Here is a 456,602-nt window from a genome sequence, read left to right on the forward strand (position 1 = left end):
TCCTGCACGGATCGGCGGCCTTCGTCGTCGGGGGCTCAGCGGGGACGGGCGCGCTCGTACTGCGGCGGCCAGGCGACCTCGGCGTCGAGCTCGTGCGCGGCGCGGAGGGCGAAATGCGGGTCGCGCAGCCACTCGCGTCCCGCGAAGATCGCGTCGGCGGCGCCATCGGCGAGCACCTGCTCCGCGTGGGAGGCCGCCGTGATGAGGCCCACCGCGGAGACCGGGATCCGACCGCCTTGACGCACGCCCTCGGCGAGCGGTACCTGGTATCCGGGGAACACGGTGATCTGCTGATGCGCCACGAGGCCACCGCTCGATACGTCGATCAGGTCTGCACCGTGCTGGGTCGCCCAGCCACTGACGATCTCCGCCTCCTCCGGCGTGAACCCGCCCTCCGCGTGGTCGGTGGCGGAGATGCGGACGAACAGCGGCACGTCGACGCCGGTGGCGTCGCGGACGGCGCCGACCACGCGCAGCAGTAGACGAGCGCGGTTCTCGAGCGAACCACCGTATTCGTCCTCACGGTGGTTGGACAGTGGAGAGAGGAACTGGTGGAGGAGGTAGCCATGCGCTCCGTGGATCTCCAGCACGTCGAAGCCCGCGGCGACCGCGCGATGAGCTGCATCGGCGAAGGCCTCCACCACGCGGTCGATGCCCGCCGTATCGAGGGCGATCGGGGTGTCGAAGCCCTCGTAGGCGATGGCGGACGGCGCGGACGTGGTCCATCCACCCTCACCGGTCGGCACAGTGCCTCGTTCGGGAGCCCAGGGCCACCACGTCGAGGCCTTGCGGCCGGCGTGGGCGAGTTGGATGCCCGCGTGCGAGCCCCGATCGTGGATCGCCTGGACGATCGGGGCGAGCACGTCGCGCTGCTCGTCGTTCCAGAGCCCCAGGTCGCGCGGCGAGATCCGCCCGTCGGGGACGACCGAGGTCGCCTCGGCGATGATGAGCCCGGCGCCGCCCGAGGCGAACTGCGCGAGGTGAGTGTGATGCCACTCCTGCGCCACGCCGTCGACGGCGCTGTACATGCACATCGGCGACACCCAGAGGCGATTGCGCAGGGTGACGGAACGGATGGTCAGCGGGGAGAAGAGAAGACTCACCGTTCGACGCTACCGCCGCGCAGGCGACCCGAGGGCCGTCGCACTAACGTGGAGTCATGGTCGAGGTGCGCGAGTGGACGCGAGATGACACGGCGCGGTTGTTCCGTGTTCCCACAGCCGACGACGACAAGTACGCCCGTGGTGTGGTGGCGCTTCGCACCGGGTCGCCCGCATATCCGGGTGCCGCAGTGCTCGGGGTGGAGGCCGCGTGGCGCACGGGCGCCGGATTCGTCCGGTACGTGGGCGCGGAGCGGGTGGCAGATGCTGTTCTCGCCCGACGTCCGGAGACGGTGGCGGGGGCGGATGTCGGCCGGTCGCGGATCGACGCCTGGGTGATCGGTTCCGGCACGGACCCCACCGACCGGGACGACGCGGAGCAGGCCGCCCTCGAGGCGATCGTCGCCGGCGATGCAGCCGTGGTGATCGACGCGGGCGCACTCGATCTCGCCGGGAAGGCGCGCGCTCCTTTCCTGGTGACCCCTCACGCGCGGGAGTTCGCCCGGCTGCAGGAGCAGCTCGGCATCTCCACGTCCGAAGAGGATCGCGCGTCGGCGGCCAGGAGGACGGCGGACCGGGTCGGAGGCACCGTGCTGCTCAAGGGAGCTCGCACGCTGATCGCGTCTCCTGACGGCGGCGTCATCGCCGTCGACGCGGGTACAGGGTGGCTGGCGACCGCAGGGACAGGGGATGTGCTCGCCGGGGTGCTGGGTGCCGTGCTCGCAGCGAACCAGGGCCGCCCGATCGCCGAGGTCGCCGCCGCCGGGGCGTGGATACACGGACAGGCGGGCCGAGTGGCCGCGGGGATGAGCGACGGCGGGACGGGGCATCCGATCGTCGCCATGGACGTCGCTGCGGCGCTGCCGCAGGCGATCGCGGACGTCCTCGCGTGAATCGCCCGCCGACCGGGGTGGCCGTGCTGTGGGTCGCCTTCCTCCTCGCCCACCTGCTCACGGCATGGGCGGGCTGGGTCTATCCCAGTCAGCCCATGGGCGATGTGGTCCTCGTCTACGAGCCCTGGGCTTCGTCAGCCCTCGACGGGGGCCCGATCGTCGGCGTCACCGAGACCTGGGTGTACCCGCAGCTCGCGCTCGTGCCGATGCTCGTGGCCAAGATGCTCGCGGCGCCGCTCGTGCCGCTGCTCGGGGTCTCCGGTGCGTACCTGATCGGGTGGGCTGCCCTCGTCGTGATCCTCGATGCGGTGGCGTTCGGAGTGCTGATCGGCCGCTCGCCGTCGCGCCCGCGCCGCGTGGCCGCCTGGTTCTGGTGCGCGGCGCTGCTCCTCCTCGGACCGATCGCGCTCTATCGGATCGATGCGATCACGGTGCCGATCGCCGTGATCGGCGGGCTCTGGCTCGTGAGTCGGCCGGTCGTCGGTGCTGCCCTCCTCACGGTCGGCGCCTGGATCAAGATCTGGCCGGGCGCGCTCGTGCTCGCCGCCGTGATCGCGCTCAGGGCGCGCATGCGGGTGCTGTTCGCCGCGCTGGCCGTCACGGCCGGAGTCGTCGCAGCGCTGCTCGTGCTCGGAGCGGATTCCGAGATCCTCGGCTTCCTGACGGAGCAGACGGGACGGGGACTGCAGATCGAAGCGGTCGCCGCCACGCCGTTCCTGTGGCTCGCCGTCACCGGGGCCGCCCGCATCGAGTACAGCTTCGAGATCCTGACCTTCCAGATCACGGCACCGGGCGTCGATGCCGTCGCGGCCGTGCTCACGCCCCTGATGGCGGTGTGCGTGCTCGCGGTCGCAGCCGTCGGCGCGCTCAAGGCGATCCGCGGTGCGCGCTTCACCCGGCTGTTCCCTCCGCTCGCCCTCGCGCTCGTGACGCTGCTGATCGTCACGAACAAGGTGGGCTCCCCGCAGTTCCAGACCTGGCTGATCGCGCCGATGATCCTGTGGCTCGTGCTCGACCGCGTCAGGGCGCGCGTCCCCGCCGTCGTCGTCCTCGCCCTCTGTCTGCTCACCTGCCTCGTCTACCCGATCGGCTACGACGCGCTGCTGCGAGCCGATACCCTCTCCGTCGCCGTCCTCACGGTGCGGAACGTCCTTCTCATCGTCCTGCTCGTGCTGGGCATCCGTGCTCTGCTTCGCGTACCCGTCCGCCAACCGAAAACCCTGGAGTGAACCCATGTTGATCGCCTTCTCCGTCGCCCCGAGCGGTACCCCGGCCGAGGGTGCCGAGCGCACCGATGCATCGGTGCACGACGCCGTGGCCGCTGCCGTGCGCGTGGTGCGGGAATCGGGCCTGGCGCACCGCACCACCAGCATGTTCACCGAGATCGAGGGCCCGGACTGGGACACCGTCATGGGCGTCGTGAAGCGTGCGACCGAGGCCGTCATGCCGTTCGGATCGCGGGTCTCGCTCGTGTTGAAGGCCGATATCCGGCCCGGGTACTCCGGAGAGCTCGACGCGAAGATCGAACGCCTCGAGGCTGCTCTCACAGAGGCGGGCTCGGAAGAGGCGGGCTCTGCGCGCGCGGATGACTGACGTCGTCCCGGCGACGTCGATCGCTCTTCGACCGGCGCTCGCCGAGGACGCCGAGTGGATCGCGGAGCTCCGGGCCGACGTGCTCAGAGTCGACCTGGAGCGACTCGGACGTTATGACGAGGTCCGTGTCCGGCAGCGCTTCCGCGACGCGTTCGAGCCTGCGCAGACGCGGATCATCGTCGTGGATGCCGTCGACGTCGGCTCTGTCGCCCTCCGCCGAGACGGCGATTCGCTATGGCTGGAGCACTTCTACATCTCTCCCTCGCACCAGGGTCGCGGGGTCGGGGGCCGCGTGCTCACGACGGTGCTCGACGGTGCCGGCCGGTACCGCCTCAACGTGCTCAGGGGCAGCCCGGCCCGAGGCCTGTACGAGCGCCACGGGTTCGTCGTCGATTCCGAGGACGACGTGGATGTGTTCATGACGCTCGATCGTCCGAGGGCCGGTAGGCTGTTCCGGTGAATCCCTCGACTGAATCGAGGGGTGCGGCGAAGTGGGCGCTCCTCTCTCTCGCCATAGGCAGCTTCGGAATCGGCATGACCGAGTTCGTGGTCATGGGCCTGCTTCCCAACATCGCCGCCGACCTGCTCCCTTCGCTCTGGGCGACCAGCCCGGAAGATGCGCTGAGCCAAGCGGGGTGGCTGATCTCGCTGTACGCGCTGGGTGTGGTGGTCGGCGCCCCGACCATCGCCGGTTTCGTCGCGCGATATCCACGGCATCGGGTGATGATCGTGCTGGCTCTCGCGCTGACGGTGTTCAACGCCCTCACCGTGGTGCTGCCCACGTTCGAGCTCGTCGCCGCGTCCCGCTTCCTCGCCGGTCTCCCGCACGGTGCGTACTTCGGCATCGGTGCACTCGTGGCGGCCGAGGTGATGGGGCCGGGCAACCGTGCCAAGGGCGTGGCCTTCATCCTCACCGGCCTCACGGTCGCGAACGTCGTCGGCGTGCCGCTGGGCACCTTCCTCGGACAGCAGTGGGGGTGGCGCTCGGCCTTCGCCGTCGTCGCCATCGTGTTCGCGCTCGCCACTGTCTGCATCGCGCTGTTCGTGCCGGAGCATCCGGGGGATCCAGGGCGCACGATGCGGCAGGAGCTGCGGGTGTTCCGGATCCCGCAGGTGTGGTTCACGTTGGGTGTCGGCGCGATCGGGTTCGGCGGGTTCTTCGCCGTCTACAGCTACATCGCGCCCCTGGTGACAGAGGTGTCCGGTTCGCCGGAGTGGGTCGTGCCGATCGTGCTCGTGCTGATGGGGCTCGGGATGACGGCGGGAAACCTGGTCGGTGGTCATCTCGCCGACATCGATCTGCGTCGCACGCTGCTCTTCGGTCTCGCCGCCATGGCTCTCGTCTTCGCGCTGCTCGCCTTCCTGTCGTTCTGGATCGTCAGCCTGGCGGTCGTGGTGCTCGTGGTCGGTTTCGTCTCGTCGGTGCTGAGCCCGACGATCCAGACCCGCCTCATGGATGTGGCCGGTGACAACCAGTCGATCGCGGCAGCCATGAACCACTCCGCGCTCAACATCGGCAACAGTCTGGGTGCCTTCCTCGGCGGCGTCGTGATCGCCGCAGGCTGGGGCTTCACGGCACCGGCGTGGACAGGGGCCGCGCTCGCCGTGGCGGGTCTGCTGATCGCCCTGCTGTCCTATCGCGTCGAAGGGCGTCGTCCCGCGCCGGTGGAGCTCGTCACAGCGGTATCGGCCGGATCGGCATCGGTCGTCTCGACATCGACAGCACCGACCTCGACCGCACCGTAGACGACCGCACCGTAGACGACCGCACCGTAGACGACCGCACCGTAGACGACCGCACCGTAGAGTGACGGGGTGAGTGCTCCCGAGACGACTCTGCCCGTGGCCGGGACCGTTGTCCTGCTGCGGGCGTCGGATGCGGGGTTCGAGGTGCTCCTGATGCGGCGGCCCGATCGCGGCTCGTTCGCGGGAGCGTGGGTCTTCCCCGGGGGCAAGGTCGAGCCCGGTGACATCCGCGGGGGTGGCGACATCGACGATGCGCGGCACGCCGCCATCAGGGAGACCGCCGAGGAGGTCGGCCTCACGGTCGAGGATCTCATCGTGCTGTCGGAGTGGCAGCCGCCGCCGGAGGCACCGACGCGCATCCGGACCTGGTTCTTCCTCGCTCACGCACCGACCGGGGAGGCCGCGCCCTCCGCCGACGAGGTCGAGGAGATCGCGTGGGTGCGCCCGGCTGAGGCGCTCGCGCGCCATGCGTCCGGGACGTGGAGCCTGTACCCGCCCACCTGGATCACACTGCATCAGCTCTCGGCGTTCGGCGATGTGTCCTCGGCACTCTCCTCGGGCGGCTCGGCCCAGCTGTTCCAGACGCGGGTGCTCGACTCCGATGCCGGTCGGGGTTTCGCCTGGGAGCAGGGGCGTCTCGAGGCGGGTTCGCTGCCCTGGCGGTTCGAACCGAGCTGAGCGGAGGGGTCAGCTCTCGAGCAGGCGCCGCAGATTCGAGCCGACCGCCTCGGTCTCGATGAGGAAGCCGTCGTGTCCGAAGTCGCTGGCGATGACCACGGCCTCGTCGTCGATGACGTTCGGGATGCTGCGGGCGATGCGCTGCTGTCCGTCGACAGGGAAGAGCCGGTCGCTGTCGATCCCGAGCACCAACGTGGTCGCGGTGACGGCATGCAGCGCCTCTTCGACGCCTCCTCGACCGCGGCCGACGTCGTGCGAGTTCATGGCCTCGACCAGGGTGATGTAGCTGTTCGCGTCGAATCGGCGTGTGAACTTGTTGCCATGGAAGTCGAGGTACGACTCCACCGCGAAGCGTCCGCCGTGACCGAGCGGTGACACGTCGGACTGCCAGGAGCGCTGGAACCGCTGATTCAGCTCGATCGGGCTGCGGTAGTTCAGCAGAGCCATGCGTCGGGCGAGGGCGAGCCCCCGGTGCGGACCGTCGCCGTCCGCGAGGTCGTAGTACTCGCCGCCCTGGAAGCGCGGGTCCATGCGGATGGTCTCCAACTGCACGGTGTTGAGCGCGATCTGGTCGGCGGTGGTCACCGGGGGAGAGGAGAGCACGGCGAGGCGCTGCACACGCTCGGGGTGCGTGGCCGCCCATTCCAGCGCGTGCATCCCTCCCATGGAGCCGCCGATGACCGCGGCCCAGCTGTCGATGCCGAGAGCATCGGCGAGGCGCACCTGGGCGGCGACCTGGTCGCGGATGGTCAGGTAGGGGAAGCGCGACGCCCATTCGTAGCCGTCCGCGGCGATGCTCGCAGGTCCCGTCGATCCCTGGCATCCTCCCAGCATGTTCGGGGCGATCACGAACCAGCGGTCCGTGTCGAGCGGAGCGCCAGGACCAGTGATGTCCTCCCACCAGCCCGCGGTGGGGTGGCCGGCGCCCGCGGCTCCGCGCACGTGACTGTCGCCGGTGAGCGCGTGCAGCACCAGGACGGCATTGTCCCGTGCCGCGTTCAGCTCGCCCCAGGACTCGTAGGCGATGCGGATGCCGGGGAGCTCTGCACCGCTCTCGGTCGCGAACGGTCCGAAGGCGGCGAAGCGACGACCCCCCACGGGGTCGCCGTCCCGCCAGGCGCCGGTCGCCGGCGGACGGGCGCGGAGCAGCCTGACATCGGCCTCCGTCACGGGTGCAGAGGGCACCGTGTCCTCGGAGGTCGTCTGCCAATCCATGCTTCCATTCTCGCCTGGCAGGGCACCCCTCGGTGGCAGGTTACGGAGTGATCGCGGATCGGGCTCGGGTGACGGTCGCCAGATGGTCGCTGTTGCCTGCGCGCATGGTGCCAGAGGTGACGACGTCGAGTCCGCGTACGAACACCTGGTCGATGCGGACGAGTGGGAAGGCCGTGGGCCATGTGAAGCCCAGGCTTCCGTCGGTCGGGCGCACCCAGTCGGTCTCCGCGCGCAGGGCGGTCAGACTCGGATCGGTCGACGGTGCGTTGAAGTCGCCGACGACGATCAGCGACTCCGCCGGGTCGGACGCCACCTCTTCCGCGATGCCGCCCAGCATGGTGTCACGGTCCTGTTGGTGCCCTGGCCGTACCGATGCCGCGTGCAGCACATAGACGGCGACGGGAGCGGACGGGGCCTGCACCTCGACGCGAAGCGCGCGCTTCCAGCTGAGTCCGAGTGTGAGGGGCTCGGCATCAGCGAGGGGATACCTGCTCCAGACGCCCACCGTCCCGACGGTGTAGGAGTGCGGGTACTCCGCTGTGAGGGTGTCCTGCGCGGCGGAGAGGCTGTCTCCGTCGAGCTCGACGAGGGCGATCACGTCGGCACCGCTCTGCGCCAGCTCGGAGGCGGAGGATGCGGCTCCACCGGAGCGCGCTCGCACGTTCTGACTCACGACGGTCAGCTCGGATGCGGCAGCCGACTCCACGTCCGCCCCGCCGGGGAGGCCGGGGAACGCCGGCATCATCGCGAGGGCCCACAGGAGTGCGGGAACCAGGATCAGGACGAGAACTCGCGGCGCACGCAGGAGGGCGACCAGCACCAGTGCGACGAGGATGATCCCCAGCCACGGGAGGACAGCCGAGACCGCGGTGCCGACGAGCCCCGGGATCCAGCCGCAGGCGACGACGAGCGCCAGGAGGACACCGGTCACGGCGAGCCACCGGGCGACGGTCCGTGACCGCCGCGTGCGGTGCGGGGGGTGCTGAGCGTCGATCATGGTCTCCTCGGGGCGGAGTCCCATTCTCGACGGAACCGCCTGTGGGTCGGCCGGGTGAGGCCGTCGCCGTCACACGTCGATGCCCCGGAACGCAGGGCTCCGGGGCATCGACGTGGTGCGGGGATCAGGCGCGGGCGGCCTCCGAGACGGCACGTGCTGCGGCGAGGGCCTGCTCGAGGTCGGCCTTGAGGTCATCGACGTTCTCGATGCCGACGGAGAGCCGGACCAGACCGGGAGTCACGCCGGCGGTCAGCTGCTGCTCGGGCGTCAGCTGCGCGTGCGTGGTGGACGCCGGGTGGATGACGAGCGAGCGCACGTCGCCGATGTTGGCGAGGTGGCTGAACAGCGACAGGCTGTTGACGAACTCGCGACCGGCCTCGACGCCGCCCTTCAGCTCGAACGACAGCACGGCTCCGACGCCCTTGGGGGCGTACTCGTTCGCCTTGGCGTACCACGGCGACGAAGGCAGGCCCGAGTAGTTGACGGTCGCGACGTCGTCGCGGCTGTCGAGCCACTCGGCGATCTCCTGCGCGTTCTGCACGTGCCGCTCGATGCGCAGCGAAAGGGTCTCGACGCCCTGGATGAGGTTCCAGGCGCTCTGCGGCGCGATCGCCGATCCCAGGTCGCGCAGCAGCTGCACTCGCGCCTTGATGATGTACGCGAGCGGGTCGCCCACAGCAGCCGTGTAGCTGGCGCCGTGGTACGACGGGTCGGGCACCGTGAGGCCGGGGAAGGTGTCGACGTGCTTCGACCACTCGAACTTGCCGCCGTCGATGATGACGCCGCCGATGGTCGTGCCGTGTCCGCCGAGGAACTTGGTGACCGAGTGGACGACGATGTCGGCGCCGTGCTCGAACGGGCGGATCAGGTACGGGGTGGCGATCGTGTTGTCGACGATCAGAGGGACGCCGTTCTCGTGCGCGATGTCGGCGACGGTGCGGATGTCGAGGATGTTGATCTGCGGGTTGCCGATCGTCTCCGCGAAGAACAGCTTCGTGTTCGGACGGACGGCGCGGCGCCACTCCTCGGCGTCGTCCTGGTTCTCGACGAAGGTGACCTCGATGCCGAGCTTCGCCAGCGTGTACTTGAAGAGGTTGTAGGTTCCGCCGTAGATCGAGCTCGACGCCACGAAGTGGTCGCCGGCCTGGGCGATGTTGAGGATCGCGAAGGTCGATGCCGCCTGGCCGCTCGCGAGGACGAGCGCCCCGGTGCCGCCCTCGAGCGCGGCGAGACGCTGCTCGAGCACGTCCTGCGTCGGGTTCTGGATACGGGTGTAGATGTTGCCGAACTCCGCCAGCGCGAAGAGGTTGGCCGCGTGGTCGGCGCTGTCGAACACGTACGAGGTGGTCTGGTAGATCGGCGTGGCACGCGCCTTGGTGACCGGGTCGGGGGCAGCGCCGGAGTGGATCTGCTTGGTCTCGAAGCGCCAGGACTCGGGTGCGGACATGTGATTCCCCCAGAAGTGGTCGGAAGGTCGGATGGCGGATGCCGTTGCAGCGACAGTACGGAATATCGGCGCTTGTCAACAACAGGTGGGAAATGTGACGTAACAGAGGGGAGCCCCGGAATCACGCGGCGGGAGGGTTCCACGACAGCGCCGTGGGGGGAGCTCGCAATCGGGGGAGAACGCCGTACGGTGGAGGCATGGTGAACAGACGAGCAGTGGTGACAGGTGCGAGTTCGGGCATCGGCGCAGCGACGGTGCGTGCGCTCCGTGCCAGGGGATGGGACGTCGTCGGTGTGGCACGCCGCGCGGATCGACTGGCCGCGCTCGCCGCGGAGACCGGGGCTTCGGCCATCGCCTGCGACCTGACCGATTCGTCCGCCGTCGAGGCGCTCGTGGGCGAGATCGAGCGATCCGGCCCGGTCCACGCTCTCGTCCAGGTCGCCGGTGGCGCCCGTGGCACCGATCGCATCGAGGACGCGTCCGTCGAGGACTGGCAGTGGATGTTCGACGCCAACGTCCTGGCGAGTCAGCGTCTCGTCGCGGGCCTGCTTCCGCTGCTGCGCCGTGCGGCTGCCGCGGACGGCCACGCGGATGCGCTCTTCGTGACGTCCACTGCCGCGCAGACCGCGTATGCCGGAGGTGCGGGCTACAACGCGGCGAAGGCTGCGGAGGGGATGCTGGTGAAGGTGCTCCGGCAGGAGCTCAACGGCGAGCCCATCCGTGTGGTCGAGGTGGCTCCGGGAATGGTGCACACCGAGGAGTTCACGCTCAATCGGCTCGGCGGTGACCCCGTGGCTGCGGAGGCGGTGTACGCCGGTGTCGAAGCCCCGCTCGTGGCCGATGACGTCGCCGACGTGATCGCCTACGCCCTGGAGTCTCCCGGCCACGTGAATCTCGACCTGATCACGATGCGTCCGGTCGCGCAGTCCGCACAGCACCTGCTCGCCCGCGGGCCGCTGCGCGTGCGATCGGCCGATTGACGATGGCGCAGACTCTCGCGGAGCTCGCCGCCGAGGGGCGGATCGATGAGGGATGGGCCGAGGCGCTGGCCCCGGTGCAGGACACGATCACCGCGCTGGGTGAGCGCCTCCGTGCCGAGCAGCAGGCAGGGCACGGCTACCTCCCGGCGGGTGGGAATGTGCTCCGAGCGTTCCAGCGGCCCCTGTCGGACGTGCGGGTGCTCATCACAGGACAGGATCCGTACCCCACTCCGGGGCACCCCATCGGGTTGTCGTTCGCCGTGGATCGCGACGTGCGCCCCCTGCCCCGCAGCCTTGCGAACATCTACAAGGAGCGGCAGAGCGATCTCGGGATTCCACCGGCACCGCACGGAGACCTCACCGCGTGGAGCGATCAGGGCGTCCTCCTGCTCAACCGGGTGCTCACCGTGCGCCCCGGCGCGGCGGCGTCGCATCGAGGCTGGGGGTGGGAGAAGGTCACCGAGCTGGCCATCCGCACCCTCGTCGCCCGCGATCAGCCGCTCGTCGCGATCCTGTGGGGCAGGGACGCGGCGAACCTGCAGCCTCTCCTGGGCGAGACGCCGGTGATCTCTTCCGCACACCCCTCGCCCCTCTCCGCCAGCCGTGGCTTCTTCGGGTCGCGACCGTTCTCCCGTGCCAACACCCTTCTCGAGGAGCAGGGTGCGGCGGCGGTGGACTGGCGAGTGGATGGCGAAGGCCCTCTCTCCCTAAGCTGAGCGCATGCAATTCGAGCCGGGGGACCGTCGCCGCGTTCTCCCGCGCCATCTCCGACCTGCCCCGGCCCCCGAGGTCTTCTCCTATGCGATCCGCCCGGTCCGCCCGGCGGATCTGCCGCACGTGCGTGAGATATACAACCACTTCGTGAGCAACTCGGCCGTGACCCTCGACGAGCGCCGCAGCAGCATCCCCTACTGGCGTGAGAAGTACGCGCTGCTGACCAGGCTGCAGCTGCCGTTCCTCGTGGCGGTGTCCCCGGGCGGCGAAGTGATGGGCTACGCGCTGGCGCAGCCCTGGGCGGGGAAGAACGCCTACAAGTACACGGTCGAGGACTCGATCTACCTCGGTCCGGGAGCCGGGGGCAAGGGGCTCGGCGCGGCACTGCTGCAAGCACTCATCGACGCCTGCGAGCAGATCGGTCTGCGCGAGATGGTCGCGGTCATCAGCGATCATGGCGCCGAGGCGTCGATCCGACTGCACGAGAAGCTCGGCTTCGTCGAGGCCGGACGGATGGGGCGGGTCGGCTACAAGTTCGGCAGGGACCTCGGCACCGTGTACATGCGTCGTGTGCTCACGCCGACGGGGCGGCGACGAGGAAAGCTGTTCGGCGCGCGACGCTGATGCCCGGAGGGGCGCACCCCGTTCACCTCGTCCGCTCAACCGCCCGGCGGGGTGGGGATGACGGGGATCGCCGCGAGCAGCCTCCTGGTGTAGTCCTGCGTGGGGTGCAGGAGCACATCGCTCGTCGCGCCCCGTTCGACGACGCGCCCGTCCTTCATCACGACGACCGTGTCGCAGAGGTTCTGCACCACGCCGATGTCGTGAGACACGAGCACGAGTGTGAGGTTGCCCGTGCGTCGCAGCTCGATCAGCAGCTCGAGGATCTGCGCGCGCACGGTGACGTCCAGGGCGGACAGGGGTTCGTCGCCGACCAGGACCCGCGGACCGTGGACGATCGCCCTCGCGAGCGCGATCCGTTGACGCTGCCCGCCGGAGAACTCGTGGGGATACCGGTCTGCCATGTCGGGCTCGAGGCCCACCTGGGCCAGTACCTCGCGGACGCGCGCGCGGTGGTCGCCTTCGACGCCGAGCGCCCACAGCGGTTCGCGGACGATCTGGCCTGCCGTCATGCGCGGGTCCAGGGACGCGTAGGGATCCTGGAAGACCAATCCCGTCTCCCGCCGCAGCCAGTGCAGGGACTTCGCGGGAGCGGATGCGTCCACGGCACGTCCGTCGACCGTCACAGAGCCGGATGTCGGGCGGTCGAGTCCCAGCAGCAGTCGCACCAAGGTGGACTTGCCCGATCCCGACTCGCCGATGATGCCGACCGCTGACCCCTCGACGATGTCGAGGTCGGTCGGGGCCAGGGCGGTCACGGTTCGGGCACGCTCGAACGCGGAGCGCTTCGGTGCGAAGAAGTCCCGGCCGAGGCCTCGTGCTTCGATCAGGCTCATGCGGTGCCCCCGTCCGGACGCCAGAGCGTGGCCGTCGCATCACGCAGCAGTCCCTGCGTGATCGGCGAAGCGGGACTCGACAGAAGGGTGGAGACCGGTGCGGCTTCGACGACCTTGCCGTGTTCGAGCACGACACCCTCGGTCGCGACCTGGGCGAGCACGGCGAGATCGTGGGTGATGAAGACCAGCGACATGCCCTCGTCCGCGACGAGCGTCAGCAGCAGGGAGAGGATCTCCGCCTGGATCGTGACATCCAATGCCGTGGTCGGCTCGTCTGCGATGAGCAGACGCGGACGACAGGCGAGAGCCATCGCGATCGCGACGCGCTGCCTCTGACCGCCGGAGAGCTGGTGCGGGTAGCGGTCGACGATCGACTCCGGGTCGGGCAGCCGCACCCGAGCCGCTTCCGCGATCGCCCGTTCTCGCGCCGCGCGGCGTCCGAGTCCTTCGTGGATGCGGATCGATTCCGCGATCTGGCGTCCGACGGTCCTGATCGGGTTGAGCGCGGTGCGGGGCTCCTGGAACACGATGCCGATGTCGTCTCCTCGGAGGCGCGCGAGCTCGCGGTCCGGCATCCCGATCAGTTCGATCCCTTTCCAGCGGATGCTTCCCCTGGCGGTCGCACCGTCGGGGAGCAGTCCCAGCACCGCGAGGGCGGTGAGCGACTTCCCCGAGCCGGATTCCCCGATCAGCCCGAGCCTCGCTCCGTCTGCGACCTCGAAGGAGACGCCGTCGACCACCGGCCGACCGTCGATCTCGATCACGAGGTCCTGCACCGACAGGCTCATGCGACCACCCCCGGAGTGTGGATCTCGGCGGAGCGGTGCCGCAGCGTCGGATCCGTCGCCTCGCGCAGACCGTCACCCAGCAGGTTCAGCGCGAGCACCGTGATCGTGATGGCGAGTCCCGGCCAGATGACCGACAGCGGATGCACCCCGATGTAGCGCTGGAGGTCGGCGAGCAGCAGGCCCCAGCTCGGATCGACCACGGAGGCGCCGAAACCCAGGTACGACAGGCCGGCCTCCGCGAGGACGGCGACGGCCATCGACCAGGACAGCTGCACGATGAAGACGGGTGCCACGTTCGGCAGCAGGTGGCGCACCAGGCTCTGCGCGGGGGTGAGTCCTGCGGCTCTGGCGGCGAGGACGAAGTCGCTCTGCTGCACGCGGCGCAGCTCCGGACGCGTGACCCTCGCGATGTTGACGCCGAAGCCGATGCCGACCGCCCAGATCACGACCCAGAGCGAACCGCCCCAGACAGAGGAGATCATCATCGCGATCAACAGCACAGGGAAGGCGATCAGGATGTCGACGAGCACGGCGACGGTCTCCCGCATCCACCGTGCGGTGAGCGCTCCGAGTGCGGCCAGGGCGATCCCCACAGCCGTGGCGATGATGCCGGCCCCCACGCTCACGAACACCGTCGTGCGGGCACCAGCCATCAGCAGACTCAGGATGTCGCGTCCGGTGTCGTCGGTGCCGAGGACGTGGGGCCAGCTCGGCGGCAGCCACCGATCGCCGATGTCCGAGGCCTGCGGATCGAACGGCGTCCAGAGGAGCGAGATCAGCGCGGTCATGACGATCACCAGGACGACGACGATGCCGAAGCGTCCTGTGGAGGTGTCCCAGAGGCGGGAGAGCCAGCGCGGATTCATGCGGACTCCCGCTGACGAGGATCGATCGCGCGGTGCAGGAGGTCGACCAGGAAACCGACGACCAAGACGAATCCGGTGAGGACGAGGAGTTCGCTCTGCACCTTGATCAGATCGCGCGTGCCGACATCGGCCACGAGCATACGGCCGATCCCCGGCAGGGTGAACAGCTGTTCGATCACGACGGACCCGACGATGATGCCGGCCACCTGGAGCCCGAGCACGGTGATGATGGAGAGGCCGACGGCGGGGATGCCGTGCTGGATGAGGGCTCGGGTACGGGTGAGACCCTTCGCGGCGGCGGTGCGGACGAAGTCATGTCCCGCTGCCTGCAGGGTCGCGCTGCGTACGAACCGCATGAGCATCGCCCCCTCGACGATCCCGATCGTGAGCGCGGGGAGCAGCAGCGACTCGATCGCCTTCCCCGGTGTGGACCAGCCGGTGCGGGGGAAGCCCTGGGGAGGAAGCCATCCCAGCCATACCGAGAACACGACGATCAGCATCATGCCGGCCCAGACGACGGGGACGGCGGCGAGCGTCTGGGCTCCGACGCTGAGCGCCGTCCCGCCGCGCCGATTGCGAAGAAGGGCGGCGAGGATCCCGAACGGCACAGCGATGACGACGGCGATCAGGAGCGACATCGCTCCGAGCGGAACGGTGACCTGGGCCTTGAGGAGGATCTCTTCGCCGACGGAGGCGCCGGACAGCAGCGATGTGCCGAGATCGCCGCGGAAGATGCCCCCGATCCAGTCGGTGTACTGGGCGAGGAGCGGGCGATTCAGGCCGAGGGATTCGCGGAGCGCTTCGACCTCGGCGGGTGAGGCCTGCGTGCCGGCGATGAGCTGTGCGACATCGCCGGGGAAGACGCGCAGCGTCAGGAAGATGAGCGCGCTCGACACGAGGAGCCCTGCGATGAGCAGGGCTCCCCGGACGAGCGCATAGCGGATCACGACGCGGTGATCGCTTGCTACTTCTCAGCGGAGACGGTGACGCCCGTGAGGTTGATGCGGGAGTTGATCGAGTCTTCGGGGAAGCCGGACACGATGGGGCTCACGGCGGTGATGGTCTCTCCGTTGTAGAGCCAATCGGCGGCGTGGTCTTCCGAGGCGATGCGCGCTGCCTGTGCCAGCAGGTCGGCGGACTTGTCGGGGTCGACCTCGGCCAGAGCTTTCGTGTACAGATCCTGCACCTCGGCGTTGTCGTAGCCGAAGTAGTAGTCGGGGTTGGCGAAGTTGCCGAAGTCGCGCGGCTCGACGTGCAGCACGAAGCTGAGGTCGTAGTCGTGGTTCGTGTACACGTCCTCCAGCCAGGTGGGGAACTCGACCGAGTTCACCTCGAGCGTCACGCCGACCTTCTTGAAGTCCGAGATCAGCACCTTGGGCACGGTCGTGCCGTAGAACGAGGGGATCGTGAGGGTCAGCTCGAGGTCCTCCTGACCGGCCTCAGCGAGGAGCTTCTTCGCCTTCTCCGGGTCGTAGGAGATCACGTCGGACAGGTCCTCGTAGCCCGGGTCGAGTTCGGGGATGGGCCCGTACAGTGCCGTGCCGGCGCCGACCGCGTCGATGAGAGCCTCATGGTCGATGGCGAGGCGCAGGGCTTCGCGCACCCGCACGTCGTCGAGCGGCGCCTTCTTGTTGTTGAACGCGAGAGTGGCCTTGTCGGTGGTGCGTCCCGTGGTGAGGGTGAAGTCCCCGGAGTCTTCGAGCTGAGGCGCGAGGTTCGGGTCGACGGCCGTGAGCACGTCGACATCGCCGGCCAGTGCGGCGTTGACGCCGGCGGTGAAGTCGGGGATGTACTGGAACTCGACCTGGGCGACGCCGGCAGGATCCCCCCAGTAGGCGTCGTTGCGCGTGAAGGTGATGGTGCTTCCCTTGTTCCAACGCGTCAGCGTGAAGGGACCTGTGCCGTTCTCCGCGGTCTTCAGATCGGTGGTGTCGCCGGACTTGAACACGAGACCGGCCGGGCCGGTGAGCGCGAAGAGGAAGTTCTGGTTCGGAGCGGACAGGGTGATCTGAACCGTGGTCGGGTCCGGCGCCGTGATCGCTGTGACCGACGCGAAGTCCGCGTTGCCCTGCACGGTGGCGTCCGTGCGCACGGTCTCGTACGAGGAGACGACGTCCGCCGACGTCAGCGGCGTGCCGTCGTGGAAGACCACGCCGTCGTTGAGGGTGAAGGTATATGTGAGCCCGTCCGAGGAGACCTCGTAGTCGGAGGCGAGACGCCCCTCGATCTCGTTGTCCTGCGTGCGCGTGACGAGGCCCTCGTAGATGTTGTCGATCAGGATCTGCTCGAGTGCCGCGCCGCTGGTGTGGCGGATGTCGAGGTTGGTGGGCTCGAGGACGAGGCCGACGTGGAGAGTGGCGCTCGGGTCGGGGGCGCCGGGTGAGCTGCTGGTCTCCGGCTCGGTGGTGCCGGAGCAGGCGCTGAGGATGACGGCGGTGGCCGCGAGGGCGGATATCAGCGCGAGACGTCGGGTACGTCGGAACATGGGTGTTTCCTCTCGGTGCGGCAACTGCTGTGTGCCGTGGAATCGAGCCTAGAGATGTGAGAAGGGGTCAGGGTCGGGTGTGGAACGGAACGTCATATTCCGAGGGCGGGCACGGCGGCGTCGATCAGACCGGCGAGGGCGACCGGCGCGGTCTCCTGCACGTTGTGGGTGGCGTCGAGCACGACCACCTCAGCCGCGGGGACGCGTCGCTGGAGCTCGACGGCGTCGGCTTCACTCACGAATCCGCGTGCGGCACGCACCAGGGTGACCGGTACGGTGACCGCGGTCAGATCATCCCAGCCGGTCTCGTGCAGCACCGACGGTGCGGTCGGGGACCCGGGGTCGTGGGCGGCGAGTGCCTGGGCGGCGAGGTGTGCGAAGTGGTGCTTCCACTCCACCCGCCCGTCCTCGCGCACTCGCGTGTTCAGGAAGACACCGCGCTCTGTCTCGGGTCGGGAGCCCCCGAACCCCAGTGAGATCGCCTTGTCGACGAGCTCGTCGCGTGTCGCGAAGTCGGTCGGGCCCGCGTAGAACTCGCGCAGCGCCGCCGGGCCGGCACTCACATCGATGCCGGGAGTGATGTCGACCACGATGAGCTCGGACACCAGATCCGGTCGCGCTGCTGCCAGAGCAGCGCCGGTGAGTCCGCCGAGGGACTGCCCGACCACGACCTGCGGCCCTTCCACCCAGGCGTCGAGCGCTGCGGCCACGTCACGAGCGAGTGTGCGCGGCGTGTAGTCGACGTCGTCCCGCCAGGAGGAGTCGCCGTGTCCGGCGAGATCGATCGCGAGCAGCGGCTGCTGCAGGGCGAGGGCGGTGTTGTCCCAGGTGTGTGCGTTCAGGCCGGCGCCGTGGAGCAGCGTCACACGCGGTGCTTCGCTACCGAAACGCAGGGCGCTCAGGATGCGGCCGTCGGCGAGTGGGAGGGTGAGGCGCGTGACCGGCGGAACCGGTACGCCGAGCGCTTCGGCCTGTGCGGGAAGATAGCTGAACTCGCTGTTGTCGATCGCCACCTCCACATTCTGCGCCCTCGGGAAGCGGCGTCGGAAATGCCGGACCAGTATGACAAGAGATTATTTCGTAACGTGTCGCATTATGTCGTATGAGGACTGGGTTTGATGGGCATATTGATCCAAGCTCCGGTTCGTCTGCGGCAGAGCTTCCCGCTCATCCGCCGAATATCATGGAGTCATGAGCGAGACGCGTGTGCACCTGTCCAAGACCGAGCCGGCCGCGTACCAGGCGCTTGACGCGTTCTCGAAGACGGTGGGCCAGATCTGCGCGGCCAACGGCATCGACGACCGTCTCAAAGAACTCGTCATGATCCATTGCTCGCAGCTCAACGGCTGCGCCTACTGTGCGCGGATCCACGTCGACAGGGCGGTCGCTGCGGGCGTCGACGCCGACACACTGACCCAGATCCCCACGTGGCGTGAGAGCGGTGTCTTCAGCGAGCGGGAGCGCGCCGCTCTCGAACTCGCCGAGGCCTTCACGTTGATCTCGGAGGACGGGATCTCCGACGAGGTGTACGACCAGGTCGGAAGCGTCTTCACCGAGAAGGAGTACGCGGCGCTCAGCTGGGCATGCGTCTCGATCAACGCCTTCAACAGGATCGTGATCGCCGGCCGCTACCCGGTGCCCCCGCGAGGACCGCAGGCGGCGGGATGATGATCCTCGTCGTCGAAGGGGTCTCCAACGTCCGCGACGTGGGAGGCATGCCGGCGGAGGGCGGTCGGATCCGCTCCGGCGTCCTCCTGCGCTCCGGACAGCTCTCCGGAGCGACCACCGCGGGCGCCGCCGCGTTGCGGGAGAGCGTCTCGCACATCGTCGACCTGCGAGACGGCGAAGAGGTCGCAGCCGAGCCGACGGAGATCGACGGGCCGGACACCACCCACCTCCCGCTGTTCCTCGGATCCGTCCGTTCCTTCTTCGAGGCGGACACCAGTCTCGACGACCTCTACCTCCACCTCCTCGAAGAGAGCGGGGAGCGGCTCGTCGCGGCTATCCGCATCATCGCGGCGAGTGGGCGCACGCTGGTGCACTGCACTGTGGGTAAGGACCGGACGGGCGTGACCGTCGCCCTCGCGCTCTCCGCGGTCGGTGCGGATCGGGAGGCCGTCATAGCCGACTACGCGCTCACCGAGTCTCAGCTGCCGGCTCAGCGCACCCGGTGGATCGCCGACTACCTGCGCACGCAGCACCCGGAGGCTGTGCACGCGGTGGCGCTGGCCACGCAGTCGCCGGCGCCCGTGATGCGCCGTCTGCTCGCGCAGGTCGACGAACGATGGGGCTCGGCTGCCGGGTATCTGCGCGCGCAGGGGATGACCGACGATGAGCTCGACGCCCTGGCCGTCGCACTCGTCGAGCGCGAGCAGCGGCCGGAGCGTGCATGATCATCGCGCAGCGGCTACCAGGTTAGGCAAGCCTTCACTTGGTGTACGATGAAGACACCATGAACACCTCGCTCGAGACCCGCGGCACGCGCGCCGAACGTCGCGCAGCGCGTCGGCGCGCCCATCACCTGGTGACGGCTGATGAGAACTCCCTCACGGAGCTCGAGGTGTTCCTGACGACGCTGCCACTGTGCGCCTCCGGGCGCATCTTCATCGAGGTGCCGACGGTCGCCGACATCGGCGTCATCGAGGCTCCCGGTCGCATGACGGTCACGTGGCTCGCTCGTGAGCAGCGTTCCGGGGCTCCCGGAAGCAGCCGTGCGTGCGCAGCCGGTCAGGCGCTCACCCGTGCGACCTGCGCCTGGGCGGACGAGATGATGTGCGACGACGAGATCGAGACCCACGTCACGCTGCTCGGCGGTTACCTCGGCACGGCCGACATCGTCGAGCACCTGACGAGTCATCTCGAGGTCTCGCCGACGCTGATCCGTACCCCCGAGCGTTTCGGCCTGCTGCCCGCCGACCGCTGACTCCGCGTCCGCGCGCCTGATCCGAATCGGCCACTAGCGGCCTGAGACGTCCGTGCAGAGACCGTCGTAGGGTCAGCGCGTCCGTCGAACGTAGTTGCCGTCTTCGAGCCCTGCCTCGATCTCGAAGCGGTTGCGCAGGGGGTCACGCCCCGCGAGGAAGTACAGGATCGGCATCAGGAACCCGTAGCGGAGCCACTGCGCCTTGTGCACAGCCTCATGACGGAGCACGGCCTCGCTCGGTCGCACGTCTCCGGTCAGGAAGCAGCCGCCGACGCACACTCCGCCGCGATTGAACGTCCATGCCGGCATGCCCTGGAAGATCCACAGACCCGCCCGCCGTTCGACGGGTCCTGTGCTCCACAGCGAGCCCCACAGCCAGCCGACGGCGGTGCCCCACAGGTAGCCCAGGCGGCTGATCGGGGAGCGCAACAGGAAGGAGGGGATGCGGCGGTCGAGACGTCGGCCCCGGGCCAGGGCGGCACTCGCCGCGGGTCGCCAGTCAGGAGCCGTCGTCATGCCACCGCTCCGACCAGTCGCAGCAGTGCGCCGAGATCATCGACGGCATCGGCCGGTGACCTCGGTGCGAAACCTGCGATGGTCGCGCCCGCGAGCGGCACTTCCGAGCGCAGTGCGCGGATGGCGGTGCTCAGCGCGGCGGGGGACAGCCCGAACGGCACCGACGACGAGACACCGGCGAAGTCGGACGGATCGAGCACGTCGACGTCGATGTGCACCCAGACCCGTGACGCCCCGGTCGCGCGGACCGCGCCGAGCAGCGCCTCGGGATCTGCGAGGTCGTCGACGGAGAGATTCGTCAGAGGCGCGAGCTGCTCGACCTCCGCGTCATCGAGGTTCCGCATGCCCACGGTGATCACGCGATCGGCGGGGATCGCGGGCGAGAGCACGAGCTGCTCCTCGCCCTCGCCGAGCACAGCCCGCAGTGCCATGCCTGAGAAGGCACCGGAAGGGGACGTGTCCGGCGTGTGCATGTCGGCATGCGCGTCGCACCACACCACGGCGAGGTCGTCGGTTCCGCCCGGCAATGCGTCGAGCGCGGCGACGGTGATGCTGCAATCGCCCCCGATCACGACGGTGTCGGAGTCGATGTGCCCGTGCACGAGTTCACGAGTGCGCAGCAGAGCGCTCAGACGGCGTACACCTGTGCCGAGGGATTCACCGGCTTCGACAGGAACGTCGAGAACGGTCGTCGCCGCGCGGGGGAGATCTCCGGCGATCGCTGCAGCACCGTCCGTGAGAAGCATCGCGCGCGCTGCGGGCGAGCCCTGCCACTGCGGGATGACGAGGAATCGCACCATGAATGCCTCCGAAGAAGGGGGGACGGATGCCTCGGCCCGCGGCCGAGGCATCCGCCCGGTGATGTCAGTTGCCTTCGATGGCCTGGCGGGGAGCGCCGCCGCCGGCCTTGAGCTCGGCCAGACGTGCCTCGACCTCGGTCAGCTCGCCGAGATCCTCGAGGCTCTCGAACTGGGCGTCGAGGCTCGACGCTGCGAGCTCGATCTTGCCCTGAGCGATGGCCTCCTGGCGGCGGACCTTGTCTTCGAACCGTCCCAGCTCGCTGGTGGGGTCGAGCACGTTGATCGAGCCCACGGCGTCCTGGACGCGGGTCTGCGCCTCGGCGACCTTGGCACGGGCGAGGAGTTCGCTGCGCTTGTTCTTGAGCTCGACCAGCTTGTCCTTCATGCCGTTCAAGCCGCTCTTGAGCTTGTCCACGATCTCGGTCTGCGCCGCGATCTGCGGCTCGGCGCCGGTGGCCTCGCGCTCGGCGCTGATCTGACGCTGCAGAGCGATCTTGGCGAGGTTGTCGAACTTGTCCGCGTCGGCCGTGTTGCCGCTCGCGCGCATCTCGTCGGCCTTGCGGCTGGCGGCGAGAGCCTTGTTGCCCCACTCGGTCGATGCCTGGACGTCTTCCTCGTGGTCGCGCTCGAGCAGGCGCAGGTTGCCGATGGTCTCGGCGATCGCGGACTCGGCGTCGGCGATGCTGTTCGTGTAGTCGCGAACGAGCTGGTCGATCATCTTCTGCGGGTCTTCCGCAGAGTCCAGCAAGGAGTTGATGTTCGCGCGGACGAGGGTCGAGATACGTCCGAAGATGGACTGCTTGGTCATGCGTGGTTCCTTTCAGAGGGCGTCTTCGAGAGCTTGTCGTACATGTCTGTGTGGGGGATCAGAAGCGTCTACCTCCTGATCGGCCGCTGCGGCCGCTGCTGCGGGAGCCGCCTCCGAAACCGGAGCTCCGGAAGCCGCCGCCGGAGGAGCGCCATCCGCTGCTGCTTCCTCGACGGGAAGAGCCGCCGCCACCGCCGGCGAGCAGCCCACCGATGATGCCTCCGAGGATGTCGCCGCCGAGTCCTGAGCCGCCCGACGAGGATCCGGACCCGCCGAACGGGCCGCCGAAGCCGCCCTGGTCGTAGCCGGAAGGGGTGTACGCCTGCACGTCCGACCGCGCGGCCGACGTGGCCTGCGTCGCCAGAGCGAGCGCACGGTTCGCCTCCGCGAGCGCGGCATCGGGGTCGGTTGCCCGCAGATTCAGCGCCTGCGACAGGCTCGCCTCCGCGTTCGCGAGGCGGGTGCGCGCGGTGGAGCCCACCGTCCCTCGACGGGTCTCGATGAAGTCCCGAGCCGCGCGGATCTCGGAGTTCGCCTGCGTGAGAGTCTGCTCGAGCAGCTGCTGCACCCGGCGGGCACGTTCGACGCTCTCCCTGCCCTGTGCGATCGCGGCGTCGATCTGCGTGTTCGCGGCGGTGAGAGCCTCGAGCACTCGCTGTGGATCGCGGGCGGTACCGCTCAGATCGGTCTGCGCCGCCCCGAGCTGCTGGGCCGTGGCGGAAGCCGCAGCGGCGATGGCACCCGAGGGGTCGGGCAGCTGCTGCCCGGCTGCGAGGTCGCTCTGCAGTTCGGCGATGAGGGCACGAGATTGAGCTTCGAGCGTCGACAGCTCCGCTCCCAGCGTCGTCACCGCCTGGACGAGCTGGGCGGCCTGCGCGACGGACTGCTCGGCGGTGCGGATCGCGAACGCGGCCTCGCCTGAACGTCCGGCTGCGATGGCCTGCGCCGCCGCCTCGATCGACCGATCCGCGAGGTCGGCCCGTTCGCGTGCCTGCACGGGGTTGTCCGCGACTGTGGCGAGAGCCGCAGGGGCATAGGTGGCGGACAGCGCGTCGAGGGCAGGCTCCGCAGAGGCGAGGGCGGCGTCGAGCGCCGCGCGCTCACCGCGGACGCGCTCGAGCTCCTGCGGGGCGTTCTGCTCGAGCTTTCGGAGCTCGTCGAACGCCGCAGTGTTGTCGTCCAGGATGTCGTCGATCTCGTCGGCGATCCGGATGATGCGTATGTGCCACGCGCGGCGGTCGTGGATCGAATCCTCGATCTCGTCGTCGAGTTTCTGCTTCAGATCGAAGGCCTCGGAGATCTTCGCCTTCGCCGCATCGACGACCCGAGTGAACTCCTCGGTGGCTGCATCGCCGAACTGCGCGACGGCGAAGCCGAGCTCCTCCTTGCTCGAGGTGATGGCATCGTCCGCCTGCACGAGCGCGAGTCCTGCCTGCGTCTCGACCTGCTGGTCGGTGAGAGTGGAGAAGGGGTCGGCGGGGTCCGGTGTCTCCGGCATGGCGCCTCGCTCGCGGATCTCCGCCCGCCGGCGGGCTCCGCGCACCAGTGCCACGACGAGCCACACGAGCAGCGCGACGACGACGACGGCGACGACGATCAGCCCGATGCGGAGCGCGCCGGCGCCCCCGTCGCCCTGGATCTCGTCGGCGGCGAGAGTGATGGCGCCGACCCAATCGCCGTCCGCGGCGAAGGGGACCATCTTGTCCTCGATGCTGTCGAGCTGGCCGAAGCTCACCGGGCCGTCGGGGGCAGCGGAGATGTAGTAGCTGCGCCCGTCGACGGCGATCGCCAGGAGGTACTGTTCGGTGCCGAGGTTGTTGTTCTGCGCGACCGTGTCGGCCCACTGCACGTTGTCGGATGGGTTCGTGAAGTCGTCGACGAGCACGACGAACAGATCGGCGCTCGAATTGTCCGTCAGCTCCTGGAGCCGGGCCTCCACCGTCGCCTCTTCGTCGGCACTGAGCACTCCGGCCTGGTCGGTGACGTATCCGGCATCGAGCGTGACGGGATCGGTCGCGGATGCTGCGGAGGTGCTGAACGCACCGGCGACAACGGCGAGAGCGAGTGCGGCCAGCGTGAGCCACCGTTTCGTCATCGTGTTCCCTCCGACCGGCAGCCGAGCCCCATGCCACGAGTCTATGCACTGGGCCCGACACGCGACAGCACTCGACACGGGTTCGCCGTTCGCCCTCAGCGGAGGCACATACGCTGGAAGGCATGGACGACATCTACGGTTCCGACGTGCTCGCGGCGGGCTGGCGCGAGCGCGGCGCGAAGAAGGTGCCCCAGGTCGCGGCCGAGCCGGATCTCGTGGTCGAGGTCGCCGACGACGGCTTCTGCGGTGCGGTCACACGTGTCCAGGGCGGCAACGTCGAGTTGGAGGACCGCGTGGGCCGTCGGCGGTTGTTCCCCCTCGGCGGAGGGTTCCTCATCGACGGCGCACCCGTGAGGCTGATCGTGCCCGGTGCTGCCGATCAAGGGCGGCGGCGCACGGCATCCGGATCGTTCGTGGTGGCCGATCAGCGCGCCCGCGTCGCTCTGCCCAGCCGAATCCTCGTCGAGGGCAAGCACGATGCCGAACTCGTCGAGAAGGTGTGGGGTGCCGACCTGCGGGTCGAGGGCGTCGTCGTCGAGTTCCTCCAGGGCGTCGACCTGCTCGACGACCTGCTGGCCGCAGAGCCACCCAGCGCGACTCGGCGGTACGGCGTGCTCGTCGACCACCTCGTCCCTGGCTCGAAGGAATCGCGCATCGCCGACGCGGTCGCCCGGGGCCCGCACGGACGCCATCTGCGCATCGTCGGCCACCCGTTCGTCGATGTCTGGCAGTGTGTGACGCCTCGGGCCCTCGGCATCGCGAAGTGGCCGGAGATCCCGCGCGGCATCGAGTGGAAGGTCGGCATCTGCCGTGCCTTCGGCTGGCCGCACGAGACACAGGCCGACATCGCGCGCGCGTGGCAGCACATCCTCTCCAAGGTCACGACCTACCGGGACCTGGAACCGGCGCTGCTGGGCCGTGTGGAGGAGCTCATCGACTTCGTCACCGCGCCGACGGCCTGAGCCCGGGAATCGGGGACGCCGGAGCGACGGACGTCGACGGCTACCCTGGAAACATGCCCGAACCCCGTACCTTCCGAGACGAGCCGGTGTCGTTCGTGCGCCGCAGCGGCCGGATGTCCGACGCGCAGGAGCGCGCCTTCGCCGAGCTCGGCCCGCACTATCTACTCGACGTTCCGCGTGACGTCGCCTGGACCTCCGTGCACCCCGAGGCGCGCCTCGATCCTGCGACCGAGTACGGGCGCACCGCTGACCTCTACGTGGAGGTCGGATCGGGCCAAGGCCACGCGATCGTGGCCGCGGCCTCGTCGCGCCCCGAGGACGACTTCCTCGCCGTCGAGGTGTTCCGCGCCGGCCTCGCCAGGACCATGCTCGACGCCGACAGGGAGGGCGCACGCAACCTGCGCGTCGTCGAGGCGAATGCGCCGGAGGTCCTCTCATCGTTCCTCCCTGAGGCGGCAGCACGCGAGGTGTGGATCTTCTTCCCTGACCCCTGGCACAAGAAGAAGCACACCAAGCGACGCCTGGTGAGACCGGGATTCGGCGACGCCGCAGCGCGAGCGCTCCGTGACGGCGGCCTGCTGAGGCTCGCGACCGACTGGGAGGACTACGCCCTGCAGATGCGCGATGTGCTCGACGCGGATCCGCTGTTCGAGCGCGCATTCGAGGGGGAGTGGGCCGAACGCTTCGACGGTCGCGTCATGACCGCGTTCGAGCGCAAGGGCATCGCGAAGGGACGGGATATCCGCGATCTCGTGTACCGGCGCAGGACCCGCGCGTGACCGACACGCGGCGCGACACGGCGTCGAGGACGGGGCTCCTTCCCGCGCTGCTCGTGTGCGCCGCTGCTCCGGCATTCTTCGTGCTGGAGATCCCGTGGCTTGGCTGGACGCTCCTCGCCGCCGGCATCGCAGTCGCCGGTCTCCTCGAACGCCGTGTCGTCGAACGTCGCGGCGGTGAGCGGGGCGCGGATCCAGCCGGGAGCCCACGCCGTCCTTCGCTCACCCGCGATCTCTCGCTGATCGCGATCGGCATGCTGATCGTGAGCATCATCCCGCTGGCAGCGGAACTCGACAACCTCGCGATGCTGCGGTTCACGCTCGCCCTGGGCGGCGCGGTGGCGGTGCCCTACCTGATCTCGAGGTTCGTCTATCGAGACCGTGCCATCGGCTTCCCCTGGCGCACGCACAAGCGCTGGGGACGGCTGCAATGGGGGTGGCTCGTGGCGGTGCTCCTGCTGGGGTGGCTGATCTTGCCCTTCTACTTCATCACCAGCGGGGTGTACCAGAACTGGCCGGTCGTGGACACTCCTGACCTCATCGCCCGTCTCTTCGTCGGGGTCGGCGCCGTGGGCATCTGGGACGAGCTGTTCTTCATCTGCACCGTGTTCGCCCTGCTGCGCCGACACTTTCCCGACCTGCTCGCCAACGTCCTGCAGGCCATCGTTTTCGTCTCCTTCCTGTGGGAGCTGGGCTACCGAGAGTGGGGACCCCTGTTGACGATCCCGTTCGCCCTGCTGCAGGGGTACATCTTCGTGCGGACGCACTCGCTGGCCTATGTCGTGACGGTGCACCTGCTCTTCGATGCTGTGGTGTTCGCCGTGCTGGTACACGCACACAACCCGGGACTTCTTCCGATCTTCCTCCTGTGACGAGGAGGTTCGTGCGCGCCGGTGCTGTCGGCTTGCTCCCGGCCCCCGGGAACGGAAGAATCAGCCCATGCTCATCGTCGGTCTCGTCCTCGCCGCCGCAGCTGCGGCCTTCCACGTCTTCATCTTCGCGCTCGAGTCGCTGCGGTGGACCGAGCCGGAGACGAGGAAGATCTTCGGCGTCCCCAGCGAGGCGGACGCGGTCACGATGAAGCAGCTGGCCTTCAACCAGGGCTTCTACAACCTCTTCCTCGCACTGACGGCCCTGCTCGGCATCGGCCTCGTGATCGTCGGAGCCGAGACGGCGGGGCTTACCCTCGTCTTCGCCGGAACCGGGATGATGCTCGCCGCCGCGCTCGTGCTCGTGCTCTCCGATCGGACCAAGGTGCGTGCTGCGGCGATGCAGGGAACCCTGCCGTTGCTCGCTGTCGTGGTCGCCGCGATCGGCCTCGCGATCCGGTGACGATCGAGGGGTGACATCCACGTCGGCACCGGTCACACTCGTTGCATGGCCGATTGGGTGCTGCACGTGGACATGGATCAGTTCATCGCCGCGGTGGAGGTGCTGCGCAGACCGGAGCTGGCCGGTCGCCCGGTGATCGTGGGCGGACGCGGCGATCCGACCGAGCGGGCGGTGGTGTCGACCGCTTCCTACGAAGCCCGTGCGTTCGGGATCGGCTCGGGCATGCCGTTGAAGATCGCGGCGCGGAAGGCGCCGGACGATGCCGTGTTCCTCCCGGTCGATCGGGACGCCTACGCTCGGGCATCCGACGAGGTCATGGCTGCTCTCCGTGCGCTGCCGGACGTGGTGCTCGAAGTGGTGGGATGGGACGAGTGCTTCCTCGGGGTGCAGACGGACTCTCCCGAAGGTGTAGCCTCGTCCGCGCAGGAAGCCGTGTTCGAGGCGACACAGCTGCACTGCTCGGTGGGGATCGGGGACAACAGGGTCAGGGCGAAGATCGCCACCGAGTTCGGCAAGCCCCGCGGTGTGTTCCGCCTCACCGCGGACAACTGGTTCGAGGTTATGGGCGACAAGCCGACGCGCGACCTCTGGGGTGTCGGGCCGAAGGTGCAGAAGCGTCTCGCGGTCCACGGCATCGCGACGGTGCGAGATCTCGCCGAGGCGGACGAGCAGACCCTCGTGACCGAGTTCGGACCGCGGATGGGCGTCTGGTATCACGGGCTGGGTTCAGGGATCGGTCCGAGCAGCGTCGACGACACGCCGTGGGTTGCGCGAAGCCACAGCCGGGAGACGACGTACCAGGAGAACCTCACGACGCCGGAGCAGGTCGATGCGGCGATCCGCGATCTCGCCGCCCACGCGTTCGACGACTGCGCGGTGGAGGGGCGGCCGGTCCTCCGCGTGCACCTCAAGGTGCGATATGCCCCGTTCGAGACCAAGACCTTCGGCCGCAAGCTCTCCGCGCCGACCACGGACCGTGCGGAATTCGTCGCGGTTGCCGCGGCGCTGGCCGGCACGCTCGATCCGGAGCGAGAGGTGCGATTGCTCGGAGTCCGTGCGGAGATGACCGCGCCGGAGGGCGACGGCGTCGAGCGCACACCCGTGCGGGGAAGGATCTGACCCCGCGCCGGGACATCGCGGGAAGCGTCGTCCGCTCAGGGGCGGAGCACGGCCGCGACCGCGCTCACCTCGATCAGGGCACCCGGGACTCCGAGGCCCGCCACGAGCGCCGCGGTGACGAGGGGTGGGGCTCCGTCCCGCGCCAGCCGTGAGGCGACCGCACCGTACGCCGCGCGCAGGTCCGCGTCCTGATGGATCAGCACCGTCCAGCTGATCACGTCTTCGAGCCCTGCACCCACGGACTCGAGGGCGATCCTGGCGTTCTCGACGGCGCGAGCGGACTGCTCGCCGGCATCGCTCGAGACGACGGCTCCGGTGACGTCGACACCGTTCTGGCCGCTGACGTACACCGTCGTCGCCCCTGGCGGGACGACGGCCACATGGCTGAATGCAGGACTGACGACGAGCCCATCGGGCTGTCCGAGTGTGATCTCCATGGCCACACTCTGCACCGGGGCGCCGACATCCGGAAGTCCCTCGTCGGCGTGCAGCTCAGAAGCGCAGCAGCACCTTGCCGACGCGACCCGGGGTGTCGCTCGCACGCACGGCCGCGCTGATGTCGGCGGCGTCGAAGATGCCGGCCACGGGCAACGTCAGGCTGCCGTCGGCGAGGCGCTGGAACAGCTCACCGAACAGTGCGCTACGGGTGGCCTGATCGAGGCTCGGGATCACCTTGCTGCCCCAGAAGCCCTTCACTGTGGCCTGCTTGAAGATCACGTCGGAGGAGGCGATCTCCATGGTGGGGGAGTCCATCGCTCCGAACGCGACCAACGTGCCGCCTTCCGCGAGCAGCGAGAGAACCTGGCCGGCGGATGCACCACCGACGGAATCGACGCCGGCGGTGATCGGCGCACCTCCGGTGATCGCCTCGACCTGCTCCTTCCAATCGGGCTGATCGGTCGCGACGATCCTGTCGATGCCCTGTGCGCGGAGCTCGTCGACCCCCGCTGTCCGACGCACCAGCCCGAGCACGTTCACTCCGCGCGCTGAGCCGAGCTGAGCGAGCATGCGTCCGACAGCTCCGTTCGCGGCGTTCTGCACGATCCAGCCGCCGGCCTGCACATCGAGGAAGTCCAGCAGCGTGATCGCGCTGAAGGGCATCGAGACCAGCTGAGCCGCCGTCTCGTCAGGAAGGCCGTCCGGGATCGGGATCAGTCCGGCGGCATTCGTCACGATGTACTCGGCCCAGGCGCCGAAGGTTCCGCCGGTGGCGACGCGCTGGCCCACCTCGAGGTGCTCGACTCCGGCACCGAGCGCGTCGACGACGCCGAGGGCCTCGGTCCCCGACGCGGCGGGGAGCTCCGGCTTGAAGCCGTATGTGCCGCGAACGGTCCACAGGTCGTGGTTGTGGATGGGGGAGAGCACGATCCGCAGACGGACCTGGCCTTCGCCGGGCTCCGGAAGAGGTCGATCTTCGACTCGGAGGACTTCCTCCGGAGTGCCGAAGGTGGGGTGGATGAGTGCGCGCATGGCGATTCCGTTCTCTCTCGGGATGTCGATCAGGGCCGGTCGCTCTGGTGGGCGTCGGCGAGATCTTTCGTGGTCTTCTGAAGGCGGTCGGTGATGTCGTGCAGTTCGGCGATGAGCTGACGGCGATGCTCCTCGTCCTGGAGCCCGGAGATCGACGCGATGGTGGTGTGGATGGGGGCCACCTCGGCCCGCAGGTCCTGGCCCTTGTCGGTGAGGGTCACCGTCACCACACGCTCGTCGTCGCGGCCGCGTGTCCTGGTCACGAGTCCGGCCTGCTCGAGTCGCCGGACGAGGGGGGATAGCGTGCCGGAGTCCAGGCGCATCACCGCCCCCAGCGACCCGATCGTCTGCTCGCCGTCGAGCCAGAGTGCGGCGAGCACCAGATACTGCGGATACGTCAGACCCCAGGGGGCGAGCAGCGTCCGGTATGCCTGCGTGGTGGCACGCGCGGCGGAGTACAGGGAGAAGCAGAGCATCTCATCGGTCATCGGCACCAAGATAGCATTGCACGGCATTCAATTGTGCACAACTCGAATGGGCGCGAGGAGGGCGCGACCGATCCGACCGGGCGCGCCCTCCTGGGTTCAGCTGAGCGCCTTGGCCTTGATGGCTTCGTACTCCCCGGCCGTGATGGTGCCGGAATCGAGGAGTGCCCTCGCCTTGGCGATCTCGTCGCTCGGGCTCGTGCCGGCGACCTGCTGGATGTAGGCGTCAGCGGCGCTGCGAACGTTCGCGGCCTCCGCATCGCTCCGCTCGGCCATGCCGGAGCCCCGAGCGATCAGATACACCAGCACCGTGAGGAACGGGACGAAGATCAGGAAGACGATCCACACTGCCTTCCACCAGCCGTTGAGCTGCCGGTCGCGGAAGAGATCTCCGACGATCGCGAACAGCGCGAACAGGTACGAGATGAAGACGAACGCCAGCAGGAACCACCAGATGATGTCCCAGAACGATCCCCAAAAACCCATGTGTACTCCTTCTTAAACCGGCCCGCCCGGTGGCGGCCCCGTCGGACGATACTCGGCCCGCGCCAGCACGCGCACCGATTCCCGGTGGAGTTCACCAGGGTGAGCCGATCGTGCGATCACTCGATCCCCGCATGCCCCCGCAGTACGCTTCAGACGACCGGAGGACGGAGAAGCGGATGACCGCGACGAGAAGACCGCCATGGCTGTTCAGCACGGTCGAGGGGTACCGCCGGGAGTGGGTGGTCCGTGACGTCGTCGCGGGTCTGTCCGCTGGTGCCGTCGTGATCCCGCAGGGGATGGCCTACGCGACGATCGCCAATCTTCCGGTGCAGGTCGGGCTCTACACGTGCATCCTGCCGATGCTGGTCTACGCGTTCCTCGGTGGAAGCCGCGCCATGAGCGTGTCGACGACCTCGACGATCGCGACCCTCACCGCGACGACCCTGGTGTCCGCGGGAGTCGCCGCGGGATCGGACGATGCGATCGGCTCTCTGATGATGCTCACGCTGCTCGTGGGAGTGATCCTGTTGATCGCCAGACTCTGTCGCCTCGGCTCGCTCGTGGAGAACATCAGCGGAGCCACTGTTCTCGGCTTGAAGATCGGTGTCGGCGCGACGGTCGCCGTCGGACAGCTGCCGAAGCTGCTGGGCGAGAGCTACAACTTCTCCGGTCATGGATTCCTCAAGTCGCTCGGCGCAGTGGCACAGGCCTTCGACAGCGTGAACTGGCCGACGGTCGCGCTGTCTGCCGGCTCGATCCTCGTGATCGTCGTGCTCAAGCGGTTCGCCCCGCGTGTACCGGGCGCACTCGTCGTGGTGGTCGCCGGGATCCTCCTGGTCGCCCTCGCTGGTCTGGATCGCTACGGCGTCGACCTCATCGCCGCGGTGCCGAGCGGGCTCCCCGTTCCGGGCGTGCCCGACTTCTCGCAGGCGGTCGTCCTCGTGCCCGGCGCCGTCGCTATCGCCGTGATGGCGTTCTTGGAGTCCGCGGCCGTCGCCCGCAGCCTGCGGGCGGCGAGCGAACCTCAGATCGACAGCGACCAGGAGCTGTTCGCGACCGGCGCGGCGAACACGGTCGGCGCATTCTTCGGCACGATGCCAGCCGCGGGAGGCTTCTCGCAGAGCGCGGTCAATCAGAGTGCGGGGGCGCGCTCCCAGGCGGCGACCCTGGTCACCGTGGTGCTCGCCGTGCTGGTCGCGCTCTTCCTGGGACCCGTTCTCAGCCTGCTCCCCGAGGCGACGCTGGCCGCGATGGTGTTCGTGGCCGTCGCCGGGCTCATCAACATCCCCGAGCTCGTGCGGTGGGCGCGGATCAGTCCGGTGGATTTCTGGATCGCGCTCGCGGTCGCGATCCTCGGGCTCACCGCCGGCCTTCTCCCGGCCGTGGCGGTCGGTGTGGTCGTGACCTTGATCCTGGTGCTCCGCGAGCTCAATGTGCCGAAGGTAGCGGTCGACGCTCGCATCGGTGACGCTCTGGGGCTCCGTCTCGAACGGGGGCTCTACACGGCGAACGCGATGGCCAACGAGAAGCAGATCCTCGCCCTGGTCGAGGCGGAGGAGCAGCCGGTCCGCGTGCTCGTGCTGGGTCTGAAGCAGCAGGAGGTGATGACGATCACCGTCCTCGACGCGCTGGAGAACCTCGACGGAGAGCTCGCTCAGCTCGGCATCGTGCTGCACATCGCCGCGCTTCCCGAGCGGGCAGCCGCTGTCGCTCGCCGCACACCCTGGTTCCTCGGACTGGAATCGCACGGTCGCGTGCACGCAGCTGTGAGCGACGGCGTCGCGGCAGCGGCTCGGGAAGCCGGCAGACGGAGCTGAGGGAGAGATGCATGAGTGACGATGCCGGGCTGAGCTGGCGATGGTCGCGGTTCGGCCTGGGTCTGCTGTTCGCCGCGCCGGCGATGCTCGTCGCCCCCTTCCATCCGACGCTCGGTGTCGCGCTCGGGATCGGCGTGATACCCGCCGCCGCCTTCGGTCTCCCCCCACGCAGGAGAGCCCGCGCCATAATCCCCGTCGTCGGCACGCTCAGCGCCCTCGGCCTGCTTCTCGGGGCGCTGCTGGCGGAGTGGCCTGTGGTCGCCGTGCTCGCCGTGCTCGGGCTCGCGATCGTCGCGAGTCTCAACGCCCCACGAGGTCGGCTCGGGCAGTTGATCCTCATTCTGGTGCTGCCGATGACCGGGATCGGGCTGAGCTTCTCCTGGTCCTCGGTCACAGGGGGATTCGCCGCCTGCATCGTCGCCGGCTCGGTGTATGCCTGGATGGTTTCCCTGCTCTGGCCCGAGCGTGAAGAGCGGGCGCGTGCCGCCAGTCCTGTACCTCGGGGGCGAGCCCTCCTGGTCTACGGGATCCTCCTCGGCATGGCTGCGGCGCTCGCCGCCACCATCGGCTTCGTTCTCGATCTCGAGCACGTGGGGTGGGCGACGGGCGCGGTGCTCCTCGTCATGCGTCCGGTCAGGGGGCAGCTGATCTCGCGCAGCATCGGGCGCGCGGCATCGGTGCTCATCGGAGCGTTCGCGGCCGCGGGCCTGGCTGTCCTGGCTCCGGGAGGTCTCGTCACCGGGCTCGTGGTCGGGGCTGTCATCGGATCGACATGTGCCATCCAGGAGAGCCGGTGGTACGTCGTCCCCGGCTTCACCACGTTCCTCGCCCTGACCCTCATCATGTCCACCTCGCCGGAGCCTCCGGGGGCTCGATTCGCGGAACGCGCGGTGGAGACGCTTCTCGGGGTGGGGCTCGCTCTGCTGTTCGGGGCCGTGCTGCCCTCGGTGGTCGGCTTCGTCCGGGTGAGAAGCTCGGTCGCCCGATGAGGGTTCTGGACGAAAGTTGCTTGATGTGCGCGCTCCCATGGTGGGATACTTCGAGAAGGGGAGGATGTAGTATCTAACATTTCACCGGGGGCTCTTGATGGTCGAAGAACAGCCAGACGTCGATTCAGCGTGGATCCCTCCGCTTCCTGCAGGCCCCGGTGACATCCCCAGAGCCCGACTGCTGTCACGACTCTCCGCCGCGTTGGACGAGCCCTGGACACTCACCGTCCTGTCGGCCCCCGCGGGGTCGGGCAAGACACGGCTGCTCACCCAGTGGGCGCATTCGATTACCTCCTCGGACGACGATCGATCGCGTGTGGTGTGGCTCTCGCTCCAGCGCTGGCATCGGGACCTCGACCCCCTGCAGTCTGCTCTTCGGAGCATCGAAGACCCCTCGCTGCGCGAGGCACTCGACCGCCTCACCGGGCCGTGGTCGACGGAGAGGGCGCGAGATCTGGCCCGAGCCCTCCGCGCCGCGGGCCGTCGGGTAGTCGTGATCATCGACGATGTGCACCTCATCGAGACCGGGTCACTCGCCGAGATGCTGTCGGCGTTCCTGAGCGCAGTGCCGGGTACCGCCCACGTCGTGGTCTCCGGACGCGGAACCCGGCGTCTGCCTCTTGCGCGTCGACGTATCGCCGGCATGGCACTGGAACTCGGAAGCCGTGACCTGGCATTCACGCCGGCGGAGGTGCGAGCGTTCTTCCGCGCGAGGGGGATGCGCCTTTCGCAGGGCGAGATCACCACCGTGCTGTTGCGTACCGAGGGGTGGGCCACGGGACTCCGGCTGCTGGAGCTGGCGGCGCTGCATGATTCGTTCGCCACGGTCCTCCCGCTGCGCGGTGACTCTCCGACGGTGACCGACTACTTCGCCGAGGAGGTCTTCGCCGATCTCGACGAAAGCCTCAGTGAGTTCCTCGTGCTCACCTCGGTGCCCGAGTCGTTCACGCCGGCTCTAGCCTCGCAGTTGACAGGAGGAATGCCGGCCGAACCGCTGATCGAACAGCTCATGCGACTCAACGTGCTGATCAGTCGTAGCGGTCAAGAACCGGTCTGGTATCACTACCATCCGCTGTTGCGGGAGTTCCTCTTTGCCCGTCTGAAGGACAGAGGAGAGGCGGCCGTCGAGGAGCTCGAGAGCGTGACAGCGGAGTGGTTCGCGGCCGAGCAGGAGCACGAGCGCGCCATGTTCCACGCCGCGCGGAGCGGCGACGACTGCGCGACCTCACGGATCCTCCGTCGCAGTGGGATGCAGCTGATCCTCATGGGTTATGCGGCTGAGGTGGTCGCAGCGATCGCGCGTCTTCCTCGACCTGTGCTCGCGGAGCCTGCCATGCGGATGCTGACGGCGTCCGCCGAGCTCACACAGGGAGACGCGGCCCGCGCTGCGGCGCTGCTCGAGTCGGACTCGGACCTTGAGGATTCCGTTGCGGTCCGTCAATGGCGAAAGGGCCTGGAGCTGCACACAGCCGTGCGTCGCGGGGGCCTCTCGGAAACGCTCGACCGGCTGGAGCCGGGTCTCTACGAGGTGTCGGGGGAGTCGCAGCTCGACACTTATGTATTCCTGCAGGCTGCCATGGCAGAGCTGTATACGGGGGCGTTGAACGATGCCGACCGGTTCGCCCGGCTCGCGGGGGACCACGCTCACGCCGCGGGCACTGCCGCGGCGGAGCTGCAGGCGGCCGCGATCCTGAACACAGCCGATCTCTTCCGAGGTCAGATGCGAGAAGTGCTGCGTTCCGGCGCGCTGCTGGATGAGCGCTGGCGCGCGCTCGGCATGCCTGCGGACTCCTTCTACGAGGTCACGCGGGTGTGGCGGTACTGGGTGCCTTTCGAACAGATGCTTGTCGCCGATGTGGATCAGACGCTGCGCGCGGCGACCGGGATCATCGAGTCCGGAACGGAGCCGGCGATCGCACGGGGTCTGCGAGGCCTGATCGCCCTGCTGAACGTCGATGGCGCCATCGACGCGCACGCGGCGGCTCTCGCTCTCCTCGAGAACCTCGCACCGCGCGACGACATGCCGCTGCCTGTGCACTGGTATGCGATGACGAGCACTTTCGCGATCCGCGCCTTCAACGTGCTCGGAGAGTACGCCCTCAGAGACCGCTTCATCCACGACGTCGGAGACGCTCTCGGCGAGGTCGGCGAGGTGGCCGTGCTCCGCGCGATCGCCGCGCTGCACGATCAGGCGTTCGAGCCGGCGCGGGCCGCTCTCGCTCCGGTGCTGGAAGGGGTGGCGCCGTGCCTTCTCCCTGCGTCGATGATCGACGCCTGGCTGGTCGCTGCCTGTATCGAAGTGCAGGCCGGCTGTCCCGATCAGGCGCAGGTGTCGCTGTCGTTCGCGCTCGCCCTGGCCGAACCGGAGGAGCACATCCGACGATTTGCCGACGCCGGGCCGGTCGTCGCGCGCCTTCTCGCCGCGCGCGCGACTCCGGGATCACGCGGTCGCTTCGCGGATCGCGTCCGCGAACGTCTCACCGCAGCAGGAGTGCTCATCGAGGAGGAGTTCACCCGTCGCGAACGCATCGTGCTCACGGCGTTGAGTCGCAACGCGACACTCCGGGAGATCGCGGAGCAGGAGTTCATCTCCCCGAACACGGTAAAGACGCACGTGCGCAACATCTACCGCAAGCTGGGCGTCTCCGACCGGGACAGCGTGACGGCGGCTGCGCACGCTCTCGGGATCGAGTAGCGCACGCAGCCGCCGCGGGGAGAGCGACTCAGTCGCGTGCCATGGCTGCTGCCAGATGTGCTTCGAGGTCGAGGTAGGCGTCGTCGGCGATGTCGAACACGACCTTAGCGATCTCGCCCCCGGTGAAGTCGAAACCGTACCCGTACAGCGACGACACGGGATCGGCGCTGTCTCGACCGATCGTCAGGCCCTCGCCGCACAAGGAGAAGTGACCGAGCACCGTGCGGATCTGCTTCTCACCGACGACCTCGTCGTCGATGTAGAGCTTCACCGGTCCGACCCCTTCGCGGTGTTCGCCCATGCCTTCCTTCGTGAACTCCACGCCGATGATGTGCTTCCCGGAGGTGGGAACGGGCGCGGACACCCGGTCCTCCGGGGGGATGCCGAGGAAGTTGTACACGTAGTGCACCTGCCCGTCCTTCACGACGAGGGCGTGACCGCCGAAGCGCGAGCCGTGCGCGAAGATGACTCCTTCGGTGTCGGGCGTGAACTCGACCTCGGCGGCGATCTTGTAGGAGACCCCGTGCACGTTCGCAGCCGACCGCTCCGGGACTTCGCTTGTACCGGGGTAGTAGATGAACTGCCCGGAGGGGGGCGCGGGCTGGTGGAACTCCATAGTCATGAAGGTCTCGAAGTCCTTCGCGTTTCCGATGATCTGCAGATCGTTCAGCGGCAGCACGTCGTTGGCCTTCGCCTCGGTCATCCAGAGCGCCTTGAGCTCCTCGAGCTTGTCCGGGTGCTCGGCGGCGAGGTTGTTCGCCTCGGCCCGGTCGGTGTCGGTGTGGTAGAGCTCCCACTCGTCGTTCTCGAAGTCGCCCTTGCCGCTGACCGGACCGTGCACCGTGACGGCCTTCCACCCTTCGTGCCAGATGCCGCGCTGGCCGAACATCTCGTAGTACTGGGTCTTCTTCTCGGTCGCCCCGTCGGGGGCGGCATCGAACGAGTACGCCATCGAGACTCCCGAGAGCGGGGTCTGCTCGACGCCGTTGTAGGTCTCGGGGAACGTCACGCCGCACGCCTCGAGGATCGTGGGCACGATGTCGGTCGAGTGGTGGTACTGATGGCGCACCTCTCCCCGTGACTTGATCCCGGCGGGCCAGTGAATCACCAGCGGGTCGCACACGCCGCCCTGATAGGTGTACCGCTTGAACATCTTGTATGGAGTCGAGAACGCCGCCGCCCACCCGGTGGGGTAGTGGTTGTAGGTCTCCGGCGAGCCGAGCTTGTCGACCATGCGGAGGTTCTCCGCCTCGTCGTCCGGGTATCCGCCGAAGATCTTGCCCTCGTTGACCGAGCCGTTGGGGCTGCCCTCGCCGGACGCCCCGTTGTCGGCGCAGTAGATGATGAGGGTGTTCTCCAGCTGCCCCGATTCCTCCAGGTAGTCGACGATGCGGCCCACCTGGGAGTCGGTGTATTCACTGAAACCCGCGTAGACCTCGGCCATCCGCGAGAACATGGCCCTCTCCTCGGCGTTCAGCGTGTCCCACGGGCGCACCTCGTCGCTCGGGGTGAACGTCCCCTCCGGCATGGGGTTCAGCGCGGTGAGGTCGGTGTCGGAGGGGAGGATTCCCTTCTCGATCATCCGGGCGAGCACCCATTCGCGATAGGCCTCGTAGCCGTCGTCGAACTGCCCCTTGTACTTGTCGATGTACTCCTGCGGGGCGTGGTGCGGAGCATGGTTCGCGTCGGGGCAGAACCACAGGTACCAGGGCTTCTCCGGCTCGGTCTGCTTGACGTCGCGGATCATCGTGAGGGCCTGGTCGGCGAGGTCCTTCGAGAGGTGGTACCCGTCTTCCGGCAGGTACGGCTGGTCGATGTAGTGGTTGTCCTCAGCCAGCGAGGGGTACCAGTTGTTGGTCTCTCCGCCGATGAACCCGTAGAAGCGGTCATACCCCTGAGCGAGCGGCCAGTGCTTCTTCGACGCACCGGCAGTCCACTCGTCGATCGGCACATTGTGGTTCTTCCCCACCCAGAAGGTCGACCAGCCGGCGTCACGGAGCACGTGCGCCATGGTCGCGTTCGAATCGGGGATGTGGGAGTTGTAGCCGGGGAAGCCCGTCGAGGACTCGGAGATCGTCGCGAAGCCGTTGAGGTGGTGGTTGCGTCCGGTCAGGAACGTCGACCGGGTGGGGGAGCACAGCGCCGTCGTGTGCCACTGGGAGTAGGTGAGGCCGTTCTGAGCGAGACGGTCCATCGTCGGCATGTTGATCCGTCCGCCGTACGGCGACCACGCCGCCATACCCGTGTCGTCGTACAGGACGACCAGCACGTTCGGAGCGCCGCTCGGCGGGGTCGGCGGTCGGAAGGCGTCCCAGTCAGGAACGGAATCGCGAACGTCGAGTTCGATCTTGCCTTGGAATTCGCGAGCCATCGTGGGTCTCCTTCATCTCGGTGGAACGATGCGGCTCCCCGCCGCGTTCAACGTACTGCGATGCGAGTCGTGGGGTCATCAGAGTCGGGTGCGCTTCATCCGGGTGAACTCTGCGCGTCCCCGTGTGGACTTCAGATCAGTGCGGCGATCGCCTTCTCGAGTTGGAGGGCGCCGATCACGAGAAGCAGCGCCGCGTTGAGCACGTGTGTGTTGCCGGCGATCCAGGAGCGCATGCGGTCGAGCACGGGCTGGGCGCGCGCACCACGGACGAGGACGAAGAACACCGGCAGAGCGATCGGCAGGGTGCCGAGCACGACGAACGCGGCGGCGACAGCGGTTGCGGCACCGGGCGCGACGCCGGACTGCGTGATGTCCAGCGCGGCGAGGATGGCGCATGACGCATCCACGGGGTTGAGCACGAACAGACCGAGGCCGAGCAGGAAGGTGCGCCCCGGCCGGAACGACTCGACGGAATGCAGCCAGCCGGGCAGCTGGGGAGAAGCGTCCACCACGTCGCGAGGAGTAGCGGCTGTCGCCATCTGCTCGATACGGGCACGCCCCTTCCGGTAGACCCAGACAGCCGCCGACACGAGGAAGCCACCGATCAGCAGGCGGACCACCGGCACCCACAGGGGCGGCTCGTTGTGCTCGTGCACCGCGAGCATCGGGAAGAGCCAGAGACCGAGTGTCATGATGCCTGCGAGGCCTAGGAACCAGCCGAGCAGATAGGCGATCCCGTTCGTCCTCGCGTTGCGGGACAGCAGCACGGCGACGAGGGCCATGATGGCGAGGGGGCTGAGCACGACGCCGAGGGCGACGGGCACGAGGTCCAGGATCAACTCGCCCACGTCATCCCTCCTCCCACAACCCCGCTGCCGTGCCTCAGAAGCTGCCGATGCCCTTGCCGATCATCGAGATGCCGATGACCAGCAGCAGAACCGCCATGATGACGGCATTCTCCGCCGCCAGCCAACCGCGGAGAGCATCCAGGGGCGCTCGGAGCCGATCGGCGGCGACGAGGTAGCCGATGACCGGGACGAGCACCGTCGAGGCGGCGATGACCGTGTACACGGCGATCACCACGACGATCGACCCCACGGGAAGCGCCGCGCCACCGATGTCCGTGCCGGCGCCGGCGGCCATGATGAGGTTCTTGGGATTCACCGCCGACAGCAGGAAGCCGAGCCCGAACGCGAACGGGAAGGTGATCGTGTCGATCGCCTTCATCCACTTCGGCAGTGCGGCTTCCTCGCCCGGCCGGGGGCGTTTGCGCCACTGCCCGAAAGCCAGCAGGAAGAGCAGAGCCCCCAGAACGAGCTGCACCGCGCCGCGGATCGGATGCGACGCGTCGCTGTCATCTTCCGGCAGGAGCGAGGACACCAGCGTGAAGACCGTCACCGCGACGACGATCCCCAGCACCCAGCCGAAGAGGAAGCCGACGCTGGTCACCCTCGCCTTGGGCGAGAGCAGCATGAGGATTGCGGCGATGATCGGAATCGGACTGATCGCCACGCCGAGCGCGAGCGGGAGGATGTCTCCGATGACGCTACCCATCAGGGGCCTTTCTCGAGGGGAGCTCGTCCTGCTTCCGGAGCGGCGAGCATCGCGATCGCCTCGCGGTTGGTCGCGTAGACGTGTTCCGAAGCCAGGAGATCGAGGGCCTTCAGCCGGTGCACGGTGTTGGGGCGCACTCGGCTGAAGGACAGGGAGACGGAGCGGTCGGCGAGCCATTCCTTGAGGGAGGCGAACGATTCGGCGCCGGTGACATCGACGTCGGTCACCGCCTCCATATCGACCACCAGGTGACGGACCTCGTTCTCTCCGGCGGCGCGGACGGCGGTCTTCACCGCAGAGGAGAACACCGCCCCGTTCGCGAAGAACAGGGGCGCGGCGAGTCGGACGACCACGATCCCCGGAGCGGTCATGGTCCCGGCCGGCGCATCCTCCAGGAGGGACTCACCCGGGTCGCCGGTGGACTCGAGGACGTCGATGGCCGGATTGGCCGCGCGCTTGGCCAGGTTTATCAGCGCGAGGACGAATGCGACGAGGATCCCGGGGATCGAACCGATGAACAGGGTGACCAGGAAGCAGGTCGCGCCGATCAGGAACTCGAACCGGTCTTTGCGCCACAGATCGATGAACTCGCGGATGCCGAGCAGGGGGATGATCGCGACGCCGACGATCGCTCCGATCGCCGGGGAGGGAATATCGGCCAGCAGCGCGGTGCCGAACAGCAGCAGCAGGAGCGTGCCGGCAGCGAGGATCAGCGCGGGGAACTGCGTACGAGAACCCGCCTGATCCATGGCGGCGGTGCGGGACGTCGATGAGCCGACGGAGAAGCTGCCCTGAGCGCCTGCGGCGATGTTCGCCGCGCCGAACGCCAGGAGATCGCGGTTCGCGTGGAACGGGTAGCCGTGCTTCTCGGAATACGACCTCGACACCAGAAGCCCCTCGGCCGTGGTGACCAGTGTCAGCGCGATCGCCGATGGGACCAGCATGAGCCACAGCGACCAGTCGATCACGGGCCACGTGAGCACGGGCGCACCGGCGGGGACCTCACCCAGGACGTCGACTCCTCGCTGGTCGAGCCCGGTCAGGACCACGACGACGGTCGTCGCCACCAGGACGATCAGAGCCCACGGTACGGCACGGAGGAACCTGCGGCCGAGCAGCAGCACGGCGACGGAGCAGACCGAGATCAGCACCGCCCACCCGTTGAGCGTCGGGAGCCCGCCGATCAGATCAGCGACCTTCCCGGTGAAGTCCTTCCCGGAGTCGATGCTGACGCCGAGCATCTTCGCGAGCTGGCTCACCATGATGTCGAGGGCGAGACCGCCGACGAAGCCGACGAGGATCGGCTTGGAGAGGAAGTTGGCGAGGAACCCGAGCTTGAAGACCGCGAGCAACGCGAACATGATGCCGCAGATGATGGCCTGGGCGAGCGCGAGCGTCGCGTAGTCCGCGCTTCCGGCGGCCGCGAGCCCGCCGATCGAGGAGGCGACGAGTGCTGCGGCTGCGGCATCGGGTGAGGCGACCAGCTGCCGTGAGGACACCACGAGGGCGTAGACGACCGTGGGGACGATGAGTGCGTACAGCCCGGCGGTGGGCGGCAGGCCCGCGATCTGCGCGTACCCGATGTTGAGGGGGATGGCGATCGCGAGCAGAGTGACGCCAGCGGTCAGCTCGGTGACGAAGTTGCGTCTGGTCAGTCCTGCGAGTGGACGTTGCACATCGCCTCCATCCGCCGGCGCCCCTGGTCGAGCGCTCCCGCGTCCACGATCCCACCGGAGGGGCCGCCGGACCACGGATCGACCGCAACTCACCCCTGGTGATTTACAGCCGGAGCGTCCTGCGCCGCCCGCTCAGCGGCGACGAGGTATACGCCGCCGTCGGCCTCGCCGTGTCGCCGCCGGGGCGGGCTCCGGCTCCGGTGTCGGCGGGACCGCGGTGCGGTCGCCCGAGAGCCACCGCACCCAGAGCGTGTCGGGATCGCCCTCGAAGACGAGCGTGCGTGCGAGGAGCGTGAGCGGGATCGAGAGGATCGCACCGAGCGGGCCGATGATGAAGGTCCAGAAGATCACGGAGAAGAAGCTCAGGGTCAAGCTGAGATCGACGGCGTCGCTGACGAACTTCGGCTGCACGAGAACCTGGAGCACCACGTTCACGACGCAGTAGACCGCGACCACACCGATGAGCAGAGGCCACCCTCCGACGACGAAGGCCAGGATCGCGGGCGGGACGAGCCCGAGCACGAAGCCGATGTTCGGGATGAAGTTCGTGACGAACGCGAGGATCGCCCAGACCACGGGTGCGGGGACGCCCATCCACCACAGCGCGAGACCGTCGATGACAGCGACGATCGCGCCGAAAGTCGCGTTGACGATGTAGTAGCGGCGCACACCGGTGTTGAGCCGAGTGATCCGGGCGATGACCGCGGCCTTGGATGCCCCGAACACCGACGGAGCGTCCCGATAGCGGGCCGCGTCGACCGCCATGAAGATGATGTAGGCGCAGACGAAGAACAGTGCGGTCGCGACGCCGATCACAGTCCCGCCGATGCTGCGTGCGAGTCCCAGAAGCGTCGTCGGATCGAGGACCGAAGCCGCGGCGTCCGACGCCTCCTCGTCCAGGCCGAGGGACTGCAGCCACCCGACGAGATCATCGACGGTCTTCGCCAGTCCGCCTTCCGAGACGAGGTCGGCGATGAGCCGCGCGAACTGCGTGCCGGCCAGCCAGAGCAGAGCGCCCATGACCAGGAGGATCAGGTAGGCGACGACGATCACCGCGGTCGTGCTGCCCCACTGCGGCCACCCGCGCCGTTCGAGCGGTCGACGCAGAAGATCGCAGATCACCACGATCACGATCGCGAGCGCGACGGGTCCGAGGAGATCGCGCGCGAAGTAGACGCCGGCGAGGGTCACTGCGCTCGCCGCGAGAAGGAGCAGCACCCGCAGACTGGGGGAGATCCGGTCGGGGGAGCGCTCCGGCGCAGGCGAGGTGGTCACGCCGAAAGCGTAGTCGACGGGTCAGAAGGGCTCGGGAGCGACCAGCGGCGGCACGTCCTGATGTCCCGAGACGACGGCTCGCAGACCCGCCGCTTCCAATGCCGCTGCCACGTCGTGGATCGTCGCTGACACCACGGACGTGCCATGGAGCGGGTGATGCCAGATGCGGAGCGCGAGCATCCACCGGGCCGGGGAGACCGATGTGAAGATCACGCCCGGATGTTCGCGGGTGTGCACTCCTTCGACCTCGCTCGCGGCGCGGGAGATGATCGACACGACGTCATGAGCATCGATCCCGTCCGCCCGTTCGACCCGGATGTCGAGGGTGCTGCACCGCGCACCGTGGCGAGAGTCGTTGACCAGGACCCCGGTGAGGAGGGCGGCGTTCGGTACGTGCACGGTCCGACCGTCGACGGTCGAGAGGATGACCGACCGGCCGTTGAGCTCCTGCACGACTCCTCGCAGCTTGCCGTCGGGCCCTTCGACCTCTATCTCCTCGCCGATCTTCACGGACTGGCGGGATTGGATCAGCACCCCGGCCGCGAAGTTGTCCGCGACGCCGCGGAGCACGAGGACCAGAACGACGACCGCGATCGCGGTCATCGCCAGGAGCGGTTGGACATTCGCGCCGAGGAAGGCCAGCCCGACCCCGATCCCGATCAGCAGCAGCGAGTACTGGGCGAACCGTGCCGCCAGCTGGGCGACGGAGTCCGAGATACCCGGTGCGCGCTTCGTGATCTTGAGCACGCCCTTGCGTGCGAAACGGGAGAGCAGCCAACCGACGAGGACCGAGAGCACCGCGAGCACGATCTGCCACGGCGAGAGGCCGTCCGGGAAGAGCGCGTCCAGACTCACGGGCGGCGACCGCTCGCTCGCAGGTTCATCCGCAACATCCGACCAGCATGCGACGCGCGCGCTCGCCGCGGGTCGGCCACTCATCCCTCGGGGGTGATGCCCTGGGGTGGCGGCGCCATCGCCCCAGGGGGGTGAAGGGCGCTCGCTCAGGCAGGAGCAGAGCCCCAGACTGAGCACATGTCGTCGTCGCCCCCATCACCGGACCTCCTCACGGCAGCCCGATCGAAGGGAGCCATGCGGGAACGGTCTCGAGAGGCCATCGGCCTTCAGATCTCGATCTGCGCCTTCATCATCGCCGCTCTCGTCGCCCTCGTGGTGTTCCGACTGCAGGGGGCGCCCATCTCCGGGCCGGATTCCGTCGGGCAGTTCGCGGCGCTCGCGTCCGCTGTCACGGCGACCGTGGTCTTCGTCTTAGGACGCGTGATCGCCTCCGATCCTGCACGACGGAAGCGCCTCGGTGCGCTCGACGTCGTCGACATCGCTGCCTTCGCCTTCGCCCACGCAGTGATCGCCTTGCTCGGATGGACACTCGCAGCCGTCGTCATCGAAGCGGCGTTCAGCGGAGCGGTGGTCTTCCCGGTCCCGGTGCTCATGCTCACCGGGGCGGCGGCAGGACTCTCGGCATACGTGACGTACTACTCGTCGACGCATCTCGATCTCCAGATGCTCGCGACGGTGCTCGCGGTGTTCCTGATCCTCGGGATCCTGGCGAGCATGCTGACCGCGAGTGATCCGCAATGGTGGCAGGAGAACCTCAGCGCGCTCGGCATGACGGATGATCTGTCGGCCCGAGCGTTCAACCTGACTCTGATCGTCGCAGGCGTGCTGGTCACCACGCTGGCGAGGTACGCGACGAAGGAGGTTCCGACGACGCATCCGCGCGGGGTGATCGCGGTTCGGACCTGCCTCGTCGTCGTCGGGGTCTTCCTCGCGTTGGTCGGTGTGTTCCCCGTGGACGAACACTTCGCCCTCCACACCGGGGTGGCGTCGGGAATGGTCGTGGCGTTCGCCGTGGCCGTCGTCGGACTCCGGCGGTGGGTGCCGGGAGTCTCGCGGACCTTCCTCATGCTGGGGTACGTCTTCCTGCTCGTCATCGTGGTGCTGTCGGTCTTCTTCGCCATCGGCTACTACACGCTCACTGCGGTCGAGCTGGTGGCCGGCACCCTCGTGTTCACCTGGATCATCCTGTTCATCCGCACGGCGGACGCGCTCAGACGCGACGCGGCCACCGAAGCCGCCGGGTAAAGATCACCCGGAGGATGGCCTTGAAGGGGTGTTCGAGACGCCACTAGCTTGGTGCCATGTCGCACCCCGTACGTTCGTCGAGACCGGGACCAACGGTGCGATTCCGGCCGCCCGCACCCCAGCCGGGCGCCATCCACCGTGCACGGGTGAGCGCAGCGGTGGAGGAAGCCGCAGCCCATCACCCGCTGACCGTGGTCAGCGCCCCGAGCGGTTTCGGCAAGACGACCGCGGTCGCCGATTGGGCATGCCGCCTCGACCATGTCGCATGGCTCGGGCTCAGCACGTTCGACTCCGATCCCGCCAGGCTGGCTCAGGGGGTCGTTAACGCGCTCGTCGAAGCCGCTGAGCGCTCGGGTCTCGACCTCGACCTCGACCGGGACCTGGAGGATCCCTATCGCGCCTATCAGGAGATCTGCCGAGTCCTCGAGGAGTCGGGGGAACGCGTGCATCTCGTCGTCGACGATGCGCATCGCGCAGGGGAGGCGTGGCGCGAAGGTCTGCTGGGGATGCTGGCAGAGCAGGCTCCGGACACTCTCAGCGTGGTGCTGGTGGGGACGACGCTTCTCGAGGTGACGCTTTCCCGGCACCGGGTGACACATCCCGGTTCGTTCGTCGGTGCGGAGACACTCAGCTTCACCGGGGACGAGGTGCAGCAACTCCTCGACCAGGAACCGGACGGCCTCTCGTGCGCGACGATCATGGAGGAGACCAGAGGCTGGCCTATCGCCGTCAGACTGATGATGATCGGCGGAGCCAAGCCGGACAGCCGCGCACAGAGCGCTTCGAGCTTCCTCGGCGGTTACGTGAGAGAGCACGTGCTGGGTGCACTCCCGGTCGAGGTCTCGAACTTCGTCCTCGAGGCCAGCATCTGCGGTGAGCTGACTCCCGAGCTCGCTGCAGCGGTCACCGGTCGTGCCGATGCTCCGGCGATGCTGGAGACGTGCGTGCGACTCGGTCTCTTCCTCGACAGGTTCGAGGGTCCGCACGGTGTCGTGTACCGATGGCACGCGTCCTTCGCACGGCGGTGCGCGGAGATTCTGGCCGGTGATGCGGAGCGCGCTGCCGCATGTCATCGTCGCGCGGCGTCCGCACTCGAGGCGACCGATCCGACAGCGTCCATCGCGCATTCGCTCCACGCCTCGGACTTCTTCGGTGCCAGAGAGACGCTGCTCCGGCACTGGGTGGGGCTCGTGGTCGGTGCCCGCGCCGACGAGGTCGAACGCACGGCGATGGAGATGCTGCATCGGGTGCCCGACGACGCGCAGGTGCTTCTGGTGCGTGCGTGCGCCAGCGACGTGCTCGGCGATCATCGCGTGGCGAGGGAGCTGTTCCGTCGGGCGGAGGCGACGGTGGCGACACCGGGCGGTGTCGACGAGCCCGCCGTCCTGCAGATCGCGCGGCTCTTCATCGCCGACGAGCGTGCGGCGGTGGCGGATGCGAGCGCGAAGGTGCGGCAGATGCTGCTCGAAGCGGATTCCACGGATCTCGGGGACCGAGCCGCGCTCAACTATCTCCTCGGATGGACGGAGATCCGTCATCGCGGTAACCCGGCAGTCCCTCTCGAGTACTTCTCCGCCGCGGCCCGGGAGGCGCAGAATTCAGGGGATCGCGAACTCGCGAAGCGATCACTCGGGCACCTCGCCTTCGGACAGACCTGGGCCGGCCGATTCGTCGAGGCACGGCGAACGCTCCGCACCGTCGAGCGCGCCGATGATGTCGGACTTCCGTGGAGCACGTATGCGGGAGGCAGCGCGGCCGTGGCAGCGGGATACGTCTCGTACTGGGCGGGGGAGCTCGACGACGCGATCCGCGAGTTCGGCGTCGTCGTCCACAACGCCGGCTCCGACCATTCCTTCACGAGTGTGGCTCGCATGATGATCGCCTACGCGGCTGCGGAGACCGGAGACGTCGCGGTCTGCCGCCGCGCGGCGATCGGTATCCAGGACATTCCGCTGGAGGTGGTGCACGGCATCTCGTGGCCGGCCTTCCGAGAGTCGTCGGTCGCTCTGCTCGAAGAAGCCGTCGGTCGACAGGACCGCGCGATGCGGATCGCCCGGAAATACATCCACTGCCCTGACCTGCCGGTCGTCAACGTCGCTCTGTCGGGTGTGCTCCGGCGCGCCGGCGAGTACGCCGCCGCACTGGAGATGCTGAGGTCACTGCGCGCTTTCGGCGACGTCTCCTACGTGAAGGCCTCGACCCTGCTCACGGCGGCATTGCTGCGACGTCGTGCGGGCCACCACGACGAGGCACATGAGCTGTGCGAGGCCGCTGTCGCCGTCGCCGCGGGGGAGGACATCCGTCTTCCGTTCGGTCCGCGCGACACGGCCGCGCGCAAACTGCTGGCCGAGCACGTGCACTTCGGGACGCAGTTCGAGGACTTCATCGGCAGATCACTGGCGAAGGACAACGCGGGTTCGCCGGTGGACGCTCTCTCCGAACGGGAGCGCGACGTCTTCCGGCAGTTGCAGACGGCGCGCACGCTGCAGGAGATCGCTCGTGAGCTCGCGGTGTCGATCAACACGGTGAAGACGCACCAGCGCGCGATCTACCGGAAGCTCGGAGTGTCGTCGCGTCGCGAGGCCGTGCGCACGACCGTCTGACCCACGCCATCCCTGAACGGAGTCACGGCCCGCGAAGGGCCGACGAGAGGACGGTGTTCGCGACCCTGGCAGGGATCTGCTGCGTCGTGAGGATCCGATCGATCCTGCAGTCCACGTCGCGGGCGAACCGCTCCACCCAGGCGAGTTCGACGAGGAACAGGGCGGCGAGAGCACCGATCGGGATCCTCGCGGCGAAGTGTCCTGCATCGTCCGCTCCGATGAGCCCCGGCGTTCCCAGGACCAGACCCGCGAGCGTGAAATCATCGCGATCCACCTCGACGAGGCGATGTTCGTCAGGACCGAGACGCCCGATGATCACGACGTCGAGCAGGCGGATGGCGCCGTTCTCCACCTGACGTAGGAGCGCCTCGAGGACGTGGGAGCCGAGGCGGTCGTCCTCGAGGCGGACGACGACGAACTCCACGTCGCCGAGCGCCCGGAGTCTCGTCAGATCGACCGCCTCAGCCACGACGTCAGCTCAACGCACGGGCCTTGATGGCCGAGAACTCGTCCGGGGTGATCGTGCCGGCGGCGAGCAGCTTGGACGCCTTGTCGATCTCATCGCTGGGGCTCGACCCGGCGACGCTGCGGATGTAGGAGTCCGCTGCGTGCTGCTGTTCGCGGTACGCCGACGCGCTCCGTTCGCCCATGCCCCTGCCGCGCGCGATCAGGTAGATGAGCGCCGTGAGGAACGGGACGAAGATCAGGAAGATGATCCAGACGGCTTTCCACCAGCCGTTGAGAGTGTGATCCCGGAACAGGTCGGCGACGATGTTGAAGAGCACCATCAGGTAGGAGACGAACACGAAGACCCAGAAGAACCACCAGATGATGTCCCAGAAGCTTTCCCAAATGGACACGTCGCACCTCTTTCGTTGAGTTGTTGCTTACGGCGATGGTGCCAGCGGTGACCGCGGAGCGAACGCACCGGTCACCCTGCACGGGCGACCCGGCGTCGGGCCGGCGCCGGAGCTCTCATCCTCCGCGGGTGAGAGCGCGGCGCTTTTCCGGGGAGGCGGTGCGAGCATCGAGTCGTTCACGGTCGGCGTGCGCGCCGTGAGAAGGGAATCTTCATGAATGACTTCCGATTCGGTCCGGCCGAGCTCTACCTCGTCGGGTTCGAGGGGTCGCGTCCGGATCCGGCGACTTTCCGTGCCTTGACCGATCTCGTCGACAGCGGAGTGGTGCGGCTGCTCGACTTCGTCGTGATCGCGAAATCGGAGACGGGGACGGTCGAGGTCGTCGAGCTCGAGGATGAGGACGGCTCGCTCGGTCTGGATGACTTCGAGCCGATCGCCGCGGGCTTGGCAGGCGAGGAGGACGTCGAGGCGCTGGCCGCGTCGCTCGCGCCGGGCCGGTCTGCGGCACTCGTGGTACTCGAGCTCACCTTCGCGCGCGCCCTTGCACAGAACCTCGCGGCGGCGGGGGGCGAGGTGCTGCGCACGGAGCGCGTCCCGGCGCCCGTGGTGAACGCGGTGATGGACATCCTCGACCAGGAAGGTGAATGACATGCCCTTGAGAAGATTCGGCCGGCCGGGGCTCATCGGCCTCGCGGCCAGGACCGCGGTGGTTGCGGGAACAGCGACAGCCATCGGCGGTGCGATGTCACGGCACCAGGAGCAGCGTGCACAGGGGGAGTACGAACAGCAGCAGTACGAGGCCGCGCAGCAGCAGGCACAGATCGACGCTGCCGCGCAGAACGCCGCCACGCAGTACTCCTCACCGCCGCCGGCAGCCCCCGCAGCGGGGAACGATCTGATCGCGAAGCTGCAGCAGCTCGCATCCCTGAAGGACTCCGGTGTGCTCTCGGAAGCCGAGTTTGCCGCAGCGAAGCAGAAGCTCCTGAGCTGACGACGAGATCGCCCGCCGCCGGAACGACAGCAGAGACGAGAGCGCGAATGAGCGAACTGGACGATCTACGGGCACGAGTCGCCCTGCTGGAGCAGGAGAACGCCGAGCTCGCGAAGCCACGACGCCGTCCGGTGGCCAGGAGCGTCGTCGCGGGAATCGTCCTGGCGGTGGCGGTGCTGTTGGCGCCGATCGCCGCCATGGGGACGTGGGCGCGTCTGCAGCTCGTGGACGCCGATCGCTTCGTCGCGACGTTCGCACCTCTCGCAGCCGACCCCGACGTTCAGGACTTCGTCGCCGATCAGGTCAGCTCCGCCATCCAGGAGCAGGTGGACTTCGACGCCGTCGTCGGCGACGTGTTCGACGGGCTCCGTGAGCTCGATCTGCCACCCCGAGCCTCGTCGGCGCTCTCCCTGTTGGAAGCGCCGGCGGCCAGCGGACTGACCTCCCTCGTCGACGGTGTCATCCATGACGTCGTCGCCTCCGACCAATTCGCCGACATCTGGGCTCAGTCGCTCCGTTTCACCCATGAGCGCGCTGTCGTGATCATGCAGAACAGCCCAGGCACCGCGTTGCAACTCGCAGATGACGGTGTGCTCTCGGTAGATCTCGGTCTCGTCGTCGACCGGGTCAAGGATGCCTTGAAAGAACGCGGCGTCGGATTCGCCGACCTCATCCCCGAGATCGACAGATCGATTCCGATCGCTCAGGCCGACGCGCTGGTGCTGGTGCGCACCCTGTACCAGGTGGCCGTCGCCGCCGGCTTCTGGTTGCCATGGGTCGTTCTCGGTCTCGTGGTCGTCGGCATCGCGGTGGCGCGCAACCGACTGCGGGCACTGTTCTGGACCAGTGCGGCGTTCGCTGCCGCATTCCTCCTCCTCGCAGGAGGAGTGGGCATCGGGCGCACGTTTTTCATCGGTGCCGTCAGCCCGTCGATCATGACCGCGGCGGCCGCGCAGTCGCTGTTCGATCAGGTGACGTCGCTGTTGAGCCCGACGATCGCCGCGCTGGCGATGGTCGGCGTGCTGATCGCTGTCTGGGCATGGGGTGCAGGCACGAGCCGTGCAGCCGTGGCCCTGCGGAGCGCACTCGACAGCGGGTTCTCCGCAACGCGCGGCACGTGGGAGCGTCGCGGATTCTCGACAGGTCGGCTCGGCCTCATGATCGAGCGGTTGCATGGACCCCTCCTGCTCGTGGGCATGGCGATCGCGGTGCTCGTCCTCGTCGTGACCAGACCGGTGACGTTCGGGACCGTGCTCGGCGTGACCGCCGGGCTCGTCGTCTTCGTGATCGTGATCGAGCTGCTCCGACGTCCGGAGCTTCCCTCCCCAGCGGTCGCGGGGGCGTCCGATGCCGACGGGACGAGTGCGGGCCGGAGCGACGTCGACACAGACACAGACACAGACACAGACGTGGAGGGTGGCGCCGCTGTGACGTCGCCGGCCTCGCATTCATGATCGAAGGAGCAGAGGATGTCGGAATTCAACGCGGACTTCGCCGGTCAGATCGAACTGGACGTGCGGGACTCGGTCCCGGACTGGTCACCGTACGAGCTGCGGAAGGCTCCCGATGGTGCACCGAACGTCCTCGTCGTGCTCTACGACGACACCGGACTCGCCTCCTGGTCGCCGTACGGTGGCCGCATCAGCATGCCCACGATGGACCGCCTTGCCCGAGACGGGCTCACGTACACGCAGTGGCACACGACGGCGCTGTGCTCCCCGACCCGATCGACCATGCTCACCGGTCGAAACCACCACGTGAACCGCGCCGGGGTCATCATGGAGGGCACCAACGGGTTCCCCGGATTCGCGGGACGCCTGCCGGGGGAGTGCGCGACGATCGGCCAGATCCTGCAGCAGAACGGCTACTCGACCTTCTGGGTGGGCAAGGACCACAACGTCCCGGAAGAGGACAACGCCCCCGGCGGGGACCGATCGATGTGGCCCCTGCAGCTCGGCTTCGACCGGTTCTACGGATTCCTGGGGGGAGAGACCAACAACTGGTACCCGGACCTGGTCGAGGACAACCACTTCATCGAGGCGCCGGCCACGCCGGAACAGGGCTACCACCTGTCGAAGGACCTCGCCGACCAGGCCCTGAAGATGATCCGCAATCAGCAGGCTTCGAATCCTTCCAAGCCCTGGTACCTCTGGTTCTGTCCTGGCGCGAACCACGCGCCGCACCATGCACCAGAGGAGTACATCGCCAAGTACAAGGGCCGGTTCGACGACGGCTACGACGCCTACCGGGAGTGGGTGCTCGATCGCATGATCGAGAAGGGAGTGCTGCCGGAGGTCACGGCGATGACACCGCTCAACCCGCTTCCCGACGAGGTGGCGAACCCCGCGGATCGCGTGCGCCCCTGGGACGAGCTCAACGACGACGAGAAGAGGCTGTTCGCCCGCTTCGCAGAGGTGTTCGCCGGATTCTCCGAGTACACGGATACGCAGGTGGGTCGCATCATCGACTACCTGGAGGAGACGGATCAGCTCGACAACACGCTGGTCTTCTACTGCGCCGACAACGGAGCTTCGGGGGAGGGATCTCCGGACGGCTCGGTGAATGAGAACAAGTTCTTCAACGGGTATCCCGACGACCTCGCGGAGAACCTCGCGATGATCGACCGCCTCGGATCCGCAGACACCTACAACCACTATCCGACCGGGTGGGCCGCCGCGTTCTCGACGCCGTTCCAGATGTTCAAGCGTTACTCGCAGTATGCAGGGGGAACGTGCGACCCGATGGTCATCCACTGGCCGAAGGGGATCAGCGCGAAGGGGGAGCTGCGTCATCAATACCACCACTCGGTCGATGTCGTCGCCACCGTGCTCGACGTGATCGGGATCGAGATGCCGGAGACATTCCGAGGTGTGCAGCAACATCCGCTCGACGGAGTGTCGATGAAGTACAGCTTCGACGCCGATCCGGACGCGCCCACGCAGAAGCGGACTCAGTACTACTCCATGCTCGGAACACGCGGCATCTGGAAGGACGGCTGGAAGGCGTCCGCCGTCCACGCGCCGCTCAGCGGCAAGGGGCACTTCGACGACGACGTGTGGGAGCTGTATCACGTCGATTCGGACCGTTCCGAGTCGAAGGACCTCGCCGCCGAGCACCCCGAGAAGCTTCAGGAGCTCATCGCCGTGTGGTTCGACGAGGCGAAGGCGAACTTCGCGCTTCCCTTGGACGACCGCTCCGCTCGCGAACTGCTCAACGTCGAGCGCCCGCAGGCGGAACCGGCTCGAGAACGCTACGTGTACTACCCGGGGACCGATGCGGTGCCGGAGAGCGTCGCGGTCAACCTGCGCGGGCGGTCGTACAAGATCGTCGCCGACGTCGTGCTGGAAGAGGGAGCGGAAGGAGTGATCTTCGCGCACGGGTCGAGATTCGGCGGTCACACCCTCTTCATCAAGGACAACCGTCTCTCGTATGTCTACAACTTCCTCGGCATCCCCCCAGAGCAGACGTTCACCTCCGCGGAGCTCACGCCCGGACCGCACACGCTGGGCGTGGACTTCACCCGCGAGAGCGCCGGCGAGCACGGTGAGTCGGTGGGGACAGCCACGCTCTACGTGGATGATGAGGCGGTCGCCTCCGGGCCGATGCGCGCGCAGGTCGGCAAGTTCACCCTGTGCGGGGACGGGCTCTGCGTGGGATGGGACAGTGCGGATCCGGTGAGTCGGCAGTACCGCAATCCGTTCCCGTTCACGGGCGGCAGGTTGATGGGTGTCGGCGTCGACGTCAGCACCGAGCAGTACCGCGATCTCGAGCTCGAGGCAGCGGCCATGCTGTCTCGTGAGTGATCAGGGAGCCGCGGGGAACACCGTCGCCCAGTCGTCTTTCACACTGACCACCGTGTAGCCCTTGTCGTCGGCGCTCGCGAGGGCCTTCTCCGCGCCGGCGTCATAGGGGGTGTCACCGCGTGACGGGTCGTCGTGGTGGATCAGGATCGCGAATCCGGGGCGGGGCCCACACCGGGCGAAGTCCATCATCGCGGTGTCGCCGTTCGAGTTGCCGCCGACGAACAGCGGGCGCCTGCCGATGCGCGTCCAGATGCGGACGGGTTTCTCCGGACCGTCGTCGAAGAAGGCGAGGGAGGAGGAATACCGCACCGTCGCGTCCGCATCGTCCCATGTCAGGCCGAAGGCCGATCCGACCACGCGCTCCGGAGGGATACCGTAGTTCGCCTGCGTCATGGGACGCATGAAGTCGCGCTCGCCGCCGGAGACGATGTAGCAGGTGAAGCCGTGGTGCTCCAGGTATCGGAGCAGCTCGACCATGGGCTGATAGACCGTCTGGGAATAGGGGCGCTTCAATGTCGGGTGCTGAGCGGTGCGATAGAACTCGGCCACCGAACGCGCGTAGTCCTCGACGCTCATCCCGTGCGTGAGCCCGACGAGCGCCTGGATGATGATCGTCAGATCCGAGTCGTCGCCACCGTAGTGCTTGTCGATCGCCGTGCCCAGCCAGCCGTAATCGCCGCTCACGGCCGCGAGGTAGGGCTGGCGCTCGGCGAGCTCGGGTGTGCGCTCGGCGGCGGCTCGCCACTGCTCGACGACATAGTGCAGTTGGGTGATCATGGGCTTCTCGGGCCACAGCGTCCCGTCGTTGTCGAACACGGCGATCCGCTCCTCGACGGGGACTGCGTCCGGCCCCACGGTCACGGCGGCGACGAAATCCTCGATGTCCGTGCGGGTCGGAGTGTCGCGCCACGAAGGCAGGGAGGGGTGTCCGGTCATGTCAGATCCTCGCTTCTCGCCGAGTGTCGGCAGCGGGTCCAGGCTGTCATCCCGCCGCGTGACCGAGACGCTTCGATCACCCCCGGCGGGCGATGCGCGCGATCGGCGAGACGAGCGCGCCCGGTTGACGGGAATACCCCTGGAGGGTATAGGGTTGGCGTGAAGGAGTACCCCACCCGGGTATGCGAGAACGAAAGAGGAACCGTCATGAGCACGAGCGAGTACCAGGTGAGCGGGATGAGCTGCGGCCACTGCGAGGTCGCTATCCGCAGCGAGGTCGGCCAGGTTCCCGGAGTCGACTCGATCGACGTCAGCGCACAGACCGGCAGGCTCGTCGTGACGAGCGCACACCCGCTCGACGATGCGGTGATCCTCGCAGCCGTCGACGAGGCCGGATACCAGGCGGTGCCGGCCTGATGAACACCGCTGGCCGTCTCGGCCTCTACGGCGCGGGACTCGTGATGGTGTTCGGCATCGCATTCGCCGCGGCGGGCGCCATCGTCCCGGACAGTGCGGTCGCGTCCTGGATGGGACGCGCGGGCGCCGGTCATGACGGGCCGTCCCCGCAAGGCGCACAGCAGAACACTCAGAACGGGATGGACGAGGAGATCGACGTGAGTGGAGTGACCATCGCCGCATCGGGATACGCCATGGGCGTGGTCGAAGCGCCGGACGAAAGCGGAGTCGCGGGGGAGCTGTCCTTCGTGATCCGGGACGCCGCCGGCACCCCCGTCACCTCGTATGAGACCGCGCACGGCAAGCAGCTGCACCTGATCGTGGTGCGCAGCGACGGCAGCGGGTACCGCCATGTCCATCCCGAACGGGACGAACACACAGGCACGTGGTCGCTGCCGTGGACCTGGGATGCGGCGGGAACCTACCGCGTCTATGCGGACTTCACCGCGACGGGCGGGACGCCGGTGACACTTTCACGGACGGTGGACATCGCGGGCGTTTTCCAACCGCGTCCCCCGACCGGAACCGAGAGGCGCGTGGCCGTCGACGGCTTCGACGTGTCGATCACCGGCGACCTCGTCGCCGGTGCTGCGAGCGAGCTGACCGTCGAGGTCAGCCGAGACGGCGTGCCCGTCACGACGCTCGAGCCCTACCTGGGCGCCTTCGGCCACCTCGTCGCGCTGCGGGAGGGAGACCTCGCCTACCTGCACGTCCACGCGCACGGCGATGAGCCGGCTCCCGGCGACGTCGCCGGCCCCGAGGTGGTCTTCACCGCCCAGACGCCCACCGCGGGACGATACCTGCTTTACCTCGACTTCCAGGTGGAGGGGACGGTGCACACCGCAGCGTTCGTGCTGGACGCGGAAGCTCCGGCCGACGGGTCGTCGACGGGCACGGGCGAAGACGAGCACGACGAGCACTGAAGCCGTCCACAAGAAGTGCGCTTCCCGCCGTCGTACGGGCAGCGCGAGGATCGAGGAGATCACCATGACGGACACGCAGTCCGCAGCCGCACCGACCAGCGTCGAGCTGGAGATCGGCGGCATGACCTGCGCATCGTGCGCGATGCGGATCGAGAAGAAGCTCAACCGGATCGACGGCATCACCGCGACCGTGAACTACGCGACGGAGAAGGCCAAGGTGACCGCACCGGAGGGATTCGACCCGGCGCTGCTCATCGCGGAGGTGGAGAAGACCGGCTACACCGCCGTTCTCCCCATGCCAGAAGCGAAGACGCCCGCCGGCGAGGTGACCGACGCGTCGGACGCGGAGTTGACCAGCCTCAGGCACCGGCTCGTCGCCTCGATCATCCTGACCGTGCCCGTCATCGCGATGGCGATGATCCCGGCGCTGCAGTTCACCTCCTGGCAGTGGCTCTCGCTGGCTCTGGCCGGACCCGTCATCGTGTGGGCGGCATGGCCGTTCCACAAGGCGGCGTGGACGAACCTCCGGCACGGCGCTGCCACCATGGACACGCTGATCTCGATGGGAACGATCGCCGCACTGCTGTGGTCGCTGTACGCGTTGTTCTTCGGGACCGCGGGGGCACCCGGCATGACGCACCCGTTCGAACTGACCGTGGCACCCAGCGACGGTGCGGCGAACATCTATCTCGAGGTGGGCGCCGGGGTGACGATGTTCATCCTCGCCGGGCGCTACTTCGAGAAGAGGTCCAAGCGCCAGGCCGGGGCGGCACTGCGGGCGCTGCTCGAACTCGGCGCAAAAGACGTCGCCGTGATCCGCGACGGCATCGAGACGCGGATCCCCACCGCCGAACTGAAGCCGGGAGATGAGTTCGTCGCGCGCCCAGGAGAGAAGATCGCCACCGACGGCATCATCGTGTCGGGGACCTCAGCGGTGGACGCCTCGATGCTCACCGGTGAATCGGTGCCGGTGGAGGTGGGCGAGGGGGATGCCGTGACCGGCGCGACCGTCAACGCGGGCGGTCGTCTGATCATCCGTGCCACGCGCGTCGGATCCGACACGCAGCTGGCGCAGATGGCGAAGCTGGTCGAGGACGCGCAGACCGGGAAGGCCGAGGTGCAGCGGCTCGCCGACCGTGTGTCGGGGATCTTCGTGCCCATCGTCATCGCGATCGCCCTCGCCACGCTCGGAGCCTGGCTCGGAGCCGGATTCCCGGCGTCGGCCGCCTTCACCGCCGCTGTCGCCGTCCTCATCATCGCGTGCCCGTGTGCACTCGGTCTCGCGACGCCGACCGCGCTGCTGGTGGGAACGGGACGGGGCGCGCAGATGGGCATCCTGATCAAGGGTCCTGAGGTGCTCGAGTCGACCCGCAAGGTCGACACGGTGGTGCTCGACAAGACCGGGACCGTCACCAGCGGCAGGATGACACTCACCGCGGTGCACACCGCGGCGGGGGTCGACAGGCGGGAGCTGCTCCGCCTTGCGGGTGCGGTGGAGGATGCCTCGGAACACCCGATCGCGCAGGCGGTGGCGAAGGCCGCGACCCAGGAGATCGGAGCGCTCCCCGCGGCGGAGGACTTCGTCAACGTCGAAGGCAAGGGCGTCCAGGGCGTCGTCGACGGACATGCCGTGCTGGTGGGCCGTGAATCGCTGCTGGCGGAGTGGTCGCAGCATCTGCCCGCCGACCTCGCTTCGGCGAAGGCGGAGGCGGAGAGTCAGGGCAAGACGGCCATCGCCGTGGGATGGGACGGGGAAGCCCGTGGTGTGCTCGTGGTGGCCGACACCGTGAAGCCGACCAGCGCGCAGGCCATCTCGCAGCTGAAGAGTCTGGGGCTGACGCCCATCCTTCTCACCGGTGACAACAGAGCGGTGGCCGAGCAGATCGCGGCGGAGGTCGGGATCGCCGAGGTGATCGCGGAAGTGCTGCCGAAGGACAAGGTCGACGTGGTCACCCGGCTCCAGCGCGAGGGCAAGGTCGTCGCGATGGTCGGCGACGGCGTCAACGATGCAGCCGCGCTCGCCCAGGCCGACCTGGGGCTGGCCATGGGCACGGGCACCGACGTCGCGATCGAGGCGAGCGACATCACGCTCGTCCGCGGCGATCTGCGCAGCGCCGCGGACGCGATCCGCCTCTCGAGACGGACACTCGGCACGATCAAGGGCAACCTGTTCTGGGCCTTCGCCTACAACGTCGCGGCGATCCCGCTCGCGGCCCTCGGTCTGCTCAACCCCATGCTCGCCGGTGCGGCGATGGCGTTCTCCAGCGTCTTCGTCGTCGGCAACAGCCTCCGGCTGCGCTCCTTCCGGAGCCAGGCGGCGGATCCCTCTCCGGCACGGAGCGGTGCGGCGCAGGATCGCGCGGCATCGGTCTCCACGCCCGGAACCCGTTGATACCCCAGAGGAGAATGTCATGTCCGATTCCCCCGCAGCCTCCTGCTGCAGCGTGAACAGCACCACCGCCGTGTCCGCCGATGGACGCAATGACCTGCTGGCGCCCGCAGCCGGGGACATGGCGGAGTGTCCGGTGATGGTCGGCAGTCCCGTCGTCATCGCGGATGCCGAGGCCGCCGGCCTGTTCCGCGACTACGAAGGCACGCGCTACTACTTCTGCTGCGCGGGGTGCGGACCGGCGTTCGACGCCGACCCGGCGAAGTACGCCGCCGCTGCCTGAACGTTTCACCCGTGCGGGGGCGCACACCCGTGGCCCCGCACGGCATCGATCTTCCGAGGAGGAGAGGGTGATGAACACTCCGCACCACGACCACACCGCGCATGAGGCGCACGGTACCGCCCAGAGCGAGCCGGGAAGCCCCTACCGTCCGCAGGGCGCAGCTGCGCATGCGGGTCACGACTCCCATGCGGGTCACGGCGATCACGCGGGTCACGGCGGGCACGGCGATCACGTGGCCCAGTTCCGGCGACTGTTCTGGATCATGCTGGCCCTCGCCGTCCCCACCGTCGTGCTCTCCGGCATGTTCGCGATGATCCTCGGTTACACCCTGCCCGACGTGCCGGGCCTGGCCTGGGTCTCACCCGTGCTGGGAACCGTGATGTACGTGTGGGGAGGCAAGCCCTTCCTCACGGGTGCCGTCAGCGAGATCCGTTCGCGCAAGCCCGGCATGATGCTGCTCATCGGGCTCGCGATCACTGTCGCATTCCTCGCGTCGTGGGGAGCGAGCCTCGGCGTCCTGCACCACGAGCTCGACTTCTGGTGGGAGCTCGCGCTCCTCATCGTGATCATGCTGCTCGGACACTGGATCGAGATGCGATCGCTCGCGCAGACGACCTCTGCTCTCGACTCGCTCGCGGCACTCCTGCCGGACGAGGCGGAGCGTGTGGAGGACGGGCAGGTCGTCGTGGTCTCACCAGTCGACCTCCGGGTCGGCGACATCGTGATCGTGCGGCCCGGCGGAAGCGTGCCGGCCGATGGGCGGATCGTCGACGGACGTGCGTCCATGGACGAATCGATGGTGACAGGCGAATCCCGCACGGTCACTCGCGGCAGTGGCGACCAGGTCACCGCCGGCACGGTCGCCACCGATTCCGGGCTGCGGGTGGAGATCACGGCGACCGGGGACGACACCACGCTGGCCGGCATCCAAAGACTCGTGACCGAGGCGCAGAGCTCGTCCTCGCGCGCTCAGCGCCTCGCGGACACGGCAGCGGGATGGCTGTTCTGGTTCGCGCTCGGATCCGCGGCGATCACCGCGATCGTCTGGACACTCGTCGGCTTCCCCGACGCCGCCGTGATCCGCACGATCACGGTGCTGGTCATCGCCTGCCCGCACGCCCTGGGCCTGGCGATCCCGCTGGTCGTGTCGATCGCGACCGAGCGGGCGGCTCGCGGTGGCGTCCTGGTCAAGGACAGGCTCGCGCTGGAGAGCATGCGCACCGTCGATACGGTCCTGTTCGACAAGACCGGGACACTCACCAAGGGCGAACCGACCGTGTCGGAGGTCTCGGTCTCCGGCGGGCATGACGCCCACCGGGTGCTGGCGCTCGCCGCCGCCGCCGAGGCCGACAGCGAGCACCCTCTGGCGAAGGCGATCGTGCGCGCCGCGGCCGAGAAGAGACTGTCCGTGCCGGCGAGTCGCGACTTCACGTCGTCGCCGGCGGTCGGCGTGACGGCGACCGTCGACGGGACGACGGTGCGCGTCGGCGGCCCGCACCTGCTGACGGAGGAGCGGTCCGACGAGCTTCCCGTCGCCGAGCAGTGGCGCGAGGACGGTGCGATCATCCTGCACGTGGTGCAGGACGGGCAGGTGATCGGGGCGCTGAAGCTTGCCGACGAGATCCGTCCGGAGTCGCGCGAAGCCGTCGATGCGCTGCATGCCCTCGGGGTGCAGGTGGTCATGATCACCGGCGATGCGGAAGCCGTCGCGCACACGGTCGCGGCAGATCTGGGCATCGACCGGTTCTTCGCGGGCGTACGCCCCGAGGACAAGGCCGCGAAGGTGCACGAGCTGCAGCACGAAGGTCGCAAGGTCGCGATGGTCGGCGACGGCGTCAACGACGCACCCGCACTCGCGCAGGCCGACGTGGGTCTGGCCATCGGTGCCGGAACGGATGTCGCGATCGCGTCGGCGGGGGTCATCCTCGCCAGCGACGATCCGCGTTCCGTGCTCTCGGTCATCGAGCTCTCGCGCGCGGCCTACCGCAAGATGAAGCAGAACCTGTGGTGGGCCGCGGGCTACAACCTGCTGTCCGTCCCGTTGGCTGCGGGTGTGCTCGCGCCTATCGGCTTCGTGCTGCCGATGTCGGTCGGGGCGATCCTGATGTCGCTGTCGACGATCGTGGTCGCGCTCAACGCCCAGCTGCTGCGGAGGCTCGATCTGCGGCCCGAGGTGACGACCCGCGCGATCCTCGATCGCTGAGGCCGGGCGGACGCGAAGAAGGGCCCCGCTCCAGGAGCGGGGCCCTTCTTCCTCGACAGTGCTGGTTTCCTCGACAGTGCTGGCTTCCTCGACAGTGCTGGCTTCCTCGACAGTGCTGGCTTCCTCGACAGTGCTGGTCAGCTCGCGCCGCCGAGGTCGTGGATGAGCTCCTTCTCGTCCTCCGCCGAGAGGGAGGTCTGCACGACGGTGCCGTTGAACGGCGCGAGAGCGGCGGCGAACTTGTCCTCCGTGATCTTCGTCGCGTAGACGACGACGGCGGACTTGCCCTCGGAGACCGCGTTCTTCACCCGGTCCCGGAATTCGGCGTCGATACCGGTCTTGTCCAGCCCGGCGAACAGCGCGCCGAAGAGGCCGCCGAACAGCAGCCCGGCGAACGGGACGAAGAAGAGCAGACCGATCAGCATGCCGAACAGCGCGCCTCCAGCGGCACCGACGCCGATGTTCCCCGCTGCACCCGGGTACTCGACCTTGGTCTTGCCCTTCTCGTCGACCTTCACGAGCGCCAGGCCCGCGAGCTCGACGACCAGATCGTTCTGCAGCGACAGGATCTCGTCGTAGGCACCTTCCGCCTGTGGCTCGCTGTCGAACGAGATGACGATGAGTTCAGCCATGGATGCTTCCCTTCTTCGGGCTGAGTCGACCGCCCTCAGCCGATGATCTCGGGAGTCCACTCCGCGGCGGAGCCCCGCTCCGCACATGCTAGGCACGTCACTTCCGCGATCGTCCGGCTCCGCCCCTAATTCACCCGGGGGAGCTTCGATGTGGTCGAAAGTGGGGTGGCGCGGCATCGTCGCTCTTGGGATAGTGGTCGGCACACGGCCAGCGATGAGGATCGAGCGTGTCGCTGGCGGTACGTCGACAGCGATGCGAAAGGTCACGGACATGAGCACTCCCTCCAGCGCCGACCAGCCGATCTTCACGAGGCCGGGGGAGGCGACGCTCACCTCGCGCCACGTCATCCCGCCAGGGGAGTCGCTTCCCGATACGGCGAAGCAGATCGTGGAGGACGAGACGATCCTCGACGGGAACGCGCGCTTGAACCTCGCCACGTTCGTGAGCACGTGGATGGACGACGACGCGAAGCAGGTCTATGCCGCGTCTTTCGACAAGAACATGATCGACAAGGACGAGTATCCGCAGACGGCGGCGATCGAGGACAACTGCTGGCACATGCTGGCCAACCTCTGGAACGCGCCCGATGCGGAGAAGAGCATCGGTACCTCGACCATCGGGTCGTCGGAGGCGTGCATGCTGGGCGGTCTCGCCTTCAAGCGGCGCTGGCAGCAGGCTCGGCGCGCGGCGGGCAAGGATGCCTCGAGTCCGAACATCGTGATGTCCTCGGCCGTGCAGGTGTGCTGGGAGAAGTTCTGCAACTACTTCGACGTCGAGCCGCGCTACGTGCCGATCAGCGAGGAGCACAAGACTCTCGACGGTCACGACCTGGCGAAGTATGTGGACGAGAACACGATCGGCGTCGTCGCGATCATGGGGGTCACGTACACGGGCATGTACGAGCCGGTGGCCGAGATCGCCGCCGCTCTCGACGAGATCCAGAAGAACACGGGCCTCGACATCCCCATCCACGTGGACGGGGCATCGGGGGCGATGATCGCGCCGTTCCTGCAGCCGGACCTGGTGTGGGACTTCCGCCTCGAGCGGGTGCATTCGATCAGCACGTCAGGGCACAAGTACGGGCTCGTGTATCCGGGGCTCGGCTGGGTGGTGTGGCGGGAGGCGCAGTGGCTCCCGGAGGACCTGGTGTTCAAGGTGAGCTACCTGGGCGGGGAGATGCCGACGTTCGCGCTGAACTTCTCGCGGCCGGGGGCTCAGGTGGTGCTGCAGTACTACCTGTTCCTCCGTCTCGGTTTCGAGGGGTACCGCGCTGTGCAGCAGGCCTCTCAGGACGTCGCGAAGTACCTCTCCGCGGGGATCGCCGAGCTCGACGCGTTCGAACTGTGGAACGACGGCAGCGACATCCCTGTGTTCGCGTGGCGTCTGAAGGACGGACACACGAAGAACTGGACGCTCTACCATCTGCAGGATCGGCTACGGATGAAGGGCTGGCTCGTGCCGGCGTATCCGATGCCCGCCGACCTGGAGCGGATAACGGTGCAGCGCATCGTGGTGCGCAACGGGCTGAGCATGGACCTCGCAGAGGAGCTTCTGCAGGCGATCGCGACCGAAGTCGCCTACCTCGACGCACTCGAGTCGCCGATGCCGACCGAGAAGTCCCAGTCGGCCTTCCACCACTGAGCCCGCGATGTCCACTTCGAACACGGGTGCCACCCCAGAATCGACTCCGGCAGCGAGGCCGACTCGCCCGACTGCTGCGCGCACGTCGGCAGCCACGCAGGTGTCGCGGCCGGCCGTCGCCATCCTCGGCGTCGGCCAGCTCGCCCTGCTCACCCTGGTCGTCGTCGCCAGTCTGCGCTCGCTTCCGGCGATGGCGACGTACGGCCTCGGCAGCATCATGCTGTATCTGATCCCCGCGATCGTGTTCCTGGTGCCGACGGCCCTGGTCGCCGCAGAGCTCGCCACCGGATGGAAGGGCGGCATCTACGTCTGGGTGCGGGAGGCGCTCGGGAACAGGTGGGGATTCACCGCGGTGTGGCTGCAGTGGATCCAGAACGTGGTGTGGTTCCCCACACAGCTCGCATTCATCGCGGGTGCCCTCGCGTTCGTGTTCATGGATCCGTCGTTGTCGAGTTCGGGCTTCTTCACGGCGGTCGTGATCATCGTGTTCTACTGGGGTTCGACTTTCGTCACCCTCCGCGGCGGCAACCTCTTCGCCAAGCTCGGCTCCTGGGGCGGCATCCTCGGCACGCTCCTGCCGGCCGCGCTGCTCATCGTGTTCGGTGCGATCTGGGTGTTCAGCGGCGAGAAGAGCCAGGTCCCGCTCGAAGCATCGGCGATCATCCCTCCCTTCACCGGCCTGGCGTCCATCGTCCTGATCGTGTCGAATGTGCTGGCGTACGCCGGGATGGAGGTCAACGCGGTCCACGTGAACCAGATGAAGGACCCGGGCAAGGGGTATCCCCGCTCGGTGTTCCTCGCCGCCGGTCTGATCCTGCTCGTGTTCATCCTTCCGACGTTGGCGATCTCGGTCGCCGTCCCGTCGAAGGAACTGGGGCTCACGAACGGCATCATGCTCGCCTTCGGCGTGTACTTCGATCACTGGGGGATGGGATGGGCGACGGCAGCCGTCTCGGCGCTGATCGCCGCCGGCGCGCTCGCCTCCGTGATCACCTGGGTCGCTGGGCCTTCGAAGGGCGTGCTAGCCGCCGCCGAGACGGGCCTGCTTCCACCGATGCTGCAGAAGCGCAACAAGGCGGGGGTCCAGTCCGGGATCCTGATGCTCCAGGGCACGATCGTGACGATCCTCGCTGCGATCTTCATCGTGGTCCCGAACGTGAGTGCCGCGTTCGTCGCACTGATCGACATGGCGGCCGCGCTGTACCTGATCATGTACATGCTCATGTTCGCGTCGGCGATCGTGCTGCGTCGCAAGGAGCCGACGGTGCACCGCGCGTACCGCGTCGCTGCGCTGCCGCTGGTCGCCGGCATCGGCTTCGTCGCGTGTCTCGCGGCTTTCCTGCTCGCCTTCATCCCGCCCGAGGGATTCACCGCCTTCCCTCCCGCGGCCTATCCGTGGGTCGTCGGCGCTGTCATCGTGGTGCTGGGCGCACCACCCCTCAGGTTCTACGCGATCCGTCGCCCGTCCTGGGACCGTCGACCGCCGGATGGAAGCCTGTTGAGCGACGCCCATCCGGAGGCCACGGTCTCACCGGAAGGTCGGTGAGGGTCACTCGACCCGATGCGCCGCTCGGGCCAGCGCATTGCGCCGCGCCAGGATGATCCCGCCGAGGAGGGCTGCGACGAACGACCCGACCAGCACGCCGATCTTCACGTGCTCGTCCGCGACCGAGCTCGACCCGTAGGCGAGCTCGCCGACCAGCAGCGACACGGTGAAGCCGATTCCCGCGAGGAACGCCATGCCGGTCAGGTCCGGCCAGCGGAGCGTCTCGTCGAGGCGCAGAGCGGGGACCCGGCTCAGCAGGAAGGTCGTGACGAGGATGCCGACCGGCTTGCCCGCGACCAGTCCCACGACGATGCCGATCGTGATCGGGTCGGTGAACGCCGATGCGAGTCCGTCCCATCCGCCGACCGTGACGCCGGCGGCGAAGAACGCGAACACGGGCACCGCGAACAGCGTGGCCACGATGCCCCACCGGTCGGCGAGGTGTGCGGCCATGCCGTCGTACACCGGACGGGCGTCCGCGTCGGTGCCCGTGCGCACCCGGGCGCGCTCCGTCGCGGTGACGGGCACGACGAAGCCGAGCAGCACGCCGGCGACCGTCGCGTGGACGCCGGACGCGTGGATGCACACCCACACCGCGATGGCGAGGGGCAGGAGGAGCCACCATGCGCGCACGCCCTTCGCCACCAGGGCGGCGAATCCTGCCAGGGGCAGCAGCGCGAGGATCAGCCACGGGAAGCTGATGCTCTCGGTGTAGAAGGTCGCGATGATGGTGATCGCGATGAGGTCGTCGATGATGGCGAGGGTCAGCAGGAACACACGCAGCGCGGGCGGCAGGAACTTGCCGACGACAGCGATCACGGCCACCGCGAACGCGATGTCGGTCGCGGTGGGGATCGCCCAGCCACGCAGCGCATCCGCACCGCTCGCGGCGTTGATCAGCACGAAGATCAGCGCGGGCACCACCACTCCACCCACGGCCGCGGCGATGGGGAGGGCAGCGCGGCGAGGATCGCGCAGGCGTCCCGCGACGAACTCCTCCTTCAGCTCCAATCCGACGACGAAGAAGAAGATCGCCAGGAGTCCGTCCGACGCCCACGCGCCGATGCTGAGCTCGAGATGCAGCTCGGGGATGCCGAAGGTGAAGTCGCGCACGGACTCGTACCAGGGCGCGGCGGGACTGTTGGCGAGGATCAACGCGGCGAACGTGGCCGCGAGCAGAAGCGACCCACCGAGCACGTCGCTGCGTGCGTTGGAACGGATGCCTTGCCACAGGGCGTGCGGGGCGAGGGAGATGCGGGCAGGGGAAGGATTCGGGGACACGGAAAGACCTCACGTGAGAGAAGGGGTGAATGGCGCAGAAGACCACCGCCCCGTTCGAGGCGTGGTCTAGTTCCGTGGCGGCGGGCAGCCGGCGATCTCGCCGTGCGAGAGAGTGCCCCAGACGCTGGTCCACCCGTTCGTGCCCGGGTGCATGATGATCCGCATCCACGCCCTCATGGGCGTCGCCGAACGCAGACGGTGCGGGGCACGCGTCGAACCGGCGATCGAGAGGAGGGGCACGGCAACAGCCTATCCGGAAGGCCTGGGAACCTGCGGGGCCTGCGCACCTTCGGCCGCCGCGGACGTTCGGCAGCCGCTGATCTCGGGCGGTTTCGCAGCTGAGCGCGAACCGCCAGTCGAGGCGAAACGAGAGAAGGCCGCTCCGAAGAGCGGCCTTCTGCTGATGTGTGCCCCCGACAGGAGTCGAACCTGCGACCTACGGTACCGGAAACCGGCGCTCTATCCACTGAGCTACGGAGGCGTACCGATCGACAATATCACTCGTCGGGGGTGGTCTCCGACCCACCGGCCTCCGTCATGGGCGCGGCGCGCAGCTCGTCGAGGGCGGCGGCCAGCTTCTCGGCCAGGTATCGGTGTCCATCCGTGGACGGATGCTTGCGGCCGACCTCCACGTCGATCACGTCGAGATAGTTCTGCGCGGTGATCCAGGCCTGGGCGATCGGGGAGATGTACCACCAGCCGCGCGCTGCGGCGAGCTCCGCGAGGTCGGTGTCGATGCGGGCCGTGGTCGCACCGACGGGAAGCTCGTGCGGGGCCGGGCCGAGCACCACGATCGTGGCCTTCGGGTAGAGGGCGGCCATCGCGTCCCACGCGGCGTTCACGGCCTCGCGGTATCCGGCGGCACCCTGGGCACGGTCGTTGATCGAGCCCTGCATGATCACGAGGTCGGGCGACAGCGACGGGTCGAGTGCGGCGATGCGCTCTCCGAACGTCGGTCCGTCGATACCGGGCTTGAGGTATCCGCTCCCGCGGACGCCGTCCACGATGGTCCGGCCGCCGAGGAGATCGGCGAGGAGATAGGCGTAGCCCTGCGTGGGGAGGGTGGCCGCCGAGCCGTACGTCCAGGAGTCGCCGAACACCAGGACAGTGGGGTTCTCCGGGAGGACGAGCGGTGCCGGCGCGATGACCGCCGATGCGTCCGATTCGCCCGCTGCGGCCGCGCTGATCGGGGCGGCGAGAGGGGCGGGAACCCACGGGCGCCAGACGCCGATAGCCACGGCTGCGACCGCCACGATCAGGCCGGCGGTGATCGCGGCGACACCCCGGCGGCGGCGGGCGGCGGCTGGCTTCATGTGATGAGAGTAGATCACGGGAGAGCGAACGCGAATTCCTCCCGGTCCGTGCCGTCGGCCGGCGTCGTCCTGCCCCGTAAACTGAGGGGGCTATGAACCCCGAAACCCTCGCCGCAGCCCTCCTCGCCGTCCTCGCACCCATCGCGGAGGAACGACGCCCCGGCGAGCCCCTGAAGCTCTCCGCATCAGACATCGTGCTCGAGCGCCCCCGCAACCGCGACCACGGCGACTGGTCGTCGAACATCGCCATGCGCCTGGCCAAGCCGCTCGGCACGAACCCGCGTGAGCTGGCTCAGCAGATCGCCGACGGTCTCGCCGGCGTCGACGGCATCGCGAGCGCCGAGGTCGCGGGCCCCGGATTCATCAACATCCGCCTCGACGCTGCAGCCGCCGGTGCGCTGGCGAAGGTCATCGTCGACGCAGGGGACGCGTACGGGTCGAACGACTCGCAGGTGGGCCAGAGCATCAACATCGAGTTCGTGAGCGCGAACCCGACCGGACCCCTCCACATCGGACACACGCGCTGGGCCGCTCTCGGCGATGCGATCGCCCGGGTGCTCGCCGCGTCGGGTGCCACCGTCGCCAGGGAGTACTACATCAACGACGCGGGTGCGCAGATGGACCGCTTCGCGAGTTCCGTCCTCGCCGCGGCGAAGGGAGAGCCGACCCCGGAGGGCGGCTACGCGGGAAGCTACATCGGCGACCTCGCGGCGCGCGTGCTCGCTGCGCGTCCCGACCTGCTCGAACTGCCGGCCGACGAACAGGTCGACGTCGCCCGCGAGCTCGCCTACGCGTACCAGCTCGAAGAGCAGAAGCAGTCGCTGTCGAAGTTCAACGTCGACTTCGACGTCTGGTTCTCCGAGCGCACCCTGCACGCCAAGAACGATCAGGGTGTGAGTCTGGTCGACCAGGCCGTCGATCGCCTGCGCGAGCAGGGGCATGTCTTCGACCAGGAGGGCGCCGTCTGGGTGCGCACCACCGACTTCGGTGACGACAAGGACCGCGTGATCCGTCGCTCGAACGGCGAGTACACGTACTTCGCCGCCGATGCGGCCTACTACCTGAACAAGGGCGACCGCGGCTTCCAGGACAAGATCTACCTGCTCGGCGCCGACCACCACGGCTACGTGCACCGCCTCAAGGCGATCGCCGGCGCGGCGGGGGAGGACCCCGAGAAGAACGTCGAGGTGCTCATCGGGCAGCTCGTCTCGATCGGCGGTGCCCGTCTCAGCAAGCGCGCGGGCAACATCATCGAGATGGACGATCTGCGCGAGTGGCTCGGCACCGACGCGCTGCGCTACTCGCTGGAGCGCTCTCCTGCGGACTCGCCGCTCGCCCTCGATCCCGAGCTTCTCCAGAAGCGCACGAACGACAACCCCGTGTTCTACGTGCAGTACGCGCATGCCCGCACGCATAACGTGGCACGCAACGCGGTCGCGTCCGGCGTCGACCGCTCCGAGTTCGCGCCCGAGACTCTCACCCACGAGACCGAGAGCGCGCTGCTCGGAGCGCTGCAGGAGTTCCCGCGGATCGTGGCATTCGCCGCCGAGGTGCGCGAGCCGCATCGGGTCGCCCGCTACCTCGAGGAACTCGCCGGTCTGTACCACCGCTGGTACGACAACTGCCGCGTCATCCCGCTGAGCGACGACCCCATCGAGAGCGTGCATCGCACCCGTCTGTGGCTCAACGACGCCACAGGTCAGGTTCTGCGCAACGGACTCGACCTGCTCGGGGTCTCGGCGCCGGAGCGCATGTAGTGCAGGCAGGCGTGCGTCGCCGTGGGGCAGGATGGCAGGCATGAGCGACGACAACCACACCCGGCCCTACCCGGACGCGGCGACGGAGCACCCGACCCTCGTGATCCCGGGTTCGGCATCCGACGAGGGTGCAGACTCTCCGCAGCAGAAGCGGCGGCGGTGGCCGTGGGTGCTTCTCGTCGCGGTCGTCGTGCTCGCGCTCCTGGCCGTCGCGGCGGAGCTCATCGCACGCGCCGTGCTGCCTGGCGTCGTACGGTCGATCGTCGTCGAGAAGCTCGACCTCCCTGCCGACCAGCAGCTCGACGTCGAGACGCAGGGACTCCTGCTGCCCCAGCTGATCGGTGGCACCCTCGACACCCTGCATCTCTCGACCGATTCCGTGACGCTGGACGGGATCACGGGCGCCGCGGATGTCACGGCGACCGGTGTTCCGCTGCGCGGGGGCGACCTCGGCGGCGCTTCCGGCACGGTCCGCGTGGACCAGGAGCAGTTCACGACGCTCCTGGCCGGCACCGATCTGCCGGTCGACTCGGTGGAGTTCACGGCGCCGAATGCCACGGTGAGCGGTTCGATCAGCGTGCTCGGAGCCGCGGTGCCGCTCTCCCTCACCCTCACACCCGGCACCATCGACGGTGACCTCGAGCTCACGCCGGTCGGCGTCAGCATCGGCGGACTCGACGTCGACCTCGACCGGGTCGGTTCCACCCTCGGCGCCCTCGGGGAGGGACTCACGCAGCCCCAACGGGTGTGCATCGCCGATCAGCTGCCCTCAGGACTCACGCTCACAGGGATCGAGATCGTCGACGACGCGGCCGTTATCGACGTCGACGTGAACGGCGCGATCGTCACCGACAAGGCTCTTCAGAGCAAGGGCAGCTGCCCGAGCTGACGGCAGCGGTCTCGGTTCACGGGGAGTCGCTGGCGCTGAGCATCGCTTCGATGCGGCGGGCGAGCCAGGCGGGTCGTTGCAGCGGAATGCCGTGCCCGCAGCCATCGACGGCCTCGAGGGTGCTGTGCGGCAGTGAATCGTGCAGGAGCGCTGCCGAGCGCTTCATGAGCGACGTCTCCCCGGCGCCGACCAGGATCGACGCGGCTCCGGTGTAGGTCCGCCAGCTGGCAGGAGGCGTGAAGCGGAGATTCTCCTCGACGGAGCGCAGGAGCGTCTCGCGCGAGATCGCGGCGGATGTGCGCACATAGTCGGCCAGGAGCTTGTCAGGGATGAACAGCTGCCGTGCCTGCAGCCGGGCGAACCACTCCTTCGACGCGAGACCGGCGGTCGCTCCGAGAAGCGCGAGAGTGGGGCGGGTCATCCGCATCGGCATGGCCTGGGCGCTGATGACGACGACGTTCCGCACCAGTTCGGGAAAGTCTGCGGCGAGCTGCACGGTGAGCTGTGCGCCGAGGGAGAATCCGACGACGGTCGCCGGTCGGCCGACCTTCTGCAGCACGCCGGCGAGCGCGGCGACCGTGACCGCGTGGGAGTCGTAGGTCGCATCCGTGCTGCGTCCGTGGCCGGGGAGGTCGGGGACGATCGCCCGCACGCCGCTGTCGATGTGGGTGCGGACGGGCTCCCACATCCACCCGGCCACTCCGCCGCCGTGCAGGAGGAGCAGCGGCCGGCCGGCCGGATCGCCGAAGGTCGCGACATGCATGATCAGTTCCTCTCGAAGGACTCGGCCATGCGGCCGATCGTGTCGATGGCGCGTTCGAGCAATGTCGGTTCGAACGGGCCGAGCAACCGGGATGCGGAGAGCAGTCCGATCGATGCACTGGAGAGTGCGAGGGCGAGGGCCTCGACATCCACGTCGTCCACGATCTCGCCTCGGCTCTGCAGCCCCCGCAGCCATTCGTTGACGCGCCTCTGCCGGTCACGGTATCGGCCGTCTGTGATATCCGCCACGTGCGCACCGAGGATGCCCCGGTCGTCGAGGAAGGCCGCCGTCATCAGCGCGTCCTCGCTCAGAGCGCGCGCGGACGCGCGGTACGCGGAGCTGAGGCGCGGCCGGTCGCCCAGCTCACGACGCACGCGGTCGTTCATCCGGGTCGTGCCGCGCTGCAGCAGCGCATCGAGGATCTCCTTCTTGCCGGCGAACTCCAGGTAGACCGCGCCCTTGCCGATGCCGGCGCGTTCGGCGATCGAGGCGACGCTCATGGCGTCGAAACCGTTGGCGAGCACGAGCTCCTCGGCAGCATCGAGGATCCGCTCGCGGCGATCAGGGACGCGGGGCCTGGGCATCGCGGTGTCCCTCCAGATGGTCGAGCATCGCCGGGACGACGAGGTCGGGGCGGTCGCGTTGCACCCAGTGCCCTGCTCCGGCGGCGACCGTCAGGGATCCGACGGGCAACACTTCCGCGGCGGCTTCGGCATGGGGGAGCGGCACCCCGGTGTCGCGATCGCCGTGCACGAGAAGCGTGGGGGTCGTGATGGACGGGAGTCGAGGCGTGTACACGGTGCGCAGTCGATTCCAGAGCACCTGATCGCGCTGCCACTCCGCGAAGCTCGTCAGGCCCGTGCCGGTGGACGCTTCGTCGAGCACCGCCTTCACGAGATCGGGAGTGCGCGCCTGAGGATTCCGCACGAGCGTGGCCAGGCCTCGTTCCATCGCGGGCGCGTTGCGCGCGTAGGACCGGGTGGCGGCCGCCAGCAGTCCTGTGCGCAGCAGCAGGAACGTGCCGAAGTGCGTCATCCGCCCGGAGAGTCCGTCGGCCAGGCGCGGCATCAATCCGTAGCACCCCAGCAGGATGGCGGACTTCGCCTGGCTCGGCCGATCGAGGAGGTGGCCGAGCGTCATGCCACCGCCGAGCGACAGGCCGGCGATGGCGTAGTCGACGAGGCCGAGTTCGTCGACGAGGTCGCCCACGTATCGCACGAGGTGTTCCTGGGTGAGGGGCCAGCCGGGACGGGGACTGCGGCCGAAACCGGGATGGTCGGGGGCGATCACGCGATGTCCGGCGCTGGCGAGCGCAGGGCCGACCTCTCCCCACGAGAGCTGCGCGTTGTCGGCGCCACCGCCATGCAGAAGCAGGACGGGAAGGCCGGCTTCGGATGAGGGGCGCCATTCCAGGACCGAGACCGTGGTGCCGGGGAGGGTGATGCTCGTGCGACGTGGCTCCATGAAGCCCCTTTCGTTGTGACCAGGTTACCCGATCGGGTCACAACGAGGGTGGGGTCAACCGACGCCGATCAGGACCCCGCGTCGGAGGCCGCAGCCTTCTGTGCCGCCCGCAGCTCGGCCGTCGCGATCTGCACTTCGGCCTCGGCTCGCTGGAGCCGCCGCTGGGGGAACGTGGTCGCGGCGAACCTCGCATGAACGCGATCGGACCTCTCCTCCTCGGTGGTCACGATGTAGGCGCAGGCGAACAGCATCACCTGGGTCGAGAAGTTCAGCCAGATCAGCAGCGCCAGGAGGGACGCGAACGAGGCGAGCAGCGGGTTGCTGGTCGCGCCGCCCACGAACAGACCGGACAGCTCCTGGAGTACCAGCAGACCGAGGGCGCCGATCAGGGCGCCGGGCCACAGGGAACCGGCGGCGGGACGCACGCCCGAGAGCACGCGGAACACACCGATGATGAGCACGGCGTCGAGAGCGAACACCACGAGCAGCGAGAGCAGCCGAACGGTCCAGGCGACCGCGGCGGAGTCGGCGGGCAGGCCGAGGAGGTCGGCGATCCACTCGACTCCGAGCTGACCGACGAAGGTGAGCGCGGCGGAGGCGACGAAGGCGAGTCCGATCCCGAGCGCCAGGGCGAGGTTGCGCAGGATCACCCACACCCAGAGGATGTCGTCCTGGACGGTCCCGGCGATCACCCGCACGGCGGTGCGGAGAGAGCCGATCGCTCCCAGAGCGGCTCCGACGAGGGCGACGAGCGAGATGATGCCCGCGACGGAGAGCGATGCGGGGGCCTTCAGATCCTCGGGATTGATCGCGCCGTCTTTCCCGATCAGGCCGGGGACGGCGGACTGCACTGCCTGGATGATGGCGCGCCACGCGTCGGGGTTGCCGGCGAGCCAGAGCGCGGCGATCGAGAAGCCCAGCAGCACGCCCGCGAACACACTGAACAAAGCGCGGTACGTGACGCTGTCGGCCAGCATCGGACCCCGTCGCTCGGAGTAGAGCAGTGCGGCCCTGACCGGTCGCCGGGAGAGTGCCCACGCGATGGCCGGCGTCGTGATGCGCGCGATAAGTCCGGGTTTCGGCTTCGCGGAGGACTCCGTGTCGTGGTGTGCTGTCTCGCTGTTCGTCACGCCCCCACCTTAGGAGGCACCTGCGGAGTGCTGCAGGGGCTTGACGCGGCGAGTCACCGTGATCAAGGCGACGGGGTGGGTGCCCTAGAATCGGGTCAACCTCGATGTGCGTGCCCTGCCCGAGATCCTTCCCACGATTGGTGATCAGTGCTTCTCCCTGCCGATTCGCTCGCCCCGGAATGGCTCGCCGTCCCCGAGGACGCGAACGATCTCGCCGACGGCGTCTGGCCGGCCTCAGCAGTACGAGACGACGACGGCGTGCTCGACATCGCCGGCGTCAGCGCCACGGACCTGGCCCGCACCTACGGCACTCCGCTCCTCGTGCTCGATGAAGACGAGGTTCGCGGGCGTGCGCGCAGATTCCGCCTGGCGTTCGACAGGGCAGCGGCCGAGAACGGCACCACGGCGCAGGTGTACTACGCGGGCAAGGCGTTCTTGTGCACGACCGTGGCGCGCTGGGTCGTCGACGAGGGACTGCGCGTCGACGTGTGCACCGGGGGAGAGCTGGCCGTGGCCCTCGCCGCTGGGGTCGCTCCCGCTTCCATCGGCTTCCACGGCAACAACAAGTCGGTCGCCGAGCTGGAACGCGCGGTCGAGGTCGGGGTCGGCACGATCATCGTGGACAGTGCCATCGAGATCGAACGCCTCGCAGCGATCACGGCGCGTACCGGCGTGACGCAGCGCGTGCTCGTGCGTGTGATCAGCGGCGTCCACGCCGAGACCCACGACTTCCTCGCCACCGCCCACGAGGACCAGAAGTTCGGGTTCCCCCTGCCGGACGCGGAGCGGGCCGTGGCCCGGATCCGGGAGATCCCCGGCCTGGTGTTCGCCGGACTGCACTGCCACATCGGCTCGCAGATCTTCGGCGTCGCCGGCTTCCGCGAATCCGCGTCGCGCGTGCTCGACCTGCATGCAGCCCTGCTCGAGGACGGCCCCGTGCCCCAGCTCAACCTCGGCGGCGGCTTCGGCATCGCGTACACGCGTGTGGACGACCCGACACCCATCGAAGACCTTGCCGGTGCCATCATCACCGCGGTCGCCGACGACTGCGCCGCCCGGGGCATCCCCATTCCCGCCCTGTCCTTCGAACCCGGCCGCGCCATCGTCGGCACGGCCGGTGTCACGATCTACGAGGTCGGCACCACCAAGGACGTGACGATCGACACCGGAGCCGTCCGCCGCTACATCAGCGTCGACGGCGGGATGAGCGACAACGCACGTCCGGCGCTGTACGGCGCCCAGTACTCGGCGCGGATCGCCTCACGCGTCGGAGCGGGCGAGCCGCGCCTCAGCCGCGTGGTCGGCAAGCACTGCGAGTCGGGCGACATCGTCGTCGATCACGAGTACCTTCCCGACGACCTCGTGCCCGGGGACCTGCTCGCCGTGCCGGCGACCGGCGCCTACTGCGTCTCGCTCGCCAGCAACTACAACCACGTCCCGCGTCCGCCGGTCGTCGCCGTACGCGATGGACGTTCCGCGGTCATCGTCCGCGGCGAGACCATCGACGACGTGCTGGCCCGCGACGCGGGCATCGACGGGGCGCACGCCCCCGAGGGAGACCAATGACCCACCTCCGAAGGAGCAACCATGACTGAATACCGACGACTTCGTGTGGCGCTGCTGGGTGCCGGAGCGGTCGGCTCTCAGGTCGCGGCCCTCCTGCTGCGCCACGGCGACGAACTCGCCGACCGCGCGGGCGCCGAACTGGAACTCGCCGGGATCGCGGTGCGCAACCTCGACGCGCCACGCGACGTCGACCTGCCCAAGGAGCTCTTCACGACCGACGCCGAGTCGCTCATCCTGGGCGCCGACATCGTGATCGAGCTCATCGGCGGCATCGAGCCGGCCCGCACGAACATCCTGCAGGCCATCGGCTCCGGGGCCGACGTGGTCACCGCGAACAAGGCTCTCCTGGCCACTCATGGGCCCGAGCTCTTCGAGGCCGCTGACCGGGTGGGCGCCTCCGTGTACTACGAGGCCGCCGCGGCGGGGGCGATCCCGATCATCCGTCCCCTGCGCGATTCGCTCGCCGGCGACCGCGTGGTGCGCATCATGGGCATCGTGAACGGCACGACGAACTACATCCTCGACCGGATGGAGACCGAGGGCGCCGACTTCGCCGACGTGCTCGCCGATGCGCAGCGGCTGGGCTATGCCGAGGCCGACCCGACGGCGGACGTCGAGGGTTACGATGCGGCGCAGAAGGCGGCGATCCTCGCGAGCCTGGCTTTCCACACGGCCGTGCCGCTCGAAGCCGTCTACCGCGAGGGCATCACCTCGATCACGGCATCGATGATCGAAGAGGCCAGAGCTGCAGGCTTCGTGATCAAACTGCTGGCCGTGTGCGAGCGGATCGAGGCCAACGGTGCCGAGTCGATCTCGGTGCGCGTGTACCCGGCCCTCGTCCCGGCATCGCACCCCCTCGCCTCCGTGCACGGTGCGAACAACGCGGTCTTCGTCGAGGCGGAGGCTGCGGGCTCCCTGATGTTCTACGGTGCCGGTGCCGGTGGCGTGCAGACCGCGTCGGCCGTGCTCGGCGACGTGGTCTCCGCGGCCCGTCGTCACATCGCAGGCGGCGTCGGGGTGGGAGAGTCCACTCGCGCCAACCTGCCCGTCGTGCCGATCGGTCACGTCACCACCCGGTACCAGATCACGCTCGAGGTCGCGGACGCGCCAGGTGTGCTCGCGACGGTCGCGAGCATCCTCAGCGACGGCGATGTCTCGGTCGCCACCGTCGTGCAGACCGTGGAAGGCGAGGACGAGCCCACTGCCCGTCTGATCATCGGAACGCACCGCGCGACGGAGCAGGCCCTGAGCGCCACCGTCGACGCTCTCGCGGACAGCGAGGTCGTCGCACGCGTGGTCTCGGTGCTCCGGGTGGAAGGCGAGTGACGATGACAGCGCCCGTCGTCCCCGCGGAGGGCGGAGCCGTCGAAGGACGCACCGTCGAGGTGCGGGTCCCGGCGACGAGCGCGAACCTCGGCCCCGGCTTCGACACACTGGGCCTCGCGCTCAGCATCTACGACACGCTTCTGGTCACGGCGCTGCCGGCCGGCGAGCTCGAGATCGAGGTCTCCGGTTCCGGAGCGGCCGAGATCCCTCGTGATGAGTCGAACCTGATCGTCCGCACCATCGCCTATGTGTTCGCCGACGCGGGACGCCCTGTTCCCGGTCTGCGGATCATCGCGGAGAACGCCGTGCCGCACGGCAGGGGCCTCGGCTCATCCGGTGCCGCCGTGGCTGCGGGCGTGCTCGCCGCGAAGGGATTGCTCGAGGGTGATGTGGAGATCGATGACACGGATCTCCTCCGGCTGGCGACCGAGCTCGAAGGCCACCCGGACAACGTGGCGCCGGCGCTCTTCGGTGGCCTGACGATCGCATGGATGTCGGAGCGGGGACCGCAGCACAAGAAGCTCCTCGTGCACAGGGGAGTTTCGCCTCTGGTGCTGGTCCCCACGTACACGATGTCGACCTCGCAGGCGCGGTCGCTCCAGCCGCCGCAGGTCTCCACTGCCGACGCCGTGTTCAACGTCTCCCGCTCCGCGCTGCTGATCGCCGCGTTGATGCAGAGCCCGGAGCTGCTCCTGGATGCGACTGCCGACCGCCTCCACCAGGACTACCGTGCCGGAGCGATGCCGGAGACGCAGCGTCTGGTGCAGGCGCTGCGCGCTGCCGGTTTCGCCGCGGTGGTCTCCGGCGCAGGCCCCAGTGTGCTGGTCCTCGCGGACGGCCCCGGAAGTCGTCAGGACGCGGTCGAGCTCGCCGAACGCGTCACCGACACCCCGTGGGAGGCTCTCCTGCTCGCAGTCGACGTGCGTGGTGGTACAGTGGGGTCTCGAGCGGAGGGCTCCACGTAACTGCGTGAATCTGGCCCCATTGCAACTCTTGCAAGACCCGCACGCAAACCCCTGTGGCAGAGTTCATTCCTGAGCCGCCTGCCGAGGCTGGCTGGCGCCGAGCGTCAGCCCGTGCGATCGCGCGCAGCACCCGTTGTGCGCGTTCAACGCTCATTCCCCATGACATATAAGGGAGTACTCGTGGAGAACCTCTCCGAGACCCAGAACGAACAGTCTGCGCCCGCTTCGGAAGCACCGGCGACATCCGCGGAGCCGACGGGCGAAGCAGCACCGGCGCGCAAGCGTGCGCCTCGCCGTGCCAGCACCGCGACCGCGGCTGCGAAGGCCGAGAAGGCGGAGAAGGCCGATGCCGCGAAGGCGGAGAAGGCCGCGAAGTCGGACGCCGCTCCGGAAGCGTCCGTGCCCGCGGAAGCGTCCGCCACCGCAGCAGCGTCCGCCACTGCAGAGACCGCCGAGGCTGCACCGAAGGCGAAGCGTCCGAGTCGCAGCCGTGCGAAGAAGGCCGATGCCGAGGCTCCTGCCGCGGAGACGGCGCCCGCCGAGGCCTCCGACTCCGCTGGCGCCGAGGCTCCCGCCGAGGCCGCGCCCAAGAGCACGGGACGCGGACGCCGCGGTGCGCAGAAGTCCGCAGCCGACGCCGAGGCGCCCGCTGCGGAGCCGGCAGCGGAGTCCGCTGCCGAATCGGCACCCGCTGAGGCTCCGCAGAACGCCGACTCCGACTCCGGGGACAGCGGCGAGGAGCAGGGCGGTCGCGGACGCAACCGCAGCCGCAGCCGCAACCGCGGACGCGGTCAGAACGGCGCGGCCCAGGAGCAGCAGCAGACGCAGCCCGCCGCCGACGACGAGCAGTCCGGTGGCAACAACCGCAACCGTCAGCGCAACAAGCGCCGCAACGGTGCACCGGCCGACGAGTTCGAGACCGAGATCACCGAGGACGACGTCCTGATCCCGATCGCCGGCATCCTCGACGTGCTCGACAACTACGCTTTCGTGCGCACCACCGGCTACCTCGCCGGTCCCAGCGATGTCTACGTCTCGCTCGGCCAGGTGAAGAAGTACAACCTCCGCAAGGGCGACGCGGTCGTCGGCTCCATCAAGCAGCCGCGCGAGGGCGAGCAGCAGGGGCGCCAGAAGTACAACGCCCTGGTCAAGGTCGATTCGATCAACGGCCTGTCGGTCGACGACGCGGCCACCCGCGTGGAGTTCGGCAAGCTCACCCCGCTCTACCCGCAGGAGCGTCTGCGTCTGGAGACGGCTCCGGAGAAGCTGACGCAGCGCATCATCGACCTCGTGGCGCCGATCGGCAAGGGTCAGCGTGGCCTCATCGTCGCGCCGCCGAAGGCCGGCAAGACGATCGTCCTCCAGCAGATCGCCAACGCGATCGCGCAGAACAATCCCGAGGTCCACCTCATGGTCGTGCTCGTCGACGAGCGCCCCGAAGAGGTCACCGACATGGAGCGCACCGTGAAGGGCGAGGTCATCGCCTCGACCTTCGACCGCCCCGCCGAAGACCACACCACCGTCGCCGAGCTCGCGATCGAGCGGGCCAAGCGTCTCGTCGAGCTGGGCCGCGACGTGGTCGTGCTCCTCGACTCGATCACCCGCCTCGGACGCGCGTACAACCTGGCCGCCCCGGCGTCCGGCCGCGTCCTCACCGGCGGCGTCGACGCGTCCGCGCTCTACCCGCCGAAGCGCTTCTTCGGTGCAGCCCGCAACATCGAGAACGGCGGATCCCTGACGATCCTCGCCACCGCGCTCGTCGAGACCGGCTCCAAGATGGACGAGGTCATCTTCGAGGAGTTCAAGGGCACCGGCAACAGCGAACTGCGTCTGTCGCGTCAGCTCGCCGACAAGCGGATCTTCCCGGCCGTGGACGTGAACGCGTCCAGCACCCGCCGCGAGGAGATGCTGCTCTCGGCCGACGAGGTCAAGATCACGTGGAAGCTCCGTCGCGCCCTCGCCGGACTCGACCCGCAGCAGGCGCTCGAGGTCGTGCTCGGCAAGCTCAAGGAGACCAACTCGAACGTCGAGTTCCTCGTGCAGATGCAGAAGTCGATCCCGACGCTGCCCTCGGGCGCTCACGGACACGACAACAACATCCGCTGAGCGGCCGACCCGTGTTCGAGTCCGTCCAGACTCTGATCGACGAGCATCGCCGGGTGCAGGAGGAGCTCTCCGACCCGGCGGTGCACGCCGACGCGGCACGCGCGAAGCGCGTCAACCGTCGATACGCGGAACTCTCGCGCATCGTCTCCGCCTACGAGGCCTGGGTCGCGGCGACCGACGACCTGGCGACGGCGCGGGAGTTCGCCAGGGAGGACGAGTCCATCGCGGCGGAGATCCCTGCGATGGAAGAAGAGCTGCAGGGCGCTCAGGAGCGTCTGCGGCGTCTGCTGATCCCGCGTGACCCCGACGATGCCCGCGACGTGATCATGGAGATCAAGGCAGGGGAGGGCGGCGCGGAGTCCGCGCTGTTCGCCGCCGACCTCCTGCGCATGTACATCCAGTACGCCGCATCCAAGGGCTGGAAGACCGAGCTGCTCGAGCGCAACGAGTCAGACCTCGGTGGGTACAAGGACGTGCAGGTCGCGATCAAGGGTTCCTCCTCCGATCCGGCGCAGGGCGTCTGGGCGCACCTGAAGTACGAGGGAGGGGTGCACCGTGTGCAGCGGGTGCCGGCGACGGAGTCGCAGGGCCGCATCCACACCTCGACGACCGGTGTGCTGGTCTTCCCCGAGGTCGATGAGCCGGAGGAGATCCACATCGACCAGAACGACCTCAAGATCGATGTGTTCCGCTCCTCGGGGCCCGGCGGTCAGTCCGTCAACACCACGGACTCCGCGGTGCGGATCACACACGTGCCCACCGGCATCGTCGTGTCGATGCAGAACGAGAAGTCGCAGCTGCAGAACCGCGAGGCCGCGATGCGCGTGCTGCGCGCCCGAATGCTGGCCAAGCAGCAGGAGGAGCTCGACGCAGCCGCCTCCGACGCGCGCAAGTCGCAGATCCGGGGCATGGACCGTTCGGAGCGCATCCGCACCTACAACTTCCCGGAGAACCGGATCGCGGATCACCGGACCGGATTCAAGGCGTACAACCTCGATCAGGTCATGGACGGCGCGCTCGACCCGATCATCGAGAGCGCGATCGCCGCCGACGAGGAAGCACGCCTCGCAGCCGTCGGCTCCGATTCCTGAGCCGTCCATCCGCTGACGTCAGACGCGTGCGGCGTAGCGGTGTTCGGGGCGGCCCGTCGATCCGTAGTTGAGGCGCACGTCGACGACGGCTCTCGCCGCGAGAGCTGCGAGATGCCGTTGCGCGGTCGCGCGCGAGATTCCGACGCGTTCCCCGATCTCCGCTGCCGAACGCTCTCCGTCGCCGAGTGCGGCGAGCACGAGCTGCTCCGTCGCCGACCGCGAGACGGACACCGGTTCGCCCGCACCGTGCAGGATGGCGAGGGCGCGGTCGACGTCTTCCTGGCGGAGGGTGCGATCACCGTCGAGGAGGTTGCGGTATCGCACGTAGCGATCCAGGAGTCCTGACAGAGCCCGTCGCTCGAAGGGCTTCACGAGATAGCCGACAGCTCCCGACCGCAGTGCTCTGCGTACCGTCGGAGCGTCGTCGGCGGCGGAGATCAGGATCGCGTCGATGCCGGACTCGCGGACGAGCGCGATGCCGTCCCCGTCGGGAAGGAACACGTCGGCGATGAGCAGGTCCGGTCGGGAAGCACGCATGCTGTCGCGGGCTTCGGCGAGCGATCGCACGGTCTCGGCGACGCCGACTCCTGCGTGCTCCTCGACGATGCCCTGATGAAGCTGGGCGACGCGGAAGTCGTCGTCCAGGATGAGTACGCGCAGGGGGACGGTCATGTGTTCTCCTCAGGATCGGGGGAGCTGCGGTCGACTGCTCCGTTGATGCGCGCGGCGAAGACAGCGCCGCCTTCGACACCGCGGCTGTCGATACCGCGGCTGTCGACACCGCCGGGGTCGATGACCCAGAGGTCGCCCCCGTTCCGACGGGCGATCTCCGTCGACAGCGGAAGTCCGATCCCATGCCCGTGCACGGTGTCGGTGGTCTTCTGGTCCCGCGTCCGCGGGGCGAAAGGATCGACGTCTCCGAGTCCGGGGCCGGAGTCGGAGACGGTGAACACCAGTGCATCGTCGTCGTCCAGGACCGCCACCTCGACCCAGCGCGGAGTCCGCTCTCCCGAGACCGCGGCGGTCACGGCGTTGTCCACGAGGTTGCCGAGGACTGCGGCGACGTCTTCGGGAGCGATCACCGTGCCGATCAGGTGGGTGTCGTCCGCGATGCGCAGGGCGACGCCGCGTTCTCCGGCTTCGACGGCTTTGGCGCCCAGGAACGAGTGCAGAAAGGGGTCCCGCAGGAGGTCCAGCCCCACGACCGGGAACGCCACAGGACCCCGCTCCACGAGCTCGCCGAGGAACGCCCTGGCATCTGTGACCCGGCCGGCATCGATGAGTCCGGCGGCCACGTGCATGCGGTTGGCGAACTCGTGTCTCTGCACGCGCAACGCGGCGGTCATCGTCCTGACCGTCTCCAGGCGCTCGGCCAAGGCGACCAGGTCCGTGCGGTCGCGCACGATGAGCACGGTGCCGAGTTGCTGCCCCTCGCGCACCACGCTCCGCGAGTCGAGATACAGCATCCGGTCTCCGACGAGGGCGCTCGTGCGGGCGCCGGTACTCGTGAGGGTGTCCAGGATGGCCGGGAGGAGACCGAGGTCGTCGACGGGACGTCCGACCGGGTCGTCGAGGTCGAGCAGCCGATCGGCGGCGGCGTTGCTGACCCGGACGATGCCGCGTGTGTCTATGGCGATGACGCCGTCGTCGACCCCGTCCAGCACGGCCGTCTGGTTCTGCACGAGCGCGACCAGCTCTTCCGGCTGCACGCCGAGGGTGAGACGCTCCCATCGTCTGCGGAGCAGGAGGGATGCGAGCACAGCCAGAGCGAGGGCGCCCGCAGCCGTACCCCCGATCACGGCGAGCAGGGGCGGCAGGTCGTCGAAGACACCCGCACGCTCGAACCCCACACTGACCTCGCCCACCGGGGTGCCGGTCTCGTCCCGGACGGGAACCTTCGCGCGTGCGGACTCGCCGAGTGTCCCGGTCTGCCAGTCGACGATCTCGGCGCCCGCGAGCACCTCTTCGTATGGCGTGCTGACCTCTTCGCCGATCCGTGCGGGGGTGGGATGCGCGAGACGGATGCCGTTGTCATCGGTGAGCACCACGAACAGTGCGCCAGTGCGCGCGGTGACATCGGATGCGATGCGCTGCAGGTCGCCTTCGCGCAATTCTGCCGCGTCGGGTGTGCCCTCCTGGAGGGAGATGCGAGCGACCTCTGCGCGCACCTGCGGATCCTCTGCGAGGGTGCGGGCGATTCCCAGCGCCGTCGACTCCGCCTCGGCACGCAGCTGCTGCACGGCGAGGAGGAGATACACCCCGGTGCACAGGGCGACGACGAGGGTCACCGTCGCAAGCTGCAGGAGCAGGGCGCGCGTGGCGAACCGCGGTCTGGTCGACGTCATCCTCGGCACCGTGATTCTCTCCATGCTGCGCTCGCGCAATATGCGCAGAACCCACGCTACGCGCACAACGACAGGGAATGCGACATACCGCTCCCTCGGCGCGCGGATTGCCTATTCTCGTCGGGATCCGTCGACGCAGACGGAGACACGACGAAGGAGTCAACGCATGCCAGACGCACTCACCGGTCTGTTCGCGGCCGCCGAAGAGGCGCCGACCTACGATGTGGCGTTCGTGCCGCCGGAGTGGGTGCTCGTGCTGCTGGGGTTCACGATGGTCCTCGCGTTCATGACGCTCATCATGACCAAGCGTCTCACTCCCATGGTGGCGCTGATCCTGGTTCCGACCGCGTTCGGGCTCTTCGCCGGCGCAGGTCTCGGCCTCGGCGACATGATCCTCGATTCGATCGGCAAGATGGCGCCGACCGCGGCGCTGCTGATGTTCGCGATCATGTTCTTCGGCATCATGATCGACGTGGGGCTGTTCGATCCACTCATCCGCCTCATCACGCGGCTGCTCGGAGACGACCCGGCGAAGGTGGTGCTCGGAACCGCGATCCTCGCCGGCGCGGTCTCCCTGGACGGCGACGGTTCAACGACCTTCATCATCACGACGTCGGCGATGCTCCCCATCTACCTCCGGCTCGGGATGAGCCCCGTGGTGCTGACGTGCGTCGCCGGCCTCATGAACGGCACGCTGAACATCGTTCCCTGGGGCGGGCCGACCGTGCGCGCCGCGACAGCGCTCGGAGTGCAGCCGACAGACATCTTCGTGCCGATGCTGCCCGCGCTCGGCGCCGGTATCGTCGTGACTCTCGGGTTCGCGTGGATCCTCGGACTGCAGGAGCGTCGCCGCCTCGGGCGCCTGGACTCGGAGGGCCTGCTCGTCGGCGCCGACGGCGGATCGCTGTCGACCGTGCCGAAGATCTTCCGCGGTGCGGAGCCGAAGCCCGGAGCGCGCGCGTCGCTGCGTACCGGCAACCTCGTGGTCGTCGCCGGCGGCCATGCTCCGGTCTCCGCTGCGAGCGTCGACCCCGCGGACACGGCCATGGCGGACACGATGCTGGACCCCGCCCGCCCCACGCTCCGACCGAAGCTCATCTGGTTCAACCTCGCCCTCACACTCGCGGTGATGGTGCTGCTGGTGCTCGACATCCTGCCGCTGCCGTACGTGTTCATGGTGGGGGCCGGGCTCGCCCTCGTCATCAACTTCCGGGGCATCAAGGAGCAGGCCTCCGAGATCGTCGCGCACGCACCGAGCATCGTGGGCGTCGTCTCAATGGTGATCGCGGCCGGTGTCCTGGTGGGCGTGCTCACCGGCACCGGAATGGTCGACGCGATGGCCGCGTGGATCACGAACGTGCTTCCTCCTGCTCTCGGCCCGTTCCTCGCACCGATCACCGGACTCCTGTCGATCCCGTTCACGTTCTTCATGTCGAACGACGCGTTCTACTTCGGCATCCTCCCGGTGCTCGCCCAGAGCGCTGCCAACTTCGGCATCGATCCCGTGGAGATGGCGAGGGCGTCGATCACCGGTCAGCCCGTGCACCTGCAGAGTCCGCTCGTGCCTGCGATCCTGCTGCTCGTGTCCCTCGCGAGCGTGAACCTGGGCGATCACCACCGCAAGGTCCTGTGGCGCGCGACCATCGTCTCGCTCGTGATGCTCGGCGTCGGCATCCTGAGCGGAGCGGTCCCGTTCTTCGTGGCCCAGTGACCGGACGGCGGGGAGTGCGGACAGCGCACTCCCCGCTCTCCTGGAGCCGGGGCGCTATGCTCAGCCCGTGATCACATTCCTCTTCCGCGGCCTGCTCTACCTGGTGTCCGCCGGCCTCGGCCTGATCGCCGCCGACCTGCTGCTCGACGGCTTCGAGATCGAGTGGGACAAGTGGTGGGGATTCGTCATCTGCATCCTGATCTTCGCGATCCTGCAGAGCGTGCTCTCGCCGTGGGTCATGAAGATCGCCAATCGCTACGCACCCGTGCTCATGGGCGGCATCGGCATCGTGTCGACGCTGATCTCGCTGATCATCGTCGTGCTGCTCCCGATCGGTGGTCTGCGCATCACCGACCTCACCGGATGGCTGCTGGGTTCGGTCATCGTGTGGTTGATCACGGCCCTCGGAAGTGTGCTGCTCCCGCTGATCTTCCTCCGCAAGAAGGTCGAGTCGGTCAAGGGAGAACGCCGCTAGCGCACGCGAGTCAGATCGCGTAGTGGTCCGGGGCGGTGAGGAGCGCTCTGGTGTCCTCACCGGCCGTGCGGTGACGCGGTTTCGCCGGAATGCCGACGAGGATGCTGTCCGCCGGGGCGTCTCGGGTCACGACCGCGTTCGCGCCGACCACTGACCCCGCGCCGATCGTGACGGGTCCGAGGATCTTGGCCCCCGCTCCGACGGCGACGCCGTTCTCGAGGGTGGGATGCCGCTTGCCCGAGGTGCGTGTGCGTCCTCCGAGCGTGACACCGTGATAGAGCATCACGTCATCGCCCACGACGGCGGTCTCGCCGATCACGACACCCATCCCGTGGTCGATGAAGAACCGGCGACCGATGCGTGCACCGGGATGGATCTCGATCCCGGTGAGCCAGCGTGAGACCTGTGACCCGGCTCGCGCGAGCAGACGCAGCCGGCGCCGCCAGAGCGCGTGGGATACGCGGTGCGCCCAGATCGCGTGCAGCCCGGGGTACAGCAGTGCGACCTCGACGGCGCTGCGCGCGGCCGGGTCCCGGAGGCGAGCTGCGGCGATGTCCTCGCGCATCCGCCCGATCATTCCCATCGACGGCCTCAGTCTTCGCGCAGATCCTCGAACAGTGCGGTGGACAGGTAACGCTCACCGGTGTCCGGGATCACGACCACGATCGTCTTGCCGGCGTTCTCGGGGCGGGCGGCCACCTTCAGCGCGGCGGCGACGGCTGCGCCGGAAGACATGCCGACGAGCAGACCTTCCTTCGCGGCGAGCTCGCGGGCGACGCGGATCGACTCGTCGAACTCCGCGGTGAGGATCTCGTCCAGCACCTCGCGGTCGAGCACGTCCGGGACGAAGTTCGGGCCGATGCCCTGGATCTTGTGCGGCCCGGGGTGTCCCTCGGTCAGCACGGGGGAGTCCTTGGGCTCGACGGCGATCACCTGGACGCCCGGCTTCGCGGCTTTCAGAGCCTGTCCGGTTCCGGTGACGGTCCCTCCGGTGCCGACGCCTGCCACCAGGATGTCGACGGCGCCGTCCGTGTCGCGGAGGATCTCCTGCGCCGTGGTCTCGCGGTGGATCTGCGGGTTGGCGGCGTTCTCGAACTGGCGGATCCAGATCGCGCCAGGGGTCTCCTCGACGATGCGCTTGGTCTCCTCGATCGCGCCGCTCATGCCCTTGGTGGGGTCGGTGAGCACGATCTGTGCCCCGAACGCCTTCAGCAGCACGCGGCGCTCCTTCGACATGGAGGCCGGCATCGTGAGGATGACACGGTACCCGCGCGCCGCGCCGACCATGGCGAGGGCGATACCGGTGTTGCCGCTCGTCGATTCCACGATCGTGCCGCCAGGCTGCAGCTCACCCGACGCCTCGGCGGCATTGATCATGGCGATGCCGATGCGATCCTTCACGCTCGAGGCGGGGTTGTAGTACTCGAGCTTGGCGAGGACGGTCGCACCGAGACCCTCGGTCACCCGGTTCAGCCGGACGAGCGGGGTGTTGCCGAAAGCGGTCGTGATGTCGGAGTGGATGCCGGGCATGGTGAGCCTTCCTGTGCGGGGGTCGCTGCGGGACCAGCCTAGGGGAGGGGGTCTATGGGTGAGGCTTTGTGACGGTCGCCCGCACCCTACGCTGGAAGTCATGTCCGACAACTCTCTTGCTGCGGTCGTCCGCGCGGCGGCCCAGCGTCTGACCGACGTCGGCGTCCCCGATCCTCTGGTCGATGCCGAGCTCCTCGCCGGGCACGTCCTCGGCAGGCGGCGCGGCGAGGTGCAGGCCGCCATCGTCCGCGGCGACCGTGTCGACGATGCCGATGCGGTGGCGCTGGACTCGGTCGTCGCCCGTCGAGCCGCACGCGAGCCCCTCCAGCACATCACCGGGACCGCTCCCTTCCGTCACCTCGAACTCGCCGTCGGCCCCGGCGTCTTCGTGCCGCGTCCGGAGACCGAGACCGTCGCGCAATACGCGATCGACGCGCTGGTGAACTCCGCGGAACCCGCCCCGATCGGCATCGACCTCGGCACCGGAAGCGGGGCCATCGCCCTCGCGATGGCCACGGAGGTCCCGCACGCCCGGATCTTCGCCGCCGAACTGTCCGAAGACGCCCACGCGTGGGCGACTCGCAACGTGGAGGGAGTGGAGAACCTGACGCTGGTCCTCTCCGATCTGCGAGACGCGTTCCCCGAGCTCGACGGCACGGCGTCCGTGGTCATCTCGAACCCGCCGTACGTCCCTGACGCGGCCGTACCTCGCGACCCGGAGGTGCGACTCTTCGACCCGGCCATGGCGCTGTACGGCGGAGAGGACGGTCTCGACATCGTTCGCGTGCTCAGCGGACGCGCGCTCGGTCTGCTGCGCCCCGGCGGGCTTCTCGTCATCGAGCACGGCGAGCTGCAGGGCGAATCGATCAGGGAGATCCTCACCGTCGACGGCTGGCGTGCGGCGGCGACGCATCGCGACCTGACGCTGCGGGATCGCGCCACGACCGCGCTCCGCCCCTGATCAGCAACCTCCGAGCGTGCTCATCGGCCGCGCCGCATAGAATCGAACCGTCATGTCAACCATCTTCGACTGCAGCGACGAGTCGCAGCTTCTCGCCGGCATGCGCAATGCGCGCCAGGCGATCGGCCGAGGCGACCTCATCGTCATCCCCACAGACACGGTGTACGGTGTCGCCGCCGATGCCTTCTCCCCGGCCGCGGTGCAGAGGCTCCTCGACGCGAAGGGGCGCGGCCGCGACCAGCCGCCGCCCGTTCTCATCGGCACCAAGGAGACCCTCGCCGCCCTCGCGGAGTCGGTTCCCGAGCCCGTGGAGCGTCTGGTCGAGGCGTTCTGGCCCGGGGGACTCACGATCGTGCTGCCGGCCCAGCCGTCGCTGGTGTGGGACCTGGGGGAGACCCTCGGCACGGTCGCGGTGCGCATGCCGGAGGGCCGCGTCGCCCTCGAACTGCTCGCGGAGACGGGACCACTGGCGGTCTCCAGCGCGAACCTCACAGGGGAGTCGGCTGCCATCTCCGCGTACGACGCTGAGAAGATGCTCGGCGACAGCGTCGCGGTGTACCTCGCGGACGGACTGAGCAAGGACGGCATCGCGTCCACCATCGTCGATGCGACGTCGCTGGTGCGTCGAGGCGCCGACTCCGACCAGGGCGTGGTGCGGATCCTCCGTGACGGCGCGGTCACGCGCGAGCAGCTGCATGAGGTGCTCGGCGATCTGCTCGAGCCCGAGGACGACGGGCAGGAGCACGCCGAGCACGCGCACACCGGGCACGACCACCCGCGGGAGCAGGACGGGGATTCGTGAAGCAGTATCTCTTCACGATCATCCTCACCGCCCTGATCACGTTCGCGCTGACCTGGGCGGTGTTGAAGGTGAGCCTCCGGTTCAAGCTCTACCCCGCCATCCGCGACCGTGACGTGCACACCACGCCCAAGCCCCGGCTGGGCGGCGTCGCGATCTTCCTCGCCATCGCCGCGGCCTTCGGCTTCTCTGCGATGAACCCCTTCTTCCAGAGCATCTGGATCCCCCCGCAGACGATGTGGTCGATCCTCGGCGCCTCGCTTCTGATCGCGATCATCGGCGTGGTCGACGACCTCTGGGACATCGACTGGATGATCAAGCTGGGCGCGCAGTTCCTCGCCGCCGGCGTCATCACGGTCGGCGGCGGACTGCAGATCCTCTCGCTGCCGTTCGGCGACCTCATCGTCGTGTCCAGCTGGCTGAGCATCACCATCACGATGTTCGCGATCGTCATCGTGATGAACGCGGTGAACTTCATCGACGGCCTCGACGGCCTCGTAGCCGGTGTGTGCCTGATCTCCAACGGCGTCTTCTTCGCCTACTCATACATCTTCACGCGCGACTCCGGGGCCTCCAGCTACTTCAACCTCTCCACGTTCCTTGCGGCGGTCCTCATCGGTGCGTGCCTCGGGTTCCTGCCCTTGAACTGGAGCCCGGCCAAGATCTTCATGGGCGACTCGGGAGCACTGGTGATCGGCCTCCTCATGGCCACGTCCGCGATCGCGATCACCGGCCAGATGGACCCGTCGGCCCTCGACCCCGAGCGTCTCGGCCGGTCGCAGCTGGTCGGTGCGTTCCTGCCGATCCTGCTCCCGTTGCTCGTGGTGCTGCTGCCGCTGCTGGACTTCGGCCTCGCGGTGCTCCGGCGGATGAGCGCGGGACGCTCGCCCTTCTCGCCCGACCGCAAGCACCTGCATCACCGCATGCTCGATCTCGGCCACCGGGACCGCGACGCCGTGCTGATCTTCTACGCCTGGACGGCTGTCGTCTCCCTGGCGGTCCTGATGATGTACGTGGGCGCACGGGAGGACTGGCCAGGCCAGTACCTGCCCGGCGTCGGCTTCGGCGTCCTGGGCATCGCGGCCTGCCTCGTCGTCACCTTGAGCCCCACCCGCCGCAGTGCTGCGGATGCCGAACCCGATCCGACACCCGTGGAGTCCTGATGAGCCCGAGCCCCGTTTCCAGCACCCCGATCCTGCGTCGGACCCTGATCTGGTCGGCGATCGCCACCGTCGTGCTCGCGATCGTCGCAGGCGGCGTCGGTTTCCTCGTCGCCCAGGGCGAGGGTCTCATCAGCGGTCTGCTCGGCGTCGTGCTGGCGGCCGTGTTCCTCGGCATCACCGGCCTCAGCATCCTCATCGCGAATCGCTGGTTCGGAGACCCGCTCTACGTGCAGCTGTTCTTCGCGATCGTGCTCGGCGGCTGGCTGCTCAAGCTGGGCGTCTTCGTCGTGGTGATGATCCTGCTCGCCGGTCAGCCCTGGCTGCAGCCGATGGTGTTCTTCCTCTCGATCGTGGCCGGTGTGCTGATGTCGCTCGTCATCGACGTCGTTGTGCTCACGCAGATGCGTCTGCCGCACGTCAGCGACACCACGCTGCCGACCGAGGTTCCCGAAGATCGCGCCCCCGGCAACGCCAATCACATCGACGGCGGCCCCGTCGAGGGCGGCCAGCGGTCTTAGGGGACCCTCAGATTCTGATAGTGTTGAGACGTGCCCGCCGCTCGCCCGCGAGCGCTTGCGCTGTGAAGCACACCGACCATCGTCGCCCCGGTTCTGACCGGTGCCCCGAAGCTGGAGCCCGCGCTGTTTAATATCGCTGCGACCCTGACCCCCCGACTTGCCACCGACGGCGAGTTCCACGGCCCTTCGATCGATGAATTCTTTCCGGAGATCCTCTTCAACGTAGGCCCCATCCCGGTGAACCGGATCCACCTGATCCAGTTGCTCTCCGTGATCGCCGTGGTCCTCATCCTCTGGCTCGGTACCCGCCGCATGAAGGTCGTCCCCGGCCGGTTCCAGAGCCTGGTGGAGATGGGCATGGGCTTCGTGCGCGGCGGCATCGCCCACGACCTGCTCGGCCGCAAGGACGGCGATCGGTTCCTCCCGATCCTGATGACGATCTTCTTCATGACGCTGTTCATGAACATCACCGGCATCATCCCGTTCCTGAACATGCCGGGAACGGCCATCATCGCGGTGCCGCTCACGCTCGCCGTGGTCAGCTATGTCACGTTCATCTACGCCGGCATCAAGAAGAGCCCGAAGAACTTCTTCAAGAACTCGCTCTTCCCCGCCGGTGTCCCGTGGCCGGTGTACTTCATCGTCACCCCGATCGAGCTCATCTCGACCTTCATCATCCGCCCGGTGACGCTCACCCTGCGACTGCTGATGAACCTCGTGGTCGGCCACATGATCCTGGTCCTCTGCTTCGCAGCGACCCAGTTCTTCTTCTTCACCGCAGGCGGCGGCTGGGCCGCGCTCGGTGTCGGAACCCTCGCCTTCGGCGGCGCCTTCACTCTCTTCGAGATTCTGGTCGCCGTCCTCCAGGCGTACGTCTTCACCGTCCTCACCGCGGTCTACATCCAGCTCGCGGTCGCAGAAGAGCACTAAGCCCACTAGACACTGAGCGGGCAGGCATCAGCCTTCCCACCCAACGAAAGGAAAAACCCCGTGGACGCAACTACGGTTCTCGCTGAAATCAACGGCAACCTCGCGGTGATCGGCTACGGCCTCGCTGCCATCGGCCCGGCCATCGGCGTGGGTATCGTCGTCGGCAAGACCATCGAGGGCGTCGCTCGTCAGCCCGAGCTGGCCGGCCGTCTCCAGGTCCTCATGTGGATCGGTATCGCCTTCACCGAGGCGCTTGCATTCGTCGGCATCGCCGTCGGATTCATCCCCTTCCCGTAATCCGAACCGACTTCTGAAGGAGACAGGATGCTGAACGCTCTTGTCACGAACCTCGCGGCTGAGGGTGAGGCGGCGAACAACCCGCTGATCCCCGCGTGGTACGACATCATCTGGTCGGGTCTGTGGTTCCTCATCATCTTGATCGTCGTGTGGAAGGTCGCCCTTCCCAAGCTGACGAAGATGCTCGATGAGCGGTCCGCCGCGATCGAGGGCAACATCGCCAAGGCCGACGAGGCGCAGAAGCAGGCGGAGGCGGCACTCGAGGAGTACACGCGTCAGCTCGCTGAGGCGCGCACCGAGGCCGGCGAGATCCGCGAGGCCGCCCGTGAGGACGGCAAGAAGATCGTCGCCGAGGCGAAGGACGCCGCGACCACCGAGGCCGCACGCATCACCGCCACCGCGCACACGCAGATCGAGGCGGAGCGTCAGACCGCTCTCGTCTCGCTCCGCAGCGAGGTCGGTTCGCTCGCCCTCGACCTCGCCGGTGGCGTGGTCGGCGAGACGCTCTCCGACGACGCACGCGCGACCGCTGTCGTCGATCGCTTCCTCGCCGAGCTCGAGGCATCCGAGAAGGCGGCTCAGTAATGGGCAGCGCGACCACTCAGGCACTCGCGGCATCCATCAAGACGCTTGCCGCAGCGAAGGACATCACTCTCGACACGGCGCGGGAGCTGTTCGCCGCCGCCCGGGCCGTGAGCGACTCGTCCCAGCTGAGCGGCGCGCTTGCTGATCCTTCCGCTCCCGCCGCGGCACGACAGAATGTCGTCGCCGCGGTGTTCGGCGGGTTCTCCGCAGGCGCCAAGGACGTTCTGTCGACCGTGGTCGCAGAACGCTGGTCCAACGCGGATGAGCTCGTCGACGGTATCGAGGAGCTCGCGATCCGCGCCGCAGCGGTCGCCGAGCCGGACACGGACATCGAGGGCGAGCTCTTCGGGTTCTCCCGGGTGATCGCAGCCAACCCTGAGCTGGAACTCGCTCTGGGAAGCCGCGTCGGGGGAGAAGACGCCAAGAGCACGCTCGTCGAGCGTCTCCTGGCCGAAGGCTCCACCAGCACCGCAGCGACTCTGGTCATCACGTCGCTGGTACGCCAGCCGCGTGAGCGCCGCGTTCGTCGTCTGCTGGACAGGGCGATGAACATCGTCTCGAACCAGCGCGGCCGCGTCGTCGCCACCGTGTACACCGCCACCGCCCTCAGCGATGCGCAGCGTGACCGTCTGAGCGAGTCGCTCTCGCGTCGCTATGACGGTCAGGTATCGCTCAACGTCGTCATCGACCCTGCCGTGGTCGGAGGTCTGCGTGTGCAGATCGCCGATGACGTCATCGACGGCAGCATCTCCGCACGACTCGCCGACCTTCGCCAGAAGCTCGCGGGCTAACACGACTTCGCGCGGGGAACCGCGCACCCAGATACAAAGGGAAGACAATGGCAGAACTATCGATCAGCCCCGACGTCATCCGTGACGCGCTGAAGGACTTCGCCGCCGCATACGAGCCCACCGCGGCCGGTGCGACCGAGGTCGGCACCGTCGTCGACGCTGCGGACGGCATCGCTCACGTCGAGGGACTGCCCGGCGTCATGGCGAACGAGCTCGTCGTCTTCGCCGACGGCACCAAGGGTCTCGCGCAGAGCCTGAACGAGCACGAGATCGGTGTCGTCGTCCTCGGCGAGTTCACCGGCATCGAGGCCGGCCAGGAGGTAACCCGCACGGGTGAGGTCCTCTCGGTCCCCGTCGGTGACGGTTACCTCGGCCGCGTGGTCGACCCGCTCGGCAACCCGATCGACGGACTCGGCGCGATCGAGACCGAGAGCGTCCGCGCTCTCGAGCTCCAGGCGCCCGGCGTCATGCAGCGCAAGTCGGTGCACGAGCCGATGCAGACCGGAATCAAGGCGATCGACGCGATGATCCCGGTCGGCCGTGGTCAGCGTCAGCTGATCATCGGTGACCGCCAGACCGGCAAGACCGCCATCGCGATCGACACGATCATCAACCAGAAGGCCAACTGGGAGTCCGGCGACGTCAACAAGCAGGTCCGTTGCATCTACGTCGCGATCGGCCAGAAGGGCTCGACCATCGCCTCGGTGAAGGGCGCGCTCGAAGAGGCCGGCGCTCTGGAGTACACCACGATCGTGGCCGCTCCCGCGTCCGACCCTGCCGGCTTCAAGTACCTGGCTCCGTACACCGGTTCAGCCATCGGCCAGCACTGGATGTACGGCGGCAAGCACGTCCTCATCATCTTCGACGACCTGTCGAAGCAGGCTGAGGCCTACCGTGCCGTGTCGCTCCTCCTGCGTCGTCCGCCGGGCCGCGAGGCATACCCCGGTGACGTCTTCTACCTGCACTCCCGTCTGCTGGAGCGTTGCGCGAAGCTGTCCGACGAGCTGGGCGCCGGTTCCATGACGGGACTCCCGATCATCGAGACCAAGGCGAACGACGTCTCCGCGTACATCCCGACCAACGTGATCTCGATCACCGACGGCCAGATCTTCCTGCAGTCCGACCTCTTCAACGCCAACCAGCGTCCGGCGGTCGACGTGGGTATCTCGGTGTCGCGAGTCGGTGGCGACGCGCAGGTGAAGTCGATCAAGAAGGTCTCCGGAACGTTGAAGCTGGAGCTCGCGCAGTACCGCTCCCTCGAGGCCTTCGCGATGTTCGCATCCGACCTCGACGCGGCTTCGCGTCGTCAGCTGTCCCGCGGTGCGCGTCTGACCGAGCTGCTCAAGCAGCCGCAGTACTCGCCGTACCCCGTCGAGGAGCAGGTCGTCTCGATCTGGGCCGGAACGAACGGCAAGCTCGACACGGTCGAGGTCGAGGACGTGCTCCGGTTCGAGCGCGAACTGCTCGACTACCTGCGTCGCAACACCAAGGTTCTCGACACGCTGCGTGAGACCAACGTCCTCGATGACGCCACGGTCGCAGAGCTCGAGAAGCAGACGGACGCCTTCGTCCTGGAGTTCCAGGGTGGCAAGGGCCACGCGATCGGCGCCCCCGGTCACGAGGAGCACGCCGCAGCTGAGGCTGAGGACGTCAACCAGGAGAAGATCGTCAAGGGTCGTCGCGCGTAATCGCGTGAGGTACTGAGATATGGGCGCTCAACTCCGGGTCTACAAGCAGAAGATCTCTTCTGCTCAGACGACCAAGAAGATCACGAAGGCGATGGAACTCATCGCGGCTTCGCGCATCCAGAAGGCGATGGCACGCGTCAAGGCGTCCACCCCCTTCGCGCGAGCCGTGACGAGGGCCGTGTCGGCCGTCGCGACGCACTCGAACGTGGATCACCCGCTGACCCGCGAGTCCGAGAACATCACCCGCTCCGCGGTCGTGATCTTCTCCTCGGACCGCGGTCTCGCCGGAGCCTTCAACTCGCAGATCCTCCGTGAGGGTCTCGAGGTGGCAGAGCTCATGCGCGAGCAGGGCAAGGAGCCGGTGTTCTACCTCATCGGCCGCAAGGCCGTCGGATACTTCCAGTTCCGACGGATCGCTGCGGCCGCGGAGTGGACCGGCGACACGGACACCCCGTCGTTCCACACCGCCGAGGAGATCTCGGCGACACTGCTCGAAGCGTTCTCCCGTGGAGGACAGGACGGCGGCGTCGATGAGATCCACCTCGTGTACAACCGTTTCGTCAGCATGATGACGCAGTCGCCGGAGTCCGTGCGTCTGCTCCCGCTGGAGATCACGGAAGCCGATGAGTCGGAAGCCGGTAACACCGTTTACCCGCTGTACGAGTTCGAGCCGGACGCCGAGACTGTTCTCGACGCGATCCTGCCGGTGTACATCCAGAGCCGCGTCTTCAACGCTCTCCTGCAGTCGTCCGCCGCCAAGCAGGCAGCGACGCAGAAGGCGATGAAGTCGGCCAGCGACAACGCCGACAAGCTCATCACCGACTACACCCGTCTGCGCAACAATGCGCGTCAGGCGGAGATCACGCAGCAGATCGCCGAGATCGTCGGCGGGGCCGACGCTCTCGCGAGCAAATAGACCATCAGGAAAGAGACGAAAATGACCCTCACCGCTCCGGCTGACCAGCCGGCGACCGCGGTCGTCGGGCGCGTCGCACGCGTCAACGGTCCGGTTGTCGACATCGAGTTCCCGCACGACTCGATCCCCGACATCTACAACGCGCTGAAGACCACCATCGCGATGGGCGAAGAGTCCACCGAGATCACTCTCGAGGTCGCTCAGCACCTGGGCGACGACCTCGTCCGCGCCATCGCGCTGAACCCCACCGACGGCATCGTCCGCGGCCAGGAAGTCAGCGACACCGGCGAGGCCATCTCGGTCCCCGTCGGCGACGTCACCAAGGGCAAGGTGTTCAACGTCATCGGCGAGGTGCTGAACCTCGAGCCCGGTGAGACGATCGAGGTCACCGAGCGCTGGCCCATCCACCGCAAGGCGCCGAACTTCGACCAGCTCGAGTCCAAGACTCAGATGTTCGAGACCGGCATCAAGTCGATCGACCTCCTGACCCCGTACGTGCTGGGTGGAAAGATCGGTCTGTTCGGTGGTGCCGGTGTCGGCAAGACCGTCCTGATCCAGGAGATGATCCAGCGCGTCGCGCAGGACCACGGTGGTGTGTCGGTGTTCGCCGGTGTCGGTGAGCGTACCCGTGAGGGCAACGACCTGATCCACGAGATGGAAGAAGCGGGTGTCTTCGACAAGACCGCCCTCGTCTTCGGCCAGATGGACGAGCCGCCGGGGACGCGTCTGCGCGTCGCCCTGTCGGCTCTGACGATGGCGGAGTACTTCCGTGACGTGCAGAAGCAGGACGTGCTGCTCTTCATCGACAACATCTTCCGCTTCACGCAGGCCGGTTCCGAGGTCTCCACGCTGCTGGGCCGCATGCCCTCCGCCGTGGGTTACCAGCCGAACCTCGCCGACGAGATGGGTGTGCTCCAGGAGCGCATCACCTCGACGCGCGGCCACTCGATCACCTCGCTGCAGGCGATCTACGTGCCCGCCGATGACTACACCGACCCGGCTCCGGCGACCACGTTCGCCCACCTCGACGCGACGACCGAGCTCTCTCGTGAGATCGCCTCGAAGGGTCTGTACCCGGCCATCGACCCGCTGACCTCGACGTCGCGCATCATGGACCCCCGCTACTTGGGCGAGGACCACTACCGCGTCGCGACGACCGTCAAGCAGATCCTCCAGAAGAACAAGGAGCTGCAGGAGATCATCGCCATCCTCGGTGTCGACGAGCTCTCCGAGGAAGACAAGATCGTCGTGTCGCGTGCGCGCCGCATCCAGCAGTTCCTCTCGCAGAACACCTACATGGCCAAGAAGTTCACGGGCGTCGAGGGTTCGACCGTCCCGCTGAAGGAGACCATCGAGTCGTTCGACGCGATCACCCGCGGTGACTTCGACCACGTGGCCGAGCAGGCCTTCTTCAACGTCGGTGGCATCTCCGACGTGGAAGAGCAGTGGGCGAAGATCCAGAAGGAGAACGGCTGACCATGGCGCTGCATGTCAGCCTCGTCTCCGCTGATGCGGAGGTCTGGACGGGAGAGGCGAGCCTCGTGGTCGCCAAGACCGTCGAGGGTGAGATCGGCTTCATGTCCGGCCACGAGCCGGTGCTGGCCATCCTCGCCGAGGGCCAGGTTCGCATCACCCAGTCGGATGGCACCAAGGTGCTGGCCAACGCTCAGGACGGGTTCCTCTCCATGGAGGGCGACACCCTGACGATCGTCGCCGGCAACGCGGCTCTCATCGCCTAGCAGCATCTGTTCCACGCGTCCGCCTCGGCACCCTCAAGGGTCCCGAGGCGGACGCGTCTGTATCCACCGAGGTTTCATGAAGATCCTGCTCCCGCCGTCCGAGACCAAGCGTGAGGGTGGCGACGGTTCGCCACTCGATCTCGAGTCGCTCGTGCTGCCGTCTCTGTCGGCGCATCGCACTGCCGTCATCGATGCGCTGATCGAGCTCGCCTCCGATGAGGAGACTGCGCGTCGGGTGCTCAAGTTGAGTGAGCGTCAGAGCGGCGACATCGCGCACAATCGGATGCTGCGCTCAGCGCCCACGATGCCGGCGATCGATCGCTATACGGGGGTGCTGTTCGATGCTCTCGATCCCCGATCCTTGTCATCAGCCTCCCGCAGATGGCTCGGCGAGCATGTCTTGATCCACAGTGCGCCCTTCGGTCCTGTCGGTGCTCTGGATCAGGTGCCCATGTACCGGCTCGCGGCGGGGACGTCGGTTCCCGGGCTTCCTGCCCTTCGACGCCACTGGGCCACCGCGACATCCGCTGCTGTGGCGGAATCCGCACCCACGTTCATCCTCGACCTGCGGAGCGAGGCCTATGCCGCGTTGGGCCCCGTGCCCGATTCGGTCGCTTCTGCGTACGTCCGTGTCGTGACGGAACAGGGGAGAGCCCTCAATCACTTCAACAAGAAGTCCAAGGGCTTGCTCGTGCGTGCGATCGCCGAGGAGCGACCGCGCGTCACGTCCGCTCGGGGCTTCCGTGCGTGGGCGGACAGTCGGGGGCTGGTCTTCCGGGACGGTGAGGGCGACGGTGTCTGGGAGCTGATCGTCGAGGAGTGACCGGCTCACCGTGGGCGATCGCGTTCCGCGGGAGAGATTCCCCCGAACGCGCCCGACGGCGTAAGGGACATGCGCGGAAACCCCGGGAAGCGCTAGTGTGTTCAGCGCATGATGACCCATCATGAACTTCTGGAGGGAACCATGAACGACTACTACGGCTATGACGGCCTGTCAGGCGGCGCGGTCGTCGCGTTGATCCTGGTCTACACGATCCTGCCACTCGCCATCTACGCGCTCTACTCGTGGTTCTACATGAAGATCTTCGAGAAGGCAGGCGTGCAGGGCAAGTGGCGCGCCTGGGTGCCGGTCTACAGCACCATGATCTTCTACAAGCTCGGTGATCTGAGCCCCTGGCTCGTCCTGTACCTCATGGGCGCCGGCATCGTCGGGGCGATCATCCCGTTCCTCGGCTGGTTCCTGATCCTCCCGCTCGTCGGCATCGCCGGTCGCGTCATCGACCTGATCGCCGCATGGCGCGTCGGTCTGAAGTTGCAGAAGGACGCCGTCTGGGTCGTGCTCTACTTCTTCCTGCCGCCGGTGTGGCTCGGTATCAACGCCTTCGACAAGTCGCGGTGGAACCCGGCCATCCAGCCCGCGTCCTGGGCAGCGAATGGCCTGCTCGGAGACCGGACGGTCTGGGACGGCATCCCCGCTCAGGCATCGGCTGCAGCTCCCAACGCTGGTTACGGTTCGCCCCAGGGCTACGCTCAGCCCGGCCCGCAGGGCTACGCCCCGCCGGCGCAGCCCGGTTACGCGCCGCCTGCACAGCCCGGTTACGCGCCGCCTGCTGCACCGGCAACCGGCGCACCGGTCCCTCCGGCCACCCCGCCCGCGGCACCGACCCCTCCGCCCGCGGCACCGTCGGCTCCGCCCGCGGCACCGACCACGCCGCCTGCGCCCCCGACGGCTCCGCCCGCCGCACCGCCGGCTTCGCCCACCACTCCGCCCACGGATCCCACACAGCCGCCGGCGTGATCATCTGACGAGATGGCATCGTCTGGCACAGAGCCCTCGACTCCTGTCGGGGGCTCTGTGCTGTTCCGGCTGGTTCTCCACCCGCAGCGCCCGCTAACGTGGACGATATGCTTTCGTCCCCGTACCGCGCAGGCACCCCCGGTCACATCTTGCTTCTCGGCTCAGTTCTCGCGGGCTCGCTGCCTTCGTCGGCGGCTCCGGACGCACGAGCGTGATCGCGGTGTACGTGACTTCTACTACGATGTGTTGTGAGTATCCTGCGACCGTCCGACCCGCCGCAGGCCCATCGGAGGCAGCACGTGGCTGAGACGAAGACGCAACGGATCACGGTTGCGCAGCGCACGCTGCTGCTCTCCTGGTCCGGTATCACCGATCAGGGGCGCCGTCGCGAGACGAACCAGGACGCCTTCTTGGCCGACTATCCGCTGTTCATCGTCGCAGACGGCATGGGCGGCCATGCCGGTGGCGAGATCGCGAGTCAGAGCACGGTGTCGCGCCTCCAGGCCATCGTCTCGTCGGGGAAGGTCGATCGCCCGTCGATCGAGAGCGCACTCGAGCTGGCTGTCGGCGACATCGCCGACCACCCCGAGACCACCGACGAGGGCACGGGCACCACGCTCACGGGCGTCTACCTCGATACCGAGGGCGACGAGGCCCAGTGGATCGCCTTGAACATCGGCGATTCCCGCGTCTACCTCCTTCGGGACGACAAGCTGGTGCAGATCACGACGGATCACTCGGTCGTGCAGGAACTGATCACGGCAGGCAAGCTCAGCCCGGAGGAAGCCGAAGGGCACCCCTACAGCAACGTCATCACCCGCGCGGTGGGAGCGAGCGAACTCACGGCGCCGGACTACGTCTCCATCGACGTGCGACCCGGTGACCGGTTCGTCGTCTGCTCCGACGGGCTCACCAAGGAGCTCACCGACTACGGGATCCAGCACTTCCTCCGCGAGCACGACGACCCGGGGGCGGCCGTCGATGCGATGCTCGCGGCGGCCCTGGAGAACGGCGGTCGCGACAACGTGACGCTCATCATCGTCCAGGTAACGTCTGAGGACGACTCCTCCTCCCCGATCGAGGACACCGCTCAATAGTGTCCTGAGGCTGTGGAGACTGCTCGACCACGGCCTGCGATGCGATCGACTCGAGGGCATGGATTCCCTCCCGATCGCCTTGCCGTCCGCGCAGGCACCACATCACCGCGCTCCTGTGCCGTTCCTGGCCGCTATCGTGCCGATCGCCGCCGGCGTGGTGCTGTGGTCGATCTCGGGCTCGCTCCTGGCTCTGTGCTTCGCGGCACTGGGGCCCCTGATGATCGGGGCATCGCTGGTGGACGCGGCTCGCCTCCGGCGTCGGGAGCGGCGACGCGGAGAGCAGAAGATCGAGGAGGGGTGGGCCACGGCGGAGGCCGAGCTGGTCCGCCGCCACAGCGAGGAGCGCAGGGCGCTGTGGCAGCGCCGCCCTGACACCGCGACCTGCATCGTGCGATCCCCGCTTCGAGGAACGCAACCCGTCGATGAGGAGACCTGGGTCGTCGTCGGCTCGGGCCCGACAGCGAGCGAGGTCCGTTGCACCGGGGGCGAAGATGAGCGCGGACGAGCCTTCCGCGAACGATGCCGTGTCATCGACGCCTCGCCCGTCGTCGTGCCTTTGGGGGGAGGGATCTGTCTCAGAGGAGCGGGTCCGCTGACGGCCGCCGCCGCGCGAGCTCTGATCCTGCAGCTGTGTCTACGCTTCGGGTCCGCGCAGTTCTCGCTCGTTCCGACAGGTGGCGTCGACCTCCTCGAGGTCGATCTCGTCGGCTGGGGACTCGGCGGCCTGCCCCATGCGAGACGGACTCGTCGCAGGGCGTTCCGGCTGGGGGTCGGGCCCTGCGCCGGGGAGAGACCGGACGCGGACGCGCTGATCTGCACAGCCGCTCCCGGTGAGGAGGTGCCGGAGGGTGTCACGACGGTGATCGACATCGTGGAGCCGGGTCTCGCAACGCTGCGTACGGCGAGCGGGACGACAGCCGTCGCCGTCGAGTTCCTCTCGTCGAGGCAGGCCGAAGTGCTGTCCAGCGAGATCGCGCACCGGGGTGACGAGGCAAGCGCGCCTCCCGATTCGGTGGCGCTTCACGAACTCGAACAACCCCACGAGGTTGAAGGGCTGGCGGCGGCGATCGGCCGGGGCGAGCGGGGGAGCATCGTGGTCGACATCGTCGACGACGGTCCTCACGCGCTCGTGACCGGCATGACGGGGACGGGGAAGAGTGAACTGCTCGTGAGCTGGGTCGCCGCGATGGCATCGGTACACGGGCCGGACCGGGTGACCTTCGTCCTCGCGGACTTCAAGGGCGGCACCGCGTTCGAGCCGCTGCGTGCACTTCGGCATGTCGTCGCCGTCATCACGGATCTCGATGACGCGGGGGCACGACGTGGCGTCTCCAGCCTCACGGCGGAGCTCCGCCGACGGGAGGCACTGCTCGCGGCGGCGGGTGCTCGCGATGTGCGGGAGGTCTCGATACCGAGGCTGGTGATCGTCGTCGACGAGTTCGCAGCGCTGCTCGCGGAGCACGCCGACCTGGGCGCGGTCTTCACCGATATCGCCGCCCGTGGCCGTGCGCTCGGCATGCATCTGATCCTCGGCACGCAGCGAGCTTCCGGTGTGGTCAGAGATGCCCTGGCGGCGAACTGCCCCCTTCGCATCAGCCTCCGCGTGAGCGACGCTGCCGACAGCCGGCTGATGCTCGGCAGCGAGGCGGCAGCAGCGCTCCCCGGGGACCCGGGATCACGGGGGCTCGCTCTGGTGCGGAGACCGACGGACCAGGAGGCCCTCGCTCTGCGGGTCGCCCTGACGGAGGCATCCGACCTCCGAGAGGTGGCGAAGCGATGGGCGGCAGGAGGTCAGCCGTCCAGTCCCTGGCTGCCGTCGTTGCCCTCGCTTCTCCCACTCGGTGAGCTCCTCGGCGAGGCCGGCGTGGGGTCCGACACCGTGGTCATCGGACGCGCTGACGACCCCGACCGGCAGGCGCAACCTCCGGTTCTCCTGCAATGCGGGCGCGAACGGGGGATCGCGGTTCTGGGCGGGCCCGGCTCCGGCCGAACCACACTGCTGAGGACTGTGGCAGCCCAGTGCGATGACACCTCATGGATGTCCGGCGATGCCGAGGAGGCGTGGGATCTGCTCTCCGCATGGGCGGACGGCAGCCGGCGACCTCCGACCGTGGTTCTCTGCGACGATGTCGATGTGCTGGTGGGGAGCCTGCCGCCGGAGTACGGCCATCAGCTCGTCCAGCGCTGGGAGCAGGTGCTTCGCACGGCCCACGGCACGACCTTCGTGGTGACCGCGGCCAGGGCGAGCGGCGCCTGGGGACGTATGCTCGATCTCCTGCCGCGTCGCGCGCTGCTGCGTATGTCGACGAAGCTGGAGCATCTGGCGGCAGGAGGCGAGCCGTCCGGATTCCTTCGTGATCGTGCTCCGGGGCGCGCGAGGATCGGCGATCAGGAGGTTCAGCTGGCGTGGGCCGACGAAACGGAGTCCCATCGGCCCACGGACCAGACGGCAGCGGTGTGGCGGCCGACGTCCGCGCTCACAGCGATCGTCACCGCCGGGGCTCAGGAGGTCATCGCCCGTCTGCGTCGCGCGCATCCGGACTGCGAGGTGAGGGAACCGGGGGCGGAGCCGGCGGAGACGGATCGGCCGTGCGTCGTGGTGGGCGATGCGGAGGCTTGGCAGCGGAACTGGACACTCTGGCAACGGGTGCGATCCCTGGGCGAGGTCCTCATCCGCTGCGAGCGTCCGGCTGATCTCCGCCAGTTGATCGGCGCCCGCGAGTTGCCCCCGTACGCCCGTCCGCATGCGGGTCGAGCGTGGTCCGTGATCGGGGCTGAACTGCCACGAAGAGTGCACGTGGCCGAGCTGTCGCCGTGAGGAGCTCTGGGAGGTCGGAGGTGGGGCTCCCGGTCAGATGCCCGCACCGGGGCGGATGGCACCGACGTCGGCGCCGCCGCCGAGCACAGTGAGGGGGAGAGCCTCGCCGAGGGCGGCCACATCCGCATCGGTCAGACCGCCCGCGCGCGCCAGGAGGGTGGCGGCCACGATCGTCGAGGCACGAGTCGCGCCGTCGAGCATCTTCAGAGCCACCGTCGTCCCGTTCGGGGCGACCATGACCATGACGCCCTCGGCGCCGTGCTTCGTGAACACGCCCAGCTTCTCCGTCGCGATCGTGTCAGGGCGACCCGGGCCCTCGATCGTCCACGGGTTCTCCCGTACAGCGCGAACCAGGGAACCGGCGACTCGATGCAGGGCGAACGGCGAGCGGTCGGACGCCGTTCCGATCCGATGGATCGCGCGTGCGAGACCGGTCAGGGTCGTCGCATGTACGGGCGCGCCGCACCCGTCGATCGCGGTGTGCGCGATCTTCTCACCCGTGAGGCGCTCGACGACGTCCCTGATGTGCTGCTGCAACGGGTGGGCGGGGTCGAGGTAGCCGGCGGTGGGCCAGCCGGTCGCGACACAGGCGCGGAGCATCGCGGCGTGCTTGCCCGAGCAGTTCATGCGCACGCGCGTGGGCTCACCGTGCTCGCGCACGAGTTCATCGCGCGTCGAGGAGTCGCTCGGCCACGACGCGGGGCAGCCCAGGTCGTCCTCTGTCAGTCCGCCCTCTGTGAGGATGTCGCGCACCACGGACGCATGCCGATCGGTGCCGACATGGCTCGCCGTCGAGAGCGCGAGCTGTTCGCCCTCGAGGACGGCGCCCGCCGTGACGCAGGCGATCGCCTGCAGCGGCTTGAGGCTCGAACGCGGCAGGATCAGGGCGTCGGCGTTGCCGTGTCGGGCGACGATGTCGCCGTCGGGGGAGAGGACGACGGCCGCGCCGGCGTGGCGGGATTCGACGAATCCGCTCCGCTCGACGACGGCGAGTTCCACGGAATCCTGAACGGTGAGAGTCTCCAGCACCCGTCAACTCTAGCTCGGCGTGCGAGGCTGCTCGCGTCGCGTCGGACGAGCCTGACAGACTGGTCGCATGGCAGAGACCAGTCCTCGCACTCTCGGCGAACACCGCTATGCGCTCACATCGACCTGGACCGGCAACACCGGTGCCGGGACAACGGGATACCGCGACTACCGACGCGATGTGACGATCGAGATCGAGGGCAAGCCCGATCTCCTCGCCTCCGCGGACAAGCCCTTCCGCGGCGACGCGTCACGCTGGAATCCGGAGGACCTGCTGCTCGCGTCGCTCTCCGAGTGTCACCTGCTGTCTTACCTCCACGCGTGTGTCACGGCCGGCGTCGTGGTGGTGTCCTATCGCGACCGGGCGACAGGAATGATGCGCGAGGACGGAGCGGGCGGAGGATCGTTCGTCGAGGTGATGCTGCATCCTGAGGTCGTCGTCGCCGAGGAGTCGATGATCGAGGCTGCGGAACGCGCCCACACCCAGGCGAACGAATGGTGTTTCATCGCGAACTCGATGAACTTCCCCGTGCGTCACGAGGCGAGGGTCAGCGCTCTCTCCTGAGCCGCGCCGCGATCGCGACGACGGGACGGTCAGCGACGCTCGTGCGGAAGAGCCTGCTTGATCTTCTCGATGGTTCCCTGCGCGGGAGCCTCGTTGTACGCACCCGCGAGCTCCTGGCCGGAGAGGCCGTGGATCGCGGCCATGATCTGGTCGGTCGCGAGGCGCCGAGCGCGCCCGCTGGTGGCCGGGCCGTGCGGCGAGAGGTCGAGCGGCTCGCCGAAGCGCACCGTGATGCGCTCCTTGAGGGTCGGCATCTTCGCTCCGACCGGCATCACCTTGTCGGTGCCGATGAGTCCGACCGGGACCACCGGAGCGCCCGTCTGCAGCGCGAGGAACGCGACTCCGGTGCGGCCCTTGTACAGACGACCGTCGGTGGAGCGGGTGCCCTCGGGGTACAGGGCGACGGCCAGGCCCTCATCGAGGAGCTGGCGCTGGAGGTCGAGGGCATCGAGCGCGGCCTTTCCCGCTCCCCGGCGCACGGGGATCGCGCCGATCGACTCGAAGAAGGTCTTGCTCATCCAGCCCTTGAAGCCGGTGCCCTCGAAGTACGCCGACTTCGCCAGGAAGTGCACGGGGCGGGGCGCGGCCACCGGGATCGCTATCGAGTCGATGAACGAGAGGTGGTTGCTCGCGAAGATCACGGGGCCTTCGAGCGGCACGTTCTCTCGCCCCTCGATCCGCGGCCGATAGACCAGACGAGCGAGCGGGGTGATGAGGCTCCGCCCCAGGGTGTAGGCGAACCCGGCGTGACGGGGCTTCGCAGTCGTCTCGGGTGAGGATTCCTCTTCTGACGAGGCTTCGGGCTCGACGGACTGCTCAGAGGTCATCAGAGCAGATTACTCCCGGATCCATGCCGGCGTGGGAATGAAGACTTGCGCCGCGCCTCCCAGCGCGGGCAAAGGGGTATGAGGCAGGATGGAGGTTCCCGCCCGCGATCCTGAGGTCTCACTGTGCGCAAGCGTCCGCTCCTCGTCCTGTCCACTGTCGCTGCGGCGACCCTCCTGCTGGCCGGCTGTGCCGGTGGCGGTGCGCCCGAGAGCTCGGGCACCCCTTCGCCGTCCGCGTCGAGCGGGTGTCTGCTGAACGCGCAGCCCGGAGAGACGTCGGATGCGGTGACGGTCGATGGCGAAGGTCTCGACGCGAAGATCACCGTCCCCGCCGATGCCGCCTTCGCTGACGTGGAACGGACCATCGTGGCCAAGGGTGATGGCGATGAGGTGCTCGCGAACGATCTCGTAGGCGTGAAGTTCCAGATCGTGGATGCCGCGACCGGCGAGGTGGTCGACTCCTCCGCCCGGAACGAAGGCGGCGAGGCCTCCGTCCTCCTCGACCAGAACAGCGCGTCGCTCTTCATCGCCGCGCTCGAGTGCCAGCCGCTCGGCACACAGGTGGTGCTCGCGCTGCCCGGCAAGGTCTTCGGTGACGGCGGCACGAACAAGGTCGTCTATGCGGAGGCGGTCGAGAAGCTGCCGGAGGTGGCCACGGGCACCCCGGTCGACCCGACGCCCGGCATGCCGACGGTGAAGCTCGACGACAAGGGCGTTCCGACCGTCACGATCCCGGACGGCGACGCGCCGACCGAGACGAAGGTCGCCGTCCTCAAGCAGGGCGATGGCGCGACCGTGGGCACGGGCGACCTCGTCGTCGTGCAGTACCTGGGCGTGAAGTGGTCCGACGGCAAGGAGTTCGACTCCAGCTGGAGCCGCGATGCCGCTCCGACGCAGTTCCAGACCACGGGCGTCGTCGCGGGCTTCCAGAAGGCCCTCGAGGGCCAGAAGGTCGGCTCGCAGGTCGTCGTCGTCATGCCGCCCTCCGACGGGTACGGCGCGAGCGAGGGACACGAACTGCAGAAGGAGAGCCTCGTGTTCGTCGTCGACATCCTCGCGACGACACCGGTTCAGGCTCAGCAGTAGCCGCTGCGGAGCCGCGGGCGTGACCTAGGCTGGCGGTATGCGTCGCGTCATCGTCCTCGGCTCCACCGGCTCCATCGGCACCCAGGCACTGGATGTGATCCGTGCCAATCCTCGTCGCTTCGAGCTGGTCGGTCTCGCCGCTGGTTCCAACGCCGAGTTGCTGGAGGAGCAGGCCGCGCAGTTCCAGGTCGAATCCACCGCTCTCGGTGCTGTCGAGGCGGAGCAGCTCGTCCGTGACGTCGAAGCCGATGTTGTGCTCAACGCCATCACGGGCTCGATCGGACTCGGGCCGACGCTCGCCGCCTTGAAGGCGGGCCGCACTCTCGCCCTCGCGAACAAGGAATCCCTCATCGTCGGTGGCGACCTGGTGCTCGCCGCCGCTGCCCCCGGACAGATCGTCCCGGTGGACTCCGAGCACTCGGCCCTCGCGCAGGCTCTGCTCGCGGGCACTCATGCCGAAGTGCGCCGTCTCGTCGTCACCGCGTCCGGCGGCCCGTTCCGAGGACGCAGCCGTGGCGAGCTGACCCAGGTGACTCCGTCGGAGGCGCTCGCGCATCCGACATGGGACATGGGACGCATGGTCACGACGAACTCCGCGACCCTGGTGAACAAGGGGCTCGAGGTGATCGAGGCGCATCTGCTCTTCGACATCGCCTACGACGACATCGAGGTCGTGGTCCACCCGCAGTCGATCGTGCACTCGATGGTGGAGTTCATCGACGGGTCCACCATCGCACAGGCCTCACCGCCCGACATGCGTCTGCCCATCTCGCTCGGTCTGGACTGGCCGCACCGCGTCGGAGGCGTAGGGCGACCGCTTGACTGGTCCGCTGCGACCTCATGGACGTTCGAACCGCTCGACGGCGAGGCCTTCCCGTCCGTCGCTCTCGCGAAGTCGGTCGGACGCGCCGGCGGCACGTTCCCCGCGGTCTACAACGCGGCGAACGAACAGGCTGTCGACGCCTTCCACGAGGGCCGGCTCTCGTTCCTCGGGATCGTCGACACCATCGCCCGCGTCGTCGACGCGCATGACGCGCCCGATGTGCTCACCGTCGAGACGCTCGCCGAGGCGGAGGCCTGGGCGCGCGCGACGGCGGACCGGATGATCGCTGCGGCCTGACCGCCGGGGCATCCTCGTCGCATCGTCCTGCACGCCGGTACCGGAGCGCGGGTGCGCCCCGGTGATCTCGATCAGTCTTCGTCGGGGTAGGGGACGGGCCAGCGGGAGTCGGGAACGGGCCACCCGGCCGCGCGGAGCGCACGACGGGCGAGCTCGCGTGCGGAGTAGGGAGTGCGGACACCGCGGATGTCGCGGTAGTCCTGATGTCCCGGTCCCGCCCAGAGTATGGCGTCGCCGTCGCCGACCAGGCCGACGGCGGTGACGATGGCGTCCTCCGGCGGTGAGGCCTCATGGATCTCAGCGTCCGGTCGCGCGCGGCGTGCACCGTCGATGAGAGTGGCCCGGATGGATGCGGGGTCCTCGAAGCGGGGGTGGTGGTCGGTGACGACGAGGATGTCGCTGCCCTCCACGGCTGTGCGCGCCATGTCGAACCGCTTGCTCGCGTCCCGGTCGCCATCGGCACCGAACAGCATCAGCACCTTGCCGGGAGTCACGCGGCGGACGGCGGCGAGTGTCTTCTCGAACGCGTCGGGGGAGTGGCCGAAGTCGACGAAGACCGCGGGGCCCGTGTCGCCGGAGACCAGTTGCGTGCGTCCTGGCAGATAGGCGCGGATGCCGCCGTCGCGGGTCAGGGCCTCGGTGATGCGATCCCAGGCATAGCCGCCCTCGAGGAGCATCACGATCGCCAGAGCCGCATTGGCGGCCATGTGCGGACCGATCACCGGGACGGTCGTCGTGAGCGAGCCGGCCGGACCGGTCATCGTGAACGTGGTTCCGGCCGCACGCTCGTCGTCGATGACGACGACCCAGCCCGCGGCGCGGGCAGCCTCGGGGTCGGCGGCGATCGACGGAGTGCCCACCGTGACGATGGGGATCTCGGAACGTTCGACGACGATCGCTCCCGACGGCGAGTCGAGGCAGATGACGCCCCGCTTGGCGCGGTCGGGACGGAAGAGCGGCAGCTTCGCCTCGAAGTACTCCTCCATGTCCGCGTAGTCGTCGAGATGGTCGTGGCTGAGGTTGGTGAATCCGGCGACATCGAACAGGATGCCGTCGACGCGGTGACGGGAGAGAGCCTGCGCGCTGACCTCGACGGCGACGGCCTCGACTGCTCGCTCCCGCATGAGAGCGAGCAGTGCATGCATCTCGGAGGCCTCGGGGGTGGTCAGGCGCGACACGATGACCTCGCCGGCGATGTGGCGCTCCGCAGTGGAGGAGAGTCCGGTGACGACGCCGATCTGGTCGAGGATGCCCTCGAGCAGGTGGGAGACGCTGGTCTTCCCGTTGGTCCCGGTCGTCGCGAACAGCAGAGGAAGCGGATCGTCCGCGCCGGTGCCGTAGACCCAGGCGCTGAGGTCGCCGAGGACGGCGCGAGGATCGTCGACCACGAGGATCGGGAGGCCGGCGGACTCCGCGATGACCGCTCCGGCCTCGTCGGTGATGACGGCGACGGCGCCCTTCTCGGCGGCGGTCGCGGCGAAGTCCGCGCCGTGCCGGTTGACGCCCTGGATCGCGACGAACGCCTCGCCGGGGCGCAGATCCGCGGTGGCGAGGGTGATGCCGGTGAGGGCCACGCCGTCGACATCGCCGCGGACGGTGCGGGCGAAGCGGGAGGCGAGTTCGGACAGCTCACGCCGGGGCGGGTTCGCGGGGCGGAGCACGGGAGGCAGGCTCGGTTGTTGTTCAATCGACATGGCGCATCAATGATCTCATGACCGGGGTGAGAACCCCTCGCGAGCGGCCTCTCGCGCGCCGGACCCCGGAGCACGAGAGGCCGCTCCCACGGTCAGGCGCGACGGCGGTAGGCGACGATCGCGACGACCAGTCCGGCGAAGCCGGCAAGCAGCCCTCCGGCTCCGAGCGCCACGCCCAGGGGGTCGGACGCCGTGGCCGGGCTCGAGGCCTCCGCCGCGGCATCGGATCCGGCGTGCTCACCGTGTCCGTCCGCTGCGGCAGCGGTCACCGAGACGACCGGCGCCGGCGCATCGAGGCTGTGCGGATCTTCGCCGTTCTCGGCGAGCTGCGTCCACTCGGTGGCACCCTCGACGCACGTCTGCACGACGGGGAACGCCAGAGTTTCCGGTGTGTCCTCATCCAGTCCGACGCCCATGCTCACTGCGCCGCGGAGATCCGTGGGAACGGGCGCGACCGCGGTGTAGGTGACAGCGCTGACGAGACCGTCGTCGCCCCGTTCGACCTGGATGTCCCAGTCGGAGTCCATGGTCGGTGAGACGGACGCGAGACCCTCTGGCATCGTGATGCGCAGCGCGGTCGTCGGCGAGTTCTCACAGCCGTGCGAGAACGAGAACGTGAGGACGCCGTGGTCCCCGGCGGCGAGCTCGTCGGGGCTGACCCCGACGTGCGCTCCGGCCATGAGGGGTGCGGTGACGGCAAGGGCAAGGCCGCCGACGAGGCCGGTGGTGGCGAGGCGCAGACGGTGGGTACGGGTGTTGCGGGTCATGAGATCTCCTGATCGATGTGCGGGCACGCCGATGGCGCGTCTCCGCGAAAGGGATGCCACGCGTGTCCGGGTGGCGTGTTCGAGTGCGACGGATCAGTCGCGCAGGAGAGCAGGGGGTCCGCGTCGCGGCAGAGCGGACGAGACCGCGGCGTCGAACGGCGAGAAGACCATCGAGCGCAGACGCGCCGGACGGCGGTGTAGCGCGGGCACCACTGCGGACGCACGTCGGAGGAGGGCATCGACCCAGCGCACGACCACCCGGACGATCGCCTCGCCGTGCCACACCAGCAGCGTGGTCAACACAGCCGCGACGAGGTGCGCCGAGAGCATGAGCGCGCCGGGGGCCGCAGCAGGGGACGGCGATGCGAGGAGGGAGAGGTCGAGGTGATGGGCGTGTCCACCGCCGGCGATCGGCGCCGCCACGGTGGGCGAGCCCAGCACCTGGAACACGACGTGGAAGGCGGCTTGCCCGAGGAACACGGCGAGGGCCACCCTGGCGCGTGACTGTCGGACTCCGACCAGGAGAGCCGCGAGCGGGGTGATCAGGCTCGTGACCGCGACGATCAGCAGCACATGCGGAGCCGCACCGCCCCCGAGCGTGTGGGACAGCGCCGCGAGCAGTGTCGCCACGGAGGAGACGGCGGCAGCACGCACGAGTCGCAGCTGCCGGGCATTCACGCTGACAGCCTAGTCGTGCCGCAGCGCCGGGCGGATTCCTAGCTGGGGGCACTAACGTTGGCACGTGGAATTCCTGCTCTATCTGGCCGGCATCCTCTTCATGCTGATCGGCCTCGGGCTGTCGATCGGCCTGCATGAGGTCGGGCACCTCGTCCCCGCGAAGCTCTTCGGCGTGCGCGTCGGCCAGTACATGATCGGCTTCGGGCCGCGGCTGTGGTCCAAGCGCATCGGCGAGACCGAGTACGGTTTCAAGCTGCTGCCTCTGGGGGGCTTCATCTCGATGTCGGGCATGTATCCGGCATCGAAGAACTCCGGTCCGGCGTCGGGCGTCTTCCGCTCTTTGATCCAAGATGCTCGCAGTGCCAACGACGAGACCATCGCAGAAGGCGCCGAAGACCGCGTCTTCTACCGGCTGCCGGTGTGGAAGCGCGTCGTCGTCATGCTCGGCGGGCCCGCCATGAATCTCGTGCTCGCGACGGTGATCTTCACCGTGCTGCTGTCCGGCATCGGTGTGCAGCAGGGGACGACCACGATCGCTTCAGTCACCGAGTGCGTGGTCCCGGCGGGTTCCACAGCGACCGAGTGCACGCCGGATGATCCCGCGTCTCCGGCAGCGGAAGCCGGCATCAGACCGGGCGACGTGATCGTGTCGGTCGACGGGAAGCCGGTGTCGACCTTCGCCGAGGCCACCGCGATCGTGCAGGCGTCCCCGGGTGAGACGATCGACATGGTCGTGCGGCGCGACGGAGCCGAGAAGTCGCTGAATCTCACGCCGATCGCCGCGGAACGCACGATCACGGATGCGAGTGGCCAGCCGATCCTGGACGACGCAGGCAAGCCCGTGGTCAAGGAGGTCGGCTACGTCGGCATGGGCGCGCAGATGGGATACGTGCAGCAGCCGTTGACCGCGGGGCCGGAGATGGCTGCGGACAGCACGGCGCGCGTCGCATCGATGATCGTCACGCTCCCTGTGCGTCTCTGGGATGTCGGCGTGTCCCTCGTGACCGGCGGTGAACGCGATCCGAACGGCCCGCTGAGCGTGGTCGGCGTCGGTCGCCTCGCCGGCGAGGTCGCCGCGACCGATGCGCCGATCCTCAACCGCTTCGCGTTCCTGCTCGGGCTGCTGGGCTCGCTGAACATCGCGCTGTTCGTGTTCAACCTGATCCCGCTGCTCCCGCTCGACGGCGGCCACATCGTGGTCGCGCTGTGGGACGGGATCAAGCGCGCATGGGCCAAGCTCTTCCGTCGGCCCCCGCCGGCACCCGTCGACGCGACCAAGCTCGTACCGCTCACCGTGGTGGTCGCCGTGGCCCTGATCGCGATGGGTGCCCTGCTCCTGGTCGCCGACCTCTTCAACCCGGTGAACCTGCTCGGCTGATTCCTTCGGGGTGTCTCTTCCCGGCGCGTTGGACCTCGGCCTTGCCGCGGCGGACATGCCGACAGTGCCGACACGCTGGCAGCGGACAGCCCGCGACCGTCAGCCTCAGGCGAGGGCGTGGGTCACGAGGCGTTCGAGCGTCCGGATGCCGTCTCGCGAGAGGATCGACTCGAGATGCCCCTGCACGGAGGCGAAACGGTCTCCTCGGAGCGCGTAGACATCGCCCGAATCCGCGTCTGCGGACACTTCGGCGTCGCCGACCGCGCTCGTGCCCGGGGCGACACGCGCGGTGAAGGTGTTGTAGAAGCCGATCGATGCGTCTTCGCCGAACACCGGGACCGACTTCTGCAGCCCCTGGTGCGGTGCGTCGAGAGGAGTCAGGGCGATGCCGAGGCGGTCGGCGAGGATCTGGTGGCTCAAGCACACGGCGAGCAGCGGCATGCCGGAGTCGAGGCGACGGGTGACGACGTCGCGCATCCTGGCGATGCGGGCGCTCTGCGCATCCCGCGGGTCACCGGGGCCGGGGCCCGCGACGACCAGGTCGGCGGCATCCAGGTCGGCATCCTGTGCGTCATTCCAGGGCACGATCTTCACGGCGAGTCCGAGATGACGGAGCTGGTGCGCGAGCATGGTGGTGAAGCGGTCCTCCGCGTCGACGACGACGGCGGAGCGTCCGGCGAACGGACCGGTGAATTCCTCGCCCTGCGGGTTGAGCCAGAACTCGGCCAGGCGCGCGTTTCGTGATTCCAACAGCTCGGCAACGGTCGGGTCGTCGGCGAGGGCGTGCGCGTCACCGGGAGCGTCCGCATCGCTGCGAGCCTCGGCCACATGATCGCGGTCGATCGCCCCGATGGCACCGAGCACACCCGCGGCCTTGCCGTGCGTCTCGGACACCTCGCCCATGGGGTCCGAGTGTCGGACCAGCGTGGCTCCGACAGGCACGCTGAGCGCGCCGTCCTGGAGATACACGGTGCGGATGAGGATGGGGGCGTCCAGGTCATGGCCGCCGTCCGCGTTCGGGGAGAACAGCGCCGCGACACCCGAGTAGTAGCCTCGCGGCTTCTGCTCGTGACGACGGATCACAGCGCAGGCGTTCTGCATGGGCGAGCCGGTGACCGTGGGAGCGAACATGGTCTCGCGCAGGATGTCGCGGGGGTCGAGCGTGCTGCGTCCGCGGAGCATGTACTCCGTGTGCGTGAGCCGCGACATCTCCTTGAGGTGCGGACCGGTGATCCGTCCTCCGTCGGAGCAGACGGCGCTCATCATCTTGAGCTCCTCGTCCACGACCATGAACAGCTCCTCGGTCTCCTTCGTGGAGGCGAGGAAGTCGACCAGCGTCTCCTTCGTCGCCCCACCCGCCGGGTGACGGAAGGTTCCGGAGATCGGGTTCATGGTGACGATGCCGCCCTGGGCGACCACATGCGCTTCGGGACTGGCGCCGACGGCGATGTGACCGGGGGTGAAGACCGCGAAGGTCCAGTACGCACCGCGCTCGTGTGTGAGCAGCGCACGGAACCAGGTCAGGGCCGCCGTCCGGTCATCGACGTCGACATTCGCGGTGAAGTCCCTGCGGATGACGAAGTTCGCGCCCTCTCCGCGGCCGATCTCGTCCGCGATGACGTTCTCGACGATCGCCGCATACTCTGCGTCGGCGATGTCGAAGCCCTCGTCGTGCAAGGCGACCGGCTCACTCGGCAGCGCGGAGAGGAGCTCGGCGGTCGGAAGGTGCAGGTGCTCGTCGACGACCACGCACCGCAGCGGTGCGGCGTCGTCCTGGGCGACGAAGCCGCGCTCGCGAACCTGGCGGTAGGGGACCATCGCGAACACCTCACGAGGCGTGCCGTCGACGGCGAGGGGGATGTCGGCGAGCAGGTCGACATCCCGCACGTCGCCGCTGAGCAGCTCGACGGTGTCGGCTCCATCGCGGGCGATGAGGACGAAGGACGCGGTCGGATCGGCGCGGAGCTCGGCGAGTCGCGAGAGGGTCATGAGTATCTCCTGTGCTGTGCTCCGGCTCGGCGCAACGAAAAGACCGCCCCGGGGGCGGTCTGAATTCGTGGGAACGCGAACACACCGCCTAGAAGGCGGGCCACCAGGTGAAGTTCGCGAGCATGGGGCCGAAACTACCACATCGGCCGCGATGACCCGCGCGGCATGACGTCACCAGATGCTGCCGCCCGGCTCCTTCGTCTCGGCATCGAGGGCGTGATCGACGACCAGGCGCACGGCGCGAGCCAGCTGCTCCTCGCTCAGATGAGGAGAGCCGGACGGCGCGGTCTCCGTCGACCAGGGAAGATAAGATGCACGAACCCGGCGACGGCGTCGGGGCGCACCGCCCCCAGCACGGTGTACAACACGTGATTGCAGACGTAGCTGCCGGCGGACAGCGAGGACCGGGCAGGGATGCCCGCCGCGTCGATGACCTGCACCAGATGCTTGACGGGAAGTGTCGAGAACCGCGCTTCGGGACCGCCCGCCTCGCTGGGAACGTCGATCGGCTGGGCGCCGTCGTTGTCGGGGATGCGCGCGTCCATCAGATTCACGCCGATGCGCTCCACCGCGACGTGGGCGCTTCCGCCGGCGAGCCCGGTGCAGATGACGACGTCCGGTGCGTGTCGGGCGATGAGGGCGCGAAGCCGCTGGGCGGATGACTCGAATGCGACAGGAAGAGTCGCGATGACGAGCTCGTGCGGTCCCTCGTAGTCGACCGCGACCGCGTTCACCGCATCCGCCGACGGATTGCGCTCGGCGCCGTCGAACGGTTCGAAGCCGGTGAGGAGGATGACTGCCATGGCTCCAGGGTAGGTGCGTCCGTCCAGCCCACATGCATCCTGGCGGCGTAGTCTTGAGGGGTGCCAGCAGTGAACCTCGGAATGCCGAAGATCCCCGAAGTCCTCGCCCCGCGCCGTAAGTCACGGCAGATCAAGGTGGGCAAGGTTCTCGTGGGCGGCGACGCTCCCGTCAGCGTGCAGTCGATGACCACCACGAAGACGACGGACATCAACGGGACGCTCCAGCAGATCGCCGAGCTCACCGCGTCGGGTTGCGAGATCGTGCGTGTCGCGGTACCGCACCAGGATGACGCCGATGCGCTGAAGATCATCGCGATGAAGAGCCAGATCCCGGTGATCGCTGACATCCACTTCCAGCCGCGCTACATCTACACGGCCATCGATGCCGGGTGCGGTGCGGTGCGAGTGAACCCCGGCAACATCCGCGAGTTCGACGGCAATGTCGGGAAGATCGCGGAGGCCGCCAAGGCCGCCGGTGTCTCCCTGCGAATCGGTGTTAACGCCGGCTCGCTGGACCGCAGGATCCTGGCGAAGTACGGCAAGGCCACCGCTGAGGCACTCGTGGAGAGTGCCGTCTGGGAGGCATCGCTGTTCGAGGAGCACGACTTCCACGACTTCAAGATCTCGGTCAAGCACAACGACCCCATCGTGATGGTGAAGGCGTACCGTCAGCTGGCGGAGCGGGGCGACTGGCCGCTGCACCTCGGAGTGACCGAGGCCGGACCCGCCTTCCAGGGAACGATCAAGAGCGCCACCGCCTTCGGCATCCTCCTCGGCGAGGGGATCGGCGACACGATCCGGGTATCTCTCTCCGCACCGCCGGCGGAAGAGGTCAAGGTCGGCCACCAGATCCTGCAGTCGCTCAACCTCCGCGAGCGCAAGCTCGAGATCGTCTCATGCCCCTCGTGCGGTCGCGCACAGGTCGACGTGTACACGCTCGCCGAGAACGTCACCGAAGGCCTCAAGGACATGACCGTTCCCCTGCGGGTCGCGGTGATGGGCTGCGTCGTCAACGGTCCAGGTGAGGCTCGCGAGGCCGATCTCGGCGTGGCTTCGGGCAACGGCAAGGGCCAGATCTTCGTGAAGGGCGAGGTCATCAAGACCGTGCCGGAGGCGGACATCGTCGCCACTCTCATCGAAGAGGCCAACCGGATCGCCGCCGAGATGGGCCCAGAGGCGCCGCTCGGCACCGCCCAGGTCGTCACGGTCTGAGCGGCGAGGAGCACGAGATGTCGGATTCCACCCTCCCTGTTCCCGTCAGGGCGATGATCGACGCGATCAACGCCGCGGACACGGATGCGTTCGTCGCCGTTTTCACGGCCGACGGGTTCGTCAGCGACTGGGGCACGGTCAAGGCCGGTTCCGACGGGGTCCGCGCATGGGCGGGCAGCGATGCGATCGGTGCCGGCGCGCGTATGACCGTGCTCACGGCCACGACCGAGGGAGACACCACGCGCATCCGCTTCGGCTGGGCGAGTCGGGTCTTCAACGGCGAATCCGACGGCATCTTCGTGGTCGACGGCGACAAGCTCGCCAGCTTCACCATTCCGCCGTCCCACTGACCGATCTGACCGAGGTCCGCGGGCGTCGAACTCGCCGCCATCTCGAGACCCCGACGTCGTATCCGAGGAGAACCATGTCGACGCCCACCATCGTGACCTTCCCGACAGGGACCGTGACCGGAGACGGGGTCATCGCCCGCGTGGAGCAGACGCCCGAGGGCACGATCGTCGTGGTCGACGAGACGCCCTTCCACCCGGTCGACCACACCTGGCCCGACCAGCCGGGTGACACAGGGAGTATCGCCGTCGGCGACGACACCGTCCGAGTGGTCGAAGCCGTCATGGCCGCGATCTCGGACGAGGGGGAGTTCGCAGTGGGAAGCGCGATCCCCGTCAAGCGCGGTGCTGAGGGCTGGACCTGGCTCGTCGGACACCTGATCGAGGGGGCCGCCCCGGCATCCTTCACGGAGGGCGCTCGAGCCGACCTGACCGTCGACGCCGCTCGTCGTGCCGGACTCAGCCGCGGGCACACCGCATGCCATGTCGCCTCGCTGGCGCTCGATCTGGCCCTCGCCGATCTCTGGCGCAAGGAACCGGGGGAGGACGCTCTCGGCAACCCCGACTTCGAGGGTCGCGCCAACCAGTCCAGCCGCATCCACGAAGATGGCGCTGTCGACGAGTACCGGCTCGGGAAGAGCCTGCGCCGGGCCGGCTTCGATACCGAGACCTTCGCCACGACCCTGTCCGAGCGCGAGCGACGGATCAATGAGCAGCTCGCGGCATGGGTCGCCTCAGGTGCTGTGAGCAGCATCGTGACGGAAGGGCCCACGATCGTCGATCGGCGGCGCTGGCACTGCGATCTCCCGGAAGGAGAGGCCGTGATCCTCTGCGGGGGCACGCACGCGGAGTCGCTCTCGGAGTTCGCCTCCATCGTCGTGAGCCTGGACCTGAGCGATCCTCAGCTGCTGGTCATGACGACCGTGGCGGCTTCCGCGCGCTGACGTCAGCGGACGAACCCCGCCTGCACGCGACCGCCCGCTCGCCTCAGTTCGTCTTCGACACGATCGGCGAAGGCAGTGAGATCACCGGCGAGCAGCGGAGCGCTCAACCTCTCGGCGCGACTGTCGCTCAGATCACGCAGCCGTCGGGGCAGCCATTTGCCGGTGGCAGTCCACCGACCGGCATCCAGGAGCATCAGCTCTGCGATCCGCTCGAAGAGCAGACCCGCCACGATCTGTCGCTCGAGTGCGTCTGTCGCGTCGCGCAGGTCGTCGAGCAGGTCGGTGATCATGTAACGACGAAAGCGAGACTCCGCGGCCTCGTCGCCGGGGTGCTCAGAGAGCGAACTCGACCTCTCCCGTGCCGATATCGGCACTGATGATGCGAAGCCGGACGACGTCGCCCGGTCGTGCCTCTGAGGGAATCGGCGCGGTCGCCGTGACCACCGGCTCGGTGAGTTGGACGGCAGCGCGCTCTCCGCGCAGCTCGATCACGGTGGCATCGACCGTCGAGCCGATCAGAGGCGTGAGGAGCGCGGCTTCCACGCTGTTGATCGTCGCCGTGTTCAGCCGCGACGCCCGTTGTCCCGACTCCTGCATCAGCGCGGGAAGCTGTGCGAGCGAGGAACGGACCCACCCGGGTACTGCCTCGCCGTTCGACACCGCGAGGCAGATCGCGAGGACCCAGCGATCGACCAGGCGGCGCAGGGGAGCGGTCGCGTGCGCGTAAGGGGCGCCGATCGCCGCCTGCACGGCATCGTCCGGCGCCTGGCCGTCGAACACCAGATACCCGGCGCCACGGAACAGCGACGACGCGGCTTCCAGCACCGGGAGGGTCAACGGGTCGGTACGGTCCAGGGCCCGGAGATAGTCCCCGTATGCGCCGGAGGTCCACAGGCGGCCGAGAGCTTCGGTCTGGTGTCGGAACGTGTCGAAGGCCGCTCCATCCGGTTCCGGCATCGTCCGCAGGATGCCCACTCCGGCGTCGAGCATCAGCGTGGCAGCGGCCATCCCCGTCATGAGCGAGAGCTGGGCGTTCCATTCCTCGACGGGAAGCGGGCGTCGACGTTCGATCGCGTAGGTGCCGTCGTCTCCGCGCACCACCTCCTCGTCCGGCAGGTTCAGGCTCGCCCCGCCGCGCAGTCGCTCCTGCTCGAGCCGCAGAGCACCGATCTCGGGCAGCAGCGCGGCGGGCCCGTCCGCTCCGCGGTCGAGCGCATCCTGGGTGGTCCCGTAGTCGAGCTGCGCGCGGGAGCGGATCAGGGCGCGTTGCAGACGGAAGTCCGAGACGATGCCCGCGGAGTCGAGCTCGAAGGTCCAGACGAGCGCCGGACGGTCGGCGTCGGGGAGCAGCGAGGCGCGATCCTCGCTCAACACGCGCGGGTGGAGCGGGATCGTGCCGTCGGCGGCGTACAGGGTCTGTCCTCGCCGGCGCGCCTCGACGTCCACGGCTCCACCGGGGACGATGAACCCCGGGACGTCGGCGATCGCATACCGGACGGTGTACCCCGTTCCGGCGCGCTCGAGGTGGAAGGCCTGGTCGAGGTCTCGGGAGCCCTCCGGATCGAGCGTGGCGAAGGGGATCTCGCGAAGATCGAGCTCCGGGACCACGGCGGTCGCGGCCTCCGCCTCGGCGATGACGTCGTCGGGGAAGTCGAGGGGCGCATCCATCGACTCGCGCAGAGCAGCGAGCGCCGATGCCAATTCGGTCTGCGCGGCGGACGGGGCGACGTGCGATCGGCGCTGAGGCATGGTTCCAGACTAGGCGCGGGTGCGGGCGAACCGGCCCTGCCGAAGCCATCCCGCGTTAGCGTGGAGTCATGATCACTGCAGCCAAAGCCCAGACCCTCGTCGGACTCTACGACGCACCGGAGATCCTCCGTGTCGTCAACGTGTGGGACGTCGTCTCCGCACGAGCGGTCGCCGCTCTTCCCGAGACGAAGGCGATCGCGACGGCCGGACACGGGATCGCCGCATCGTTCGGCTACGAGGACGGCTCGACGCCTCGCGACATCATGATCGACATGGTGGGTCGCATCGCGGCCGCCGTCCAGGTGCCCGTCACGGCAGACCTCGACGACGGGTACGGGGATGCGGGAGAGACCACCCGCCTCGCGATCGGAGTCGGCGTCGTCGGTGCGAACGTCGAGGATCGCCTCAAGCCGCTCGACGAGTCCGTCGCAGCGGTGGAGGCGATCGTGAAGGCCGCACAGTCGGAGGGCGTCTCCTTCGCTCTCAACGCCCGCACCGATGCGTTCGTCCGCGCCGGCGGTCGCCCCGTGCAGGAGAGCATCGCCGATGCGATCCAGCGTGGTCGCGCCTACCTCGATGCCGGCGCGACGGCGGTCTTCGTCCCCGGCATCCTCGACATGAACGTGACCCGCCAGCTCGTCGAGGGCATCGGCGAGCGCAAGGTGAGCGTCATCGGGATCCCCGGCGCCCTCGCCGCGTCCGAGTACGAGAAGCTCGGCGTCGCACGCATCTCGTACGGCCCGCTTCCGCAGCGGGTGGCTCTGACGGCCCTGCAGGAGCTGGCGGCCGACCTCTACGCGGGTGGCGTCGTCCCGGCGAACCTTCCCGCTCTCAACTGACGCGGTCGAAGACGAGTGACCACGGCTCACTAGACTTGCTCCGTGGTCACTCGTCTTTCGAACTTCTTCCTCCGCACGCTCCGTGAAGACCCTGCAGGCGCAGAGGTCGCCAGCCATCGGCTGCTGATCCGGGCGGGATACATCCGCCCGCAGGCCGCCGGCATCTTCGCGTGGCTGCCACTGGGGCTGCGCGTCAAGTCGAAGATCGAGACCGTCGTCCGGGAGGAGATGGCAGCCGCCGGCGCGCAGGAGGTGCATTTCCCCGCTCTCATGCCGCGTGAGGCCTACGAGGCCACCGGGCGCTGGGACGAGTACGGCGACCTGCTCTTCCGCCTGCAGGACCGCAAGGGCGGCGACTACCTGCTCGCGCCCACGCACGAGGAGGCGTTCACGCTACTCGTGAAGGACCTCTACTCCTCGTACAAGGACCTGCCCCTCACGATCTTCCAGATCCAGGACAAGTACCGCGATGAGGCACGCCCGCGGGCGGGTCTGCTCCGCGGACGCGAGTTCACGATGAAGGACGCGTACTCGTTCGACTCGTCAGACGAGGGCCTGGACGTCAGCTACCAGGCGCAGCGCGACGCGTACGAGCGCATCTTCCAGCGTCTCGGACTCGAGTACGTCATCGTCCAGGCCGACGCCGGCGCGATGGGCGGCTCCCGGAGCGAGGAGTTCCTGCACCCCACGCCTGTCGGGGAGGACACGTTCGTGCGGAGCGCGGGCGGGTACGCGGCGAACGTCGAGGCCTTCACCACGGCGGTGCCAGAGGCCATCGCTTACGACGCCGAGGCTTCCCCGGTCATCTTCGACTCCCCGGACACGCCGACCATCGACACGCTGGTGGCTCACGCCAACCGCGAACTCGACGGCGAGTACACCGCTGCGGACACGCTCAAGAACGTCGTCCTCGCCCTCACGCACCTCGATGGCACCCGCGAACTGGTCATCGTCGGCATCCCCGGTGACCGCGAGGTCGATGAGAAGCGCGCCGAGGTGGCCTTCGCGCCCGCCGAGGTCGAGACGGCCACCGCGGACGACTTCGAGAACAACCCGCTGCTCGTGAAGGGCTACATCGGTCCGTGGTCGCCGACGGGAGCAGTGCTCGGCGAGGAGTCGGCCACCGGCATCCGTTACCTCGTCGATCCGCGCGTGAGCGAGGGCACGAGCTGGATCACCGGCGCGAACATCGACGAGAAGCACGCGCACTCCGTGGTGGTCGGCCGCGACTTCGCCGCCGACGGCATCGTGGAGATCGCGAACGTGCGTGCAGGCGATCCCGCCCCCGACGGCTCCGGTCCGGTCGAGCTCGCTCGCGGCATGGAGATCGGGCACGTCTTCCAGCTCGGACGCAAGTACGCCGAGGCATTGGGCCTCAAGGTGCTGAACGAGAACGGCAAGCTCGTCACCGTCACGATGGGCTCGTACGGCATCGGCGTGACCCGTATCCTCGCGATCATCGCCGAGCTCAACAACGACGACAAGGGCCTCATCTGGCCGGCGTCCGTCGCGCCGTTCGACGTGCAGGTCGTCGCCGCGGGCCGCGACCAGGTCGCGTTCGAGGTCGCGGAGGGGATCTCCGCTCAGCTCGAAGCCGCGGGGCTCGACGTGCTCTACGACGACCGGCCGAAGGTCTCGCCGGGAGTGAAGTTCGGAGACGCCGAGCTCGTCGGTGTGCCGAAGATCGTCATCGTCGGCCGCGGGGCCGCGGAGGGCCAGGTCGAGCTGTGGGACCGCGCCACCGGGGAGCGCGAGGCCGTCTCCGTCGACGAGGTCGTGCCGCGACTCTCCGCCGCGCACTGACCCCACAGTGAGCCTTCACGGCCGCATCGTCAGCAGACGATGCGGCCGTGGTTCATGGTGTCGTCGTCCGGGGTGTCCCGGGTCACGAGCGACTTCAGCGCACCCGCCGCGAGCGCGAGCCTGCCTTTCGACGGCTCCCAGAACTCGGTGACCTTCGGCGTGACCTTGAGGAGGGCGATGCCCGGGGTGTCGAGGCCGTCCGCGAACCAGATCTCCAGCGACGCGGAGTAGAGCTCCTCCATCTTGGCGCGGTCGTGCACCACTTCTGCGGTGCCGGCGACCGACACGTATCGCATGCCCTTGGCATCGCAGTAGGCGAGGCCCACGTCGTGGTGCTTTCGAGCCTCGTGGACTTTCTCGGTGTTCTCAGCGGTGAAGAACCAGATGTCGCCCGCGTCGTCCATCTGCCTGGTCGACATCGGCCGACTCACGAGGTTGCCGTCGTCGTCGGTCGTGGTGAGCATCGTGATGTCGATGTCCTCCACGAGTTCGGCGATGCGGGCGAGGGCTTCGGGTCCTGTGATCTCCGTCATGGCGTCAGCGTGCCGTGCGGAGCGTGCGGGCACACGGGCATTGACAGGGAGCAGCCGCCGTGCTCGACATCGCCGAAGGCAGACGAGTGGACGGCGGGGTTCAGCCGCCGAAGTCGCAGTCGAGGGCAGTGCGGGCGTAGGAGAGGATGTTCGACCGGTACGTCTGCGCTCCCAGCTCGACGCCGATCAGCGGGTAGAGGTCGTACGCGTCCTCGAGAGCGACGATGTTCCGTGCGATCACGGTGAGGTCGGCGGTGGGGCGGAAGGTGCCGAGCGCCGTGCCGATCTCGATCGTCGATCTGTAGAGGGCGACCTGCCGTTCGACGATGGAGCGGTGCAGGGGACGGTACTGAGGCTGCTCCCGCAGCAGGGGGATGCTCTCGTACGCCATGCGCAGATGGTCGCTGATCTCGTCCGGGATCCCGGCCGTGACGAGAGCGACCAGACGCTTCGCCGGGTCGGGCTCGTTCTCGGCGAGTGCGCGTCGTCTCTCGTACATCTCCTCCAGGACACCCTCGACGGTTGCATACATCAGCTCGTCGAAGGTGGAGAAGTAGTACAGCACGCTCCCCGCGCTGACCGAGGCCTCCGCGGCGACCGCGCGCACGTTCGTGCCGAGGAGACCGCTGCGCCCGGCGACGCGCCTGGTCGCGGAGATGAGCTCCGCCCGTCGGGTGGCGTGCTTGCGCTGCTCGGCCACGTATCCTCCTCGCGCCTGGCGCTACTCGTCGTCGGGAACGAGCGTGGTGAGTTCAGCATAGTGGCGGGGACGACGTCGCTTCAGGATGATCCCGACGACGATGCCGGCCACGAACAGGGCGGGGGTGGGGGCGAGGAGCGCGAGGTTGACGGGCCCCTGGAGGCCGGTGACGAGATCGAAGTTGGTCGCGATGAGGACAAATCCGACGATCAGACCGAGCGCCCCGAGCGCCGGTGCGACCAGTACCCGCCAGATGCTGTGGCCTCGCCGCCCTCTCAGGAAGAAGCCGACCACGGCGATGGCGGCCACGGCCTGGGCGAAGACCAACCCGGCGACGCCGATCGAGTACACAGGGAGCGCGAAGCCGAGGAAGGGATCCGCTCCGCTGATGATCGTCACCGCGATGGCCACGAGCGACACGATCGAGATCACGAGGCTTGCGTGGTGAGGTGCCTGCGTCGTCGGCTGGGTCTGCGCGAGCCACGACGGCAGCAGACGCTCCCGTCCGAGCGAGAAGAGGTACCGGGAGCTGGCGTTGTGGAACGCGAGGAGGCAGGCGAAGAAGCTCGTGACGATCAGCACCCGCATCGTCACGGACGCCCAGGCGCCCAGGTACGCGTCGCCGGCGTGGAAGACCATGTCCTGGAAGTCGTCCTGCAGGGCGAGGCGCAGCACGCCCTCGATGCCGAAGGCGACCGTGAGGATCCAGAACGTGAAGGCGTAGAAGACGCCGAGGAACGCGATCGAGATGTATGTCGCGATCGGCACGGTGCGTGCCGGATCCCGCGCCTCCTCGGCGTAGATCGCCGTGCTCTCGAAGCCGAGGTAGGCACCGAACCCGAAGACGAAGAGCGCGCCGCTCCCGGCGGCGAAGAAGACGTTCTCGGGGGCGAAGGAGGCGAACGAGATCGGCTCGGGGCCGCCCGAGGCGAGCACGGCGATCGCGAGGACGAGCAGGATGGCGACCTCGGCCGTGAGCAGGACGCCCAGAACCTTGGCACCGACATCGATCTTGCGGTAGCCGAGCACCCCGACGATGACGAGCGCCAGCAGCGCGTAGACGGTCCAGGGCAGATCGATGCCGAAGAGTGCGGAGAACGTCATCTCCCCGAAGAACCCGACGAAGCCGTAGAAGCAGATGCACAGGGCGGTATAGGAGAAGATCGTCACGAACACGATGCCGATGCCGACGGGTTTGCCGAGTCCTCGAGCGCCGTAGACGTAGAAGGCGCCGGTGTTGCGCACATGCCTCGACATGGCGGTGAAACCGAAGGCGAACAGCATCAGCACGACACCGCTGGCGAGCATCGCGCCCGGGCCGCCGATGCCCGCGAGACGGAAGTCCGTGGCTGCAGCGCTGGCGACGACCGTGAGGGGAGCTGCGGCGGAGACCACGAAGAAGACGATCGCCCAGACTCCGAGGCGCCGCTGGGCGAGCGTCGTGGTCGTGGGGACGGAGGGATTCGGCTGAGACATCTGCGGCTCCGGAATCTGCTGTCGGGAGGGTGCGTATCGGACGGTACGAGCTCTTGAACAGTGATTCAAAAGGCAAAGCCGGGTTAAGTCAAGCAAAACATGCGTTGGATGACATACTCTCTGAACACACGTTCAGGTCAGAGTGGAGTACATGGTGGTTTCCTCATCGGCGTCGGAGTCGTCACGCAGGCGTATCAGGGCAAGGGATCTGGGGGTCCCGTTCGCGGGACGCAGCGGCACCCACGGCGCGATCACCGACGTCCCCGGTGTGGCCGTCGGATATCGCACCATGGTCGCGGGGGAGGGAGCGCACGCCGTCCGCACCGGGGTCACCGCCGTCCTGCCCCGGGGCCGCGAGGGAGTGGGCGTGCCCTGTGCTGCGGCCGTCCACGCCTTCAACGGGAACGGCGAGCTCACCGGCCGCGCATGGATCGACGAGTCCGGATCGCTGTCCATGCCGATCGGGATCACCAGCTCGCATGCGGTCGGAGCCGTGCACAGCGGTATCGACTCCTGGGTGGCGCAGATCGCCCCGCACGTCGCCGCCCAGTGGATGCTGCCCGTCGTCGGGGAGACCTGGGACGGATACCTCAACGACATCAACGGCGGTCACGTCACGCCGGCGGACGCGTGGTCGGCCCTGGAGGCGGCCAGCACCGCCGCACCGGCGGAGGGGAACGTCGGCGGAGGGACGGGGATGAACTGCTACGGCTTCAAGGGAGGCACCGGCACGGCATCCAGAACGGTGGCGTACGGCGGTGCCGAGTACACCGTCGGAGTCCTCATCCAGGCGAACTTCGGTGCGCGCGACGAGCTTCGGCTCGGCAGCATCGACCTGGGCGCACGATCGTCGGCGCCGAACCCGATGGGCGACGACGACTGGTTCGCTCGGGAGCGGCGCCAACATGCCCCGGGAGGAGCCGGATCCGCGATCGTGGTCATCGCCACTGACGCCCCCTTCCTTCCCGGTCAGTGCGCGGCACTGGCTCGTCGGGGAGCCCTGGGTCTCGGCCGCAGCGGCACCGCGGGCAGTCACTTCTCGGGCGACATCGTCCTCGCGTTCTCCACCGCGAACGAGGGTGCGCTCACGTCGCAGTTCCCGGAGGGGAGCGACGAGGTCTACGAGACCATGCGCCTGATCCCGTGGGGGCGGATCGATCCCTTCCTGACGGCAGCGGTGCAGGCCGTCGACGAGGCCGTGTGGAACGCACTCGTCGCAGCGCAGGACATGACAGGACGCGACGGGCACAGGAGCCTCGCGCTCCCGCACGACGAGATCCGGGCGGCCGTCGACGAGTCCCGCGGAGTCTGAGCGACGGCGTGGCAGGAGGCCACGGTCGCCCCGGAGCATGACACCCTGGAGGCATGATCGACGAACCTCTCCCTGAAGCGCTCAGCGCCGAGATCAACGCCGTCCTCGACGATGCGGGAGTGCACACCGACCGCAGGCTCGTGATGCGGATGCTGCGCACCGCGATCCTTCTGGGGGAGGACGGCGCCGACCGCCTCGATCTGAAGATCGCCTCGGCAGCGCTCGCCGAGATGCGGGATGCGTTCCGTCTCTTCGCTCCGTTCCGCGGCGTCCCCAAGGTCACGGTCTTCGGCTCGGCGCGAACCAGGCAGGACGATCCGCTGTATCTGACGGCGCGCGACGTCGCCTCGGCCCTCGCGGGGGATGGGTGGATGGTCGTCACGGGGGCGGGGCCCGGCATCATGCAGGCGGCTTCCGAGGGAGCGGGTCCTGCCCTCTCGCTGGGCGTCTCGATCAGGCTCCCGTTCGAGGAGAAGCCCAACGGCTTCGTGGCCGGCCAGGACCACGTGGTCGCGATGAAGTACTTCTTCACCCGCAAGCTCATGCTCATCAAGGAATCGCTCGGGTTCATCTGCCTGCCGGGTGGGTTCGGCACCCTCGACGAGATGTTCGAGCTGCTCACCCTGCAGCAGACCGGCAAGGCGGAACCGACGCCGATCGTTCTCCTCGACGAGCCGGGTGGCACGTTCTGGCAGGGGCTTCGCAGCTTCATCGACGACCATCTCGCCCCGACCGGGGTCATCTCGGAGGGCGACTTCGATCGCGTCGTGATCACGGATTCGGTCGATGCGGCCAGGGCGGAGATCACGGGCTTCTGGCACAACTACGACTCATTGCGCTGGGTGGGCGATGCGCTGGTGCTGCGGCTCAAGGCGGAGCCGACGGACGAGGAGATCGATCGGCTCAACGAGGAGTTCGGCTCGATGCTGTCATCGGGGAGGATCGAGCGGACGGGCCCGCGTCAGCCGGAGGTCGCCGACGCCGACAACCTCGACCTCCCGCGCCTGATCCTGCACCTGGATCAGCGGCAGGTGGGCAATCTGTTCCGACTGATCGGCGCGATCAACGCCCTACCGTCTGCTCCCGCGCGGTGATGCGGGCGGCGAAGTCGGCGAGATCGACCGGGCGATCGAGGATGCGCTCCGCAGCGCGGTGGCCGGAGTAGAACGCCGCCCCGACCGTGGCCGGCTCATCGCCCCAGGTGGCTTCGCCGGCGAAGTGCAGCACCCCGTCGACGGGGCCCGCCAGAGCATCGTGATCGTGGTGCGTCGATCCCAGGGCGAGGTGGGAGTACGAGCCGTTCGAGAACTCGTCCTCGCCCCAACGCGTGACCCAGTGCGCGAGCGGTTCACCGACGGCGTCTCCGTAGAGGACGTGGAGAGCGCTGACCGCGTCGGCGACGATCTCGGCATCCGCGAGGTCCTGCATCCGACGACCGAAAGGGCCGGCGGCGAAGGTGAGGAGCGTGGGGATCCCGCTCACTGCCGACACGTCGTACCAGGAGTGCCAGTGCTCGCCGGCGTCGCCGAGTGCGCGGATCACGTACGTCTCCTCGTCCCAGAAGCGCTCGGGGAACTGGACGAACACCTTGTTGAACACGCCCATCCCGAGGCGGGAGATAGGGCCGGAGACCGCTTCGGGGAGCTCGGGATCGAACGAGATCGTTCCCGCCTTGAGGACCCCGAGCGGCACGGTGACGATGACGCGATCCGCGCGGTACTCGGTATCACCGGCGCGCACGACGACGCCCGCTGCGGAACGGCTCACGCGGGTCACGACCGTCTCCAGGCGCACATCGAGGCCGTCTGCGATGCGGCGGGGGAGCTCGTCGTAACCGCGGGGGAAGATGACCTCGTCGCCCTCGATCGCATCCTCATCGAGGCCATGGGCATCGAGATCGCCGATCCAGGCGCCGCACTGCTCCTCGACGCGATGGCGGAAGAACTCGCGGATGTCGTCGATGCGATCAGGGGAGAGCCCCGACCTGTCCAGAGCGCGCTCCGTGACGTCCAGGTACGTGTCGCCGGAGGAGGATGCGGCGATCTCTTCCACGAGCAGGCGGTCGGCCAGGTCGACGTCGCTGACCCACTGCGCGGTCGCGGCTTCGTCCAGACGGCGGCCCTCGCCGTCGTAGTTCTCGATCGGGCGACCTCCCACCTGGAAGCTGCCCACCGTGTACTCGATCGCCGGGATGCGCAGCGCATGCACGAGGTCCCACAGCGGGGAGTTCCCGATGCCGTGGATCCATGAGGCGCCGAGATCGACCGGGAATCCGGCGCTGCGGTCGGTGTGCATGCGGCCTCCGATGCGGTCGCGGCCCTCGAGGACCACGACGCGCTGACCGGCGTCGGCGAGCATCCGGGCGCTCGTGAGCCCCGACATGCCTGCGCCGATCACGACCGTGTCGAATGTGCTCACGTGCTCCTCCTCGAGCGGCTCCGGGATTCCGCCACCGCCGCCGCCGTGCGGGAGCCGGTGGGCACAGGGTATCGTGGTACGGATGTCGCGCGTGCGAACAGGCGCGACGAGAGCTGAATAGAGAGGCCGTCATGGACATCGAACTGAGTCTGCTGCGAGGGATCGAGAAGGAGAAGGCGATTCCCTTCGATGAGCTCGTCGCCATCATCGAGCAGGCGATCCTGACCGCGTACTCCAAGCACGTCGCAGCCGACGGCGTCACGCCCGAGGGTGTCCGCGTCGACCTCGACCGCAAGACCGGCCATGTCGCCGTCCTGCAGGTCGTCAAGGACGAAGAGGGCGCGATCATCGGCGAAGAGGACGCGACGCCGGATGACTTCGGCCGCATCGCCGCCTTCGCCGCCAAGCAGGTCATCAGCCAGCGTCTCCGTGACATCGCGGACGACGTCGTGCTCGGCGACTTCAAGGACAAGGAAGGCGACATCGTCGCCGGCGTGATCCAGCAGGGCCCGAATCCCCGCATGATCCACGTCGACCTCGGTTCCGTCGAGGCGATCCTTCCCCCTGAGGAGCAGGTGCCCGGCGAGGAGTACACGCACGGCTCGCGCCTGCGCGTCTACGTCACGAGTGTGGCCAAGGGGCTCAAGGGGCCGCAGATCACCGTCTCGCGTACGCACCCTGGGCTCGTCCGCAAGCTCTTCGCCCTGGAGGTGCCGGAGATCGCGGCCGGTCTGGTCGAGATCGTGGCGCTGGCCCGGGAGGCCGGACACCGCACGAAGATCGCGGTGAAGGCGAACGACCCCTCGATCAATGCCAAGGGCGCCTGCATCGGTGAGCTGGGTCGTCGTGTGCGCGCGGTGACCGAGGAGCTCGCCGGCGAGAAGATCGACATCGTCGACTACGACGCGGATCTCCCGACCTTCGTGGCGCACGCGCTTTCACCCGCCAAGGTCACAAGCTCTTTCGTGCTCGATGCCGGCACCAAGGCGGTCCGCGCGCTGGTGCCCGACTACCAGCTGTCGCTCGCGATCGGCAAGGAGGGCCAGAATGCCCGCCTGGCCGCCAAGCTCACGGGGGCGAAGATCGACATCCAGCCGGACAGCGTCCTCGACTGACCGGCTTCGGCCTTCCGCCGCGCCCGGGAACGGGCGAGGCGGGGTGAAACGCAGGTGTAAGATGGAACCCGTACGAACGTGCGTCGGTTGTCGCACGCGTGCTCCCCGCTCCGCCCTTCTCCGGGTGGTTGCCCAGAACGACACCCTCATCCCTGATGAGCGTGCTGTCCTGCCGGGGCGCGGCGCGTGGGTGCATCCGACACCCGAATGCATGGAGGCCGCTCTGCGGCGACGAGCCTTCGGACGAGCACTGCGTGTGAACACTCAGCTGGACACACGGACCTTCGAACAGCACCCACCAAGAAACAAAGGCTGAACAGCTATGGAAACAAAGTGAACGGCTCGAAATGAGACCCGTCCGCGACTAGTGGTCTGCCCTGTCTGGGTGGACCGACTCAGACAGGAGAATTGTGGCTGGTAAACCACGCGTACATGAGATCGCCGCCGAACTCGGCGTCGACAGCAAGATCGCACTTGCAAAGCTCAAGGAACTCGGCGAGTTCGTGAAGAGCCCCTCTTCGACCATCGAACCGCCGGTGGCGCGCAAGCTGCGCGCGGCGATCGAGGCCGACAGCTCGCTCAAGAGCGCAGCCCCTGCTGCTCCGGCCGCGAAGCCGGCAGCGTCTGCGGCGAAGCCCGGTGCGGGTTCCGGCGCCAAGCCGGGCCCGAAGCCCGGCCCCAAGCCCGGTCCCAAGCCCGCCCCGGAGGCTCCGGCCCCCGCTGCTCCGGCACCCGCGGACCCGACTCCTGCACCTGCAGCAGCGGCCCCCGCGCCTGCAGCTCCGGAGGCGGCCGCACCCGCCGAGAGCAGTGCACCGACTCCGGGCGCTCCGCGTCCGGGTAACAACCCCTTCTCGTCCGCGCAGGGCATGGGCCAGCGTCCCGCCGGTCCCCGTCCCGGCAACAACCCCTTCGCCTCGGCGCAGGGCATGGGCCAGCGTCCGACTCCGGGCAACATCCCGCGTCCTCAGGCGCCTCGTCCCGGTGCACCCCGTCCGGGTGCGCCCCGGCCCGGCTCGCCTCGTCCTGGTGCACCCCGCGGTGGCCAGGGTGGTCGTCCCGGTGCTCCGTTCCAGCAGCGTCCCGGAGGCCCCGGTCGTCCCGGCGGCGCCGGTGGACCCGGTGGAGCAGGCGGCCCCGGTGCACGTCCCGGCGGCGGTTTCGCCGGTCGTCCCGGTGGTGGCGGCGGTCGCGGCCGTGGACCCGGCGGTGGCACGGCAGGTGCCTTCGGTAAGGGCGGCGGCAAGAGCAAGCAGCGCAAGTCGCGGCGGGCGAAGCGGCAAGAGTTCGAGATGCGGAGTGCTCCGGTCGTCGGTGGCGTCAACGTCACCCGCGGCAACGGAGAGATCATCCGCATGCGTCGCGGCGCATCGATCGCGGACTTCGCCGACAAGATCGAGACGCTGACCGGCTACACGGTGCAGCCCGGAACCCTCGTGACGATCCTCTTCAACCTCGGCGAGATGGCCACGGCCACCGAGTCGCTGGACGAGGCGACGTTCGAGGTGCTGGGCGAGGAGCTCGGTTACAAGATCCAGATGGTCTCGCCCGAGGACGAGGACAAGGAGCTCCTCGAGGGCTTCGGTCTCGACCTCGAGGCCGAGCTGGAGGCGGAGAGCGAGGAAGACCTCGAGATCCGTCCTCCCGTCGTCACCGTCATGGGTCACGTCGACCACGGTAAGACGCGACTGCTCGACGCGATCCGTCAGACCAACGTCATCGAGGGAGAAGCCGGCGGCATCACCCAGCACATCGGTGCCTACCAGGTCTGGACCGAGCACGAGGGCATCGAGCGAGCCATCACGTTCATCGACACCCCGGGTCACGAGGCGTTCACCGCCATGCGTGCCCGTGGTGCGCAGGTCACCGACCTCGCGATCCTCGTGGTCGCAGCCGACGACGGCATCATGCCGCAGACGGTCGAGGCGCTGAACCACGCACAGGCGGCGAACGTGCCGATCGTGGTCGCGGTGAACAAGGTCGACAAGCCCGACGCCAACCCCTCGAAGGTGCGTCAGCAGCTGACCGAGTATGGTCTCGTCGCCGAGGAGTTCGGTGGCGACGTCATGTTCGTCGACGTCTCCGCTCGGGCGAACACGGGTATCCAGGATCTCCTGGATGCCGTGCTGCTCACGGCGGATGCCGGCCTCGACCTGACCGCGAACCCGAACAAGGCCGCTCGCGGTGTCGCCATCGAGGCGAAGCTCGACAAGGGTCGCGGTTCGGTCGCCACGGTGCTCATCCAGTCCGGAACGCTCCGGGTCGGCGACGCGATCGTCGCGGGTACGGCCTACGGCCGTGTGCGTGCGATGGCCGACGAGAACGGCGAGCAGGTCCTCGAGGCCTACCCGTCGCGTCCGGTCCAGGTGCAGGGTCTGAACTCCGTACCGCGCGCCGGCGACGTCTTCATCGTCACCGAGGAAGACCGCATGGCCCGTCAGATCGCTGAGAAGCGTGAAGCGGTCGAGCGCAACGCCCAGCTGGCCAAGGCCCGCAAGCGCATCTCGCTCGAGGACTTCACCCGTGCTCTCGAAGAGGGCAAGGTCGAATCTCTCAACCTCATCATCAAGGGTGACGTCTCCGGTGCCGTCGAGGCACTCGAGGAGTCGCTGCTCAAGATCGAGGTCGACGACTCGGTGCAGCTGCGCATCATCCACCGCGGTGTCGGCGCGATCACCGAGTCCGACGTGAACCTGGCGACGATCGACAACGCGATCATCGTGGGCTTCAACGTCCGCCCGGACACGAAGGCGCGCGAGCGCGCCGCTCGTGAAGGCGTGGACATCCGCTTCTACTCCGTCATCTACAACGCGATCGACGAGATCGAGAGCTCGCTCAAGGGCATGCTCAAGCCGGAGTACGAAGAGGTCCAGTCGGGTGTCGCCGAGATCCGCGAGGTGTTCCGCTCCTCGAAGTTCGGCAACATCGCCGGTGTCATCGTGCGATCGGGAACGATCACCCGCAACGCCAAGGCTCGCGTCATCCGCGACGGCGTCGTCATCGCCGATGGTCTCGCCATCGAGTCGCTGCGTCGCTTCAAGGACGATGTCACCGAGGTCCGTACGGACTACGAGGCCGGTATCGGACTCGGGAAGTACAACGACATCCAGATCGGTGACGAGATCGAGACGACCGAGCTCATCGAGAAGCCTCGCGGCTGATCTATTCGAAACACTCTCGGGCGTTCCCCGTCTCCCCGTTCCTTCCGGATCGTGGGAGACGGGGGACGCCCTGAGGGTTCCTGGACAGGGAGAGAACAATGGCAGGCGAACGACAGGCCCGACTTGCGGATCGAATCCGCGTGATCCTCGCAGAGAGGCTGGAGAAAGGGCTGCGCGATCCACGCCTCGGCTTCGTCACCATCACCGACGTCCGTGTGAGCGGAGACCTCCAGCACGCGTCCGTGTTCTACACGGTTCTCGGCACGGAGGAGGAGCGCATCTCCAGCGGAGCCGCGTTGACCTCCGCGACCGGCATGCTGCGCAGCGAGGTCGGACGACAGCTGAGCACACGACTCGTGCCGACGCTCGAGTTCATCCCGGACGCGCTGCCGGAGAACGCCGACCACATCGGTGCGTTGCTCCGCGAGGCGCAGCAGCGAGATGCGGATGTCGCGAAGCTGGCTTCTTCGGCTTCGCACGCCGGCGACGCCGACCCCTACCGCACGGAAGACGACTCGGAGTGAGAGCCGTTTGATACGCTCGGCTCCGCGGGACCCGATCCCGCGAAGCTGAGGGGGATCGGCGCATCGAGGGTACGGACACGACTGGGGGGCCGTTCGTCGCGCCCGCCGCGGCCGGACTTCTCCTCACGGATCTCCTCGAGCAGGATCTCGGATGCGCTCCGCACGTTCTCGCGCGTCTGTCCGACGCCGTCGATGGCGACGTGCCGACGATTCGCGAGCTGGTCCAGCGTCTGACACCGGCTCAACGTCACGGGCTGCACTCGTTGCCGACGCCGCTCCCACTGGTGCCGGCCATCGCGCTCCGGTTCGCCGACCTGGAACTCGACGAACGTGATCGTGAGCTGCTGCTCGCGCTCGCGGTGCGCCTGGACGACGCTCTCGGTCTCCTCCTCGCCTTCGACGGACGAACGGCGACCGAACTGGCCGATGCATCTGTCGCAGATCACGTGCTCGTGCACGCCGGTCGCGCACGGCTCGTCGATGCGAGACTGTCCGTCTGGGTGCAGGCGACGACCTGCGCGGCCAGGACTGCGGCGGTTCACCAGCGGTTGAGCGCGCTCTTCCGTGCTCGGGGCGAACGCGCGAGTGCGGACTGGCACCAGGCGCGGGCTTCACTCGAGGGAGCCCCGTCCACCGCACCTGGACTCACGCGGCTCGCCCGGCGGCTCTCCGAGGCCGGACAACCCGACCGTGCGCTGCTGCTCGCGACCGAGGCGCATAGACACGCCGTGGGCGATGCCAAGGACGAGGCATGTCTCGTCGCCGGCGCCTCGGCCCTGAGCGCCGGACTCGCTGCGGAGGCCGCAGCATGGCTGGGAGGTCTCTATCCGCGCGGAAGCACGCATCATCGGATCGCCGGCCTCGGCGCGCTCATCGTCGCTCGGACGTTCGTGCAGGGCGCAGTACCCGCCGTCGATCCGACCACGCTGCGGTCGAGAACGCTCGATCAGGAGGACTGGCGCCACTGGACCAGGGCTGCTGCTCTCGCGGCCGTCCTGTGCGCCGAGCGCGGCGACCGGATCGGGATGCGCACCTGGCTCGATGTCCTGCGAGACGGGGCCGCCCGCGCGGATGCAGGCGATGAGCTCCGCGATCCCGCCGTCGCGTTGTGCTGGCTCATCGTGGGCGATCGCGGCGGCGACGCCGTGAGTGGAGCCGGTCCGGCGAGCGGGGGCATGCTCCGCGCACTGCGCGCCGCGACGGACGGAGACATCGATCGTGCGCTCCGCCTGCTGTCGACCGATGGATCGGTCCTGTCCGTCGGCCCCGATCCTCTCGTCCCTGGGTACGAGAACAGCCCGGTCATCCAGGCCTATCGCGCGGTCATCGAGGTGCTGCTGCTGGTCTGGCGGGGCGACATCGGGCTTGCGCGCGACCGACTGATGCAATCGGCTCTCCGGCTTCCGATCGCGATGCCGTTCGCCGGCCTCGGCGTGGTCCTCGCCCGGCGCCTCGACGTGGCCGTGCTCGGTGAGCTCGGGCCTTTCGCCCGTTCGCTCACGGCGGCCCTCCCCGTGGGAGTGAAGGTCGATCTGCTCGTGGACCGCGGCATCCGCTCGTTCCTCGCCGGTTCGTTCGATGAGGCTGCCGCGACGTTCCGGCTCTGGTCCGATCGCGGCGCACCGCAGCCGACGTTGGTGGTGCCGGGGCTGGAGGAGATGGCGTTCGTGGGTCAGGAGAGCGTCAGGACCGCGGCGGTCGAGCCTCCCGAGATCGCCCTCGCGCAGGAGCTGCGGATACGCATCGCGACAGCGGGGGACGGGCGGTGGCCCTCGGAGAGCGAAGAGGTGAGCGAGATCGCGCGTACTCTCATTTCGCCGTTCGCGAGGGCGCGGGTGGAGATGATGCTCGGGACGCAGCAGGCGATCCGTGACGATCACGCGTCAGCGAGGATCCACCTCCAGTACGCGGAGCGGCTGTTCGAGATCTCCGGCGCAACCGCCTGGGCCAGAGCCATCCGGAACAGGCTGGATCGCCTCGATGCCAGGGAAGGAAGCATCCTCCCCGTGGCGGAGGCTCTCTCCGCGTGCCGTTCGGCCTGGGCGCTCCGGCTCACGGCGCGCGAACTGGAGGTCGCGATGCGCGCCGTCCGAGGAGCCGCGAACCGCGAGATCGCGGAGGCGCTGCGTGTCTCGGTACGCACCGTGGAGGTGCACCTCGGTCGGGTCTTCGTCAAGCTGGACGTGCGGAGCAGGGTCGAGCTGACGGTGCTCGCGCATCGCACGGATCACCACGTCTGAGCGTGCGGACCCGTCGAGGCGTCGGCTGCCGTGATCGCCTGCGGAAGACGTTCAGCGCGGCAGGAACAGCGCTGACCCGTCGGCTTCCGCGAGGCCGTCCGCGATGAGGGAGTCGATGGCGCGATCCCGCTGACCCGCGTCAGGCCAGTCCGGCAGCACGGCCGCCAGCGGAACAGGCTCCGGATCCAGGGTCCGCAGCAGCCGCAGCACCGCGCCGCGGGCCTGTCTGTCCGACCCCTCGTAAGCCGCCTGGCGTCGCCGCTCATCCCCGGTGTCGGGTCTGCCGGCCGCCAGCCAGGCGCAACTGCCTGCCAACGGACACAGCTCGCATCGTGGTGATCGTGACGTGCACACGGTGGCGCCGAGTTCCATCGCCGCGGCGTTGAACATCGCAGCGGCATCGATGTCATCGGGAAGCAGCGAGGCCATCAGATCGAGGTCTCGGCGTGACGGCGCGCCCGGCTGTGCGCGGCCCTCAACGGCACGAGCGAGCACCCTTCGGGTGTTCGTGTCGACGACCGGGTGGCGGTCGCCGTAGGCGAACACGGCCACGGCACGGGCGGTGTAGTCGCCGATACCCGACAGCGCCAGCAGGTCGTCCACCCCGCGCGGTACGACCCCGCCATGCCGGTCGGTGATCTCGACGGCCGCGCGATGCAGCCAGAGCGCACGCCGGGGATAGCCCAGGTTCGCCCACTGCTGCACGACGTCCGCCGTCGATGCGCTGGCCATCCTCGCGGGCGTCGGCCATCTCTTCAACCAGGCATCGAGGTGCGGGATGACCCTCGCGACCGGCGTCTGCTGCAGCATGAACTCGCTCACGAGCACACCCCAGGCCCCGAACTCGTCGTGAAACTCGGGGCGTCGCCACGGCAGGTCTCTGGCGGTGGAGCGGTACCATTCGGGCAGGGCCGACACCACGTCGGAAGGGACCTGCGTGTCGGGCATCCCTCCAGCCTACGTGAGCGGGCCGAGGGGCCCGAGACCAGAGTCAGGGGCTTCATGATCCGTGCACGCGCCGCCGCGCTCATCCTCCTCACCGCTCTCGCCACGAGCGGTCTCACCGGTTGCACCGGGGGTGCGGCGCCCGCGCCATCCGACAGCCGGGAAGTCAGTCCCAGCCAGACACCGTCCGATTCTCCGAGCCCGACGACGGAAGCCAGAGTCGAGGTCACGACAGACCCGAGCACCTGGGTCATCGACGACGCCGGTGTCGGGCCGATCGAGATCGGTGGCGACTTCGCCTCGACGCTCGACGGTCTCGCACCGGGCTGGACCAACGACGCGGTCGACTGCTCATGGTCGGCGTGGTGGACGGCGTCGGATTCCGCCTACGGCATGTCCTTCGTGCGGGGCACCGAGAGCCCGAGCGCTCCCATCCGCGAGATCTCCGTCTCCTCTACGAGTGAGTCGCTCGAGGGGGTTCCAGGGCCCCAGACGATGACCGGGTTGGGCGTCGGCGCCACCAGGGACGATCTGCTCGCGGCATACCCCGCCGCGCAGCAGGGGACGTCGACGATCGGGAGCGACAGCTGGATCATGCTCCCGAGTGAGACCGACGCCCACGTGTTCTTCGCGTTCCGGGAGGGTGCGGATACCGCCTGGGACGTCACGGTGACGACCGGTGCGGAGCCCTCGTACGAGGTCTGCGGCTGAGCGCCGTGACCGCTCCGCCCCGTCCCCGTCGGTAGGCTGGGAGGATGGTCTCGCCCGGCATCCTCCTCGTCGACAAACCCGCTGGGCTGACCAGTCACGACGTGGTCGCCCGCACGCGGCGGGCGTTCGGCACCCGCAAGGTGGGGCATGCCGGAACCCTCGACCCGATGGCGACGGGTCTGCTGGTGATCGGCATCGAGGGGGCGACCAGGCTCCTGACGTACATCGTGGGTGCCGACAAGACCTACACGGCGACGATCCGTCTCGGCCAGACCACCGGCACCGACGATGCGGAGGGGGAGATCCTCACGACGGCCTCCGCCGATGCCTGGGCCTCGGTCACCGACGACGCAGTGTCGGCCGGCATCGCCGAGCTCACGGGGGAGATCTCCCAGGTCCCCAGTGCCGTCTCGGCGATCAAGGTGGACGGTCGCCGTGCCTACGATCGGGTGCGCGCGGGAGAAGAGGTCGTACTCGCGGCACGGGACGTCGTGATCTCGCGGTTCGACCTGCTGGCCACTCGCCGCGGAGAGGGGCACGTCGATCTCGATGTCATCGTCGAGTGCTCGTCCGGGACCTACATCCGCTCCCTCGCCCGAGACCTCGGGGCGGGCCTCGGCGTCGGCGGTCATCTGACGGCACTGCGGCGCACGAGGGTCGGGCCGTTCGATGTGACCGAGGCCGTCGGGCTCGATGCACTCGAGGGCGCGCCGACCTTGACTCCGGGCGAAGCGGCGGCGCGGATCCTGCCCGTGCTCGAGATGTCCTCCGACGACGCGCGCGACCTCCGCCACGGCAAGCGATTGAGCGGACAGGCTGCACGTCTGCACGAGGCGATGGGCGCGGCGATCGACCAGGACGGTGCCCTGATCGGCATCGTCGAGAAGCGCGGCGCGGATCTCAAGAGCGCCATGAACATGCCGGAGGTCGCACCATGATCCTGTGGTTCACGATCGCGCAGATCGTCATCGCGGTCGCCGCCGGTGTGTTCTGCGTCGCCGCGGGGCTGGTCGGCAGAAGGCCGAGCGACTTCAGCGTCGGTGCCCTCGCCCTCGTCGAGGCGCTCCTCGTCGTCCAGGTGGTCGTCGCGATCATCGCACCGCTGGCGGGCAACCCGCCGACCGGAGACCTCCTGGAGTACTGGGTGTACCTGGTCTCGGCTGCCCTGCTCCCGGTCGGAGCCGTGCTGTGGGCGCTCATGGAGCGCAGCCGCTGGAGCACGGTGATCCTCGGGGTCGCGGCATTCGCGATCGCCATCATGCTGTGGCGCATGCAGGTCATCTGGGCAGTCCAGATCGCGTGACGCGAGTGGTCGCCGCGGGAGCCCGGCGGCCTCCCGCGGCTCTAGGATGGAATGCGCTATGAGCTCCACCGCCCCCTCCTCTCGGATGACCGGAATCGGTCGCGTCCTCGTCATCGTCTACGCCGTCATGGCGCTGGCGGCGACAGGTCGCAGCTTCGTGCAGATCGTGCGCCGGTTCGACGAGGCGCCGCTGGCGTACTCGCTCTCCGCACTCGCCGCCGTCGTCTACATCCTCGCCACGCTCGCCCTCGTCCTGGCCCGTCGCCGTGGCTGGTACACGGTCGCCTGGGTCGCCATCGTCTTCGAGCTGACCGGCGTGCTCGTCGTCGGGCTGTTGAGCATCCTTCTCCCCGATCTCTTCCAGCACGAGACCGTGTGGTCGCTCTTCGGACGGGGCTACCTGTTCATCCCGCTGATCCTTCCCGTCTTCGGCATCTGGTGGCTGCGCACGCACCGGCCCGCCGATGTCGTGCGTCCGGTCGAGGTGGGCGCGTGATCGTCTTCCGCAGCCCGGAGGACGTGCCGAGCGACTTCGGTCCGAGCGCGGTCGCGATCGGCAAGTTCGACGGTGTGCACGCCGGCCATCGTGTGGTTATCGAACGCCTCGAGAAAGCCGCGGCCGCCACGGGAAGTCGGGCGGTCGCGGTCACCTTCGACCGCAACCCTCTCGCCGTCATCAGGCCCGACCGGTGCCCGGAGAACGTGGTCACGGTGGAGCGCAAGCTCGAGCTCCTGGGGGAGCTCGGACTCGACGCCACCCTGGTCCTCACGTTCGACGAGCAGCTCGCTGCCCGCAGTGCCGAGGACTTCGTCGTCGACATCCTCGTCGGAGCCCTTCAGGTCTCGACGGTTCTGGTCGGGCAGGACTTCCGCTTCGGCAACCGGGGAGCGGGCACTCCGGAGCTTCTACGGGAGATGGGCCCGCTGTACGGTTTCTCCGTCGAGGTCGTCGACGATGTGTACCTCCCCGGCTCCGAGCGACGCGTCTCGTCGAGCTGGATCCGCGAACTGCTGATGGAGGGCGATGTCGCCTCGGCGGCAACGGTGCTCGGTCGGTACCCCGACGTGCGCGGAGAGGTTGTGCACGGGCTCAAGCGCGGACGCGAGCTGGGTTTCCCGACCGCGAACCTGTCGACCATCGTCGACGCGTTCGTGCCGGCAGACGGGGTGTACGCGGGGTGGCTCGTCGACCACGACACCGGTATCCGGCACCCCTCCGCCATCTCCGTCGGCACGAACCCCACATTCGACGACGTGCTCGTCCGGCAGGTGGAGGCTCACGTGCTGGGCGAGACGGGCCTCGACCTGTACGGGCACGACGTCACGGTCGAGTTCGTCGACAGGCTGCGGGGGATGGTGGCCTTCGAAGGTATCGACAAGCTCATGGCGCAGATGGGTGCCGACGTGACGGATGCCGCGCGTGCCCTGGGGCTCCCGGGCTAGCGGGCCCGCTGTCCGAGTTCCGGCGCGGCGCGGCGCGGGCAATCGCGTTCGGGCGAGCGTCATGACATAGAATGGATATCGGCTCCCGCCGGACTTCGCGAATCTCGCGTACCACGACGGGAAGAAGACCCACTGTTCGTACGGTCCTGGCTCGTGCCACACGCGGACAACGAGAACGGCCCATGGCTTCCTGGGGGAAGCCGGAGCTTTCACGCTCAGGAGGAGCATGCCGACCACGGCAACCGCCGCCACGCGGCGCAAGAAGACGTCCCGTCGCGACGACGAGGCACCCCTCATCCCGATCCTCGCGCGCAAGGTGCGCGAGATCGAGGCGAAGTCGCAGCGCGGCAAGCTCGGACCCACGAACCGGGTGAAGTTCCAGGTGATCGCCTTCCTGGTGCGCGAGGAGCGCGCGAGAGTGAAGGCCGACAGCGAGATCACCGATCCCGCACGCGTCGAGCTGCTCAAGCGGCTCGACGGAGTCGCGACGATCCTCGCCAAGACGGCAGCCCGCGACACGTCGCTCATCCAGCTGCTCGAGGCCGACCAGGCGACGTCGCCGGTGGCGAAGCGCATGCGTCGGGACTGGCTGCTCGAATCCGGAGCCGAACTGGCGCCGGAAGAGCTCATCATCGCCGACGCTGCCCCGGTGCAGATCTCGGTGGTTCCCGCCGCGATCGCCGAGCGACAGGTGACCCCGCCCTCGGTCGAGGCGCGGCAACTGGCCAACCCGTTCCTGGCTCCCGACCTCACGCCGCGTCCGGCCGCCACCCCGCGCCGTCGTCTGGACGGCTGGGAGCTCATGGGTCCGCTCTACAAGGCGTTCGAGACAGGGGCCGGCGGCGCTGCGGCGTCGATGGAGCTGCCGCCTGCACCCGAGTTCGACCACATCTCGCCCAAGGGCCTCGAGGTCATGGTGCACCAGTCGCGGTTCCTCGAAGCCGTGAAGGCCGGGCACCGCAGCTTCCTGCTGGCGGACGAGCCGGGTCTCGGCAAGACCGCGCAGTCCGTGCTCGCAGCCTCCGTCGCCGGTGCATACCCGCTCCTGGTCGTGGTGCCCAACGTCGTTAAGATGAACTGGGCACGCGAGGTCGAGCGGTGGACGCCGCAGCGTCGTGCGACGGTCATCCAGGGAGACGGCGACGACATCGACGCCTTCGCCGACGTCTTCATCGTCAACTACGAGATCCTGGACCGGCACATGTCGTGGCTCGCGTCGATCGGCCTGCGAGGCATGGTCGTCGACGAGGCCCACTTCATCAAGAACCTCTCGTCGCAGCGGTCGCAGAACGTGCTGTCGCTGGCCGCTCAGGTGCGCGAGCGCACTCCGGGTCACAACCCTCTGATGCTCGCCCTCACCGGCACGCCGTTGATCAACGATGTCGAGGACTTCGATGCGATCTGGCGTTTCCTTGGGTGGACGACCGGTGAGAAGCCGGGCCCTGAGCTCATGGAGAAGCTCGACGCGACGGGCTTCACGCCGGCAGACAAGGCCTTCTACCCGGAAGCGCGCGACGCCGTCATCTCGATGGGCATCGTCCGTCGCAAGAAGAAGGACGTGGCGGCGGACCTTCCGGACAAGCTCATCGCCGATCTGCCGGTCCAGCTCGACGACGAGTTCGGACGCAGCATCCGCCAGGCCGAACGCGAGCTGGGGGAGCGGCTCGCCGCTCGCTACCGTCGCATCATCGAGGCGCGAGGAGATCGCGGCCTCGCCCCCGGCGAGATCGACGAGGACATCGTGCGGCTGGTCGCTCAGAACGAGCTCGAGGAGTCGAAGGCCGCTGGCACAGGCGGAGACAACGTCTTCACCATGGTGCGCCGTATCGGTCAGGCGAAGGCTCCGCTCGCAGCGGACTACGCCGCACAGCTCCAGCGCTCGGTGGGCAAGGTCGTCTTCTTCGCGAAGCACATCGACGTCATGGACCAGGCGGAGGCGCACTTCGCCGCCGCGGGCATCCGCTCGGTGTCGATCCGTGGAGACCAGACCACCACGGTCCGGCAGCAGGCGATCGACGACTTCAACGGCGACCCCGAGGTCGGCATCGCCGTCTGCTCGCTCACCGCGGCGGGCGTCGGTCTCAACCTGCAGGCCGCGTCGAACGTGGTCCTCGCCGAGCTGTCCTGGACGGCTGCCGAGCAGACGCAGGCGATCGACCGCGTGCATCGGATCGGCCAAGATGAGCCGGTCACTGCATGGCGGATCATCGCCGCGCACACGATCGACACCAAGATCGCGGAGTTGATCGACCAGAAGCAGGGGCTCGCGGCTCGCGCGCTCGACGGGGAAGCGGTCGACGAGTCGGCGGCCGAACCGGTGCAGCTGGCGGCACTCATGCATCTGCTGCGTCAGGCGCTCGGCGAGATCTGAGCGTCAAGAACCACTGTTCTTAACGCGCTGCGGAGGGTCAGATCTCCGGCGATCGGGAAGTTCATCGATTTCGGAGAATCCAGCCGTCAAGATCGACGTTTTTCGTCGCTCCCGAATGGCGCCCGGACGTGCCGGGGCGCTAGGGTCGATCGAAGGCAGCGTCGCCTTTTCCCCCCCATCTCCCGAACGTCTGAAGGCACCAGCATGAAGATCGGCATCCTGACGAGCGGCGGCGACTGCCCCGGCCTCAACGCGGTCATCCGCGGCATCGTGCTCAAGGGCACCACCACGTACGACCTGGAGTTCGTCGGCATCAGAGATGGATGGCGTGGCCTGGTCGACGGTGACTTCATGCCGTTGACCCGACACGAGGTGAAGGGCTTGTCGAAGGTCGGCGGCACCATCCTGGGCACCAGCCGCACCAACCCCTACGAGGGCGAGCGCGGGGGAGCCGAGAACATCGCCAAGACTCTCTACGGGCACAAGATCGACGGCATCATCGCGATCGGCGGCGAGGGCACACTCGCCGCGGCCGACCGTCTCGCGAAGGACGGGATCAAGGTCATCGGCGTCCCCAAGACGATCGACAACGACCTGCAGGCGACGGACTACTCGTTCGGCTTCGACACCGCGGTCAACATCGCCACGGACGCCATGGACCGCTTGCGCACGACCGGCGACTCGCACCAGCGCTGCATGGTCGCAGAGGTCATGGGCCGGCACGTCGGCTGGATCGCGCTGCATGCCGGCATGGCCGCAGGCGCTCACGTGATCTGCATCCCCGAGGTGCCGATGTCCATCGATGACATCACGGAGCTCGTGACCAGTGCACATGATCGCGGACGTGCACCACTGGTCGTCGTCTCGGAGGGCTTCAAGCTGCTCGGCATGGACGAGGCATACAGCGACAAGGGGCTCGACGCGTTCAATCGCCCGCGCCTCGGCGGTATCGGAGACCAGCTCGCCCCTGAGATCGAGCGCATCACGGGGATCGAGACGCGGGCGACGATCCTCGGACACATCCAGCGTGGTGGATCGCCCTCTGCTTTCGACCGCGTTCTCGCGACGCGGCTCGGACTGCACGCGGCTGACGCGATCGTCGACGGTGCATGGGGTCAGATGGTCGCGATGCAGGGCACCGACATCGTGCGTGTGCCGTTCGCCGACGCGCTCGGTGAGCTGAACACGGTTCCCCGCTACCGCTACGACGAGGCGGCTGCACTCTTCGGTTGAGCCCGGGGCCCGTCTGCAGCTCGCGCCGGTTCGGGTCACCTCGCGGAATCATCCTCGACCCGCATTCTCGGGACGACGCGGCGACGGGCCACCGCGCCGGAACAGGCCGCTTGAGTCGCAACCTGCCTGTTCCGGCGTGATCGCCTGTCCTCGCGCTCGCACTCACGCAGGCGTGTCCTCGCGTTCGTTCAGGCGCGAACGCGAGGACAGTCCGGTGTCACACCTCGGCGAGGCCGAGAGTGTCGAGGAGCCAGGCGAGCTCGAACGCCCGCTCCTTCCAGGAGTTGTAGCGTCCGCTCACGCCGCCGTGCCCCGCGACCATCTCGCACTTGAGCAGCACGTCGGTGGCCCCGGCCTCGCGCAGACGGGCAACCCACTTCGCCGGCTCCACGTAGAGCACCCGGGTGTCGTTCAGCGAGGTGACCGCGAGGATCCGCGGATACCGGACGCCGTCGCGGACGTTCTCGTACGGGCTGTACGACTTCATGTAGGCATAGACATCCTTGTCGTGAAGCGGGTCGCCCCACTCGTCCCACTCGATCACGGTCAGTGGCAGCGACGGATCGAGGATCGTCGTCAGGGCGTCCACGAAAGGCACGCCGGCGAGGATCCCGGCGAACAGCTCGGGCGCGAGATTCGTCACGGCGCCCATGAGCAGACCGCCGGCGCTGCCACCCTCTGCCACCATCCGGCTCGGAGTGGTCACACCCGTCTCGACCAGATGCTCGCCGCAGGAGACGAAGTCGGTGAAGGTGTTGCGCTTGTGGAGGAGCTTCCCGTCCTCGTACCACTGCCTGCCCATCTCGCCGCCTCCGCGCACATGGGCGACCGCGAAGATCACACCGCGGTCCAGCTCGGAGAGACGCGCGACCGAGAATCCGGGATCGATCGAGTGCTCGTAGGATCCGTAGCCGTAGAGGTGCACAGGGCGCGGTTCCGCTCCCGGCTCCCCGAACGAGCGCTTCCAGACGAGTGAGATCGGCACGCGCACGCCGTCGGCCGCGGTGGCCCATTCGCGTCGCTGGCCGTAGTCCGTCGGGTCGTAGCCACCCAGCACGGGTACCTGCTTGCGCAGCACCAGCTCACGGGTGGCGAGTTCGAGGTCGTACACGGTTCCGGGCGTCACGAACGACGTGTACCCGAGGCGGAGGAACGGCGAGTGCCATTCCGGGTTTCCGCTCACGCCCGCCGAGTAGAGCGGCTCGTCGAAGGCGAGTTCCTCGACCGCATCCGTGACGTAGTCGAGCAGGCCCACACGCTCCAGACCTTCGCTGCGGTACTCCACGGTGGCGAAGTCGCGGAAGGCCTCGACCCCGAGCAGTCGCCGTCCCTGCTCGTGGGGGAGCACAACCCGTCGTCGGCCCTGCGGATCGGAGGCGGAGACCGAGACGAGCTCGAAGTCGAGCGCCCCGTCGTTGTGGAGCACGAGCAACCGGTCATCGCCGTCCACGACCGCGTGCTCGATCGAGTACTCGACCCCTTCTCGTCGGGGCCAGACGAGACGCGGTTCAGCGGTGAGGTCGCCGTTCAGATCGACCAGATACTCCTCGCTCGTGATGCTCGATCCCACGGCGATCACCAGGTACCGGCGGCTGCGGGTGATCCCGGCGCCGAGCCAGAACTTCTCGTCGGGTTCGTGGAAGAGCTTCACATCCTCGGACACCGGGGTGCCGAGTCGGTGCAGCCACAGGGTATCGGGGCGCCAGGCCTCGTCACGGGTCGTGTAGAGCACACCGGTGCCGTCCGGGGTGAAGAAGGCGCCGCCCGTGTTCGGGATCTCGTCGTCGAGGGTGGTGCCGGTGGCGAGGTCGCGCACGTGCACCGTGTAGAGCTCGTCGCCCTCGAAGTCCGTGGACCAGAGCAGCTTCGTCGCATCGTCGGAGGTGTCGAAGGCGCCGAGCGAGAAGAACTCGTGGCCCTCGGCCTCGTGGTTGCCGTCGAGGAGCACGACCTCGCCGGGGACGGGGACTCCCGGTTCGAGGCGCGGGGGAGTCCAGTCGCCGGGCTCGGCGGCCGCGCGGCAGTGGATGCCGTACTGCGCGCCCTCTTCGGTGCGGCTGTAGTACCACCAGTCACCACGGCGGGTGGGGACGGAAAGGTCCGTCTCCTGCACCCGTCCCTTGATCTCCTGGAACAGCGTCTCGCGGAGCGCGGAGAGATGTGCGGTCTCGGAATCGGTGTGGGCGTTCTCCGCTTCCAGATGGGCGATGACCTCCGCGGAATCCTTGGCGCGGAGCCATTCGTATGGATCATCGAAGGTATCGCCGTGGTGGGTGCGGAGCGTCGAACGGCGGTCGGTGGCGGGGGCATCAGTCACCGTCTCACGCTATCCCAGGTCGAGTTGACCGGCACGGGGGAGGGTGGGAGGATTTACCGGGGCCGGTTAACGGAAGTCAAACCCACGGTGAACTCTTCGTTCGTCACGTCGATCACGTCGACATCTCCTTCTTCCTCAACGACCGAAAGCGAACGGTGGAAACCGCAGCCCTCATCGTCGTGCTTGTCATCGCGCTGGCACTCTTCTTCGACTTCACCAACGGCTTTCACGACACGGCGAACGCCATGGCGACGCCGATCGCCACAGGTGCGCTGAAGCCCAAGACCGCCGTCCTCCTCGCCGCGGTCCTCAACCTCGTCGGCGCCTTCCTGTCGACGGAGGTCTCCAAGACGATCTCCGGTGGCATCATCCGCGAAGACGCGATCATAGACGCGGGGACCGACCTGTTCCTGTCGCTGATCTTCGCCGGACTGATCGGCGCCATCACCTGGAACATGCTGACCTGGCTGCTCGGTCTGCCGTCGAGCTCGTCCCACGCCCTCTTCGGCGGACTGATCGGCGCGACCATGGTCGGCGCGGGCATCAGCGGGATCGACTTCGGCATGGTGCTCTCGAAGATCGTGCTCCCGGCTCTGATCGCCCCTGTCACCGCCGGCCTCATCGCATTCGCGGCCACCAAGATCGCCTACTCGATCACCCGTCGCTACGACGGGAAGCCCGATGGGCGCGATGGCTTCCGGTGGGGGCAGATCTTCACTTCGTCCCTCGTCGCGCTCGCGCACGGGACGAACGACGCGCAGAAGACGATGGGTGTGATCACGCTGGCGATGATCACCATCGGATGGCAGTCGGGAGCGCACCACGAGCCCGAGCTGTGGGTCATCATCGCCTGTGCGTTCACGATCGCTCTCGGCACCTACCTCGGCGGCTGGCGCATCATCCGCACCCTCGGCAAAGGGCTCACCGACGTCAAGCCGGCGCAGGGTTTCGCTGCGGAGAGCTCGACCGCAGCCACCATCCTCGCCTCCAGCGCCCTCGGCTTCGCCCTCTCCACGACGCAGGTGGCCTCCGGCTCGGTCATCGGCTCCGGTCTCGGACGTCGTGGCTCCACCGTTCGCTGGCGGACCGCCGGCCGTATCGGTGTCGGCTGGCTGCTGACGCTCCCCGCGGCAGGAGGCGTCGGGGCTCTTGCAGCGCTGCTCGTCGTCTGGCTCGGCAACTGGGGTGTCGTGATCGATGCCGTCATCGCGCTCGCCATCATCCTCGGACTCTTCATGCGGTCACGCCGCAACGCCGTGACGCCGGCGAACGCCATGAGCGACGTCGCCGAGTCGGGCCGTGCGATCGAGCTGCCGGACACACCTCCGCCGACGAGGCGTCAGCAGCGCATCGAGCAGGCCAAGGCCGAGGCTCGGGCCCGGGCCGAGGCGCGTGACAAGGCGAAGGCCGAGGCCAAGGCCCAGGCGAAGAAGGACGCGGCGGCGAAGGCGAAGAAGAAGGCCGACGCCAAAGCGACCACCAAGGCATCGAAGACCGCGTCGACGACGCAGAAGCCCGACGCCGGCCGGAACGGAGAGTCCGAATGAGCGTCTCGATCGACTGGTTCGCGTTCCTCCAGGTGTTCGCGGCCGCCCTCATCGGCGCCGCCGCCATCGTGACGTTCTACGCACTGGGGCTCCGCCTCCTCGTCCGCAGCGGTCGTGCACCTGTCGTGAGCCCCGCCGAGTTCACCGACGCGATCACGGTGATCACGGAGAAGGAGCTGAGGCGCGCCGAGAAGCAGGCTGCCAAGGCCGCCCGCAAGAGCCCGCTGACCGAGGGGCAGAAGTCCCTCGCACTGGTCGGCGCCTATGCCTGTTTCGCGCTGTGCGGTGTCGCCGTCGTCAGCGGGATCCTGCTCCTGGTCCTCGGACACTGATCGACGGCGAACCGCACGGATCCCGCTCCTCGGTGAACGCTCGGCCATAGGCTGGGGCTCATGTCCGCAGGAACAGGCAGCCCCTACGTGTTCGGCAGGCACGAGCCCGCATCTCATGTGCTCGTCCACGTCAGCGACCCGCATTTCCTCGCCGGGGGGATCCGGCTGGGCGGACGCTACGACGTCGAGTCGAACTTCGCCCGCACGCTGGAGGCGATCCGGGCAGTGCATCCGCACCCGGCTGCGATCGTCGTGACGGGCGACCTCGCCGACCTGGGGGAGCCCGAGGCGTACCGGCGACTGCGGGCAGCCGTCGAGCCGGTGGCCGATCAACTGGACACGCCGGTCGTCTGGGTCGCCGGCAATCATGACGAACGCCCTGCACTGCGCGCCGAGCTGCTCGGTCTGGAGCCGACGGAAGACCCTGTCACGGGAATCTGGGACCTCGACGGCCTGAGGGTCATCGCGCTGGACACGAGTGTGCCGGGCTGGCATCACGGCGACCTCGATGAGGGCCAGCTCTCGTGGCTGGCCGACGTGCTCGCCGAACCCGCGCCGCTCGGGACGATCCTGGCCATGCACCACCCGCCGCTGCCGAGCCACCTGCCGCTGTTCGACATCCTCGAGCTGCGGCACCAGGACGAGCTCGCCGACGTCATCCGGGGAAGCGACGTCCGCGGAATCCTCGCCGGCCACCTGCACTACTCGTCCCACGGCACCTTCGCCGGTGTTCCGGTCAGCGTCGCATCCGCCACCTGCTACACGATGAACGTCGCGCGCCCCGCCGCCGAGGTGAACGGCATGGATGCCGCGCAGGCATTCCAGCTCGTCCACGTGTACGCCGACACCATCACGCACACCGTCGTCCCCGTGACCGGCGCCGAGACCGGCGACTACTTCTCCGCGGACTGGCTCGAACGCATGGCGGAGCTCAGCCCGGAAGGGCGACTCGAGGCCTTCTCCCGCAAACCAGGACGCTGAGCGGCGTAGACTGAGGGGCATCCCCCACCCTTCTCACCCGCCACGACCCACGAGGATGTGACATGGCTTCTGCCGCGCCTACCCTGACCCGTACCGAGACCGATTCGCTCGGGAGCATGGAGATTCCCGTCGACGCGTACTGGGGGATCCATACCGCCCGCGCCGACGCGAACTTCCCGATCACGAAGCGGCCGATCTCCGTGTACCCCGACCTCGTGGTCGGTCTCGCGATGGTCAAGCAGGCGAGTGCGCGTGCGAACCGGGAGATCGGCGTGCTCGATCCGGAGCGGGCTGATCTGATCGATCGCGCAGCGCAGCGCGTGATCGACGGCGAGTTCCATGAGCAGTTCACGGTCGGCGTCATCCAGGGTGGTGCCGGAACCTCGACGAACATGAACGCGAACGAGGTCATCACCAACATCGCGCTCGAGATGGCCGGTCACGAGAAGGGCGACTATGCCTTCCTCTCGCCGATCGACCATACGAACCGCAGCCAGTCCACGAACGACGTGTACCCGACCGCGGTGAAGATCGGCCTCTCGCTGACCCTGCGCTCACTGCTCGAGGAGCTCGACCTGCTGCGGCTGTCCTTCCTGGGCAAGTCGCGCGAATTCCACGATGTGCTGAAGGTCGGTCGCACCCAGCTCCAGGACGCCGTGCCCATGACGCTGGGGCAGGAGTTCAACGGTTTCGCCACGACCCTCGGGTACGACCACACGCGACTCACCGAGAACGCGTCCCTCATGTTCGAGATCAACATGGGCGCGACGGCGATCGGTACGGGGATCACGACCCACCCGGGGTACGCACCCGCCGTCCTCAAGCACCTGCGTGAGATCACCGGTCTCGACCTGCGCACGGCCGGCGACCTCGTCGAGGCCACCAGCGACACCGGGTCGTTCATGTCGTTCTCCTCGACGCTGAAGCGCAACGCGATGAAGCTCTCGAAGATCTGCAACGACCTCCGTCTGCTCTCGTCCGGACCGCAGGCGGGTCTCGGAGAGATCAACCTCCCCGCCATGCAGGCGGGCTCGAGCATCATGCCAGGCAAGGTCAACCCGGTCATCCCGGAGGTCGTGAACCAGGTGGCGTTCGCGGTCGCCGGCGCCGACATGACCGTGACGATGGCGGCAGAGGCAGGACAGTTGCAGCTGAACGCCTTCGAGCCGGTGATCGCGCACTCGATCTTCCAGTCGATCACCTGGATGCGTCAGGCGATGTGGACCCTGCGCGTGAACTGCGTCGACGGCATCACCGCCAACCGTGACCGCCTCGGCGCCATGGTGGGGGCATCCGTTGGCGTCATCACAGCCCTCACGCCCTTCATCGGCTACGCGGCGGCGGCCGCTCTGGCGAAGACGGCGCTGCTGACCAACCGCAGCGTTGCCGACCTCGTGGTCGAAGCCGGTCTGATGTCTCGCGAAGAGGTCGTCAAGCAGCTGTCGCCGGCACGTCTCTCCGGCCTCGAGACGATCACGGCGGCGATCCCGGTGGTGGCGTCGGAAGACCTGATCGAGATCTGACCGTATCGATACGACGAGGGGGACGGATGCGGCGCATCCGTCCCCCTCGTCGTATCGTCCGTGCTCAGTCGGTGATCCGGCAGTGCGTGGTCAACTCGCCGATGCCGTCGATGCCGACGGTCACGGTGGAGTGGTCGCGGAGGAAGATCTGCGGGTCGCGTGAGTATCCGGCACCGCCGGGGCTGCCGGTCGAGATCAGGGTGCCGGGGAGCAGCGTGAGCGACTGCGAGAGGTGGGCGATGAGCTTCGCGACCGACCGGACCATCTGGTCGGTGCTCGCGTCCTGCACGGTGTGGCCGTCCACGACGGTCCAGATGTGGAGGTCCTGCGGGTCTGCCACCTCGTCGGCGGTCACGGCGAAGGGCCCGGTCGGAGTGAATCCGTCGAACGACTTGCAGCGGGACCACTGCGCCTCGGAGAACTGGATGTTCCTGGCCGTGATGTCGTTCACCACCGTGTAGCCCCAGACGTGCGTCAGGGCATCGGCCTCGGCGACGTCCTTGGCGGGGGTGCCGATGAGCACGCCGAGCTCGGCTTCGTAGTCGACGGCTTCGCTCAGAGCGCGCGGCCACGACGTGGTCTGGTCGTGACCGGTGAGCGAGTTCGGCCACAGGGTGAAGACCGTCGGCGCGGCGTCCGTCTTCAACCCCAGCTCGCTCGAGTGGGCGGCGTAGTTGAGGCCGACGGCCAGCACTGCGGGGGGAGTGAGCACCGCGGAGTCGAAGGCCCACCCGTCGAGCGGGTGCCGCGGGGCTGAGCCGTTCTCCAGGGCCCCGCGAAGAGCGTCGAGAGCCGATTCTCCTCCCTCGATCAGCTGCTGCAGGGTGGCAGGAGGGTCTGTCAGGAGGTCAGAGACGAGAATGGCGTCCGATCCCTCGACCACGGCGAGAGCCGCGTGGGGGGAGTCAGGACGGCGCAGGTGAGCGAACCGCATGCTCCTACGCTACCGGGTGGGTGCAGGTAGCCGGGTGGAGGGCGTCGCCATATCCGGACCATCGACGTTGTGCCCATAAGCTTTGCCTATGAGTTCCGGAGGACCGACCCAGCCGCAGCAGCCCTCGCCGTATGCTCCTCCGCCCGCGTCGCAGCCGACGTCCGGACCGACACCGCCGCCTCCCTACTCACCCGCTTATCCCGTGGCCTCGACGCCGCCGACCGCTGCGAGGAGGTCTGTCGCGGGCTACGCCTCTCCTCTCGCGCAGCCGACTCCGTACACGCCGCCGGCTCCGGTCGCCCCATCGCCCGCGGAGTCGCTTCCCGCTCTGCCCGTGCCGACGAGGAAGGGCCGCACGATATCGCTCTGGCTCTTCGGCGTGCTCGGTTTCCTGCTGATCGCGCTCGTGGGCTACTTCGTGTGGGCGCTCGGATCCTTCGCCTCCGTGGTCGGTCTGGTCCTCGCGCTCATCCCGCTCACGATCGTGTTCCTCGGCGTCCGGCTGATCGATCGCTGGGAGCCCGAGCCCAAGCGGCTCGTCGCATTCGCGATCGCCTGGGGTGCGGTGGCCGCGGTCGGGCTCACGCTGCTGGTCGACACGGCGCTCACGCTCCTGTTCGGCATCCGGTCTGAGGAGTTCGGTGCTGTCGTGCAGGCACCTGTCGTGGAGGAGCTCTGGAAGGGCCTCGGCGTCTTCCTCATCTTCCTGCTCGCCCGTCGGGCGTTCGACGGTCCTGTCGACGGCATCGTCTACGGAGCCCTGGTCGGTGCGGGCTTCGCCTTCACCGAGAACATCCAGTACTTCGGGGTGAGCTTGATCGAGGGCGGGGGAGAGCAGCTGACCGTGACCTTCGTCGTGCGCGGACTCCTCTCGCCCTTCGCTCACGCCATGTTCACCGCGATCACCGGTTTCGCGATCGGCATGGTCGCTCGTCGCCACGGCTCGGCGCGGGCTGCGGCCGGAGCCGGAGCACTGGGTCTGGTCGGAGCGATCCTGCTGCACGCGCTCTGGAACGGGTCAGCGACCTTCGCGGACTTCTTCGGGCTCTACTTCACTCTCCAGGTGCCGCTGTTCATCGGTTTCATCCTGGGCATCGTCGCGCTGCGACGGGAGGAGGCGCGACTCACGAGAGCCCGCCTGGAGGACTACGCCGCTGCGGGGTGGTTCACCCCGGAGGAAGTCACGATGCTGGCCACACCCGGCGGACGCAAGGTGGGTCTCGCGTGGGCATCCCAGCTGCGCGGCGACCGGCGTCCGCTGATGCGGGCGTTCATCAAGGACGCGACCGAGCTCGCCTCCGTCCGGCAGCGGGCTATCACGGGACGCGACCCGATGGCCGTCAACGACGAGCGTGCGCTGCTGATCCGCACCAGGGCCACGAGGGCGGCTCTCCTGGCCTACTGACGTGCGGCCGCGGCCGGCGTACTCTTCTGGCAAGGAAGGGCGGTGGCGGATGAGGACGTTCGTCGTGATCCACGGCGGTGGTGACGTCGGCTGGTCGTGGCATCTCGTGGCAGCCGAGCTGCGCAGGCGTGGTCACGCGGTGTTCGCCCCTGACCTGCCCGCCGACGACGACACCCTCACGCTCGAGGACTATGCCGAAGCGGTCGTGGACATCGTCGGTGCACGCCGGGAGGTGACGGTCGTCGGGCACTCCTTCGGGGCGTTCACCGCGCCCCTGGTCGCTGCACAGCTCGCCGCCGATGAGCTCGTCCTGTTCGCTGGCATGATCCCCACGCCGGACGAGTCCCCGAGTCAGTGGTGGGAGAACTCCGGGTACACGGTCGCTTCCGCGTCCCGATCCGCGCAGGACGGAGGGCTGACCGGCAATGCGGATCCGCTCGTCAGCTTTTACAACGGCGTCCCGCGCGCGCTTGCAGAGGAGGCATTGCGGCGCGAGCGCGCGCACCCGTCGCAGGAGGCGATGGAGCGGCCGTGGCCGCTTCGGGAGTGGCCCGACGTGTCGACGCGAGTGGTGGTGTTCTCGGACGACCGCTTCTTCCCCTCAGGGTTCCTGCGCGACCTGGCTGCGACCCGCCTCGGGCTGACCGCGGATGAACTCCCGGGTGGTCACTGCGCGATGCTGAGCCACCCCGTGGAGATCGCAGACCTGCTGTGCGGAGACGCCGGGTGACCGCGGAGCGCGGGCCTGTGGCAAGACTCAGCGCCCGGTGCTGCGGCGATGCCTGCGAGTCTCCCGGGCGCTGAGTTGATCTGTAAACAGGGTGCACCCGGCCCCGCGCGAGTGTCAAGAGCTTCTTCCCCCGGCGCCTCGGTGAAGTTGCGAGGTGTTCGCTGTGAGCAGGTGCCGGTGCGTTGACCCGGTCCATCGCGCTCGGGTTTGATGGACGTATGACTGATCGCACAAAGCCTGAGTTCGACGCCCCCACCGGCCCTGCGCCCGCGGACCTCGTCATCCGCGACATCATCGAGGGTGACGGTTCCGAGGCGAAGCCCGGCGACACCGTCACCGTGCACTATGCGGGGGTCGAGTTCGACTCCGGCGAAGAGTTCGACTCCTCCTGGGGCCGTGGTGAGACCATCCAGTTCCCGCTGCGGGGTCTCATCCAGGGCTGGCAGGACGGCATCCCCGGCATGAAGGTGGGTGGCCGCCGCGAGCTGATCATCCCGCCGCACCTGGCCTACGGCCCCGTCGGCGGAGGTCACTTCCTCTCCGGCAAGACCCTGATCTTCATCATCGATCTCGTCGCCGTCGGCTGATCCGGGCTCGCTCAACGAGGCGCCCCGCTCCTTCGGGAGAGGGGCGCCTCGTGCTGTTCGGGAAAAGTTTCTTCATTCAGGGGAATACATGCTTCTGAATGTAAGTTGTCACAGTGGTCGCGGTGAACGCGGCCCCTGTCCCTTGCCGCAGCTGCGGCTGACGTCTCCAGAGGAGAAGCAATGACTAGCATCGACATCCCCGGCTACCGTCCCGGCACCTGGGTCCTGGACCCCTCGCACAGCGAGGTCACCTTCAGTGTCCGTCACATGATGATCTCGAAGGTGCGTGGCACCTTCGGCGTCAAGAGCGCCACCCTGATCGCTCCGGAGAACCCTCTCGAGGCCAAGGTCGAGGCATCCGTCGACGTCACGTCGGTCGACACCAAGGACGAGGGCCGCGACCAGCACCTCCGTTCCGCCGACTTCTTCGACACCGAGAACTTCCCGACCATGGAGTTCGTCTCGACCGGCGCACGCGCCGAGGGCGGCGACCTGTTCGTGGACGGCGACCTCACCATCCGCGGCATCACGAAGCCGGTGACCTTCGAGCTCGACTTCGGCGGATTCGGCAGCGACCCGTGGGGCAACTACAAGGCCGGCGCATCCGCCAAGACGGTCATCAACCGCGAGGACTTCGGCCTGACCTGGAACGCTGCGCTCGAGACCGGCGGCGTTCTCGTCGGCAAGGACGTGACCATCAGCCTCGACCTCCAGGGCGCGCTGCAGCAGGACTGACGCGTCGGATAGAGACCGGAACCCCGGGCCCGTCAGGGCTCGGGGTTCTCTGCGTCGTAGTCGTGGAAACGACGGCTGCGGCGGGCGAGCGTCGCCACCAGAGCGATCACCAGGAAGCCGCCGAGCATGGGCGGGAACCAGAGGCTCGTCAGTGTCGCGAGCGTCCCCGCGTACAGCGCCCCGACGCGGGGGCCGCCGGCGACGACGACGACGAAGAGTCCCTGGAGGCGTCCGCGCATCGCGTCGGGCACGGCGGCCTGCATCATCGTGTTGCGGTAGATCGAGCTGACGTTGTCGGAGGCGCCGGAGAGCGCCAGTGCGATGCACGCGGCGATGATGAGGCCCACGTGTGGCTCGACCTCGCTCGCCGGTGCGGAGAGCGCGCCGATGAGCAGCACGGCGCCGAAGAGCAGGATCGATGCGCCGTAAGCCTCGACGGCTCTCGCGATCCCTCGACCGTGCCAGCGGTACTGCACGACGCGGCCGGAGAACAGACTCGAGGTGAAGGTCCCGACGGCGACCGCGGCCGTCAGGATGCCGGTGGTCAGTGCTCCGCCGCCGAGGAGAACCGTGCCGAGCGCCGGGAACAGCACGAGCGGCTGTCCGAACGTCATCGCGATGATGTCGATGATGTACTGCATGCGGATGTTGCCGGCCCTGCGGAGGAACCGCCAGCCGTCGACCAGAGACTCGAGTCCGGGGCGGACGACCTCGCCCTCCGGGCGCAACGCCGGCAGCGTCCACAGCCCGAGGAACATCGACAGCATCAGCACCACGTCGATCGTGTAGGTCCATCCGTAGCCGGTGAGGGCCACGAGGAGGCCAGCCAGCGCGGGACCCGCCATGACGGTGAGCCCGAAGGCGACGCCGTTGAGTGCCGACGCCGCGGCGAGCTTTTCCCGCGGGATGAGACGCGGGACGATGGCGGTGCGCGTCGCCATGCCCACGGAGTTGGCGGCCGAGTTGATCATGCTCAGGGCGTACAGCCACCAGATCGTCTCCGTGCCCGTCCAGGTGAGCGCGGCCAGGAGCGCTGTGGAGGCGAAGGTGACGGTGGCGGCGATGAGTGCTACCCGGCGCCTGTCGAACGCGTCGGCGAGCATCCCGCCGTACAGGCCGGCGAGGATCATGGGTACCAGTCCGGCGACGGCGATCATGGAGACGGCGAAGGTGTTCTGCGTGAGCTCGAACACGTGCAGCATGACCGTCACGATGGTGAGCTGGCCGCCGATGCCCGCCAGGGTCGAGCCGATCCACATCCGGGCGAATGCGGGGCTGGATGCGAGAGGGGAGAGGTCGATCAGATGACCGCGTCTGGGGGTCACGCTTCGGACTGCTTCTGCACGGTTCGAGACTAGTTGACCACCGCCGACATCCCTTCGGTGCCCGTGTCACCCGAGCGAGCCGACGACTGGTAGACTCGTCAGGTTGCCGTTTGATCGGCCGCGGATAAAGAGAGCCCACGCATCAGGCGTCGGGCGCCGCGCAACAAGCTGAAAGGGGATCGAATCTATGGCACTGGAAGCAGACGTCAAGAAGGCGATCATCGAAGAGTACGCGACGCACCCCGGTGACACCGGATCCCCCGAGGTGCAGGTCGCGATGCTGACGCAGCGCATCAAGGACCTCACCGAGCACCTGAAGGAGCACAAGCACGACCACCACTCGCGTCGTGGTCTGTTCCTGCTCGTGGGTCAGCGCCGTCGTCTGCTCGGCTACCTCCAGGACATCGACATCGCGCGCTACCGCTCGCTGATCGAGCGTCTCGGACTTCGCCGCTAAGGCACCGCGACCCCTGCGTTCAATCGCGCAGAACATTCTTGAGAAGGCCGTCCCACGGTGTGGGGCGGCCTTCGTCGTGCCCGCGTGCGTAGCGGTGCCGGTTGCCACCCGCCTGACTTTCCGATAGGAAAGTCATAGAGCTTTCCACCTGGAAAGCGGGGGAGGTCGTCATGGAGCAGAAGCCGATCGAAGGTCAGGACGCTCTGGTGCCCCCGGACCCGGAGACCGCTCGGCGCTATCTCGAGACGGTGGAGGCGGTGGTGGACCGGCGTGACCGTGCCGTCGACCGACGCGCTCTCGCCCGACTGCAGATCGGCAACGCCGTGGTCATGGCGGCGTATTTCGTCGCCTTCGCGCTCGTCCTCCGGCAGGACGACGTGCTGGCGTCGCAGATCGTGCTGTTCACTCTCCTGGTCTGGGGGCAGCTGTCCGCCGGGATGGCGCAGCGCACGGGTATGCAGTGGCGGATGACGCGCTCGCGGTGGCCGCTGCTGCTCGGCGGCGCAGTGATCGTCATCGGTGCCTTCGTGGTGTTCGGGTTCGCTGCTCTGGATACGCGACTTCCCGTCGGGGTGGTGCTCATCCCGGCAGCCATCGTGCTCGTCGGAGTCGGAGGGCATGGCGTCGTGCAGCTCATACGGGCTGCGGGTGACCCGCGTCGTCCGCGTCCGGCTCCCCGGCCGCTGCCGCGTCGGCTTCGTTGGGGCACCGTGCTCGTCGGCGTCGCGTTCGCCGTGCTGACGATGCTCGCGGGATCGCCGGACGACGTGCTGAGGAGCGTCATCACCCTGCTCGTGATGCTGTGCCTCGTGGCGTGGATCGCCGCCTCCGCCTCCGAGCTCGGTCTCCCCGCAGTCGGCGCGTCCTGGCGCTGGCCGCACCTCACCGTCTTCTTCGTCGCCGCCTGCATACCCGTGGGCATCGTCGTGGGATCCGGATCCCTCGGCAACCCAGGAATCGCCGGCGTGTGTGCCGGTGCCGGCGTGATCGCGTCGTTCGTGGCTGTCTCCTTCGTCGCGGGGCACGGCGAACGTGCGTGAGTCCGCCTCCGTCCCGCACCCGCGCACGCGGCTGGACGACAACTTCGCCTCGCCGATCCGGTTCTCCCTCATGGCCGGACTGGGCGACGGGATGGAGCTCGACTTCTCAGCCCTGCGGGAGATGCTGCAGTGCGGCGACTCGCCCCTGAGCAAGGCGATCGCGCACCTGCAGGCCGCCGGGTATGTGGTCGCGCGCAAAGGCACGGTCGGGGGGCGCTCGCGCACCTGGGTGCGTCCGACGAAGGCGGGGCGTGATGCCTTCGCCGCGCACCTTCAGGCACTGCGCGAGATCGTCGCCCTCAGCGGTGGGGCGGAACTGTGACGTCCCTCAGGCGGTCGCGCCGACGAGGTCGGGGTGATGGATCGCCGCGACATCGGGGTGCGCACGAAGCCGAGACTTGAGCGCGTTCTCGCCGTAGGTCGCATGGATCGGATTGCCGGGATCCTCGGTGACTCCGGTCGCTTGCGCAGCGAGGTCAGCGGGGAGCTCGAGCAGTGGCAGCTGCTGATCGAGCGCGGGGTTGAAGAAGAACGGGATCGAGATGCGCTCCTCCGGTGCCCGCGGTGAGATCACACGGTGGTTCGTGGCCTTGAGGTATCCGCCGGTGGCGTACTCCAGCAGCTCGCCGATGTTGACGACGAAGGCGCCGGGCACCGGGGGAGCAGAGACCCACTCACCGTCACGCTCGACCTGGAGTCCGCCCTTGCCGGGCTCGACCCACAGCAGCGTCAGCACACCGGAATCCTTGTGCGCTCCGACGCCCTGCTGCGGTTCCGGCTCGTCCGTGCCCGGGTATCGCACGATCTTGATCAGAGTCGACGGATCGCGGAACGGCTCGTCGAAGTAGGTCTCGTCTGCGCCGAGAGTGACAGCCCAGGCGCGAAGAAGCTTGCGCGCGATCTCGGTCAGGGTGTCGTGCCACTCCGTGACGATCTCCTTCAGCTCCGGCTGGGCTGCGGGCCAGAGGTTGGGGCCGGTGAGCCGGTTGAAGGCGGGGCCGCCGTCGACGGGTTCGCGCTCGGGGCCGATGTCGATCTGCTCGCGCCAGTCGACCTTCCCCTGCGTCCGCTCGCCGCCCACTCGGGTGTACCCGCGGAAATGCGGACTGTTCACGTTCTCGATCGCGAGCTTGTCCTCTTCGGGCAGGGCGAAGAAGTCGAGCGCCGCCTGATGGAGCCGGGCCTCGAGCTCGGGGGAGATCCCGGTGCCGGTGAGGTAGAAGAAACCGACGTCGTGCGTCGCGGCCCGCAGTTCTTCACGGAATCGTGCGGCGGAGTCGGGGCCTTCGTCGAGCTGGGAGAGGTCGAGGACGGGGAGCGAGAGTTCAGCCATGGACCGAGGCTACGTCGCCTGGACGGGGAGGGTGCTCTGTGTTGCAATCCATTACTTCCCGCCGTCGGGGTTCGGAGCACGTCGATCGCGGTGCTAGAGTCATCCTTCGGTAAGGGCCGCCTTACCTCAGTCACCGCAGAGAGTGTTTTCCGTGCTCGCCACTTTTCTCATCGGGCTCCGCGAGGGTCTCGAAGCCGCGCTCGTCGTCGGTATCCTCGTCGCCTACCTCCGTCGTCTCGGCCGGAAGGATGCCCTCCCGAAGATGTGGGCAGGAGTCGGTCTCGCTATCGTCCTGGCGCTCGGCATCGGAGCTGTGCTCACGTTCGGTGCGTACGAACTGACGTTCCAGGCGCAGGAGCTGATCGGCGGAGGTCTCTCGCTGCTCGCCGTGACCATGGTGACCTGGATGATCTTCTGGATGCAGCGCGCTGGTCGCAGCATGAAGGCCACGCTGGAGGGCGGTATCGATCGCGCCCTCACCGCCGGCGGGCTCTGGGCCCTGATCGCCATCGGCTTCGTGTCGGTCGCGCGCGAGGGTATCGAGACCACGCTGTTGCTGTGGTCGATGGTCCAGTCCTTCGGAGACGCCCCCTCGGCGCTGCTGGGCGCGCTGCTCGGACTGATCGCTGCCGTGATCATCGGCTGGCTGATCTCCCGCGGCGCGCTGCGACTCGATCTCCGCCGCTTCTTCGCCTGGACGGGGGGCTTCCTGGTGATCGTCGCCGCCGGTGTCCTCGCCTACGCGCTCATGGACCTCCAAGAGGCCGGAGCGCTCCCTGGCCCGTTCACCGCTCTGGCCCCGATCGATGCGGTGACCGGGGGCGTGGCCGTCGGATGGGCGGCCTTCCCCTTCGGCTGGGCATTCGACGTGTCGGCGACGATCGCCCCGGGCGGCCCTCTCGCCTCGATCCTGCAGGCGACCATCGGATTCATGCCGGCGATGACCTGGTTGCAGGTCGTCGCCTGGGTCCTCTACATCTCCGTCGTCGGATGGCTGTACATCCGCGGCCTCCGCTCGAGCCGCGCGGCGAAGCCGCAGAGCCCGACGGAGCCCTCATCGACATCTCCCTCCCTCTCACCTCAAGGAGCAGCATGACCACCTCGCACCGGATCCTGGGGGTGCTGGCCGCCACCGGCGCCGCGGCGCTCGTCCTCAGCGGCTGCGTCGCGAAGAGCGATGCACAGGCCACGGCGGCGTTCGACGTCTCGTCGACCGACAGCGACTGCGCCGTGTCGGCGTCGACAGCCGAGAGCGGGACTCTCACCTTCGACGTCAAGAACGACAGCGGTCAGGTGACGGAGTTCTACCTTCTCGCCGAGGACGGGCTCCGCATCGTGGGTGAGGTCGAGAACATCGCACCGGCAGCATCGCGCACATTGACCGTGGTCGCCCAGCCGGGCGACTACTTCACCCTCTGCAAGCCGGGCATGGTCGGCGACGGCGTCGGGAAGACGGCGTTCACCGTCACCGGGGACCGTGTCGCGGTCGACGGGCCCGATGCCGAGCAGAAGCAGAAGGCGGTCGATCTCTACGGTGCCTTCGTCAAGGATCAGGTCGGTCAGCTCGTCCCCGCCGTCGAGGACTTCGTCGCCGCCTACGAGTCCGGCGACGACGAGACCGCCCGCACCCTGTTCCCGCAGACTCGCGCCTTCTACGAGCGCATCGAGCCCGTCGCGGAGGCGCTGGGCGACCTCGACCCGCGCATCGACTACCGCGAGGTCGACGCCGTCGCCGAGAAGCTCGATTGGACGGGCTTCCACCGCATCGAGAAGGATCTGTGGGTGCCTGCGCAGGACGCGCTGAACGCGGACGGTGAGACCCCTGCGTGGCAGGACTGGGCGCCGTCGACACCGGAAGAGCGTGCCGATTACGGCGACCTGCTGCTCGCCGACGTGCAGGAGCTGTACGACTACGTGCACTCCGACGACTTCACCACCGCGCTCGACGACCAGGGCATCGGCGGCATCTCCAACGGAGCGATCGCGTTGCTCGATGAGGTCGCGACCGGCAAGATCTCCGGCGAGGAGGACTGGTGGTCCGGCACGGATCTGTACGACTTCGCGGCAAACGTTGAGGGCTCCAAGATGGCGTTCTCGCTCGTGCAGGAGTTCGCCGCCGCACAGGGCGATCAGGGCAAGGAACTGGTCGCCGAGATCGAGTCCGGTTACACCGCCCTCGAGGACTCGCTCGCGACCCACGGTTCGCTCGCAGCCGGATTCGTGGGCTACTCGGAGTTGACCGAGGCCGACAAGCGCGAGTTCACCGATCTGATCAACGCCCTGGCCGAGCCGCTGTCGCAGCTCACCAGCACGGTCCTCGACTGATCAGCGTCGAGTCGGCCCACCGGATACGATCACGGACGTGAACGAGTCAGAAGCGGGTGCCGCGCACGGCGAATCGACGTCGGGCGGGGCATCCACCCCGACCGGACTGAGCAGGCGCGGCCTTCTCGGGCTGGCCATCGGTGGCAGTGTCGCGGGGCTCGCTGTCGGGACCGGCGCCGGCCTTACCGGGGGAGTCGCACTGGGGCGTGCCAGGGCTGCCGATGACGCGCATTCGGCCTACGACTTCTTCGGAGAGCATCAGGCGGGCATCACCACTCCGGTGCAGGACCATCTGCACTTCGCCAGCTTCGACATGATGCCGCGCACCGACCGCGATGACCTGATCTCCCTGCTGCAGGACTGGTCGTATGCGGCGTCGCGCATGGCGCAAGGACTCGAGGTCAGCGCGACCGGCGCGGTCGGCGGACCGGCCGAGGCGCCTCCGGACGATACGGGAGAGGCGCTGGGTCTGCCCGCTGCAGGACTCACGATCACGTTCGGCTTCGGACCCGGTCTCTTCGAGAACGAGGACGGTGACCGGTACGGCATCGCCGCGCAGCGGCCGGCGGGGCTGGAGCGTCTGCCCGCCTTCCTCGGCGACGACCTCGATCCTCAGACCTCTCACGGTGACCTCTGTGTCCAGGCCTGTGCCGACGACCCCCAGGTGGCGGTGCACGCCATCCGCAACCTCAGTCGCATCGCGTTCGGCCGCGCGCGCCTGCGCTGGTCGCAGCTCGGCTTCGGCAAGACGTCGCGCACCACGGCGACGCAGGCGACCCCGCGCAACCTCTTCGGATTCAAGGACGGCACCGCGAACATCCTCGCCGACGACACCGAGGCGCTGAGGGATCACGTCTGGGTCGCCGCGAAGGACGAGCCGGCGTGGCTGGCCGGTGGCTCCTATCTCGTGGCCCGGAAGATCGCGATGCTCATCGAGACCTGGGACCGGGTGCGGCTCTCCGAGCAGGACACGATCATCGGCCGCGACAAGGGCGAGGGTGCACCGCTCTCCGGCGGCGATGAGTTCACCGCTCCGGACTTCCACGGCAAGGCGATCGACGCCGACAGTCACATGAGCCTCGCGCACCCGGAACACAACGACGGCATCCGCATCCTCCGCCGCGGCTACAACTACGTCGACGGCAACAACGAGCTCGGTCGGCTCGACGCCGGGCTGTTCTTCCTCTCGTATCAGCGCGACCCCGCGCAGTTCATCGCGTTGCAGCGGCGGTTGTCGACCGACCTCATGAACGAGTACATCCGCCATGTCGGTTCGGGCGTCTGGGCGGTGCCGGCGGGCGCGAAGCCGGGGTCCTACGTGGGAGCCGCGCTGTTCGCCTGAGCTGTCACGGCTCGCGTGTGCTCGTGAGCGTCTCCACCGCGAACGCAGCGATGGCATCGGCGCCGAAGTGATCGTCGGCCGTGATGGTCACCACGGCGTCGTCGAGGAAGATGAGCAGTTGGCCGTAGGCGCCGTGAAGTCTCCACGCCGGCCCGGGGCCGCCCCATCCTGCAAGGGCGTAGCGATCGTAGTCCGCGCTCTCGCCGGCGACCCGCCATTGCGTGTGCATCGCGTCGGTCCATTCTGGGGCGATCAGCTGTCGGCCCTCCCACGCGCCGCGTTCCCTGATGAACAGGCCGAGGCGCGCCAGCTCATCGGTGCGCAGGGGCAGGCCCCCTCCCGCGGCGATGCGACCCTGAGGGCTGCGCTCCCATTCCACGTCATCGATGCCGAGCGGTCGGAACAGTCGGGCGTCGAGGTATTCGCCGACATCTCCGACGCGCGCGGCGAGCGCGGCCATGGCGGTGTACGTGCTCGCGTTCGAGTACTGGAACGAGCGTCCGCTCGACGGGCGTCGCAGGAACTCGCGGGCCAGGTCCGGCCAGTCCGTCAGCAGCGTCTCGGACCACGGCAGATCGATCCCGCTGGTCATCGAGAGCAGATCCCGCAGCGTGACGTCCTCGACGCCATCTCCCAGCTCGAAGTCGGGGAGGTAGATGCCGACGGGCACGTCGAGCGACACCGCGCCCTCGTCGGCTGCCATTCCCGCAGCCAGAACGCAGACACCTTTCGCGATGGAGTGGACGTCCTCCCGCACGTCGTCGGTCCAGCGATGTTCAGCGGTCTCGGTGGCGACGCGGACGTGCAGCCCGTGAGCGCCGAAGTCCGTCTCCTCGATGCGTTCGACGATGCGGTCTCGGACGGTCTGTGCGCGGCTCACGCCTTCGAGGCTATCGCCCTGGCTGGCGGGGGCGTCGTGAGCCCGTCGGGTCGTTCCGGCGCCCCTCCTTGGAGGCGAGCGCCGGGTCGGCGAACAGCCACCCTGGCCGGGGTTCCACCAGGGGGCGGAAGACCCACCTGACCGGCTTCGTCGCCAGCGCGAGGGCGATCAGCACCGACGCCACGGTGACGAGGGGGAGCCAGATCCAGGTCGGCTCGAGGCTCTGCAGGACCCCGCTCTCGCGGAAGGGGTACAGCACGAACGAATGCAGCAGGAACACGTACATCGTGTACTGCCCGAATGTCGTCCACCAGTGGGCGCCCCGCGGGATGAGGGCGAAGAAGGCGGCGCTGAGCACGACGGCGAGCATCATCAGGAGTATCCGCACCCCGCCGGCCCACCACTGCTCCCCGCCCAGATCGGCATAGGAGTCCTCGTAGAAGAGCCAGTGCCGCAGATCGGCCGCCTGCCACAGCGGAAGCCAGTTCCAGGCGGCCCAACCGGCCAGTGCGAAGATCGCGACGGCGCCGCCGCGGATCCACCAGGGACGGAAGTCGAGGAGACGGAACCTGTCCACGATGTCGTGCTCGCGCAGCCACCAGCCCAGAGTGAAGAAGGGAAGGAGCCCCAGGGTGCGGGACAGCGAGAACGTGCTGTCGACGTTCGGCAGGTATCCCACGCCGACCGAGATCACCACTGTCCACAGCAGTGGCCACCGAAGCAGCGCGAGGTACGGGAGCACGAGCCGGAAGATCCCGAGTGCGAGGAGGAACCACAGCGTCCAGCTCGGCTTCGTGATGTTCGGATCGACCTGTCCCTCGACGAGCCACTTGGTGAGTGTCCACAGCGTCTCGAAGATGACGTAGGGGAGCAGGATGTCCGTGATCACCCTGGCCATCTGCGTCTTGGAGGGGGAGCCGGACTTCGAGAAGTAGCCGGAGATGATGGCGAACGCCGGCATGTGGAACGCGTACAGCGCCAGGTAGAACGCGAAGGCGATGTCGGAGTCGTACGTCAGGCGCTGGATCGCGTGACCGAGCACGACGAGCACGATGCAGACGTATCGTGCGTTGTCCCAGAACGGCACACGCCTCCGCCTGCGGGGGACCGATCCTGTGGTGGGCCCTGAGACGTCGGCGCCGGCACTGCTCATCGTTCGAGGCTACAGGCCGGGAATAAAGTTGATGTAAGCGCGTTGACACAGATACATTCAAATGAATAGAACGGGATGCGAGTCGTCCGGTTCGGAGACACGGAGCAATCATGAGCGAGCAGTCAGGCGCGCAGGCGATGCAGTTCGGCATCATGTCGGTCAGCGACATCACCCGCGATCCCACCACGGGAATCACCCCCAGCGAGCAGGAGCGCATCAAGGCGACGACGGCGATCGCCGTGCACGCCGAAGAGGTCGGACTCGACGTCTTCGCGATCGGCGAGCACCACAACCCGCCGTTCTGGTCCTCCAGCCCCACGACCTTCCTGGCGGCACTAGCCGCGCAGACCGAGCGCCTCATCGTCTCCACGTCGACGACGCTCATCACCACGAACGACCCTGTGCGCATCGCCGAGGAGTACGCGATGCTGCAGCACGTGTCCGACGGCCGCATGGACCTCATGCTCGGCCGCGGCAACACCGGCCCGGTGTACCCGTGGTTCGGGCAGGACATCCGTCAGGGTCTGCCGCTCGCGATCGAGAACTATGCCCTGCTGCACAAGCTGTGGCGCGAGGACGTCGTCGACTGGGAGGGCAAGTTCCGCACCCCGTTGCAGGGCTTCACCTCGACGCCCCGTCCGCTCGACGGCATCGCCCCGTTTGTGTGGCACGGCTCCATCCGCACCCCGGAGATCGCGGAGCAGGCCGCCTACTACGGAGACGGATTCTTCGCGAACAACATCTTCTGGCCGAAGGAGCACTACCAGCGGCTCATCGAGCTGTACCGTCAGCGCTTCGAGCACTACGGCCACGGCACGCGCGAGCAGGCGATCGTGGGACTCGGCGGCCAGGTGTTCATGGCCGCGAAGTCGCAGGACGCGGTGAACCAGTTCCGCCCGTACTTCGACAACGCGCCCGTGTACGGTCACGGTCCGAGCATGGAGGACTTCACGGAGATGACCCCGCTGACGGTGGGCTCTCCGCAGCAGGTGATCGACCGCTACGCCGGCATGCGCGAGCACTATGGCGACTACCAGCGTCAGCTGTTCCTCATCGACCACGCTGGTCTGCCGTTGAAGACGGTCCTCGAGCAGCTCGACATCCTCGGTTCCGAGGTCGTCCCCGTGCTGCGCAAGGAGCTTGCGAAGGACCGCCCCGCATCCGTGCCGGACGCGCCGACCCATGCCGCGCGCGTCAAGGCCGAGTTCGGTGACGGGCCGACCCGTCAGGCGCGCCCCGGTGCGAACCGCGGAGACAACCTCACCGGGGACTCGCCCTACCAGGACACCCCGGCGCCCGCGGGTGCCGCCTTCGGACTCGGCCGGAAGGAGGCCTGACATGACCACGCGTCGTATCGCCGTCGTCTCGGCGGGATTGTCGAACCCGTCGTCCACCAGGATGCTCGCCGATCGCCTCGCGGCCGAGACCGTGAAAGCCCTCGCCGCACACGACATCGAGGCGAGCGTCGACGTGATCGAGCTGCGCGACTATGCGCACGACATCACGAACAACATGCTCACCGGCTTCGCGCCGCCGGCGCTCGAGACGGCGATCAACACCGTGGTCTCCGCCGATGCGCTGATCGCTGTGACGCCGATCTTCTCGACGAGCTACTCGGGCCTGTTCAAGTCGTTCATCGACGTGCTCGACCCGGACGCCCTCACCGGGAAGCCCGTGCTCATCGGGGCGAACGCGGGCACCGCCAGGCACTCGCTGGCGATCGACTACGCGATCCGCCCGCTGTTCGCGTACCTCCACGCCGAGGCCGTCTCGACCGGAGTGTTCGCGGCATCAAGCGATTGGGGCGGCGGGGGCGACGACGTCGCTCCGCTCGCCAAGCGTGTGGAGAAGGGGGCGAAGGAGCTCGCGGAGGCGATCGCACGTCGCGGAGCCTCCGAGACGGTCGATCCCTACGACCCTGCCACGTACCTGGGTGAAGGGCGCTCGTTCGGCCACATGCTCGGCGGTCTGGCGGGCGAGTGAGTCGCGCATGACGCCATCGACGATGTCCGAGGGATGTCGTACGGTGGCGTCATGCCAACGCACCCCGCCATCGTCGCGCTCCAGGACCGACTGACCGGAACCCTCGTCCTTCCCGCAGACACGGCGTACGCCGCGGCGCGTCGACCGTGGAACCTCGCGATCGAGCAGCATCCAGATGCGGTCGCGACGCCCGCCGACGTCGACGACCTCCGTGTGCTCCTGCGCGCAGCACGGGAAGCGGGGACGAGCCTCGCGATCCAGCCGAGCGGCCACGGCGCATCCAGCGACCTGAGTGGTGCCGTCCTGGTGCGCATGAGCGCATTCGACGAGCTGTCCCTCGACCTCGAGAGCGGGGTCGCGACCGTCGGCGCCGGCGTGCGCTGGGGCGCGGTCGTCGAGGCGCTGGAGGGAACCGGCTGGGTCGCGCCGGCCGGCACCAGCCCGGTCGTCAGCGTGGCCGGGTACACACTGGGCGGCGGGCACTCCTGGTTCAGCCGCGCGGGCGGTCTCGGCTCCGACAACCTGCGCGCGGCATGGGTGCTCCGCCCTGACGGCACGCATGAGCGCATCGACGATGACACCGACAGTGACCTCATGTGGGCATTGCGCGGAGCCGGAGGCCTGGTGGGGATCGTGACCGCGCTCGAGATCGAGCTCGTGCCGGCACCGGACATCTGGGGCGCCAACCTCACCTTCGATGTCGTCGACGCTCCCGCGGTCGTCCGTGCGGTCCGCGACCTCGCCGCATCAGCAGCCGCGACGCTCAACGTGTTCGTCAACTCGATGCGCATGCCGGATGCGCCGGAGCTGCCTGAGCAGATCAGGGTACGCAGCTTCCTCACCGTCCAGGTGCTGTCGACCGATGGGCCGCAGGACGAACTGGTCGACACGGTGCGTAGAGCAGGGGAGGTGCGCAGGGAGATCACCGGTCCGACTTCGCCCGCTGCACTGGCCGCCGCCTCGAACGAGCCCACGGAGCCGACCCCTGGCCGGGGTGCTTCGATGGCTCTGAGCATCCTCGACGACGAGACGATCGATGCCCTCCTCGAGTTCAGGGAGCTCCCGGAGCACTGGCCGATCATGGGCATCGACCTCCGCATGCTCGGCGGTGCCTTGAACGCCCCGCGCCGCTCGGGCTTCGCATCGCTGCAGTCCGTCGGCTGGCTGTTGCACGCTCTCGTCCCGGTCATCCCCGGTGTGCCGACCGAGCCTGGCGACGCGAGTCTCGTGGCGTTCCGCGAGCTCCTGGCGCCGAACGAGGCCCCGCAGACCGTGGCGACCTTCCTCGGCCCTGATCAGTCGCTCGACCGATGCGGCACCGCCGACGATCTCGCCCGACTGCGCAGCGTGCGGTCGCGCGTCGACCCCGAGGGACTGCTCCACGAAGGACGACTGCCGCGCTGACCTAAGCGGGAGCCGGTCCGGGGCGTCTCCAGTCGTACTCGGTCTCCGGTCGTCCCCGTGTGCCGTAGCGTGCGCCCCGTGTCAGCACACCCTCGGCGACCAGATGCTCCAGGTAACGGCGCACCGCGACCCGAGACATGCCGAGTCGCTCGGCTGCCTCCCGCGCCGAGAGCGGTTCGCCGGCGCGCAGTTCCGCGGCGACCCTGTCCAAGGAGGTCGTCGAGAGTCCCTTGGGCAGCGCGATCGTTCCCGTGGAGCGGCCGAGCAGTGCATCGATCTCCGCTTGGGTGGCCTCGCCCTCGGTGGAGCGCGCCTGTTCCCTGTATGCGCGGTACTGTTCCATCCGCTCGCGGAACACGGTGAACGGGAACGGCTTGACGAGATACTGGAACACCCCGAGCGCAGCCATCTGCCGCACCGACTCGGCGTCGCGCACACTGGTGATCGCGATTACGTCCAGCGCTGCGGAGCGTGCTCGGAGCGCACGGAGCACGTCGATACCCGAGCCGTCCGGCATCGTGATGTCGAGCAGTACCAGATCGAATGCGCCGGGTCGATCGAGCACTGCCGTCATCGCGGCGCGGGCGCCCGTGCACTCGCCGGTCACCTCGAAGCCGTCGAGACGGGCAAGGTAGTCGCGGTGCAGTTCGAGCGTGAGTGCGTCGTCGTCGACGATGAGCGTGCGGATCATTGCCGCCGCCGCCCTTGCCGTTCGCCCGCGGCGGGGAGGACGACTCGGAAGGTCGTCGGGGCATCCGTCACCGTCACCGAGCCACCTGCCCCGCTCACCACCGAGCGCACGAGGGCCAGGCCGATGCCGCGCCCTTGCGCATCGGCGGGTTTCGTGGAGAATCCCTGGTCGAACATCCGCTCGCGCACGGCCGGCGCTATTCCGGGACCGCTGTCGGAGACCTCCAGCACGATTCCGTGGCCGTCGTGCGCGCGCAGCGAGACCCGCACCCACCGGTCGTCCGACTCGGCCGCGGCATCCATGGCGTTGTCCACCAGGTTGCCGAGCACGGACACGGCGTCCACGGTCGACAGAGGAGTGCGGGGAGTGTCCGGCTCGATGTGCACCCGCCAGTCGATGCCGCGTTCCTTGGCCTGCGAGGCCTTTCCGAGGAGGAGCGCTCCGACGGCCGGATCGCCGTGGCGTCGCGCGGTCACCTGGTCGACGAGGGACTGGCTCTGACGGGACGTCTCCGTGAGGATCTCGATCGCCTCGTCACGGCGTCCGAGTTCGAGCAGGGCCACCGCGGCGTGCATCCTGTTCCCGTGTTCGTGCGTCTGCGCCCGCAGCGCTTCCCCCAGGGTGCGGATCGATTCGTACGACGACACGGCGTCGCGCAGCTGGCCGGGCGGGAGGTCGCCGGCGATTCGGCGGGTCACGCGGCGAGCGATGATCGCGCCACCGGCGCCGAGGGCGACGAGGGCGATCGTGATGCCGAGCGTGAGAGGCAGGCGGCGGATCAGCGTATCGCTGATGGACTCTGTCGTCACCCCTGCGGCGACCCAGCCGATCAGGTCGTCATCCGGCGCGGTGACCGGGACGATGGTCCGTACCGATGGTCCCAGGGTGCCGGTGAACTCCTCGGTGAGCGTGCGCGGCGACGCGGGGATCGTGCCCAGGTAGGTTCCGCCGATCTGGTCGGCGTCGGGGTGGGTGATCCGCGTGCCGTCGGGAGTCATCACCGTGATGAAGTCGAGCCCCGCACCGGCGACCACGGTCAGCGAGTAGGGCTCGAGCACCCGTGTGGCCGCTTCCCGGTCGTCCGAGCTCAGACCGTCGATCACGTCCGGGGAGGCAGCGAGCGAGACGGCAGTGGCGGCCGTGACCCGTTCCGCCTCGGCGCGGATCGATCGTTGCGCCTCCAGCACCAGGAAGCCCGCGACGAGGATGCCGATCACGACGGCGGCGACCAGCAGCACGGCGAACACACGGGAGGCGGTGCTGCGGGTGCGGGAGGGGCGCGCCATCGCTTCCTCCGATTGTCGATGCTCAGGTGCCGTGACCAATACGACCACAACTCGCCCCGATGCGGGAAGTCGAGGACCGTGAACTCTGATCGGCGGCGAAGCAGCCGCCCACCGGACGATGACGTCGATGATCGAGGAGGACGCGATGGCGCTCACAACAGGATTCTCACTGCCGAAGTTCAACTGGCGGCGAGGGAAGCAATCGTGGGACCGGCACACCTGGCTGTATGTGTCGGTGCTCCTGGCGGTCGTGCTCGGTGCGGTCGTCGGTCTCGTCTGGCCCGAGGTGGGACAGGCTTTCGAGCCGCTGGGCAAGGGATTCGTGGCTCTGATCAAGATGATGATCGCCCCGATCATCTTCTGCACGATCGTGGTCGGAGTGGGGTCGATAGCCAAGGCGGCCACCGTCGGCAAGATCGGCGGACTCGCGCTGCTGTACTTCATGGTCATGTCGACCTTCGCCCTCGCGATCGGTCTCGTCGTGGGGAACATCATCCACCCGGGCTCCGGACTCGACATGGCCTCGTCGACGTACGATGCGGTCGAGGCGGAGGCCAAGACGACACAGGAGTTCATCCTCGGCATCATCCCGACCACGTTCTTCTCGGCGTTCACGGGTGAGAGCGTGCTGCAGGTGCTGTTCATCGCGCTCCTCGTCGGCTTCGCCCTGCAGGGGCTCGGCGACCGTGGCGCCCCGATCATGGACGCGGTCAAGCAGCTCCAGAAGCTCGTCTTCCGCATTCTCGGCATGATCCTGTGGCTGGCTCCGCTCGGGGCCTTCGGTGCGATCGCCGCCGTGGTCGGCAAGACCGGTGTCGCCGCGATCTGGAGCCTGGGCACGCTGATGGTCGCCTTCTACATCACCTGCATCCTGTTCATCGTCGTCATCCTCGGGGTGCTGCTGTGGACCGTCACACGGGTGAACATCTTCGCGCTCATGAAGTACCTCGCCAGGGAGTACCTGCTCATCGTCGGAACGTCTTCCTCGGAATCCGCGCTGCCCCGGCTGATCGCGAAGATGGAGTTCGTCGGCGTCTCCAAGCCGGTCGTGGGCATCACCGTTCCGACCGGGTACTCGTTCAACCTCGACGGCACGGCCATCTACCTGACGATGGCTTCGCTGTTCATCGCCACGGGCATGGGCCAGCCGATGACGATCGGCGAGCAGATCGGTCTGCTCGTGTTCATGATCATCGCGAGCAAGGGCGCCGCCGGAGTCACCGGCGCGGGCCTCGCCACCCTCGCCGGCGGCCTCCAGGCATACCGCCCCGACCTGGTGGACGGTGTCGGGGTGATCGTGGGCATCGATCGGTTCATGTCGGAGGGGCGAGCACTCACGAACTTCACCGGCAATGCGGTCGCGACCCTGTTGATCGGCACGTGGACGAAGCAGATCGACCGCGACCGCGTGCGACGCGTGCTCAGCGGGGAGCTGCCCTTCGACGAGTCCCTGCTCGACGGCGTCGATGCGCACGAGCCGGTGGGCAGCGCCCAGGCCGCTGACATGCAGGAGCTCCGCGAAGCGGCGGTCTCCGAGATGGCGGCGAAGGAGGAGCGGGCCCGGCTCCGCGCCGACCGCCGCTGAGACGGAAGTGGGGGATGCGGGAGCCCGGCCGAGCCGGCTCCCGCATCCGCGCGGTCAACCGCTCTTGCGTCGGAACTCGCGCCGCGTCTGCGGGGCGTTCGCACTGTGCACGGCGGAATCGCCGTCGAGGTGTGCCTCGCCCTGCCGGTGGTGCGCGTTCTTCTTCTCGAGCGCTTCCTTGAACTTGCGCTTCATCTCCTCAGAAGAGGAGGCGCCTTCTTCGGTGCTCATGACCCGAGCCTAGGGCACGTGCCCGGGTGGGTCACCCTCTGGAGCGGCGCACGCACAGGTCGATCAGCGCCCCGATCCCGATCGCGAGCACGATGGAGACGGGCACGGCCACGAGCGGACCTCCGGGGACGAGCGTCGCGACAGTTGCGCCCACCGCGGCCTGGTACAGCGCCCACCCGGTCGCAGCGAGACTGACGAGCGCGAGGTAGCGCGGCGGGTGGACACGCGATGCCCCGGCGACCAGATTGATCGCAAGCCGCGCGAACGGCACGAACCTCGCGGTGAACAGCACCGTGGCCATCCCGCCGTCCAAGCGGCGGCGAGCCCAATCCAGAGCCTGGAGCACTCGTGGTGCCCGCATCCACCGCCAGCGCTCGGTGCCAACCGACCACCCGATGAGGTAGCAGCAGGCGTCACCCAGAGCAGCGGCGACGGCGGCACACACGATCACAGCCCACAGGGGCGGGGAGCCCGTCGTGACCGCGATCGCACCGAGGGCGGTCACCGCGACCTCACCGGGCACCACGACGAAGAAGGCGTCCCCCACCACGAGCACGCTCATCAGGACCAGGCTCCAAGGGCCAGCGAGTGAGGCGGTCAGCAGATCCGTCGGCACGTCGCCCACTCTGCCCCCAGAGGGTGAACGGGAACCAAAGAACGGATAGCCGGTGACCCGTTCTCCAGCATCCGGTGAACATCCGGTGCAGAAGGGCGTCTGCGGGCGTCCCCGCTCGTACGGGCCGTCATCCTGGGCCTGTGAGAGTAGCGATCGTCACCGAGTCCTTCCTTCCGCACATGAACGGTGTCACCGGCTCGGTGCTGCAGATCCTGCGACACCTCGAACGGCGAGGGCATGAAGCTCATGTCGTCGCGCCCGCGGCCGTCGACGCACCGTCCGAGATCAGCGGTGCCCCCGTCGAACCGATACCGAGTCTCGCTCTTCCGGGGTACCGGCACGTGAGGGTGGGAACGTCGAGCGCTCACCGCATCGCCACCTCGCTCGCTCGCTTCCAGCCCGATGTCGTGCACCTCGCTTCCCCTTTCGCATTGGGGTGGCGTGGGGTGCTGGCCGCCGAGCGCCTGGATCTGCCGGCCGTCGCCGCCTATCAGACCGACGTCGCCGCATACACCGAGCGCTATCGGGTCGCGGCGACCACGGGCATCGCCCAGGCTCACATCGCCCGCCTGCATCGACGCGCCACCATCACCCTCGCGCCCTCCGCCGACTCGGCCAGGCAGCTCACCGCGCTGGGTATCGACCGCCTGCGTCGCTGGGGGAGGGGCGTCGACGCCGAGCGGTTCCAGCCGTCGCGACGCGACGGCGCGCTCCGAGCCGGCTGGGGCGCCGACGTCGTCATCGGCTACGTCGGACGTCTCGCGCCGGAGAAGCAGGTCGAAGACCTCGTCGCACTCCGCGGTATCCCCGGCACACGCCTGGTGATCGTGGGGGACGGGCCCAGCAGAGCGAAGGTGCAGGGACTGCTTCCCGATGCCCTCTTCCTCGGCCACCTCGACGGGGACGCGCTCGCCGCGGCGATGGCATCTTTCGACCTGTTCGTCCACCCCGGCGAGAGCGAGACATTCGGTCAGACCCTGCAGGAAGCCCATGCGAGCGGTGTCCCCGTGATCGCGACGGGTCGCGGCGGTCCGCTGGGTCTCGTGCGCATGGGCATCGACGGATGGCTCTACCGGCCGGGGGACCTCGACGATCTGCGGGGTCGGGTGTCCGACCTCGCCGGCGATGCGCGCAAGAGGCGGGCTTTCGGCGAGGCCGGGCGCGAAGCCGTGCAGGAGCGCAGCTGGGAGAAGGTATGCGACCAGCTCCTCGACCACTTCGACGAGGCGAGGACGCTGCATGCGGTGGACTCCCGGGCTCGCGCTCGTCGCCTCGTGCGCCCCGAGCCGCCCGCGACGATCGTCTCCCGTCGGTGGCGGCGCTACGTCGCGCTCGGTGACTCTCTCACGGAAGGGCTCTGCGATCCGGCACCCGATGGTGCGCTGAGAGGATGGGCCGACCGTCTCGCGCTCCTGCTCGCCGCGAGAGGAGGTCTGCACTACGCGAACCTGGCCATCAGGTCCAAGCGCGTCCGAGACGTCGCCGGACTGCAACTGGCCAGGGCACTCGAGCTTCGGCCCGACCTCGTGTCGATCCTGATCGGTGCGAACGACCTCGTGAAGCCCCGCGTCGATGTCACCGCGCTCGCCGCGGAGCTCGAGGACGCCGTGCGCCGGCTGCGGGGAATAGGGGCGGACGTGCTCCTCGTCACGCCCTTTCTCCCCGGCCGTCGCGCTGCGTCGATCTATACGCGGAGGTTCTCCGCCTTCGCCACCGCGTTGAGCGGGATCGCCGCCCGCACCGGCGCGATCCTGATCGATACGGATCTGCACCCCTCGCTGGCCGAGCGCGCGAACTGGGGCGAGGATCTGGTCCACCTGAGCAGCCGGGGCCACCGTTTCCTCGCCTACCGTGGCGCCGAAGTGCTCGGTGTCCCCGATGCCGATGCGCTCGGGGTGCTCGACGCAGCGATGCACGACCATGAGACCATCGGCGCCGGTGTGTGGTGGCGACGGCATGCGCTTCCGTGGGTCTGGCGCCGCCTCAACGGTCGCGCGGCGGGTGACGGGAGGATCGCGAAGCACGATGGCTACGTGTACCTCGGTCGGCCGGCTGCGGCGTTCGCTGCGGTCGTGCCCTGAGACCCCGCTCGCTCAGCGCCGACCCATGCCGTGGTACTGCCAGCCGGCGGCGCGCCACGCGGTCGAGTCGAGGCAGTTGCGGCCGTCCACGATGACCCGGCCCCGTACGAGTGCCCCGGCGTGCTCCGGCGAGAGGTCCCGTCGATACTCATCCCACTCGGTGACGACCACGACGGCATCGGCCTCCCGCAGCGCCTCGTCGCGGTCACGGGCGTAGCCCAGCTGCGGATGCGCTTTGGCCGCGTTGTCGACGGCAGCGGGGTCGGTGACCACGACATCAGCGCCCAGACCGCGAAGACGCACGGCCACGTCGAGGGCCGGTGAGTCCCGGATGTCGTCGCTGAAGGGCTTGAACGCCGCTCCCAGCACGGCGATCCTGCGACCGAACACCAGACCGCCCAGTGCATCCACGACGAGCTGCACGGCTCGATCGCGACGCCGGAGATTGATCGTGTCGACTTCACGCAGGAAGCCGACCGCCTCGCCGCGGCCCAGCTCTTCCGCCCGCGCGGCGAACGCCCTGATGTCCTTGGGCAGACAACCGCCGCCGAATCCGATGCCCGCGCCGAGATAGCGCCGCCCGATCCGTGTGTCATGGCCGAGCGCATCGGCGAGCAGAGCGACATCTGCGCCGGACGCCTCCGCGATCTCCGCCATCGCGTTGATGAAGGAGATCTTCGTGGCGAGGAAGGCGTTCGCCGCTCCCTTGACCAGTTCCGCGGTCGCGAGATCCGTCACCAGGAACGGCACCCCGCTTTCGACGGCGGCACCGTACACGTCACGGAGGATCCAGACCGCGCGCTCGCCGGCGGCATCCGACTCGGCACCCACGACGAGACGGTCCGGTGTCAAGGTGTCGTGCACGGCCCAGCCCTCGCGGAGGAACTCCGGATTCCAGACGAGCGTCGCACCCGTGGGGGAGATGCGAGCGGCGAGCTCGCCTGCGGTGCCGACGGGAACGGTGGATTTGCCGGCCACCACGTCTCCTGGGCGCAGGTGGGGGAGCAGATCGTCGACAGCCGCGTCGACATAGCGGAGATCTGCGGAGTGCGCACCCGGGGCCTGTGGGGTGCCGACAGCGAGGAAGTGCACGTCTGCGCCCCCGGCATCGGCCATCCGCGCGCTGAAGCGGAGCCTTCCGGTCGACAGGCCTTCCGCGATGAGCTCGGCGAGTCGTGGTTCGAAGAACGGCGCAGCGCCCGACGCGAGCGCGGCGACCTTGTCCCGGTCGACGTCGATGCCCACGACGTCGTGTCCCAGGGAGGCCATGGCGGCGGCATGAACGGCTCCGAGATATCCGCAGCCGATGACGGAGAGGCGCATGAACCCACCACAGCCGATGCCCCCCTCGCTTCGGCATCCACGGGGTGAACGTGTCGTGGCCGGTCGATGTCGGATCCGCGTCGCGCGCCGACTCGCAGGATTCGAGGTCCGCGCTGATAGAGTGGATGAGGTTGATGTCTGTCAACCGCACAATTTCATATCGACTCATGGAGCGATCGGCGGAGAAGCTGGTCCCCTGTGGTGGGTTCCTCGGCAGATGTCGGGTGGCTTTCTACTGGTGGCCAGCGCAGGCGAGATTCGCGGGAATGCCCGCGCGCCCGAACCCTTCCGTTCCGCTCCTTTGAACATGCTCGCGCATCACATGGATTCGCGAGTCTAAACAAAGAAGGAGAGACCTCTTGGAAGGTCCTGAAATCACCGCCACCGAGGCCGTTCTCGACAACGGCCGCTTCGGCACCCGCACCATCCGCTTCGAGACCGGCCGCCTCGCGCAGCAGGCTCAGGGCGCAGTCGCCGCGTACCTCGACGGCGAGACCATGCTCCTCTCGGCCACGAGCGCAGGCAAGCACCCGCGCGAGGGCTTCGACTTCTTCCCGCTGACGGTCGATGTCGAAGAGCGCTCCTACGCCGCCGGCAAGATCCCCGGCTCGTTCTTCCGTCGTGAGGGTCGTCCCTCCACCGAGGCGATCCTCGTCTGCCGTCTGATCGACCGTCCGCTGCGTCCGTCGTTCGTCGACGGCCTGCGTAACGAGGTCCAGGTCGTCATCACCGTGATGTCGATCGCTCCCGGTGAGTTCTACGACGCTCTCGCCATCAACGCCGCATCCGCGTCGACCCAGATCTCGGGTCTCCCGTTCTCTGGCCCCGTCGCCGGTGTGCGCCTCGCGTTCATCCCCGGCCAGGGCGAGCACGCCGACCAGTGGGTCGCGTTCCCGACCGCCGAGCAGGTCGCGGAGGCCGTGTTCGACCTGATCGTCGCCGGTCGTGTCGTCACCAAGGCCGATGGCACCGAAGACGTCGCGATCATGATGGTCGAGGCTGAGGCCACCGAGCACAGCTGGAACCTGATCAAGGCCGGCGCCACCAAGCCGAACGAAGAGATCGTCGCTCAGGGTCTCGAGGCCGCGAAGCCGTTCATCGCTCAGCTCGTGAAGGCTCAGGCCGAGCTCGCCGCCACGGCGTCGAAGGAGCCGGGCGTGTACCCGGTCTTCCCGGCGTACAGCGACGAGGTCTACAGCTTCGTGTCCGAGCGTGCGTTCGCCGAGCTCAGCGACGTCTACCAGATCGCCGACAAGGTCGAGCGTCAGACCGCCGACGACGCGATCAAGGACCGCGTGAAGGCGGAGCTCATCGAGGCCACCGAGGCGGGTTCACTCCCGGCCGCAGCCCCGCTCGAGTTCTCGGCCGCGTACAAGTCGGTCACCAAGCGGATCGTCCGCGGTCGCATCCTCACCGAGGGCGCTCGTATCGACGGTCGTGGGCTGGCGGACATCCGTCCGCTCGACGCCGAGGTGCAGGTCATCCCGCGCGTGCACGGCTCTGCGATCTTCCAGCGCGGCGAGACCCAGATCCTGGGTGTCACCACGCTGAACATGCTCAAGATGGAGCAGCAGATCGACTCGCTGTCGCCTGTGACGAGCAAGCGTTACATGCACCACTACAACTTCCCGCCGTACTCGACCGGTGAGACCGGCCGTGTCGGTTCGCCGAAGCGTCGCGAGATCGGGCACGGCTTCCTGGCCGAGCGCGCCCTCGTGCCGGTGCTGCCGAGCCGCGAGGAGTTCCCGTACGCGATCCGTCAGGTGTCCGAGGCGCTCAGCTCCAACGGTTCCACCTCGATGGGCTCCGTCTGCGCGTCGACCCTGTCGCTGCTGAACGCGGGTGTGCCGCTGCGCGCTCCCGTCGCCGGTATCGCGATGGGTCTCGTGTCGGACGAGGTCAACGGTGAGACCCGCTACGCGGCTCTGACCGACATCCTGGGTGCGGAGGACGCACTCGGCGACATGGACTTCAAGGTCGCCGGAACCAGCGAGTTCGTCACGGCCATCCAGCTGGACACCAAGCTCGACGGCATCCCGACGCAGGTTCTCGCCGGTGCGCTCACCCAGGCTCGTGAGGCTCGTCTGACGATCCTCAACGTCCTGAACGCTGCGATCGACGCTCCCGACGAGATGGCGCCCACCGCGCCTCGCGTCATCAGCGTGCAGATCCCGGTCGACAAGATCGGCGAGCTGATCGGCCCGAAGGGCAAGACGATCAACGCGATCCAGGATGAGACCGGCGCGCAGATCTCCATCGAGGAGGACGGCACCGTCTACATCGGCGCCACCGACGGCCCGTCGGCTGAGGCCGCTCGTGCCCAGGTCAACGCGATCGCCAACCCCACCAACCCGGAGGTCGGGGAGCAGTTCCTCGGCACCGTCGTGAAGATCGCCACCTTCGGTGCGTTCGTCTCGCTGCTCCCGGGCAAGGACGGCCTCCTGCACGTCACCGAGGTGCGCAAGCTCGCCGGTGGCAAGCGGGTCGAGAACGTCGACGACGTGCTCTCGGTCGGCCAGAAGATCCTCGTGAAGATCACGAAGATCGACGACCGTGGCAAGCTCTCGCTCGAGCCCGTCCTCGACGACGCTCCTGCCGCTGAGGCTGCCCCTGCAGAGGATGCAGCCGCCGAGTAAGCGTGACGTTCGAACGGAACCCGGGCCTCTTCGCGAAGAGGGGGCCCGGGTTTCGTCGTCCAGTGGTGTGACCAAATCGTTATCCGGTGTTTCCGCGCCGTTCCCCGGATTGGTCGGGGCGTCCGGGGAATTCGCTTACTCTCGAAGTACGCACCGGGGGGTGCAGATCCAGCAGGTACGCAGGTCGGCACGCACCGATCGACGCGGGGGTGAGAGAGAATGCGGTTGTTCAGCGTAGGCGCAGGAGCGTCTGAGGAAGGCGCCAAGCAGGGCGTTGCCGAGCATCCGTCCGCGCCCATCCCGATCGTCGGACCGGGGATAGGGGAGTCCATCCGCGTCGCCCTGGGCGAAACGGGTTTCGAGACGTTCCCGCTGATGCTCGGCGCGGCGGAGTTCGGCTGGAACGTCGATCTCGAGACCAGTCACGGCATTCTCGACCGCTATGTGGAGTTCGGCGGAAACGCCATCCACACCGCTGACGGCTTCTCCGGCGGACGCAGCGAGCACATCATCGGGCAGTGGTTGCGGTCGCGCGGTCAGCGCGAGCGCAGTGTCCTGAGCGTCCGCATCGGCGCCCACGCCGACAACCCGGGCCTCGGTTCGGTCAACCTCGTGCGTGCCGTCGAGGGATCGCTGACCCGGCTCGGTGTCGACCGCATCGATGTGCTCTATCTCGATGCCACCCTCGACGCGACGACCAACCTCGAAGACACCTTGGCGACCGTCGAATGGATGACGGATGCCGGGAAGATCGGTTCGGTCGGTGCATTCGGTTTCGCCCCGGAGCGACTCGTGGAAGCACGCATCCTGGCCGCGGCCGGTTACCCGCGCATCCAGGTGATCGACACTCCCTACAACCTGGTCCGCCGTCAGCCGTTCGAGGGTGATCTTCGCCTCGTGGCCGGTGCGCAGAACCTCGCCGTCACGCCGTCGCACGCGCTCGAGCACGGATTCCTGTCGGGTCGGCATCGCAGCAAAGCGCTCACGTCGCGCGGTGTGCGTGGCGAGCAACTGCGTGGTCATCTGAACCGCCGGGGGATCAAGATCCTGCGCGCTCTCGATCAGGTCGCCGAGGAAGTGAGTGCTCCTGTCGCGGCGGTCTCCATCGCCTGGTTGCTCGCTCAGCGCACGATCGCCGCGCCCATCGTCAACGCGTTCGCGAGCGATCACGTCGATGAGCTGATGCAGGGAGCGGGTGTCTCGCTCTCGCGCAGCCAGGTGTCCGATCTCACCCGGGCGGGTAACTGAGCTTCCAGCCGCCCGTGACATAGGGTGGAAGAGAGGTCCGGCGGATGCTGGCGATGAAGCGAGCGATTTGTGACGCACTACATTTATCTGGTCAGACACGGTGAACATCAGGATGCCGAGTACGGTCTCGCAGACGGACCCCTCTCGCCGAGGGGGCAACGTCAGGCGGAGCTGATCGCGGATCGGCTGTCCGGGCTCCCGCTCGACGCCGTCTGGCATTCCCCGCTGTTGCGCGCGAACGAGACGGCGCGGGCGATCGCGGCTCGTCTGCCGTCGGTGGATCCCGAGCCCACCGCGCTGCTGTTCGACTGCGTCCCGACCGGGATGACGGAGGAGACTCCTTCCGTGTTCGAGCCGTTCTTCGGTTCCGTCACCGAGGCCGAGATCGAGGCGGGGCGGGCGCAGATGTCCGATGCCGTCAATGAGTTCCTGGTGCGCAAGACCGGAGACGTGCACGAGGTGCTCATCACCCACAACTTCGTGATCTCCTGGTTCGTGCGGGAGGTGCTCGCCGCACCGGAGTGGCGGTGGATGACCCTGAACCAGTCCCATTGCGGGCTGACGGTGATCGCTCAGAAGCAGGGGCGGCCGTGGACGCTGCTCACGCACAACGACACCGGCCACCTTCCGGTGGAACTGCGCACCGGGATCCCCGATGCGCTGCTGGTCTGAGCGCCCTGCTCCGACGCGCCTCCGCGGTGTCGCGGAATCCGAGGTGTCTGCCCGCGCGCCCCTGACCGTGCGCTGTCGGCCGCGAAATAGACTGGATGCATGACCACGCAGGTAGCACTCGTCGGCGGAACCGGGAAGCTCGGCACGATCATCGGTGCGGTGATCGATGAGCTCGACGGGTTCGAGGTGAGCCGTGTGCTGACCTCTTCCAGCGATCTCGCGGAGATCGACGGTGCCGACCTGGTCGTCGATGCATCGACGCCGCAGGTGAGCATCGAGGTGGTGCGCGCAGCCGTCGAACGTGGCATCAACGTGCTGGTCGCGACCTCGGGCTGGTCGGCGGAGCGGATCGCGCTCGTACGTCCTCTCGTCGAGGCGGCCGGCACCGGTGCCGTCTTCATCCCGAACTTCTCTCTCGGCTCGGTCCTCGGGTCAGCGCTGGCGGCGGCCGCTGCGCCCTTCTTCGGCTCGGCGGAGATCATCGAAGCGCACCGCGAGACTAAGATCGACTCGCCGAGCGGAACGGCCGTGCGGACCGCGGAACTGATCGCGACCGCGCGCGCGGAGCAGGGGCCCGTCAGCGCACCGCATGCGGACCAGCGTGCCAGGGGGCAGCAGGTCGGCAGTGTGCCCGTCCACTCTCTACGGCGCCCCGGGGTCGTCGCCAAGCAGGAAGTCATCCTCTCCGGCCCGGGCGAGTCGCTCACCTTCACACACGACACAGTGGACTCGGCTCTCGCCTATGCCCCGGGGATTCGGCTCGCCGTGCCCTTCGCGCTGAAGGCCGACGGCGTGTTCGTGGGTCTTGAGCACATGATCGACATCGGCATCCGATCGTGATGTCGCGTATCGGCGTCGCGTTGATGGCCGCGGCGCTGCTCCTCTATCTCGCCGTCGCGATCTGGCTCGCGGTGATGCTCATCTCGGTCGGCACCGGCGTGTCCATCGGCATGGGGGTCACCCTGCTCGTGCTGGCACCGATCGGAGCATGGGCGCTGGTCCGGGAGATGATGTTCGGCTTCGGCGCCGATCGTCTGGGACGCCTCCTCGATGCGGAGGGCGGGATGCCTCCGGTCGAGACGGAACTGACGCCCAGCGGGAGGATCGCCCGCGCGGATGCCGATCCGCTGATCGCCCGGTACGCCGCAGAAGCGGATACGGCGGGTGACGATTGGCGGGCGCGCTATCGGCTGGGTGTGGTCCAGGACGCGGCGGGCCGCCGGAAAGACGCCAGGGCCAGCATTCGCGAGGCGATCCGGCTCTCGCGCCGCTGACCCTGGTGTCCTGAACGGATTCCGCGCCGCGATCAGGCGAGTGTCGCCTCCAAGGTGATATCGATCCCCGAGAGCGCCTGAGACACCGGGCAGCCCGTCTTGGCTCCGTTCGCGATCTCCTGGAACGCCTCGGGCGTGAGATTCGGGACCGTCGCATTGACGTTGAGGTGGCTGCCGGTGATGCCGACGCCCGGCTTGAACGTGACCGAGGCCGTGGTGTTGACGCGCTCCGGCGGAGTGCCGTTCTCGGCGAGCGCGTGGGAGAGCGCCATGCTGAAGCACGATGCATGCGCGGCCGCGATGAGCTCCTCGGGCGTCGTGGTCGTGTCGCTGCCCTCGCTGCGCGCCTTCCAGTTGATCGGGAAGGTGCCGAGATGGGACGACGAGAACGCGACCGTACCCGACCCCTCCATGAGCGATCCGGTCCAGGTGCTGGCGGCTTCGCTGGTGACAGGCATGATTCCTCCGGTTCTCGCACTGCGGGCGCAGCGTCGGCTGGTCGCCAGCCTACCGAGCGGCGGAGGGGCGGGGAACAGCCTCAGGCGGCGGCAGGCCTGCCGATGAGCCCCGCTCGCTGCAGCACGAGGTAGAGCTGGCAGCCCAGGCAGAAGGCGAATGCCGCGTTGAGGAAGGCCGCTACGAAGGCGGCAGCGGTCGCGATCGGCAGAGCCCACGGAACGCCGAGGAGGTGCAGCACGAGACCGATGCCCACCACGAAGAGTCCGACACCCTGCGAGAACCTCGGAGGGCGGGGGTCTTCGAGCTCGGCGGGCGGAGCGAGACGCGGTCGCACCGCTGTGCGGAACAGCGCGCCCCAGGGAGCGGTCCGCGGCGACACCACACCCCACAGGAACAGCGCAGCGGCGACGGCGGTGAGGAGGAAACCGGGATCGAGAGCGCGCTGTGCGAGGGAGGCGGAGGAGATCGCCCACCCCGTCGGCGTGAAGGAGGCATCGGCGAGCGGCTGGTACGCGAACCAGCCGAACGTCGCGGCACCCGCCTGCGCTGTGGATATCCACGTCAGCGCGAGGAACGTCGCCACCAGCAGCAGCACCGCGGTGATCGCTGCGGCGAATCGGGGGCCTCTGGGGTCGATGCCGGCGGGATTGCTCATGGATGCTCCGTTTCTTCGGCTCAGAGGGTTGCGAGGGCGTCGGTGAGGGCATGCCGGTGAGGGACACCGTGGAATCGCGCGCGCACGGCACCCGACCCGTCCACGACGAAGGTGGTCGGTGTCTGGAGCACCTTGTAGCGGGTCGAGAGGTCGGGACGGTGAGTCAGATCCACCTCCACATGGCGGAGACCCTCGTGTTCGGCGGCGTATGCGCCGAGCAGCCTGCGCACCTGCGGGCACCGCGCGCACATCTCGGTGCTGAACTGCACCAGGGTCGCCCGGGACCCGAGTTCGGCGGAGTCCGCATCCGTGGGGACGAAGTGAAGCGTGCCGCCGTCGCGTCGCCGACCGTCACGGCGTCGCAGCGCGACACCGATGAGCGTCGCGAGCACGAGCAGTGCAGCAGCGAAGCCGAGGGCCAGGGCGGGAGACATGGGTCGAGGATATGCGGCTCCAGGGCGCTCGGGGCCGATGTTTCCGACGATGACGGCGACGTCCCGGTGGCGCGCTCATCCGCCCGACAGGGTGAGGGTGGCGGTATCGTGGCTGTCATGAGCGCAGCCGTCCCGACTCCTTATGAAGATCTGCTCCGAGACGTCCTGGAGAGCGGCACGCACAAGTCCGATCGCACCGGCACCGGCACGACGAGCGTCTTCGGTCGACAGATCCGCTTCGATCTGTCGAAGGGGTTCCCGCTCATCACGACCAAGCGCGTGCACTTCAAGTCCATCGCCTACGAACTCCTCTGGTTCCTGCAGGGCGATTCGAACGTGGGGTGGCTTCGGGAGAACGGCGTCACGATCTGGGATGAGTGGGCGGACGAATCCGGCGACCTCGGTCCTGTCTACGGGGTGCAATGGCGTTCCTGGCCGACCCCCGACGGCGGCAGCATCGACCAGCTGTCCGAGGTGATCGAGCAGATCCGACGGTCGCCCGATTCGCGGCGGCTGATCGTCTCGGCATGGAACCCCGCCGACATCCCCGACATGGCGCTCGCGCCGTGCCACGCGCTGTTCCAGTTCTACGTCGCCGACGGCAAGCTCTCCTGCCAGCTGTACCAGCGCAGCGCGGACATGTTCCTCGGAGTGCCGTTCAACATCGCTTCCTACGCGCTCCTCACGCTGATGATCGCTCAGCAGGTGGGGCTCGAGCCCGGCGACTTCGTCTGGACCGGCGGCGACTGCCACGTGTACGACAACCACGTGGAGCAGGTGCGCGAGCAGCTGAGCCGTGAGCCCTACGCATACCCGACGCTGCGTTTCGCGCGGAAGCCCGAGTCGATTTTCGACTACCGCTACGAGGATTTCATCGTGGAGGACTACCAGCACCACGCGCCGATCAGGGCGGCGGTCGCGGTATGACGTGGGTGGGCTTGATCTGGGCCGAAGCGCACGGTGGCGTGATCGGCGCGGAGGGCGGCATGCCATGGCATGTGCCAGAGGACCTGGCTCACTTCAAGGAAGTCACCCTCGGCGCTCCTGTCGTGATGGGGCGCAAGACCTGGGACTCTCTCCCTGAGCGCTTCCGTCCGCTCGCCGGCCGCGAGAACATCGTGGTGACCCGGCAGCAGGACTGGTCCGAAGAGGGCGCGCGTCGCGCGGCGACGGTCGCCGAGGCGGTCCGCGGACTCGACCGGGCATGGATCATCGGCGGTGCGGAGATCTTCCGACAGGTGATCGGCGACGCGGACCGTCTGGAGGTCACCGAGCTCGACCTGGACGTCGCCGGCGACGCGTACGCCCCGGACAAGAAGGGCTGGCGCCTGGTCGACGAGGGGGAGTGGCAGACCTCCCGCACCGGCGTCCGGTACCGCTTCCTGGGATACGAGCGCTGATGCCCACCGCGCTGATCACCGGAGCAAGCGCAGGGCTGGGCGCCGAGTTCGCCCGTCAACTGGCTCGGCGGCGGGCCGACCTCATCCTGGTGGCGCGCTCGGTGGGCGCCCTCGAGAAGCTGGCGGCGGAACTGCGGAGCGAGTACGGGGTCGCGGTCGAGATCGTGTCCGCCGATCTGGCGGAAGAGGCAGGAGTCGAGAAGGTCGCGGAAAGGCTGCGCGACACCACGGACCCTATCGACCTTCTCGTGAACAACGCGGGGTTCGGATTGCCTCTGCAGTTCGCCGACAACGACATCGACGACGAGGTCCGTCACCTACGGTTGCATGTGGAGGCGTCGATGCGCCTCATGCATGCGGCGCTCCAGTCCATGCGCGGTCGCGGCGGGCGCATCATCAACGTCGCCTCGGTCGCGGGATTCATCTCGCGCTCGACCTACTCCGCATGCAAGGCATGGCTCATCGGCTTCAGCCGCTGGGCCAACGCCGAGTACGCGAGGGACGGAGTCTCCGTGACGGCGCTGTGCCCGGGATTCACCCACACGTCGTTCCACGAGCGGATGGGGCTGCCGGTAGGTCAGGAGGGTGTTCCCGCCATCATGTGGCTGAATGCGCGCGACGTCGTCAGGATCGGCCTTCGCGATGCGGCGCTCGGCAAGTCGGTGTCGGTGCCGTCGCTGCGATACAAGGCGATCGTCGCTCTGGCGCGCGTGTTGCCGAGTTCACTCACCTCCGGTGTGGCGCGTCGCGGCCGGGTCTGATCACAGACCTTTCCGGGGTCGATCCGCGAGGTTCAGCGGAACCTTCCGAGCCGGATCCCGGCTTTCGCGATGGCGGCGATCGTCTCGCCGTCCGTGATCGTGTCCTCGGCGATCATCGTAAGGACGTCCTCGAACGGTACCCAGGAGACGGCACGGATGCCTTCTTCCGCCTGCGTCTCGGCAGAGACGCCGCGTGATGCGTCTTCGCCCGTGATCGGATGGAGGTCGCGGGCGAGGAAGACGTGCTCCGGGGCCTCGGCGATGCCGTTCAGAGCCAGCATGCCGCCGAGAGGGGTCCAGTCGGCCGCCTCGTACCCCGTCTCCTCGCGGAGTTCGCGCTGAGCCGCGACGAGTGTGTCCTCCCCGTCGCTGCCACCGGCCGGGATCTCGACGCTCGTGCCGACGGTGTATCTGTCGATCGTGACGAGGCACACGCGCTCGTCCTCGTCCATCGCGACGACGAACACGGCCGGATGCTGCATGGAGACGACACCGTAGATACCCTCGTCGCCTGAGGGCCCCGTGATCCGGTCCTCTCGCACGCGGATCCATGCGTTCTCGTACTTCGTGTCGGTGCTTCGTGTGAGCCAGCCCATCCCACGAGCGTACGGCGGAGCGCCCCCGGTCCGTACGATCGGTGCATGGGTTTGTTCAGGAGAAAGCGCGATCCTCAGGGTGCCGATGAGATGCTTCGGGCGTACAACGCTGCGGAGGCCGCTCGCCTCGCGGACCTCACCGCGGGGATCTCCGCCGATACGGCCGCGCCCATGACTGTCGGCAGTGAGGCCGGAGCCGGAGAGGTCGCCGTCGAGGACGTGTTCAGGATCACCGGCCGCGGTCTCGTGGCCACGGGCAAAGTGAGCCGCGGTGTCGTCCGTGTCGGAGACGCCGTCTCGGTCATCCGTGACGGTGCCGCGCTGTCGACGACCGAGATCACCGGAATCGAGATGTTCCGTAAGCGCGCGAACGAGGCGAGGGCCGGTGACATGGTCGGGGTGCTCCTGGCAGGGAAGAACGACGTCGCCCGCGGGGACGTCATCCGCGTCTTCGCGTCCGCATGACCGGTGGTCGAACCGATACGCTGGGTCTATGACGCACTCGGGCAACCCCTTCGGACAGGTTCTCGTCGCGCTCGTCACTCCGATGACGGCCGACGGCGAAGTCGACTGGCCCGCCGTCGAGAAGCACATCGATGACGTGATCACCGCGGGAGCGGACGGCATCGTCGTGACGGGAACGACCGGCGAGACCTCGACTCTGACGGACCCCGAGAAGCTCAAGCTCGTCGAGGTCGGCAAGTCCGTCTCCGCAGGTCGGGCGAAGATCATCACGGGTGGCGGGTCGAACGAGACCGCGCACGCGATCGAGCTCTACAAGGCCAGCGAGAAGGCAGGCGCCGACGGCATCATGATCGTCACGCCTTACTACAACAAGCCCACGCAGGCGGGCATCCTCACACACTTCCGTCTGGTGGCCGACGCCACCGACCTCCCGGTGATCCTCTACGACATCCCGGGCCGGACCGGTGTGCCGATCAAGTACGAGACGATCCTGCGTCTGGCGAAGCACCCGAACATCCTCGCTGTGAAGGACGCCAAGGGCGACTTCTCCGAGGTGAGTCGGGTGCTGAACCAGACCGACCTCATGTACTTCTCGGGCGACGACGCGAACGTGCTGCCGCACCTCGCGATCGGGGCGACCGGTTTGATCGGCGTGACGGCCAACGTCGCCGCGGCGCCGTACCGCACGATCATCGACGCGGTGAACGCGGGAGACCTCGCCACGGCCACGGCGGAGCACAAGCGGCTCGAGCCGCTCGTCCGCGCCGTGATGACGCATGTGCCTGGGACCGTCGCGGCCAAGTACATCCTGCACGGACTCGGTCGCATCTCGAGTCCGCGCGTCCGACTTCCCCTGGTCGGTCCCGAGGAATGGGAGGCGGCGCTCATCGAGGATGAGCTCGACCTCGTCCAGGACGTTCCCGGTGCCGACTTCTCGAACTTCCGTCCCGACCGCAATGCGGCCGCGGGCGGTGCCCTGCCGAAGGTGCACGGCACGACGCGCTGAGTCGCGTCGCCATGAACGAACGGACGCGCGGAGTGTCCGACTGAGGAGACAGCATGTCCATTCCCCTGGTAGAACCGACCGCTCTCGATGAAGGGACGCTGCGGGTCATCCCGATCGGCGGGCTCGGAGAGATCGGTCGCAACATGACCATGTTCGAGTACGACGGGAAGATCCTGATCGTCGACTGCGGTGTGCTCTTTCCGGAGGAGCACCAGCCGGGAGTCGACCTGATCCTCCCGGACTTCGAGCCCATCCGTGATCGCCTCGACGACATCGTCGGTGTCGTGCTCACGCACGGCCACGAAGATCACATCGGCGCCGTGCCCTACCTCCTGCGCCTGAAGAGCGACATCCCTCTGATCGGCTCCGGGCTCACCCTCGCGCTGGTCGAGGCGAAGCTCAAGGAGCACCGCATCAAGGCCTTCACCCTCACCGTGAAGGAGGGGCAGGAGGAGCGGGTCGGTCCGTTCGACCTGGAGTTCGTCGCGGTCAACCACTCCATCCCCGACGCGCTGGCCGTGGCCATCCGCACCCCCGCCGGCATGGTCCTCGCGACCGGCGACTTCAAGATGGACCAGCTTCCCCTCGACGGCCGGATCACCGACCTGCGCGCGTTCGCCCGCCTCGGGGAAGAGGGCGTGGATCTGTTCCTCGTCGATTCGACCAACGCCGACGTGCCGGGCTTCACCCCGACGGAACGCTCCATCGGCCCCGTGCTCGATCAGGTGATCGCGAAGGCGCCGCGTCGCGTCATCGTCGCCAGCTTCTCCAGCCACGTCCACCGTGTGCAGCAGGTCATCGATGCCGCACACGCCAACGGGCGCCGCGTCGCGTTCCTCGGCCGCAGCATGGTCCGGAACATGACGATCGCCGAGCAGCTCGGCTACCTGAAGGTGCCGGACGGCGTCCTGATCGACTTCAAGAAGGCACGTGATCTGCCCGACGAGCAGATCGTCTACATGTCGACGGGCTCGCAGGGAGAGCCGATGGCCGTGCTCAGCCGGATGGCGAACATGGATCACGCGATCGAGATCAGCGAGGGCGACACCGTCATCCTCGCCTCCAGCCTCATCCCGGGCAACGAGAACGCGGTGTACCGCGTGATCGACGGCTTGACCAAGCTGGGCGCCAACGTCGTGCACAAGGCGAACGCGAAGGTGCACGTCTCCGGGCACGCCGCCGCGGGTGAGCTCATCTACTGCTACAACATCCTGAAGCCGAAGAACGTCCTCCCGGTCCATGGCGAGTACCGCCATCTCATCGCGAACGCCAAGCTGGCGCAGGACACCGGCGTGCCGGAGGACAACACGATCATCGCCTCGAACGGCACCGTGATCGACCTCAAGGGCGGGGTCGCGAAGGTCGCAGGTCAGCTCGATCTCGGGTTCGTGTACGTCGACGGCTCAACCGTCGGCGAGATCACGGACGCCGACCTCAAGGACCGCCGGATCCTCGGCGAGGAGGGCTTCATCTCGGTCATCGTCGTGGTGGACGCCACGACCGGGCGCATCATCTCGGGCCCGGAGATCCATGCGCGCGGCGTCGCCGAGGACGACTCCGTGTTCGATGACGTCACGCCCAAGATCGTCGCCGCGCTCAAGGAGGCGTCCGGCAATGGTGTCCGTGACACCCATGCGCTGTCGCAGGTCGTGCGACGCACGATCGGTCGCTGGGTGAATCAGCGGCTTCGTCGTCGCCCCATGATCGTGCCGCTCGTCATCGAGGCGTGACGCCGGCGCGGTCCTCTCGCACTCACGGGTAGTCGTCATGCCGACGTAACACCGTCGGCCTATGCTCGCGTCATGCACAGGGGCTTCTCGCTTCGCAGGGCGTCGCAGACGGATGCGATGTTCCTCGGCGACATGCTCGTCGAGGCGGCGAACTGGCGAGCCGGGGGAGTGCGGCCACGGCACGAGGTGCTGACCTCGACGGAGCATCGGCGCTACCTCGCGGGGTGGAAACGCATGTCAGACGACGGCCTCGTCGCGCTGGGTGACGATGACGTCGCGGTCGGTGCCGCCTGGTATCGGGTGCTTCCGCAGAACAAGCCGGGATTCGGTTTCATCGGCATCGCGGTCCCCGAGCTGATCATCGGCGTGCACCCGCTCTGGCGCGCTCGGGGTGTTGGTCGGTCCCTGCTGCGCGGCATCGTGCAGCTCGCCGGGTCCCAAGGCCATGCCAGGATCAGCTTGAGCGTGGAGCGGGACAACTTCGCGCGCAATCTGTATCGTGCGGAAGGGTTCGCCGTGGTGGGTCAGGGGTCGACGCGCGACACGATGGCTCGCGGTACGGGGTAGCGTACGCTCTCTGCGATCCGTGGAAAGCCGCGTCATTACGCGGCGATGTCGCCTGTTGGACGTAACGTGAGAGCATGGCCAGGAGTACCACGAAGACAGAGCGCGCGTCGACGAGCGCACCGTCGCGCCCCAAGCGGCAGACGGCTCCCAAGGCCACGCCCGCTCGCAAGGCCCAACCCGCTCCCAAGAAGTACATCGACGAGGCCGACAAGCCTCCCGTCGCCGTCCGTGCCTGGGTCGGGCTGGCGCACGGGGTCGGAGGACTCTTCCGCGCGTTCGGCCCTGAGACCCTCGAGAAGGACGACCGTCGCGACGGCTTCCCGTTCTTCCTCGTGCTCCTCGCCGTGCTCGGTGCGGTCAACGAGTGGTTCTTCATCGGCAACGAGGTCGCAGCGAACATCAGTGCCTACTCGGTGGGTCTCTTCGTCGGACGCGTGGCCTTCATCATGCCCGTGCTGCTCCTCCTGCTCGCCGGATGGCTGTTCCGGCACCCGTCCTCCGTCCACGACAACGGTCGTATCGGCATCGGCTTCGGCATGTTCGTCCTCGCCCTCGCGGGGATCTTCCATGTCGCAGGGCCTCGCCCGCATCCGAACCAGGGGATGCCTGCGCTCAGCGAGTCGGGCGGTCTGCTGGGCTGGCTGGTGGGGCAGCCGCTGACGTACCTCACCGACATCCCGGCGTACATCGTGCTGTCGCTGCTCGTGGCACTCAGCATCCTGATCCTCACCAAGACACCGCCGAATCGCATCGGTTCGCGCCTCGGGGACCTCTACGCCTGGATGTTCGACGCGGAGCGACCGGAGAAGCCGGCGAAGGACGCCGCAGCGATCGACGATGCGGACAAGACCGATGACCCCGACGTACTGCCGTGGTGGCGCCGGAACAAGACCGGCCGCGAAGAGGACCCGGATGAGGGCACACTCGATTCCGACGACATCACCGCGCTCCTGACCACCTCCGATCCCACGCCTGCGTACGACCAGGCAGTGGTCGTCGAGAATCCTTACGACGCGGCCACCGAGGTGCTGTCCGAGGTCAGGTCGGTCGCCGACTCGCTCGCCGAGCAGCAGACCACGGCCCTGCTTGATGACTCCTCCGAGACAGGAGAGGTGCCGGAACTACCCGGTCTCGACGGGTTCGGCACCGATGGTCCGGGCGACCGCGGCCCGCAGGCCCCCGTCACGCCATACATCCTCCCGTCTCCCGGACTCCTGGTCGAAGGCCCGCCGCCCGTCATGCGCTCAGAGGCGACCGACAAGGTGATCGAGCAGATCACCAGCGTGCTGTCGCAGTTCAAGGTCGATGCCAAGGTGACCGGCTTCTCCCGTGGACCGACGGTCACGCAGTACGAGGTCGAGGTGGGCCACGGCGTCAAGGTCGAGAAGATCCTGCAGCTGAGTAACAACTTCGCCTACGCCGTGGCCTCGAACGACGTGCGCATCCTCTCGCCGATCCCGGGCAAGAGCGCGATCGGCATCGAGATCCCGAACGCCGACAAGGAGATGGTGGCTCTCGGCGATGTGCTGCGCTCGCCCGCTGCGCAGAAGAGCACGCACCCGATGACCATCGGCGTTGGCAAAGACGTCGGCGGCAACATCGTCATCGCGAACCTCGCGAAGATGCCGCACCTCCTCGTGGCCGGCTCCACCGGTTCGGGTAAGTCGAGCTTCGTGAACTCCATGATCACGAGTCTGCTGATGCGTGCCCGCCCGTCCGACGTGCGCATGGTGCTGATCGACCCGAAGCGTGTCGAGCTGACCAGCTACGCCGGTGTCCCGCATCTGATCACGCCCATCATCACGAACCCGAAGAAGGCGGCGGAGGCGCTGCAGTGGGTCGTGAAGGAGATGGACATGCGGTACGACGATCTCGCGTCGTTCGGTTTCCGGCACATCGACGACTTCAACCGGGCTGTCCGCGCGGGCGAGGTCGAGCTCCCGGTGGGCAGCGAGCGTGTCCTGAAGCCGTACCCGTACCTTCTGGTGGTCGTCGATGAGCTCGCCGACCTCATGATGGTCGCCCCTCGCGACGTCGAGGACTCGATCGTCCGCATCACGCAGCTCGCACGTGCCTCCGGCATCCATCTCGTGCTAGCGACTCAGCGCCCGAGCGTCGACGTCGTGACGGGCCTGATCAAGGCCAACGTCCCGTCACGACTCGCCTTCGCCGTGACGAGCGTCACGGACAGCCGGGTCATCCTCGACAGCCCCGGTGCCGACAAGCTCATCGGTCAAGGTGACGCCCTGTTCTCGCCGATGGGCTCATCGAAGCCGTTCCGCCTCCAGGGCGCGTGGGTCGATGAGAAGGAGATCGACGCGGTCGTCAAGCACGTCACCCGTCAGGCACGTCCGGACTACCGTCCGGATGTGCAGGAGGCGATGGAGCCGACGAAGAAGAAGGAAGTCGACGAGGACATCGGGGATGACCTGGAGCTGCTGCTCGCAGCCGCCGAGCTCATCGTCTCCTCGCAGTTCGGATCGACGTCGATGCTCCAGCGCAAGCTCCGCGTCGGGTTCGCGAAGGCAGGTCGTCTCATGGATCTGCTCGAGTCGCGCGAGATCGTCGGCCCCTCCGAGGGGTCGAAGGCGCGAGACGTGCTGGCGACCGCCGAGCAGCTCCCGCAGGTGATGGCCAAGTTGCGCGGAGACGACGTTCCGGCACCGACATCGGCATCGGCTGCGCCTGCGGTTCCGCCCGTCCCGCCGCTCCCGCAGACGCATGACCCGATCGCGGCTCAGTACGAGGGTCTTCCCGAGGTGGAAGCTGAGGGCGACGAAGATGCCTGGGGCTTGACGGGACGCGACTGATGGCTATCCCACGGCAGCTCCCCAACGCCATCACGGTCGCGCGCATCCCGCTGGCCGTCGTCTTCTTCGTCCTGCTCCTGCTGGGTGGCACCTATGGGTTCTCGGACCCGGGTCTCCGCTGGGCGGCCGGAGTCATCTTCATCGTCGGGATCTCGACGGACTGGGTCGACGGGTACCTCGCCCGCAAGTACGACATCGTCAGTGATTTCGGCAAGCTCTGGGATCCGATCGCCGACAAGATGCTCACCGGTGCCGGCTTCATCGGGCTCGCGATTCTGGGCGAGGTCAACTGGTGGATCGTCGCGATCATCCTCGTGCGCGAATGGGGCATCACGATCCATCGGCTCATGGTGGCCAGCGAACACGTCGTGGCCGCGGCCTGGATGGGCAAGATCAAGACCGCGTTCCAAGGGGTGGCGCTCGGGTGGGCACTCCTCCCGCTGCACTACGTCATCGGTCTCGACGCCTGGACATTGATCACGTTCATCATCATGCTCATCGTCCTGGTCCTCACGGTGGCGAGCGGCATCGACTACGTCGTGGCGCAGGTACGCGGGTCGCGCCGGAAGTCATGAGTCAGGCGGCAGCCGAGGTCCTCGCTGCGCTGGGCCGACGAGGATGGAAGCTCGGCGTGGCCGAATCCCTGACCGGGGGCGCCCTGTGCGCCGATCTCGTCGCGGTTCCCGGAGCGTCAGCCGTGCTGCTCGGAGGCGTCGTGGCATATGCCACGCCGGTCAAGTCGTCCGTGCTGGGCGTGGATGAGGGCCTGCTGTCGAGATACGGGCCGGTGCATCCGCAGGTCGCACTGGAGATGGCAGACGGCGTCAGACGCGTCGTCGGCGTCGACGGCGAGGCTGCCGATGTGGGGGTGTCCACGACCGGGATCGCCGGACCGGTGTCTCCGGACGGGCAGCCCGTCGGCACGGTGCACATCGGCGTCGTCACCCCCGCGGCATCGCGGACCAGGGCCTTTCTCTTCGTCGGCGACCGGGAATCGATCCGGGCGCAGACGGTGGACGCGGCACTCCAGGAGATGCTCGCCCTGCTCTCGGAATAGCAGAGCCCTGCGGCTGGTTGTCTCTGATGTGCTCACACGTAAACCACAGAGTGCAGGAGTAGATTCTGTGCACGCCAGGGGTACTAGACTGGCTGTCTCATCGGGGGAGACCTCGAGCGAACACATGGGGAGGAGGTTCCGATGATTCTTGTACGACAGGAAATCGGCGATGTGCTGAGGGACTTCCGCCTGCAGAAGGGGCGTACGCTCCGGCAGGTCGCCAGCAAGGCATCGGTCGCACTCGGCTACCTCAGCGAGGTGGAGCGCGGTCAGAAAGAGGCTTCGAGCGAGATCCTCGCCTCGGTCGCAGACGCTCTCGACGTCCCCATCTCGACGATCATGCGCGAAGTCGGTGACCGCATTTCGGTGCTCGAGGGCATTCAGGTCTTCCCTGACGTCGTTCCCGACGACCTCGTGGCGTCGGTCGAGCCTCAGCTCTCGCTGCACTGACCCCCGAATGGGGTGGTGATGCGTCGTAGCGAGTTCCTTCGCGCCGTCGAGACCGAGTTCGGGCTGAGGGCTTCCTCTCTGGTCAACGACCTCGGCCTGAGTGCCGTAGGTGGGCGTACCGCTCTCGAAGCTCTCGCCGACGGCACGCCGCCGCGAGACATCTGGCTGGCGCTGTGCGCGGAGATGGACGTTCCCGAGGACAGGCGCCACGGAGTCGGACGGCAGGAGCCGCGGCGGCGCTGACCGACGTTCCTCGTCCGCCCTCTACGGAACACGACACCCATTTGCGGCGTGTCGTCGAAGATCCGTTCGAAGCGGGCGTAGTCTTCTGCACAAGTGGTCCAGAGCGTTTGTTCTGCACTGTATGTGAGATCGTCGCACCGATGTCGGTGGTCCCTCCTACGGTGGAAACAAGCCGAAGAGCCATTACGCCTTGTCGGAGAGTTTCTCCCAACCGGAAGAGCCGCGACAGCCTACAGGCGGCATCACGCGCGCAGAAGGAGCACATTATGCCATCACCCGCCGACCGCGAGAAGTCCCTCGAGACCGCCCTCGCTCAGATCGACCGCCAGTTCGGAAAGGGCTCGGTCATGCGGCTGGGCAGCGATGAGCGTGCCCCTGTGGCCGTCATCCCGACCGGCTCCATCGCCCTCGACGTCGCCCTCGGCGTGGGAGGACTGCCGCGTGGCCGAATCGTAGAGATCTACGGACCGGAGTCCTCGGGTAAGACGACTCTCACGCTGCACGCGATCGCCAACGCTCAGCGGGCCGGGGGAATCGCGGCGTTCATCGATGCCGAGCACGCGCTCGACCCCGACTATGCCGCGAAGCTGGGCGTCGACATCGATGCTCTCCTGGTGTCGCAGCCCGACACCGGTGAGCAGGCGCTCGAGATCGCCGACATGCTGGTGCGCTCCGGAGCCATCGACCTCATCGTCATCGACTCCGTCGCGGCGCTCGTGCCTCGTGCCGAGATCGAGGGCGAGATGGGCGACTCGCACGTGGGTCTGCAGGCGCGACTCATGTCGCAGGCCCTTCGTAAGCTCACCGGTGGTCTGAACCAGACCAACACCACCATGATCTTCATCAACCAGCTGCGTGAGAAGATCGGCGTCTTCTTCGGTTCCCCCGAGACCACCGCCGGCGGTAAGGCGCTGAAGTTCTACGCCTCGGTCCGCATGGACATCCGTCGTATCGAGACGCTGAAGGACGGAACCGATGCCGTCGGAAACCGCACCAGGGTCAAGGTCGTGAAGAACAAGATGGCGCCGCCGTTCAAGCAGGCGGAGTTCGACATCCTCTACGGCGTCGGCATCTCCCGCGAAGGCAGCCTGATCGACTTCGGCGTCGAACACGCCATCGTGAAGAAGTCGGGTTCCTGGTACACCTATGACGGTGATCAGCTGGGTCAGGGCAAGGAGAACGCACGCACGTTCCTGCTCAACAACCCCGACATCGCTCTGGCTATCGAGACGCAGATCAAGCAGAAGCTCGGTATCGGCGGGCCGTCCGCTGCCCCGGCCGCTGCCGATGAGCTCGCAGAGCGTCGTCCGGCCTGATGAACGACTCGCGTGGGGGCGATCCTGACCGGATCGCCCCCATCATCCCCCTCTTCGGCGGAACAGCGAAGAAACCAGGAGCGACGCCTTCCACGCCGGTCACGAAGTACGGCGAATCAGCGACACTGCCATCATCGCGAGGCGACGGGGATGCGGTCTGGCGTACGACCTGGGACTCTCCTCCAGGCGACCCTGCTTCCATCGACACAGCCGACGATGCAGCTCACACGGGAACCCCGAGTGAGCGCCATCCGGCGCGCGGGCGCAGGGATCCCTCCGGCGCCAGGAGCTCTCATCCCTCGCGGTCGGCTCCCAGGCTCCGCGCGCTCGACGCGACGGAAGGAGACGGCGCGACCCAGCAAGAGGCGTCACACGATGAGATCCGGGTCGCGGCCGAGGAGTCGCTCCTGCGAAAGCTGCGAGCCCGGTCGTTGTCGATCTCTGAAGCCCGGCAGGTGCTGCGTGGTGCGGGCCTCGATGGCAGTGCGATCAGCGATGTGATCGAGGACTTCTGCCGTCGTGGTTACCTCGATGATGCGGCCCTGGCCGGCGTCCTCGTGAGGTCGGGAGTGGATCGAAAGGGGCAGGGGAGAGTCGCTCTGTCTCGCGCGCTCGCTCAGCGGGGGATTCCGCGTGAGGTCATCGATAGCGCGCTCGAAGAGCTTCCGGACGACGACGACGAACGCGCGCTGGAGTTCGCCCGCACCAAGGCGCGGTCGATGACTCGACTCGACCCCGACGCGGCGCTCCGTCGTCTGGTGGGACAGCTTTCTCGTCGTGGCTACAACGGAGCGGTCGCCATGAAGGCGGCGAAGGTCGCGCTGCGCGAGGCTTCGTTCGGCGGAGCGACCTCAGGGGTGCGGTTCGTCGATTCCGACTGAGCAGTGAGCGCCGCTTCCGCACGGAAACGGCTCGTACAATGGGGTGATCATGACTATCCCGCGCAGCGAACCGACGATCATCGGCGCGTCGTCGGCAGCCGTCGACGTCGACGGACGACAGCGATCGTATGAAGTACGCACCTTCGGGTGCCAGATGAACGTGCACGACTCGGAGCGCCTCTCGGGCTCGTTGGAGAGCGCAGGTTACGTCAGGGCAGTCGACGGTGCGGAAGCCGATGTGGTGATCATCAACACCTGCGCGGTCCGCGACAACGCCGCAGGCAAGCTCTACGGCACACTCGGCCATCTCGCGTCGGTCAAGCGCCGCAAAGACGGGATGCAGATCGCCGTCGGCGGCTGCCTCGCACAGATGGACAAGCAGGCTGTGCTCGACAAGGCGCCGTGGGTCGATGTCGTCTTCGGCACCCACAACATGGGTTCCCTTCCGGGGCTGCTCGAGCGCGCCCGCCACAACGGGGATGCCGAACTCGAGATCCTCGAGTCGCTCGAAGTGTTCCCCTCAACCTTGCCTACGAAGCGAGACTCGGCGCACAGCGGCTGGGTGTCGATCTCGGTCGGGTGCAACAACACCTGCACGTTCTGCATCGTGCCCAGCCTGCGCGGCAAGGAGAAGGACCGTCGTCCCGGCGACATCCTGAACGAGATCCGGCTTCTGGTCGAAGACGGTGCGATCGAGGTCACGCTTCTCGGGCAGAACGTGAATTCCTACGGCGTCGAATTCGGCGATCGACAGGCGTTCGGCAAGCTCCTGCGCGCGGCCGGTGAGATCGAAGGCCTCGAGCGCGTCCGATTCACCAGCCCGCACCCCGCAGCCTTCACGGATGACGTGATCGATGCCATGGCGGAGACTCCGAACGTCATGCCGCAGCTTCACATGCCGTTGCAGTCGGGGAGCGATCGCATCCTCAAAGCGATGCGACGTTCCTACCGCAGTGAGCGCTTCCTCGGGATCCTCGACCGCGTCCGCGCGCGCATCCCGAACGCCGCCATCACGACCGACATCATCGTCGGGTTCCCGGGGGAGACCGAGGAGGACTTCGAAGACACCATGCGTGTCGTCGAGCAGGCTCGTTTCTCCAGCGCCTTCACCTTCCAGTACTCGATCCGCGAAGGCACGCCTGCGGCGACCATGGAGGACCAGGTTCCGAAGGACATAGTCCAGGCGCGCTACAACCGCCTGATCGCCCTTCAGGAGCGCATCTCGCTGGAAGAGAACCAGAAGCAGGTGGGTCGGCAGATCGAGGTTCTCGTCTCCACGGGTGAGGGCAAGAAGGACACCGAGACCCACCGGCTCACCGGTCGCGCGGAGGACAACAGACTCGTGCACTTCGAGGTGACACCGGGGTCGGACCTTCCTCGTCCAGGAGACGTCGTCACCGTGACGGTGACCCATGGAGCTCCGTTCCACCTGCTCGCAGACGACCCGACGGGAGCGCCTCTCAAGATCCGTCGCACTCGAGGCGGAGACGCCTGGGACCGTTCGCAGTCGGAGTCGTGCGCCGTACCCGCTCCGAGCGGCAGCGGCGAGAAGAAGGCTGTGTCACTCGGGCTTCCGACACTGCGCGTCGGGGTGTGACCGAACCTCGCCTCTGGGCGATCGTCGGGGCGACCGGTACCGGGAAGAGCGACCTCGCGATAGAGCTGGCCGAGGCGCTGCGAGCCCGAGGGAACCCGGCTGAGATCGTGAACGCCGATGCCATGCAGCTCTACCGCGGCATGGACATCGGCACAGCGAAGGTGTCGTCGGCGGAGAGGCGGGGGATCCCGCATCATCTCTTCGACGAGCTCGATGTCGATGAGGACGCGGCTGTCGCGTGGTATCAGCCCCGAGCGCGCGCCGCCGTGGAGGACATCCACCGCCGCGGGGGTGATGCGATCCTCGTCGGTGGCTCGGGCCTGTACGTGTCGAGCGTCGTCTACGACTTCCGTTTCCCGCCGCGGGACACGGCGCTGCGCGAGCGCCTCGAGCAGGAGTTCGAGTTGCTCGGAGCCGCGATCATGATCGAGCGGCTGCGCGGGCTGGATCCCGAAGCGGCCGACCGTGTCGATCCGCGCAACCCCCGCCGCGTCATCCGCGCTCTCGAGGTGCTGGAACAGGGGAGCGCGACCCATGGTGCGGCGCTGCCCGACACGCCAGTGCTGTGGCACCCGCACACAAGACTGATCGGACTCCGCGTCGATCGCCCCGCACTGGTGGAGCGCCTCGACGCCAGGGTCGAGCGCATGTGGGCCGAAGGTCTGCCGGACGAGGTCGCCGGGCTGCGCTCCCGCGGGCTCGAGCGCGGAGGAACAGCGCCGCGCGCCATCGGCTACGCGCAGGCGTTGGACCAGCTCGACGGTCGTCTCACGCAGGACGAGGCCATCGCGCAGACCCAGGCCCTCACGCGGCGATACGCCCGTCGACAGGTGTCGTGGTTCAAGCGGTATCCCGACCTCGAGTGGTGGGACGCCCCCGCGGAGGTTGCTGCGCTCCTCTCGTCCTGATCTGCGATGTCGGTGGCCTGCGATGTCGGTAGTCCCTGACAGTCTCGATGGATGACGACTCACTTCTACACCGCATCCAGCCTCGACGGATTCATCGCCACCGACGAGCATTCGCTGGACTGGTTGCTCACGCAGGACATCGACCAGGACGGACCGATGGCCTACACGGGGTTCGAGCGGAACATCGGCGCCCTGGCGATGGGGGCCTCGACGTATGAATGGGTGATGCGCCACGAAGAGGGGCGTTGGGGATACTCGCAACCCACGTGGGTGTTCACTCACCGCGAGCTCGATCTGCCCACGGGCGCAGACGTGCGGCTGACCCAGGCCGACGTCCGGACGGTGCATTCTCAGATGGAGGAGGCCGCCGGAGGAAAAGACCTCTGGGTCGTCGGTGGGGGAGACCTGGCAGGCCAGTTCGCCGATGCCGGACTGCTCGACGAGGTCTGGGTGCAGTACGCCCCCGTGACGCTCGGTTCTGGCGCCCCGCTGCTTCCGCGCAGGCTCGACCTCGAACTGCTGGAGGTGGCACGCAATCGCAACTTCCTCTGCGGGCGCTATCGGGTTGCTCGCGACGGGCGTTCGTGACGGGAGCTGCTCCTCACGATCCCTAGACTGGAACCATGGTCGCATTCACCAAGGGTCACGGCACGGGCAACGATTTCATCATCATCGCCGACCCCGACGCCGAGCTCGACCTCACCGTCGAGCAGGTCGCGGTGCTGTGCGATCGTCATTTCGGCATCGGTGCCGACGGGATTCTCCGTGTCGTGAGGTCCTCGGCCATCCCCGAGGGCGTGGCGACTCTGGGGGAGGAGCCACAGGCGGAGTGGTTCATGGACTACCGCAATGCGGACGGATCGATCGCCGAGATGTGCGGGAACGGTGTCCGCGTGTTCGCCCACTACCTCGTGCGCTCAGGTCTGGCGACGATCGAACCCGGCTCCACACTGCCGATCGGGACGAGGGCGGGCGTGCGCGACGTCACGCGAAGCGCTACCGGATACCAGGTCGATCTCGGGCGTTGGAAGCTCTCCGGCGATGACCCGCTGGTTCGTGTCGACGGCCTGTCCGTGACGCGACCGGGACTCGGTATCGACGTCGGCAACCCGCACGTCGTGGTCGCCCTCGCCTCGGAGGCCGAGCTCGCGTCACTCGAGTTGCACAGGGCGCCCGATCTCGAACCTCCGCTCCCCGAGGGCGCGAACATCGAGTTCGTGGTTCCGGGTGAGCCGCTCGTGCGCGATGGAATCGGTCACGTGAGCATGCGGGTGTTCGAGCGTGGTGTGGGGGAGACCCTCAGCTGTGGCACGGGTGTCGCCGCGACGGCACTCGCGGTCAGGCACTGGGCGGGAGCGAACGCTCCGAGCAACTGGCAGGTCGAGGTGCCTGGAGGTACGCTCGGCGTTCGCATGTTCCCCGCAGAAGACGGCGAGCACGTCGCCCTGTCGGGGCCGGCGCAACTCGTCTTCCAGGGCGAGGTCGACCTCGTCTGACGGCTCCGTCCGGCCATCGCGCGGATCGACTCGGCCTCGGTCTGCTCAGCTGAGGAGAATCGGTTCCGTCGGCGGGTTTCCGTGCTTTCGCACCTTGAGGATGCGGTATCCCTTGCCCGTGGCGGTTCGGAACACGCTGTAGCCGGGGTGGAACGTCGATCCGATCCAGCGCTGGAGAGAATCGGCTCCGAGGTTGCGCTGCACGACCAGCCAGGCGTCGCTGCGCTCATCGAGGCGCGGGATCCACCGTTCGAGAAGCCCGTGGAGCTCGTTCTTGCCGACGCGGATCGGCGGATTGGAGCGGATCGTGCGGAATGACACGTGTTCGGGAACATCGTCGGGCAGTGAAGCGTTGACATTGGTGAGCCCAAGAGCTGCCGCGTTGCGACGCACGAGATCGAGGGCACGCTCATTGACGTCGACGGCCCAGACCGTCGCGTGGGGAGCAGCCAGAGCCATCGACAGCGTCACCGGCCCCCAGCCGCTGCCGAGGTCGAGAAGATCGCCGCCCGGCGGAACCGGGGGCATGTTGGCGAGGAGCACTGCAGTGCCGGCGTCGAGACGGTCTGGGCTGAAGACGCCACCGGCGGTGGTGACTTCCAGCTCTCGACCCGCGAGAGTCACACGGATCTTGCGCAGATTCTCGGGGCTTGCCGGGGCCGCAGTGAAGTAGTGATCTGACCCCATACGGTGAGCGTACCGGACACCGCGGGCTAAGGTTAAGGCTCGCAACAAAACCCAGAGACAAGGAACGGATGACGGAGACCACAACCCCCTCCACCGACGATCAGACGGTCGATCGTGTGCTCGCGAACGCGGAGAAGCGCTCGGACGTCCGAGTGTTCGGCGCCGCTCAGGCGCTGCAGGACGAATCGACCGCATCACACGGGAGCGCAGACGGCGCGCAGTGGGATCTGGAGGACCGTCATGCGCTTCGACGCGTCGGAGGTCTGTCGACGGAGCTCGAGGACGTCACCGAGGTCGAGTACCGGCAGCTGCGGCTGGAGAACGTCGTCCTCGTGGGCGTCTACCCCCAGGGAGCCCAGGAAGACGCGGAGAACTCGCTCCGAGAGCTCGCCGCCCTCGCCGAGACGGCCGGCGCCGTGGTGCTCGACGGTGTGCTGCAGCGTCGCCCGCACCCTGATGCCGCAACCTATCTCGGTCGGGGCAAGGCGCAGGAGCTCAAGGACATCGTCGCCGCGGTCGGAGCCGACACGGTCATCGCCGATACCGAACTCGCGCCCAGCCAGCGGCGTGCGCTCGAAGACGTCGTGAAGGTCAAGGTGATCGACCGCACGACGGTGATCCTCGACATCTTCAGTCAGCACGCGAAGAGCCGTGAGGGCAAGGCTCAGGTCGAGCTCGCTCAGCTCGAGTACCTGCTCCCACGCCTGCGTGGGTGGGGCGACTCGATGAGCCGTCAGGCCGGTGGCCAGGTGGGCGCGGGTGGTGCAGGTATGGGCTCGCGCGGTCCTGGTGAGACGAAGATCGAGCTGGATCGTCGACGCATCCGCACCAAGATGGCGCTGCTCAGACGACAGATCCGCGACTTCGGTCCCGCCAGGGATGCCAAGCGCGCCGAGCGCAAGCGCAATACCATTCCGTCCGTCGCCATCGCCGGATACACGAACGCCGGCAAGTCCAGTCTGCTCAACGCCCTCACGAGCGCGGGTGTCCTGGTCGAGAACGCGCTGTTCGCGACGCTGGACGCCACCGTCCGCCGGACGGAGACGGAAGACGGCCGCGTCTACACGCTGACCGATACGGTCGGGTTCGTCCGCAATCTCCCCCATCAGCTCGTCGAAGCGTTCCGCTCGACTCTGGAAGAGGTGGGTGAGGCCGACGTCGTGCTCCACGTGGTCGACGGGTCGCACCCCGATCCTGCGGGGCAGCTGCAGACGGTGCGTGACGTCCTCGGCGACGTGGGCGTCAGAGACCTGCCGGAGATCGTCGTCTTCAACAAGGCCGACCTGATCACGGAGGATGAGCGTCTCGTCCTCCGTGGCCTGCAACCTCACGCTCACTTCGTGTCGTCGAGGTCGGGCGAGGGGATCGCAGCGTTGCGGGCAGCGGTCGAAGCGGCGTTGCCGAAGCCCGCGGTCGAGGTGGAAGCGGTGATTCCGTACGATCGTGGCGACCTCGTCGCATCGATCCACGAGTCGGGCATGCTGCTCTCCGTGGAGCACCGCGAGGACGGCACGGCTGTGCATGCGCGCGTCTCGGAGCGCTTGGCTGCGGAGCTCGCGCCCTTCGTCGCACAGATCTGATCGGTCAGCGGGCGAGGAATCTGGCCTCGACGGTGGCGGAGATCACGATCTCCTCCGGCTCATACTCCATGGCGGGTGCAGAGTCGGCGGCGAATGCCGCGGCTCCTCGGGCCTTGAGCATCGGGGCGCCGGGCGCGGGCTGCCCCCTGGAGATGAGACCGACGTCAGCGATCTCCAGCGGGGTGACCTCATCCAGACCGAGCGCCCCGGCGTAGGCCTCGGCGCGGGTGACAGCCACGCCGACTGCCGATGCGGCGACGTCACGTTCCACCTGCGTGCGCGTCTCCGGGGTCAGGTGCCAGTCCACCCAGCCGATCTCGACGCCGTCCCAGGCTGACACGTCGGAGACCCAGAGGGAGAGCTCCGAGGCCTCGGCGAACGTCGCCGTGAAGTCGATGCTCGCGTAGTACACGGGATCGAGTCTTGTGCCCTCGCTGCTCCAGGGGCGTTCGGCCCGAACGGAGATGCGCTTGCTCGACCAGTCGACCACGGTGCCGGCATCCGATCGATCGCTGATGCTGCGGCGCACCGGGTCTGCGAGCCGTAGTGCGCTCTCGACGACGTCGGTTCGTTCGGAGCCGTCGGTGCGAACGCTCACGTTGACGGTGGCGCGCTCGGGCGCCACTCGCGCCTCGTGCTCGCCGCGGACGGTGACGGTGACTTCGCTGCTCATGGGGCGACTCTACGCCAGCCCTCAGTGCGACAGGGGAATGGTGCAGCGGCGGAGAACGTTGTAGTCTGAGATGCTCGGGCGGTCGCCGCCCGAGATGGTAATTCCACAGTGTGACAGCGGCTCCTTCGAGAGAAGGACCACGGGGCTGATCGGTTTCGACAGCGCCTGTGAATCCACGAGAAGCGGGCCGAGGATGCAGAGTTATCTCGTAAACGCTCTCTGCAAAAAAATAGTTGCCGAAACCAAGCGCAACGACTTCGCCCTCGCTGCATAAGCGAGCCCGATAGTCCGTCAGGCCGTATGCGATTCCGATACGGATCCTGGCGTCATCTAGGAATCTTGCTGCGTGATGGCGTCTGGACGTCACGTGGGACTCTTCCCAGGCTGGGCTCGTCGACTTAGGTGTCTGTGACAAAGGTCGGAGCCGAGCAGAACGTCTTCACAGACTGCGCCCGGAGAAGGCGTGGAGACTCAGCGTTGGACGGGGGTTCGATTCCCCCCAGCTCCACAAGGTCGCTGTCACAGGAATGAGGCCCGCCTCCCCTTGGAAACAAGGGGAGGCGGGCCTCTTCGCGTCTATATTGAGGTCTGTGGACACCACTGCTTCTGCGCGCCCGGCCGGCCTTTCCGAAACCGAGGTCGCGGAGCGGGTGGCTGCGGGCAAGACGAACGCGTTCGTCGCGGACACCAGTCGCAGCGCGTGGAGCATCGTGCGCGCGAACGTCTTCACCCTCTTCAACGGCATCGTGTTCGCCTGCTTCTTCGTGCTGTTCCTGGTCGGAAGGTGGCAGGACGCTCTCTTCGGTCTCGCGGCCTTCGCGAACGCGATCATCGGATGCATCCAGGAGTTCCGCGCGAAGTCGGCTCTGGATCGGCTCGCCCTGATGAACGCTCCGCGCGCACTGGTGCTGCGCGACGGCGACGAGCGGGAGATCGCACCGGGAGAGGTGGTGCTCGACGACGTGCTCGTACTCAGAGCGGGCGAGCAGGTCCCGGCTGACGCGCGGGTCCTCACCTCGCGCGGCCTGCAGATCGACGAGTCGATGCTCACCGGCGAATCGGACCCCGTGGAGAAGCAGCCCGGCGATGATGCGCTGTCCGGCGCCGTGGTCGTCGCCGGGGAGGGGACGGCCATCGCCACGCGGGTGGGCGCTGACTCGTATGCGAATCACTTCGCCGGAGAGGCCAAGAGATTCTCCCTGGTCTCCAGCGAGCTTCGCACGTCGGTCAACCGGGTCTTGAAATGGGTGAGTTGGATCATCGGCCCTGTCGGCCTGCTGGTACTGAACGCCCAGATCCTCGTCCTCGGTGGGTATTCAAGGGTGTTCTCGACCGATGCCTGGGTGCAGGCCGTCGTCAACACGATCGCCTCCCTGACGGCGATGATCCCGCTCGGCCTCGTGCTCATGACGAGCATCGCCTTCGCTGTCGGCGCGTCGAGACTGGCTCGCAGGCAGGTGCTCGTGAACGAGCTGCCGGCGGTGGAGGGTCTCGCGCGCGTCGATGTCGTCTGCCTCGACAAGACGGGCACGCTCACCGTGGGGGAGATCGGCTTCGACGCGGTGCATTCTCTCGACGATGCCGCGACGGAGCTGACCGACGACGCGGCGGCTGCCTTGGCCTGGTATGCGGCGGCTCCCGACGCCAACGCGACAGCGCGGTCGATGCGAGCGGCCTATCCGGTCGCGTCACCGCTCTCGGTCTCGGGATACATTCCGTTCTCGTCCGCGCGGAAGTGGAGCGCCGTGTCGTTCGACGGCGTCTCCGGCACATGGGTGATGGGTGCGCCGGAGATGGTGTTCGGCGACGAGGCCACGTCACCGCGCACGGAGCTCGGGCGCACGGTGACCGGCCTCGCGGAGACAGGGCGGCGCACGCTGGTGCTCGGGCACGCGGACTCTGGGCTCTCGTCGGCCGACATCGACTCCGAGCAGCTCCCCGGCGGACTCCGGCCCGCCATGGTGCTCACCTTCCGGGAACAGGTTCGCCCCGATGCCGCACAGACCCTCGAGTACTTCGGACGCCAACAGGTCGGCATCCGCATCATCTCGGGCGACAATCCCCGCACCGTCGCCGCCATCGCCCGCGAAGTCGGTCTCGACGTGGCCGACGGGTTCGACGCCAGGGAGCTGCCCGACGACGACGCGGAGCTCGCCGATGTGCTCGACCGGCATACGGTCTTCGGCCGCGTCACACCGGAACAGAAGAAGCGGATGGTCGTCGCGCTGCAGAGCCATGGACACACCGTTGCGATGACCGGCGACGGCGTCAACGACGCTCTCGCGATCAAAGCCGCCGACATCGGAATCGCGATGAACTCGGGGTCAGCTGCCACGAAGGCCGTGGCGAGACTGGTGCTGCTCGACGGGCAGTTCTCGCACCTGCCGGATGTCGTCGCCGAAGGACGTCAGGTCATCGCGAACATCGAGCGCGTGTCGATGCTTTTCCTGAACAAGACCGTCTACGCGACGCTGCTCGCGATCATCTTCGGAGTGTTCGTCCTCGAGTTCCCATTCCTGCCGCGCCAGCTCTCCATCACCGATGGCCTCACGATCGGCATTCCCGCGTTCTTCCTCGCGCTCATGCCGAACGCTGCCCGCTACCAGCCGGGCTTCCTCCGCCGTTCGCTGAGCTTCGCGATACCCTCAGGCGTCGTCGTCGCGCTGGGACTGACCTGGTACACGTTCGTCGCCCGCGGGCTCGGGGCGCACGAGGAGCAGTTGCGCACCGGAGCCACTGTGATCCTGGCCGTCGTCGGCATCTGGGTGCTGGCCGTTCTCTCCCGTCCGCTCAACCGCTTCAAGGTGGCTGTCGTGGGTGCGATGTTCGTCCTGCTCGTCGCGGTCTTCACGATCCCGCTCGCCCGCCAGTTCTTCGTGCTCGTCGATCCCGGCGCGGAGCTCGCGGTCGCGCTCACCGGGATCACGATCGCGATGGTGTTGGCGATCGAGGTGGTCCGGTTGCTGCATCGTCGTCTCGTGCTGTCCCCGGCGTCGAACCCCACCCACGGTGCGGCGACGCATGCACCCACGCCGTCCGATCCCGTTCCTTCCGGCGTCGCGACCGTGATCACGACGGTGGTCGCCGTCCTCGCCTACGGCTCCGGGTTACTGGCGACGGCCCTCGGCATCCTCGTGTTCCTGGGGCGCTACGACCCGGATGCGAGCACCTCCGCCTTCTCGCTCACCGGAGCCGCGATTGCGCTGTTCGGCTTGCTCATCCTGGCCGTCGCCGCCGGCGTCCGCCGAGGAAGCGGACTCTCCCGCCTGATGCTCACGATCTTCCTCGGCCTCGCCGTCGCACTCAGCACCGTGGTACTCGTGGGGGGAGACCGCTGGGACTGGGGTGCCGCGCTCACTGCAGTGGTCGCTACCGGCATCATCGTGCTCCTGTGGACGCCGCCCGTCTCGCGGACGTTCGGCCGTGTTCTCGAGAGCTCGATGGGGTCGCCGGGTCGCTGAAGCGTCTTCAGCGCGGCCATTCGATGAGGATGAGTCCCTGCCGAGTGTCGGCGAGCCGAACCCAACCGTCCCCGAACAGGTACGTCATCCCGTAGCCGTCTTCGTCGGTACCCATCGCGTATTGCGCATCCTCTGTGAAGTAGACGCCGTCAGGGCCGTCTTCTCGCTTCCACCCCTCGGCGAGCAGAGCGGCCTGCGCCGTCGCGGCGTCCGCACCGTCGATCGCCGACCAGCCGTAGAGCTGTCCGTGATCCGAACCGACGGAGTAGTCAGCCCAGAAGCAGAGCAGTCCTTCGGTCAGCTCGACGCCGCCGGCGACGAACTCCTTCGTCTCGGCGGTCCAACCGGCATCAGCGAGCGCGGTGACGGTGCCATCGGAGATCATCGACTCGCACGTGAGTTCTTCCTCGGCGTCCGGCGATGTCGGCGAGGAGGGCGGGGCGGGGGACTGTGACGGGCGCGTGTCGCCGGCGTCGGGCGTCGAGGAGGGGCCTGGCTCGGGGGCCGCGCACGCGGAGAGCGCTGCGACGAGCAGCAGGACGCCCGCGGCGGCGGACATGATGCGGGGATTCATCGCGAGGCCTCGTCGTTCCGGTCGGGCTGCAGCAGGCCGATCAGCTCTGCGTCAAGCTCAGGAACTCCTCGTGCAGAGTCCCGTTGGTTGCGAGTGTCGAGCGCGCGCTGATCGTCTCCGCGCCGTCGATCGCCGTCATCCGGCCGCCGGCCTCTCGGACGATGGGGACGGCAGCAGCGATGTCGTACTCTTTGACGCCGAACTCGGCCACCATGTCGATGCGGCCCTCCGCAAGGAGCATGTACGAGTACACGTCACCGTACGCTCTGTCCCTCCAGACCCGTGCGGCGACCGCGAGGAGCGTGTCGAGGCGCCCGGCATCCGACCACTGCGCGATGCTCTGGAAGCTCACGCTCGCGTCGTCGAGGGAGGAGACCGAGGACGCCTGGATCCGGCGCGGTCCGTTCTCGCCGTCCGTCCAGGCGCCACCACCGGTCGACGCCCACCAGCGTCGACCGAGCGCCGGCATGCTGACCACACCGACCTGGGGCACGCCGTCCACCGCGAGGGCGATCATCGTCCCCCACAGCGGGACCCCGCGGAGGAAGTTGGCGGTTCCGTCGATCGGGTCGATGATCCACTGGCGCTGAGTGCTGCCCTGGGCGCCGAACTCCTCGCCGAAGATGCCGTCCTCGGGCCGCTCCTGCTCGAGGATGCTGCGGATCGCGCGTTCCGTGGCGAGGTCGGCATCCGTCACATGCGAGTTGTCGGCCTTGGTCGAGATCTCGAGATCCGATGCGTCGAAACGCGGGAGGGACTGGGCGTCCGCGGCGTCAGCCAGGCGGAGCGCGAGTTCGAGGTCGTGACGCAGGGCATCGGCGTGGGGAGAGGTGTTCACGGTCTAAGAATAGTCGTCGACTCCGCGGCGCCCGAGGGCCGAAAGACCATGTCTGCGGTCTCTCATCGTCGCGGCGCGCCCGGGTGCCGACGCCGATTTCACATGGACCCGGTCGGCTGGTAATGTAATTCCTCGGTCGGGGTTATCCCGGGCCACGCACCTCTAGCTCAATCGGCAGAGCAACTGACTCTTAATCAGTGGGTTCTGGGTTCAAGTCCCAGGGGGTGCACGGAACAGCCTCAGTAGATCTCGCCATCTACCGAGGCTTTTCTGCTTCCTGAGCACCTTCCCACGCCTCGTCGAGCACGACTCCGATCGCCTCCTGCTCAGAAGAGTTCGAGAATCGCGTAATAGATCGCGCACCCCGTCGTCTCTCATATGGGGACACATGCCTTGCGCCTCCGTACTGCCGTTCCACAGCTTCAGCACCGAGCCGCGGGCTTCATCAAGAACTGGGGAAGATCTTGTACGAAAGAAATGGCGGCGCCGTCGTGCGCCGAAAGACAACCGCGATGATCGCTGCGGCCGCCGCGGCGCTCACCGCCGTGATCACTCTTGCCGGCGCCGGGAGCGCTTCGGCAGCGGAGTACGACTATCCCGCGGCCATCGATCCTGCGTCGATCACCGTGACGACCGTCAACGGCGGTGGAGGCGTCTCGCAGTGGGATCAGGTGCGTGTCGATGCCGATTGGGCGGTGCCGGACGGAGCGACAGGAGGCCAGACGTTCGGGTTCACACTCCCGAAGGAGTTCGCCCGCGCGGGCACCTCCTTCTCCGTGCCATCGGCTGAGGACCCGAGCGTGGCGATCGCCCAGTGCACGGTGAGCACGGATGCGGCTCCCGTCGTGACGTGCACCCTCACCGACTACGTGAACGGCCGAACCGGCGTCACGGGTTCGCTGTGGTTCGTCGCCTCTGCGGATGAGCAGACGACGCAGTCGACCGTCGAGTTCACCGTCGACGGCACGATCACACCGGTCGAGCTCCCCGGCGGGGGGATCGGACCCTCCGCACCGCTGCCCACCGAACCGCAGAAGTGGTCCTGGCAGACGGACGACGGCAGGATCGCGTGGGAACTGGCCCTCCCGGGAGCGAGGTTCGCCGGAGCGGAGTCGATCGTGATCGATGACACCCTCGTCGGCGCCGGTGACGGGCTCGCCGAGCACCACAACGAGGACGGCCAGCTCGCTGTGCGCAGCGCCACCATGCAGGATCAGGACTCGCAGACGATCACGGACTGGACGGGGTCGTGGAACGCTGAGGGCACGGCATTCCACCTCGAGATCCCCGGTCCGATCGACCCGACCCGGATCTACTTCGTCAAGTACTTCACCGTGCCGAGCACCCATGTGGACGGGGCGACCTTCGCCAACACCGCCGACGTGAACGGGATCAAGCTCGAGGACAAGGAAGTGTGGAACGTCACGGGCGGGGGAACCGGCGACGGCGACGCCACCGGGGCATTCACCGTGACCAAGGCGATGTCCGGCTCCGGCGCGCCGACTGTGCCCGCCGACTCCGTGTACACGGTGCGATACAGCTACGGCGATCCGGTCGTCGAGCGTACGGTCGCCATCACCGCCGGCGCCACCTCGCCGCTGATCACGCTGCCCGCCGGCACCGTGGTCACCCTCGTCGAGCTCACCCCGCCCGCGATCGAAGGCATCGACTGGGGAACACCCGCGTTCTCGGGCACAGGTGTGCAGGTACGTCCCGACGGTGGAACGCAGATCACGGTCGGCGCCGGTGCGACTCTCTCGGTGACCCTCACCAACACCGCGACCGCGACGCCGCCGGTCATTCCGCCGACGACACCGCCGACGACTCCGCCGACGACACCGCCGCCCGTGGTCTCTCCGCCGAAGGAGCTGCCCCTCACGGGCGGATCGTCGCTGGCGACCACGGGCGCCGATGCCCCCGGTGGGCTGCTGTGGGCCGGAGGATCGGCGCTCCTGCTCGGAATCGCCCTCACCCTGCTCGGAGCCGTTCGTGCTCGGAAGCGGGCAGCACACAGCTGATCGTCGAGAGAGCCGGGTCGTGGAGCATGCGCTTCGCGACCCGGCTCTCAGGGCGAACCGCAGCGTGTCCGGATGCGGGCCCGGCCCCTGCGTGAGGTGAGGGGGCGGAACTCACGCGACGGAGATCACGCGATAGAGGTCACGCGACGGAGATCACTGTTCCCCGGGTCAGGGCGGCGAGCTGGTCGAAGGTCAAGGGCACGACCGTGTGGGGATGGCCTGCCGCCGCCCACAGCTCGTCGTGGGCCCGCAACGCCTCATCGATGTAGGTGCGAAGCGGTGTCGGGTGACCGATGGGTGCGACGCCGCCGATGACCTGGCCGGTGGCCGAGCGGACCAGGGCGGGCGGAGCCATCGTCACCTCCTCCGCGTCGATGCTCGCCTTCAGCGCGTCGAGGTCCACCCGGTGCCCGCCGCTGGTCATGACCAGCACCGGCACATCGTCCGCGACGAAGACCAGGCTGTTGGCGATCGCCGCGATCTCACAGCCGATCGCGGCGGCTGCTTCGGCTGCGGTTCGTGCAGACTCGGGGAGCACCCGGATCCGGACATCGACGCCTGCCTCCAGGAGCTGCCGGTGCACCTGCCTGCTGCGTTCGGGGAGTGCGGGGGTCTCGGTCATCGATCCACGATATCCAACGCTCGTGCCCTGGCGTCGGAGCGGTCTTCGGTGACCACTCCGACGCCAGGAGTCCGGATCAGCCGGCGTCTCCCACCAGGATGGCCGCCGCATCCTCCGTCACCGTGTCGTCGGGCTCGTCGTCGATGTGGGCGAGTACCCGCCGACCCAGGAAGACGGTGAGCGCGGCCAGCAGGACGGAGGCCGCGGCGAACAGATAGGGAACCGTTGCGTTGAACGCGTGCCACAGGAGGGCGGCGATCGGGGGAGCCATGGCGCCTCCGAGGAACCGGACGGCGGAGTACGCCGACGAAGCGACGGAGCGCGGCAGATCGGTCGCCTCCATCACCGCTTCGGTGAGCACGGTGTTCATCACGCCGAGCAGAAGCCCGCCCACCACGATGCAGGTGACCAGCGCCGCGGTATTCTCCACCACGAGCCCGGCAGCGATCAGATCGACCGCCAACAGGGGGAGGACGACCAGGATGATGCGCGTCCTGGGCATGCGGCGCATGAGGAGAGGTGCGACCCAGACGCTGGTGACCGCGAGTGCGACTCCCCAGCCGAAGAAGGTGAAGCCGATGCCCATCGCGCCGAAGCCCAGCGGGAACGGGGAGAAGGCCAGGAGGACGAAGAAGCCGATGTTGTAGAACAGGGCCGTGACCGCGAGCACCGCGAGTGCCGGGCGGCGCAAGGCGCTGAACGGTGCGGAGAATTTGACGGGCTCGCGCTTCTCGCCCGGACCGCGCAGCAGCACCAGCACGGCGACGAAGGCGATCGCCATCAGCGCGACCACTCCGAAGAACGGTCCACGCCAGCTCTGCTCGCCGAGGAGGCCACCGAGGAGCGGACCGACGGCGATGCCCAGGCCGAGGGCGGCCTCATAGAGGACGATGGCCGCGCTGCTGCCGCCTGACGCGGCACCGACGATCGTGGCGAGGGCCGTCGAGATGAAGAGCGCGTTACCCAGGCCCCACCCAGCACGGAAGCCGATGACGGCGTCGACGCTGCCGCTCAGTGCGCAGAGCAGTGCGAACACCACGATCAGCGCGAGTCCGATGAGCAGCGTCGCCTTGGCCCCGATGCGGCTGGAGATCCAGCTGGTCACGAGCATCGCGAGACCTGTCACGAGGAGATAGCTGGTGAAGAGCAGCTCGGTCTCGACGGGAGAGGCCTGCAGCGATTCGGCGATCGCGGGCAGGATCGGGTCGACGAGTCCGATGCCCATGAAGGCGACGACGCACGCGAATGCGACGGCCCAGACCTGGGCCGGTTGTTTCCACACCGAGGGGGTGGCGGCGGTGTTCACCGAGGTTCTCCTGTTCGATCAGTGGCGGTATGCGCGGCGAGGATCTCCGCCGCACGTGTGAGGGCGGCCCACTCCTCGTCGTCCAGAGCGGCGAAGCGTGGAGCGAGAGTGTCGCGGAACTCGGCTCGCCAGGCGGCGAGCGCCGAGGTCCCCTGCGCGGTGATGTCGACGACGGTCGCGCGGGAATCGTCCGGGTCGGGGGAGCGGAGGATGAGTCCTTCTCGCTCCAGGCCGCCGAGGAGACGCGTCATTCCGGGTTGGGTCGTCCGTGCGGCGGCAGCCAGTTCGCCGACGCGCCGGGAGCCTGCCTGCTCGAGCAGGCTCAGCACACGCCACTGCGCCGCTGGCGCGTCGTTTCCGGCGTCCTGCGCGGCGATACGGCCGAGCGCGTACGCCGAGAGCACCAGGGAGGGGATGACGTCCGTGCGATTCATACCAGCAAGTATATACCCACTGGTATGAATAACGGTCAGCGTCGGGCGGTGGCGATGCGCGCGGAGAGTTGATGTGCGTGTGCCAGGAGGGTGCGGCCGAGCTCGGCCATCCGGTCAGGGCCGAAGCGGAACTCCACACCGGTGAGGCTCAATGCCCATTCGGGGCGCCCCGAGCGATCGAACACGGCGGCGCCGAGTCCCCAGCTGCCTTCGACGATCAATCCGGGGTTCACCGCGTATCCCCGTTCCTTGGTCTCCGCGAGGCGCGCGCGAAGGGGGCGCATGCCGTGGGCACGTCCCCACGCGCTCTCGAGGTCCGGGTGACGCTCGAGGTAGCCATCCACATCGTGGTCCGGAAGGAAGGCGAGAATGGCGAGGCCCGCGCTCGCGACGCCCAAAGGGAAGCGGACGCCCTCGCTCAGCACGAAGGAACGGATGGGGAACGAGCCTTCCTCGCGGAGGAGGCAGACCGTCTCGTCCGCTCGACGTACGGAGAGGAACGCGCTCTCCTCGGTCTTGACGGCGAGTGAGCGGACCACGTCGCGGGCGAGAGCAGTCACGTCGTACCGAGCGGCCGCGACGGATCCCATCAGGAAGAGATCAGGACCGGGCATCCACCGGGTGCTCTCGCCATCACGGTCGACCAGGCCCTCGGCGCGGAGAGCACTCAGCAGGCGGTGCGCTGTGGAGCGCGAGAGGTCTGCGCCGCGCGCCAGCTCCTGCAGCGAGGCGCCCTCGGCGCCGGCGGCCGTCACCAGACGCAGCAGGCGGGCGGCTCTGGCGATGGCCTGAGCGCCGGGCACGGCTGCAAGAGGTTCCATGATGTGGACGCTACCTCTAGGTTCTGCCACATCACAAGATCCTGCTTCTCCGGGCGGGTGCTCTGGACGGATGCTGGGGAGAGCACGGGATCGAAGGAGCCGACGTGATCGACAAGCACTGGGAGTCTGCCGAGGCAGCTGTCGCCGACATCAGGGATGGGGCGTCGCTGGCGGTCGGCGGCTTCGGTCTCTCCGGTAACCCGATCGCACTCATCGAGGCGCTCCTCGCACAGGGCACCACGGGCCTGAGCGTCGTGAGCAACAACTGCGGGGTCGACGACTGGGGTCTGGGTGTGCTGTTGGGCGCGCGGCGGATCCGCAAGATGACCTCGTCTTATGTGGGCGAGAACAAGGAGTTCGAGCGTCAGTTCTTGAGCGGGGAACTGGAGCTCGAACTCACACCGCAGGGAACCCTCGCCGAGAAGCTCCGCGCAGGCGGGTCGGGGATCGCCGCCTTCTACACCCAGACCGGGGTCGGCACACAGGTGGCAGAGGGGGGACTGCCGCGCAGATACAACCCCGACGGCACGATCGCCGTCGCCTCGGCCGCCAAAGACGTGCGCACCTTCGAGGTCGACGGGGCCCCGCGTGAGTTCGTCCTCGAGGAGGCGATCACCACCGACTTCGCGCTCGTGCACGCCGCCCGCGGCGACCGACACGGCAACCTCGTGTTCAACAAGGCTGCGCGCAACTTCAACCCGCTCGCAGCCATGGCGGGACGGGTCTGCATCGCTCAGGTCGAACAGCTGGTGGAACCGGGGGAGCTCGACCCCGATGGCATCCACCTTCCCGGCGTCTTCGTGCACCGCGTCGTCGAGGTCGGCACCGACATCCCCAAGCGCATCGAACGGCGCACCGTCGCCGTGGAAGGAGCCTGACATGGCACTGACCCGCGAGCAGATGGCCGCCCGCGCTGCGGCCGAGCTGCAGGACGGCGCCTACGTGAACCTCGGCATCGGTCTCCCCACTCTGGTGCCCAATCACGTGCCGCCCGGTGTCACCGTGGTCCTGCAGTCGGAGAACGGCATCCTCGGCGTCGGCCCCTATCCGCGGGAGGACGCGGTCGATCCCGACCTGATCAATGCGGGAAAGGAGACGGTGACCGCTCTCCCCGGGGCGGCTTTCTTCGACTCGGCGACCAGTTTCGGCATGATCCGAGGCGGCAAGATCGATGCCGCGATCCTCGGGGCGATGCAGGTCTCGTCAGCGGGAGACCTCGCGAACTGGATGATCCCCGGCAAGATGGTCAAGGGCCCTGGCGGTGCCATGGATCTGGTCCACGGCGCCGGCCGGGTCATCGTGCTCATGGAGCATGTCGCGAAAGACGGCTCCGCGAAGATCGTCGAGGAGTGCTCCCTGCCGTTGACGGGTCGAGGCGTCGTCGACCGGATCATCACCGACCTCGCCGTGATCGACGTGACATCGGAGGGACTCGTGCTCGTCGAGACCGCGCCGGACGTCACGGTCGATGACGTCGTCGCCGCGACGGAGCCACCCCTCATCGTCTCCCGCGCACTGCACAACGGAAGGACCACGCACCATGACTGAGAACGACGTCGTCATCGTCGCCGCTGCTCGCACCCCACAGGGACGTCTCAAGGGGCAGCTCTCCGCGTTCACAGCGCCTCAGCTCGGATCACTGGCGATCCGCGGCGCGCTCGAACAGGCCACGATCGATCCCGACGATGTCGATGCCGTCGTCGTCGGTCAGGTGCTCGCGGCCGGGTCGGGACAGAACGCGGCGCGGCAGGCGGCGATCGGCGCGGGCATCGGATGGGACGTGCCGGCGCACTCGGTGAACAAGGTCTGTCTGTCGGGGCTGACGGCGATCATCGACGCCGCACGCATGATCCGCACGGGTGATGCCGAAGTGGTCGTCGCCGCGGGCATGGAATCCATGACGCGCGCCCCGCACCTGCTGATGGGTTCCCGCGACGGCTGGACATACGGAAGCGTCGAGGTGCTCGACCACATGGCATACGACGGGCTCACCGACGCGTACGACCAGGAGAGCATGGGAGCATCGACGGAACGGCACAACGCGCGTTTCGGACTCACCAGGGCGGCGCAGGACCAGGTCGCGGCTCTCTCCCACCAGCGCGCGACGGCAGCGCAGGAGTCGGGAGTGTTCGACGCGGAGATCGTCGCCGTGGACGTTCCTCAACGACGGGGTGAGCCCGTGCGCGTGACGAAGGACGAGGGCGTACGACCCGACACGACCGTGCAGACGCTTTCGGGACTCAGAGCGGCGTTCGCGGAAGGCGGCTCGATCACCGCCGGTAACTCATCGCCGATCTCCGACGGTGCCTCCGCGGTCGTGCTGACGACCCGCGGCGTCGCGACGGTGAAGGGCTGGCCCGTGCTGGCGACCGTCGGTGCGAGCGGGCAGACGGCAGGACCGGACAACTCGCTGCAGGCGCAACCGGCGCGGGCGATCGAGCGTGCGTGCGCCAAACAGGGCATCTCGCCGTCCGATCTCGATCTGGTCGAGATCAACGAGGCCTTCGGCGCCGTCGTCGCACGTTCTCAGGACGAGCTGGGCATCGACGAGAGCATCGTGAACATCCATGGTGGCGGCATCGCGATCGGTCACCCCATCGGAGCCTCAGGCAACAGGCTCGTCGTGCACCTCGCGCACGAGCTGGCACGTCGGGGCGCGGGGACCGCGGCGGTCGGACTGTGCGGCGGCGGCGGTCAGGGAGAGGCGCTCATCCTCACCCGATGACGACGGTCCCGGCCAGCGGCCGATCAGGGACGTGAGTCTTTAGCGTGGTCCTGCGTGTCGGCGAGGGCCTTCTGCGAGCGGAACTGCAGTCGCTGGGCCTTCTTCGCCTTCTTGACCGACTGCGGGGAGTCGGCGTCCACCAGCACACCGCGACGTTCGCGGTTCATGTCGATCACGGCGCCGACGGCGAGGGCCATCGTGATGCCCCAGCTCACCCAGGACAGCACGGCACGCCAGGTGACGGGCTGCTCGCGGGTGCCGCGCAGCAGGGAGACTCCGGCGGAGATCGCAGCGACAAGTCCGGTGCTGAAGAGGTAGCGCATTCCCCCACGCTACCTTCCCGCACCCTTGGTCGCATGGAGCCTTGACAAGCCCCCGGTGGATCCGGCAGGGAACGAGCTGACGGACGGCACTCGGGCGCACCCGCTATCATGGCCTGGTCGCGGCTCGCCCGCGGCCGCACAACCGTGTATCTACCGGCCGTCGGCATTCCGGCGGACAGCGGCGGCACCCGACATCGCGTCTTCGACGCGCGAGAGCCATGACACGCGCAACAGCATCGCAGCAAATCGCCGAGCCGACCCTTCTCCGTCTCGCCGGCCTTCCCTACTTCCTCATCGCCTTCATCGCCCGGCTGCCGTTCGCGATGATGGTCGTCGGCGTGCTAACGGTCGTCGTCTCCGCGCGGGGCTCCCTCTCGCTCGGAGGTCTCACCTCTGCGGCCGTGGGTCTCGGCACCGCATGCTTCGGGCCTCTGCTCGGGGCAGCAGCCGATCGCTTCGGGCAGCGGGTCGTGCTGATGGTGCTCGCTGTCGCGAACGCGGCCATGCTTCTGCTGTTCACCGTGGTCGTCTACGGAACGGCGCCGGACGGATTCGTGCTGCTCGCCGCCGTCGGCATCGGGGCGAGCGCCCCGCAGGTCGCTCCGCTCTCACGGTCGCGGCTCGTCACGATCATCAGCGAACGAATGGCGGAGTCCCGCCGTGCGAAGACGGTGTCGGGCACGATGGCCTACGAGTCGGCGGCGGACGAGACGGTGTTCGTGTTCGGGCCGTTCCTGGTCGGGATCCTGGCGTCGGCGATCGCGCCGTGGGCTCCGCTGGTCGGTGCGGCCGTCCTCACCGTGGTCTTCGTGGGTGCCTTCGCGCTGCATCCCAGCGGTCGACACGTCTCGCAGGATCGCGACGCCGACGGGAAGGCGCCTTCGGCCGTCTCCGAGCTGTTCCGGCCCCAGCTGCTGATCGTGGTGGTCGGCATCCTCGGCGTCGGCATCTTCTTCGGCACGATGCTCACCTCGCTGACGTCGTTCATGGCCGACCGCGGGGCGCCGGAGCAGGCCGGCCTCCTCTACGGTGTCATGGGCGTGGGGTCCGCCATCCTCGCACTCGGTGTCGCATGGCTTCCCCCGCGATTCTCGATGCGCGCGCGGTGGCTCGTGTTCTCCGGGATCCTGCTGGCGGGCACGCTGCTGCTCGGATTCGTCGACACCCCCGGCACCATGATGCTGGCGCTCGCGATCATGGGCATCGGCATCGGTCCCACTCTCGTCACGCAGTACAGTTTCGGTGCGGCCCGCAGTCCCCGGGGACGCTCCGCCACCGTCATGACGATGCTCGGCTCCGGCGTCGTCGTCGGGCAGTCCATCGGAGCCGCCTTCGCGGGTGAGATCGCCGAGAACGTCGGCACGCCCGCTGCGCTGTTGCTGCCGATGATCGCGGCACTGATCGCCTTCATCGCGGGTGTGGCGAACTGGTTCCTCAGCGGTAGAGGGGACGCGAGGCCCGCGTCAACCCCTGACGCGCGATCCGCGGAGATCGACGTTCCTCGATAGCCTGGGGGAAACCCCGGGAGGAGCCCTCGTGGCCGCAGCAGATTTCGTCGTCGTCGCCAACCGCCTGCCCGTCGATCGGGTGGTGGGTCCCGGAGGTGAGGAGACCTGGCGCACGTCTCCCGGTGGTCTCGTCGCCGCGCTCGAGCCGATGATGCGCAGTGTGCACGGGGCCTGGGTGGGCTGGCCCGGCCAGGCCGACGTCGAGCTGGAGCCGTTCGCGGCCGACGGCATCGACCTGATACCGGTGACGCTCAGCGCTCAGGAGGTCGCCGAGTACTACGAAGGCTTCGCGAACGACACCATCTGGCCGCTCTATCACGATGTGATCGCGCCGCCGCAGTACCACCGGGAATGGTGGGAGGCATACGTGACGGTGAACCGCCGCTTCGCCGAGGCTGCTGCCGCCGCGGTCGCGAAGGACGGCACCGTGTGGGTGCACGACTACCAGCTCCAGCTCGTGCCGCAGATGGTGCGGGAACTGCGGCCCGACGTCACCATCGGCTACTTCCACCACATCCCGTTCCCCGCTCACGGTCTGTACGCGCAGCTGCCCTGGCGCGACCAGGTGCTGCGCGGACTCCTCGGCGCCGACGTCATCGGCTTCCAGCGCGCGCAGGACGCCACCTACTTCCTGACCGCCGTACGCCGCCGCTTGCGCTACGAGGTCAAGGGCTCGCACGTCGCGGTGCCGGAGGGCGAGCAGACCAGGACGGCGGTGGCGAGAGCCTTCCCGATCTCCATCGACACCGAGCCCTACCTCGAGCTCGCGGCCAGGGAGGACATCCAGGCCAGAGCCGCCGAGATCAGAGCCAGCCTCGGCAACCCCAAGCGCATCCTGCTCGGCGTCGACAGACTCGACTACACGAAGGGCATCCGGCACCGCATCAAGGCCTATGGCGAACTGCTCGAGGACGGGCGACTGAACGTCGAGGACGTGACACTGGTGCAGGTCGCGAGTCCCAGCCGCGAGCGGGTCGATGCCTACGTGCACCTGCGGGACGAGATCGAGCTCGCCGTGAGCCGCATCAACGGCGACAACGACACCATGGGGCACTCCGCCATCCGGTACCTGCACCAGGGGTATCCGCGCGAGGAGATGGTCGCGCTCTACCTGGCGGCGGATGTCATGCTCGTGACCGCGCTCCGCGACGGTATGAACCTCGTGGCCAAGGAGTACGTCGCCACCAGGGCCGACAATCGCGGCGTGCTCGTGCTGAGCGAGTTCACGGGAGCGGCGGACGAGCTGCGCCAGGCCGTGCGCGTCAACCCGCACGACATCGAAGGTCTCAAGGACGCGATCATGACCGCCGTGGACATGCCGGCGGGCGAGCAGTCGCGTCGCATGCGCTCGCTCCGGCGCCGGGTGCTCGACAACGACGTGACCGCGTGGTCGTCGTCGTTCCTCGCCGCGTTGGCGGAGGTGCGCGGTCGCTGAGCCCGCGCACGGCCCGCGATACTGGGAGAGCCCCCTTCGATTGGAGAATCCGTGACGCGCCCTTGGACCCCTGGAACAGCCGATGACGACCTGAGCGCTCTGGCCGGCACTGCACGGCTTGTGGTCGCGCTCGACTTCGACGGCACGGCATCGCCGCTGGTCCCGGATCCGATGGCCGCCAGAGCCCTTCCCGAAGTCGCCGTCCAGGTCGACCGCCTCGCCGCTCTTCCGGACACTGTCGTCGCCTACGTCTCCGGACGCAGCATGCATGACCTCCGTGTCATCACGGAGCACACCGACGACTCCGCGATCGCCTTGGCCGGATCGCACGGCGCCCAGTACTGGTTCCCGGGGGAGGGCGACGCCGATGCTCCCGGCGAGCCGACGGACGATGGTGCTCGTGAGGAGCTGTGGGCGGCGGCGAAGCCGATCATCGACCGATATGAAGGCGCCGAGTTCGAGCCCAAGACCTTCGGCATGGGCGTGCACACCCGTCGTGCCGACCGCGAGACCGAGGAGCGCGTCTTCGCCGAGATCGATGCCCTCGTCGCGGAGCGGTTCCCGCACTGGAGACGGCGTTCGGGCCACAGGGTGCTCGAGTTCTCGTCGCGAACGGAGGGCAAGGACGCGGCGATGGCCGCTCTCCGCGAGAGGTTCGACGCCACCGGGATCCTCTTCGCCGGCGACGATGTGACGGACGAGGATGCGATGCGTGTGCTGCAGCCCGGCGACCTCGGCGTCCGGGTCGGGCCGGGGGAGAGCGCCGCGACCCTTCGTGTGGACTCTCCACAACAGATCGCCGAGCTTCTGGAGGCGTTGGCGGACGAACGTGCCTCTCGGCGGCAATAGACTTCCGTCATGTCCTCGCATGATCCCTCCAGCAGCGCGCCCATCGACATCAAGCCCCGCAGCCGCGTCGTCACCGACGGCATCGAGGCCACGACCTCCCGCGGTATGCTCCGTGCCGTCGGCATGGGCGACGCCGACTGGGACAAGCCGCAGATCGGCATCGCGTCCAGCTGGAACGAGATCACTCCCTGCAACCTGAGCCTCGACCGTCTTGCTCAGGGGGCGAAGGAGGGCGTGCACTCCGGCGGCGGGTACCCGCTGCAGTTCGGAACCATCTCCGTCTCGGACGGCATCTCGATGGGCCACGAGGGGATGCACTTCTCACTCGTCTCCCGCGAGGTCATCGCCGACTCGGTCGAGACCGTGATGATGGCCGAGCGCCTGGACGGCTCCGTCCTGCTCGCCGGCTGCGACAAGTCGATCCCCGGCATGCTCATGGCCAGCGCCCGCCTCGACCTGTCGAGTGTCTTCCTCTACGCCGGGTCGATCGCGCCGGGCTGGGTCAAGCTCTCCGACGGCACCGAGAAGGACGTCACGATCATCGACTCGTTCGAGGCGGTCGGCGCCTGCCGTGCCGGCCTGATGAGCGAGGAAGACCTCAAGCGCATCGAGTGCGCCATCGCTCCCGGTGAGGGGGCATGCGGCGGCATGTACACCGCCAACACCATGGCCTCCGTCGCCGAGGCACTCGGGCTCAGCCTGCCGGGCTCCGCCGCGCCGCCCGCTGCCGACCGCCGTCGCGACTACTTCGCGCATCGGTCGGGCGAGGCCGTCGTCAACCTGCTCCGTCAGGGCATCACGACGCGCGACATCCTCACCAAGGAGGCGTTCGAGAACGCGATCGCCCTCGCGATGGCCCTCGGCGGCTCGACCAACGTCGTCCTCCACCTCCTCGCCATCGCGCGAGAGGCCGAGGTCGAGCTGAGTCTTCACGACTTCAACCGCATCGGCGACAAGGTCCCGCACGTGGCCGACATGAAGCCGTTCGGCAAGTACGTCATGAACGACGTCGACCGCCACGGCGGCATCCCCGTGATCATGAAGGCCATGCTCGACGAGGGCCTCCTGCACGGCGACGCGCTCACGGTCACCGGCAAGACGCTCGCCGAGAACCTCGCGGACCTCGACCCGCAGCCGATCGACGGCGAGGTCATCCACACGTTCGACAACCCGATCCACGCCACGGGCGGGCTCACGATCCTGCACGGCTCGCTCGCCCCGGAGGGTGCCGTCGTCAAGACGGCGGGTTTCGACGCGGCGGTGTTCGAGGGACCGGCCCGCGTGTTCGAGCGCGAGCGCGCGGCCATGGATGCCGTGGCCGAGGGCGAGATCGAACCCGGCACGGTGATCGTGATCCGCTACGAGGGACCCAAGGGTGGACCGGGCATGCGGGAGATGCTCGCGATCACCGCGGCCATCAAGGGCGCTGGACTCGGAAAAGATGTACTACTCTTGACGGACGGACGATTCTCAGGCGGCACAACCGGCCTGTGCATCGGCCACATAGCACCCGAAGCGGTGGACGCAGGTCCTATCGCCTTCGTGCGCGATGGTGATCTGATACGGGTCGATATCGCAGCTCGCTCTCTCGATCTACTCGTCGACGAGGCAGAGCTCGCCTCCCGCCGCTCTGGCTGGGAGCCGCTTCCCCCGCGCTACACCCGAGGCGTTCTTGCCAAGTACTCGCGCCTCGTGCGGTCCGCCGCCGAGGGAGCGACCACCGGCTGATCCATCGACAGGCTCAGGAACCCAGCCGATCGGACATCCGGCGTCCTCCACAGATCATCAGAAGGAAAGTCATGACTGCTGATTCCGCCCCGGCCGTGCCGAGGCCGCCCGCCCGTCAACCTGCCGCACCGGAGATCACGGGCGCTGAGGCCGTGGTCCGCTCGCTCGAGCTGCTCGGTGTCACCGACGTGTTCGGGCTTCCTGGCGGGGCTATCCTCCCCGTCTACGACCCGCTGATGGACGCTTCCGAGCTCCGTCACATCCTGGTTCGTCACGAGCAGGGAGCCGGGCACGCGGCCGAGGGGTACGCGTCCGCATCCGGCAAGGTGGGCGTGTGCATCGCGACCTCCGGTCCCGGCGCGACCAACCTCGTGACCGCGATCGCCGACGCCTACATGGATTCGGTGCCGATGCTCGCGATCACCGGTCAGGTGTTCTCGACCCTCATGGGGACGGATGCGTTCCAGGAGGCCGACATCGTGGGCATCACGATGCCGATCACCAAGCACTCCTTCCTCGTGAAGGACGCGGCGGAGATCCCGGGCGCGATCGCTGCGGCGTACGAGATCGCCGGCACCGGGCGCCCCGGTCCGGTGCTGGTCGACATCACCAAGGACGCGCAGCAGGCGACCGCGCCCTTCGTGTGGCCGCCCAAGATCGACCTGCCCGGCTACCGTCCTGTGACCAAGGCGCACGGGAAGCAGATCCAGGCCGCGGCGGCCCTTCTCGCCGAAGCCAAGAAGCCGGTGCTGTACGTGGGCGGCGGCGTGATCCGCGGCAAGGCGTCTGCAGAACTCCTCGAACTCGCCGAGTCCACCGGCGCCCCGGTCGTCACGACGCTGATGGCCCGTGGTGCTTTCCCGGACTCGCACCCGCAGCACCTCGGCATGCCCGGCATGCACGGCACGGTTCCCGCTGTGCTCGCTCTGCAGGAGGCCGATCTCCTCGTCTCGCTCGGTGCGCGGTTCGACGACCGTGTCACGGGTAAGGCGGCGCTGTTCGCACCCAACGCGAAGGTCGTCCACGTCGACATCGACCCGGCGGAGATCTCCAAGATCCGCACGGCCGACGTGCCGATCGTCGGCGATGTGCGCGACGTGCTCACCGACCTCGACGCGGCGTTCCGTGGCGCGACGGCCGACACGAAGCCCGACATCGAGGAGTGGTGGTCGTACCTCGACGGTCTGCGTACCGAGTTCCCGCTGGGATTCGCGCCGACGACCGACGGTCTGCTCGCTCCTCAGCACGTGATCCAGCGCATCGGCGAGCTCACCGGGCCGGAGGGCATCTTCGCCTCCGGAGTCGGCCAGCACCAGATGTGGGCTGCGCAGTTCATCAAGTACGAGCGTCCGAACGCCTGGCTGAACTCCGGCGGTGCCGGAACGATGGGCTACTCGGTGCCGGCGGCCATGGGTGCCAAGGTCGCCGAGCCCGATCGTCCGGTCTGGGCGATCGACGGCGACGGCTGCTTCCAGATGACCAATCAGGAGCTCGCGACCTGCACGATCAACAACATCCCGATCAAGGTCGCGATCATCAACAATTCCTCGCTGGGCATGGTGCGCCAGTGGCAGACGCTGTTCTACGACGGACGTCACTCGAACACCGATCTCAACACCGGTCACGGAACGATCCGCATCCCCGACTTCGTGAAGCTCGCCGAAGCCTACGGCTGCCTCGCGATCCGTGTGGAGAAGGAGGAAGAGGTCGACGCCGCCATCAAGCTCGCACTCGAGACGAACGATCGGCCTGTGGTGATCGACTTCGTGGTGAGTGCCGATTCCATGGTGTGGCCGATGGTGCCGCAGGGAGTCAGCAACAGCTACGTCCAGTACGCCCGCGAGCACGCGCCCGCATTCGACGAGGAGGACTGATCCATGTCGACCCATGTGCTGAGCCTGCTGGTGGAGAACACCCCCGGCCTTCTGACCCGTGTGGCCGGCCTCTTCGCCCGCCGCGGCTTTAACATCGATTCCCTCGCCGTCGGCGTGACGGAGGTGCCTGGCATCTCCCGGATCACCGTCGTCGTCGATGTCGATGAGCTCCCGCTCGAGCAGGTCACCAAGCAGCTCAACAAGCTGATCAACGTGATCAAGATCGTCGAGCTCGACTTCGCCACGTCGGTGCAGCGCGAGCACATGCTCGTGAAGGTTCGCACCGACAACGCCACCCGCTCGAACGTGATCGAGGTCGTCAACCTCTTCCGCGCTTCCGTGGTCGACTACGCCTCCGACGCGCTCGTGATCGAGGTCACCGGCGACAAGGGCAAGGTCGATGCCATGCTCCGCGCGCTCGAGCCCTTCGGCATCAAGGAGATCGCGCAGTCCGGTCTTCTCGCCATCGGCCGCGGTGGCAAGAGCATCACGGAACGCGTGCTGCGCGGTTGATGCGCCCCCCTCTACCTACACGAACCACAATCAAGGAGAAACACAAAGTGAGCACCGAGATCTTCTACGACGCCGATGCAGACCTGTCCCTGATCCAGGGCAAGAAGGTCGCCATCGTCGGTTACGGCTCGCAGGGCCACGCCCATGCGCAGAACCTTCGCGACTCGGGTGTCGAGGTCGCGATCGCCCTCAAGGAGGGCTCGAAGTCGGCAGCCAAGGCCGAGGAGGCAGGCTTCCCGGTCAAGACCGTCGCCGAGGCCACCGAGTGGGCCGACGTCATCATGATCCTCGCGCCGGACCAGCACCAGCGCACGATCTACAGCGAGTCCATCGCGCCGAACCTCACGGCCGGCAAGACGCTCGCGTTCGCCCACGGCTTCAACATCCGCTTCGGCTACATCGACGCTCCCGAGGGCGTCGACGTGATCCTGGTCGCCCCGAAGGCTCCGGGCCACACCGTGCGTCGTGAGTTCGTCGCGGGCCGCGGCATCCCCGACATCATCGCCGTCGAGCGCGACGCATCGGGCAAGGCCTGGGACCTGGCGCTCTCCTACGCGAAGGCCATCGGCGGCACCAGGGCCGGCGTCATCAAGACGACGTTCACCGAAGAGACCGAGACCGACCTGTTCGGCGAGCAGGCCGTGCTCTGCGGTGGTGTGAGCCACCTCGTGCAGGCGGGCTTCGAGACCCTCACCGAAGCGGGCTACCAGCCGCAGATCGCGTACTTCGAGGTGCTGCACGAGCTCAAGCTCATCGTCGACCTGATGTGGGAGGGCGGCATCGCCAAGCAGCGTTGGTCGATCTCCGACACCGCCGAGTTCGGCGACTACGTCTCGGGCCCGCGCGTCATCGACGAGCGCGTCAAGGAGAGCATGAAGGGCGTGCTGGCCGACATCCAGTCCGGCGCCTTCGCCAAGCGCTTCATCGACGACCAGGACAACGGGGCCGAGGAGTTCCTGGCGCTGCGTGCCAAGGAGGAGCAGCACCCGATCGAGGTCACCGGCAAGGAGCTGCGCTCGCTCTTCGCCTGGAAGCAGCAGGACGAGGACTACATCGACGGCAGCGCCGCGCGCTGATTCGATCTTCGAACGAACGGGCGTCCCTTCGGGGGCGCCCGTTCTGCGTCGAGCAGGTCCATCCACTCTCTAAACATCGGATGTCTGTGCCAGGATGGGAGGTATGCGACAGGAATGGTTTGACCGGGCTCGGTTCGGCATGTTCGTCCACTTCGGCCTCTACAGCACCGCCGCACGGCACGAGTGGGTGCAGAACTACGAGCGGCTCACGGACGAGGACTACCGTCAGTACTTCGAGCACTTCCATCCGGATCTCTTCGATGCCGCAGCACTCGCGCGCACGGCGAAAGCGACGGGCATGGGGTATGTCGTGCTCACCACGAAGCACCACGACGGTTTCTGCCTCTGGGATTCGAAGCTGACCGACTTCACCTCGGTCGCGAACACCGGACGTGACCTGGTGCGCGAGTACGTCGACGCGCTGCGGGCGGAAGGCCTGAAAGTCGGCCTGTACCACTCGGTCATCGACTGGCATCACCCCGACTTCACGATCGACTGGAACCACCCGCGTCGCGACGATGAGAACGCTCATGAGCTGAACGCCGGCCGCGACATGGCCGCATACCGCGCCTACCTCCACGGTCAGGTGCGCGAGCTCCTCACGGAGTATGGCGACATCGACTACCTCTTCTTCGATTTCACCTACCCGGAGGAGAAGGACGGGTGGGCAGGCAAGGGCCCCGGGGACTGGGATGCGGAGGCACTGCTCGCTCTGTGCCGGGAGCTGCAGCCGAACATGCTGGTCAACGATCGTCTGGGTATCCCCGCGGACTTCGTCACGCCAGAGCAGTATCAGCCCACCGCGCCGATCGTGCGAGACGGCGTTCCCCTCACATGGGAGGCGTGCCAGACGCTGAACGGATCGTGGGGTTACCACCGCGACAACATGGACCAGAAGTCGTCGACGTTGCTCGTGCAGATGCTCGTCGACTCTGTCTCGATGGACGGCAACATGCTGCTGAACATCGGCCCGGACGGGCGTGGGGCGATCGCTCCGCGGGATGCGAGCACGTTGGCGGAGATCGGGGAGTGGATGCGCCTGCACCGGAACGCGGTGGTTGGCGCGGGGTACGCGGCCTTCACCCCACCGCGTGAGGGCGTCTACACGCGCAGGGGGAACCGGCTCTACCTGAGCCTCTTCAGCTGGCCCATGGGTTTCGTCCACCTCCCGGAGCTCGCGGGCAAGGTGTCGTACGTCCGGCTGCTCAACGACGGATCCTGGCTCCAGACGAGCGTGTCCGACCCCGATCGCGAGGCGGATCTCATGACACCCGCAGGCGAGGCCGAGGGGACTCTGACCGTCCACCTCCCGGTGCGTCGACCCGATGTGCTGGTCCCCGTGATCGAGCTGACCCTGATCGAGGACTGATCTGCACCGTGGCGGTGGCTCAGGCGGCCGCCACGGGGATGTCCATGCCCTCGAGCGCGAGTCGGGCCGCGCCGTGCAGGATGGCGTCGGCGCCCGTCGCCGCGGACTCGATGCGCAGTCGCTGGGTGGCGAGCGGGTGGCAGGCCTCGTAGACGCGGCTGCGGACGGCCGCGATGAACGGTTCGGATGCGCTCATGCTGCCGGTGAGGAATACGGCGTGCGGATTGAAGAAGTTCACGACCCCGGAGAGTGCCTGACCCAGGTGGGTGCCGGCGGTTCGGACCAGAGTCGTGGCGAGGGGATCGGCGTCGCGCGCCAGGCTCAGCACGTCGGTCGTCGTGCGCACGGCGTCGTTCCCGCGCTCGCGCATCTGTCGGACCAGACTCGCCCCGCTCGCCACGGTTTCCAGGCATCCGGTGTTTCCGCAGGAGCAGGGGATGTCGCCGCTGCCGTCGATGCGCGTGTGGGTGATGTCGCCCGCGGCCGACGTGGCGCCGCGGTGCACGTGCCCGTCCACGATGATGCCGCTGCCGATGGCGGTTCCCGCCTTCACCGTGATGCTGTGACAGGTGTGGCCGAAACGCTCACGGTGCTCGCCGAGCGCGGCGAGGTTCGCGTCGTTGTCGACGGCGACAGGGACCCCGTAGCGCGCGGAGAGGTGCTCGCCGACGCGGAACCCCGGCCATCCGGGCATCCGCGAGGGTTGGTCGACGGATCCCGTGGAGATGTCGACCGGACCGGGGAGGCTGATCCCGATCGCATGGATCCTCCCCGAGGACAGGAGACGGTCGAACACGACCGCCAGGCGATCCAGGGTGGCCTGCGGTCCCTCGGTGACATCGACGGCGATGGATTCACTGTCCAGGAGGGCACCGCTGAGGGAGTGCCTGCCTATGCGCGCGTGTCCGCCGCCGAGGTCAGCGGACAGGACGAAGCCGTCCGCCGCGATCTGAAGGACACGTGGGCGCCGCCCTCCGCGTGACGTGCCGTCTCCGGCTTCTCTGAGCACGCCGGCATCCAGCAGGGACTGCACGCGGAGACCGACCGTCGATGCGGCCACGCCGAGCGAGGCGGCGAGCTCGGAACGCGATCGCGCCTCACCGCGGGCGACGAGGTCGAGGATGCGTCGCGTGTGCGGATCGTCGACGGCGGTGTCAGCGGAGTTCGTCATGAGAGCACTTTCCTGTCGGAGCATCGTCAGCGTAGCGGGGGTTCGTCGTGTTTCCCGGGAGTTACGAATTATCAAGCTCCGATAAACATCGGATGTTCGGCTTGCGGCCACTTGCGAAGTATGAAACGGTAACTTCATACGAAATCCTACTAGGTTACTTCGACCCGCGAATTAACCGGTTCCCTTTCCAGGAGGCATTCAATGAAGAAGTTGCGTGTAGGGGCTGTGGTCGCCGTCGCCGGCGTCGCGGTCGCGATGACCGGCTGCGCGAGCGGCAGCGGCACGGGTGGTTCGGCAGACGGCGACACCATCGTGGTGGACATGTGGGCCGGGAGCGAGTCGGACGTGGACGCCCTCGAGGCGCAGGTCGCGTTCGCGCAGGAGCAGAACCCCGACATCAAGATCAAGCTGCAGACGTCGCCGTGGAGCGACTTCTTCACGAAGCTGACCACCAACATGGCCAGCGGCAACATGGCGTGCGTCACGGGCATGAGCGGCGCGCAGCTGGGAGGCTACACCGGCGGCTTCCGCGAGCTGAGCGATGCCGACCTGAAGACGGCGGGAATCGACTGGGCCGACTTCAATCCGAGCGCCGACGGGATCCTCAGCTTCGAGGGCAAGACCTACGGCGTGCCGTTCGACGTCGCCACCATGCTCGTCTACTACAACCAGGACATGCTGACCGCCGCCGGCGCCGCAACCCCTGAGATCGGGTGGACGTTCGACGACTTCGACAAGATCGCCGCCGACGCCACCAAGGACGGTAAGTACGGCTTCGGCATGGGTATGGGCGGCTACCAGTGGATGTCGATGCCGATCGCCTACTCCGCCACGCAGCCGGCCTCCGAGGACGGCACGTTGCACATCGATGAGAAGGCCTTCGTCGACGCGTCGACCTGGTACGCCGAGCTCGTGACCGAGAAGAAGGTCGCCGCACCCGTGGCCTCCGCTTCCGACACGGGGTGGGGAGAGAACCAGTACACCGGCGCCAACGCGGCCATGGCCGTCGACGGCACCTGGAACGCGGTGAGCTACCTCGACAACGAGTCGGGCTTCGCCGCCGGCATGGTCCCGCTGCCCGCCGGAGTCGACGGCAACCCCGGTCCGATCCTCGGCTCGGGCTACGGCATCTCGGCCAACTGCAAGAATCCCGAGGCCGCGCTCAAGGTCATGGGCTCGCTGCTCGGCGAGGACGCGCAGGACTACATCGCGTCGTCCGGCCGCTCCTACCCGGCACGCACGTCGTCGCAGCCGCTGTACTTCGAGTCGATCGACGAGAAGTACCGCGACCAGGTGAAGTCCGTCTTCGAGGCTGCGTTCGGTGACACCGTCCCCCTCTACATGACGAAGAACTGGCAGAAGCTCGACAGCTACATCCAGCCCAACCTCGTCAGCGTCTACAACGGCCAGATGACGATGGAAGAGCTGCTGTCGAACGCGCAGGCGCAGTTCGGCGAGTGATCGGGCCTCGGCCACCACAGCAGCAATGCAGTAACAGAGGAAGAAACTGAGATGACGATCACGACGAGACGTCGACGATCGCTCGCCAAGGTGGAGGCCGGTCAGGCGCTGGGATTCGCAAGCCCAGCCCTGATCGGGCTCGCCCTGTTCACGATCGTGCCCGTCGGGCTGTCGATCGTGATGAGCGTCTTCGACTGGCCGACCTTCGGCGAGCGGACCTTCAACGGCGTGGACAACTACGTCAAGCTGTTCACCAGCAGCCCCGACTTCTGGCCGGCGCTGCGCAACTCGGCGGTGTACACCCTGCTGTACGTGCCGTTGAGCGTCGCTCTCTCGCTCGTGCTCGCTCTCGGTCTGAACTCCCGGATCCGCGGTCGCGGCGCACTGAGGGTGCTGTTCTTCATCCCCGTCGTCACGCCGATGGTCGCCAACGTGCTGGTCTGGAAGATGATGCTCCAGCCGCAGGGACTCTTCAACGGCCTCTCGCAGACCTGGTTCGGCATCGAGCTGCCCAACTTCCTCGCCGATCCGTCGTGGGCCATGATCATGGTCGTCGTCATGAGCGTCTGGCAGGGACTCGGCTACAACATGCTGATCTTCTCGGCCGCCCTCGAGCAGCTCCCCGAGAGCGTGCTGGAGGCGGCGAGCATCGACGGCGCACAGGGGATCCGGCGGGTGTGGAGCATCATCGTCCCGATGATCTCGCCATCGATCTTCTTCGCCACCATCATGACGATGATCACGTCGCTGCAGGTGTTCGTGCAGCCGCAGATGCTCACCGGCGGCGGTCCGGGCAATGCCACGAAGCCGCTCGTCATGTACATCTGGGAGCAGGGATTCACCTTCGGTGATCTCGGCCTCGCCGCTGCAGCCGCGTGGATCCTGTTCGCGATCATCATCGCGATCACCGGGCTCCAGTTCGCCGCACAGAAGAAGTGGGTGCACTATGAGCACTGAGACCCTCGTCCGGCCCGCCGGACGCACCGGCCGCGCCGACCGCGAACGCGAGCGCGCACGCGGTGCGGCGACGACCCCCGGCGCCCGCGCCCGTCTGATCCTCGCGCACGTCGCGATCTACGTGGCTGCGCTGATCTTCATCTCGCCGTTGATCTACGCGTTCTTCTCGGCTCTCAAGCCGAACGCGGAGATGTTCTCGATGCCGCCGACCCTGGTGGGCTCCGAACTGCGGTGGAGCAACTTCGTCGACGTGTTCGCCTACGGGCCGTTCCTGACGTACATCATGAACTCCTTCATCGTCGCGATCGGCGGAACGCTCGTCGTGCTGATCGTCTCGACCACAGCCGGATACGCCTTCGGGCGCCTGCGGTGGAAGGGCCGGGACGCGGTGTTCGTGCTGTTCCTGGCCACCCTGATGGTTCCCGCCGAGGTGCTCGTCATCCCCATGTTCCAGGTCATGCAGTGGTTCAACTGGGTCGACACATACCAGGCGCTCATCCTTCCCTTCGCGTTCGGCGCCTTCGGCACGTTCCTGATGCGGCAGTTCTTCCGCGGCATCCCCTACGAGCTGGAGGAGGCGGCCCGTGTCGACGGCGCAGGCCCCGTGCGATCGTTCCTGCAGATCATCCTTCCGCTGTCGAAGTCGGCGGTGGCGGTGCTCGCGGTGTTCACGTTCCTCTCGTTCTGGAACAGCTACCTGTGGCCGCTGATCGTGACGGTCGACTACAACGCGCACGGCACGCTTCCGGTCGGCCTCGCGAGCTTCGCCGGTCTCACCGGCACGCGGTGGGACCTGCAGATGGCAGCCGCGATCATCTCGATGGTGCCGACCACGATCCTCGTGATCGTGCTGCAGAAGCACCTCGTCAAGGGGATCGCGATGGCCGGGCTGGGTGGTCGCTGAGCATGATCGGTCAGGAACAGGGGACCAGCACGCTCATCGGTGGCGCAGCCGGACCCGGTGCGGCTCTCGTCGGGATCGACATCGGCGGCACCAAGATCGCCGCCCTTCTGGTGGACGGTGACGGTGCCGTGCTCGGCCGGGGCAGCGTCGGCGCACCGGCCGCGCTCGGCGGTGCAGCGATGGCGGATGCGGCAGCGACCCTCGCCATGTCGCTGGCAGCGGAGGCGGGAGTATCGCTGGCCGCAGCCGGAGTGGGGGCGGCCGGAGTCATCGACCACGAGACGGGGACGATCCGTGCGGCGTCGGCGACCTTCGTCGGCTGGACGGGGTTCGCCCTCGGGCATGAACTGGCGTCACGCCTCGGCGTCCCCGTGCGGGTAGAGAACGACGTGAACGCCTTCCTGCTCGGTGAGGCCGCGGCGGAAGGGCGCACGGATCGGGACGTGCTCGGCGTCATGCTCGGCACGGGGGTGGGCGGCGCCGTCCTCATCGACGGCGAACTTCACCACGGACCGCACGGTGCCGCCGGTGAGATCGGACACACACCCGGGTACAGCGACCTCGTCTGCACCTGCGGCCAGATCGGGCATCTCGAGACGCTGGCCTCCGGCACTTCCATCGCGCTGCGCTACCAGGAGAGCACGGGCGCCCCGGTGCGCGACGCTCGCGAGGTCGCCGACCGTGCGCGCCGCGGCGACACGGAGGCGATTGCGGCGTTCGACGCTGCGGGTCGGGCGCTCGCCCTCGCCTGCGCGACCGCGGCCACGATCCTCGACCTGCCCTGCGCGATCGTCGGGGGCGGGGTCACGGCCGCATGGGACCTCCTCGAGCCGGCCATCGCGCGTACGCTCGCCACCGACTCGCCGGTGTCGGGTATCCCGCTGCGCATCATTCCGGCCGTCCTCGGTTCCGACGCGGTCGCTCTCGGCGCGATCGAGACGGCCCGCCGTGCGCTCGTGCCGGCAGGCGCACGCTGAGAGACGACCCCACGCACGACCCTCGCACCACAAGGAGCACCTCACGTGACCGCACGTCCTGAAGCCCACGAGATCTGGATGGGCCCGCTTCCCACCGTCGCCGACGGCGGTCTCGCCCTGCCACGCATCGGCATCGCCGGGATCTCCATCGAGTCGAGCACCTTCTCGCCTCACATCTCCGGTGACGAGGCGTTCACGGTTCGTACCGGCCCGACGTTGCGGGGGTACTACCCGTTCCTGGACGATGGACGCGAACTCGCCTCCGCCGCGGACTGGGTGCCGCTGACCCACGGACGCTCTCTTCCTGGCGGAGCCGTCGCGCCGGAGACCTATCGCCGGATGAAGGATGCGATCGTCGCCGGCATCCGGGAGCACGGTCCCTTCGACGGGTTCTTCTTCGACATCCACGGCGCCATGAGCGTGGTCGGCATGGACGACGCCGAGGGCGATCTCGCGCTCGCGGTGCGCGCCGCCCTCGGTCCCCACACGCTGGTCTCGACCTCGATGGATCTGCACGGCAACGTCTCGGAGGTGCTGCGTGACGCGGTAGACCTGCTGACGTGTTACCGCATGGCTCCGCACGAGGATTGGATGAACACCAAGGAGCGTGCGGTGTGGAACCTGCTCGCCCGGCTGAGGGGACCGCACGGCTCCGACCCACTGCGGCGGCGCCCCTTCTCCGCCTGGGTACCCGTGCCCGTGCTGCTGCCGGGGGAGAAGACCAGCACGCGGCTGGAGCCGGCGCGCAGCATCTACGCCCAGCTGCCCGAGATCGAAGCCCTCCCCGGGGTGGTCGACGCCTCCGTCTGGATCGGCTACGCCTGGGCGGACGAGCCGCGGTGCCAGGCCTACGTGGTCGTCACCGGGGACGACGAGCAGGTGATCGCACGGGAAGCCGAGCGTGTCGCGCGGATGTTCTGGGACGCGCGCGAGGACTTCGTCTTCGTGGCCGAGACCGGCTCGCTCGACGACGCCCTCGACAAGGCCCTCGCTCCGGGAGCACCGCGGCCGTACCTGATATCGGACTCGGGGGACAACCCGACGGCCGGTGGCGCCGGCGACGTGACCTGGACGCTCGCGCACCTGCTGGGACGCGCCGAGCTCACCGACTCCAGCCGCACCACACTCGTGGCCTCGATCTTCGACCGCGAAGCCGTCGCACGGGCTGTCGCGGCCGGCGTCGGAGCCACGGTGTCGCTCGATGCCGGAGCCCGGGTGGATTCCGGTCCACACGGACCTGTCACGATCACCGGGACCGTGTTCTCCATCAGCGACGGCGACCCGGATGCGGGTACGCAGGTCGTCATCGCCGTGGGCGGTCTGCACGCGATCATCACCGAGCGCCGCAAGCCTTTCCACCACCTCTCTGACTTCCGGATGCTGGGCCTCGAGCCCACCACCGCGGACATCGTCGTCGTGAAGATCGGCTATCTCGAACCCGAGCTCTACGAACTCGCCGCGGGGTGGACTCTCGCGCTGACCCCTGGTGGCGTCGACCAGGACCTGCTGCGGCTGGGCCACCACCGTCTGCAGCCGGGTGTCTACCCGTTCGACGCCGACGGCGATCCGGACCTGACCGCCACCGTCGTCCGCCGCGGAACCGCAGAGGAGCAGAACGCATGATGAACTTCGAGAAGCGGACAGGCCCCGACTTCGGCACTGACGCCCCGGTGTACCCGACTCAGGGTGTGCCCGACTGGTATCGGGACGCCAAGCTCGGGTTCTTCGTCCACTGGGGGCTGTACTCGGTGCCGGCGTGGGCGGTGCAGCACGGCGACGGCGTGAACATCCCGACCGAGGATGCGTACGCCTGGCATCAGTACGCCGAGTGGTACGGCAACACGGTGCGGATCGCGGGCAGCCCCACCTGGGAGCGCCACCAGCAGTTGTTCGGCCCCGGCACCTCGTACGAGGACCTGGCCGATCGGTGGGACGCCTCGGCGTTCGATGCGGATGCCTTCGTGGGCGAGTTGGTCGGTGCCGGGGCCAAGTACATCGTCCCCACGACCAAGCACCACGAGGGTTTCTGCCTCTGGGACACGGCGACCACCGGTTTCAACGCGGTCGCTCGTGGTCCGCGCCGCGACCTGATCTCCGAGTTCCACGACGCCACCCGTCGCGCGGGGGCGAAGTTCGGGGTGTACTACTCCGGTGCGCTCGACTGGCACGTGAGCGACTTCCCGCCGATCGAGTCCGACACCGATCTGTTCCGCTTCCGTCGCAACGATGCGCACTTCGCCCGCTACTCGGCTGCCCAGCTCGAAGAGCTCGTGTCCCGCTTCTCGCCGGACGTGCTGTGGAACGACATCGAGTGGCCCGACGGTGGCAAGGGGCACGACGAGTATGCGGTCGCCGCCCTCCTGCAGCGGTACTTCGATGCGGTGCCCGACGGTGTCGTCAACGACCGTTGGGGCGTCCCGTACCACGGCTTCCTCACACGCGAATACACGGACATCCCCGAGATCATCCCGGATCCGTGGGAGTCGACGCGTGGACTCGGCTACTCCTTCGGCTTCAATCAGGCAGAGGACGAACGCCACTCGCTGTCCGGCGCGGCGCTGATCCGTCTGCTCGTCGACGTCGTGGCGAAGAACGGCAACCTGCTGATCAACGTCGGCCCCGCAGCGGACGGCTCCATCCCCGAGCTCCAGCGTCGTGCGATGCGCGAGCTGGGTGCATGGCTGCAGACGAACGGCGACACGGTCTACGGCACGCGCCCGTGGATCCGGATGGGGGAGCGCAGCGGTGCCCCGCGTCGCTACACCACCACCGGGTCGACCGTGCACGTGCATGCTCTCGACCCGAGCATCGGGACGCTCGACCTTCCGGACGAGCTCGTACACTCCGACCTGCGGTGGACCGACGGCAGTGCGGTCGAGAAGTCCGACGGTGATCGTGCGGTCGTGGTGATCCCCGCGCGTCTGCGTGGAGAGGCCGTCGCGGTGCTGTCCGCAGGCTGAGACGGACAGTTCGCGACGAGACGAGGGCCCCTCCGACGGCGTCGGAAGGGCCCTCGGCGTCTTCGCACGGAGTCAGCCCCGCGTGAGCTCCTCGAGCACCTCGATCACGTGACGGTACGGCCGGCCGGTGGCGCGGGACATTCCGATCTCGCAGGTGCGGTTCGCCGAGACGAAGGCGTCGAAGCCGCCCTGGGCGCGCTCGGCCGCTGCGATCTCCGCGGACTCCTGTGCCGTCGCGCTGGCGGTGAGCTCCGGATGCAGCATGCCGCGGTCACCCGCGAATGCGCAGCAGCCCCACCCCTCGGGAACGAACACGTCATCCGCGACGGCGGCGGCGATCGCGGTCAACGCTCCCGTCGCTCCGAGCGCCGTCGTGGAGCATGTCGGATGCACGGCGACGGTGGGCAGCTTCGCGGGCACGGTCAGCTTCGGCAGTACTTCGCGTGCCACGAAGGTGGTCGCATCCTCGATCCGCAGCCCGGCGTATCGAGGGCTCTTCGCGACGGCCTGTGCGAGCATGACGTCCAGGCCCTCGGTGCAGGAGGCCGCGTCGCACACCACGGGAAGCTCGCCCGCGCGACTGGCCTCCCACAGCGAATCGAGCACCCGGTCCGACATCAGGGCATAGCCGTCGAGATGCCCCTTCGACTTCCAGGGTGTCCCGCAGCAGAGGCCACCGTTCTCCTCCGGGATCACGACGGGGATACCCGCGCGGTCCAGGAGCGCTCGCAGCGCATTCCGTGACCCCTCGCCGTCGCCCTCCGCGCCGAACATGGTGCCGATGCACGCGCCGAAGAAGACGGCCTGCGCATCGGTCGGCGCCTCCGGACGCGGTGGCTTCGAGCCGCCGTGGGGGAGTCCTCCGTCGTACAGCGGTACGGTGTCGGCCCCCAGCACCGCGCGGCCGAGGTGCGTGACCCCGCGCACCAGAGGGGCGGGGAGGGCGTCCGCGACGGTGAGCGCGACGCCGCCGGCGCGGGTGACCGTACCCCAGTGCTTGGCCGCCGTGCCCCACACGGTCCCCTCGATCGCGTTCGACTGCTCCGCGCGAAGTCGACGCACCAGGTCGCCCGTGTTGATGTCGACCGGGCAGGCCACACCGCACATGCCGTCGACCGCGCAGGTCTGCACGCCGTCGTAGTCGTAGTCCTTCTGCAGATCGCGCAGCAGCTCGGTGTCGCCTTGTTCCTCGGCCCACACCATATCGCGACGGATCACGATGCGCTGTCGAGGCGTGAGCGTGATGCTCTTGCTGGGACAGGTCGGCTCGCAGTACCCGCACTCGACGCAGCGGTCGACTTCCTTCTCCACCGTCGGCACCCGTTTGAGGTCGTGCAGGTAGGAGTCGGGGTCGTCGGAGAGCACAACGCCCGGGTTCAGGATGCCGTGCGGATCGAGGAGGTTCTTGATCTCCCACATCATGTCGGTGAGCTGGTCGCCGTACTGTCGGCGGACGAACGGCGCCATGATCCGACCGGTGCCGTGCTCCGCCTTCAGCGACCCCTGCTGCGAGAGCACGAGCTCGACGAGGTCGTCGGTGAAGCGCCGATAGCGCGCGACGCTTTCCGCATCGTCGAACCGCTCGTTGAGGAGGAAGTGGATGTTGCCGTCCTTGGCGTGTCCGAAGATGACCGAGCCCTCGTAGCCGTGCTCGGAGAAGAGCTCGATGAGGCGCTCGCAGGTGTGGAGGAGACGCGGCACCGGGACCACGATGTCCTCCAGCAGGGCGGTCGTTCCGGACGGTCGGGCGCCCGCGACCGCCGTGTAGAGCCCCTTGCGCACGTGCCACAGCGCGGCGCGTTCGGCCGCATCCGTGGTGAGGCGCGGGGCGACGGCGAGCGGGAGGGCTTCGAAGTGCGTCTGGGCGGCGGAGCTCGACGCGGCGAGGGTGTCTGCGTCCGGAGCATGGACTTCGACCAGCAGAGCGGCGTGTCCCTGCACCTCGATCTCGGCGATGGCGTCCGGCACGTCGCTCAACCCCTGCGCGACACGCAACGAGGCGGCGTCCATCAGCTCGATCGTGGCGAGACCGAGTCGCGTGAGATCAGGCAGAGCCGTCATCGCGGCGGACAGCGTGTCGAAGACCAGGAGGCCGGTCGCGATCGAGGGGAGCACCTCGATCGTGCGGAAGCGGGCTTCCGCCACGAAGGCGAGCGTGCCCTCGGAGCCGATGACGAGATGCTCCAGGATGCGCACCGGATCATCGAAGTCGAGCAGTGCATTGAGCCCATAGCCCATCGTGTTCTTCATCGAGAACTGCTGACGGAGGAAGGCGACGTGCTCGGGGGATGCCAGCAGACGCTCCCGCAGGGAGAGCAGGCCCTCGGCGATGGCGGGTTCCGCCGCGCGGAGCATCTCGTTCGCATCCGGGTGGCCGGTGTCGAGGATCGTGCCGCTGGGAAGCACGATCGTCATCGACTCGATCGTCCGGTACGAGTTCTCGGTGATACCGCACGCCATGCCGCTGGAGTTGTTGGCGACGACGCCGCCGATCGTGCACGCGATCTCACTCGCCGGATCGGGGCCGAGCTTGCGGCGGTACCTCGCGAGCCTGGTGTTCACCTGGCGCACCGTCGCACCCGGACCCACCCGGACCGCAGCGCCGTCGTCCTCGACACGGATGTCGCGGAAGCCGCTGCGCGTGTCCACCAGGATGTCTCCGCTGACGCTCTGGCCGGACAGGCTGGTGCCTCCGGAGCGGAACGTCATCGTGCGACCGGCAGCTCTGACCGCTCCGAAGGCACGAGCGACACCCTCCGCGTCAGCGGGGGAGAGGACGGCATCGGGGATCAGCAGGTAGTGGGACGCGTCGTGCGCGCGGGCGAAACGGTCGATCGAGCGTGCGTGCACCTGCGTCGTCGGCCCCAGCAGGGCAGGATCCAGCAGCTCGGCGAGGGTGGTCTTCACGGTGCTCCTCTGCTCCGTCATGAGATTGTCAGACAAGTGTACCGACTGCGCGGCTCTTCGATAGGCTGACCGGATGAGCACCACCTCGGAAGCGCCGCTCGGAGTCGTCGGCGTCGTCGATGCCGTGACAGCGCAGCTGCGCGGTCGCATCCTGAGCGGTGCGATCCGCTCCGGCTCCCCGATCACCGAGGCCGCGGTGTCGCAGAGCTTCGGAGTCGCACGTCCGAGCGCGAAGGCGGCGATCGAGCAGCTCGTCGCCAGCGGCCTGCTCGTGCGCACCGCGCACCGGAGCGCGCGCGTCGTCGACATCGACTCCGTGACCGTGCGCGACGTGTATCGCACCAGAACCCGCCTGGAGAGTGCGGCGCTTCGCGAACTCGCCGCGTCGAAGAACGTTCCTGCCGCGGCCCTCGCGGCGAACGCGGAGATCATGGCGATGCCCGGGGGCCCCGACCCTGCGACCGTCGCTCCCGACCTGCGCTTCCACACGGCCCTCATCGACGCGCTCGACAGCGAGCGCACGGGCCGCATGTACCGCAGCGTCCTCGACGAGGTGCGGCTGTGCATGGCGCAGGTGCAGGGCCGCCGTCTTCTCGATGCCGCGGACATCGCCGCGCAGCACGCCGACATCCTCGATGCCGTGGCGTCAGGGGACGGGGAGCGGGCGGCCGCCCTCCTCGAAGCCCATCTGTCGTCAGCGGAGGATCGGCTCGTGGAAGCGCTCGACGCGGACTAGCGTCGAGCGGGCGTCACGGCGCCGATGCCTCCTCGACCACGATGGGTGCCTCTGCGGGGTCGGCCCACACCGGTGCGGGGAGGACCGTGTCGACCTGGCCCGCCTGGATCGCGCGCAGAGCCTCGGTGATCTCCTCATCGTTCTCCGGCACCGGGAGACCGCAGGCTCGCAGCTCGGAGCCGAACTGCAGGGTGAGGCGGATCTTCCCGGCCTCGACGGCCTGTGCGGTCGCACCGGTGCGGATCTCGCTCCCCGTCTGGATCGCGGGCACCTCGTCGCAGACGTGGTAGACCTTGCCACCGTCGACCCAGACGACCTCGTCCTTTCCGAGGAGCTGGATCACGGCCGACTGGTCGGCCGTGTACTGCTCGACGGACGGCGGGTTGAAGTCGGCGCCGATGAACACCGCGAGGGCGGCGAGCACGACGCCGACGATCCCGGCTGTGGCCTTCTGGCCCTTGTCCATGTCCTTGTTGAGGAAGATCAGGATGACGAGCGGGAGGAAGGCGACCACGGCGATGATGGCCCCGAGCTGGTTCTGCACGAAGAACCGTGTCTTGTCCGCTCTGCGGGCCGGGTCGAGGCGATTGGCCTTCTTCCAGAGCACGGAACCGGTGATGGACAGAGCAGCGATGACCACGAGCAGCACGAGGAGTGTGATGAACGCCCACTGCGGGAAGGTCGCCGTGACGCCCTGCTCCTCCAGCAGTCCGGTGTCGGGGTCGCGCACCAGAGTGCCGTCCTCGCCGACGAAGACCCGCTGACGCAGGAGCCAGAAGATGCCGACGCCTTCGCCGATGATCGCGACCGCCCAGAGGATGCCGGCGATCCAACGGAACCGCGTGGCCTTCGCCTTGGCTTCCGGAGTCGGGACCCAGCCGGCGGGCGGCTCGGGAGTCGAGGTGGTGGATCGAGAGGTGGCGGGTGCAGAGCCTGCGGGTGTCGATCCGCTGCTGGCTTCCGTCTTGTCGTTGTCGGCCACGATGCTCCCCCATAACGTCCGATGCCCGCCGTTCCGGCTCGAGGCAACCCCGATCCTAGTGGACCGCGTGTCCTACGCTGGGGACATGACTTCCGATTCCGACGACGCCCTCAGCTGGGACGGCGACGAGGCCTCGAACCCCAAGGAGCGCGCCCTACCGCGCGGCTGGAAGGCCGTCGGACGGGGGAGCGACGAGGTGGGGACGATCGAGGAAGGCGGCACCGCCGAACAGGCGCCAGCGGTCGAGCAGGTGCCGGCAGAGGAACAGGCGGCTGTCGAGGAGCAGGCGGCTGTCGAGGAGCAGGCGGGCCTGAGCACGCCGATGCTGCTGCTCGTCGGCATCGTCGGGGGCATCTATCTCCTCTACACGATCGGCTGGATCGTCGGCGGACTGCGGCTGCAGCCCCTCGCGTCGTTCCTGGTCTCCGATGTGATGTTCCTCCCGTGGTTCTTCCTCGCGATCGCCGCCCCGGCCCTCTGGTTCCTCGCGAGCTGGGTGCTCACGCGGGGGAAGGCAGGCTGGATCCGCGTCGCCGTGCTGCTCGCCGGCGTCGTCCTGCTCGTTCCCTGGCCGTTCGTCACCGTGGGGGTGATCGGATCATGATGGCTTCCGCGGTCGGAACATCGACGTCGGCGGGTTCTCCCCGCTGGCTCATCGGGCTCGTCACCGGACTGGCCGGACTCTTCTACGCCTACGCCGTGTGGAACGCCGTGGCGCACCTGATCACGATGGCTCAGACGGGGCTGACCGGGGGAGGTTGGGCGACCCTGCTGTTCGGAGTCGTCTTCCCCGCGATCGTGTTCGCCTTCGCGTATGTCATCGGACGGCGTCGCACGGTGGGCGAGCTGGCCCTCGTCTTCCTCGCCGGACTCGGTGTCGTCGCCGTGTTCTGGATGAGTCTGATCGCGCTGAGCCTCACGATGCCGAGCGCCTGAGCCGCCCGTCGAGACGCGTCACACGGCACGGAGCGCTGTCGGCGCTCCGGTAGAGTTGTGGCGATCGCGCCCCCATGGTGTGCGGCGCATCGGCCCCTGCCGCGCTGCCCCGAAGGATCCACTGTGCCGAAGCCTGTCGTGCTCATCGCCGAAGTACTCTCTCCCGCCACGATCGACGCTCTCGGTCCCGACTTCGACGTCCGCGACGTCGACGGCACCGACCGCGAGGCGCTGTTCGCCGCACTCGCCGACGCCGACGCCGTGCTGGTCCGCTCGGCCACGCGCATCGACGAGGAGGCGCTGAGCCACGCGCCGAAGCTCAAGGTCGTCGCCCGCGCCGGCGTGGGCCTCGACAACGTCGACATCAAGGCGGCCACGGCTGCCGGGGTCATGGTCGTCAACGCCCCGACCTCGAACATCGTCTCGGCCGCCGAGCTCACGGTCGGCCACATCCTGAGCCTCGCCCGCCGCATCCCTGCCGCGCATGCCTCTCTCTCCGCCGGAGCGTGGAAGCGCAGCTCCTTCACCGGAGCCGAGCTCTTCGAGAAGACCGTCGGCATCGTCGGCCTCGGTCGCATCGGTGCTCTCGTCGCCGCGCGCCTCGCGGCCTTCGACATGCGTGTCGTCGCCTATGACCCCTACGTCACCTCTGCACGCGCCCAGCAGCTCGGCGTGCAGCTGCTCTCCCTCGACGAACTCGTCGCCGAGTCGGACTTCCTGACCATCCACATGCCCAAGACCCCGGAGACGACGGGCATGATCGGCGCCGAGCAGTTCGCGGCGATGAAGCCGACCGCGTTCGTGGTGAACGTGGCCCGTGGCGGCCTCATCGACGAGGAGGCCCTGCACGCGGCGCTCGTCGCCGGGGAGATCGCGGGAGCCGGTCTCGACGTCTTCACCTCGGAGCCGCCCGCTGAGGGCGGCACGGCTCGTCCGCTGCTCGACCTCCCGAACGTGGTCGTCACGCCCCACCTCGGCGCGAGCACCGAGGAGGCGCAGGAGAAGGCAGGCGTCTCGGTCGCTCGTTCTGTGCGCCTCGCCCTCGGCGGTGACCTCGTCCCGGACGCCGTGAACGTGGCCGGGGGCGTCATCGACCCCTACGTGCGTCCCGGCATCTCGCTCGTCGAGAAGCTCGGCCAGATCTTCGCCGCGCTCGCGACGTCGCCTCTCACCAGCCTCGACGTCGAGGTGCACGGCGAGCTGAACGACTACGACGTGAGCGTGCTCAAGCTCGCCGCGCTCAAGGGCGTGTTCACCAACATCGTCAGTGAGACGGTGTCCTACGTCAACGCTCCGCTCCTCGCCGACCAGCGCGGGATCGCGGTGCGGCTGCTCAAGGACGATGTGAGCGACGAGTACCGCAACGTCATCACTCTCAGCGGTGCGTTGTCCGACGGCACTCAGCTCTCGGTGTCCGGCACGCTCACCGGTCCGAAGCAGACGGAGAAGCTCGTCGGCATCAACGACCACCGGCTCGAGCTGCCGATCGAGAAGCACCACGTCGTGATGCTCTACACCGACCGCCCCGGCATCGTCGCCGTGTACGGCCAGAAGTTCGGCGAGGCCGGCATCAACATCGCCGGGATGCAGATCGCCCGTCAGGCGGCAGGCGCCCAGGCGCTCAGTGTGCTGACGCTCGACTCGCCCGTCTCGGACGAGCTGCTCGACGACGTGCGCGGTGCCATCGACGCCGACCTGTTCCGTCAGATCGAGATCACCGAGATCTGATCGGCAGACGCAGCAGAGAGGGCGGGAGCGTGAAGCTTCCGCCCTCTCTCGTGTCTGCGGTGATCCTCAGGCGGTCGCCTTCAGAACCAGGGTGATCAGCTCCGCGAGTTCATCGCTGCGGGGCACGAGTCGCTCGGGGCCGTGCACGTCGAGCGAGTTGTTGAAGTAGAGTCCGTCGCTCACCAGCATCACCAGATCGAGGCTCGCGTTGTCGCGCACGTGCGGGCGGATCGTCTCCGCCCAGCGGCGCCTCGTGTCGCGGAGCATGTCCGCTGCGGGGATCGACCCGCCCTGGGCGAGGCGCGTCGTCGCGATCAGCACGCGATCGAGTGCGTCGTCCTCCATCACGGAGGTGCGCACGTAGTAGGCGACGGGACCTTCCTCCGCGGCGGCCATCCGTTCGAGGTCCATGGTCGTGAGGCGATCGAGCCGTTCCACGAGGCCGGCCTCGAGCTCGTCCTTGGAGCCGAAGTGATAGAGCAGGCCGCCCTTCGACACACCGGCCGCTTTCGCCGTGGCGTCGAGCGTCGCGGCTCGTTCGCCGTCTTCGATGAGGATCGCTTCGAAGGCGTCGAGCACCTTCTCGCGGGCGAGCGGAGGTCGGGGCATCGTGGATCCTCTGCGGATTCGGGGGCGGGACTTCTGTTACTATACCATCTGGACGGTTCACTAACCGTGCGATCAAGATCCTGAGAGGTGTTCCATGACCCGTACTGCGTCGATCCCGACGACAGAGACGGATGCTCCCCGCGTCGGAGCCCGCGGCTGGGCGGCGCTCGTCGTCCTCATGCTGCCGGTGCTGCTGGTGTCGGTGGACAACACGGTGCTGAGCTTCGCGCTCCCCGAGATCTCCATCGCGCTCGCGCCCACAGGGGCCGAGCAGCTGTGGATCATCGACGTGTACCCCCTGGTGCTCGCGGGCCTGCTCGTCACCATGGGTACCTTGGGCGACCGATTCGGGCGTCGGAAGATGCTGCTGATCGGAGCCACCGGTTTCGCGGCGGTCTCCGCCCTCGCAGCCTTCGCGCCCACGGCCGGTCTGCTGATCGCCGCTCGTGCTCTGCTCGGCTTCTTCGGGGCGATGCTCATGCCGTCGACCCTGTCCCTGCTGCGCTCGATCTTCCAGAACCGCGACCAGCGCCGCATGGCGATCGCGGTGTGGGCCTCGGCCTTCTCCGCAGGATCGGCGCTGGGACCGATCGTCGGCGGTTTCCTCCTCGAGCACTTCTCCTGGGGGTCCGTCTTCCTCATCGCGGTGCCGGTGCTGATCCCTCTGCTCGTCGCTGCGCCGTTGCTGGTGCCGGAGAGCCGCGACCCCCACCCCGGTCGCATCGACTTGATCAGCATCGTCCTGTCGATGGCCACGATGATCCCGGTGGTCTACGCGATCAAGTCGCTGGCCGTGGATGGTCCGAGTCTGAAGGCCGGTGCGTGGGCACTTCTCGGCCTCGCGATGGGTTTCCTGTTCGTGCGGCGCCAGCTGCGTGCCAAGACGCCGATGCTCGACATGGCGCTGTTCAAGCGGGGGTCGTTCTCCGGGGCGATCCTGGTCAACCTGCTCAGTGTCGTGGCTCTGGTCGGCTTCCTCTACTTCGTGTCGCAGCATCTGCAGCTCGTCCTCGGGCTGTCGCCGATGACGGCAGGTCTCGCGCTGGTGCCGGGAATGGTGGCGATGATCGTGGCCGGGCTGTCGGTCGTGCCGATCTCGCGCCGGATCCCGCCGCACATCGTGATCCCCGCCGGGCTCGCGTTCTCCGTCGCCGGCTACCTGATCGTCGCTCTCACGACGCACGAGCACGGCGTCCTGCCGCTGGTGATCGCGTTCGTGGTGCTGGGCATCGGGATCGGCGCGGCCGAGACGATCTCCAACGAGCTCATCCTGTCGAGCGCTCCTGCGGCCAAGGCAGGAGCGGCCAGCGCGGTGTCCGAGACGGCGTACGAACTCGGAGCGGTGCTCGGAACGGCTGTGCTCGGCGGCATCATCACGGCCTTCTACCGCGGAGCGCTCGTTCTTCCTGCGGGTCTTCCCGCCGACGTGGCGCATGCAGCGGAGGAGACTCTGGCTGGCGCCTACACCGCTGCGCAGGCTCTGCCGACGCAGCTCGGCGATGCGCTGTGGCAGGCCGCGTCGGACGCGTTCGGCTCCGGCGTCACCGTCACCTCGCTCATCGGTGCCGGCCTCGTGGTCGCGGCCGGAGTGATCGCGGCCGTCACACTGCGCAAGGCACCCACGCACTGACCAGTACGCTGGGGGGATCGGCTCTCCTGCTCTCGGGCGGGAACGAGTCGGTCCACCCCCGTGCAGTGCGCAAGGAGTCTCATGTCGCGTGTCGTGAAGCTGGCCGTCATCCCGGGTGACGGCATCGGTCCCGAGGTCATCGCCGAGGCGGAGAAGGTGCTCGACGCCGTCACCGTCGACAGCGACGTGACGTTCGACAAGACCCGCTTCTCGCTCGGTGCCGGCCGGTACCTCGAGACCGGCGACACGCTCACGGATGACGACCTCGCCGCGATCTCCGCACACGACGCGATCCTCCTGGGTGCCGTCGGCGGCACGCCGGGCGACCCGCGGCTGAAGGACGCGAACATCGAGCGCGGACTGCTGCTCAAGCTGCGGTTCACTCTCGACCACTACGTGAACCTGCGCCCCTCGAAGCTCTTCGCCGGCGCATCCGGTCCGCTGTCGAACCCGGGGGAGATCGACTTCGTCGTCGTCCGCGAGGGCACGGAGGGTCCCTACGTCGGCAACGGCGGGGCGATCCGGAAGGGGACGCCGCAGGAGGTGGCGAACGAGACCTCCGTGAACACGGCCTTCGGTGTCGAGCGGGTCGTGCGCTACGCGTTCGCCCTCGCGGAGCGTCGTCGCAAGAAGCTGACCCTCGTGCACAAGACCAACGTGCTCGTGCATGCGGGCGCCATCTGGCAGCGCATCGTGAACGAGGTCGCCTCCGAACACCCCGACGTCGCCGTCGACTATCTGCACGTCGACGCCGCCACCATCTTCCTGGTCACCGATCCCTCGCGCTTCGACGTGATCGTGACCGACAATCTCTTCGGTGACATCCTCACCGACCTCGCCGGCGCCGTCACGGGCGGCATCGGCCTCGCCGCATCGGGGAACATCAACCCCGATGGCGCCTTCCCGTCGATGTTCGAGCCCGTGCACGGCTCGGCTCCGGACATCGCGGGTCAGCAGAAGGCCGACCCGACCGCCGCGATCCTCTCCATCGCGCTGCTGCTCGACCACCTCGGCCTCACGGTCGAGTCGGCGCGGGTGAGCGCCGCGGTCGAGGCGGACATCGCCGCCCGGAGCGGTGCCCGCACCACCGCGGAGATCGGCTCCGCGATCGCTGCCCGTCTCTGAACAGCGGGCGTAGGCTGACAGGGCGCGAGGATGCGCCCGCCCACGAGGATTGGATGATGACATGACGACGATCGACGCCGAGACGAGCGTGGCTCCTCTGGAGTTCGCCGTGACGAAGAACCTGAACGCGGCCTCGCCGGCACGCGTCGCCGAAGTGCTGGAGAACCCCGGGTTCGGGGTCGTCTTCACCGACCACATGGTCGACATCTGCTGGTCGGCCAAGGGTGGATGGCACCGTCCGCGCGTGCAGCCCTACGGTCCGATCCCGCTCGACCCCGCCGCCTCCGTGCTGCACTACGCACAGGAGATCTTCGAGGGCATCAAGGCCTACCGGCACGCCGACGGCTCGATCCACACCTTCCGTCCCGACCGGAACGCCGCGCGTCTGCAGGCCAGCGCCCGCCGCCTCGCGCTGCCGGAGCTGCCGACCGAGTACTTCATCCAGTCGCTGCGGGAGCTCATCGCCGTCGACGGTCGGTGGGTGCCCTCCGGTGCCGACCAGAGCCTGTACCTGCGACCGTTCATGTTCGCCAAGGAGGCCTTCCTCGGTGTGCGGGCGGCGCAGAAGGTCGCCTACTACGTGATCGCGAGCCCCGCCGGTGCCTACTTCACCGGGGGAGTGAAGCCTGTGCGCATCTGGCTCTCCGAGGACTACGCCCGCGCGGGTCGCGGTGGCACCGGCAAAGCGAAGACAGGCGGCAACTACGCCTCCAGCCTCCTTCCCCAGGCCGAGGCCAGTGCGAAGGGCTGCGACCAGGTCGTGTTCCTCAACGAGAACCGCGACGTGGAGGAGCTCGGCGGCATGAACGTCGTGTTCGTCTTCAAGGACGGCCGGGTCGTCACGCCGGAGTCGGACAGCATCCTCGAGGGCATCACCCGCGACTCGCTGCTGCAGCTGGCCGAGGACCGCGGCTACACGGTCGAGAAGCGTCCGATCTCGATCGACGAGTGGCGCGCGGGCGTGGCCTCCGGCGACATCGTCGAGGTGTTCGCCTGTGGCACGGCCGCGGTCGTGACCCCGATCGGCGCGCTCGTGGGCGAAGGCTTCGACGAGCCCCAGCCGCTGGGCGAGCTGGCGCTGTCCCTCCGCGAAGAACTCACCGACATCCAGTACGGGCGCCGAGAGGACAAGCACGGCTGGCTCCTCCGCCTCGACGCCTGAGTTTCCTGCTGCCGAGACCCACGTCCCCCGCCGACACCCATGCTGTCGTCCGCCCGGGGCCGTGGGTCTCGTCGCGAGCAGGGGGTCTCGGAGGTTGCTGGGGCTCCAGGCCTGGCGAGGCGCTCGATAGGCTGATCCCATGAAGATCGCCCGGTTCAGCCACGACGAAGCCATCATGTACGGGATCATCGACGAGCGTGAGCTCGTGGTGCTCGCCGGAGACCCGATGTTCACGGGGTACGAGACCACCGGTGCCCGCGTGCCGCTCGCGGATGCCGCTCTGCTCGCTCCGGTGATCCCGCGGTCCAAGGTCGTCTGCGTCGGCAAGAACTACCACGATCACGCGGCGGAGATGGGGGGAGAGGCCCCAGAGGAGCCGCTGCTGTTCCTCAAGCCGAACACCTCGGTGATCGGGCCCGGAGACACGATCGTGCGTCCGGCGATCTCCGAGCGCACCGAGTACGAGGGTGAGCTCGTGGTGGTGATCGGCAAGATCGCGAAGAACGTGAAGGCAGAGAACGCACTCGACTACGTGCTCGGATACACGATCGGCAACGACGTCACCGCGCGTGACCTCCAGCGCAAGGACGGTCAGTGGTCGCGGGCCAAAGGCTTCGACACCTTCTGCCCGCTCGGTCCCGTGATCGAGACGGACTTCGATCCGGCGCAGGCCACGATCGAGACACGGGTGAACGGCGAGGTGCGGCAGCAGGCGCCACTCACCGACATGATCCACTCGGTGCCGGCGATCATCGAGTACGCGTCGGCGGTGTTCACGCTGCTTCCGGGCGACGTCATCATGACGGGGACTCCGGCGGGCGTGGGCACGTTCGTGGCGGGAGACGTCGTCGAGGTCGAGATCTCCGGACTCGGCATCCTTCGCAACACCGTGCGCGACGCCGTTCCCGCGTCATGACCGATGTCGCCCTGACGGCGACGCAGCAGCAGGCGGTTCAGCGACGTACCGTCCTGGTCCTGTCGCTGGGGCAGGTGCTCGGCGGGATCGCCTTCGGTGCCACCGTCTCCCTCGGCGCCCTCCTCGCGGCGGACATCTCGGGCAACGATGCCCTCTCCGGTCTCGCGACAGCTTCCGTCACACTGGGAGCGGCCGCGTGCGCCATCCCGCTCGCACGTCTCGCCGCCCGTGTCGGGCGTCGTCGTGCGCTCACTCTCGGCAACCTGTTCGCCCTGGTGGGCATCGCGGTGGTCATCCTCGCCGCGTCTCTGCGGATCTTCCCGATGCTGCTCGTCGGCATCCTGATGATCGGGGCCGGCAACGCGGGAAACCTGCAGTCGCGGTTCGCGGCGACCGATCTCGCCGCGCCGCAGCACCGCGGACGAGACCTGTCCATCGTCGTCTGGTCGACCACGATCGGCGGGGTCGCCGGTCCGCTGCTTCTCGGGCCGGGGGAGATCGTCGGCCAGGCGGTGGGGATGCCGCCGCAGACGGGTTCGTACCTCTTCTCCTTCGTCGCGCAGTGCGCTGCGCTCGTGCTGTACGTCGTCGCTCTGCGTCCGGATCCGCTGCTCGCGGCGCAGCGTCTCGCGAAGGCCTCGGCTTCGACGGACGGGGCGGTGGCCGTGGATCGGCCGCGCGTCGCCCGGTACGCGATCTTCGCGATCGCCGGATCCCACGTGGTCATGGCCTCGGTCATGGCCATGACTCCGGTGCATCTCTCGCACATGGCGCACGGTGCCGGGGGCATGGCAGCGACCCCCGCCGATGTGTCAGCGCTCGTGGGGATCACGATCGCGTTGCACGTGGGCGGCATGTACGCCCTCTCGCCCGTCTTCGGCGTGCTGGCCGACCGCTGGGGCAGGCTCCAGGTGGTGCTGCTCGGACAGGTGCTGCTCGCCGGTGCTCTGGCGTTCGCGGTGTTCACGGGGACGGAGGCCTGGGGTGTGATGGTCGCGCTCATCCTGCTCGGACTGGGATGGAGCGCGGCGACGGTGGCCGGTGCCGCCCTTCTCACGGAGTCGTCCGCACCCGAGCTCCGCACACGGAGGCAAGGGCGCAGCGATTCCCTGATGAGCTTGTCCGCGGCGGCGGGATCGGTGCTGGCGGGCGTGGTGCTGGCGAACTTCCAGTACGCGGGACTCGGCGTGGCGGCCTTCGTCCTGGTCATCGCGATCGTGGCGCTGTCCCCGCTCGCCCGCTCCGGCTCCCGATGAAGGACTGGGCCGGCGTCGGCGCGGCGTATTCCGCATCGTACGCCGCGCTCTGCGCAGGGACCTTCCCGGCGATGCAGCTCGGCCTCGGCGCACCGCGAGGGCGCAGTCTGCTCGACGTCGGCGCGGGTGACGGCAGGCTCGCTGCAGCCTGGGCCGACGCGGGATGGCGCGTGCAGGCGTGCGAGCCGGAGGCGTCCATGCGCGCGGTGTCGCGCCGCGACCGTCCGCAGATCGTCACGATCGATGCGGGGCTGCCGGATCTCCCGTTCGCCGACGGCGCGGTCGATGTGGTCGTCGCGAACTTCGTCTTGAACCATGTCGGCTCCCCACGCAGGTCGGCGGCCGAGCTGCGGCGCGTGAGTCGTGGCCCCGTGGTCGCGACGATCTGGACGCTGTCGCCCTCATGGTTCTGGGCGGAGGTCGCTGAACGCGCGGGAGTGGCGCCGTTCGCCGGTGCGAAGCTCCCTGCCGACGAGGAATTCGAGCGGAGCGCCGCCGGCTTCGCGCAGATGCTGCGGGACGCGGGCCTGGAGCGCGTGACCGCCGCCGAGCACGGCTGGACCTGGCACGCGGACCCGAATGCACTCTGGCGTTCGGTCGAAGGGGGCGTGGCCGGTGCCGGTGCTCTCTACGCCCGGCTCGGACACGATGATCGTCGGCGATTCCGTGCAGCGTTCGAGCTCATCGTGGACGAGCGCAGCGTCCAAGGCCTCCTGCCCCTGGAGCATCGTGCGGCGGTCGCCGTGAGCATGTCGCCCTGAGCATGTCGCCCTGGGTTCCGGCGGATGCGTTGCGCACTGCGCTACGGTCAGAGCCATGTCCTCTCTCGCCGGACGGATCGCCGCAGGTGCCGTGCTCGCCGCCACCGTCGGTGTTCTCGCCGGGTGCGCGCCGAGCATCGGGACCCTGATGAGGGACAGCCTCGCCGACTCCGTGGAAGATGCGCAGGACGTGCTGTGGGAGGACCGCGACCAGATGATCGAGGATCCGGAAGCGACCGTCGCCGGACTCGACTTCATCGTTGATGCGCGAGGCGGGGCGGACACCGGCAGCCACCTCTACACCCTGCTGGCCGTCGAGGAGGCCGGGGACGGCGTGGCCCTGACGCTCGCGGTGGAAGGCGGGGCGGAGACCGGCGGAGGGCTCTGGTACCAGCAGTCGACCGCCGTCACGTGCGTCGACTTCGTCTTCCCTGAGGCTGCCGCCGAGATCCGCACGGAGGGCGCTGCCTGCGGTGACGCCGTTGATGCGGCCAGCTACGACGAGGTCGTCCCGTTCTCAGACCTTCAGGTGCGGGAGACGGTGACGGCGGCGGATCACCCGCCTCCGATCTGCCAGTGTCACAGCGGTGGCGATTGCGACTGCCCAGGAGGCTGAGCCCTCGCGCCCGCCGACGGGCGAACGCGCGGTCCCCGTAGAATCGAAGGGCTATGGCTACCCCTCACCCCCTCACCACGACCGTCAGTGGTGCCGACGTCCGCGTCCGCTTCTGCCCCTCGCCGACCGGTCTGCCGCATGTCGGCATGGTCCGCACGGCTCTCTACAACTGGGCGTACGCCCGTCACAACGGCGGGAAGATGGTGTTCCGCATCGAGGACACCGATGCCGCCCGTGACAGCGAGGAGAGCTTCCGCCAGCTGGTGGACGCGCTCACCTGGCTCAAGATCGATTGGGATGAGGGTGTCGAGGTCGGTGGACCCCACGCTCCGTACCGGCAGTCGGAGCGCCACGACATCTACCGCGAGGTGATCGACAAGCTCATCGCCACGGGAGCCCTCTACGAGAGCTACTCCACTGCCGACGAGATCGACGCGCGCAACGAGGCCGCCGGGCGCGCCAAGCAGCTCGGTTACGACAACTTCGACCGCGACCTCACCGACGAGCAGAAGGCGGCGTTCCGTGCGGAGGGTCGTCAGCCGGCGCTGCGCCTTCGGGTGCCGGACGAAGACGTCACGTATGTGGACCTCATCCGCGGCGAGGTGACCTTCCCCGCAGGATCGTTCCCCGACTTCGTGGTCGTGCGCCCGAACGGTGTGCCGCTGTACACGTTCGTGAATCCGGTCGACGACGCGCTCATGGGCATCACGCACGTGCTGCGTGGTGAAGACCTGATGCCGTCCACCGCCCGGCAGCTCTCGCTGTATGCGGCTCTCATCGATGCGGGTGTGACGACGTTCGTCCCGCGGTTCGCGCATATGCCGTTGGTGCTGGGGGAGACCGGCAACAAGAAGCTCTCCAAGCGCGACCCGCAGGCGGATCTGTTCCTGCACCGCGACCGCGGCTTCATCCCCGAGGGACTGCTGAACTACCTCGCCCTGCTCGGCTGGTCGATCGGACATGACCGCGACGTGTTCTCGCTCGACGAGTTCACCGCCGCGTTCGACATCGTCGACGTGAACCCGAACCCGGCGCGCTTCGACCAGAAGAAGGCCGAGTCGATCAACGGCGACCACATCCGGATGCTCGGCGAGAAGGACTTCGCCGAGCGGACGATCCCGTACCTCGCCGCAGCCGGACTCTTCGACGAGCCGACGCACGAACAGCTGGTGACGGCATTCCGCGTCGCGCCTCTCGTGCAGGAGCGGGTGCAGCTGCTCGGCGAGGTGCCCGGCATGGTGGGCTTCCTGTTCACCGATGAGGTCTCGTACGCGGAGGACGCCCTCAAGGGCCTTCCGGCAAATGCTGCCGAGGTGCTCGACGCGTGCGTCGTGGCTCTCGAGCCCCTCGACGACTTCACCCCGGAGAAGATCCAGGAGGCCCTCGCCGCGGAGCTCGTCGAGAGGCTCGAGCTCAAGCCGCGCATCGCCTACGGTCCGCCCCGTGTCGCCATCACCGGCCGCCGGGTCTCGCCGCCGCTGTTCGAATCGATGGAGCTGCTGGGCAAGGAGGAGTCGCTGCGTCGGCTCCGCTCGCTCTCGGTGTTCCTGGCCGGCTGAGTCGCGACGCGCCCGGGCGGCGGTCCTCGGTCCACCGGTTTTGGTGTTCCGCCGCCGCTCGGGTAGGCTGGACTCTCGGTGCGAGGCCCTGGTTTCGCCCTTGGGGTATGGTGTAATTGGCAACACGACGGTTTCTGGTTCCGTTATTCTTGGTTCGAGTCCAGGTACCCCAGCCACATCGTAGTTACTCAAACCCTGGTCAAATGAACTGGCTCTGGGATTGACTGAAACCAAGCTCCCCGCATCAATGCGGGGAGCTTCTTTCGTCTCCGGGTGATGCTGCGAGTGCTCCAGTCCGACTCTTCCTTGGAGCTCGCGCAGGATGTTGTTTGCCTCGTGCCGCTCCGACGTGATCCGGAGACCCTCGTCGGTTATGTAGACGACGAGCTTCGAGAAGAATGCCGTCAGAAGCTCTCGTCGAACAGCATCGGAGGCGTTCTCGTAGAGTGCGCCAGGGTTCACCAAGAGCTCGAGATAGGCCAGTGCGCCGTCGGCGCCATGCTTGAGGCGATCGGCCGTGAACTCGAGTTTCTCCTCGATGGCGGAACGTTGGAGGGCCGTCTTCTCGATGCGTGTCCGGATCTTGCTCATCGGCAGGGAGCCGGTTGCCGCGAGCTCGATAAGACGTTCTTCCTGTGCTTCGAGCTTCTCGAGCTGTTTCTTGAGCTGTGCCTTCACGTCCCGATCCTGGGCGAGGATGTTCGCGACCGACGCGGCTAAGGCATCCCGCATGCTGGTGATCACCTCGGCGGTTAGGCGCTCGCTCGCGACGACTGGGACGATTGCAGCTTCGATCTGATCGACGCGAATATTCGGCATCGAACAGAGCCAGCGCTGATGGGCCGCACAGATGAGGTATTCGTAGGTTCCACCGCGTCCGGTGTTCTTGCTGTAGAGGAGGCGGCTCGTGCGGCCTGCATCACGGCACTCGCCGCAGAACAGCAGACCCTTGAGGTAGTGGAAGTGGACGATGTCGCGCGTCCCATCGCGCTTACGCATGTCGAGCACTTCTTGAACTTTCAGGAACGTCTCCTTGGAGACGATTGCCTCGTGCCGTCCTACGTAGAGTGCGCCCTTGTAGCGGATCACCCCGGTGTAATACGGATCGCGCAGCATGGTCGCGAGACGGCTCGTGCTGACCGATCGCCCAACGTAGGTGGGTGACGGGCGGGTGGTAAACCCCTGAGCCTCGAGAAGCCTCTGGAGACGAGCGATGGAGTAGCGACCCGTCGCGTACTGCTCGAACGCCCACGCGACGAGTGGTGCTCGTTCCGGGTCGACATCAATGGTGTTGACGAGTCGGCCCCCGAAGTCCTTTCGGACGTTGAGATAACCGATCTTGGCCCGCCCGACTGACCCGCCCTGTTCCACTTTGTGCGCCATCTTGACCTTGACGTCCTCGCCGTTCATACGGACTTGGACTTCGTTCATGATGTCGGTGATGGCTTCCATGGCGTCGGCCATGTACCCCTCTCCGAACTCCTCCTTGGCGGAGATGAGTCTCACGCCCTTCTCGAGGAGTTGGCGTTTCGTGATCGCGGCGTCTGTGAAGTTGCGGAAGACGCGCGAGCGCATGTAGATGACGACGAACTTCACTTCTGGGTGATCATCGACGTAGCGCAAGAGCTTCTTGAACTCGTTGCGCTTTGAGATGGTTTGGGCGGATTGGCCCGGCTCTACGAACTCCTTTGCGACAGTGACGCCGAGCTCGCGTACCTTGCGCAGTGTCTCGACGCGCTGAGTCGCGATGCTGTTGCCGTCCTCATCGATGTCCGCGGCAGTGTGTAGCTGCCTGGGCGTCGATACGCGCAAATACACGAGGGCTTGCGCCGCCGCGGCTGGTGTATCTTCTAGCTCGCCGGTTGTCGGCGACTGCATGAGATGCTCGAGGCCATCGAGCGAGTTCACGGCAGCCGTCGGCTCCGCGGTGATGGCTACAGTTTGGGGCATTGTCGGGTTCCCTCCTCCGTTACGGTCCTCCGGATTAACCCTCTGTTTGGCCTCAAAGTCCAGCCCTGCTTCGGCACTCCGGGCCATTTCGCCCCCTCCCCGTAGGGGTCGGGCGTTGTTGTAGAAATCTCCTCGGATGTCATGGTCAGGCATGGCATTTCTCCGTCCTCAGGAATCGGTGGCGTAGGGCGAAACGGCGTTAGGCGTCGGCCCCGTGTGGGCTGCCTGAACGCGCAGGCGGGCCAGACGGCGGCCTTGCGGCTTCCGCGCGGGAAACGGCCTCGTGTGGGCGGACAGGGGCACCCGCCTGACCTTGCTCGGTCGCCGCCAATCCGGACGCTCGGACAACGTCGAAGTCTTCCTGGGCGAGGCGTAGGAGCGCGCTCCCCAAGTGGTGCAGATCGATCTCTTTGAGCCGCTCGGGGGAGATGGCGACTCGCCGTTTCGTGAGCAGACGAGCTGTCCGGCGTGGTGCACGATGATTGCCGGGCGGCCGAAACTCAGGATCACTTGGTGAAGGCATGGAGCACCCCCTCTCCCTCGACGAGGTCGTACAGGTCGGCCAGGCGCTCGAGGAGCGGCGCAAGGTTCCACTCGAGTGCCTCGGTCTCGATGCCGCGGTCGATGCACCAGTCGGCGAGTTCTTGCTCCCAGTCGCCGTAGGGGCTGAGTGCTCGTAGTGCCGCTTCTTCGTCGGGGTAGGTTCCGGCGAAGGCTTCGTGGAAGCTCTCCATGATGTTGTCAGCGCCGATGCTGACGTCGGGGAGCGACAAGAATGCCTGGAGGGCGGGATCCTCGGGGAGCCGCAGATCTGTCAGGAGTTCGACCAGCGCGTCCTCGTTCCCACTGTGCCAGCTCGCCGGGACGTGGACGAGGAAGCGTTCGTCCCCGATGCGGATGCTTGTCCGGACGAGGAGCTGTTCCAGTTTCGGGGGCTGGTGCTCGTTCATGAAGCGTCGGCCGCTGCCCGTGTTCTCGCGTTGGACGAGGTAGGTGCCGAGCCAGTCGATCCATTCCTTGGTGACTGCGTCGGCGCGTTCGTCACCGTAGAGGTCCAGGTACTCGTCGCGCAGGCTCAGGTAGTGGCCCTCGCCGTTACGGCCGAAGCCTGCGAGGGAGGATTCCCGCCCGTAGGCACGTCCCAGGACATGAGCGATGCAGCGGGCGGTGACCTCGCTGACTTCCGTCCCTGCTGCCATGGCCTGGGCGAGTCCCTCGGCGATGCGGTCAGAGAACTTGTTGCGGGCGACTTCGAGGCGTCGCCAGTCCGGTTCTTCCGGTCGGGCCGCTTCGCGCGCTACGGGGCGGGGTTCGTGTTCATTCACGATCGGCCTCCACGGGTGACGATGTACTTGCCGAGTGCATCGACCCAGCCTTCGCGCTCCAGAGGCACGGTGACCTCGTTGAGTTCGGCGAGCGCTGCTTCGGCATCGAGTTCGCCGGATGCGGCGAAGTGCTCGAGGGCGGTGCCGGGGCCCTCGTGCATGGTGGCGGCGAGGAGCCGGGCGATGCCTTCGTCGGCGACGTCGTTTCTGCCTTCGCTCCAGTCATCGAGGATGGCGAGCGCGGTGTGGGCTTGGTCGAGAGACGCGGGGAGCGTCTGGTCGAAGTCGAGTTCTGATGGTGTTGTGGTCATGGTGAAACCTCCTTTCAGGTATCGGATGATGTGAGGAAGCCGCTGACCGCCTGCATGGCGTTGCTGGCTTCCGCGATGGTGAACAGCGCGCCGGGAAGCTCCTTCTCGCGACTGATCGCGGTGTGAAGCTTGCGTGCCCGGTCGTGGTCTGGGACGACCCAGAGCACTGCGGGGAAGACGCCGCTTTGGTGTTGCTCGATGCCGGTCTGTCGGTAGAACTGGTAGGTGCGGCACTTCTTGATGACGGCGGGGAGATGCTCTGTGCCGCGGTCGATCTCCACGAAGACGTGGGCCTCCAGCTCAGCGTTCGCGACCACGACCGCCAAGTCGGGCTTGAGCATGGTGTTCCCGCTCGTGGTCTGGAACGCGCGCCAGCAAGAGGGCTCGGTCGTGAGTTCCAGGACGTCGAGGGTGCCGGTGGTCTCGCATTCACGCAACTGGGCCGCGAAGGATGCGACGTCCAGGGTGTGTGCGAGGAAGGGACGAGACGGGATAACGTATCGACGCCGGGAAGGATCTCCGCGCCGTGCGCGCAGTAGACGCTCTCCGGTCGCACCGAGGTGCCACGTCGTGCCAGCCGACCCTCTCGTGGCACCACCGACGGAGCGGCCCTCGATACGTGCGATGAAACCGTCGGCTTCGAGGCGAAGCAGGACACGGTTACAGAGCCTGGTTGCGGTCTGCTGCGTGCGATGAAGTCCGTGCGGCCCTGCCGGGAAGTGCAGCCGTTGGATCAGCCGAGTTGTGAGTGCGCGGAACTGCTCGAGGCTGCCGAGGACCTGAGCATCACGGACGGTGAGTTTGGCTTCGAGCTGCTCGATCTTGTAGGGCGTCCAGCGGTCGCTCATGAGGTGCCTCCGCTGGCGGAGCCGTCTGCCCGCGGCCCGCTCGAATGAGCGGGAGTTCCATCCCAGATGGGGCGGAGGAGGCCGAAATGATGCGGCTGGAAGGTGTTTGTCAGTGCTGCGACGGGCGCATCGACTCGTACACTTCGGTTCACACTTAGTCGCTTCCTCAACGGCAGGTTCATGCTCGCCTCCGCTTCAGATGCGAGCTTGATGATGCTGCGGTCGGATTTTCGGACGTCGGGGTTTTCGAGGACTCAGGCGTCGGGGTGTCTATTGACCGTTGGTGCCTCTGTCGAGACGCGTCGAGAAGCATGGCCCCGTGTCCCCGCCGGACGGGCGGCGGCAGCGTTCGGGCTGAGAACCAACCGCTGGAACCCTGGCTGGTGAGCAGATTGGCATAGACCTCGTACTTAGGGAGCTCGAGCACGTCCTCGGCGCTGAACTGTGTGGTCTGCCGTGCGATCAGGCGAGCCTCTTTCGCACCCGCCGCGAAGGCGATCTTGCTCTTCGTGTTCTCTCCGACGGCATCGGCAAGGTCCGTACCGAGTTGGTAGTACCCCTGGCCGAACAGCGCCCACCCGACGCCGAAGCTGCGACAGATCTCCAGCGCCTCATCAATCGGAATCGGCAGGTGGAGAAACTTCCTCACCTCATCGACATAGACGAACCCAGGCGTCTTCTTTGGGTCCTTCTCGGAGGCGCGCTCCTGCGCGGCCATGAAGACCTCGGCACAGATGAAGCCGCCCACCAGCTGGCTGGTCTGAACACCGCTGAGCGCGTCGTTCAGCGCGACCAGTACGATCTTGTTCGACTTCCAGATGTCGCGGAGCCGGAACGCCGGGTCGGACTCTCCGAGCACGGCCGTCACGCCTCTGCGCATCAGGTAACGGCGCAGCTTGTTCATCGGTGCGGCGATCTCATGCTCGCGCTGAGCGGGGTTCAGGCCTTCGTACCGAGCCCAGAAGCGGGCGATCTCCGCTTCTGAACTCACGGCACCGACGACTCCGCGTCGGAACGAGTCGTCCGTGAGGAGCTTCGGGATGTCGAGGATCGTGTGCGGTTTGTTCCTGCGCTGCCCGTCGATGGCGAGCGTAAGCAGCGATGCGTGCAGGATGTCCTCTGTTCGAGGCCCCCACCCATCGTTGAACACGGCCTTGAAGACAGCCATGCAACTATCGACGACTGCGTAGGCGTCCCGCCCACGCGCATCGAGAGGATTGAATCGAGCGGTCCCGTCGGGGTCCGCCGGGTTGAAGATCTCCAACCGGTCGCCGACGTCGGGGCCGAGGCAATCCGTCAGGTACTCCACCAGCTGCCCCTTCGGGTCGACCAGCACCACCGGACGGTCAGCCTCGACGTCAGATAACAGGAGCGGTGCCAGTACGGCCTCCGACTTACCTGATCCGGTTGGTGCCATGACCGACAGGTGGCTGAGACGCGCGTCCGCCGTCAGACCGATCAACCGCTCCGGGCCGGGTGTCGTGCCGACAGCGAAGACAGACTCGCCCCCACTGACGGTCTTCGGCACAGGGAGCCGCTTGGGGTGAAGTCGCTGCACTCCGGGGAACTCACCTTGACCGACAGGCCAGCCGAGTAGCGGAACCAGTTCGTCAGGAGTGACCTGGAGACCAGGCTTCGTCGCCCTCGCCGCATGGACGGCGTTTGCGACGTCCCGAGTGAGCCGCAACGTGACTCCGGCGCTCTGCAACGACTGGAGGCTTCCGAAGAACGCATGGGCGAGCGCTGCACGGCGGCGGGAGTCTGCCGCATGGACGCCGATGCGAAGCGTGACGGCGAGACGGATATCGCTGGCATGTGCTTGGAGCCGGCGGCGGGTCTCTGTACTCGCCGTCTTCGTGCCGTTCCATAGGCGCGACGACGTCGACTGCAGCGGATCTGGAACCTCGGGATGCACTGGCTCGGGGGAGCGGGCCCGCCCGAGTACTGCCTGTAGGACGAGCGTCTCGCCCGCCTTCCGCGTGGCGAGCGTGCCATAGATCGCCGAGATGATCGCTTCCGGGTTGGGTGTGCCCAACGTGAGGCCTTGGCGTGACGCGCTGATGCAACCGCTCGACGTCACCGGAGTACGGATGGCGCTGTCGAAGATGATGTCGGGAAGCGCGTGTGCCAGCAGATGCTTGAGCGTGTGCACGGCAGTCGGTGCACAGCCGAGGATGTGCTGGATCCCGGCATCGTCGGCGCGGATCTCGAACGCGAGCGGCCGTGGAACATCCGACGCGGCGAGGCGGACGAGTAGCTGCCGCACCGAGTCGGTCTCGATGGGACGCGGAATGTACAGCCGCGTGAAGACGAACGGGCTAGACATGGGGGTTCCCTTCCGGCGCTGCCAGACGCGCCTGATGTTCGGCATGCGCTATCGCCTCTTTGCGGGCTTGTTCGAGGCCGACGCGGGTGATGACCGCCGCGACCCTCGACGGGCTGAGCGCAGGGTCAACACCGGCGCACATCCAGACGCGGCGGTCGCGCTTCCGGTAGCTCCTGCGGTTGGTTCGTTTGGTCATGAAGGGCACCTCCTTTCCGAGTTGTTGATGTGCACCTCGCGAGGCGCCGTGGCGGCAGAATTCGCGGAGGGGACGACGTGTTATGAACGCATGGTCACGATTTGTCAATGGTTGTTGTGCATTCCACATCGACCCGACAGAGATGATCGTGCTCATGCTCACCAGTGCCGGTCTCGCCACCAGCGCAGCCCGTAGATGATGCAGGCCACCAACAGGGCGATGACCGCAGCGAGGACGAGCCAACCCCAGAATCGCTCGAGGAGCGACACGGCGAGCCAGAGCGCGATGACTGCGCCGAGCAGCAGCAGACAACTGTGGAAGAGGCGCGTCATGAGGGGCTTGGGCTTGTCGTCGGCCACGGCTCAGCCCTCGCCTTCTTCGCTGGGCTCGTCCTGTCGGGAGTAGTCGCTCGGCACGGGGTAACCCCAGGGCGCCAGCGAGACATCGCTCTCGATTTCGTTCCCCCACACCGACCAGTTCGGAACAGGCGGACGACGGCGAGCGAACAGCTCGAGCTTCTTGGTATCTCGACCGCTCACGCGATCGACCACGCTGTAGATCTCATCGGGCTTGACAGAGTGCTCGAGCAGCGGCCAGTACGCCCAGGTGGGCTGGGATTTGAACAGCACCGGTGCCTTACCCCGGGTGCCGAAGAGCACATGCTCGGTGGCGTTACGCAGGTAGTTGCCCAGCGTGAAGCGCGGCTTGATCCAGGTCAGCGGAGAGCGCGGGGTGAAACCCCAGGCCTCCATGACGTCGTAGCCATCGCGGAGGGTCGCGTTGGTTACCCAGAGCCAGAGGTGGGCGTCGTCGTCCGTCAGCGCCTTCACCGCATCGCCCATGCCCTTGATCTGTTCCAGCGTCATGAGGTCGTAGTGCTCGCTGGCGCCGCGAGCGCCGGTCTGATGCTTCATCCATGCTGGATCCGCCATCACACATCCGAATCGCTGTGGCGGAGCCGCCGCGCAGGGCTCTGTTTCTGCCCGCAGCTTGTCGGTTGGGACAGAAGCGGTGGTGTTGGTGGTCATGGTGAGCCTCCTTCTCCGCCCGTGGTTATGGCGGGCAGACGGATGAGTAAGAACGGGTCGGGCGAAGTTGTCAATGAGCGAGTCGCTCCGGAACGGGGGTGAGATTCGCGTCCGTAGGGTCTGCGACTGGTGCAGGCAGGAGATGGGGTGCTCAGTCATGGCAGCGCCTGCTTTCCCCCACGCACGCTGTGAAGTACCGAGTACCGCACAGCTCGCCGGGTCGCCGTCAGTGAACGATGGATTGCTGCAGCGAAGGAGCCCGGCGCGTCGCGCTCGGAGAGCGGCGTGACGGTGACGTGGTCTGCTCCGAGTAGGTCGAGTGGTGTGCGTCCGCCCAGGACGACGGCATGCACCTCGCCGGGGAAGGCGACGAGCCGCGACAGCACGCGCTGCGGGTCGGTGTCGGTGAGCTCGAAGTCCGAGAACACCGTCAGACGCACATCGTGACCAGGATGGGCCGCGGCGAGCCGCTCGGCCTCGGTGAGGCTCGGGAGGAGGTCACTGGTGCCGATGCCCCGACGCGGTGTGCACAGAGACGGGTCGACCTTCTGCCCGAGACGTTGCTCCGTCAGCGCGTGAACGCCCGAGGCGCCGTGTGGATGGTCGAAGTGCAGGACGGCGAGCTTGGAACGGCTGCTGCGACTCCAGTTCGCGACCAGGCGGATGGCCTTCCTTGCCTCGGAGAAGCGGTTCCCGACTGGGTCGGAACCGAACGCCGCCGTAACGGAACCGGAATCGTCGAAGTCGACGATGTCGAGGCAGGGTCGCTTCGGATCGAGACCTGGCCAGCCGAGTTCGACCCAAGGCTCGGCCACGAAGCGTTCCGCGCGCAGGGGCAGGACGCCACCAGGGAGAACGCCGGAGGGCTGGATATAGGCGCTCACTTCGCACCACCCCGCCGCGCGGTCTGACCGATGGCCGCCGAATTGGGCGCCAGACCATGTCCGACAACCTGCGGATTGCGGCGCAGGATGCCGAACCGCAGCGCCTTCAAGTGGTGTCGTGCCGCCTCGCCACGGTCGCGGTGCTCTGCGACGAGCAAATCGGACTCCACGAGGGCTTCCTCACGACGCTTCCACGCGGCGCTCGCTGCGAGACGCTGATGACGGGCGACCTCGCGTTCATAGTCGGCGTCCGCGTTGTCGAGCAGGTCGGCGATGTCATCGGCGTACATGTACGACTCGATCCAGCTGGCCGCGGCGATCGACGCAGCGATCCCGCCGAACACGAGACCGACGATCGGATCTTCAACCACAGACCGCAAGGCGAAGATGGCGGTGGCGATCGTGCCGGCTGTGGCGACTGATACCCAGGTAAGTGCCTTGATGAACGGCCAGCCACGATCTGGAGCTTCGAAGAGATGCGCGTACGGCTGCTGTTTCTCGGGCAACTCCTCGAATGGACGAACACGCCGGTCACGGTTGCGGACATCCCGCACCTCAATACCGGAGAGGCCAGCTGCAACGGTTGCCGTTGCGGCAGAGACAGCCATGACGACAGCGATGGCGGGCAGTTCGCCCATCCAGATCGCCGCACCTGCGATCCCGGTCACGTCGCCCACGAGCAGCGCTCCCTTAGCCAGGAAGTGCCAGGGCTTGCTCCTTGCCGGGCGACGGCGGAAAGAGGCCAATGCATCAGTGGTTTCGATGTGGCGCCGCTGTGCTGCTTCCAGCATTGGGAGGTGTCCGTCGACGAGGCGTCTGCCACCTTCAGCCGCGGGTGCGAGACCTGCGGCTTCGGCCTTCGAGGCGCGAGATGCTTCGGTGCCGGTCGCGGCGAAGAGAGCGGGCTGCTCGTCCTCGAGTGCGCGGTTCTCCATCTCGGCGTAGGTGTCGCCGATAGTGGTGGGACGAGGAAGCGCGGCAGCTTCATCTATGCGGGGGAGGGCGATCTGCTCTGCCCTGCCGTCCGCTTCGGCGGCGGCGATCATCGGGTCGGTATCTTTCGGCATGATCGTTACTCCCCGTCCGTGACGACGAGGCACCGTTCGGCCTGGGTCTTCTCGCAGAGGCGCGTGTAGAACGCCTTCATGCCCTCAATGAACTCCGACGGCAACGGGTCGCCGGCCACTCGGCCGATCCCGACGACGGACAGACTGCTTTCGGAAAGATCCGGCACCGTGACCGCGTCTGCAAGTGCGGAGGCTTCGTCGGGTGTGAGCGAGTGATCGAAGACGATGCCCTGGTTAGTGACGCCATCGGTGAGGGCGACAGCTTCGAAGCGCATGTCCGGACGCAGTGCCTTGGCCTCGCCGAATACCCGATACACACCGACAACATCGGTGCCGCCAGAGGGAAGCGCCGCGACGGCGGGCTCGTAGCCGCTGGTGACCTGCGTCATGACCTCCTCGACGACGTCGGGGACCTGACGGAGTCGGGCTAGGTCGGTCGAGCCGTCGATTTGGATGTCGGCGTCGTAGATGGGCACGGTCACCGAGTTGGTGGCGAACGCGGTGACGGTGAGGTGCCCTCCGCAGACGGCGACGCGCTCGACCACCGTCTTGATGGCCGTGAGGCGCTCGTTGATGATGGCTTCGGCGCTGCTCGTTGCGCTGCCGTCGGTGGTGACGTAGGCGTTGACGAGCTGATCTTTCGGGCAGTTCTGGTGGAGCGACTGGAGGCGGCCCAGATCGCCAGGAGCCTGTGCGTTGCAGCTTGCCAGGAGTGTGACCCCGGCTGCCAGTGTGAAAGCTGCCAGCGTGCGGGATATGGCGCGACGCGTCCTCGATGGTCGCGTTGTCGAAGGAGACGGGGCGGGCGGGTGCGCTGTCGGTGTTGCTTCCGATGCGAGGCTGGTGGTCGTGTTCATGTTGCTCAGCCTCAGTGCGGGCCGTGACAGACGCGACGGCGCTTCCATGTCACCGTGTCAGTGTTGTGCCACGCTGCTGGACAATGACCTGTTGGTTCGAGAAAAAGAGAATGCCCGCACCGAGAGAATCGGTGCGGGCAAGCGGCCCAGAATGTAGATGGTGTGGTTTCAGCGCTGCTGCCGGGATGGCTTCGCGCCGTAGAGACGTTCGGCCTCGCTGATGAACAGCTCCGTGTCGTCGAGATGATCGATGACCTTACCGTCGTCGCGGAGACCGAAGTTGAGCTCGTCGAGCATCGCGAGGTACTCCTGGAGGCAGCAATACGTCCAGCGATAGGACGCGTCGCGCACCCCGGGGACACCGTCTTCGATCAGGGCGAACAGCCCCGAACTCTCGATAATCACCGTCACCGGCTCATGCCAGGACGGTGGCATCGAGCGCAGAAGCTGTGGGAGCGTGATCTGCTCCCACAGTGACTGCTGGTGCTCGATGCTGAGATAGGCGATGACGGGGTGATATCCCCGAACGGTTCCGTCTGTCATCGCCTGCGCGACTCTGCTGGCGATGGTGTACAGGTCGCGTATCGTGTGGTCGTAGTTCCCGCGTGCGTAGAGCTTGTCCATCACGCTGAACAGCGCCAGGACCAGGTGTCGCTCGAACAGAAACCGCTGATACTTCCTCCGCTCATCATCTTCTGACGAACGAGGAATCTTGTACCGCGCGGCGACCGTGTGGGTCGAATCGTCTGACAAATTGTGTTGGGCCATGAGGTGGCCTCCCTTGCATGTGAAGGGGCCGCCCTCATGGAGACATTATATCATTAATGATAATTATTGTCAATAAGGAATCGGTTAGTAGGATGGAATATGGCCCTGTCCGCACCGCTCCCGCCTGTAAGCCGCTCAAAGGCCCTGGAGGAGTTGCGGCTACTGTTGCACTGGCAGCGGCCCGGAGATCATAAGGCAAGGCCTCGGTCACCACTGGATGTGACGACAGTGACCGGGTGCCCGGACACGAACGCGGTGTTCCGTGATCTCGCGATTGTCGATGCGGGGTGGACGGATGCGGACACGTGGGAGCTGTTGAGGTCTCGGATCACGTCGTTAGCGACGGAGGGGCGTGAGCGTGCGGCGCTTCGTCACCTGCTGCGACTCACGGCCGCACCGGTCAGCGACACCACATCGCGTCGGGATGAGAAGGCGTGGCGGCAGCGAGCGGCTTGGAAAGAACTCGGTGTGCCGGCGCCGGATCAGATCCGCCAAGACCGGGACAGCGAGGTCATCAACCGACTCGCCACGCATCTTCTTCGGGAGATCGAAGTCCTTGCGGGGGAGCGGCGTGCTCTGCAGGGATACGGATGGCCGGGTGCGGTCCGGCAGGAGATGTTGAGGAGGTTGGAGCGGCTGCCGGAGCACTACCCCCATCATCTCACTACCTCCGCTCTCGCCCCTTTGTTGCACCCGCAGCCGCGACGCGACGACCCGAGTCCCGTCGATGAGGCCGGCGTGCCGAAGCTGCCGCCGCTCAGGGAGGACCGTTCGGGAGACGTCGACGGGGTGTTGCGGTCGCCCGGCGCGCGGGTCCTGGTGCAGGGTGGCCCGGGCGCGGGGAAGTCGACCATGCTGCGGGCGACGATGCTCCGGCACATGGGGGAAACCCCGCACGCGGTGGCACTATTTCTGCCGCTGGTGGAACTCGCGGATGTGCTGCCGGAATATGCACTGACCCCCGAGCAGCTCCTGGATGCCATGCTGCTCGTCGCGGCCCGCATCTACGGGCCGATCGACGCCACCGCCCGCGCTACCCTCACTGCGGCGTTTGTGGAGCGCACGGACACCCTGATCTGTTTGGACGGGTACGACGAGGCCGCGGACGGGGCGCCTCGGTGGCGCCTGGATACGGCGATCCATACCCTGCAGATGTTGCCCGGCGCGCTCGTGCTCTCCACCCGTCCCCTTCCGCGCGTGCACGCAGTGACGGCGCCCGGCTGGGATCTGGTCGACATGCACCCCATGCCCAGCGGCCACGTCCGCACCCTGCTTGATCTGTGGTTCCCCGATGCGACCGATCCTCGGAAGGAGCGCGCGCTGGGGGTGTTGGGGCGCGGTCTGGCCGTCGACATCGCGGGGAGCCCGTTGCTACTGGGATTTGTGGCATACGCGGCAAGCTTCGATCGCGAGTTCGACACGATCGATGACCTCTACGACCAATACATTGCGTTGACCCTGGAGCGGATCTGGAAAGCCGCAGGCGGGCAAGAAGGTGATGATGTGATCATCGCTGATCTCATCGGCATCGCCACCACGCTAGCCTGGCGGATGGCCGACGGCTCTGCATTCACCCGCCCCGGCGCCGGTCCTCAGTATGGGCGGGGATGGCGGGAGGTGGTCACGCTGGACGCGATTCTGAAGGTGTCGAAGAAACGTGACCGGGACATCACCAGCAGGCTGGTGCGCGCCGAGGGTCTGTTCGTCATCGCGGAGCACGCGGCCAGCCGCCTGCATACTGCGTACCGCTGGGTGCATCGCTCCGTCCAGGAGCACCTCGCCGGTATGTACCTGCTCAAGAGCTTGCAGGTCGAGGATCCTTCCGCATTCCTCCTAGACCTGGAGGACCTGATCGCCCGCGGTGACGATTGGTCCGTCGCGATCTCGCACCTGTACGCCGTGCTCTCCGACGACGCCCGCATCGCGCTCGCGGAATGGCTCATTGCACACGAGGACGACCCGAAGTTCGTCACCGGTACGACCGCTCGGATCATCAACAAGCTTGCCGAACGGACCCCAGAAAACTCGCGCGTGGACGCCCACTTCCATGCACGCCGTCTCGCCGCTGGGGAGTGGGATGCCCGCCTGTACCTGGAGCCGGAGAAAACGCTCCGGGAGCTGCTCCGCGCCGTGGCCGATGGAGAAGAATTCGGTCAGCGGCCACCCGACCTGAGTCTCGCCGGCGACCATGTTGATGCGGCGTACCTGACCCGGCTGATCGCAGGGCTGCAGGAGCACCCGAACCGAAACCCGGAGATGCTCGCGGACGCCTGCAAGGACCTCGCCATGCTGTCCGCCGACGATGGGGTGCTGGCTTACGTCGACGCGGTCGATAACGGCCTCGCGGGGCTTGCGACCAGGTGGGACCCCCGCCTGCGAAACCGCCTCGATATTCCCCGTGTGGTTTCCCGTATCGCGCAGACCGCATTCCCCGAACCGCGGTGGCGACTGGCGCACTTCTTCGCCCGTACGTTGAAAATCAACCCCGGACCGTTCATCGGCGACGTCGGCCCGTTGACTCCGGCCGAATTTGCCATCGGCGCCGTCGCACATAAGGACACCACCGGTGACGTGAATGATCTCGGGCAGGCGCTGATCGGTATGTTCTCCGGGACATACGGTGACGTCCTCGCTTATCTCGCCACGCAGAGCGGCATCAGCGCCGACGCCGTCCGGGGTGCCATTGACTATCCGTGGGCCGTCGTCGGTGCGTGGGAATACGTCCTCCTGACCGGTGGTAACCCCGACGGTACGGCCCTTATTCGCGCCGAACCACAGGCATCCGAAGACGTCCTCGCCCAGTTCCACCCGGCGTGGACTACCGACGCGGAACTCATGCGGCGCACTTACCGGGCCGTCGCCGACTCGTTCCTCTTTCCTGACCAAGTGAGCGTGGGCGCGATTGTCGACATGTACCGGCGCGTCGCGTGCGTCGACCTTGCCCCTTTCGACCATGTGACAGCACGCATCGATCCGACGCAGTTTAGGAAGGTGCTCCGAGTTGCCGTACGCCACCGCGGCCTCGAGGACATCGTCGAGTACATCCTTAACACCGATCCCACCGACTGGACGGACACGAATGGATACATCGGAGTGATCACGGAGTGGGCGGAGAACGTTGTCGAGGAATCCGCACCTGACTGGACAGCTGCACAATATGAGGCCCAGTGTGAACGAGTAACGTCGCTGTTTCTTCGCGTCGTTCACTGGGGCGCCGCGGGCGGCATCCCCACCATGGGGCTGTTCCCGATCCACACCGTCGCAGCACCAGAGGTTCGCGCCGCGATCCTCGACAGACTCGACTGGACAACGGCACGCTTCCCTAAAAACCGGGCCTGGCTCGATCGAGCGATGGGTCTGTTCGGAAGTGACGTATGGCCCGCACGTCGCAACCAATTCCTCGCGCCAATCTTGCGGCCCACCGGAGGGCAAGCGAATGATGGGCACCACACGTAGCGTCTGACCCGCAGTACAGACGCTATTTGCTGTTGACAAATTAGAACAAATGTACGATAATGTAGCAATCGAGCAAGGCGGGACACGCGCTGCTCGATCAGGATGCTCGCCCCAAGTCGGGGCTGGAAGCATCCGCATGTCTCGCCTTTTTCGGGTGCGGGAGCAGCGACACCTCGTAGCAAACGATGTCGCCGCTCCTGCACCCGCAGGGCAACAACACCTACCCATGGAGGAGACATGTCAAACGCACTAGCTGCTATTGGCGGCGCAACACCGAACACACGGTTTGACGCAGGCGAACCAGAGATTGTAGAGATTGCTGGCGAACGCTACAGGAGACATCGGTTCGGCGGCGGATTGGTCGCACTAACCGCAACAGTTGGATCTGGGGTCTACGTAGCGCCGCACGCGATCGTCCGAGGCCGTGCCGTCGTCGTCGGAGCTGTTCGGCTATTCGATGAAGCCATAGTTGAGGAGTTTGCGATCGTAGCGGGATGCTGCACGCTCAAGAATCGTTCGAGTGTCGGCGGTGAGGCAGTGCTGCGGGGCAACGTCGTGCTGGCCGACTTGGCTCGGGTTGATGGATGTGCTCGATTAGGCGGCAACATCAAGCTGCGACACTTCGCGCACGTCAACGCAGGCAGCTTCAGCGGTGCCATGACGGTTTCGTAGATAGCAACGACCTTCGCAGCGAGCGCGGTTGTGGGCCGGGGTTACGTTCACAACGCGTTTCAAGCGCATCCCGTGAGCATGCATCATGCATGATCTAATGGGCCGACTCGACGTCGGCCCATTTTCATGCCGTCGTGCGATCAAGATGTGGGACGATCAAGCTTCCGGCGTCGAAGATGCAGGCGTAACCCCCTACATCTTCGGCGCCGGTTTCGAATCGGAATGGTGTGCGTCTCCAGTTGCTCAAGGATGGCGCCGTCCACACTTTGAACTCTTCCCTGCCAACGTGACCGTCGTGCCTGCGCGTACGACGATCTGGTTCTCGCCTTCCGCGTCTTCCGATCCAGGTGGCGATGCATGGGAGCTATCCGATATTACGACCCCTGCCGCTTGCGAACGAACTGGGTCTGGTCACGTCCCGACTTCGTTTCCCCGGACGCCACCCACGGCGGCGGCGACGCGGATCGCGTTGGCGGGCTGTCTATCCAGGGGACAATCCGCGAGCCCGAGTCGGACCGCTAGCCGAGCCTCACGTACGAATTTGCGCTGCCAGGGAGTTTCGACCGCGCCGCGACGGTAGGCAGAGCGGACCCAGGACACGGCTTCATCGGCTGGTACGCCGTCGTATCGGGCGAGGATGGCGAGAGCTAGCCGTGCCCGTCCGACCGTTGCCCCCGCCGCAGGCGATCTCCACTCTCTCGACCGAGCACCGTTCGAATGCCTCGCGTAAGGCGGTAATCGCGTCCGATGGCGTTCTGGGCAGGCGGAAGTCTGGCCACGCGAGCCACTGCGACTCCCAGCTCTCCTGGTGCCGTCGCGAGGTGAGGTAGAGACCGAATTACGGTACTTCCTCGGCGTCGACCGGCCCGCTCCTCAGCCCGCGGACGCGCACGCGACGGCCACTCCGCGTTGTCACTACGCCACTGCGCTCACCCGCCCAGGGTTCCATCTTTTGATGTCGATCTGCGTGAGCGCGGACGAACCCTTGCGACGGGCGCTCAGTGCTGCGAGAGCGGTGCCAATCTCGAGTTCACCCGCGCTAGAAGTTCAGGGATCAGTGCTTGACGCGCCGAACAACGTCGCATACTCTGCTCGGTAATCGATTACCGAGTTGGCTCGATAGGCCGTCATCGACCCGGGTTGTTTCACTTGAGCGAAGATTGGGGCCAGCATGGGCCGTGTGTTCGTGGTCGGGTCGCTGAACCTCGACCGGGCAGTCACTGTTAGTCGGCATCCTGCTCCGGGGGAGACGGTGGCAGGCGGTGACGTCCGCACCCTCTGGGGCGGCAAGGGCGCAAACCAAGCGGTGGCCGCGGCGCGGGTCGCTTCTGGGAAGGCCGTTATGGCCGGGCCGGTCTACCTAATCGGGCGTGTGGGTGATGACGAAGGCGGGCTGACGTACCGCCGACGCTTGTCGGAGTTTGGGGTCGTTACTAGCTCCGTCGTCGTGACCCCTGCTGTGCCCACCGGGTCGGCAATCGTGATTGTGAACAGTGAAGGAGAGAACGCCATCGTTGTGTCGCCCGGGGCTAACTCCACCTTGACTGCCAGCGACCTAGAGCCGCTTGATGATCTCGGCGCCGGAGATGTCGTGGTGGTTTCGCTGGAAGTTCCACTATCCATCGTGACTGCAGCGTCGCAACGAGCTGAGGCCGTAGGAGCAAGGTTTCTATTGAACCTGTCGCCGTTTGGGCCAGTGCCGGAGGACGTGGTGATGAGCGCTGATCCGTTGATCGTCAACGAGCATGAGGCAGCGCAGGTTCGGGCGGATTTGGGCTCGCACCCCTCGATGTTGATCACTAGGGGAGCAGCCGGCTCTGACTGGAATGGGCTGCACGTTCCTTCTCGCAGAGATGTGCAGGTGATTGACACGACAGGAGCGGGAGACGCGTACTGCGGAACCCTCGCTGCGGCTCTTGCTGGGGGCGGAGACGCGGAACACGCTATGCGACTTGCGACCGATGCTGCGGCGGCCGCGGTCTCGCGTGTCGGCGCGCAGTAGTTACTCGCCCCGGCGGTCGAAGTTCATCAACTTGAAACATGAACGTATTGGCAGGCCGAAGTCGACCTGCTTTAATCGGGTAATCGATTACCCAGCGGACGGATTCCCGAGCCGCCCCACTGAAGGGACATCATCATGACACGAGTCACAACCGGCCAATCACGTCGGCGAATTTTGCGCGCTGCTGCTGCCGTCGGCGCCGTAGCGGTAGTCGGGGGTCTTGCCGCATGCTCCGCTGAGACGGACGAACCGGGCGATGATGATGCCCTGACGTCGATCAGATTTGTGCAGGAGTGGCCGGTTCCGGATGGCTTCTGGATCCCATGGGTGGTGGCGAAAGATCAGGGCTTCTACGAAGACGCGGGCCTTGATGTTGACATCATGACCCCACCGAATGTGGCTGCCACGATGCAGTACCTGGGCACTGACGAGGCCGACATCGCATTCACAACCAGTGTGGATATCGTGACGGCTCGGTCGCAGGGTGTACCGGTGGTGGGTATCGGCGCGTACGGAACGAGCAATAACTGGGGCCTCATGAGCAAGACCAGCGAACCGATCGACCCTGCCGACCTCGAGGGCAAGCTCGTAGGGACCTACAACGACGCGTGGTCGAACGCTCAGCTCTCGATGATGTTGGCTTCTGTCGGGAAGACCATCAGCGACGTCACACTCGTCACTGCAGATTCCAGCACAGTCCCTCTCCTGGTCGAAGATCAGGTGGACGTCATCACAGGCATCACGAACGCCGAGGGCAGTGAGCTCGAGTCTCTCGGCGTCACTGACTACTCCATTGCTTACTCGAAGGACTTCGGCGCGCCGGATGCGCCCGTACTGATGCTCGCTGCGAACGAGGAGTGGTTGTCCGACAACACTGAGGCCGCTCAGTCGTTCATGGAGGCGACGATCAAGGGCCTGAACTACGCGCGGAACAACCCCGAGGAAGCGATCCAGATCTTCATGGATACCTACCCGGACGCGCAGACGCTCGAGTTCACGCAGCTGCAGTGGGATGCCACGGCCGCCTTGTTCGGCGAAGAGGGGGAGGAAGTAACTGCTGCGAACCTCGAGCAGTCTGCCGAGGTATGGCAGAACCTGGTCGACGTATCCGTTGAGTTTGACCTGATCGACGAGGCAATCCGCGTCGAGGAACTTTTCACGAATGAGGCATTGAAGAAATGACGCAGAACCGTACCGTCCTCCTTGCTGGAGAATCTTGGAGCACCACGTCGGTGCACACCAAGGGATTCGACACCTTCCACACGAGTGCCTATGAAGAGGGAGCCTGGCCATTCATCCGCGCTCTTGAGAGCAGGGGGTGGGCGGTTGACTTCCAGCCCAACCATGTTGCCTCCCTCGACTTCCCATACACGGCCGAGGAACTCGACAAATATGACGTCGTGGTCCTCAGCGATATCGGCGCCAACACGTTGCTACTGACCCAGTCCGTCTTCACCCAGGGCAAGCCAGCACCGAGTAACCGCCTGCGGGTCCTCGCGGATTGGGTACGGGAGGGGGGAGCGCTGCTGATGGTCGGTGGCTACCTCTCGTTCCAAGGCATTGAGGCGAAGGCCAACTACCGAGCGACACCTCTCGCTGATGTTCTTCCGGTGCTGATGGAGGTGGGGGATGATCGCGAGGAGGTACCTGAAGGCGTTCGTCCTCTGTCGTCCGGGGAGCACGACGTCACGGCCGGCCTTGCCGGCGAATGGCCCGCAATTCTGGGATACCAGCGGTTCGCGGCTCGTGAAGGCGCTGAAGTGGTCGCAACGGCAGGCGATCATCCGCTCGTCGTGGTCGGCGAGGCCGGAGAGGGAAGGGTCGCCGCCGTCGCCACAGACATGGGGCCGCACTGGCTCCCGTCTGAGTTCATCGAATGGGACGGCTACGCACAGCTGTGGGATCAGCTGATCGAGTGGCTTGCCGACAGCGGAACTCGGGAGCAAGCATGAACGCTGATATGTCCCTCGCTGACGAACCCCCTGAGGGTCTCGTCCGTGCGCAACGTCTCGCTATTCGGGTGGCCGAGGAGTTTGCGGAGTCTGTCCAGCCGGGCATGACAGAACGGCAGGTGCATGACGCCATCGACGAACGAGTCATCGAACTGGGCGGCACCGGGGTTTGGACCCCGACTGTGGTGGGTTTCGGTATAGGCACGCTCAGCTGCTTCCCAACGGATGTGCCCTCCGTTCGACCCCTCTGGAACATCGACTTGGGCACTATCGATGTCCACCCCATAACCCAGGACGGCTGGTGGGGAGACTGCACGCGCACGCTAATTCGCGGTGGAAATGTTCCGCAGCAGCAGGCACTGGATGCAGTAGAGAGAATCCATGAAGGGTTGCTCTCGTCTGCCCGCCCCGGGATGCGCGCCTGCGATTGGTACGCGGAGTTCCGGTCAGCGCTCGAGCCCACCGGGCTCGTGCCGCTTGACCGCCTGGGAAACATCGGCCACTCCCTGACCCAGGATTCTTCCTATGACCTCGGCTACATCGATGCCTACAACGCCACAGTGATGACCGGAGCCTGGGCCGTCGAGCCGTTTATCGGCAACCATCTGTATGGCGTCAAGCGCGAGGACGTCGTCTGGTTCGGCCCTTCAAAGGTGACGGTCATCTCATGACGGAGACGACCGTCCCACCCAAGGTGGAGCTGAGCCAGGTCTCGCAGCGCTTCGGAGACACGCAAGCTCTCGCGCCGACCAACCTCACCATTCGTCGCGGTGAATTCGTCTCGGTCATCGGCCCCAGTGGCTGCGGAAAGACAACCCTCTTCAACATCCTCTCCGGGATCTTGTCTCCCAGTTCCGGGGTTGTGAAAATCGACGGCGAGGATACGACAGGCAAGCCGGGGCACGTGGGCTACATGCTCCAGAAGGACCTGTTGGTTCCCTCGCTGAGCGCCCTCGAGAACATCACCCTGGGGGCACGGTTACATGGGCGGGTCACATCAGAGCAACGCACAGAAGCAGCAGAGCTGGCACGGCATTACGGGTTGGGAGATTTCCTCAACCACTTCCCGCACGCGATGAGCGGGGGAATGCGTCAACGAGTGGCCCTCATGCGTACGCTCGCCTTCGCGAAGGACGTCATGCTCCTCGACGAACCTTTCGGAGCGCTGGATAGTCAGACGCGGCTCGACATGCAGCAATGGCTGCTGCGAGTGTGGGCAGAGACGAGCTCCACTGTCTTGTTCGTCACTCATGACATCGACGAAGCCGTCTTCCTCGCCGACCGGGTGGTCGTTATGTCCCCACGCCCGGGCCGGATCAGCGAAATCCTCGATGTCAACCTGGAACGGCCTCGCGGAGTTGACATGCTCACCTCCGAGGCATTCATGTCACTCAAGAAGCGCGCGCTCGATCTCATCTACGGGCGTAGCCGCGGCAACCTGGACACGGGAGACCTGAACCCATGAGCATTAACGCAGAGCTTGCCGGCGGCAGTTCACGACGCTGGGTGACTATCATCACCCCTCTACTCTCCATCGCGGGACTAGTGCTGATCTGGGACCTGGCGGTTCGGATCTTCAGCATTCCAAAGTTCGTACTCCCCTCGCCCGGGGCGGCCTTCGCCGCCATCATCACCGACTGGGATGCCATCAGTCGAGGGATCGTGGCGACCGCCCAAGTGTTCGTTCTCGGATTCATCATTGGCGCGGCCCTGGGGTTCATCCTCGCGATCGTGATGTCTTCGTCGAGGGTGCTGTTTCGGTTCCTTTACCCGATCATGATCGTGAGTCAGGCCATCCCGGTCGTCGCGATCGGAGCGGCGCTCGTGATCTGGCTCGGGTTCGGACTCGCTCCGAAGCTCGTTGTTGTGGCGATGATCGTGTTCTTCCCCGTCCTCGTCAACGTCTTGGACGGGCTGCGCTCGGTCGATACAGACAGCATCAACCTCGCGCGCGCCATGGGAGCCTCGCGTTGGCGCACATTCCGGGTCATCAAACTCCCCGCAACGCTGACACCTCTCTTCTCAGCGCTGAAGATGTCGGCGACGTTCTCCGTTACCGGAGCCATTTTGGCGGAGTCGCTTGCATCGACGACCGGTGGCCTTGGTGTGTACCTTTCCACGATGCAGGGCCGATTCAACACCCCTGGTGTTTTCGCAGCCATCATCGTGCTCGCGTCGATTGGCCTGCTCGCGTTCCTTCTGATTTCGCTGTGGGAGTCGGCCGCGACGCCGTGGCGCAGAACGAGCGTCGTGCCACGACGTCGGCGATACCGAGATGCACAGACCTAGACTGACTAGATGAGTAGGCGTCCAACCGTCAAGGATGTGGCCGAGGCGGCTGGGGTATCCGTAGCGACCGTTTCGCGTGCGCTCTCAGGCGCTCGCGCCGTGCGTCCGGATCTCCGAGAAGTAGTGGTTCGCACTGCAGAGAACCTCGGCTACCGGCCGCATTCGATTGCTCAAGCGCTGCGTCGCTCGCGTTCGGGAGCGATCGGGATGGTTGTTCCCAAGATCGAGAATCCGTTCTTCCCTCAGCTCGTGGGTCATGCCGATCGGGTTCTTCAGGGGCACAACCTGGCTCTTCTGCTGTGCAGCGCTGACGATGACCCAGTGACGGAAGCGAAACGGATCTCCATCCTCGCTGAACGTCAGATCGACGGCCTCCTCATCAGCCCGTGCTCTCAATCGGCTAGTGCGCAGGCGTTGGCCGATGCTGCGGCGCGGATGCCTGTTGTCCAATTCGACCAGCGGGCGCCTTCCGTGCATGCCCCGTTCGTCGGAGTAGACGACGCGGCGGGTATCGCAGCTGTCACTGCGCATCTGGTAGCGACCGGCCGGCGCCGTGTCGCCTTCATCGGTGCGGACACAGACAACTGGTCCGGGGGAAGACGCCGCGAGGGTTTCGAGACGTGGGCTCGTTCGATGGACCCGACTGCGCTAGGCCGGATGGAATCAGGGGATTTCTCCCGAGAATTCGGGCATGGGGCGGCGAGGCGACTTCTCTCCGCGGACGAAAACATCGACGCGATCGTATGCGCCAACGACCTCCTGGCACTTGGCGCCCTTGATGCCGCTACGGAGCTTGCAATTGACGTGCCCAGTCGCCTCGCCATCACCGGCTTCGATGACATCAATATTGCGACGGTCTCTCGCCCCACGCTGACAACGGTTCGTCAGCCAGTCGCGGAGATCGTAGAGACGGCTATCGGTATTTTGCTTCGCGCAATCGAAGGTGACGAGGACGGCGTATCCGACGTCCTACTGCCCGTCGAGTTGGTCATCCGAGACAGCGCACCCTGACTTCAACCCAAAGCCTTTCTATCCCAGGCATCGAGCAGCTCGTCGTAGATTGAAACAGCCTGCTCTAGAAGGCGCATCGACACCGACTCATTCGTGGTGTGAGGTTGGTCAGGGTCACCGGGGCCGACGATATAGCTGCGGCTGAGGCTCGGGTCGAGAACAGCGGCATCAGTGAAGTAGGACACGCCGCGGGGCTCATCTCGCCGCCCAGTGATAGCCGCCACCAGGTCGACAATCGTCTGAGTGACGGGTGATTCTGTGGGGGACCACACCGCCGGCAGCTCCAGCACGGTATCGACTCGGCCGAATCGTTCTAGCAATGTCCGCACAGGCTCGGAAGGCGCACCCGGAACGGGACGGACATCCACAGTCATCCGTGCGTGATCGGGAACCAAGTTGGTCTGACTGCCACCTCTGATGGTGCCCACGCTTGTCGTTCGCGCGCCGAGCTCAGCGTGCACAGCCCCCTGCCCTACCGCTCGAAGAGCGGTGATCGCGTCCGCCAACGGCTCGATCGCGTTGACGCCGAGGTCTGGCCTTGATCCGTGAGCGGACAAGCCTGAGGTTGTCACTTCAAACCACGACGCGCCCTTGTGCCCGAGCCGGACAGCGTTCGACGTTGACTCGCCAACAATGAGAATCTCGGGAGGCTGCATGAGGCCAGTCTCAAGGACGGTCTGTGCTCCGCCGCAACCCGTTTCTTCCCCGGCTGTCAGGACGACCGTGAATCCACGTGCGTTACGACGGGCGGCCGCGGTGGCGGCGAGCACTATCGCTGCCACCCCTCCCTTCATGTCGCTGCTGCCGCGACCGAAGAGACGGTCACCATCCTGATCCGCAGACAAGGGCCCGTGCTTCCACTCGGCGTCCCCATAGGGCACGGTATCGACGTGACCTGATAGGACGAACGCGCCGCCCCCGTTCCAACTCGCCACCAGGCTGGTCCGCTCAGGCGACCAAGGAACGGTCGAGACGTCAAAGCCGGCACCAGCCAGCAGAGGAGCCAGCAGACTGACTGCCTTCTCTTCACCATGCCCAGCAGTGTCCGTCCGAATCAACTGTGATGCCAGGGCGACTACGGCTTCCCTCATCGCGATGCCGTAAGGAGGTAGGCCTCCATCCGCCGGTCTTTGACGGGGTTATTGAACTGGCCCCAGCCTCGGCTTCGACGAGCGTCAGAAAGATCGACACTTGCCATGAGGAGCTCGGGATCGGTCGGGCTAGCGGGGCCAGCAACGGGCCATCCCGTGTGCGAGACGATTAGGCTCTGGCCGATGAACGGCTGCCCTCGCTCAACTCCCACACGGTCGGCTGCCGCGATCACTACGCCGTTGCTGTGAGCGGAAGCCATGGACAAAATCGTGGCCATCGCTGGTTGACCTTCTTGCTGTCCAGGTATGGGGACCCAATTTGTTGGGACACAAACCAGGTCAGCACCCGCCAGGACGAGCGAGCGGTAGCTCTCGCCGAACCACCCGTCGTAGCAGATCATCATTCCGATCCGACCGATCTCAGTGTGCACGACAGGAAAGCCGACGTTGCCGGGTTCGAAGTAGAGCGCTTCCTCGTCCCAGAGATGTACTTTCCGATACACCGTGTGGGTGCCGTCCGGAAGACACATGATGCTGGCGTTGAAGAGGGCTGTGCCGTCGCGCTCGGGGAACCCGGCAACGACAATGATGTTCAGCCGAGCAGCTAGTTCCATCCATGCAGACGTAGCCGGACCCACACCGGGGACTTCGGCCAGGTCGTACGCCTCCTCGCGGGACCCCATCATGTACCCCGAGCTGACGAGTTCCGGCAGCACAACGAGACGCGCACCTGCGGCAGCCGCTTGCTCGATCACGTCGGATGTCAACCGAATATTGGCGGGTATGTCGCCGAACACGGGTTCGACTTGGCCCGCAGCAATGATGATGTTGGACATGAGATGCCTCCGGGGTGGGTAATCGATTGCCCGTAGTCTGCCACGAGGTTGCACCCTCTGCGGAGGAATTCACACCCTCGAAACATCAGCGTTGCGGTCATCGATGAGGATGACTGCACCTCGGACGCACTCGTATCGAAAGGTTCTGCTCGCACGACATCACACTGCGCCCTAGTTGTCCGAGGCCGTGGGCGTCCCAAGCAAACGCCGCGGGGTGCGTGCACGAGTGCAATCCAAATCTCTCAAACTTTCTCTTGCCGCGCAGAGTAGTTGTACTTAGTATCCTGAGTATGAGAAGAGAAGCACCCCTGTACGCGACTCTCCGAGACGATCTGCAGCGGCAGATCACGTCCGGACGACTCGAGGTCGGCTCCTGGCTTCCCTCTGAGGCGGAACTGCAGAAGCAGTTCGGCATCTCGCAGTCTCCAGTGCGTCGCGCGCTCCGTGATCTGGAGCAGCTCGGATTGATCTCTCGGCATCAGGGTCGCGGCTCGGTAGTACGGAGTCGCGAGTTGTCAGCGGCCAACCGGATGATCGGTCTCGGCACGGAGCTGCGCGAGCGTGGCCACGTTGTCGAGTCAGTCACAGTCGAGCCCGCACGCCTCGAGACGGCACCCGACTACGTCTGCCGGGAACTGGAGCTCCCCGAGGGCTCCGCCGCATACAGGTTGCATCGAATGTTCCTTGTCGATGGGGAGCCGTGCGTCGTTTTCATCCATTTCCTGTCGCCGACTATCGGCGATGGTCTGGGTGGAGACCTTGACCGAGCCTCATCGCTGTACCAGTTTCTGAGCTCGAGGGGGTTTGCTCCGATCGGGGCGAGGGAGACCATCAGCGCCGGAACGCTTTCGAGCGCACAGGCCGCGGAACTGGATCTAGAGGCCGACGCTGTTGCGCTCATTCGCCATCGGGTCGCATTCACTGCCAATTGGACTCCGGTCGAGTCCACGACCTACTGGGCACGAGCTGACCGTTACTCCATGACTTTGGACATCCACGACCCATCGCAAGCCTGACGGGTTCTCACTAACTCGAAACACCTTCACGCTGTACCGCGGTACCCGCGCCGTCAGTTCGTCGACGCGGTCCAGCTTTGCCGAAAGGAACTGAGAGTGAAACAGTCCACCAAGACCTTGCGCTCCGTCGCATTGGCCACAGTCACATTGTTCGCAATCTCCGCTCTGTCGGGGTGCGGAGCCTCCACCCCCTCGGGTGACGCGGGGGAGGAGAAGATCAAGATCTCCTTCATCGGCGAGTCGTCTTCGACTGACGTGATCTGGTCCTATCGGGCGGATCGGATGCGCGAGGAGGCAGAGAAGCTCGGGGCAGAGTTCGTCGACCGATACGCCGAGGGCGACTACGCCCTTCAAGCTCAGATGATCGACGAGGAGGTTGCTCGCGGAGTGGATGCGATCATCGCGCCGTTCTTTGACCCGACCGTTGCGAACGACGCGATCTTGAACGCCCTGGACCAGGGGGTGGCGGTGTACGCGCTTCTTGGGGCGCCGGACCTTCCCGAGGCTGACATGGCGAAGATCGCGGTTGCGCTCACAGATTGGGGCGACGTGGGAACCGAGCTCGCAAGCGTCGCGACCGACTACGTCGACGATGGTGACACGGTCGTCTGGCCCGCAGAGGCACCCGATGGCACTTACATCACCGATGCGGTCGCTGCGTTCAAGGAAGAGATGGCTGGCGAGGGAAAGACTGTGACCGTCGACGTCATCGATGCAACAGGAGACCCCACCACAGCATCGTCCAACATCCTGTCGTACCTGGTGGCGAATCCTGATGTCTCAGCTCTCGCTACGTCCGGGGCCATCGCAATCGGTGCTGCGAACACCGCGATGACGCAGGGCAATCTCGATGCCGGCAGCCCTCCATTGTTCGGGCAGGTCGTGAACCCATCATCGTCGAACGGCATCTTGACGGACTACATGCCGGCTGGGGTCAACCTCGAGCTGACCGAATCCTCATACGAAGCCGTGCGGACCGTCGTCGACATGGTCAAGTCGGGAACCGTCCCGGACCCGGTGACCGTGCCCCTGATCGTGGTGACGAAGGACAATCTCGAAGAGGTCGTCCCCGAAGCGCTTCGCGACTGACCGACGGACAGCCAGCACAAGCAGATCGGACTCAACGTGTTAGCACATACAGATGACACCGGCCCGTTCAAGGATCGGGTTGCAGGAGGCCTGGCGGCCACGCTGCTGGGCGACGCTCTTGGCAGTGTCACTGAACAACTGACGGTGCGACAGGTCCGCGAAAGGTACGGACGTGTCACCACGTTGTTGGCGCCCGCCGAAGGCACCTTCGCGGACGGCAGGGAACCGGGTGAGCTGACGGATGACGGACTTCTCACTTTGAGCGTCCTCCGTCAGCTCGCAGCCGGGTCGGGCGAAATTGAGCCCATTGATGTGGCCCGTTTGCTCTTGGAGTGGGCGTCAGATCCGGAACTTCTGTCGCGTTTTGCCGGGCCGTCGAGTCGGAAAGCTATTCATCTGCTTCGCGGGGGAGCCACTCCTAGCGAAGCGGGCGCTCCCGACCCCTTAACGAACGACCTTCGAACATCCAATGGCGCCGCGATGAAGGTCGCCCCCGCGGGATGGGCGTTCCCGGGTGACCTGGTTGGTGCCGCGCGGACTGCAACGAAGATCTGTGTCACCACTCACAACTCCGACATCGCGTACGCGGGAGCAGCTGCTGTTGCGGGTGCAGTAAGTGCCGCGACGAGCTCGTCTTCAACAACGGAAATCGCTCACGCGGCAGTGACCGCCGCACGGATTGGCTACGACTTCGCGCGAGTCCACGCCATCGAAGTGCCCGGACCCTCCATCACGACTCGGATCGAGCTCGCTTGCGATATCGCGACAGCAGGGTCTGCCATCGAAGTTCGAATCCGCCGGTTGGGAGAGATCTTCGGAAGCGGTCTTCCGATCACTGAGGCAGTGCCGATGGCGATCGGAATGTTCGTCGCGATGCCGGACGAACCACTCGACCTCCTCCTCAAGATCGTCAACCTGGGTGGCGACTCCGACACCGTCGCGGCGATCGCCGGGGCAATCAGCGGCACCTACCAAGGGTTCGACGCCCTGCCCGCCGATATGGTCCGAACTCTTGAAGCGGCCAATCACATTGATATTCGTGCCGAAGCGTCACTTTTCGTGGACGTGATCGCGCGTCGAAGGGCGAAGGAGTCCCTCGCATGACCGAAAAATCAAGTTCCCCAATCGGAAGATTTGCACTCCAGTCCCCGCGACTCCTCACAGCGACTCCCCGCGCGATCCTAAACATGGGACCGCAAGAGTTGCTCAACGGCATCCGGATGTCGGAGGGACGCACCATCACCGCCGTTGCCCGAGTGAGAGGACCCAACGCCTGCGACGGCGTCTCCAACATGGAACTCTGCGCTGCGTTCGGCGCGGACATTGTCGCGCTCGGCCTGTACGACCCCCACAACCCATACTTTCCCGGGTTGCCGAACAAGGTCCAGCTCGAGCCTGACGACACCATACTCGCTCAGGTCCAAGCTGACCTCGGTCGTGGTTGGACTCTGAAGGAGGTGCGAGAACATGTCGGACGTCCTATCGCCGCGGCACTCTATGGGACCGAGACCAGCTTCCCCGACCAGATGGAAGCTAGCTTCGTGAAGGCCGTCGCCACCGTCGAGAACGCACGTCTTCTCGCCGATCAAGGCGCCGACATCATCCAGATCATGGATTGGCTGGCCGAACCGGACGTACTCGCTGACCGGATACGCGACATCAAGCGCGAAGTCGGCAATGACGCAATCGTCGCCTTTGCTCGCCCTAACGGATGGGGACTCTTTGGGAGCTTCGCGCCGCGAGAAGCGATTACACCAACCGAGATCGCAACCCTCGCGCGCGCGGGAGCCCAGATCATTGAGATTCCTGCGGTGGGCACATTGCCGGGTACCACCCCCGAGCTCGTCGGCTCCTGGGTGAGTGCCATCCATGAGGCAGGAGCTCTCAGCAACCTCTGGATCGCGTCCTCTCAGGAAGGCGCCGACACCGACACCATTCGCCATATCGGATGGGGGTCAAAGCAAGCCGGCGCTGACATCATCACGATCAGCGACGTCGGCCTCACGGAGTCCGTCCCAGATCCCGAGAACATACTCGCGTTGAGCATCGCGATTCGGGGGCGCCGGCACACCTACCGTCGCATGGCGTTCTCGACGCATCGATGAGCGATATGACCGTCGATCTACTGCTCATCAACTCGTTCCTACATCCCGATCTCATCGTCTACCCGAGCGGTTCGGGGTTGGTGGAGGGGCGACTCGCTCCGGCGTACAAACAGGATGTTCGCGCGGGGGGAGGGGCCTACACCGGAAAAGTCGCTGCGCAGTTCGGACGGAACGTCTCGTACCTGGACTGGGTAGGCGACGATGTCTTCGGCAACGTCACCATCGAGCAACTCTCCGCGATGGGCCACGACACGAGCGGCATTCATCGGTACTCCGGCCAACATATGTTCTGCGTGTCAGTGGCGGACTCCCACAGCCAAGGCGCCACCATGGTTGCCACGTACCCGCCAGACTGGCAACGGACTTTCACGGAAATATCTGACGGAATCCACTCTGCGGCGTCGGCCGCTGATGCCTATGTCTACTCGTGGTTCTGGTCGTTCGCTCACCCGGATCTGCACGACGCCCCGACAGCCGATCTCATGGGCGATATTCACCGGCATCATGGTCGAACGGTGCTGGATCCGAATTGGAAGCCTGACGGGCCACCACCCCCACACGAACTGGCAGAGCTGCGAAAATCGTTGCCATTCGTCGACATGCTGCTCCCCAACACTCGTGACGCGAGCCTCCTGGTCGGCGAGCACGATCCTGCAGAGCAGGTGCGCCGGCTCCTGGGCTTGGGGCCAGCCGCTGTTGTCCTGACGGCCGGCGGCACTCGGGCGTACTGGGGGGAAGCGCACGATGGCCGCGTTTACTCCATCCCCACACCACGCGTTGACGTCATCGATACCACCGGCGCGGGCGATGCCTTCGGCGGAGCAATCGTCAGCACGGCGCGAGACCTGCCATCCAGCGTGGCGATCGCCTGCAGCGCCGCATCCCTCACCACCGCCGCCCAACTGGGTGACGGACCACTGCCAAACGATTCGCTTCGTGCGCAGAGCACTCAGCTGCTTGCCGAGATGGAGGAACACCGATGAGCGTGACAACAAATCAGCCGGGGAAGAGATCGACCACTAGAACCTGGCGCAGTGTCATCCCGCAGAGCAACACCGCTATCTCCGCCGGTGTCCTTGTGCTTGTTGTGATCGTGATGACCGTCGCAACCAACGGTCTCCTGCTTACACCCCCCACTCTGTCTGTTCTGGCGACCTTCGCACCCGAGATCCTGCTGATCACGATTGCGATGGGTTTTGTCCTCCTGATCAAGGAGATCGACCTGTCCGTCGGGTCCATCTACGTCGTCTCGGCAGTAGTCTTCGGAAGCGTCCACAGCTCATCAGGGTTGCCCCTCTGGGTTTGTGCTCTCATCGCGATCGCGGCGGGTGGTGCCATGGGCATGATCAATGGCCTACTGGTCGTCGGGACCGGTGTCACCGCCTTCATCGTCACCCTCGGCACCATGTGGGCCTATCGAGGCCTCATGCTCGTGAGCGTTGGAGGTTCCAGCATCTCGGTGCGCCCGGCTGATGAAGACCCCACCCTCGAGATCCTCGCCGGCAACCCACTCGGTGTCCCGAACCAGGTGCTCTGGCTGATCGTGATCGTGGCCGTCCTGGTCTATCTGAGGAACAAGACGCGGCTAGGAGCGTGGATGCAAGCAACAGGCAGCAATGAGCGCGCCGTTCGCATGATGGGCGTGCCAGTGAAGAGAGTGCGAGTCTTTGTCTTCACCCTGTCGGGACTCCTCTGCGGCATCGCCGGAGTCTTTCAAGTCGCGCACTCGAACCAAGCCGTCCCGCAATCCGGGGACGTGGTCATGCTCACGGCCCTTGCTGGCGCCATCATCGGTGGGGTCAGCCTCAACGGCGGCCGTGGTGGTGTTCTCGGGCCTCTATTCGGCGGGCTCACGCTACGCGTCATCGGCATCGGCCTGGTGATGATGGGCGTCATCGAGTACTGGACGAACGTCATCACCGCCGTTGCGGTCATCCTCACCGCCTGGGCATTCATGAGCTTCGACCGTTGGAGAGTAGGCCGCAAATGAACACGACAAACACCACAGCACCTGCAGTTATCAGCGCCAGGGGCGTTACCAAGAGCTTCGGAAACGTCCACGCCCTTCAAGGCGTTGACCTCGAGCTGGCGCGAGGCGAAGTGCTTGGCCTGATCGGCGACAATGGAGCCGGAAAGAGCACTCTCATCAAGATCCTGAGTGGTTTCGAGAGGCCCACCTCCGGCACCATCTCGCTCGATGGCGAAGAGGTCACATTGCGAAGTACTGCCGACGCCCGAAACGCCGGCATCGAAACGGTCTACCAGGAGCAGGCACTGGCCGATGATGTGACCATTGCCCGCAATCTCTTCCTGGGCAAGGAACTGAGGCGCGGATTTGGTCCCTTCAAACACCTCGACGACCGCCGTATGGCGACGGAAGCGCGCCGGATGCTCGACGACCTCCGACTGCGGGTGGGTGTAGACCAGGAAGCACGGTACTGCTCGGGTGGCGAACGCCAAGGAGTGGCCATCGCTCGTGCGGTGTACTTCAACGCGAAGCTTGTGATCCTTGACGAGCCAACCAACGCTCTTGGTGTCGTCGCGGTCGAGCGAGTGCTTGAGCTCGTGGAGGAACTCAAGTCACGCGGAATCGCGTGCCTATTCGTATCCCACAACATCGATCACGTCTTCCGAGTCTGTGACCGCATCGCGATGTTCGTGCATGGGACGAAGGTCCTCGATTCACCCACCACGCAGCTCACCGAGCGCGCTGTTCTGGACATGCTGAACGACCGCAGCGGCCAGCGGATGCGGACCGACCCTTCGGAGTGACGCGGAACCACAGACCGATCTACAGCTCAGTGAGCTGGTCTTCTTCGAAGTAGTAGATGTTCTCGTGCTTGAAGCCGACGGTGGCTCCGGGACGACGAATGTGAGGTTCAAAAGTGAAGAACTGGACATCCGCCAACCGGCGAGAATTGCCCTGCTCGATGTACACACGATCGTCTCGGTCGCGCTCGATTGAGTGGCCGAGATTCCCCATGAAGTCGAGGTTCTCGAACCCGAGTTCATCGATGCAGCGATTCATCATCGTGTGCAGCTCCTCGAACCGCATTGAAGGCTCCGCCCGGGCTAGCAACTGCGTGTGCAGGAACTCCTGCGCCTGGATTCCTGCAGACCACTCGGCGTTGGTCGTTCGATGTGAATCGAGCAGTGCTCGGCCGTCCTGCACCAGGATTGTGCGAGCAAAATCTCCCCATACGCCGCCTCGTTGCGGGCTGAGGTCGACGGTGATGATGTCATTGAACTGGATGACGCGATCGGGAGTCTGATAGTCGCGACCTGAGACTGACTCGACGGTTGATTCCCCGCAGAAAACGAAGGCACCGATGTCCCAGTACCAGAACGAGTCGGCGCCGAGAGATCTCAACGACCGCTCACAATATTCACGGACGGACGCGAGCGTCTGTCCTGCACGAATATGCTGGCGCGCCAGATCCATGGTGGTGCGGGCGATCTGTTGAACATCGTGGTGAGTGACCATTCGTGCTCCTTCTCGATGCGGCGTTGTGTCTTCATGATCGAACGGTGGGGCCGCTGAACGACTGCTCAGCGGCCCCACCGTTTCTCGTGCAGCGGTCTGTTACCGAACGGTAGCGAACAGGCGCTTGGCGATGCTGGCAATGTCGATGGGGTTAGCCTCGAGCACCTGCTCGTACTTGTCACGCGGCACGGCAGTGAAACCCGAATAGGCGCCTGCTATCGATCCGGCCATGCACGCGACGGTGTCGGTATCATCGCCTGCATTGGCGGCTGCTTGAACGGAGAGCCATGGATCGCCGGCGGCGGCGACGAAGAAGCCGAGGGCTGCCGGGACTGCCTCAGCTGCAGGCAGGCCGGTGCCGATCTCGGCTGCGATGCGGGTGGCGAGCCGATCTTGGTCGCGCTCGACGATCGCGATCTGCGCTGCGCGTTTGGCTCGCTCGTAGACGCTTGGCGCCGGAACTTCTCGACCGAGCTCGCGGCCCAGTCTCTCTCCTTCCAGCGCTGACCAGAGGAAGGCGTCCACAACGCCGGTGACGGTAGCGTCATCGACGAGGGCAGCGGCGACGGCACCAGCTATGGCTGCGGCGCCAGCAACGCCGACCGATGTGAAGTGGCTGGGGCGTGCCGTAATCAGGGCAGCCTGCACTGCGCCGTTCACGTCTCCAGGGTGAGCGAGTCCGGCCGCGCCGGCGCGCATGGCGGCGCCGTTACTCGCGCCGGTGGTGGCTTCGTCGCCGGCGGCACCTACGGTCTCGGGGTCAGCGCCTTCTTTGAGGGCTGCGATGGCACGGCGTGTCGTGGGCCCAGCGAAGTGCGGGAAGTAGTCGGTGTTCGTTGACCACTCGAGGATCATGTCTGCGACATCGCGCGCGGTGATCTTGCTACCCGTGCGAATGAACACCTCGGTGAGCATGAGCAACTGGCTGCTGTCGTCCGTGATCTGCGCCGCATGGCGACCCTTGGAGTAGGGCGAGTCCGGTAGTGGCTCGTGGAACTCCGTCACCGGTCCGTTGAAAAGCGCGCGGATTTGCGAGATGCTTCGCGTTTCCGTCGGCGCGCCGAGTGCGTCGCCGATCACAGCTGTCGCGAGGGATCCGAGGATCTTGTCCTCGAGGCGGGTGAATCGGGTCGGGTCGGTCTGCGGTGTTGTAGCCGTTGGGCTATACATGGCTGTCTCCTTCAGGTGATGAATAGGTGGCGTGTGGCCAACCGGGTAAACCGCCAGAGCGGGATCCCAGATGTCGGATCGTTTGGGCCGCTTGCCGTGCGGCGGCCGTCAGAGACTCCTCGGCGCCGCGGCCAGCGAGGAGCGTGGCAACGATGGTGCCGGCGAAGGCGTCGCCTGCCCCCGTCGTGTCGACGACCTGTGGCACCTTGACGCTGGCCTGAGACCATTTTGCGATCTCGCCATCGGCACCGGTGGCCCCGAGCATTGACCCATTCGCGCCGCGGGTGAGAACTGCGACGCGGTGCGCGGTGCCCGAGAGGATGGATGTGAGCGCCGACTCGTCGTCGGTTGTTCGAGTGAGTGCCTGTGCAGCTCCGGTGTTGATGATCGCCATGTCCGCGAGCTCGACGAGTGTTCTGGCCCGATCCGGATCCTCGATGACAAAGCTGCCTTCGACGTCGACGCTGGTGCCCGTACCCGCCGCCCGTGCACGCTGGATAAGGTCGTCAGAGCCAGGAACATCGGCGAGAACGTGCAGCCAGCGAGTCGTAGATAGTACGTCCGCGCCGATACGAGAGGCGTCGGGGAGTGAAGCCGATGTGCGACCGCCCAGGAGGCTCTTTTCTCCATCGGCGGCTACTGCGACGGCGCACCACCAGGTGAGTTCGTCTGTCATCACCTCGACGTGATCTGTGGCGATCCCTGCATCGTCAAGGGCACGGATACATCCGACACCGAAAGGATCCCCGCCCACTCGCGAGAAGAGCGCGACGCGCAGTGAGGGCTCAGCTGAGCCAGCAGCCACAGCGAAGTTCGCGCCCATGCCGCCGGGGTGGATGCCAAGGCTCCTCCCGATGGACTTCGCATCCCGACCGGGTAATGCCTCGACATCGACCATGAGGTCGACACCGGTGTCGCCGACCACTAGCAGGTCGACGCTTCGCTCTCCGCGAGCCGGTGTAGATGGGATGAGGGTACCGAGTCCACTCATGTGCGTTGCCTCCGCACTCGCAGGGTGTCGATCAGAACGCTGGCAATGAGGACGGCGCCGAGAAGACCGATTTGCCACGTGTTGCTCACCCCCGCCAATTGCAGACCCGAGTTGAGGACGATCACGAGCACAAGGCCCAACAGCGTGCCAGACACCCGGCCTATGCCACCTGTGATGATGATGCCGCCGAGGACAGCGATGGTAATCGACTGCAGTTCCATGCCTGTCCCCGCCGCCGCCTTAGCGTTCAGCAACCAGGAGGCGTTGACGACAGCGGCGAGACCGGCGAGCGCACCGGAGGTGATGTAGAGGCCTGCGCGGGTGGCGCGCACGTTCACTCCCGTGAGGAGTGCGGCCTGTGCGTTGTTGCCTGTCTCGTAGATGCGCCGACCGGTCGGTGTTCGGGACAGGATGATCGCTGCGATCACATAGGCGGGGAGGAGCACCAATATCACCTGCGTCGGGAATCCGGCGATCTTGCTCTGCCCAAGAAATGCGAAGCCTGAGCGGTCGAAGCCGTTGATGTCGATGCCATTCGTGAGCACCAATGCGGCTGAGGCGAACAGATAGAGGGTGGCGATTGTGGCGATCAACGGAGGAATGCGGAGCAGTGTGATGAGCGCTGCGTTGACTGCGCCGAGGAGCGCACCGGCGGCGATTGCGCCGAGGGCGGCCACCCAGGGGTCCAGTCCCACGTTCACGGCGAGGAGCCCGAAGGTGACGCCGGAGAGGCTCATGGTGGAGCCGACGGAGAGATCGATGCCTCCGCCTCCACCGAGGATCACGATGCTCTGTCCGAGGGCGAGCAGGCCGAGCACGGCGCCGTACTGCGTCATGGAAAGTAGGTTGTCGGGGCGGAGGAAGTATGGCGACAGCAGGCTCATCACGATGGTCGCGATGATGATCAGCACCACGAGCGAGATGCGGCGGTCATTCCAGGGGACGGACCTCATGATGCGGTTCATGCGAGACCTCTCAGGAGGGGGCGATTGGCCTTTCGTGCAGCGAGGACGTCGATGGTCACGGCCAGGATGATCGTGGTGCCGACCATGAGTCCATTCCACAGCGGCGGGACACCCGCGAGAACGATCCCGTTCTGTAGCACGACGATGAAAACGAGGCCCCCGAGTGTGCGAAGAACCGAGCCTTCTCCGCCGAGGATGGAAGTACCGCCAACGACTACGGCTGCGATCGCAAGGAGGGTCACCTCATTGCCGCTGGATGCTTGCACGACGCCGACGCGGCCGACGTAGATCAGCCCGGCGAGGCCGACAAGTACGCCGATGGTGAGGTAGGCGAGGAATGTCAGTCGGTTGACTCGAATGCCGGCGAGGCGCGCGGCCTCGGGGTTCGAACCTGTCGCGTACAGCTCGCGACCGGCGGGGCGCTTGTACATGAACCAAGCGAGGACCGCGTAGACGATGATCACGGGGACGACGACCATTGGCACCCCGAGCACACGCTCTCCTGAGAAGATCGGAGCGACGGGGGCCGCGAAGAGGTCGTTGCTGTTCCAGAGCGCAAACAGAGCTGTCTGGAAGATCGCTGCCGTGCCAAGTGTCGCAATGATTGGCGGCACCTTGCCGAACGTCACGAGGATCCCGTTGATGGCTCCGAGTAGCGCTCCGACAACGACGGCCGCGACGACCACCACAAAGGCGGGAAGACCCGCGCCGCTCAGCTTTGCGACGGTCCAAGCGACGATCCCAACGGCGAAGCCGGTAGAGACATCGATACCCCCCAGAATCACAACGAGCGTGACGCCAGCGGCAACGAGGGCAAGACCAGCCGAGTTATAGGCGATATTCGCCAGGTTCTCCGGAGTAAAGAACCGCGGCGACAGCAGGGAAAAGACGATGAACTCGACGATGAGGAGAATCGGAAGCAACGCGAGCTGTACGCGTCGAAGTGAGCGGGGATCAGCCATCTGCGTTCACCCCCGCTCCCACTGCGGCGCGGAGCACACTGTCCTCGGTTGCCTGTTCGCGGGTGAACGATGCAATCATGCGACCCTCTCTCAGTACGTGGACATGGTCGGACAAAGCGATCAGTTCCGGCAGCTCGCTGCTGATCACCAGCACGGCGACCCCGGTCGCCGCGAGCTCACGGATGTCTCTATGAATCTCTGCCTTGGTAGCGACGTCGATGCCGCGGGTCGGTTCATCGAGGATCAGCAGCCTTGGCTCCGTGGCGACCGCGCGCGCAAGAAGTGTCTTCTGCTGATTCCCACCCGACAGGGTGAGAATGCCAGCGCGACTGGTCGCTGTCTTGATGGAGAACTTAGAGATCCAGGACGCCACGAAGCGCTGCTCCTTGGCGACACGGATGACCCCGGTGGTGGTGACCTTCTCGTGCGTGGACGCGGTGAGGTTCTCGGTGACGTTCATATACGGGAAGACGCCTTGCGTTTTGCGATCTTCGGGCACGTAGGCGACACCGTGATTGAGCGCGTCCCGGGTGCTTCGTGGTGCGAACGGGCGCCCGGCCAGGGTCATCGTGCCGGAACTGATCCCGGTCGCTCCGAAGATCGTGAGCGCTACCTCGCTACGGCCAGCACCAACGAGCCCATAGAGCCCCGTGATGCGCCCCGGGAACACCTCGAAGGAGATGTCGGCGAACTGGCCTTCTACTGTGAGCTCATTGACCGTCAGTGCAGGTGCGGTGCCCTCAGGGAGTGGCGGGCGATCCTCAGCCGCGAGCGGCACAAGGGCTGCCCCGGAACGCCCTCCCATCAGCTTCAATAGGGGCTCCTGAGCGGGGTCGTCGGTCTCGCCAACGAACTTCCCATCACGGAGAACGATGAACCGGTCGCCCAAGCGCTCGAGTTCGTCAAAGCGATGGGTTATCGATACAACCGAAGTGCCCGCGGCAATAAGAGTGTCGACGATCTCAAAAAGGCGCTCGGACTCCGCCCGCGTGAGGATCGAAGTCGGCTCATCGAGAATGAGGACTCGAGCATCGACGCGCACCGCACGGGCAATGAGCACCTGCTGCTGCTCCCCTAGGGACAACTCGCCCATCTTCCTATCGAGGAGCTGCTCGGGCAGGTTGAGTCGGCGGAGGAGCGTCGTGGCTTCACCTCGCATCGCTCTAGCGTCCACTGACCCGATCTGGGTGCGTGGCAGATTCCCCATGAACAAGTTCTCAATCACAGAGAGATGCGCGAAGAACGCCGGCTCCTGGTACACGGTCGACACGCCAAAGGCGAGAGCCGCGTGCGGATCGACAGGAGCGTACGGTTCGCCGTCGAGGCTCATGGACCCCTCGTCGGGGCTGTAGACCCCCGCGAGGAGCTTCATGAGCGTGGATTTCCCCGCTCCGTTTTCTCCCATGATCGCCAGGCGTTCCGCTCGCCTGACTTCGAGGGAGACATCCTCCAACGCGACGACTGCACCAAACCGCTTCGAAACCCCACTGACCGTGAGGAGCGCGGACGGGTCAGAAGTCGAAGTCATCGACATTCTCCTTGGTGAACACAGTCGGCTCACCGAGCAGAAGCGTCTGGGTGGCCTCGTCGTACCGGACGGGGTCCTTGAGACCCGGCACGTCGTTCTCTGCTGCGAACTCATTGCCCTCGATCACCTGGGCAAGGGCCCAGACCGTGAGGTAGCCGAGGTCTTCGACGTTCCAAAGCACGCTGGACTCCATAACGCCTGAGGCAATGAACGGAGCGACGGTCTTCGGGCTGCCGAAACCGGTCACCGCAACATCGCCAGCTTTGCCCGCGTTCTGTACCGCCTGTGCAACGCCGGGGACAGCTGTCGACGGTACCGCGATGATGCCGACGAGATCCGGGTAGGCGGTCAGTAGGTCCTGTGCTTCCCTTAGCGCCTCGGCGCTGTCGGCAGTGTGGCGGATGCCACCCACGAGCTCCATGTCGGGGTACTCGGCGAGTTGGTGGTCGATGGCTGCCTGCGACCAGGAGTTGAAGGTTGCGACATCGGCAGCGCCAGAGACGATCGCGTACTGGCCCCTTCCGTCGGACTGCTCAGCAATCTGGTCCATAGCGGTCTGACCGAGTTCCTCGTCGCTCGCCTGCGAAACAAAGACCGTTCGTTCGCTGTTCGGCGCGTCCGCGTCGGAGGTGATCACTGCGAGGCCGGCGGAGGAGGCGGCGGCGATTGAACCATCCATCGAAGTGGGGTCGAGTGGCGAGATCGCGATGCCGTCGAAGCCTTGAGCGACGAGACCGTCGACGATGCGCTTCTGCTCGGCAGAGTCGGCTTTCGCCGGTCCAGACTGCGTGTACGAGACCCCGAACTCTTCGGCAGCCTTGTCGGCGCCGGCCTTGAACCCGGAGAAGTATGGGATGCCTTCAACCTGCGAGACGAAGGCAATGCGGATGTCGCCATCACCGTTGCCGGAGGTTGCCTCCGGTGAACTTGAGGAGTCGGGCGCTGTGCACGCGGCAAGTAGACCAAGGCCGGCGAGGAGGGTGAGGCTCGTGACAGCGGTGCGGCGGAAGAAGCGGTGGCGTTGCATGACGATCTCTTCTCTATTCGTTGAACGAAGGGATGACTCGCGTGACTTGCATCGTGCGGACGAGACAGAACCTATCAAGTTGTGGGTACAACTTTCAATAGATGTTGGTACATGAATCCTGTGGCAAGGTGGCACCATGACTAAGTCGGCATATCAACAGATCGCCGATGATCTGCGACGGCAGATCGCTGACGGTCGGTGGAAGCCCGGCGAGCGCCTACCCGGTGAGCTGGAGCTGGGAAAGCTCTTCGGCGTCAGCCGCAATACGGTGCGTCAAGCGCTCCACGTTCTCACCCAGGTCAACCTGTTACGGCGCCAGCGTGGATCGGGCACCTACGTCAGTGAGCAGGGTATGACTCATACGCTCGGAGACCTCCGCAGTTTTACCGACCTAATGCGCGATCTCGGACTGAAGCCCGGCATCCGTGACATTGCGATCCATCCCGATCCCTCGCCGCCTCTCAACGCCACCGACTTTCTGCCCGGCGCGCACCTCTGGCGCGTCTCGCGACTTCGACTCAACGACGACAGACCGTTCTGCCTCATGGTCTCCTGGGTGCCGGACGAGATCGGCGCCCAACTTGAGGCTGCGGAACTCGCTCGCACGCAGTCGCTCTATGCGCTCTTTGCTGAGCGAGGCGTCTACGTGAAGGAGGCCAGCGAGAAGATCCGGGCTGAGGCGGCGACTCCTGACCAGGCTGCCGCGCTCGGGGTAGCTGCAGGTTTTCCGCTGCTCACCATCAATCGCTGGACCAGTGACACGTCTGGGAGACCAGTCGAGTACGTCTCGAGTTCATCTCCGGGGGACCGATACGAGTACTTCGTGAAGCTGACCCAATAAGGGGCTGACTCCTTTGTGGTCCCCGAGGTGATCACAGCGCAACAGGTCCGTGCCGCCCTTAGCGTCGTAAGCTGGCACGTGGATCGCAGCGGGAGCGAGCAGCTGCTTCGACCTACGGAGCGCCGGTGGTGCCGTGAGCGTGGGTGTGTGGCCGCAGCCGCGAATCACACGAATGTGATTCGATGTCGGAGTTTCTGCTGGGCGAGTGTCGGTGCATTGCTTTAGCATCAGGCCATGAGTCGTCTGGCTGATGTAACCCCGAACCTGGAGGATGCTGTCTCTACCGCAGGGCTCGCTGGTACCGTGGTGTTTCTGCGGGACCCGATGGGTTCCCACAACGCCTGCGAGGTTGACCTAGCTTCGCCGACGTCAACAACTGTTGACAAAGACCGGAGGCATCGTGCATAATACGCGACGTAATGGACAGGTACCCACCGCAAGATTCGGATCCGGAACGCAAATCGCGTCCAATCTTGAAGTGCCTTCAGCGAATGCTTGGAGATCAGGCAATCCGATGTTGGCGCGAACTCGATCTTCCGCCTCCTCCGGAGGGGGCGAAAATGTCTAACACCCACGCGATGTCAGAGCTGGTCGAGCTCGACTACCACGGGGATCACCTTCTCATCGACGACGCCATCATTCGACGGTCCCGGCCTTCAGCGCCTCATCTGTCATTCTATAATGCGCGAACTAAGCAGTATGCGTACGCGAAGCTCTCCGATATTAAGATCGAGCACAAAGGGCGGCACATCAGCTACATCCGCTACCTGAAGCTTGTCGGTAGTCCTACGGTTTACTGACGTCTTCGATGAAGATCCGTTCTGGAAGCGCATCTTTCCTTAAGTCGCGAACGTACGGGAGATTTATTCAGCGACTCCTGGACGACCCCGACTACTGGATCCGTCGACGAATAGATGACGTCTCGTCACCTTCTAGTACGGAGTTGGTGCGGCGGATTAGCTTCGATATCCATCTCTCTCGCGTCATTCTCCTCGCGCAGAGATGCGGAATTCTTATCTCATCCCAAGTACTTTTGCCGCTCCTTGTCTTGCCGCGGGAGATCATCGCTGGAGTCGACATCTTCGGCCCAGACGGCCGATCCCTTCACCTCTTGAAGCGAAGCGAGAACTCCTTTCTTGCGGAGGCTGCTGCAAAGTCCACGATGTCCTGGTGGAGTGCACTGAGGGCGGGGTCCTATGCCGAGTACTATCAATCGACCGTTGTGGCTGGAGCCAAACCGCCGCCGGCGCCTGAAGGCGAGTCCGGCGTACGTATCGGAGACTCTGACTACATTTTCGCGGTCGCCCTTCCGCTAGACCGAGGCATGGTCTCAGCTGCACTTCGGGGGGAGGATCGCTTGTCCCTCGTAAAAGTGAGCCTACGTTCAACGTCAACTTCCAGCGATCCACTCGCGGCTCGCTGGAAGGGCCCGGGAATCGTGCCGAGGGCCAGCTTCGACTATCCACTAGATGCTCATCCCGCCGGGCCCTCTCACCAGGTGCGCGTCGACATCCCGGAGGGCCTTGAGGTTGTCTCTGCGGAGTTCCGCACTCGCGCCGGGGAACGTCGCTATGCAGATGCAGAGGCGCGTGGATCAATCAAGTTCACCGCGGGTCAAGTCGTGGCCAACGCGCGATATGAACGAAACGAACTCCTCCGCGAGGGCAAGGAGGATCTCGCGAGAACCCTGGGGCGAGTCGTAGTCGAGTGTCGGCTCTCAGGCGAGCTCGTCATGCCCGTGATTATCGCACTTTGTTTCGTGGTCGCGGTGCTCGTCATTCTCGACGTCCTTCGCAACCAAGTCGCAGGACTGGACAGCAGTGCTAAAGCGGCCGTTGTTGCTCTCCTGCTCTTCGCGCCAGCGCTGATCGGGTTGTATGCTGCGCGGCCAACGGCGCATTTCAAAGTCCGATTCGCCGTCAATCTGTACCGGTCTGTTCTTGCGCTTGCAGCGTTGGCGCTTGTAGCGGTGGCGTTCATGCTCGTCATGCTCCCGAATGAGTCACAAGCCGAAGAAGGCGAATTGGAATCGGCCATAAGTACCTTGGGTGTCGTACTTGAGTCGTCAATCTGGTCGATCTCTGCTCTAGCCGCCCTTATCTTGGGCGCGTGGCTTGCAACCTTCATCCGGTGGCGTCCGAGCTTGTGATTTGGCGTAGTCGAGAGTGTGGTCCATCACTGGGCGATGGGCCGACTCTCCAGCATCCTACGGGGGGTGCATCGTCCCGGTGGGTGGCTACTAATGTTCGGCGTTGAATCCACCAAGGCCGTGACGTCGCAGGTCGCACTTCACGCTTCCTTGGAGGCTTGTCGACGCATAGTGAAAAGTGCTGATTGCTTGAATGCTGATGCGGGCACCCATCGGCTACATTGATTTGATTGCACTAGTGTCGGCCAGGTAGGGACAACCATGACGGACAAGAACGTGGACACGCTCGGCGACTGGCTCAAACGACCCATCACATGGCTTGTCCTCGCAGTCGCGGGGATCGTCTTCGTCGTGCTGCAGGTCTTCGCGCCGGGAATCTTCAGCGGTTCCGACCGTGAGACGACTGCAGGAACGGAGATCGGCGTGGAGCGTGCTCCAGGCGTGGAAGTGGCGCAGGGGTCCGAAATCGTCGCTGTCTATCCGGCGGAGAATCGCGAGGACACCGCGGTCGAGATCTCGGCTGCCGAGATCACCTATCTGCGTGTCGAGGGTGGTCCGGAGTGCACGGGGGCGAGCCGCGCCGGTGTGCAGGCCAAACTCGAGAACCACCTCGTCGGCAAGCGGATCGACCGCGGGAGCGGATACGAGTTCGAAGTCATCTACACCGGACGCGACGAGCCGGTGCCTGATTGCGTCGGTGCGACGATTCAGGCCGAAGTCGAGATCCGCGTCGTTCCGTACAAGTAACCATGGACGCAATTTTTCTGACCTAGATGAGGGCCTCTAGAACGCCGTCGCGGGTTGCCGAGCGGCAGTTCCTTCTGCTCGACGGTTCATCCAATCGCCACTCGGACGGAAGGGTCGCGGCTTTGCGTGGCCTCCGTTTGCGGTGGCCGGCCGGTTCATGCTGAAGCCGCTGCCGCTCGTGTCGGACTCCGTCAACGAGCGCGCTTCCCGGATCGAGCGAGCCCGGCGCCGCCAGTTGAGGAGAAGCGTGCGCAAACTCAGGATCGCGCGCCGTTGAAGTGTTCGGGGACAGCGTCTCCAGCGGCCCAACGGTGGTCGGGCGTTGCGGAATGGACAACAGGTATTGATTTTCAAGACGACGACTTCATACTCAGAGATCCGCTCCTCGTCGGCATGCGGCTTGCAGGAGAACCATCCAGGTTCGCCGGCCGCTCCCGATGAGGAGGGCTCACTATGAGTGAGAACAACCCTGCCGAGGTGCCGATGTCGGCACTCGGCCCCACGCGACCGCTCAGCGTTCGCATCACCGACGGGTTGCGGGCGCAGCTGGACGTCATCGCCCAGCTCAACGACCGCTCCGTCACCGAAGAGATCCGTATCGCCCTCGAGGCCTGGGTCGAGACCAGCAAGGCCGACCCCAAGGTGCTCGCCAGGGCCGAGACGGTGCGCGCCGAGATCGACCGCGAGGCCAAGACCAAGCAGTCTGCGATCGAGGCCATCTTCGGCGACGCTGGAGCGAAGGCTCCGCGTGCCAAGTCAGGCTCCGCCTGACACACAAGGCTCCCTCTCACTGGGGGAGAGGGGCGGCTGTCCCGGGGATCTGAGCGTTTGGGGACGCTCTCCCCGGGCAGCTGCCCGGAATCACTTCCCTGCCCTCGTTGCTGCCCCGCGGCTTGCCAGAGAACCATTCAGGTTCTCGGCCGCGACAACAGTAAGGAGGTGGGAACGATGGTTCAAGGAATCGTCATCCCTGCGGATGCTGAATCGCCGCTCGAGCTGCGCAACTTCGCGCAGCTGGAGGACTACCAGGTTGCAGTCGGCGGATGGATCGAAGCCGTCGATCTGCTCGACTTCGGGGTCACCATCTATGTCAACGAGGAAGGACTGCTCCGGCACCTGCCGATCAACAGCCGAGCCTCGTTCCTATGGTGGTATCACGTCCCCGAAGCGCGACAGAAGGCGATGCTCGTCGGAGATGCCGTGCTGATCGGCTTGCCCGGCCGGGACGGCAACAACACCGACCTGCCGACAGCTGTGCGGGAGTTGCTACTCTCGCCGCGATGCTACGGCGTTGAGGTGCGTACCGTCGGCGATGCTGCGTGGTGCCGGAACGAGACGATCTATCCCGACTACTGGGAAGCGATCGTCTGGGCAATGGTGCTCCTCGAACGGATGCCGGAGGTCACGGATACGCGAGTCGTTCCTGTCGATGGCGACGCCGAGGCCGCCTGATTCACACCAACTCATCCACTATGGCGGCGACTGCCCAGCCTCGAGACCCATGCGCTCTCGGCTGGAGCGGTCGCCGTTTTTCACTTTGCAACGCGACTTGAGATCCGACGTTGGTGTCCGACGCTCCTGCCAGGATGGAGTCGTGGACGTAGAAGCCCTGGCCGTCGCGAAGATCCAGAATATGATCGCGCGCTGCACCCATCTCAAAGCCTTCATCGCGTCGAACGACAAGACGCCCTTCACGGACGGTCATATCGACCTGTACGGAGCGCTGGGACAGAGGAAGTCGGACTTCCACGGACGCGTTCCCGTGCAAGTCAAGGGACGCACTCGCTCCGGGAAGCTGCAGAATGAGTTGACGTTCGGCATCGATCGGACTGACCTCCTTGGCTTTCAGAGGGACTCAGGCGTCCTCTACTTCTACGTGCCTGTCGACCGGCAGGGCAAGCGCTGTACCCCCTACTTTGCGATCCTGTCGCCGTTCGCTATCGAGGACTATCTGCGGAGCGCCTCGGAGGAGCAGGCGAAGATTGCTGTCACGTTCAAGAAGCTTCGAAACGATCCGAACGAGATTGAACGAATCGTCGCGCTCGCTCTGAAGACGCGCGACCAGAATCCGTCACTCGGCTTTGAACCTGAGCTGTTCCAGAAGATGCAGAGCATCACGGTTCACACGCTCAGCGACCTCACCTTCGATGAACCTGTCGTCCTTCGCCCGCGCAACTTGGATTACGCAGTGGAGCTGGTCACCGAAGGCGGGATGCGGATCCCCCTGGGAGGCGAGCTTCATATCTTCCCCGGGCTGTATATGGAGCAGCCCTTCGACGCCATAATCTCTGCTGGCGGCGTGAGTTACACGCAGGTGACGCGCCAGCAGATTTCCCCGCACTCGATCGTCGTGAAGCTCGCCCCCGGTCTCAGCCTCACGATGACCGAAAGCGATAAGCAGAGACTATGGAACTTTGCCTTTTCGGAGGAAGGAAGCTTCGCAGATCGTCTCAAGGCCGCGCGCTTCATCGAAGGCTTCCTCGCGACCGGCGCGATTGAAGTCAACGAGGAGTCGACGCCGCTAGGAGTGATCAGCGATTCCAGCGAGACCGACCTCGCCGAGCTTCGACGTCAGCTCAACTTGATCCACCTGATGGACGAGCTCTTCGAACACTTGAACATCGACGGCTCCCTCGTCGACCTCGACGCGGTAGACGACATCCAGATTCGGAACGTCCACACCCTCCATCGCGCCCTGGTCCTTGGGGAACAGGTCTCCAACCCCGATGGGGAGGTGGCCAGAGGCATGTTCAGCATCGGTCGCGGAGCAGTGATGCTCGTCATCCTTCAAGGTGACGCCCCTGGCAAGTGGCGTTTCGTCGATCCATTCGACCCGCAAGCACCGCATCTCTTCCGCTGGTCCGCCGATGACGACGACCCAACGAGAGCATTCCCGGTCACGGTCTATGACGTCCTCGAGAAGAAAGACCTGCCGACCATTCTGAACCTGCGGCTCGAGTCGATCGTCAAGGCCTACGACGCGATCGTCGATGCTGAGCGCACTGCGAACCTTGCGAACCATCAGGTGTTGGCGCTCCTGAACGCAGCCGACGCCAGCGAGCGGCGCGCGAAAGAGTTCCTTGACGCCGCCGAAGCCCTCAACGACTGGGTGATCGAGCATGAGGGAGCAATTCCCATTCACCTGATCAATCGGTGGCAGATTCGCTGGCGCATCGCGCCCCTGTCAGCTCAGGATCTGGGAGCAATTCGTGAGCTACGGCGATCGGTCGTTCGTGATGGAGGTCCACGGGCCGCCGAGCTTGAGGTGGCATGCGGGCTGCTCCTCGGAGATCGCTCCGAGGCCGATTACCTAGTCGAGCGGCTGCCCGACGAGACGCTCGATGAAATGAAGAATTGGCCGATCTGGAAGTTGCGAGGATCAGACGAGGAAGCAGCGCTCGAGCAGACCTGACCCAGCGCTGGAAGCATTCCCGTGACGGTCATGCCGACGCTTGGGGACGAACCAGCGGCGTGTACGGCTGTCCGGAGCGGTCGAGGTGATCAGGTATAGGGTCAGCGAAGTTGCCGACGCCGTGCGCCTAGTCGAGAGATTCCTCGGCTATGTAGACGACGGTGTGGGGTGTTGGTTTTAGGAATCGAGGCCCGACGGCCCGAAACCGAAGGTCGCGGGCTCGCCACAGTGGCAGCGTCGGCATAAGCTCGTGCAGTTGTCCCTAGTTGATGTACGCCCGTGTCTGAGCGTTTCGAGATCCGCATCCTGAAAGATGTAGCGGCGATCGCTCGTCGGCTGTGCGCGGTACGCGCCGAAGTGGCCGTGCACCCACTCGAACGACACCGTACTTTCCAGCCAGCGCCGAAGCGCGAGCTCGTCGTAGATAACCTCCCCGTCGCTGAGGACACGAGCAGGCGGTGCAGTGATCCGTGACGAGTACGGCGCTTCTCGCCGAATGTAGTCCAGGCGGGCACTCGTCAGCCCCGGCGCGATGCTCCCCGCTTCGGCGCGTGTGATCCACACGATCCTGGCCTTTTCGTGTTCTCGTTCGTCTGCACACCCATCAAGCTACCGACGCGGGCGCGGGCCAAGTGCTTTAGCCGCGCGACCCGACACTGACGAAGAGTGGGCGGTACGCCAGATCGCCGTCAGTACGTGGGAAGTGCCTCCAACCTACTTTGTCCCAAAACGCGTCTGCGTTCTCGGAGAACGCGAACAGTGGCTGGCCTTGATATCGCTGTTCGAGCAGCCGGACCGCTGCAGTCCCGGCTCCGTCGCATCGCCGGTCCGCGCGAACCTCGAAGAACACAACTTCGACCAATTCATGGGGTGCCGACAACCCCGCGTACTCCGCGTGCAAGGGTGTCCGCGTGTGAACTTCGGCACGGGCCACCTCCTGTTCGCCTTCGACAAAACTGATCAGTTCCACGTTCGGCTTCGACCCAACCGTGCCAGCTCGATCGCGCCACCAGTGCGTCGTGAAGCCGTTCGTCGTGTGCTCGAACGGCTTCACGTAGTCACGCGTCTGCTCGAGCACTGTCAAGACGATCACTCGGGTCCTCCTACATTTCGCGCCGTGCGGGATGCTGGTTCCCGGCTGCGCCCCACCGATCGTATAGCGGTGAACGCGCAAGCTGACGTGACGTTTGACTACCTGACGCCAGCCAACTCCGTTTCGCCCGCGCGCTTCTGGATCAGCTCGAAGATGTCGATGTACGCCACCTGGACTCGGTGCCTTATCCGCCTACGCATCGCGGCGGACACGGTCAGTGGCGGCCACCGTCGGAGGCGCGCGTTACCGTGATCTAGGCGGCCGAGTAAGTTCCAGCAGTGGCGATTCGTGCGCGGGTGCCGACACGCATCAACGCCCGGCGTCTCTCGAAACCTAAGGAAGGGGCAACAGACCATACTGGTCTGTTGCCAAGTGTTGGTCCGATGTGGCAGACTTCATCTATGGCCCTGACGGAGCGAGATACCCGCACACAGCTCATCGATCCGATGCTGGCTGCGGCTGGTTGGGTTCCGTCGCAAATTGAGGAAGAGTACGTTTACCGCCCGGGAAAGCTGCGTCTTCTGGGGGAGCAGACGGTGCGCGACGACCCGCAATTCGTCGACTACGTGCTGCGCGCGGAAGCCCGCGGTCCGATCTTGGCCGCTCTCGAAGCGAAGGATGAATCGCACTCGCCGGGTGCCGGTTTACAGCAGGCGCTGGCGTACGCTTTCGACGTCTCGGCACCATTCGCACTGTCAACGAATGGACACGAGATCGTCGAGCAAGATCTGCGCAACGGGGTGGTCCGTCGGCTCAAGGATTTCCCCACGGCCGCAGAGCTCCTCGCGCGGTGGGAGTCGACCGAACCATGGCGCGGTGAGACCGTCACTACCCCGCGGGGAAACAGCGTCCCGAACCCCCTTCTCCAGCCGGCATTCTCGCTGCCTGGAGCTCCATCGATGCGGTACTACCAGGAACGCGCCGTTTCGGCATCCATTGGCGAGATGCTGCGTGGACGCCATCGGGCACTTCTGTCACTCGCGACGGGTACCGGCAAGACCTTCATTGCCTACAACGTCGTGCACAAGTTGCTCGCCAGCGGGTATGCCAAGCGGGTGCTCTTCATCGCGGATCGGGTCAGCCTGCGCGATCAGGCCTTCAATGAGTTCGGGGCGCTCGGGGACCGACGCGGGGTAGTCGCGAACGGGCAAGTCCCGCTCCAGCGGGACGTGCACTTCGGGATCTATCAGTCGCTCTATGCCACCTCTCCGAGCGGAGCGCACGTCTACGAGCAGTACCCAGCCGACTACTTCGACCTCGTGATCATCGACGAGTGTCACAGAAGCGGCTACGGAGACTGGGGTGCCATCCTCGACCACTTCTCGAGCGCCTTCCACCTCGGTATGACGGCGACGCCGAAGCAGGACGATTCCATCGACACCTACGCATTCTTCGCATCGGAGAATGCCGACGACCAGGGGCAGCCACGGCCCATCTACGAGTACTCGCTTGGTCGGGGAATCGATGACGGCTTCCTGGCTACTTACAAGGTCCTCCGCGTGTCGACGTCCGTTGACGACGGACTCGTCATAGGCGATGAAGTCGAGCGTGGCGCCGAGCTCATCGTCCCGGAGGGCACCACCCCACGGGACGTCTATGACATGCGTGACTTCGAACGCGAGATTGTCGTGCCTGACCGCACGCGCGCGCTGTGCGAGCACCTGGCTGCGACACTTCGGACGTACGGAGCGCTGGATAAGACGATGGTCTTCTGCGTCACGATGGAGCACGCTGAACTGGTCCGGAATGAAATGCAGCGACTGCTGGGTTCGGAAACCGGCAAGAATCTCTACGCCGCCCGCATCGTCAGCGAAGAGCGGGACGCCCAGCACATTCTCGAACAGTTCCAACTCGCTGGCTCGAGCGAGCCGGTGGTGGTTACAACCGTCGATCTCCTGTCCACAGGTGTCAATGCGCCCTCTGTGCGCAACATCGTCTTCATGAAGCCGATCGGGTCGGTGACGACGTTCAAGCAGATCATCGGCCGTGGCAGCCGTCTGGATCCCCTGACCGGCAAGACCTTCTTCCGGGTGATCGACTACACCAATGCGACTCGTCTGTTCGACGATTGGGATCTTCCGTCAACGCCTGTCGTGGACGGGCCGACGACCGGCACGGAAGCGATCGCCGGCTACGTGCAGGATGAGGAGCTGGCCGAGGCGATCCCTGGAGCAACCATCTCTGTCCGCCTTCGTGGCCGTCTGCTGGCGGAGGCACGCACGGATAATGCTGGAAGCTTCGCGATCGGCGACCTCCCGGCCGCAGCGCTCGATGTGTTCATCGCGGCAACGGGCTTCACCCGACGCCATCTTCGAGTCGACACGACGTCCAGCGACGCGACGTCGCTCGTCGTCGCCCTGCGTAAACCTGCAGTTGGTGAGCGCCGCGTGCGCATCTCCGGCGTGGAGGTACTCATCGCGGACGAGATCGAAGTGGACCTCGGTAACGGGCACATCCTTCCCGTCCCCGAGTACCTCGGCCGGGCGCGGACGGCGATCCGTGAGCGGGTGGATTCCCTGGGTGCCCTTCACGACTTATGGGTGTCGCGACCGCAGCGCGTGGCCTTCGAGGAGGAGCTCGCCATGCGGCAGATCACCCCGGAACTGCTGGGTCTCGTGCTCGGCCGCGCCGACGTGGATGCCTACGACCTCTTCGCGGCGGCTGCCTTCGACGCGTCGATGGCGAGCCGCGATGCCCGTGCGTCCTCCGCGGCACACGCGCTCGCCGGCGTCTCCCCGTCACTTCCTGACGGCTTGCTGTCGGCGGTGTTCGACAAGTTCCGCATCGGCGGCACCAACGAGGTGTCGACGAGCGAGCTGTTCAGTCTGTCTCCGTTCGCCACCGATTGGGGAGGCGTCCTCGGCGTTGCCAAGCTGCTCGGCGGCCCGGAGCAGGTCGCCGCCTTCCTTGATTCCATCCTGACCGCACTCTTCACCTCAGAAACTGACGCATGACGCTCTCCGAACTGCAAGCCAAGATCAAGTCTGCATCCGACAAGATGCGGGCCGACGACAACACCAAGAACGCACTGAAGTACCTCGAGCAGCTGACCTGGCTGATGTTCCTCAAGGTCTTCGACTCGCTCGAGGAGACGCGCGAGATGGTGGCCCGCATCGACGGCTCGGCCTATACGCCGCTCATTGCTGGCAAGTACCGCTGGGCGTCCTGGGCTCGGAGCCGAGACCTCACGGGTGACGAGCTGATCGTCTTCGTAACGGACGAGCTCCTGCCCTATCTTCGGGAGCTCAGCGGTAGCCCCCGCGCCGAGCGGCTCGCGGCGATCTTCGCCGAGGTGCGCACCGTCATGAAGTCGGGCTACTCGCTGAAGGAGGTCGTGGCGATCGTCGATTCCATTGACTTCCACGCGCTCGACAACCACCACGCCATGAGTGTCGTCTACGAGTCCTTGCTCGCACAGACTGCCGACGCAGGATGGTCAGGGGAGTTCTACACGCCGCGGCCCGTCGTCGAATCGATGGTTCGGATCATCGATCCGAAACTTGGCGAGCGCATCTACGACCCGTGCTCGGGGTCGGCGGGATTCCTCGTGGGATCGGCGCAGCACCTCGACGGCGCCGCGCGCACTGTTGAGGAGAAGGACGTCTTCAACTCGGCCTCATTCTTCGGTCAAGAGTCCGGCGAGATCGCGGCCCTGGTCGGCACGATGAACCTCATCCTTCACGGCGTGGAGGATCCGCAGATCATCAGGCGCAACACCCTCGAGCAAGATGCGCGTAATGTCAGCCCGAGCGAGCAGTTCGACGTCATCCTGACCAACCCACCGTTCGGCGGCACCGAGAACCCGCAGGTGCAGCAGAACTTCCCGAGTAAGTCCGCGGCAACGGAGCTGCTGTTCCTGCAGCATTGCATGGCGAAGCTCCGCGACCGAGGGCGTGCCGCCATCGTCCTGCCCGACGGCATCCTGTACCGCACCGAGACGGCGTTCTCGACCGTTCGACGTCGGCTTCTCAACGAGTTCACGGTGTCCGCCATCGTGCGACTCCCGACCGGCGTCTTCCCGACAGCAGCAGATACGCGCACCAACCTCATCTTCTTCTCCAAGGGGGGTCGCACGAGCACGGTGCGCTACTACCAGGTACCGACTCCTCCGGGAAAACGCTCCTACAGCAAGACCAACCCACTCACCAAGGACGTGCTCAGAGGCGTCGAGGCTTGGCTTGTCGACGGGGTGCCCAATGAGTACTCGTGGGAGGTCGACTACGACACCATCGTCGACAGTGGTTACGACCTCGACATCCCGTGGCCGAACGCGTCGCTGATCACCGATGGTGCGGTCGCAGGGGAACGAATCGAAGCGCTCCGCGCTCGACTCGGCACGCTCCTCGACCTGACCGACGCGCTGGCCACGGCACACGGCTCGCTTGACTCATATCCCCTCGTGGAGGCGCAGCCAATCGGCGAATGGGTCGTCGAGTCTGGTGCTCGTGCGGGCCGCACGGAGCCTGACCGGTTCGTTGGAGTCAGTAACGAGGGTGGCCTCGCCCCGTTCAAGGGCAAGCCTGCCAAAGACACGAGTCGCTACCGCCAGCTGCGTCCTGGAGACTTTGTCTACAACCCCATGCGTGTCAATGTCGGATCGATTGCGCTCTGTCGGCGCGAGGACGAGGCGGGATGGGTCAGCCCCGACTACGCCGTCTTCCGACTCGCAGAGGATGCTCCCTTCGATGAGGAGTTCTTGCTGATGTTCCTCAAGAGTGAGCAGGGCAAGGCGGAGATCGTCCGCGAGAGCCGCGGCGCGGTACGACGACGCCTCTATATGGACGGGGTGAAGAAGATTCGCGTCCCGATCCCGGGGGACGCCGAATCGTGGTCGGCGCTTATCGGGTCCTTCGCCTCCGTCAGGCGCCACCTGCGCGAGCTGCCGAGTACCTCCGCGGGAACACTGGCGGCATTCGAGGCTGCCGCCTTCGGGCCTCGTGACATCGTAGATGACACCCCTCAGTAATGGTGAACCAGGCGCAACCATATGTCTGATATGGTTAAGTGTCGGCAACCATTAAGGAGCTTTCATGCGACTCGGCGGATCGAGCGAAGTAGCGAAGGCGCTCGGCGTCTCTGCCTCTCGCGTGACGGTACTGCGCCAGCGCGCAGATTTCCCTGACCCCATCGGCGAAATCGCACAGGGGCCAATCTGGGATCTGGACGTCATAGCCGAGTGGGCGAGCTCGGGCCTGCGCAAGAGCGGTGCGGGGCGGCCCAAAGCTGAGGATGTCAGTCGTCTGCTCGGCGGTCGCTTCATCTTGGAGTATCCTGCGATCGGCCGTGGTGGCTTCGCTGATGTCTATCGAGCGACGGACAAGAAGACCGGCGTCACCGTCGCAGTCAAGGTGCTGCGCGACGTTGAGGGTGTCGAAGAAGAGGCGATCAAGCGGTTTCAGCGTGAGCTGCGGATCATGGAGAAGCTGTCGGATCCCAACGTGGTGCGCGTTCTCGCCCAGGGAGAGACTGTCGGAGGCGAGATCTGGTACGCCATGCCGCTAGCCCAGGGCAGCCTCGCGGATTACGTGCAGGCCATCGGCCAGAACCCACCCCTAATCGTGGACATCATGCGGCAGATCTGCTCTGGGCTCGAGTACATCCATGCGCAGGGCATTTTCCACCGCGACCTGAAGCCCGGGAACGTGCTGCGCCTCAAGGATGCCGACACCGAGGCCGACACCTGGGCGATCTCCGACTTCGGCCTCGCCGTTCAGGCTGAACGGGATACAGATCCGCTCACATCGACGTTTCGCCAAGGCCTAGGGTCTTGGGTCTACACCGCGCCCGAGCAATGGCAGGCTGCCCGCAGCGCAAACCACCTGTCCGACGTCTACAGCCTTGGCAAGGTCCTCCAGGAGCTCGCCACTGGCGAGTGGCCGGTGAACGCGGAGATACCTCCAGGCGTACTTCGGCCAGTCATCGAGAAGGCCATCGCGAACCTCCCGGCCGCTCGCTACCAATCGGTCTCCGAGTTCCTCGAAGCACTAGAGCGGACGATCGGGACTCAGGCCGTTCATCAGGATTGGGAATCACGCGAGGAGCAGGCCGAGCGGCTCCGAGATCGTCTTCTCGGGCAGCCAAGCCCGGAGGACCTCGTGGAGGTCATGGACTGGGCGCTCGCTCTCGACGAAACGGATGAGAGTGACATGAGCGCTCTCATCCGAGTGATTCCGTGGATGAGCGCGTCATCGATCACCTATTTGTGGGGCCGCGACTCCGGTGCGTTTCTGCGTGTGGTCGACCGCTTCTGTGCCTACGTCTCGACGAACGGCTTCTCGTTCGAGTACTGCGACACCCTCGCCAACTTCATGCGTCGGCTCGCGGAGACTACCGGTGATCCGAAAGTACTTGGCAAGGTTGTGCTCGGGCTTGCTCGCCTCGGCGCCCACCACAACCGCTGGCACGTGCGCGATGTACTCGTCGGCCTACTGCAAGGCGTGAAGTCAAAGGAGGGGGCGACGGAAGTCGTCGAGGCGCTCTGTGCCATCCCGATTGAAGAGGCGCAGTGGTCGGTCACCGATTTCACACTGCGGACTCTGCCGGCATCGATTCGCGCCGGACTCGGACCTGTAATCACAGTGGCATCCTGATGACCACAGGGACTCTCTCTCCCCCCGCAGAACACGTAAGTAGGGAGCGCAGCTGATCGCTCTAACGCTCGGCACGATCCTGCTCAACGCCGTCATCGACCTGTCGGACGCGCTAGTGGTTCGTCATGCATGTGTAGCCCAACCTGAGGACAGCGGATCTCCGGGTATCCACGCGGACTCCACTGGCGCGGAAATCTTGGAGTACACGCGGAACCAGTCAGCGAACACCAGGCGCTTCCTCCTTTCGCTAGATGAGCGTGGGCGAACGAATTGTCCGCACTCTGCACTACTGTCCTGAATGTCGGCATGTGGCCGAGTAGGTACCTGGGGAGCGGCGATGCCAGAAGACGAATCCGTGACAGACAGCGATGCAGCGCTTTCTGTGCAAGTACACGGCGCAACTGACGGAAATGATCAAGATGGTTCCGGCGGTCTGTCTTCGGCCACATCGACGGCGTTGATAGAGGTCCTTCCTGGCACGGCCGTCTTGTTCGGTCAAGTACCGGAAGGACTCGAGCTCGTCGACTTGGGATTGATCTCGCCAGCTGATCGTGATCGTCTGTCTCAGGCGCTAGGCACTGTCGGCAACCTCGCAACCGTGGCTGGAAACGTAGGCAACGCAGTCGCGAGCGCTCAGGGGCTCTATCGCGTCACCGATGCGACGTTGGCCCTCCTCAACAACGGTGCGCAGCTCGCCGCGAAGGATGGCGCCAGCCTCGGAGCGATGTTCGCCAATGGGAAGCTCATAGGGCAGGCCCGCTTTGTTCCTTATGGAGTGACCGCCGCGCAGGCTGTTGCGGCGATCGGGCCAGCCATCGCGATGCTCGCGATCCAGATGCAACTCAGTGAGGTCTCCGGTCTCGTGCGGGCCAACATGGCACTGACGACGCAGACTCTCGAGTCGATTCGTCGCGAGCAGTGGGCAGAACTTTCCGGCTTGACGAAAGCGATTGACCGCGCCATCGACGAGGCGACCGAAGTTCGTAGCGTCACTCGACTGATCTGGGAAGATGTCGCGGGCAGCAGCAAGGAGCTCGACAAGCAGGTTGATCTCTACAAACAAAACATCAAAGCGCACGCTCGGAAGCTTGGATCCACGCGCGGCACAAGCCGACGCCAATATCTAGAGGCGAACGCCGAGGCGATCGCCTTCGATGCCAACGCACTTCTCCACTCGCTCAAGGCCCATATGGGCTACCAAGCGCTTCGCGCATCGCGAGCCCACCTCGAAGGCGCAAACAACGCGGGAGAGGCGCAGCTCGCGGAGGTGATCGCCAAGAACGCGCGCTCCGAGTTTGAGTCCTCACTTGCTGACGCTGGAGACTTGCTCGTGGCGTTGACGCGCGAGCTGCGGATCATCGCGGAACTTCCCGGACGAGCGACCATTCCGCTGACGAAGAAGCGGCGCGACGGAAAGGCCGCCAAGCTCACTTGCGCTCAGTTGCTGGCAGCGATCGAGCCTCTGGCCGACTCAATTCATCCGCCAGCCGCCGAGATCGTTGCGCCCGATACCGTGTGCGCACCTGACGGATTGAATATCGACACATATCTCCGTGTGTTGCGGTGGTTCATGCAGGACGGCGAGACGCTTTACGGACTCGCGTTTCCATATCAGCTCGGCGCGCACGAGTTCGTTGACGCTGTCCCGGGTTTGCTTCAGCGTCGCGTTGATGCGGCCTGGTCGGGCCTTGAGGATGGGCGGCGGGGCACGATCGTAGACAAGGTTGCGTCTTGCACGCTCGTTGCGGTTACGGATCGTCGCGTCATCACTGCGGGCGCGCGTACGTTCCGCATGCAGGGTGAGGTCGAGGAGACTTTCCCGCTCGACGACGTCCGCTACGTCCGGACGAGTAGCGATAGCCAGCGATCGCATCGTGCATCGATTGACATCACGACGCCCAGAACCGACGTGCGCTGGATATTCCCGGCATCTGCAAACGCCGAAGCGGCCAGCCGGATCGCATCGATGCTCGCAGAGCACATGAGCATTCCTGATGGCGAACGATCGCTGCATGAGGCGAGCCGGCGAGCAGCGATCGAGAGCGAAACCGAGCAGCATGGTGCCGTCGAGGTCCCTTGAGCTCTACGGCATGAACCCCGACGCAGCACTCCGAGGAGCTCACGTCCGTTGGTGGTCGAATCATGATTGGCAAGCAGGGTGCATGAAAGCGCAAGAGGAGGAGTGCGTCGGATGGCATTGACGTTTGGCCCGATTCTGCATGATGCAGGAGTCGCTCCTTCAGAGGCGCTGGTAATCCGGCACGCGTATGTGCGTGAGCATGAGGGCAGCGGAATCTCAGGCATCCACGCGGACTCCACCGATGCGGAGATTCTCGAGTACACGAGGAACCAGTCGGCAAATCCACGGAACTTCCCGGCGATTCCGCCTCCCTATTGGGTCGTTTTCGTCAAAGAAGGCGGTGACCAATCCCGTCTGTGGTCCGTGATGGAGAATCGCGGAGAGCTTTCGAATGATGGGATGCGTCGAGTATTCGATCTCGTCGAGTCGGAGCACATGGCAGACCTTCGAAGACGGCTCGTGATCGGATGGAGCTCGCCCCGCAGATGGTGGATGTACGGCGCGACGGCCGTCACCTACCCGGTGATGGGCATTGCGGACGCAGAGCCTGTTCCGTTCCCGGGGTTCGACCAACTCGTCCTGGACTACGCGTCACTCCAGGCGGTGATGCGTGAGCACCGTTATGCCTCGTGGCGTACCGCGCTCTCCTCAGTAGTCGGTATCTACCTGATCACCGATACGCGCGATGGGCGCCACTATGTCGGCAAGGCCGATGGCGAGGAAAACATCCGCCAGCGCTGGAGTGTGTATGCGACGAGCGGACACGGCGGCAACGTCGAGCTGCGAGGACTCGATCCGTCGACCTTCCGCTATTCACTGTTGCGGGTGTTCGACCCGTCAACGCCGACCTCGGCGATCGATGTCTCGGAGAGCCACTTCAAGATAGCGCTCGACACTCGCCGGCACGGGTTGAATCGAAACTGACGTTCACCCACTCCTACCGCAAGGGGAAGCGGCCGCGACGCACCACCAACGCCGATCCGCTAGCATCTCGATACCACATCGAGGAGGTGCGGAATGGCCGAGCAGCAGCAATCAGATCACTCTGCGGATGGTCTTGCTACGTGTGTCGAAGGCTTGATTCCGTATGTATCAGAATTCATCGTGAACACATGGGACTGGCGTCCATGGATGACCGAGCCGCCCGCTGTTCCGCTTGCTGAGGGTGGGCCGACCGCCCGACCGCCGGGTTTCCTCTCTGACACCACATGGACGATCAGCTTTGAAGGCGCATACCCGTGGGCGATCGGTTTTACGCACGCGACGAACCACGAGGGCCCTCTCAAGCAGTACCTAGATGAGCAGAACTTGGTTGTCGACTGTGAAGCAGGGTACGCAATCAGCGTGACTGGTGGGGCCAACCGCTAGCGCTTTCTCCGAGCTCTCGGCCGCAACGGTACGCCGGTGCGATGCAACGCGCGCAGTACTGCTCCGTGCGACAGGCCGAACATTGCCTCGATTTCCCGCATGGTCGCTCCGGCCTGGTACTCCGTCGCCATGCGTCGTGCTTCCGCGTCGGTCACCTTCCGCTTCCTGACCACGACGTTGTTCTCGCGGAGCAGCCTGATGAGCGCCGATGCGGCGACGCCAAGTGTTTCGGCCAGTGACCGGGCGCTCTCACCTTCCTCGTATCGCCGAACGATGTCTGCCACGGTTTCCGGGGAGAGCCGCACCGACAGCGCCTGGGCGCGGTACGACGGCATTGTGCTCGAACCATCGTCGCGGTTGCCGGGGAGGCCAACTTCCGCAGCTCACCAGGGGTAAACGGCAGGTTCCAATGGTTCGAACAGAGGTCGTTTACGTCAGCCAAGCATAAGCGTCATGCTGAAAAATAACCTCCAACCGGGGGTTATTTTGATTGATGGGGTCTTTGCTGATCGCGCAGCGGTTTGTCCCGTTTTGCCGTCTGACCGGGGTTAAAGCGCCCGTTAGAAGGGTTTGAGTCCAGCTAAGTGTCTGGCCACCGGTACATACTTTCGGCCTGCGATTCACCCCTGTCGGATGTACCGATAGGTTGTGATCGCTGTCGTGTGCCGCGGGTAGTGTCGGCGCTCGACGCGATACTGGACGAGCGCGGTTGAGCCGACATCAGTTGACCGATGCGCCAGAGAAGCTCATGATGCGCCCAAAGGAGAGATGCATGGTTACAGAAGATCAACTTGCTGGCTGGACGGGGCCGTCCAGCGCCACGGAGCAGGAGAAGCAGCAACTTACCGAACGAATGATCAAAGAGGCCATCGCCGCCCATGCCGCGTTCGATGGGGTCAGTCTTTCTATCTATGCCAAAGGCTCTTACGCCAACAACACCAACGTGAAGACCGACAGTGATGTCGATATCGTCGTTGAGTGTCGCGAGGTCGAGTACTGGGAAGAGTTCAATCCCGCCGAGGGTGGACATCCCGCCGGGTCTCCATATGAGGGGGAGTGGACACCGGAGCGTCTGCGATCGGAGGTGAAGGCTGCGCTTGAAGCCAAGTTCCCGACAGGGTCTGTCACCCCGGGCACGACCGCGTTCGAAGTTGAGGCGACGTCGTCTCGTGTGAACGCGGATGTCGTACCCTGCTTCACCTACCGCATGTACTTCCCGGACGGAAGCTACCGAGAAGGAACCAAGCTCTTCAAGTCCACGAGTGGCTCGATCGAGAACTACCCGAAGTTGCAACTGGAGAACGGGCGCGCAAAGAACAACCGAACGAACGGTGCTTACAAGAAGACCGTGCGTATCCTCAAGCGACTTGAGAACGTTCTCGTAGATGCCGGCCTCAGCGAAGAGGTGCCCTCATACCTCATGGAGTGCTTGATCTATAACTGCCCCGACGATAATTTCAACCGCGCGACGTGGCGAAGTGTGATGCAGGGCTGTCTCGCAGATATCTTCAACTACACGAACCGGGCGGAACCCGCGGAGAACGACGATCGTTGGCTCGAAGCAAACGGCGCGAAGTTTCTCTTCTACCCAGCGCAGAAGTGGACCCGTGAGCAAGTCCATGCGTTTGCCAGCGCTGCGTGGGACTACATGGAGTTCGAATGATGGTTGGCAAGACCCTGCTCACCGCGATCGCCATCATCATCTCGGCGGTGTTCGTCGTCGGCGCATGGATCACGACCGGCACGCCAAACATCGAATTCCTGCGCTTCTTCTCGGTAGCAGTTTTGCTCTGCTCGGTTTTGCTGTTTCTGTGGGACCAGTGGGCCTGGAAACTGCGTCCGTTCCAGCTCCTTACCAGTGTCCCTCGTGACGTCAGTGGGACCTGGGAGACGACTCTCGAGTCGCTCTGGATTGATCCGAGGACGAAGAAGTCGCCGGCGCCCAAGACGGTCTACCTCGTCATTCGACAGACCAGCTCGAGCGCATCCGTCACGTTGATCTCGAACGAGTCCAGATCCAAGTCGTCCATTGCCCGTGTTATCAAGGAGGACGGATCCTGGCTGATTCACTACATCTACACGAATGAACCGCAGGTCGACCTTCGCGCCCACAGTCCGATTCATCATGGATCCGGTGTCTTAGCGATCGTTGGAAGCCCGGCGCAGCGGATCGCTGGAAGCTACTGGACGGACCGTGACTCGAAGGGCAAGCTGACGCTGACGCGGAGATCAAAGTCGCAGGCGGAGGACTTCGAAGGCGGCGTTCACCTCTTCGAGTAGGTACCACTGTAGCGGCGGGTAGCGTGCACTTCGTCAAGTCGATCTCGCCGCAACGCTATCGACAAAAGTATGCACCAAAGTCCTTTCGGACATTCAGGTAGCCGAGCTTCGCTCGCCCGACCGTGCCGCCCTGCTTGACCTTGTGCTCCATCTTCAACGCAACGTCCTCACCGTTCATCCGCACCTGGACCTCGTTCATGATGTCCGTGATCGCCTCCATGGCATCCGCCATGTAGCCCTCGCCAAACTCCTCTTTGGCGGAGACGAGCCTTACGCCCTTCTCGAGGAGCGCCCGCTTCGTTATCGCAGCATCAGTGAAGTTGCGAAAGGCTCGCGAACGCATGTAGATCACGACGTACTTCACGTCCGGGTTGTCTTGGACGTACTGCAGTAGCTTTTGCAGCTCCGGCCGCTTGGCGATCGACTGCGCCGACTGGCCAGGCTCGACGAACTCACGAGCGAGTGAGGCGCCGAGCTCTCGAACCTTGCGGAGCGTCTCGATGCGCTGCGTGGCAATACTGTTGCCGTCCACATCGACGTCTGAATCCGTATGAAGTTGCTTCGGAGTCGAGACCCGCAGTAGCTAACGGCAAGTGCGCCGCGATCATCGTCCGATGCTGAGCGTCCGATCGATCTCATCTGCGCCTGACTATGAACCGACCGTCACGCGACGTCGAGACTTACCTCTTGGTGCTTTCGCTCGCATCTCCACGCCAGCACGGTGCAGAGCCCGAAGCACCGCGCCATGCGACAGGTTGAAGGACTTCTCCAGCTCGGCGATCGTGTTGCCTGCTTCGTACGCGCGAGCCAGTGCCAGTTCGTCTTCGGCACTGACCTTTCGTTTCTGGATTGTGACGCCCTCCTCGCGCAGCATCCTCGTCAGTGCTGAGTTCGCCACGCCGAGCTCCAGCGCGAGTGATCGCGCGCTTTCGCCTGAGTTCGCGCGACGGACCATCTCGTTCACCTTTTCGGCTCCGAGCCGCTTCGAAAGCTCATGGGCTCGGTACGAAACGGGCGTGCTCAAACCACCGCCTCTGTCGCCAGGAACCGCGAGTTTCCGCAGTTCATCAGGGGTGAAAGGCAGATCCAAAGGGTTTGAGTAGACACTCAGAATGTCAGCAAGATGAAAACCCCCGCTCAGGCGGGGGTTTCTTCGTTTCCGAGACCATCGCGTCGCGTCGAGGTACGACGAGGGCGCCGACTATTCTGGAAGGTGTGACAGGCACTCGAGTGGAAGCGGCATTCTCCCGCGCCGTCACCGCCTTCAGTACTCCGACTCTCGACCTGCTGCACGGCCGTTTCGCCCCCTTCGTCGTGGCGTCGCTGTCTCTTCTGTTCACGGCGGACCGGGTCTCCATCCCGATCGCCGACGCCCAGGCCGAGCTCGCGGAGATCCTCGATGAACTCAGGGATGCGGGCGACGATGACGACGATCGCCGGGTCCCTTCGGGGACCGGCCGCGATGTCGCGAGGAACTGGGTCCGCCTGGGCTGGTTGGTGCAGCAGATCGACGAGGACGTCGAGGTGTATCGACTCTCCGCGCACGCTGTCGAGGCTCTGGAAATCGCGGGGCGCACGGGCGGCGGGCGCACGCGCGTATCCAACTCCCGAGTGCGCACGCTCCTCGAGGCCGTGGAGCATCTGGCCGACAGCGCCGAGGCAGACCCCGTTCGTCGACTCGCCCGCCTCCGGGAGGAGCGCGCCGCACTCGATGCCGAGATCGATGAGATCGAGGAGTCGGGCAGAGCCGATCCACTCGATGATGAAGAGCTCTTCGAGGAAGCGGAGAACGTGCTGCATCTGGCGCGCGAGCTTCCCGCCGACTTCACCCGGGTCGCCGAATCCCTCAAACTCATGCAGCGCGACGTCGTCGCCCATCTGCGCCGTGATGAGCGGCCGACGGGTGAGGTGCTGCGCGAGTACCTGCAGCGTGCGCAGGATGTCATGAACTCGACGCCGGAAGGACGCGCCTTCGCCGGCGCTCTCAAGCTGATCGGCGATCCGGAGCGCATCGATGCCCTCACCGACCAACTGCACGGTCTGCTCCGACAGCCGTTCGCCCGGATGCTCGACAGCACGCAGCGGGCCGAGCTCGACGCGATCGGACGCCGCGTGGAGCTCGGGGTCGAGGAGGTGCTGGCTGCGCAACGTCGAGCCTCGCACGTCATCACCGGCCAGGTGAAGACACACGATCCGCTGCGGGACCGTCAGATCGACGACCTGCTGCGTGACGTCATCGCCGCGCTGCACGTGTGGGACGGGACGGGGGCGAGTGACGCACCGGTGCGCAGTCTTCCGCTCGCCGACCTGGGGCACCTCAGGCAGACCGTGAGCAGCATCCGTCCACCCGCGGTCCCCGCCCCTCTGGCCGACGCCGGGGACGTCGAGTTCGCCGACGTCGACTCCCGCGCGTGGGGTGGTCCGAGGTATGCGGAGCTCGAGCAGTACGTCGCGGGGCTCGGACCCGAGTTCGATCTCGCCGCCGCATTCGCCGAGAGCGACGACGACACCCGGCGCCCTGTCGACCTCGTCGGACTGCTCGAGATCGCCCACCGCAACGGCATGACCGAGAGCGAGACGGTGTCGGTGGTCGAAGCTCTGCGCCCCGACGGCTCGACGCGACGCTTCGCGTTCGGTGCCGTCACGGCGCGCAACACGAAGGAAGACGCACATGCCTGAAGAGAGCCCCGCGCCGGAAGCAGCGGTCGATGACCCGTTCATCGCTCCCGTCCCCATGGAAGAAGACATCGAGGAGCATTTCGCCGGCGACCGCGGCACCCTCGATCCGGAGATCCGCCGTCTGCTCGCCCACGTCCTTCAGCGGCGCTTCATCGCCGCGGAGCGCAACCGCAAGGAGTGGACGCTGCTGCTCGATCATCAGCACGTGATCGAGTCGCGTCTGAACGACCTGTACCTCCGACTTGTCGTCGACCACGGTCGCGGTTTCGCCTACAAGCAGCAGCTGCGCTCCGATGAGATCGACATGCCTGTGTTGCTGAAGGACTCCCCGTACACACGTGCGGAGACGCTCGTGCTCGTGCATCTGCGCACCGTCTACCAGCGGGAGTCCGCGGCCGGAGAGTCGTCGGTGCGCATCGACATCGAGGATCTCGAGCAGACCGTGCTGAGCTACTTCACCGATGTCGATGGCGGAACGGCACGGCAGCAGAAGGCGATCAGGAACGCGATGGACAGACTGGATCGCGAGGGGATCGTGCAGGAGGAGACCAGCGGGCGCTATCGGATCACGGCGCTCGTCGAGGTCGTCCTCAGCGCCGAGACCCTGAAGGAACTCCGCGACTGGCTGCGGTCGCAGGAAGCGGTGCAACGATGACGATGGTCGACACGCTCTTCGGGCTCATCCCCGCCGGCTCGCGGGGACAGCAGTGGATCGCGGACGAGCTGCAGCTGATCAACTGGGGTGGATACGACGGGGGCCCGCACCGGGTGCGCTTCTCGCCGAACGCCACGCTGCTGTGCGGCGGCTCCGGCTCCGGCAAGTCGACGCTGATGGACGCGTACATCGCGCTGATGATGCCTCACACGACGCCGTTCAACGGTGCGTCGAACGGCGGAGTGACCGGCCGACCGCGCGGCGAGGAGCAGCGGAACATCCTCTCGTACGGGCGAGGGAAGATCGACGAATCCCGCACGGAGGACGGCACCAAGCTGCGAGTCCTCCGCGGCGACGGCGAAGACACGTGGAGTGCCATCGCGACGACCTGGCTCGACCACGACGGGTCGCGGTTCACCGCTGTGCGGGCCTGGTACATCCCGGCGGATGCCCGCGTGCTGGAGGACACGACCCGGGTTCGGGCGACCGTGAACGGGGCGTTCGACCTGGCACAGCTGGAGAAGGCCGCGACGCAGCGGCTCTCCGATGCGTCGGTGCGGGCAGCGGGACTGGAGACGCTGGCGACGGACCGGGAGTTCTCTGCCCGGCTGCAGGCGGTGCTCGGGATCGGGGCGGCCGGGTCCGGGGCGAAGGCGATCAGCCTGCTGGCCAGGATCCAAGCGGGGCAGCAGATCACCACGGTCGACGATCTGTACAAGAAGCTCGTGCTGGAAGAGCCGGAGACGATGGCCACAGCGGATGCCGTCGTGGCGCACTTCGATGAGTTGGAGAGCACGCGCACCCGGATGCTGACGGCGAAGCAGCAGGTCAGCGCACTCGAACCCATCCGCGGAATCAAGGAGCGCATCGCGGCTTCAGCCGAACGGGTGCGGATCATCGACGAAGTCGGAGTCTTCACCGATCCGTCGTCCCTCGCCGCGCTCTGGAACGCTCAGCGCCGCCTGGATCTGCTGCGCGAGGTCGAGGTCGAGCTGGGGGACCGCTCCCGCGCCCTCAGCCTCGCTGTGCGGGAGAAGCGCGCCCTCGTCGACGCCGCCGATGCCGAGCGGGAGGGTCTGCTCGATGTCCTGCGGCAGTCCGGCGGTGACCGCCTCGAGACAGCGCAACGGGAGCTCCGCGTCGCCGAACGTCGCCTGGACGACGTGCGGCGGGAACGCGCGAAGTTCGACGCCATCGTGCGGGATCTCGGTGCGGAAGTGGAGAACGCCGCCCAGTTCGAGGCCCTCGTGGCCGACAGTCGGGGGTCATCGCCGAGATCGGGGATCCGGGACGCGCGCGCGGCCTTCGCCGACGCCGAGACCGCCCGCAGGACGACCGAGCTCGAGATCTCACGACTGCGTCAGGAGCGCGAGCGCACCGGTCTGGTGCGCGGCAGCATTCCCTCCCACCTCGACGAGTCCCGCGCCATGCTCGCGGAGGCGGCTGGTCTCGACCCTTCGGAGCTTCCCTTCGTGGGAGAGCTCATCGAGGTGCGGACGGAGTTCGAGCCGTGGCGCGAGGCCTTCAACCTCGCCCTCGGCGGCTTCGCCAGGACGCTCCTCGTCGACGCGGAGAAGCTGTCGTCCTTCCGGGCGGCGATCAACTCCACGCGCACCCCGGAGCGCCTGAACTACGAGGGCGTCCCCACCGGACTCCTCGAGGTGCGCAACGCCGATCCGCAGACCCTCCCCGGGAGGCTCGACTACCTGCCGACCCCCTTCACCGGGTGGCTCCAGCAGCGGCTGCAGGACCGGTTCGGATACGTGTGCGTCGACTCATCGTCCCCGTTGGACGCCCATCAGAAGGCGCTCACCATCAACGGCCAGGTGTCGCAGGGCAGCAGGGGAGCCCACGGCGGTCAGGGACGCGCCAACGTGCTCGGCTTCACCAACGACCGTCGGCTTCGCGAGATCGATGACCAGCTGCGGCTGCTGACCGATCGTCACGACGGCTACGCATCGGCGGCGCAGGACGCCGAAGCCGCCCTCGACCGCATCGAGGCACGATCGACCGCATTCGCGAAGATCGAGGACCTCACGTGGGAGCAGATCGATGTCGATGCGGTCGAGGCCGAACGGGAACGTTGGCTCGCCGTCGAAGCGGAGGTCACGACAGCCAGCCCCGAGATCGCGCAGCTCAAGCGTCAGGCGGAGGATCTGCGGTCCCGCGCGAGCACGCTCCGGGACGAGGAGGCGCGCCTCAGCAACGAACTCGCCCAGACCCAGGAGCACTGGGGACAGGTCACCGACGACGTCGACGCCTGTCAGAGAGTGATCGATTCCGCGGCAGCCACGGACCTCTCGCTCGGCGAGACACATGCGTCGTTCCTGGACGGCCGGTTCCTGCACGCCGAGAGCGGGGCGAGCGTAACCGCGTCGGAGCGGCTCACACACCTGGACACCGCGCTCAGGACCGCCGCTCAGCGCCTGCACGAGGACCGTCGTGAGGCCGCGGAGGCCCACGAGCAGCAGCGCGAGAGCATGCGGCGACTGATGACGGGGTTCCTCGAGCGCTGGGACAACCTCACGATCCTGCCGGACCCCGACGAGTCCGTCGGTGAGTTCGAGAGCATTCTGGAGGCGTTGCAGACCAACGGGCTCCACGAGCTGGAGACCGAGTGGCGTGACAGTCTGCTCAAGCTCTCGGGAAACGACCTGACGAGCCTCGACTCGACTCTCAGCCGGTCGCTCCGCGAGATCAAGGATCGCATCGACCCGATCAACCGCATCATGGAGGAGCTGCCGTTCTACGACGACGACCATCGTCTGCAGATCACCCCGCGCGAGAATCAGAGCGAGGCACGCAAGCGGTTCCGCCGCGAGCTCCGCGAGGTGCGGGGACTGATCGACGCTGCCGAGACCGACGCCGAGCGCGAGGCCGTGTACCGCAAGATGAGCCGTCTGATCGGACGGATGCGCCGTACGGCCCCCGACTTCGCCGAGCTCATCGACGTGCGCAACCACGTGCGCGTGAGTGCCGAGCGGGTCACAGCGACGACGCGGGAGCATGTCGCGCTCTACGACCACATCGGCGAGAAGTCCGGAGGGGAGTCGCAGGAGCTCGTCGCGTTCATCGTGGGAGCAGCGCTGCGTTACCAGCTCGGAGATGCGGGCGCTGCCCGGCCGCGCTACGCCCCCGTCTTCATGGACGAAGCGCTCATCAAGGCGGATGCCCACTTCACGAAGCGCGCGATCGGCGCATGGCGTGGACTCGGCTTCCAGCTCGTGATCGGCGCGCCGAACGACAAGTACAGTGCGATCGAGCCGCACGTCGACGTCGAGTACGACATCCTCAAGGACACCCGCGGGCGCTCCTGGGCGAAGGCGAAGGTGGGTCTGCCGGACGCGGCGATCTGAGCGCGGCGGTGCGGGGCAGGAGGGTCCGCCTGCCTACTCGCACTCGCCGAGGAAGCCGAGGTAGCACACGGCTTCGTGGGTGACAGCCGCCTCGTAGTCGTTGTTGGACACCTGCCGCGTCGCGATCTCCGGGGTGCGCGTGAGGTGCCCGAAGTCGCCGAGCGAGGCCACGACCGATCCCTCCGAGTCCTCGGCGCGCATACGGTCGATCTCGGCACGATGCTGTCCGCAGAGGGTAGCCGCGGCGGGGACCAGCTCGACCCCGGCGCAGGCTCCGGCGTACTGGGCCTCCATCGCGTTGATGCAGTCGGTCCAGTCCTGATCGACGGCGCACGGGCTCACACCGTCGTCGGCCACGAGGTAGAGGCCGGTCTCGTACTCCTCGCTGTGGAAGGTCTCGGGCTTCTCCGGCGAATCCACCTTCGTCCAGTGCCGGGCGGTGGTGAGGGCGACGACCACGACGATGAGGGCGATGAGCAGGAGTGCGCCGATCACCGACAGCGTCACCCAGAGCCCGACCCGGCTCTTCTTCTCCGGCCCGACGCCTGGCGTGACATGCGGTCCCGCGGCAGGCGGAGTGCCGCCATAGGCCGGGGGAGCGGCAGCGAAGGCGGCGGCGTGCACCAAGTCGTGGGTGCCGAGCGGCGCGGCCTGCGCTGTCACGGCCAGCCAGTACTCGTACCAGCTCAGGGTCGCCTGCGCGTCGGCGGCCACCTGCTGCGCCTCCGCATCCGTGAGGGGGAGGCCAAGGCCCGGCCGGGCACCGGGGTCCTGCAGCGAGGTGCGGAATTCGTCGAGAGACAGCGCCATGCTGGCGATGATGGCAGAAACCACGCTCGGCGGACAATCCGCTCGTGGATCGCGATGTCCCCGGCATCCGGAAGAATGTCGAGGTGATCGGTATGAGGAGCTTCTGGAATGCCCTGCCAACGGAGGGGCGCTGGCTGCTGTCGACGGTCGCGATCCAGACACTCGGACGCGGCATGACGCTCCCGTTCACGATCATCTACTTCCACGAGGTCCGTGGGTTCGACCTCGGGGTCTCCGGCGCTCTCATGAGCCTCATCGCGATCACCGGACTCGTGGTGACGGGCCCGGGAGGAACACTGATCGATCGGTTCGGTGCACGCCGGGTGCTGATCGTCGGGCTGCTGTCGATGATCGTGGGGTGCGCGCTTCTGGCATTCGCCACGCACCCTGTCGTCGCCGCGATCGCCGTCATGCTGATCGGCGTGAACTTCGGTGTGTCGTGGCCGGGCTTCAACGCGCTGATCGCGTCGGTGGTGGAGGGCGAGGTGCGCCAGCAGTACTTCGGCGTCAACTTCGCTCTCGTCAACCTCGGCATCGGGGTCGGCGGAGTGATCGGAGGCTTCTTCGTCGACGTCAGCGACCCCGCGACGTTCACCACGATCTTCCTCGTCGACGCCGCGAGCAGCCTCGTTCCCCTCGCCCTGCTCCTGGGCCCGCTCCGACGTGTGCGCACTCAGCATGAGGCCGAAGAAGACGCACCGCCTGCCGGTGGATATCGCGAGATCCTGCGTCGCCCCGCCGTGCTCTGGCTGACGCTGCTCACGTTCCTCTCGGTGTTCATCGGCTACGGGCAGATGGAGGCGGGCTTCCCTGCCTTCGCCCGACAGGTGTCGGAGGTCTCGACGCAGGTGGTCGGCATCTCGTTCGCCGTCAACACCGCGGTGATCGTGCTGCTGCAGTTCGCCGTCCTCAGACTCATCTCCGGCAAGCGTCGTACGCGGGTGATGCAGGTGATGGCACTCAGCTGGGCGCTGTCATGGGTGCTCCTTGGGGCGACCGGATTCCTGCCTGGCACCCTCGCCGCGGCGATCGGCGTGATCGCCTACATGGGTGTCTTCGCCTTCGGCGAGACGATGCTCCAGCCGACGGTTCCCGCGATCTACAACGATCTGGCTACCGATCGCACGCGCGGTCGGTACAACGCCATCAACTCGGCCGCGTTCCAGGGAGGGGCGATCCTCGGGCCGCTCGTCGCGGGTGTGATGCTCGGAGGAGGACTCGATGCCGGATTCATCGGCGTCATGATCGCGGGCAGTCTCGCCGTCGGAGTGCTGGCGATCGTCCTCGAGCGGGTCGTCTCCCCGACCGCCAACGGCGTCGCCGGCATCCATCGAACGGACGAGGCGGACCGGCTCCCGACCCAATAGGCTCCGAGCATGGCTCTGGAGTCCCTCTTCCTCCGACTGGATCGGATCGCCGGTGGGCGGCAGGCCGGCATCGCCATCAGCGAGACCGACCGCACGCATCCCAAGACGGTGCGTGCGTTCACCTGGATCATCTGGCTCCTCATCGTCGAGCTCGTCATCGGCGTCGGGGCCGTCGTCGTCGCGCTGGTGCTCGCGGTCGACGGCGAGTCGGTCTCGTTCGCCGTCTGGATGCGCACGCTCGTGGTGCTCGCGATGACGGCGACGCTGTTCTACTTCGCCTGGCGTGCACAGCGTGGCTGGCGGTGGGCGTATCAGCGCCTTCGTCCGTTCGCGCAGATCTTCCCCGTCATCACGCTCGTCATGGCGGCGATCCCCGGGCTCTACCCGCTCTGGATGGTGTCGGAGCAGATCGTCTTCAGCCTGATCATGATCGGCATCGCCGACTTCCTCACCAGCGACCACATGCGCAGCGCCTTCGCGGCGCCGCGCGCGGAAGCCGGGACCGAATAGCACGGGGGCAGGGTACAGCGCCACTCCCTTCCACGGATCCGTGCCACGGGGCATCCTCGAGCGCAGGCAGTCGAGGAAGGGCTCACGATGGCGAAACTCATCCGGGTTGTCCCCGGGCAGGATCCGGGGTTCCGGCGCGTGCGATCGGGATCGGGGTTCCGGTACGTCGATCCGGCAGGGAACACGGCGCCCGAGGCCGATCGCGAGCGGATCAACGACCTCGTCATCCCACCCGCATGGCGGGATGTGTGGATCGCCGCGGACCCGCTCGCTCACATTCAGGCGGTGGGCGTGGACGGCGCCGACCGCAAGCAGTACCTGTACCACCCCCTGTGGCGGGTGAGCCGAGATCGCAAGAAGTTCGTGCGCGCCCTCGATCTGGCCGCCGCGCTGCCGCGCGCGAGAGCGCAGGTGACCCGGGCGTTGGCCCAGCAGGGGCAGACGAAGGAGCGCGCCCTCGCCATCGCCTTCCGCCTTCTCGACGACGCAGCCCTCCGTATCGGGTCGGAGCGTTACCTGGTGCGACACGGCAGCCGCGGTCTCACGACACTGCGACGAAGAGATGTGCGTGTGGCGGGGAGTGATGTCGCATTGTCGTTCCCCGCCAAGAGCGGCCGCACGGCGTCGATCGAGATCACGGATGAATCCCTGGCCGATGCCCTGACCGACTTCGCCGCGGGCAAGTCGGGCGCTTTCCTGCTCGCGTACCGCCGAGGCCGGCGTCGCGTGCGTCTCACGCCCGCAGAGGTCAACGCCTATCTCCGGGAGGTCACGGGGGAGTCCTTCACGGCGAAGGACTTCCGCACGCTGCACGGCACGATCATCGCCGCGGACGCCCTCGCCCGGATCGGCGAGCTCGACAGCCGGAACCACCGGAGTCAGGCAGAGCGCCTTGCCGTGCAGGCGGCGGCGACGGCGCTCGGCAACACGACCGCGGTGGCACGAGCGAGCTACATCGATCCTCGGGTCTTCAGCCAATACGGACGCGGACGGACGCTCGACCTCTCCGTGACGCCTGAGAGCGCCATCAGGAGACTCCTCGGTGGTCCGGAGATCTCGAGGAAGGTCACCCGGCGATCCGGAGCCAGACGACGGCGATGAGCATCGGCACGAGGGGCGTGGCCACGGCTGCGATCACGGGCCACCACCGGGTACGCGTGTCGACGTGGCGTGCGCGACCGGCGAGCGTGTCGCCGTCACGCCGGTAGGTCCCCGGATCGAGAGGCGTCGCGGCCTCGTCGCGGTACAGCAGGGTTCGTCGCCCGACGCGATCGTGAAGCGCCGCGATCACGGTGAGGAAGCGCCGCAGTTCCTCCCCATCGGTCAGATCGACGGCGGGGAAGTAGACATACAACGTGCTGTCCACGATCTCCAGGTCGAGGTCGGCGCTCTCGTCGACGAGGATCGCCATGAGGTCGGGGGTGAGCACATAGAGCGCGTCCGTCTCGTATCCCGGCGGCACTGATACGTCGAACACGTCGCTGAAGTCCCCCTCGAGCCGGATGCGGGTTCGGCCGGTCGGACGCCGAGGGAGCACGCTGAGCGCCCCGCCACCGCGCCGCGACCGGAGCATGATCCTCGGAGCCTCGGACGGCAGCGGGATGCGGACAGCGCGCACGGTGTGCATCGTCGCGCCCTCTCCATCGCCGACCACGAAGGTGCGTTCGACGCTGTCGAAGGGGACGGCGCTGTGTCGGGCGTCCAGGTGGTCCTGCGCGGTGCGGTCGCCGCGATCGACCTGCTCGTCGATGGAGCCGCCCCACGGGTGGTCGCCGATGTCAGCGCGATACCGCCAGCCCAAAGCCGCGGCGATCTCGGCGAGGGCGGTGCGCCGTCGACGATGCCGACTGATGGACATCGTCGACCACGCGACGAGTGCGGCGCCGAGCAGCATCGTCGCGACCTGGGCGTACACGAGCGTCGTCCCGGACAGCGCGAATCCGACCGGCAGGAGATAGAAAGCCAGGGCTCCGGCGATGACGAGCGTTGCGACCGACGACGCGACCAGTGTCAGGCTGCCCCATCCGCGAGCCGTCGCGAGTGGGGCGGCCCGACCGGCCGAGAAGGGTGCCACGTCAGGGCTTGTACACGATGGCGATGTTCAGCTGTCCGCCCTCGCGCGCCCAGGCGAGCCACCGGGGCTCGCCCGGACCGGTGAGCCGCTGGATCGGCACGACGTGGATGCCCTGATCGAGGCGGCTGAGCTCGCGGAACTCGGGCTTCTTGGAGATCCAGATGGTGCCGCCGCCGTCCCACGGCTCCAGGCAGGTGTACACGTATCCGTGTGCACGCAGATTGACGCGGTCGACGAGCGCCTCGGCCTGCTGCTTCAGCTCGTCGAGGACCTCGGTCGGGATGGCCCCTTCGAGCGTGAAGGCGGCGACGTCGTAGACGTTCCCCTCGCCGAAGTCCCTTGTGGCGAGCAGCGCCAGCTCGGTGACGCCCTTGTCGGCGGTGCGGGTCCACAGGGCATGCGAGTTCTTGGCGCGCTTGTTCATCAGGAACCCGCCGAAATTCAGCTTCTGGTACGAGAAGTCGTCGAGCTTGGCCGCGATCTCTGCACGTGTCGTCATGGGGATTCTCTCCTCTTCCGGGAGGTCGGGTGGCCTCTCCGTCGAGAGAGCCTAGGTGTGCGCTGGGCGGGCCCGTCGGAGTCCGAACGAGCCCGAACGCACGGCGCCGACCCCGCCGACCGCGTGTCCTAGGCTCGACTCATGCCCGTGCCCCGCACCCTCGACGAGCTCTGCCTGGGCCTCGGGCGGATGCGTGTGGACGCGGGCTCGCCGTCGTATGCCGAGATCGCCCGTCGGATCGGCGGGGTGCGTCACGGTGCCGAACCGCCGAAGGTGACCGTCTACGACTGCTTCCGTCCGGGACGGCGACGCGTGGACCATCGTCTGGTGGGCGATATCGTCCGCGTGCTCGGGGGCGATGACGAGGAGGCTGCGCGGTGGCGGGAGACCGCGCGGCTTCTCAACGGTGCGCGATCGGGGGTGCACGTCGAGGTGGCACTCGGAATCCGGGATCCCGCGGGCGCGGAGATCGGACGCGAAGAGCTGCTGACCGCTCTTCCCGATGCCGACGTGCTGGTTCTCACCGGTCTGCCGGGGGCGGGGAAGACCACTCTCGCCTCGGCGCTGGCCGGCCGTTCGCCGGTGCTCACCGTGCACTTGCGCGAATCCGACACCGAACGCCCTCCGGCGGATCCGATCGACGTCCTGCGGCGGATGCTGGGGGCTCTCGGAGTCCGCTCCCTTCCCTACGAGCTGCCGCGTCTTCGTGAGCAGCTGCGGATCAGCGCGCGCGAGTTGACGGTCGTCATCGAGGACGCGGGTGACCCGGTGCGGTTGGCTGCGCTGCTGGTTCCCGGTGTGCGGTTCATCGTGACGGCGCGCGTCGACCTCGGGGGCCTCGAGGAGCGTCTGTCCCCGACGGCTCTGCGCGTGGAGAGGGTCGTCGTCCCGCCGATGTCGCACGCAGAAGCCGAGCGCCTGCTCGATCACCTCCTCTCCCTCGACGGGGCTTCCTCGACCGTGATCAGAGGGAGCAATGAGCGTGCGGCGGCGTTGCGGCGCATCGTCACCGTGGCGGGTGGCCTGCCGCTCGATCTGGTGATGCTCGCCGGGATCATCCGTGAACACGAGGGGTGGTCGTTCGCGGACCTGGCATCGCGGTTCGAGCATGAGCCACGCGACGTGCGCATCCGACCTGTTCTGGAGGCGGCGACACGATCCCTGCCGACGGGCGAAGCCGATCTCCTCGCGAACGCCGCGCTGCTCGACCGAGAGGTGGAGGAAGGTGTGCTCATCGCAGCCGGAGGCCCCGCCGCCGCACGCGATCTGCACCGTCTGCATGCCCGGCACCTCGTGGAGCTGCGCCAGGGACGGGTGCGGATGCACGACACGGTGTTCTCCTTCGCCGCAGAGCGGTCGCGCTCCCTCCGCCCGTCATCCGTCCGCAGGGACTTCGTCCGCGACTCCGCGTCCGCCGTGCTGGTCCGGATGGAAGAGGATCCCGACTTCGCCGCGCGTGAGGTGGGGACCGTGCTCGCGGTGGCGTCGGCGGCTCGCGAGCACGGTCTCGATTCCGAAGTGGAACGGCTGGCGATCACATCGCACCCGGTGCTGTCCCGCTGGTCGCTCTGGAGCGAATCGCTGCAGCTGCACGATCTGGCAGCCCGCGGAGACGGCCTCGACCTGGTGCCCGACATCGCTCTCGGCGTGGCGCACTGCGCGGAGAAGCTCGGGCGGCTGGACGAAGCGCTCATCATCCTGCACCGCGTGCGTCGTATCGCTTCGGGCGCGGCTCTCGCCCGCACCTGGAACCAGATCGGCAACGTGCAGCGCTGGATGAGTCACCTCGAGCAGGCGCTGGTCTCCTATGAACGGGCGATCGCACACGCGCGCGACGCGGGGGACAGGGTCGTCGAAGGGCGGGCAACCGGCAACCATGCGGACACCCTTCGCATCCTCGCCCGCTACCGGGAGGCGCTGCAGGGCTACACCGCTGCGCTGAGCATGGCGAAGGCGGAGAGGGACGAGCTGAACGTGGCTGTCGTGCGCGGCAATCGCCCGCTGCTGTTCCTCGCGATCGGACACCTCGATGCTGCGGACGAGGAACTGCAGGAGCTGATAGACGAATCGAACGGTGAACCGCTGCCGTTCGTCCGCCGGACGCGTGCGCTCATCGCGGAAGCACGGGGTGACGACCTGCGGGCCCGTGGACTGTGCGCCGACGCGATGGGCGCCCTGCAGTCCGCAGGAGAGTTCGCGACATCGGCCGATCTCGAACTCCTCGGCGCCCGGATCGACGGGCGGAACGGCCAGTCCGATCGCGCGCGGACGACGGCGCAGCGGATCCTCCGGGAGGCGGAGCGCGCGGGGTCGCCCTTGATCGCCACCGAGGCTGCGAATTCGCTCGCCGAGATCCTGGTCCTCGCTGCGGCGAGCGACTCCGCGTCCCCGCATCTCCTCGCCGAGGCCGAGCGGCACGCAGAAGAGGCGCGGAGCGTCGCGGAGGCGACCGGAGACCGCGCCGAAGTCGCACGCAGCGACGCGATCCTGTCGCGCATCGCGTTCGCACGTCACGACGACGACGCAGCAGCGGCCCGGTCGCACGCGTCCGCACAGGTGTACTCGGCGATCGGACACCGGCTCCGACCGACGTGAGCGTGAGGACGATCCGTCGGGCATCCGGGTGACAGGATGGATGCATGGACACAGCCAACCTCACCCGCGAGGAGACGGCCGCGCGATCCGCCGCCGTCACCGTGCATCGCATCCGCGTCGAGCTCGACCTGACCGGTGCGCCGGAGCGCGCCCGTACCGGGTTCCCGACGGTGACGACCCTCGAGTTCGATGCGACGGGGGAGAGCACTTGGCTCGACTTCATCGGCGAAGAGGTCCGGAGTGTCTCGGTGAACGGCGTCGATCAGGAGGTCGTCTACGACGGCGCGCGCATCTCGCTCTCCGGTCTCGCGGCCGCCAACGTCGTGCGGGTCGAGGCGGTCGCGGCGTACAGCCGATCCGGTGAGGGACTGCACCGTTTCCATGACCCTGTGGACGACGAGACCTATCTCTACACGCAGTACGAGCCGGCGGACGCGCGCAGGGTGATGGCATGCTTCGAGCAGCCGGACATGAAGGCCGAGTACACGTTCGTCGTGGACGCCCCCACCGGGTGGCAGGTGCTCTCGAATCAGTCGCCTGCGCACACCGACCTGGGTGTCGGCGTGCAGCGTGTGGAGTTCGCCCCGACTCTGCCGATCTCGAGCTACATCACAGCGGTCGCTGCCGGTCCGTACTCGCGCGTCGACGGCGAGTGGCGGCGCGATGAGCAGCACATCGCCCTCGGCGTGCTCGTCCGGCGTTCGCTCGCCTCGCACCTCGACGCGGACGAGATCCTCGAGGTCACCAGGCAAGGGCTGGACTTCTTCACGGAGGCGTTCGCCTACCCATACCCGTGGGGTAAGTACGACCAGATCTTCGTGCCGGAGTACAACCTGGGCGCGATGGAGAATCCGGGTCTCGTGACCTTCACGGAGGCGTATCTCTCCCGCGGGGCGGCCACGGATGCACAGCGCGCTGCGCGGGCGAACACGATCCTGCACGAGATGGCGCACATGTGGTTCGGAGACCTGGTCACCATGACCTGGTGGGACGACCTCTGGCTGAAGGAGTCGTTCGCCGACTACATGGGCGCGCACGCGTCGGCGGTGGCGACGCGCTACCAGGACGCCTGGGTGACGTTCGCCGCGCGACGGAAGGCCTGGGCCTATCAGCAGGATCAGCTGCCCACGACCCACCCGATCGTCGCGGACATCACCGATCTCGAGGCGGCGAAGCTGAACTTCGACGGGATCACCTACGCCAAGGGTGCGGCTGTTCTGAAGCAGCTCGTGGCATTCGTCGGCGATGACGCGTTCTTCGAGGGCGCCCGCCGGTACTTCGCCGCCAACGCGTTCGGCAACACGACGCTGAACGACTTCCTGGTGCAGCTGAGCGCGGTCTCGGGCCGCGACATGAGCGACTGGTCGGCGGCATGGCTGCAGACCTCCGGAGTGTCGACGCTGTCGACGGAGACGGACGAGGAGGGACGCTCCGTCCTGGTGCAGACGGACCCGAGGCCCCACCGGCTCCGCATCGGCATGTACGAACGTCTCGACGGTCGTGTGCTCCGTCGCGAGCAGCAGGAGCTCGACGTGATCGGTGAGCGCACCGGGATCGAGCTGCCCGACGCCGATCTGGTGCTGCTCAACGACGACGACCTCACTTATGTGAAGGCGCGTCTGGACGCACGCTCCCTCCGCACGGTCGAGGAGTCCCTGTCCGCGATCGATGATCCGCTGGCACGTGCCCTCGTGTGGTCCTCGCTGTGGAACGCGACCCGCGACGGCGAGCTCGACGCGCTGCGCTACCTCCGAATCGTGCGCAGCCATGCGGCGGAGGAGTCCAACATCGGGCTGTTGACGGGCGTGCTGCCGAACGCGATCTACACGATCCGTCACTTCGTGCCGGACGCGAGTCGCGACGAGGAGCAGCGCCGCTGGACCGACACGGTGTGGAGCGCACTGGAGGCCGCCGATGCCGGCAGCGACGCGCAGCTCTCCTGGGCCCGAGCGTTCGCGACCGCGTCCGCTTTCGACGATCGTCGTCACGAAGAGGTGCGCGCGCTGCTGGAGGGGAATGTCCCGGAGGGGCTCGTGATCGACCCCGACCTGCGCTGGCAGCTCCTCACCGCGCTCGTGACCGTGGGGCAGGCTGATGACGAAGACGTGACGGCGGAGCAGGAGCGGGACGACACCGGCGACGGACGCACGGCTGCACGGCGCGCCCGTGCCTCACGGCCCGACGCGGATGTGCGGCGCGACGCATGGGACTCCGCGTGGAACGACCTCTCGCTCAGCAATGATCATCTCGATGCGGTGATCGGCGGCTTCCGTGCGGGGGGACGCCGTGATCTCATCTCCGAGTTCGACGACGAGTATTTCGTGCGGATCGGCCGAGCCTGGTCAGAGCGCAGCATCGAGATCGCGCGGCGCCTGGTCATCGGGCTCTTCCCCGCGTCGGAGTCGGTGGAGCCGGTGGATGCGTGGCTGGCCGCGAATCCGGCAGCGCCTGCCGCCCTCCGGCGGCTCGTGATGGAGCAGCGGGACCATCTCGCGCGCGATCTCCGTGTGCGTGCAGCTTCGGTCAGCTGATCAGTTCGGCGGCCGTCTGCTGACCGAGCGCGCGCAGATCCGCGCGATCATCGCTCGAGTGGCAGAGGATCGCGGCCATGGCCGCAGCCCAGGCTCGTGCCCTGACCCAGGTCGCGTCGTCGTACCTTCCGCCGGTGGCTCGGCGGAAGACATGTCGACCTTCGGCGTCGAAGGCGAGCCACCCTGCTGCGAGGTCGTAGGCGGGGTCGCCGGAGGTCACGTCGCCGAAGTCGATCACGGCGGACAGCCTGTCGCCGTCGATCAGGATGTTTCCGGGATGCAGGTCGCCGTGGATCCAGACCGGCTCCGTGGCGGGCTCGGCCTCGAGTCCCGCTGACCAGAGTTCTCCGAGAGGCGTGGCGATCGCTGCGGTCAGTTCGGCGAGTCGATCTCTGATGCTCTGGTCGCGTGCCACCAGCGGGACGCCGCGCACAGGGTTCACGGGTGCGTCGGCGGGCGCTTCGCGGTGGAGCAGGAGGAGGGCTGTCGCGAGTTGGGAGGCCCACGAGGTGTTGTCGCGGCGGGGGAGCCCGAGCGCCTGCCTCCCCGGCAGCCAGGGCACGATCGACCAGGGCCAGGGGAACTCCGGCGTCGGGGCGCCTGCGAACACCGGTAGAGGCGTGTGGATGTTCACGGCTGCGAGATGCATCGCGAAGAGGGGGAGTGCGTGCTGCTCGTGACGGATGAGCGGCGCTGCCCTGAGCCGGCGGGGCATGCGCACGGCGAGGTCCGATCCGAGACGCCAGGTGACGTTGTCCCAGCCCTCCGCGAAGCGCGTCAGCGGGAGGTCGCCGAGCTCGGGAGCCACCGTCCGAACGAGCCGTCTCACGCCGTGCTCGTCCAGGGTGAGCTCCGCGGCGGGGGAGCCGACCATGTTTCAGAGGTCGAGGGAGTCGCCGGGTTCCAGCACGAAGAACTCGCCGCCGCCCTGTTCGGTCGCCCACTGGAGCCGCTGACGATGCATGTTCTTGCCGATCACGGAAAGCGTCATGTCGTGGGTTCCGAACGCCCGGCGCGGCGCGACAGCCAGCACATAGTCCATGGCCTCGCCGATCTTCAGCCAGGGTGCGCCGAGGGGAGCGGCGAGGGTGCCGACGGAGACGCCCTCAGGGACCGCGTACGAGTCGCCGGGGTAGTAGAGCTCGTCGTTGATCAGCACGCCGACGTTCTCGACCGTCGGAAGCGAGGAGTGGATGACCTCGTGGGTGCCGCCGAAGAACCGCAGTGTGAAGCTGCCGACCTCCACCGAGTCCCCGGGGTTGACGACCGTGATGTCGTAGCCCTCGGCGGCGCGGGCGACACCGGCCGGCGCGAAGATCGGCGTCCCCGGTGCGTCGCGCAGGAGGCGGTCGAAGTGCTCGGATGTCCAGTGGTCCGGGTGCTCGTGGGTGATCATGATGGCCACCAGATCGGTGAGGTCGTTCAGCGGAGCGGTGAACGACCCGGGATCGACCAGGAGGGTCTCATCGTTCGCATCGATACGGAGGGCGGCATGTTCGAACTTGGTGACGCGCATGGGAAGAGTCAACTCCTTCGGAACGCGCACGGCAAACGGATCCGGTGCGCCACGCCCGGGATTCGTGACGGGGAGGCGTCGATTTGGCGCAGTGAGAATCGCCGTGGCATACTTGAACGGTTGTCGCGGAACGGAAACACTCCGCCAGACGGCCCCATCGTATAGCGGCCTAGTACGCTGCCCTCTCACGGCGGTAACGCGGGTTCGAATCCCGCTGGGGTCACACAACAGAGAAAGCCTCCGGTTCGCCGGAGGCTTTCTCATTTCCCAGGGTGGTCGTCGCTCATACAGCAGGCCTCAACGACAGCGACCGGAATAAACGGTTGCTCAGGGGCAGGATCATCAGCGCCATCATGGCTCCTCCGAAGAGTGCGAACGGCACCCAGAGCGCCGTCGACGACGCGAGAGCACCGAATCCGGCCATCGCCAGCGGCATCAGACAGTCGTCGCCGAGGCGCGTGAGCGAACTCATCCGGCCGAGGTAGGCGGTGTCGACGGTGGCCGAGAACGTCGCGCTCAACAGCACCGATGCGTAACCAGCCGTCGCGCCGATGACGAAGGCCGCCACAGCGACGCTCCACGCCGGCCCTATTCCGAGCGCGATGATCCCGGCGCCCTGAAGCACCAGCGCCCGGAACCCGCCGCGGGCCTCGTGGCTCGGACGCCACTTCGCGACGGAGATCGCGCCGAGCGCTGCACCGAGCCCGAGCAGCGCTTCGAAGAGTCCGACGGCCTGCGCGCCCCACCCCTCCGCATGGGCGCGGAGGGCGAGTCCGATTCCGATCGCTGGGCCGACCGCCAGATTGAGCCCGGAGAGGGCGATCACGAGCGTGCGGGTCGTGGGATTATCGGCGAGGTGCGCGAACCCGCGTGCGATCCCGCGCAGTGCCGACTCCTTCTCCGCTCTGGCGAGGCGGAAGCGCGGGCGGAGCCAGATCGCGATGAAGGCGACGACCAGTGTGAAGGTCAGGGCGTTCACGGACGCGCTTCCCGCAAGGCCGGCATGGGCCACGATGAATCCGCCTATCGCCGCCCCTCCCATGGTCCCCAGCCGCGAGGCCGTCTGAGCTGCTGCGCCGTAGGAGGGAAGGTCGGCGGCTCGCACGAGCTGACGGGCGATCGTCCCGGCGGACGGCTCGTAGAACGCGTCGCACACCCCGAACGCGATCGCCGCGAACAGCAGAACCGAGACGGTGGGCGGGGTGGCGAGCACCCACAGCGCCACGGCGACGAGCACGCCCACGCGCAGCACGTTGAACACGAGCATGATGCGGCGCGGGTCCGCGCGGTCGGCGATCACCCCTCCGAACAGCAGGATCACGGCACGCGGCACGGTACCGGCAGCGACGATCAGACCGGCGACAGCGGGGGAGGCCACCTGGACGGCCGTCCAGGCGAGCGCGATGGTCCACAGCGCATCGCCGGCATCCGACAGCGCCTTCACTCCGATCCAGGCGTGCACGAGACGATCGCGACGGAAAGGGGGAGGGGCGACGATCTCCTCCGGGTCGCTGACGGCGGACATCAGGGCTCCGTCGGGAACGCGTGCGCGAACACGAAGACTGGAGCACGGCGTCGGCCGTCGTCGAGATCGATGCCGTCCTGCCACTCCCTGATCGTCTCGAGGAGCCGCGCGGAGAGATCCCGTAGCTCGTCGGGTGAGGCCCACGCCGTGGTCTCCGTGTTGGATCCGTCGTACTCGGCGTATGCGGGGTCATGACGATGGCGATGCCAGCGCTGGAGCCGGTCGATCTGCATACGGATACCCTGACGCTGCGCCTCACGGGCGAGGAGGGCATCGGCGGGCGAGTCCGCGTAATCGTCTGTCGACCAGGTGAGACCCCGACGTGCCACTCTCCACCAGCTCGTGCGCTTGTCTCCGTCGGGATCAGGGGCGCGTTCGACGACGCCGGAGCGCTCCAGCATGCGAAGGTGATGGCTGATGCTGCCGACCTGACTGTCCAGCGCGCGGGCGATCGCCGTGACCTGTGCCGTTCCGTACAGGAGCAGATAGTCGTAGATGCGGCGGCGCAGCGGATGGTGCACAGCGGTGATAACGGAGATGTCTTCCACGGAAGACGACGCTAGGCTCACGGCGTCAAACGCACAAGGGTTCTTGTATACCGCGGAAAATCAAGGAACAGGCCGGTTCCTCACGTCAGGAGAACCGGCCCATTCCACGTCGGGCGATCAGTTGCCTTCGGCGGCCTCGGGCTGGGACGGGACCTGCTGGTCGCGACGACGCCGGCGCCGCCGGGCGCGGCGGATGAGCCAGACGAGCAGCACGACGGCGCCCGCGATCGCGAGCCAGGGGAGGAGGAAGCCGACCGCGATCACCAGAGCATTCAGCGACACGACGAGTCCGTTCCATCCCGCCATCAGACCGTCCCCGAAACCCGCAGGGTCGGCAGTCGTCGGTGCGGTCGCCTTCGTCAGCTGCACCTGCAGCGACGACATGGCGACCTGGTCGTCGAGCGCGGCGAGTTGCTGTTCGTACGATTCGAGCTGCGCCTGACGGTCGGTGAGCGCCACCTCGGCCTCGATCAGCTCGGAGACGCTGCCCGACTGCGCCATCAGGTGCGTGAGCCGCTCGACGGACGCCTTGGTGGAGTCGACCCTGGCCTGCAGGTCGATCGTGACGGAGGTCACATCCTGCTTCGAGGTGGAAGAGGAGAGTACTTCGCCGGTGTCGTCGAGTGCGGCGATCGCCTTCGGGAGGTCGGCGGATGGCACTCGGATGCTGATCCAGCCGTATGCCGAGTCTGCGGGATCTGGAACGGGCTCGGACGAGCCGTCGACGGCGACCGACTTCCCGATCTCGGTGCTCTCGACGTAGCCGCCGTGCTCCTCGGCAAGAGCGGCGATCTCAGCTGCTGCTTCGGAGATGTCCTTCACCTGAACGGTCGCCTGCGCCGTGGCGATGATCTCGCGACCGCTGTCGTTCGCCGCAACGCCGGGAAGCGCACCCGCGCTCGCGTCCGGGCTCAGAGCGCCGTCCGGTGCCGACTCGGCGGTCAGACCCGTGATCCGCTCGGGACCCGACGGTGCAGCATCCGTGGCGGAGTCTTCGGACATGCTGACGCCGTCGGCGGTGACGGAGCTCGCCCCGCCGACCGCGCTGAGGATGGGCGGGGTCACGAGAACTCCGACAGCGAAGGCTGCAGCGATACCGCCTGCCGTGAGCCAGCCGCGTCGCCGCGACCGCGTCTCTTTCGCGGTGCGCGGTGCCCGCGCCCGCTCTGCGGCGATCTCTGTGAACACGGCGTCTTCGATGCGGGCGATGGTCTCGTCCGAGAGCTCTGGCAGGTCGCCGCTGGTGGTCTGGTCGTTCATGCGTCCCTCGCTTCGGTCACGGCGCCTCGCAGCTGCGTGCGCACTCGTGAGAGACGGTTCCGGACGACGGCGTGCGTCACCCCGAGCTCATCCGCAGCGACCTGGTAGGCGTATCCCTCCGTGGCGCACAGACGGAAGACCTCACGATCCAACTCGCTGAGCGTGCCCACCTCGCGGGTGATCCGCGCCGCGAGCTCCGCGGTGATGACCTGTTCCTCGACGCTCACCGTGTCCGCCAGCAGTGTCTCGTCGACGGCCTCGGCGGTGTGCGCCTGGTCTCGCCGACGCTGCCGGAGCCGATTCGCCGCCTGGAACCGGCAGATCGTGGCGAGCCACGGAAGGATCGACTCGCCCCGGAGTTCGAGGTCGGGCAGCTTCCGCCAGGCGACGACGAACGTCTCCTGTGTCACGTCCTCGGCATCCGCCGACGAGGCGAGGATTCCCTGAGCGATCCAGTACACGGGTCGCACGTGAGCGCGGTACAGCTCGCGGAAGGCGCTCTCGTCGCCGCCCGCGGCCTGCGCCGCCCATCTCTGATCATCTGTGTGCAGGGGCATCCTGGTTCCGTTCGGTGTCTCTCACGAGGAGAGTGTCGATCGCCGCCCCATCGTCTCAGATCGGTGGTCCATGCCGAGCGGGCGGATGAGATTCGAATGCAATCCGTTCCCGCTCGCCCCGTGCCTCGGGTAGCATTGCCCGGGCGAGAGGGAGTATCCCGCAAACACGCGTCCGTCATCACGAGCACCGTCATCGTTGCTCCGGGCGCGCGACGCACATCCGTGCGGGGGAGAGACTTTCGACTCCTTCCCGACCCCTCCGCGAAAGGTCCAGTGCGCCCTTGGAAATCCCCGTCTGGTTCGAGATCACCTCGATGGTCGTCCTCACGATCATCCTGATCGGTGACCTGCTGCTCATCCGGCTGCGGCCGCACATCCCGTCGACGAAGGAATCCACCCTCTGGGTCGTGTTCTACGTCGGCCTCGCGCTGCTGTTCGCGGTGCTCCTCGGCAACGTCGGCGGCTGGCAGAACGCGGGCGATTTCATCACCGGGTGGGCGCTGGAGTACAGCCTCTCGATCGACAACCTGTTCGTGTTCGTGCTGATCATGGCGCAGTTCGCCGTACCGCGGCGCCTGCAGCAGCAGGTGCTCATGATCGGCATCATCATCGCGTTGGTGCTGCGCGGGCTCTTCATCCTGGCCGGTGTCGCGATCGTCGAGAACTTCTCGCCGATCTTCTACATCTTCGGCGCGTTCCTCATCTGGACCGCGATCCGTCAGGCGATGCCGGAGGGTGACCACGAGGGAGAGGTGCAGCGCGAGAACTTCATCGTCCGTCTGCTGCGTCGTCGAGTCGACATCAGCGAGACCTATGACGGCTCGAAGATCCGCACGACGGTCGACGGCAAGCGGATGTGGACGCCCATGGTGATCGTCTTCATCACGATCGGTGTGACCGACCTGATCTTCGCGATCGACTCGATCCCCGCGATCTTCGAGATCACGACGAACGGCTTCCTCGTCTTCGCGGCGAACATCTTCGCGCTCATGGGTCTGCGTCAGCTGTACTTCCTGCTCGGCGATCTGCTCGATCGCCTGCGCTACCTCCACTACGGCATCGCCGTCATCCTCGGCTTCATCGGCGTGAAGCTGATCCTGCACGCCCTGCATGTCAACGAGCTGCCGTTCATCAACGGCGGGGAGCACGTGGAATGGGTCCCCGACATCAGCAACATGGTCTCGCTCGGCGTGATCCTGGCGTCGATGACCATCGCCACGGTCGCGAGCCTCATCGCCTCCGCGCGTGAGAAGCGGGCGGCGCGGACCACGACCCCCGTCGAATGACGCGGCACGGTATCGCGCGACACATCGCGAGCAGACGTAGGGTGAGCAGATGCACACGCCGCGCCCCATCGTCCCCGCCGCTGGGCAGGAATCCGTCTGGGACTACCCGAGGCCACCGCGTGTCGAGGCAGTCGTGGAGCGCATCACGATCCGGCTCAGCGGCCAGCTGATCGCCGACACGGTGGACGCCGTCCGCGTGCTGGAGACGAGTCATCCTCCGGTCTACTATCTTCCGATCGCGGACTTCGTCCCCTGTGCTCTCGTCGCCGCCGCCGGCTCGTCGTTCTGCGAGTTCAAGGGCTCCGCACGATACTTCGATGTGCGCGCCGGCGACACAGTGCGCCCAGGAGCCGCCTGGACCTACCCGCAACCGGCTCGCGGGTTCGAGATCCTGTCCGATCGGGTCGCCGTGTACGCGGGGCAGATGGATGAGTGCACCGTCGGCGACGAGGTCGCTTCTCCGCAGCCGGGCGGGTTCTACGGCGGCTGGGTCACCTCGTGGGTCGTCGGCCCCTTCAAGGGCGTTCCCGGCTCGCGGGGTTGGTGAGGCTCGGTCGGGATCGGTCAGAACTGGTGGAGGTTCGCCTGCAGGCCGCCCTCCGCGTACTCGCGCCGGAGGATGCCGCGTCGACGCAGGACGGGGACGAGCTCGTCGAGCGTGCGGTGGAGGGTCACCGGATGGAAGTCGCCCCAGAGCAGCACGCCGTCGTTGCCCCATTCGCCGAGCTCCTCGATCAGATCGGCGAACTCGTGCGCGGTCCCGACGAACCCCGTACGGTCCGTGATCCTGCCGGTGCGGGCGAGGGCTGTGAGGTGAGCGCGCAACGGGGCATCCTGGTCGCGATCGCCGACCAGACGCTGGATGCTCCCACGGGAGACGTGCGCTCCGAAGATGGAGATGTCGAGTGGCTCGTCGAGGTCGAGGGAGGTCAGATCGGTCTCGAGGTCGCTCGACTGCTTGCGCGCGATCTGGACGAGGGCGGAATCGTCGGGCTGCGCCGACGCCGCGACGATCCGATCGGCCTCCTCGCTCGACGACGTGATCACGGGCTGGATGGCGAAGAGGATCTTGATGTCCTCAGGTCGCCTTCCCTTCGCGAGCGCGGCATCGTGCACCTTGGCGCGATACTCTCGCACGGATTTCTCGTGCAACGGAGCGAGCGCGAGCTGCACATCGGAGTTGGCGCCTGCGAAGCCGAGCCCGCGGCCGGAACCGCCGGGTGAGACGATCGCGGGATCCCCGTCGGTGAAGGGCACGGCGTTCAGCGGCCCGTCGAAGGCGAAGTACTCGCCGCGATGCTCGGTGGCCCGCAGCCGGCTGCCGTCCGCGAAGACACCGGTCTCACGGTCGGCGATCAAGGCGCCGTCATCCCAGCTGCGCCACAGGGCGCGGATACCGGAGAGCCATTCCTCTGCCCGGTCGTATGCCTCGTCGTGACCGAGCTGCGCCGCGTCGGAGAAGTGCCGTGCGCTGCCCGTGTCGGTGACGACGTTGAGGCCCAGCCGGTGTCCGCTCAGGTGCTGCAGCGTCGCGAACTGCCGCGCCGCGGTGTACGGGAGGTAGGCCGCCGGGTTGACGGTGGGCACCACGCCGAGGTGCCTGGTGGCCTGGAAGAGGTAGGGCGCGAGGAGAAGAGGGTCGTGTTTGGGGCCGCCGAACGCATGCCGCACGCGCAGGTCGATCGTCGAGGGCGATCCCAGCGACGGCGCATCCTCGATGATGACGAGATCGAACCCCGCCTGTTCGAGCGTGCGTGCGGCGTGCTGATAGACGTCGGGGCGCGTCCAGTCGTAGTCCCAATCGAGCGCGGGGTAGCCCCACCCCTGCGGCCCGAAGCCGCGCGCGAGGAACCAGCCGAAGTGCTGTGGGCGGCTCATGCCACCGTCTCCCGCACGTGCTGCAGCACGTGGGACAGGTCGGAGATGAGATCGTCCACGTCCTCGATGCCGATCGAGAGTCGCAGAGTTCCCGGACGGACGCCGAGGACCTCGCGCTCCTCTTCGGTCCGCTGGGCATGACTCGTCGTTCCTGGGTGCAGCACCAGAGAGCGCACGTCGCCGATGTGGGTCATGTGCGTGAAGACCTGCACGTGCTCGACGAATCTTCGAGCCGCCGGAAGCCCTCCTCGCAACGTGAACGTGAAGATCGAGCCGGAGCCACCATCGAGATACCGTCGCCCGAGTTCGTGATCCGGGTGGGAGGGGAGCCCGACGTAGTCCACGCTCTCGACTTCGGCGTGCTGCTCCAGCCACTGCGCGATCTGCAGTGCATTCCGTGACTGCCTCTCCACACGCAGCCCCAGGGTCTCCACGCCCTGCCCGATCAGGAAGGCGTTGAGAGGCGAGGGGGAAGCGCCGAATCGCGGGGCCACGGACTCTCGCGCGTACCCGATCCGTGCGCGTCCGCCGTGGCGGGCGAAGACGCTGGGCGTGTCACCACGACCGGGAAGGACCAGGTGGGGTGCATTGTGGCCGGCGAGGTCTGCGTCGAAACGGCCGTCGTCGACGATCACACCGCCGAGGACGGATCCGTGCCCGGCGAGGAACTTCGAAGCGGAGTGCACCACGATGGCCGCACCATGCTCGATCGGACGCAGCAGCGCCGGCGTCGCCAGCGTGTTGTCGACGATCAGCGGGATCGCGTGCTCGTCGCCGATGTCGCTGACGCCGCGCACATCGAGAACGTCGTTGCGGGCGTTCGCGAGCGACTCCGCGAACAGTGCCCGCGTGTTCGGGCGGATCGCGGCACGCCAGGCCTCCGGGTCGGAGATGTCGTCGATGAACGTGGTCTCGATGTCGAGTCGGGCCAGGTTGTCGAGGAAGAGACCCCTCGTCCCTTCGTAGATGTGCGTGGAGGAGACGATGTGATCGCCGGCACCCGCGACGGTGAGCAGAGCCGTCGCCACGGCGGCCTGCCCGCTCGCGACCAGAACCGCGTCCGCCCCCGACTCGAGAGCGGCGAGCTGGCGCTCCACCGCGCGCACCGTGGGGTTCCCCGTTCGGGTGTACCCGAATCCGGTACCGGTGCTGAAATGATCCGCCGCGTGGTCGAAGTCGTCGAACTCGAAGCCCGCAGTGAGGTAGATCGGCGTGGCCCGAGAGGCGGCCGTCTCTCTGCTTCTCGCCGCATGGACCGCGCGGGTGGCGAAGCGGGCGGTGTCGACGGTCATGCGGTGCCTCTCGGTCGGTCGATGCGCAGCTGGTGCGGGTGTCCTCAGAGTGTCATGACGGGTCGGGGCATGTCGGAGCGGTGGTAATCTGACGTCATGCGGACCGTGCTCCTTCTTCTTAGGCGCCGCGACGAGACCTCGTTCTGAGCCCCTCCTCGTCGCGGAGTCCATCGTGGGCCGAACCGCCAGCCACAGGAGACACGCCATGACCACCACCGCCGGTGCGGATTCCGCACGCCCCAGGACACTCGCCGAGAAGGTCTGGGACGACCACCTCGTCGTGAAGGGCGAGGACGGGGAGCCCGACCTCATCTACATCGACCTCCACCTCGTGCACGAGGTCACCAGCCCGCAGGCGTTCGACGGCCTGCGCAGCGAGGGGCGTCCACTGCGGCGCCTCGACCTGACGATCGCGACCGAGGACCACAACACCCCGACGTGGGAGATCGACAAGCCGATCGCCGACCTGACCAGCCGGACGCAGATCGAGACGCTCCGACGCAACGCTGCCGAGTTCGGTGTGCGTCTGCACTCGCTCGGCGATGCGGAGCAGGGGATCGTGCACGTCGTCGGTCCTCAGCTCGGATTGACGATGCCCGGGATCACCGTGGTCTGCGGTGACTCGCACACGTCCACCCACGGCGCGTTCGGTGCGATGGCGTTGGGCATCGGCACCAGCGAGGTCGAGCACGTCATGGCGACCCAGACGCTTCCGCTCAAGCCCTTCAAGACGATGGCCATCAACGTCGAGGGCACTCTGCGTGCCGGCGTCACGGCGAAGGACATCATCCTGGCCGTGATCGCGAAGATCGGGACCGGAGGCGGTCAGGGCTACGTCCTCGAGTACCGCGGCAGTGCGATCCGAGCGCTCTCCATGGAGGGTCGCATGACGATCTGCAACATGTCGATCGAGGCCGGTGCCCGCGCCGGGATGGTGGCGCCGGACGAGACGACCTTCGCCTACCTCGAGGGCCGCCCGCACGCCCCGAAGGGCCAGGACTGGGACGATGCCGTCGCTTACTGGCGCACGCTCCCGACCGACGACGGGGCGACGTTCGACGCGGAGGTCTTCATCGACGCCGACGAGCTGGAGCCCTTCGTGACGTGGGGCACCAACCCCGGACAGGGGAGCTCGCTCTCCGCCGCGGTTCCGAATCCCGCCGAGATCGCCGACCCGAACGAGCGCGCGGCCGCCGAGCGCGCCCTGGAGTACATGGATCTGACTCCGGGTACGCCACTCAAGGAGGTGCCGGTCGACGCGGTCTTCATGGGCTCGTGCACCAACAGTCGCATCGAGGATCTGCGCGCGTTCGCATCGATCATCCAGGGCAAGAAGAAGGCCGATGGCGTGCGCGTCATGGTGGTGCCCGGATCCGCCAGAGTGCGCCTGGAGGCTGAGGCCGAGGGCCTGGACAAGGTGATCAAGGACTTCGGTGCGGAGTGGCGCTTCGCCGGCTGTTCGATGTGCCTGGGCATGAACCCCGATCAGCTGGCCCCGGGGGAGCGCTGCGCATCGACATCGAACCGCAACTTCGAGGGTCGTCAGGGCAAGGGAGGGCGCACTCACCTCGTGTCGCCCCTCGTCGCCGCTGCGACGGCGATCCGCGGCACCCTGTCCAGCCCGAGCGACCTGACGGAAGGGTTCTGACCCATGGAGAAGTTCACCACCCACACCGGCATCGCCGCTCCGCTGAAGCGTTCGAACGTCGACACCGACCAGATCATCCCTGCGGTGTTCCTGAAGCGCGTCACGAAGACCGGCTTCGAAGACGCGCTGTTCCACGGCTGGCGCCAGGACCCCGAGTTCGTGCTCAACCAGCCGTCTTTCCAGGGTGCCTCCGTGCTCGTCGCCGGTCCTGATTTCGGCACCGGTTCCAGCCGTGAGCACGCCGTGTGGGCGTTGCGCGACTTCGGCTTCAAGGTCGTGCTCAGCCCGCGTTTCGCCGACATCTTCCGCGGCAATGCGGGCAAGCAGGGCCTGCTCGCCGCGACGATCTCGGAACAGGATCTCGAGCGGTTCTGGGCCGAGATCGACCGGAATCCCGGTGCGCAGATGACCGTCGACCTCGAGGCGCGCACCGCGTCGATCGGTGACGTCCAGGCCGAGGTCGGGATCGACGATTACACTAGATGGCGGCTCCTCGAAGGGCTCGATGACATCGGGCTCACGCTGCGCAACGAAGACAAGATCGCGCAGTTCGAGGCCCGTCGCGAGTCGTGGCGGCCCCGAACCCTTCCCGTTCAGTAGACGGTGGGGGCGGGGGAGCCAGGGGCAACCCGCCCCCGAAATCCGTAGATGAAGTGAGGCTCCGAATGACGACACCTGTGCGCGACGCTCTTCCGGACGGAGTCCCTGCACTCACCGGAGACGTCCTCGCCATTCGCGGCGGACGCCCGCTCCGGGGACGCGTCGACGTCAAGGGCGCGAAGAACCTGGCCACCAAGGCCATGGTCGCCTCGCTCCTCGGCGAGACCGTGAGCACACTGCGCGATGTGCCGGCGATCAGCGATGTGGCCGTCGTCCGCTCGTTGCTCGAAGTCCACGGCGTCCGCGTCTCAGAGGGCGATGAGCCCGGTTCGCTCGTGTTCGACCCGAGCGATGTGGAGTCCGCGCACTTCGAGGAGATCGACGCGCACGCGGGGGCATCGCGCATCCCGATCCTGTTCTGCGGCCCGCTGCTGCACCGTCTCGGCCAGGCGTTCATCCCCGACCTCGGCGGCTGCCGCATCGGCGACCGTCCGATCGACTTCCACCTGGACGCACTGCGCAAGTTCGGCGCCATCGTCGAGAAGCTCCCCAGCGGCATCCGCCTCTCGACCGGGGGAACCCGCCTGCACGGCGCGAACATCCACCTCCCGTACCCGAGCGTCGGCGCGACCGAGCAGGTGCTGCTGACAGCAGTCCGTGCCGAAGGCGTCACCGAGCTGCGCAACGCGGCCATCGAGCCCGAGATCATGGACCTGATCGCGGTGCTGCAGAAGATGGGCGCGATCATCTCCTACGAGCCGAACCGGGTCATCGTGATCGAAGGCGTGGAGAAGCTCCGCGGCTACGACCACCGCTCGATCTTCGACCGCAACGAAGCCACATCGTGGGCCTCCGCAGCGCTGGCCACCGACGGTGAGATCTTCGTCGGCGGCGCCAAGCAGCAGGAGATGCTGACCTTCCTCAACGTCTTCCGCAAGGCTGGCGGCTGGTTCGACATCCAGGAGGACGGCATCCTGTTCCGTCGCGACGGCGACATCAAGCCGGTCGTGATCGAGACGGATGTGCACCCCGGCTTCATGACCGACTGGCAGCAGCCGCTCGTGGTCGCACTGACCCAGGCGCACGGTCGATCGGTCGTGCACGAGACGGTGTACGAGAACCGCATGGGCTTCACCGACGCGCTCGTGAAGATGGGTGCCGACATCGTCGTGCACCCCCGGGGTCTGCAGGACGGACCGCGCCGCGTGCCGCGTCGCGACCTCGAACAGGCCGCCGTCATCACCGGCCCCACGCCGCTGCACGGTGCTGACATCGTGGTCCCCGACCTTCGCGGGGGATACAGCCACGTGATCGCAGCCCTGACGGCCACGGGCGAATCGAAGGTGTCGGGTGTCGACATCCTGAGCCGGGGGTATGAGAAGTTCCTCGCCAAGCTCGACGCGCTCGGCGCCGACTTCGACGTCATCCGGTGACCGCCGTGACGTCCCGTTCATCGGAGACGAAGCGTCCGAGCATCTTCTGGCCGCTCGCGGCGCTCGTCATCCCCCCGGTGTCGCTGATCGCGAAGATCCGGATCCGCGGGGCCGAGAAGCTGCCGCAGCAGGGTTCCTACATCTTGGCGCCCAACCACTACTCGGAGTTCGATCCGCTGATCGTCGCGGTCGCCGTGTGGCGTGCCGGTCGTGCGCCGCGGTTCATGGCCAAGGAGAGCCTGTTCAAGGTTCCCGTTCTCGGCTGGTTCCTGCACCGCACGGGCATGATCCCCGTCGCGCGGACGTCTTCTGCGGCGTCCGCGCGTCAGACGATGAAGCAGTCGGAAGAGCTCGTGGAGCACGGCCGCGGCGTGATCGTCTATCCGGAAGGCACGCTGACGCGGGATCCCGACCTGTGGCCGATGCGCGGCAAGTCGGGCGCGGTGCGACTGGCACTCGCCGACGGCATCCCGCTGATCCCGATGGCACAGTGGGGCACGCAGGAGATCATGGGGCGCTACCAGAAGGGTCTGAGCCTCTGGCCGCTGCGCAAGCCCGTGACGGTGCTCATCGGCGACCCGGTCGACGTGTCCGATCTGCGAGGGCGCGCCGGGGAGCCGGCAGCCCTCAACGAAGCGACCACTCGGCTCATGAACGCGATCACGGCGCTCCTCGAGGAGATCCGCGACGAGAAGGCACCGGCCGAACGTTGGAATCCCGCAACCCACGGCCAGAAGGAGACGGGACGCCTTGACTCCTAAGAGAACCGCGCCGGTCGGTCCACGAGTCGCCGTGATCGGCGCGGGCAGCTGGGGCACGACCTTCGGGAAGATCCTCGCCGACGGCGGCGCGCAGGTGACGATGTGGGCGCGCCGAGCCGAGCTCGCGCAGGAGATCAACGAGGGCAAGCGGAACTCCCGCTACCTGCCAGGGATCAACCTTCCGCGCACCATGGCTGCGACGCATGAGCTCGCGACCGCGCTCGACGGCGCCGACCAGGTCTACCTTTCCGTGCCGAGCCAGTCGTTGCGGGAGAACCTGAAGGCGCTGCGGCCGCTGATCGCCGACAGCGACACGAAGATCATCAGCCTCATGAAGGGCGTCGAGCGCGGCACCGGGCTGCGGATGAGTCAGGTCATCCAGCAGGAGCTGCGCTGCGACCCCGATCGCGTGGCCGTGGCGTCCGGGCCGAACCTCGCACTCGAGATCGCCCGTGAGCAGCCGACCGCAGCCGTCATCTCGTCGCGGAGCCAGGAGACGGCGGAGATCGTCGCACGCGCAGCACGGAACAGCTACTTCCGCACCTTCGTGAACACCGACGTGATCGGGACCGAGTTCGGCGGCGTCCTGAAGAACCTGATCGCGGTCGCGATCGGGATCGTCGACGGCGTGGGCTACGGCGAGAACACCAAGGCGTCGATCATCACCCGCGGACTGGTGGAGATGACCGACTTCGCCGTGGCGAACGGCGCGCATCCGGAGACTCTCCAGGGTCTCGCGGGTCTCGGCGATCTCATCGCCACATGCCAGTCCCCGTTGAGTCGCAACAACACCGCCGGGCGTCTGCTCGGACAGGGGTACAGCTTCCAGGACGTGGTGAAGCAGATGCAGCAGACCGCAGAGGGGCTCGCGTCCGTCGCGCCGATCCTCCAGCTGGCGCGCGAGGCGGAGATCGACATGCCCATCGTCGAGCAGGTGAAGATGGTGCTCGACGGCAAGATGGATCCGCGGGACATCGCACCCCACCTGACGACGGACGACGACACCCCGCAGGGTGAGAGGACCAACCATGGACAAGCAGACGGTGGTGGTGCTCTTCGGCGGGCGCTCCAGCGAGCATTCGATCAGTTCCGCAACGGCGGGGGGCGTTCTGGGGGCGATTGATCGCGACCGATACGACGTGATCCCCGTCGGGATCACTCGCGAGGGCGCTTTCGTGCTCGAGGACGACGACCCGGCGAAGTTCCCCCTGGACGCGGAGCACCTCCCGGAGGTCGTCGACAACGGCACGCGTGTCCTGTGGCCCGAGCCGGGAGGCGATCGCTCACTCCGTGTGGTGCAGACCGACGGCTCCGTCGCGGGCCTCGGTGAGATCGATGTCGTGCTCCCGATCCTGCACGGACCGCACGGCGAGGACGGGACGATCCAGGGATACTTCGACACGCTCGAGGTTCCCTACGCCGGTGGTGGCGTGCTCGATTCCGCACTGTGCATGGACAAGCACTTCATGAAGATCGCCCTGGAGGCGGCCGGGATCCCGGTCGCGCCCTGGGTGACGGTGCGGCGAAAGGACTGGGACCGTGACGCCTCCGACGTGCGCACGCGGGCCGCGGGCCTCGGTCTTCCTGTGTTCGTGAAGCCCGCGCGGGCGGGCTCGAGTGTCGGCGTCTCCAAGGTCGAGAATGCCGACGAACTCGATGCGGCGCTGGCCGTGGCGTTCGCCGAGGACGACAAGGTGCTGATCGAGACCGGCGTGAGCGGCCGCGAGATCGAGGTCGCCGTGCTCGAGGGCGTCGACGGCGTCCGTGCATCGCTCCCCGGGGAGATCGTGCTGACGTCGCGGGGTTTCTACGACTTCGAGGGCAAGTACCTCGGTGGGGACGGTGTGGACGTCGTGTGTCCTGCGGACCTCACTGAGGCAGAGCGCACCGCCATCCAGGAGATCGGTGTCCAGGCCTTCGAGGCGGTGGACGGGCGCGGGCTCGCGCGTGTCGACATGTTCCTGACACCGTCCGGCGAACTCGTGGTGAACGAGCTCAACACGATGCCGGGGTTCACGCCCATCTCGATGTTCCCCAAGTGCTGGGTCGCGTCGGGTCTGAGCTACGGCGATCTCATCACCGAGCTCGTCGAAGCCGGCCTTCGCCGCTGAGCGTCCGGTTCCTCGGGGGGTCAGCCTGCGGGGAACTCGACGCGATCAGTGCACTGCCCGGTGGCAGGCTGAAGCCCCGACTGGATGCTGGCCGAGATCTTGTCGACGATGGTCTGGAAGTCGATCTGCTCGCCGCGCTTGATCGTGACCTCCACCGCAGGGTCGCGACCGAATGTGACGAGGCGCTGACGCTCCTCCTCCTGCTCGAGGACCAGCCAGTCGACTCCGCCGATGGTCGTGCACACCAGCGCGGACGGAGCAGGGGGTTCTACGCCGCAGCGCAGAACGACCGTGGGGTCTCCCCACGCACCTGTCGCCTGCGCATCGGTGAAGACGCGATCGAGACCGCCGACGCTCTCCGGGAGCAGTACAGACACGTTCGCGCATGCGGGGTTGTTCGCATCCGCTGCGGGCTCGAGATGTACGGTGGTCGCACAGCCGGCGAGCACAGCGCTGAGTGCCGCTGCTCCGGCGAGGGCAGCGAGGCGACGGGAACGGGGCATGCTTCCAGGCTACCTTTGACAGCATGCCCTCCCGACCCGACGCCGACGATCCACGCCTGGGAGATGTGCCCGAAGGGCGCATTCTCCGCGCGATACTGTCACGCACACCGGCCGCCTCGCACGCGCTCATCGGGCCGGGCGATGACGCCGCAGTGATAGCGACCCCGTCGGGCTCCGTGGTGGCGACGACCGACACGCTGGTGCACGGCCCCGACTTCCGCCTCGCCTGGTCCAGCGGATACGACCTCGGCTGGAAGTCCGCGGCGGTGAATCTCGCGGACGTCGCTGCCATGGGCGCGCGCCCGACGGCGCTCCTGGTCGCACTCGCGGTGCCGCGTGAAATGCGGCTCTCCTTCGTCGAGCGACTCGCCGACGGCTTCCGGGATGCCTGTGCCGCGCTCGCGCCGGGCTGTGCGGTCGTCGGTGGTGATCTCACCGTCTCCGACACGTTGACCGTCGCGGTCACGGCCCTGGGCGACCTGGAGGGACGCGCAGCGGTGACGCGGAGCGGCGCACGTCCTGGTGACGTGGTCGCCGTCGCCGGGGAGCTCGGTCACGCGGCACGCGGTCTCGCCGTTCTGTTCGGGAGGTTCCGGGATGGGGATGTGCCGGTGCCCGTCGACCCTGGCGCTCTCGCAGCAGGCGAGAGCGAAGCGGTGAAGGCGCAGTTGCGCCCGTCGCCCCCGATCGGTCTCGGTGCGGTGGCGGCGACGGCCGGCGCGACCGCCATGATGGACATCTCCGACGGGCTGGCACTCGATGCGCGACGGATGGCTGCCGCGTCCGGCGTGACGATCGCCCTCGACAGTGCGCTCCTCGGCGCCGATCCGGCGCGAGCTCTCGCCGGGGGAGAGGATCACGCGCTGCTCGCCACCTTTCCCGAGGCGCTCCTGCCGCCGGCGTTCCGAGCCATCGGTAGGGTGCGCGCCGCCGGCGATGAGGACCTGCTGTGCGATGAGCAGCCGGTCGACCTCAGCGGTTGGGATCCCTATCGGGACTGGGACTCGGCCGCGGGCTGACCCACGGGGCCAGGGTCCTCGTCCTCCGTCGCTGGCTCGGCCCACCACAGGGTGGTGTCGCCGTACGACTTCTCGCGGAACTGCTCCAGGTTCGCGGCGCCGAAGTCCGGAGGCGTGGACCGACGAGCTCGTTCCACCACCACCACCGCGTCCGAGGACAGCAGCGGTGCGAGCGCGACGAGGTCGGCCGTCATGGCCGCGTCGTCGAGGTCGTAGGGCGGATCGCTGAACACGAGGTCGTAGGGTCCGACGGCGCGATGCAGGAAGGCATGCGCCGTGCTCTCGTGAACGCGTCCGAGCGGGAGGCTCCCCGCCTTCGCGACGACTTCCGCGTTGCGTCGGACGATGGCTGCGGCCTGGCGACCGCGTTCCACGAATTCGACGCTCGCTGCTCCACGGCTGAGCGACTCGAGTCCGAGGGCACCCGAGCCGGCGTACAGGTCGAGGACCCGTGCACCGGCGATGGCGCTCAGGGACTCCAGTGCGCCGAACAGCGATTCGCGTACACGGTCGCTCGTGGGTCGGGTTCCCGAGCCCGGAACCTCGAGCCGGGCCCCTCTCGCGCTGCCTGCGATGATCCTCGTCACCCGTTCACGATACGACAGCTCGCGTGCCCGCCGTGTCCGTCGTGTTCCCTAGACTCGGAGCATGTCGCTCACGCTCGATTCCTCGTTGGAGGACGCCATCGGTGCGGCGTCGTCCAAGACGCTCGGTCGGGCCTTCGGCATGAAGAGCGTCGGCGACCTCCTGTCCCACTACCCTCGCCGCTACGCCGATCCGGGAGAGCTGACGCCCATCCGTGACCTCCCGCTCGGCGAGACAGTCACCATCGTGGCCGAGGTGCTCTCCTCGAGCTTCCGACGGATGCGGAACCGTCCCGGTGCGATGGTCGACGTCGTGATCGGCGACGGCATCGGACGCATGTCCCTCACGTTCTTCGCGAAGAACGTCGGCGCGGCGGAGTGGCGCTCGAAGGACCTCGCAGTCGGTCGTCGCGGCGTGTTCTCCGGCAAGGTGGGGGAGTTCAACGGCGTGACGCAGTTCGCCCACCCCGAGTACGAGCTGTTCGATGACGAGGACGCCGCCCGTCGCAGCGCCGACGCGCGCGCCACCGTGCCGATCCCCATCTACCCCGCCACGTCCACGATCCAGACATGGCAGATCGCCCGACTCGTCGGTCGGGTTCTCGACGACCTGGCAGAGGCGCCCGATCCCCTGACCGCGGAGATCAGGGAGCGGGAAGAACTGCTCACCGCGCGCGAGGCTCTGGAGCTCGTGCATCGCCCGCGGACGCGGAACGACATCGATCCGGCCGTGCGGACGCTGCGGATGCATGAGGCCCTCACCTTGCAGACGGCACTCCTCCAGCAGCGCGATGCGATCCGGGCGCTGGCCGCCACGTCTCGCCCCTCGATGCCCGGCGGGTTGCTCGAACGTTTCGATGCGAGCCTCCCGTACACGCTCACCGCCGACCAGGAGACGGTGGGACGACAGATCGCCGCGGACCTCGTGGGCGCCTGGCCCATGAACCGTCTGGTCCAGGGAGAAGTCGGCTCCGGCAAGACCCTGGTCGCTCTGCGGGCGATGCTGCAGGTGGCGGAGAGCGGCGGCCAGGCCGCCTTGATCGCGCCGACGGAGGTGCTCGCAGGGCAGCACCTTCGCTCGATCACCAAGATGCTCGGTCCCGATCTCGCGCCGCTGTTGATGCCGACACTCCTGACCGGTCAGATGGCGGCGGCCGATCGCCGCAAGGCTGCCCTGCGGGTCGCCTCGGGTCAGGCACTGATCGTCGTGGGTACTCATGCGCTGCTGGGCGAGAAGACCACCTTCGCCGATCTCGGTCTGGTCGTCGTCGACGAACAGCATCGGTTCGGCGTCGAGCAGCGCGAGGCGCTGCGCGCGAAGGGATCGAGTCCGCACGCGCTGGTGCTGACCGCGACTCCGATCCCGAGGACGGTCGCGATGACCGTCTTCGGCGATCTAGACACCTCCGTGATCCGCACCATGCCGGCCGGGCGTGCCGGCATCGAGTCCTTCGTCGCCCCGCTCGCAGAGCACCCGGGGTGGTTCAACCGTGTGTGGGAGCGCGCCGCCGAGGAGATCGCCCAGGGACGGCAGGTCTTCGCGGTGTGCGCCGCGATCGACACGGCCAAGAAGACGACAGAGGCGGGGGAGCAGCAGGCACTCGCTCCGGAGGGAGCGTCAGGGCCGCGCTGGGGCGTGGTGCAGCTCGATGAGGCGTTGGCGACCCATCCGACGCTGGGCGGACTGCGGCGTGCCGTGCTCCACGGTCGTATGCCAGCGGATGAGAAGGATGCCGTGATGCAGTCGTTCGCACGCGGTGACATCGATCTGCTCCTGGCCACGACCGTGATCGAGGTGGGCGTCGACGTGCCGAACGCGTCGACGATGATCGTCCTCGACGCGGACCGGTTCGGGATCTCTCAACTGCATCAGCTCCGCGGCCGGGTCGGTCGAGGCGGCGTGCCAGGGCTCTGCCTGCTCGTGACCGAGGCCGAGGCGGGCACGCTGGCCCGTGAGCGCGTCGATGCGGTGGCGGCGACTCTCGACGGGTTCGCCCTGGCGGAGGTCGATCTCGAGCTGCGCGGCGAAGGCGACGTGCTGGGCGCCGCCCAGGCGGGCGTTCGCTCCTCTCTGAAGCTGCTCAGGGTGGTGAAGGACGCAGGGCTGATCACCCGCGCACGCGAGGTCGCGGAAGGTATCCTCGCCGCCGACCCGCAGCTGGCTGATCACCCGGGTCTCCGCGAAGCCATCGGGCGCCGGGTGAGCGACGAGGATCGGGCGGCGCTGGCGAAGAACTGACGGGGAACCGGCGTGCCCTAGGCTGGAACCATGAGCAGCCGGATCGCCGTCGTCCCGGGTTCCTTCGATCCGCCTACCCTGGGTCACCTCGATGTGATCCGGCGCGCCGCGGCCCTCTACGACGAGCTGCACGTGCTGGTCGTGCACAATCCGGGCAAAGAGGCGATGCTCCCCATCGCGCAGCGGCTCTCGTTGCTGGAGAGGTCGATCGCCGACGACGGCATGCAGGGCGAGATCGTGATCGGTTCGTGGAGCATGGGGCTCTTGGTCGACTACGCCCGTGACGTCAACGCGGGAGTGCTCGTGAAGGGCATCCGCTCGCAGATCGATGTCGCGTATGAGTCACCGATGGCGATCGTCAACAGACACCTCGCCGGCATCGAGACGGTTTTCCTCCTTCCCGACCCCTCGCACGCCATGGTCTCGAGTTCCCTCGTCCGCCAGGTCGCGTCTCTCGGTGGCGATGTGAGTCCCTTCGTTCCGCCCGCGGTCGCTGCATTCCTGGACACGGGATCCCGAGGGATCTGAACCTCTCGCCTGGACGCGGATTCAGGACGACAGCGTGCAGCGGCCGGTAGCATGGGAGTGTGCGCTCTCGAATGAACGGCCCTTTCGTGCTCCCCGTCCGTGACATCGTCCGGCGTCCGGGGGAGATGCGGGAACACGAGTTCACCGTCGCCCTCGCCGAGTCATGGGGTGAGGGGATCGTGTCGTACGAGGCCGGCTCCGAGCTCGATCTCGATGTCCGCCTCGAGTCGGTGCACGAGGGCATCCTCGTGTCGGGAATCGCCGAGGCCGAGTACGCCGGCGTGTGCGGAAGATGCCTGATGGACATCACTCGGCCCGTCGAAGTCGAGTTCCAGGAGCTTTTCGCGTATCCTGGTGAGGAAGAAACTGACTTCGAGGTTCAAGACGACCACGTGGATCTTGAAACTCTCGTCAGGGATGCGGCCGTACTGGCACTTCCTTTTCAGCCGGTGTGTCAGCCGGATTGCCCGGGTCTCGACCCGAAAACGGGTGAACGACTGACCGTGAGCACCGGAACGGAGCAGGCCGCTCCCATCGATCCTCGGTGGAGTGCGCTCCAGAACATCACAGACCAAGACGGCACGGAAGAATCTCGTGCCGCCGAGAAAGAAGAGAGCTAGTCATGGCTGGTAACCCCCCGAAGCGCAAGGTATCCCGTTCGAACACCCGCTCGCGTCGCGCGCAGTGGAAGGCGGCGCCCGTCGCGCTCGTCAAGACCATCGAGAACGGCCAGGTCGTCTACAGTCGTCCTCACCAGGCCAAGGTCGTCACCGACTCGCAGGGCACCGAGCTCTTCCTTGAGTACAAGGGCCGCAAGGTCGCCGACGTCTGAGTCGCGTACCGTGACGGAGGTCCCCGGGGGGACGAGACCTCTCCCAGAAAAGCTCCGCGTCGATATCGACGCGGAGCTTCTGGAGTTGGCCCTCACCCACCGCTCCTACGCGTACGAGCACGGCGGCATCCCGCACAACGAGCGGCTCGAGTTCCTCGGTGACTCGGTGCTCGGGCAGGCGGTGACCGTCATGCTCTTCACCACGCATCCTGATCTCGACGAGGGCGAGCTGGCGAAGCGACGAGCCAGCGTCGTGTCGACCGTCGCCCTCGCCGAGGTGGCTCGGGGCATCGACCTCGGCAGCCATCTGCTGCTCGGCCGTGGCGAGGAGCAGACCGGCGGTCGGGACAAGGACTCCATCCTGGCCGACACCATGGAAGCCGTCATCGGCGCGACCTACCTCTCGGCAGGTCCTGACGCTGCCACGGAACTGGTGCTCCGACTGACGAAGCCCCTGCTGGCTGACCCGGAGCGCTACGGTGCGGCCATGGATCCGAAGACCAGCCTGCAGGAGCTCGCCGCCCGGCTCGGCGCCACCCCGCCTCGCTACTCGGTCGAGGCGAGCGGACCAGACCACGACCGTCGTTTCCTGGCCACGGTCAGCGTGGGCGACGTGAGCATGACGGGTGTCGGCAGCAGCAAGAAGACCGCCGAGATGGCAGCAGCCCTCAGCGTGTGGCGTACCCTCAGCGAGCGTGCCTGAACTTCCCGAAGTCGAGGTCGTCCGCGCAGGCCTCGCACCGGCCGTGATCGGATCGACCATCACCGCGGTGAGCGTGTTCGATGAGCGCGCCCTCACTCGTCACGTGGCCGGTGCCGCTGACTTCGTCGCTCGCCTCGAGGGACGCATGTTCACCGACGCATCGCGCCGCGGGAAGTTCCTGTGGCTGCCGCTCGATGACGAGGATTCTGCGCTGATCGGGCATCTCGGAATGAGCGGTCAGATGCTGTTGCGCGCGCCCGACGCGGGGGCCGAACGACATGAGCGGGTGCGGATCGGAATCGAGCATCCCCGGCACGGCGAGCTCGCGATCGTCTTCGCCGATCAGCGGACCTTCGGATCCCTCGCCGTCGACGCGCTGATCGACGACGGCGGATCGCGGATCCCGACTCAGGTGGCGCACATCGCTCGTGACCCCCTGGATCCGGCATTCGACGACCGTGGCTTTCGAGCAGCTCTGGGGCGACGGGGGAGTGCGATCAAGCGTGTTCTCCTCGATCAGGGTGTCGTGAGCGGGATCGGCAACATCTACGCAGACGAGTCGCTGTGGGCAGCGCGGATACACCCCGAAACGCCGGCCGATCGTCTGTCGACGCAGGCCGTCCGCAGGCTGCTCGCCGAGGTCCGGCTCGTGCTCGCGAAAGCCCTCGCCGAGGGCGGAACCAGCTTCGATGCGCAGTACGTCAACGTCAACGGCCAAGCCGGCTATTTCGCGCACTCGCTCAACGCCTACGGGCAGCAGGGCAAGCCCTGCCCGCGGTGCGGAACGCCCATCGTGCGCGAGAGCTTCATGAACCGCGGCTCTCACTTCTGCCCGCGCTGCCAGCGGCTGCCGAGATAGCGCGGATCGAGAGGCTCATCAGGAATAGCAGCTGAGTGGCGTGATCACAGAATCGTTATCAGCGCCCATGAGCGGGGCGCCTGCCCAAAGCGGCTCGCCCGCATGGGCGACCTGGACGTCGCGGAACTCCCAGAAGGTGTCCGGGACCCACACGAGAGTCGTCGGATCGTCCACGTTCACCGGTATGGGTGACTCGCGTTCTCCGTAGTTCGCCGAGGCCTGATCCACCATGCCCACCACTCCGTGATCCACGACGCCGCCCCGTGACGATGTCGAGTACAGCCCGCCTGAAGGGGCGATGATGTACGTGTAGGCGTCGACGAACTCGGGCCAGTCCCAGCTCTTCCGTGGTTCGACCCAGGTGAGCTCCCGGATCGGCTCGGGCCATCGCGTGACTTCGGCGACCGGTACGGAGACGCTGCTGCAGGCCGGAATCCCCTCCAGGTCGAAGCGAATCGCATCGAACCGATCCCAACCCTCGGTGCTTCCCACGAGCCAGGTCGTCGTGGACATGATCGCGCTGCGGGACCGGTTCTCCAGGACGAACATGCCTTCCTCGACCGACACCGTCACAGCACCGACCGTCGCCCAATCGGATGTGCGCTGAAGCGCTTGAGTCTGTGCTTGGGCTGACTCTGCCTGAGCGTAGAGGGGGGCGAGCTGAGCCATTGAGAAGAACAGCGTTCCTAGAGCAGCGAGGGCGCTGCCGATCGCGGTCACGCCGCCGACCCACACCCATGTACGCGACCTCTTGATGCTCGAGACTTCCGCGACCAGGCCAGCTACTTGTTGCTGCAGCGCGTGGTTCTTGCCTGCTTCGTGCTTCATGGCCGACGCAAGAGTCGCTACTTTCTGTTCGAATCTCGCTTGTGCTCGGCGTCGACCTCTGAACGTCATCCCCCACGGATATCACAGCCCGCGGCGACAGTTCTCGCCACACCCCGGCATGCTCACCGAAACCCCATAGAGGCGGCACGGTGTTCACGTAGCCACGAAGGAGCGCTGCAGGAGTGGACGGGTCGCCCACGTCGTCGCCCAGACGACACCGATCCCGACCGACACCACGAGCGCGATGGTCAGCAGCGACTCGGGCGCCGTGATCAGCGCGATTCCGACCAACGGGAACACGAGGATCGCGGCCACGAGCGCGGAGCCGATCGCGGTCACCAGCAGCGGTGACATGATCGCCCGCCGTCGCGCCCTGTCCACGGTCTCGAGAGGCATACCGAGGTGATGCAGACTGCGGTGCAGCTCGCGTTGGTCGAGGACGTCTGAGGCCTGGTTGACCCCGACCGATGCCGCGACCATCAGGAAGGAGCCGATGAGCGTGATGATGAGACCGGTCCGGATGTCATCGGCGAGCGCGATGTCGGCGGCAGCGGCATCGGAGGTGCTCATCATGCTCAAGAGCGCGACTCCGGTACCGGCGAAGACGGCCATGAAGCTCGCCATGGCGATACCACCGACCTGCCGCCAGGCCGCTTTCGGCGAGTCCAGCACGATGCGGGCTGCGAGCAGTCGCTCCGGTCGCTCGGCTCGACGGAGCTGCCCTGAGGCGACCACCTTGAGCACCCACGGCCCGACGAGGTTCAGCACTGCCAGCACGGCGCCGAAGAGGCCGGCGAGTACGACGATCGTGAGGACGAGTCCGCCCACGGAAGGGAAGACCTTGATCAGCACGAACGCGACGGCGATCGCACAGACGGCGAACACCGCCCGGATCCAGTGCACCTTGGGAACATCGGTGCGTGTGCGCACGCCGAGCGGTGAGATGACGACACGACGCAGACCGATGATCGCACTCGTCGACGCGAGGGCGAGCACGGCCGCCACCACGAGGGCCGTCTGCGCCGGCGGGAGGACGACGGCACCGAATCCGAGGGCTTCGCCGCGGAACGGGATGAGTCCGATGAGGGGGCTGAGGGCGACGTGCGCGACGACACCGACCAGGGCACCGGCCGCGGCGACGAGCACGGATTCCGCCACGGTGGCGACGGTCACGCCCGCCGGCGACACACCGAGCAGACGGAGCGTGGAGAGTCGTTCGTCGCGTCGACGCGCGGAGAGTCGAGCTGCCGCTCCGCCGACGGACATCAGCGGGACGACCAGCAGCACGAGGGCGATGGCCGCAAGGGCTTGATACAGAGGAGCGAACTCGTCGGTCCATCCCCAGAACGACTGCGCCCCGCCGATGACGGTGAGAACCAGCGTCGTGACCACGGCGAAGGCGACGACCGGCAGAGCGATAACGCTGCCCTGACCGGGAGCGGGGCGAAGCAGGAGGGTGAGCACATTGCGGTTCATGCGGTCACCGCCGACGAGATGATCCGTCCGTCGCGCACTGCGATCGTTCGCGTGCACCGAGCGGCGACCTCGGCGTCATGCGTGACGACGACGAGGGTGCGGCCCTGTCCGGTCGTGGACCACAGGAGCGCGTCCATGACCTCCGAGGACGTGGTGGAGTCCAGCGCTCCGGTGGGCTCGTCCGCGAAGACGACCTCCGCGCCGGTGGCTTGGGCGCGTGCGATGGCGACGCGCTGTGCCTGCCCACCCGACAGCTCGCCGATCCGGCGGTCCTCCATCCCGGCGAGTCCGAGAGCCGCCAGCCAGGATGCCGCGTGCTGCACGGCGTCCTGACGTCGGATGCCGTTGATCATCGAGGCGAGGGCCACGTTCTCCACCGCGGTCAGCTCGGGGATGAGAAGGCCCTGCTGAAAGACGAACCCGAACTTCTCGCGTCGCAGTCGTGAGCGCGCTGACTCTCCGAGCGCGGTGACCTCGATAGCGGATCCCTCGGCGGGGCGGAAGACGACTCCGCCCGCGTCAGGTGCGGTGATCCCCGCCAAGACGTGGAGGAGAGTGGTCTTACCCGAACCCGAGGCTCCCATGATGGCGACGGACTCACCGCGATGGATGGCGAGGTCGACGCCTGCGAGGGCGCGTGTCGACCCGAAGTTCTTGCTGAGGGCGTGGGCTTCGATCACGGGGATGTTCATGATTCCAGCCTCGCCGTCCCGCCCGGCTCGGTCGTCGCCCGGGCGGATGACGGTGCGGGCTCGACGTCATCCCGGAGAATGAGATCGGGCCCGCACCCTCGTCAGAGCTTCTTCTGCCATGCCCCGGCGTAGGAGACCGGCACGAAGCCGATGGCCTCGTTGATGTTCAGCATCGGCCGGTTCTCCTCGGCGTTGAAAGTGGAGACGACGGTCGACTCAGGCATCAGCTCGCGCCAGCGGAGCAGGTTGGCGCATTTCACGATGGTTCCCAGACGATGGCCACGGTGGTGCTTGCTCACCAGCGTTCCGAACTGGTGCGTCACACCCGTGCGATCGGCGGCGATGAGGAGTTCGTTGTACGCGACGATGGTCCCGGACGGGACATGACGCACTGCCGCCACGGAGACAGCCTGCCCGGCGCCGAGCAGTCGCGCCTCACGCCGCACCACCCGCTCGGCGTCCCAGACCTCTTCGACGAAGTCCATGTCGCCGCTGGGTGCGTCCGTGGACAGCCGGGCGAGCACAGCGGCGAACCCTGCCCTCAGCTCCGGAGGCGTGGGCATGTCCCATTCGAGCAGTGCGTAGTCTTCGCCCGCCAGAGCGATCGCGTCGCTCAGGGCCGCGCGAAGCAGTTCCGGGTCGCCTCGGAGGTCGTACTCACTGTTGCGCTCCACCTGCTCGAGGACGAAACCGCGTGCCTCCACGAGGTCGGAGAGCGGCGTCGCCGGTACGCGCCCCCACCCCGTGCGGGGAACCAGCATCCGTTCGCTCTCCTCGGGACGGTGCAGACTCCAGATCTGCAGGACACTCCGACCGTGCGCGCGCGCTTCCGCCTCCGCTGTGTCGAGGAGCGCCTCTTCGACGCCACGGCCCCAGTGGGCCGACGGAACCAGCAGGTCGATCTCCGCGGCGTGAGCATCGGCTTCCTGCGCGAAGGAGATCGTCACCATGCCGACGATGCCGCCATCGATCCGGGCGACGAAGCCCACGTCGAGTGCGTCCGTGTCATCCTGCCAGTTCGGCAGCATCTGAGCGGCGTCAGGCGCGAGGTCGGGGAGACCCACCTGCTCATCGCAGACGCGCCTGTTGAGCTCGCCGAAGGCGAGGAACTCGGCGGCATCCTCGCTCTGGAGGCTGGCCGGGACGACCAGCGGCGTGATCGTGGTTTCCATGGTCTTCATGTCTGTTCTTCCGTGCGGGGTGTGTGGAGGGGATTGTGATGGGACGGCGCCCGCTCGCGGGTGAGGCGAGCGGGCGCCGTCGCGGAGATGCTCGTCACGGCCTCGACGGTCTCAGCGCATGCCGCGCTGCATGTCGTACGTGAGCAGGGCGTACGACTCTGCGGCGGAGCGATGACGCTGCTCGCCGAGGAGGAACAGGTCGGCCGGATCGATGCGCAGGCCGCGACGGGTGTGCCGCGGACGCTGTGCCCTCTGGAAGAGCCAGAGGCCGATCCTGAGGGAGAGACGATCTGCCATCGAAAGGCGACGCAGTTCATCGGGGCGGGGAATCTGGAGGACCTCGTGGTCCTCGATATCGGGCGGGTGGATGTCGCTGCGGTGCAACGTGGTGTTCACGGTGGTTCCTTCGGAAGTGATGGTGATGATGGGTGCGGAAGCACCGCACGTCGGCTGCGGATGCAGCTGCGAACGGTGCGGGAGAGCAGGCGTCGACGCAGGCCGAAGAGGCGGCCAGCGGATGCGGGATGTGCCGAGATCTGCGGGGCAGATCTGCGGAGGGGGCGCGAGAGAAACGGCCGGACTGGACCTACGGGAGGTCTGGAGAGTCGGGTTGCGGTTCTACGAGAGAGCGCTCATGCGGACGCCGGCGGTTACCGAGAACGCAGGGCGCGGCGCAAAGTGCGCGGGCGCGGCGAGGCCAGTGGCCTGTGCGTTGAGCTGAGTCGTAATCATCGGTAACCTCCTTTCGTGTGGCGATCCGGAGGCCACCGTAGCGAACCCGCGAGAGCCACGTCAAGCACATACTGTTCCGCTCGGCGTGTCGCCGGCCTCTCGAGTTCGCCGTCGACCCGCGCGGGATGAGGCTCCAGGCCCGGAATTCCGGTAGCGTAGCCGCGTGATTCTCCCCGGACGAGCGGTGCCCGTATGCATCTGAAGAGCCTGACGCTCAAAGGGTTCAAGTCGTTCGCGCAACCGACGAGCTTCGTCTTCGAGCCCGGGGTCACCTGCATCGTCGGGCCGAACGGTTCCGGAAAGTCGAACGTCGTCGACGCGCTCGCCTGGGTGATGGGCGAACAGGGTGCGAAGACTCTCCGCGGCGGGAAGATGGAAGACGTCATCTTCGCCGGCACGTCGACACGCGGTCCTCTCGGTCGGGCCGAGGTGCAGCTGACGATCGACAACTCCGATGGGGCGCTGCCGATCGAGTTCGCAGAGGTGACGATCAGTCGCACCCTGTTCCGCAACGGTTCGAGCGAGTACGCCATCAATGGCGAGGGCTGTCGTCTCCTCGACGTTCAAGAGCTTCTGAGCGACTCGGGACTCGGACGCGAGATGCACGTCATCGTCGGCCAGGGACGTCTCGACACCGTGCTGCAGGCGTCGCCCGAGGACCGCCGAGGATTCATCGAGGAAGCAGCGGGAATCCTCAAGCATCGACGTCGCAAGGAGAAGACGCTCCGCAAGCTCGATGCGATGGAGACGAATCTCACCCGATTGAGCGATCTCGCGGGCGAGATCCGGCGGCAGCTCAAGCCTCTGGGAAGACAGGCCGAGATCGCGCGCGAGGCGCAGACCATCGCCGCCGTGGTGCGTGATGCCAAGGCGCGCCTCTTCGCGGACGACGTGGTTTCTCTGCGTGCCGCTCTCGCTGACCACACTCGGACCGAGCACGAGCGCCACACCGAGCGTCTCGTTCTGTCCGACCAGGCGGAGACGGTTCGCGCGAGCATCGCGCGACTCGAACAGGATCAGAATTCCGTCGCCGTGGACGAGGCGCGCAGCGTGGCGTTCGGTCTCGAGCAGGTGCAGGAGCGGATGCGCGGGCTCTACACGCTCGCGAATCAGCGCCTCGCGCTGCTCGGCACGGACGACGACGATGCCGCGGTCACCGCGATCACCGTGACACAGGCCACGATCGACGAGGCGAGAGACGAGATCGACACGATCTCTGCGGGACTGGGTGACGCCCAGGACGCGGCAGCCGCCGCGAGCCGAGAGGTCGTGCACGCGCGCGCGGAACTCGACACCCTCGATGTCGACATCGCCGAGCAGAGCGCGCTCGTCTCCCAGTACGACATGCGACTGTCTGCCTTGCGGGGATCCGCCGAGGCTGCGGCGTCAGCTCTCGCCGCGGTCCGAGGGGCGGTTCTCCGCCAGGAGAACGCCCTCGAGGCCGCGAACGCTCGTCGGCGGGAAGCGGCTGAGGCACTGGAGTCCATCGACGACGCCGAGGCACCGGAGGGTACGGCCGTCGAGCATGCGGCGGCATACGAGAGCGCGCAGCGGGCCGCCACGGCGGCGGAGACCGAGCGCGAGTCGCTCCGGGAGCGTCTGCACTCGGCTGAGCGTGAAGTCGACTCCTTGACCGCCAAGACATCCGCGCTGAGCAGCGCTCTGGCGCTCTCCGGCGGTGCGGCGGAGATCGTCAGCGCCGGAGGACGTGGCGTCCGCGGCCTGGTCGGCGATGCCGTGCAGGTACGTGCCGGCTATGAGGCGGCGGTGTCCGCGGTCCTCGGGCCGCTTGCGGAGGGCGTGCTCATCGACACGGCGTCTGATGCCTTCGCGATGGCCGTCGAATCGGCGCAACAGCGCAGGGGAGTGGTGGACTTCGTCATCGCCGACTCGCCGCGACCGCACGCGGCGTTGCCGTCCCTGGCAGGCGTCGTGCCCGCCGTCGACGTCGTTACCGCCCCCGAGGGAGTGCTGGGCATCCTGTCGCATGTGCTGATAGCGGATGACCTCGACTCGGCCAGAGCGGCGCGGTCTGCACTCGATGCGAAGGGGGACACCGGGACCACCATCGTCACCCTCGGCGGAGACGTGATCACGGCTCAGACGCTTCGCACCGGCTCGGGCGGTGAGCGCTCGCGTCTCGAGCTCGCGGCTGAACGCGATGCCGCAGCCGAACGCTTGGCGGAGATCCGGATCGTGGCGGACTCGCTCCGTGAAGCTCGTCGGGATGCCGACGAGGCGGTCGAGACCACGAGACGGCAGGCCAAGGAGGCTCTTCGAGCGCTCCGCGAACACGACGCTGCCCTCGCCACGCACGCGGAGCAGGTCAACCGGATCACCGTGCGACACGAATCCGCCGTCGCGGAGTGCGAGAGGCTGGAGACCGGGCTCGCGCAGGCGCAGTCCGCCGTCTCCGAGGCGGAGGAGAAGGCGGAGGCGGCGAAAGCGGCATTGGACGAAGCGATCGCAGCGCCGCGGCCGGTTCTGGATGCATCCGCACGGGACGGACTCCTCGAAGCTCTCGAGCTGGCACGTGAGGGCGAGGTGCGGGCTCGACTCGAGATCGAGACCCTGCGCGAGCGCGTCCGCGCCGCGCAGTCCCGGGTCGCGAGCCTGGAACGGCAGCGCGAGCAGGAACGTGACGCTGCGGCTGAGGCGGCCCGACGCGCGGTCATCCGCCGCGCGCAGCGGGAGTCGGCCTCAGGCGTTGCGGACGAGTTGCCGCGCATCCTCGATTCGCTCGATCGTTCCGTAGCCGAGGCACGTCTCGCGCTCAAAGAGGCCGAGGCCGCTCGGTCGGCCCAGAACCAGGAACTCGTCGGCCTCAGGGCTCAGGAGGCATCGCTGCGCGAACGTCTGACAGGGCTCACCGAGAGCGTGCACGGGCTCGAGCTGCAGATACACGAGAAGAAGCTGCACCTGAACAGCCTGCTGGAGCGGGTCTCCTCCGAACTGGCCCTGGACGAAGATATTCTCATCGCGGAATATGGTCCTGACCAGCTCGTCCCGCGCGATCCGACCACGACGACAGCGGCGGACCGAGACGCCGGAGACGGCGCCGCGGCGATTCCTTTCGATCGCCGCATCCAGCAGCGCCGTCTCGCAGAGGCGGAGCGCAAGCTGGCGCAGCTCGGACGCGTCAACCCGCTGGCCCTCGAGGAGTTCGCCGCGCTGGAGCAACGCCACGCCTTCCTCACCGAGCAGCTGGCCGACCTCACTCAGACGCGACAGGACCTGCTGACGATCATCGCCGACCTCGACGAGCGGATGCAGACCATCTTCGCGAGCGCCTTCGAGGACACGAAGGAGGCCTTCGGCCAGGTGTTCCCGCTGCTGTTCCCGGGGGGAACGGGCAGCATCTCGCTCACAGATCCCGACAACATGCTGACCACCGGCATCGAGGTGTCGGTCCGTCCTGTGGGAAAGAAGATCGAGCGCCTGTCGCTGCTGTCGGGCGGCGAGAGGTCGCTCGCGGCGGTGGCTCTGCTGGTCGCGATCTTCAAGGCTCGGCCGAGCCCGTTCTACATCCTTGACGAGGTGGAGGCAGCTCTGGACGACGCGAACCTCGGTCGTCTGCTGACCGTGTTCGAGCAGCTGCGGGAGAGTTCGCAACTCCTCGTCATCACGCATCAGAAGCGCACGATGGAGATCGCTGATGCGCTGTACGGCGTCTCGATGCGGCAGGACGGCGTCTCGGCGGTCGTAGGACAGCGGGTCGGCGACCGAGCTGCGGCCGCGGTCTGACCGAGTCCATCGGCGCGCACGCCTTCCATCCGCTGAGCACCCCGTAGGCTGGTGGGATGGCGGAGAAGTCCTGGTCTCTTGGTCGTGCACTGCGCGGCATGTTCGTCAAGCCCACCATCGATGAGACGACCTGGGAGGATCTGGAGACCGCGCTCATCACGGCTGATTTCGGCCCTGACATCAGCGAGCGCGTCGTCGACGAGCTGCGCCAGAAGGTCGACCGTTACCGGACGACCGACCCCAAAGACCTCCAGCGCATGTTGCGGGAGACGCTCGAGGAGCACTTCGCGAAGTTCGACACGACGCTGAAGCTCACCGAGCGCCCCGCAGTGGTCCTCGTCGTCGGCGTCAACGGCGTCGGCAAGACCACGACCATCGGGAAGTTCACCAAGTTCCTCCGGGGGTACCAGCGCAGTGTGGTGGTCGGTGCCGCCGACACGTTCCGCGCAGCAGCGGTCGATCAGCTCGCGACCTGGGCGCAGCGCGGTGGGGCGGCGATCGTCCGTCCGCAGCAGGAGGGTCAGGACCCCGCCTCAGTGGCATTCCAGACGGTCGAGTATGCGAAGCGCGAAGGCATCGAGATCGCGATCATCGACACGGCGGGCCGCCTGCACACGAAGGGCGGCCTCATGGACGAGCTCTCGAAGGTCCGGCGCGTGATCGAGAAGCAGGCGCCCATCAGCGAGGTGCTGCTCGTGCTCGACGCCACCACCGGCCAGAACGGCGTGATGCAGGCGGAGGCATTCCTCGAACACGCTGGCGTCACCGGACTCGTCCTCACCAAGCTGGACGGGTCGGCCAAGGGCGGCTTCGTGCTGGCCGTGCAGGAGCGCACGGGCATCCCGGTCAAGCTGCTCGGACAGGGCGAGGGGATCGATGACCTCACCGGTTTCACTCCTCATGTCTTCGTCCAGTCGCTGGTCGGTTGACGACGGGACTACCGCAGTGAGCACGAGGCTGGTTTCATAGCGTTATGGCGATCGAACACGACTACTTCGGACTCCTGTCCTCGGGCCCGGACGGATCGATCTTCTGGTCGGAGACCGTGGAGCTCGGTGATCAGAGTGTGACCGTGGACCTGACCGCTCCGGACCAGGACGACGTCTCGTCCGATGCGCTCGACATCGCCGCCTCGCTCATCGCGGGCCTGGAGAGCGTCGACGACACGGCGCGTCGAGGCATGCTCGCAGAGGTGGACGACCGCACCAGCGAGGTCACCGAGTACATCCTTCAGCAGCAGGAGGCGTACGGCGATGACTTGCCCGACGTGCTCGTCGACGTGTCGGGAGACGCCGCCGTCGACATCATCCGCTCGCTCCGGCTCATGAGCATGACGATCCTCGCCGACGAGCATGGGGGCTCGGAACCATTCGCGGTGCTCGAGTACGCGCTCGACGACAGCTCGTCAGATGACGTCCTGCTCGTCAATCTCGGCTCCGACGGCAGCGTGCAGTCGGTGATGAGCGCGGACTAGCCGCACGAGCGGCTACCCCGGGCAGCGACGAGGTCAGACGGCCTGGGCGAATCCGAGATCGGCGCTCTCTGCGATGTGGGAGAGGTGCGCGGGGATCTCGCGGCCCTTGGACGTCATCGACTGCGCCCACAGGCGCCCCGCCCGGTAGGAGGAGCGCACGAGCGGACCGGCGAGGACGCCGAGGAAACCGATGCGCTCGGCTTCCTCCTTGAACTCCACGAACTCCGCTGGCTTCACCCAACGAGAGACCGGGTGGTGCCGCGGTGTCGGGCGGAGATACTGCGTGATCGTGATGATGTCGCAGCCGGCATCGTGCAGATCGTTGAGCGCCTGCACGACCTCCTCCGGCTCCTCGCCCATGCCCAGGATGAGGTTGGACTTCGTGATGAGCCCGGCGTCGCGGGCTTGAGTGAGCACGTTCAGCGAGCGCTCGTAGCGGAAAGCGGGTCGGATGCGCTTGAAGATGCGGGGAACGGTCTCCACGTTGTGCGCGAACACCTCTGGTCGGGCGTCGAAGATCTGGTTGAGGAAAGCCGGATCGGCGTTGTGCTCGTTCGCGAGCAGCTCCACCCCGGTGTTCGGGTTGAGCTCGTGGATCTTCCTGACAGTCTCCGCGTTGAGCCAGGCACCCGTGTCGGGCAGGTCGTCACGGGCCACGCTGGTCACGGTCGCGTACCGGAGGTTCATCCGCTGCACACTCTCGGCGACGCGGCGGGGCTCGTCGGTGTCGTAGTCAGCCGGCTTGCCGGTGTCGATCTGGCAGAAGTCGCAGCGACGCGTGCATTGCGACCCGCCGATGAGGAACGTCGCTTCGCGATCCTCCCAGCACTCGTAGATGTTCGGACAGCCGGCCTCCTGGCACACGGTGTGCAGGTCTTCGCTCTTCACGAGCGAGTGCAACGCCGTGTACTCCGGACCCATCTTCGCCTTGGTCTTGATCCACTCGGGCTTGCGCTCGATCGGTGTCTCGGCGTTGCGGATCTCCAGACGGAGGAGCTTCCGGCCCTCGGGTGCGGCGGTCATGCGTGGGCTCCTGACAGTTCGGGGGTCGAGTATTCGGCGAGAAACGCACGGGTCACGGCATCGACGAGGTCACGGGGCGAAACGGAGGATCCCGTGACCTCGCTCACGGTCGTGACACCCGCGTCGGTGATGCCGCACGGGATGATGCCGCGGAAACCGGCCAGGGAGTTGTCGCAGTTGATGGCGAAGCCGTGCATCGTGACTCCTTGCTGCACCCGTACCCCGATCGCGGCTACCTTGTCCTCGGAGAGCGGGCGGCGCACCCAGACGCCGCTGCGGCCCTCCACCTGATAGCCGTCGACTCCGAGCGGGCGCAGCACCTCGATGAGCAGACGCTCCAGTCGGCGCACGTGGGCGACCACGTCGATGGGCTCGCCGAGGCGGACGATCGGATAGCCGACCAGCTGTCCTGGGCCGTGCCAGGTGATCTTGCCGCCGCGATCGACGTCGATCACCGGCGTGCCGTCGTGCGGACGCTCATGCGGTTCCGTGCGCTTGCCCGCCGTGTACACGGCTTCGTGCTCGAGCAGGATGAGGGTGTCCTGCCGAGTGCCTGCGACCACGTCGGCATGGACCCGGCGCTGAAGCTCCCACCCGTCGAGGTACGGCACCGGCGTAGGAACGAACCCGGGCGTGAGGATCTCGAGCATCACAAAACCGCCTTCGGTGTAAATGGACTGAGAGCAACAATACTCCTTCGGGTCGAGGACGGCGTTCTCGATCCGCGCCGCGCGGTAGCGTGAGTGCATGAGTTCGACGGGGAAAGCCGGGCGCCCGAAGGCATCGTCACGGGAGACGCTCGCCGAGGCTGCGTGCGAGCTCTTCTTGGAACGCGGTTACGCTGCCACTTCGGTGGCGGACATCACGCAGCGCGCCGGGGTGAGCCGTTCGAGTTTCTTCAACTACTTCGCTTCGAAGAGCGACGTGCTGTGGTCAGGAATCGACGAACGGGTCGGTGAGGCTGTCGAGTCTCTCCGGGGCCTGGGCCGGGTCGCGACGGGGGAGTCGGTGCGGGAGATCCTGCTGCGGGTCGTCCACGACTTCGCACCGGATCCGCTTGCTCTCGCCCTTCGCAACGCGGGGGCGATGGGGCTGGAGGACGAGCTCGTGCGCGACACCGGCCTGCGAATGGCACGCTTGTCCGCTGCCGTGTCGCTCGCGGCGTCCTCGGCGGGCGTGGACGTGATCCGGGCCGACATCCTCGGGGCGGCGCACGCGGCTGCGGTGCTCTCGTCGCTGCGCGTGTGGGCAGAGCAGGGCGCGGGGCGCGGAACGCCGGAGACCGTGTTGCGGGAAGCGCTGGCGATGATTCACGACCTGCCCTGGTCCTGAGCCCGCACGGCGCTGAGCGGCGCCGCTTCACTCGCGTAGAATCGTACGCACCATGGCTACCTTTGGCACGCTCTCCGATCGGCTCACCGAAACCTTCCGCAATCTGCGCACGAAGGGAAAGCTCACCGCCGCCGATGTCGACGGCACCGTGCGCGAGATCCGTCGCGCTCTGCTCGACGCCGACGTCGCGCTCGTGGTGGTCAAGGACTTCACGGCGAAGGTGCGCGAGCGTGCCCTCGGCGACGAGGTCAACAAGGCGCTGAACCCGGCGCAGCAGGTGGTGCAGATCGTCAACGAGGAGCTCGTGCAGATCCTCGGCGGCGAACAGCGCCGCCTGCAGTTCGCGAAGACGGCACCGACCGTGATCATGCTCGCGGGACTCCAGGGCTCGGGTAAGACGACCTTCGCCGGCAAGCTGGCCAAGCAGCTCGAGGGCGAGGGGCACACGCCTCTGCTCGTGGCCGCAGACCTCCAGCGTCCGAATGCCGTCAACCAGCTGCAGGTGGTCGCGGAGCAGGCGGGCGCGACCGTGTTCGCTCCGGAGCCCGGCAACGGCGTCGGCGACCCGGTGAAGGTGTCGCGCGACGGTGTCGAGTATGCCCGTCGTCAGCAGCACGACGTCGTCATCATCGACACCGCCGGACGCCTCGGCGTCGATGCCGAGCTGATGAAGCAGGCTGCGGACATCCGCAAGGCCGTGAGCCCCGACGAAGTGCTGTTCGTCATCGACGCGATGATCGGTCAGGATGCGGTGAACACCGCCAAGGCCTTCCAGGAGGGCGTCGATTTCACCGGCGTCGTCCTGTCGAAGCTCGATGGTGACGCCCGTGGTGGCGCTGCGCTCTCGGTGGCCTCCGTGACCGGACGCCCGATCATCTTCGCCTCGACCGGTGAGCGTCTCGAGGACCTCGAACCGTTCCACCCCGACCGCATGGCGAGCCGCATCCTCGACCTCGGCGACATCCTGACCCTCATCGAGCAGGCCCAGCAGGCCTTCGATGAGGAAGAGGCCATGAAGATGGCCGAGAAGCTCGCAACCGAGGCCTTCACCCTCGAGGACTTCCTCGAGCAGCTTCAGCAGATGAAGAAGATGGGCTCCATGAAGAAGATGCTCGGGATGCTCCCGGGCATGGGGCAGATGAAGCAGCAGCTCGCCGACTTCGACGAGCGCGAGATCGACCGCACCGAGGCGATCATCCGCTCGATGACTCCGGGCGAGCGACGCAACCCGAAGGTTCTCAACGGCTCGCGTCGGCTGCGTATCGCCCGCGGCTCCGGCATGACCGTCACGGATGTGAACCAGCTCGTGCAGCGCTTCGAGCAGGCCGCGAAGATGATGAAGACCGTCGCTCGTGGGGGTACCCCCAACATCCCCGGCATGGGACCCGTGCCTGGTATGGGACGACCCGGCGCGTCGTCCAAGCGAGGGAAGAAGAGCAAGTCCTCCTCCGGCAAGTCCCGCTCGGGAAACCCTGCGAAGCGTGCAGCGGAGAACGCGGGCATCGCATCCTCCACGACCACGCCCACCGGATCGGGGTTCGGGATCGGCGGCGGTGCTGCCCAGGCTCCGAGCGAGGCCGACCTCGCCGAGATCCAGAAGCTCTTCGGCAAGAACTGAGTGCACTCAGCGCGGCGCCGAGAGCGCTTCGCCGAGTGTCTCCTCGGCACGTCGGTCTGAGCTCGGCTTCGGACGCGTGACGAACTGCCCCAGGACGAGCGCGCCGAGCGTGAGCACGAATCCGATCGCCTGAGGCGCGGTGAAACGCTCACCGGCGACCACCAACCCCAGAAGTGTCGCGACGATGGGGGACAGGAGTGCAAGGAGCCCCGGCGCGACGACCGGTAGCTGCTGGACGCCTCGGAACCAGAGCGTGTACGCGATGATTCCCCCGGCGGTGGCGAGCCACAGGTAGCCGAGAGCGGCATTGCCGTCGATCTCCCGAGGCACGCCCTCGACCATCAGAGTGACCGGTAGCAGCAGCATGCCGCCCGCGCTGAGCTGCCAGCCCGCGTAGGACACGGGCCCCACCCCGACGGGGCGACCCCAGCGTTTGGTGAGGATCATGCCCACACCCGTCGCTGTGACACCGCCGAGCGCAGCGAGAACGCCCCAGAGATCGAGTTCGGCGGCCGGGCCGAGCACGACCAGAGCGACGCCTCCCGCGCCCACGAGAGCCGCTGCGGCCGTGATCGGCCGGATGCGCTCGTGTAGGACGAGCGCTCCGAGAGCCAGGACGATGAGTGGCTGCGCTCCGGCGACGGCGGCGGCGACGCCGCCGGGAAGCCGCACCGCGGCCAGGAACAGCAGAGGGAAGAAAGCGCCGATGTTGAGCGCGCCGAGGGCGAAGGACTTCCACCACCACGACCCTGACGGAAACCGCCGACTGATGGCGACCGCGAGAAGACCCGCAGGGAGTGAGCGGAGCAGACCCGCGAACAGCGGGTGCCCGGCCGGAAGCAGTTCGGTGGTCACGAGGTAGGTGGTGCCCCAGGCGATGGGAGCAAGAGCAGTGGTCAGCACGAGCGTCATGCGGTTCATGCCTTCAGCCTGCGACCATGGAGCCGATGAGTCCAACGCATAATTGCACCATGACGCATGAAGAGAGATCATGAATCGTGGAACTCCAACAATTGCGGTACGTCGTGGAAGTCGCCGACACCCTGAGCTTCACCCGCGCCGCCGAGCGATGCTTCGTGACGCAGTCCGCGCTGAGCCATCAGGTCGCCTCACTCGAACGCGAACTCGGCCGGCGCTTGTTCGTTCGCTCCAGTCGCCAGGTGCGCCTGAGCGAGGCGGGCGAGGCATTCCTCGGTCATGCGCGCGCTGCCCTCCGAGCTGCTGAAAGAGCCAGAGAGGATGCGGCCGCGGTAGACGGTGTCGTCGAGGGGACGCTTCGGGTCGGTGTCATCCCTACGGTGACCGCCGTCGACGTGCCGGCCGTGCTCGTCGCCTACCGTGCGGCGTACCCGGACGTGCGGGTGGAACTGCAGGTCGGGAACAGTGATGTCCTGATGCGCAGGCTCCGGCACGATGAGCTCGATGTCGCCCTGCTGGGCCTGCGCGAAGGCGTTGAACCTCTGGGAGTGGCGTCCCGTGTGCTCTCTCGTGAGCGGCTCGTCGCCGTCTTCCCTCGAGGGCACGAGCTCGCGCACAGGAGCGACATCGCACTGGAGGACCTCGCGGGGATGACGTTCGCGGACTTCCCCGTCGCGACTTCGGGACGAGCCCAGAGTGACGCGGCATTCCACGCGGCCGATCTCCCGCGCGATGTGGCTTTCGAAGCCGACTCCGCGACCCTCATCCTCGGCTTGGTGGAGGCGGGCTTGGCGGTGACCTTGCTGGCGCCGGGAACCGTCCAGCGCTCCGCGTTCGACGTGTCCATCTCGACAGTGCGCGGTGGCCCGGTGCGGGTCGAGTATCTCGCCTGGGATACGGCGGCACCGAGGAACGTCGCTCGCGCGTTCGTCGGTGTCGTGGAAGCCGTCACGTCGAGCTGGGAGAGCTCGGACAGCGCATGGAGAAGCGGGTCCGGAGCATGAGCTCCGAACCCGCTTCGCCTTCGTGTCAGATCACTTCACGTCGTCGTCGACCCAGTCCATCGACTTCGTGACGGCCTTGCGCCACAGCCGCAGCTGACGGTCGCGCTCTGCTTCGTCCATCGACGGCTCCCAGCGCTTGTCCTCCTGCCAGTTGGCGGAGAGGTCGTCGAGCCCGTTCCAGAACCCGACTGCGAGGCCTGCCGCATAAGCGGCACCGAGGGCCGTGGTCTCCGCGACGACCGGACGCACCACCGGCACGCCGAGGACATCCGCCTGGAACTGCATGAGCGCGTCATTCGCGACCATGCCGCCGTCGACCTTGAGCTCGGTGAGGTCCACACCGGCGTCCGCATTCACGGCGTCGAGCACGTCGCGCGTCTGGAAGGCGACGGCCTCGAGCGCTGCGCGAGCGATGTGGTTCTTGTTCGCGTAACGGGTGAGCCCGACGATCGCGCCTCGGGCGTCAGGACGCCAGTACGGTGCGAACAGACCGGAGAAGGCGGGCACGATGTACACGCCGCCGTTGTCCTCGACCTTGTCGGCCAGCTCTTCCACCTCAGGGGCAGAGGAGATGATGCCGAGCTGGTCGCGCAGCCACTGGATCAGGGATCCGGTGACGGCGATGGAGCCCTCCAGCGCATAGTGCGTCGGCTGGTCGCCGAGCTTGTAGCCGACGGTCGTGAGCAGCCCGTTCTTGGAGTGGACGATCTCCTCGCCCGTGTTGAAGATGAGGAAGCAGCCCGTGCCGTAGGTGTTCTTGCTCTCGCCCTTCTGGAAGGCGGCCTGCCCGAACGTCGCGGCCTGCTGGTCGCCCAGGATGCCGGCGATCGGGGTCTCGCGAAGCAGCGAAGAGTCCTCCGCCGCACCGTAGACCTCGGAAGAGGAGCGGATCTCGGGCATCATCGAGCGCGGCACGCCGAACGCCTCGAGGATGTCGTCGCGCCACTCGAGCGTCTCGAGATCCATGAACATCGTGCGCGACGCGTTCGTCACGTCCGTGACGTGCACACCGCCGTCGACGCCGCCGGTCAGGTTCCAGAGGACCCAGCTGTCGGTCGTTCCGAAGATCAGGTCGCCGGCCTCCGCCTTCTCGCGAGCGCCTTCGACGTTCTCGAGGATCCAGGCGATCTTGGTTCCCGAGAAGTAGGTCGCCAGGGGGAGCCCGACGACCGGCTTGAACCGCTCCACGCCGCCGTCTGCCGCGAGACGATCGACGATCGCCTGCGTGCGGGTGTCCTGCCACACGATCGCGTTGTAGGCGGGCTTGCCGGTGGTCTTGTCCCAGACCACCGCGGTCTCGCGCTGGTTGGTGATGCCGACGGCCGCGATGTCGTGGCGCGTCAGGTCGGCGCGGCTCAGGGCGAGTCCGATGACCTCCTGGACGTTGCGCCAGATCTCCGAGGCGTCGTGCTCGACCCAGCCGGCCTTCGGCAGGATCTGCTCGTGCTCCTTCTGGCCCGTCGCGATGATGCTGCCCTTCTTGTCGAAGATGATCGCGCGGCTCGAAGTCGTTCCCTGGTCGATGGCGAGGATGTAGTCAGCCATGTTGTTCTCCTTTGAATTCAGGTCGTTCAGGCGAGGTGCAGCAGGACGGGCGCTGCGGCAGCGGCGATCGCGCCACCGATCAGCGGACCGACCACCGGGACCCAGGAGTAGGACCAGTCGCTGGAACCCTTGCCCTTGATCGGGAGGATCGCGTGCGCGATACGCGGACCGAGGTCGCGGGCAGGGTTGATCGCGTAACCGGTCGGGCCACCGAGCGAGGCACCGATAGCGACGACGAGCAGAGCGACGGGGAGGGCCGTGAGCGGTCCGAGGCCTCCGGGGGTTCCCACCTCGATGTCGCCGTAGTCCGCGAACGCGAGGATCACGAAGACCAGCACGAAGGTGCCGATGATCTCGGTGACCAGGTTCCATCCGTAGGAGCGGATCGCGGGGCCGGTCGAGAAGACGCCCAGCTTGTTGGCGGCCTCCGGCTCCTCGTCGAAGTGCTGCTTGTAGGCGAGCCACACGACGATCGCACCGATGATCGCACCGACGAGCTCCGCCGCGGTGGCGACGAGGAACATCGGGAAGTCGATCGTGCCGGAGATCAGCAGTCCGATGCCGACGGCCGGGTTGAGGATGGCACCGGAGTACGCGGAGACGAGCACACCGGCGAAGACCGCCAGACCCCATCCCCAGTTGACCATCAGGAAGCCGCCGCCGAAGCCTTTGTTCTTCGCGAGCGCGACGTTGGCGACGACACCACATCCGAGCAGGACCAGCATCGCTGTTCCTACCAGTTCGGAGAGGAAGTAGAGACCGAGATTCACATCAGCCATGTCTTCTTTGACCTTTCTTGTGTGTCGGGGCCCCTCTGCCCCGACACTTTATGGGAGTTGCACCGCGAGGAGGGCGGCAGTCCGAGACCCCGTCAGCCGCGGGCGCGGGACGGGATATCGAGTCCGTGACGTTCGTTCAACAGTTCGCGGGTCTGCTCGACCTCGGCATCGTGGCGCGCTCGGTCCCAGCCGAGCATCGGCGCGAGGGCATCGGCGATCTCGTCAAGAACCTCGGCGGTCGCCCCGCCGGTGAACGCGATGCTGGTGCGACGCAGGATGACATCCTCCAGGCGGGTCACCAGCTCGTTCTGCACCATCCACTCGAGTTCACGCGTGGAGAGGTCACCGCCGGCGAGTGGCGCGTCCGCACCCTGCTCGACGAACTCCCAGACCTGTGCCGCGCGGGTACCGTATCGGGCCAGCAGCTGATCGGCACGTGCGCCGGCGCCGGGAAGGTTCTCCTGGAACCAGATGCGCTTGGCCTTCTCGGTGCGGGGGAACTCGCGCCCACCGCCGATCGCGCGCCCTGCCGTCGAGACCGTCCTGGTGCGATCGATCAGGCCGAGCACCGTGTCGGAGAGGGACTCGCCGAGTGCGCGGAACGTGGTCCACTTGCCGCCGACGAGGCTCACAAGCGGCACGGCGCCCTTCTGGTCGACCTCGACGCGGTAGTCGCGGGAGACGAACCCGGGGGCCGTGTCCTCGTGACGAGGCAGGGGACGGATTCCCGAGAACTTGTAGACGATCTGCTCGCGCGACACCGGAATGGTGGGGAACACGTGGTGGATGAGATCGAAGAAGTAGTCGACCTCCTCCTCGGTGCACACGGCCACTTCGCGTGGATCGGCATCGATGTCGGTGGTGCCGACGAGAACGCGTCCCTTGAGGGGGTAGATGAGGACGATGCGACCGTCGGAGTGCTCGAAGAAGATCTCGCGTCCGCGGGTCGCCTCGAGCAGTTCGGGGTGGTCGAGCACGATGTGCGAGCCCTTGGTTCCTCCCATGAACCTCGTCTCGGTGCCGAGGGCATCGTTCGTGAGGTCGGTCCAGGGACCCGATGCGTTCACGACGACATCGGCCTGCACAGAGAACTCCGTGCCGCTCTCACGGTCGCGGAGCACGACCTTGTCGCCGTCACGAGAGACGGCTTCGACGTAGTTCAGCGCGTGCGCGCTCGGGTGGGCGGATCGTCCGTCCTGGAGCACGTCCAGAGCCAGGCGCTCGGGGTCGTGCATCGAGGCGTCGTAGTAGGTCGCGGTGTACTTGATCTTGGGGTCGAGAGAAGGCAGCTCGGCGAGCGACTTCTTGCGGCCGAGGAAACGGTGCCGAGGAACGGTGCCACCATCGCGCGAGAAGGTGTCGTAGATCGTCAGCCCGATCTTGATGAGGAAGGCTCCGCGCTCCTGCGGCTTGCCGCTCTTGTGCGTGAGGAAGCGCAACGGCGCGGAGAGGATGCCCGAGAAGGTCGAGTAGATCGGGATGGTCGTCTCGAGCGGCTTCACGTAGTGAGGGGCGATCTTCAGAAGACCGTTGCGCTCCTCCACGGATTCGCGGACGAGTCGGAACTCGCCGTTCTCGAGGTAGCGGATGCCGCCGTGGATCATGTGGCTCGACGCGGAGGAGGCGCCGGAGGCGAAGTCCCCTCGTTCGACGAGCACGACGTCGACTCCCTGCAGCGCCAGGTCGCGGAACGTGGAGATTCCGTTGATCCCGCCGCCGATGACGAGGACGCTCGTGCGCCCGGATTCGCGGACAGCGCGAATCTCCGCGCGCTCCGCCGACGAGTGTGCCGAATCGATCATCGTCGACCCTCTCTTCCTTGCTTGCCACCAGCATCGACCTGTGTGACATCCCGCGCAAGCCCACTGCACATATGTGCAAGGATCGAAGCTGAGGAGGACGTCATGGCCGGTGCAAGCGCGGAATCTCGCGACAGCAAGCTGATCGCGGCGCTCACAGCGGCGCAGCTCTACTACATGCAGGACAAGACCATGGAGGTCATCGCGAAGGAACTCGGCACGTCGAGATCATCGGTCTCACGTCTGCTGAGCTTCGCGCGGGAGAGCGGACTGGTCGACATCAGGATCAACTCGCCGCTCGAGCGTCTCGGGATGCTCGAACACCGGATCCGGGATCGGCATCGAGTGGCCGCGCACGTCGTGCCGATGCCGGAGATCCTCAGCGAGGTCGAGCGCCTCGAGCGCGTGGCTCTGACGGCAGGGCGTCTGCTGTCGCAATTCGTCGACTCGAACATGGTCATCGGCGTCGCGTGGGGGTCGACGATCAGCGCTGTGAGTCGTGGACTCACCCAGAAGGAGACCCACAACACGACCTTCGTGCAGCTCAACGGCGCAGGCAACACCCAGACCACGGGTGTCGAGTACTCCAGCGACATCCTGCAGCGATTCGGCAGTGCGTTCGGCGCGCAGGTCCAGCAGTTCCCGGTGCCCGCGTTCTTCGACGATCCTGCGACGCGCGAGGCGATGTGGCGTGAACGCAGCACGCGACGTGTGCTCGATCTGCAGGCGAAGATGGATGTCGCCGTGTTCAGCCTCGGTTCGCCCGCTGCCGAGGTGCCGAGCCGTGTCTATGTGGGCGGGTACCTCGGACGTGACGACTATCGCAGCCTCCGCGAGGACCATGCGATCGGCGATGTCGCCACGGTCTTCTTCCGCTCCGACGGGTCGTGGCGGGACATCCGGGTGAACGCGCGCGCCACGGGCCCCGGCCTGGATCGACTCCGTCGGGTTCCACGCCGCGTGTGCGTCGTATCCGGCATCCCGAAGCTGGTGAGCCTCCGCGCCGCCCTGGCGGCCGGACTCATCACCGATGTGGTCCTGGACGAGGGACTCGCGAGGCGCCTCGTCGAGGACTGAACAGCGGCGTCCGCCGTCAGGCGTGCCGGGAGCTACGGCTCTTCGGTCGACGACTCGGGTCCGGAACGGAACTCCCTGATCAGATGATGCACGACCGCTGCGAGGTCGCCGTCCGCGGCGTCGGCGACGGCGAGCTGACGCGCGTAGCTGGCACCGCCGTCCAGGATCGTGGCGATGCCGCCGAACTCCCGGCCGCATCCGAGTTCGACAGCGGTCGGTGCCAGTGATTCGAGAGCTTCGGACAGATGCTCGCGAACGGGGCGCTGTGTGCCTGTCGCATCCACGATCACACGGGCGTCGAGCCCGTAGCGTGCCGCCCTCCACTTGTTCTCGCGGTGGAACCAGGCGGGAAGCTCGGGGAGGGTCCGCCCTTCGTCGAGCTGACGTGAGAAGTCCTCGACCAGGACCTGCACGAGCGCGGCGACCGAGGCGAGCTCGGGCAACGTCGACAGCCCGTCGCAGGCGCGCACCTCGATGGTCCCCCAGCGCGGAGCGGGACGGATGTCCCAACGCACCTCCGTGGCATCGGCCATCACCCCGGTGCGCACCATGTCGTCGAGATACGATTCGTATTGCGCCCAGTCGTGCAGGGGCCAGGGGAGCCCGGCGGTGGGAAGCTGCTGGAACACGAGCGCGCGGTTCGATGCGTAGCCGGTCCGCTCTCCCGCCCAGTAGGGACTCGACGCGGCGAGCGACTGTAGATGAGGGAGGTACCCCGCGAGGGCGTTGATGATGGGGAAGACCTTGCGCTGATCCTCGACGCCGATGTGCACGTGGATGCCCCAGATCATCATGTTGCGCCCCCACCACTGCGTGCGCTCGATCAGCGTGTGGTAGCGCGACTTGTCGGTCACCTGCTGGTCGTACCACTGTGCGAACGGGTGACTTCCCGCCGACAGCAGCTCGATGCCAGCGGGATCCGTCGCCGCGCGGACCGCCGCGATGGCGTTCCCGATGTCGTCGACCGCGTGCGCAACGGAGTCGCCGATGCCGCTCGTCACCTCGATCGTGTTGGTGAGCAGCTCGCCCGTGACGGTGTGTCGCTCGTCCGCACTCTCGGCTTCGAGCGCGGCGAGCAGTTCGGGTGCGCGCCCGACGAGGTCACCGCTCACCGGATCGGCGAGCATGATCTCCCATTCGAGACCGACGGTGGACCGGGCCGAAGAGGCGAACTCGAGTTTCACCCGCACAGTCTGGCACGCAGCAGGCGCGACACGGCAACGGGGGTTTCGCCACGTTTCGCGCCCGGCCCTCGGATCTGGCAGAATAGAGGGTCGGACGACCTGCTCGACCCTCTATCCAGCAGGAGTCCACACTCATTAGAGCTTCCGCCGGGTGTGCACCCCACTCTCCAGGCGACCGGTTCGTTTCCTTCCACACAATTCAGGAGAATCGTGGCTGTCAAGATTCGTCTCAAGCGCCTGGGCAAGATCCGCGCGCCGTACTACCGCATCGTCGTCGCCGACTCGAAGACCAAGCGCGATGGTCGCGTGATCGAGGAGATCGGCAAGTACCACCCCACCGAGGAGCCCTCGTTCATCGAGGTCGACTCCGAGCGTGCGCAGTACTGGCTCTCCGTCGGCGCACAGCCGACCGAGCAGGTCGCTGCCATCCTCAAGATCACGGGTGACTGGGGCAAGTTCAAGGGCGACAAGGACGCGAAGTCCACGCTCAAGGTCGCCGAGCCGAAGGCCCCCTTCGAGATCGACGCGTCCAAGAAGTCCGTCGTCAAGCCCAAGGCCGAGAAGAAGGCGGAGGCTCCTGCTGAGGAGGCTCCCGCCGCGGCCGACGCGGAGGCCGCTGAGGCTCCCGCAGCAGACGCAGAGTAATCCGCCGTGCTCGCCGCCGCGCTCGAACACATCGTCAAGGGGATCGTCGATCACCCGGAAGATGTCCGCATCAACGAATCCACATCGCCGCGAGGCGACCTCCTCGAGGTGCGTGTGCACCCCGACGACCGTGGACGCGTGATCGGGCGCGGCGGCCGCACCGCGAAGGCCCTTCGCACCCTCGTCAGCGCACTCGCTGACGGGCGGCGGGTCCGCGTCGATGTCGCGGATGACTGACGTGGTGGCGAAGGACCGCAACCAGGGCAAGAACCAGCTGCGAGTCGGGCGTCTCGTCAAGGCGCATGGGCTCAAGGGCGGACTCAAGCTCGAGCTGTACACAGACAACCCCGAGGGGCGCTTCGTCCCCGGAGCCGGTTTCACGTTGCAGGTGCCCGAGGCATCTCCGTGGCACGGCAAGGAGATCACGGTGCGCGAGTACCGGGTGATGAACGGCAACCCCGTCGTGTTCTTCCAGGATGTCGAGGACCGCGACGCGGCTGACAGCCTCGTCCGTGCCATCCTCTGGATCGATCAGGATGTCGACGAGGCCGAAGACGATGCGTGGTTCGATCACCAGCTCGTCGGCCTCGAGGTGGTCCGCGATGACACCGTGATCGGTCGGGTCGTTCGGGTGGAGCATTTCCCCGCACAGGACCTCCTCATCGTCAAGGCAGGCGAGGACGAGGTGATGGTGCCCTTCGTCTCCGCCATCGTCCCCACCGTCGATGTGCAGGCCGGTCGCGTGATCGTCACCCCGCCGCCCGGCCTCTTCGAGGAGGTCCCGGAGTCCACTGACGCCGAGCCGCAGGCAGGCGCGGACGCCGACGCGTCCGAGTGATCGCTGATACGGGTCCCCGTGCGCATCGACGTCCTCTCGATCTTTCCGTCCTACTTCGACGGTCTGACGCTCTCGCTGCTCGGAAAGGCTCAGGCGACCGGGATCATCGATCTCCGCATCCGAGACCTTCGCGACTGGACCTCGGACCGTCATCGCACCGTTGACGACACCCCCTACGGCGGCGGAGCGGGCATGGTGATGAAGCCGGAGCCCTGGGGACTCGCCCTCGATGACATCAGTGAAGCAGCTGCCGCAACGGTCGCTGAACGTCCCACCATCATCTTCCCGTCGCCCGCCGGAGAGGTGTTCACCCAGAAGACCGCGCGTGATCTGGCGACTCGCGAACATCTCATCTTCGGCTGCGGCCGCTACGAGGGCATCGACGAGCGCGTGTTCGAGTACGCCGCCGAGCGGGGCGATGTCCGGCTGATCAGTCTCGGCGACTACGTCCTCAACGGGGGAGAGGTCGCCACGATGGCGATGATCGAGGCCATCGGCCGGCTGATCCCTGGTGTCGTCGGCAATCCCGAGAGCCTCGTCGAGGAATCCCACGAGGACGGTCTGCTCGAGTATCCGTCGTACACCAAGCCCGCATCGTGGCGGGGACGATCGGTGCCCGACGTGTTGCTGAGCGGAAACCATGCGGCGATCGCCGCGTGGCGCCACGAGCAGCAGATCGAGCGAACACGGTCGCGCCGTCCCGATCTCCTCGACGACACGTCGCCGTCTTCCTGACTGAGGCCTCGAACCGGGAACGTGTCTCTCAGAGCATGCGCTCGGAGGCACCGTCGATCTCGAACACGACCCCGTGTGGGTGCCTCAGCCCGAGTGCGGTGGAGGCATCCAACCCTCGCAGTTCCGCACGCAGCATGCGCCCGATCATCTCGTGACTGATGAGAAGGGGGATACCTTGTGACACCCATCCGCAGCTGCTGAGCGCCTTGCGTGCGCGCGCTCTGGCCTGCGCGTAGCTCTCCCCGCCGGGAAAGGCCCACCCGTAGCGGTTGGCCGCCCGCTCTTCCCTTGCGGTCGGATACTCCGCGTCGATCTCCTCCCACGTCAGGCCGCTGAGCTCGCCATGGTCGAGCTCAGCGAGCTCGGGCACCTCGACCACGTCGGCACCGAGGCGCTCTGCGACGATCGTCGACGTGTGTACCGCCCTGCCGAGCGGACTGGAGCACACCGTGCGCACGTCGACGTCCGTCAACCGATCCGCGATCGCATGCGCTTGTTCGACTCCCTCGGGAGTGAGGGGCGAATCAAGCTGCCCCTGCAGGCGATGCTCTCTGTTCCACTGGGTCTGCCCGTGACGCGCGAGGAGCACTCGCTCCGGCACATGACGATCCTGCGGAATCATGGACTCAGGATGGCACACCGGAGCGCCGACCGCGCCTGCGTGCTACGTCTGCACGACCCGATACGACGATCAGTACCGTGGCAGGTCAGTCGACGCCGAGGAACGACCGGTCGGTCAGGATGATCGGGCCCTGCTCGGTGATCGCGATCGTGTGCTCGGAGTGCGCGCCGCGGGACCCGTCTGCGCTGCGCAGCGTCCACCCGTCGGGGTCTGTGACGAGTTCGTCGGTCGTGGCGAGAAGCCAGGGCTCCAAGGCGAGGACGAGGCCGGCGCGCAGGGGGAAGCCACGACCGGGGCGGCCGTCGTTGGGGACGTGGGGATCGCCGTGCATCGTCCGGCCGACGCCGTGGCCGCCGAAGTCGGTGTTGATCGAGTAACCCTCACCGTGTGCGATCGTGGCGACCGCTGCGGAGATGTCGCCGATGCGGTTCCCGACGGATGCGGCGTCGATCGCCGCGGTCAGGGCGCGCTCGGTCGTGTCGATGAGTCGGAGATCTTCGTCGCTGGCTGTTCCGACGACGAACGAGACGGCGGAATCGGCGACCCAGCCGTCGACTGCGACAGCGAAGTCGAGGGTGACGAGGTCGCCATCGCGGAGCACGTAGTCATGGGGGAGGCCGTGCAGCACGGCGTCGTTGACGGAGGTGCAGATGACCTTCCCGAACGGACTCGCTCCGAACGAGGGGTGATAGTCGATGTAGCACGACTCGGCGCCGGCGCGACGGATCATGTCGTGTGCGCGACGATCGATCGAGAGCAGGTTGGTTCCGACCTTGGTCTCGTCACGCAACGTCGCCAGGGTTTCGGCGACGAACCGCCCTGCGGCGCGCATCTCTTCGATCTCGGCGGGGGTGCGCAGTTCGATCATCGGTTGTCCTCTCGTCCCTCCCATTCTCCCTGATCGTGAGGCCGAGGAAGGCCGAGCGCTCTCAGCGAACACAGGAGCGCGCGTCGGATCGTCGTCGTACGATCTCAGCATGTGGTTGCGACAGGCCTACTTCCGATGGCTTCTCCCGGCGGCCTTCCTGCTGCCCCTGTGGCTGCTGATCGGGTGGGGTGTCTTCCAGGGCGGCTGGTCGATCCTGTGGGTGCTGCTCGTCGCCATGCCCTCCGTGTTCCTCGGGCAGCTTCTCCTCACCCTTCTGACGCGGTCCCGTCCGTCCGTCCGCATCGAGCGAGCGGTCTCGTGGTGGGACGTCGCCGGGTTCACGATCTGGAACGGCCTCACGATCGCGGTCGGGTTCTTCATCGACGGCGCATTCCCGTGGTTGCTCACGGGGGCTATCGTCGCGGGGATCGCGCTGATCTGGCTGCAGTTGTGGCAGCTGTGGAACGAAGCGAGGGGAAGTGGGGCGCGGTTGCGCGAGACCATCTCCTGGTCCACGATCCCCACCGTCGATGAGCCGACCGTGCCGACGCGTGCGCACGAGGTCATCGTGGTGCGGGAGACGGACACCCGGGACTGACATCGCGTTTTGGTCCGTCACCGCATTCGTGGCAGAATGAATGTTTGTGCTGTGACCGGCTCTGCCACAGGGGAGCCCGCGGACGCGTCAGCTCCGTACAGTTCAACCCTTTTCTTGTTCCTTTGAATACATGCATGCGACCTGTGGCGGGTGCAGAGAGAGACGATCATGCAGATCCTCGACGCCGTCGACGCGGCTTCCCTCCGTTCGGACATCCCGGACTTCTTCCCCGGTGACACCGTCAAGGTGCACGTCAACATCACCGAGGGCAACCGCTCTCGTATCCAGGTCTTCCAGGGCGTCGTCATCGGTCGCCAGGGTGACAGCGTGCGCGAGACGTTCACCGTGCGCAAGATCAGCTTCCAGGTCGGCGTCGAGCGTACCTTCCCGGTGCACTCCCCGGTGATCGACCACATCGAGGTCGTCACCCGCGGTGACGTGCGTCGCGCGAAGCTCTACTACCTCCGCCAGCTGCGTGGCAAGAAGGCGAAGATCAAGGAGAAGCGCGACCGCTGAGTCGACGCATCTCCGAAGCACCCCGGGACACGATGTCCCGGGGTGCTTCGTTCTCCCTCCGGTGTGCGACCCTAGATATCGTCGCCGCGCGCCGGCGCATGATCGCGAAGGAACCAGATGACTGAATCCCCATCCGCGCCCACGTCCAGACGACGCCGCGGGTTCCTGGTCTTCCTTCGAGACGTGCTGGTGATCGTGGTGATCGCCGCGTTGGTCTCCTTCGTCGTGAAGACCTTCGTGGTCCGTTCGTTCTACATCCCCTCCGCGTCGATGGAGCGCACGCTCCTGGTCAACGACCGCATCCTCGTCGACGAGCTCACTCCGCGCTGGACCGACTACGAGCGCGGAGACGTCGTCGTCTTCAAGGACCCGGGAGGCTGGCTGGACGGACAGCCGCAGACGCCCGCGCAGCCGCCTCTGGTCGAGGCCGTCGACTGGGTACTGAACTTCGTGGGCATCTCCGCCACCGACTCCCAGGATCATCTCGTCAAACGGGTGATCGGGCTTCCCGGCGACCACGTGGTCTGCTGCAATGCGCTCGGACAGATCACGATCAACGGTGCGCCCATCGACGAGCTCAGCTACCTGAATCTCCCTCAGGGCGACACTGCCGCGTCGAACGAGCCGTTCGATGTCGTGGTCCCGGAGGATTCCGTGTGGCTGCTGGGTGACAACAGAGACCGCTCGCGCGACGCCCGCGCGCACCAGGACCTGCCCAGCGGAGGCTTCGTCCCGATGGAGAACATCGTGGGCAAGGCGTTCCTCACGACCTGGCCGTTGAACCGGCTGGGACCGATCGACGGCCACCACGAGATCTTCAACGGCGTTCCGGATCCGGAATGACCGTCATCGCGCCGAAGCTCACCCTGGAACGTCGGCTCCTCGGTGAATGCGAACTGATCATCTCCCTGGACGAGGTCGGTCGTGGTGCGCTCGCGGGGCCGGTCGCGGTGGGTGCTGCCGTGATGGATGCGACCGGTGCCCGCCGTCGTGTGCCCGAAGGATTGCGTGATTCGAAGCTCGTGACGGAGAAGCGCAGGCCGGAGGTGGCCGCCCGTGCCGCCGCGTGGGTGCAGGCGTCAGCGGTCGGTTGGGCGAGTGCGGCGGAGGTCGACGAGGTCGGCATCATGAGGGCGCTCGGACTCGCCGCGTCCCGCGCGGTCTCGGCCGTCGCTGCGCAGGGTGCCGTGCTCGACGGAGCCCTCATCCTGCTCGACGGGAACCACGACTACGTGTCGAAGGTGCACCCGACTCCGCTGAATGTGCGTCCCGTGGTCAAGGCGGACCGTGATTGTGCTTCGGTATCGGCGGCCTCCGTCATCGCGAAGGTCGCGCGGGACGGCTACATGGCGGAGCTTCATGAGACGCATCCCGCGTATCAGTGGAACCGCAACAAGGGCTATGCCAGCATCGAGCACCGCGATGCGATCCGGACGATCGGGCTGTCGCCGCACCACAGGGCGTCGTGGGCCATAGCTGACGCTCCCACGCTGTTCTGACAGAGGCACCGAGGACGCGCCCCGGCAGCCGATGACGCTCCCCGGTGCCCGCGACTCTAGGATGGACACATCATGGATGAGGAAGCCTTCGACGACTACGACCGCGAACTCGAGCTGGCACTGTTCCGGGAGTATCGGGATGTGGTGTCGCAGTTCCAGTACGTCGTGGAGACCGAGCGCCGGTTCTACCTGGCCAATGACGTGAACGTCGTCCGCCGGGACACCGAGCACGACTTCTATTTCGAGATCTCGATGACGGACGTCTGGGTGTGGGACATCTACCGTGCCGATCGCTTCGTGAAGGCTGTGCGCGTGCTCACGTTCAAGGACGTCAACGTCGAGGAGCTGCAGCGCAGGGAGTTCGAACTCCCGCAGGAGCTCTCGCTCGACGGCGAGTGACGAAGACTCTCGCGCCGATGCGCCCGGACTCACTCCACACTGCGCTGAAGAGCTGACTTCTCCCCAGACGCCGTGAATCTGCAGCCGTGCCCCGACCCCGGGAAGCGTGTCCACGTGATGCTGGGCAGATGGCAGCGAAGGATGAACTCGGAAGAGCGGGAGAAGACCGCGCCGCGCAACATCTGAGGAGCAGCGGGTACACCGTGCTCGCGAGGAACTGGCGGTGCGCACAGGGTGAGATCGACATCGTCGCCGTATGCGGCGATCATCTCGCCGTGGTGGAGGTCAAGACACGGCGGACGGACGCATTCGGGCACCCGTTCGAGGCGATCGACGCGCGCAAGCGCCGGCGGCTCTGGCAACTGGCGCAGGCGTGGATCGCAGAGCATCCGGGAGTCGCGCGAGGGCGAGACGTGCGCCTCGAGGCGATCGGCATCATCGGAGCCGATCCGACCACCGGTGTGCTCGAGCATCTCGTGGACATCGCGTGAGCACCGCGCGCACCTGGGCCGTCGCACTGACCGGCGTGGACGGACACCTCGTCGAGGTCGAGGCCGACATGTCGAGCCAGACGCCCGAGTTCCGGATCATCGGTCTTCCTGACAAGTCATTGGGCGAAGCCGTCCAGCGCGTGCACAACGCCTGCAAGAACGCCGGTTTGGATCTGCCACGTCGACGGCTCACCGTCAATCTCTCGCCCGCAAGCCTTCCGAAGCATGGCGCCGGGTTCGACCTGGGCGTGGCCGTGGCGTGTCTGGCGGCGGGCGGAGCCGTCGAGTCGCGTTCCATCGCCCGGACGGTCCATATCGGTGAACTCGGTCTCGACGGCAGGATCCGACCGGTGCCCGGTGTCCTCCCCGCGGTCTTCGCGGCGGCACGAGCGGGATTCGAGACGGCGATCGTGCCATACGGGAACGAGGCAGAGGCGAGGCTGGTGCCCGGTATCGACGTACGCGCAGCCGGGTCTCTGGCGGAGGTCGCCGTCTGGCACGGCGCCGACGTGGAGGTGCCCGATGTCGAATTCGTGGAGGTCGCATCCGACACGCGGAGCTCGCGCGACGCCCTCGATCTCGCCGACGTGATCGGGCAGGAGGAGGCCGTCGAAGCTCTCGTCGTCGCCGCTGCCGGTGGGCACCACTTGCTCTTGAGCGGTCCTCCCGGCGCCGGAAAGACGATGCTCGCCCGGCGTCTCCCCGGCATCATGCCCGCACTCGATGAAGAGGAGGCACTCGAGGTCGCATCCGTTCGCTCGCTCAGTGGAGAAGCGGTGTCCGCGCTGGATTCTCTCCCTCCGCTGGAGGCCCCGCACCACAGCGCGTCGGTCGCGGCACTGGTCGGTGGCGGGTCCCGTGCCGCGAGACCGGGAGCGATAGCGCGTGCGCACCGCGGCGTGTTGTTCCTCGATGAAGCGGCCGAGTTCTCACGCGTCGCGCTGGATGCGCTGCGCCATCCGTTGGAGTCGGGGGTGATCGCTGTGCATCGGGCCGGATTCACCGCGACCTTCCCCGCGAAATTCCAGCTCGTGCTCGCGATGAATCCCTGTCCCTGCGGAAATCATGGGGTGCGCGGTGCGGAATGCGTGTGCCCGCCGATGGCGATCAGACGCTACGCCACCCGTCTGTCCGGACCGCTCCGCGATCGCATCGACATCGATCTCCAGGTGACGAGGGTCGCCGCATCGCGGGCGATGGGTGACGCGAGTGCGGAGCTGACAACCGAGCGGGCGCGGGACCGTGTCGCGGACGCGCGGGCGAGAGCAGCGTCGCGTTGGCGGAGCACCCGATGGCGTCGCAATGCGGATGTGCCGGGCACCTGGCTGCGGCAGGGAGCGCTCCGGCTGCCCGCTTCGACGCGATCGCCGCTCGATCGGGCCCTGGAGCGTGGAGCGCTGACACTTCGCGGCTACGACCGCGTTCTCCGGGTCGCATGGACGATGGCGGACCTGGCTGCGCTGGACAGGCCGGGAACCGATGAGATCGGCCGCGCGCTGCACCTTCGACGGGGGTTGCCGCGATGATCGACGAGCTCCTGGCCGACGCCGAAGCTGTGGCCCTCACGGAACAGATCCACCCGGGTGGGAGTATGGACGAGTGCATGGCACGCGCCGCATGGACCGTGATCGCGGAGCCGGGCGATGCCGTCGCCGGCGCTCTGATCGCGGAGCTCGGTGCTGCGGAAGCACTCGCCGTGGCCGTGGGGCACTCGTCATCGCTGCTGTCTCCCGGGCGCGCGAACGCGGCGGCATCCCGCATGCTCGCCGACGGGCGTGCACGTTGGACCCCGCGGGCAGCACCACGAGCCGTGCTGGCAGCGCTCCACGGAGCCGCTGCCGCTGGTGTCCGGCTGCTGATTCCCGGCGACGCGGCGTGGCCCGTCGCCCTCGACGATCTCGGACCGCATGTCCCCGCCGCACTGTGGGTGCGGGGTCGTGTGGAGCTGCTCGACCATCAGCCTCGCGTGTCCATCGTCGGTGCGCGCGCCTCCTCGGGATACGGCGAGCACGTGGCCTCAGAGATCGCGGGAGATCTGGCAGCCACAGGCGTGGTGATCGTTTCGGGCGGTGCGTACGGGATCGACGGAGCCGCCCATAGAGCTGCCCTCGGAGTGGAGGGCGCGACGGTGGCCTTCCTCGCGGGCGGGGTCGACCGTGCTTATCCGGCGGGGCACCAGGCGCTCCTGAGGCGGATCGCCGAAGAGGGGGCACTGGTGAGCGAGCCACCCTGCGGCACGGCGCCCACGAAGTGGAGGTTCCTGGCGAGGAATCGTCTGATCGCCGCACTGGGACACGCGACGGTCGTCGTGGAAGCGGGCTGGAGGAGTGGATCGCTGAACACCGCCGGTCACGCTGCGACGCTCGGGCGTCCACTCGGTGCCGTCCCCGGAGCGGTGACCTCCGCGTCCTCAGCGGGATGCCATCGGTTGCTGCGCGAGTACGACGCGCAGTGTGTCACATCGGCGCAGGAGGTGCGCGAGCTGTTCGGCGCGATAGGTCATCGACCCGACACGAGCCCGGGGGAGCGGGATCCTCACCACGCTCGCATCCTGGAGGTCATGACCGTTCGGGCACGCCTCTCCATCGACGAGGTCGCCCGCCGGTCGGGGCTCTCCCCTGATCGCGTCCGATCAGTGCTCGGACTGCTGCACCTGGAAGGAGATGTCGCACTCGACAGCGCGGGGTGGCACCGGGCTGCGCCGCCCAGACGGTAGCCGATCCGACGGCGAGGCTGCCGGTCAGGGAGCTCGATCGCGGCAAGCTGGGGTCATGGAGATCGCGGCGGCCGCAGACGCATTCGCCGACCACCTGCTGCGGGTGCGTCGGCTGTCGTCGGCGACGGTGAAGGCCTATCGCTCCGACCTTCGCGACCTCGCCGCTTCTGCAGGGGGAGTCGCCGTCGAGGACGTCGACCTGGAAGTCCTCCGGGACTGGCTCTGGAACGCCACGCAGCGTGGAGACGCGCGGTCCACTCTCGCGCGCCGCGCCGCGACCGCACGGTCCTTCTTCGGCTGGGCAACTGAACAGGGGATCGCCGCGCATGACCCGAGCCTGAGATTGGTCGCGCCGAAGAAGGGGAGGACGTTGCCGACGGTCGCCTCGCGCGATGCGATGTCCGAGCTCCTCGACGCGCATCGCGCCACAGCGTCGGAGGTTGACCCGCTCGCGCTGCGAGACCATGCCATCCTCGAGCTGCTCTACGGGTCCGGTATCCGCGTCTCCGAGCTTTGCGGTCTGGACGTCGACGATCTCGACCTCGAGCGCGGCACAGCCCGAGTGGTCGGCAAGGGAGACAAGGAACGCGTCGTCCCCTACGGGGCGCCGGCACGAGATGCGCTCTCCGCGTACCTGCGACGAGGAAGGCCGGTCCTCATCGCCAGGTCACGGACCTTCACCCCCGCCGTGATGCTCGGAAGCAGAGGAGGGCGAGTGGGCCCGCGAACGGTGTACGAACTCGTCGCGCGTGTCCTGGCACCGATCGTCGGCGCGGAGACGATCGGTCCGCACGCGCTCCGTCATACCGCCGCCACCCACCTCCTCGACGGCGGAGCGGACCTGCGGGCGGTGCAGGAGATACTCGGGCATGCCAGCCTCGGCACCACGCAGATCTACACGCACGTCTCGACCGAGCGCCTGACGGCCACCTACCGGCTCGCCCATCCCCGCGCCTGACTCCGACGACTCGGAAGCTCGATCACGGGGCTTCGCAGCAGGGGAGGAGCACTGCGCGCGGAACATCGCCGAAGAGAAGCATCGGGTTGATGTAGTCCCCGTCGAGACGCACGCCGAGATGGATCGCGCCGGGCGGTGTATGCCCGCCAGCATCGACCACTCCGATCTCCTGACCCTCCGCAACGAGATCGCCGACCAGGAGATCGGATCGCAACGGTTCGAATGTCGACACCAGCCCGCCGGCGTGCTCGATGGTGATGAGCTGCCGATCCACGACCGTCCCGCGGAAAGCGACGACTCCGTCAGCAGGAGCCGAGACCGTCGTCCCCATCGCGGCGCTGAGATCGACGCCACGATGCCCGGCGCCGTATCTATGAGCCGGAGCGCGGTAGGGCGCGATGACCGAGCGTGGTCCGGTGACCGGCCAGCTCCAGGCGGGTACGTCAGGCTCGTCGGACCGCGCCGCCGCGCCGGGGGAGAGCATCACTGCGAAGACGACCGTCGAGACGACGAGAAGAGTCGCGGTGAGCAGGGCTCGTGTTCTGGATCTCAAGCGCATGAAGGCATCCTGATGGCTCGACGCTGCCGCGGTGCACCGTGCGCAGTACGGCGTACACATCCGGGGAGTAAGACGTGACACGACGCCACTGTGCAGAGGAAGCCACTGTGCAGAGGAAGCCACGGTGCAGAGGAAGCCACGGTGCAGGGGAAGCCACGGTGCAGGGGAGCCGGCCGTCTGATCCTGTATGCTGGAGGAGCACCTCGAGATCGAGGTGACTACGCGTGCCCAGAGCGACTCGTTTCGCGGCATCCACTCCCACAGGTCCTGTCCTCCGACAGGCGGGTGTGAGCCGGGCACCAGGGAGTCCGATCATCCGGTCGGCTTGCAACCTCAACGGCGCAGAATCGCGCCAGAACCAGGAGACGACCATGGCTGTGGTCACCATCCGCCAGCTGCTCGACAGCGGCGTGCACTTCGGACACCAGACCCGTCGGTGGAACCCGAAGGTCAAGCGCTTCATCCTCACCGAGCGCAGCGGCATCCACATCATCGACCTCCAGCAGTCGCTCGGCTACATCGACAAGGCGTACGACTTCGTCAAGGAGACGGTCGCCCACGGCGGCACCATCCTCTTCGTCGGCACCAAGAAGCAGGCGCAGGAGATCCTGGCGGAGCAGGCGACGCGTGTCGGCCAGCCGTTCGTGAACCAGCGCTGGCTCGGCGGTCTCCTCACCAACTTCCAGACGATCTCGAAGCGTCTGGCTCGTATGAAGGAGCTCGAGGAGCTCGACTACGAGACCCCGGCGAACAGCGGCTTCACGAAGAAGGAGCTGCTCCTCAAGAAGCGCGAGCTCGACAAGCTGCACAAGTCGCTCGGTGGTATCCGCAACCTCACGAAGACGCCGTCTGCCATCTGGGTCGTCGACGCCAAGCGCGAGCACCTCGCCATCGACGAGGCCAAGAAGCTCGGCATCCCCGTGATCGGCATCCTCGACACGAACGCCGACCCGGACGACTTCCAGTACCCGATCCCCGGCAACGACGACGCCATCCGTTCGGTGTCGCTGCTCACCCGCATCATCGCGGACGCTGCGGCCGAGGGTCTGCAGCAGAAGCACAACCCGGAGACCGGTGACGCCGAGCCTCTCGCCGACTGGGAGAAGGAGCTCCTCGAGGCCCCCGCACAGGAGGTCCAGGAGTCCGCTGACGCCGCCGAGGTCACCACCGCGGATGACGCTGCCGCGGTCGTCGAGACCCCCGCTGCCGACGAGACCGCCGCCGACGAGGCCGGTGCAGAGGCACACGACGAGGCGATCGCCGCCGCTTCCGGTGAGGAGACCGCTGAGGTCGCCGCCGCCGAAGCCGCTGACGCCAAGTAATCCCTCGTACACACACCTAACGAAGCAAGGAGCCACCACACATGGCCAACTTCACCATCGCTGACCTGAAGGCGCTGCGCGAGCAGCTCGGCACCGGAATGGTCGACACCAAGAAGGCGCTCGAGGAGGCCGACGGAGACGTCGCGAAGGCCACCGAGATCCTGCGTCTCAAGGGTGCGAAGGGCAACGCGAAGCGCGCTGACCGTTCGACCAGCGAGGGACTCATCGTCGCTCGCGAGCAGGATGGCGCCGTGACGCTCATCGAGCTCGCGTGCGAGACGGACTTCGTCGCGAAGAACGAGCGCTTCATCGCGCTGGCCGACAAGGTCGCCGACGCCGCTGCCGCGGTGAAGGCCGACTCGGTCGACGCCGCCCTGGCTGCATCCGCCGGCGACAAGAGCGTCGAGCAGGTCATCTCCGAAGAGGCTGCGATCATCGGCGAGAAGGTCGAGCTGCGTCGAGTGCGCACGATCTCCGGCGACAAGGTCGAGGTCTACCTGCACCGCACGAGCAAGGACCTGCCGCCGCAGATCGGCGTCGTCGTCGCCTACACGGGTGACGACGCCGAGACCGCGCGCAGCATCGCTCAGCACATCTCCTTCGCCAACCCGTCGTACCTGTCCCGCGAGGACGTCCCGGCGGACGCTGTCGAGAAGGAGCGCGAGATCGTCACCGAGATCTCCCGCAATGAGGGCAAGCCGGAAGCGGCTCTCCCGAAGATCGTCGAAGGCCGCGTCTCCGCGTTCATCAAGCAGGTCGCCCTGCTCGAGCAGGACTACGCCAAGGACAACAAGCTCTCTGTCGCCCAGGTGGCGAAGGACGCCGGTATCACCGTCACGGACTTCGCGCGCTTCAAGGTCGGCGCGTAGCAACGTCGAAGGGGTTCGGATCGTCATGATCCGAACCCCTTCTTCATGCCCACGAGGCACTATCTTGAATCGGGACGAGAGGACACCCACCCATGACTGAACGCACCGGACGCCGCCGCGTCCTTCTCAAGCTCTCCGGAGAGGCCTTCGGCGCTGGACAGCTGGGCGTCAACCCGGATGTCGTCAGCCAGATCGCGCGCGACATCGCCGCTGCCGTCGACCGCGTCGAGGTGGCGATCGTCGTCGGGGGAGGGAACTTCTTCCGCGGAGCCGAGCTGAGCCAGCGCGGCATGGACCGTGGACGCGCCGATTACATGGGAATGCTCGGCACGGTCATGAACGCACTTGCGTTGCAGGACTTCCTCGAGCAGGCCGGTGCCGCCACGCGCGTGCAGTCGGCGATCTCGATGACTCAGGTCGCGGAGCCCTACATCCCGCGTCGGGCTGAGCGTCACCTCGAGAAGGGGCGCGTCGTGATCTTCGGAGCCGGCGCGGGTCTTCCGTACTTCTCGACCGACACGGTCGCGGCTCAGCGTGCGCTGGAGATCGGTGCGGAGGAGGTCCTCGTCGCCAAGAACGGCGTCGATGCCATCTACACCGCGGATCCGAACAAGCACGCCGACGCCGAGCGCATCGAGCGGGTCACCTACAGCGACGCACTGCAGCGGGGCCTGAAGGTGGTCGATTCGACAGCGTTCAGTCTCTGCATGGACAACAACATGAACATGCGGGTCTTCGGCATGGAGCCGGCGGGCAACGTCACCCGCGCTCTGCTCGGAGACCCGATCGGCACGCTGGTCACCACCTGAGTGTGCGACGGGCGGAGACGACTTCGCCCGATAGAATTTGCAGAACACCCCGACGATAGGAGTCACCGTGATCGCGGACGTCCTCGCTGAAACCACCACTCGCATGAACCGGGCGGTCGAAGCTGCCAAGGAGGACTTCTCCACGGTGCGCACCGGTCGTGCGAACCCGCAGATGTTCCAGAAGGTGCTCGTGGACTACTACGGCACTCCCACGCCGATCGCGCAGCTCGCGTCCCTGGCGAACCAGGAGGCGCGGACGCTCATCATCACGCCGTACGACAAGTCCGCTCTGAAGGCGATCGAGCAGGCCATCCGCGACATGCCGAACCTCGGTGCGAATCCCACGAACGACGGCAACCTGGTGCGTGTGACAATGCCGGAGCTCACCGCCGAGCGGCGCAAGGAGTACGTCAAGCTCGTCAAGACCAAGGCAGAGGACGCGAAGGTCCACGTCCGTGGCATCCGCCGCAAGGCCAAGGATGAGCTGGACGCGCTCAAGAGCGAGCTCGGCGAGGATGAGATCGCTCGCGGTGAGAAGGAGCTCGATGTTCTGACGCGCCAGCATGTCGATCTCATCGATGACGCGCTGAAGCGCAAAGAGGCAGAACTCCTCGAGGTGTAGTCGGGATGTCTGACGAAACGCGAGATGCCGACGACGACAAGCCGTTCGCGCGTCGAGACGCGCATCACGGTACCCCGTCCGAAGGCGTCCCGCTCGTCGATGCGGCGTTCCCCACGTTCGACAGTGCCGAGGTACCCCCTCGGCCGCCACTTCCAGCCCCCGCGGACCGCGTCGCAGTCGGGGACATCAGCTCCCTGGACACGGCAGATCACAACGCCATCCGCGAGCAGTGGCGGGCGGCGAGGGATGAGCTCGGCAGCCACGTCTCCCACGCACGTGACCAGCTCGACCAGGCGAACGAGCGCATCAAGGAGCGCACCGGCCGGGATCTCATCCTCGCCACGGTGATCGGCCTCGCGTTCGGAGCTGCGCTGCTCGGCTCCCTGCTCTTCCTCAAGGTGCTCTTCGTCCCGTTCGCCCTCGCGGCCGCGTTGCTGGGCGTGTACGAGCTCTCGAGAGCCCTGCGGGGTTCCGGGCGGCGAGTCGACGTGGTGCCCCAACTGATCGCAGCCACTTTCCTGGTGCTTTCGGCATACTTCGCGGAGCCGTGGCTCTGCTGGGTGATGCTCTTCGTGTCCGTTGCCTTCGTGATCGTCTGGCGACTCATCGCGCAGATGGTGGAGAAGGACGGACGGACTTACGGCGACGTGCTCGCAGACGCCGTGATCAGCGGCTTCGTCCAGGTGTACGTCCCCTTCCTCGCGGGTATCGCGCTCATCCTGCTCAAGCAGGAGGGCGGTGAGTGGTGGGTGCTCAGCTTCATCGCGATCGCCGTCGCCGCCGACACGGGTGCCTACGCCGCCGGTCTGGCCTTCGGCCGACACCCCATGGCGCCGAAGATCAGTCCGAAGAAGACCTGGGAAGGGTTCGGAGGTGCGGTCGCCGCGTCCATCGCCGCTGGCGTGCTGCTGGCGATCTTCCTCCTGGAGCTGCCGTGGTGGTGCGGCCTCGTGTTCGGTGTCTCGATCCTGCTCTCAGCGACGCTCGGCGACCTGGGCGAATCCATGCTGAAGCGCGACCTCGGCATCAAGGACATGAGTTCCTGGTTGCCGGGTCACGGCGGGCTGCTCGATCGACTCGACAGCATCCTTCCCTCCACCATCCCCGCTCTGTGTCTCTACTTCCTCTTCTCTCCTTGGGTGGCTCTGTGATGACCGAAGATCAGTTGGACGAACAGCCCACGCAGGCGCCCGCGGCGTTCGCCCTCACCTCCGGACGCGTGCGCGGATACCACCGTGCAGCCGTCGACACGTTCCTCGCCTCGGCCCGCCGCGCCTTCGAAGAGGGCGGCGCTGACCTCAGCGCGGAGGATGTGCGGACGGCCTCGTTCCCTCTGGTCAAGAACGGCTACGTGGTCGCCGATGTCGATGCTGCACTCGGACGCGTCGAAGATGCCTTCGCCGCGCGGGAACGCGAGCGAGTGGTGCGCGCACAGGGGGCCGGAGCCTGGGTCGAGCGGGCACGGGAGGACGCGCAGGTCATCTTGGATCACCTGGCTCGCCCCCGTCGGCATCGTTTCGCCCGCACCGGGGTGCTCACTTTCGGCTATCGTCTCGACGAGGTCGACCACGTGTCGACCCGCATCGTTCGTTACCTGCGTGACGGGGACGCCCTGACCGCCGAGCAGCTGCGGTCCGCAGCCTTCCGGATGCAGCGCGGCGGGTACCGCGAGGAGCAGGTGGATGCCCTTCTCGACGCCACGATCGACGTCATCCTCGCGGTTCGTTGAGGTTCCTGATGGTCGATTCAGGCGACCTTGCGTAGACTGTCCCTCATCGTGAACTCCCGAAACGACATGACTCTAGACAGAAACGACCGTTCGCCTGTGCCCGCAGCGAAGGCCGGTTCGGCGCGCACGGGCACCCGTCGCTGGTCTCGGAGCCGCGGCGTCGTCGGCGTCTTCAGCGCCCTCGCGGTCGTCGGCTTCGCCGGCGCGCTCGTCGCTCCGACCGGGGTAGCACTGGCCGCGCCGGCACCGGAGGAGTCGCCGGACTCGGCGTATTCGCTCGCGCTCGCTGACACGCAGAACCTCACCGTCACCGTCGAAGGTGCCGAGATCGCGCCGGTCGTGCGCGGAGGCTTCGAAGTGTACGTGAAGCCGAAACCGGCTCCCGTCCCCACGGTTGCTGCAGCGCCCAAGACCGGGTCGTCCGGCGGTTCATCCCGCGGCGCGCTTCCTCCGTACACGGGTGGTGGGGCTCCTGCGGAGTGGATGGCCGCCGCCGGTATCGCGCAGAGCGACTGGCAGTACGTCGACTACGTCGTATCGCGTGAGAGCGGCTGGAACCCCAACGCCACGAACAAGTCGTCAGGGGCATGTGGACTGGTGCAGGCTCTGCCCTGCAGCAAGGTTCCCGGCAACGGCTACAACCCGGTCGACAACCTCCGCTGGGCGACGGGCTACGCGACCGGCCGCTACGGCAGCTGGGCCGGCGCCTACAACTTCTGGGTCAACAACCACTGGTGGTGAGCAGGCACGATGCCCCGCTCTCGCAGACGCCCTTCGGCGCGCCCTGAATCCGAGGACTCATTCGATCGTCTCCTCGCCGGCTGGAAGCGCACCGAGACTCGACGTGGCAGCGAGTGGACCGTTCAACCGGTGTCGGCCGCGCAGGCGCAGAAGGAGTACGTGTGCCCCGGCTGCGGCCGGGGCATCGTCGCCGGGACAGCTCATCTCGTCGCCTGGCGTGCGGACGGGGTACTCGGGGACGCCGCTGACCTGGCGGCCCGTCGGCACTGGCACACGCGCTGTTGGAGGCTTGCATGACCATCGAGATCCGTGGACCGCTGGAGTTGCCCGCACGACGCGAGGACATCGAACTGATCACGGCGGACGGCCTCACCCTCGTCGGGGAGCTCTCTCAGCCCGAGGACGCACCACCGGTCGCGACGCTCGTGACGTTGCATCCCCTGCCGACCGCCGGCGGCTTCATGGACTCGCACATCATCCGGAAGGCGGCCGCACGGCTGCCCGCCCTCGCAGACCTGGCCGTCCTGAGGTTCAACACGCGAGGCACCACATCCCCACGAGGCACCAGCGACGGGAGTTTCGACGGGGGAGCCGCTGAACAGTTCGACGTGGCCGCCGCGATGGACTTCGTCCGCGAGCGCGCTCTACCGCGCCCCTGGCTGCTCGGATGGTCCTTCGGCACGGAGCTCGCTCTGAAGTACGGCCGGGAGCACGACATCGAAGGCATCATCCTTCTCTCGCCGCCGCTGCACCGCGCCACGCCGGAAGAGGTCGCCGCCTGGGCGTCGACCGACCGCACCGTCGTGGTCCTGGTGCCGGAGCTCGACGACTATTTGCGTCCGGCCGAGGCAAAGGACCGCTTCGCCTCGATTCCGCACGCCACGCTCATCGCGGTGGAGGGCGGCAAGCATCTCTGGGTGGGCGAGACGCAGACGCGGCGCGTGCTCACCGAGATCGTCGCGGCGGTCAACCCCTCCGCATTGCCTCTCGCCACCCACTGGCCCGCCGACGACTGAGAGGCTGACGGTCTCGACGTCAGAGCTCGTTCATCCGAGGGATGAGCACCTGGCGGTAGATGATCAGGATGCTCGCGGCCACGGGGATCGCGATCAGAGCGCCGAGGAGGCCGAGCAGGCTTCCTCCGGCGAGGGCCGCCACCACGACCACGGCACCGGGCACCGATACGGCGCGGCTCATGATGCGAGGCGAGATGATGTACGCCTCGATCTGCATGTAGATCAGGTAGTAGATCGCGGCGGCGATGGCGGTCGCCGGGGAGCCGAGTCCGGGGATGAGACATACCAGCACGATGATCGTCGAGCCGGTGAGCGTGCCGACGAGCGGGATCAGCGAGAAGAAGAAGGCGATCACGGCCAGGACGGCGGGGAAGGGCGCATCGATGATCGAGAGGTAGATCGCGCTGAGCACACCGTTGAGCACACCCTGCGATACCTGGCCCATGACGTAATAGCCGACCGAGTCGGTGATCTGCTCCGACAGGTCGATGAATCGATCGCGCTTCGACGCGGGCGCGAGCTGGTAGACAGCGCGCTTGAGCGACGGCGTCGATGCCGTCAGGTAGATCGTCAGGATCAGGACGATGAACGCTCCGAACAGACCGCCCAGCACAGCGCCGCTGGCAACGAGCACGCCCTGACCGATGGATCCGCCGATCTCGGCGAGGTTGCTCGTCAACCAGTTGGTGACGTACGTGAACACATCGTCGACGAGAAGGTTCGGGAAGGCGTCCTGTATCCACTCTTTGAGATCGGGGATCAGATTCCCGCGCTGGACGATCGCCGAGATCTGGGCGACCAGCTGGGAGATCTGGTCCACCAGGACCGGGAGGACGATGAGCACGATGCTCACGAAGACGCCGAGCACCGCGAGGATCGTCACCAACACGGCCGCCCAGCGGGGGAGCCGTCGGCGTTCGAGGAACGAGACGAGCGGGTCGAGTCCGAGACTCAGGAACAGGGCGGTGCCGAGATAGAGCAGCACGGTGGAGAGATTCTGCACGCTGTTGATCAGCAGGATCCCCAACCCCACGCCGAGCGTCGCCACCAGGGCGGTGCGGAAGGGATTGTGGATCTTCATCGGAGACTCCTCGGGACGGCTCCCGCAAGATTATCCAGACGCGCTTCGTCGGCGCGGACGACGTGCCGGTCCAGCCGTCACTGCGTCTGCTCGTGGGCAACACACAGCTGATTTCGCTAGTCTGAAATGTCGAGTGTTGCGTCGCGGACAGAGGTCCGTGATGCGTGAGGAGACTATTCGTGCGTTTCGTATGGGCCGTGGTGGCCTTCGTGCTGGCTGCCGTACTGATCGGTGCAGGGATTGCTCAGCGCACCATCTTCATGGGCCCCTCCACTCAGAAGACCCAGGTCGAGATCAGTGAACCGGCACCGTTCGTTCTCATCGACGGCGATGTTCTTCGAGCGAATCCCGGTGCCCAGACACTGATCGTCCGTGGGCAGGGCGAGATCTTCGGCAGCTACGGTCGCACGGCCGACATGGAGGCCTGGCTCGCGGACTCCGACTACAACCAGGTCACGATGAAGAAGGACGGCGATCTGGCCGTCAAGCACATCGCCGCCTCCGACTCCGAGACCGACACGTCCACCGATGCTCCGAGCGACGGACAGGCCGATCCGTCAGAAGGCGCTCCGACGGGCCGTGACCCGCGCGGCTCCGACCTCTGGCTCGACTCCTTCGTCAAGGAGGATCGCCTCACCGCGGAGAACATGCAGCTTCCCGAAGGCACGAGTCTGCTCGTCGCCTATGACGGGACCGCCGACGCTCCCGATGACATCGTGGTGTCCTGGCCGCTCGACAACTCGACCCCGTGGGCCGGACCGCTCATGGTCGCGGGTGGGGTCATGCTGCTGCTCGGCCTCATCCTCTACGTCCTGGCCATCCGGCATCAGCGTCGGGGCCGTGGTCCGCGTCGCAAGGGACCCGGTCCGCTACCGATCACCGAGCCCATCGACCTCGCCACGCTTCCGCCCGCGGAGCGCGCGGCGATCGAAGACAGCGAGTCCGCCACGGCGACGGCCCCCGCGGAGTCGAGTCCACGGCAGGACGACGATGCGGAGGAGGCCGAGATCGTGGACGAGGGTAAAGACCCCGGCTCCAAGACATCGATGCGAGCCGCGACCGTTCGTCGTCGGCGCCGTCTTCTCGTGATCCCCGCGCTCGGGCTCACAGCCATACTCGCAGCCGGTTGCTCGTCCGACTCCTGGCCGCAGCTGGGCGACGCCTCGCCGACCCCCTCGCCGAGCCCCACGGTGGTCGCACCGGAGAACCAGAAGCCGCCGGCGGTCACCGAAGCTCAGGCCAAGCGCATCCTCAAATCTCTCGCCGGCACCGTGAGTGAGGCCGACGCAGCCCTCGATCTCGATCTGCTCGCGACGCGCTTCGAAGGACCCGCACTCGCGACCAGGACGACGGAGTACGCGTTGCGGACGAAGATCCCGGAGACGGTGCCGCCCGCCGCCATCCCGACCGACGACGTGGAGGTCGTGCTTCCCGAGGCGACCGACCAGTGGCCTCGCACCGTCCTGATGCTGTCGAAGACGGGAGACGACACCGTGCCGCCCGTCGTGCTCACGATGACGCAGGCCGACCCGTGGTCGAACTACAAGGTTTCGCACATGGCGGAGATGTCTGCGGACGCCGCCTTCCCGGAAGTCGCTGCATCCTGGCTCGGCACGTCTCTCGTGCCGTCCGACTCGGCCTTCCTCACTATCCCTCCTGCCGATCTGGCCACGACGTTCGCCGACGTCGTCGATCAGGGGGAACAGAGCGCGTCGTACGGGAAGTTCGACGATCTCGCCCTCACCTACGCGAAGTCGATCACCGACAGCCGTCAGGCCGTGGTCCAGGCGCTCGCGGACAAGGGTGCCGCCGAAACCTCGAAGGCGGCCTTCGATATGGCCGCGACGCAGGATGCCCCCATCTCGATGACGACTCTCGACAGCGGAGCCATCGTCGCCGTCACCCTCACCGATACGGAAACAGTGACGCCGACCGGCGAGGACGTCTCCATCCGCTTCGGTGACAACGCGCAGGCGAAGGCGCTCACCGACGCGACCGAGTCGGCGAAGGGCGTCGAGACGACCTACGAGTTCCAGCTGTTCTTCTCGGTCCCTGCCAAGGGATCGACGGAGCAGATCCGGCTCCTGGCAGCCCACCAGGACCTCCTGTCCGTGAAGGTGATCAAATGAGTGAGATCTCTCCCGCCGCCCTGCGTGGTGCCGTGGACCTGTCGAGCCTCCGCAACCGGCCGGCAACTCCGACCGAGGCGGCCTCCGCACCGCCTGTCGCCGATGTCGTCGTCGATGCGACCGACGAGACGTTCGGACAGATCCTCGAGCTCTCGCGGACCGTCCCCGTGGTCGTCGACCTCTGGGCGGAGTGGTGTGGTCCGTGCAAGCAGCTGAGCCCGATCATCGAGAAGGTGACGCGCGAACTCGGGGGACGAGTGCTGCTCGCCAAGGTCGACGTCGATGCGAATCCCCAGCTCGCCCAGAGCTTCCGCGCGCAGTCGATCCCGATGGTGGTCGCGCTGATCGCCGGGCAGCCCGTGCCCATGTTCACGGGTGCCGTGCCCGAGCAGCAGGTGCGCGATGTGTTCGCCCAGCTGCTCCAGGTGGCGGCCCAGAACGGTGTCACCGGGTCGCTCTCGGTGTCCGAGGAGGGTGCAGAGCCGGCGCCCCCCGCAGAGCCGGAGCTTCCACCGCTGCACGCTGAGGCGTTCGCAGCGATCGAGCTCGGGGACTACGCGGCGGCCATCACGGCCTATGAGAAGGCGCTCGCGGAGAACCCCCGTGACGCGGACGCGATCGCGGGGCTCGGCCAGGTGCGCCTCCTCGACCGCGTGCAGGGCCTCGATCTGCAGGCGGCGCGCGCTGCGGCAGCGGATGGCCCGCTCGATGTCCAGGCGCAGTTCGACGTGGCCGACCTCGATCTCGCCGGGGGACACTTGGAAGACGCCTTCGGCAGGCTGCTCGACCTGTTCGCGCAGCTCCCGGCGGATCAGCGCACTCCGGTGAGGGAGCGTCTTGTCGAGCTCTTCGGACTCATCGGCGCGGAGGATCCGCGAGTGGTGTCGGCGCGCAACCGACTGTCGTCGCTGCTCTTCTAGGGCGACGTTCTCCGGTACCGTTCTCGGCCCTGGCGCGCGTACGCGCCAGGGCGTCTCAGCCGTGGTTGACGGTCGGCACGTGTGGGTCGGACTGGTACCGCAGCCACAGAGTGGACAGCGCAGGCAGCGTCAGGCTCGCGACAGGAGCGCCGCCTTCTAGCGGCTTCGCGTACACCAGGCCGAGGTTCCCCGATCCGCGGCCCCCGTAGTCGGCGGCATCCGTGTTGAGCACCTCCTGCCACACGCCCTCGCGGGGCAGGTTGAGCTGGTAGCCCGTGCGTTCCACGCCGGCGAAGTTGCTGACGACGACCAGGCGCCCCCCGTGGGCGTCACGTCGTTCGAAGGCGATCACCGTGGGATCCCAGCTCGGCGCTCCGAGACGGCTGAACGACGAGCCGTCGTTGTCGCGCTCCCACAGCGGCGCCTGCGCCCGGTAGGAGCGGTTCATTGCCCCGACGAAGTCCTGCAGCTGCGCGTGTGAGGGCTGGTCGAGAAGCCACCAGTCCAGCTCCCGACCCTCCGACCACTCGGCGAGCTGACCGAATTCCTGCCCCATGAAGAGCAGCTTCTTGCCGGGATGACCCCACATGTAGGCGAGATACGCGCGGACGTTCGCGAGCTTGTGCCAGTGATCGCCCGGCATCTTGGCGAGCAGACTGCCCTTGCCGTGCACGACTTCGTCGTGACTGATGGGAAGCAGGTAGTTCTCTCCGAAGGCGTACACGAAGGAGAAGGTCATCTCGCCTTCATGGTGACCGCGGTACATCGGGTCGCGGGCGATGTACTGGAGCGAGTCGTTCATCCACCCCATGTTCCATTTGAAGCCGAACCCCAGACCCGCGTGATCGGTCGGAGCAGTGACCCCGGGGAAGCTGGTCGACTCCTCCGCGATCATCAGGATCCCCGGGTGCAGCCGGTACGAGGTGGCGTTGACCTCCTGCAGGAAGCGGATCGCCTCGAGGTTCTCGCGTCCGCCGTGGATGTTCGGCTCCCATTGGCCGGGTTCGCGCGAGTAGTCGAGATAGAGCATGGAGGCGACCGCGTCAACGCGAAGGCCGTCGACGTGGAACTCCTCGAGCCAGTAGAGCGCGTTGGCGACGAGGAATCCCCGTACCTCCGGCCTGCCGTAGTCGAAGATCAGCGTCCCCCAGTCCTGGTGCTCTCCCCGTCGCGGATCGGGGTGCTCGTAGAGCGGCTGTCCGTCGAAGCGGGCGAGGGCGAAGGCGTCCTTGGGGAAGTGACCCGGCACCCAGTCCATGATGACGCCGATGCCTGCCTGGTGCAGCCGGTCGATGAGGTAGCGGAGGTCGTCGGGGCTGCCGAAACGACTGGTCGGGGCGTAGTACCCGCTCACCTGGTATCCCCAGGATCCGCCGAAGGGGTGCTCCGCGAGCGGCATGAACTCGACATGGGTGAATCCCGCGTCCGTCACGTGCTGGATGAGCGGATCCGCGATCTCGCGATAGCCAAGTCCACCTCGCCACGATCCGACGTGGACCTCGTAGACCGACAGCGGTTGCGCGACGGCATGGGTGGCCGCCCTCCTGGTCATCCAGGCGCCATCGGACCAGGAGTGGGAGGAGGTGGTCACCACGGACGCTGTGTCCGGCGGCACCTCCGCCGCGAGCGCCATCGGATCGGCCTTGAGGATCCACGCGCCGTCGCGGGTGCGGATCTGATACTTGTACCTGGTGCCGATCGGGATCCCGGGGACGAAGAGCTCCCAGACGCCGCTGACTCCCATCGAGCGCATGGCGTGCGACTCGCCGTTCCAGCCGTTGTGGTCACCGACCACGCGCACCGCTGAGGCATTCGGGGCCCAGACGGCGAATGAGGCGCCGATCTCTCCGTCGAAGGTGCGCACGTGTGCTCCCAGCACCTCCCAGAGACGTTCGTGACGCCCCTCAGCGATGAGGTGGAGGTCGAGGTCGCCCAGAGTCGGGGGATGGCGGTAGGGGTCGCCGACGACCGTCTCCTCGTGATCGCCGTACCGCGTCGCGATCCGATACGGGAGTGGAGGGCCGTCGTGCTGAGCTTCCCAGATGCCGTGCGCCACATGGGAGAGTTCGAGCCTGCTCCCGTCGGCGAACACGGCAGCGACCGCACCTGCGAGGGGGCGTCTCGCCCGGATGACGGTGACGGTACGATCAGCGGCATCCTTGTGCGCGTGCGCTCCGAGAACCGCGTGCGGATCGTGATGCGTGGCCGCTGAGATCGCCTCCCACTCGGTGGATGCCGCGACGTCTTCGGTGTAGCTCATGATCGCTCCCTCACCTTCAGGATGTGCACCGGCTCGGCGAACGCGTCGAGTCGTACGTAGTTGTGGTCGCTCCAGGTCCAGATCGCTCCGGTGAGGAGATCCTCCACCTCGAAGGCTTCCCCCAGCGGGATTCCCCATTGCGTCGTGTCGAGGTGCACGGTCGTCTCGCGAACCGAGTGCGGATCGACGTTGGCGACCACGATGATGGTGTCCGGGCGTCCGGTACCGGTGAACTCGGCAGCAAGGTGCTTGCTGTAGACGAGAACGGCGTCGTCGTCGCTCCAGTGCACCCGGAAGTTGCGAAGCTGCTGCAGCGCCGGGTGTGCCTCCCGGATAGCGTTGAGTCTGCGCAGGAGGGGAGCGAGCGATTCGCCTCTGGCTTCGGCTCCCGCCCAGTCGCGGAACTTGAACTCGTACTTCTCGTTGTCGATGTTCTCTTCCGAGCCGGGCCTGGCGACGTTCTCGAACAGCTCGTATCCGGCGTACACGCCGTAGACGGGGCCGGCCGTCGCCGCGATGCAGGCCCGGATACGGTAGGCCGCCCTGCCGCCGAACTGCAGGTACTCGGTGAGGATGTCATGCGTGTTCATGAACAGGTTCGGACGCATGTAGTCGGAGGTCTCCTGCGACACCGACGTCAGGAACTCCTCGAGCTCCGCCTTCGTGTTGCGCCACGTGAAGTAGCTGTAGCTCTGCTGGAAGCCCACGGCCGCGAGCGCGCGCATGACCGCCGGGCGTGTGAACGCCTCAGCCAGGAAGATGACGTCGGGGTCGGCCGCATTCACCTCGGCGATGAGCCACTCCCAGAACTGGAGCGGCTTGGTGTGCGGGTTGTCGACGCGGAAGATCTTCACGCCCTGCGCAACCCAGTGCTGCACGACGCGCAGCATCTCGGCGTAGATGCCCGCGGGATCATTGTCGAAGTTGAGCGGGTAGATGTCCTGGTACTTCTTCGGCGGGTTCTCGGCGTAGGCGATCGTCCCGTCGGGGAGGGTCGTGAACCACTCAGGATGCTCCTGCACCCACGGGTTGTCGGGAGAGGCTTGCAGCGCAAGATCGAGAGCGACTTCCAGGCCCTCCTTCCGGGCTGCACGCACGAAGGCGCGGAAATCCTGGGCCGAGCCGAGGTCCGGATGGATGGCGTCGTGTCCGCCCTCCGCTGCGCCGATCGCGTACGGGGAGCCCGGGTCTCCCGGTTCGGCCGCGAGGGTGTTGTTGCGGCCCTTGCGGTTGGTCGTGCCGATCGGATGGATGGGGACCAGGTAGACGACGTCGAACCCCATGGCTGCGACCTCGGGCAGCCGTCGTGTCGCCGTACGGAACGTACCGCTCCTGACCGTACCGTCCTTGAGGCGTCTGGCGCCCTCGGAGCGCGGGAAGAACTCGTACCAGGCGCCGACACCCGCGGCGCGCCGGTCGACGTCCAGCATCTGGGGGAGTGTGACGGAGCGCAGCGACGTGACAGGACGCTCTCGGAAGATCTGTGCGAGCTCTGCATCCGTCGAAAGGGCGATGGTCGTCGCGGCATCTCCGTTGCGGAGCGAGAGGGCATCAGCGGCCAGTCGTCTCCGCTGCGCTGCAGGACGGTCCTTCTCAGCGGCGGCGGTGGTGAGGAGATCGGCGCCGAGCGCCGCCATGACCGGGACGTCGACGCCGGCCGCCACCTTCAGCGCGGCGGCGTGGGCCCAGGTCGCGAAGTCGTCGGAGAAGGCTTCGAACCGGTAGCTCCAGGAGCCCTGCTCGTCGAGCGCGATCTCCGCCACCCACGCGTCGGTGCCGTCATCGCGCGGCGTGAGGCGATGCAGGCTCTCTTCGCCGGAGGGCGATGTGAGGCGGACATGCACGCCGATGATGTCGTGCCCCTCTCGGAACGCGACCACCCGGAACGGGACGACCTCGCCGACGAAGGCCTTCGGAGTGAACCCGCCAGGGACGGTGGGCGCAGGCTCGAGGAGCGGGATACGCGTCGTCCGCAACGAGCCGGGAGCATCTGCTCCGTCCGCGGCGCGCGCCGGGATCTGAGCGGGGCTCCGAAGAGCCGAGGACCGAGTACCAGCACGAGCAGCCACCTCCCGAATGTACCGCGCGGACGTGGTGGCGGGTAGCGCGCAGGATGGTGCGTCGGCCGCCGGACTCATTCCACGCGGAAAAGCCTCATCGACGTGCCGGACACCGGAAGGACATCGCCGGGTGCGAAGACCTCGGCGTCGTCAGAGGGACGTTCCTGCGCGCTCGACCACAGCGAGACGAAGCGCGTCGCTCCATCAATCTCCTCGGGGAGACGGACATCGACGGGGGACTCGGTTCCGTGCACGATGAGCAGGATGCGGTTGTGCGCCTCGGTATCAGGCGTGGAGGCGGCGACGTACTGCAGCGTTCTGTTGCCGGGGTCGGCCCATTGCTCCTGTTCCATCGTCTCGCCGTTCTGGTCGTACCAGTCCATCACCGAGGCATTGGGAATATGCTCGCCGAGTCGCGCATAGCGGCTGGGGCGCAGTGCGGGGTTCTCCTGACGAAGGCGGATCAGGCGCGAGACGTGGGCGCGCAGGTCCTCTTGCCACGGCTCGAACTCCCAGCCGAGCCAGGTGAGCACGGAGTCCTGAGCGTAGGCGTTGTTGTTGCCTCGCTGGGTGCGGCCCACTTCATCGCCGGCAGTGAGCATCGGGATACCTGCAGAGAGCAGAAGGGTCCCCAAGAGGTTCCGCATCGCCTTGCGGCGGGCGGCGAGGATCGCCGGGTCGTCGGTGGGCCCCTCGACGCCGTGGTTGAAGGCGCGGTTCATATCGGCGCCGTCGCGGTTGTGCTCGCCGTTCGCCTCGTTGTGCTTCACGTCGTAGGAGACGAGATCATGCAGGGTGAATCCATCGTGGGCGGTCACGAAGTTCACGCTGGCGAGCGGGCCGCGGTCTTCGCTGAACGTGTTGGAGGATCCGGCGAGGCGGGTCGCGAACCCGCCGATGCCGACCGGGGCGGACGCGCGGCGCGCGTAGTCGATGTCACTCAACCAGAAGTTGCGCACCCTGTCGCGATAGCGGTCGTTCCATTCATGCCAGCCGGCGGGGAAGTTCCCCGTCTGCCAGCCACCGAGGCCCACATCCCACGGTTCGGCGATGAGCTTGGCGTCTGCGAGGACGGGATCATCCGCGATGGCGGCGAGGAGCGGGTGCTCCGGCGAGTAGGCGTGCGTCTCGTCTCGCGCGATGGCGGTGGCGAGGTCGAAGCGGAACCCGTCGATCTGCATCTCCTGCGCCCAGTAGCGCAGCGAGTCCAGCACGAGTCTCGCGCCCGCAGCGGTCGATGTGTTGAGGGTGTTGCCGCAGCCCGTGGTGTCGATGTAGATCCCGGACTCGTCCTGACGGTAGTAGCTCGCGTTGTCGATGCCCCGCAGGCTCGATCTGGGGCCGCCGATACCCTCCTCCGAGGTGTGGTTGTACACGACGTCGAGGATCACTTCGAGCCCCGCCTCGTGCAGCAGCCGCACCATGCCCTTGAACTCGGCCAGTACGGCTTCGGGGCCCGCCTTCCGAGCCTCCTCCGTCGCGTAGGCGGTGTGCGGAGTGAAGAAGTTCAGGGTGTTGTAGCCCCAGTAGTTCGTGAGTCCGCGTTCGAGGAGTCGTGGTTCCGGCACGAAGGCGTGCACAGGCAGCAGCTCGATCGAAGTGATGCCCAGCTCGTGGAAGTACTCGATCATCGCGGGGTGCGCGAGACCGGCGTAGGTGCCGTGCAGCGCGGGTGGGACGTCCGGGTGACGCTTCGTGAGCCCCTTGACGTGACCTTCGTAGATCACGGTGCGGTCCAGGGGCACGCGCGGCTTCTGCGAGTCGCCCCAGTCGAAACCGTCGACGATGACGACCGAGCGCCATTCCTCGTACCCGTCTCCTTGCGCGAGGCCGCGAGCGTAGGGGTCCAGCAGCAGGGTCTCCGGGTTGAAGGTGTTGCCCGGGCCGTGTGGGCCGCTGACGCGGATCGCGTAGCGAACCCCCGGCTGGAGCATCTCCGTCGTGACTTCCCAGATCCCCCCTGGCAGCCGCTCGAGCGCCACTTGATCGGTCGCCCAGTCGAGATCGGTCGCGTCGAAGACGACCAGTTCGACGGATGAGGCGTTCTGCGACCAGACACGCAGTGTGCCGACACCGTCGTGCAGACGGACGCCGAGGTTGTCGAGGACGGGGCCGCCGGGCGCGGTGAGGTCTCGGGACGCGGGCATGAGTACACATTAGGCGTGATGTGTTGCCGTCTCATGACAAGGAGGACCCGGTCCCAGGCGCGAAGGCCCTCTCCCGACGGTTTCGCGAGAGAATCGAAGGATGCGGCACTATCTCGACCACGCGGCGACCACGCCCCTGCGCCCCGAAGCGCGTGAGGCGTGGCTGGCAGCGTCGGAGACGGTGGGCAACGCCTCCTCGACTCATGGCGCCGGCCAGGACGCACGACGGCTTCTCGAGGAGTCCCGTGAGCGCGTGGCGGCGGTGCTGGAGGCCGACCCGATCGAGATCGTGTTCACCTCAGGCGGCACCGAATCGATCAACCTGGCGTTGCAGGGTTTGTGGCGCGCCCGGCCCACGGGGACGTCGGCGATCGTGATGCCCGACGCCGAGCACCACGCGACCACGGACACCGTCGCAGCGCTCCTCGATGAGGGGGCGGAGGTGCGACAGGTGCCGGTCTCGCCCTCGGCGCGCATCGTCCCGGAGCGCTTCGCCGAGGCTCTTCCCGGAGCTGCCCTCGCCACGGCCCTGGTGGCGAACAACGAGGCCGGGACGATCAACGACGCACGGTCGCTTGCGGCAGGGTCCGCCGGTGCCGGAGTTCCCCTCCACCTCGACGCGGTCGCTGCGCTCGGCCACGTGCCCTTGTCGTTCCGAGGCCTTCGAGGAGAGGCGGACAGCGGGGTCGGGCTCGTCGCGATGAGCCTCGCCGGTCACAAGATCGGCGCACCGGTGGGGGTCGGGGTGCTCGTCACCGCCCGCTCCGCCCGGCTCACGGCGTTGCTACGCGGGGGAGCCCAGCAACGAGGCCTGCGCGCCGGCACACAGGATGTCGCCGGAGCCGCCGCCCTCGCCGTGGCTCTCGAACTCGCGGAGCACGAACGACAGGACGAGGCTGCGCGTCTCAGTGCGCTGCGCGACCGCCTCGTGGCCGGGATCGTTGCCGCGGTGCCGACGGCCGAGCTCCTGGGCGACCCGACCGACCGTCTTCCCGGCAACGCGCACATGCTGTTCCCGGGTGCGGTGGGGGAGAGCCTGCTGTTCCTGCTCGACGTCGCAGGGGTGGCGGCGTCGACCGGATCAGCCTGCCAGGCGGGCGTGGCCGAACCTTCGCATGTCGTGATGGCGATGGGACGCCCGGAGCGCGACGCCCGCAGCGTGCTGCGCTTCTCGCTCGGGCGGACATCGACCGAGAGCGACGTCGATGCCGTGCTCGGTGCGATCGCCGAGGCGTACACGCGCGCATCCGGCGCCGGCACAGCCGCACGCTCGTAGACTGGTCGTATGCGGATCCTTGCGGCGATGAGCGGTGGAGTCGACTCCGCCGTCGCGGCAGCCAGGGCCGTGGAGGCGGGGCACGACGTGGTCGGCGTGCATCTCGCGCTCTCCCGGGCGGGCGGAACGCTGCGCACCGGCAGTCGAGGATGCTGCACGATCGAGGATGCCCTCGACGCGCGTCGTGCAGCCGACGTGCTCGGCATCCCGTTCTACGTCTGGGATTTCTCCGAGCGGTTCCGAGACGATGTGATCGAGGACTTCATCTCGGAGTACCAGGCAGGCCGCACCCCGAATCCCTGCATGCGCTGCAACGAGAAGATCAAGTTCGCCGCCCTTCTGGAGCGTGCGATCGAGTTGGGCTTCGACGCGGTGTGCACGGGGCATTACGCCACTCTGGTCGACGGCGAGGACGGCCTCGAGCTGCACCGGGCGTCGGACAACGCCAAGGACCAGTCCTATGTGCTCGGCGTCCTCACGGCCGAGCAGCTGGCGCACACCTACTTCCCGCTCGGCACGACGCCCACGAAGGCCATCGTCCGCGCAGAGGCCGAAGCACGCGGCCTGAGCGTCGCGCAGAAGCCGGACAGCCACGACATCTGCTTCATTCCCGATGGGGACACGCGCGGCTGGCTCGCCGAGAAGGTCGGCACGGCCACCGGCGAGATCGTCGATCGTGCGGGCGAGGTCGTCGGATCGCACGAGGGCGCGCATGCCTTCACCGTCGGACAGCGACGCGGGCTCAAGCTCGGCGTTCCCGCGGCAGACGGCAAGCCGCGCTTCGTCCTCGAGGTGCGACCGGTCTCGAACACGGTGGTCGTCGGCCCCAAGGAGGCCCTCGCGATCGCCGAGATCGCCGGAGAGCGGTTCAGCTGGGCCGGTGCCGCACCCACGGAGTCCTCGTTCGAGTGCCACGTGCAGATCCGAGCGCACGCTGAGCCGGTCCCTGCGAGGGCCGAGATCTCCGAAGGCGGCGTGCGCGTGACGCCCGAGGTCGCGTTGGACGGCGTCGCGCCGGGACAGACCGCCGTGCTCTACATCGGGACGCGGGTGCTCGGACAGTTCACGATCGACACCACGGTGTCCGCGGTCCCTGTCGGCGCGTAGCCTCCTCCGGTGTCCGCACCCGCTCGTAGACTGACGGGGTGCCGGAGAACATCTCGTTGGAAGACGCCCGAACCGAAGCCGAGGAGCTGACCACGCGCATCCTCGATGCGAAGGAGGCCTACTACGGCCGCGACACCTCGATCGTCGACGATTCCACCTACGACGGCTGGATGCGCCGACTCGAAGAGCTCGAGCGTCTGCATCCCGAGTTGCAGGGGCAGGACTCGCCCACACAGATGGTGGGGGCGGCTGAGGCGACGGGCCTCGCGACCATCGAGCACGCGGAGCGCATGCTCAGCCTCGACAACGTCTTCTCCATCGACGAGCTGCGGGAATGGGCCGCGAAGACGAAGGCCGCCGCCGGACGCGATGTCGCCTGGCTCACCGAGCTGAAGATCGACGGCCTCGCCATCAATCTCCGCTATGAGAACGGCGTGCTCACTTCTGCTGCGACCAGGGGCGACGGACGCGTGGGGGAGATCGTCACGGAGAACGCGCTTCGGCTGCCCGAGATCCCGTATCGACTGAGCGGTGAGGGCCACCCGGCCATCGTGGAGGTGCGCGGGGAGGTCTTCATCCCCGTCGCCGCGTTCGAACGGCTCAACGCGGCCCAGGCGGCGTTCCGCGACCGCGCCTACGCCGATGCGCTCGAGCGCTGGGAGGCGCGGGGCGGAGCGAAGAAGCCCTTCGACGAGGAGAAGGCTCGCACCGCCGCCGCGCGCCGATTCCCCGCGTTCGCCAATCCCCGCAACGCGGCGAGCGGCGGCCTGCGTCAGCAGATCGACAAGAAGAACGGCCTCGAACTCGAAGCCGGCCTGCTGCGCATCGAGTCGCTCGCGCTCTACGTGCACGGCGTCGGCGCATGGTCGAACCCTCCCGTCGCGGCGCAGAGCGAGGTCTACGATCTGCTGGCCGAGTGGGGGCTGCCGACGAGCCCGCACACCAGGGTGTGCCACACGATCGATGAGGTTGTCACGTTCGTGGAGTACTTCGGTGAACACCGCCACGACATCGAGCACGAGCTCGACGGCATCGTGGTGAAGGTCGACGAGCTCGAGCTTCATGACGAGCTCGGCGCGACCAGCCGGGCACCGCGCTGGGCGATCGCGTACAAGTACCCGCCGGAAGAGGTGCAGACGAAGCTCCTCGACATCGTGGTGTCGGTCGGCCGCACCGGCCGCGCGACGCCCTTCGCGGTGATGGCTCCTGCGCAGGTCGCGGGGTCCGTCGTCCGGCAGGCGACTCTGCACAACAAGGACGTCGTGAAGGCGAAGGGCGTGCTGATCGGAGACACGGTCGTGCTGCGCAAAGCCGGCGACGTCATCCCCGAAGTCCTCGGTCCGGTCGTCGAGAAGCGCGACGGCACGGAACGCGAGTTCGTGATGCCCCTGGAGTGCCCGGAGTGCGGCACTCCGCTTCGGGCGATGAAGGAGGGCGACATCGATCTGCGGTGTCCGAACGCGCGTTCGTGTCCGGCGCAGGTGCGCGGACGTGTCGAGCACATCGGCTCCCGCGGTGCCCTCGATGTCGAGGCCCTCGGCGAGGTCACCGCCGCCGCCCTGACACAGCCGACGTCTCCCGCGGTGCCGCCGCTCGAGACCGAGGCCGGCCTCTTCGCCCTCACGCTCGACCAGCTCGTCCCCATCGAGCTGGTGGTCCGCGACGCGGAGACGGGGCTTCCCAAGGAGGACGAGGACGGGATCGTCAAGACGCGCGCCCCGTTCCGACGGAACCCGACTGCGGCCGAGAAGAAGTCCGGCCTCGAGGGTCCGCAGCCCTCGTCCCAGGCGCTCACTCTCCTCGCCGAGCTCGAGAAGGCGAAGAAGAAGGAGCTGTGGCGTCTGCTCGTGTCCTTGAACATCCGCCACGTCGGACCTGTCGCTGCGAGGGCGCTCGCGCAGTGGTTCGGCTCACTCGACGCGATCCGCACGGCTACGCGCGACGAGTTGGCTGCCGTGGAGGGCGTGGGCGGCATCATCGCCGACTCGCTCCTGGCCTGGTTCGAGGTCGACTGGCACAAAGAGATCGTGGAGCAGTGGGCGGATGCGGGGGTGCAGTGGAAGACACCAGGTCACCCCGGTCCCGGCGCTGCCGTCGCCGCAGGGGGAGTGCTCGAAGGGCTGACGGTGGTCGCCACCGGCTCGCTCGACGGCTACACGCGTGAGGGTGCGCAGGAAGCCATCATCAACGCGGGAGGAAAGGCGGCGTCGAGCGTGTCGAAGAAGACGGACTTCGTGGCCGCCGGCCCCGGCGCGGGGTCCAAGCTCGCCAAGGCGGAGGAGCTCGGTCTCCGGATCCTCGATGCGGCGCAGTTCCACATCCTGGTGACGGAGGGACCGGACGCGCTCCCTCCCGCGGGCGAAGGGGCGTGAGACGCTACGGTCCGCTGATCGTCGTCCCCGAGGCGTTGGCTGTCGGTGATCCCGGTCGGAACCACCTGCGGCTGATGCCCGAGGCCGTGATCATCCGCGACGGAGTCGAGAATCGCGGAATAGTGCCGTGGACGGGACTCGAGCAGATCGAACTCGACGTTCCGACGACGAATTTCCGCCTCCCCGGTCTCACGGGCACTGTGCTGCTCGGAGCGTTGACCGCCCTGATGCTGAGCGATCCCGGGATCGATCCCGATGACGGTTCCGCGAAGCTCGTCGTCGAAGGAGAGACGCGCACCGTCCCGCTGAGCCGTCATCACGTCGGAGGTTACTGGACCCCGACCGTCACGGGAGCGCACCGACTGATCGCTCACCTGATCTCGCACCCGGAGCAACGGGCCCTTCTGGCACATCCAGAGCCGCTGATCGCCGTCGCCGCACGGCTCGCGCGCGGAAGCGACTAGACACCGCCGCGCGCGATCCGCCGTCAGTTCTTGTGGCGCGGCTTGCGGAAGGGCTTCTCGTCCCGGCTTTCGCGCGCAGGGCGCTCGTCACGGTCACGACGATCGAAACGGTCACCGCGACCGCCGGAGGGACGATCCTCGCGAGGGCCGCTACGTCGAGCGCCAGGACCGCGGTCGGGCTTGATCTCGATGAGGCGACCCGAGATGCGGGTGTCGCGGAGCTTGTCGAGCACGGCGGGATCCATGTTCGACGGGAGCTCGACGGTCGAGAAGTCGGGGCGGATGTTGATCGCCCCGAAGTCGTCACGACCCAGGCCGCCCTCGTTGGCGAGGGCGCCGACGATCTGGCGCGGCTCGACACGGTGACGCCTGCCGACCTCGATGCGATAGGCGGTGTAGTCGCCACGGCTGCGGCGTTCGCCCCGAGGCTCGCGCGCGTCACGAGCGGGGCGCTCCCGCTGCGGCCGGTTGTCCGCCTCGACGGCCCTGGTGAGCGCATCGTTGGCGGGATCGAGGAGCAGAGGCTTGTCTCCCTGCGCGACCACGGCCAGCGCCGCGGCGACGTCGCTCTCCGGCACATCATGATGACGGACGTAGTGCGCGATGATGTCGCGGAACGCGTCGATGCGCCCGGTCTCCGAGAGAGCGGTGGTGATGGCATCGTCGAACCGGGTCAACCGGGTGGTGTTCACGTCCTCCGTGCTCGGCAGCTGCATCTGAGTGGGCTGCTGTCGGGTCGCCTTCTCGATGTGCTTGAGCAGGTAGCGCTCGCGCGGGGTGATGAAGCTGATAGCGTCGCCCGTTCGTCCCGCGCGCCCGGTGCGACCGATGCGGTGCACGTAGGACTCGGTGTCCGTGGGGATGTCGAAGTTCACGACGTGGCTGATGCGCTCGACGTCGAGCCCGCGCGCGGCCACGTCGGTCGCGACGAGGATGTCGAGCTTTCCGTCCTTGAGCTGGTTGACGCTGCGCTCGCGCTGCACCTGAGGCACGTCGCCGTTGATGGCTGCGGCTGAGTAGCCGCGGGCGCGGAGCTTCTCGGCGAGCGTCTCGGTCTCGTTCTTGGTGCGGACGAAGACGATCATGCCGTCGAAGTTCTCGACTTCGAGGATGCGGGTCAGCGCGTCGACCTTCTGCGCGTACGAGACCACGAGGTACCGCTGAGTGATGTTCGTGCCCGTCGCGGTCTTCGACTTGATGCTGATCTCTTCCGGCTCACGCAGGTACTTCTGCGCGAGGCGGCGGATCTGCGGCGGCATCGTGGCGGAGAACAGCGCGACCTGCTTCTCCTCGGGTGTCTGCGCGAGGATCTGCTCCACATCCTCCGCGAAGCCCATCTTCAGCATCTCGTCGGCCTCGTCGAGCACGAGGTACTGCAGCTGCGACAGGTCGAGCGTGCCCTTGGCGAGGTGATCCATGATGCGGCCCGGTGTCCCGACGATGACATGCACCCCGCGGCGCAGAGCCGAGAGCTGCACGCCGTAGCCCTGTCCGCCGTAGACGGGGAGGACGTGAACACCCTTCATCTTGGACGCGTACGACTCGAACGCCTCGCACACCTGGAGGGCGAGCTCACGGGTCGGAGCCAGCACGAGCGCCTGCGGCGTCTTCTGCGCGACATCGAGACGCTCGAGCACGGGCAGCGCGAATGCCGCGGTCTTGCCGGTTCCGGTCTGCGCCATGCCGACGACGTCGCGCCCGGCGAGGAGGGTAGGGATAGTGGCCGCCTGGATGGGCGACGGGGTCTCGTAGCCGAGGTCCTTGATGGCTTTGAGGACGGGCCCGGTGATTCCGAGTTCCTCGAATCCGGGGGTCGCGGGGGAGTCCTCGGGGGCGTCGGTCAGCACTGCATCTTCAGGGGTCACTTCCCAAGGGTAGCGCGCCGAACGTCTCGCCGCCTGTGAGGGCGTCCTCAGGAGCCGGTGTTCAGGGCGACCAGTTTCTCCTTGACCTGCCGACGGAGCACCTTGCCGATGAGCGACTTCGGGAGTTCGTCGACCACGAAGATCCTCCTGGGGACCTTGTAGGGCGTCAGGATGCTGCGCGCGAACTCGCGGATGGCCTCCACGTCGACCTCGGTCTCCGGATCGACGACGATCGCGGCCACGACCTCCTCGCCCGAGTGCTCGCTCGGTAGTCCGATGACCGCAGCGTCGACCACCTGCGGGTGCTGGCGCAGCGCATTCTCGACCTCGGTGGGGGCGACGTTGAAGCCGCCGGTGATGATGAGCTCCTTGATGCGGTCGACGATGCGCACGAAGCCGGCTTCGTCGATCGTGACGATGTCGCCCGTGCGGTACCACCCGTCGACGAACACGGCCTCCGTCTCCTCCGGCTTGCCGTAGTACCCGGAGAAGACCTGCGGTCCGCGAACCACGAGTTCTCCCGCCGCTCCTGCAGGCACGTCCTCCGTGGGGTTCTCCGGGTCGACCACCCGGCATTCGGTTCCGGGCAGCGGAAGTCCGACGGTGCCGGGCACGCGGTTGTCGGCGACGGGGTTCGCCATGAGTACGGGCGAGCACTCGCTCAGGCCGTAGCCCTCGACGAGGTAGCCGTTGGTCGCCTCCTCGAAGGGCACCACCAGCTCGTGGGGCAGTGCCATGGCCCCGGAGATCGCGACCTCGATGCCGTCGAGCGACACACCCTTGGCCTTGGCAGCGCTCAGAAGGCGGTCGGCGATCGGTGGCACGAGCGGGAGGAACGTCGCGGGATGCTTCTTCACGACGTCGAGAACCAGATCGGGATCGAACTTCGGGAAGAGCACGAGTCGCGCGCCCATCGACATCGCGAACGTCAGACAGAGCGTGAGGCCGTATGCGTGGAACATCGGCAGCACCGCGTACACGACGCATCCCTTGCCGCGCTGGATCGACGGCACCCAGGCCTGCGACTGCGCAGCATTGGCGAGGAGGTTGCGGTGTGTGAGCGCGGCACCCTTCGGCGTCCCGGTGGTGCCTGAGGTGTACTGGATGATCGCCAGGTCGTCTGCTGCGGGCGTCGGGTGCGACGACGGAATCGGGTCAGCGGCGATCAGCGAGTCCCAGAGCACCGTGCCGCGGACCTTCTCGGTGAGCGCTGCGCGGGACTCCCTGGCCTTGGCGACGGGCAGACGCAGGGCGAAGCGGGTGAGGAAGGGCATCGCGCGGGTCACGTCGACGGAGACGAGGTTCGTCACCGCCAGGTCGGCGGGGAACTCCTGCACCGTGGAGACGACCTTGTTCCACACGATCGCATGCTTCGCGCCGTGGTCCTCGAACTGCTTGCGGAGCTCGCGCGGCGTGTACAGCGGGTTGTGCTCGACCACGACCGCGCCGAGTCGGAGCACGGCGTAGAACGCCACGATGTGCTGCGGACAGTTGGGGAGCACGATGGCCACCGGGTCGCCGGCGCGGACGCCCAGGTCTCGCAAGCCCGTCGCCGCCCGGTCGATGGCGGCCTGCAGCTCGGCGTACGTCGTCTCGCGGCCGAAGAACTGCAGGGCGGGGGCATCCGGATAGTCGCGTGCCGAGGCGGCGACGATGTCGACGAGCGATCCGTCGACGGGAGGCAGGTCTTCCGGGACGCCTGCGGCGTAGCTGGCGGTCCACGGGCGCGGGGGCTGGAACGTGCTCACCCGCCCAGCATATGTCGACGGCCGTGCAGGGAAGAGGAGTGACGGGTGCTCCAACTAGACTGGAGGAGTGTCTGAAATCACCCCTGAACTCGTGCGCCACCTCGGTGTGCTCGCACGCATCCAGCTGAACGACGACGAGGTGTCGCGGCTCACGGGCCAGCTCGACGCGATCGTCGACAACATCGCCAAGGTGTCGGAGGTCGCGACCGCCGACGTGGCAGCGACGAGTCACCCCATCCCGTTGAGCAACGTCTTCCGCCCCGACGTGGTCGGGCAGACGCTCACGCACGAGCAGGTGCTTCAGAACGCCCCGGATGCCGCCGACGGCCGATTCCGTGTGACCGCGATCCTGGGAGAAGAGCAGTGACCGACATCATCCGTCTGGACGCGGCGGATCTCGCCGCGAAGCTCGCTTCCGGCGAGGTCTCCAGTGTCGAGGCCACCCGCGCTCATCTCGACCGCATCGCCGCGGTGGACGGCGACGTCCACGCGTTCCTGCACGTCAACGAAGGGGCGATCGAGGCGGCTGCAGCCATCGATGCCCGTCGTGCGGAGGGTGAAGAGCTGGGCCCGCTCGCGGGAGTCCCTCTCGCGATCAAGGACGTCCTCGTCACGACGGACCAGCCCACCACGAGTGGCTCGCGCATCCTGGAGGGCTACCGTTCGCCGTATGACGCGACGGTGGTCGCACGCTCTCGCGCCGCGGGACTGATCCCGCTCGGCAAGACCAACATGGACGAGTTCGCGATGGGGTCGTCCACCGAGCACTCGGCATACGGCCCCACGCACAACCCCTGGGACCTCGATCGCATCCCGGGCGGTTCCGGTGGTGGCTCGGCTGCGGCCGTCGCCGCGTTCGAAGCGCCGCTCGCGCTCGGTTCCGACACGGGCGGCTCGATCCGTCAGCCCGCGCACGTGACCGGCACCGTCGGCGTCAAGCCCACCTACGGCGGTGTGAGCCGCTACGGCGCGATCGCCCTCGCCTCGAGCCTCGACCAGGTCGGCCCGGTCTCCCGCACCGTGCTCGACTCCGGACTGCTGCACGACGCGATCGGCGGCCACGATCCCAAGGACTCGACCTCCCTGCGCGATGCGTGGCCCTCGTTCGCCGAGGCTGCCCGTGAGGGCGCGCGCGGTGACGTGCTCAAGGGGCTCAAGGTCGGCGTGATCCGCGAGCTTCCCGACAGCGGCTTCCAGCCCGGCGTCGCCGCGTCCTTCCGCAGCGCTCTCGCGCTGATGGAGGCCCAGGGCGCGGAGATCGTCGAGATCGGCGCGCCGCACTTCGAGTACGGCGTCGCCGCCTACTACCTGATCCTCCCGGCGGAGGCGTCGAGCAACCTCGCGAAGTTCGACTCGGTCCGTTTCGGCCTGCGGGTGACCCCCGACGGCAACCCGACGGTCGAGGACGTCATGTCCGCGACGCGCGATGCCGGATTCGGCGACGAGGTCAAGCGCCGGATCATCCTCGGCACGTACGCGCTCTCGGCGGGTTACTACGATGCCTACTACGGCAGCGCCCAGAAGGTTCGCACGCTCATCCAGCAGGACTTCGCGAACGCGTTCGCCGAGGTCGACGTGATTGCGACGCCCTCCGCGCCGACCACGGCGTTCAAGCTCGGCGAGAAGATCGACGACCCGCTGCAGATGTACCTCAACGACATCACCACCATCCCGGTGAACCTGGCCGGTGTCCCGGGGATCTCCATCCCCAGTGGGCTGTCGGACGAAGACGGCCTCCCCGTGGGCATCCAGTTCATCGCTCCGGCGCGCGAGGATGCTCGTCTCTACAAGGTCGGCGCAGCGCTCGAGACGCTCCTCGTCGATTCGTGGGGTGCGCCGTTGCTCACCCGTGCACCGCAGCTCGCAGGAGGGAAGCGCTGATGGCCGCCGCCAAGCTCATGGACTTCGACAAGGCGCTCGAGCTGTTCGAGCCGGTCCTCGGATTCGAGGTGCACGTCGAGCTGAACACCAACACCAAGATGTTCTCTGATGCGCCGAACCCGGCGAACGAGGCCTTCCATGCCGCCGAGCCGAACACGCTCATCGCGCCGGTCGACCTCGGGCTCCCGGGCTCGCTTCCGGTCGTGAACGAGACGGCAATCCGCTCCTCGATCAGTCTCGGTCTGGCTCTCGGCTGCTCGATCGCCGAATCGAGCCGGTTCGCGCGGAAGAACTACTTCTACCCCGACCTGGGCAAGAACTACCAGATCTCGCAGTACGACGAGCCGATCGCGTACGAGGGTTCGGTGGAGGTCGAGCTCGAGGACGGGACGCTCATCACGATCCCCATCGAGCGCGCGCACATGGAAGAGGACGCCGGGAAGCTGACCCACATGGGCGGTGCGACCGGGCGCATCCAGGGCGCCGAGTACTCGCTCGTCGACTACAACCGCGCCGGCGTGCCCCTGGTCGAGATCGTGACGAAGACGATCTTCGGCACCGACCACCGTGCGCCGGAGGTCGCGAAGGCCTATGTGCAGGCCATCCGCGACATCGTGCGGGGACTCGGCATCTCCGAAGCTCGTCTGGAGCGCGGCAACCTGCGCTGCGACGCCAACGTCTCGCTCCGTCCGCGCGGACAGGAGAAGCTCGGCACCCGCACCGAGACGAAGAACGTCAACTCGATGCGTTCCGTCGAGCGTGCCGTGCGATACGAGATCCAGCGTCAGGCGCAGATCCTCGCGGACGGCGGCACCATCACGCAGGAGACCCGGCACTGGCACGAGGACACCGGCACGACCTCGCCGGGACGGCCCAAGTCGGATGCCGACGATTACCGCTACTTCCCCGAACCGGATCTGCTGCCCGTGGAGCCGGCAGCCGAGCTGGTCGAGGAACTGCGCGAGGCGCTTCCGGAGCAGCCGGTGGCTCGCCGCCGCCGCCTCATGACCGAATGGGGATTCACCGACCTGGAGTTCCAGGACGTCCGCAACGGCGGTCTGCTCGAGGTCGTCGAGGCGACCATCGCCGCCGGGGCGACCCCCGCGACCGCGCGCAAGTGGTGGACCGGTGAGATCACCCGTATCGCGAACTCCCAGGAGAAGGACGCGACCGAGCTGATCAGCCCGGAGAGCGTGGCTGCTCTGCAGCAGCTCGTCGATGCGGGAACCCTGACCGACAAGCTCGCGCGTCAGGTGCTCGAGGGCGTCATCGCCGGGGAGGGTTCGCCGCAGGAAGTGGTCGACTCGCGTGGGCTCGCGGTCGTCTCCGACGACGGAGCGCTGATCGCCGCCATCGATGAGGCCCTCGCAGCGCAGCCCGATGTGATGGCCAAGATCAAGGACGGTAAGGTGCAGGCCGCCGGCGCCGTGATCGGGGCCGTCATGAAGGCGATGAAGGGCCAGGCGGACGCCGCCCGTGTCCGTGAGCTCATTCTCGAGCGCGCTGCGCAGTAGCGCGCCGTCCCGGGCCTCGTGTCGGAGGCCCGGGGGAGAATGGTCGTATGGGACACGGTGACGGGCGGGGGCGGATCGTATCCGCCCCCGACGCCGACGACTCCGGCACGCGGATTCTCCATGTCGACATGGACGCGTTCTACGCCGCCGTGGAGGTGCTCGACGATCCTTCCCTCCGCGGACTGCCTCTGATCATCGGAGCTCCCGATGGGCGTTCCGTGGTGTCGAGCGCATCGTACGAGGCGAGACGCTACGGCGTCCGGGCGGCGATGCCGGTGTCGCAGGCCCTTCGACTGTGCCCGACCGCGCGCATCGTCCCGCCGCACTTCCACCGCTACCAGGAGGTCTCCCGGCAGGTCATGGCGATCTTCGAGTCGTTCACCCCGCTGGTCGAGCCGCTGTCCGTCGATGAGGCGTTCCTCGATGTGCAGGGTGTGCGTCGACTCTGGGGGAGTCCTGCACGCATCGCCGAGCTCATCCGACAACGAGTCCTCGACGAGGTGGGAATCACCTGCAGCGTGGGAGTGGCGGCGACCAAGCACGTCGCGAAGATGGCCTCGACGATCGCCAAGCCCGACGGGATGCTCGTGGTCGCAGCGAGGGACACCCTCGACTTCCTGGCGCCGAGATCGGTCCGGGCCATGTGGGGCGTCGGTCCGAAAGCGGCGGAGGCTCTGGAGGCGCGTGGTATCCGCACGGTGCAGGACGTCCGCGATGCGCGCCCCGGTATGGTCGAACGCGCCGTGGGCACGGCCCTCAGCATGCGTCTCGGAGAACTCGCGCGGGGGGAAGACCCGCGAGCGGTGCACACGGAGCGGGTGGAGAAGAGCATCGGCCACGAGGAGACGTTCGACCACGACATCCTCGACCGTCCGTTCCTGCGAGCCGAACTGCTGCGGCTGGCCGACCGGGTCGCGGCTCGGCTCCGGCGCGCGGAGTGGGAGACCTCGACCGTCGCCGTCAAGATCCGCTTCGACGACTTCCGCACGGTCAACCGCTCTCAGACCTTGAGCGAACCCACCGCGGTGGGGCAACGCATCGGCGAGGCCGCGCAGTCGCTGTTCGAGCTGATCGATCGGCGAGACCCCGTCCGGCTCGTCGGTGTTCGCGCCGAGAACCTGCGTCCTGCCGGCGGCGGGGGCCTGGCTCTCTGGGACGAAGACGAGGACTGGCGCAAAGTCGAGGGGGCCGTCGACGAGGCCGTCGCTCGGTTCGGCACGGCGACGATCAGTCGCGCGCGGCACATAGGTCGCGGAGACGGTCGGGGAGCCGCTCAGCATCCGAAGGCCCATGGCGTGAATTGATCCCGCACCGGCGCGGTTCCTGGACTAGCGTGGGGGTATGCCGAACATTGCACTGGAACTCGGAAAGCAGGCTGCGTCCTTCGGCGTGAAGAGCGCATACGGAGAACCACAGGACGTCGGTGGAGTGAGTATCACCCCGGTGGCGTTCACGTACTCCGGTTTCGGTGGCGGCAGCGGCGACGGCGGCGAGGGTGGCGGCGGCGGTGGCGTCTCCGTTCCGGTCGGCGTGTACGTGCGTCGCGAGGAGGGTCTGCGCTTCGAGCCCAACATCATCACGCTGCTCGTGGTCGCTGTCCCCTTCGTCTGGGTCGCCGGACGGGCGCTCACTCGCATCATCCGTGCCCTCAAGAAGTGACGATCCGGTCGCGGCTGCACTGGAGCACGCCGCGGCACTGATCGAGCAGGACGTCCGTGCCGTGGCCGCGGCGAACCCGGTCGTCCTCATCGACGGCGGCAGCGGGGCCGGCAAGTCCTCTCTCGCGGCATTGCTGGTGAGACGTTGGCCCGTGGTCGGGCACGTGCAGCTCATCGCCCTGGATTCCCTCTATCCGGGGTGGGACGGACTCGACGGCGGCGCGGAGCGCGCCCGCGAGTGGATCCTCGGTCCGCACGGACGCGGCTACATCGGCATCTGGCGCCGCTGGGATTGGGAAGAGCAGTCCGAGGCGGAGAGTCATGCCGTCGACCCCTCCCTCGGAATGATCATCGAGGGGAGCGGCATCCTTCGCCCCTCCACGGCGGGTCTCGCCGATGTCAGAGTCTGGGTGGAGTCGGGGGAAGCCTCGCGGAAGGCGCGCGCCCTCGCTCGCGACGGGGACACCTATCGCCCGCACTGGGACCGCTGGGCCGCGCAGGAACGCCGTCACATCGAGCGGGATGATCCTCGCTCCCTGGCGACGCGTATCGTCGAGGTTCCCTGACTACGCGCCCGACTCGGCTTCGTCTGCTGCCTGGATGAGAAGCTCCAGGCGATAGCCCAGCCAGTCGTACACGTCGTGACGTCTGTCCGACATCGCGTGCTGGTCCGTCGTGATCCCCAGACGATCAGCGATCACGAGGCGCAGGGCCGTCACGGTGCGGAGCCACGATTCCAGATCGCCCAGGGTGATGGAGAGGTCACGAGTGCGAACCGCTTCTGCATCCGTGAGGCCCGCAGTGGGGGCAGAGACCTCTTCAAGCGCAGCACGCATGCGACGCGCGTCCGCGAGGCGCCGATCGAGCAGATCCTTCCGCGTGCTCCCGGCGAAATCGGCAGCGGCGTCGGGGTCATCGGGATACGGGTTGGGCGTCAGGCGGTCGACGGCCGGGTCCTCGCCGTTCCGCGATTCACCGATGAGCTCGATGAAGTCGTCGAGCAGCATCGCCAGGTGATGCTCCTCGATGGCGCTGATCGTGACGGTGATGCGGTCTGAGGTCATGGGGAGGCCCTTCTGACCGTCGCCCAGAGGCCGTAGTCGTGCATCGCCTGCGCGTGGACCTCCATGGTCTCCCGGGGACCCGTGGCCACGATCGCGTGCCCGTCGTTGTGCACCGCGAGCATGAGCGCTGTCGCGTGGTCGAGCGAGTAGCCGAAGTACTTCCGGAAGACGCGGACGACGTAGCTCATGAGGTTCACCGGATCATTCCAGACGACGACCTGCCACGGCTCCAGAGGTGCGGCACTGAGTTCGATCGTCTCCTCGAGATCGGGGACTGCCGTGGGCATCGTCATGCCCAGCCCAACTCGTGCAGCTGCGCATCATCGATCCCGTAGAAGTGCGCGATCTCATGCACCAACGTCCTGTGGATCTCGTCGCGGAGTTCTTGCTCCGTCTCGCACTGCGCAAGATGCGGTTCGCGGTAGACGACGATGCGATCGGGGAGTTCGCCCATCCCGTACTGCGTCCGCTCCGTCAGCGCCAGTCCGTCATAGAGACCGAGCAGATCGAGGCTGCCGTCCTCCGGGCGGTCCTCCACCACGAACACCACGTTGTCGAGCCCTTCGACCATGTCGTCGGGGAGCAGATCGAGCTCGTCGATCACGAGCTCTTCGAAGGCGGCCGCATCCATGTCCATCCCCTCCAGCCTAGGGGCGACAGCCCTCAGTGGAGGAGAACGAGAATCGCGGCGACCGCTATGAAGAGCGTGCCGAAGACCGTGTTGAGCACTCGCTGTCCGCGCGCGGTTCGCGTGAGGCGACGGAACGGACGCGCGGCTGCTGCGAAGAACCCCCACATCACGATCACGTCCACCACGATCACGGTCGCGATGAGCGTGAGGTACTGGGGGAGCGGGGGCTGATCCAGTCTGACGAATTGGGGGATGAACGCAAGGAAGAACACGATCGCCTTGGGATTGAGCAGGTTCACCCAGAAGCCGCGGCGGATCATCGACCACGGGCTCTCACGGGAGTCGACCGGAACGGGTGCGTCCTCGACCGCCACGGTCGGCTTCGTCAGGATCAGCCGGACGCCGAGAAACACGAGGTAGGCCGCTCCGGCGTAGCGGATCCCGTTGAAGAGAAGCTCCGAACGGGACACGAGGAGCCCGACTCCCGCGGCGACGACCGCCACATGGACGATCAGGGCGATCTGCTGGCCGACGATGCCCCAGATGGAACGACGCCATCCCTGATTCATCGCATTCGACATCGTGTTGATCGCGCCGGCCCCCGGCGTGAAGCTGATGACGACGGAAGCGGTCAGCAACGAGAACCAGACCGCGAGCGACACGTCGTCAGTCTAGGGCTTCGCGGGGGCGCATCATTCGAGGCACAGATGCGAAGAAGGCCCGAACCTTGCGATTCGGGCCTTCTTCTGGAGGGTGAGTAACGGGACTCGAACCCGCGACATCCGGCACCACAAGCCAGCGCTCTACCAGCTGAGCTATACCCACCATGTGCCCACCGGAGCGGGCAACCATACGAGTCTATTACATGTTCGGAGTGAACTCTGACACCGTACGGGAAGCGATCTCGCGAGCCTCGTCGCTCGACGGACCCGGCTCATCGACGAACACGGCCTCCCGGTAGTAGCGGAGCTCCCTGATCGACTCCAGGATGTCAGCAAGGGCGCGGTGACCGCCGTCCTTCGGGGGAGCCTGGAAGAACACCCGCGGATACCAGCGGCGCGACAGCTCCTTGATGCTCGACACGTCGACGTTGCGGTAATGCAGCCACTGATCGACCTGGGGCATGTACTTTGCCAGGAACATCCTGTCCGTGCCGATCGTGTTGCCTGCCAGAGGAGCCTTCCGCTCGAGCGGAACGAAGCGCTTGATATAGGCGAGAGTCTGCGCCTCCGCCTCTTCGAGCGAGAGACCGCCTGCGATCTCGTCGATGAGCCCCGAGGTCTCGTGCATGTTCGTGACGAAGTCATTCATGTGATCGAGGGCCGCTTCGCTGGCTCTGATCACCACCTGGAACCCCGCATCGACGGGGTTGAGTTCGAAGTCGGTGATCACGACCGCAATCTCCACGAGTTCGTCGACTGCGAGATCGAGGCCCGTCATCTCGCAGTCGATCCATACGAGACGGTCGTTCTCGGACGCAGATACCATGTCGCCATCCTATCGACGGTCCCGACATCCCCGACCGGAACCGGCGTCATGATCGTTCGGCAGGAGCGCGATACTCTAGACGCGTGCGCCTCCGTAGCTCAGGGGATAGAGCAGGAGCCTTCTAATCTCTTGGTCGCAGGTTCGAATCCTGCCGGGGGCACCACGCAGCATCGAATCCCGGTGAGAGACGCGGAAGGGGACCGGCCTCCTGGCCGTCGTCAGGAAGCACGCAGAGCCGCGACCGCGTCGTCCACACTCCAGAACTCGCCGACGACGCGGAACACGCCCGTCGCGAGGTGCAGCCGTTCGGCGCGGTACCGAAGCCCCAGCGGATCGGCGACGATCCGGAGATGACCCAGGATGTGCTCCCGGCGATCCTGGACCCTCCAGAGGTGATCGGCAGCGCGGACCAGATGCTCGCGCGCAGAGGAGAGTCGAGGCGTGGCGAACGGGACGTCGGGTAGGGAAGTGGTCAGGTGGTCGGACATCGGTACTCCTTTCATGATTCGAAGATATGACCGACCACCGACATTCGCCGTCGCAGGTTCCGTCGCTGTCATCGGGGCTTTCTCTCCACCGTCCGCGCGATCTGCAATCTGTCCACCGGTTGCGTCTTCACCGCATCCGCGGCCCGAGGCTCCCGCGCAAGCTGGAGAAAGCCGGAAGAGACCCGGCGATCGAGAGGATACGAACATGATCGACACCCTGACCATCGTGGGACGAGTCGCCACCGACCCGGCGCAGACACAGACAGGCGGAGGGGTCCCTGTCACCAACTTCCGCCTTGCCACCACGCACCGTCGCTTCGATGCCGCGACGCAGACGTGGACGGATTCGGGCACCAACTGGTACTCGGTGGCGGCGTTCCGCCACCTCGGAGAGAACGCCAAGGCGTCGCTGCGCACGGGAGACAGCGTCATCGTGACGGGGCGTCTCAAGATCCGCAACTGGGAGAGCAACGGGAAGCACGGCACCAGTGTCGACATCGAGGCAGATGCGATCGGCCATGATCTGCGGTGGGGAACCACGGCGTATCGCCCGCAGCCGCGTCCGCAGACGGGTACTCCCGACACGTCGACCGAATCACCGGATACGCGTGTCTCCGAGGATGACGTCGATGCGCTGGGCTCGGGGAGCGATTCATCCGCGTTCGCACTCTCCTGGTCGGCACCGGACGTAGAGGTGGCCGGGAGCGCGTGACGGGCGCTGCCTCGGCGACGGCGCACGGCTGCGCGCGTGAACGGGGGCACGAGGACAGCGCAGGTGTGATGAGAAGGCGACGTAGACTCGGCACGTGCTTCGTCGATCGGTCCTTCCTCCGCCGCGCACAGCCGGTGCACTAGCCGCCGCCGCTGTCGTCGCCATGCTCCTGTCCGGCTGCACGCCGACCGCCGCACCGTCTCCCTCCGCCACGGCCTCCGCCTCACCGGACGCGGAATCGACGGCACCCGTCGGGCCCGTTCTCGTGCCGGATGGCAGCGCCGACGACAATCTGCCGCTGTTCACCGCTACCGCGGAGGGCGTTTGGGCGACCGAGCAGCGCGGCGAAGGTCGGGCGTACATCGACGCGCTGATCGGCGCAGGATTCGATCGCGATTCGATGCAGGTGACCCAGGACCTGACCACGGTGGGCAACCCGGCGGAGAGTCTGCAGTTCTCGGTCCGCTGGGGCAATGACGAGTGCCTCGTCGGCCAGGTCGGCCCTTCCACCGGTCAGGTCGTCACGGCGGTTCTCCCGCAGCTCGCGGAGGGGCGCTGTCTCGTCGGCACCACACGTCCGATCGACTGGTGAGATGCCAGGGGGCCGGTAGGCTGGAGTGTCGATCTTCGACGCCAACAGAAGGAGCGGTTTTCGGTGGCTGAGTACATCTACTCGATGGTTCGTGCGCGCAAGGCGGTGGGCGAGAAGCTCATCCTCGACGACGTGACCATGGCGTTCCTCCCCGGGGCCAAGATCGGCATGGTCGGTCCGAACGGCGCGGGTAAGTCGACCATCCTCAAGATCATGGCAGGACTCGACACCCCGTCGAACGGCGAGGCGAAGCTCTCCCCGGGCTTCACGGTCGGCATCCTGATGCAGGAACCTGAACTCGACGAGACCAAGACCGTTCTGGAGAACATCCAGGACGGGATCGCGATCAAGGCCAAGCTCGACCGGTTCAACGAGATCTCCGCTCTGATGGCGGATCCCGATGCCGACTTCGACGCTCTCCTCGCCGAGATGGGCTCGCTTCAGGAGGAGATCGACGCGGCAGACGGTTGGGACCTCGACTCGCAGCTCGAGCAGGCCATGGACGCCCTCCGCACCCCTCCGGGAGACGCGGCCATCGCACCCCTGTCGGGTGGAGAGAAGCGTCGTGTGGCGCTGGCGAAGCTGCTCCTCCAGAAGCCCGATCTGCTGCTCCTGGACGAGCCGACCAACCACCTCGACGCCGAGAGCGTGCTCTGGCTCGAGCAGCACCTCCAGGCATACAAGGGCGCCGTCATCGCCATCACCCACGACCGGTACTTCCTCGACCACGTGGCCGAGTGGATCGCCGAGGTCGACCGCGGCCGTCTGATCGGCTACGAGGGCAACTACTCGACGTACCTGGAGAAGAAGGGCGAACGCCTCGAGATCCAGGGCAAGAAGGACGCCAAGCTCGCCAAGCGCCTCAAGGAGGAGCTGGAGTGGGTGCGTTCCAGCGCGAAGGGTCGCCAGACCAAGTCGAAGGCGCGTCTCGCCCGATACGAGGAGATGGCTTCCGAGGCGGAGCGGACCAGGAAGCTCGACTTCGAGGAGATCCAGATTCCGGCGGGCCCGCGTCTCGGAAGCGTTGTCATCGAGGCCAAGAACCTGAAGAAGGGCTTCGACGGGCGCTCGCTCATCGATGGACTCAGCTTCAGCCTCCCGCCGAACGGCATCGTCGGCGTCATCGGGCCGAACGGTGTGGGAAAGACCACCCTGTTCAAGACCATCGTCGGGCTCGAGCCGCTCGACGGCGGAGACCTGAAGATCGGTGAGACGGTCAAGATCAGCTATGTCGACCAGTCCCGCTCCAACATCGACCCGAACAAGACGCTGTGGGAGGTCGTCTCCGACGGCCTCGACTACATCACGGTCGGCAAGACCGAGATCCCGTCGCGCGCCTACGTGTCGAAGTTCGGCTTCAAGGGCCCCGATCAGCAGAAGAAGGCCGGCGTGCTCTCCGGTGGTGAGCGCAACCGCCTCAACCTGGCGCTGACCCTCAAGGAGGGTGGCAACCTGCTTCTTCTCGACGAGCCCACGAACGACCTCGACGTCGAGACCCTGAGCTCGCTGGAGAACGCGCTGCTCGAGTTCCCCGGCTGCGCCGTGGTGATCACCCACGACCGGTGGTTCCTCGACCGCATCGCCACGCACATCCTCGCCTACGAGGGAACCGACGAGAAGCCGGACCAGTGGTATTGGTTCGAGGGCAACTTCGAGGCGTACGAGGAGAACAAGATCGAGCGTCTCGGAGCCGATGCCGCCAAGCCGCACCGCTCGACCCACCGCAAGCTGACGCGCGACTGACTCCGTCATGACCGCGACGCCGGGGCCCCGCCTGCACATCCCGATCCAGCTCCGCTGGGGCGATCTGGATGCGTTCAACCACGTCAACAACACCTCGATGCTGAAACTGCTCGAGGAGGCTCGCGTGCGAGCGTTCTGGCGTGCGGGCCCCGGCGAGGAGGCTCCATCGACGGCGGTGCTCGATTCGGGCATCGAAGAGGGGATCCTCACGCTGATCGCCCGCCAGGAGATCGAATACCTCGCGCCGGTGCCGTATCAGCGGCGACCGCTCGAGGTGCAGATGTGGTTCGGCAAGCTCGGCGGATCCAGCGTCGAGGTCTGCTACGAGGTACACAACGATCCGACGGCGGAACCTCGTCAGATCTACGCGCGCTCGACGGCGATCATCGTCCTGGTCGACGCGCAGACCGGTCGCCCGACCCGCCTGACCCAGGAGATGCGCGACGTCTGGGAGCCGTACGTCGGCGAATCGATCGAGTACACACACCGCTGACACCGGCCGCGGTCCCGGTCGCAGCGCGCCTCGACCGAAGCTGCCAGCTCTTCAAGCCGGTCGGGCCAGTCAAACCCGGCAGACGCTTTCAGCGCTGCTGGTCAGTGCTGCTCGTCAGTCCTGATCGTCAGGGACGCGGATCATGATCTCCTGCGCGACGCTCGCCACGAACTCGCCGTCACGGGTGAAGATCCGGCCGGTGGCGAGTCCCCGTCCGCCGCGCGCGTTCGGCGACTCCTGCACGTACAGGAGCCACTCGTCCACCCGCGCGGGCCGGTGCCACCACATCGCGTGATCGAGGCTCGCGACTTTGAGACCGGGAAGCGCCCAGTACACGCCGTGCGCCCGAAGGATGGACTCCTGGATCGTCATGTCGCTGAGGTAGGCGATGGCTGCGCGATGCAGACGCGGGTCGTCGGGGAGCGGAGCGCGCAGGCGCATCCACACGGCCTGCTGCGGTATGCGCTCGTCGTCACTGGGCAGATACAACGGCGAGTCGACGTGACGGATGTCCGCTGCCCGCTCGCTCAGCATCCGGGCCGTCCCGCCGGGGAGCCCCTGCACGCGGGCCTCGTCCGGAGCCAGGTCTTCCGGTGCGGGAATGCCCTCCGGCATCGATGCCGCATGTTCGACACCGGGGTCCGCGTCCTGGAAGGAAGCGATCATCGAGAAGATCGGCACTCCGTTCTGGTACGCCTGGGCACGGCGCGTCGAGAAGGAACGTCCGTCGTGGATGCGGTCCACAGAGATCGTGATGCCCTGGCTCGCGTCGCCGGGGCGCAGGAAGTAGCCGTGCATCGAGTGCGCAGCCCGATCCTCGGGGAGCGTGCGTTCGGCAGCCAGGAGCGCCTGAGCGAGGACCTGGCCACCGTAGATCCGTCCGCTCGGCATCGGGTGCGAAGAACCCGTGAAGATGTCCTCCGTGGTCCGTGCCTGCGTCGAATCGAGATCGAGCACCTCGAGCAGTCGCTCGACGGTCCGGGTGGCGTGCTCGTCCGTGCTCATCTGTTCCTCTCCGCGCCCCGAGGCGCCGCTCCGTTGGTAGTTTAGAACGCGTGCCGCATCACCTCCTCCTCGCCGACCCGGACACAGCGAAGGACGTTCTCACGTTCGTGGGACGCGCGTCACGGATCACGGACGAGGGAGTACGGTTGCAGGCGGGGAACGGTGTGCTCGCCCTCACGACCGCGGCGCTCGCTCCCCATGGACTCTTCGACCAGACACCGACGATCCTCGCGATGCGGATCGTGCACGCCGACCCCGAGCTCGAGTGCGACATCGTGGTCGACCAGCTCTCGCAGACCGATGAGCCGCAGCGGCTCGGTCTCCCGGAGACCGGGATGTCGCCCGCCTGGGCCGGGGTGGCTCCGCCCCGTGGCTCTTGGGAGCCCGTAGGGGAGCTCGACGCATCTGTGATCGCGCAGCGCGCGCAGTGGGGAATCTCCGCCGTCGCCCGCGGCGCAGCCCCGGGATCCGGCGAAGAAGCCGTACGCGCCCTGCGTGCGGCGATCTGGGGCGAACCCGACGAGGACCTCGACTGCCTCCCTCGGGGAATCGCCTTCGCTGCCGACGCGATGGGGTTCATCTCCGGTGAGGAGCAGGTCCGCGTGTCGAAGTCGGGGCGGTGGACACGTCTCGCCTTCCGACGTGGTCACGTGCTCTCGCGCGGTCCCGTCGCATCGGGTCTCACGAGCGTCCGGGACACCGGCTCCGCGGGCTGAGATCCTCCGGGCGCCCGCGAGTCCAACCGCAGCGCCACGATCCTGCTCACCAGCGCGCTTGTGCCACCCAGTACGAGCACGAGTCCCAGAGCGTCCAGGAGCGGGAACAGCCAGAGGTCGATCACCCAGTACTGCCAGTTGACGGATCCCCCGAGCAGCCCTGGCACCAGGGGGACGAAGAACCCCGCCACGATGACGAGCGCGAACGGAACGAGCCGGACACCGGCACGCGACCTCCCCTCTCCGCGCATCCGCCTCGCCCACCGCGGAGCCCTCAGCGTCGTGACGAGCAGAACGATCGACGCGAACGCTGTGACACCCAGGAGGATCCTGTTCGCGATATCCAGCGGATTCTCGTACGTCGCCGCGGACGCGTCGCCTTCGATCAGGTGACGCACCAGCTCGCCGGGGGAGCCCACCCCGTTCGTCAGCACCACGGCTGCGGTACCGGTGGTGGTGTCGAAGGCCATCGACCCGCCGAACGTCGCGAGAGTACCCCCGTGCGACAGGACGCCGGGCGCTGGTGCTCCGTCCGGACCGAGGTTCTGCCATCCCAGGGCATACGACACGGCGCCCGGTTGCACAGAATGCAGTTCCTCCCGCAGCACCGGATCCAGGATGTCCGCACCGACGTCACCCTGGTTGAAACCCAGCCATTGCACCATGTCGGAAAGCGTCGAGACCACACCACCGTTGCCGCCGCACCGGCCCGGCATCTCCGGCATGACATAGGCGACCCTGAGCACCACGGAGTAGCCGGGTGTGAGCCCGTCGACGCTCTGATCACAGGCGTCGACGCTTCGAGAGTCGCGCATCCCGAGCGGGGCGAAAAGCCGCTGACGGAGGAACTCGTCGAGGCTCTGCCCGGAGACGACCTCGACGATGCGGGCCGCGAGCGAGTAGTTCGTGTTGTGGTATTCGAAACGAGCACCCGGATCCGCGACGAGTCGTCGTCCTGTGAGTTCAGCCACCACCGCCCGCGTGTTACGCGGCGCCGGCAGCGAGAACTCGTCGTTCGTCTGCAGCGAGAGCCCCGACGTATGAGACAAGAGCTGTCTGATCGTGATGTCCCGATGCCTGGGGTCGGCCATCGTGAATTCAGGGAGCCGCTCGACGACGAGGTCGTCGAGCGCCAGCGCTCTATCCTGCACGAGGAGCATGATCGCGGTCGCCGTGATCGACTTGCTCATCGACGCGATCCGGAACGGCGTCTGCGGAGTGATCGGGTCGCCCGCTCCGTCACGGCCGTGCACGATCAGGTCGACGTCACCATTCGTGATGACCGCTGCCGCGACCCCGGGCGTCGCGAACGCCTCGGCGTAGCTCCCGACCGCGCTTTCATGCGCCGTCGACGCCTCGGCGGCGGCAGCGGAGAGCGTACCGCCGAGGATCGATGCCGAGACGAGACCGAGGATGCAGAGGATGCGCACGAGTCCACGGTAGGGAGCTGGACGCGACGACTCGAGACCCGCCGCCGCCGCTTCGGGTTACCCCGAACAAGCAGGATGGATGCCCCGAAGAGGTTCACCCGGAAAGCCCGGGACCGAGATCATCCGGCCAGAGCCGCAGCCCGTCCGGCGATGCGGCCGGAGAACAGACACCCGCCGAGGAACGTGCCCTCGAGCGCACGGTAGCCGTGCACTCCGCCACCGCCGAAACCGCTCGCCTCGCCAGCCGCGTACAACCCGGGGATCGGCTCGCCGACCGCGTTCAGCGCGCGCCCTTGGAGGTCGGTGTTGATGCCGCCGAGCGACTTGCGGGTGAGCACGTGCAGCTTCACCGCGACGAGCGGCCCCGCGGCCGGATCCTGAAGGCGATGCGGAGCCGCCGTTCGGATGAGCTTGTCGCCTCGATAGCTGCGCATGGAACGGAGCATGCCGATCTGCGCGTCCTTCGTGAAGTCGTTCTCCATCTCCCGATCGCGGGCGAGCACCTCGCGCCGCACGTTGTCGATGTCCAGCACCTCGCCGCCGGCGTGCCTCTGCATCTGCTCCAGCAGCGAATCGAGGTCGTTCTCCACGATGAAGTCCTCACCCTCGTCGAGGAACGCCTGCACCGGCCCTGTGGGCCCCTTCGCCAGGCGGGACTTCAACAGGAGGCCCACGTCCTTCCCGGTGAGGTCGGGGTTCTGCTCGCTTCCGGAGAGGGCGAACTCCTTCTCGACGATCTGGCGCGACGTGACGAACCAGGAGTGGTCGTGCCCGGTCGTGCGCAGATGAGCGAGAGTCCCGAGAGTGTCGAATCCGGGGAACAGCGGCACGGGCAGGCGAGTGCCGGTCGCGTCGAACCACAGCGAGGACGGCCCGGGGAGGATGCGGATCCCGTGCGACGGCCACACCGGATCCCAGTTGGCGATGCCTTCGACGTAGTGCCACATGCGATCGCCGTTGATCAGCCGGGCACCGGCGGCTTCGCTCACACCGTGCATCGAGCCGTCGACATACGCGGGCACCCCGGTGAGCATGTGCTCCGGTGCAGTGCCGAGGCGCGCGGGCCAAGCGGCGCGTACAAGGTCGTGGTTTCCACCGATACCGCCCGACGAGACGATGGTCGCTGTCGCCGTGATCTCGAAATCGTCGACGACGTCGCGCGATGAAGGCTCACCGCGCTTCGACCCGCTCGTCGCGAGGATCTGCCCGCGTGCCCCGGTGACGGTTCCGTCGGTCACCAGCAGCTCGGAGACGCGGTGGCGGGGGAGCACGGTCAGGCGCCCCTCTCGCTCCCCTTGCTCGACAGCTGCGGCGAACGGCGCGACGATTCCCGGGCCGGTGCCCCACGTGATGTGGAAGCGGGGCACGGAGTTGCCAGGTCCGATAGCGCCGTAGCCGCCGCGCTCCGCCCAGCCGACGACGGGGAAGAAGCCGACCCCACGTTCACGGAGCCACGCGCGCTTCTCGCCGGCGGCGAACTGCAGGTACGCCTCGGCCCATCGCCGGGGCCACTCGTCTTCCGGTCGATCGAATCCGGCGTTGCCCACCCAGTCCTGGGTCGCCAGTTCCAACGAGTCCTTTATGCCGAGGCGCCGCTGCTCGGGGGAGTCGATGAAGAACAGCCCTCCGAACGACCACCAGGCCTGCCCACCGAGGTTCGTGCGCGGTTCCTGATCCACCAGGATGACACGCCGCCCGGCATCGAGCGCCTCGGCGGCGGCGACCAGGCCCGCCAACCCCCATCCGATCACCAGGACGTCTGCGGACAGGGGCGTTGTCGTCATGGGGTCTCCGTTGATTCCTGACGTGAGCGGGTCTCGAGCGTGGGCCGGCCGCCGGGTCCGGCGCCGATCCCGGAAGGTTCGCGTGTGTTCACCATGGCATAGGCCGCGCGCTCCAGGTAGTCCCACAGCGTGGTTTCGTGCAGGGGAGACAACTGCGCCTCGTCGAGCGCGGTGCGCATGTGACGAAGCCAACGGTCTCGCGCATCCGCATCGATGTGGAACGGCATGTGCCTCATGCGCAGACGCGGATGCCCGCGGGTTTCGCCGTACGTCGTGGGGCCGCCCCAGTACTGCTCGAGGAACATCCGAAGACGGTCTTCGGCAGGACCGAGGTCTTCCTCCGGGTACATCGGCTTCATGACGGGGTCCAGCGCGACCTCGCGGTAGAACACGGAGACGATCTTCCGGAAGGTCTCGTGCCCGCCGATCTCGTCGTAGAAGGTCACTTCTGGGTGCTCCCGTCGTCGTTCGGCTTCTTCCGCCGCCAGATACCTCGGTCGGGGACCACCGGCACGCCGGTCACCGCGTTCGGGCGCGTTCTCGGCGGGTTCGCACCGCGGACCCGCCGTGCACCGTCGAGCCCCGTCGGCACCACGTCGACCATTCGGGGCACGCCGATCTCCTTCTCGAGGAGGGCAGCGCGCAGGCGGCGACGCAGCTCCTGGGCCACGTCGTCCTTGGCATTGGCCCTGGCCTTGATGACGATACGCACCACGAGCGCGTCTCCGTCGATGGACTCCAAGCCCCACAGCTCGGGCTTCTCGATGATGCGCGTACGCCACTTCGGGTCCTTCGACAGTCCCTGCGCGGTCTCGAGCATGATGTGCTCGACCTGTTCGAGGTCGGAGTCGGCCGGCACGCCGATGTCGATGATGGAGCGCGCCCACCCCTGCGACATGTTGCCGATCCGGGTCACCTCACCGTTGCGCACGTACCACAGCGTGCCGTTGACGTCGCGCACCTGGGTGATGCGCACACTCACGTATTCGACCACACCGCTCGCGAGACCGAGATCCACCACATCGCCGATGCCGATCTGGTCCTCGGCCACGAGGAACATGCCGTTGAGCACGTCCTTGACGATGTTCTGGGCGCCGAAACCGAGACCAGCGCCGACCGCAGCGGTCAGGAGGGTCAGCGAGCCGAGCAGACTCGAATCGAGCGCGTTCACGATCAGCACGATCGCGATCACGACCAGCATCACGTTCACGATGTTCTGCAGGATGGTGCCGAGCGTGCGTGTGCGCTGCACCAGGCGCATATCCGCGAGCGGAGAGCGCTCGAGTGCCTGAGTGTCGTCGACCGACGCCTTGTTCTTCGCGCTGTCGACGATGCGGTGCACCACACGTCGGATGACGAGCCGCAGGACGAGCCCGATCACGATGCAGCTGACGATGATGATGGTGACCGTCAGGGCATTCATGCCGACCTGGCCGAGCCAGGCGAGCAGCGCCTTCACCCAGTCGGGGAGGGGGATCTCCGCAGGTGGTTCGGTGACAGTGGAGGGAAGAATCATCACCTCCGATCCTAGCGAGCGGGCCTCTGCGCGGGCTGGGTGGAACCCCGCGTCAAAACGGAGACCATCCGGCCCGACCGCAGCGTGTCATTGGTGGACACACGGGGATCAGAGCGGATGGTCTCCGTTTTCGCTGGTGTTCGGGTATCAGTCCTCGGCGTCGCGGGGCTGCGCGGCCAGGGCGCGCTCGACATCGGCGAGGTTCTCGAGCACGAGGCGTCGCAGAGCAGGGGCGACATCCTGGTGCTCCGAGAGCCAGCCGCGGGTCGCGTCGCGCAGGGCGATGTCCGCCAGTGCGGTCGGGAACAGCCCCACGATCAGGTACTGCGCGATCTGGTAGGTCCGCGACTCCCAGATCGGCAGCAGCATGTCGAAGTACGCCGGGACGAACTCCTCGAGCACCGCAGCTCCCGCCGGGTGGGTGAACCCGAGTGCTGCGGAGCGCACGATCGTGTTCGGAGCATCATCGCGCTCGATCAACGACGCCCACGCGGCCTTCTTGGAGGCGGAGTCCGGCAGGGACGCGCGTGCCTGAGCCGCGAACTCCCCGCCCTTCGCGGTGTTGTCCGCGGCGAGAGCGGCATCGATCGTGGCGGCGTCCGTCGCGCCGATCGTGGCGAGCCCGGCGAGCAGCTGCCAGTTCAGGTCAGCGTCGATCTCCAGCCCGGGGAGCGTGTCCTCACCGGAGCGCAGACGTCCGACGATGCCCGCGTGCTCAGGAGTGACCAGAGCGTTGGCGAAGGCCGTGACGAACTGCAGCTGGCTGTCGCTGCCGGGGTCGGCCGACTCTGCCAGGCTCCACAGACCATCCGCCACCTTGAGGCGCGCGGCCTCGCGGTCGGCCGGTGCGACGTAGAGGTTCGCCGCGGTGCGCAGTTGCGCGAGCGTGGTGCGCACCGTCGTCGACTCGGTCTCACGCCCGATGTTGCCGAGCACGAGGTCGATGTACTCGGAAGCGCCGGTCTCGGCGTCGCGGGTCTGATCCCATGCCGCGCCCCAGACGAGCGAACGGGCGAGCGGGTCGTGGATGTCGGCGAGGTGTGCGATCGCGGTGGCCAGAGACTTCTCGTCGAGGCGGATCTTCGCGTAGGCGAGGTCGTTGTCGTTGAGGAGCACGAGGTCGGGGCGGGTGAGACCCTGCAGCTCGGGGATCTCGGTGCGGTCGCCGTCGACGTCCACTTCGAGGTAGTGCGTGCGGGTGAGCGAGCCGTCCGTGAGGGTGTAGAAGCCGATGCCGAGACGGTGCGGACGGATGGTCGGGTAGTCGGCCGGAGCGGTCTGCGTGATCGCGAAGCGCGAGATCGTGCCGTCGTGGCCCTCGGCGATGACCGGCTCCAGCGTGTTCACGCCGGCGGTCTCCAGCCACTTCTTGGACCACGTGCCGAGGTCGCGGCCGCTGGTGGCTTCGAGCTCGGTGAGCAGGTCGCTGAGCTCCGTGTTGCCCCAGGAGTGCTTCTGGAAGTACTGCGAGACGCCCGAGAAGAACGCCTCGATACCGACCCAGGCGGCCAGCTGCTTCAGGACGGAGCCGCCCTTGGCGTAGGTGATCCCATCGAAGTTCACCTGCACGTCTTCGAGGTCGTTGATCTCGGCGACGATCGGGTGGGTCGAGGGGAGCTGGTCCTGGCGGTAGGCCCAGGTCTTCTCCATGGCGTTGAACGTGGTCCATGCCTCGGTCCACTCCGTGGCCTCCGCCGTGGCGATGGTCGAGGCCCACTCGGCGAACGACTCGTTCAGCCAGAGGTCGTTCCACCACTTCATGGTGACGAGGTCGCCGAACCACATGTGAGCGAGCTCGTGCAGGATCGTGACGACGCGACGTTCCTTGACGGCGTCCGTCACCTTGCTGCGGAAGACGTAGGTCTCGGTGAAGGTGACGGCTCCCGCGTTCTCCATGGCGCCGGCGTTGAACTCCGGCACGAAGAGCTGGTCGTACTTGGCGAACGGGTACGGCACGCCGAACTTCGACTCGAAGTAGGCGAAGCCCTCGCGGGTCTTGTCGAAGATGTAGTCGGCGTCGAGGTGCTGCCACAGGCTCTTGCGGCCGTACACGCCGAGGGGGATGACGCGGCCGGAGGCGCTCGTCAGCTCCGAGAAGGTCGACTCGTAGGGACCGGCGACCAACGCCGTGATGTACGAGGAGATGCGCGGCGTCGGCTCGAAGCCCCACGTGGCGGTGACGTCATCGTCGTGCACGATGGGCTCGGGGGTGGGCGAGTTGGAGACGACCTTCCATGCGGCCGGTGCGGTCACGGTGAACTGGAACGTCGCTTTGAGGTCGGGCTGCTCGAAGACCGCGAACACCCGACGCGAGTCGGGCACCTCGAACTGCGAGTAGAGGTAGACCTCGCCATCGACGGGATCGACGAAACGGTGCAGGCCCTCGCCGGTGTTCGTGTACTCGCAGTCGGCGTCCACGACGAGGACGTTCTCCGCCTGCAGTCCCTCGAGCGTGATGCGCGAGTCGGCGAAGACCTCGTTGGGGTCGAGCTGCTCCCCGTTGAGGGAGATCTCACGGACCTCCCGCGCGATCAGATCGATGAAGGTGAAGCTCTCGGGCGTGGCGGTGAAGCGGACGACGCTCCGAGAGCCGAAGACCTCGGCGCCCTTGGTCAGATCGAGGGCGACTTCGTAGGACTGCGTGTCGACGACGTCGCGGCGCTCCTGCGCTTCGATACGGGTGAGGTTCTCTCCAGGCACAGCTGTACTCCCAGGGGTGAGGGGATGTCACCGGGGCTGGGCGCAGTTGGCGCCGACGGCAACCCTGACAGCCTACGCCAGTGCGGGGAATGCCCGATCTCCATCGCGGTGCAGGGGAATCGGATAGAAACGGTGCTCGCGCGCACTCCGGCACTCCGTAGAAGTGGGAGGATGGACGGGTGACTGCGATCGAGCCGAATGTCGTCCCCTTTGCCTCGCCTGCTGCCTCCGGTGGTGCACCTTTCGTGACCGCACCGGTCGCCTATGACGCGATCCTGCTCGCCGGATTCGGCGGGCCCGAGGGCCAGGAGGATGTGATCCCGTTCCTCAGGAACGTGACGCGCGGCCGCGGCATCCCCGACGAGCGGCTCGAGGAAGTCGCGCACCACTACCGCCACTTCGGCGGGGTGAGTCCGATCAACGGTCAGAACCGCGTGCTCAAGGAGGCGCTGCAGAACGCTCTCGCCGAGCGGGGCATCACGCTCCCGGTCTACTGGGGCAACCGCAACTGGGCGCCGTACCTGGAAGAGGTCGTGACCGAGGCATCGGGCAACGGGCACAACACCCTGCTCGCCTTCGCCACGAGTGCGTACAGCTCGTTCTCCAGCTGCCGCCAGTACCGGGAGGACTTCGCCCGCATCCTGGAGGAGACCGGCCTGGGCGAGACCGTCACGATCGACAAGATCCGCCCGTTCTACGATCACCCCGGCTTCGTCGAGGCGTTCGAGACCGGTGTCCGTGAGGCCATCGAGAACTTCCTCGCCGAAGGCATCGCAGCCGCGGACATCCAGATCCTCTTCTCGACGCACAGCATCCCCACCGCCGACGCCGAGCGCTCGGGTGCCCGCGACATCGAGTGGGGTGAGGGCGGCGCCTATGCCGCGCAGCACCTCGCCGTCGCCGCGTGGGTCATGGATCGCGTCCGCCAGACCGTCCCGGCGGCCGCCGATGTGTCGTGGGAGCTCGTCTACCAGTCCCGCTCCGGTCCCGCCTCGCAGCCGTGGCTCGAGCCCGATGTCTGCGACGTGATCGGCGAGCTGCCCGAGCGCGGACGCAAGGCCGTCGCCGTCGTGCCGGTGGGATTCATGAGCGACCACATGGAGGTCCTGTGGGACCTCGACACCGAGGCGGCGGAGGCCGCGGAGGAAGCGGGACTCTCCTTCACCCGTACTCCGACCCCCGGCGTATCGCCGGCATTCGTCGCGGGCATCGTCGATCTGATCGAGGAGCGCCTCCAGGGGCGTCCCAACGAGGAACGCGCTCACGTCACTTCCCTTCCCGGCGGGTTCGACGTCTGCCGCCCCGGTTGTTGCGAGAACATCCGGGCGGGCTTCAAGCCGGCTGCCGCAGGCGTCGCTCCGTGACCTCTCGGTGACCGGCGCGCGCTTCTAGGATGGGACACATGCGCATCCATATCGCCACCGACCACGCGGGCCTCGACTTCTCCACGCAGCTGCAGGACCATCTGCGCGCCGCCGGGCACGAGGTCGTCGATCACGGCCCCGTCGAGTACGACGCGGTCGACGACTACCCGGCGTTCTGCATCCGCGCGGCGCAGGCCGTCATCGCCGATCGGCGTGCGGGCGTCGAGGCGCTCGGCGTCGTCTTCGGCGGCTCCGGAAACGGCGAGCAGATCGCCGCGAACAAGGTCGAGGGCGTACGTGCGGCGCTCGTCTGGAACCTCTCGACCGCGGAGCTGGCCCGCGAGCACAACGATGCGAACGTGATCTCCATCGGCGCGCGTCAGCACACGTACGACGAGGTCACCTCGTTCATCGACCGCTTCATCACGACCCCGTTCTCGGGCGACGAGCGCCACGTGCGGCGCATCGGACAGATCGCCGACTTCGAACGCGACGGCTCACTGCTCCCGGACCCGCGGGCCTGACATGCCCGAGGGTCATTCCGTCCACCGGATCGCTCGGCAGTTCGACCGCAACTTCGTCGGCAAGACGCTGAGCGCTTCCAGCCCGCAGGGTCGGTTCGCCGAAGGAGCATCCCTGCTCGACGGCCGTGCCGCGGTGAGCGTGCAGGCGGTCGGCAAGCAGATGTTCCTGGAGACGGAAGGCGACCTGTGGCTCCGGGTGCATCTCGGCCTGTATGGAGCGTGGGACTTCGCCGGTGAGATCGTCGTCGACCCGACCATCGCCTCCGCCAACGGCCGCATGGGCCAGACCAATCAGCGGGGCACGATCCTCGAGGACCCGATCCTCGATGATGCGGGGGAGAACTCGCTGTCCTCGATCGGTGCGCCCCGACGCACGCGGGTGCACGTGCGCATGTCCGAGCAGACGAAGGGGCTCGCTGATGAGGGCATGGAGTGGCCGCCGCCCGTGGTCGGTCAGGTTCGACTGCGTCTGATGACCGACATCACTGCGGCCGACCTCCGAGGGCCGACCGCGTGCGTCCTGCAGACACCTGAGGAGATGTTCGCGACCGTCGCAAAACTGGGCCCTGACCCCCTGGTCGGCGATCCGGTCGAGAACGAGGAGCGTTTCGTCCGCGCTGTCAGGAAGAAGCCGACGGTGATCGCACTCCTGCTCATGGACCAGTCGGTCGTGAGCGGCATCGGGAACGTCTACCGCGCCGAGATGCTGTTCCGGCAGAGGCTGAACCCGCACACGCCGGGTCGCGACGTTCCCGAAGACGTCGTGCGCGCGCTCTGGCACGACTGGGTGCGTCTGCTCGCCATCGGTGTGGAGACGGGGCAGATGATGACGATGGACGGTCTGACCGGCGCGGACTACCGCGCCGCCATGGCCAACCGGGACGATCGTCACTGGGTCTATCACCGCGCTGGTCTGCCCTGCCGTATCTGCGGGACCGAGATCGCGCTGGAGGAGATCGGCGCTCGGAAGCTCTACTGGTGCCCGCGTTGCCAAGCGTGATCCGCCCGCGCCGCCACCACCGGATCTAGGCTGATCGAATGCGACAGAATCCCAGCTTCACGCTGGCCGATGTGCCCGAGATCCGCCGCGTGATCGAGGCGAACCCCTGGGCGACGATCATGAGCTCTGGCGGAGAGGGGCTCGTGGCCTCGCACTACGCCGTCCTGCTCGATGACGCCCACGACGACCTCACCGTCGTGGGTCACGTGGGTCGTCCTGACGACCTCATCCACGGGCTGGGGGAGGACCGAGAGATGCTGGTGGCCTTCCAGGGCCCGCACGGCTACATCTCGCCCGGATGGTACGGCGATGTGCCCGCGGTGCCGACCTGGAACTACACCGCTGTCCATCTGTCCGGCGTTCCCGAGATCCTGAGCGCCGAGGAGAACCTCGTCGTGCTCGACCGCCTCGTCGCGCACTTCGAATCCCTGATGCCGGAACCGCGACGCATGTGGGAGCGCCCCAACGACGCGGCCTACGTGGAGCGGCTGGCCGCGGGAACGGTGGGTTTCCGGTTGACACCGACACGAGTCGTCGCCAAGAGGAAGCTCAGCCAGAACAAGGCGCCGGAGACGATCGAGACGGTGATCGAGGAGCTCTCCGGCGACGGGCCCTATGCGAACCCGGCCCTCGCCGCGGAGATGCGGCGCGCGCAGGACGCACGCCGAGGAGGGGTACAGCAGTGACCGAACGCGGCGCCGCCATCGACACCATCACAGCCGTGCGGATCGCCGGACCAGGACGCGAGTTCCTGATGGACGACGAACCGGTCGACATCTTCATCGCCGATGGACGCATAGTCGACATCGCCCCGACCGGTGCTCTGTCCGCCCGTGGCCGCGTCCTCGCCGCCGACGGCGCCTGGGCGGTTCCCGGTCTCTGGGACAACCACGTCCACACCGTCCAATGGGCGCTGACATCGGAGCGCGCGCCGCTCGGACACGCGGAATCCGCAGCGGCCGCCGCGGGTGCGATGAGTGGTGTTCCCCCGCTGGCGGACGGTCGACGCGTCGGGACCGGTTTCCGAGATGCGCTGTGGCCGGATCGTCCGTCACTCGAACTCCTGGACACGGCCACCGGCGGCGTTCCCACCTACCTCATCAACGCCGACGTCCACAGCGTCTGGTTGAACAGCGCTGCACTCGCTCGTGAGGGCTTCCGCAGCGAGGACGGCGTGCTGCGCGAGACCGATGCTTTCGAGATCTCGCGGCGCCTCAATGCCGTCGACGCCGCTCATGGTGACCGTGCGATGGTGCGGGCAGGGGAGCAGGCCGCGGCACGAGGTGTCACCGGCCTCGTCGACTTCGACATGGCGTGGAGTGCGGAAGCGTGGCCGCGACGGGTGCAGGCGGGCTTCGCCTCCCATCGCGTTGAGTTCGCGGTGTACCCGTTCGACCTCGAACGCGCCATCGACGCCGGGCTCCGCACGGGTGAACTCCATGAACTGACCGAGACTCCGGCCCGCGGGGCGGGGCTCGTGCGCGTCGGGCCGCTGAAGATCATCACAGACGGTTCCCTGGGCACTCGGACAGCCGCGTGCTCGCACGCCTACCCGGGAGATCCCGGCAACTTCGGCATGCTCACGGTGCCCTCCGACGAGTTGGTCGACCTCCTCACCCGCGCGACCGGCGCAGGACTGGGGGTGGCGGTGCACGCGATCGGCGACAGGGCCATCACCTCGGCGCTGGATGCCTTCACCACCACGGGCGCAGCCGGATCGATAGAGCATGTCCAGCTCGTGCGACACACCGACCTCGCGCGGTTCGCTCGCCTCGGTGTGATCGCCAGCGTTCAGCCGCAGCACGCCGTCGATGATCGCGATCTGGTGGACCGGCACTGGTCGGAGCAGACCTCGATCGGCTATCCCCTCGCATCACTGCGCGCATCAGGGGCACAGTTGCGCTTCGGTTCCGACGCCCCGGTGGCCCCGCTTGATCCGTGGCAGGCCATCTCCGCAGCGGTGTCCCGGACGGCCGACGCGCGAGCAGCATGGCATCCGGAAGAGCGGATCACGGTCGCCCAGGCACTGGAAGCGAGCGTGCGTACTTCGCTGCGGCCGGGTGAGCCCGCCGACATCGTCCTGTGTGCGGCGGACCCGCTGACGTCGACGGGGCCGGCTCTGCGCTCGATGAGCGTGCTCTCCACCGTCTTGCGGGGATACGTCACACACGCGCACTGATGGGTTACTCGTGCAGCAAGGGCGGCCCTCGGAGAACCGAGGACCGCCCTTGCCACGTTCAGACGATGTCTGCGATCAGGCCGCGATGTGCGAGACGAGGAACCAACGGTCCTTCTCGAGGCCGCGCTGGATCTCGATCGCGACGTCCTGGCTGGTGAGGTCGACCTCGTCGAGGCCTTCCACAGCGGCCTTGACGTCGACGAGGATGGCGTCGATGTCGGAGATCACCGCGCGGATCAGCTCGTCGGACTGTGCGAAGCCGGCCGCGACCGACGTCGAGCCCGCCTTCTCCGCGACGGCGCTCACGCGTGCATCGATCGGCAGACCGAGAGCGACGATACGCTCAGCGGCGGTGTCGGCGAAGTCGCCGGCGTGGGCGACGATCGTGTCGAGCAGCTCGTGCACGCCGACGAAGTTCGCGCCGCGGACATGCCAGTGGGCCTGCTTGCCGTTGATGGTCAGTGCCTGGAGACCGAGGACGACAGGGGAGAGGAACTGGGCCGCCCCTGCAGCCACGGTCGGGTCGATGGCGGTGGTGGAAACGGTCTGTGCCTTGCTCATCTTGTGCTCCTCCGGAACGGTTTCTCGTATCTGATGAAGACAACGCTACTCAGCGTCAGACATTCCGCAAGCAAGCTGAGGCTCGGCTCACTTCCGCGTGATTCCGCGGAAGTGAGGGTAGTCTCGCCTCATGAGCATCGCGTCCGGAGCCTCCATCCTCGCCCTGCCGAACAGTACGCCGTCGATCGACGCGACGGCATTCGTCGCCGACGGCGCTCGCATCGTCGGCGACGTCAGCCTCGCGGCGGGCTCCAGCGTCTGGTACAACGCCGTCCTTCGCGGGGATTCGGCGCAGATCGTCATCGGCCCCGGCTCCAATCTCCAGGACAACGTTTCCGTCCACGTCGATGCAGCGCATCCTGTGGTGATCGGCTCCAAGGTCTCGGTCGGACACAACGCGGTCGTGCACGGCTGCACGATCGGCGACGGAAGCCTGGTGGGAATGGGGGCGGTGATACTCAGCGGTGCCGTCATCGGCGAAGGATGTCTCATCGCCGGAGGAGCGGTCGTCCTCGGCGGGACGGAGATCCCCGCAGGCTCTCTCGTCGCCGGCGTGCCGGCGAAGGTGCGTCGAGCGCTCAGCGAAGAGGAGCGAGCGGAACTCCTGGCCAACGCCGACATCTATCTCGGACACTCGCAGACGCACTCGGCGGCGACGCGGGTGTGAGCGCCCCGGCCGCTAGGCTGGGACCCGTACGGGGCGGTGGCCAAGCTGGTTAAGGCAGTGGGCTCATAACCCAACGATCGTCGGTTCAAGTCCGACCCGCCCTACTCGCGATCCTCAGCGGATCCCTGGTCGCTCGATGACAGCAGCAGCGTGCAGCGATGCGGCGTCACGAACGGATCGAGTCGCCGCATCTCCAGAGGACCATCGCCCAGTCGGAGCACATCGCGCACGAGTTGCGCATGCACGGCGCATACGAGCGCCTGATCCTCGGCGAGCAGGCCGCGGTACCGGCAGGGAGCAAGATCGAATCGGAGCGTTTCCTCGTCGACGACGGGGTTCAGACCGGCATCGTCGAGGTGCTCGTACAGGACGTCAACCTGCCGGAGGGCCTGCTCGCCGAGGCGCGGACTCTCCGACGTCACGGCGCGGAGCATGCGGCCCCTCACATCGGCGCCTTCGACCCGTGACCGTGCTCTCTGGCTCGACGATGTCTCACGCACAGGGTGGAAGACGAGGGGTGGACGACCGCGATGGCCGGTGTTGACGGGCTCACTGCGAATCAGGCCTTCGTCTTCGAGCACCCGCAGGTGGTCACGTGCGGTGTTCAACGGGATCCCGCTCTCCTCGGCGAGCGCGCCGGCGTCCCGGCCGGGCCTCTCCTGGATGGAGCGGAGCAGGCGCAGGCGCCGCGGTTGGGTCAGACCTCGGAAGTCATGGGCTCGACGGGGCATGGGGCGAGGATAAGCACGCCGGCAGAGAGGAGGGCGCGTTTCGGCCGGAAATAACCCGGTGAAAGGGCGCGCGCACTCCGTCTGGTCCGGCGATGGTGGAACGACCATGACGCTGAAGAGAAGGGAAGTCATGAAGCTCTCAACGGAGTCCGAGGCGGTCGTACGTGCGACCGCAGGAGTCGTAGCCGCGCACGCGGATGAGATCACCACGCTGTTCTACCGGGAGATGTTCACCGCGCACCCCGAACTGCTGCGGGTGTTCAACCGTGCGAACCAGGCTATCGGCGAGCAGCCGCGAGCTCTGGCCGCGTCGGTCGTCGCCTTCGCCGTGCACCTCATCGACCCGGACGCCCCCGACTTCACGCCGATCATGAGTCGGATCGCCCACAAACACGTCTCGCTGGGTGTCCAGGCACGCCAGTACACGATCGTCGGCCACTACCTCCTCGATGCGGTGCAGACGGTGCTCGGCGATGCGGTGACCACAGAGGTCAGAGCCGCCTGGGACGAGGTCTACTGGCTCTTCGGGTGCTCCCTCATCGCCGAAGAGGCGAAGCTGTACGCGCAGGGCGGCACCGATCCCGCCCATCCGTGGCGCAAACATCGGGTGGTGGAGCGCGTCGTCGAGTCGGACGACGTCATCTCGCTCCTCCTCGCGCCTGTCGACGGCGTCGTCGCGTCACATCGGACGGGGCAGTACGTCGCCATCGCGGTGGACCTGCCGGACGGGTCCAGACAGCCCCGCCAGTACACGATCTCCTCCGGTCCGCGAGGCGATGCGCTGCGCGTGACCGTCAAGCGCGTCCGCGGCAGTGCAGGCGTCCCCGACGGTCAGGTCTCGACCTGGCTCCACGAGCACGCCCACCCCGGCACCGTGCTCGATGTGTCCCAACCAGCAGGTGACGTCGTGCTCGATGACACCGGGCATCCCCTCGTCCTCGTCTCCGCAGGCATCGGCATCACACCGATCACCGCAATCGTCGAGGATCTGTCCCGTCGCGCCCCGGACCGCACCATCCGACTCTTCCATGCCGACCGGAACCACGACGCCCATGTGCTGCATCCCTCCTTGCGGCGACAGGTGCTCGCGATGAAGGATGCCAAGGCGCAGAACTGGTACGCGGACGGGGCGGACGCGGCCCCGACCCTCCACCCCGCGCTCCCCGGGCGGATGGACCTCTCGAATGTCGAGCTCCCGGACGACGCGGTCGTCTTCATGTGCGGCCCTCTCGAGTTCATGCGCTCTGTCCGGGCGACTCTGATCGGCCGGGGGATACCTGCGGAGCGGATCGCCTACGAGGTCTTCGGCCCCGACCTCTGGCTGCAGCAGCCGACCGTCGACGCCGCCTGACGCGCGGAGCGCCGCGGAGGAGAAGGGTTCGCGCCGATGTCAAGCCCCTCCTCGGCGCCGCGACCCCACGCCATGCTTCCGAAGTGCGGCACCGCGCCGCAGAGACAGGAGGAACAATGAGCATCGGCAGCGGAATCGCGCTCTTCGTGATCGGGGCGATCCTCGTCTTCGCGATCAACGTCGACGTTCCCTGGGTCGACCTCGACATGGTCGGCTACATCCTGATGGGAGCAGGAGTCATCATCTTCCTCATCGGCATCGTGCTGCTCGCGCGTCGCCGGCGAACGGAGACGGTCTCACGCACATACGTCGACCCCGCCACGGGGGAGCCGACCACTCGTCGCTCCGTGAGCTCCAGCGGCGACGAGGCCCTGTGAGTTGCGCCGCCCTGTGAGTTGCGCCGCCCTGTGAGCGACACCGGCTTCTGAATACACGCAGTGACGGCGTCGGTCACCACGGTGTCCGACGCCGTCAGTGCGAAGCGGTGATCAGTCCGGCGCGATGGTCTCGAGGTGCTCCTCGACCAGGACGATGCCGCCGCTCGAACTCGCCGAGTGCGCGAGCTCCTCGATCCACCTCCGGCTCAGATCGGGAGACTCCGGTTCCTGGAAGACGAACCTCAGAGGAATCGACGGGTGGAGCCAGAGGGTCGATCGCCCAGGGGCCTCACCCTCGGGGTGACGCCAGGAGAGGGTGAAGCTCTCGTTCCGGCGGAGCTTGGTGGCGATGACCACCTTGAGGTGCGCCAAAGCGCGATCCTCGATGTAGATCGGCGTCGATGTGTCGCCGTAGTACAGGCTGCCCATCAGCAGTGGCGGCGGGACACGACGGTCAGGGGGCGGGCCATGGTTCTCCTCGATGGCATGCTCGACGGACCGGGAAGTGGTCCGGGAATTCGAACTCTAGCCAACAAATCGACGCGCACCCTGCGCCTGACGCCCCACATTGCGCTGAGCGAACAATCTGTTCGCTCAGTGTCACGTTCACAAGGCGAGTGTCACGTTCACAAGGCGAGTGTCACGTTCACAAGGCGAGCGTCACGATCACGAGGCGAGGACGGGCGCTGCACCGTAGGCGTCACGATACGCCGCAGTGAAGCGAGACGAGTTGCTGAAGCCCCAGCGGCGCGCGATCTCGGCGACCGATCGGCCCTCGCCGTTGCGGAGATCACGGTGCGCCCCGTCGAGGCGCGCCCGCCGCAGAGCGTCGGCGGGCGTCATGTCCAACGCTCGTCGAAAGGCGTACTGCAGTCCCCGTGTGGAGATGTACGACGCGGCGGCGACGTCATCGATGGTGATCGCCAGGTGCGCATTCGCGTCGATGTAGGCGAGCGCACGACGGACCGAGGCCGGCGCTCCGGCTCGCTGTGCCGGCCGCCTGAGGGAGTCGGTGAATGTGGTCGGGAACGCCGAAAGCGTCATCGTCAGGGCGTGCCGTTCGAGTTCGGCGAGGAGCAGATGATCGGTCGGCCCCGCGTTCACGGACTGATCCACGTACTCGAACATCCGCTCCCAGCGCCGAGCGTCGGCAGGGGAGTGCGGCACGAACCCCGTCGTGCGCAACTCCCGTCGGTCATCACCCGTGATCTGCCTCGCGCGCGCCTGGGCGGCGCGGTGATCGAACACGAACGCCCGTACGCGCGCTGTCCGGTCCCATCGGGCTTCGACCTCGGTGCCGTCGGACATCCAGGCCGAGCCTGCATCCAGGGACTCGCGTCCCGACCAGACACGCGCATCGGGAGCGTCGACCCGACACACCAGCAGCTGCTCCTGAGGTTCTGCCCGAGAGTGCACCTTGGCGGTGAGTCGGTAGTCGATCAGGGACGCGGTGCCGAGTTCCTCGGATCGCCAGTCGAAGCGGAAGCTGCGCGGATCCGCATCCTGCAGCGACGACGACGGAACGTACTGCTGCCATATGGACTCCACCTGGGCCAGATCGGTGGACGTGAACTGCATGGGCTACTCCTCGTGCTACGCGCGTCGATCCCACTCGAAAGCGCACGATCAGGAGCTTATCCCACGATGCCTGAGCCTCCGCCGTGCAGGTCTCCGGGATGCACCAGAACCCGCGAGGCCGCTCGTAGACTCGGGAGTATGAGCGTGCCTTCCCCATATGCGGACCGTCTTCGTCGCCTTCCCGTGCAGCGTCGCGAGGTCGAGGTGCATGGGGGGACCACGGCATACTGGGCGTACGGCCCCGACGACGCAGACACCACGGTCGTCGCGGTGCACGGTTTCCGAGGGGAGCACCACGGCCTCGAACCGGTGCTCGCGTTCCTGCCCGAGGTGCGGGTGATCGCGCCGGATCTTCCCGGTTTCGGCGAGTCTGCCCCTGTGCCACGACGCACGCATGATCTCGACGAGTATGCGGAGTGGCTCACCGACTTCGTCGCCGAAGTCGCCCCAGGTGCCGTGATCCTCGGCCATTCCTTCGGTTCGATCGTGGCCTCAGCCGCCGTGGCACGCGGACTGCAGACCCCGCGCCTGATCCTGCTGAACCCCATCGGTGCGCCGGCGCTCGAGGGGCCGAAGGGACTGATGACACGACTTGCGGTCCTCTACTACGCTCTCGGCGCCAGGCTCCCCGAGAAGGTCGGGACGGCCCTGCTGCGCAACCGGATCATCGTCCGCGTGATGAGCATCACGATGGCCAAGACGAGGGATCCGGAACTCCGCCGGTTCATCCACGACCAGCACGACACCTATTTCTCCCGATTCTCGGATCGGGATGTACTCCGGGACGCCTTCGTCACGAGCGTTTCGCACGACGTACGCGAGTTCGCCCCCGAGATCGACGTTCCGACACTGCTCGTCGCAGCAGAGCGGGACGACATCACACCCATCGAAGCGGAGCGGAGGCTGGCGACGATGTTCCCGGACGCCCGCCTTGTCGAGATCGCGCACGTCGGACACCTGATCCACTACGAGACCCCGGCCGAAGCTGCGGGAGCCGTTCGCCGCTTCCTCAGGATTCCCGTCGCGCGAGGCCGATGAGGCCCGCCACACGGAACGGGATGACCTCACCCATCGCCAACGACGTCTCCGTGCGTTCGACGCCCTCGATGGACAGGATGCGCGCGTCCGTGTCGAAGAGGTGTCGCGCATCGCGGCAGGCCACGCGCGCGAGCAGATCGATCGATCCGCTGAGGCCGTGCGCTTGCACGACCTCAGGGATCCGGGAAAGCTCGTTGATGATGCGGGGCAGTTCCGTCTGACGGACCCCGATGCTCACGAAGGCCTGCAAGGGGAAACCGAGCACATCGGGCGAGAAGGACCGCTCGTAGGACAGGAAGATCCCGCTCTGCTCCAACCGCGCCATCCGCGCCTGGATCGTGTTGCGCGAGAGCCCCAGGTTCTCCGCGAGCGCGACGATCGTCGTGCGCGGGTCGTCGGCGAGCGCGGCGAGAAGCTCGAGATCTATGCGGTCCAGTCCTGGCATAGTGCCAAACCTTAGCAGCACTCTCTCGAGCGAAATTGAGCAACATGCTCAAGCGCTCTTGGAATGCTTGAGCGAGGTGTTGACCAGACGTACTCTCAGACCATGCCGGTGATGACGCTGGCATCAGTGCGCGGAGCCTCACGAGGGCCGCCGAGGACGAGGAGGACGACGATGTCACCGCAGGCCACGCCCATCGCAGACACGGCACAGGATCTGGAGCTCTCGGAGCGCCTCCTGAACCCCGACGGAAGCCGCATCCCGAACCCCCGGCTGGACCCGTTCGTCGCCGACGTCGATGCCGAGCAGCTGCGTTCTCTGCTCCGGGACATGGTCATCCTCCGCCGCATCGATGCCGAGGGTGTCGCGCTTCAGCGCCAGGGACAGCTCGGACTCTGGGCGCCTTGCCAGGGACAGGAAGCGACGCAGATCGGCACGGCCCGTGCCCTCGCTCCCGAGGACTTCGTGTTCCCCAGCTACCGGGAGACCGGAGTCATCTACGCGCGGGGCGCGGAACCCGGAGACTACGTGCGCATGTGGCGCGGTGAGGAAGGTGCGGCTCACGATCCCGCCGACCTCGGTGTCGCTCCCTTGCAGATCATCATCGGAGCGCAGACACTGCACGCGGTCGGCTACGCGCTCGGCATCCAGCACGACGGCGCTGACGAGGTGGCGGTGACCTACTTCGGTGACGGAGCCACCAGCCAGGGTGACGTGAACGAGGCGATGATCTTCGCCGCGTCGTACCAGGCGCCGGTCGTCTTCGTATGTCAGAACAACCACTGGGCGATCTCCGAGCCGGTCGCCGTGCAGTCGCAGTATCCGATCGCGGGAAGGGCGCCAGGATTCGGCATCCCCAGCCTGCGGGTGGACGGCAACGACGTGCTCGCCTGCATGGCGGCCATGCGCTGGGCTCTCGACCACGCGCGGTCCGGCAAGGGCCCCGCCTACATCGAAGCCGTCACTTATCGCATGGGTCCGCACACCACGGCCGACGATCCGACCCGCTACCGCGACCAGGAGGAACTGGATTCCTGGCGCCGTCGCGATCCGATCGCGCGGTTGGAGGCACACCTGCGCGCCAGCGGGGAGCTCGCCGAAGAGCACGCCGCCGAGACCCAGTCCGCAGCCGATCTCGTCGCCAAGGAGATGCGTGCCGCGTGCCTCGGCATGGTCACACGGCCGGCACTCGCCGTGTTCGACGGCGTCTACGCGGAGCCGCACACCGGACTCGAGCGGCAGCGCGATGAGTACGCCTCGTACCTCGCCACCTTCGAGAGCGAGGTGTGACCATGACCGAGCTGACTCTCGGGAAGGCCCTCGGAGCCGGTCTCCGCCAGGCGATGCGCGATGACGACAAGGTCGTGCTGCTCGGGGAGGACATCGGCAAGCTGGGAGGCGTCTTCCGCATCACCGACGGACTGCTCGACGAGTTCGGCGCTGCGCGCGTGATCGACACGCCGCTCGCCGAGTCCGGAATCGTCGGCACGGCGGTGGGCCTCGCATTCCGCGGCTACCGACCCGTCGTCGAGATCCAGTTCGACGGCTTCGTGTATCCCGCCTTCGATCAGATCGTCGCTCAGGTCGCGAAGCTGCACTACCGCACTCAGGGCCGGGTGAAGATGCCCATCACCATCCGGATCCCGTGGGCGGGCGGCATCGGCGCTGCCGAGCATCACTCGGAGTCTCCGGAGGCCTACTTCGTGCACACGGCAGGACTGCGCGTGATCGCGGTCTCGAACCCGGAGGACGCGTATCGAAGCCTGCGACAGGCCATCGCCTCCGACGACCCCGTGATCTTCTTCGAGCCGAAGCGGCTGTACCACCACAAGGGCGAGGTCGACCTCGAAGCCCCGCTGGCCGACGCGCCGCCGATGGGTCTCGCGCGCGTGGTGCGGACCGGGACGGATGCGACCCTCATCACGTACGGCGCCATGGTGTCCACCGCGCTGCAGGCAGCGGACGCCGCGGCGGATGAGGGAACGTCGCTCGAGGTCATCGATCTCCGTTCCCTCTCGCCCGTCGACTATGACTCCGTCGCGGCTTCGGTGCGGAAGACGGGCCGCGTCGTGGTCGCTCACGAGGCGTCGCGGGAAGCGGGAGTGGCCGCGGAAGTGATCGCGAGCATCACGGAGCGCTGTTTCGAGTACCTCGAGTCGGCTCCACTGCGGGTCACCGGCCACGACATCCCCTACCCGCCCGCGAAGCTCGAGAAGTACCACCTCCCGGACCTGGATCGACTGCTCGACGCCGTCGACCGGGTATTGGACCGGCCGAACAGCCTGACGGGAGCAGAGGCATGATCGCGGAGTTCCGCCTTCCCGACCTCGGGGAAGGACTGACAGAAGCCGAGGTCGTGACCTGGCTCGTCGCTCCCGGCGACAGCGTCACTCTCAACCAGACGCTCGCAGAAGTCGAGACCGCGAAAGCGGTCGTCGAGCTGCCCTCGCCCTACGAGGGCATCGTCTCGACGTTGCACGCGGAAGCAGGACAGACCATCGCCGTCGGTGCTCCTCTGATCGCCTTCGATGTCGTGGGGGAGGAGCCGGCGGCCCCGTCGCCCTCCTCGGAGCCTGGGGAGAAGGCCGAGCCGAACCTGGTGGGGTACGGCGCCGCGCCCACGAGCTCAGGGCGACCAGCGCGGCGGGCACGGAGGATCGGCGCGTCCGCTCCGGCCACCATCGACACGGCCGTTCTCGAGGCGGCACCGCACGACGCTGCTCCGTCAGCCGTCGACGCCGTGATCGAGCGCCCACGCTCGACGCCCCCGGTGCGCGCCCACGCGAAGAGGCTCGGCATCGATCTCGTGCTGGTTGCGGCAGAAGTGGGCGACCGCCTCATCACCCGCAACGATGTAGACGCCTATGCGGAACGCGTCGGCGCGCACGATCGCGCCGGCGGCGGCGTGCATTCCACGTCGTCCGCTGCACTTCCGGCCAGCCCTGCCGCACTCGCCGGCGAGGAGCGCGAGACCCGGATCCCCATCCGCGGAGTGCGCAAGCACACGGCGGCGGCGATGGTCCAGAGCGCCTTCACGGCCCCGCACGTCACCGTCTTCCATACCGTCGACGTGACCGCGACCATGGATCTGCTGTCGAGTCTCCGCGAAGATCGATCGCTGAGCGCACATCGGATCGGGCCGCTCGCCGTGGTGGCGAAGGCGGTCTGCCTCGCTCTCGGGCGGACTCCTGGCCTCAATTCGCGTTGGGATGAGGCCGCCGGCGAGATCGTCCAGCACAACTACGTCGATCTCGGGATCGCGGCAGCGACGGAGCGCGGACTGATCGTCCCCATGATCAGAGATGCCGAGCGGCTGACACTCACCGAACTCGCGGACGCCGTGAAATCCCTCGCCGAGGTCGCGCGTTCGGGGAAGACCTCGCCGGCGGAGCTCGCGGGCGGCACCTTCTCGATCTCCAACATCGGCGTGTTCGGTGTCGATGCCGGTACGCCGATCCTTCCCCCCGGTCAGTCCGGGATCCTGGCCGTGGGCGCGGTACGTCGTCAGCCCTGGGAACACCGGGGCGAGATCGCGCTGCGGCAGCTGATGACCCTCAGTCTCTCTTTCGACCACCGGATGGTCGACGGCGCGGAGGGCGCCCGGTTCCTGAAGGATGTGGCCGACCTCCTCGAGGAGCCGGGGCGGGCGATGCTCCTCAGCTAGTCGCGCGCACGGCAGCATCCGCCATCGCGATCAACACGGTCGCGGTGGCGGAGTGCCGTCTGGCCGCCGCACGCGTGCTGTGCGGCGTGGAGTTGATGAGTCCGAAGCAGGCCTGCACGCGCAGACGCAGCTCGTCCGGATCGGCGCCGTCCGTGCCGCCTCGATGCAACGGAGCCAGGGCCGCCATCCACAATTCGATGTAGGCGCGTTGCAGGCGGCGTACCTCGGCGCGGTCGGCATCGGACAGGAACGCGACATCGCGGTCCTGCACCTGGATCACCTCGGCGTTACCCAGGGCGAAGTCCACGTGGAACTCGATCAGCGCACGCATGCGCGCGTCGGGCGTCGGGGCCTCGTCAGCGACGCGGCGTCCGCCGTGGATGAGGTCCTGACTGACTTTGACGAGGACCGCTCCCAGCAGAGCCTGCTTACCGGCGAAATGACGATAGACGGCCGGGCCGGACACACCGACGGCAGCGCCGATGTCCTCCAGGCTCACGCCGCTGTACCCGCGCGCGGCGAACAGTCGTGCTGCGGCGTGCAGGATCGCATCGGACCGCTCGGCCTTGGCGCGGTCTCGGGCGGTGACCGGGCTTGTCATCTCAGTTAATCCTCGCTAACCTGAATCAACGGGTTAGTGAACACTAACCGAAAGTGCATGCACCGCGCCAGGGTTCGGCCCAGGGCGGACGTGGGTCGAGGAGGACATCACGATGCCGACATCCCAGGAGTCGCTCGCGCACGAACTGCGAGACCGCCTCGCCGCCGCCGCGCGCGGAGGACCGGACGCTTCTCGCGAGCGTCACCTGGCGCGAGGGAAGCTGCTCCCTCGCGATCGCGTCACCCGTGTGCTCGATGAGGGCAGCCCCTTCCTCGAGGTCGCGCCCCTCGCGGCTGACGGCCTGTACGGGGGAGAGGCGCCGGGCGCGGGCGTGATCGCCGGTATCGGTCTCGTGCACGGGCGGCACGTCATGGTGGTCTGCAACGACGCGACGGTCAAGGGCGGCACGTACTTCCCCCTCACCGTCAAGAAGCATCTTCGCGCGCAGGAGATCGCGCTGGAGAATCGCCTTCCCTGTCTCTACCTCGTCGATTCGGGGGGCGCGTTCCTCCCCAAGCAGGACGAGGTCTTCCCGGACCGCGAGCACTTCGGGCGGATCTTCTTCAATCAGGCGCGCATGTCCGCGGAGGGCATCCCTCAACTCGCCGCCGTTCTCGGCTCGTGCACCGCCGGCGGCGCCTACGTACCGGCGATGAGCGACGAGACCGTCATCGTGCGCCGCCAGGGGACCATCTTCCTCGGTGGCCCCCCGCTCGTGAAGGCCGCCATCGGGGAGATCGTCACGGCGGAGGAACTCGGCGGCGGCGAGCTGCACGCACGACGCAGCGGCGTCGTCGACCATCTCGCCGAAGACGACGAGCACGCCCTCGAGATCCTGCGCGACATCGTGGCCACGCTCCCGCCTCCCGCCGCCCCGGCCTGGGAGGTGCTCGGCAGCCGCGCTCCCTCCGAGCTGTCCAGCCTCTACGACGCCGTCCCTGTCGACGTCAATGCCGCGTACGACGTGCACGAGGTCATCTCGCGGTTGGTCGACGGCGACTCGTTCCTCGAGTTCAAGCCCGAGTACGGCACGACCCTGGTCACCGGCTTCGCCCGTCTCCACGGTCACCCCGTCGGCATCGTCGCGAACAACGGCGTACTCTTCAGCGAGTCGGCGCTCAAGGGCGCCCACTTCATCGAGCTCTGCGACCAGCGGGGGATCCCTCTGCTCTTCCTGCAGAACATCACCGGTTTCATGGTCGGCTCCGACGCGGAGGCCGGCGGCATCGCCAAGGACGGCGCCAAGATGGTCACGGCCGTCGCCAGCACCCGTGTACCGAAGCTCACCGTCATCATCGGGGGATCGTTCGGAGCCGGGAACTATTCGATGTGCGGGCGCGCGTACTCGCCGCGGTTCCTGTGGACCTGGCCCGCCAGCCGCATCTCCGTGATGGGGGGCGCGCAGGCCGCGTCGGTGCTCGCCACTGTCAAGGAGGACCAGCTCTCCGCACGCGGCGGCTCCTGGACGGCGGAGGAGCGAGCAGCCTTCGAGGCCCCGGTCCGGGAACAGTACGAGCACCAGGGCGAGCCGTACTACGCGACCGCGCGGCTCTGGGACGACGGCATCGTCGACCCCGCCCAGACCCGCGACCTCCTCGGCCTCGCCCTCGACGTCGTCTCCCGCAGCCCGCTGCCCGAACCGCGCTTCGGCATCTTCCGGATGTGAGTGCCTTGTCCATGAATCCGGCACCGACGTCGTCCGACGTCCTTTTCCACACCGTCCTCGTCGCCAACCGCGGGGAGATCGCCCGCAGGGTGATCCGCACGCTGCGGGCGCTCGGCATCTGCAGCGTCGCCGTCTACAGCGACGCCGATGCGACGAGCCCTCATGTCCGCGAGGCCGATCTGGCCGTGCGGATCGGGCCAGCGCCCGCTGCCGACTCCTACCTCGACATCGACGCCGTCATCGCCGCGGCGCGCGCCACCGGTGCGCAGGCCATCCACCCCGGCTACGGCTTCCTCTCCGAGAGCGTCGGACTCGCCGAGGCCTGCGAGGAGAGCGGGGTCGTCTTCATCGGTCCCTCCGTCGACGCGCTGCAGATCATGGGAGACAAGGCCCGCGCCCGCGATCATGTGCTGCGGTACGGGGTCCCCGTCGTCCCCGGCTTCGATGCCAAGGGACTGTCCGACACCGAGATCGCCGAAGAGGCCGAGACCGTCGGATATCCGCTGCTGGTCAAGCCCAGCGCAGGGGGAGGGGGAAAGGGCATGGAGGTCGTCGCCGACGCGGCGGGGCTCCGCGGCGCTCTCGCCTCCGCCCGCCGGGTCGCGTCCGCCGCTTTCGGGGACGACGCGCTCATCCTCGAGCGGCTGATCAGACGACCACGGCACATCGAGGTACAGGTCTTCGGCGACGTGCACGGCACCGTCATCGCCCTCGGCGAACGCGAGTGCACGTTGCAGCGCCGGCATCAGAAGGTCATCGAGGAGGCCCCGTCGGCGGGGATCCCGGCCGACACGCGCGAGCGCCTGCTCTCCGCCGCGGTGCTCGCCGCCGAGAGCGTCTCCTACGTGGGGGCCGGCACGGTCGAGTTCCTCGTGGATGCCGACGCGCCGGACGAGGTCTTCTTCATCGAGATGAACACGCGGCTCCAGGTGGAGCACCCCGTCACCGAGGAGGTCACCGGACTCGACCTCGTCGCGCTTCAGCTCCGCGCGGCAGCGGGTCTTCCCCTGGACGTCACACCTCGCCTGCGCGGCCACGCGGTCGAGGCTCGGGTGTACGCGGAGGCCCCTGAGCGCGGCTTCCTTCCGTCCACGGGGACGGTGCTCCTCTTCGACCCACCGCCGGGTGTCCGCGTGGATGCGGCCATCGAGAGCGGCAGCGAGGTCACCGGATTCTACGACCCGATGATCGCGAAGGTGATCGCCTTCGCCGATGACCGCGCCACGGCACTGGCACGACTGGACCGAGCACTCGCGAGCACCGTCGTGCTGGGCGTCGAGACCAACATCGCGTTCCTGCGGATGCTGTGCCAGGACGCGCGGGTCATCGAAGGCGATCTCGACACCGGTCTCATCGAGTCCCTGCTTCCCCTCGAGACGGTGAAGCCTTCGGCGTCTCAGTTGGCTGCGGCGCGGGACGCCGTTTCGGATCCCCCCGCATCGGTGCGCACCAGCCCGCTGTGGCGTGAGCTGCCCGGGTGGCGCCTGGGGACCCAGGACGCGCCGTATGCCCCGTTCGTCGCGCTCACGGACGACGGCGACGAGGTCGAGCTCGATGAAGCGTCTCCTTCCCCCTCCAGAGCGGGCGTGCTGGCCGCAGTCGATGCCGAGGGAGCGGTCTGGGTCGCGGAGGAAGGTCGCACGATACGCCTGCGCCCTCTCGACAGGCGACAGCGGATGCAGCGCCGGTTGTCCGCACGCGACGCGGGAGCTGCGGCGACCGAGCCGGAGGGCCGTGCCCCCATGCCGGGCAGCGTCGTGGCGGTGCACGTGACCGACGGCGACACGGTGTCCGCGGGAGAAGCCCTCGTCTCGATCGAGGCGATGAAGATGGAGCACCCGGTACTGGCACCGCATGACGGTGTGGTGCATCTGCTGGTCGCGGTCGGCGACCAGGTGCGGCGTGACCAGCCGGTCGCCCGCGTGACGACGGAGGAGAGCTGAACATGGAAGAGCTGACCGACGAGGAGCGCGAGCTCGCCGCCATGGTGCGCGAATTCGCCGACACGGTCGTCGCACCGCAGGCCTACGAGGCCGATCGCACGCACACGCTGTCGATGGACGTCGTTCGCCAGATGGGCGATCTCGGATTGTTCGGTCTACCGTTCCCCGAGGAGTACGGCGGACAGGGCGGCGACTACATGGCACTCGGCATCGCGATCGAGGCGCTCGCGCGCGTCGACCAGTCCATCGCGATCACGCTCGAAGCAGGGGTCAGCCTCGGCGCGATGCCGATCTACCGCTTCGGCTCGGAGGAGCAGCGCCAGGAGCTGCTGCCGGACCTGCTCGCCGGGCGAGCCCTGGCGGGCTTCGGCCTCACGGAACCGGAGGCCGGCAGCGATGCCGGTGCGACCAGGACCACGGCGCGCCTCGACGGCGACGAGTGGGTGATCGACGGCTCGAAGCAGTTCATCACGAACTCCGGGACCCCCATCACGCGGTTCGTCACGGTCACGGCGGTGACCGGGAACGAGGATGGGCGCAAGGAGATCTCCACCATCATCGTGCCGAACGGGACACCGGGGTTCACGGTCGAAGCGCCGTACGACAAGGTCGGGTGGAACGCGTCGGACACACATCCCCTCACCTTCGACGCCGCACGGGTTCCCGCCTCCAACCTGTTGGGTACGCGGGGGAGCGGCTTCCGCAGCTTCCTCAGCATCCTCGACGAAGGACGCATCGCGATCGCGGCCCTCTCGACCGGCGCCGCCGAAGGATGCCTGGAGGCCGCTGTCGAGTACGCCAAGAGCCGCACGATCTTCGGGGCCGCCCTGAGCACGCGGCAGAACGCGCAGTTCACTCTGGCCCGCATGCGCGCACGGGTGCACACGGCACGTCTCGCCTGGCATCACGCGGCTCGACTCCGAGACGCGGGCAAGCCGTTCGCCGAAGCCGCGGCCATCGCCAAGCTGGTCGCGGGCGAGGCGGCGATGGACAACGCGAGAGACGCGACGCAGATCTTCGGCGGCAACGGCTTCATGAACGAGTTCTCCGTGGCACGGCACTACCGCGACTCCAAGATCCTCGAGATCGGCGAGGGCACGACCGAGGTGCAGCTGCTGGTCATCGCCCGCGGTCTCGGACTCGCCGGGTAGCGTGGCGGCATGAGCACGCACGACGTCGTCCAGAGGGGTCTGTACTACGAGGAGTTCGAGACCGACGCCCGCTACCTGCACCGCCCAGGACGAACTGCGACCGAAGCCGACAACGTGCTGTTCACCACCCTCACCATGAACACGCAGGCCCTGCACCTCGATGCGGCTTTCGCCGACGGTCAGGAGCCGTTCCGCGCGCGACTGATGAACTCGATGTGGACTCTGTCCACCATGGTGGGTTCGTCCGTCGCGCAGCTGACGCAGGGGACCCTCGTCGCACAGCTCGGCTTCGGCGATGTCGCGTTCCCGCATCCGCTGTTCGCGGGAGACACCCTCTACACCGAGAGCACGGTCGTCGAGAAGCGGCTCTCCTCCTCCCGGCCGGGGCAGGGGATCGTGAAGATCGCCCACACCGGCCGGAACCAGGACGGTACCGTCGTCGCCACGGCCGTCCGCTCGGTGCTCGTCCACTGCCGTCCGGAAGGATCCCCCGCATGACGTTCGACCTCGGTCCGGCGCTGTTGTTCTGCCCTGCCGACCGGCCGGAGCGCTTCCGGAAAGCCGCGGAGCGGGCTGATGCGATCATCCTCGATCTCGAGGACGCGGTGCTCCCGGAGGCGAAGGACGAAGCGCGCAGGAACGTGATCGCCGCCGATGTCGACCCCTCTCGAGTGGTCGTGCGCGTCAACGCCCCCGACACCGAGGCCTTCGCCGCAGACCTCGCGGCGCTGGCTCAGACCGACTTCCGCACCGTGATGGTGGCGAAGACCGAGCGTGCGGACAGCTTGTCGGCGTTCGACGAGAGGTACTCGCTGATCGCCCTGTGCGAGACCGCCCGCGGCGTCCAGGCAGCCGACCGCATCGCCGCACACCCGCAGGTGTCCGCGTTGATGTGGGGGGCCGAGGATCTCGTCGCCTCCCTGGGAGGCACGTCTTCGCGCAACGCGGATGGCGCGTATCGCGACATCGCCAGGTACGCCAGAGCGCGTGTCCTCCTCGAAGCCGGTGCGCACGGCAAAGCAGCCATCGACGCCGTGCACATCGACATCGATGACCTCACTGGACTCGAGGAGGAGGCGATCGACGCCGCCGCTTCGGGATTCCGTGCGACGGCCTGCATCCATCCGAACCAGGTGGCGACGATCCGTGCGGCGTACCGTCCGGACGACGCGCTGCTCACCTGGGCGCGCGCCGTGCTCACTGCGGCCGAGTCGCAGCGCGGCGTGTTCCGGTTCGATGGACGGATGATCGACGAGCCGGTCCTCCGTCACGCGCGTTCGGTCGTGTCCCGCGCCGTCTGATCAGAGGACGGGCGTCTCCTCCAGCAGACGGAGATAGCCCGGTGCGGCGACGAACCGGTGCGCCGAGCCGTTCTGCAGCACCTCGCCGTCGCGCGGGAGAGTGCCGCCGGAGACGTGGTCGATCACGGCGCGGATCACGCCACCATGAGCGACGACGATGACCGACTCCGCACGCGGGGAGGACCGACGCCGCGCCTCGCGAGCGATCGTGTGCAGTGCTTCGATCGCGCGTTCTCCCACCTCGTGCAGCGACTCCGCACCAGGAACCTCCGCGTGCCAGTCGCCATACGTCGCGATGTAGTCGGGCACGAGCATGCCCTCACCATCGCCGAACTCGCGCTCGCGGATATCGGGGACGACGCCGGCGACTTCCAGCCCCAGGCGCTCCGCGATGATCTCCGCGGTCTCCTTGGCGCGCAGCAACGGGCTCGTGTAGACGGCGTGATGGGTTCCTGCCGCGAGCTTCTCCGCGGCCCATCGCGCGTCTTCGCGTCCCTTCTCGTTCAGGGGGATGTCGGTGGAGCCCTGGATGCGCCGCGCGAGGTTCCAGTCGGTCTGACCGTGGCGGACGAGGGTGAGGTGGGTCACGAGAGGAGTTCCTGGAGGGCGGGGAGCACGTCGCTGGTGCCCGCGGCGATGGTCACATGCGCCCAGGCATCCGCGCGCGTCGGCTCACGGTTGACGATGATCAGGGGGATGTTACGTCGCCGCGCACGCTCGACGAGGCGGACACCGGAGTTGACCACGAGGGAGGAGCCCGCGACGATCAGGGCGGAGCTCGAACTCAGCAGCGACTCCGCTGCGCGGAAGCGATCCTGTGGCACGTACTCGCCGAAGAACACCACGTCAGGCTTGAGCATGCCCGCGCAGACGGTGCACACGGGGATGACGAAGCCTTCCGTGCTCTCCGGGAGCACGTCGCCGTCGGGGGCGAGAGCGACGTTCTCCGGCACGGTGATCCAGGG

Annotated in this window: 432 protein-coding genes, 7 tRNA genes, 1 other RNA gene and 2 pseudogenes (1 of these 442 cut by a window edge); 279 read left to right on the plus strand and 163 right to left on the minus strand. The window is 67.2% G+C overall.

Annotated elements, in window-relative coordinates; genetic code table 11:
• Positions 1-35: 35 nt before the first annotated feature.
• Entirely contained in the window at positions 36-1,103 is a 1,068-nt protein-coding gene (locus HDC31_RS06785) for an NADH:flavin oxidoreductase/NADH oxidase (RefSeq protein ID WP_113681590.1), read from the minus strand.
• 56 nt (positions 1,104-1,159) lie between these two features.
• On the opposite strand from HDC31_RS06785, the gene HDC31_RS06790 reads away from it, so the two are divergent.
• The 6 genes from HDC31_RS06790 (at position 1,160) to HDC31_RS06815 (ending at position 6,010) form a co-directional block, all read left to right on the plus strand.
• The gene (locus HDC31_RS06790; RefSeq protein WP_061017300.1) at positions 1,160-1,993 is read left to right on the plus strand and encodes an NAD(P)H-hydrate dehydratase; all 834 of its coding nucleotides are present in this window, start codon (positions 1,160-1,162) and stop codon (positions 1,991-1,993) included.
• Positions 1,990-3,222: a hypothetical protein gene (locus HDC31_RS06795; RefSeq protein ID WP_230977869.1), complete on the plus strand. Its 1,233-nt coding sequence runs from the start codon at positions 1,990-1,992 to the stop codon at positions 3,220-3,222. Before HDC31_RS06790 ends, HDC31_RS06795 begins: the two co-directional genes overlap by 4 nt.
• A 4-nt stretch (positions 3,223-3,226) precedes the next feature.
• Complete coding sequence (locus tag HDC31_RS06800) at positions 3,227-3,586, plus strand: thiamine-binding protein (protein WP_113681589.1); 360 nt, start codon at positions 3,227-3,229, stop codon at positions 3,584-3,586.
• Positions 3,579-4,046: a GNAT family N-acetyltransferase gene (locus tag HDC31_RS06805; protein ID WP_113681588.1), complete on the plus strand. Its 468-nt coding sequence runs from the start codon at positions 3,579-3,581 to the stop codon at positions 4,044-4,046. The genes HDC31_RS06800 and HDC31_RS06805 overlap by 8 nt, the downstream gene beginning before the upstream one ends.
• The gene (locus HDC31_RS06810; RefSeq protein WP_058631349.1) at positions 4,043-5,332 is read left to right on the plus strand and encodes an MFS transporter; all 1,290 of its coding nucleotides are present in this window, start codon (positions 4,043-4,045) and stop codon (positions 5,330-5,332) included. The genes HDC31_RS06805 and HDC31_RS06810 overlap by 4 nt, the downstream gene beginning before the upstream one ends.
• 69 nt (positions 5,333-5,401) lie before the next feature.
• A complete protein-coding gene (locus tag HDC31_RS06815) occupies positions 5,402-6,010 on the plus strand; it encodes an NUDIX domain-containing protein (protein WP_113681587.1) in 609 nt (202 codons plus the stop codon).
• Positions 6,011-6,019: 9 nt separating this feature from the next.
• Here HDC31_RS06815 and HDC31_RS06820 read toward each other — a convergent pair whose 3' ends face one another.
• The 3 genes from HDC31_RS06820 to HDC31_RS06830 form a co-directional block, all read right to left on the minus strand.
• Complete coding sequence (locus tag HDC31_RS06820; RefSeq protein WP_113681586.1) at positions 6,020-7,225, minus strand: homoserine O-acetyltransferase; 1,206 nt, start codon at positions 7,223-7,225, stop codon at positions 6,020-6,022.
• Positions 7,226-7,265: 40 nt separating this feature from the next.
• The gene (locus HDC31_RS06825) at positions 7,266-8,222 is read right to left on the minus strand and encodes an endonuclease/exonuclease/phosphatase family protein (protein ID WP_218867336.1); all 957 of its coding nucleotides are present in this window, start codon (positions 8,220-8,222) and stop codon (positions 7,266-7,268) included.
• A gap of 124 nt (positions 8,223-8,346) precedes the next feature.
• The gene (locus HDC31_RS06830; RefSeq protein WP_046749463.1) at positions 8,347-9,669 is read right to left on the minus strand and encodes a bifunctional o-acetylhomoserine/o-acetylserine sulfhydrylase; all 1,323 of its coding nucleotides are present in this window, start codon (positions 9,667-9,669) and stop codon (positions 8,347-8,349) included.
• Positions 9,670-9,866: 197 nt separating this feature from the next.
• Here HDC31_RS06830 and HDC31_RS06835 point away from each other — a divergent pair, with 197 nt between their 5' ends.
• From HDC31_RS06835 to HDC31_RS06845, 3 genes are read left to right on the plus strand one after another with little or no spacing between them, the layout of a single operon-like run.
• Positions 9,867-10,649, plus strand: a complete 783-nt coding sequence (locus HDC31_RS06835) for an SDR family oxidoreductase (protein WP_174799784.1) — start codon at positions 9,867-9,869, stop codon at positions 10,647-10,649.
• A gap of 2 nt (positions 10,650-10,651) precedes the next feature.
• On the plus strand, positions 10,652-11,365 hold the full coding sequence (locus HDC31_RS06840; protein WP_046749462.1) for a uracil-DNA glycosylase: 714 nt from the start codon (positions 10,652-10,654) through the stop codon (positions 11,363-11,365).
• A 4-nt stretch (positions 11,366-11,369) separates the two neighbouring features.
• A complete protein-coding gene (locus HDC31_RS06845) occupies positions 11,370-11,987 on the plus strand; it encodes a GNAT family N-acetyltransferase (protein WP_046749461.1) in 618 nt (205 codons plus the stop codon).
• Positions 11,988-12,022: 35 nt separating this feature from the next.
• Here the strand turns inward: HDC31_RS06845 and HDC31_RS06850 are convergent, their stop codons facing one another.
• From HDC31_RS06850 to HDC31_RS06875, 6 genes are all read right to left on the minus strand, one after another.
• Complete coding sequence (locus HDC31_RS06850; protein ID WP_061017283.1) at positions 12,023-12,820, minus strand: ABC transporter ATP-binding protein; 798 nt, start codon at positions 12,818-12,820, stop codon at positions 12,023-12,025.
• Entirely contained in the window at positions 12,817-13,608 is a 792-nt protein-coding gene (locus HDC31_RS06855; RefSeq protein WP_113681583.1) for an ABC transporter ATP-binding protein, read from the minus strand. The genes HDC31_RS06850 and HDC31_RS06855 overlap by 4 nt, the downstream gene beginning before the upstream one ends.
• Entirely contained in the window at positions 13,605-14,474 is an 870-nt protein-coding gene (locus HDC31_RS06860) for an ABC transporter permease (protein WP_113681582.1), read from the minus strand. The genes HDC31_RS06855 and HDC31_RS06860 overlap by 4 nt, the downstream gene beginning before the upstream one ends.
• Positions 14,471-15,421, minus strand: coding sequence for an ABC transporter permease (locus tag HDC31_RS06865; RefSeq protein ID WP_113681581.1), 951 nt, complete (start codon positions 15,419-15,421; stop codon positions 14,471-14,473). The genes HDC31_RS06860 and HDC31_RS06865 overlap by 4 nt, the downstream gene beginning before the upstream one ends.
• A gap of 17 nt (positions 15,422-15,438) precedes the next feature.
• Positions 15,439-16,959 carry an ABC transporter substrate-binding protein gene (locus HDC31_RS06870; protein WP_113681580.1) on the minus strand — a complete coding sequence of 507 codons (1,521 nt, stop codon included), beginning with the start codon at positions 16,957-16,959 and terminating at the stop codon, positions 15,439-15,441.
• A 92-nt stretch (positions 16,960-17,051) separates the two neighbouring features.
• Positions 17,052-17,978 carry an alpha/beta fold hydrolase gene (locus HDC31_RS06875; RefSeq protein ID WP_113681579.1) on the minus strand — a complete coding sequence of 309 codons (927 nt, stop codon included), beginning with the start codon at positions 17,976-17,978 and terminating at the stop codon, positions 17,052-17,054.
• Positions 17,979-18,150: 172 nt separating this feature from the next.
• Between HDC31_RS06875 and HDC31_RS06880 the strand changes: the two genes are divergently transcribed.
• The 3 genes from HDC31_RS06880 to HDC31_RS06890 are packed head-to-tail and all read left to right on the plus strand — an operon-like array spanning position 18,151 to position 19,882.
• Positions 18,151-18,627, plus strand: a complete 477-nt coding sequence (locus HDC31_RS06880; protein WP_113681578.1) for a carboxymuconolactone decarboxylase family protein — start codon at positions 18,151-18,153, stop codon at positions 18,625-18,627.
• Positions 18,624-19,352, plus strand: a complete 729-nt coding sequence (locus HDC31_RS06885) for a tyrosine-protein phosphatase (protein WP_179515936.1) — start codon at positions 18,624-18,626, stop codon at positions 19,350-19,352. Before HDC31_RS06880 ends, HDC31_RS06885 begins: the two co-directional genes overlap by 4 nt.
• Positions 19,353-19,411: 59 nt before the next feature.
• Positions 19,412-19,882 carry an SIP domain-containing protein gene (locus tag HDC31_RS06890; protein WP_046749452.1) on the plus strand — a complete coding sequence of 157 codons (471 nt, stop codon included), beginning with the start codon at positions 19,412-19,414 and terminating at the stop codon, positions 19,880-19,882.
• Between the two features lie 72 nt (positions 19,883-19,954).
• Here HDC31_RS06890 and HDC31_RS06895 read toward each other — a convergent pair whose 3' ends face one another.
• The 4 genes from HDC31_RS06895 to HDC31_RS06910 all read right to left on the minus strand — a co-directional run bounded on the left by HDC31_RS06895 (position 19,955) and on the right by HDC31_RS06910 (position 24,101).
• On the minus strand, positions 19,955-20,398 hold the full coding sequence (locus tag HDC31_RS06895) for a hypothetical protein (protein WP_058631339.1): 444 nt from the start codon (positions 20,396-20,398) through the stop codon (positions 19,955-19,957).
• Positions 20,395-21,198: an arginase family protein gene (locus tag HDC31_RS06900; protein WP_046749450.1), complete on the minus strand. Its 804-nt coding sequence runs from the start codon at positions 21,196-21,198 to the stop codon at positions 20,395-20,397. The genes HDC31_RS06895 and HDC31_RS06900 overlap by 4 nt, the downstream gene beginning before the upstream one ends.
• 64 nt (positions 21,199-21,262) lie before the next feature.
• Positions 21,263-22,006 carry a PspA/IM30 family protein gene (locus tag HDC31_RS06905; RefSeq protein WP_046749449.1) on the minus strand — a complete coding sequence of 248 codons (744 nt, stop codon included), beginning with the start codon at positions 22,004-22,006 and terminating at the stop codon, positions 21,263-21,265.
• Positions 22,007-22,064: 58 nt separating this feature from the next.
• Complete coding sequence (locus tag HDC31_RS06910; protein WP_058631338.1) at positions 22,065-24,101, minus strand: TPM domain-containing protein; 2,037 nt, start codon at positions 24,099-24,101, stop codon at positions 22,065-22,067.
• A gap of 122 nt (positions 24,102-24,223) precedes the next feature.
• Here HDC31_RS06910 and HDC31_RS06915 point away from each other — a divergent pair, with 122 nt between their 5' ends.
• The 5 genes from HDC31_RS06915 to HDC31_RS06935 all read left to right on the plus strand — a co-directional run bounded on the left by HDC31_RS06915 (position 24,224) and on the right by HDC31_RS06935 (position 28,290).
• Entirely contained in the window at positions 24,224-25,063 is an 840-nt protein-coding gene (locus HDC31_RS06915) for a DUF3097 domain-containing protein (RefSeq protein ID WP_058631337.1), read from the plus strand.
• A gap of 53 nt (positions 25,064-25,116) precedes the next feature.
• The gene (gene trmB, locus HDC31_RS06920; protein ID WP_046749446.1) at positions 25,117-25,842 is read left to right on the plus strand and encodes a tRNA (guanosine(46)-N7)-methyltransferase TrmB; all 726 of its coding nucleotides are present in this window, start codon (positions 25,117-25,119) and stop codon (positions 25,840-25,842) included.
• On the plus strand, positions 25,839-26,711 hold the full coding sequence (locus HDC31_RS06925; protein WP_046749445.1) for a CPBP family intramembrane glutamic endopeptidase: 873 nt from the start codon (positions 25,839-25,841) through the stop codon (positions 26,709-26,711). Before trmB ends, HDC31_RS06925 begins: the two co-directional genes overlap by 4 nt.
• 67 nt (positions 26,712-26,778) lie before the next feature.
• Positions 26,779-27,171 (plus strand): DUF1304 domain-containing protein, encoded by a 393-nt coding sequence (locus tag HDC31_RS06930; RefSeq protein ID WP_113681321.1) that lies wholly within the window; start codon positions 26,779-26,781, stop codon positions 27,169-27,171.
• A gap of 45 nt (positions 27,172-27,216) precedes the next feature.
• Positions 27,217-28,290: a DNA polymerase IV gene (locus HDC31_RS06935; protein WP_113681322.1), complete on the plus strand. Its 1,074-nt coding sequence runs from the start codon at positions 27,217-27,219 to the stop codon at positions 28,288-28,290.
• 35 nt (positions 28,291-28,325) lie between these two features.
• Here the strand turns inward: HDC31_RS06935 and HDC31_RS06940 are convergent, their stop codons facing one another.
• From HDC31_RS06940 to HDC31_RS06955, 4 genes are all read right to left on the minus strand, one after another.
• A complete protein-coding gene (locus HDC31_RS06940; RefSeq protein ID WP_113681339.1) occupies positions 28,326-28,727 on the minus strand; it encodes a RidA family protein in 402 nt (133 codons plus the stop codon).
• 55 nt (positions 28,728-28,782) lie between these two features.
• Entirely contained in the window at positions 28,783-29,760 is a 978-nt protein-coding gene (locus HDC31_RS06945) for a zinc-binding dehydrogenase (protein WP_046749441.1), read from the minus strand.
• Between the two features lie 29 nt (positions 29,761-29,789).
• Positions 29,790-30,248, minus strand: coding sequence for a MarR family winged helix-turn-helix transcriptional regulator (locus HDC31_RS06950; protein WP_227750928.1), 459 nt, complete (start codon positions 30,246-30,248; stop codon positions 29,790-29,792).
• A gap of 96 nt (positions 30,249-30,344) precedes the next feature.
• Positions 30,345-30,731 (minus strand): SHOCT domain-containing protein, encoded by a 387-nt coding sequence (locus HDC31_RS06955; protein WP_058631330.1) that lies wholly within the window; start codon positions 30,729-30,731, stop codon positions 30,345-30,347.
• A 176-nt stretch (positions 30,732-30,907) separates the two neighbouring features.
• Between HDC31_RS06955 and HDC31_RS06960 the strand changes: the two genes are divergently transcribed.
• The 3 genes from HDC31_RS06960 (at position 30,908) to HDC31_RS06970 (ending at position 36,232) form a co-directional block, all read left to right on the plus strand.
• On the plus strand, positions 30,908-32,548 hold the full coding sequence (locus HDC31_RS06960) for a SulP family inorganic anion transporter (protein WP_113681323.1): 1,641 nt from the start codon (positions 30,908-30,910) through the stop codon (positions 32,546-32,548).
• An 11-nt stretch (positions 32,549-32,559) separates the two neighbouring features.
• Entirely contained in the window at positions 32,560-33,537 is a 978-nt protein-coding gene (locus HDC31_RS06965) for an FUSC family protein (protein WP_113681324.1), read from the plus strand.
• Between the two features lie 97 nt (positions 33,538-33,634).
• Positions 33,635-36,232: a LuxR C-terminal-related transcriptional regulator gene (locus HDC31_RS06970; protein ID WP_113681325.1), complete on the plus strand. Its 2,598-nt coding sequence runs from the start codon at positions 33,635-33,637 to the stop codon at positions 36,230-36,232.
• Positions 36,233-36,260: 28 nt separating this feature from the next.
• On the opposite strand, the gene HDC31_RS06975 is transcribed toward HDC31_RS06970, so the two are convergent.
• The 6 genes from HDC31_RS06975 to HDC31_RS07000 all read right to left on the minus strand — a co-directional run bounded on the left by HDC31_RS06975 (position 36,261) and on the right by HDC31_RS07000 (position 43,963).
• Entirely contained in the window at positions 36,261-38,603 is a 2,343-nt protein-coding gene (locus HDC31_RS06975; RefSeq protein WP_113681326.1) for an arylsulfatase, read from the minus strand.
• Between the two features lie 131 nt (positions 38,604-38,734).
• Positions 38,735-39,451 carry a GAP family protein gene (locus HDC31_RS06980; protein ID WP_113681327.1) on the minus strand — a complete coding sequence of 239 codons (717 nt, stop codon included), beginning with the start codon at positions 39,449-39,451 and terminating at the stop codon, positions 38,735-38,737.
• Between the two features lie 34 nt (positions 39,452-39,485).
• Positions 39,486-40,157: a GAP family protein gene (locus tag HDC31_RS06985; protein WP_061015256.1), complete on the minus strand. Its 672-nt coding sequence runs from the start codon at positions 40,155-40,157 to the stop codon at positions 39,486-39,488.
• Positions 40,157-41,833 (minus strand): SulP family inorganic anion transporter, encoded by a 1,677-nt coding sequence (locus HDC31_RS06990; protein ID WP_061015257.1) that lies wholly within the window; start codon positions 41,831-41,833, stop codon positions 40,157-40,159. The genes HDC31_RS06985 and HDC31_RS06990 overlap by 1 nt, the downstream gene beginning before the upstream one ends.
• Positions 41,834-41,965: 132 nt before the next feature.
• Positions 41,966-43,108 (minus strand): AI-2E family transporter, encoded by a 1,143-nt coding sequence (locus HDC31_RS06995; RefSeq protein ID WP_308472269.1) that lies wholly within the window; start codon positions 43,106-43,108, stop codon positions 41,966-41,968.
• 21 nt (positions 43,109-43,129) lie between these two features.
• Positions 43,130-43,963 (minus strand): mechanosensitive ion channel family protein, encoded by an 834-nt coding sequence (locus tag HDC31_RS07000; RefSeq protein ID WP_179515937.1) that lies wholly within the window; start codon positions 43,961-43,963, stop codon positions 43,130-43,132.
• A 234-nt stretch (positions 43,964-44,197) separates the two neighbouring features.
• Here HDC31_RS07000 and HDC31_RS07005 point away from each other — a divergent pair, with 234 nt between their 5' ends.
• Both HDC31_RS07005 and HDC31_RS07010 read left to right on the plus strand, forming a co-directional pair.
• Positions 44,198-45,208, plus strand: a complete 1,011-nt coding sequence (locus HDC31_RS07005; RefSeq protein ID WP_181800737.1) for a DUF998 domain-containing protein — start codon at positions 44,198-44,200, stop codon at positions 45,206-45,208.
• A gap of 146 nt (positions 45,209-45,354) precedes the next feature.
• The gene (locus HDC31_RS07010; protein ID WP_113681329.1) at positions 45,355-47,811 is read left to right on the plus strand and encodes a LuxR C-terminal-related transcriptional regulator; all 2,457 of its coding nucleotides are present in this window, start codon (positions 45,355-45,357) and stop codon (positions 47,809-47,811) included.
• A 22-nt stretch (positions 47,812-47,833) separates the two neighbouring features.
• Here HDC31_RS07010 and HDC31_RS07015 read toward each other — a convergent pair whose 3' ends face one another.
• Both HDC31_RS07015 and HDC31_RS07020 read right to left on the minus strand, forming a co-directional pair.
• Entirely contained in the window at positions 47,834-48,280 is a 447-nt protein-coding gene (locus HDC31_RS07015) for a DUF6325 family protein (RefSeq protein ID WP_113681330.1), read from the minus strand.
• Positions 48,281-48,284: 4 nt separating this feature from the next.
• Positions 48,285-48,671 (minus strand): SHOCT domain-containing protein, encoded by a 387-nt coding sequence (locus tag HDC31_RS07020; RefSeq protein ID WP_061015263.1) that lies wholly within the window; start codon positions 48,669-48,671, stop codon positions 48,285-48,287.
• 213 nt (positions 48,672-48,884) lie between these two features.
• Here HDC31_RS07020 and HDC31_RS07025 point away from each other — a divergent pair, with 213 nt between their 5' ends.
• From HDC31_RS07025 to HDC31_RS07040, 4 genes are read left to right on the plus strand one after another with little or no spacing between them, the layout of a single operon-like run.
• Positions 48,885-49,319 (plus strand): DUF6325 family protein, encoded by a 435-nt coding sequence (locus HDC31_RS07025; RefSeq protein WP_113681331.1) that lies wholly within the window; start codon positions 48,885-48,887, stop codon positions 49,317-49,319.
• A gap of 1 nt (position 49,320) precedes the next feature.
• Positions 49,321-49,662 carry an SHOCT domain-containing protein gene (locus tag HDC31_RS07030; RefSeq protein WP_113681332.1) on the plus strand — a complete coding sequence of 114 codons (342 nt, stop codon included), beginning with the start codon at positions 49,321-49,323 and terminating at the stop codon, positions 49,660-49,662.
• Positions 49,663-49,709: 47 nt separating this feature from the next.
• Positions 49,710-51,116, plus strand: a complete 1,407-nt coding sequence (locus tag HDC31_RS07035; protein ID WP_257021975.1) for a hypothetical protein — start codon at positions 49,710-49,712, stop codon at positions 51,114-51,116.
• Between the two features lie 15 nt (positions 51,117-51,131).
• A complete protein-coding gene (locus HDC31_RS07040; protein ID WP_113681333.1) occupies positions 51,132-53,465 on the plus strand; it encodes an arylsulfatase in 2,334 nt (777 codons plus the stop codon).
• Here the strand turns inward: HDC31_RS07040 and HDC31_RS07045 are convergent, their stop codons facing one another.
• The gene (locus HDC31_RS07045; protein ID WP_113681334.1) at positions 53,466-54,401 is read right to left on the minus strand and encodes an HAD family phosphatase; all 936 of its coding nucleotides are present in this window, start codon (positions 54,399-54,401) and stop codon (positions 53,466-53,468) included.
• Positions 54,402-54,608: 207 nt separating this feature from the next.
• Between HDC31_RS07045 and HDC31_RS07050 the strand changes: the two genes are divergently transcribed.
• The 5 genes from HDC31_RS07050 to HDC31_RS07070 all read left to right on the plus strand — a co-directional run bounded on the left by HDC31_RS07050 (position 54,609) and on the right by HDC31_RS07070 (position 60,655).
• Positions 54,609-54,818: a heavy-metal-associated domain-containing protein gene (locus HDC31_RS07050; RefSeq protein WP_046746404.1), complete on the plus strand. Its 210-nt coding sequence runs from the start codon at positions 54,609-54,611 to the stop codon at positions 54,816-54,818.
• Positions 54,818-55,780 (plus strand): heavy-metal-associated domain-containing protein, encoded by a 963-nt coding sequence (locus tag HDC31_RS07055; protein ID WP_113681335.1) that lies wholly within the window; start codon positions 54,818-54,820, stop codon positions 55,778-55,780. Before HDC31_RS07050 ends, HDC31_RS07055 begins: the two co-directional genes overlap by 1 nt.
• 64 nt (positions 55,781-55,844) lie before the next feature.
• Positions 55,845-58,172: a cation-translocating P-type ATPase gene (locus tag HDC31_RS07060; RefSeq protein WP_058631311.1), complete on the plus strand. Its 2,328-nt coding sequence runs from the start codon at positions 55,845-55,847 to the stop codon at positions 58,170-58,172.
• A gap of 19 nt (positions 58,173-58,191) precedes the next feature.
• Positions 58,192-58,452, plus strand: a complete 261-nt coding sequence (locus HDC31_RS07065; protein WP_058631310.1) for a YHS domain-containing protein — start codon at positions 58,192-58,194, stop codon at positions 58,450-58,452.
• 70 nt (positions 58,453-58,522) lie between these two features.
• Positions 58,523-60,655 carry a heavy metal translocating P-type ATPase gene (locus HDC31_RS07070; RefSeq protein ID WP_179515938.1) on the plus strand — a complete coding sequence of 711 codons (2,133 nt, stop codon included), beginning with the start codon at positions 58,523-58,525 and terminating at the stop codon, positions 60,653-60,655.
• Positions 60,656-60,792: 137 nt separating this feature from the next.
• On the opposite strand, the gene HDC31_RS07075 is transcribed toward HDC31_RS07070, so the two are convergent.
• Positions 60,793-61,287 (minus strand): DUF1269 domain-containing protein, encoded by a 495-nt coding sequence (locus HDC31_RS07075; RefSeq protein ID WP_113681336.1) that lies wholly within the window; start codon positions 61,285-61,287, stop codon positions 60,793-60,795.
• A gap of 271 nt (positions 61,288-61,558) precedes the next feature.
• Here HDC31_RS07075 and HDC31_RS07080 point away from each other — a divergent pair, with 271 nt between their 5' ends.
• Entirely contained in the window at positions 61,559-62,929 is a 1,371-nt protein-coding gene (locus HDC31_RS07080) for a glutamate decarboxylase (RefSeq protein WP_257021977.1), read from the plus strand.
• 7 nt (positions 62,930-62,936) lie between these two features.
• Positions 62,937-64,475, plus strand: coding sequence for an amino acid permease (locus HDC31_RS07085; RefSeq protein ID WP_113681338.1), 1,539 nt, complete (start codon positions 62,937-62,939; stop codon positions 64,473-64,475).
• Positions 64,476-64,478: 3 nt separating this feature from the next.
• Here the strand turns inward: HDC31_RS07085 and nhaA are convergent, their stop codons facing one another.
• The 4 genes from nhaA to HDC31_RS07105 form a co-directional block, all read right to left on the minus strand.
• Positions 64,479-65,756: a Na+/H+ antiporter NhaA gene (nhaA, locus tag HDC31_RS07090; RefSeq protein WP_179515939.1), complete on the minus strand. Its 1,278-nt coding sequence runs from the start codon at positions 65,754-65,756 to the stop codon at positions 64,479-64,481.
• Positions 65,757-65,822: 66 nt separating this feature from the next.
• Positions 65,823-65,996, minus strand: coding sequence for a hypothetical protein (locus tag HDC31_RS07095; RefSeq protein ID WP_179515940.1), 174 nt, complete (start codon positions 65,994-65,996; stop codon positions 65,823-65,825).
• Positions 65,997-66,164: 168 nt separating this feature from the next.
• A tRNA-Arg gene (locus HDC31_RS07100) sits at positions 66,165-66,237 on the minus strand.
• A 16-nt stretch (positions 66,238-66,253) separates the two neighbouring features.
• Complete coding sequence (locus HDC31_RS07105; protein ID WP_179515941.1) at positions 66,254-67,069, minus strand: SGNH/GDSL hydrolase family protein; 816 nt, start codon at positions 67,067-67,069, stop codon at positions 66,254-66,256.
• 92 nt (positions 67,070-67,161) lie between these two features.
• On the opposite strand from HDC31_RS07105, the gene argS reads away from it, so the two are divergent.
• A complete protein-coding gene (gene argS / locus HDC31_RS07110) occupies positions 67,162-68,826 on the plus strand; it encodes an arginine--tRNA ligase (RefSeq protein ID WP_113681999.1) in 1,665 nt (554 codons plus the stop codon).
• A 40-nt stretch (positions 68,827-68,866) separates the two neighbouring features.
• Positions 68,867-69,715: a DUF2993 domain-containing protein gene (locus HDC31_RS07115; RefSeq protein ID WP_113681998.1), complete on the plus strand. Its 849-nt coding sequence runs from the start codon at positions 68,867-68,869 to the stop codon at positions 69,713-69,715.
• Positions 69,716-69,731: 16 nt separating this feature from the next.
• Here HDC31_RS07115 and HDC31_RS07120 read toward each other — a convergent pair whose 3' ends face one another.
• From HDC31_RS07120 to HDC31_RS07135, 4 genes are all read right to left on the minus strand, one after another.
• Positions 69,732-70,478 carry an alpha/beta fold hydrolase gene (locus HDC31_RS07120; protein WP_113681997.1) on the minus strand — a complete coding sequence of 249 codons (747 nt, stop codon included), beginning with the start codon at positions 70,476-70,478 and terminating at the stop codon, positions 69,732-69,734.
• A 2-nt stretch (positions 70,479-70,480) separates the two neighbouring features.
• Positions 70,481-71,062 carry a TetR/AcrR family transcriptional regulator gene (locus tag HDC31_RS07125; RefSeq protein WP_113681996.1) on the minus strand — a complete coding sequence of 194 codons (582 nt, stop codon included), beginning with the start codon at positions 71,060-71,062 and terminating at the stop codon, positions 70,481-70,483.
• Complete coding sequence (locus tag HDC31_RS07130; RefSeq protein WP_113681995.1) at positions 71,040-71,942, minus strand: alpha/beta fold hydrolase; 903 nt, start codon at positions 71,940-71,942, stop codon at positions 71,040-71,042. The genes HDC31_RS07125 and HDC31_RS07130 overlap by 23 nt, the downstream gene beginning before the upstream one ends.
• A gap of 68 nt (positions 71,943-72,010) precedes the next feature.
• Entirely contained in the window at positions 72,011-73,072 is a 1,062-nt protein-coding gene (locus tag HDC31_RS07135; protein ID WP_113681994.1) for a YihY/virulence factor BrkB family protein, read from the minus strand.
• A 147-nt stretch (positions 73,073-73,219) separates the two neighbouring features.
• Here HDC31_RS07135 and lysA point away from each other — a divergent pair, with 147 nt between their 5' ends.
• From lysA to prfA, 5 genes are all read left to right on the plus strand, one after another.
• A complete protein-coding gene (lysA, locus tag HDC31_RS07140; protein WP_113681993.1) occupies positions 73,220-74,638 on the plus strand; it encodes a diaminopimelate decarboxylase in 1,419 nt (472 codons plus the stop codon).
• 21 nt (positions 74,639-74,659) lie between these two features.
• Positions 74,660-75,964: a homoserine dehydrogenase gene (locus HDC31_RS07145; RefSeq protein WP_046748226.1), complete on the plus strand. Its 1,305-nt coding sequence runs from the start codon at positions 74,660-74,662 to the stop codon at positions 75,962-75,964.
• A 2-nt stretch (positions 75,965-75,966) separates the two neighbouring features.
• A complete protein-coding gene (gene thrB, locus HDC31_RS07150; protein ID WP_046748227.1) occupies positions 75,967-76,929 on the plus strand; it encodes a homoserine kinase in 963 nt (320 codons plus the stop codon).
• Positions 76,930-77,088: 159 nt separating this feature from the next.
• Positions 77,089-79,035: a transcription termination factor Rho gene (gene rho / locus HDC31_RS07155; RefSeq protein ID WP_179515942.1), complete on the plus strand. Its 1,947-nt coding sequence runs from the start codon at positions 77,089-77,091 to the stop codon at positions 79,033-79,035.
• 11 nt (positions 79,036-79,046) lie between these two features.
• Positions 79,047-80,126, plus strand: a complete 1,080-nt coding sequence (gene prfA / locus HDC31_RS07160) for a peptide chain release factor 1 (protein ID WP_046748229.1) — start codon at positions 79,047-79,049, stop codon at positions 80,124-80,126.
• A gap of 18 nt (positions 80,127-80,144) precedes the next feature.
• On the opposite strand, the gene HDC31_RS07165 is transcribed toward prfA, so the two are convergent.
• Positions 80,145-80,798 (minus strand): response regulator, encoded by a 654-nt coding sequence (locus HDC31_RS07165; protein WP_046748230.1) that lies wholly within the window; start codon positions 80,796-80,798, stop codon positions 80,145-80,147.
• Positions 80,795-82,471, minus strand: coding sequence for a sensor histidine kinase (locus HDC31_RS07170; RefSeq protein WP_257021978.1), 1,677 nt, complete (start codon positions 82,469-82,471; stop codon positions 80,795-80,797). Before HDC31_RS07170 ends, HDC31_RS07165 begins: the two co-directional genes overlap by 4 nt.
• 166 nt (positions 82,472-82,637) lie before the next feature.
• Here HDC31_RS07170 and HDC31_RS07175 point away from each other — a divergent pair, with 166 nt between their 5' ends.
• Together HDC31_RS07175 and HDC31_RS07180 are read left to right on the plus strand one after the other, a co-directional pair.
• Positions 82,638-84,182, plus strand: a complete 1,545-nt coding sequence (locus HDC31_RS07175) for a CitMHS family transporter (RefSeq protein ID WP_061015178.1) — start codon at positions 82,638-82,640, stop codon at positions 84,180-84,182.
• A 67-nt stretch (positions 84,183-84,249) separates the two neighbouring features.
• Complete coding sequence (locus HDC31_RS07180; protein WP_046748232.1) at positions 84,250-84,657, plus strand: phage holin family protein; 408 nt, start codon at positions 84,250-84,252, stop codon at positions 84,655-84,657.
• 10 nt (positions 84,658-84,667) lie between these two features.
• Here the strand turns inward: HDC31_RS07180 and epsC are convergent, their stop codons facing one another.
• Positions 84,668-85,240 (minus strand): serine O-acetyltransferase EpsC, encoded by a 573-nt coding sequence (gene epsC / locus HDC31_RS07185; RefSeq protein ID WP_046748233.1) that lies wholly within the window; start codon positions 85,238-85,240, stop codon positions 84,668-84,670.
• An 8-nt stretch (positions 85,241-85,248) separates the two neighbouring features.
• Entirely contained in the window at positions 85,249-86,187 is a 939-nt protein-coding gene (gene cysK / locus HDC31_RS07190) for a cysteine synthase A (protein ID WP_113681606.1), read from the minus strand.
• A 100-nt stretch (positions 86,188-86,287) separates the two neighbouring features.
• On the opposite strand from cysK, the gene prmC reads away from it, so the two are divergent.
• The 16 genes from prmC to HDC31_RS07270 all read left to right on the plus strand — a co-directional run bounded on the left by prmC (position 86,288) and on the right by HDC31_RS07270 (position 102,287).
• Positions 86,288-87,148 carry a peptide chain release factor N(5)-glutamine methyltransferase gene (gene prmC, locus HDC31_RS07195; RefSeq protein ID WP_113681607.1) on the plus strand — a complete coding sequence of 287 codons (861 nt, stop codon included), beginning with the start codon at positions 86,288-86,290 and terminating at the stop codon, positions 87,146-87,148.
• A 52-nt stretch (positions 87,149-87,200) separates the two neighbouring features.
• On the plus strand, positions 87,201-87,950 hold the full coding sequence (locus HDC31_RS07200; protein ID WP_113681608.1) for an L-threonylcarbamoyladenylate synthase: 750 nt from the start codon (positions 87,201-87,203) through the stop codon (positions 87,948-87,950).
• On the plus strand, positions 87,947-89,110 hold the full coding sequence (locus HDC31_RS07205; RefSeq protein ID WP_046748237.1) for an MraY family glycosyltransferase: 1,164 nt from the start codon (positions 87,947-87,949) through the stop codon (positions 89,108-89,110). Before HDC31_RS07200 ends, HDC31_RS07205 begins: the two co-directional genes overlap by 4 nt.
• Positions 89,110-89,628 (plus strand): hypothetical protein, encoded by a 519-nt coding sequence (locus tag HDC31_RS07210; RefSeq protein WP_113681609.1) that lies wholly within the window; start codon positions 89,110-89,112, stop codon positions 89,626-89,628. The genes HDC31_RS07205 and HDC31_RS07210 overlap by 1 nt, the downstream gene beginning before the upstream one ends.
• A 132-nt stretch (positions 89,629-89,760) precedes the next feature.
• Positions 89,761-90,558 carry a F0F1 ATP synthase subunit A gene (gene atpB / locus HDC31_RS07215; protein WP_371861862.1) on the plus strand — a complete coding sequence of 266 codons (798 nt, stop codon included), beginning with the start codon at positions 89,761-89,763 and terminating at the stop codon, positions 90,556-90,558.
• A 60-nt stretch (positions 90,559-90,618) separates the two neighbouring features.
• Positions 90,619-90,855 (plus strand): ATP synthase F0 subunit C, encoded by a 237-nt coding sequence (gene atpE / locus HDC31_RS07220; RefSeq protein ID WP_028502887.1) that lies wholly within the window; start codon positions 90,619-90,621, stop codon positions 90,853-90,855.
• Between the two features lie 27 nt (positions 90,856-90,882).
• Positions 90,883-91,440, plus strand: coding sequence for a F0F1 ATP synthase subunit B (locus HDC31_RS07225; RefSeq protein ID WP_058631293.1), 558 nt, complete (start codon positions 90,883-90,885; stop codon positions 91,438-91,440).
• Complete coding sequence (locus HDC31_RS07230) at positions 91,440-92,231, plus strand: F0F1 ATP synthase subunit delta (RefSeq protein WP_113681610.1); 792 nt, start codon at positions 91,440-91,442, stop codon at positions 92,229-92,231. Before HDC31_RS07225 ends, HDC31_RS07230 begins: the two co-directional genes overlap by 1 nt.
• 47 nt (positions 92,232-92,278) lie before the next feature.
• Entirely contained in the window at positions 92,279-93,919 is a 1,641-nt protein-coding gene (gene atpA, locus HDC31_RS07235) for a F0F1 ATP synthase subunit alpha (RefSeq protein ID WP_046748242.1), read from the plus strand.
• A gap of 19 nt (positions 93,920-93,938) precedes the next feature.
• Positions 93,939-94,835 carry a F0F1 ATP synthase subunit gamma gene (locus HDC31_RS07240; RefSeq protein WP_046748243.1) on the plus strand — a complete coding sequence of 299 codons (897 nt, stop codon included), beginning with the start codon at positions 93,939-93,941 and terminating at the stop codon, positions 94,833-94,835.
• Between the two features lie 21 nt (positions 94,836-94,856).
• Positions 94,857-96,311, plus strand: coding sequence for a F0F1 ATP synthase subunit beta (gene atpD, locus HDC31_RS07245; RefSeq protein WP_058631290.1), 1,455 nt, complete (start codon positions 94,857-94,859; stop codon positions 96,309-96,311).
• A 2-nt stretch (positions 96,312-96,313) separates the two neighbouring features.
• On the plus strand, positions 96,314-96,574 hold the full coding sequence (locus tag HDC31_RS07250; RefSeq protein ID WP_046748245.1) for a F0F1 ATP synthase subunit epsilon: 261 nt from the start codon (positions 96,314-96,316) through the stop codon (positions 96,572-96,574).
• Between the two features lie 76 nt (positions 96,575-96,650).
• Complete coding sequence (locus HDC31_RS07255; RefSeq protein WP_113681612.1) at positions 96,651-97,397, plus strand: YaaA family protein; 747 nt, start codon at positions 96,651-96,653, stop codon at positions 97,395-97,397.
• Between the two features lie 141 nt (positions 97,398-97,538).
• Positions 97,539-98,372 (plus strand): DUF5684 domain-containing protein, encoded by an 834-nt coding sequence (locus HDC31_RS07260; RefSeq protein ID WP_179515943.1) that lies wholly within the window; start codon positions 97,539-97,541, stop codon positions 98,370-98,372.
• Positions 98,373-98,671: 299 nt separating this feature from the next.
• Positions 98,672-99,469 carry a PP2C family serine/threonine-protein phosphatase gene (locus HDC31_RS07265; protein WP_046748247.1) on the plus strand — a complete coding sequence of 266 codons (798 nt, stop codon included), beginning with the start codon at positions 98,672-98,674 and terminating at the stop codon, positions 99,467-99,469.
• 58 nt (positions 99,470-99,527) lie between these two features.
• A complete protein-coding gene (locus HDC31_RS07270; RefSeq protein ID WP_113680848.1) occupies positions 99,528-102,287 on the plus strand; it encodes an FtsK/SpoIIIE domain-containing protein in 2,760 nt (919 codons plus the stop codon).
• A 33-nt stretch (positions 102,288-102,320) separates the two neighbouring features.
• Here HDC31_RS07270 and HDC31_RS07275 read toward each other — a convergent pair whose 3' ends face one another.
• Entirely contained in the window at positions 102,321-103,316 is a 996-nt protein-coding gene (locus HDC31_RS07275; protein ID WP_058631287.1) for an asparaginase, read from the minus strand.
• A gap of 67 nt (positions 103,317-103,383) precedes the next feature.
• Here HDC31_RS07275 and HDC31_RS07280 point away from each other — a divergent pair, with 67 nt between their 5' ends.
• Positions 103,384-103,878 (plus strand): OsmC family protein, encoded by a 495-nt coding sequence (locus HDC31_RS07280; protein WP_113680849.1) that lies wholly within the window; start codon positions 103,384-103,386, stop codon positions 103,876-103,878.
• Between the two features lie 29 nt (positions 103,879-103,907).
• On the opposite strand, the gene HDC31_RS07285 is transcribed toward HDC31_RS07280, so the two are convergent.
• Entirely contained in the window at positions 103,908-104,705 is a 798-nt protein-coding gene (locus HDC31_RS07285) for a 1-acyl-sn-glycerol-3-phosphate acyltransferase (protein ID WP_113680850.1), read from the minus strand.
• Positions 104,706-104,828: 123 nt separating this feature from the next.
• Here HDC31_RS07285 and HDC31_RS07290 point away from each other — a divergent pair, with 123 nt between their 5' ends.
• Entirely contained in the window at positions 104,829-105,791 is a 963-nt protein-coding gene (locus tag HDC31_RS07290; RefSeq protein WP_113680851.1) for an FKBP-type peptidyl-prolyl cis-trans isomerase, read from the plus strand.
• A 37-nt stretch (positions 105,792-105,828) separates the two neighbouring features.
• Positions 105,829-106,911 (plus strand): 1-deoxy-D-xylulose-5-phosphate reductoisomerase, encoded by a 1,083-nt coding sequence (dxr, locus tag HDC31_RS07295; RefSeq protein WP_113680852.1) that lies wholly within the window; start codon positions 105,829-105,831, stop codon positions 106,909-106,911.
• A gap of 71 nt (positions 106,912-106,982) precedes the next feature.
• Here the strand turns inward: dxr and HDC31_RS07300 are convergent, their stop codons facing one another.
• The 3 genes from HDC31_RS07300 to HDC31_RS07310 form a co-directional block, all read right to left on the minus strand.
• Positions 106,983-108,605 carry a Mur ligase family protein gene (locus HDC31_RS07300; RefSeq protein WP_179515944.1) on the minus strand — a complete coding sequence of 541 codons (1,623 nt, stop codon included), beginning with the start codon at positions 108,603-108,605 and terminating at the stop codon, positions 106,983-106,985.
• A gap of 92 nt (positions 108,606-108,697) precedes the next feature.
• Positions 108,698-109,372, minus strand: a complete 675-nt coding sequence (locus tag HDC31_RS07305; RefSeq protein ID WP_179515945.1) for a YcnI family protein — start codon at positions 109,370-109,372, stop codon at positions 108,698-108,700.
• A 93-nt stretch (positions 109,373-109,465) separates the two neighbouring features.
• Complete coding sequence (locus tag HDC31_RS07310) at positions 109,466-110,050, minus strand: hypothetical protein (RefSeq protein ID WP_113681551.1); 585 nt, start codon at positions 110,048-110,050, stop codon at positions 109,466-109,468.
• Between the two features lie 64 nt (positions 110,051-110,114).
• On the opposite strand from HDC31_RS07310, the gene HDC31_RS07315 reads away from it, so the two are divergent.
• Positions 110,115-111,428, plus strand: a complete 1,314-nt coding sequence (locus tag HDC31_RS07315; protein WP_113681552.1) for an RIP metalloprotease — start codon at positions 110,115-110,117, stop codon at positions 111,426-111,428.
• Positions 111,429-111,533: 105 nt separating this feature from the next.
• On the opposite strand, the gene HDC31_RS07320 is transcribed toward HDC31_RS07315, so the two are convergent.
• The gene (locus HDC31_RS07320; RefSeq protein WP_113681553.1) at positions 111,534-113,417 is read right to left on the minus strand and encodes a chorismate-binding protein; all 1,884 of its coding nucleotides are present in this window, start codon (positions 113,415-113,417) and stop codon (positions 111,534-111,536) included.
• A 260-nt stretch (positions 113,418-113,677) separates the two neighbouring features.
• Entirely contained in the window at positions 113,678-114,220 is a 543-nt protein-coding gene (locus HDC31_RS07325) for a pyroglutamyl-peptidase I (protein WP_307919363.1), read from the minus strand.
• Positions 114,221-114,301: 81 nt separating this feature from the next.
• Here HDC31_RS07325 and ispG point away from each other — a divergent pair, with 81 nt between their 5' ends.
• From ispG to HDC31_RS07340, 3 genes are all read left to right on the plus strand, one after another.
• A complete protein-coding gene (gene ispG, locus HDC31_RS07330; protein ID WP_045265366.1) occupies positions 114,302-115,432 on the plus strand; it encodes a flavodoxin-dependent (E)-4-hydroxy-3-methylbut-2-enyl-diphosphate synthase in 1,131 nt (376 codons plus the stop codon).
• A 17-nt stretch (positions 115,433-115,449) separates the two neighbouring features.
• A complete protein-coding gene (locus tag HDC31_RS07335; protein WP_061016570.1) occupies positions 115,450-115,782 on the plus strand; it encodes a nuclear transport factor 2 family protein in 333 nt (110 codons plus the stop codon).
• A gap of 74 nt (positions 115,783-115,856) precedes the next feature.
• Positions 115,857-116,723, plus strand: coding sequence for a hypothetical protein (locus HDC31_RS07340; RefSeq protein ID WP_113681554.1), 867 nt, complete (start codon positions 115,857-115,859; stop codon positions 116,721-116,723).
• 2 nt (positions 116,724-116,725) lie between these two features.
• Here HDC31_RS07340 and HDC31_RS07345 read toward each other — a convergent pair whose 3' ends face one another.
• Both HDC31_RS07345 and HDC31_RS07350 read right to left on the minus strand, forming a co-directional pair.
• On the minus strand, positions 116,726-117,013 hold the full coding sequence (locus HDC31_RS07345; RefSeq protein WP_061016568.1) for a hypothetical protein: 288 nt from the start codon (positions 117,011-117,013) through the stop codon (positions 116,726-116,728).
• A gap of 43 nt (positions 117,014-117,056) precedes the next feature.
• Positions 117,057-118,472: an RNB domain-containing ribonuclease gene (locus HDC31_RS07350; protein ID WP_113681555.1), complete on the minus strand. Its 1,416-nt coding sequence runs from the start codon at positions 118,470-118,472 to the stop codon at positions 117,057-117,059.
• A 68-nt stretch (positions 118,473-118,540) separates the two neighbouring features.
• On the opposite strand from HDC31_RS07350, the gene HDC31_RS07355 reads away from it, so the two are divergent.
• A complete protein-coding gene (locus tag HDC31_RS07355) occupies positions 118,541-119,311 on the plus strand; it encodes an isocitrate lyase/phosphoenolpyruvate mutase family protein (RefSeq protein WP_058631275.1) in 771 nt (256 codons plus the stop codon).
• A 42-nt stretch (positions 119,312-119,353) separates the two neighbouring features.
• A complete protein-coding gene (locus tag HDC31_RS07360; protein WP_113681556.1) occupies positions 119,354-121,114 on the plus strand; it encodes a proline--tRNA ligase in 1,761 nt (586 codons plus the stop codon).
• Between the two features lie 29 nt (positions 121,115-121,143).
• On the opposite strand, the gene HDC31_RS07365 is transcribed toward HDC31_RS07360, so the two are convergent.
• The 3 genes from HDC31_RS07365 to HDC31_RS07375 form a co-directional block, all read right to left on the minus strand.
• Positions 121,144-121,647: a pyridoxamine 5'-phosphate oxidase family protein gene (locus HDC31_RS07365; RefSeq protein WP_113681560.1), complete on the minus strand. Its 504-nt coding sequence runs from the start codon at positions 121,645-121,647 to the stop codon at positions 121,144-121,146.
• A gap of 100 nt (positions 121,648-121,747) precedes the next feature.
• Positions 121,748-122,347, minus strand: coding sequence for a TetR family transcriptional regulator (locus HDC31_RS07370; protein ID WP_113681557.1), 600 nt, complete (start codon positions 122,345-122,347; stop codon positions 121,748-121,750).
• A 21-nt stretch (positions 122,348-122,368) separates the two neighbouring features.
• Complete coding sequence (locus tag HDC31_RS07375) at positions 122,369-123,823, minus strand: APC family permease (protein WP_113681558.1); 1,455 nt, start codon at positions 123,821-123,823, stop codon at positions 122,369-122,371.
• Between the two features lie 151 nt (positions 123,824-123,974).
• On the opposite strand from HDC31_RS07375, the gene HDC31_RS07380 reads away from it, so the two are divergent.
• Entirely contained in the window at positions 123,975-125,135 is a 1,161-nt protein-coding gene (locus tag HDC31_RS07380; RefSeq protein WP_179515946.1) for a P1 family peptidase, read from the plus strand.
• A 53-nt stretch (positions 125,136-125,188) separates the two neighbouring features.
• Positions 125,189-126,229, plus strand: coding sequence for a TIGR00730 family Rossman fold protein (locus tag HDC31_RS07385; protein WP_046748266.1), 1,041 nt, complete (start codon positions 125,189-125,191; stop codon positions 126,227-126,229).
• Here HDC31_RS07385 and HDC31_RS07390 read toward each other — a convergent pair.
• On the minus strand, positions 126,198-127,553 hold the full coding sequence (locus HDC31_RS07390) for an FAD-dependent oxidoreductase (protein WP_113681559.1): 1,356 nt from the start codon (positions 127,551-127,553) through the stop codon (positions 126,198-126,200). The genes HDC31_RS07385 and HDC31_RS07390 overlap by 32 nt on opposite strands.
• Positions 127,554-127,684: 131 nt before the next feature.
• On the opposite strand from HDC31_RS07390, the gene nusA reads away from it, so the two are divergent.
• From nusA to HDC31_RS20505, 5 genes are all read left to right on the plus strand, one after another.
• Positions 127,685-128,668: a transcription termination factor NusA gene (gene nusA, locus HDC31_RS07395; protein WP_046748267.1), complete on the plus strand. Its 984-nt coding sequence runs from the start codon at positions 127,685-127,687 to the stop codon at positions 128,666-128,668.
• A 61-nt stretch (positions 128,669-128,729) separates the two neighbouring features.
• Positions 128,730-128,984, plus strand: coding sequence for a YlxR family protein (locus tag HDC31_RS07400; protein ID WP_082108654.1), 255 nt, complete (start codon positions 128,730-128,732; stop codon positions 128,982-128,984).
• Between the two features lie 94 nt (positions 128,985-129,078).
• A complete protein-coding gene (infB, locus tag HDC31_RS07405; RefSeq protein WP_061016557.1) occupies positions 129,079-131,829 on the plus strand; it encodes a translation initiation factor IF-2 in 2,751 nt (916 codons plus the stop codon).
• A gap of 98 nt (positions 131,830-131,927) precedes the next feature.
• Entirely contained in the window at positions 131,928-132,353 is a 426-nt protein-coding gene (rbfA, locus tag HDC31_RS07410) for a 30S ribosome-binding factor RbfA (RefSeq protein WP_046748269.1), read from the plus strand.
• A 200-nt stretch (positions 132,354-132,553) separates the two neighbouring features.
• Entirely contained in the window at positions 132,554-134,593 is a 2,040-nt protein-coding gene (locus HDC31_RS20505; RefSeq protein ID WP_147251394.1) for a helix-turn-helix transcriptional regulator, read from the plus strand.
• A gap of 51 nt (positions 134,594-134,644) precedes the next feature.
• Here the strand turns inward: HDC31_RS20505 and HDC31_RS07420 are convergent, their stop codons facing one another.
• Positions 134,645-135,541, minus strand: a complete 897-nt coding sequence (locus HDC31_RS07420; RefSeq protein ID WP_179515947.1) for an A/G-specific adenine glycosylase — start codon at positions 135,539-135,541, stop codon at positions 134,645-134,647.
• Between the two features lie 54 nt (positions 135,542-135,595).
• Here HDC31_RS07420 and HDC31_RS07425 point away from each other — a divergent pair, with 54 nt between their 5' ends.
• From HDC31_RS07425 to HDC31_RS07455, 7 genes are all read left to right on the plus strand, one after another.
• Entirely contained in the window at positions 135,596-136,249 is a 654-nt protein-coding gene (locus tag HDC31_RS07425; protein WP_058632308.1) for a hypothetical protein, read from the plus strand.
• 44 nt (positions 136,250-136,293) lie between these two features.
• The gene (gene truB, locus HDC31_RS07430) at positions 136,294-137,187 is read left to right on the plus strand and encodes a tRNA pseudouridine(55) synthase TruB (protein WP_046748274.1); all 894 of its coding nucleotides are present in this window, start codon (positions 136,294-136,296) and stop codon (positions 137,185-137,187) included.
• Positions 137,184-137,552, plus strand: coding sequence for a hypothetical protein (locus HDC31_RS07435; RefSeq protein WP_058632307.1), 369 nt, complete (start codon positions 137,184-137,186; stop codon positions 137,550-137,552). Before truB ends, HDC31_RS07435 begins: the two co-directional genes overlap by 4 nt.
• Before the next feature lie 85 nt (positions 137,553-137,637).
• A complete protein-coding gene (locus HDC31_RS07440) occupies positions 137,638-138,048 on the plus strand; it encodes a hypothetical protein (protein ID WP_171010960.1) in 411 nt (136 codons plus the stop codon).
• Positions 138,045-138,995 carry a bifunctional riboflavin kinase/FAD synthetase gene (locus HDC31_RS07445; RefSeq protein ID WP_046748277.1) on the plus strand — a complete coding sequence of 317 codons (951 nt, stop codon included), beginning with the start codon at positions 138,045-138,047 and terminating at the stop codon, positions 138,993-138,995. The genes HDC31_RS07440 and HDC31_RS07445 overlap by 4 nt, the downstream gene beginning before the upstream one ends.
• A gap of 226 nt (positions 138,996-139,221) precedes the next feature.
• Positions 139,222-141,366: a DEAD/DEAH box helicase gene (locus tag HDC31_RS07450; RefSeq protein WP_113681788.1), complete on the plus strand. Its 2,145-nt coding sequence runs from the start codon at positions 139,222-139,224 to the stop codon at positions 141,364-141,366.
• Between the two features lie 204 nt (positions 141,367-141,570).
• The gene (locus tag HDC31_RS07455) at positions 141,571-142,599 is read left to right on the plus strand and encodes a 6-phosphofructokinase (protein ID WP_046748279.1); all 1,029 of its coding nucleotides are present in this window, start codon (positions 141,571-141,573) and stop codon (positions 142,597-142,599) included.
• A 217-nt stretch (positions 142,600-142,816) separates the two neighbouring features.
• Here the strand turns inward: HDC31_RS07455 and HDC31_RS07460 are convergent, their stop codons facing one another.
• Positions 142,817-144,916: a S9 family peptidase gene (locus tag HDC31_RS07460; RefSeq protein WP_141369939.1), complete on the minus strand. Its 2,100-nt coding sequence runs from the start codon at positions 144,914-144,916 to the stop codon at positions 142,817-142,819.
• A 155-nt stretch (positions 144,917-145,071) separates the two neighbouring features.
• Here HDC31_RS07460 and HDC31_RS07465 point away from each other — a divergent pair, with 155 nt between their 5' ends.
• The 4 genes from HDC31_RS07465 to HDC31_RS07480 all read left to right on the plus strand — a co-directional run bounded on the left by HDC31_RS07465 (position 145,072) and on the right by HDC31_RS07480 (position 149,299).
• Positions 145,072-146,463 (plus strand): inorganic phosphate transporter, encoded by a 1,392-nt coding sequence (locus HDC31_RS07465; RefSeq protein ID WP_046748281.1) that lies wholly within the window; start codon positions 145,072-145,074, stop codon positions 146,461-146,463.
• The gene (locus tag HDC31_RS07470; protein ID WP_061015993.1) at positions 146,460-146,795 is read left to right on the plus strand and encodes a hypothetical protein; all 336 of its coding nucleotides are present in this window, start codon (positions 146,460-146,462) and stop codon (positions 146,793-146,795) included. The genes HDC31_RS07465 and HDC31_RS07470 overlap by 4 nt, the downstream gene beginning before the upstream one ends.
• A gap of 60 nt (positions 146,796-146,855) precedes the next feature.
• Positions 146,856-147,776: a phosphodiesterase gene (locus tag HDC31_RS07475; RefSeq protein WP_058632302.1), complete on the plus strand. Its 921-nt coding sequence runs from the start codon at positions 146,856-146,858 to the stop codon at positions 147,774-147,776.
• A gap of 62 nt (positions 147,777-147,838) precedes the next feature.
• On the plus strand, positions 147,839-149,299 hold the full coding sequence (locus tag HDC31_RS07480; protein WP_046748284.1) for an aspartate ammonia-lyase: 1,461 nt from the start codon (positions 147,839-147,841) through the stop codon (positions 149,297-149,299).
• A gap of 64 nt (positions 149,300-149,363) precedes the next feature.
• On the opposite strand, the gene HDC31_RS07485 is transcribed toward HDC31_RS07480, so the two are convergent.
• Positions 149,364-150,233: a fumarylacetoacetate hydrolase family protein gene (locus HDC31_RS07485; protein ID WP_058630507.1), complete on the minus strand. Its 870-nt coding sequence runs from the start codon at positions 150,231-150,233 to the stop codon at positions 149,364-149,366.
• Positions 150,234-150,435: 202 nt separating this feature from the next.
• On the opposite strand from HDC31_RS07485, the gene HDC31_RS07490 reads away from it, so the two are divergent.
• The 4 genes from HDC31_RS07490 (at position 150,436) to HDC31_RS07505 (ending at position 153,690) form a co-directional block, all read left to right on the plus strand.
• Positions 150,436-151,638, plus strand: a complete 1,203-nt coding sequence (locus HDC31_RS07490) for a PrsW family intramembrane metalloprotease (protein ID WP_258546545.1) — start codon at positions 150,436-150,438, stop codon at positions 151,636-151,638.
• Between the two features lie 49 nt (positions 151,639-151,687).
• Entirely contained in the window at positions 151,688-152,368 is a 681-nt protein-coding gene (locus HDC31_RS07495) for an alpha/beta fold hydrolase (RefSeq protein WP_061015468.1), read from the plus strand.
• 218 nt (positions 152,369-152,586) lie between these two features.
• The gene (locus HDC31_RS07500; RefSeq protein ID WP_113681786.1) at positions 152,587-152,955 is read left to right on the plus strand and encodes an FKBP-type peptidyl-prolyl cis-trans isomerase; all 369 of its coding nucleotides are present in this window, start codon (positions 152,587-152,589) and stop codon (positions 152,953-152,955) included.
• 180 nt (positions 152,956-153,135) lie between these two features.
• Positions 153,136-153,690 carry a YceI family protein gene (locus HDC31_RS07505; protein WP_045265072.1) on the plus strand — a complete coding sequence of 185 codons (555 nt, stop codon included), beginning with the start codon at positions 153,136-153,138 and terminating at the stop codon, positions 153,688-153,690.
• 32 nt (positions 153,691-153,722) lie between these two features.
• On the opposite strand, the gene HDC31_RS07510 is transcribed toward HDC31_RS07505, so the two are convergent.
• Positions 153,723-155,015: an MFS transporter gene (locus HDC31_RS07510; protein WP_179515948.1), complete on the minus strand. Its 1,293-nt coding sequence runs from the start codon at positions 155,013-155,015 to the stop codon at positions 153,723-153,725.
• A 187-nt stretch (positions 155,016-155,202) separates the two neighbouring features.
• Between HDC31_RS07510 and rpsO the strand changes: the two genes are divergently transcribed.
• From rpsO to HDC31_RS07525, 3 genes are all read left to right on the plus strand, one after another.
• Positions 155,203-155,472: a 30S ribosomal protein S15 gene (gene rpsO / locus HDC31_RS07515; protein ID WP_017830938.1), complete on the plus strand. Its 270-nt coding sequence runs from the start codon at positions 155,203-155,205 to the stop codon at positions 155,470-155,472.
• Between the two features lie 170 nt (positions 155,473-155,642).
• Positions 155,643-156,512, plus strand: a complete 870-nt coding sequence (locus tag HDC31_RS07520; RefSeq protein WP_061015466.1) for a hypothetical protein — start codon at positions 155,643-155,645, stop codon at positions 156,510-156,512.
• Positions 156,505-156,834, plus strand: coding sequence for a transcriptional regulator (locus tag HDC31_RS07525; protein WP_058630511.1), 330 nt, complete (start codon positions 156,505-156,507; stop codon positions 156,832-156,834). The genes HDC31_RS07520 and HDC31_RS07525 overlap by 8 nt, the downstream gene beginning before the upstream one ends.
• Before the next feature lie 6 nt (positions 156,835-156,840).
• Here the strand turns inward: HDC31_RS07525 and HDC31_RS07530 are convergent, their stop codons facing one another.
• Positions 156,841-157,845 carry an isopenicillin N synthase family oxygenase gene (locus tag HDC31_RS07530; protein WP_058630512.1) on the minus strand — a complete coding sequence of 335 codons (1,005 nt, stop codon included), beginning with the start codon at positions 157,843-157,845 and terminating at the stop codon, positions 156,841-156,843.
• Between the two features lie 151 nt (positions 157,846-157,996).
• Between HDC31_RS07530 and efeU the strand changes: the two genes are divergently transcribed.
• From efeU to efeB, 3 genes are read left to right on the plus strand one after another with little or no spacing between them, the layout of a single operon-like run.
• Positions 157,997-158,941, plus strand: coding sequence for an iron uptake transporter permease EfeU (gene efeU / locus HDC31_RS07535; protein ID WP_113681783.1), 945 nt, complete (start codon positions 157,997-157,999; stop codon positions 158,939-158,941).
• A complete protein-coding gene (gene efeO, locus HDC31_RS07540) occupies positions 158,938-160,170 on the plus strand; it encodes an iron uptake system protein EfeO (protein ID WP_113681782.1) in 1,233 nt (410 codons plus the stop codon). Before efeU ends, efeO begins: the two co-directional genes overlap by 4 nt.
• A gap of 37 nt (positions 160,171-160,207) precedes the next feature.
• Positions 160,208-161,512: an iron uptake transporter deferrochelatase/peroxidase subunit gene (gene efeB / locus HDC31_RS07545; RefSeq protein WP_179515949.1), complete on the plus strand. Its 1,305-nt coding sequence runs from the start codon at positions 160,208-160,210 to the stop codon at positions 161,510-161,512.
• Positions 161,513-161,516: 4 nt separating this feature from the next.
• Here the strand turns inward: efeB and HDC31_RS07550 are convergent, their stop codons facing one another.
• Positions 161,517-162,392 carry a serine hydrolase gene (locus HDC31_RS07550; protein WP_058630515.1) on the minus strand — a complete coding sequence of 292 codons (876 nt, stop codon included), beginning with the start codon at positions 162,390-162,392 and terminating at the stop codon, positions 161,517-161,519.
• A gap of 10 nt (positions 162,393-162,402) precedes the next feature.
• Positions 162,403-163,545, minus strand: a complete 1,143-nt coding sequence (locus HDC31_RS07555) for an acyltransferase family protein (protein ID WP_113681781.1) — start codon at positions 163,543-163,545, stop codon at positions 162,403-162,405.
• Between the two features lie 110 nt (positions 163,546-163,655).
• On the opposite strand from HDC31_RS07555, the gene HDC31_RS07560 reads away from it, so the two are divergent.
• From HDC31_RS07560 to HDC31_RS07570, 3 genes are read left to right on the plus strand one after another with little or no spacing between them, the layout of a single operon-like run.
• Complete coding sequence (locus tag HDC31_RS07560) at positions 163,656-164,882, plus strand: LLM class flavin-dependent oxidoreductase (RefSeq protein WP_046748303.1); 1,227 nt, start codon at positions 163,656-163,658, stop codon at positions 164,880-164,882.
• A 1-nt stretch (position 164,883) separates the two neighbouring features.
• Positions 164,884-165,528: an FMN reductase gene (locus tag HDC31_RS07565; RefSeq protein WP_113681780.1), complete on the plus strand. Its 645-nt coding sequence runs from the start codon at positions 164,884-164,886 to the stop codon at positions 165,526-165,528.
• A 51-nt stretch (positions 165,529-165,579) separates the two neighbouring features.
• Positions 165,580-166,932 carry an FAD-binding oxidoreductase gene (locus tag HDC31_RS07570; protein WP_179515950.1) on the plus strand — a complete coding sequence of 451 codons (1,353 nt, stop codon included), beginning with the start codon at positions 165,580-165,582 and terminating at the stop codon, positions 166,930-166,932.
• A gap of 1 nt (position 166,933) precedes the next feature.
• Here the strand turns inward: HDC31_RS07570 and HDC31_RS07575 are convergent, their stop codons facing one another.
• Both HDC31_RS07575 and HDC31_RS07580 read right to left on the minus strand, forming a co-directional pair.
• Complete coding sequence (locus HDC31_RS07575; protein ID WP_113680795.1) at positions 166,934-167,623, minus strand: response regulator; 690 nt, start codon at positions 167,621-167,623, stop codon at positions 166,934-166,936.
• The gene (locus HDC31_RS07580) at positions 167,620-168,909 is read right to left on the minus strand and encodes an ATP-binding protein (RefSeq protein WP_113680794.1); all 1,290 of its coding nucleotides are present in this window, start codon (positions 168,907-168,909) and stop codon (positions 167,620-167,622) included. Before HDC31_RS07580 ends, HDC31_RS07575 begins: the two co-directional genes overlap by 4 nt.
• A 145-nt stretch (positions 168,910-169,054) precedes the next feature.
• On the opposite strand from HDC31_RS07580, the gene HDC31_RS07585 reads away from it, so the two are divergent.
• Entirely contained in the window at positions 169,055-170,494 is a 1,440-nt protein-coding gene (locus tag HDC31_RS07585; RefSeq protein WP_058630664.1) for a cation:dicarboxylate symporter family transporter, read from the plus strand.
• Between the two features lie 54 nt (positions 170,495-170,548).
• Here HDC31_RS07585 and HDC31_RS07590 read toward each other — a convergent pair whose 3' ends face one another.
• Together HDC31_RS07590 and HDC31_RS07595 are read right to left on the minus strand one after the other, a co-directional pair.
• Positions 170,549-170,725, minus strand: coding sequence for a DUF5302 domain-containing protein (locus tag HDC31_RS07590; RefSeq protein WP_017830923.1), 177 nt, complete (start codon positions 170,723-170,725; stop codon positions 170,549-170,551).
• Between the two features lie 31 nt (positions 170,726-170,756).
• Positions 170,757-171,341, minus strand: a complete 585-nt coding sequence (locus tag HDC31_RS07595; protein WP_113680797.1) for a DedA family protein — start codon at positions 171,339-171,341, stop codon at positions 170,757-170,759.
• A gap of 140 nt (positions 171,342-171,481) precedes the next feature.
• On the opposite strand from HDC31_RS07595, the gene HDC31_RS07600 reads away from it, so the two are divergent.
• Positions 171,482-173,422 carry a GDSL-type esterase/lipase family protein gene (locus HDC31_RS07600; protein ID WP_179515951.1) on the plus strand — a complete coding sequence of 647 codons (1,941 nt, stop codon included), beginning with the start codon at positions 171,482-171,484 and terminating at the stop codon, positions 173,420-173,422.
• Positions 173,423-173,434: 12 nt separating this feature from the next.
• Here HDC31_RS07600 and HDC31_RS07605 read toward each other — a convergent pair whose 3' ends face one another.
• Positions 173,435-174,745: a UDP-glucose/GDP-mannose dehydrogenase family protein gene (locus HDC31_RS07605; protein WP_113680792.1), complete on the minus strand. Its 1,311-nt coding sequence runs from the start codon at positions 174,743-174,745 to the stop codon at positions 173,435-173,437.
• Between the two features lie 359 nt (positions 174,746-175,104).
• Here HDC31_RS07605 and HDC31_RS07610 point away from each other — a divergent pair, with 359 nt between their 5' ends.
• The 5 genes from HDC31_RS07610 to HDC31_RS07630 all read left to right on the plus strand — a co-directional run bounded on the left by HDC31_RS07610 (position 175,105) and on the right by HDC31_RS07630 (position 180,575).
• A complete protein-coding gene (locus HDC31_RS07610) occupies positions 175,105-177,381 on the plus strand; it encodes a polyribonucleotide nucleotidyltransferase (RefSeq protein ID WP_046748310.1) in 2,277 nt (758 codons plus the stop codon).
• 219 nt (positions 177,382-177,600) lie between these two features.
• A complete protein-coding gene (locus HDC31_RS07615; RefSeq protein ID WP_218867343.1) occupies positions 177,601-178,629 on the plus strand; it encodes an aldo/keto reductase in 1,029 nt (342 codons plus the stop codon).
• A 69-nt stretch (positions 178,630-178,698) separates the two neighbouring features.
• Positions 178,699-179,301, plus strand: a complete 603-nt coding sequence (locus HDC31_RS07620; protein WP_046748311.1) for a histidine phosphatase family protein — start codon at positions 178,699-178,701, stop codon at positions 179,299-179,301.
• 99 nt (positions 179,302-179,400) lie between these two features.
• Positions 179,401-180,141: a 4-hydroxy-tetrahydrodipicolinate reductase gene (gene dapB, locus HDC31_RS07625; protein WP_058630523.1), complete on the plus strand. Its 741-nt coding sequence runs from the start codon at positions 179,401-179,403 to the stop codon at positions 180,139-180,141.
• Positions 180,141-180,575, plus strand: a complete 435-nt coding sequence (locus HDC31_RS07630) for a hypothetical protein (protein WP_113680791.1) — start codon at positions 180,141-180,143, stop codon at positions 180,573-180,575. The genes dapB and HDC31_RS07630 overlap by 1 nt, the downstream gene beginning before the upstream one ends.
• Positions 180,576-180,607: 32 nt before the next feature.
• Here the strand turns inward: HDC31_RS07630 and HDC31_RS07635 are convergent, their stop codons facing one another.
• The 3 genes from HDC31_RS07635 to HDC31_RS07645 all read right to left on the minus strand — a co-directional run bounded on the left by HDC31_RS07635 (position 180,608) and on the right by HDC31_RS07645 (position 182,123).
• Complete coding sequence (locus HDC31_RS07635) at positions 180,608-181,033, minus strand: OsmC family peroxiredoxin (RefSeq protein ID WP_046748314.1); 426 nt, start codon at positions 181,031-181,033, stop codon at positions 180,608-180,610.
• A gap of 80 nt (positions 181,034-181,113) precedes the next feature.
• A complete protein-coding gene (locus tag HDC31_RS07640; protein ID WP_179515952.1) occupies positions 181,114-181,689 on the minus strand; it encodes a DUF4395 domain-containing protein in 576 nt (191 codons plus the stop codon).
• 20 nt (positions 181,690-181,709) lie between these two features.
• Positions 181,710-182,123 (minus strand): thioredoxin family protein, encoded by a 414-nt coding sequence (locus HDC31_RS07645; protein WP_046748471.1) that lies wholly within the window; start codon positions 182,121-182,123, stop codon positions 181,710-181,712.
• 117 nt (positions 182,124-182,240) lie between these two features.
• On the opposite strand from HDC31_RS07645, the gene HDC31_RS07650 reads away from it, so the two are divergent.
• The 3 genes from HDC31_RS07650 to HDC31_RS07660 are packed head-to-tail and all read left to right on the plus strand — an operon-like array spanning position 182,241 to position 184,284.
• The gene (locus HDC31_RS07650; protein ID WP_046748316.1) at positions 182,241-183,050 is read left to right on the plus strand and encodes a thymidylate synthase; all 810 of its coding nucleotides are present in this window, start codon (positions 182,241-182,243) and stop codon (positions 183,048-183,050) included.
• Positions 183,047-183,523: a dihydrofolate reductase gene (locus HDC31_RS07655; protein ID WP_058630527.1), complete on the plus strand. Its 477-nt coding sequence runs from the start codon at positions 183,047-183,049 to the stop codon at positions 183,521-183,523. The genes HDC31_RS07650 and HDC31_RS07655 overlap by 4 nt, the downstream gene beginning before the upstream one ends.
• The gene (locus HDC31_RS07660) at positions 183,523-184,284 is read left to right on the plus strand and encodes an SDR family oxidoreductase (protein WP_113680790.1); all 762 of its coding nucleotides are present in this window, start codon (positions 183,523-183,525) and stop codon (positions 184,282-184,284) included. Before HDC31_RS07655 ends, HDC31_RS07660 begins: the two co-directional genes overlap by 1 nt.
• A 32-nt stretch (positions 184,285-184,316) precedes the next feature.
• Here the strand turns inward: HDC31_RS07660 and HDC31_RS07665 are convergent, their stop codons facing one another.
• Positions 184,317-184,880, minus strand: coding sequence for an NUDIX domain-containing protein (locus HDC31_RS07665; RefSeq protein WP_113680789.1), 564 nt, complete (start codon positions 184,878-184,880; stop codon positions 184,317-184,319).
• A 45-nt stretch (positions 184,881-184,925) separates the two neighbouring features.
• On the opposite strand from HDC31_RS07665, the gene HDC31_RS07670 reads away from it, so the two are divergent.
• From HDC31_RS07670 to dapF, 15 genes are all read left to right on the plus strand, one after another.
• Positions 184,926-185,345 carry an EF-Tu/IF-2/RF-3 family GTPase gene (locus tag HDC31_RS07670; protein WP_082738535.1) on the plus strand — a complete coding sequence of 140 codons (420 nt, stop codon included), beginning with the start codon at positions 184,926-184,928 and terminating at the stop codon, positions 185,343-185,345.
• A gap of 28 nt (positions 185,346-185,373) precedes the next feature.
• Complete coding sequence (gene dapA / locus HDC31_RS07675; protein ID WP_046748321.1) at positions 185,374-186,351, plus strand: 4-hydroxy-tetrahydrodipicolinate synthase; 978 nt, start codon at positions 185,374-185,376, stop codon at positions 186,349-186,351.
• Between the two features lie 53 nt (positions 186,352-186,404).
• Complete coding sequence (locus HDC31_RS07680; RefSeq protein WP_058630532.1) at positions 186,405-188,081, plus strand: ribonuclease J; 1,677 nt, start codon at positions 186,405-186,407, stop codon at positions 188,079-188,081.
• 72 nt (positions 188,082-188,153) lie between these two features.
• Positions 188,154-188,648 carry a GNAT family N-acetyltransferase gene (locus tag HDC31_RS07685; protein ID WP_113680787.1) on the plus strand — a complete coding sequence of 165 codons (495 nt, stop codon included), beginning with the start codon at positions 188,154-188,156 and terminating at the stop codon, positions 188,646-188,648.
• A 74-nt stretch (positions 188,649-188,722) separates the two neighbouring features.
• Entirely contained in the window at positions 188,723-191,458 is a 2,736-nt protein-coding gene (locus HDC31_RS07690; RefSeq protein WP_113680786.1) for a DNA translocase FtsK, read from the plus strand.
• Positions 191,458-192,033 (plus strand): CDP-diacylglycerol--glycerol-3-phosphate 3-phosphatidyltransferase, encoded by a 576-nt coding sequence (gene pgsA / locus HDC31_RS07695; RefSeq protein ID WP_113680785.1) that lies wholly within the window; start codon positions 191,458-191,460, stop codon positions 192,031-192,033. Before HDC31_RS07690 ends, pgsA begins: the two co-directional genes overlap by 1 nt.
• A complete protein-coding gene (locus tag HDC31_RS07700) occupies positions 192,030-192,515 on the plus strand; it encodes a CinA family protein (RefSeq protein ID WP_046748326.1) in 486 nt (161 codons plus the stop codon). Before pgsA ends, HDC31_RS07700 begins: the two co-directional genes overlap by 4 nt.
• Before the next feature lie 141 nt (positions 192,516-192,656).
• The gene (locus tag HDC31_RS07705) at positions 192,657-192,965 is read left to right on the plus strand and encodes a helix-turn-helix domain-containing protein (RefSeq protein WP_026049981.1); all 309 of its coding nucleotides are present in this window, start codon (positions 192,657-192,659) and stop codon (positions 192,963-192,965) included.
• Positions 192,966-192,983: 18 nt separating this feature from the next.
• Complete coding sequence (locus HDC31_RS07710; RefSeq protein ID WP_113680796.1) at positions 192,984-193,208, plus strand: DUF3046 domain-containing protein; 225 nt, start codon at positions 192,984-192,986, stop codon at positions 193,206-193,208.
• A gap of 266 nt (positions 193,209-193,474) precedes the next feature.
• Entirely contained in the window at positions 193,475-194,524 is a 1,050-nt protein-coding gene (gene recA, locus HDC31_RS07715) for a recombinase RecA (protein WP_061017554.1), read from the plus strand.
• Between the two features lie 431 nt (positions 194,525-194,955).
• Positions 194,956-195,405 carry a regulatory protein RecX gene (locus HDC31_RS20210; RefSeq protein ID WP_227750933.1) on the plus strand — a complete coding sequence of 150 codons (450 nt, stop codon included), beginning with the start codon at positions 194,956-194,958 and terminating at the stop codon, positions 195,403-195,405.
• Positions 195,406-195,454: 49 nt separating this feature from the next.
• Complete coding sequence (miaB, locus tag HDC31_RS07725; RefSeq protein WP_058630665.1) at positions 195,455-197,002, plus strand: tRNA (N6-isopentenyl adenosine(37)-C2)-methylthiotransferase MiaB; 1,548 nt, start codon at positions 195,455-195,457, stop codon at positions 197,000-197,002.
• Positions 196,999-197,910 (plus strand): tRNA (adenosine(37)-N6)-dimethylallyltransferase MiaA, encoded by a 912-nt coding sequence (gene miaA / locus HDC31_RS07730; protein WP_058630539.1) that lies wholly within the window; start codon positions 196,999-197,001, stop codon positions 197,908-197,910. Before miaB ends, miaA begins: the two co-directional genes overlap by 4 nt.
• 51 nt (positions 197,911-197,961) lie before the next feature.
• Positions 197,962-198,498, plus strand: coding sequence for a dihydrofolate reductase family protein (locus HDC31_RS07735; protein ID WP_058630540.1), 537 nt, complete (start codon positions 197,962-197,964; stop codon positions 198,496-198,498).
• Between the two features lie 35 nt (positions 198,499-198,533).
• On the plus strand, positions 198,534-199,406 hold the full coding sequence (dapF, locus tag HDC31_RS07740; RefSeq protein ID WP_058630541.1) for a diaminopimelate epimerase: 873 nt from the start codon (positions 198,534-198,536) through the stop codon (positions 199,404-199,406).
• Between the two features lie 45 nt (positions 199,407-199,451).
• On the opposite strand, the gene HDC31_RS07745 is transcribed toward dapF, so the two are convergent.
• Positions 199,452-200,093 carry a class I SAM-dependent methyltransferase gene (locus tag HDC31_RS07745; protein WP_058630542.1) on the minus strand — a complete coding sequence of 214 codons (642 nt, stop codon included), beginning with the start codon at positions 200,091-200,093 and terminating at the stop codon, positions 199,452-199,454.
• Between the two features lie 68 nt (positions 200,094-200,161).
• Between HDC31_RS07745 and hflX the strand changes: the two genes are divergently transcribed.
• Positions 200,162-201,673 carry a GTPase HflX gene (gene hflX, locus HDC31_RS07750; RefSeq protein WP_058630543.1) on the plus strand — a complete coding sequence of 504 codons (1,512 nt, stop codon included), beginning with the start codon at positions 200,162-200,164 and terminating at the stop codon, positions 201,671-201,673.
• Between the two features lie 4 nt (positions 201,674-201,677).
• On the opposite strand, the gene HDC31_RS07755 is transcribed toward hflX, so the two are convergent.
• Positions 201,678-202,346, minus strand: a complete 669-nt coding sequence (locus tag HDC31_RS07755) for an SIMPL domain-containing protein (RefSeq protein ID WP_058630544.1) — start codon at positions 202,344-202,346, stop codon at positions 201,678-201,680.
• A 141-nt stretch (positions 202,347-202,487) separates the two neighbouring features.
• On the opposite strand from HDC31_RS07755, the gene ssrA reads away from it, so the two are divergent.
• Together ssrA and HDC31_RS07765 are read left to right on the plus strand one after the other, a co-directional pair.
• Positions 202,488-202,857: a transfer-messenger RNA gene (gene ssrA / locus HDC31_RS07760) on the plus strand.
• Between the two features lie 79 nt (positions 202,858-202,936).
• Positions 202,937-205,807 carry an HAD-IC family P-type ATPase gene (locus HDC31_RS07765; RefSeq protein ID WP_258546321.1) on the plus strand — a complete coding sequence of 957 codons (2,871 nt, stop codon included), beginning with the start codon at positions 202,937-202,939 and terminating at the stop codon, positions 205,805-205,807.
• Positions 205,808-205,814: 7 nt separating this feature from the next.
• Here HDC31_RS07765 and HDC31_RS07770 read toward each other — a convergent pair whose 3' ends face one another.
• A complete protein-coding gene (locus tag HDC31_RS07770; RefSeq protein ID WP_113680782.1) occupies positions 205,815-206,381 on the minus strand; it encodes a hypothetical protein in 567 nt (188 codons plus the stop codon).
• Positions 206,382-206,421: 40 nt separating this feature from the next.
• The gene (gene hisN, locus HDC31_RS07775; protein WP_046748386.1) at positions 206,422-207,219 is read right to left on the minus strand and encodes a histidinol-phosphatase; all 798 of its coding nucleotides are present in this window, start codon (positions 207,217-207,219) and stop codon (positions 206,422-206,424) included.
• Positions 207,220-207,375: 156 nt separating this feature from the next.
• Here hisN and HDC31_RS07780 point away from each other — a divergent pair.
• Both HDC31_RS07780 and HDC31_RS07785 read left to right on the plus strand, forming a co-directional pair.
• A tRNA-Lys gene (locus HDC31_RS07780) sits at positions 207,376-207,448 on the plus strand.
• 283 nt (positions 207,449-207,731) lie between these two features.
• Positions 207,732-209,237 carry an Ig-like domain-containing protein gene (locus HDC31_RS07785; RefSeq protein ID WP_113680781.1) on the plus strand — a complete coding sequence of 502 codons (1,506 nt, stop codon included), beginning with the start codon at positions 207,732-207,734 and terminating at the stop codon, positions 209,235-209,237.
• A 139-nt stretch (positions 209,238-209,376) separates the two neighbouring features.
• Here the strand turns inward: HDC31_RS07785 and HDC31_RS07790 are convergent, their stop codons facing one another.
• The 4 genes from HDC31_RS07790 to HDC31_RS07805 all read right to left on the minus strand — a co-directional run bounded on the left by HDC31_RS07790 (position 209,377) and on the right by HDC31_RS07805 (position 212,420).
• Entirely contained in the window at positions 209,377-209,859 is a 483-nt protein-coding gene (locus HDC31_RS07790) for a YbaK/EbsC family protein (protein WP_113680780.1), read from the minus strand.
• Between the two features lie 76 nt (positions 209,860-209,935).
• Entirely contained in the window at positions 209,936-211,165 is a 1,230-nt protein-coding gene (locus HDC31_RS07795) for an MFS transporter (RefSeq protein WP_113680779.1), read from the minus strand.
• Entirely contained in the window at positions 211,162-211,599 is a 438-nt protein-coding gene (locus HDC31_RS07800) for a MarR family winged helix-turn-helix transcriptional regulator (RefSeq protein ID WP_046748390.1), read from the minus strand. Before HDC31_RS07800 ends, HDC31_RS07795 begins: the two co-directional genes overlap by 4 nt.
• A 35-nt stretch (positions 211,600-211,634) precedes the next feature.
• The gene (locus HDC31_RS07805) at positions 211,635-212,420 is read right to left on the minus strand and encodes an IclR family transcriptional regulator (RefSeq protein ID WP_113680778.1); all 786 of its coding nucleotides are present in this window, start codon (positions 212,418-212,420) and stop codon (positions 211,635-211,637) included.
• A 104-nt stretch (positions 212,421-212,524) separates the two neighbouring features.
• Here HDC31_RS07805 and HDC31_RS07810 point away from each other — a divergent pair, with 104 nt between their 5' ends.
• The 3 genes from HDC31_RS07810 to HDC31_RS07820 are packed head-to-tail and all read left to right on the plus strand — an operon-like array spanning position 212,525 to position 215,145.
• Positions 212,525-213,298 (plus strand): CoA transferase subunit A, encoded by a 774-nt coding sequence (locus HDC31_RS07810; RefSeq protein WP_179515953.1) that lies wholly within the window; start codon positions 212,525-212,527, stop codon positions 213,296-213,298.
• Between the two features lies 1 nt (position 213,299).
• Positions 213,300-213,968 (plus strand): CoA transferase subunit B, encoded by a 669-nt coding sequence (locus tag HDC31_RS07815; protein ID WP_174799781.1) that lies wholly within the window; start codon positions 213,300-213,302, stop codon positions 213,966-213,968.
• Positions 213,961-215,145, plus strand: a complete 1,185-nt coding sequence (locus tag HDC31_RS07820; RefSeq protein WP_141369890.1) for an acetyl-CoA C-acyltransferase — start codon at positions 213,961-213,963, stop codon at positions 215,143-215,145. The genes HDC31_RS07815 and HDC31_RS07820 overlap by 8 nt, the downstream gene beginning before the upstream one ends.
• Before the next feature lie 23 nt (positions 215,146-215,168).
• Here the strand turns inward: HDC31_RS07820 and HDC31_RS07825 are convergent, their stop codons facing one another.
• Positions 215,169-215,468 (minus strand): hypothetical protein, encoded by a 300-nt coding sequence (locus HDC31_RS07825; protein ID WP_046748394.1) that lies wholly within the window; start codon positions 215,466-215,468, stop codon positions 215,169-215,171.
• A 218-nt stretch (positions 215,469-215,686) separates the two neighbouring features.
• On the opposite strand from HDC31_RS07825, the gene HDC31_RS07830 reads away from it, so the two are divergent.
• The 8 genes from HDC31_RS07830 (at position 215,687) to HDC31_RS07865 (ending at position 225,820) form a co-directional block, all read left to right on the plus strand.
• The gene (locus HDC31_RS07830; protein ID WP_058630552.1) at positions 215,687-216,976 is read left to right on the plus strand and encodes an MFS transporter; all 1,290 of its coding nucleotides are present in this window, start codon (positions 215,687-215,689) and stop codon (positions 216,974-216,976) included.
• Between the two features lie 28 nt (positions 216,977-217,004).
• On the plus strand, positions 217,005-218,411 hold the full coding sequence (locus tag HDC31_RS07835) for a trehalose-6-phosphate synthase (RefSeq protein ID WP_058630553.1): 1,407 nt from the start codon (positions 217,005-217,007) through the stop codon (positions 218,409-218,411).
• Between the two features lie 51 nt (positions 218,412-218,462).
• On the plus strand, positions 218,463-219,260 hold the full coding sequence (gene otsB, locus HDC31_RS07840) for a trehalose-phosphatase (protein WP_046748397.1): 798 nt from the start codon (positions 218,463-218,465) through the stop codon (positions 219,258-219,260).
• 9 nt (positions 219,261-219,269) lie between these two features.
• On the plus strand, positions 219,270-220,988 hold the full coding sequence (gene ilvD, locus HDC31_RS07845) for a dihydroxy-acid dehydratase (protein WP_046748398.1): 1,719 nt from the start codon (positions 219,270-219,272) through the stop codon (positions 220,986-220,988).
• A gap of 71 nt (positions 220,989-221,059) precedes the next feature.
• Positions 221,060-222,862: an acetolactate synthase large subunit gene (locus HDC31_RS07850; protein WP_113680777.1), complete on the plus strand. Its 1,803-nt coding sequence runs from the start codon at positions 221,060-221,062 to the stop codon at positions 222,860-222,862.
• Between the two features lie 3 nt (positions 222,863-222,865).
• Entirely contained in the window at positions 222,866-223,375 is a 510-nt protein-coding gene (ilvN, locus tag HDC31_RS07855) for an acetolactate synthase small subunit (RefSeq protein WP_017830816.1), read from the plus strand.
• On the plus strand, positions 223,375-224,451 hold the full coding sequence (ilvC, locus tag HDC31_RS07860; RefSeq protein WP_113680776.1) for a ketol-acid reductoisomerase: 1,077 nt from the start codon (positions 223,375-223,377) through the stop codon (positions 224,449-224,451). The genes ilvN and ilvC overlap by 1 nt, the downstream gene beginning before the upstream one ends.
• A 94-nt stretch (positions 224,452-224,545) precedes the next feature.
• A complete protein-coding gene (locus tag HDC31_RS07865; protein ID WP_374168939.1) occupies positions 224,546-225,820 on the plus strand; it encodes an alpha-L-fucosidase in 1,275 nt (424 codons plus the stop codon).
• A gap of 19 nt (positions 225,821-225,839) precedes the next feature.
• Here the strand turns inward: HDC31_RS07865 and HDC31_RS07870 are convergent, their stop codons facing one another.
• Positions 225,840-226,991 carry an ROK family transcriptional regulator gene (locus tag HDC31_RS07870; RefSeq protein ID WP_113680774.1) on the minus strand — a complete coding sequence of 384 codons (1,152 nt, stop codon included), beginning with the start codon at positions 226,989-226,991 and terminating at the stop codon, positions 225,840-225,842.
• 201 nt (positions 226,992-227,192) lie between these two features.
• On the opposite strand from HDC31_RS07870, the gene HDC31_RS07875 reads away from it, so the two are divergent.
• From HDC31_RS07875 to HDC31_RS07900, 6 genes are all read left to right on the plus strand, one after another.
• Positions 227,193-228,452 carry an ABC transporter substrate-binding protein gene (locus tag HDC31_RS07875; RefSeq protein WP_218867345.1) on the plus strand — a complete coding sequence of 420 codons (1,260 nt, stop codon included), beginning with the start codon at positions 227,193-227,195 and terminating at the stop codon, positions 228,450-228,452.
• A gap of 51 nt (positions 228,453-228,503) precedes the next feature.
• Positions 228,504-229,409, plus strand: coding sequence for a carbohydrate ABC transporter permease (locus tag HDC31_RS07880; RefSeq protein ID WP_045265140.1), 906 nt, complete (start codon positions 228,504-228,506; stop codon positions 229,407-229,409).
• Entirely contained in the window at positions 229,399-230,313 is a 915-nt protein-coding gene (locus tag HDC31_RS07885) for a carbohydrate ABC transporter permease (RefSeq protein WP_046748404.1), read from the plus strand. Before HDC31_RS07880 ends, HDC31_RS07885 begins: the two co-directional genes overlap by 11 nt.
• A gap of 2 nt (positions 230,314-230,315) precedes the next feature.
• On the plus strand, positions 230,316-231,290 hold the full coding sequence (locus HDC31_RS07890) for an ROK family protein (protein ID WP_082738537.1): 975 nt from the start codon (positions 230,316-230,318) through the stop codon (positions 231,288-231,290).
• Positions 231,291-231,368: 78 nt separating this feature from the next.
• Positions 231,369-232,913: a M81 family metallopeptidase gene (locus HDC31_RS07895; protein ID WP_218867695.1), complete on the plus strand. Its 1,545-nt coding sequence runs from the start codon at positions 231,369-231,371 to the stop codon at positions 232,911-232,913.
• Complete coding sequence (locus HDC31_RS07900) at positions 232,910-234,250, plus strand: alpha-L-fucosidase (RefSeq protein ID WP_113681885.1); 1,341 nt, start codon at positions 232,910-232,912, stop codon at positions 234,248-234,250. Before HDC31_RS07895 ends, HDC31_RS07900 begins: the two co-directional genes overlap by 4 nt.
• Before the next feature lie 72 nt (positions 234,251-234,322).
• Here HDC31_RS07900 and HDC31_RS07905 read toward each other — a convergent pair whose 3' ends face one another.
• On the minus strand, positions 234,323-237,178 hold the full coding sequence (locus HDC31_RS07905) for an FAD-binding and (Fe-S)-binding domain-containing protein (RefSeq protein WP_218867347.1): 2,856 nt from the start codon (positions 237,176-237,178) through the stop codon (positions 234,323-234,325).
• Between the two features lie 52 nt (positions 237,179-237,230).
• On the opposite strand from HDC31_RS07905, the gene HDC31_RS07910 reads away from it, so the two are divergent.
• A complete protein-coding gene (locus HDC31_RS07910; RefSeq protein ID WP_058630561.1) occupies positions 237,231-237,893 on the plus strand; it encodes a GntR family transcriptional regulator in 663 nt (220 codons plus the stop codon).
• A 13-nt stretch (positions 237,894-237,906) separates the two neighbouring features.
• On the opposite strand, the gene HDC31_RS07915 is transcribed toward HDC31_RS07910, so the two are convergent.
• The gene (locus HDC31_RS07915) at positions 237,907-238,875 is read right to left on the minus strand and encodes a hypothetical protein (RefSeq protein WP_257021988.1); all 969 of its coding nucleotides are present in this window, start codon (positions 238,873-238,875) and stop codon (positions 237,907-237,909) included.
• An 85-nt stretch (positions 238,876-238,960) separates the two neighbouring features.
• Here HDC31_RS07915 and HDC31_RS07920 point away from each other — a divergent pair, with 85 nt between their 5' ends.
• The 3 genes from HDC31_RS07920 to serA all read left to right on the plus strand — a co-directional run bounded on the left by HDC31_RS07920 (position 238,961) and on the right by serA (position 241,539).
• The gene (locus tag HDC31_RS07920) at positions 238,961-239,479 is read left to right on the plus strand and encodes a hypothetical protein (RefSeq protein ID WP_113681975.1); all 519 of its coding nucleotides are present in this window, start codon (positions 238,961-238,963) and stop codon (positions 239,477-239,479) included.
• Positions 239,476-239,811 (plus strand): hypothetical protein, encoded by a 336-nt coding sequence (locus tag HDC31_RS07925; RefSeq protein ID WP_179515954.1) that lies wholly within the window; start codon positions 239,476-239,478, stop codon positions 239,809-239,811. The genes HDC31_RS07920 and HDC31_RS07925 overlap by 4 nt, the downstream gene beginning before the upstream one ends.
• A 123-nt stretch (positions 239,812-239,934) precedes the next feature.
• Complete coding sequence (gene serA / locus HDC31_RS07930; RefSeq protein WP_058630564.1) at positions 239,935-241,539, plus strand: phosphoglycerate dehydrogenase; 1,605 nt, start codon at positions 239,935-239,937, stop codon at positions 241,537-241,539.
• 66 nt (positions 241,540-241,605) lie between these two features.
• Here serA and HDC31_RS07935 read toward each other — a convergent pair whose 3' ends face one another.
• Positions 241,606-242,148: a TetR/AcrR family transcriptional regulator gene (locus HDC31_RS07935; RefSeq protein ID WP_046748412.1), complete on the minus strand. Its 543-nt coding sequence runs from the start codon at positions 242,146-242,148 to the stop codon at positions 241,606-241,608.
• Positions 242,149-242,242: 94 nt separating this feature from the next.
• Here HDC31_RS07935 and HDC31_RS07940 point away from each other — a divergent pair, with 94 nt between their 5' ends.
• From HDC31_RS07940 to HDC31_RS07985, 10 genes are all read left to right on the plus strand, one after another.
• On the plus strand, positions 242,243-243,778 hold the full coding sequence (locus tag HDC31_RS07940) for an MFS transporter (protein ID WP_046748413.1): 1,536 nt from the start codon (positions 242,243-242,245) through the stop codon (positions 243,776-243,778).
• Between the two features lie 81 nt (positions 243,779-243,859).
• The gene (locus HDC31_RS07945) at positions 243,860-244,903 is read left to right on the plus strand and encodes a 3-isopropylmalate dehydrogenase (protein ID WP_061017595.1); all 1,044 of its coding nucleotides are present in this window, start codon (positions 243,860-243,862) and stop codon (positions 244,901-244,903) included.
• Positions 244,904-244,964: 61 nt separating this feature from the next.
• Positions 244,965-246,065, plus strand: a complete 1,101-nt coding sequence (locus HDC31_RS07950; protein WP_113681887.1) for a branched-chain amino acid aminotransferase — start codon at positions 244,965-244,967, stop codon at positions 246,063-246,065.
• Between the two features lie 139 nt (positions 246,066-246,204).
• Positions 246,205-246,981: a fumarylacetoacetate hydrolase family protein gene (locus HDC31_RS07955; RefSeq protein WP_058630567.1), complete on the plus strand. Its 777-nt coding sequence runs from the start codon at positions 246,205-246,207 to the stop codon at positions 246,979-246,981.
• Positions 246,978-248,237 carry an MFS transporter gene (locus tag HDC31_RS07960; RefSeq protein WP_058630568.1) on the plus strand — a complete coding sequence of 420 codons (1,260 nt, stop codon included), beginning with the start codon at positions 246,978-246,980 and terminating at the stop codon, positions 248,235-248,237. The genes HDC31_RS07955 and HDC31_RS07960 overlap by 4 nt, the downstream gene beginning before the upstream one ends.
• Positions 248,234-248,998 (plus strand): class I SAM-dependent methyltransferase, encoded by a 765-nt coding sequence (locus HDC31_RS07965; protein WP_179515955.1) that lies wholly within the window; start codon positions 248,234-248,236, stop codon positions 248,996-248,998. The genes HDC31_RS07960 and HDC31_RS07965 overlap by 4 nt, the downstream gene beginning before the upstream one ends.
• Before the next feature lie 55 nt (positions 248,999-249,053).
• Complete coding sequence (locus tag HDC31_RS07970) at positions 249,054-249,614, plus strand: hypothetical protein (RefSeq protein ID WP_113681888.1); 561 nt, start codon at positions 249,054-249,056, stop codon at positions 249,612-249,614.
• Between the two features lie 53 nt (positions 249,615-249,667).
• Positions 249,668-251,173 carry a glutamate--tRNA ligase gene (gene gltX / locus HDC31_RS07975; RefSeq protein WP_113681889.1) on the plus strand — a complete coding sequence of 502 codons (1,506 nt, stop codon included), beginning with the start codon at positions 249,668-249,670 and terminating at the stop codon, positions 251,171-251,173.
• Between the two features lie 101 nt (positions 251,174-251,274).
• Positions 251,275-251,349, plus strand: a tRNA-Gln gene (locus HDC31_RS07980).
• 100 nt (positions 251,350-251,449) lie between these two features.
• Positions 251,450-251,893, plus strand: a complete 444-nt coding sequence (locus HDC31_RS07985) for a hypothetical protein (protein ID WP_179515956.1) — start codon at positions 251,450-251,452, stop codon at positions 251,891-251,893.
• Between the two features lie 69 nt (positions 251,894-251,962).
• Here HDC31_RS07985 and HDC31_RS20560 read toward each other — a convergent pair.
• From HDC31_RS20560 to HDC31_RS08050, 12 genes and pseudogenes are all read right to left on the minus strand, one after another.
• Positions 251,963-253,276 (minus strand): annotated as a pseudogene (locus HDC31_RS20560) (recombinase family protein); the annotation flags it as partial.
• 353 nt (positions 253,277-253,629) lie between these two features.
• Positions 253,630-254,448: a hypothetical protein gene (locus tag HDC31_RS08000; protein ID WP_179515957.1), complete on the minus strand. Its 819-nt coding sequence runs from the start codon at positions 254,446-254,448 to the stop codon at positions 253,630-253,632.
• Positions 254,445-254,759, minus strand: a complete 315-nt coding sequence (locus tag HDC31_RS08005; protein ID WP_179515958.1) for a hypothetical protein — start codon at positions 254,757-254,759, stop codon at positions 254,445-254,447. Before HDC31_RS08005 ends, HDC31_RS08000 begins: the two co-directional genes overlap by 4 nt.
• Before the next feature lie 14 nt (positions 254,760-254,773).
• On the minus strand, positions 254,774-255,607 hold the full coding sequence (locus HDC31_RS08010) for a replication-relaxation family protein (protein ID WP_179515959.1): 834 nt from the start codon (positions 255,605-255,607) through the stop codon (positions 254,774-254,776).
• A 178-nt stretch (positions 255,608-255,785) separates the two neighbouring features.
• Positions 255,786-257,933, minus strand: a complete 2,148-nt coding sequence (locus HDC31_RS08015; RefSeq protein WP_179515960.1) for a type IV secretory system conjugative DNA transfer family protein — start codon at positions 257,931-257,933, stop codon at positions 255,786-255,788.
• Entirely contained in the window at positions 257,926-258,285 is a 360-nt protein-coding gene (locus HDC31_RS08020; RefSeq protein ID WP_179515961.1) for a hypothetical protein, read from the minus strand. Before HDC31_RS08020 ends, HDC31_RS08015 begins: the two co-directional genes overlap by 8 nt.
• Before the next feature lie 2 nt (positions 258,286-258,287).
• The gene (locus tag HDC31_RS08025; RefSeq protein ID WP_179515962.1) at positions 258,288-258,488 is read right to left on the minus strand and encodes a hypothetical protein; all 201 of its coding nucleotides are present in this window, start codon (positions 258,486-258,488) and stop codon (positions 258,288-258,290) included.
• Positions 258,489-258,491: 3 nt separating this feature from the next.
• Positions 258,492-259,157, minus strand: a complete 666-nt coding sequence (locus HDC31_RS08030) for an MT-A70 family methyltransferase (protein WP_179515963.1) — start codon at positions 259,155-259,157, stop codon at positions 258,492-258,494.
• A 155-nt stretch (positions 259,158-259,312) separates the two neighbouring features.
• Positions 259,313-260,041, minus strand: coding sequence for a hypothetical protein (locus HDC31_RS08035; RefSeq protein WP_179515964.1), 729 nt, complete (start codon positions 260,039-260,041; stop codon positions 259,313-259,315).
• Positions 260,038-261,108 (minus strand): hypothetical protein, encoded by a 1,071-nt coding sequence (locus HDC31_RS08040; protein WP_179515965.1) that lies wholly within the window; start codon positions 261,106-261,108, stop codon positions 260,038-260,040. Before HDC31_RS08040 ends, HDC31_RS08035 begins: the two co-directional genes overlap by 4 nt.
• Before the next feature lie 5 nt (positions 261,109-261,113).
• Positions 261,114-261,965 carry a hypothetical protein gene (locus HDC31_RS08045; protein ID WP_179515966.1) on the minus strand — a complete coding sequence of 284 codons (852 nt, stop codon included), beginning with the start codon at positions 261,963-261,965 and terminating at the stop codon, positions 261,114-261,116.
• Between the two features lie 168 nt (positions 261,966-262,133).
• Positions 262,134-262,733 (minus strand): hypothetical protein, encoded by a 600-nt coding sequence (locus tag HDC31_RS08050; RefSeq protein ID WP_179515967.1) that lies wholly within the window; start codon positions 262,731-262,733, stop codon positions 262,134-262,136.
• A 219-nt stretch (positions 262,734-262,952) separates the two neighbouring features.
• Here HDC31_RS08050 and HDC31_RS08055 point away from each other — a divergent pair, with 219 nt between their 5' ends.
• Positions 262,953-266,189 (plus strand): NACHT domain-containing NTPase, encoded by a 3,237-nt coding sequence (locus tag HDC31_RS08055; protein WP_218867349.1) that lies wholly within the window; start codon positions 262,953-262,955, stop codon positions 266,187-266,189.
• A gap of 1,276 nt (positions 266,190-267,465) precedes the next feature.
• Here HDC31_RS08055 and HDC31_RS20220 read toward each other — a convergent pair.
• Positions 267,466-267,624, minus strand: coding sequence for a hypothetical protein (locus HDC31_RS20220; RefSeq protein ID WP_257022110.1), 159 nt, complete (start codon positions 267,622-267,624; stop codon positions 267,466-267,468).
• Between the two features lie 408 nt (positions 267,625-268,032).
• Here HDC31_RS20220 and HDC31_RS08065 point away from each other — a divergent pair, with 408 nt between their 5' ends.
• The 7 genes from HDC31_RS08065 to HDC31_RS08095 all read left to right on the plus strand — a co-directional run bounded on the left by HDC31_RS08065 (position 268,033) and on the right by HDC31_RS08095 (position 274,115).
• Positions 268,033-268,863 carry a ribokinase gene (locus HDC31_RS08065; protein ID WP_179515969.1) on the plus strand — a complete coding sequence of 277 codons (831 nt, stop codon included), beginning with the start codon at positions 268,033-268,035 and terminating at the stop codon, positions 268,861-268,863.
• A gap of 135 nt (positions 268,864-268,998) precedes the next feature.
• Positions 268,999-270,045 (plus strand): ABC transporter substrate-binding protein, encoded by a 1,047-nt coding sequence (locus tag HDC31_RS08070; RefSeq protein WP_179515970.1) that lies wholly within the window; start codon positions 268,999-269,001, stop codon positions 270,043-270,045.
• Positions 270,042-270,815 carry a glutamine amidotransferase gene (locus HDC31_RS08075; RefSeq protein WP_179515971.1) on the plus strand — a complete coding sequence of 258 codons (774 nt, stop codon included), beginning with the start codon at positions 270,042-270,044 and terminating at the stop codon, positions 270,813-270,815. The genes HDC31_RS08070 and HDC31_RS08075 overlap by 4 nt, the downstream gene beginning before the upstream one ends.
• Positions 270,812-271,486 (plus strand): M24 family metallopeptidase, encoded by a 675-nt coding sequence (locus HDC31_RS08080; RefSeq protein ID WP_179515972.1) that lies wholly within the window; start codon positions 270,812-270,814, stop codon positions 271,484-271,486. Before HDC31_RS08075 ends, HDC31_RS08080 begins: the two co-directional genes overlap by 4 nt.
• On the plus strand, positions 271,483-272,280 hold the full coding sequence (locus tag HDC31_RS08085) for an ABC transporter ATP-binding protein (RefSeq protein ID WP_179515973.1): 798 nt from the start codon (positions 271,483-271,485) through the stop codon (positions 272,278-272,280). Before HDC31_RS08080 ends, HDC31_RS08085 begins: the two co-directional genes overlap by 4 nt.
• Positions 272,277-273,104 (plus strand): ABC transporter permease, encoded by an 828-nt coding sequence (locus tag HDC31_RS08090; RefSeq protein WP_179515974.1) that lies wholly within the window; start codon positions 272,277-272,279, stop codon positions 273,102-273,104. The genes HDC31_RS08085 and HDC31_RS08090 overlap by 4 nt, the downstream gene beginning before the upstream one ends.
• Before the next feature lie 9 nt (positions 273,105-273,113).
• Positions 273,114-274,115: a LacI family DNA-binding transcriptional regulator gene (locus HDC31_RS08095; protein WP_179515975.1), complete on the plus strand. Its 1,002-nt coding sequence runs from the start codon at positions 273,114-273,116 to the stop codon at positions 274,113-274,115.
• Positions 274,116-274,117: 2 nt separating this feature from the next.
• Here HDC31_RS08095 and HDC31_RS08100 read toward each other — a convergent pair whose 3' ends face one another.
• Positions 274,118-275,206: a M20 family metallopeptidase gene (locus HDC31_RS08100; RefSeq protein ID WP_179515976.1), complete on the minus strand. Its 1,089-nt coding sequence runs from the start codon at positions 275,204-275,206 to the stop codon at positions 274,118-274,120.
• A complete protein-coding gene (locus HDC31_RS08105) occupies positions 275,203-276,042 on the minus strand; it encodes a nitrilase family protein (RefSeq protein WP_179515977.1) in 840 nt (279 codons plus the stop codon). Before HDC31_RS08105 ends, HDC31_RS08100 begins: the two co-directional genes overlap by 4 nt.
• A gap of 290 nt (positions 276,043-276,332) precedes the next feature.
• Here HDC31_RS08105 and HDC31_RS08110 point away from each other — a divergent pair, with 290 nt between their 5' ends.
• From HDC31_RS08110 to HDC31_RS08140, 7 genes are all read left to right on the plus strand, one after another.
• Positions 276,333-277,058, plus strand: a complete 726-nt coding sequence (locus HDC31_RS08110) for a GntR family transcriptional regulator (protein ID WP_179515978.1) — start codon at positions 276,333-276,335, stop codon at positions 277,056-277,058.
• A 96-nt stretch (positions 277,059-277,154) separates the two neighbouring features.
• Positions 277,155-278,147 carry a sugar ABC transporter substrate-binding protein gene (locus HDC31_RS08115; protein ID WP_179515979.1) on the plus strand — a complete coding sequence of 331 codons (993 nt, stop codon included), beginning with the start codon at positions 277,155-277,157 and terminating at the stop codon, positions 278,145-278,147.
• Between the two features lie 36 nt (positions 278,148-278,183).
• The gene (locus tag HDC31_RS08120) at positions 278,184-279,251 is read left to right on the plus strand and encodes an ADP-ribosylglycohydrolase family protein (protein ID WP_179515980.1); all 1,068 of its coding nucleotides are present in this window, start codon (positions 278,184-278,186) and stop codon (positions 279,249-279,251) included.
• Between the two features lie 83 nt (positions 279,252-279,334).
• Positions 279,335-280,252, plus strand: a complete 918-nt coding sequence (locus HDC31_RS08125; protein WP_179515981.1) for a haloacid dehalogenase-like hydrolase — start codon at positions 279,335-279,337, stop codon at positions 280,250-280,252.
• Complete coding sequence (locus HDC31_RS08130; protein WP_179515982.1) at positions 280,249-281,235, plus strand: carbohydrate kinase family protein; 987 nt, start codon at positions 280,249-280,251, stop codon at positions 281,233-281,235. The genes HDC31_RS08125 and HDC31_RS08130 overlap by 4 nt, the downstream gene beginning before the upstream one ends.
• Positions 281,232-282,242, plus strand: a complete 1,011-nt coding sequence (locus tag HDC31_RS08135; protein WP_179515983.1) for an ABC transporter permease — start codon at positions 281,232-281,234, stop codon at positions 282,240-282,242. The genes HDC31_RS08130 and HDC31_RS08135 overlap by 4 nt, the downstream gene beginning before the upstream one ends.
• On the plus strand, positions 282,239-283,024 hold the full coding sequence (locus HDC31_RS08140; protein ID WP_179515984.1) for an ATP-binding cassette domain-containing protein: 786 nt from the start codon (positions 282,239-282,241) through the stop codon (positions 283,022-283,024). Before HDC31_RS08135 ends, HDC31_RS08140 begins: the two co-directional genes overlap by 4 nt.
• A 19-nt stretch (positions 283,025-283,043) precedes the next feature.
• Here HDC31_RS08140 and HDC31_RS08145 read toward each other — a convergent pair whose 3' ends face one another.
• The 7 genes from HDC31_RS08145 to HDC31_RS08175 all read right to left on the minus strand — a co-directional run bounded on the left by HDC31_RS08145 (position 283,044) and on the right by HDC31_RS08175 (position 290,379).
• On the minus strand, positions 283,044-283,736 hold the full coding sequence (locus HDC31_RS08145; protein WP_179515985.1) for a M24 family metallopeptidase: 693 nt from the start codon (positions 283,734-283,736) through the stop codon (positions 283,044-283,046).
• Between the two features lie 99 nt (positions 283,737-283,835).
• Positions 283,836-284,906, minus strand: a complete 1,071-nt coding sequence (locus tag HDC31_RS08150) for an ADP-ribosylglycohydrolase family protein (protein ID WP_257021992.1) — start codon at positions 284,904-284,906, stop codon at positions 283,836-283,838.
• Entirely contained in the window at positions 284,899-285,897 is a 999-nt protein-coding gene (locus HDC31_RS08155) for a carbohydrate kinase family protein (RefSeq protein WP_179515987.1), read from the minus strand. Before HDC31_RS08155 ends, HDC31_RS08150 begins: the two co-directional genes overlap by 8 nt.
• The gene (locus HDC31_RS08160) at positions 285,894-286,862 is read right to left on the minus strand and encodes an ABC transporter permease (protein ID WP_179515988.1); all 969 of its coding nucleotides are present in this window, start codon (positions 286,860-286,862) and stop codon (positions 285,894-285,896) included. Before HDC31_RS08160 ends, HDC31_RS08155 begins: the two co-directional genes overlap by 4 nt.
• Positions 286,859-287,824, minus strand: a complete 966-nt coding sequence (locus HDC31_RS08165; protein WP_179515989.1) for an ABC transporter permease — start codon at positions 287,822-287,824, stop codon at positions 286,859-286,861. Before HDC31_RS08165 ends, HDC31_RS08160 begins: the two co-directional genes overlap by 4 nt.
• On the minus strand, positions 287,817-289,352 hold the full coding sequence (locus tag HDC31_RS08170) for a sugar ABC transporter ATP-binding protein (RefSeq protein WP_179515990.1): 1,536 nt from the start codon (positions 289,350-289,352) through the stop codon (positions 287,817-287,819). Before HDC31_RS08170 ends, HDC31_RS08165 begins: the two co-directional genes overlap by 8 nt.
• Positions 289,336-290,379, minus strand: a complete 1,044-nt coding sequence (locus HDC31_RS08175; RefSeq protein WP_179515991.1) for an autoinducer 2 ABC transporter substrate-binding protein — start codon at positions 290,377-290,379, stop codon at positions 289,336-289,338. Before HDC31_RS08175 ends, HDC31_RS08170 begins: the two co-directional genes overlap by 17 nt.
• A 136-nt stretch (positions 290,380-290,515) precedes the next feature.
• On the opposite strand from HDC31_RS08175, the gene HDC31_RS08180 reads away from it, so the two are divergent.
• The 7 genes from HDC31_RS08180 (at position 290,516) to HDC31_RS08210 (ending at position 297,528) form a co-directional block, all read left to right on the plus strand.
• On the plus strand, positions 290,516-291,220 hold the full coding sequence (locus tag HDC31_RS08180) for a GntR family transcriptional regulator (RefSeq protein WP_179515992.1): 705 nt from the start codon (positions 290,516-290,518) through the stop codon (positions 291,218-291,220).
• A gap of 560 nt (positions 291,221-291,780) precedes the next feature.
• The gene (locus tag HDC31_RS08185) at positions 291,781-292,020 is read left to right on the plus strand and encodes a hypothetical protein (RefSeq protein WP_179515993.1); all 240 of its coding nucleotides are present in this window, start codon (positions 291,781-291,783) and stop codon (positions 292,018-292,020) included.
• 8 nt (positions 292,021-292,028) lie between these two features.
• Complete coding sequence (locus HDC31_RS08190; RefSeq protein ID WP_179515994.1) at positions 292,029-293,369, plus strand: hypothetical protein; 1,341 nt, start codon at positions 292,029-292,031, stop codon at positions 293,367-293,369.
• A 261-nt stretch (positions 293,370-293,630) separates the two neighbouring features.
• Positions 293,631-294,116: a hypothetical protein gene (locus HDC31_RS08195; protein ID WP_179515995.1), complete on the plus strand. Its 486-nt coding sequence runs from the start codon at positions 293,631-293,633 to the stop codon at positions 294,114-294,116.
• A gap of 453 nt (positions 294,117-294,569) precedes the next feature.
• Positions 294,570-294,887: a hypothetical protein gene (locus tag HDC31_RS08200; RefSeq protein WP_179515996.1), complete on the plus strand. Its 318-nt coding sequence runs from the start codon at positions 294,570-294,572 to the stop codon at positions 294,885-294,887.
• A 177-nt stretch (positions 294,888-295,064) separates the two neighbouring features.
• Positions 295,065-295,568: a DUF3846 domain-containing protein gene (locus HDC31_RS08205; RefSeq protein WP_179515997.1), complete on the plus strand. Its 504-nt coding sequence runs from the start codon at positions 295,065-295,067 to the stop codon at positions 295,566-295,568.
• Between the two features lie 142 nt (positions 295,569-295,710).
• Positions 295,711-297,528 (plus strand): hypothetical protein, encoded by a 1,818-nt coding sequence (locus HDC31_RS08210; RefSeq protein WP_179515998.1) that lies wholly within the window; start codon positions 295,711-295,713, stop codon positions 297,526-297,528.
• A 637-nt stretch (positions 297,529-298,165) separates the two neighbouring features.
• On the opposite strand, the gene HDC31_RS08215 is transcribed toward HDC31_RS08210, so the two are convergent.
• Positions 298,166-298,621 carry a GCN5 family acetyltransferase gene (locus HDC31_RS08215; protein WP_179515999.1) on the minus strand — a complete coding sequence of 152 codons (456 nt, stop codon included), beginning with the start codon at positions 298,619-298,621 and terminating at the stop codon, positions 298,166-298,168.
• A gap of 401 nt (positions 298,622-299,022) precedes the next feature.
• Between HDC31_RS08215 and hsdR the strand changes: the two genes are divergently transcribed.
• From hsdR to HDC31_RS08245, 6 genes are all read left to right on the plus strand, one after another.
• Positions 299,023-301,575 carry an EcoAI/FtnUII family type I restriction enzme subunit R gene (gene hsdR / locus HDC31_RS08220; protein WP_179516000.1) on the plus strand — a complete coding sequence of 851 codons (2,553 nt, stop codon included), beginning with the start codon at positions 299,023-299,025 and terminating at the stop codon, positions 301,573-301,575.
• A complete protein-coding gene (locus HDC31_RS08225) occupies positions 301,572-303,587 on the plus strand; it encodes an N-6 DNA methylase (RefSeq protein WP_179516001.1) in 2,016 nt (671 codons plus the stop codon). The genes hsdR and HDC31_RS08225 overlap by 4 nt, the downstream gene beginning before the upstream one ends.
• 64 nt (positions 303,588-303,651) lie before the next feature.
• Positions 303,652-305,211, plus strand: coding sequence for a serine/threonine-protein kinase (locus tag HDC31_RS08230; protein ID WP_179516002.1), 1,560 nt, complete (start codon positions 303,652-303,654; stop codon positions 305,209-305,211).
• A 337-nt stretch (positions 305,212-305,548) separates the two neighbouring features.
• Positions 305,549-307,291 carry a hypothetical protein gene (locus tag HDC31_RS08235; RefSeq protein ID WP_179516003.1) on the plus strand — a complete coding sequence of 581 codons (1,743 nt, stop codon included), beginning with the start codon at positions 305,549-305,551 and terminating at the stop codon, positions 307,289-307,291.
• Positions 307,292-307,402: 111 nt separating this feature from the next.
• Positions 307,403-308,215, plus strand: a complete 813-nt coding sequence (locus tag HDC31_RS08240) for a GIY-YIG nuclease family protein (RefSeq protein ID WP_179516004.1) — start codon at positions 307,403-307,405, stop codon at positions 308,213-308,215.
• Positions 308,216-308,308: 93 nt separating this feature from the next.
• Positions 308,309-308,659, plus strand: a complete 351-nt coding sequence (locus HDC31_RS08245) for a hypothetical protein (protein ID WP_179516005.1) — start codon at positions 308,309-308,311, stop codon at positions 308,657-308,659.
• Here HDC31_RS08245 and HDC31_RS08250 read toward each other — a convergent pair.
• A complete protein-coding gene (locus HDC31_RS08250; protein ID WP_179516006.1) occupies positions 308,656-308,994 on the minus strand; it encodes a helix-turn-helix domain-containing protein in 339 nt (112 codons plus the stop codon). The genes HDC31_RS08245 and HDC31_RS08250 overlap by 4 nt on opposite strands.
• Before the next feature lie 437 nt (positions 308,995-309,431).
• Here HDC31_RS08250 and HDC31_RS08255 point away from each other — a divergent pair, with 437 nt between their 5' ends.
• Both HDC31_RS08255 and HDC31_RS08260 read left to right on the plus strand, forming a co-directional pair.
• Positions 309,432-310,322 (plus strand): nucleotidyltransferase, encoded by an 891-nt coding sequence (locus HDC31_RS08255; RefSeq protein ID WP_179516007.1) that lies wholly within the window; start codon positions 309,432-309,434, stop codon positions 310,320-310,322.
• Positions 310,322-310,939 carry a hypothetical protein gene (locus HDC31_RS08260; protein ID WP_179516008.1) on the plus strand — a complete coding sequence of 206 codons (618 nt, stop codon included), beginning with the start codon at positions 310,322-310,324 and terminating at the stop codon, positions 310,937-310,939. The genes HDC31_RS08255 and HDC31_RS08260 overlap by 1 nt, the downstream gene beginning before the upstream one ends.
• 55 nt (positions 310,940-310,994) lie before the next feature.
• On the opposite strand, the gene HDC31_RS08265 is transcribed toward HDC31_RS08260, so the two are convergent.
• Positions 310,995-311,519 carry a recombinase family protein gene (locus tag HDC31_RS08265; RefSeq protein WP_179516092.1) on the minus strand — a complete coding sequence of 175 codons (525 nt, stop codon included), beginning with the start codon at positions 311,517-311,519 and terminating at the stop codon, positions 310,995-310,997.
• A 69-nt stretch (positions 311,520-311,588) separates the two neighbouring features.
• The gene (locus HDC31_RS08270) at positions 311,589-312,029 is read right to left on the minus strand and encodes a hypothetical protein (RefSeq protein WP_179516009.1); all 441 of its coding nucleotides are present in this window, start codon (positions 312,027-312,029) and stop codon (positions 311,589-311,591) included.
• A 125-nt stretch (positions 312,030-312,154) separates the two neighbouring features.
• Here HDC31_RS08270 and HDC31_RS08275 point away from each other — a divergent pair, with 125 nt between their 5' ends.
• Genes HDC31_RS08275 through HDC31_RS08285 form a run of 3 tightly spaced genes read left to right on the plus strand, consistent with a single transcriptional unit; the run spans position 312,155 to position 317,629 of the window.
• Entirely contained in the window at positions 312,155-313,618 is a 1,464-nt protein-coding gene (locus HDC31_RS08275) for a DUF3375 domain-containing protein (RefSeq protein ID WP_179516010.1), read from the plus strand.
• Entirely contained in the window at positions 313,611-314,273 is a 663-nt protein-coding gene (locus HDC31_RS08280) for a DUF4194 domain-containing protein (protein ID WP_061017608.1), read from the plus strand. Before HDC31_RS08275 ends, HDC31_RS08280 begins: the two co-directional genes overlap by 8 nt.
• Entirely contained in the window at positions 314,270-317,629 is a 3,360-nt protein-coding gene (locus HDC31_RS08285) for an ATP-binding protein (RefSeq protein ID WP_113681891.1), read from the plus strand. The genes HDC31_RS08280 and HDC31_RS08285 overlap by 4 nt, the downstream gene beginning before the upstream one ends.
• 33 nt (positions 317,630-317,662) lie before the next feature.
• Here HDC31_RS08285 and HDC31_RS08290 read toward each other — a convergent pair whose 3' ends face one another.
• Positions 317,663-318,439: a hypothetical protein gene (locus HDC31_RS08290; protein ID WP_141369864.1), complete on the minus strand. Its 777-nt coding sequence runs from the start codon at positions 318,437-318,439 to the stop codon at positions 317,663-317,665.
• Positions 318,440-318,483: 44 nt separating this feature from the next.
• On the opposite strand from HDC31_RS08290, the gene HDC31_RS08295 reads away from it, so the two are divergent.
• The 3 genes from HDC31_RS08295 (at position 318,484) to HDC31_RS08305 (ending at position 321,417) form a co-directional block, all read left to right on the plus strand.
• A complete protein-coding gene (locus tag HDC31_RS08295; RefSeq protein ID WP_258546577.1) occupies positions 318,484-319,806 on the plus strand; it encodes an MFS transporter in 1,323 nt (440 codons plus the stop codon).
• Positions 319,807-319,815: 9 nt separating this feature from the next.
• Positions 319,816-320,316, plus strand: a complete 501-nt coding sequence (locus HDC31_RS08300) for a hypothetical protein (RefSeq protein ID WP_113681893.1) — start codon at positions 319,816-319,818, stop codon at positions 320,314-320,316.
• 87 nt (positions 320,317-320,403) lie between these two features.
• Positions 320,404-321,417 (plus strand): DNA topoisomerase IB, encoded by a 1,014-nt coding sequence (locus HDC31_RS08305; RefSeq protein WP_113681894.1) that lies wholly within the window; start codon positions 320,404-320,406, stop codon positions 321,415-321,417.
• Here HDC31_RS08305 and HDC31_RS08310 read toward each other — a convergent pair.
• Positions 321,383-322,390, minus strand: coding sequence for a DUF3137 domain-containing protein (locus HDC31_RS08310; protein ID WP_258546578.1), 1,008 nt, complete (start codon positions 322,388-322,390; stop codon positions 321,383-321,385). The genes HDC31_RS08305 and HDC31_RS08310 overlap by 35 nt on opposite strands.
• 1 nt (position 322,391) lies before the next feature.
• Positions 322,392-322,889 (minus strand): hypothetical protein, encoded by a 498-nt coding sequence (locus tag HDC31_RS08315; protein ID WP_058630576.1) that lies wholly within the window; start codon positions 322,887-322,889, stop codon positions 322,392-322,394.
• 141 nt (positions 322,890-323,030) lie between these two features.
• Here HDC31_RS08315 and HDC31_RS08320 point away from each other — a divergent pair, with 141 nt between their 5' ends.
• A complete protein-coding gene (locus tag HDC31_RS08320) occupies positions 323,031-325,484 on the plus strand; it encodes a hypothetical protein (protein ID WP_113681895.1) in 2,454 nt (817 codons plus the stop codon).
• Positions 325,485-325,528: 44 nt separating this feature from the next.
• Complete coding sequence (pepN, locus tag HDC31_RS08325; protein ID WP_113681896.1) at positions 325,529-328,015, plus strand: aminopeptidase N; 2,487 nt, start codon at positions 325,529-325,531, stop codon at positions 328,013-328,015.
• Here the strand turns inward: pepN (HDC31_RS08325) and HDC31_RS08330 are convergent.
• Both HDC31_RS08330 and HDC31_RS08335 read right to left on the minus strand, forming a co-directional pair.
• Positions 328,008-328,889 (minus strand): aminoglycoside phosphotransferase family protein, encoded by an 882-nt coding sequence (locus HDC31_RS08330; protein WP_113681897.1) that lies wholly within the window; start codon positions 328,887-328,889, stop codon positions 328,008-328,010. The genes pepN (HDC31_RS08325) and HDC31_RS08330 overlap by 8 nt on opposite strands.
• Before the next feature lie 3 nt (positions 328,890-328,892).
• Entirely contained in the window at positions 328,893-329,531 is a 639-nt protein-coding gene (locus tag HDC31_RS08335; RefSeq protein WP_113681898.1) for an MBL fold metallo-hydrolase, read from the minus strand.
• Between the two features lie 150 nt (positions 329,532-329,681).
• Here HDC31_RS08335 and HDC31_RS08340 point away from each other — a divergent pair.
• Positions 329,682-329,754, plus strand: a tRNA-Glu gene (locus tag HDC31_RS08340).
• A gap of 60 nt (positions 329,755-329,814) precedes the next feature.
• On the opposite strand, the gene HDC31_RS08345 is transcribed toward HDC31_RS08340, so the two are convergent.
• The 4 genes from HDC31_RS08345 to HDC31_RS08360 all read right to left on the minus strand — a co-directional run bounded on the left by HDC31_RS08345 (position 329,815) and on the right by HDC31_RS08360 (position 333,421).
• On the minus strand, positions 329,815-331,056 hold the full coding sequence (locus HDC31_RS08345; RefSeq protein WP_113681899.1) for an MFS transporter: 1,242 nt from the start codon (positions 331,054-331,056) through the stop codon (positions 329,815-329,817).
• Complete coding sequence (locus tag HDC31_RS08350) at positions 331,056-331,604, minus strand: helix-turn-helix domain-containing protein (protein ID WP_058630582.1); 549 nt, start codon at positions 331,602-331,604, stop codon at positions 331,056-331,058. Before HDC31_RS08350 ends, HDC31_RS08345 begins: the two co-directional genes overlap by 1 nt.
• A gap of 117 nt (positions 331,605-331,721) precedes the next feature.
• A complete protein-coding gene (locus HDC31_RS08355) occupies positions 331,722-332,864 on the minus strand; it encodes a DUF4349 domain-containing protein (RefSeq protein ID WP_113681900.1) in 1,143 nt (380 codons plus the stop codon).
• Positions 332,861-333,421, minus strand: a complete 561-nt coding sequence (locus HDC31_RS08360; RefSeq protein WP_058630584.1) for an RNA polymerase sigma factor — start codon at positions 333,419-333,421, stop codon at positions 332,861-332,863. Before HDC31_RS08360 ends, HDC31_RS08355 begins: the two co-directional genes overlap by 4 nt.
• 281 nt (positions 333,422-333,702) lie before the next feature.
• Here HDC31_RS08360 and HDC31_RS08365 point away from each other — a divergent pair, with 281 nt between their 5' ends.
• Both HDC31_RS08365 and HDC31_RS08370 read left to right on the plus strand, forming a co-directional pair.
• A complete protein-coding gene (locus tag HDC31_RS08365; protein WP_113681901.1) occupies positions 333,703-334,707 on the plus strand; it encodes a TerC/Alx family metal homeostasis membrane protein in 1,005 nt (334 codons plus the stop codon).
• A 49-nt stretch (positions 334,708-334,756) separates the two neighbouring features.
• Positions 334,757-335,254 (plus strand): DUF427 domain-containing protein, encoded by a 498-nt coding sequence (locus HDC31_RS08370; protein ID WP_113681902.1) that lies wholly within the window; start codon positions 334,757-334,759, stop codon positions 335,252-335,254.
• A gap of 17 nt (positions 335,255-335,271) precedes the next feature.
• On the opposite strand, the gene HDC31_RS08375 is transcribed toward HDC31_RS08370, so the two are convergent.
• Together HDC31_RS08375 and HDC31_RS08380 are read right to left on the minus strand one after the other, a co-directional pair.
• Positions 335,272-336,585 (minus strand): LLM class flavin-dependent oxidoreductase, encoded by a 1,314-nt coding sequence (locus HDC31_RS08375; RefSeq protein ID WP_061017627.1) that lies wholly within the window; start codon positions 336,583-336,585, stop codon positions 335,272-335,274.
• Complete coding sequence (locus HDC31_RS08380) at positions 336,582-337,877, minus strand: O-acetylhomoserine aminocarboxypropyltransferase/cysteine synthase family protein (RefSeq protein ID WP_058630586.1); 1,296 nt, start codon at positions 337,875-337,877, stop codon at positions 336,582-336,584. The genes HDC31_RS08375 and HDC31_RS08380 overlap by 4 nt, the downstream gene beginning before the upstream one ends.
• Positions 337,878-338,082: 205 nt before the next feature.
• Here HDC31_RS08380 and leuC point away from each other — a divergent pair, with 205 nt between their 5' ends.
• From leuC to HDC31_RS08410, 6 genes are all read left to right on the plus strand, one after another.
• Positions 338,083-339,525 carry a 3-isopropylmalate dehydratase large subunit gene (gene leuC, locus HDC31_RS08385; RefSeq protein ID WP_113681903.1) on the plus strand — a complete coding sequence of 481 codons (1,443 nt, stop codon included), beginning with the start codon at positions 338,083-338,085 and terminating at the stop codon, positions 339,523-339,525.
• Positions 339,526-339,528: 3 nt separating this feature from the next.
• Positions 339,529-340,125, plus strand: coding sequence for a 3-isopropylmalate dehydratase small subunit (gene leuD / locus HDC31_RS08390; protein WP_113681904.1), 597 nt, complete (start codon positions 339,529-339,531; stop codon positions 340,123-340,125).
• 65 nt (positions 340,126-340,190) lie between these two features.
• Positions 340,191-341,558 carry a UDP-N-acetylglucosamine 1-carboxyvinyltransferase gene (murA, locus tag HDC31_RS08395; RefSeq protein ID WP_113681905.1) on the plus strand — a complete coding sequence of 456 codons (1,368 nt, stop codon included), beginning with the start codon at positions 340,191-340,193 and terminating at the stop codon, positions 341,556-341,558.
• Entirely contained in the window at positions 341,555-342,319 is a 765-nt protein-coding gene (locus HDC31_RS08400) for a 1-acyl-sn-glycerol-3-phosphate acyltransferase (protein WP_046748443.1), read from the plus strand. Before murA ends, HDC31_RS08400 begins: the two co-directional genes overlap by 4 nt.
• On the plus strand, positions 342,309-343,442 hold the full coding sequence (locus HDC31_RS08405; protein WP_113681906.1) for an NAD(P)H-dependent glycerol-3-phosphate dehydrogenase: 1,134 nt from the start codon (positions 342,309-342,311) through the stop codon (positions 343,440-343,442). The genes HDC31_RS08400 and HDC31_RS08405 overlap by 11 nt, the downstream gene beginning before the upstream one ends.
• Complete coding sequence (locus HDC31_RS08410; RefSeq protein ID WP_113681907.1) at positions 343,348-344,430, plus strand: D-alanine--D-alanine ligase family protein; 1,083 nt, start codon at positions 343,348-343,350, stop codon at positions 344,428-344,430. Before HDC31_RS08405 ends, HDC31_RS08410 begins: the two co-directional genes overlap by 95 nt.
• Positions 344,431-344,450: 20 nt before the next feature.
• Here HDC31_RS08410 and HDC31_RS08415 read toward each other — a convergent pair whose 3' ends face one another.
• Positions 344,451-344,933 (minus strand): DUF3515 domain-containing protein, encoded by a 483-nt coding sequence (locus HDC31_RS08415; RefSeq protein ID WP_113681908.1) that lies wholly within the window; start codon positions 344,931-344,933, stop codon positions 344,451-344,453.
• Between the two features lie 23 nt (positions 344,934-344,956).
• Between HDC31_RS08415 and thiL the strand changes: the two genes are divergently transcribed.
• Positions 344,957-345,952 carry a thiamine-phosphate kinase gene (gene thiL, locus HDC31_RS08420; RefSeq protein WP_113681909.1) on the plus strand — a complete coding sequence of 332 codons (996 nt, stop codon included), beginning with the start codon at positions 344,957-344,959 and terminating at the stop codon, positions 345,950-345,952.
• Here thiL and rsmD read toward each other — a convergent pair.
• Positions 345,922-346,539: a 16S rRNA (guanine(966)-N(2))-methyltransferase RsmD gene (gene rsmD, locus HDC31_RS08425; RefSeq protein ID WP_058630593.1), complete on the minus strand. Its 618-nt coding sequence runs from the start codon at positions 346,537-346,539 to the stop codon at positions 345,922-345,924. The genes thiL and rsmD overlap by 31 nt on opposite strands.
• Before the next feature lie 61 nt (positions 346,540-346,600).
• Here rsmD and HDC31_RS08430 point away from each other — a divergent pair, with 61 nt between their 5' ends.
• From HDC31_RS08430 to mutM, 6 genes are all read left to right on the plus strand, one after another.
• The gene (locus HDC31_RS08430; RefSeq protein ID WP_179516011.1) at positions 346,601-348,775 is read left to right on the plus strand and encodes an ATP-dependent DNA helicase RecG; all 2,175 of its coding nucleotides are present in this window, start codon (positions 346,601-346,603) and stop codon (positions 348,773-348,775) included.
• A gap of 30 nt (positions 348,776-348,805) precedes the next feature.
• A complete protein-coding gene (coaD, locus tag HDC31_RS08435) occupies positions 348,806-349,303 on the plus strand; it encodes a pantetheine-phosphate adenylyltransferase (RefSeq protein ID WP_046748450.1) in 498 nt (165 codons plus the stop codon).
• Positions 349,304-349,374: 71 nt separating this feature from the next.
• Positions 349,375-349,923 carry a DUF177 domain-containing protein gene (locus HDC31_RS08440; RefSeq protein WP_046748451.1) on the plus strand — a complete coding sequence of 183 codons (549 nt, stop codon included), beginning with the start codon at positions 349,375-349,377 and terminating at the stop codon, positions 349,921-349,923.
• Positions 349,924-349,925: 2 nt separating this feature from the next.
• Complete coding sequence (gene rpmF / locus HDC31_RS08445; protein WP_017830754.1) at positions 349,926-350,135, plus strand: 50S ribosomal protein L32; 210 nt, start codon at positions 349,926-349,928, stop codon at positions 350,133-350,135.
• A gap of 10 nt (positions 350,136-350,145) precedes the next feature.
• The gene (rnc, locus tag HDC31_RS08450) at positions 350,146-350,838 is read left to right on the plus strand and encodes a ribonuclease III (protein WP_113681911.1); all 693 of its coding nucleotides are present in this window, start codon (positions 350,146-350,148) and stop codon (positions 350,836-350,838) included.
• Positions 350,831-351,697 (plus strand): bifunctional DNA-formamidopyrimidine glycosylase/DNA-(apurinic or apyrimidinic site) lyase, encoded by an 867-nt coding sequence (gene mutM / locus HDC31_RS08455; RefSeq protein WP_061017640.1) that lies wholly within the window; start codon positions 350,831-350,833, stop codon positions 351,695-351,697. Before rnc ends, mutM begins: the two co-directional genes overlap by 8 nt.
• 18 nt (positions 351,698-351,715) lie before the next feature.
• Here the strand turns inward: mutM and HDC31_RS08460 are convergent, their stop codons facing one another.
• From HDC31_RS08460 to HDC31_RS08480, 5 genes are all read right to left on the minus strand, one after another.
• On the minus strand, positions 351,716-352,525 hold the full coding sequence (locus HDC31_RS08460; protein WP_113681912.1) for a hypothetical protein: 810 nt from the start codon (positions 352,523-352,525) through the stop codon (positions 351,716-351,718).
• Positions 352,526-352,678: 153 nt separating this feature from the next.
• Positions 352,679-354,001, minus strand: a complete 1,323-nt coding sequence (locus HDC31_RS08465; RefSeq protein WP_179516012.1) for a permease — start codon at positions 353,999-354,001, stop codon at positions 352,679-352,681.
• Positions 353,998-354,693 (minus strand): ABC transporter ATP-binding protein, encoded by a 696-nt coding sequence (locus tag HDC31_RS08470; protein ID WP_046748454.1) that lies wholly within the window; start codon positions 354,691-354,693, stop codon positions 353,998-354,000. The genes HDC31_RS08465 and HDC31_RS08470 overlap by 4 nt, the downstream gene beginning before the upstream one ends.
• A 101-nt stretch (positions 354,694-354,794) precedes the next feature.
• Positions 354,795-355,874 (minus strand): GNAT family N-acetyltransferase, encoded by a 1,080-nt coding sequence (locus HDC31_RS08475; RefSeq protein WP_113681913.1) that lies wholly within the window; start codon positions 355,872-355,874, stop codon positions 354,795-354,797.
• Positions 355,875-355,985: 111 nt separating this feature from the next.
• Positions 355,986-356,270 carry a hypothetical protein gene (locus tag HDC31_RS08480; RefSeq protein WP_061017650.1) on the minus strand — a complete coding sequence of 95 codons (285 nt, stop codon included), beginning with the start codon at positions 356,268-356,270 and terminating at the stop codon, positions 355,986-355,988.
• A 528-nt stretch (positions 356,271-356,798) separates the two neighbouring features.
• Between HDC31_RS08480 and smc the strand changes: the two genes are divergently transcribed.
• The 3 genes from smc to HDC31_RS08495 are packed head-to-tail and all read left to right on the plus strand — an operon-like array spanning position 356,799 to position 361,824.
• Positions 356,799-360,350: a chromosome segregation protein SMC gene (smc, locus tag HDC31_RS08485; RefSeq protein ID WP_179516013.1), complete on the plus strand. Its 3,552-nt coding sequence runs from the start codon at positions 356,799-356,801 to the stop codon at positions 360,348-360,350.
• A gap of 56 nt (positions 360,351-360,406) precedes the next feature.
• On the plus strand, positions 360,407-361,279 hold the full coding sequence (gene ftsY, locus HDC31_RS08490; RefSeq protein WP_045265192.1) for a signal recognition particle-docking protein FtsY: 873 nt from the start codon (positions 360,407-360,409) through the stop codon (positions 361,277-361,279).
• Positions 361,280-361,323: 44 nt separating this feature from the next.
• Positions 361,324-361,824, plus strand: coding sequence for a DUF2004 domain-containing protein (locus HDC31_RS08495; protein WP_046748457.1), 501 nt, complete (start codon positions 361,324-361,326; stop codon positions 361,822-361,824).
• Between the two features lie 33 nt (positions 361,825-361,857).
• Here HDC31_RS08495 and lipA read toward each other — a convergent pair whose 3' ends face one another.
• Together lipA and lipB are read right to left on the minus strand one after the other, a co-directional pair.
• Positions 361,858-362,847, minus strand: a complete 990-nt coding sequence (gene lipA / locus HDC31_RS08500) for a lipoyl synthase (protein ID WP_113681915.1) — start codon at positions 362,845-362,847, stop codon at positions 361,858-361,860.
• Positions 362,844-363,497, minus strand: a complete 654-nt coding sequence (lipB, locus tag HDC31_RS08505; protein ID WP_061017677.1) for a lipoyl(octanoyl) transferase LipB — start codon at positions 363,495-363,497, stop codon at positions 362,844-362,846. The genes lipA and lipB overlap by 4 nt, the downstream gene beginning before the upstream one ends.
• A gap of 97 nt (positions 363,498-363,594) precedes the next feature.
• Here lipB and HDC31_RS08510 point away from each other — a divergent pair, with 97 nt between their 5' ends.
• The gene (locus HDC31_RS08510) at positions 363,595-364,179 is read left to right on the plus strand and encodes a TetR/AcrR family transcriptional regulator (protein ID WP_046747082.1); all 585 of its coding nucleotides are present in this window, start codon (positions 363,595-363,597) and stop codon (positions 364,177-364,179) included.
• A 52-nt stretch (positions 364,180-364,231) separates the two neighbouring features.
• Positions 364,232-365,797, plus strand: coding sequence for a signal recognition particle protein (ffh, locus tag HDC31_RS08515; RefSeq protein WP_113681916.1), 1,566 nt, complete (start codon positions 364,232-364,234; stop codon positions 365,795-365,797).
• Between the two features lie 6 nt (positions 365,798-365,803).
• On the opposite strand, the gene HDC31_RS08520 is transcribed toward ffh, so the two are convergent.
• Positions 365,804-366,718 carry an EamA family transporter gene (locus HDC31_RS08520; protein ID WP_179516014.1) on the minus strand — a complete coding sequence of 305 codons (915 nt, stop codon included), beginning with the start codon at positions 366,716-366,718 and terminating at the stop codon, positions 365,804-365,806.
• Between the two features lie 77 nt (positions 366,719-366,795).
• Between HDC31_RS08520 and HDC31_RS08525 the strand changes: the two genes are divergently transcribed.
• A complete protein-coding gene (locus HDC31_RS08525; protein WP_113681917.1) occupies positions 366,796-367,719 on the plus strand; it encodes a LysR family transcriptional regulator in 924 nt (307 codons plus the stop codon).
• A gap of 30 nt (positions 367,720-367,749) precedes the next feature.
• On the opposite strand, the gene glpK is transcribed toward HDC31_RS08525, so the two are convergent.
• The 3 genes from glpK to HDC31_RS08540 all read right to left on the minus strand — a co-directional run bounded on the left by glpK (position 367,750) and on the right by HDC31_RS08540 (position 371,845).
• A complete protein-coding gene (gene glpK, locus HDC31_RS08530) occupies positions 367,750-369,264 on the minus strand; it encodes a glycerol kinase GlpK (protein ID WP_113681918.1) in 1,515 nt (504 codons plus the stop codon).
• Between the two features lie 26 nt (positions 369,265-369,290).
• Positions 369,291-370,043 carry an MIP/aquaporin family protein gene (locus tag HDC31_RS08535; RefSeq protein ID WP_028501983.1) on the minus strand — a complete coding sequence of 251 codons (753 nt, stop codon included), beginning with the start codon at positions 370,041-370,043 and terminating at the stop codon, positions 369,291-369,293.
• A gap of 92 nt (positions 370,044-370,135) precedes the next feature.
• The gene (locus HDC31_RS08540) at positions 370,136-371,845 is read right to left on the minus strand and encodes a glycerol-3-phosphate dehydrogenase/oxidase (RefSeq protein ID WP_113681919.1); all 1,710 of its coding nucleotides are present in this window, start codon (positions 371,843-371,845) and stop codon (positions 370,136-370,138) included.
• 102 nt (positions 371,846-371,947) lie between these two features.
• Between HDC31_RS08540 and HDC31_RS08545 the strand changes: the two genes are divergently transcribed.
• Positions 371,948-372,919 carry a sugar-binding transcriptional regulator gene (locus HDC31_RS08545; protein ID WP_021200458.1) on the plus strand — a complete coding sequence of 324 codons (972 nt, stop codon included), beginning with the start codon at positions 371,948-371,950 and terminating at the stop codon, positions 372,917-372,919.
• Positions 372,920-372,951: 32 nt separating this feature from the next.
• Here the strand turns inward: HDC31_RS08545 and HDC31_RS08550 are convergent, their stop codons facing one another.
• Positions 372,952-374,103: a glutamate--cysteine ligase gene (locus HDC31_RS08550; RefSeq protein WP_046747076.1), complete on the minus strand. Its 1,152-nt coding sequence runs from the start codon at positions 374,101-374,103 to the stop codon at positions 372,952-372,954.
• 210 nt (positions 374,104-374,313) lie between these two features.
• On the opposite strand from HDC31_RS08550, the gene rpsP reads away from it, so the two are divergent.
• Genes rpsP through trmD form a run of 4 tightly spaced genes read left to right on the plus strand, consistent with a single transcriptional unit; the run spans position 374,314 to position 376,321 of the window.
• Positions 374,314-374,748, plus strand: a complete 435-nt coding sequence (rpsP, locus tag HDC31_RS08555) for a 30S ribosomal protein S16 (RefSeq protein WP_046747075.1) — start codon at positions 374,314-374,316, stop codon at positions 374,746-374,748.
• Between the two features lie 6 nt (positions 374,749-374,754).
• On the plus strand, positions 374,755-374,985 hold the full coding sequence (locus HDC31_RS08560) for an RNA-binding protein (protein WP_017830729.1): 231 nt from the start codon (positions 374,755-374,757) through the stop codon (positions 374,983-374,985).
• Complete coding sequence (gene rimM / locus HDC31_RS08565) at positions 374,978-375,586, plus strand: ribosome maturation factor RimM (RefSeq protein ID WP_113681920.1); 609 nt, start codon at positions 374,978-374,980, stop codon at positions 375,584-375,586. The genes HDC31_RS08560 and rimM overlap by 8 nt, the downstream gene beginning before the upstream one ends.
• 18 nt (positions 375,587-375,604) lie before the next feature.
• On the plus strand, positions 375,605-376,321 hold the full coding sequence (trmD, locus tag HDC31_RS08570) for a tRNA (guanosine(37)-N1)-methyltransferase TrmD (protein WP_058630607.1): 717 nt from the start codon (positions 375,605-375,607) through the stop codon (positions 376,319-376,321).
• Between the two features lie 28 nt (positions 376,322-376,349).
• On the opposite strand, the gene HDC31_RS08575 is transcribed toward trmD, so the two are convergent.
• Positions 376,350-376,943 carry a histidine phosphatase family protein gene (locus HDC31_RS08575; RefSeq protein ID WP_218867351.1) on the minus strand — a complete coding sequence of 198 codons (594 nt, stop codon included), beginning with the start codon at positions 376,941-376,943 and terminating at the stop codon, positions 376,350-376,352.
• Between the two features lie 85 nt (positions 376,944-377,028).
• Positions 377,029-377,811 carry a type I methionyl aminopeptidase gene (gene map / locus HDC31_RS08580; protein ID WP_046747071.1) on the minus strand — a complete coding sequence of 261 codons (783 nt, stop codon included), beginning with the start codon at positions 377,809-377,811 and terminating at the stop codon, positions 377,029-377,031.
• A 109-nt stretch (positions 377,812-377,920) separates the two neighbouring features.
• Here map and HDC31_RS08585 point away from each other — a divergent pair, with 109 nt between their 5' ends.
• From HDC31_RS08585 to HDC31_RS08625, 9 genes are all read left to right on the plus strand, one after another.
• Entirely contained in the window at positions 377,921-378,409 is a 489-nt protein-coding gene (locus HDC31_RS08585; RefSeq protein WP_113681922.1) for an MFS transporter permease, read from the plus strand.
• A gap of 168 nt (positions 378,410-378,577) precedes the next feature.
• Positions 378,578-378,925, plus strand: coding sequence for a 50S ribosomal protein L19 (rplS, locus tag HDC31_RS08590; RefSeq protein ID WP_045265383.1), 348 nt, complete (start codon positions 378,578-378,580; stop codon positions 378,923-378,925).
• A 117-nt stretch (positions 378,926-379,042) separates the two neighbouring features.
• Complete coding sequence (gene lepB, locus HDC31_RS08595) at positions 379,043-379,768, plus strand: signal peptidase I (RefSeq protein ID WP_058630610.1); 726 nt, start codon at positions 379,043-379,045, stop codon at positions 379,766-379,768.
• Positions 379,765-380,424, plus strand: a complete 660-nt coding sequence (locus HDC31_RS08600; RefSeq protein ID WP_046747069.1) for a ribonuclease HII — start codon at positions 379,765-379,767, stop codon at positions 380,422-380,424. Before lepB ends, HDC31_RS08600 begins: the two co-directional genes overlap by 4 nt.
• Before the next feature lie 72 nt (positions 380,425-380,496).
• On the plus strand, positions 380,497-380,823 hold the full coding sequence (locus HDC31_RS08605; RefSeq protein WP_045265213.1) for a DUF2469 family protein: 327 nt from the start codon (positions 380,497-380,499) through the stop codon (positions 380,821-380,823).
• Positions 380,824-380,951: 128 nt separating this feature from the next.
• Complete coding sequence (locus tag HDC31_RS08610) at positions 380,952-381,314, plus strand: YraN family protein (RefSeq protein ID WP_046747068.1); 363 nt, start codon at positions 380,952-380,954, stop codon at positions 381,312-381,314.
• Positions 381,311-382,840, plus strand: a complete 1,530-nt coding sequence (locus tag HDC31_RS08615; RefSeq protein ID WP_113681923.1) for a YifB family Mg chelatase-like AAA ATPase — start codon at positions 381,311-381,313, stop codon at positions 382,838-382,840. Before HDC31_RS08610 ends, HDC31_RS08615 begins: the two co-directional genes overlap by 4 nt.
• Positions 382,837-384,030, plus strand: coding sequence for a DNA-processing protein DprA (dprA, locus tag HDC31_RS08620; RefSeq protein ID WP_179516015.1), 1,194 nt, complete (start codon positions 382,837-382,839; stop codon positions 384,028-384,030). Before HDC31_RS08615 ends, dprA begins: the two co-directional genes overlap by 4 nt.
• Positions 384,031-384,085: 55 nt before the next feature.
• Complete coding sequence (locus HDC31_RS08625; RefSeq protein ID WP_113681925.1) at positions 384,086-384,988, plus strand: tyrosine recombinase XerC; 903 nt, start codon at positions 384,086-384,088, stop codon at positions 384,986-384,988.
• Between the two features lie 22 nt (positions 384,989-385,010).
• On the opposite strand, the gene HDC31_RS08630 is transcribed toward HDC31_RS08625, so the two are convergent.
• Positions 385,011-385,547, minus strand: a complete 537-nt coding sequence (locus HDC31_RS08630) for a M23 family metallopeptidase (protein ID WP_113681926.1) — start codon at positions 385,545-385,547, stop codon at positions 385,011-385,013.
• 371 nt (positions 385,548-385,918) lie between these two features.
• Here HDC31_RS08630 and rpsB point away from each other — a divergent pair, with 371 nt between their 5' ends.
• The 9 genes from rpsB to HDC31_RS08670 all read left to right on the plus strand — a co-directional run bounded on the left by rpsB (position 385,919) and on the right by HDC31_RS08670 (position 392,655).
• A complete protein-coding gene (rpsB, locus tag HDC31_RS08635) occupies positions 385,919-386,869 on the plus strand; it encodes a 30S ribosomal protein S2 (protein ID WP_046747065.1) in 951 nt (316 codons plus the stop codon).
• A 41-nt stretch (positions 386,870-386,910) separates the two neighbouring features.
• Positions 386,911-387,738, plus strand: coding sequence for a translation elongation factor Ts (tsf, locus tag HDC31_RS08640; protein ID WP_045265219.1), 828 nt, complete (start codon positions 386,911-386,913; stop codon positions 387,736-387,738).
• Between the two features lie 92 nt (positions 387,739-387,830).
• On the plus strand, positions 387,831-388,547 hold the full coding sequence (gene pyrH / locus HDC31_RS08645) for a UMP kinase (protein ID WP_046747064.1): 717 nt from the start codon (positions 387,831-387,833) through the stop codon (positions 388,545-388,547).
• A gap of 67 nt (positions 388,548-388,614) precedes the next feature.
• A complete protein-coding gene (gene frr, locus HDC31_RS08650) occupies positions 388,615-389,169 on the plus strand; it encodes a ribosome recycling factor (RefSeq protein ID WP_017830710.1) in 555 nt (184 codons plus the stop codon).
• Between the two features lie 5 nt (positions 389,170-389,174).
• Positions 389,175-390,320: a phosphatidate cytidylyltransferase gene (locus HDC31_RS08655; protein ID WP_061018443.1), complete on the plus strand. Its 1,146-nt coding sequence runs from the start codon at positions 389,175-389,177 to the stop codon at positions 390,318-390,320.
• Positions 390,320-390,898: a DivIVA domain-containing protein gene (locus tag HDC31_RS08660; protein WP_058630616.1), complete on the plus strand. Its 579-nt coding sequence runs from the start codon at positions 390,320-390,322 to the stop codon at positions 390,896-390,898. Before HDC31_RS08655 ends, HDC31_RS08660 begins: the two co-directional genes overlap by 1 nt.
• Before the next feature lie 96 nt (positions 390,899-390,994).
• Positions 390,995-391,639 carry a transglycosylase SLT domain-containing protein gene (locus HDC31_RS08665; protein ID WP_046747097.1) on the plus strand — a complete coding sequence of 215 codons (645 nt, stop codon included), beginning with the start codon at positions 390,995-390,997 and terminating at the stop codon, positions 391,637-391,639.
• 9 nt (positions 391,640-391,648) lie between these two features.
• Complete coding sequence (locus HDC31_RS20225; protein ID WP_113681927.1) at positions 391,649-391,936, plus strand: hypothetical protein; 288 nt, start codon at positions 391,649-391,651, stop codon at positions 391,934-391,936.
• On the plus strand, positions 391,933-392,655 hold the full coding sequence (locus HDC31_RS08670; RefSeq protein ID WP_058630617.1) for an alpha/beta hydrolase: 723 nt from the start codon (positions 391,933-391,935) through the stop codon (positions 392,653-392,655). The genes HDC31_RS20225 and HDC31_RS08670 overlap by 4 nt, the downstream gene beginning before the upstream one ends.
• A gap of 19 nt (positions 392,656-392,674) precedes the next feature.
• On the opposite strand, the gene HDC31_RS08675 is transcribed toward HDC31_RS08670, so the two are convergent.
• Positions 392,675-393,736, minus strand: coding sequence for an AI-2E family transporter (locus HDC31_RS08675; protein WP_046747060.1), 1,062 nt, complete (start codon positions 393,734-393,736; stop codon positions 392,675-392,677).
• Between the two features lie 179 nt (positions 393,737-393,915).
• Here HDC31_RS08675 and HDC31_RS08680 point away from each other — a divergent pair, with 179 nt between their 5' ends.
• Together HDC31_RS08680 and HDC31_RS08685 are read left to right on the plus strand one after the other, a co-directional pair.
• Positions 393,916-395,865 carry a hypothetical protein gene (locus tag HDC31_RS08680; RefSeq protein ID WP_058630618.1) on the plus strand — a complete coding sequence of 650 codons (1,950 nt, stop codon included), beginning with the start codon at positions 393,916-393,918 and terminating at the stop codon, positions 395,863-395,865.
• A complete protein-coding gene (locus HDC31_RS08685) occupies positions 395,862-396,785 on the plus strand; it encodes a tetratricopeptide repeat protein (protein ID WP_179516016.1) in 924 nt (307 codons plus the stop codon). Before HDC31_RS08680 ends, HDC31_RS08685 begins: the two co-directional genes overlap by 4 nt.
• A gap of 55 nt (positions 396,786-396,840) precedes the next feature.
• Here the strand turns inward: HDC31_RS08685 and glgB are convergent, their stop codons facing one another.
• The 3 genes from glgB to glgX form a co-directional block, all read right to left on the minus strand.
• Positions 396,841-399,045 carry a 1,4-alpha-glucan branching protein GlgB gene (gene glgB, locus HDC31_RS08690; RefSeq protein WP_113681930.1) on the minus strand — a complete coding sequence of 735 codons (2,205 nt, stop codon included), beginning with the start codon at positions 399,043-399,045 and terminating at the stop codon, positions 396,841-396,843.
• A complete protein-coding gene (locus tag HDC31_RS08695; protein ID WP_308472270.1) occupies positions 399,042-401,114 on the minus strand; it encodes a maltotransferase domain-containing protein in 2,073 nt (690 codons plus the stop codon). The genes glgB and HDC31_RS08695 overlap by 4 nt, the downstream gene beginning before the upstream one ends.
• Before the next feature lie 65 nt (positions 401,115-401,179).
• Positions 401,180-403,252 (minus strand): glycogen debranching protein GlgX, encoded by a 2,073-nt coding sequence (gene glgX, locus HDC31_RS08700; RefSeq protein WP_127012217.1) that lies wholly within the window; start codon positions 403,250-403,252, stop codon positions 401,180-401,182.
• A gap of 100 nt (positions 403,253-403,352) precedes the next feature.
• On the opposite strand from glgX, the gene HDC31_RS08705 reads away from it, so the two are divergent.
• Genes HDC31_RS08705 through HDC31_RS08720 form a run of 4 tightly spaced genes read left to right on the plus strand, consistent with a single transcriptional unit; the run spans position 403,353 to position 408,471 of the window.
• Entirely contained in the window at positions 403,353-404,528 is a 1,176-nt protein-coding gene (locus HDC31_RS08705; RefSeq protein WP_179516017.1) for a cysteine desulfurase family protein, read from the plus strand.
• Between the two features lie 9 nt (positions 404,529-404,537).
• Complete coding sequence (mnmA, locus tag HDC31_RS08710) at positions 404,538-405,635, plus strand: tRNA 2-thiouridine(34) synthase MnmA (RefSeq protein WP_082682493.1); 1,098 nt, start codon at positions 404,538-404,540, stop codon at positions 405,633-405,635.
• 38 nt (positions 405,636-405,673) lie between these two features.
• Entirely contained in the window at positions 405,674-408,007 is a 2,334-nt protein-coding gene (gene ligA / locus HDC31_RS08715) for an NAD-dependent DNA ligase LigA (protein ID WP_113681934.1), read from the plus strand.
• Positions 408,004-408,471 carry a hypothetical protein gene (locus HDC31_RS08720; protein WP_113681935.1) on the plus strand — a complete coding sequence of 156 codons (468 nt, stop codon included), beginning with the start codon at positions 408,004-408,006 and terminating at the stop codon, positions 408,469-408,471. The genes ligA and HDC31_RS08720 overlap by 4 nt, the downstream gene beginning before the upstream one ends.
• Positions 408,472-408,494: 23 nt before the next feature.
• On the opposite strand, the gene HDC31_RS08725 is transcribed toward HDC31_RS08720, so the two are convergent.
• On the minus strand, positions 408,495-410,336 hold the full coding sequence (locus tag HDC31_RS08725) for a DEAD/DEAH box helicase (RefSeq protein WP_374706391.1): 1,842 nt from the start codon (positions 410,334-410,336) through the stop codon (positions 408,495-408,497).
• 47 nt (positions 410,337-410,383) lie between these two features.
• Positions 410,384-412,084 carry a long-chain-fatty-acid--CoA ligase gene (locus HDC31_RS08730; RefSeq protein WP_113681937.1) on the minus strand — a complete coding sequence of 567 codons (1,701 nt, stop codon included), beginning with the start codon at positions 412,082-412,084 and terminating at the stop codon, positions 410,384-410,386.
• 67 nt (positions 412,085-412,151) lie between these two features.
• Between HDC31_RS08730 and gatC the strand changes: the two genes are divergently transcribed.
• The 6 genes from gatC to HDC31_RS08760 are packed head-to-tail and all read left to right on the plus strand — an operon-like array spanning position 412,152 to position 417,703.
• Positions 412,152-412,451, plus strand: coding sequence for an Asp-tRNA(Asn)/Glu-tRNA(Gln) amidotransferase subunit GatC (gene gatC / locus HDC31_RS08735; protein WP_026049703.1), 300 nt, complete (start codon positions 412,152-412,154; stop codon positions 412,449-412,451).
• Positions 412,448-413,965 carry an Asp-tRNA(Asn)/Glu-tRNA(Gln) amidotransferase subunit GatA gene (gene gatA / locus HDC31_RS08740; RefSeq protein WP_179516018.1) on the plus strand — a complete coding sequence of 506 codons (1,518 nt, stop codon included), beginning with the start codon at positions 412,448-412,450 and terminating at the stop codon, positions 413,963-413,965. The genes gatC and gatA overlap by 4 nt, the downstream gene beginning before the upstream one ends.
• Positions 413,965-415,479 carry an Asp-tRNA(Asn)/Glu-tRNA(Gln) amidotransferase subunit GatB gene (gatB, locus tag HDC31_RS08745; protein ID WP_058630629.1) on the plus strand — a complete coding sequence of 505 codons (1,515 nt, stop codon included), beginning with the start codon at positions 413,965-413,967 and terminating at the stop codon, positions 415,477-415,479. Before gatA ends, gatB begins: the two co-directional genes overlap by 1 nt.
• A 47-nt stretch (positions 415,480-415,526) precedes the next feature.
• Positions 415,527-416,783: a DNA polymerase IV gene (gene dinB / locus HDC31_RS08750; RefSeq protein WP_058630630.1), complete on the plus strand. Its 1,257-nt coding sequence runs from the start codon at positions 415,527-415,529 to the stop codon at positions 416,781-416,783.
• Positions 416,784-416,820: 37 nt separating this feature from the next.
• A complete protein-coding gene (locus HDC31_RS08755; RefSeq protein ID WP_046747046.1) occupies positions 416,821-417,138 on the plus strand; it encodes a hypothetical protein in 318 nt (105 codons plus the stop codon).
• Positions 417,122-417,703 (plus strand): hypothetical protein, encoded by a 582-nt coding sequence (locus HDC31_RS08760; protein ID WP_082738362.1) that lies wholly within the window; start codon positions 417,122-417,124, stop codon positions 417,701-417,703. Before HDC31_RS08755 ends, HDC31_RS08760 begins: the two co-directional genes overlap by 17 nt.
• Here HDC31_RS08760 and HDC31_RS08765 read toward each other — a convergent pair whose 3' ends face one another.
• From HDC31_RS08765 to orn, 6 genes are all read right to left on the minus strand, one after another.
• Positions 417,704-418,201 (minus strand): DUF2017 family protein, encoded by a 498-nt coding sequence (locus HDC31_RS08765; protein ID WP_113681938.1) that lies wholly within the window; start codon positions 418,199-418,201, stop codon positions 417,704-417,706.
• On the minus strand, positions 418,198-418,494 hold the full coding sequence (clpS, locus tag HDC31_RS08770; protein WP_046747044.1) for an ATP-dependent Clp protease adapter ClpS: 297 nt from the start codon (positions 418,492-418,494) through the stop codon (positions 418,198-418,200). The genes HDC31_RS08765 and clpS overlap by 4 nt, the downstream gene beginning before the upstream one ends.
• Positions 418,491-418,838, minus strand: coding sequence for a metallopeptidase family protein (locus tag HDC31_RS08775; protein ID WP_113681939.1), 348 nt, complete (start codon positions 418,836-418,838; stop codon positions 418,491-418,493). The genes clpS and HDC31_RS08775 overlap by 4 nt, the downstream gene beginning before the upstream one ends.
• 26 nt (positions 418,839-418,864) lie before the next feature.
• Positions 418,865-419,494, minus strand: coding sequence for a LysE family transporter (locus HDC31_RS08780; RefSeq protein ID WP_046747042.1), 630 nt, complete (start codon positions 419,492-419,494; stop codon positions 418,865-418,867).
• A gap of 89 nt (positions 419,495-419,583) precedes the next feature.
• Positions 419,584-419,658, minus strand: a tRNA-His gene (locus HDC31_RS08785).
• Between the two features lie 35 nt (positions 419,659-419,693).
• Entirely contained in the window at positions 419,694-420,320 is a 627-nt protein-coding gene (gene orn / locus HDC31_RS08790) for an oligoribonuclease (protein ID WP_113681940.1), read from the minus strand.
• A gap of 87 nt (positions 420,321-420,407) precedes the next feature.
• On the opposite strand from orn, the gene HDC31_RS08795 reads away from it, so the two are divergent.
• Positions 420,408-420,483: transfer RNA gene (locus tag HDC31_RS08795), tRNA-Arg, on the plus strand.
• Positions 420,484-420,538: 55 nt separating this feature from the next.
• On the opposite strand, the gene HDC31_RS08800 is transcribed toward HDC31_RS08795, so the two are convergent.
• Positions 420,539-420,808 carry a hypothetical protein gene (locus HDC31_RS08800; RefSeq protein ID WP_113681941.1) on the minus strand — a complete coding sequence of 90 codons (270 nt, stop codon included), beginning with the start codon at positions 420,806-420,808 and terminating at the stop codon, positions 420,539-420,541.
• Positions 420,809-421,013: 205 nt separating this feature from the next.
• On the opposite strand from HDC31_RS08800, the gene HDC31_RS08805 reads away from it, so the two are divergent.
• The 4 genes from HDC31_RS08805 to HDC31_RS08820 all read left to right on the plus strand — a co-directional run bounded on the left by HDC31_RS08805 (position 421,014) and on the right by HDC31_RS08820 (position 424,348).
• Entirely contained in the window at positions 421,014-421,520 is a 507-nt protein-coding gene (locus tag HDC31_RS08805; RefSeq protein ID WP_179516019.1) for a single-stranded DNA-binding protein, read from the plus strand.
• Positions 421,521-421,614: 94 nt separating this feature from the next.
• A complete protein-coding gene (locus tag HDC31_RS08810) occupies positions 421,615-422,112 on the plus strand; it encodes a DUF6993 domain-containing protein (protein ID WP_046747039.1) in 498 nt (165 codons plus the stop codon).
• A gap of 63 nt (positions 422,113-422,175) precedes the next feature.
• Positions 422,176-423,855, plus strand: a complete 1,680-nt coding sequence (gene ettA / locus HDC31_RS08815) for an energy-dependent translational throttle protein EttA (RefSeq protein ID WP_046747038.1) — start codon at positions 422,176-422,178, stop codon at positions 423,853-423,855.
• 7 nt (positions 423,856-423,862) lie between these two features.
• On the plus strand, positions 423,863-424,348 hold the full coding sequence (locus tag HDC31_RS08820; RefSeq protein WP_046747037.1) for a thioesterase family protein: 486 nt from the start codon (positions 423,863-423,865) through the stop codon (positions 424,346-424,348).
• 114 nt (positions 424,349-424,462) lie between these two features.
• Here the strand turns inward: HDC31_RS08820 and HDC31_RS08825 are convergent, their stop codons facing one another.
• Complete coding sequence (locus tag HDC31_RS08825) at positions 424,463-425,353, minus strand: acyl-CoA thioesterase II (protein WP_113681943.1); 891 nt, start codon at positions 425,351-425,353, stop codon at positions 424,463-424,465.
• Positions 425,354-425,403: 50 nt separating this feature from the next.
• Between HDC31_RS08825 and HDC31_RS08830 the strand changes: the two genes are divergently transcribed.
• On the plus strand, positions 425,404-426,069 hold the full coding sequence (locus HDC31_RS08830) for a hypothetical protein (protein ID WP_113681944.1): 666 nt from the start codon (positions 425,404-425,406) through the stop codon (positions 426,067-426,069).
• Here the strand turns inward: HDC31_RS08830 and HDC31_RS08835 are convergent.
• The 5 genes from HDC31_RS08835 to pepN (HDC31_RS08855) all read right to left on the minus strand — a co-directional run bounded on the left by HDC31_RS08835 (position 426,000) and on the right by pepN (HDC31_RS08855) (position 433,499).
• Positions 426,000-427,499 (minus strand): serine hydrolase, encoded by a 1,500-nt coding sequence (locus HDC31_RS08835; RefSeq protein ID WP_218867357.1) that lies wholly within the window; start codon positions 427,497-427,499, stop codon positions 426,000-426,002. The two genes, HDC31_RS08830 and HDC31_RS08835, sit on opposite strands and share 70 nt — an antisense overlap.
• 119 nt (positions 427,500-427,618) lie before the next feature.
• Positions 427,619-429,283 carry an FAD-binding dehydrogenase gene (locus tag HDC31_RS08840; RefSeq protein WP_113681945.1) on the minus strand — a complete coding sequence of 555 codons (1,665 nt, stop codon included), beginning with the start codon at positions 429,281-429,283 and terminating at the stop codon, positions 427,619-427,621.
• Entirely contained in the window at positions 429,280-429,729 is a 450-nt protein-coding gene (locus tag HDC31_RS08845) for a globin (protein WP_058631145.1), read from the minus strand. The genes HDC31_RS08840 and HDC31_RS08845 overlap by 4 nt, the downstream gene beginning before the upstream one ends.
• Positions 429,726-430,799, minus strand: a complete 1,074-nt coding sequence (locus tag HDC31_RS08850) for a mechanosensitive ion channel family protein (RefSeq protein WP_179516020.1) — start codon at positions 430,797-430,799, stop codon at positions 429,726-429,728. Before HDC31_RS08850 ends, HDC31_RS08845 begins: the two co-directional genes overlap by 4 nt.
• Positions 430,800-430,946: 147 nt before the next feature.
• Complete coding sequence (gene pepN / locus HDC31_RS08855; protein WP_179516021.1) at positions 430,947-433,499, minus strand: aminopeptidase N; 2,553 nt, start codon at positions 433,497-433,499, stop codon at positions 430,947-430,949.
• A gap of 179 nt (positions 433,500-433,678) precedes the next feature.
• Between pepN (HDC31_RS08855) and HDC31_RS08860 the strand changes: the two genes are divergently transcribed.
• Genes HDC31_RS08860 through HDC31_RS08880 form a run of 5 tightly spaced genes read left to right on the plus strand, consistent with a single transcriptional unit; the run spans position 433,679 to position 438,566 of the window.
• Positions 433,679-434,863 (plus strand): ferrochelatase, encoded by a 1,185-nt coding sequence (locus tag HDC31_RS08860; RefSeq protein ID WP_061016723.1) that lies wholly within the window; start codon positions 433,679-433,681, stop codon positions 434,861-434,863.
• Between the two features lie 38 nt (positions 434,864-434,901).
• Positions 434,902-435,387 carry a ribose-5-phosphate isomerase gene (locus tag HDC31_RS08865; protein WP_061016721.1) on the plus strand — a complete coding sequence of 162 codons (486 nt, stop codon included), beginning with the start codon at positions 434,902-434,904 and terminating at the stop codon, positions 435,385-435,387.
• A gap of 1 nt (position 435,388) precedes the next feature.
• Entirely contained in the window at positions 435,389-436,387 is a 999-nt protein-coding gene (locus HDC31_RS08870) for an Fpg/Nei family DNA glycosylase (protein WP_061016718.1), read from the plus strand.
• A gap of 38 nt (positions 436,388-436,425) precedes the next feature.
• Entirely contained in the window at positions 436,426-437,073 is a 648-nt protein-coding gene (locus HDC31_RS08875; protein WP_046747028.1) for an FMN-binding negative transcriptional regulator, read from the plus strand.
• Positions 437,070-438,566: an amidohydrolase gene (locus HDC31_RS08880; RefSeq protein WP_179516022.1), complete on the plus strand. Its 1,497-nt coding sequence runs from the start codon at positions 437,070-437,072 to the stop codon at positions 438,564-438,566. Before HDC31_RS08875 ends, HDC31_RS08880 begins: the two co-directional genes overlap by 4 nt.
• Before the next feature lie 75 nt (positions 438,567-438,641).
• Here the strand turns inward: HDC31_RS08880 and HDC31_RS08885 are convergent, their stop codons facing one another.
• Complete coding sequence (locus HDC31_RS08885) at positions 438,642-439,127, minus strand: Dps family protein (RefSeq protein WP_046747026.1); 486 nt, start codon at positions 439,125-439,127, stop codon at positions 438,642-438,644.
• Between the two features lie 130 nt (positions 439,128-439,257).
• Here HDC31_RS08885 and HDC31_RS08890 point away from each other — a divergent pair, with 130 nt between their 5' ends.
• The 3 genes from HDC31_RS08890 (at position 439,258) to HDC31_RS20230 (ending at position 440,261) form a co-directional block, all read left to right on the plus strand.
• Positions 439,258-439,794, plus strand: coding sequence for a gamma carbonic anhydrase family protein (locus HDC31_RS08890; protein ID WP_061016715.1), 537 nt, complete (start codon positions 439,258-439,260; stop codon positions 439,792-439,794).
• 30 nt (positions 439,795-439,824) lie between these two features.
• Positions 439,825-439,898 (plus strand) — tRNA-Ile (locus tag HDC31_RS08895).
• A 54-nt stretch (positions 439,899-439,952) separates the two neighbouring features.
• Positions 439,953-440,261 (plus strand): hypothetical protein, encoded by a 309-nt coding sequence (locus tag HDC31_RS20230; RefSeq protein WP_227751213.1) that lies wholly within the window; start codon positions 439,953-439,955, stop codon positions 440,259-440,261.
• Positions 440,262-440,351: 90 nt separating this feature from the next.
• On the opposite strand, the pseudogene HDC31_RS20565 reads toward HDC31_RS20230, so the two are convergent.
• Positions 440,352-440,657: pseudogene (locus tag HDC31_RS20565) on the minus strand (helix-turn-helix domain-containing protein); the annotation flags it as partial.
• Between HDC31_RS20565 and HDC31_RS08905 the strand changes: the two are divergent.
• A complete protein-coding gene (locus tag HDC31_RS08905; protein ID WP_257022003.1) occupies positions 440,632-441,876 on the plus strand; it encodes a globin domain-containing protein in 1,245 nt (414 codons plus the stop codon). The pseudogene HDC31_RS20565 and the gene HDC31_RS08905 overlap by 26 nt on opposite strands.
• A 116-nt stretch (positions 441,877-441,992) precedes the next feature.
• On the plus strand, positions 441,993-442,253 hold the full coding sequence (locus HDC31_RS08910; RefSeq protein WP_046747022.1) for a DUF6458 family protein: 261 nt from the start codon (positions 441,993-441,995) through the stop codon (positions 442,251-442,253).
• A 111-nt stretch (positions 442,254-442,364) separates the two neighbouring features.
• Here HDC31_RS08910 and HDC31_RS08915 read toward each other — a convergent pair whose 3' ends face one another.
• Positions 442,365-442,682 carry a hypothetical protein gene (locus HDC31_RS08915; RefSeq protein ID WP_046747021.1) on the minus strand — a complete coding sequence of 106 codons (318 nt, stop codon included), beginning with the start codon at positions 442,680-442,682 and terminating at the stop codon, positions 442,365-442,367.
• A gap of 237 nt (positions 442,683-442,919) precedes the next feature.
• Positions 442,920-443,831 carry a helix-turn-helix transcriptional regulator gene (locus tag HDC31_RS08920; RefSeq protein ID WP_113681948.1) on the minus strand — a complete coding sequence of 304 codons (912 nt, stop codon included), beginning with the start codon at positions 443,829-443,831 and terminating at the stop codon, positions 442,920-442,922.
• A gap of 138 nt (positions 443,832-443,969) precedes the next feature.
• Between HDC31_RS08920 and HDC31_RS08925 the strand changes: the two genes are divergently transcribed.
• Positions 443,970-444,869 (plus strand): alpha/beta fold hydrolase, encoded by a 900-nt coding sequence (locus tag HDC31_RS08925; RefSeq protein ID WP_058631156.1) that lies wholly within the window; start codon positions 443,970-443,972, stop codon positions 444,867-444,869.
• Here the strand turns inward: HDC31_RS08925 and HDC31_RS08930 are convergent.
• A complete protein-coding gene (locus HDC31_RS08930) occupies positions 444,841-445,314 on the minus strand; it encodes an Lrp/AsnC family transcriptional regulator (protein WP_045265266.1) in 474 nt (157 codons plus the stop codon). The genes HDC31_RS08925 and HDC31_RS08930 overlap by 29 nt on opposite strands.
• Before the next feature lie 171 nt (positions 445,315-445,485).
• On the opposite strand from HDC31_RS08930, the gene pdhA reads away from it, so the two are divergent.
• From pdhA to HDC31_RS08945, 3 genes are read left to right on the plus strand one after another with little or no spacing between them, the layout of a single operon-like run.
• Positions 445,486-446,601 carry a pyruvate dehydrogenase (acetyl-transferring) E1 component subunit alpha gene (pdhA, locus tag HDC31_RS08935; protein WP_061016706.1) on the plus strand — a complete coding sequence of 372 codons (1,116 nt, stop codon included), beginning with the start codon at positions 445,486-445,488 and terminating at the stop codon, positions 446,599-446,601.
• 2 nt (positions 446,602-446,603) lie between these two features.
• The gene (locus tag HDC31_RS08940) at positions 446,604-447,614 is read left to right on the plus strand and encodes an alpha-ketoacid dehydrogenase subunit beta (protein ID WP_045265268.1); all 1,011 of its coding nucleotides are present in this window, start codon (positions 446,604-446,606) and stop codon (positions 447,612-447,614) included.
• The gene (locus HDC31_RS08945; protein ID WP_058631158.1) at positions 447,611-448,975 is read left to right on the plus strand and encodes a dihydrolipoamide acetyltransferase family protein; all 1,365 of its coding nucleotides are present in this window, start codon (positions 447,611-447,613) and stop codon (positions 448,973-448,975) included. Before HDC31_RS08940 ends, HDC31_RS08945 begins: the two co-directional genes overlap by 4 nt.
• Here the strand turns inward: HDC31_RS08945 and HDC31_RS08950 are convergent.
• On the minus strand, positions 448,968-449,576 hold the full coding sequence (locus tag HDC31_RS08950) for a TetR/AcrR family transcriptional regulator (protein ID WP_058631159.1): 609 nt from the start codon (positions 449,574-449,576) through the stop codon (positions 448,968-448,970). The genes HDC31_RS08945 and HDC31_RS08950 overlap by 8 nt on opposite strands.
• A 112-nt stretch (positions 449,577-449,688) precedes the next feature.
• Between HDC31_RS08950 and HDC31_RS08955 the strand changes: the two genes are divergently transcribed.
• The 5 genes from HDC31_RS08955 to HDC31_RS08975 are packed head-to-tail and all read left to right on the plus strand — an operon-like array spanning position 449,689 to position 455,637.
• Positions 449,689-451,242 carry a carboxyl transferase domain-containing protein gene (locus tag HDC31_RS08955; protein WP_179516024.1) on the plus strand — a complete coding sequence of 518 codons (1,554 nt, stop codon included), beginning with the start codon at positions 449,689-449,691 and terminating at the stop codon, positions 451,240-451,242.
• Positions 451,239-453,185, plus strand: a complete 1,947-nt coding sequence (locus tag HDC31_RS08960; RefSeq protein WP_308472271.1) for a biotin carboxylase N-terminal domain-containing protein — start codon at positions 451,239-451,241, stop codon at positions 453,183-453,185. Before HDC31_RS08955 ends, HDC31_RS08960 begins: the two co-directional genes overlap by 4 nt.
• Positions 453,186-453,187: 2 nt before the next feature.
• Positions 453,188-454,336, plus strand: coding sequence for an acyl-CoA dehydrogenase family protein (locus HDC31_RS08965; RefSeq protein WP_113681950.1), 1,149 nt, complete (start codon positions 453,188-453,190; stop codon positions 454,334-454,336).
• Positions 454,337-454,345: 9 nt separating this feature from the next.
• Positions 454,346-454,834, plus strand: coding sequence for a MaoC family dehydratase (locus HDC31_RS08970; RefSeq protein ID WP_061015221.1), 489 nt, complete (start codon positions 454,346-454,348; stop codon positions 454,832-454,834).
• Positions 454,831-455,637, plus strand: coding sequence for a CoA ester lyase (locus HDC31_RS08975; RefSeq protein WP_061015222.1), 807 nt, complete (start codon positions 454,831-454,833; stop codon positions 455,635-455,637). The genes HDC31_RS08970 and HDC31_RS08975 overlap by 4 nt, the downstream gene beginning before the upstream one ends.
• Here the strand turns inward: HDC31_RS08975 and HDC31_RS08980 are convergent, their stop codons facing one another.
• Complete coding sequence (locus HDC31_RS08980; protein ID WP_046747010.1) at positions 455,638-456,225, minus strand: histidine phosphatase family protein; 588 nt, start codon at positions 456,223-456,225, stop codon at positions 455,638-455,640. It abuts the gene before it with no gap.
• Positions 456,222-456,602, minus strand: the 3' end of a protein-coding gene (locus tag HDC31_RS08985) for a Sir2 family NAD-dependent protein deacetylase (protein ID WP_258546593.1). Its footprint extends 453 nt past the window's final position; only the last 381 of its 834 coding nucleotides appear in the window; its start codon lies beyond the right edge, outside the window — the gene reads right to left on this strand; its stop codon occupies positions 456,222-456,224. Before HDC31_RS08985 ends, HDC31_RS08980 begins: the two co-directional genes overlap by 4 nt.

This window comes from Microbacterium sp. JAI119, from assembly GCF_013410135.1.
Lineage (GTDB): Bacteria > Actinomycetota > Actinomycetes > Actinomycetales > Microbacteriaceae > Microbacterium > Microbacterium oxydans.

Coding starts and splice junctions, on each gene's coding strand:
- HDC31_RS06790 (WP_061017300.1), top strand. CDS start 1,160: ATGGTCGAGGTGCGCGAGTGGACGCGAGATGACACGGCGCGGTTGTTC.
- HDC31_RS06800 (WP_113681589.1), top strand. CDS start 3,227: ATGTTGATCGCCTTCTCCGTCGCCCCGAGCGGTACCCCGGCCGAGGGT.
- HDC31_RS06805 (WP_113681588.1), top strand. CDS start 3,579: ATGACTGACGTCGTCCCGGCGACGTCGATCGCTCTTCGACCGGCGCTC.
- HDC31_RS06820 (WP_113681586.1), bottom strand. CDS start 7,225: ATGGATTGGCAGACGACCTCCGAGGACACGGTGCCCTCTGCACCCGTG.
- HDC31_RS06825 (WP_218867336.1), bottom strand. CDS start 8,222: ATGATCGACGCTCAGCACCCCCCGCACCGCACGCGGCGGTCACGGACC.
- HDC31_RS06830 (WP_046749463.1), bottom strand. CDS start 9,669: ATGTCCGCACCCGAGTCCTGGCGCTTCGAGACCAAGCAGATCCACTCC.
- HDC31_RS06835 (WP_174799784.1), top strand. CDS start 9,867: ATGGTGAACAGACGAGCAGTGGTGACAGGTGCGAGTTCGGGCATCGGC.
- HDC31_RS06840 (WP_046749462.1), top strand. CDS start 10,652: ATGGCGCAGACTCTCGCGGAGCTCGCCGCCGAGGGGCGGATCGATGAG.
- HDC31_RS06845 (WP_046749461.1), top strand. CDS start 11,370: ATGCAATTCGAGCCGGGGGACCGTCGCCGCGTTCTCCCGCGCCATCTC.
- HDC31_RS06850 (WP_061017283.1), bottom strand. CDS start 12,820: ATGAGCCTGATCGAAGCACGAGGCCTCGGCCGGGACTTCTTCGCACCG.
- HDC31_RS06855 (WP_113681583.1), bottom strand. CDS start 13,608: ATGAGCCTGTCGGTGCAGGACCTCGTGATCGAGATCGACGGTCGGCCG.
- HDC31_RS06860 (WP_113681582.1), bottom strand. CDS start 14,474: ATGAATCCGCGCTGGCTCTCCCGCCTCTGGGACACCTCCACAGGACGC.
- HDC31_RS06870 (WP_113681580.1), bottom strand. CDS start 16,959: ATGTTCCGACGTACCCGACGTCTCGCGCTGATATCCGCCCTCGCGGCC.
- HDC31_RS06880 (WP_113681578.1), top strand. CDS start 18,151: ATGAGCGAGACGCGTGTGCACCTGTCCAAGACCGAGCCGGCCGCGTAC.
- HDC31_RS06885 (WP_179515936.1), top strand. CDS start 18,624: ATGATGATCCTCGTCGTCGAAGGGGTCTCCAACGTCCGCGACGTGGGA.
- HDC31_RS06890 (WP_046749452.1), top strand. CDS start 19,412: ATGAACACCTCGCTCGAGACCCGCGGCACGCGCGCCGAACGTCGCGCA.
- HDC31_RS06895 (WP_058631339.1), bottom strand. CDS start 20,398: ATGACGACGGCTCCTGACTGGCGACCCGCGGCGAGTGCCGCCCTGGCC.
- HDC31_RS06900 (WP_046749450.1), bottom strand. CDS start 21,198: ATGGTGCGATTCCTCGTCATCCCGCAGTGGCAGGGCTCGCCCGCAGCG.
- HDC31_RS06905 (WP_046749449.1), bottom strand. CDS start 22,006: ATGACCAAGCAGTCCATCTTCGGACGTATCTCGACCCTCGTCCGCGCG.
- HDC31_RS06910 (WP_058631338.1), bottom strand. CDS start 24,101: ATGACGAAACGGTGGCTCACGCTGGCCGCACTCGCTCTCGCCGTTGTC.
- HDC31_RS06915 (WP_058631337.1), top strand. CDS start 24,224: ATGGACGACATCTACGGTTCCGACGTGCTCGCGGCGGGCTGGCGCGAG.
- trmB (WP_046749446.1), top strand. CDS start 25,117: ATGCCCGAACCCCGTACCTTCCGAGACGAGCCGGTGTCGTTCGTGCGC.
- HDC31_RS06930 (WP_113681321.1), top strand. CDS start 26,779: ATGCTCATCGTCGGTCTCGTCCTCGCCGCCGCAGCTGCGGCCTTCCAC.
- HDC31_RS06935 (WP_113681322.1), top strand. CDS start 27,217: ATGGCCGATTGGGTGCTGCACGTGGACATGGATCAGTTCATCGCCGCG.
- HDC31_RS06940 (WP_113681339.1), bottom strand. CDS start 28,727: ATGGAGATCACACTCGGACAGCCCGATGGGCTCGTCGTCAGTCCTGCA.
- HDC31_RS06945 (WP_046749441.1), bottom strand. CDS start 29,760: ATGCGCGCACTCATCCACCCCACCTTCGGCACTCCGGAGGAAGTCCTC.
- HDC31_RS06950 (WP_227750928.1), bottom strand. CDS start 30,248: ATGACCGATGAGATGCTCTGCTTCTCCCTGTACTCCGCCGCGCGTGCC.
- HDC31_RS06955 (WP_058631330.1), bottom strand. CDS start 30,731: ATGGGTTTTTGGGGATCGTTCTGGGACATCATCTGGTGGTTCCTGCTG.
- HDC31_RS06960 (WP_113681323.1), top strand. CDS start 30,908: ATGACCGCGACGAGAAGACCGCCATGGCTGTTCAGCACGGTCGAGGGG.
- HDC31_RS06965 (WP_113681324.1), top strand. CDS start 32,560: ATGAGTGACGATGCCGGGCTGAGCTGGCGATGGTCGCGGTTCGGCCTG.
- HDC31_RS06970 (WP_113681325.1), top strand. CDS start 33,635: ATGGTCGAAGAACAGCCAGACGTCGATTCAGCGTGGATCCCTCCGCTT.
- HDC31_RS06975 (WP_113681326.1), bottom strand. CDS start 38,603: ATGGCTCGCGAATTCCAAGGCAAGATCGAACTCGACGTTCGCGATTCC.
- HDC31_RS06985 (WP_061015256.1), bottom strand. CDS start 40,157: ATGGGTAGCGTCATCGGAGACATCCTCCCGCTCGCGCTCGGCGTGGCG.
- HDC31_RS07005 (WP_181800737.1), top strand. CDS start 44,198: ATGCGGGAACGGTCTCGAGAGGCCATCGGCCTTCAGATCTCGATCTGC.
- HDC31_RS07025 (WP_113681331.1), top strand. CDS start 48,885: ATGAATGACTTCCGATTCGGTCCGGCCGAGCTCTACCTCGTCGGGTTC.
- HDC31_RS07030 (WP_113681332.1), top strand. CDS start 49,321: ATGCCCTTGAGAAGATTCGGCCGGCCGGGGCTCATCGGCCTCGCGGCC.
- HDC31_RS07035 (WP_257021975.1), top strand. CDS start 49,710: ATGAGCGAACTGGACGATCTACGGGCACGAGTCGCCCTGCTGGAGCAG.
- HDC31_RS07040 (WP_113681333.1), top strand. CDS start 51,132: ATGTCGGAATTCAACGCGGACTTCGCCGGTCAGATCGAACTGGACGTG.
- HDC31_RS07045 (WP_113681334.1), bottom strand. CDS start 54,401: ATGACCGGACACCCCTCCCTGCCTTCGTGGCGCGACACTCCGACCCGC.
- HDC31_RS07050 (WP_046746404.1), top strand. CDS start 54,609: ATGAGCACGAGCGAGTACCAGGTGAGCGGGATGAGCTGCGGCCACTGC.
- HDC31_RS07055 (WP_113681335.1), top strand. CDS start 54,818: ATGAACACCGCTGGCCGTCTCGGCCTCTACGGCGCGGGACTCGTGATG.
- HDC31_RS07060 (WP_058631311.1), top strand. CDS start 55,845: ATGACGGACACGCAGTCCGCAGCCGCACCGACCAGCGTCGAGCTGGAG.
- HDC31_RS07065 (WP_058631310.1), top strand. CDS start 58,192: ATGTCCGATTCCCCCGCAGCCTCCTGCTGCAGCGTGAACAGCACCACC.
- HDC31_RS07070 (WP_179515938.1), top strand. CDS start 58,523: ATGAACACTCCGCACCACGACCACACCGCGCATGAGGCGCACGGTACC.
- HDC31_RS07075 (WP_113681336.1), bottom strand. CDS start 61,287: ATGGCTGAACTCATCGTCATCTCGTTCGACAGCGAGCCACAGGCGGAA.
- HDC31_RS07080 (WP_257021977.1), top strand. CDS start 61,559: ATGAGCACTCCCTCCAGCGCCGACCAGCCGATCTTCACGAGGCCGGGG.
- HDC31_RS07085 (WP_113681338.1), top strand. CDS start 62,937: ATGTCCACTTCGAACACGGGTGCCACCCCAGAATCGACTCCGGCAGCG.
- HDC31_RS07105 (WP_179515941.1), bottom strand. CDS start 67,069: ATGAAGCCAGCCGCCGCCCGCCGCCGCCGGGGTGTCGCCGCGATCACC.
- argS (WP_113681999.1), top strand. CDS start 67,162: ATGAACCCCGAAACCCTCGCCGCAGCCCTCCTCGCCGTCCTCGCACCC.
- HDC31_RS07115 (WP_113681998.1), top strand. CDS start 68,867: ATGAGCGACGACAACCACACCCGGCCCTACCCGGACGCGGCGACGGAG.
- HDC31_RS07120 (WP_113681997.1), bottom strand. CDS start 70,478: ATGCATGTCGCGACCTTCGGCGATCCGGCCGGCCGGCCGCTGCTCCTC.
- HDC31_RS07125 (WP_113681996.1), bottom strand. CDS start 71,062: ATGCCCAGGCCCCGCGTCCCTGATCGCCGCGAGCGGATCCTCGATGCT.
- HDC31_RS07130 (WP_113681995.1), bottom strand. CDS start 71,942: ATGGAGCCACGTCGCACGAGCATCACCCTCCCCGGCACCACGGTCTCG.
- HDC31_RS07145 (WP_046748226.1), top strand. CDS start 74,660: ATGACTGAATACCGACGACTTCGTGTGGCGCTGCTGGGTGCCGGAGCG.
- thrB (WP_046748227.1), top strand. CDS start 75,967: ATGACAGCGCCCGTCGTCCCCGCGGAGGGCGGAGCCGTCGAAGGACGC.
- rho (WP_179515942.1), top strand. CDS start 77,089: ATGACATATAAGGGAGTACTCGTGGAGAACCTCTCCGAGACCCAGAAC.
- HDC31_RS07165 (WP_046748230.1), bottom strand. CDS start 80,798: ATGACCGTCCCCCTGCGCGTACTCATCCTGGACGACGACTTCCGCGTC.
- HDC31_RS07170 (WP_257021978.1), bottom strand. CDS start 82,471: ATGACGTCGACCAGACCGCGGTTCGCCACGCGCGCCCTGCTCCTGCAG.
- HDC31_RS07175 (WP_061015178.1), top strand. CDS start 82,638: ATGCCAGACGCACTCACCGGTCTGTTCGCGGCCGCCGAAGAGGCGCCG.
- epsC (WP_046748233.1), bottom strand. CDS start 85,240: ATGGGAATGATCGGGCGGATGCGCGAGGACATCGCCGCAGCTCGCCTC.
- cysK (WP_113681606.1), bottom strand. CDS start 86,187: ATGCCCGGCATCCACTCCGACATCACGACCGCTTTCGGCAACACCCCG.
- prmC (WP_113681607.1), top strand. CDS start 86,288: ATGTCCGACAACTCTCTTGCTGCGGTCGTCCGCGCGGCGGCCCAGCGT.
- HDC31_RS07200 (WP_113681608.1), top strand. CDS start 87,201: ATGTCAACCATCTTCGACTGCAGCGACGAGTCGCAGCTTCTCGCCGGC.
- HDC31_RS07210 (WP_113681609.1), top strand. CDS start 89,110: ATGAGCCCGAGCCCCGTTTCCAGCACCCCGATCCTGCGTCGGACCCTG.
- HDC31_RS07225 (WP_058631293.1), top strand. CDS start 90,883: ATGCTGAACGCTCTTGTCACGAACCTCGCGGCTGAGGGTGAGGCGGCG.
- HDC31_RS07230 (WP_113681610.1), top strand. CDS start 91,440: ATGGGCAGCGCGACCACTCAGGCACTCGCGGCATCCATCAAGACGCTT.
- atpA (WP_046748242.1), top strand. CDS start 92,279: ATGGCAGAACTATCGATCAGCCCCGACGTCATCCGTGACGCGCTGAAG.
- HDC31_RS07240 (WP_046748243.1), top strand. CDS start 93,939: ATGGGCGCTCAACTCCGGGTCTACAAGCAGAAGATCTCTTCTGCTCAG.
- atpD (WP_058631290.1), top strand. CDS start 94,857: ATGACCCTCACCGCTCCGGCTGACCAGCCGGCGACCGCGGTCGTCGGG.
- HDC31_RS07250 (WP_046748245.1), top strand. CDS start 96,314: ATGGCGCTGCATGTCAGCCTCGTCTCCGCTGATGCGGAGGTCTGGACG.
- HDC31_RS07255 (WP_113681612.1), top strand. CDS start 96,651: ATGAAGATCCTGCTCCCGCCGTCCGAGACCAAGCGTGAGGGTGGCGAC.
- HDC31_RS07260 (WP_179515943.1), top strand. CDS start 97,539: ATGAACGACTACTACGGCTATGACGGCCTGTCAGGCGGCGCGGTCGTC.
- HDC31_RS07270 (WP_113680848.1), top strand. CDS start 99,528: ATGGATTCCCTCCCGATCGCCTTGCCGTCCGCGCAGGCACCACATCAC.
- HDC31_RS07280 (WP_113680849.1), top strand. CDS start 103,384: ATGGCAGAGACCAGTCCTCGCACTCTCGGCGAACACCGCTATGCGCTC.
- HDC31_RS07285 (WP_113680850.1), bottom strand. CDS start 104,705: ATGACCTCTGAGCAGTCCGTCGAGCCCGAAGCCTCGTCAGAAGAGGAA.
- dxr (WP_113680852.1), top strand. CDS start 105,829: ATGCGTCGCGTCATCGTCCTCGGCTCCACCGGCTCCATCGGCACCCAG.
- HDC31_RS07300 (WP_179515944.1), bottom strand. CDS start 108,605: ATGTCGATTGAACAACAACCGAGCCTGCCTCCCGTGCTCCGCCCCGCG.
- HDC31_RS07305 (WP_179515945.1), bottom strand. CDS start 109,372: ATGACCCGCAACACCCGTACCCACCGTCTGCGCCTCGCCACCACCGGC.
- HDC31_RS07320 (WP_113681553.1), bottom strand. CDS start 113,417: ATGACCCTCTCGCGACTCGCCGAGCTCCGCGCCGATCCGACCGCGTCC.
- HDC31_RS07325 (WP_307919363.1), bottom strand. CDS start 114,220: ATGGCAGTCATCCTCCTCACCGGCTTCGAACCGTTCGACGGCGCCGAG.
- ispG (WP_045265366.1), top strand. CDS start 114,302: ATGCCGAAGATCCCCGAAGTCCTCGCCCCGCGCCGTAAGTCACGGCAG.
- HDC31_RS07335 (WP_061016570.1), top strand. CDS start 115,450: ATGTCGGATTCCACCCTCCCTGTTCCCGTCAGGGCGATGATCGACGCG.
- HDC31_RS07340 (WP_113681554.1), top strand. CDS start 115,857: ATGTCGACGCCCACCATCGTGACCTTCCCGACAGGGACCGTGACCGGA.
- HDC31_RS07345 (WP_061016568.1), bottom strand. CDS start 117,013: ATGATCACCGACCTGCTCGACGACCTGCGCGACGCGACAGACGCACTC.
- HDC31_RS07350 (WP_113681555.1), bottom strand. CDS start 118,472: ATGCCTCAGCGCCGATCGCACGTCGCCCCGTCCGCCGCGCAGACCGAA.
- HDC31_RS07355 (WP_058631275.1), top strand. CDS start 118,541: ATGATCACTGCAGCCAAAGCCCAGACCCTCGTCGGACTCTACGACGCA.
- HDC31_RS07365 (WP_113681560.1), bottom strand. CDS start 121,647: ATGACGGAGATCACAGGACCCGAAGCCCTCGCCCGCATCGCCGAACTC.
- HDC31_RS07375 (WP_113681558.1), bottom strand. CDS start 123,823: ATGTCTCAGCCGAATCCCTCCGTCCCCACGACCACGACGCTCGCCCAG.
- HDC31_RS07380 (WP_179515946.1), top strand. CDS start 123,975: ATGGTGGTTTCCTCATCGGCGTCGGAGTCGTCACGCAGGCGTATCAGG.
- HDC31_RS07385 (WP_046748266.1), top strand. CDS start 125,189: ATGATCGACGAACCTCTCCCTGAAGCGCTCAGCGCCGAGATCAACGCC.
- nusA (WP_046748267.1), top strand. CDS start 127,685: ATGGACATCGAACTGAGTCTGCTGCGAGGGATCGAGAAGGAGAAGGCG.
- HDC31_RS07400 (WP_082108654.1), top strand. CDS start 128,730: ATGGAACCCGTACGAACGTGCGTCGGTTGTCGCACGCGTGCTCCCCGC.
- rbfA (WP_046748269.1), top strand. CDS start 131,928: ATGGCAGGCGAACGACAGGCCCGACTTGCGGATCGAATCCGCGTGATC.
- HDC31_RS07420 (WP_179515947.1), bottom strand. CDS start 135,541: ATGCCCGACACGCAGGTCCCTTCCGACGTGGTGTCGGCCCTGCCCGAA.
- HDC31_RS07425 (WP_058632308.1), top strand. CDS start 135,596: ATGATCCGTGCACGCGCCGCCGCGCTCATCCTCCTCACCGCTCTCGCC.
- truB (WP_046748274.1), top strand. CDS start 136,294: ATGGTCTCGCCCGGCATCCTCCTCGTCGACAAACCCGCTGGGCTGACC.
- HDC31_RS07435 (WP_058632307.1), top strand. CDS start 137,184: ATGATCCTGTGGTTCACGATCGCGCAGATCGTCATCGCGGTCGCCGCC.
- HDC31_RS07440 (WP_171010960.1), top strand. CDS start 137,638: ATGACCGGAATCGGTCGCGTCCTCGTCATCGTCTACGCCGTCATGGCG.
- HDC31_RS07450 (WP_113681788.1), top strand. CDS start 139,222: ATGCCGACCACGGCAACCGCCGCCACGCGGCGCAAGAAGACGTCCCGT.
- HDC31_RS07455 (WP_046748279.1), top strand. CDS start 141,571: ATGAAGATCGGCATCCTGACGAGCGGCGGCGACTGCCCCGGCCTCAAC.
- HDC31_RS07470 (WP_061015993.1), top strand. CDS start 146,460: ATGAGCGTCTCGATCGACTGGTTCGCGTTCCTCCAGGTGTTCGCGGCC.
- HDC31_RS07475 (WP_058632302.1), top strand. CDS start 146,856: ATGTCCGCAGGAACAGGCAGCCCCTACGTGTTCGGCAGGCACGAGCCC.
- HDC31_RS07480 (WP_046748284.1), top strand. CDS start 147,839: ATGGCTTCTGCCGCGCCTACCCTGACCCGTACCGAGACCGATTCGCTC.
- HDC31_RS07485 (WP_058630507.1), bottom strand. CDS start 150,233: ATGCGGTTCGCTCACCTGCGCCGTCCTGACTCCCCCCACGCGGCTCTC.
- HDC31_RS07495 (WP_061015468.1), top strand. CDS start 151,688: ATGAGGACGTTCGTCGTGATCCACGGCGGTGGTGACGTCGGCTGGTCG.
- HDC31_RS07500 (WP_113681786.1), top strand. CDS start 152,587: ATGACTGATCGCACAAAGCCTGAGTTCGACGCCCCCACCGGCCCTGCG.
- HDC31_RS07505 (WP_045265072.1), top strand. CDS start 153,136: ATGACTAGCATCGACATCCCCGGCTACCGTCCCGGCACCTGGGTCCTG.
- rpsO (WP_017830938.1), top strand. CDS start 155,203: ATGGCACTGGAAGCAGACGTCAAGAAGGCGATCATCGAAGAGTACGCG.
- HDC31_RS07520 (WP_061015466.1), top strand. CDS start 155,643: ATGGAGCAGAAGCCGATCGAAGGTCAGGACGCTCTGGTGCCCCCGGAC.
- HDC31_RS07530 (WP_058630512.1), bottom strand. CDS start 157,845: ATGGCTGAACTCTCGCTCCCCGTCCTCGACCTCTCCCAGCTCGACGAA.
- efeO (WP_113681782.1), top strand. CDS start 158,938: ATGACCACCTCGCACCGGATCCTGGGGGTGCTGGCCGCCACCGGCGCC.
- HDC31_RS07555 (WP_113681781.1), bottom strand. CDS start 163,545: ATGAGCAGTGCCGGCGCCGACGTCTCAGGGCCCACCACAGGATCGGTC.
- HDC31_RS07560 (WP_046748303.1), top strand. CDS start 163,656: ATGAGCGAGCAGTCAGGCGCGCAGGCGATGCAGTTCGGCATCATGTCG.
- HDC31_RS07565 (WP_113681780.1), top strand. CDS start 164,884: ATGACCACGCGTCGTATCGCCGTCGTCTCGGCGGGATTGTCGAACCCG.
- HDC31_RS07570 (WP_179515950.1), top strand. CDS start 165,580: ATGCCAACGCACCCCGCCATCGTCGCGCTCCAGGACCGACTGACCGGA.
- HDC31_RS07575 (WP_113680795.1), bottom strand. CDS start 167,623: ATGATCCGCACGCTCATCGTCGACGACGACGCACTCACGCTCGAACTG.
- HDC31_RS07580 (WP_113680794.1), bottom strand. CDS start 168,909: ATGGCGCGCCCCTCCCGCACCCGCAGCACCGCCTCCCGTGTGTTCGCC.
- HDC31_RS07585 (WP_058630664.1), top strand. CDS start 169,055: ATGGCGCTCACAACAGGATTCTCACTGCCGAAGTTCAACTGGCGGCGA.
- HDC31_RS07590 (WP_017830923.1), bottom strand. CDS start 170,725: ATGAGCACCGAAGAAGGCGCCTCCTCTTCTGAGGAGATGAAGCGCAAG.
- HDC31_RS07605 (WP_113680792.1), bottom strand. CDS start 174,745: ATGCGCCTCTCCGTCATCGGCTGCGGATATCTCGGAGCCGTTCATGCC.
- HDC31_RS07615 (WP_218867343.1), top strand. CDS start 177,601: ATGCGGTTGTTCAGCGTAGGCGCAGGAGCGTCTGAGGAAGGCGCCAAG.
- dapB (WP_058630523.1), top strand. CDS start 179,401: ATGACCACGCAGGTAGCACTCGTCGGCGGAACCGGGAAGCTCGGCACG.
- HDC31_RS07630 (WP_113680791.1), top strand. CDS start 180,141: ATGTCGCGTATCGGCGTCGCGTTGATGGCCGCGGCGCTGCTCCTCTAT.
- HDC31_RS07635 (WP_046748314.1), bottom strand. CDS start 181,033: ATGCCTGTCACCAGCGAAGCCGCCAGCACCTGGACCGGATCGCTCATG.
- HDC31_RS07640 (WP_179515952.1), bottom strand. CDS start 181,689: ATGAGCAATCCCGCCGGCATCGACCCCAGAGGCCCCCGATTCGCCGCA.
- HDC31_RS07645 (WP_046748471.1), bottom strand. CDS start 182,123: ATGTCTCCCGCCCTGGCCCTCGGCTTCGCTGCTGCACTGCTCGTGCTC.
- HDC31_RS07650 (WP_046748316.1), top strand. CDS start 182,241: ATGAGCGCAGCCGTCCCGACTCCTTATGAAGATCTGCTCCGAGACGTC.
- HDC31_RS07655 (WP_058630527.1), top strand. CDS start 183,047: ATGACGTGGGTGGGCTTGATCTGGGCCGAAGCGCACGGTGGCGTGATC.
- HDC31_RS07660 (WP_113680790.1), top strand. CDS start 183,523: ATGCCCACCGCGCTGATCACCGGAGCAAGCGCAGGGCTGGGCGCCGAG.
- HDC31_RS07665 (WP_113680789.1), bottom strand. CDS start 184,880: ATGGGCTGGCTCACACGAAGCACCGACACGAAGTACGAGAACGCATGG.
- HDC31_RS07670 (WP_082738535.1), top strand. CDS start 184,926: ATGGGTTTGTTCAGGAGAAAGCGCGATCCTCAGGGTGCCGATGAGATG.
- dapA (WP_046748321.1), top strand. CDS start 185,374: ATGACGCACTCGGGCAACCCCTTCGGACAGGTTCTCGTCGCGCTCGTC.
- HDC31_RS07680 (WP_058630532.1), top strand. CDS start 186,405: ATGTCCATTCCCCTGGTAGAACCGACCGCTCTCGATGAAGGGACGCTG.
- HDC31_RS07685 (WP_113680787.1), top strand. CDS start 188,154: ATGCACAGGGGCTTCTCGCTTCGCAGGGCGTCGCAGACGGATGCGATG.
- HDC31_RS07690 (WP_113680786.1), top strand. CDS start 188,723: ATGGCCAGGAGTACCACGAAGACAGAGCGCGCGTCGACGAGCGCACCG.
- pgsA (WP_113680785.1), top strand. CDS start 191,458: ATGGCTATCCCACGGCAGCTCCCCAACGCCATCACGGTCGCGCGCATC.
- HDC31_RS07700 (WP_046748326.1), top strand. CDS start 192,030: ATGAGTCAGGCGGCAGCCGAGGTCCTCGCTGCGCTGGGCCGACGAGGA.
- HDC31_RS07705 (WP_026049981.1), top strand. CDS start 192,657: ATGATTCTTGTACGACAGGAAATCGGCGATGTGCTGAGGGACTTCCGC.
- HDC31_RS07710 (WP_113680796.1), top strand. CDS start 192,984: ATGCGTCGTAGCGAGTTCCTTCGCGCCGTCGAGACCGAGTTCGGGCTG.
- recA (WP_061017554.1), top strand. CDS start 193,475: ATGCCATCACCCGCCGACCGCGAGAAGTCCCTCGAGACCGCCCTCGCT.
- miaB (WP_058630665.1), top strand. CDS start 195,455: ATGACTATCCCGCGCAGCGAACCGACGATCATCGGCGCGTCGTCGGCA.
- HDC31_RS07735 (WP_058630540.1), top strand. CDS start 197,962: ATGACGACTCACTTCTACACCGCATCCAGCCTCGACGGATTCATCGCC.
- dapF (WP_058630541.1), top strand. CDS start 198,534: ATGGTCGCATTCACCAAGGGTCACGGCACGGGCAACGATTTCATCATC.
- HDC31_RS07745 (WP_058630542.1), bottom strand. CDS start 200,093: ATGGGGTCAGATCACTACTTCACTGCGGCCCCGGCAAGCCCCGAGAAT.
- hflX (WP_058630543.1), top strand. CDS start 200,162: ATGACGGAGACCACAACCCCCTCCACCGACGATCAGACGGTCGATCGT.
- HDC31_RS07755 (WP_058630544.1), bottom strand. CDS start 202,346: ATGAGCAGCGAAGTCACCGTCACCGTCCGCGGCGAGCACGAGGCGCGA.
- HDC31_RS07770 (WP_113680782.1), bottom strand. CDS start 206,381: ATGAATCCCCGCATCATGTCCGCCGCCGCGGGCGTCCTGCTGCTCGTC.
- HDC31_RS07785 (WP_113680781.1), top strand. CDS start 207,732: ATGATCGCTGCGGCCGCCGCGGCGCTCACCGCCGTGATCACTCTTGCC.
- HDC31_RS07790 (WP_113680780.1), bottom strand. CDS start 209,859: ATGACCGAGACCCCCGCACTCCCCGAACGCAGCAGGCAGGTGCACCGG.
- HDC31_RS07800 (WP_046748390.1), bottom strand. CDS start 211,599: ATGAATCGCACGGACGTCATCCCCTCCCTGGTGCTCTCGGCGTACGCG.
- HDC31_RS07805 (WP_113680778.1), bottom strand. CDS start 212,420: ATGGAACCTCTTGCAGCCGTGCCCGGCGCTCAGGCCATCGCCAGAGCC.
- HDC31_RS07815 (WP_174799781.1), top strand. CDS start 213,300: ATGGCACTGACCCGCGAGCAGATGGCCGCCCGCGCTGCGGCCGAGCTG.
- HDC31_RS07820 (WP_141369890.1), top strand. CDS start 213,961: ATGACTGAGAACGACGTCGTCATCGTCGCCGCTGCTCGCACCCCACAG.
- HDC31_RS07825 (WP_046748394.1), bottom strand. CDS start 215,468: ATGCGCTACCTCTTCAGCACCGGACTTGTCGCTGCGATCTCCGCCGGA.
- HDC31_RS07830 (WP_058630552.1), top strand. CDS start 215,687: ATGACACGCGCAACAGCATCGCAGCAAATCGCCGAGCCGACCCTTCTC.
- ilvD (WP_046748398.1), top strand. CDS start 219,270: ATGTCCTCGCATGATCCCTCCAGCAGCGCGCCCATCGACATCAAGCCC.
- HDC31_RS07850 (WP_113680777.1), top strand. CDS start 221,060: ATGACTGCTGATTCCGCCCCGGCCGTGCCGAGGCCGCCCGCCCGTCAA.
- ilvN (WP_017830816.1), top strand. CDS start 222,866: ATGTCGACCCATGTGCTGAGCCTGCTGGTGGAGAACACCCCCGGCCTT.
- ilvC (WP_113680776.1), top strand. CDS start 223,375: ATGCGCCCCCCTCTACCTACACGAACCACAATCAAGGAGAAACACAAA.
- HDC31_RS07865 (WP_374168939.1), top strand. CDS start 224,546: ATGGGAGGTATGCGACAGGAATGGTTTGACCGGGCTCGGTTCGGCATG.
- HDC31_RS07870 (WP_113680774.1), bottom strand. CDS start 226,991: ATGACGAACTCCGCTGACACCGCCGTCGACGATCCGCACACGCGACGC.
- HDC31_RS07875 (WP_218867345.1), top strand. CDS start 227,193: ATGAAGAAGTTGCGTGTAGGGGCTGTGGTCGCCGTCGCCGGCGTCGCG.
- HDC31_RS07880 (WP_045265140.1), top strand. CDS start 228,504: ATGACGATCACGACGAGACGTCGACGATCGCTCGCCAAGGTGGAGGCC.
- HDC31_RS07885 (WP_046748404.1), top strand. CDS start 229,399: ATGAGCACTGAGACCCTCGTCCGGCCCGCCGGACGCACCGGCCGCGCC.
- HDC31_RS07890 (WP_082738537.1), top strand. CDS start 230,316: ATGATCGGTCAGGAACAGGGGACCAGCACGCTCATCGGTGGCGCAGCC.
- HDC31_RS07895 (WP_218867695.1), top strand. CDS start 231,369: ATGGGCCCGCTTCCCACCGTCGCCGACGGCGGTCTCGCCCTGCCACGC.
- HDC31_RS07900 (WP_113681885.1), top strand. CDS start 232,910: ATGATGAACTTCGAGAAGCGGACAGGCCCCGACTTCGGCACTGACGCC.
- HDC31_RS07905 (WP_218867347.1), bottom strand. CDS start 237,178: ATGACGGAGCAGAGGAGCACCGTGAAGACCACCCTCGCCGAGCTGCTG.
- HDC31_RS07910 (WP_058630561.1), top strand. CDS start 237,231: ATGAGCACCACCTCGGAAGCGCCGCTCGGAGTCGTCGGCGTCGTCGAT.
- HDC31_RS07920 (WP_113681975.1), top strand. CDS start 238,961: ATGACTTCCGATTCCGACGACGCCCTCAGCTGGGACGGCGACGAGGCC.
- HDC31_RS07925 (WP_179515954.1), top strand. CDS start 239,476: ATGATGGCTTCCGCGGTCGGAACATCGACGTCGGCGGGTTCTCCCCGC.
- HDC31_RS07935 (WP_046748412.1), bottom strand. CDS start 242,148: ATGCCCCGACCTCCGCTCGCCCGCGAGAAGGTGCTCGACGCCTTCGAA.
- HDC31_RS07940 (WP_046748413.1), top strand. CDS start 242,243: ATGACCCGTACTGCGTCGATCCCGACGACAGAGACGGATGCTCCCCGC.
- HDC31_RS07945 (WP_061017595.1), top strand. CDS start 243,860: ATGTCGCGTGTCGTGAAGCTGGCCGTCATCCCGGGTGACGGCATCGGT.
- HDC31_RS07950 (WP_113681887.1), top strand. CDS start 244,965: ATGACGACGATCGACGCCGAGACGAGCGTGGCTCCTCTGGAGTTCGCC.
- HDC31_RS07955 (WP_058630567.1), top strand. CDS start 246,205: ATGAAGATCGCCCGGTTCAGCCACGACGAAGCCATCATGTACGGGATC.
- HDC31_RS07960 (WP_058630568.1), top strand. CDS start 246,978: ATGACCGATGTCGCCCTGACGGCGACGCAGCAGCAGGCGGTTCAGCGA.
- HDC31_RS07965 (WP_179515955.1), top strand. CDS start 248,234: ATGAAGGACTGGGCCGGCGTCGGCGCGGCGTATTCCGCATCGTACGCC.
- HDC31_RS07970 (WP_113681888.1), top strand. CDS start 249,054: ATGTCCTCTCTCGCCGGACGGATCGCCGCAGGTGCCGTGCTCGCCGCC.
- gltX (WP_113681889.1), top strand. CDS start 249,668: ATGGCTACCCCTCACCCCCTCACCACGACCGTCAGTGGTGCCGACGTC.
- HDC31_RS07985 (WP_179515956.1), top strand. CDS start 251,450: ATGCTGCGAGTGCTCCAGTCCGACTCTTCCTTGGAGCTCGCGCAGGAT.
- HDC31_RS08005 (WP_179515958.1), bottom strand. CDS start 254,759: ATGACCACAACACCATCAGAACTCGACTTCGACCAGACGCTCCCCGCG.
- HDC31_RS08010 (WP_179515959.1), bottom strand. CDS start 255,607: ATGAGCGACCGCTGGACGCCCTACAAGATCGAGCAGCTCGAAGCCAAA.
- HDC31_RS08015 (WP_179515960.1), bottom strand. CDS start 257,933: ATGTCTAGCCCGTTCGTCTTCACGCGGCTGTACATTCCGCGTCCCATC.
- HDC31_RS08020 (WP_179515961.1), bottom strand. CDS start 258,285: ATGAGCACGATCATCTCTGTCGGGTCGATGTGGAATGCACAACAACCA.
- HDC31_RS08030 (WP_179515963.1), bottom strand. CDS start 259,157: ATGACCACCAACACCACCGCTTCTGTCCCAACCGACAAGCTGCGGGCA.
- HDC31_RS08040 (WP_179515965.1), bottom strand. CDS start 261,108: ATGCCGAAAGATACCGACCCGATGATCGCCGCCGCCGAAGCGGACGGC.
- HDC31_RS08045 (WP_179515966.1), bottom strand. CDS start 261,965: ATGAACACGACCACCAGCCTCGCATCGGAAGCAACACCGACAGCGCAC.
- HDC31_RS08050 (WP_179515967.1), bottom strand. CDS start 262,733: ATGGCCCAACACAATTTGTCAGACGATTCGACCCACACGGTCGCCGCG.
- HDC31_RS08065 (WP_179515969.1), top strand. CDS start 268,033: ATGGGCCGTGTGTTCGTGGTCGGGTCGCTGAACCTCGACCGGGCAGTC.
- HDC31_RS08070 (WP_179515970.1), top strand. CDS start 268,999: ATGACACGAGTCACAACCGGCCAATCACGTCGGCGAATTTTGCGCGCT.
- HDC31_RS08075 (WP_179515971.1), top strand. CDS start 270,042: ATGACGCAGAACCGTACCGTCCTCCTTGCTGGAGAATCTTGGAGCACC.
- HDC31_RS08080 (WP_179515972.1), top strand. CDS start 270,812: ATGAACGCTGATATGTCCCTCGCTGACGAACCCCCTGAGGGTCTCGTC.
- HDC31_RS08085 (WP_179515973.1), top strand. CDS start 271,483: ATGACGGAGACGACCGTCCCACCCAAGGTGGAGCTGAGCCAGGTCTCG.
- HDC31_RS08090 (WP_179515974.1), top strand. CDS start 272,277: ATGAGCATTAACGCAGAGCTTGCCGGCGGCAGTTCACGACGCTGGGTG.
- HDC31_RS08095 (WP_179515975.1), top strand. CDS start 273,114: ATGAGTAGGCGTCCAACCGTCAAGGATGTGGCCGAGGCGGCTGGGGTA.
- HDC31_RS08100 (WP_179515976.1), bottom strand. CDS start 275,206: ATGAGGGAAGCCGTAGTCGCCCTGGCATCACAGTTGATTCGGACGGAC.
- HDC31_RS08105 (WP_179515977.1), bottom strand. CDS start 276,042: ATGTCCAACATCATCATTGCTGCGGGCCAAGTCGAACCCGTGTTCGGC.
- HDC31_RS08110 (WP_179515978.1), top strand. CDS start 276,333: ATGAGAAGAGAAGCACCCCTGTACGCGACTCTCCGAGACGATCTGCAG.
- HDC31_RS08125 (WP_179515981.1), top strand. CDS start 279,335: ATGGGACCGCAAGAGTTGCTCAACGGCATCCGGATGTCGGAGGGACGC.
- HDC31_RS08130 (WP_179515982.1), top strand. CDS start 280,249: ATGAGCGATATGACCGTCGATCTACTGCTCATCAACTCGTTCCTACAT.
- HDC31_RS08135 (WP_179515983.1), top strand. CDS start 281,232: ATGAGCGTGACAACAAATCAGCCGGGGAAGAGATCGACCACTAGAACC.
- HDC31_RS08140 (WP_179515984.1), top strand. CDS start 282,239: ATGAACACGACAAACACCACAGCACCTGCAGTTATCAGCGCCAGGGGC.
- HDC31_RS08145 (WP_179515985.1), bottom strand. CDS start 283,736: ATGGTCACTCACCACGATGTTCAACAGATCGCCCGCACCACCATGGAT.
- HDC31_RS08150 (WP_257021992.1), bottom strand. CDS start 284,906: ATGTATAGCCCAACGGCTACAACACCGCAGACCGACCCGACCCGATTC.
- HDC31_RS08155 (WP_179515987.1), bottom strand. CDS start 285,897: ATGAGTGGACTCGGTACCCTCATCCCATCTACACCGGCTCGCGGAGAG.
- HDC31_RS08160 (WP_179515988.1), bottom strand. CDS start 286,862: ATGAACCGCATCATGAGGTCCGTCCCCTGGAATGACCGCCGCATCTCG.
- HDC31_RS08165 (WP_179515989.1), bottom strand. CDS start 287,824: ATGGCTGATCCCCGCTCACTTCGACGCGTACAGCTCGCGTTGCTTCCG.
- HDC31_RS08170 (WP_179515990.1), bottom strand. CDS start 289,352: ATGACTTCGACTTCTGACCCGTCCGCGCTCCTCACGGTCAGTGGGGTT.
- HDC31_RS08175 (WP_179515991.1), bottom strand. CDS start 290,379: ATGCAACGCCACCGCTTCTTCCGCCGCACCGCTGTCACGAGCCTCACC.
- HDC31_RS08180 (WP_179515992.1), top strand. CDS start 290,516: ATGACTAAGTCGGCATATCAACAGATCGCCGATGATCTGCGACGGCAG.
- HDC31_RS08185 (WP_179515993.1), top strand. CDS start 291,781: ATGTCTAACACCCACGCGATGTCAGAGCTGGTCGAGCTCGACTACCAC.
- HDC31_RS08190 (WP_179515994.1), top strand. CDS start 292,029: ATGAAGATCCGTTCTGGAAGCGCATCTTTCCTTAAGTCGCGAACGTAC.
- HDC31_RS08195 (WP_179515995.1), top strand. CDS start 293,631: ATGACGGACAAGAACGTGGACACGCTCGGCGACTGGCTCAAACGACCC.
- HDC31_RS08200 (WP_179515996.1), top strand. CDS start 294,570: ATGAGTGAGAACAACCCTGCCGAGGTGCCGATGTCGGCACTCGGCCCC.
- HDC31_RS08205 (WP_179515997.1), top strand. CDS start 295,065: ATGGTTCAAGGAATCGTCATCCCTGCGGATGCTGAATCGCCGCTCGAG.
- hsdR (WP_179516000.1), top strand. CDS start 299,023: ATGGCCCTGACGGAGCGAGATACCCGCACACAGCTCATCGATCCGATG.
- HDC31_RS08225 (WP_179516001.1), top strand. CDS start 301,572: ATGACGCTCTCCGAACTGCAAGCCAAGATCAAGTCTGCATCCGACAAG.
- HDC31_RS08230 (WP_179516002.1), top strand. CDS start 303,652: ATGCGACTCGGCGGATCGAGCGAAGTAGCGAAGGCGCTCGGCGTCTCT.
- HDC31_RS08235 (WP_179516003.1), top strand. CDS start 305,549: ATGCCAGAAGACGAATCCGTGACAGACAGCGATGCAGCGCTTTCTGTG.
- HDC31_RS08240 (WP_179516004.1), top strand. CDS start 307,403: ATGGCATTGACGTTTGGCCCGATTCTGCATGATGCAGGAGTCGCTCCT.
- HDC31_RS08245 (WP_179516005.1), top strand. CDS start 308,309: ATGGCCGAGCAGCAGCAATCAGATCACTCTGCGGATGGTCTTGCTACG.
- HDC31_RS08250 (WP_179516006.1), bottom strand. CDS start 308,994: ATGCCGTCGTACCGCGCCCAGGCGCTGTCGGTGCGGCTCTCCCCGGAA.
- HDC31_RS08255 (WP_179516007.1), top strand. CDS start 309,432: ATGGTTACAGAAGATCAACTTGCTGGCTGGACGGGGCCGTCCAGCGCC.
- HDC31_RS08260 (WP_179516008.1), top strand. CDS start 310,322: ATGGTTGGCAAGACCCTGCTCACCGCGATCGCCATCATCATCTCGGCG.
- HDC31_RS08280 (WP_061017608.1), top strand. CDS start 313,611: ATGCCTGAAGAGAGCCCCGCGCCGGAAGCAGCGGTCGATGACCCGTTC.
- HDC31_RS08285 (WP_113681891.1), top strand. CDS start 314,270: ATGACGATGGTCGACACGCTCTTCGGGCTCATCCCCGCCGGCTCGCGG.
- HDC31_RS08290 (WP_141369864.1), bottom strand. CDS start 318,439: ATGGCGCTGTCTCTCGACGAATTCCGCACCTCGCTGCAGGACCCCGGT.
- HDC31_RS08300 (WP_113681893.1), top strand. CDS start 319,816: ATGGCTCTGGAGTCCCTCTTCCTCCGACTGGATCGGATCGCCGGTGGG.
- HDC31_RS08305 (WP_113681894.1), top strand. CDS start 320,404: ATGGCGAAACTCATCCGGGTTGTCCCCGGGCAGGATCCGGGGTTCCGG.
- HDC31_RS08315 (WP_058630576.1), bottom strand. CDS start 322,889: ATGACGACACGTGCAGAGATCGCGGCCAAGCTCGACGACTTCTCGTAC.
- HDC31_RS08320 (WP_113681895.1), top strand. CDS start 323,031: ATGCCCGTGCCCCGCACCCTCGACGAGCTCTGCCTGGGCCTCGGGCGG.
- pepN (WP_113681896.1), top strand. CDS start 325,529: ATGGACACAGCCAACCTCACCCGCGAGGAGACGGCCGCGCGATCCGCC.
- HDC31_RS08330 (WP_113681897.1), bottom strand. CDS start 328,889: ATGGTCGGCTCCCCCGCCGCGGAGCTCACCCTGGACGAGCACGGCGTG.
- HDC31_RS08335 (WP_113681898.1), bottom strand. CDS start 329,531: ATGCGCGTCACCAAGTTCGAACATGCCGCCCTCCGTATCGATGCGAAC.
- HDC31_RS08345 (WP_113681899.1), bottom strand. CDS start 331,056: ATGTCCGCCGTCAGCGACCCGGAGGAGATCGTCGCCCCTCCCCCTTTC.
- HDC31_RS08355 (WP_113681900.1), bottom strand. CDS start 332,864: ATGAACGACCAGACCACCAGCGGCGACCTGCCAGAGCTCTCGGACGAG.
- HDC31_RS08360 (WP_058630584.1), bottom strand. CDS start 333,421: ATGCCCCTGCACACAGATGATCAGAGATGGGCGGCGCAGGCCGCGGGC.
- HDC31_RS08370 (WP_113681902.1), top strand. CDS start 334,757: ATGCACACGCCGCGCCCCATCGTCCCCGCCGCTGGGCAGGAATCCGTC.
- HDC31_RS08375 (WP_061017627.1), bottom strand. CDS start 336,585: ATGAGCCGCCCACAGCACTTCGGCTGGTTCCTCGCGCGCGGCTTCGGG.
- HDC31_RS08380 (WP_058630586.1), bottom strand. CDS start 337,877: ATGACCGTCGACACCGCCCGCTTCGCCACCCGCGCGGTCCATGCGGCG.
- leuC (WP_113681903.1), top strand. CDS start 338,083: ATGACCACCACCGCCGGTGCGGATTCCGCACGCCCCAGGACACTCGCC.
- leuD (WP_113681904.1), top strand. CDS start 339,529: ATGGAGAAGTTCACCACCCACACCGGCATCGCCGCTCCGCTGAAGCGT.
- murA (WP_113681905.1), top strand. CDS start 340,191: ATGACGACACCTGTGCGCGACGCTCTTCCGGACGGAGTCCCTGCACTC.
- HDC31_RS08410 (WP_113681907.1), top strand. CDS start 343,348: ATGGACAAGCAGACGGTGGTGGTGCTCTTCGGCGGGCGCTCCAGCGAG.
- HDC31_RS08415 (WP_113681908.1), bottom strand. CDS start 344,933: ATGCCCCGTTCCCGTCGCCTCGCTGCCCTCGCCGGAGCAGCGGCACTC.
- thiL (WP_113681909.1), top strand. CDS start 344,957: ATGCCCTCCCGACCCGACGCCGACGATCCACGCCTGGGAGATGTGCCC.
- HDC31_RS08430 (WP_179516011.1), top strand. CDS start 346,601: ATGTCGCTCACGCTCGATTCCTCGTTGGAGGACGCCATCGGTGCGGCG.
- coaD (WP_046748450.1), top strand. CDS start 348,806: ATGAGCAGCCGGATCGCCGTCGTCCCGGGTTCCTTCGATCCGCCTACC.
- HDC31_RS08440 (WP_046748451.1), top strand. CDS start 349,375: ATGAACGGCCCTTTCGTGCTCCCCGTCCGTGACATCGTCCGGCGTCCG.
- rpmF (WP_017830754.1), top strand. CDS start 349,926: ATGGCTGGTAACCCCCCGAAGCGCAAGGTATCCCGTTCGAACACCCGC.
- HDC31_RS08460 (WP_113681912.1), bottom strand. CDS start 352,525: ATGAAGCACGAAGCAGGCAAGAACCACGCGCTGCAGCAACAAGTAGCT.
- HDC31_RS08465 (WP_179516012.1), bottom strand. CDS start 354,001: ATGAACCGCAATGTGCTCACCCTCCTGCTTCGCCCCGCTCCCGGTCAG.
- HDC31_RS08470 (WP_046748454.1), bottom strand. CDS start 354,693: ATGAACATCCCCGTGATCGAAGCCCACGCCCTCAGCAAGAACTTCGGG.
- HDC31_RS08475 (WP_113681913.1), bottom strand. CDS start 355,874: ATGAAGACCATGGAAACCACGATCACGCCGCTGGTCGTCCCGGCCAGC.
- smc (WP_179516013.1), top strand. CDS start 356,799: ATGCATCTGAAGAGCCTGACGCTCAAAGGGTTCAAGTCGTTCGCGCAA.
- ftsY (WP_045265192.1), top strand. CDS start 360,407: ATGGCGGAGAAGTCCTGGTCTCTTGGTCGTGCACTGCGCGGCATGTTC.
- HDC31_RS08495 (WP_046748457.1), top strand. CDS start 361,324: ATGGCGATCGAACACGACTACTTCGGACTCCTGTCCTCGGGCCCGGAC.
- lipA (WP_113681915.1), bottom strand. CDS start 362,847: ATGACCGCCGCACCCGAGGGCCGGAAGCTCCTCCGTCTGGAGATCCGC.
- lipB (WP_061017677.1), bottom strand. CDS start 363,497: ATGCTCGAGATCCTCACGCCCGGGTTCGTTCCTACGCCGGTGCCGTAC.
- HDC31_RS08510 (WP_046747082.1), top strand. CDS start 363,595: ATGAGTTCGACGGGGAAAGCCGGGCGCCCGAAGGCATCGTCACGGGAG.
- ffh (WP_113681916.1), top strand. CDS start 364,232: ATGGCTACCTTTGGCACGCTCTCCGATCGGCTCACCGAAACCTTCCGC.
- HDC31_RS08520 (WP_179516014.1), bottom strand. CDS start 366,718: ATGAACCGCATGACGCTCGTGCTGACCACTGCTCTTGCTCCCATCGCC.
- glpK (WP_113681918.1), bottom strand. CDS start 369,264: ATGGCTGACTACATCCTCGCCATCGACCAGGGAACGACTTCGAGCCGC.
- HDC31_RS08535 (WP_028501983.1), bottom strand. CDS start 370,043: ATGGCTGATGTGAATCTCGGTCTCTACTTCCTCTCCGAACTGGTAGGA.
- HDC31_RS08540 (WP_113681919.1), bottom strand. CDS start 371,845: ATGATCGATTCGGCACACTCGTCGGCGGAGCGCGCGGAGATTCGCGCT.
- HDC31_RS08545 (WP_021200458.1), top strand. CDS start 371,948: ATGGCCGGTGCAAGCGCGGAATCTCGCGACAGCAAGCTGATCGCGGCG.
- rimM (WP_113681920.1), top strand. CDS start 374,978: ATGACTGACGTGGTGGCGAAGGACCGCAACCAGGGCAAGAACCAGCTG.
- HDC31_RS08575 (WP_218867351.1), bottom strand. CDS start 376,943: ATGATTCCGCAGGATCGTCATGTGCCGGAGCGAGTGCTCCTCGCGCGT.
- map (WP_046747071.1), bottom strand. CDS start 377,811: ATGATCGAACTGCGCACCCCCGCCGAGATCGAAGAGATGCGCGCCGCA.
- HDC31_RS08585 (WP_113681922.1), top strand. CDS start 377,921: ATGTGGTTGCGACAGGCCTACTTCCGATGGCTTCTCCCGGCGGCCTTC.
- rplS (WP_045265383.1), top strand. CDS start 378,578: ATGCAGATCCTCGACGCCGTCGACGCGGCTTCCCTCCGTTCGGACATC.
- lepB (WP_058630610.1), top strand. CDS start 379,043: ATGACTGAATCCCCATCCGCGCCCACGTCCAGACGACGCCGCGGGTTC.
- HDC31_RS08600 (WP_046747069.1), top strand. CDS start 379,765: ATGACCGTCATCGCGCCGAAGCTCACCCTGGAACGTCGGCTCCTCGGT.
- HDC31_RS08605 (WP_045265213.1), top strand. CDS start 380,497: ATGGATGAGGAAGCCTTCGACGACTACGACCGCGAACTCGAGCTGGCA.
- HDC31_RS08610 (WP_046747068.1), top strand. CDS start 380,952: ATGGCAGCGAAGGATGAACTCGGAAGAGCGGGAGAAGACCGCGCCGCG.
- dprA (WP_179516015.1), top strand. CDS start 382,837: ATGATCGACGAGCTCCTGGCCGACGCCGAAGCTGTGGCCCTCACGGAA.
- HDC31_RS08625 (WP_113681925.1), top strand. CDS start 384,086: ATGGAGATCGCGGCGGCCGCAGACGCATTCGCCGACCACCTGCTGCGG.
- HDC31_RS08630 (WP_113681926.1), bottom strand. CDS start 385,547: ATGCGCTTGAGATCCAGAACACGAGCCCTGCTCACCGCGACTCTTCTC.
- rpsB (WP_046747065.1), top strand. CDS start 385,919: ATGGCTGTGGTCACCATCCGCCAGCTGCTCGACAGCGGCGTGCACTTC.
- tsf (WP_045265219.1), top strand. CDS start 386,911: ATGGCCAACTTCACCATCGCTGACCTGAAGGCGCTGCGCGAGCAGCTC.
- pyrH (WP_046747064.1), top strand. CDS start 387,831: ATGACTGAACGCACCGGACGCCGCCGCGTCCTTCTCAAGCTCTCCGGA.
- HDC31_RS08655 (WP_061018443.1), top strand. CDS start 389,175: ATGTCTGACGAAACGCGAGATGCCGACGACGACAAGCCGTTCGCGCGT.
- HDC31_RS08660 (WP_058630616.1), top strand. CDS start 390,320: ATGACCGAAGATCAGTTGGACGAACAGCCCACGCAGGCGCCCGCGGCG.
- HDC31_RS20225 (WP_113681927.1), top strand. CDS start 391,649: ATGCCCCGCTCTCGCAGACGCCCTTCGGCGCGCCCTGAATCCGAGGAC.
- HDC31_RS08670 (WP_058630617.1), top strand. CDS start 391,933: ATGACCATCGAGATCCGTGGACCGCTGGAGTTGCCCGCACGACGCGAG.
- HDC31_RS08675 (WP_046747060.1), bottom strand. CDS start 393,736: ATGAAGATCCACAATCCCTTCCGCACCGCCCTGGTGGCGACGCTCGGC.
- HDC31_RS08685 (WP_179516016.1), top strand. CDS start 395,862: ATGAGTGAGATCTCTCCCGCCGCCCTGCGTGGTGCCGTGGACCTGTCG.
- glgB (WP_113681930.1), bottom strand. CDS start 399,045: ATGAGCTACACCGAAGACGTCGCGGCATCCACCGAGTGGGAGGCGATC.
- glgX (WP_127012217.1), bottom strand. CDS start 403,252: ATGCCCGCGTCCCGAGACCTCACCGCGCCCGGCGGCCCCGTCCTCGAC.
- HDC31_RS08705 (WP_179516017.1), top strand. CDS start 403,353: ATGCGGCACTATCTCGACCACGCGGCGACCACGCCCCTGCGCCCCGAA.
- mnmA (WP_082682493.1), top strand. CDS start 404,538: ATGCGGATCCTTGCGGCGATGAGCGGTGGAGTCGACTCCGCCGTCGCG.
- gatB (WP_058630629.1), top strand. CDS start 413,965: ATGGCCGCCGCCAAGCTCATGGACTTCGACAAGGCGCTCGAGCTGTTC.
- dinB (WP_058630630.1), top strand. CDS start 415,527: ATGGGACACGGTGACGGGCGGGGGCGGATCGTATCCGCCCCCGACGCC.
- HDC31_RS08755 (WP_046747046.1), top strand. CDS start 416,821: ATGCCGAACATTGCACTGGAACTCGGAAAGCAGGCTGCGTCCTTCGGC.
- HDC31_RS08765 (WP_113681938.1), bottom strand. CDS start 418,201: ATGACCTCAGACCGCATCACCGTCACGATCAGCGCCATCGAGGAGCAT.
- clpS (WP_046747044.1), bottom strand. CDS start 418,494: ATGACGATGCCCACGGCAGTCCCCGATCTCGAGGAGACGATCGAACTC.
- HDC31_RS08775 (WP_113681939.1), bottom strand. CDS start 418,838: ATGGACATGGATGCGGCCGCCTTCGAAGAGCTCGTGATCGACGAGCTC.
- orn (WP_113681940.1), bottom strand. CDS start 420,320: ATGGTATCTGCGTCCGAGAACGACCGTCTCGTATGGATCGACTGCGAG.
- HDC31_RS08800 (WP_113681941.1), bottom strand. CDS start 420,808: ATGTCCGACCACCTGACCACTTCCCTACCCGACGTCCCGTTCGCCACG.
- HDC31_RS08805 (WP_179516019.1), top strand. CDS start 421,014: ATGATCGACACCCTGACCATCGTGGGACGAGTCGCCACCGACCCGGCG.
- HDC31_RS08820 (WP_046747037.1), top strand. CDS start 423,863: ATGACCGCGACGCCGGGGCCCCGCCTGCACATCCCGATCCAGCTCCGC.
- HDC31_RS08825 (WP_113681943.1), bottom strand. CDS start 425,353: ATGAGCACGGACGAGCACGCCACCCGGACCGTCGAGCGACTGCTCGAG.
- HDC31_RS08840 (WP_113681945.1), bottom strand. CDS start 429,283: ATGACGACAACGCCCCTGTCCGCAGACGTCCTGGTGATCGGATGGGGG.
- HDC31_RS08850 (WP_179516020.1), bottom strand. CDS start 430,799: ATGATTCTTCCCTCCACTGTCACCGAACCACCTGCGGAGATCCCCCTC.
- HDC31_RS08865 (WP_061016721.1), top strand. CDS start 434,902: ATGCGCATCCATATCGCCACCGACCACGCGGGCCTCGACTTCTCCACG.
- HDC31_RS08870 (WP_061016718.1), top strand. CDS start 435,389: ATGCCCGAGGGTCATTCCGTCCACCGGATCGCTCGGCAGTTCGACCGC.
- HDC31_RS08875 (WP_046747028.1), top strand. CDS start 436,426: ATGCGACAGAATCCCAGCTTCACGCTGGCCGATGTGCCCGAGATCCGC.
- HDC31_RS08885 (WP_046747026.1), bottom strand. CDS start 439,127: ATGAGCAAGGCACAGACCGTTTCCACCACCGCCATCGACCCGACCGTG.
- HDC31_RS08890 (WP_061016715.1), top strand. CDS start 439,258: ATGAGCATCGCGTCCGGAGCCTCCATCCTCGCCCTGCCGAACAGTACG.
- HDC31_RS20230 (WP_227751213.1), top strand. CDS start 439,953: ATGCGGCGTCACGAACGGATCGAGTCGCCGCATCTCCAGAGGACCATC.
- HDC31_RS08905 (WP_257022003.1), top strand. CDS start 440,632: ATGACGCTGAAGAGAAGGGAAGTCATGAAGCTCTCAACGGAGTCCGAG.
- HDC31_RS08910 (WP_046747022.1), top strand. CDS start 441,993: ATGAGCATCGGCAGCGGAATCGCGCTCTTCGTGATCGGGGCGATCCTC.
- HDC31_RS08915 (WP_046747021.1), bottom strand. CDS start 442,682: ATGGGCAGCCTGTACTACGGCGACACATCGACGCCGATCTACATCGAG.
- HDC31_RS08920 (WP_113681948.1), bottom strand. CDS start 443,831: ATGCAGTTCACGTCCACCGATCTGGCCCAGGTGGAGTCCATATGGCAG.
- HDC31_RS08925 (WP_058631156.1), top strand. CDS start 443,970: ATGAGCGTGCCTTCCCCATATGCGGACCGTCTTCGTCGCCTTCCCGTG.
- HDC31_RS08930 (WP_045265266.1), bottom strand. CDS start 445,314: ATGCCAGGACTGGACCGCATAGATCTCGAGCTTCTCGCCGCGCTCGCC.
- pdhA (WP_061016706.1), top strand. CDS start 445,486: ATGTCACCGCAGGCCACGCCCATCGCAGACACGGCACAGGATCTGGAG.
- HDC31_RS08940 (WP_045265268.1), top strand. CDS start 446,604: ATGACCGAGCTGACTCTCGGGAAGGCCCTCGGAGCCGGTCTCCGCCAG.
- HDC31_RS08945 (WP_058631158.1), top strand. CDS start 447,611: ATGATCGCGGAGTTCCGCCTTCCCGACCTCGGGGAAGGACTGACAGAA.
- HDC31_RS08950 (WP_058631159.1), bottom strand. CDS start 449,576: ATGACAAGCCCGGTCACCGCCCGAGACCGCGCCAAGGCCGAGCGGTCC.
- HDC31_RS08955 (WP_179516024.1), top strand. CDS start 449,689: ATGCCGACATCCCAGGAGTCGCTCGCGCACGAACTGCGAGACCGCCTC.
- HDC31_RS08965 (WP_113681950.1), top strand. CDS start 453,188: ATGGAAGAGCTGACCGACGAGGAGCGCGAGCTCGCCGCCATGGTGCGC.
- HDC31_RS08970 (WP_061015221.1), top strand. CDS start 454,346: ATGAGCACGCACGACGTCGTCCAGAGGGGTCTGTACTACGAGGAGTTC.
- HDC31_RS08975 (WP_061015222.1), top strand. CDS start 454,831: ATGACGTTCGACCTCGGTCCGGCGCTGTTGTTCTGCCCTGCCGACCGG.